This is a genomic window from Pseudomonas sp. SLBN-26 (assembly GCF_006715895.1).
GTDB lineage: Bacteria > Pseudomonadota > Gammaproteobacteria > Pseudomonadales > Pseudomonadaceae > Metapseudomonas > Metapseudomonas otitidis.
In genome coordinates, this window is sequence record NZ_VFOB01000001.1 from 1,005,784 (window position 1) to 1,452,825 (window position 447,042).

411 protein-coding genes, 1 other RNA gene, 6 pseudogenes and 1 riboswitch (2 of these 419 cut by a window edge) are annotated in these 447,042 nt (G+C 68.4%); of the genes and pseudogenes, 174 read left to right on the top strand and 244 right to left on the bottom strand.

All coding sequences use genetic code 11. From position 1 onward, the window contains the following. Window positions 1–76, top strand: the end of a protein-coding gene (locus FBY21_RS04600) for a hybrid sensor histidine kinase/response regulator (protein ID WP_142008990.1). Its footprint begins 1,565 nt before the window's first position; 76 of the gene's 1,641 nt are visible here — the last part of the coding sequence; the start codon falls outside the window, past its left edge; its stop codon occupies window positions 74–76. A 6-nt stretch (window positions 77–82) separates the two neighbouring features. Here FBY21_RS04600 and FBY21_RS04605 read toward each other — a convergent pair whose 3' ends face one another. Further along, window positions 83–721 carry a LuxR C-terminal-related transcriptional regulator gene (locus tag FBY21_RS04605; protein ID WP_142008992.1) on the bottom strand — a complete coding sequence of 213 codons (639 nt, stop codon included), beginning with the start codon at window positions 719–721 and terminating at the stop codon, window positions 83–85. Between the two features lie 261 nt (window positions 722–982). Here FBY21_RS04605 and FBY21_RS04610 point away from each other — a divergent pair, with 261 nt between their 5' ends. Together FBY21_RS04610 and FBY21_RS04615 are read left to right on the top strand one after the other, a co-directional pair. Further along, window positions 983–1,495 carry a YcxB family protein gene (locus tag FBY21_RS04610; protein WP_142008995.1) on the top strand — a complete coding sequence of 171 codons (513 nt, stop codon included), beginning with the start codon at window positions 983–985 and terminating at the stop codon, window positions 1,493–1,495. An 86-nt stretch (window positions 1,496–1,581) separates the two neighbouring features. Beyond that, entirely contained in the window at window positions 1,582–2,184 is a 603-nt protein-coding gene (locus tag FBY21_RS04615) for a hypothetical protein (RefSeq protein ID WP_142008997.1), read from the top strand. Between the two features lie 3 nt (window positions 2,185–2,187). Here FBY21_RS04615 and FBY21_RS04620 read toward each other — a convergent pair whose 3' ends face one another. Both FBY21_RS04620 and FBY21_RS04625 read right to left on the bottom strand, forming a co-directional pair. Then, on the bottom strand, window positions 2,188–3,570 hold the full coding sequence (locus FBY21_RS04620; RefSeq protein ID WP_142009000.1) for a putative bifunctional diguanylate cyclase/phosphodiesterase: 1,383 nt from the start codon (window positions 3,568–3,570) through the stop codon (window positions 2,188–2,190). A gap of 196 nt (window positions 3,571–3,766) precedes the next feature. Continuing rightward, complete coding sequence (locus FBY21_RS04625) at window positions 3,767–5,029, bottom strand: OprD family porin (protein WP_142009002.1); 1,263 nt, start codon at window positions 5,027–5,029, stop codon at window positions 3,767–3,769. Window positions 5,030–5,436: 407 nt separating this feature from the next. Here FBY21_RS04625 and FBY21_RS04630 point away from each other — a divergent pair, with 407 nt between their 5' ends. From FBY21_RS04630 to FBY21_RS04640, 3 genes are all read left to right on the top strand, one after another. Then, window positions 5,437–6,213 carry an IclR family transcriptional regulator gene (locus tag FBY21_RS04630; RefSeq protein ID WP_142009004.1) on the top strand — a complete coding sequence of 259 codons (777 nt, stop codon included), beginning with the start codon at window positions 5,437–5,439 and terminating at the stop codon, window positions 6,211–6,213. Window positions 6,214–6,465: 252 nt separating this feature from the next. Next, window positions 6,466–7,221, top strand: coding sequence for a sugar phosphate isomerase/epimerase family protein (locus tag FBY21_RS04635; RefSeq protein ID WP_301308417.1), 756 nt, complete (start codon window positions 6,466–6,468; stop codon window positions 7,219–7,221). 33 nt (window positions 7,222–7,254) lie between these two features. Continuing rightward, window positions 7,255–8,133 (top strand): DMT family transporter, encoded by an 879-nt coding sequence (locus FBY21_RS04640; RefSeq protein WP_044402620.1) that lies wholly within the window; start codon window positions 7,255–7,257, stop codon window positions 8,131–8,133. A 76-nt stretch (window positions 8,134–8,209) separates the two neighbouring features. On the opposite strand, the gene FBY21_RS29830 is transcribed toward FBY21_RS04640, so the two are convergent. The 3 genes from FBY21_RS29830 to FBY21_RS04650 are packed head-to-tail and all read right to left on the bottom strand — an operon-like array spanning window position 8,210 to window position 10,894. After that, entirely contained in the window at window positions 8,210–8,335 is a 126-nt protein-coding gene (locus FBY21_RS29830) for a hypothetical protein (RefSeq protein WP_260845184.1), read from the bottom strand. A gap of 32 nt (window positions 8,336–8,367) precedes the next feature. Beyond that, window positions 8,368–9,306 carry a magnesium transporter CorA family protein gene (locus tag FBY21_RS04645; RefSeq protein WP_044402622.1) on the bottom strand — a complete coding sequence of 313 codons (939 nt, stop codon included), beginning with the start codon at window positions 9,304–9,306 and terminating at the stop codon, window positions 8,368–8,370. A 4-nt stretch (window positions 9,307–9,310) separates the two neighbouring features. Continuing rightward, complete coding sequence (locus FBY21_RS04650) at window positions 9,311–10,894, bottom strand: RimK family protein (RefSeq protein ID WP_142009010.1); 1,584 nt, start codon at window positions 10,892–10,894, stop codon at window positions 9,311–9,313. A 94-nt stretch (window positions 10,895–10,988) separates the two neighbouring features. On the opposite strand from FBY21_RS04650, the gene rimI reads away from it, so the two are divergent. Beyond that, complete coding sequence (gene rimI / locus FBY21_RS04655) at window positions 10,989–12,233, top strand: ribosomal protein S18-alanine N-acetyltransferase (protein WP_142009012.1); 1,245 nt, start codon at window positions 10,989–10,991, stop codon at window positions 12,231–12,233. Window positions 12,234–12,721: 488 nt separating this feature from the next. Here rimI and mgtA read toward each other — a convergent pair whose 3' ends face one another. Both mgtA and FBY21_RS04665 read right to left on the bottom strand, forming a co-directional pair. After that, window positions 12,722–15,439 carry a magnesium-translocating P-type ATPase gene (gene mgtA / locus FBY21_RS04660; RefSeq protein WP_142009015.1) on the bottom strand — a complete coding sequence of 906 codons (2,718 nt, stop codon included), beginning with the start codon at window positions 15,437–15,439 and terminating at the stop codon, window positions 12,722–12,724. Window positions 15,440–15,509: 70 nt separating this feature from the next. Continuing rightward, window positions 15,510–16,217, bottom strand: coding sequence for an MgtC/SapB family protein (locus FBY21_RS04665; protein ID WP_142009017.1), 708 nt, complete (start codon window positions 16,215–16,217; stop codon window positions 15,510–15,512). 445 nt (window positions 16,218–16,662) lie between these two features. On the opposite strand from FBY21_RS04665, the pseudogene FBY21_RS30170 reads away from it, so the two are divergent. Beyond that, window positions 16,663–17,769 (top strand): annotated as a pseudogene (locus FBY21_RS30170) (FIST signal transduction protein); the annotation flags it as partial. A gap of 420 nt (window positions 17,770–18,189) precedes the next feature. Further along, a complete protein-coding gene (locus tag FBY21_RS30175; protein WP_371320941.1) occupies window positions 18,190–18,693 on the top strand; it encodes a methyl-accepting chemotaxis protein in 504 nt (167 codons plus the stop codon). Window positions 18,694–18,736: 43 nt separating this feature from the next. Here FBY21_RS30175 and FBY21_RS04675 read toward each other — a convergent pair whose 3' ends face one another. The 8 genes from FBY21_RS04675 to FBY21_RS04710 form a co-directional block, all read right to left on the bottom strand. Continuing rightward, window positions 18,737–19,033, bottom strand: coding sequence for a c-type cytochrome (locus FBY21_RS04675; protein ID WP_044402639.1), 297 nt, complete (start codon window positions 19,031–19,033; stop codon window positions 18,737–18,739). Window positions 19,034–19,337: 304 nt separating this feature from the next. Next, the gene (locus tag FBY21_RS04680) at window positions 19,338–19,889 is read right to left on the bottom strand and encodes a putative natural product biosynthesis protein (RefSeq protein WP_142009022.1); all 552 of its coding nucleotides are present in this window, start codon (window positions 19,887–19,889) and stop codon (window positions 19,338–19,340) included. An 85-nt stretch (window positions 19,890–19,974) separates the two neighbouring features. Continuing rightward, window positions 19,975–20,370 (bottom strand): DUF2946 family protein, encoded by a 396-nt coding sequence (locus tag FBY21_RS04685; RefSeq protein ID WP_074971739.1) that lies wholly within the window; start codon window positions 20,368–20,370, stop codon window positions 19,975–19,977. A gap of 49 nt (window positions 20,371–20,419) precedes the next feature. Then, entirely contained in the window at window positions 20,420–22,459 is a 2,040-nt protein-coding gene (locus tag FBY21_RS04690; protein ID WP_142009026.1) for a TonB-dependent receptor, read from the bottom strand. Between the two features lie 122 nt (window positions 22,460–22,581). Beyond that, on the bottom strand, window positions 22,582–23,994 hold the full coding sequence (locus tag FBY21_RS04695; protein ID WP_142009028.1) for a PepSY-associated TM helix domain-containing protein: 1,413 nt from the start codon (window positions 23,992–23,994) through the stop codon (window positions 22,582–22,584). Between the two features lie 84 nt (window positions 23,995–24,078). Continuing rightward, window positions 24,079–24,465, bottom strand: a complete 387-nt coding sequence (locus tag FBY21_RS04700; RefSeq protein WP_142009030.1) for a DUF2946 domain-containing protein — start codon at window positions 24,463–24,465, stop codon at window positions 24,079–24,081. Window positions 24,466–24,611: 146 nt separating this feature from the next. Then, window positions 24,612–25,496, bottom strand: coding sequence for a manganese catalase family protein (locus FBY21_RS04705; RefSeq protein WP_142009033.1), 885 nt, complete (start codon window positions 25,494–25,496; stop codon window positions 24,612–24,614). Between the two features lie 182 nt (window positions 25,497–25,678). Next, window positions 25,679–25,936 (bottom strand): hypothetical protein, encoded by a 258-nt coding sequence (locus FBY21_RS04710; RefSeq protein WP_044402655.1) that lies wholly within the window; start codon window positions 25,934–25,936, stop codon window positions 25,679–25,681. A gap of 294 nt (window positions 25,937–26,230) precedes the next feature. On the opposite strand from FBY21_RS04710, the gene FBY21_RS29330 reads away from it, so the two are divergent. Together FBY21_RS29330 and FBY21_RS04715 are read left to right on the top strand one after the other, a co-directional pair. Continuing rightward, window positions 26,231–26,380, top strand: coding sequence for a hypothetical protein (locus FBY21_RS29330; protein WP_160158562.1), 150 nt, complete (start codon window positions 26,231–26,233; stop codon window positions 26,378–26,380). A 117-nt stretch (window positions 26,381–26,497) separates the two neighbouring features. After that, window positions 26,498–26,806, top strand: a complete 309-nt coding sequence (locus FBY21_RS04715; protein ID WP_074971733.1) for a DUF2061 domain-containing protein — start codon at window positions 26,498–26,500, stop codon at window positions 26,804–26,806. A 10-nt stretch (window positions 26,807–26,816) separates the two neighbouring features. Here the strand turns inward: FBY21_RS04715 and mbnM are convergent, their stop codons facing one another. From mbnM to FBY21_RS04750, 7 genes are read right to left on the bottom strand one after another with little or no spacing between them, the layout of a single operon-like run. After that, window positions 26,817–28,109, bottom strand: a complete 1,293-nt coding sequence (gene mbnM, locus FBY21_RS04720; protein ID WP_142009035.1) for a hypothetical protein — start codon at window positions 28,107–28,109, stop codon at window positions 26,817–26,819. Next, on the bottom strand, window positions 28,088–28,657 hold the full coding sequence (gene mbnC / locus FBY21_RS04725; RefSeq protein ID WP_142009037.1) for a methanobactin biosynthesis protein MbnC: 570 nt from the start codon (window positions 28,655–28,657) through the stop codon (window positions 28,088–28,090). The genes mbnM and mbnC overlap by 22 nt, the downstream gene beginning before the upstream one ends. Then, window positions 28,650–29,462, bottom strand: a complete 813-nt coding sequence (gene mbnB, locus FBY21_RS04730) for a methanobactin biosynthesis protein MbnB (RefSeq protein ID WP_142009039.1) — start codon at window positions 29,460–29,462, stop codon at window positions 28,650–28,652. The genes mbnC and mbnB overlap by 8 nt, the downstream gene beginning before the upstream one ends. Window positions 29,463–29,516: 54 nt before the next feature. Further along, a complete protein-coding gene (mbnA, locus tag FBY21_RS04735) occupies window positions 29,517–29,612 on the bottom strand; it encodes a methanobactin (RefSeq protein WP_074971730.1) in 96 nt (31 codons plus the stop codon). A gap of 55 nt (window positions 29,613–29,667) precedes the next feature. Then, entirely contained in the window at window positions 29,668–30,870 is a 1,203-nt protein-coding gene (locus FBY21_RS04740) for a methanobactin export MATE transporter MbnM (RefSeq protein WP_142009041.1), read from the bottom strand. Further along, a complete protein-coding gene (locus FBY21_RS04745; protein WP_142009044.1) occupies window positions 30,867–31,745 on the bottom strand; it encodes an MbnP family copper-binding protein in 879 nt (292 codons plus the stop codon). Before FBY21_RS04745 ends, FBY21_RS04740 begins: the two co-directional genes overlap by 4 nt. Before the next feature lie 10 nt (window positions 31,746–31,755). After that, the gene (locus FBY21_RS04750; RefSeq protein WP_142009046.1) at window positions 31,756–33,810 is read right to left on the bottom strand and encodes a TonB-dependent hemoglobin/transferrin/lactoferrin family receptor; all 2,055 of its coding nucleotides are present in this window, start codon (window positions 33,808–33,810) and stop codon (window positions 31,756–31,758) included. Window positions 33,811–34,137: 327 nt separating this feature from the next. After that, window positions 34,138–34,334, top strand: a riboswitch (cobalamin riboswitch). 52 nt (window positions 34,335–34,386) lie between these two features. On the opposite strand from FBY21_RS04750, the gene FBY21_RS04755 reads away from it, so the two are divergent. The 3 genes from FBY21_RS04755 to FBY21_RS04765 all read left to right on the top strand — a co-directional run bounded on the left by FBY21_RS04755 (window position 34,387) and on the right by FBY21_RS04765 (window position 37,684). Beyond that, entirely contained in the window at window positions 34,387–35,070 is a 684-nt protein-coding gene (locus FBY21_RS04755; protein WP_044402672.1) for an energy-coupling factor ABC transporter permease, read from the top strand. 469 nt (window positions 35,071–35,539) lie between these two features. Beyond that, complete coding sequence (locus FBY21_RS04760) at window positions 35,540–36,439, top strand: LysR family transcriptional regulator (protein ID WP_139233661.1); 900 nt, start codon at window positions 35,540–35,542, stop codon at window positions 36,437–36,439. A 33-nt stretch (window positions 36,440–36,472) separates the two neighbouring features. Next, window positions 36,473–37,684 carry a sensor domain-containing diguanylate cyclase gene (locus FBY21_RS04765; RefSeq protein ID WP_142009048.1) on the top strand — a complete coding sequence of 404 codons (1,212 nt, stop codon included), beginning with the start codon at window positions 36,473–36,475 and terminating at the stop codon, window positions 37,682–37,684. Here the strand turns inward: FBY21_RS04765 and FBY21_RS04770 are convergent. From FBY21_RS04770 to glgA, 10 genes are read right to left on the bottom strand one after another with little or no spacing between them, the layout of a single operon-like run. After that, window positions 37,654–38,310, bottom strand: coding sequence for a glycosyltransferase (locus FBY21_RS04770; protein ID WP_142009050.1), 657 nt, complete (start codon window positions 38,308–38,310; stop codon window positions 37,654–37,656). The genes FBY21_RS04765 and FBY21_RS04770 overlap by 31 nt on opposite strands. Beyond that, window positions 38,307–38,918, bottom strand: a complete 612-nt coding sequence (locus tag FBY21_RS04775) for a class I SAM-dependent methyltransferase (RefSeq protein WP_074971725.1) — start codon at window positions 38,916–38,918, stop codon at window positions 38,307–38,309. Before FBY21_RS04775 ends, FBY21_RS04770 begins: the two co-directional genes overlap by 4 nt. Further along, window positions 38,915–39,667: a PIG-L deacetylase family protein gene (locus FBY21_RS04780; protein WP_142009052.1), complete on the bottom strand. Its 753-nt coding sequence runs from the start codon at window positions 39,665–39,667 to the stop codon at window positions 38,915–38,917. Before FBY21_RS04780 ends, FBY21_RS04775 begins: the two co-directional genes overlap by 4 nt. Beyond that, on the bottom strand, window positions 39,664–40,686 hold the full coding sequence (locus FBY21_RS04785) for an acyl-CoA dehydrogenase (RefSeq protein WP_142009054.1): 1,023 nt from the start codon (window positions 40,684–40,686) through the stop codon (window positions 39,664–39,666). The genes FBY21_RS04780 and FBY21_RS04785 overlap by 4 nt, the downstream gene beginning before the upstream one ends. Continuing rightward, on the bottom strand, window positions 40,686–42,812 hold the full coding sequence (gene glgX / locus FBY21_RS04790; RefSeq protein WP_142009057.1) for a glycogen debranching protein GlgX: 2,127 nt from the start codon (window positions 42,810–42,812) through the stop codon (window positions 40,686–40,688). Before glgX ends, FBY21_RS04785 begins: the two co-directional genes overlap by 1 nt. 25 nt (window positions 42,813–42,837) lie before the next feature. Next, window positions 42,838–43,152 (bottom strand): DUF2934 domain-containing protein, encoded by a 315-nt coding sequence (locus FBY21_RS04795; RefSeq protein WP_142009059.1) that lies wholly within the window; start codon window positions 43,150–43,152, stop codon window positions 42,838–42,840. Then, on the bottom strand, window positions 43,149–45,944 hold the full coding sequence (locus FBY21_RS04800) for a malto-oligosyltrehalose synthase (RefSeq protein WP_142009061.1): 2,796 nt from the start codon (window positions 45,942–45,944) through the stop codon (window positions 43,149–43,151). Before FBY21_RS04800 ends, FBY21_RS04795 begins: the two co-directional genes overlap by 4 nt. After that, window positions 45,937–48,006 carry a 4-alpha-glucanotransferase gene (gene malQ / locus FBY21_RS04805; protein WP_142009064.1) on the bottom strand — a complete coding sequence of 690 codons (2,070 nt, stop codon included), beginning with the start codon at window positions 48,004–48,006 and terminating at the stop codon, window positions 45,937–45,939. The genes FBY21_RS04800 and malQ overlap by 8 nt, the downstream gene beginning before the upstream one ends. Next, complete coding sequence (gene treZ, locus FBY21_RS04810) at window positions 48,003–49,766, bottom strand: malto-oligosyltrehalose trehalohydrolase (protein ID WP_142009067.1); 1,764 nt, start codon at window positions 49,764–49,766, stop codon at window positions 48,003–48,005. Before treZ ends, malQ begins: the two co-directional genes overlap by 4 nt. Further along, complete coding sequence (gene glgA / locus FBY21_RS04815) at window positions 49,766–51,313, bottom strand: glycogen synthase GlgA (protein WP_074971717.1); 1,548 nt, start codon at window positions 51,311–51,313, stop codon at window positions 49,766–49,768. Before glgA ends, treZ begins: the two co-directional genes overlap by 1 nt. Before the next feature lie 276 nt (window positions 51,314–51,589). Between glgA and FBY21_RS04820 the strand changes: the two genes are divergently transcribed. Next, entirely contained in the window at window positions 51,590–52,111 is a 522-nt protein-coding gene (locus FBY21_RS04820; RefSeq protein WP_142009069.1) for a CinA family protein, read from the top strand. Here FBY21_RS04820 and FBY21_RS04825 read toward each other — a convergent pair. Next, window positions 52,096–53,217: a mechanosensitive ion channel family protein gene (locus FBY21_RS04825; protein ID WP_142009072.1), complete on the bottom strand. Its 1,122-nt coding sequence runs from the start codon at window positions 53,215–53,217 to the stop codon at window positions 52,096–52,098. The two genes, FBY21_RS04820 and FBY21_RS04825, sit on opposite strands and share 16 nt — an antisense overlap. A gap of 238 nt (window positions 53,218–53,455) precedes the next feature. Here FBY21_RS04825 and FBY21_RS04830 point away from each other — a divergent pair, with 238 nt between their 5' ends. The 3 genes from FBY21_RS04830 (at window position 53,456) to metC (ending at window position 55,793) form a co-directional block, all read left to right on the top strand. Further along, window positions 53,456–53,809 (top strand): hypothetical protein, encoded by a 354-nt coding sequence (locus FBY21_RS04830; protein ID WP_074971714.1) that lies wholly within the window; start codon window positions 53,456–53,458, stop codon window positions 53,807–53,809. Window positions 53,810–53,928: 119 nt separating this feature from the next. After that, window positions 53,929–54,123: a hypothetical protein gene (locus tag FBY21_RS04835; RefSeq protein ID WP_074971713.1), complete on the top strand. Its 195-nt coding sequence runs from the start codon at window positions 53,929–53,931 to the stop codon at window positions 54,121–54,123. A 491-nt stretch (window positions 54,124–54,614) separates the two neighbouring features. Then, window positions 54,615–55,793 (top strand): cystathionine beta-lyase, encoded by a 1,179-nt coding sequence (gene metC / locus FBY21_RS04840; protein WP_142009074.1) that lies wholly within the window; start codon window positions 54,615–54,617, stop codon window positions 55,791–55,793. A 6-nt stretch (window positions 55,794–55,799) separates the two neighbouring features. On the opposite strand, the gene FBY21_RS04845 is transcribed toward metC, so the two are convergent. The 11 genes from FBY21_RS04845 to FBY21_RS04895 all read right to left on the bottom strand — a co-directional run bounded on the left by FBY21_RS04845 (window position 55,800) and on the right by FBY21_RS04895 (window position 68,935). Next, the gene (locus tag FBY21_RS04845; protein WP_142009076.1) at window positions 55,800–56,246 is read right to left on the bottom strand and encodes an anti-virulence regulator CigR family protein; all 447 of its coding nucleotides are present in this window, start codon (window positions 56,244–56,246) and stop codon (window positions 55,800–55,802) included. A gap of 2 nt (window positions 56,247–56,248) precedes the next feature. Further along, a complete protein-coding gene (locus FBY21_RS04850; RefSeq protein WP_160158563.1) occupies window positions 56,249–57,856 on the bottom strand; it encodes a bifunctional diguanylate cyclase/phosphodiesterase in 1,608 nt (535 codons plus the stop codon). 152 nt (window positions 57,857–58,008) lie between these two features. After that, window positions 58,009–59,871, bottom strand: a complete 1,863-nt coding sequence (locus tag FBY21_RS04855; protein ID WP_142009081.1) for an NAD(P)-binding protein — start codon at window positions 59,869–59,871, stop codon at window positions 58,009–58,011. 64 nt (window positions 59,872–59,935) lie between these two features. Continuing rightward, window positions 59,936–60,412, bottom strand: coding sequence for an ester cyclase (locus FBY21_RS04860; RefSeq protein WP_074971708.1), 477 nt, complete (start codon window positions 60,410–60,412; stop codon window positions 59,936–59,938). 262 nt (window positions 60,413–60,674) lie between these two features. After that, window positions 60,675–62,099 (bottom strand): gamma-aminobutyraldehyde dehydrogenase, encoded by a 1,425-nt coding sequence (locus tag FBY21_RS04865; RefSeq protein WP_107331468.1) that lies wholly within the window; start codon window positions 62,097–62,099, stop codon window positions 60,675–60,677. Window positions 62,100–62,169: 70 nt separating this feature from the next. Further along, the gene (locus tag FBY21_RS04870) at window positions 62,170–62,976 is read right to left on the bottom strand and encodes an ABC transporter permease (protein ID WP_074971706.1); all 807 of its coding nucleotides are present in this window, start codon (window positions 62,974–62,976) and stop codon (window positions 62,170–62,172) included. After that, window positions 62,966–63,916, bottom strand: a complete 951-nt coding sequence (locus FBY21_RS04875; RefSeq protein WP_044402738.1) for an ABC transporter permease — start codon at window positions 63,914–63,916, stop codon at window positions 62,966–62,968. Before FBY21_RS04875 ends, FBY21_RS04870 begins: the two co-directional genes overlap by 11 nt. 1 nt (window position 63,917) lies before the next feature. Beyond that, complete coding sequence (locus tag FBY21_RS04880) at window positions 63,918–64,946, bottom strand: ABC transporter ATP-binding protein (protein WP_142009083.1); 1,029 nt, start codon at window positions 64,944–64,946, stop codon at window positions 63,918–63,920. 202 nt (window positions 64,947–65,148) lie between these two features. Next, window positions 65,149–66,294 carry a putative ABC transporter substrate-binding protein YdcS gene (gene ydcS, locus FBY21_RS04885; RefSeq protein ID WP_142009086.1) on the bottom strand — a complete coding sequence of 382 codons (1,146 nt, stop codon included), beginning with the start codon at window positions 66,292–66,294 and terminating at the stop codon, window positions 65,149–65,151. A gap of 130 nt (window positions 66,295–66,424) precedes the next feature. Next, window positions 66,425–67,879, bottom strand: a complete 1,455-nt coding sequence (locus FBY21_RS04890) for a gamma-aminobutyraldehyde dehydrogenase (protein WP_044402747.1) — start codon at window positions 67,877–67,879, stop codon at window positions 66,425–66,427. 144 nt (window positions 67,880–68,023) lie between these two features. Further along, window positions 68,024–68,935: a LysR family transcriptional regulator gene (locus FBY21_RS04895; protein ID WP_044402750.1), complete on the bottom strand. Its 912-nt coding sequence runs from the start codon at window positions 68,933–68,935 to the stop codon at window positions 68,024–68,026. A 337-nt stretch (window positions 68,936–69,272) separates the two neighbouring features. Here FBY21_RS04895 and FBY21_RS04900 point away from each other — a divergent pair, with 337 nt between their 5' ends. The 3 genes from FBY21_RS04900 to FBY21_RS04910 are packed head-to-tail and all read left to right on the top strand — an operon-like array spanning window position 69,273 to window position 70,483. Then, window positions 69,273–69,845, top strand: a complete 573-nt coding sequence (locus tag FBY21_RS04900; RefSeq protein ID WP_044402753.1) for a hypothetical protein — start codon at window positions 69,273–69,275, stop codon at window positions 69,843–69,845. Window positions 69,846–69,852: 7 nt separating this feature from the next. Next, window positions 69,853–70,062 carry a helix-turn-helix domain-containing protein gene (locus FBY21_RS04905; protein WP_044402756.1) on the top strand — a complete coding sequence of 70 codons (210 nt, stop codon included), beginning with the start codon at window positions 69,853–69,855 and terminating at the stop codon, window positions 70,060–70,062. 31 nt (window positions 70,063–70,093) lie between these two features. Continuing rightward, the gene (locus FBY21_RS04910; protein ID WP_074971703.1) at window positions 70,094–70,483 is read left to right on the top strand and encodes a hypothetical protein; all 390 of its coding nucleotides are present in this window, start codon (window positions 70,094–70,096) and stop codon (window positions 70,481–70,483) included. Between the two features lie 9 nt (window positions 70,484–70,492). Here FBY21_RS04910 and FBY21_RS04915 read toward each other — a convergent pair whose 3' ends face one another. After that, window positions 70,493–71,545, bottom strand: coding sequence for an alpha/beta fold hydrolase (locus tag FBY21_RS04915; protein WP_142009088.1), 1,053 nt, complete (start codon window positions 71,543–71,545; stop codon window positions 70,493–70,495). 273 nt (window positions 71,546–71,818) lie between these two features. On the opposite strand from FBY21_RS04915, the gene FBY21_RS04920 reads away from it, so the two are divergent. From FBY21_RS04920 to FBY21_RS04930, 3 genes are all read left to right on the top strand, one after another. Beyond that, on the top strand, window positions 71,819–75,952 hold the full coding sequence (locus FBY21_RS04920; RefSeq protein ID WP_253543642.1) for a CHASE domain-containing protein: 4,134 nt from the start codon (window positions 71,819–71,821) through the stop codon (window positions 75,950–75,952). Continuing rightward, window positions 75,945–76,880, top strand: a complete 936-nt coding sequence (locus FBY21_RS04925) for a diguanylate cyclase (protein ID WP_142009090.1) — start codon at window positions 75,945–75,947, stop codon at window positions 76,878–76,880. Before FBY21_RS04920 ends, FBY21_RS04925 begins: the two co-directional genes overlap by 8 nt. A 100-nt stretch (window positions 76,881–76,980) precedes the next feature. Continuing rightward, the gene (locus FBY21_RS04930; RefSeq protein WP_160158564.1) at window positions 76,981–77,505 is read left to right on the top strand and encodes a DUF4410 domain-containing protein; all 525 of its coding nucleotides are present in this window, start codon (window positions 76,981–76,983) and stop codon (window positions 77,503–77,505) included. On the opposite strand, the gene FBY21_RS04935 is transcribed toward FBY21_RS04930, so the two are convergent. From FBY21_RS04935 to FBY21_RS05035, 21 genes are all read right to left on the bottom strand, one after another. Further along, the gene (locus FBY21_RS04935) at window positions 77,506–78,567 is read right to left on the bottom strand and encodes a hypothetical protein (RefSeq protein ID WP_142009095.1); all 1,062 of its coding nucleotides are present in this window, start codon (window positions 78,565–78,567) and stop codon (window positions 77,506–77,508) included. A 12-nt stretch (window positions 78,568–78,579) separates the two neighbouring features. Beyond that, a complete protein-coding gene (locus FBY21_RS04940) occupies window positions 78,580–80,406 on the bottom strand; it encodes a hypothetical protein (protein WP_142009097.1) in 1,827 nt (608 codons plus the stop codon). A gap of 4 nt (window positions 80,407–80,410) precedes the next feature. Further along, the gene (locus FBY21_RS04945; RefSeq protein ID WP_142009099.1) at window positions 80,411–81,676 is read right to left on the bottom strand and encodes a hypothetical protein; all 1,266 of its coding nucleotides are present in this window, start codon (window positions 81,674–81,676) and stop codon (window positions 80,411–80,413) included. 18 nt (window positions 81,677–81,694) lie between these two features. Further along, entirely contained in the window at window positions 81,695–82,627 is a 933-nt protein-coding gene (locus FBY21_RS04950) for a hypothetical protein (RefSeq protein ID WP_142009101.1), read from the bottom strand. Window positions 82,628–82,700: 73 nt separating this feature from the next. After that, a complete protein-coding gene (locus tag FBY21_RS04955) occupies window positions 82,701–85,052 on the bottom strand; it encodes a hypothetical protein (protein WP_142009103.1) in 2,352 nt (783 codons plus the stop codon). 12 nt (window positions 85,053–85,064) lie between these two features. Further along, window positions 85,065–86,213, bottom strand: a complete 1,149-nt coding sequence (locus FBY21_RS04960) for a hypothetical protein (RefSeq protein ID WP_142009105.1) — start codon at window positions 86,211–86,213, stop codon at window positions 85,065–85,067. Then, the gene (locus FBY21_RS04965) at window positions 86,183–87,628 is read right to left on the bottom strand and encodes an alkaline phosphatase family protein (protein WP_142009108.1); all 1,446 of its coding nucleotides are present in this window, start codon (window positions 87,626–87,628) and stop codon (window positions 86,183–86,185) included. Before FBY21_RS04965 ends, FBY21_RS04960 begins: the two co-directional genes overlap by 31 nt. Next, the gene (gene eboE / locus FBY21_RS04970; RefSeq protein WP_142009110.1) at window positions 87,621–88,838 is read right to left on the bottom strand and encodes a metabolite traffic protein EboE; all 1,218 of its coding nucleotides are present in this window, start codon (window positions 88,836–88,838) and stop codon (window positions 87,621–87,623) included. Before eboE ends, FBY21_RS04965 begins: the two co-directional genes overlap by 8 nt. Beyond that, a complete protein-coding gene (locus tag FBY21_RS04975; protein ID WP_074971691.1) occupies window positions 88,835–89,719 on the bottom strand; it encodes a TatD family hydrolase in 885 nt (294 codons plus the stop codon). The genes eboE and FBY21_RS04975 overlap by 4 nt, the downstream gene beginning before the upstream one ends. 28 nt (window positions 89,720–89,747) lie before the next feature. Further along, window positions 89,748–90,497: an EboA domain-containing protein gene (locus FBY21_RS04980; RefSeq protein WP_139233660.1), complete on the bottom strand. Its 750-nt coding sequence runs from the start codon at window positions 90,495–90,497 to the stop codon at window positions 89,748–89,750. A gap of 5 nt (window positions 90,498–90,502) precedes the next feature. Next, window positions 90,503–91,387: a UbiA family prenyltransferase gene (locus tag FBY21_RS04985; protein WP_142016265.1), complete on the bottom strand. Its 885-nt coding sequence runs from the start codon at window positions 91,385–91,387 to the stop codon at window positions 90,503–90,505. Continuing rightward, a complete protein-coding gene (locus FBY21_RS04990; protein WP_142009113.1) occupies window positions 91,387–93,264 on the bottom strand; it encodes a 3-dehydroquinate synthase in 1,878 nt (625 codons plus the stop codon). Before FBY21_RS04990 ends, FBY21_RS04985 begins: the two co-directional genes overlap by 1 nt. Before the next feature lie 472 nt (window positions 93,265–93,736). Continuing rightward, window positions 93,737–94,696: an aldo/keto reductase gene (locus FBY21_RS04995; protein WP_142009115.1), complete on the bottom strand. Its 960-nt coding sequence runs from the start codon at window positions 94,694–94,696 to the stop codon at window positions 93,737–93,739. Window positions 94,697–94,707: 11 nt separating this feature from the next. Further along, window positions 94,708–96,324, bottom strand: a complete 1,617-nt coding sequence (locus FBY21_RS05000; RefSeq protein WP_142009121.1) for a gamma-glutamyltransferase family protein — start codon at window positions 96,322–96,324, stop codon at window positions 94,708–94,710. Between the two features lie 17 nt (window positions 96,325–96,341). Next, window positions 96,342–97,433, bottom strand: a complete 1,092-nt coding sequence (locus FBY21_RS05005; protein WP_142009124.1) for a polyamine ABC transporter substrate-binding protein — start codon at window positions 97,431–97,433, stop codon at window positions 96,342–96,344. 14 nt (window positions 97,434–97,447) lie between these two features. After that, window positions 97,448–98,227 carry an amino acid ABC transporter ATP-binding protein gene (locus FBY21_RS05010; RefSeq protein WP_107330027.1) on the bottom strand — a complete coding sequence of 260 codons (780 nt, stop codon included), beginning with the start codon at window positions 98,225–98,227 and terminating at the stop codon, window positions 97,448–97,450. A gap of 1 nt (window position 98,228) precedes the next feature. After that, window positions 98,229–98,999 carry an amino acid ABC transporter permease gene (locus tag FBY21_RS05015; RefSeq protein WP_074971685.1) on the bottom strand — a complete coding sequence of 257 codons (771 nt, stop codon included), beginning with the start codon at window positions 98,997–98,999 and terminating at the stop codon, window positions 98,229–98,231. Window positions 99,000–99,013: 14 nt separating this feature from the next. Beyond that, window positions 99,014–99,823: an ABC transporter substrate-binding protein gene (locus FBY21_RS05020; protein ID WP_044402811.1), complete on the bottom strand. Its 810-nt coding sequence runs from the start codon at window positions 99,821–99,823 to the stop codon at window positions 99,014–99,016. Between the two features lie 59 nt (window positions 99,824–99,882). Continuing rightward, window positions 99,883–100,551, bottom strand: a complete 669-nt coding sequence (locus tag FBY21_RS05025; RefSeq protein ID WP_074971683.1) for a GntR family transcriptional regulator — start codon at window positions 100,549–100,551, stop codon at window positions 99,883–99,885. Window positions 100,552–100,824: 273 nt separating this feature from the next. Further along, window positions 100,825–101,283: a GNAT family N-acetyltransferase gene (locus FBY21_RS05030; RefSeq protein ID WP_142009126.1), complete on the bottom strand. Its 459-nt coding sequence runs from the start codon at window positions 101,281–101,283 to the stop codon at window positions 100,825–100,827. 171 nt (window positions 101,284–101,454) lie between these two features. Continuing rightward, window positions 101,455–101,682, bottom strand: a complete 228-nt coding sequence (locus FBY21_RS05035; protein WP_142009128.1) for a DUF3079 domain-containing protein — start codon at window positions 101,680–101,682, stop codon at window positions 101,455–101,457. Window positions 101,683–101,865: 183 nt separating this feature from the next. Here FBY21_RS05035 and FBY21_RS05040 point away from each other — a divergent pair, with 183 nt between their 5' ends. The 4 genes and pseudogenes from FBY21_RS05040 to FBY21_RS05055 all read left to right on the top strand — a co-directional run bounded on the left by FBY21_RS05040 (window position 101,866) and on the right by FBY21_RS05055 (window position 105,291). Continuing rightward, entirely contained in the window at window positions 101,866–102,855 is a 990-nt protein-coding gene (locus FBY21_RS05040; protein ID WP_142009130.1) for a peptidase U32 family protein, read from the top strand. A gap of 8 nt (window positions 102,856–102,863) precedes the next feature. Further along, the gene (locus FBY21_RS05045) at window positions 102,864–103,751 is read left to right on the top strand and encodes a U32 family peptidase (protein ID WP_044402826.1); all 888 of its coding nucleotides are present in this window, start codon (window positions 102,864–102,866) and stop codon (window positions 103,749–103,751) included. Beyond that, window positions 103,748–104,209, top strand: coding sequence for an SCP2 domain-containing protein (locus FBY21_RS05050; protein ID WP_142009132.1), 462 nt, complete (start codon window positions 103,748–103,750; stop codon window positions 104,207–104,209). The genes FBY21_RS05045 and FBY21_RS05050 overlap by 4 nt, the downstream gene beginning before the upstream one ends. Before the next feature lie 117 nt (window positions 104,210–104,326). After that, window positions 104,327–105,291: pseudogene (locus FBY21_RS05055) on the top strand (GNAT family N-acetyltransferase). A 272-nt stretch (window positions 105,292–105,563) separates the two neighbouring features. Here FBY21_RS05055 and FBY21_RS05060 read toward each other — a convergent pair. From FBY21_RS05060 to FBY21_RS05145, 18 genes are all read right to left on the bottom strand, one after another. After that, window positions 105,564–106,292, bottom strand: a complete 729-nt coding sequence (locus FBY21_RS05060) for a BPL-N domain-containing protein (RefSeq protein ID WP_142009135.1) — start codon at window positions 106,290–106,292, stop codon at window positions 105,564–105,566. 140 nt (window positions 106,293–106,432) lie between these two features. Then, a complete protein-coding gene (locus tag FBY21_RS05065) occupies window positions 106,433–107,203 on the bottom strand; it encodes a hypothetical protein (RefSeq protein WP_142009137.1) in 771 nt (256 codons plus the stop codon). A 231-nt stretch (window positions 107,204–107,434) separates the two neighbouring features. Next, the gene (locus tag FBY21_RS05070; RefSeq protein WP_142009139.1) at window positions 107,435–108,772 is read right to left on the bottom strand and encodes an LLM class flavin-dependent oxidoreductase; all 1,338 of its coding nucleotides are present in this window, start codon (window positions 108,770–108,772) and stop codon (window positions 107,435–107,437) included. Continuing rightward, entirely contained in the window at window positions 108,759–110,315 is a 1,557-nt protein-coding gene (locus FBY21_RS05075) for a DHA2 family efflux MFS transporter permease subunit (protein WP_253543644.1), read from the bottom strand. Before FBY21_RS05075 ends, FBY21_RS05070 begins: the two co-directional genes overlap by 14 nt. 298 nt (window positions 110,316–110,613) lie before the next feature. Then, window positions 110,614–111,363 (bottom strand): tRNA-dependent cyclodipeptide synthase, encoded by a 750-nt coding sequence (locus FBY21_RS05080; protein ID WP_142009141.1) that lies wholly within the window; start codon window positions 111,361–111,363, stop codon window positions 110,614–110,616. A 5-nt stretch (window positions 111,364–111,368) separates the two neighbouring features. Continuing rightward, a complete protein-coding gene (locus FBY21_RS05085) occupies window positions 111,369–112,145 on the bottom strand; it encodes a 2OG-Fe(II) oxygenase (protein WP_044403202.1) in 777 nt (258 codons plus the stop codon). Between the two features lie 90 nt (window positions 112,146–112,235). Next, window positions 112,236–113,183, bottom strand: coding sequence for an aliphatic sulfonate ABC transporter substrate-binding protein (locus tag FBY21_RS05090; protein WP_253543646.1), 948 nt, complete (start codon window positions 113,181–113,183; stop codon window positions 112,236–112,238). A 2-nt stretch (window positions 113,184–113,185) separates the two neighbouring features. After that, window positions 113,186–115,648 (bottom strand): TonB-dependent receptor plug domain-containing protein, encoded by a 2,463-nt coding sequence (locus FBY21_RS05095; RefSeq protein WP_142009143.1) that lies wholly within the window; start codon window positions 115,646–115,648, stop codon window positions 113,186–113,188. A gap of 63 nt (window positions 115,649–115,711) precedes the next feature. Beyond that, the gene (locus FBY21_RS05100; RefSeq protein ID WP_044402848.1) at window positions 115,712–116,206 is read right to left on the bottom strand and encodes a RidA family protein; all 495 of its coding nucleotides are present in this window, start codon (window positions 116,204–116,206) and stop codon (window positions 115,712–115,714) included. Between the two features lie 89 nt (window positions 116,207–116,295). Beyond that, on the bottom strand, window positions 116,296–117,882 hold the full coding sequence (locus tag FBY21_RS05105) for a flavin monoamine oxidase family protein (RefSeq protein WP_142009145.1): 1,587 nt from the start codon (window positions 117,880–117,882) through the stop codon (window positions 116,296–116,298). 531 nt (window positions 117,883–118,413) lie between these two features. Beyond that, window positions 118,414–119,622, bottom strand: coding sequence for a dipeptidase (locus FBY21_RS05110; protein ID WP_142009147.1), 1,209 nt, complete (start codon window positions 119,620–119,622; stop codon window positions 118,414–118,416). A 37-nt stretch (window positions 119,623–119,659) separates the two neighbouring features. Beyond that, window positions 119,660–120,613 carry an ABC transporter substrate-binding protein gene (locus tag FBY21_RS05115; protein WP_142009149.1) on the bottom strand — a complete coding sequence of 318 codons (954 nt, stop codon included), beginning with the start codon at window positions 120,611–120,613 and terminating at the stop codon, window positions 119,660–119,662. Between the two features lie 15 nt (window positions 120,614–120,628). After that, window positions 120,629–121,462, bottom strand: a complete 834-nt coding sequence (locus FBY21_RS05120; protein WP_142009151.1) for a class II aldolase/adducin family protein — start codon at window positions 121,460–121,462, stop codon at window positions 120,629–120,631. A gap of 28 nt (window positions 121,463–121,490) precedes the next feature. After that, complete coding sequence (locus tag FBY21_RS05125; RefSeq protein ID WP_142009154.1) at window positions 121,491–122,435, bottom strand: D-isomer specific 2-hydroxyacid dehydrogenase family protein; 945 nt, start codon at window positions 122,433–122,435, stop codon at window positions 121,491–121,493. Beyond that, a complete protein-coding gene (locus FBY21_RS05130; protein ID WP_142009157.1) occupies window positions 122,432–123,631 on the bottom strand; it encodes an acyl-CoA dehydrogenase family protein in 1,200 nt (399 codons plus the stop codon). The genes FBY21_RS05125 and FBY21_RS05130 overlap by 4 nt, the downstream gene beginning before the upstream one ends. Further along, window positions 123,628–124,389, bottom strand: coding sequence for an ABC transporter ATP-binding protein (locus tag FBY21_RS05135; protein WP_044402864.1), 762 nt, complete (start codon window positions 124,387–124,389; stop codon window positions 123,628–123,630). The genes FBY21_RS05130 and FBY21_RS05135 overlap by 4 nt, the downstream gene beginning before the upstream one ends. A 2-nt stretch (window positions 124,390–124,391) precedes the next feature. Continuing rightward, window positions 124,392–125,228, bottom strand: coding sequence for an ABC transporter permease (locus FBY21_RS05140; RefSeq protein ID WP_142009159.1), 837 nt, complete (start codon window positions 125,226–125,228; stop codon window positions 124,392–124,394). A gap of 187 nt (window positions 125,229–125,415) precedes the next feature. Next, the gene (locus FBY21_RS05145) at window positions 125,416–126,336 is read right to left on the bottom strand and encodes a LysR family transcriptional regulator (protein ID WP_021221877.1); all 921 of its coding nucleotides are present in this window, start codon (window positions 126,334–126,336) and stop codon (window positions 125,416–125,418) included. Window positions 126,337–126,443: 107 nt separating this feature from the next. Here FBY21_RS05145 and FBY21_RS05150 point away from each other — a divergent pair, with 107 nt between their 5' ends. Then, window positions 126,444–127,052 (top strand): cysteine dioxygenase, encoded by a 609-nt coding sequence (locus FBY21_RS05150; protein ID WP_142009161.1) that lies wholly within the window; start codon window positions 126,444–126,446, stop codon window positions 127,050–127,052. Further along, window positions 127,049–128,632: a rhodanese-related sulfurtransferase gene (locus FBY21_RS05155; protein ID WP_142009163.1), complete on the top strand. Its 1,584-nt coding sequence runs from the start codon at window positions 127,049–127,051 to the stop codon at window positions 128,630–128,632. The genes FBY21_RS05150 and FBY21_RS05155 overlap by 4 nt, the downstream gene beginning before the upstream one ends. Window positions 128,633–128,747: 115 nt before the next feature. Here the strand turns inward: FBY21_RS05155 and FBY21_RS05160 are convergent, their stop codons facing one another. The 4 genes from FBY21_RS05160 to FBY21_RS05175 all read right to left on the bottom strand — a co-directional run bounded on the left by FBY21_RS05160 (window position 128,748) and on the right by FBY21_RS05175 (window position 131,617). Continuing rightward, window positions 128,748–129,017 carry a hypothetical protein gene (locus tag FBY21_RS05160; RefSeq protein WP_142009165.1) on the bottom strand — a complete coding sequence of 90 codons (270 nt, stop codon included), beginning with the start codon at window positions 129,015–129,017 and terminating at the stop codon, window positions 128,748–128,750. Between the two features lie 82 nt (window positions 129,018–129,099). Beyond that, window positions 129,100–130,056: an acyl-CoA desaturase gene (locus FBY21_RS05165; RefSeq protein ID WP_142009168.1), complete on the bottom strand. Its 957-nt coding sequence runs from the start codon at window positions 130,054–130,056 to the stop codon at window positions 129,100–129,102. After that, window positions 130,056–130,619: a hypothetical protein gene (locus FBY21_RS05170; RefSeq protein WP_142009170.1), complete on the bottom strand. Its 564-nt coding sequence runs from the start codon at window positions 130,617–130,619 to the stop codon at window positions 130,056–130,058. The genes FBY21_RS05165 and FBY21_RS05170 overlap by 1 nt, the downstream gene beginning before the upstream one ends. A 236-nt stretch (window positions 130,620–130,855) precedes the next feature. Then, window positions 130,856–131,617 carry a hypothetical protein gene (locus tag FBY21_RS05175; RefSeq protein ID WP_142009172.1) on the bottom strand — a complete coding sequence of 254 codons (762 nt, stop codon included), beginning with the start codon at window positions 131,615–131,617 and terminating at the stop codon, window positions 130,856–130,858. A 250-nt stretch (window positions 131,618–131,867) separates the two neighbouring features. On the opposite strand from FBY21_RS05175, the gene FBY21_RS05180 reads away from it, so the two are divergent. Together FBY21_RS05180 and FBY21_RS05185 are read left to right on the top strand one after the other, a co-directional pair. Continuing rightward, window positions 131,868–132,251 (top strand): hypothetical protein, encoded by a 384-nt coding sequence (locus FBY21_RS05180; protein ID WP_142009175.1) that lies wholly within the window; start codon window positions 131,868–131,870, stop codon window positions 132,249–132,251. Window positions 132,252–132,378: 127 nt separating this feature from the next. Next, window positions 132,379–132,708 (top strand): annotated as a pseudogene (locus FBY21_RS05185) (transposase); the annotation flags it as partial. A 300-nt stretch (window positions 132,709–133,008) separates the two neighbouring features. Here the strand turns inward: FBY21_RS05185 and FBY21_RS05190 are convergent. Genes FBY21_RS05190 through FBY21_RS05200 form a run of 3 tightly spaced genes read right to left on the bottom strand, consistent with a single transcriptional unit; the run spans window position 133,009 to window position 134,325 of the window. Further along, window positions 133,009–133,542, bottom strand: a complete 534-nt coding sequence (locus FBY21_RS05190; protein ID WP_142009178.1) for a hypothetical protein — start codon at window positions 133,540–133,542, stop codon at window positions 133,009–133,011. A gap of 6 nt (window positions 133,543–133,548) precedes the next feature. Further along, window positions 133,549–134,013: a hypothetical protein gene (locus FBY21_RS29840; protein ID WP_253543648.1), complete on the bottom strand. Its 465-nt coding sequence runs from the start codon at window positions 134,011–134,013 to the stop codon at window positions 133,549–133,551. 30 nt (window positions 134,014–134,043) lie between these two features. Beyond that, window positions 134,044–134,325 carry a hypothetical protein gene (locus FBY21_RS05200; RefSeq protein ID WP_142009180.1) on the bottom strand — a complete coding sequence of 94 codons (282 nt, stop codon included), beginning with the start codon at window positions 134,323–134,325 and terminating at the stop codon, window positions 134,044–134,046. 302 nt (window positions 134,326–134,627) lie between these two features. Between FBY21_RS05200 and FBY21_RS05205 the strand changes: the two genes are divergently transcribed. Continuing rightward, window positions 134,628–135,125: a Bro-N domain-containing protein gene (locus tag FBY21_RS05205; RefSeq protein WP_142009182.1), complete on the top strand. Its 498-nt coding sequence runs from the start codon at window positions 134,628–134,630 to the stop codon at window positions 135,123–135,125. A 419-nt stretch (window positions 135,126–135,544) separates the two neighbouring features. After that, the gene (locus FBY21_RS05210; protein ID WP_074971362.1) at window positions 135,545–135,907 is read left to right on the top strand and encodes a hypothetical protein; all 363 of its coding nucleotides are present in this window, start codon (window positions 135,545–135,547) and stop codon (window positions 135,905–135,907) included. Window positions 135,908–136,121: 214 nt separating this feature from the next. Here the strand turns inward: FBY21_RS05210 and FBY21_RS05215 are convergent, their stop codons facing one another. From FBY21_RS05215 to FBY21_RS05240, 6 genes are all read right to left on the bottom strand, one after another. Continuing rightward, on the bottom strand, window positions 136,122–137,009 hold the full coding sequence (locus FBY21_RS05215; protein WP_142009184.1) for a fumarylacetoacetate hydrolase: 888 nt from the start codon (window positions 137,007–137,009) through the stop codon (window positions 136,122–136,124). Between the two features lie 9 nt (window positions 137,010–137,018). Next, on the bottom strand, window positions 137,019–138,281 hold the full coding sequence (locus FBY21_RS05220; protein WP_142009186.1) for an MFS transporter: 1,263 nt from the start codon (window positions 138,279–138,281) through the stop codon (window positions 137,019–137,021). 72 nt (window positions 138,282–138,353) lie between these two features. Continuing rightward, window positions 138,354–139,403, bottom strand: a complete 1,050-nt coding sequence (locus FBY21_RS05225; RefSeq protein ID WP_142009188.1) for a type III polyketide synthase — start codon at window positions 139,401–139,403, stop codon at window positions 138,354–138,356. Between the two features lie 205 nt (window positions 139,404–139,608). Continuing rightward, the gene (locus tag FBY21_RS05230) at window positions 139,609–140,049 is read right to left on the bottom strand and encodes a Zn-ribbon domain-containing OB-fold protein (protein ID WP_069564212.1); all 441 of its coding nucleotides are present in this window, start codon (window positions 140,047–140,049) and stop codon (window positions 139,609–139,611) included. Window positions 140,050–140,061: 12 nt separating this feature from the next. After that, on the bottom strand, window positions 140,062–141,258 hold the full coding sequence (locus tag FBY21_RS05235) for a thiolase family protein (protein ID WP_044402899.1): 1,197 nt from the start codon (window positions 141,256–141,258) through the stop codon (window positions 140,062–140,064). Window positions 141,259–141,284: 26 nt separating this feature from the next. Further along, window positions 141,285–142,367, bottom strand: a complete 1,083-nt coding sequence (locus FBY21_RS05240) for a hydroxymethylglutaryl-CoA synthase (protein ID WP_174244715.1) — start codon at window positions 142,365–142,367, stop codon at window positions 141,285–141,287. A 516-nt stretch (window positions 142,368–142,883) separates the two neighbouring features. Between FBY21_RS05240 and FBY21_RS05245 the strand changes: the two genes are divergently transcribed. Further along, the gene (locus FBY21_RS05245; RefSeq protein ID WP_044402906.1) at window positions 142,884–143,486 is read left to right on the top strand and encodes a TetR/AcrR family transcriptional regulator; all 603 of its coding nucleotides are present in this window, start codon (window positions 142,884–142,886) and stop codon (window positions 143,484–143,486) included. Window positions 143,487–143,528: 42 nt separating this feature from the next. On the opposite strand, the gene FBY21_RS05250 is transcribed toward FBY21_RS05245, so the two are convergent. Next, window positions 143,529–144,413: a DAPG hydrolase family protein gene (locus tag FBY21_RS05250; protein WP_142009191.1), complete on the bottom strand. Its 885-nt coding sequence runs from the start codon at window positions 144,411–144,413 to the stop codon at window positions 143,529–143,531. Window positions 144,414–144,568: 155 nt separating this feature from the next. Here FBY21_RS05250 and FBY21_RS05255 point away from each other — a divergent pair, with 155 nt between their 5' ends. Next, window positions 144,569–145,237 (top strand): TetR/AcrR family transcriptional regulator, encoded by a 669-nt coding sequence (locus FBY21_RS05255; protein WP_142009193.1) that lies wholly within the window; start codon window positions 144,569–144,571, stop codon window positions 145,235–145,237. 24 nt (window positions 145,238–145,261) lie between these two features. Here the strand turns inward: FBY21_RS05255 and FBY21_RS05260 are convergent, their stop codons facing one another. Then, window positions 145,262–146,374: a YheT family hydrolase gene (locus FBY21_RS05260; RefSeq protein ID WP_142009195.1), complete on the bottom strand. Its 1,113-nt coding sequence runs from the start codon at window positions 146,372–146,374 to the stop codon at window positions 145,262–145,264. A gap of 294 nt (window positions 146,375–146,668) precedes the next feature. Here FBY21_RS05260 and FBY21_RS05265 point away from each other — a divergent pair, with 294 nt between their 5' ends. Then, window positions 146,669–147,229, top strand: coding sequence for an AAA family ATPase (locus FBY21_RS05265; protein WP_142009198.1), 561 nt, complete (start codon window positions 146,669–146,671; stop codon window positions 147,227–147,229). A gap of 28 nt (window positions 147,230–147,257) precedes the next feature. Beyond that, window positions 147,258–147,992: a metallophosphoesterase gene (locus FBY21_RS05270; RefSeq protein WP_142009201.1), complete on the top strand. Its 735-nt coding sequence runs from the start codon at window positions 147,258–147,260 to the stop codon at window positions 147,990–147,992. Between the two features lie 50 nt (window positions 147,993–148,042). Here FBY21_RS05270 and FBY21_RS05275 read toward each other — a convergent pair whose 3' ends face one another. Next, the gene (locus FBY21_RS05275) at window positions 148,043–150,121 is read right to left on the bottom strand and encodes a phosphocholine-specific phospholipase C (protein ID WP_142009203.1); all 2,079 of its coding nucleotides are present in this window, start codon (window positions 150,119–150,121) and stop codon (window positions 148,043–148,045) included. A 561-nt stretch (window positions 150,122–150,682) separates the two neighbouring features. Between FBY21_RS05275 and FBY21_RS05280 the strand changes: the two genes are divergently transcribed. The 6 genes from FBY21_RS05280 (at window position 150,683) to FBY21_RS05305 (ending at window position 158,383) form a co-directional block, all read left to right on the top strand. Then, window positions 150,683–151,855 carry a hydroxymethylglutaryl-CoA reductase gene (locus FBY21_RS05280; protein ID WP_142009205.1) on the top strand — a complete coding sequence of 391 codons (1,173 nt, stop codon included), beginning with the start codon at window positions 150,683–150,685 and terminating at the stop codon, window positions 151,853–151,855. 156 nt (window positions 151,856–152,011) lie between these two features. After that, a complete protein-coding gene (locus FBY21_RS05285; RefSeq protein ID WP_044402931.1) occupies window positions 152,012–152,626 on the top strand; it encodes a TetR/AcrR family transcriptional regulator in 615 nt (204 codons plus the stop codon). A 71-nt stretch (window positions 152,627–152,697) separates the two neighbouring features. Continuing rightward, window positions 152,698–153,813 carry an efflux RND transporter periplasmic adaptor subunit gene (locus FBY21_RS05290; RefSeq protein WP_142009207.1) on the top strand — a complete coding sequence of 372 codons (1,116 nt, stop codon included), beginning with the start codon at window positions 152,698–152,700 and terminating at the stop codon, window positions 153,811–153,813. After that, window positions 153,810–156,899: an efflux RND transporter permease subunit gene (locus FBY21_RS05295; RefSeq protein WP_142009209.1), complete on the top strand. Its 3,090-nt coding sequence runs from the start codon at window positions 153,810–153,812 to the stop codon at window positions 156,897–156,899. Before FBY21_RS05290 ends, FBY21_RS05295 begins: the two co-directional genes overlap by 4 nt. 51 nt (window positions 156,900–156,950) lie before the next feature. Further along, window positions 156,951–157,757 carry an oxidoreductase gene (locus tag FBY21_RS05300; protein ID WP_142009211.1) on the top strand — a complete coding sequence of 269 codons (807 nt, stop codon included), beginning with the start codon at window positions 156,951–156,953 and terminating at the stop codon, window positions 157,755–157,757. Between the two features lie 80 nt (window positions 157,758–157,837). Then, on the top strand, window positions 157,838–158,383 hold the full coding sequence (locus tag FBY21_RS05305) for a PaaI family thioesterase (protein WP_044402943.1): 546 nt from the start codon (window positions 157,838–157,840) through the stop codon (window positions 158,381–158,383). Window positions 158,384–158,445: 62 nt separating this feature from the next. Here the strand turns inward: FBY21_RS05305 and FBY21_RS05310 are convergent, their stop codons facing one another. Both FBY21_RS05310 and FBY21_RS05315 read right to left on the bottom strand, forming a co-directional pair. Then, complete coding sequence (locus tag FBY21_RS05310; RefSeq protein ID WP_142009213.1) at window positions 158,446–158,697, bottom strand: hypothetical protein; 252 nt, start codon at window positions 158,695–158,697, stop codon at window positions 158,446–158,448. Window positions 158,698–158,884: 187 nt separating this feature from the next. Next, a pseudogene (locus tag FBY21_RS05315) lies at window positions 158,885–159,031 on the bottom strand (general stress protein); the annotation flags it as partial. Between the two features lie 262 nt (window positions 159,032–159,293). Between FBY21_RS05315 and FBY21_RS05320 the strand changes: the two are divergent. Then, the gene (locus tag FBY21_RS05320) at window positions 159,294–159,803 is read left to right on the top strand and encodes a ferritin-like domain-containing protein (protein WP_044402951.1); all 510 of its coding nucleotides are present in this window, start codon (window positions 159,294–159,296) and stop codon (window positions 159,801–159,803) included. 40 nt (window positions 159,804–159,843) lie between these two features. Continuing rightward, window positions 159,844–160,191 carry a DUF2892 domain-containing protein gene (locus FBY21_RS29680; protein ID WP_044402953.1) on the top strand — a complete coding sequence of 116 codons (348 nt, stop codon included), beginning with the start codon at window positions 159,844–159,846 and terminating at the stop codon, window positions 160,189–160,191. 35 nt (window positions 160,192–160,226) lie between these two features. Here the strand turns inward: FBY21_RS29680 and FBY21_RS05330 are convergent, their stop codons facing one another. Beyond that, window positions 160,227–161,393, bottom strand: coding sequence for a zinc-dependent alcohol dehydrogenase (locus FBY21_RS05330; RefSeq protein ID WP_142009216.1), 1,167 nt, complete (start codon window positions 161,391–161,393; stop codon window positions 160,227–160,229). A 405-nt stretch (window positions 161,394–161,798) separates the two neighbouring features. Between FBY21_RS05330 and FBY21_RS05335 the strand changes: the two genes are divergently transcribed. Then, the gene (locus tag FBY21_RS05335; protein ID WP_074971378.1) at window positions 161,799–162,068 is read left to right on the top strand and encodes a hypothetical protein; all 270 of its coding nucleotides are present in this window, start codon (window positions 161,799–161,801) and stop codon (window positions 162,066–162,068) included. 53 nt (window positions 162,069–162,121) lie between these two features. On the opposite strand, the gene FBY21_RS05340 is transcribed toward FBY21_RS05335, so the two are convergent. The 4 genes from FBY21_RS05340 to FBY21_RS05355 all read right to left on the bottom strand — a co-directional run bounded on the left by FBY21_RS05340 (window position 162,122) and on the right by FBY21_RS05355 (window position 164,268). Next, entirely contained in the window at window positions 162,122–162,490 is a 369-nt protein-coding gene (locus FBY21_RS05340) for a general stress protein (RefSeq protein WP_044402961.1), read from the bottom strand. Between the two features lie 201 nt (window positions 162,491–162,691). Beyond that, window positions 162,692–163,192 (bottom strand): ferritin-like domain-containing protein, encoded by a 501-nt coding sequence (locus tag FBY21_RS05345; protein WP_044402964.1) that lies wholly within the window; start codon window positions 163,190–163,192, stop codon window positions 162,692–162,694. A 106-nt stretch (window positions 163,193–163,298) separates the two neighbouring features. Then, the gene (locus FBY21_RS05350) at window positions 163,299–163,742 is read right to left on the bottom strand and encodes a DUF421 domain-containing protein (protein WP_142009218.1); all 444 of its coding nucleotides are present in this window, start codon (window positions 163,740–163,742) and stop codon (window positions 163,299–163,301) included. Window positions 163,743–163,752: 10 nt separating this feature from the next. Continuing rightward, entirely contained in the window at window positions 163,753–164,268 is a 516-nt protein-coding gene (locus FBY21_RS05355; RefSeq protein ID WP_142009221.1) for a hypothetical protein, read from the bottom strand. Window positions 164,269–164,417: 149 nt separating this feature from the next. Between FBY21_RS05355 and FBY21_RS05360 the strand changes: the two genes are divergently transcribed. Continuing rightward, window positions 164,418–165,248 (top strand): MBL fold metallo-hydrolase, encoded by an 831-nt coding sequence (locus FBY21_RS05360; RefSeq protein WP_044402973.1) that lies wholly within the window; start codon window positions 164,418–164,420, stop codon window positions 165,246–165,248. A 24-nt stretch (window positions 165,249–165,272) separates the two neighbouring features. On the opposite strand, the gene FBY21_RS05365 is transcribed toward FBY21_RS05360, so the two are convergent. Then, complete coding sequence (locus FBY21_RS05365) at window positions 165,273–165,497, bottom strand: PLD nuclease N-terminal domain-containing protein (protein WP_044402976.1); 225 nt, start codon at window positions 165,495–165,497, stop codon at window positions 165,273–165,275. Window positions 165,498–165,576: 79 nt separating this feature from the next. Beyond that, window positions 165,577–166,431 (bottom strand): SDR family oxidoreductase, encoded by an 855-nt coding sequence (locus FBY21_RS05370; RefSeq protein ID WP_142009223.1) that lies wholly within the window; start codon window positions 166,429–166,431, stop codon window positions 165,577–165,579. 176 nt (window positions 166,432–166,607) lie between these two features. Here FBY21_RS05370 and FBY21_RS05375 point away from each other — a divergent pair, with 176 nt between their 5' ends. From FBY21_RS05375 to FBY21_RS29335, 3 genes are read left to right on the top strand one after another with little or no spacing between them, the layout of a single operon-like run. After that, on the top strand, window positions 166,608–167,123 hold the full coding sequence (locus tag FBY21_RS05375) for a DUF4142 domain-containing protein (RefSeq protein WP_142009225.1): 516 nt from the start codon (window positions 166,608–166,610) through the stop codon (window positions 167,121–167,123). 54 nt (window positions 167,124–167,177) lie between these two features. Beyond that, complete coding sequence (locus FBY21_RS05380; protein WP_142009228.1) at window positions 167,178–167,510, top strand: four-helix bundle copper-binding protein; 333 nt, start codon at window positions 167,178–167,180, stop codon at window positions 167,508–167,510. Window positions 167,511–167,534: 24 nt separating this feature from the next. Beyond that, window positions 167,535–167,684 carry a hypothetical protein gene (locus tag FBY21_RS29335; RefSeq protein ID WP_160158565.1) on the top strand — a complete coding sequence of 50 codons (150 nt, stop codon included), beginning with the start codon at window positions 167,535–167,537 and terminating at the stop codon, window positions 167,682–167,684. 9 nt (window positions 167,685–167,693) lie between these two features. Here FBY21_RS29335 and FBY21_RS05385 read toward each other — a convergent pair whose 3' ends face one another. Continuing rightward, window positions 167,694–168,572: a Ku protein gene (locus tag FBY21_RS05385; RefSeq protein WP_142009230.1), complete on the bottom strand. Its 879-nt coding sequence runs from the start codon at window positions 168,570–168,572 to the stop codon at window positions 167,694–167,696. A gap of 154 nt (window positions 168,573–168,726) precedes the next feature. Here FBY21_RS05385 and FBY21_RS05390 point away from each other — a divergent pair, with 154 nt between their 5' ends. The 6 genes from FBY21_RS05390 (at window position 168,727) to ligD (ending at window position 175,429) form a co-directional block, all read left to right on the top strand. Further along, entirely contained in the window at window positions 168,727–169,155 is a 429-nt protein-coding gene (locus FBY21_RS05390; protein ID WP_142009232.1) for a hypothetical protein, read from the top strand. A gap of 1 nt (window position 169,156) precedes the next feature. Then, on the top strand, window positions 169,157–170,254 hold the full coding sequence (locus FBY21_RS05395; RefSeq protein ID WP_142009235.1) for a DUF3182 family protein: 1,098 nt from the start codon (window positions 169,157–169,159) through the stop codon (window positions 170,252–170,254). Further along, on the top strand, window positions 170,241–171,011 hold the full coding sequence (locus FBY21_RS05400; protein WP_074971388.1) for an alpha/beta hydrolase family protein: 771 nt from the start codon (window positions 170,241–170,243) through the stop codon (window positions 171,009–171,011). The genes FBY21_RS05395 and FBY21_RS05400 overlap by 14 nt, the downstream gene beginning before the upstream one ends. A 101-nt stretch (window positions 171,012–171,112) precedes the next feature. Then, window positions 171,113–171,526 carry a CBS domain-containing protein gene (locus tag FBY21_RS05405; RefSeq protein ID WP_142009238.1) on the top strand — a complete coding sequence of 138 codons (414 nt, stop codon included), beginning with the start codon at window positions 171,113–171,115 and terminating at the stop codon, window positions 171,524–171,526. Window positions 171,527–171,546: 20 nt separating this feature from the next. Next, entirely contained in the window at window positions 171,547–172,878 is a 1,332-nt protein-coding gene (locus FBY21_RS05410) for a cation:proton antiporter (RefSeq protein WP_142009240.1), read from the top strand. A 64-nt stretch (window positions 172,879–172,942) separates the two neighbouring features. Then, window positions 172,943–175,429, top strand: a complete 2,487-nt coding sequence (ligD, locus tag FBY21_RS05415) for a DNA ligase D (protein ID WP_142009243.1) — start codon at window positions 172,943–172,945, stop codon at window positions 175,427–175,429. A gap of 6 nt (window positions 175,430–175,435) precedes the next feature. Here the strand turns inward: ligD and FBY21_RS05420 are convergent, their stop codons facing one another. Then, window positions 175,436–175,987 (bottom strand): ATP-dependent Clp protease proteolytic subunit, encoded by a 552-nt coding sequence (locus FBY21_RS05420; protein WP_044403002.1) that lies wholly within the window; start codon window positions 175,985–175,987, stop codon window positions 175,436–175,438. A gap of 220 nt (window positions 175,988–176,207) precedes the next feature. On the opposite strand from FBY21_RS05420, the gene FBY21_RS05425 reads away from it, so the two are divergent. Then, entirely contained in the window at window positions 176,208–176,690 is a 483-nt protein-coding gene (locus FBY21_RS05425; RefSeq protein WP_142009246.1) for a MarR family winged helix-turn-helix transcriptional regulator, read from the top strand. A 13-nt stretch (window positions 176,691–176,703) separates the two neighbouring features. On the opposite strand, the gene FBY21_RS05430 is transcribed toward FBY21_RS05425, so the two are convergent. Both FBY21_RS05430 and FBY21_RS05435 read right to left on the bottom strand, forming a co-directional pair. Beyond that, on the bottom strand, window positions 176,704–177,615 hold the full coding sequence (locus tag FBY21_RS05430; protein ID WP_142009248.1) for a response regulator: 912 nt from the start codon (window positions 177,613–177,615) through the stop codon (window positions 176,704–176,706). 3 nt (window positions 177,616–177,618) lie between these two features. Further along, the gene (locus FBY21_RS05435; protein ID WP_142009251.1) at window positions 177,619–178,920 is read right to left on the bottom strand and encodes a sensor histidine kinase; all 1,302 of its coding nucleotides are present in this window, start codon (window positions 178,918–178,920) and stop codon (window positions 177,619–177,621) included. Window positions 178,921–179,109: 189 nt separating this feature from the next. On the opposite strand from FBY21_RS05435, the gene blaPOM reads away from it, so the two are divergent. After that, a complete protein-coding gene (gene blaPOM / locus FBY21_RS05440) occupies window positions 179,110–179,970 on the top strand; it encodes a POM family subclass B3 metallo-beta-lactamase (RefSeq protein ID WP_142009254.1) in 861 nt (286 codons plus the stop codon). A gap of 38 nt (window positions 179,971–180,008) precedes the next feature. On the opposite strand, the gene phnE is transcribed toward blaPOM, so the two are convergent. Genes phnE through FBY21_RS05460 form a run of 4 tightly spaced genes read right to left on the bottom strand, consistent with a single transcriptional unit; the run spans window position 180,009 to window position 183,239 of the window. Continuing rightward, on the bottom strand, window positions 180,009–180,776 hold the full coding sequence (gene phnE / locus FBY21_RS05445) for a phosphonate ABC transporter, permease protein PhnE (protein WP_074971395.1): 768 nt from the start codon (window positions 180,774–180,776) through the stop codon (window positions 180,009–180,011). After that, on the bottom strand, window positions 180,773–181,600 hold the full coding sequence (locus tag FBY21_RS05450) for a PhnE/PtxC family ABC transporter permease (protein ID WP_142009256.1): 828 nt from the start codon (window positions 181,598–181,600) through the stop codon (window positions 180,773–180,775). The genes phnE and FBY21_RS05450 overlap by 4 nt, the downstream gene beginning before the upstream one ends. Beyond that, window positions 181,594–182,391, bottom strand: coding sequence for a phosphonate ABC transporter ATP-binding protein (locus tag FBY21_RS05455; RefSeq protein ID WP_074971396.1), 798 nt, complete (start codon window positions 182,389–182,391; stop codon window positions 181,594–181,596). Before FBY21_RS05455 ends, FBY21_RS05450 begins: the two co-directional genes overlap by 7 nt. Further along, window positions 182,388–183,239: a putative selenate ABC transporter substrate-binding protein gene (locus FBY21_RS05460; RefSeq protein WP_107331887.1), complete on the bottom strand. Its 852-nt coding sequence runs from the start codon at window positions 183,237–183,239 to the stop codon at window positions 182,388–182,390. Before FBY21_RS05460 ends, FBY21_RS05455 begins: the two co-directional genes overlap by 4 nt. A gap of 659 nt (window positions 183,240–183,898) precedes the next feature. On the opposite strand from FBY21_RS05460, the gene selD reads away from it, so the two are divergent. Together selD and mnmH are read left to right on the top strand one after the other, a co-directional pair. Next, complete coding sequence (selD, locus tag FBY21_RS05465; RefSeq protein ID WP_142009258.1) at window positions 183,899–184,933, top strand: selenide, water dikinase SelD; 1,035 nt, start codon at window positions 183,899–183,901, stop codon at window positions 184,931–184,933. Further along, window positions 184,933–186,036 (top strand): tRNA 2-selenouridine(34) synthase MnmH, encoded by a 1,104-nt coding sequence (mnmH, locus tag FBY21_RS05470; RefSeq protein ID WP_142009261.1) that lies wholly within the window; start codon window positions 184,933–184,935, stop codon window positions 186,034–186,036. The genes selD and mnmH overlap by 1 nt, the downstream gene beginning before the upstream one ends. Before the next feature lie 37 nt (window positions 186,037–186,073). Here the strand turns inward: mnmH and FBY21_RS05475 are convergent, their stop codons facing one another. After that, window positions 186,074–186,709 (bottom strand): helix-turn-helix transcriptional regulator, encoded by a 636-nt coding sequence (locus FBY21_RS05475; RefSeq protein WP_142009264.1) that lies wholly within the window; start codon window positions 186,707–186,709, stop codon window positions 186,074–186,076. Between the two features lie 318 nt (window positions 186,710–187,027). Here FBY21_RS05475 and FBY21_RS05480 point away from each other — a divergent pair, with 318 nt between their 5' ends. After that, the gene (locus FBY21_RS05480; RefSeq protein WP_044403046.1) at window positions 187,028–188,566 is read left to right on the top strand and encodes a nucleobase:cation symporter-2 family protein; all 1,539 of its coding nucleotides are present in this window, start codon (window positions 187,028–187,030) and stop codon (window positions 188,564–188,566) included. 196 nt (window positions 188,567–188,762) lie between these two features. Next, window positions 188,763–190,511, top strand: coding sequence for an FAD-dependent oxidoreductase (locus FBY21_RS05485; RefSeq protein WP_142009266.1), 1,749 nt, complete (start codon window positions 188,763–188,765; stop codon window positions 190,509–190,511). Here the strand turns inward: FBY21_RS05485 and gspF (FBY21_RS05490) are convergent. From gspF (FBY21_RS05490) to gspG (FBY21_RS05520), 7 genes are read right to left on the bottom strand one after another with little or no spacing between them, the layout of a single operon-like run. After that, window positions 190,492–191,694 carry a type II secretion system inner membrane protein GspF gene (gene gspF / locus FBY21_RS05490; protein WP_142016278.1) on the bottom strand — a complete coding sequence of 401 codons (1,203 nt, stop codon included), beginning with the start codon at window positions 191,692–191,694 and terminating at the stop codon, window positions 190,492–190,494. The genes FBY21_RS05485 and gspF (FBY21_RS05490) overlap by 20 nt on opposite strands. Window positions 191,695–191,702: 8 nt before the next feature. After that, window positions 191,703–193,121, bottom strand: coding sequence for a type II secretion system ATPase GspE (gene gspE, locus FBY21_RS05495; RefSeq protein ID WP_142009268.1), 1,419 nt, complete (start codon window positions 193,119–193,121; stop codon window positions 191,703–191,705). Continuing rightward, the gene (gene gspD, locus FBY21_RS05500; RefSeq protein ID WP_142009270.1) at window positions 193,118–195,457 is read right to left on the bottom strand and encodes a type II secretion system secretin GspD; all 2,340 of its coding nucleotides are present in this window, start codon (window positions 195,455–195,457) and stop codon (window positions 193,118–193,120) included. Before gspD (FBY21_RS05500) ends, gspE (FBY21_RS05495) begins: the two co-directional genes overlap by 4 nt. After that, window positions 195,454–195,984: a type II secretion system protein GspM gene (gspM, locus tag FBY21_RS05505; RefSeq protein WP_160158566.1), complete on the bottom strand. Its 531-nt coding sequence runs from the start codon at window positions 195,982–195,984 to the stop codon at window positions 195,454–195,456. Before gspM (FBY21_RS05505) ends, gspD (FBY21_RS05500) begins: the two co-directional genes overlap by 4 nt. Beyond that, window positions 195,974–197,110: a type II secretion system protein GspL gene (gene gspL, locus FBY21_RS05510; RefSeq protein WP_160158567.1), complete on the bottom strand. Its 1,137-nt coding sequence runs from the start codon at window positions 197,108–197,110 to the stop codon at window positions 195,974–195,976. Before gspL (FBY21_RS05510) ends, gspM (FBY21_RS05505) begins: the two co-directional genes overlap by 11 nt. Beyond that, window positions 197,107–197,952: a type II secretion system minor pseudopilin GspK gene (gspK, locus tag FBY21_RS05515; RefSeq protein WP_142009277.1), complete on the bottom strand. Its 846-nt coding sequence runs from the start codon at window positions 197,950–197,952 to the stop codon at window positions 197,107–197,109. The genes gspL (FBY21_RS05510) and gspK (FBY21_RS05515) overlap by 4 nt, the downstream gene beginning before the upstream one ends. Window positions 197,953–197,972: 20 nt before the next feature. Continuing rightward, the gene (gene gspG / locus FBY21_RS05520; protein WP_074971408.1) at window positions 197,973–198,401 is read right to left on the bottom strand and encodes a type II secretion system major pseudopilin GspG; all 429 of its coding nucleotides are present in this window, start codon (window positions 198,399–198,401) and stop codon (window positions 197,973–197,975) included. Window positions 198,402–198,646: 245 nt separating this feature from the next. Here gspG (FBY21_RS05520) and gspI (FBY21_RS05525) point away from each other — a divergent pair, with 245 nt between their 5' ends. Beyond that, entirely contained in the window at window positions 198,647–199,039 is a 393-nt protein-coding gene (gspI, locus tag FBY21_RS05525; protein ID WP_142009279.1) for a type II secretion system minor pseudopilin GspI, read from the top strand. A gap of 5 nt (window positions 199,040–199,044) precedes the next feature. On the opposite strand, the gene FBY21_RS05530 is transcribed toward gspI (FBY21_RS05525), so the two are convergent. Continuing rightward, complete coding sequence (locus tag FBY21_RS05530; RefSeq protein ID WP_142009282.1) at window positions 199,045–199,470, bottom strand: type II secretion system protein N; 426 nt, start codon at window positions 199,468–199,470, stop codon at window positions 199,045–199,047. Window positions 199,471–199,527: 57 nt separating this feature from the next. Between FBY21_RS05530 and FBY21_RS05535 the strand changes: the two genes are divergently transcribed. The 7 genes from FBY21_RS05535 to FBY21_RS05565 all read left to right on the top strand — a co-directional run bounded on the left by FBY21_RS05535 (window position 199,528) and on the right by FBY21_RS05565 (window position 205,864). Continuing rightward, on the top strand, window positions 199,528–199,965 hold the full coding sequence (locus tag FBY21_RS05535) for a GspH/FimT family pseudopilin (protein ID WP_107330003.1): 438 nt from the start codon (window positions 199,528–199,530) through the stop codon (window positions 199,963–199,965). After that, a complete protein-coding gene (locus FBY21_RS05540) occupies window positions 199,965–200,573 on the top strand; it encodes a prepilin-type N-terminal cleavage/methylation domain-containing protein (RefSeq protein WP_142016282.1) in 609 nt (202 codons plus the stop codon). The genes FBY21_RS05535 and FBY21_RS05540 overlap by 1 nt, the downstream gene beginning before the upstream one ends. 110 nt (window positions 200,574–200,683) lie before the next feature. After that, complete coding sequence (locus FBY21_RS05545; RefSeq protein WP_142009284.1) at window positions 200,684–201,964, top strand: zinc-dependent alcohol dehydrogenase; 1,281 nt, start codon at window positions 200,684–200,686, stop codon at window positions 201,962–201,964. A gap of 12 nt (window positions 201,965–201,976) precedes the next feature. Then, window positions 201,977–202,900 (top strand): DUF72 domain-containing protein, encoded by a 924-nt coding sequence (locus FBY21_RS05550; RefSeq protein ID WP_142009286.1) that lies wholly within the window; start codon window positions 201,977–201,979, stop codon window positions 202,898–202,900. After that, window positions 202,897–203,685 carry an endonuclease/exonuclease/phosphatase family protein gene (locus tag FBY21_RS05555; RefSeq protein ID WP_074971415.1) on the top strand — a complete coding sequence of 263 codons (789 nt, stop codon included), beginning with the start codon at window positions 202,897–202,899 and terminating at the stop codon, window positions 203,683–203,685. Before FBY21_RS05550 ends, FBY21_RS05555 begins: the two co-directional genes overlap by 4 nt. Next, complete coding sequence (gene clsB / locus FBY21_RS05560) at window positions 203,682–204,890, top strand: cardiolipin synthase ClsB (protein ID WP_142009288.1); 1,209 nt, start codon at window positions 203,682–203,684, stop codon at window positions 204,888–204,890. The genes FBY21_RS05555 and clsB overlap by 4 nt, the downstream gene beginning before the upstream one ends. Next, complete coding sequence (locus tag FBY21_RS05565; RefSeq protein ID WP_142009290.1) at window positions 204,887–205,864, top strand: lysylphosphatidylglycerol synthase domain-containing protein; 978 nt, start codon at window positions 204,887–204,889, stop codon at window positions 205,862–205,864. The genes clsB and FBY21_RS05565 overlap by 4 nt, the downstream gene beginning before the upstream one ends. 31 nt (window positions 205,865–205,895) lie before the next feature. On the opposite strand, the gene FBY21_RS05570 is transcribed toward FBY21_RS05565, so the two are convergent. Continuing rightward, complete coding sequence (locus FBY21_RS05570; RefSeq protein ID WP_142009293.1) at window positions 205,896–206,330, bottom strand: phosphotransferase system, HPr-related protein; 435 nt, start codon at window positions 206,328–206,330, stop codon at window positions 205,896–205,898. 437 nt (window positions 206,331–206,767) lie between these two features. On the opposite strand from FBY21_RS05570, the gene egtB reads away from it, so the two are divergent. Continuing rightward, on the top strand, window positions 206,768–208,879 hold the full coding sequence (egtB, locus tag FBY21_RS05575) for an ergothioneine biosynthesis protein EgtB (RefSeq protein WP_142009295.1): 2,112 nt from the start codon (window positions 206,768–206,770) through the stop codon (window positions 208,877–208,879). Between the two features lie 73 nt (window positions 208,880–208,952). On the opposite strand, the gene FBY21_RS05580 is transcribed toward egtB, so the two are convergent. Then, window positions 208,953–209,255, bottom strand: a complete 303-nt coding sequence (locus FBY21_RS05580; RefSeq protein ID WP_074971423.1) for a hypothetical protein — start codon at window positions 209,253–209,255, stop codon at window positions 208,953–208,955. 509 nt (window positions 209,256–209,764) lie between these two features. On the opposite strand from FBY21_RS05580, the gene FBY21_RS05585 reads away from it, so the two are divergent. The 3 genes from FBY21_RS05585 (at window position 209,765) to FBY21_RS05595 (ending at window position 210,658) form a co-directional block, all read left to right on the top strand. Then, window positions 209,765–210,037 (top strand): hypothetical protein, encoded by a 273-nt coding sequence (locus FBY21_RS05585; RefSeq protein ID WP_044403107.1) that lies wholly within the window; start codon window positions 209,765–209,767, stop codon window positions 210,035–210,037. Window positions 210,038–210,099: 62 nt separating this feature from the next. Further along, complete coding sequence (locus FBY21_RS05590; RefSeq protein ID WP_044403109.1) at window positions 210,100–210,324, top strand: hypothetical protein; 225 nt, start codon at window positions 210,100–210,102, stop codon at window positions 210,322–210,324. Window positions 210,325–210,439: 115 nt separating this feature from the next. Beyond that, window positions 210,440–210,658 carry a DUF2188 domain-containing protein gene (locus FBY21_RS05595; protein ID WP_044403112.1) on the top strand — a complete coding sequence of 73 codons (219 nt, stop codon included), beginning with the start codon at window positions 210,440–210,442 and terminating at the stop codon, window positions 210,656–210,658. A gap of 60 nt (window positions 210,659–210,718) precedes the next feature. On the opposite strand, the gene FBY21_RS05600 is transcribed toward FBY21_RS05595, so the two are convergent. Then, window positions 210,719–210,946, bottom strand: coding sequence for a hypothetical protein (locus FBY21_RS05600; RefSeq protein WP_074971425.1), 228 nt, complete (start codon window positions 210,944–210,946; stop codon window positions 210,719–210,721). 146 nt (window positions 210,947–211,092) lie between these two features. On the opposite strand from FBY21_RS05600, the gene FBY21_RS05605 reads away from it, so the two are divergent. The 4 genes from FBY21_RS05605 to FBY21_RS05620 are packed head-to-tail and all read left to right on the top strand — an operon-like array spanning window position 211,093 to window position 214,698. Further along, the gene (locus FBY21_RS05605) at window positions 211,093–211,731 is read left to right on the top strand and encodes a TetR/AcrR family transcriptional regulator (protein ID WP_142009298.1); all 639 of its coding nucleotides are present in this window, start codon (window positions 211,093–211,095) and stop codon (window positions 211,729–211,731) included. Then, complete coding sequence (locus FBY21_RS05610; RefSeq protein WP_044403119.1) at window positions 211,728–212,678, top strand: HlyD family secretion protein; 951 nt, start codon at window positions 211,728–211,730, stop codon at window positions 212,676–212,678. Before FBY21_RS05605 ends, FBY21_RS05610 begins: the two co-directional genes overlap by 4 nt. After that, window positions 212,675–213,622, top strand: a complete 948-nt coding sequence (locus tag FBY21_RS05615; RefSeq protein ID WP_222119514.1) for an ABC transporter ATP-binding protein — start codon at window positions 212,675–212,677, stop codon at window positions 213,620–213,622. The genes FBY21_RS05610 and FBY21_RS05615 overlap by 4 nt, the downstream gene beginning before the upstream one ends. Continuing rightward, window positions 213,619–214,698, top strand: coding sequence for an ABC transporter permease (locus FBY21_RS05620; RefSeq protein ID WP_142009300.1), 1,080 nt, complete (start codon window positions 213,619–213,621; stop codon window positions 214,696–214,698). The genes FBY21_RS05615 and FBY21_RS05620 overlap by 4 nt, the downstream gene beginning before the upstream one ends. A gap of 211 nt (window positions 214,699–214,909) precedes the next feature. Here the strand turns inward: FBY21_RS05620 and FBY21_RS05625 are convergent, their stop codons facing one another. The 6 genes from FBY21_RS05625 to FBY21_RS05650 form a co-directional block, all read right to left on the bottom strand. After that, on the bottom strand, window positions 214,910–216,040 hold the full coding sequence (locus tag FBY21_RS05625) for a TIGR03364 family FAD-dependent oxidoreductase (RefSeq protein WP_142009302.1): 1,131 nt from the start codon (window positions 216,038–216,040) through the stop codon (window positions 214,910–214,912). Between the two features lie 104 nt (window positions 216,041–216,144). After that, the gene (locus FBY21_RS05630) at window positions 216,145–216,600 is read right to left on the bottom strand and encodes a lysozyme inhibitor LprI family protein (protein WP_142009304.1); all 456 of its coding nucleotides are present in this window, start codon (window positions 216,598–216,600) and stop codon (window positions 216,145–216,147) included. Between the two features lie 30 nt (window positions 216,601–216,630). Beyond that, window positions 216,631–217,650 (bottom strand): putative 2-aminoethylphosphonate ABC transporter substrate-binding protein, encoded by a 1,020-nt coding sequence (locus FBY21_RS05635; protein WP_044403131.1) that lies wholly within the window; start codon window positions 217,648–217,650, stop codon window positions 216,631–216,633. A gap of 48 nt (window positions 217,651–217,698) precedes the next feature. Next, on the bottom strand, window positions 217,699–218,526 hold the full coding sequence (gene phnX, locus FBY21_RS05640; protein ID WP_142009306.1) for a phosphonoacetaldehyde hydrolase: 828 nt from the start codon (window positions 218,524–218,526) through the stop codon (window positions 217,699–217,701). A 15-nt stretch (window positions 218,527–218,541) separates the two neighbouring features. Then, window positions 218,542–220,254: a putative 2-aminoethylphosphonate ABC transporter permease subunit gene (locus FBY21_RS05645; protein ID WP_142009308.1), complete on the bottom strand. Its 1,713-nt coding sequence runs from the start codon at window positions 220,252–220,254 to the stop codon at window positions 218,542–218,544. Beyond that, window positions 220,254–221,303 carry a putative 2-aminoethylphosphonate ABC transporter ATP-binding protein gene (locus FBY21_RS05650; RefSeq protein WP_044403140.1) on the bottom strand — a complete coding sequence of 350 codons (1,050 nt, stop codon included), beginning with the start codon at window positions 221,301–221,303 and terminating at the stop codon, window positions 220,254–220,256. Before FBY21_RS05650 ends, FBY21_RS05645 begins: the two co-directional genes overlap by 1 nt. Window positions 221,304–221,531: 228 nt before the next feature. Here FBY21_RS05650 and FBY21_RS05655 point away from each other — a divergent pair, with 228 nt between their 5' ends. Next, a complete protein-coding gene (locus FBY21_RS05655; protein WP_142009311.1) occupies window positions 221,532–222,002 on the top strand; it encodes a hypothetical protein in 471 nt (156 codons plus the stop codon). A gap of 81 nt (window positions 222,003–222,083) precedes the next feature. Here FBY21_RS05655 and FBY21_RS05660 read toward each other — a convergent pair whose 3' ends face one another. Further along, on the bottom strand, window positions 222,084–223,943 hold the full coding sequence (locus FBY21_RS05660) for a zinc-dependent metalloprotease family protein (protein WP_160158568.1): 1,860 nt from the start codon (window positions 223,941–223,943) through the stop codon (window positions 222,084–222,086). A 20-nt stretch (window positions 223,944–223,963) separates the two neighbouring features. Further along, window positions 223,964–224,656, bottom strand: coding sequence for a hypothetical protein (locus tag FBY21_RS05665; RefSeq protein WP_142009316.1), 693 nt, complete (start codon window positions 224,654–224,656; stop codon window positions 223,964–223,966). 807 nt (window positions 224,657–225,463) lie between these two features. Here FBY21_RS05665 and FBY21_RS05670 point away from each other — a divergent pair. Both FBY21_RS05670 and FBY21_RS05675 read left to right on the top strand, forming a co-directional pair. Next, the gene (locus FBY21_RS05670; protein ID WP_142009318.1) at window positions 225,464–226,135 is read left to right on the top strand and encodes a hypothetical protein; all 672 of its coding nucleotides are present in this window, start codon (window positions 225,464–225,466) and stop codon (window positions 226,133–226,135) included. 20 nt (window positions 226,136–226,155) lie between these two features. Then, window positions 226,156–227,997 carry a zinc-dependent metalloprotease family protein gene (locus tag FBY21_RS05675; RefSeq protein WP_142009321.1) on the top strand — a complete coding sequence of 614 codons (1,842 nt, stop codon included), beginning with the start codon at window positions 226,156–226,158 and terminating at the stop codon, window positions 227,995–227,997. Between the two features lie 46 nt (window positions 227,998–228,043). Here FBY21_RS05675 and FBY21_RS05680 read toward each other — a convergent pair whose 3' ends face one another. Continuing rightward, the gene (locus FBY21_RS05680; RefSeq protein WP_142009323.1) at window positions 228,044–228,913 is read right to left on the bottom strand and encodes a LysR substrate-binding domain-containing protein; all 870 of its coding nucleotides are present in this window, start codon (window positions 228,911–228,913) and stop codon (window positions 228,044–228,046) included. Between the two features lie 331 nt (window positions 228,914–229,244). On the opposite strand from FBY21_RS05680, the gene FBY21_RS05685 reads away from it, so the two are divergent. Beyond that, the gene (locus tag FBY21_RS05685; protein WP_044410320.1) at window positions 229,245–229,610 is read left to right on the top strand and encodes a hypothetical protein; all 366 of its coding nucleotides are present in this window, start codon (window positions 229,245–229,247) and stop codon (window positions 229,608–229,610) included. Window positions 229,611–229,726: 116 nt separating this feature from the next. Here FBY21_RS05685 and FBY21_RS05690 read toward each other — a convergent pair whose 3' ends face one another. Continuing rightward, complete coding sequence (locus tag FBY21_RS05690; protein WP_044410317.1) at window positions 229,727–229,948, bottom strand: hypothetical protein; 222 nt, start codon at window positions 229,946–229,948, stop codon at window positions 229,727–229,729. Between the two features lie 230 nt (window positions 229,949–230,178). On the opposite strand from FBY21_RS05690, the gene FBY21_RS05695 reads away from it, so the two are divergent. Both FBY21_RS05695 and FBY21_RS05700 read left to right on the top strand, forming a co-directional pair. Continuing rightward, a complete protein-coding gene (locus FBY21_RS05695; protein WP_409563788.1) occupies window positions 230,179–230,751 on the top strand; it encodes an N-acetyltransferase family protein in 573 nt (190 codons plus the stop codon). Window positions 230,752–231,074: 323 nt separating this feature from the next. After that, window positions 231,075–231,461: a hypothetical protein gene (locus FBY21_RS05700; protein WP_142009328.1), complete on the top strand. Its 387-nt coding sequence runs from the start codon at window positions 231,075–231,077 to the stop codon at window positions 231,459–231,461. A 74-nt stretch (window positions 231,462–231,535) separates the two neighbouring features. Here the strand turns inward: FBY21_RS05700 and FBY21_RS05705 are convergent, their stop codons facing one another. The 4 genes from FBY21_RS05705 to FBY21_RS05720 are packed head-to-tail and all read right to left on the bottom strand — an operon-like array spanning window position 231,536 to window position 236,268. Then, window positions 231,536–232,663, bottom strand: a complete 1,128-nt coding sequence (locus tag FBY21_RS05705) for an acyl-CoA dehydrogenase family protein (RefSeq protein ID WP_142009331.1) — start codon at window positions 232,661–232,663, stop codon at window positions 231,536–231,538. 11 nt (window positions 232,664–232,674) lie between these two features. Beyond that, complete coding sequence (locus tag FBY21_RS05710) at window positions 232,675–233,862, bottom strand: acetyl-CoA C-acyltransferase (protein ID WP_142009334.1); 1,188 nt, start codon at window positions 233,860–233,862, stop codon at window positions 232,675–232,677. A gap of 10 nt (window positions 233,863–233,872) precedes the next feature. Beyond that, window positions 233,873–234,640: a 3-hydroxyacyl-CoA dehydrogenase gene (locus tag FBY21_RS05715; protein ID WP_142009336.1), complete on the bottom strand. Its 768-nt coding sequence runs from the start codon at window positions 234,638–234,640 to the stop codon at window positions 233,873–233,875. A gap of 17 nt (window positions 234,641–234,657) precedes the next feature. Next, window positions 234,658–236,268, bottom strand: a complete 1,611-nt coding sequence (locus tag FBY21_RS05720) for an acyl-CoA synthetase (protein WP_142009339.1) — start codon at window positions 236,266–236,268, stop codon at window positions 234,658–234,660. A 213-nt stretch (window positions 236,269–236,481) separates the two neighbouring features. On the opposite strand from FBY21_RS05720, the gene tssI reads away from it, so the two are divergent. From tssI to FBY21_RS05825, 21 genes are all read left to right on the top strand, one after another. Further along, window positions 236,482–240,060 carry a type VI secretion system tip protein TssI/VgrG gene (tssI, locus tag FBY21_RS05725; RefSeq protein WP_142009340.1) on the top strand — a complete coding sequence of 1,193 codons (3,579 nt, stop codon included), beginning with the start codon at window positions 236,482–236,484 and terminating at the stop codon, window positions 240,058–240,060. Next, window positions 240,057–240,686 carry a DUF2931 family protein gene (locus FBY21_RS05730; RefSeq protein WP_142009342.1) on the top strand — a complete coding sequence of 210 codons (630 nt, stop codon included), beginning with the start codon at window positions 240,057–240,059 and terminating at the stop codon, window positions 240,684–240,686. Before tssI ends, FBY21_RS05730 begins: the two co-directional genes overlap by 4 nt. A gap of 69 nt (window positions 240,687–240,755) precedes the next feature. Next, entirely contained in the window at window positions 240,756–241,028 is a 273-nt protein-coding gene (locus FBY21_RS05735) for a hypothetical protein (RefSeq protein ID WP_142009344.1), read from the top strand. Further along, on the top strand, window positions 241,025–241,657 hold the full coding sequence (locus FBY21_RS05740; protein ID WP_142009346.1) for a DUF2931 family protein: 633 nt from the start codon (window positions 241,025–241,027) through the stop codon (window positions 241,655–241,657). The genes FBY21_RS05735 and FBY21_RS05740 overlap by 4 nt, the downstream gene beginning before the upstream one ends. Window positions 241,658–241,849: 192 nt before the next feature. Further along, window positions 241,850–243,655, top strand: coding sequence for a monovalent cation:proton antiporter-2 (CPA2) family protein (locus FBY21_RS05745; RefSeq protein ID WP_142009349.1), 1,806 nt, complete (start codon window positions 241,850–241,852; stop codon window positions 243,653–243,655). Window positions 243,656–243,894: 239 nt separating this feature from the next. Further along, window positions 243,895–245,439 (top strand): N-acetylglucosamine-binding protein GbpA, encoded by a 1,545-nt coding sequence (gbpA, locus tag FBY21_RS05750; RefSeq protein ID WP_142009351.1) that lies wholly within the window; start codon window positions 243,895–243,897, stop codon window positions 245,437–245,439. A 458-nt stretch (window positions 245,440–245,897) separates the two neighbouring features. Then, window positions 245,898–247,448, top strand: a complete 1,551-nt coding sequence (gene gbpA / locus FBY21_RS05755; RefSeq protein WP_142009353.1) for an N-acetylglucosamine-binding protein GbpA — start codon at window positions 245,898–245,900, stop codon at window positions 247,446–247,448. Between the two features lie 71 nt (window positions 247,449–247,519). Next, complete coding sequence (locus FBY21_RS05760) at window positions 247,520–248,035, top strand: cytochrome b (RefSeq protein WP_044411827.1); 516 nt, start codon at window positions 247,520–247,522, stop codon at window positions 248,033–248,035. 3 nt (window positions 248,036–248,038) lie between these two features. Continuing rightward, entirely contained in the window at window positions 248,039–248,599 is a 561-nt protein-coding gene (locus FBY21_RS05765; RefSeq protein ID WP_142009356.1) for a type II secretion system protein N, read from the top strand. Then, entirely contained in the window at window positions 248,596–250,494 is a 1,899-nt protein-coding gene (gene gspD / locus FBY21_RS05770; protein ID WP_142009358.1) for a type II secretion system secretin GspD, read from the top strand. Before FBY21_RS05765 ends, gspD (FBY21_RS05770) begins: the two co-directional genes overlap by 4 nt. Beyond that, entirely contained in the window at window positions 250,491–251,960 is a 1,470-nt protein-coding gene (gene gspE / locus FBY21_RS05775) for a type II secretion system ATPase GspE (RefSeq protein WP_142009360.1), read from the top strand. The genes gspD (FBY21_RS05770) and gspE (FBY21_RS05775) overlap by 4 nt, the downstream gene beginning before the upstream one ends. A 1-nt stretch (window position 251,961) precedes the next feature. Then, window positions 251,962–253,176, top strand: coding sequence for a type II secretion system inner membrane protein GspF (gene gspF / locus FBY21_RS05780; protein WP_044411834.1), 1,215 nt, complete (start codon window positions 251,962–251,964; stop codon window positions 253,174–253,176). Window positions 253,177–253,190: 14 nt separating this feature from the next. Further along, window positions 253,191–253,625 (top strand): type II secretion system major pseudopilin GspG, encoded by a 435-nt coding sequence (gene gspG / locus FBY21_RS05785; protein WP_044411837.1) that lies wholly within the window; start codon window positions 253,191–253,193, stop codon window positions 253,623–253,625. Further along, window positions 253,625–254,137 (top strand): type II secretion system minor pseudopilin GspH, encoded by a 513-nt coding sequence (gene gspH, locus FBY21_RS05790; protein ID WP_142009363.1) that lies wholly within the window; start codon window positions 253,625–253,627, stop codon window positions 254,135–254,137. Before gspG (FBY21_RS05785) ends, gspH begins: the two co-directional genes overlap by 1 nt. Then, window positions 254,124–254,492: a type II secretion system minor pseudopilin GspI gene (gene gspI, locus FBY21_RS05795; RefSeq protein WP_074971450.1), complete on the top strand. Its 369-nt coding sequence runs from the start codon at window positions 254,124–254,126 to the stop codon at window positions 254,490–254,492. The genes gspH and gspI (FBY21_RS05795) overlap by 14 nt, the downstream gene beginning before the upstream one ends. After that, window positions 254,489–255,073: a type II secretion system minor pseudopilin GspJ gene (gene gspJ, locus FBY21_RS05800; RefSeq protein ID WP_107330976.1), complete on the top strand. Its 585-nt coding sequence runs from the start codon at window positions 254,489–254,491 to the stop codon at window positions 255,071–255,073. The genes gspI (FBY21_RS05795) and gspJ overlap by 4 nt, the downstream gene beginning before the upstream one ends. Then, a complete protein-coding gene (gene gspK / locus FBY21_RS05805) occupies window positions 255,066–255,938 on the top strand; it encodes a type II secretion system minor pseudopilin GspK (protein WP_263011438.1) in 873 nt (290 codons plus the stop codon). The genes gspJ and gspK (FBY21_RS05805) overlap by 8 nt, the downstream gene beginning before the upstream one ends. 5 nt (window positions 255,939–255,943) lie before the next feature. Next, window positions 255,944–257,026 carry a type II secretion system protein GspL gene (gspL, locus tag FBY21_RS05810; RefSeq protein ID WP_142009368.1) on the top strand — a complete coding sequence of 361 codons (1,083 nt, stop codon included), beginning with the start codon at window positions 255,944–255,946 and terminating at the stop codon, window positions 257,024–257,026. Between the two features lie 14 nt (window positions 257,027–257,040). Continuing rightward, a complete protein-coding gene (gene gspM / locus FBY21_RS05815; protein ID WP_044407465.1) occupies window positions 257,041–257,514 on the top strand; it encodes a type II secretion system protein GspM in 474 nt (157 codons plus the stop codon). A gap of 209 nt (window positions 257,515–257,723) precedes the next feature. Continuing rightward, a complete protein-coding gene (locus tag FBY21_RS05820) occupies window positions 257,724–258,179 on the top strand; it encodes a hypothetical protein (protein WP_142009370.1) in 456 nt (151 codons plus the stop codon). A 118-nt stretch (window positions 258,180–258,297) separates the two neighbouring features. Further along, window positions 258,298–258,600, top strand: a complete 303-nt coding sequence (locus FBY21_RS05825; RefSeq protein ID WP_142009372.1) for a helix-turn-helix domain-containing protein — start codon at window positions 258,298–258,300, stop codon at window positions 258,598–258,600. Window positions 258,601–258,625: 25 nt separating this feature from the next. Here the strand turns inward: FBY21_RS05825 and FBY21_RS05830 are convergent, their stop codons facing one another. The 49 genes from FBY21_RS05830 to FBY21_RS06070 all read right to left on the bottom strand — a co-directional run bounded on the left by FBY21_RS05830 (window position 258,626) and on the right by FBY21_RS06070 (window position 291,589). Beyond that, on the bottom strand, window positions 258,626–259,099 hold the full coding sequence (locus FBY21_RS05830; RefSeq protein ID WP_142009375.1) for a DUF1353 domain-containing protein: 474 nt from the start codon (window positions 259,097–259,099) through the stop codon (window positions 258,626–258,628). Beyond that, the gene (locus tag FBY21_RS05835; protein WP_142009379.1) at window positions 259,099–259,569 is read right to left on the bottom strand and encodes a DUF4376 domain-containing protein; all 471 of its coding nucleotides are present in this window, start codon (window positions 259,567–259,569) and stop codon (window positions 259,099–259,101) included. Before FBY21_RS05835 ends, FBY21_RS05830 begins: the two co-directional genes overlap by 1 nt. Beyond that, on the bottom strand, window positions 259,566–260,669 hold the full coding sequence (locus FBY21_RS05840) for a hypothetical protein (RefSeq protein WP_142009382.1): 1,104 nt from the start codon (window positions 260,667–260,669) through the stop codon (window positions 259,566–259,568). The genes FBY21_RS05835 and FBY21_RS05840 overlap by 4 nt, the downstream gene beginning before the upstream one ends. Further along, window positions 260,669–261,271, bottom strand: coding sequence for a YmfQ family protein (locus FBY21_RS05845; RefSeq protein ID WP_142009383.1), 603 nt, complete (start codon window positions 261,269–261,271; stop codon window positions 260,669–260,671). The genes FBY21_RS05840 and FBY21_RS05845 overlap by 1 nt, the downstream gene beginning before the upstream one ends. Beyond that, the gene (locus FBY21_RS05850) at window positions 261,259–262,323 is read right to left on the bottom strand and encodes a baseplate J/gp47 family protein (RefSeq protein ID WP_142009385.1); all 1,065 of its coding nucleotides are present in this window, start codon (window positions 262,321–262,323) and stop codon (window positions 261,259–261,261) included. The genes FBY21_RS05845 and FBY21_RS05850 overlap by 13 nt, the downstream gene beginning before the upstream one ends. Further along, a complete protein-coding gene (locus FBY21_RS05855; protein WP_142009388.1) occupies window positions 262,324–262,770 on the bottom strand; it encodes a phage GP46 family protein in 447 nt (148 codons plus the stop codon). After that, a complete protein-coding gene (locus FBY21_RS05860) occupies window positions 262,767–263,300 on the bottom strand; it encodes a phage baseplate assembly protein V (RefSeq protein ID WP_142009390.1) in 534 nt (177 codons plus the stop codon). Before FBY21_RS05860 ends, FBY21_RS05855 begins: the two co-directional genes overlap by 4 nt. Next, window positions 263,287–264,327 carry a phage baseplate assembly protein gene (locus tag FBY21_RS05865; RefSeq protein ID WP_142009393.1) on the bottom strand — a complete coding sequence of 347 codons (1,041 nt, stop codon included), beginning with the start codon at window positions 264,325–264,327 and terminating at the stop codon, window positions 263,287–263,289. Before FBY21_RS05865 ends, FBY21_RS05860 begins: the two co-directional genes overlap by 14 nt. After that, window positions 264,320–265,546, bottom strand: coding sequence for a DNA circularization protein (locus FBY21_RS05870; RefSeq protein WP_142009396.1), 1,227 nt, complete (start codon window positions 265,544–265,546; stop codon window positions 264,320–264,322). The genes FBY21_RS05865 and FBY21_RS05870 overlap by 8 nt, the downstream gene beginning before the upstream one ends. A 2-nt stretch (window positions 265,547–265,548) precedes the next feature. Next, complete coding sequence (locus tag FBY21_RS05875; protein ID WP_142009398.1) at window positions 265,549–267,351, bottom strand: phage tail tape measure protein; 1,803 nt, start codon at window positions 267,349–267,351, stop codon at window positions 265,549–265,551. A gap of 90 nt (window positions 267,352–267,441) precedes the next feature. After that, window positions 267,442–267,783 carry a hypothetical protein gene (locus tag FBY21_RS05880; RefSeq protein ID WP_142009400.1) on the bottom strand — a complete coding sequence of 114 codons (342 nt, stop codon included), beginning with the start codon at window positions 267,781–267,783 and terminating at the stop codon, window positions 267,442–267,444. 9 nt (window positions 267,784–267,792) lie between these two features. Next, window positions 267,793–268,137, bottom strand: coding sequence for a phage tail tube protein (locus FBY21_RS05885; RefSeq protein ID WP_142009402.1), 345 nt, complete (start codon window positions 268,135–268,137; stop codon window positions 267,793–267,795). Between the two features lie 9 nt (window positions 268,138–268,146). Continuing rightward, entirely contained in the window at window positions 268,147–269,619 is a 1,473-nt protein-coding gene (locus tag FBY21_RS05890) for a phage tail sheath subtilisin-like domain-containing protein (protein ID WP_142009404.1), read from the bottom strand. Window positions 269,620–269,625: 6 nt separating this feature from the next. Continuing rightward, window positions 269,626–269,808 carry a DUF2635 domain-containing protein gene (locus FBY21_RS05895; protein ID WP_142009407.1) on the bottom strand — a complete coding sequence of 61 codons (183 nt, stop codon included), beginning with the start codon at window positions 269,806–269,808 and terminating at the stop codon, window positions 269,626–269,628. After that, window positions 269,805–270,395 carry a phage protein Gp37 gene (locus tag FBY21_RS05900; protein WP_142009409.1) on the bottom strand — a complete coding sequence of 197 codons (591 nt, stop codon included), beginning with the start codon at window positions 270,393–270,395 and terminating at the stop codon, window positions 269,805–269,807. The genes FBY21_RS05895 and FBY21_RS05900 overlap by 4 nt, the downstream gene beginning before the upstream one ends. Continuing rightward, on the bottom strand, window positions 270,395–270,907 hold the full coding sequence (locus tag FBY21_RS05905; protein WP_142009411.1) for a phage virion morphogenesis protein: 513 nt from the start codon (window positions 270,905–270,907) through the stop codon (window positions 270,395–270,397). The genes FBY21_RS05900 and FBY21_RS05905 overlap by 1 nt, the downstream gene beginning before the upstream one ends. Continuing rightward, window positions 270,907–271,413 (bottom strand): gp436 family protein, encoded by a 507-nt coding sequence (locus FBY21_RS05910; protein WP_142009413.1) that lies wholly within the window; start codon window positions 271,411–271,413, stop codon window positions 270,907–270,909. Before FBY21_RS05910 ends, FBY21_RS05905 begins: the two co-directional genes overlap by 1 nt. Then, window positions 271,413–271,793 carry an HI1506-related protein gene (locus tag FBY21_RS05915; RefSeq protein WP_142009415.1) on the bottom strand — a complete coding sequence of 127 codons (381 nt, stop codon included), beginning with the start codon at window positions 271,791–271,793 and terminating at the stop codon, window positions 271,413–271,415. The genes FBY21_RS05910 and FBY21_RS05915 overlap by 1 nt, the downstream gene beginning before the upstream one ends. 9 nt (window positions 271,794–271,802) lie before the next feature. After that, window positions 271,803–272,711: a Mu-like prophage major head subunit gpT family protein gene (locus FBY21_RS05920; RefSeq protein WP_142009418.1), complete on the bottom strand. Its 909-nt coding sequence runs from the start codon at window positions 272,709–272,711 to the stop codon at window positions 271,803–271,805. A gap of 25 nt (window positions 272,712–272,736) precedes the next feature. Further along, window positions 272,737–273,135 (bottom strand): hypothetical protein, encoded by a 399-nt coding sequence (locus tag FBY21_RS05925; protein ID WP_142009421.1) that lies wholly within the window; start codon window positions 273,133–273,135, stop codon window positions 272,737–272,739. A 10-nt stretch (window positions 273,136–273,145) separates the two neighbouring features. Beyond that, window positions 273,146–274,207, bottom strand: coding sequence for a phage protease (locus FBY21_RS05930; protein ID WP_142009423.1), 1,062 nt, complete (start codon window positions 274,205–274,207; stop codon window positions 273,146–273,148). Window positions 274,208–274,270: 63 nt separating this feature from the next. Continuing rightward, window positions 274,271–275,278 carry a hypothetical protein gene (locus FBY21_RS05935; RefSeq protein WP_142009426.1) on the bottom strand — a complete coding sequence of 336 codons (1,008 nt, stop codon included), beginning with the start codon at window positions 275,276–275,278 and terminating at the stop codon, window positions 274,271–274,273. A 115-nt stretch (window positions 275,279–275,393) separates the two neighbouring features. Next, complete coding sequence (locus FBY21_RS05940; RefSeq protein ID WP_142009428.1) at window positions 275,394–276,563, bottom strand: phage minor head protein; 1,170 nt, start codon at window positions 276,561–276,563, stop codon at window positions 275,394–275,396. Further along, a complete protein-coding gene (locus FBY21_RS05945; RefSeq protein WP_142009430.1) occupies window positions 276,563–278,098 on the bottom strand; it encodes a DUF935 domain-containing protein in 1,536 nt (511 codons plus the stop codon). The genes FBY21_RS05940 and FBY21_RS05945 overlap by 1 nt, the downstream gene beginning before the upstream one ends. 8 nt (window positions 278,099–278,106) lie before the next feature. Further along, complete coding sequence (locus FBY21_RS05950; RefSeq protein WP_142009432.1) at window positions 278,107–279,768, bottom strand: hypothetical protein; 1,662 nt, start codon at window positions 279,766–279,768, stop codon at window positions 278,107–278,109. Then, window positions 279,768–280,295, bottom strand: a complete 528-nt coding sequence (locus FBY21_RS05955) for a DUF3486 family protein (protein WP_142009434.1) — start codon at window positions 280,293–280,295, stop codon at window positions 279,768–279,770. Before FBY21_RS05955 ends, FBY21_RS05950 begins: the two co-directional genes overlap by 1 nt. A 1-nt stretch (window position 280,296) precedes the next feature. Then, a complete protein-coding gene (locus FBY21_RS05960) occupies window positions 280,297–280,611 on the bottom strand; it encodes a hypothetical protein (RefSeq protein ID WP_142009437.1) in 315 nt (104 codons plus the stop codon). After that, window positions 280,604–280,987: a hypothetical protein gene (locus FBY21_RS05965; RefSeq protein ID WP_222119515.1), complete on the bottom strand. Its 384-nt coding sequence runs from the start codon at window positions 280,985–280,987 to the stop codon at window positions 280,604–280,606. The genes FBY21_RS05960 and FBY21_RS05965 overlap by 8 nt, the downstream gene beginning before the upstream one ends. Next, window positions 280,987–281,601: a DNA-packaging protein gene (locus tag FBY21_RS29340; protein WP_160158569.1), complete on the bottom strand. Its 615-nt coding sequence runs from the start codon at window positions 281,599–281,601 to the stop codon at window positions 280,987–280,989. Before FBY21_RS29340 ends, FBY21_RS05965 begins: the two co-directional genes overlap by 1 nt. Next, entirely contained in the window at window positions 281,601–282,131 is a 531-nt protein-coding gene (locus FBY21_RS05975) for a lysozyme (RefSeq protein ID WP_142009441.1), read from the bottom strand. Before FBY21_RS05975 ends, FBY21_RS29340 begins: the two co-directional genes overlap by 1 nt. Beyond that, complete coding sequence (locus FBY21_RS05980) at window positions 282,128–282,463, bottom strand: hypothetical protein (RefSeq protein ID WP_142009444.1); 336 nt, start codon at window positions 282,461–282,463, stop codon at window positions 282,128–282,130. Before FBY21_RS05980 ends, FBY21_RS05975 begins: the two co-directional genes overlap by 4 nt. An 87-nt stretch (window positions 282,464–282,550) precedes the next feature. Then, complete coding sequence (locus FBY21_RS05985; RefSeq protein WP_142009446.1) at window positions 282,551–283,000, bottom strand: hypothetical protein; 450 nt, start codon at window positions 282,998–283,000, stop codon at window positions 282,551–282,553. Window positions 283,001–283,010: 10 nt separating this feature from the next. Then, a complete protein-coding gene (locus tag FBY21_RS05990) occupies window positions 283,011–283,442 on the bottom strand; it encodes a hypothetical protein (RefSeq protein ID WP_142009448.1) in 432 nt (143 codons plus the stop codon). 56 nt (window positions 283,443–283,498) lie between these two features. Continuing rightward, on the bottom strand, window positions 283,499–283,930 hold the full coding sequence (locus FBY21_RS05995; protein WP_142009451.1) for a Mor transcription activator family protein: 432 nt from the start codon (window positions 283,928–283,930) through the stop codon (window positions 283,499–283,501). Further along, on the bottom strand, window positions 283,927–284,337 hold the full coding sequence (locus FBY21_RS06000; protein WP_142009453.1) for a gp16 family protein: 411 nt from the start codon (window positions 284,335–284,337) through the stop codon (window positions 283,927–283,929). The genes FBY21_RS05995 and FBY21_RS06000 overlap by 4 nt, the downstream gene beginning before the upstream one ends. Continuing rightward, window positions 284,334–284,609: a hypothetical protein gene (locus FBY21_RS06005; protein ID WP_142009455.1), complete on the bottom strand. Its 276-nt coding sequence runs from the start codon at window positions 284,607–284,609 to the stop codon at window positions 284,334–284,336. Before FBY21_RS06005 ends, FBY21_RS06000 begins: the two co-directional genes overlap by 4 nt. Beyond that, window positions 284,609–284,681, bottom strand: an RNA gene (locus FBY21_RS06010) — hammerhead ribozyme type II. Before FBY21_RS06010 ends, FBY21_RS06005 begins: the two co-directional genes overlap by 1 nt. After that, entirely contained in the window at window positions 284,680–285,087 is a 408-nt protein-coding gene (locus FBY21_RS06015; protein ID WP_142009457.1) for a hypothetical protein, read from the bottom strand. Before FBY21_RS06015 ends, FBY21_RS06010 begins: the two co-directional genes overlap by 2 nt. A 21-nt stretch (window positions 285,088–285,108) precedes the next feature. Then, window positions 285,109–285,318: a hypothetical protein gene (locus FBY21_RS06020; RefSeq protein ID WP_142009459.1), complete on the bottom strand. Its 210-nt coding sequence runs from the start codon at window positions 285,316–285,318 to the stop codon at window positions 285,109–285,111. A gap of 13 nt (window positions 285,319–285,331) precedes the next feature. Then, complete coding sequence (locus FBY21_RS06025) at window positions 285,332–285,757, bottom strand: hypothetical protein (RefSeq protein ID WP_142009462.1); 426 nt, start codon at window positions 285,755–285,757, stop codon at window positions 285,332–285,334. Continuing rightward, on the bottom strand, window positions 285,757–285,978 hold the full coding sequence (locus FBY21_RS06030; protein ID WP_142009464.1) for a hypothetical protein: 222 nt from the start codon (window positions 285,976–285,978) through the stop codon (window positions 285,757–285,759). Before FBY21_RS06030 ends, FBY21_RS06025 begins: the two co-directional genes overlap by 1 nt. Beyond that, window positions 285,978–286,610 carry a DUF3164 family protein gene (locus FBY21_RS06035; RefSeq protein WP_142009467.1) on the bottom strand — a complete coding sequence of 211 codons (633 nt, stop codon included), beginning with the start codon at window positions 286,608–286,610 and terminating at the stop codon, window positions 285,978–285,980. The genes FBY21_RS06030 and FBY21_RS06035 overlap by 1 nt, the downstream gene beginning before the upstream one ends. 16 nt (window positions 286,611–286,626) lie before the next feature. Further along, window positions 286,627–286,929 carry a hypothetical protein gene (locus FBY21_RS06040; protein ID WP_142009469.1) on the bottom strand — a complete coding sequence of 101 codons (303 nt, stop codon included), beginning with the start codon at window positions 286,927–286,929 and terminating at the stop codon, window positions 286,627–286,629. Then, window positions 286,916–287,296: a hypothetical protein gene (locus FBY21_RS06045; RefSeq protein WP_142009471.1), complete on the bottom strand. Its 381-nt coding sequence runs from the start codon at window positions 287,294–287,296 to the stop codon at window positions 286,916–286,918. The genes FBY21_RS06040 and FBY21_RS06045 overlap by 14 nt, the downstream gene beginning before the upstream one ends. Further along, window positions 287,293–288,033, bottom strand: coding sequence for a hypothetical protein (locus tag FBY21_RS06050; protein ID WP_253543657.1), 741 nt, complete (start codon window positions 288,031–288,033; stop codon window positions 287,293–287,295). The genes FBY21_RS06045 and FBY21_RS06050 overlap by 4 nt, the downstream gene beginning before the upstream one ends. Continuing rightward, a complete protein-coding gene (locus FBY21_RS06055; RefSeq protein ID WP_069559785.1) occupies window positions 288,033–288,752 on the bottom strand; it encodes an AAA family ATPase in 720 nt (239 codons plus the stop codon). The genes FBY21_RS06050 and FBY21_RS06055 overlap by 1 nt, the downstream gene beginning before the upstream one ends. 16 nt (window positions 288,753–288,768) lie before the next feature. Further along, on the bottom strand, window positions 288,769–290,814 hold the full coding sequence (locus FBY21_RS06060; protein ID WP_142009474.1) for a DNA-binding protein: 2,046 nt from the start codon (window positions 290,812–290,814) through the stop codon (window positions 288,769–288,771). Window positions 290,815–290,816: 2 nt separating this feature from the next. Beyond that, window positions 290,817–291,248: a hypothetical protein gene (locus FBY21_RS06065; RefSeq protein WP_142009477.1), complete on the bottom strand. Its 432-nt coding sequence runs from the start codon at window positions 291,246–291,248 to the stop codon at window positions 290,817–290,819. A gap of 2 nt (window positions 291,249–291,250) precedes the next feature. Next, window positions 291,251–291,589: a transcriptional regulator gene (locus tag FBY21_RS06070; protein ID WP_142009480.1), complete on the bottom strand. Its 339-nt coding sequence runs from the start codon at window positions 291,587–291,589 to the stop codon at window positions 291,251–291,253. 171 nt (window positions 291,590–291,760) lie between these two features. Here FBY21_RS06070 and FBY21_RS06075 point away from each other — a divergent pair, with 171 nt between their 5' ends. The 4 genes from FBY21_RS06075 (at window position 291,761) to FBY21_RS06090 (ending at window position 298,969) form a co-directional block, all read left to right on the top strand. Then, window positions 291,761–292,483 carry a S24 family peptidase gene (locus tag FBY21_RS06075; RefSeq protein WP_142009482.1) on the top strand — a complete coding sequence of 241 codons (723 nt, stop codon included), beginning with the start codon at window positions 291,761–291,763 and terminating at the stop codon, window positions 292,481–292,483. 653 nt (window positions 292,484–293,136) lie between these two features. Further along, on the top strand, window positions 293,137–294,378 hold the full coding sequence (mexE, locus tag FBY21_RS06080) for a multidrug efflux RND transporter periplasmic adaptor subunit MexE (protein WP_044407468.1): 1,242 nt from the start codon (window positions 293,137–293,139) through the stop codon (window positions 294,376–294,378). Between the two features lie 11 nt (window positions 294,379–294,389). After that, the gene (locus FBY21_RS06085) at window positions 294,390–297,578 is read left to right on the top strand and encodes an efflux RND transporter permease subunit (RefSeq protein ID WP_074971454.1); all 3,189 of its coding nucleotides are present in this window, start codon (window positions 294,390–294,392) and stop codon (window positions 297,576–297,578) included. After that, window positions 297,575–298,969: an efflux transporter outer membrane subunit gene (locus tag FBY21_RS06090; protein ID WP_142009484.1), complete on the top strand. Its 1,395-nt coding sequence runs from the start codon at window positions 297,575–297,577 to the stop codon at window positions 298,967–298,969. The genes FBY21_RS06085 and FBY21_RS06090 overlap by 4 nt, the downstream gene beginning before the upstream one ends. A gap of 92 nt (window positions 298,970–299,061) precedes the next feature. On the opposite strand, the gene FBY21_RS06095 is transcribed toward FBY21_RS06090, so the two are convergent. From FBY21_RS06095 to FBY21_RS06120, 6 genes are read right to left on the bottom strand one after another with little or no spacing between them, the layout of a single operon-like run. Further along, window positions 299,062–300,309, bottom strand: a complete 1,248-nt coding sequence (locus FBY21_RS06095; RefSeq protein WP_142009487.1) for an MFS transporter — start codon at window positions 300,307–300,309, stop codon at window positions 299,062–299,064. 1 nt (window position 300,310) lies between these two features. Then, complete coding sequence (locus tag FBY21_RS06100; RefSeq protein ID WP_142009489.1) at window positions 300,311–302,305, bottom strand: TonB-dependent receptor; 1,995 nt, start codon at window positions 302,303–302,305, stop codon at window positions 300,311–300,313. A gap of 31 nt (window positions 302,306–302,336) precedes the next feature. Continuing rightward, window positions 302,337–304,079, bottom strand: a complete 1,743-nt coding sequence (locus FBY21_RS06105) for an ABC transporter ATP-binding protein (protein WP_142009491.1) — start codon at window positions 304,077–304,079, stop codon at window positions 302,337–302,339. Continuing rightward, complete coding sequence (locus FBY21_RS06110; RefSeq protein ID WP_142009493.1) at window positions 304,076–305,824, bottom strand: ABC transporter ATP-binding protein; 1,749 nt, start codon at window positions 305,822–305,824, stop codon at window positions 304,076–304,078. The genes FBY21_RS06105 and FBY21_RS06110 overlap by 4 nt, the downstream gene beginning before the upstream one ends. Further along, a complete protein-coding gene (locus FBY21_RS06115; protein ID WP_142009495.1) occupies window positions 305,821–308,535 on the bottom strand; it encodes an AMP-binding protein in 2,715 nt (904 codons plus the stop codon). The genes FBY21_RS06110 and FBY21_RS06115 overlap by 4 nt, the downstream gene beginning before the upstream one ends. 12 nt (window positions 308,536–308,547) lie before the next feature. Next, window positions 308,548–310,275, bottom strand: coding sequence for a CoA transferase (locus FBY21_RS06120; protein WP_142009497.1), 1,728 nt, complete (start codon window positions 310,273–310,275; stop codon window positions 308,548–308,550). A 299-nt stretch (window positions 310,276–310,574) separates the two neighbouring features. Between FBY21_RS06120 and FBY21_RS06125 the strand changes: the two genes are divergently transcribed. The 12 genes from FBY21_RS06125 (at window position 310,575) to FBY21_RS06180 (ending at window position 321,867) form a co-directional block, all read left to right on the top strand. Continuing rightward, window positions 310,575–311,510, top strand: a complete 936-nt coding sequence (locus FBY21_RS06125) for a helix-turn-helix transcriptional regulator (protein ID WP_044407622.1) — start codon at window positions 310,575–310,577, stop codon at window positions 311,508–311,510. Between the two features lie 32 nt (window positions 311,511–311,542). Then, entirely contained in the window at window positions 311,543–312,601 is a 1,059-nt protein-coding gene (locus FBY21_RS06130) for an aminotransferase class I/II-fold pyridoxal phosphate-dependent enzyme (RefSeq protein WP_142009500.1), read from the top strand. 2 nt (window positions 312,602–312,603) lie between these two features. After that, the gene (gene moeB, locus FBY21_RS06135) at window positions 312,604–313,803 is read left to right on the top strand and encodes a molybdopterin-synthase adenylyltransferase MoeB (protein ID WP_142009502.1); all 1,200 of its coding nucleotides are present in this window, start codon (window positions 312,604–312,606) and stop codon (window positions 313,801–313,803) included. A 10-nt stretch (window positions 313,804–313,813) separates the two neighbouring features. After that, window positions 313,814–314,221, top strand: coding sequence for a Mov34/MPN/PAD-1 family protein (locus FBY21_RS06140; protein WP_142009504.1), 408 nt, complete (start codon window positions 313,814–313,816; stop codon window positions 314,219–314,221). A gap of 30 nt (window positions 314,222–314,251) precedes the next feature. Further along, window positions 314,252–314,545 carry a MoaD/ThiS family protein gene (locus FBY21_RS06145; protein WP_142009506.1) on the top strand — a complete coding sequence of 98 codons (294 nt, stop codon included), beginning with the start codon at window positions 314,252–314,254 and terminating at the stop codon, window positions 314,543–314,545. An 11-nt stretch (window positions 314,546–314,556) separates the two neighbouring features. After that, on the top strand, window positions 314,557–315,390 hold the full coding sequence (locus FBY21_RS06150; protein ID WP_142009508.1) for a tryptophan 2,3-dioxygenase: 834 nt from the start codon (window positions 314,557–314,559) through the stop codon (window positions 315,388–315,390). A 17-nt stretch (window positions 315,391–315,407) separates the two neighbouring features. Further along, a complete protein-coding gene (locus FBY21_RS06155) occupies window positions 315,408–316,754 on the top strand; it encodes an FAD-dependent oxidoreductase (RefSeq protein ID WP_142009510.1) in 1,347 nt (448 codons plus the stop codon). Then, a complete protein-coding gene (locus tag FBY21_RS06160) occupies window positions 316,751–317,617 on the top strand; it encodes an alpha/beta hydrolase (RefSeq protein WP_142009512.1) in 867 nt (288 codons plus the stop codon). Before FBY21_RS06155 ends, FBY21_RS06160 begins: the two co-directional genes overlap by 4 nt. After that, window positions 317,614–318,024, top strand: coding sequence for a GlcG/HbpS family heme-binding protein (locus FBY21_RS06165; protein ID WP_044407643.1), 411 nt, complete (start codon window positions 317,614–317,616; stop codon window positions 318,022–318,024). Before FBY21_RS06160 ends, FBY21_RS06165 begins: the two co-directional genes overlap by 4 nt. Before the next feature lie 99 nt (window positions 318,025–318,123). Then, window positions 318,124–318,795: a nitroreductase gene (locus FBY21_RS06170; RefSeq protein ID WP_142009514.1), complete on the top strand. Its 672-nt coding sequence runs from the start codon at window positions 318,124–318,126 to the stop codon at window positions 318,793–318,795. Between the two features lie 101 nt (window positions 318,796–318,896). After that, on the top strand, window positions 318,897–320,897 hold the full coding sequence (locus FBY21_RS06175) for a peptidase U32 family protein (RefSeq protein WP_044407649.1): 2,001 nt from the start codon (window positions 318,897–318,899) through the stop codon (window positions 320,895–320,897). 472 nt (window positions 320,898–321,369) lie between these two features. Further along, window positions 321,370–321,867 carry a Bro-N domain-containing protein gene (locus FBY21_RS06180; RefSeq protein ID WP_142009516.1) on the top strand — a complete coding sequence of 166 codons (498 nt, stop codon included), beginning with the start codon at window positions 321,370–321,372 and terminating at the stop codon, window positions 321,865–321,867. Between the two features lie 216 nt (window positions 321,868–322,083). Here the strand turns inward: FBY21_RS06180 and FBY21_RS06185 are convergent, their stop codons facing one another. From FBY21_RS06185 to FBY21_RS06195, 3 genes are all read right to left on the bottom strand, one after another. Beyond that, entirely contained in the window at window positions 322,084–323,283 is a 1,200-nt protein-coding gene (locus tag FBY21_RS06185) for a hypothetical protein (protein WP_142009519.1), read from the bottom strand. Then, complete coding sequence (locus tag FBY21_RS06190) at window positions 323,284–324,426, bottom strand: nucleoid-associated protein (protein ID WP_142009521.1); 1,143 nt, start codon at window positions 324,424–324,426, stop codon at window positions 323,284–323,286. Between the two features lie 529 nt (window positions 324,427–324,955). Continuing rightward, entirely contained in the window at window positions 324,956–325,615 is a 660-nt protein-coding gene (locus FBY21_RS06195; RefSeq protein WP_142009524.1) for a hypothetical protein, read from the bottom strand. A 314-nt stretch (window positions 325,616–325,929) separates the two neighbouring features. Between FBY21_RS06195 and FBY21_RS06200 the strand changes: the two genes are divergently transcribed. The 10 genes from FBY21_RS06200 (at window position 325,930) to FBY21_RS06245 (ending at window position 339,067) form a co-directional block, all read left to right on the top strand. After that, on the top strand, window positions 325,930–327,141 hold the full coding sequence (locus FBY21_RS06200) for a CmpA/NrtA family ABC transporter substrate-binding protein (protein WP_142009526.1): 1,212 nt from the start codon (window positions 325,930–325,932) through the stop codon (window positions 327,139–327,141). A 16-nt stretch (window positions 327,142–327,157) separates the two neighbouring features. Then, the gene (locus tag FBY21_RS06205; protein WP_069561374.1) at window positions 327,158–327,736 is read left to right on the top strand and encodes an ANTAR domain-containing response regulator; all 579 of its coding nucleotides are present in this window, start codon (window positions 327,158–327,160) and stop codon (window positions 327,734–327,736) included. Window positions 327,737–328,157: 421 nt separating this feature from the next. Continuing rightward, a complete protein-coding gene (locus FBY21_RS06210; protein WP_142009528.1) occupies window positions 328,158–329,366 on the top strand; it encodes an MFS transporter in 1,209 nt (402 codons plus the stop codon). Beyond that, the gene (locus FBY21_RS06215; RefSeq protein ID WP_142009530.1) at window positions 329,363–331,042 is read left to right on the top strand and encodes a bifunctional protein-serine/threonine kinase/phosphatase; all 1,680 of its coding nucleotides are present in this window, start codon (window positions 329,363–329,365) and stop codon (window positions 331,040–331,042) included. The genes FBY21_RS06210 and FBY21_RS06215 overlap by 4 nt, the downstream gene beginning before the upstream one ends. 242 nt (window positions 331,043–331,284) lie before the next feature. Next, window positions 331,285–333,735 carry a nitrite reductase large subunit NirB gene (nirB, locus tag FBY21_RS06220; RefSeq protein ID WP_142009533.1) on the top strand — a complete coding sequence of 817 codons (2,451 nt, stop codon included), beginning with the start codon at window positions 331,285–331,287 and terminating at the stop codon, window positions 333,733–333,735. A 41-nt stretch (window positions 333,736–333,776) separates the two neighbouring features. After that, window positions 333,777–334,100 (top strand): nitrite reductase small subunit NirD, encoded by a 324-nt coding sequence (gene nirD / locus FBY21_RS06225; RefSeq protein WP_044407664.1) that lies wholly within the window; start codon window positions 333,777–333,779, stop codon window positions 334,098–334,100. 17 nt (window positions 334,101–334,117) lie between these two features. Continuing rightward, window positions 334,118–336,817 (top strand): nitrate reductase, encoded by a 2,700-nt coding sequence (locus FBY21_RS06230; protein WP_142009535.1) that lies wholly within the window; start codon window positions 334,118–334,120, stop codon window positions 336,815–336,817. Window positions 336,818–336,828: 11 nt separating this feature from the next. After that, the gene (cobA, locus tag FBY21_RS06235) at window positions 336,829–337,566 is read left to right on the top strand and encodes a uroporphyrinogen-III C-methyltransferase (protein WP_142009537.1); all 738 of its coding nucleotides are present in this window, start codon (window positions 336,829–336,831) and stop codon (window positions 337,564–337,566) included. 92 nt (window positions 337,567–337,658) lie between these two features. Then, on the top strand, window positions 337,659–338,177 hold the full coding sequence (locus tag FBY21_RS06240; RefSeq protein WP_142009540.1) for a hypothetical protein: 519 nt from the start codon (window positions 337,659–337,661) through the stop codon (window positions 338,175–338,177). Window positions 338,178–338,248: 71 nt separating this feature from the next. Beyond that, window positions 338,249–339,067, top strand: coding sequence for a hypothetical protein (locus tag FBY21_RS06245; protein WP_313904170.1), 819 nt, complete (start codon window positions 338,249–338,251; stop codon window positions 339,065–339,067). Between the two features lie 3 nt (window positions 339,068–339,070). Here FBY21_RS06245 and FBY21_RS06250 read toward each other — a convergent pair whose 3' ends face one another. Both FBY21_RS06250 and FBY21_RS06255 read right to left on the bottom strand, forming a co-directional pair. After that, the gene (locus FBY21_RS06250; protein WP_044407681.1) at window positions 339,071–340,474 is read right to left on the bottom strand and encodes an ATP-binding protein; all 1,404 of its coding nucleotides are present in this window, start codon (window positions 340,472–340,474) and stop codon (window positions 339,071–339,073) included. After that, window positions 340,471–341,136 carry a response regulator gene (locus FBY21_RS06255; protein ID WP_044407692.1) on the bottom strand — a complete coding sequence of 222 codons (666 nt, stop codon included), beginning with the start codon at window positions 341,134–341,136 and terminating at the stop codon, window positions 340,471–340,473. The genes FBY21_RS06250 and FBY21_RS06255 overlap by 4 nt, the downstream gene beginning before the upstream one ends. 146 nt (window positions 341,137–341,282) lie before the next feature. Here FBY21_RS06255 and FBY21_RS06260 point away from each other — a divergent pair, with 146 nt between their 5' ends. Both FBY21_RS06260 and FBY21_RS06265 read left to right on the top strand, forming a co-directional pair. Then, complete coding sequence (locus FBY21_RS06260) at window positions 341,283–341,549, top strand: PepSY domain-containing protein (RefSeq protein WP_142009542.1); 267 nt, start codon at window positions 341,283–341,285, stop codon at window positions 341,547–341,549. Beyond that, window positions 341,549–343,204, top strand: coding sequence for a phosphoethanolamine transferase (locus tag FBY21_RS06265; RefSeq protein ID WP_142009544.1), 1,656 nt, complete (start codon window positions 341,549–341,551; stop codon window positions 343,202–343,204). The genes FBY21_RS06260 and FBY21_RS06265 overlap by 1 nt, the downstream gene beginning before the upstream one ends. Here FBY21_RS06265 and FBY21_RS06270 read toward each other — a convergent pair. Further along, window positions 343,201–344,349, bottom strand: coding sequence for a DUF1624 domain-containing protein (locus FBY21_RS06270; RefSeq protein WP_142009547.1), 1,149 nt, complete (start codon window positions 344,347–344,349; stop codon window positions 343,201–343,203). The two genes, FBY21_RS06265 and FBY21_RS06270, sit on opposite strands and share 4 nt — an antisense overlap. Before the next feature lie 90 nt (window positions 344,350–344,439). Continuing rightward, on the bottom strand, window positions 344,440–345,081 hold the full coding sequence (locus FBY21_RS06275; RefSeq protein WP_232104286.1) for a helix-turn-helix domain-containing protein: 642 nt from the start codon (window positions 345,079–345,081) through the stop codon (window positions 344,440–344,442). 278 nt (window positions 345,082–345,359) lie between these two features. Between FBY21_RS06275 and FBY21_RS06280 the strand changes: the two genes are divergently transcribed. Then, window positions 345,360–346,793: an MFS transporter gene (locus FBY21_RS06280; protein ID WP_142009551.1), complete on the top strand. Its 1,434-nt coding sequence runs from the start codon at window positions 345,360–345,362 to the stop codon at window positions 346,791–346,793. Window positions 346,794–346,799: 6 nt separating this feature from the next. Here the strand turns inward: FBY21_RS06280 and FBY21_RS06285 are convergent, their stop codons facing one another. The 4 genes from FBY21_RS06285 to FBY21_RS06300 all read right to left on the bottom strand — a co-directional run bounded on the left by FBY21_RS06285 (window position 346,800) and on the right by FBY21_RS06300 (window position 350,231). Then, a complete protein-coding gene (locus FBY21_RS06285) occupies window positions 346,800–347,708 on the bottom strand; it encodes a LysR family transcriptional regulator (RefSeq protein WP_074971144.1) in 909 nt (302 codons plus the stop codon). Between the two features lie 117 nt (window positions 347,709–347,825). After that, window positions 347,826–348,761: a catechol 1,2-dioxygenase gene (gene catA, locus FBY21_RS06290; RefSeq protein WP_142009554.1), complete on the bottom strand. Its 936-nt coding sequence runs from the start codon at window positions 348,759–348,761 to the stop codon at window positions 347,826–347,828. A 39-nt stretch (window positions 348,762–348,800) separates the two neighbouring features. Further along, window positions 348,801–349,091: a muconolactone Delta-isomerase gene (gene catC, locus FBY21_RS06295; RefSeq protein ID WP_142009556.1), complete on the bottom strand. Its 291-nt coding sequence runs from the start codon at window positions 349,089–349,091 to the stop codon at window positions 348,801–348,803. 18 nt (window positions 349,092–349,109) lie between these two features. Next, window positions 349,110–350,231: a muconate cycloisomerase family protein gene (locus FBY21_RS06300; protein WP_142009559.1), complete on the bottom strand. Its 1,122-nt coding sequence runs from the start codon at window positions 350,229–350,231 to the stop codon at window positions 349,110–349,112. 133 nt (window positions 350,232–350,364) lie between these two features. Between FBY21_RS06300 and FBY21_RS06305 the strand changes: the two genes are divergently transcribed. Both FBY21_RS06305 and FBY21_RS06310 read left to right on the top strand, forming a co-directional pair. Then, window positions 350,365–351,237 carry a LysR family transcriptional regulator gene (locus tag FBY21_RS06305; protein WP_142009561.1) on the top strand — a complete coding sequence of 291 codons (873 nt, stop codon included), beginning with the start codon at window positions 350,365–350,367 and terminating at the stop codon, window positions 351,235–351,237. 96 nt (window positions 351,238–351,333) lie between these two features. Beyond that, window positions 351,334–352,779, top strand: a complete 1,446-nt coding sequence (locus tag FBY21_RS06310; protein WP_142009563.1) for a SulP family inorganic anion transporter — start codon at window positions 351,334–351,336, stop codon at window positions 352,777–352,779. A gap of 78 nt (window positions 352,780–352,857) precedes the next feature. Here the strand turns inward: FBY21_RS06310 and FBY21_RS06315 are convergent, their stop codons facing one another. After that, complete coding sequence (locus FBY21_RS06315) at window positions 352,858–353,187, bottom strand: hypothetical protein (protein ID WP_142009566.1); 330 nt, start codon at window positions 353,185–353,187, stop codon at window positions 352,858–352,860. Window positions 353,188–353,267: 80 nt separating this feature from the next. Beyond that, the gene (locus FBY21_RS06320) at window positions 353,268–354,146 is read right to left on the bottom strand and encodes a LysR substrate-binding domain-containing protein (protein WP_142009568.1); all 879 of its coding nucleotides are present in this window, start codon (window positions 354,144–354,146) and stop codon (window positions 353,268–353,270) included. 95 nt (window positions 354,147–354,241) lie between these two features. Between FBY21_RS06320 and FBY21_RS06325 the strand changes: the two genes are divergently transcribed. The 5 genes from FBY21_RS06325 to FBY21_RS06345 all read left to right on the top strand — a co-directional run bounded on the left by FBY21_RS06325 (window position 354,242) and on the right by FBY21_RS06345 (window position 357,854). Then, on the top strand, window positions 354,242–354,886 hold the full coding sequence (locus FBY21_RS06325; RefSeq protein ID WP_142009570.1) for a glutathione S-transferase: 645 nt from the start codon (window positions 354,242–354,244) through the stop codon (window positions 354,884–354,886). 169 nt (window positions 354,887–355,055) lie between these two features. After that, window positions 355,056–355,862, top strand: a complete 807-nt coding sequence (locus tag FBY21_RS06330; protein WP_044404664.1) for an ABC transporter substrate-binding protein — start codon at window positions 355,056–355,058, stop codon at window positions 355,860–355,862. A 70-nt stretch (window positions 355,863–355,932) separates the two neighbouring features. Continuing rightward, a complete protein-coding gene (locus FBY21_RS06335; RefSeq protein WP_074971493.1) occupies window positions 355,933–356,661 on the top strand; it encodes an amino acid ABC transporter permease in 729 nt (242 codons plus the stop codon). Beyond that, the gene (locus FBY21_RS06340) at window positions 356,661–357,353 is read left to right on the top strand and encodes an amino acid ABC transporter permease (RefSeq protein ID WP_142009573.1); all 693 of its coding nucleotides are present in this window, start codon (window positions 356,661–356,663) and stop codon (window positions 357,351–357,353) included. Before FBY21_RS06335 ends, FBY21_RS06340 begins: the two co-directional genes overlap by 1 nt. A 66-nt stretch (window positions 357,354–357,419) precedes the next feature. Next, window positions 357,420–357,854, top strand: coding sequence for a CopD family copper resistance protein (locus FBY21_RS06345; protein ID WP_044404673.1), 435 nt, complete (start codon window positions 357,420–357,422; stop codon window positions 357,852–357,854). Between the two features lie 13 nt (window positions 357,855–357,867). Here the strand turns inward: FBY21_RS06345 and FBY21_RS06350 are convergent, their stop codons facing one another. Continuing rightward, the gene (locus FBY21_RS06350) at window positions 357,868–358,158 is read right to left on the bottom strand and encodes a hypothetical protein (protein WP_074971496.1); all 291 of its coding nucleotides are present in this window, start codon (window positions 358,156–358,158) and stop codon (window positions 357,868–357,870) included. 87 nt (window positions 358,159–358,245) lie between these two features. On the opposite strand from FBY21_RS06350, the gene soxR reads away from it, so the two are divergent. The 3 genes from soxR to FBY21_RS06365 all read left to right on the top strand — a co-directional run bounded on the left by soxR (window position 358,246) and on the right by FBY21_RS06365 (window position 361,340). Then, on the top strand, window positions 358,246–358,722 hold the full coding sequence (gene soxR, locus FBY21_RS06355; RefSeq protein ID WP_142009576.1) for a redox-sensitive transcriptional activator SoxR: 477 nt from the start codon (window positions 358,246–358,248) through the stop codon (window positions 358,720–358,722). Window positions 358,723–358,862: 140 nt separating this feature from the next. Continuing rightward, complete coding sequence (locus FBY21_RS06360) at window positions 358,863–359,249, top strand: hypothetical protein (protein WP_074971498.1); 387 nt, start codon at window positions 358,863–358,865, stop codon at window positions 359,247–359,249. 153 nt (window positions 359,250–359,402) lie between these two features. Next, window positions 359,403–361,340, top strand: a complete 1,938-nt coding sequence (locus FBY21_RS06365; RefSeq protein ID WP_142009578.1) for an ankyrin repeat domain-containing protein — start codon at window positions 359,403–359,405, stop codon at window positions 361,338–361,340. On the opposite strand, the gene FBY21_RS06370 is transcribed toward FBY21_RS06365, so the two are convergent. From FBY21_RS06370 to FBY21_RS29845, 3 genes are read right to left on the bottom strand one after another with little or no spacing between them, the layout of a single operon-like run. Then, window positions 361,330–361,572: a hypothetical protein gene (locus FBY21_RS06370; RefSeq protein WP_142009580.1), complete on the bottom strand. Its 243-nt coding sequence runs from the start codon at window positions 361,570–361,572 to the stop codon at window positions 361,330–361,332. The genes FBY21_RS06365 and FBY21_RS06370 overlap by 11 nt on opposite strands. A 15-nt stretch (window positions 361,573–361,587) precedes the next feature. Next, window positions 361,588–362,076, bottom strand: coding sequence for an MgtC/SapB family protein (locus FBY21_RS06375; RefSeq protein WP_142009582.1), 489 nt, complete (start codon window positions 362,074–362,076; stop codon window positions 361,588–361,590). An 11-nt stretch (window positions 362,077–362,087) separates the two neighbouring features. After that, window positions 362,088–362,219, bottom strand: coding sequence for a PSPA7_2676 family Cys-rich small protein (locus FBY21_RS29845; protein WP_142009585.1), 132 nt, complete (start codon window positions 362,217–362,219; stop codon window positions 362,088–362,090). 165 nt (window positions 362,220–362,384) lie between these two features. On the opposite strand from FBY21_RS29845, the gene FBY21_RS06385 reads away from it, so the two are divergent. Together FBY21_RS06385 and FBY21_RS06390 are read left to right on the top strand one after the other, a co-directional pair. Next, a complete protein-coding gene (locus tag FBY21_RS06385) occupies window positions 362,385–362,606 on the top strand; it encodes a hypothetical protein (RefSeq protein ID WP_142009587.1) in 222 nt (73 codons plus the stop codon). 20 nt (window positions 362,607–362,626) lie between these two features. Beyond that, complete coding sequence (locus tag FBY21_RS06390; protein WP_142009589.1) at window positions 362,627–363,262, top strand: NAD(P)H-binding protein; 636 nt, start codon at window positions 362,627–362,629, stop codon at window positions 363,260–363,262. A 19-nt stretch (window positions 363,263–363,281) separates the two neighbouring features. Here the strand turns inward: FBY21_RS06390 and katE are convergent, their stop codons facing one another. The 9 genes from katE to FBY21_RS06435 all read right to left on the bottom strand — a co-directional run bounded on the left by katE (window position 363,282) and on the right by FBY21_RS06435 (window position 375,654). Then, the gene (gene katE, locus FBY21_RS06395; RefSeq protein WP_142009591.1) at window positions 363,282–365,417 is read right to left on the bottom strand and encodes a catalase HPII; all 2,136 of its coding nucleotides are present in this window, start codon (window positions 365,415–365,417) and stop codon (window positions 363,282–363,284) included. A gap of 85 nt (window positions 365,418–365,502) precedes the next feature. Beyond that, the gene (locus FBY21_RS06400) at window positions 365,503–365,682 is read right to left on the bottom strand and encodes a general stress protein (RefSeq protein WP_044404703.1); all 180 of its coding nucleotides are present in this window, start codon (window positions 365,680–365,682) and stop codon (window positions 365,503–365,505) included. 112 nt (window positions 365,683–365,794) lie between these two features. Continuing rightward, a complete protein-coding gene (locus FBY21_RS06405) occupies window positions 365,795–368,002 on the bottom strand; it encodes an ankyrin repeat domain-containing protein (RefSeq protein ID WP_160158570.1) in 2,208 nt (735 codons plus the stop codon). A gap of 117 nt (window positions 368,003–368,119) precedes the next feature. Then, window positions 368,120–369,391 carry an NAD(P)/FAD-dependent oxidoreductase gene (locus FBY21_RS06410; protein ID WP_142009595.1) on the bottom strand — a complete coding sequence of 424 codons (1,272 nt, stop codon included), beginning with the start codon at window positions 369,389–369,391 and terminating at the stop codon, window positions 368,120–368,122. A 2-nt stretch (window positions 369,392–369,393) separates the two neighbouring features. Further along, window positions 369,394–370,971: an aldehyde dehydrogenase (NADP(+)) gene (locus FBY21_RS06415; protein ID WP_142009596.1), complete on the bottom strand. Its 1,578-nt coding sequence runs from the start codon at window positions 370,969–370,971 to the stop codon at window positions 369,394–369,396. Window positions 370,972–371,028: 57 nt separating this feature from the next. Then, window positions 371,029–371,976 carry a dihydrodipicolinate synthase family protein gene (locus FBY21_RS06420; protein WP_142009598.1) on the bottom strand — a complete coding sequence of 316 codons (948 nt, stop codon included), beginning with the start codon at window positions 371,974–371,976 and terminating at the stop codon, window positions 371,029–371,031. A gap of 45 nt (window positions 371,977–372,021) precedes the next feature. Next, window positions 372,022–372,948, bottom strand: coding sequence for a 4-hydroxyproline epimerase (locus FBY21_RS06425; protein ID WP_142009600.1), 927 nt, complete (start codon window positions 372,946–372,948; stop codon window positions 372,022–372,024). Window positions 372,949–372,960: 12 nt separating this feature from the next. After that, entirely contained in the window at window positions 372,961–373,992 is a 1,032-nt protein-coding gene (locus tag FBY21_RS06430) for an Ldh family oxidoreductase (RefSeq protein WP_142009602.1), read from the bottom strand. Window positions 373,993–374,031: 39 nt separating this feature from the next. Further along, window positions 374,032–375,654, bottom strand: a complete 1,623-nt coding sequence (locus tag FBY21_RS06435; RefSeq protein ID WP_142009604.1) for an APC family permease — start codon at window positions 375,652–375,654, stop codon at window positions 374,032–374,034. Window positions 375,655–375,930: 276 nt separating this feature from the next. Between FBY21_RS06435 and FBY21_RS06440 the strand changes: the two genes are divergently transcribed. After that, window positions 375,931–376,710: an AraC family transcriptional regulator gene (locus FBY21_RS06440; protein WP_142009607.1), complete on the top strand. Its 780-nt coding sequence runs from the start codon at window positions 375,931–375,933 to the stop codon at window positions 376,708–376,710. A gap of 241 nt (window positions 376,711–376,951) precedes the next feature. After that, on the top strand, window positions 376,952–377,689 hold the full coding sequence (locus tag FBY21_RS06445) for a substrate-binding periplasmic protein (RefSeq protein WP_142009608.1): 738 nt from the start codon (window positions 376,952–376,954) through the stop codon (window positions 377,687–377,689). Between the two features lie 210 nt (window positions 377,690–377,899). Here FBY21_RS06445 and FBY21_RS06450 read toward each other — a convergent pair whose 3' ends face one another. The 10 genes and pseudogenes from FBY21_RS06450 to FBY21_RS06485 form a co-directional block, all read right to left on the bottom strand. After that, entirely contained in the window at window positions 377,900–378,367 is a 468-nt protein-coding gene (locus FBY21_RS06450) for a hypothetical protein (RefSeq protein WP_142009611.1), read from the bottom strand. A 36-nt stretch (window positions 378,368–378,403) separates the two neighbouring features. Further along, on the bottom strand, window positions 378,404–378,871 hold the full coding sequence (locus FBY21_RS06455) for a tetratricopeptide repeat protein (protein WP_142016297.1): 468 nt from the start codon (window positions 378,869–378,871) through the stop codon (window positions 378,404–378,406). A gap of 91 nt (window positions 378,872–378,962) precedes the next feature. Then, the gene (locus FBY21_RS06460; RefSeq protein ID WP_253543660.1) at window positions 378,963–385,718 is read right to left on the bottom strand and encodes a calcium-binding protein; all 6,756 of its coding nucleotides are present in this window, start codon (window positions 385,716–385,718) and stop codon (window positions 378,963–378,965) included. 459 nt (window positions 385,719–386,177) lie between these two features. After that, window positions 386,178–387,635 (bottom strand): annotated as a pseudogene (locus FBY21_RS30180) (calcium-binding protein); the annotation flags it as partial. A gap of 107 nt (window positions 387,636–387,742) precedes the next feature. Continuing rightward, window positions 387,743–388,471 (bottom strand): hypothetical protein, encoded by a 729-nt coding sequence (locus tag FBY21_RS06465; protein WP_142009616.1) that lies wholly within the window; start codon window positions 388,469–388,471, stop codon window positions 387,743–387,745. A 418-nt stretch (window positions 388,472–388,889) separates the two neighbouring features. Next, entirely contained in the window at window positions 388,890–389,654 is a 765-nt protein-coding gene (locus FBY21_RS30185) for a methyl-accepting chemotaxis protein (RefSeq protein ID WP_371320986.1), read from the bottom strand. Window positions 389,655–389,747: 93 nt separating this feature from the next. Beyond that, a pseudogene (locus tag FBY21_RS30190) lies at window positions 389,748–390,782 on the bottom strand (cache domain-containing protein); the annotation flags it as partial. Between the two features lie 242 nt (window positions 390,783–391,024). Next, complete coding sequence (locus tag FBY21_RS06475; protein ID WP_142009621.1) at window positions 391,025–404,047, bottom strand: non-ribosomal peptide synthase/polyketide synthase; 13,023 nt, start codon at window positions 404,045–404,047, stop codon at window positions 391,025–391,027. 84 nt (window positions 404,048–404,131) lie between these two features. Then, window positions 404,132–404,890, bottom strand: coding sequence for a thioesterase II family protein (locus FBY21_RS06480; RefSeq protein WP_142009623.1), 759 nt, complete (start codon window positions 404,888–404,890; stop codon window positions 404,132–404,134). A 1-nt stretch (window position 404,891) separates the two neighbouring features. Beyond that, window positions 404,892–405,110 (bottom strand): MbtH family protein, encoded by a 219-nt coding sequence (locus FBY21_RS06485; protein ID WP_142009625.1) that lies wholly within the window; start codon window positions 405,108–405,110, stop codon window positions 404,892–404,894. 399 nt (window positions 405,111–405,509) lie between these two features. Between FBY21_RS06485 and FBY21_RS06490 the strand changes: the two genes are divergently transcribed. Continuing rightward, on the top strand, window positions 405,510–406,070 hold the full coding sequence (locus tag FBY21_RS06490; protein ID WP_142009627.1) for an RNA polymerase factor sigma-70: 561 nt from the start codon (window positions 405,510–405,512) through the stop codon (window positions 406,068–406,070). Window positions 406,071–406,218: 148 nt separating this feature from the next. Here the strand turns inward: FBY21_RS06490 and FBY21_RS06495 are convergent, their stop codons facing one another. Beyond that, window positions 406,219–407,223 (bottom strand): GNAT family N-acetyltransferase, encoded by a 1,005-nt coding sequence (locus tag FBY21_RS06495; protein ID WP_142009629.1) that lies wholly within the window; start codon window positions 407,221–407,223, stop codon window positions 406,219–406,221. Window positions 407,224–407,812: 589 nt separating this feature from the next. Here FBY21_RS06495 and FBY21_RS06500 point away from each other — a divergent pair. The 13 genes from FBY21_RS06500 (at window position 407,813) to FBY21_RS06560 (ending at window position 425,783) form a co-directional block, all read left to right on the top strand. Further along, on the top strand, window positions 407,813–409,123 hold the full coding sequence (locus FBY21_RS06500; RefSeq protein WP_142009632.1) for a nucleotide sugar dehydrogenase: 1,311 nt from the start codon (window positions 407,813–407,815) through the stop codon (window positions 409,121–409,123). Window positions 409,124–409,275: 152 nt separating this feature from the next. Further along, window positions 409,276–410,703 carry a mannose-1-phosphate guanylyltransferase/mannose-6-phosphate isomerase gene (locus FBY21_RS06505; RefSeq protein ID WP_142009634.1) on the top strand — a complete coding sequence of 476 codons (1,428 nt, stop codon included), beginning with the start codon at window positions 409,276–409,278 and terminating at the stop codon, window positions 410,701–410,703. 98 nt (window positions 410,704–410,801) lie between these two features. Further along, entirely contained in the window at window positions 410,802–412,316 is a 1,515-nt protein-coding gene (locus FBY21_RS06510) for a glycosyltransferase (protein WP_142009636.1), read from the top strand. Between the two features lie 15 nt (window positions 412,317–412,331). Next, complete coding sequence (locus FBY21_RS06515; RefSeq protein ID WP_142009639.1) at window positions 412,332–413,480, top strand: PilZ domain-containing protein; 1,149 nt, start codon at window positions 412,332–412,334, stop codon at window positions 413,478–413,480. A gap of 42 nt (window positions 413,481–413,522) precedes the next feature. After that, window positions 413,523–414,944 carry a tetratricopeptide repeat protein gene (locus tag FBY21_RS06520; protein ID WP_253543664.1) on the top strand — a complete coding sequence of 474 codons (1,422 nt, stop codon included), beginning with the start codon at window positions 413,523–413,525 and terminating at the stop codon, window positions 414,942–414,944. Further along, window positions 414,941–416,395 (top strand): ion channel protein AlgE, encoded by a 1,455-nt coding sequence (locus tag FBY21_RS06525; protein ID WP_142009643.1) that lies wholly within the window; start codon window positions 414,941–414,943, stop codon window positions 416,393–416,395. The genes FBY21_RS06520 and FBY21_RS06525 overlap by 4 nt, the downstream gene beginning before the upstream one ends. Window positions 416,396–416,406: 11 nt before the next feature. After that, window positions 416,407–417,834, top strand: a complete 1,428-nt coding sequence (locus tag FBY21_RS06530) for an MBOAT family O-acyltransferase (RefSeq protein ID WP_044404767.1) — start codon at window positions 416,407–416,409, stop codon at window positions 417,832–417,834. Between the two features lie 11 nt (window positions 417,835–417,845). Beyond that, on the top strand, window positions 417,846–418,952 hold the full coding sequence (locus tag FBY21_RS06535) for an alginate O-acetyltransferase AlgX-related protein (RefSeq protein WP_142009645.1): 1,107 nt from the start codon (window positions 417,846–417,848) through the stop codon (window positions 418,950–418,952). Window positions 418,953–418,974: 22 nt separating this feature from the next. After that, the gene (locus FBY21_RS06540) at window positions 418,975–419,622 is read left to right on the top strand and encodes an alginate O-acetyltransferase AlgF (RefSeq protein WP_142009647.1); all 648 of its coding nucleotides are present in this window, start codon (window positions 418,975–418,977) and stop codon (window positions 419,620–419,622) included. A 69-nt stretch (window positions 419,623–419,691) separates the two neighbouring features. Next, entirely contained in the window at window positions 419,692–421,083 is a 1,392-nt protein-coding gene (locus FBY21_RS06545; RefSeq protein WP_142009649.1) for an alginate O-acetyltransferase AlgX-related protein, read from the top strand. Then, entirely contained in the window at window positions 421,080–422,189 is a 1,110-nt protein-coding gene (locus FBY21_RS06550; protein ID WP_253543665.1) for a polysaccharide lyase, read from the top strand. The genes FBY21_RS06545 and FBY21_RS06550 overlap by 4 nt, the downstream gene beginning before the upstream one ends. 14 nt (window positions 422,190–422,203) lie before the next feature. Then, window positions 422,204–423,715, top strand: coding sequence for a right-handed parallel beta-helix repeat-containing protein (locus FBY21_RS06555; protein WP_142009653.1), 1,512 nt, complete (start codon window positions 422,204–422,206; stop codon window positions 423,713–423,715). Between the two features lie 640 nt (window positions 423,716–424,355). Next, the gene (locus FBY21_RS06560; protein WP_142009656.1) at window positions 424,356–425,783 is read left to right on the top strand and encodes a mannose-1-phosphate guanylyltransferase/mannose-6-phosphate isomerase; all 1,428 of its coding nucleotides are present in this window, start codon (window positions 424,356–424,358) and stop codon (window positions 425,781–425,783) included. A gap of 312 nt (window positions 425,784–426,095) precedes the next feature. Here FBY21_RS06560 and FBY21_RS06565 read toward each other — a convergent pair whose 3' ends face one another. Then, the gene (locus tag FBY21_RS06565; RefSeq protein ID WP_142009658.1) at window positions 426,096–426,758 is read right to left on the bottom strand and encodes a class I SAM-dependent methyltransferase; all 663 of its coding nucleotides are present in this window, start codon (window positions 426,756–426,758) and stop codon (window positions 426,096–426,098) included. A gap of 336 nt (window positions 426,759–427,094) precedes the next feature. On the opposite strand from FBY21_RS06565, the gene FBY21_RS06570 reads away from it, so the two are divergent. Both FBY21_RS06570 and tam read left to right on the top strand, forming a co-directional pair. Continuing rightward, a complete protein-coding gene (locus FBY21_RS06570; RefSeq protein WP_253543871.1) occupies window positions 427,095–427,742 on the top strand; it encodes a phosphatase PAP2 family protein in 648 nt (215 codons plus the stop codon). Window positions 427,743–427,790: 48 nt separating this feature from the next. Then, on the top strand, window positions 427,791–428,561 hold the full coding sequence (tam, locus tag FBY21_RS06575) for a trans-aconitate 2-methyltransferase (RefSeq protein WP_142009662.1): 771 nt from the start codon (window positions 427,791–427,793) through the stop codon (window positions 428,559–428,561). On the opposite strand, the gene FBY21_RS06580 is transcribed toward tam, so the two are convergent. Continuing rightward, window positions 428,562–428,924, bottom strand: coding sequence for a DUF3509 domain-containing protein (locus FBY21_RS06580; protein ID WP_044404789.1), 363 nt, complete (start codon window positions 428,922–428,924; stop codon window positions 428,562–428,564). It lies immediately after the preceding gene. A 174-nt stretch (window positions 428,925–429,098) separates the two neighbouring features. Further along, window positions 429,099–430,985, bottom strand: coding sequence for a diguanylate cyclase (locus tag FBY21_RS06585; RefSeq protein WP_142009664.1), 1,887 nt, complete (start codon window positions 430,983–430,985; stop codon window positions 429,099–429,101). A gap of 250 nt (window positions 430,986–431,235) precedes the next feature. On the opposite strand from FBY21_RS06585, the gene FBY21_RS06590 reads away from it, so the two are divergent. The 6 genes from FBY21_RS06590 to FBY21_RS06615 all read left to right on the top strand — a co-directional run bounded on the left by FBY21_RS06590 (window position 431,236) and on the right by FBY21_RS06615 (window position 438,895). Beyond that, window positions 431,236–432,942, top strand: a complete 1,707-nt coding sequence (locus tag FBY21_RS06590; protein ID WP_142009666.1) for an amidase — start codon at window positions 431,236–431,238, stop codon at window positions 432,940–432,942. A gap of 538 nt (window positions 432,943–433,480) precedes the next feature. Next, window positions 433,481–434,509 (top strand): alpha/beta hydrolase, encoded by a 1,029-nt coding sequence (locus FBY21_RS06595; protein ID WP_142009668.1) that lies wholly within the window; start codon window positions 433,481–433,483, stop codon window positions 434,507–434,509. 24 nt (window positions 434,510–434,533) lie between these two features. Then, window positions 434,534–435,583 carry an NAD(P)-dependent alcohol dehydrogenase gene (locus FBY21_RS06600; RefSeq protein WP_142009671.1) on the top strand — a complete coding sequence of 350 codons (1,050 nt, stop codon included), beginning with the start codon at window positions 434,534–434,536 and terminating at the stop codon, window positions 435,581–435,583. An 89-nt stretch (window positions 435,584–435,672) separates the two neighbouring features. Continuing rightward, window positions 435,673–436,566 carry a LysR family transcriptional regulator gene (locus tag FBY21_RS06605; RefSeq protein WP_142009673.1) on the top strand — a complete coding sequence of 298 codons (894 nt, stop codon included), beginning with the start codon at window positions 435,673–435,675 and terminating at the stop codon, window positions 436,564–436,566. Between the two features lie 171 nt (window positions 436,567–436,737). Continuing rightward, window positions 436,738–437,961 carry an MFS transporter gene (locus FBY21_RS06610; RefSeq protein ID WP_174244716.1) on the top strand — a complete coding sequence of 408 codons (1,224 nt, stop codon included), beginning with the start codon at window positions 436,738–436,740 and terminating at the stop codon, window positions 437,959–437,961. A gap of 25 nt (window positions 437,962–437,986) precedes the next feature. Continuing rightward, the gene (locus FBY21_RS06615; RefSeq protein ID WP_142009675.1) at window positions 437,987–438,895 is read left to right on the top strand and encodes a LysR family transcriptional regulator; all 909 of its coding nucleotides are present in this window, start codon (window positions 437,987–437,989) and stop codon (window positions 438,893–438,895) included. 7 nt (window positions 438,896–438,902) lie between these two features. On the opposite strand, the gene FBY21_RS06620 is transcribed toward FBY21_RS06615, so the two are convergent. Next, window positions 438,903–439,883 carry an XdhC family protein gene (locus tag FBY21_RS06620; RefSeq protein WP_142009677.1) on the bottom strand — a complete coding sequence of 327 codons (981 nt, stop codon included), beginning with the start codon at window positions 439,881–439,883 and terminating at the stop codon, window positions 438,903–438,905. A 221-nt stretch (window positions 439,884–440,104) separates the two neighbouring features. Between FBY21_RS06620 and FBY21_RS06625 the strand changes: the two genes are divergently transcribed. Genes FBY21_RS06625 through FBY21_RS06635 form a run of 3 tightly spaced genes read left to right on the top strand, consistent with a single transcriptional unit; the run spans window position 440,105 to window position 443,293 of the window. Next, window positions 440,105–440,551, top strand: coding sequence for a (2Fe-2S)-binding protein (locus FBY21_RS06625; RefSeq protein ID WP_142009679.1), 447 nt, complete (start codon window positions 440,105–440,107; stop codon window positions 440,549–440,551). A gap of 11 nt (window positions 440,552–440,562) precedes the next feature. Further along, a complete protein-coding gene (locus tag FBY21_RS06630; protein WP_142009681.1) occupies window positions 440,563–442,788 on the top strand; it encodes a xanthine dehydrogenase family protein molybdopterin-binding subunit in 2,226 nt (741 codons plus the stop codon). A gap of 31 nt (window positions 442,789–442,819) precedes the next feature. Continuing rightward, entirely contained in the window at window positions 442,820–443,293 is a 474-nt protein-coding gene (locus FBY21_RS06635) for a cupin domain-containing protein (RefSeq protein ID WP_174244717.1), read from the top strand. Window positions 443,294–443,337: 44 nt separating this feature from the next. Here the strand turns inward: FBY21_RS06635 and FBY21_RS06640 are convergent, their stop codons facing one another. From FBY21_RS06640 to FBY21_RS06655, 4 genes are all read right to left on the bottom strand, one after another. Then, complete coding sequence (locus tag FBY21_RS06640; protein ID WP_222119516.1) at window positions 443,338–443,790, bottom strand: cyclophilin-like fold protein; 453 nt, start codon at window positions 443,788–443,790, stop codon at window positions 443,338–443,340. Between the two features lie 114 nt (window positions 443,791–443,904). Further along, window positions 443,905–444,618, bottom strand: a complete 714-nt coding sequence (locus FBY21_RS06645) for a TerC family protein (RefSeq protein ID WP_174244753.1) — start codon at window positions 444,616–444,618, stop codon at window positions 443,905–443,907. Between the two features lie 71 nt (window positions 444,619–444,689). Next, window positions 444,690–445,967, bottom strand: coding sequence for an OprD family porin (locus tag FBY21_RS06650; RefSeq protein WP_142009687.1), 1,278 nt, complete (start codon window positions 445,965–445,967; stop codon window positions 444,690–444,692). Window positions 445,968–446,036: 69 nt separating this feature from the next. Then, window positions 446,037–447,042: the 3' portion of a CitMHS family transporter gene (locus FBY21_RS06655; RefSeq protein WP_142009689.1), read on the bottom strand. Its footprint extends 299 nt past the window's final position; only the last 1,006 of its 1,305 coding nucleotides appear in the window; its start codon lies off the right edge, out of view; it ends in the stop codon at window positions 446,037–446,039.

Genomic DNA, 447,042 nt, shown 5'->3' on the forward strand with positions numbered 1-447,042 from the left:
GGTGCACCCGGCGGAGCTGCGTTCGGTGCTGATGGCACTGAAGGTGGGGCTGGCGCGGGAACACGCCGAGGCCTGAGCGGCCTCAGAGCCCCGTCTTGGCGGCCCAGGCCGCAGCAGCGGCGCGGCTGCTGACCCCCAGCACGCGCAACAGCGAGGAGACGTGGATGCGCACGGTGAAGGGCGAGATGTCCAGCTCCCGGGCGATCTCCTTGTTGGACAGGCCGTTGGCGATCAGCCGCAACACGTCCTGCTGGCGCGGGGTGAGCTGGGTGTAGAGCGGGTCGACGTCGAGCCCGCCGTCGAGGCCGGCCTGGCTGTGGTCGTAGCGCACCACGAACTCACCGGCGAGGATCGCCGCCAGGGCCGCGCCCATCTCGTCCGGCGCCACGGCCTTGCCGATGAAGCCATCGGCCCCGGCGGCCATGACCTCGTCGACGGTCTTCTGGTTGTCCACCATCGACACCACCGCCAGGGAACTGCGCTTGAAGGCCTGGCGCAGCTCGCCGATGGCCGCCATGGACTGGCCGGGGAACAGCAGGTCGAGGATGAACAGGGCAGGGGGCGGACCTTCGTGTGCCAGGGCCAGCACCTCGTCCATGGTGCCGGCTTCTTCGATCACGGCGTGGGGCAGGACGCGCTGCACGATGCGGCGCAGGCCTTCGCGGAATACGGGGTGGTCATCGGCGACGATGACCCGTTGCTGGGGTGTTTCTGCGGGCATCCGTACGTTCTTGTTCTGGCGGAATGAGGCGTCCAGATGTCGTGGGACAGGGCTCCGGGCGCGGCTCAGGGTAGAGCCAAACGTACCTTGGCGCCAACCGCCTGACGCGCAGACCTGATCATCGGCGATGCTGGCGTCTGGCCCCCATGGGAGGGTCCATCGCCCAGGTGGCGGGGCCTGCGGAGGTTTTGTGCGGGGCGTCATCGCCGTGTGATCACGCGGCCGTTATGCTGCGCGACCGATCACCGCAGGACGCCCCGGATGAGCGAGCCGACCCTCACCCCCTATCGCATCAGCGAGCAGGACTACCTGCGCAGCAGCCGCCTCGGCGGACGCCTGCGCACCCGCCACCGCAACCTGCTGCTGGCGGGGCTGTTCGTGCTGGTCGCCATGGCCTTGTACTCGCTGAAGATCGGGGACAAGGCTATGGGTAGCACCCTGATTGCCTGCGTGTTCGGTGGGCTGCTCGCCGCCCTGGTGATACGTCTGGTGGTGCGGCCGGTCCTGGTTCGCCGGCAGTACCGCCGCTATGCGCTGATGCAGCAGGAGCAGAAGGTCGGCTTCGCGCCCGAGGGCCTGCACTTCCAGTCGGCCGTCGGCCAGGCGGTCGTCAATTGGAGCAACTTCCATGGCTGGCGGGAGAACGACGAGTTCCTGGTGCTGTTCATCGCGCCCCGGGTCTTCTACGTGCTGCCCAAGCGGATCGCCGAGGCCGGCTTTCCCCTGGAGTCGCTGCGCACCACCCTGGCGCGGGAAGTCGGCCCGTCCTACTGAGGGGTGTTCGGAATGGGGCCTGTGCACAGCCTCGTCCTGCCACTTCCAGTAGAGTGGCGGCCCCTCGATGCCACCACGGAAGGTCCATGAGCACGCCACGCATTCGCCTCTTCGCGAGCAACGTCCATTTCGTCGACACCGACTTCGAACGCCTGCAACCCCTGGCCCCCGTCAACAGCACGCTGGGCAAGCTCATCCTCGCCGTGATCCTGGGCATGCTCGGCCTGTTCGTGCTGGGTTTCTGGAGCGATCAGGAGTGGCTGGTGGCCCTGGGGCTGCTGGGTGCCGTTGTGGTGCCGCTCGTCATGCTGGGAGTGAGCAGCTGGCTGCACCCGCCGGCGCGCGAGGAGGCCTATTTCGACGCCGAGGGCCTGTTGCTGAAGCTGGTGCCGGCACGCGAGTCGGAGCCGGGGCGGGAGGTGCGCATCCCCTTCGCGGCCCTGCAGGACCTGGTGATGGAGTCCAAGGTCAACCGCGAGGGCAGCCGCATCCACCAGTGGCGGCAGTACCGCATCCGCACCCATCAGGAGGGGGAGCGCCCCCACGTGTTGATCAACACCTTCCGCCCGCTGCACCTGGTGCTCCAGGACCTGGAGCGGATCAGCCAATTGCCCGGTGCGGCCGAGTTGCCGATACGCCTCGAACTGCCCCGGGAGCAGCACGATGCGCTGATGCAGGCGGAGCGCTGAGGATCAGCCGGCGGCGTCGGCCTGCCGCTCGGCGCGTTCGCTGACGAAGGCCTGGAACGCCTGCAGCGGCAGCGGGCGGCTGAACAGGTAGCCCTGGTATTGCAGGCAACCGCTGTCGGCGAGGAAGCGTTGCTGCGCCTGGGTCTCCACGCCCTCGGCGATCACGCTCATGCCCATGCTCTGGCCCAGGGCGATGACGGTGCGCACGATGGTTTCGCTGCTGCTGTCGGTGAGCACGTCGCAGACGAAGGAGCGGTCGATCTTCAGCTTGTCCAGGGGCAGGCGCTTGAGGTGGCTGAGGGACGAGAAGCCGGTGCCGAAGTCGTCGAGGGAGAAGCGCACGCCATGTTCCACCAGGGCGGTCATCTTCCGCGACAGGTCCTCCATGTCCTGCACGATCAGGGTCTCGGTCAGTTCCAGTTCCAGGTTGCGCGCCTCGATGCCCGACTGCTGGATCAGCCCCAGCACGTCGTTGACGAAGGTGGGCTGGCGGAACTGGTTCTGGCTGATGTTCACCGCCAGACGCAGCTCGCGGAACAGCGGGATGGCCTTCCACGCGGCCAACTGGGCGCAGGTCTCGTGCAGCACCCACTGGCCGATGGGGATGATCAGCCCGGTCTTCTCGGCGTGGTCGATGAATTCGGCAGGTGCCAGCAGGCCGCGCTGCGGGTGCTGCCAGCGGATCAGCACTTCGGCGCCGAGCACGCGCCCCTGGATGTCCAGCTGCGGCTGGTAGTGCAGCACGAACTGCTGCTCCCGCAGGGCCGTGCGCAGGTCGCGGTCCAGCTCGGAGCGCTCGGCGGCATCGGTCTGCAGGATGTGCAGCAGCAGGAACAGCATCACCGCCGCGGCGATGCTCTGCACCCAGGAGCCGATCACCCGCAGCTCGTCCGGCAGGCCGTAGCCCAGGCCAGGGCTCCAGGAGGTGGAGGCCATGGCGGTGAACAGCGCCAGGCAGAACAGCGAGACGCCGTAGCGCAGCCACATCGGCTCGTCGCGGAAGGCCATCAGCGCGGCCACCGACACCGGTAGCAAATAGAGGTGGGATGCCCGAGGTGCTGCCGGGCTGGGCTCGTCCAGCAACAGGGTGGAGATGCTGATGACCACCACCAGCACGGCGAACAGCAGGAGGTTGGCGCTGCGCGCGCGGTTGCGCAGGGTCAGGGCCAGCACGCCGAGCCCGCAGAGCACCAGCAGCAGGTCCATCGCCACGATCAGCCAGGCGCCGCGTACCGCGAACACGGCGCCCCAGAGCACCCCGATCACCAGCATCACCAGGCTGGCCAGCATCCGCATGCGCCGCTCGCGGCGCTGGCCGATCAAGGCCAGGTCGTGGGCGAGCCACAGCTGCTTCAGGCGTTTGAAAAAGGGCTGGGACGCGGGCATCGGGGGGCTGAATACCTGGAGGGTCGGTATTCATTCTTGAGGAGGTTTGGCGGTTTGCAACCCGGCGGCAAGCGAAACGGCAGCCGGTGTCGTGGATGGACAAGGGAAACAGGAGGTTCCGGCATGCCGGTGCCAGGTGGCGGGCACGAAAGAAGGGCCCGCCAAGGCGGGCCCGAGGTCCAGCGAGGACGGGGCGTCAGAGCAGTGAGAGCGGGTAGCTCACGATCAGGCGATTCTCGTCGAAGCTGTTGGTGTTGCCCCAGTCGCGGCGCTGGCTGGAGTTGCGCCATTTGACCGAGAGGCTCTTGAAGGTGCCGGACTGGATGACGTACGCCAGCTCGCTCTCGCGGCCCCATTCCTTGCCATCGGTCACGCCGCCGACATGGGCGTCGCTGCCGTGGATGTAGCGGTTCATCAGGGTCAGGCCGGGCGCGCCGAGGGCGGCGAAGTTGAAGTCGTGGCGCAGCTGCCAGGAGCGCTCCTTGGCGTTGTCGTAGCTGGAGTTGTAGCTGTCGTTGGCCAGGGTGCCGCCGCTGGTGCCGTTGACGCGCATCCAGGCGTCGTCGCCGCTGACCTTCTGCAGGCCCAGGTAGAAGGTGCTGCTGCCGTACTTGGCGGAGAGCAGGGCGGACCAGGTGCGGTTGTCGAGGTCGCCGGCCCGGGCGGAGCCGTCTTCCCGGCCGGTGAAGTAGCCGAGGTTGGCGCCCAGGGTCCAGTCGCCCAGGGGCTGGCTGTGCACCACCTGCAGGTAGTTCTGGCGGTAGATGTCCTGCAGCTCGGCGTACCAGAGCCCGACCAGGGTGCGGTTCTCGTTGAAGCTGTATTCGCCACCGGCGAAGTTGAAGCGGTCGGAGGTGAAGGCCGCCTTACCCATCAGGGACAGGTCTTCCATGCTGGCGTCGTTGCGCGGGCTGTTGCCGCGGAACTGGCCGCCGTAGAGGGTCAGGCCGGCGATCTCCCTGGAGGTCACCTGGGCGCCCCGGAAGGTCTGCGGCAGCGAGCGGCCATCGTCGGAACGCAGGATCGGCAGCACCGGCATCCACTCGCCCACCTTCAGTTCGGTGTTGGAGACCTTCATCTTGCCGGCCACCGCCAGACGGCCGAAGTCGTCGGCCGGGCGGCCGTCGTCGTGCACCGGCAGCAGCTGGGTGCCGCGGGTGCCCTTGCCGCCGTCGAGCTTGAGGGCGTAGAGCCCGAGCACGTCGACCCCGAAGCCGACGGTGCCCTGGGTGAAGCCGGACTTGGCGTCGAGGATGAAGCTCTGGGTCCACTCCTCGGCCTGGTCCTGGGTGCTGGTGCCGACGAAGTTGCGGTTCATGTAGAAGTTGCGCAGGTTCAGCGTGGCGCTGCTGCCGTCGATGAATCCGGGGCTTTCGGCAGCCTGGGCGGCCTGGCTGGCGAGGGCGATGGCGCTGGCCAGGAGGGTGGTGTGCAGGGCGTGGCGATGAGTGAGGGGCATGGTGGCCTCTGTCTTGTTGTTGTCGGGGCGCAGGAGGCCCTTCGCGGCGTTGGCGAATGGGCGATGGGCGTGTAGCGGGTGATCAGGCCGGGCGCGGGCTGTGCAGTGCCGGGCAGGCGGCAGCGGGCTGGCGATCAGGGGCGCGAAGGCGTGGGAGGAAGCAGGTGGGGTGCATCGGGATGACCTTTCTTGTCGTTATTGGGGTCGCCGGCGTCAGGGCGCCGGGCCTGGGCCGATAGTGGTTGCAGGCTGGGCGCCGTTCAATTCTTCGAAAGCGCTTGTGTTCGATCAGCGAACGAAAACTAACTGGTTCGTACATTTTTGCGCGAAACAACGGATGCGTTCCAGGTTTCGGCCTGGGGGCTGTGTCTTCTAGAATCGCCGCACCCTCATCCAGGACCCACGCCATGGCCGGTAGCCAGATCGAACGCGCCTTCAGCCTCCTCGAACGCCTGACCTCCGACCCCCAGGGGTTAGCGCTGCAGGCCCTCTCCGATGAGCTGCAGATCCCCAAGAGCGCCACCCATCGCATGCTGGCCGAGCTGATCCGCCTCGGCTACGTGCGGCAGAACCCCGACAACAGCCGTTACCAGCTGTCCACGCGGCTGGTGGCCATGGCCTTCCGCCACCTGGCCAGCAGCGGTGCGGACATCGTCCAGCCGATCCTCGACCGCCTGGCCCAGGAGAGCGCCGAACTGGTGCGCCTGGGCGTGACCGAGGGGGGCCGGCTGACCTGGATCGCCAAGTCCCAGGGGGCTCGCTCCGGCCTGCGCTACGACCCGGACATGGGCCGGGACGCGCCGTTGTTCTACACCGCCTCGGGGCACGCCTGGCTGGCGGCCCTGAGCGACGCCGAGGCGCTGGCCCTGGTGGAGCGCCAGGGCATCGCCGACCCGGCCGGCTTCGGCCCCAACGCGCCGCGCTCGAACATCGAGCTGCTGGAGCGCCTGCGCCGCGCCCGCGAGCGCGGCTACGCCTGGGTGGTGGAAAGCTCCGCCGTGGGTATGTCGGCAATGGCCGCCGTGGTGCGCCACCCGGCCACTGGCCAGGTCATCGGTGTGCTCAGCGTGGCCGGCCCCAGCGCCCGCCTGCCGGAGGCGCGCATGCACGAACTGGCCCCGTGCCTGCTGGCTGCGGCCACTGAACTGGGCGACGCGAGCCAGGCGTCCGAACTCTTCCCGTGATCCGCTGGGCTCGCCACGGGCCGTGAAGATCGCCTATTGCGTAAAAATGGAACTCTGTTCTAAATAACGCGAAGCCGATTTCAGAACCCCCTTGCTGTGAGGTCCCCGTGTCCGTCCCGTCCTTTGCCAACCGGCTGCCTGGCCGGTTTTTTCATGCCTTCCCGATGATGCCGACCTGGCAGGAGGCGCGCCGTGGCTGACCATGCGCTGTCGCTCGCCGCCTTGACGGTGCTGGAGCTGGCACCCCCGGACATGGTCGAGGTGGCCGCTCGCACCGGCTACAGCCATGTGGGCCTGCGGCTGATCCCGGCGACGCCGGAGGAGCACCACTTCCCCGTGGTGGCCGATGCCGATCTGCGTCGGCGCACCCGCCAGCGCCTGGGCGATACCGGGGTGCAGGTGCTGGACATCGAGATCCTGCGGCTGAAGCCGGAGACCTGCGTGGCGGACTTCGCCGCCGTGCTGGAAGCCGGGGCCGAGTTCGGCGCCAGCGAGGTGCTGGTGGCCGGCAACGACCCGGATGAAGCCCGATTGACCGACCGCTTCGCCGAGCTGTGCGAGCGCGCGGCGCCCCTGGGGCTGCACGTCAGCCTGGAGTTCATGCCCTGGACCGACGCCCGCGACCTCGGCCAGGCGGCCCGGGTCGTCGAGCGGGCGGGCCAGCCCAACGGCGCGGTGCTGGTGGATGCCTTCCACTTCGACCGCTCGGCCTCGCGCCTGGCGGACCTGCGGGCCCTGCCGCCGCAGCGCCTGCGCTACGCCCAGTTGTGCGACGTGGCCGGACCGCGCCCGGACGACATGCAGGAAATCCTCCGCCAGGCGCGCAACGAGCGGCGTTTTCCGGGGGAGGGGGACTGCGACCTGGCGGGGTTGCTGCGGGCGTTGCCGGCAGGCATCCCCCTGAGCCTGGAGATCCCCACCCGGCAGTTGCTGGAGCAGGGTGTGAGCGCCGAGGCGCGGGCGCGCCTGGCGCGCGAGCGAACCCTGGCGCTGTTGGCCGGTCTCTGATCCATCGGCCTTTGCGCCGGTTCTCGAGGTGTCATGAGCGATCCGATCTCAACCGCTGTCAGCCAGCCCTTGCGCGGTGTGGCGCTGGTCCTGCTGGCGACCTTCCTGTTCGCCGGGCACGACGCACTGTCCAAGCACCTGGGGGGCCTGTACCCGGTGGTGATGGTGGTGTGGGCGCGCTACCTGGTGCACAGCCTGCTGATGGCCGGGCTGTTCCTGCCCCGCGCCGGCCTGCGCGGGCTGCGCACCCAACGACCGGTGCTGCAGGTGCTGCGGGCGCTGAGCCTACTGAGCACCAGCCTGCTGTTCACCACCGGCCTGCAGTTCGTGCCGCTGGCCGAGGCCACGGCGGTGAACTTCCTGGCGCCGATTCTGGTGACGGCGCTCTCGGCACCGCTGCTGAAGGAGCGGGTCAGTGCCGGCCAGTGGCTGGCGGTGGCGATGGGCTTCGTCGGCGTGGTGGTGATCGTGCACCCGGGCGGGGCGCTGTTCACCCCGGCGATCCTCTTCCCGCTGGGCTCGGCCCTGGGTTTCTGCGCCTATCAGCTGCTGACGCGCATCCTCTCGGCCCACGACAGCCCCACCACCAGCAACTTCCTCGCGGGGGTGTGCAACACCCTGGTGATGAGCCTGCTGGTGCCGTTCTTCTGGCAGTTGCCGAGCCTGTTCGACGGCTTGCTGCTGGTGGCCCTGGGCACGCTGGGCATGGCGGCGCACCTGTTCCTGACCCAGGCCTTCCGCCATGCGCCGGCAGCCTTGCTGGCGCCCTTCGGCTACTGCCAGATCGTGTTCGCCGGGCTGCTGGGCTACCTGCTGTACGCCCACGCGCCGGACCTGACCACCCTGGTGGGTATCGGCATCGTCTGCCTCAGTGGGCTGGGGGCGGCCTGGCTGCAACGCAGCCGTGGCTGAAGGTGGGGAGTGGAGCGTGCACAGCCGCGGGAAGGCCTGTGCGTGAAGGGGAAGCGGGGGCCGAAGCCCCCGCCGGTCAGTGTCCCGGGTCCTCCTCGTCCCGTTGCCCGCGCGGGCCGCGCAGGTGGTCGAAATAGAAGAGTACGAGGCCGAAGGCGACGATGATCGCCGAGACGGCCAGTCCGAGTTGAGCGTTCTGCATCATGGATTCCGTTTCCAATGGGTGCGGTGGGCTCAGGGCTGGTGGCGAGGGTGCGCCATTCGCCTGAGAAAGGCCAGCATGAGGCCGCTCAGGAGCAGCATCCCGAGCAGCAGGAGGGGGTAGGCGACCCACCAGGGCGCACCGGCGGTCATCATGCTGAACTCCGACATGCCGCCGATGCTGGCCACCAGGTTGAGCGGCAGGAACACCACGTTGATCAGTGTCAGCTTGCGCAGCATGTCGTTGATGCCGTGGTTGGCCAGGCTGCCCCGCGCGTCCATCAGCGCGGCGAACACCGTGGAGTAGATCCGCGCCTGCTTGTAGCACTGCTCGTTCTCGATGATCAGGTCGTCCAGGGTCGCCAGGGCGGCCGCATCCAGCTGGTACTCGGCGGCGTGGTTGCGCAGGCGCACCAGCACGGTGGCGTTGCTCTGGATGGCGTTGAGGTAGTGGATGAGGCTTTCGCTGAGGTTGACCATCTGCATCAGGTGGCTGTTGTCCAGCGAGCGGTTGAAGCGGGCCTGCAGCTCGCGGGCCACCAGCTTGATGACCCGCAGGTGGCCGAGGTAGTGGTGGACGCTGCTGAACAGCATGTCCAGCAGCACGTCGCGTGGGGTGGCGAGGGCGCCGCGCTGGCCGACCCCCTGCAGCAGCGAATCGCCGGCGGCGATCACCAGCAGCCGCGTCGGCTCCAGCAGCATGCCGAAGGCGCTCACCTCGAAGACCATGCCGTCCTGCCCGGTGCAGCGCTCCGGGCGCTTCCAGATCAGGAACAGCCGCTCGCCGTGGAATTCGATGCGTGACACCTCGTCGGGGTCCAGGGCCGAGTCCAGCGCGTGCTGGTCCAGCTGCCAGGTGCGGCACAGGTGCTCGCGTTCGCCGGCATCGGGGTCGACGCACAGCAGCACGCTGGCGTCCGCTTCGGAGGTGCGCTGCAGGCGGCCGTCGCCCAGGCGGTAGGCGTCGAGCATGGGCTCACCAGGCCTGGCCGCGACGGCGGAGATCGAGGCGGCGGATGAACTCCTCCAGCACCAGGGCGTAGAGGTCGTCCTGCAGGTAGGCGTCCTCGATGCCGGCGTCCAGGTTGGGGTTGTCGTTCACCTCGATCACCACCACGCGGTCGCCGGCCTGCTTCAGGTCCACCCCGTAGAGGCCATCGCCGATCAGCCCGGCGGCCTGCAGGGCCAGGTCCACCACGGCGCGTGGCGCCTCGTGCACCGGCAGGGTGCGGCACTCGCCGTTGATGTCGGCGCCCTTGGCCTTGTGGTTGTAGATCTGCCAGTGGCCCTTGGACATGAAGTACTGGCAGGCATACAACGGCTTGCGGTTGAGGACGCCGATGCGCCAGTCGTACTCGGTGTAGCAGTACTCCTGGGCGAGCAGCAGCACCGAGTGCTCGAACAGCTCCCCGGCCGCGCGGCGCAGCTCGGCGGCGGAGGTCACCTTGATCACCCCGCGTGAGAAGCAGCCGTCGGGGATCTTCAGCACCAGGGGGAAGCCCAGGCGCTCGCCGACCTGCTCGATCTCGCCGAGCCGCTCGCGGTAGAGGATCTCGGTGGCGGGCATGCCCAGCCCGTGGCTGGCCAGCAGGTCGGCCAGGTAGACCTTGTTGGTGCAGCGCAGGATGGAGCTGGGGTCGTCCATCACCACCAGTCCTTCGCTCTCGGCCTTGCGGGCGAAGCGGTAGGTGTGGCTGTCGACGCTGGTGGTCTCGCGGATCAGCAGGGCGTCGTACTCGGCGAGCCGTGCATAGTCCTTGCGGCCGATCAGGTCCACGGCGATGCCCAGGCGCTCGCCCACCTCGACGAAACGCTGCAGGGCCCGTGGGTTGGACGGCGGCAGCGCTTCGCCCGGGTCATGCAGGATGGCCAGGTCGTAGCGGGCCTGGCGCGGTGCGCGGGGCTGGCGCCAGACCTTGCGGCTGAAGCGGTCCAGGGCGTCGGCGAAGAGGTCCTGCTGGTCGTCCCGCAGGCGGTGCAGGGCACCCGGTCGCACACCGGTCACCTGCCAGCGTTCGCCCTTGCGGAAGTCCACCAGCAGGATCGGGCAGGGGAAGGCTTCGAACAGCTGGCGGGCAATGTCCTGGAGACTTTCAAGTTCGGTATGGCCGAAATAAAGACTCAAGGTGAACCCTTCGGTATTGCCGCAGGGTTGTTGTTCGAGTGCATCGTCCAGTGAAGTTTCAAGTTCATCCAGCGCCAGCCCATAGATGGACTTGCGGGTCAGTTCATTGATGGTCTTCACCGACGGGATGACTTTATGCCCGCGTGCCTCGGCCAACAGCGAACAGTAATAACCGTGGCCCAGGTACTTGTAGTTGCGACACAGGTTGATGACCTGCGCGCGTGGCCTGGAAGGCCCGCCGGGCGACTGTTCCAGGTAGTCGCGAGCGCTGATCAGGTAATCCGTGGGGAAGTAGGCCGACCAGTCTTCGGTCCGCTCGACAATGATCAGGGGGTGGTTGGAAAGTTCTTCCGTTTGAATCGGCGTCAATTTGAAAGTTGCTGCCGTTCGTGTTCTGTCCAATACTTCCTGCCACCGGTTCTGCACCGCATTCATGGGATTTATCGATCCGTTCGGGAACACAGGCTTTCTATTAAGCACGCGCTTTTGGAAATGTCCCGGACCGTTACGCACTCTTTACGGAGTTCCCATGAAACTTGATTTTCGCGTTGCTCGGGCGGCCGACCTGCCCGAACTGGTGGCACTGGAAAACCGCACCTTCAGTCACGACCGGCTCAGCCCCCGCAGCCTGGCCTGGATGGTCAACCGCGCCCATGCCGCCTTCACCGTGGCGGAGCATGAGGGGGCGGTGGTGGGCTATGCCCTGGTGCTGTTCCACCGGGGCACCTCCCTGGCCCGGCTGTATTCCCTGGCCATTGCCGGGCACCTGCAGGGCCGGGGCATCGGCCGGCAGTTGCTGGAGCAGGCGGAGCGCTGCGCCCACGCGCACGACTGCGCCTACCTGCGGCTGGAGGTGCGCGTCGACAACCCGGCGGCCATCGCCCTCTACGAGCGCGCCGGTTACCGGCGCTTCGCGGTGATCGACGACTACTACGAGGACCACGCCGGCGCGCTGCGCTACGAGAAGCGCATCCGCCAGCCGCGCCAGGCCGGCACCCGCCGTGTGCCCTATTACCCGCAGAGCACCGACTTCACCTGCGGCCCGGCCTGCCTGCTGATGGCCATGGCGGCGCTGTACCCGCAGCGGGCCATGGAGCGCCGCGAGGAAGTGCAGCTGTGGCGCGAGGCGACCACGGTGTTCATGACCGCCGGCCACGGTGGCTGCAGCCCCCAGGGCCTGGCCCTGGCGGCCTGGCGACGGGGCTTCCGGGTGCGCCTGCAAGTGAGCCGACGCGGGCCGCTGTTCCTCGAAGGCGTGCGCAGCGAGGACAAGCGCGCGGTGATGCGCCTGGTGCACGAGGTGTTTCTCGATGCGCTGGCCGGCACCGACGTGGAGCAGGTGGAGGCGCCCTGGGCGGAACTGGACGGCGGCCTGCGGGCCGGCGGTGTGTTGCTGGTGTTGATCAGCAGCTACCGGCTGACCCGTTCCAAGTCACCGCACTGGGTCGTGGTCACCGGGTGCGACGAGGATTTCGTCTACCTCCACGACCCCGATGTCGACCACAGCCGGCAGCCCCTGGACTGCCAGCACCTGCCGGTGAGCCGGGAAGCGTTCGCCCGCATGAGCGCCTTCGGCCGCCACAAGCTGCGGGCTTCGGTGACGCTGTTCCGCCGCGAGGGCTCAGTCGCCGCAGAAGCGCAGCCGGGTGACGCGGTAGTCGATCATGCTGCTGTGGGCCTGCATGGTCTGCAGCCACTGCTCGGCCACGTCGCGACGGGTGAAGGCGCCCATGGAGGCGACCCGCTTCCAGGTGCGCTCCTCCCGCAGGCGTGACTCCAGGACGAAGACCGCCTCCAGGCCGTGGTCCTGGTACCAGGGCAGCGTCGCTTCGCGGTCGTCGGGCCGCTGCTGCAGCTGCCGGACCTGGGCTTCGAGGGCTTCCAGCCTGTGTTGCGCCTCCACCAGGGCGGCCTGGGCCTGGTTGCGCTCCTGGCGGAGGAACTCGGTGAGGCAGCTGTTGGCGTGGTCGTCCCGCGCCTGGCGCTCGCGCTGTTCAGCCTGGCGCTGGCGCCAGGCACGCTGGCGTTCGGCGTTGCTCTGGGCCTGGCCGTTGCAGGGGCGCCCGCGCTTGCGCGGCGGAGGGGCGGTTGGGCTCATGGCGATGTCCGGGTGGCCTTGAAGGCTGATTCAGGAGGCTGATTATCGTTACGTAACAGAAACCTGCAAGCCCTTGAGATCAAGGCCGATAGCAGCATTTGCGTTATTTGTCGTTACGTAACGAAATAAAAGTGCCACCCGCCCGGGCGGGTGGCGGAGCGGGCTCACTGCCAGCCGTAGCGGCGGGCGAACCATCCCTTCATGGCCTGTACCACGGCGGCATAACCCAGCAGCAGCGCCAGCAGGAAGGGGAAGTACGACAGCGGCAGGGGCTGCAGCTTGAAGTGCGCCGCCAGGGGCGAGAACGGCAGCAGCAAGCCGATGCTGGCGATCACCAGGGTCATCAGCAGCAGCGGCCAGCCGGCACGGCTCTGCAGGAAGGGCAGGCGACGTGTGCGGATCAGGTGCACCACCAGGGTCTGCGACAGCAGCCCTTCGACGAACCAGCCGGTCTGGAACAGGGTCTGGTGCGCCGGTGTGCTGGCGGCGAAGACGAACCACATCAGGGCGTAGGTGAGGATGTCGAAGATCGAGCTGAGCGGCCCGAAGAACACCATGAAGCGACCGATCTCGTCGGCCCGCCACTGCTGCGGCCTGGCCAGTTGCTCGTCGTCGACGTTGTCGAAGGGAATGGCGGTCTGCGACAGGTCGTAGAGCAGGTTCTGCACCAGCAGGTGCAGGGGCAGCATCGGCAGGAAGGGCAGGAAGGCGCTGGCCACCAGCACGCTGAACACGTTCCCGAAGTTCGAGCTGGCGGTCATCTTGATGTACTTGAGCATGTTGGAGAAGGTGCGCCGGCCTTCGCGAACCCCGGCTTCCAGCACCATCAGGCTCTTCTCCAGGAGGATGATGTCGGCCGCCTCCTTGGCGATGTCCACGGCGGTGTCCACCGAGATGCCGATGTCCGCCGCGCGCAGGGCCGGCGCGTCGTTGATGCCGTCGCCGAGGAAGCCCACCACGTGCCCGCGCTCGCGCAGCAGGCGCACCACCCGGGCCTTCTGCGCGGGCGTCAGGCGGGCGAACAGCGAGCAGGCGGCGGCCCGTTCGCCCAGCTCGCGGTCGTCCAGGGCGTCCACCTCGCTGCCCAGCAGCAGGCCCTCCACCGGCAGCCCCACTTCACGCAGCACGCGCTGGCTCACGCGCTCGTTGTCGCCGGTCAGCACCTTCACCGACACGCCATGCTCGCGCAGCGCCTGCAGGGCTTCGCGGCTGGTCTCCTTGGGGGGATCGAGGAAGGCGATGTAGCCGGTGAGCAGCAGCTCCTGCTCGTCCTCCACGCGGTAGTCGCGGCGGTCCCCGGGGAACTGCCGCACCGCCACCGCCACCACCCGCAGCCCCTCGTCGTTGAGGCGGGCGGCGTGCTCGCGGATGTCGGCACGCAGGGCGTCGTGCAGGGGGAATTCCTCACCGTCCAGGCGCACCCGGTCGCACACCGCCAGCACCTCGTCCAGCGCGCCCTTGCACACCAGCCGGTGGCCGTCGCCGTGTTCCGCTACCACCACCGACATGCGCCGCCGCTCGAAATCGAAGGGCAGTTCGTCGACCTTGCTGAACGCCTCGGCCAGCTGCGCCCGGCGCAGGGCATCGCCGTGCTCCAGCACCGCCACGTCCAGCAGGTTGCGCAGGCCGGTCTGGTGGTAGCTGTTCAGCCAGGCGTCGTCCAGCACCGCGTCGCAGGGGCGGCCCCGCACATCGGTGTGGCGTTCGAGCACGATGCGGTCCTGGGTGAGGGTGCCGGTCTTGTCGGTGCACAGCACGTCCATGGCGCCGAAGTTCTGGATGGCGTCGAGGCGCTTGACGATCACCTTCTTGCGCGAGAGCGCCAGGGCGCCCTTGGCCAGGGTCGAGGTGACGATCATCGGCAGCATTTCTGGCGTCAGGCCCACGGCGATGGAGAGGGCGAACAGCGAGGCCTGCAGCCAGTCGCCCTTGGTGAAGCCGTTGACCAGCAGCACCACCGGGGCCATCACCAGCATGAAGCGGATCAGCAGCCAGCTGACCTTGTTGACCCCCTGCTGGAAGGCGCTGGGCTCGCGGTCGGGCTCCAGCACATGGGCGGCGAGGTTGCCGAAGTAGGTGTTCGGCCCGGTGCCCAGCACCAGCGCGCGGGCGCTGCCGCTGACCACGTTGGTGCCCATGAAGCACAGGGTGTCGCGCTCCAGGGGCGTGCCCGGCGTCGGGCCCTGGGGTGTGGCGAACTTCTCCACCGGCAGCGCTTCGCCGGTGATGGCGGACTGGTTGAGGAAGAGGTTGCGTGCCTCCAGCACCCGCAGGTCCGCCGGGATCATGTCGCCGGCCGCCAGCAGCACCACGTCGCCCGGCACCAGGTCGCGGAACGGCACTTCCACCGCGCCGCGCCGGTCGGGTGACGGCGCACCGGGGCGCAGCACGCTGGCGGTGTTGTCCACCAGCGCCCGCAGGCTTTCTGCGGCGCGGTTGGAGCGGGTCTCCTGGACGAAGCGGAGCAGCGTCGAGACCAGCACCATGCAGCCGATCACCAGCGCCGCCTGGAGGTCTTCGGTGACCCAGGAGAGCACCGCCAGGGCGGTCAGCAGCAGGTTGAACGGGTTGCAGTAGCAGAGCCAGAGGTGGTGCAGGGGCGACAGCGGCTTCTCCTGTTCCACCAGGTTGGTGCCGACCCGTTCGCGCACCCGCTGCGCCTGGGCCGGGTCGAGGCCGCCGGGCTGGCTGTCCAGTTGCCGGAACAGCTGTTCGGGCGGGCAACTGGCGAACGCCTCCAGTTGCTGGACGAATGCCGGCGGCAGGGGGGAGGCGGTGCGCCGGCCGCGCAACGCGTCGAGCAGGGCGCGGCGGCGGAAATGGCGGCCTAGGCCGTGGTCGAACAGAGCCAGCAGGCGCCGGCCCAGGGCGGACATCAACATGGTGGTTTCCTCGTCACTCGTGGAGCGATGGCTGTTCGAGGGGCCGGGCGAGGAGCCCGGTGCCGATGGGTTATGCGTCCGCCGCCAGGTCGTGAAGCCGCCAGCGCACCGAGCTGACGCCTTTCTCCAGGCTCACCCGGCTGACCAGGCGCTCCAGCTGGGTGGTGGTGCCGGGTTTGCCGAGCAGTTCGGCGCGCACCTCCAGGCGCCCGGGCGTGGCCTGGTCCTGGCTGTGCAGCGATTGCAGGCGCAGGCTGCCGCCCTCCAGGTCATGCAGCATCAGGCTGCGCACCTGGATCTCGTCCTCGGCGCGGCAGACGATGTCGACGCTGTAGCGTTGCTCGACCTCGCTGCCGGGCAGGCTGTCCAGGTGGTTCAGGCGCTGGGCGATGTCACGCAGCAGGATGTTGGCGCAGAGCACCGCCAGGGTGCCGAGGGCGGCTTCCAGCAGCAGGCCCATGCTGCACAGCACGCCGATGGCGGCGGTGCACCAGAGTGTTGCGGCCGTGTTCAGGCCGCGCACGTTGAGGCCGTCGCGCATGATCACGCCGCCCCCCAGGAAGCCGATGCCGGAGACCACGTAGGCGGCGATACGCGAGGCATCGCCCGCCATGCCCGGTACGCCCTGGCTCATCAGCACGAACAGGCAGGCGCCGGTGCTCACCAGGGCATTGGTGCGCAGGCCGGTGAGGCGCTGGCGCAGTTGACGCTCGGCGCCGATCAGGGCGCCGAGTACGAGTGCTGCGGCGACCCGCAGCAGGAAGACTTTCCAATCCATGTTCCACCTCGTGTCCGGCCAGGGGGCCGGGGTGTGTGCCGGGTGACCGGCGCTGAAGGGGCGTGGATTGCACAGGCAGGCGTCGCCGTCGCGCAGGCAGCGCGTCGGTGAACGTCAAGGAAGGGGCGTCGGGCCACCGTCCGCTGAAGGCAGCGAGACGACGGCGGAGGGAACCGCTGGACGTGCTCGCTGCTCAGCCCTGTCGCAATCGACCGGGGCAACTGTCCAAGGGGTTCTCCTGTTTCAGGTGGGAAGGCGGGCGGAATCTACGCCCGGCCCACAAGGGGGTCAATCGCCTCCTGCGTTTCATTCAGTCAGCGTTCAGGCGTCGGCCCTGTAGGCCTCTGCGAAACGTTGTCGCAGGACATCCCAAAGAACTACAGACGTGTAGGAATGGCCATCTATAGTCTGGGGAAAATAATCAGGGTGCCCTTTGGAGGCCGTCATGGGTGTCTTCAGTCGCTTCACTGCCAACGGCTCGTCCCGCGCGGCTGCGCGCCACCTGAGCTGTTCGTCTGCCGAATTGTCCCGGGAGCTGGCCGCGCTGTCGCTGCGGCCCACTTTCATCACCGGGTATGTATCCCCGCACCTGGACATCGACCGGGTGGCCCGCCAGGTCAGCGAGCGCTTCCCCGGCGTGGCGCTGAGCCTGAGCAGCAGCGCCGGCGAGTTGTGCGAAGGCGGCGGGCGGCTCTATTGCGATGCTTCCGGGCAGTGGGACCGGGTGGTGCTGGCTTTGTTCGATGGCTCGGTGATCGCCTCGGCCGAGGTGGTCAGCGTGCCGCTGGAAAGCCAGGACATCCGCCAGGGCGGTGCCCGCATGGCGCTGCGCGAGCGCATCGCGCGGCTCACCCAGTCGCTGAAGAACCTGCGGGTGACCACGCCCATCGAGGCCCACGACACCCTGGCCTACGTGCTGTTCGATGGCCTGTCGGCCTCGGAATCCTTCTTCATGGAGGCGCTCTACGAATGCGGGCGCTTCCCCTGCCTGTTCGTGGGTGGCTCGGCCGGGGGCAAGGGGGATTTCCGCCAGACCTTCCTCCATGACGGTCGCCAGCGCTACGAGAACCACGCCCTGGTGGTGTTCCTCAAGAGCGCGCCGGGCATCCGCTTCGGGGTGTTCAAGAGCCAGAACTTCGAGCCCACCAGCGTCAGCTTCAGCGTGCTGACCGCGTCCCTGGAGGAGCGCAGCATCCGCCAGGTGGTGGACGCCAAGGGGCGCATCGTCAGCATGGTCACGGCACTGTGCGAGGCACTGGGCTGCCGCCCGGATGAACTGGAGCGGCGCCTGGCGGAATACTCCTTCGCCATTCGCGTCGGCGAGCAGCTGTTCGTGCGCTCCATCGCCCAGATCGACCTGCAGCGCGAGGTGGTGCACCTGTTCTGCGACGTGGCGCCGGGAGAAGAGCTGGTGATGGTCAAGCGCACCTCGCTGGTGGAGGCGACCCGCCGCGACTTCGCCCAGTTCCTCCGTGGCAAGGGCGGCACGCCGCTGCTCGGGCTGCTCAACGACTGCATCCTCCGGCGCCTGAACAACGGTGACGAACTGAGCCGCATGAGCGGGGTGTTCGGCGAGGTGCCGGTGGTGGGGTTCTCCACCTTCGGCGAGATCCTCGGGCTCAACCTCAACCAGACCCTGACGGCGGTGTTCTTCTTCCAGGTGGCGCCCGGCGAGGCCTTCACCGACGAGTACATGGACCGCTTCCCCATTCACTACGGCGAGTTCAAGGCCTTCTTCCTGCGCCGCCAGGTGAAGAAGCTGGCCGGGCTCAGCCAGGTGGTGGTCAGCCAGATCGAGGCGTTCAAGCGCCACGACTACAGCAGCAGCGTCGACAGCGAGGGCCTGGACGAGCACATCCGTCCGGTGTTCCAGGGCCTGGCCGACCTGGGCCGCGTGCTGCAGGCCGCGGAGAGCAGCCAGCGGGAGATCGGCGAACAGCTGCGCCTGCATGCCGACGACCTGCACCAGAGCATGGACGTGCTGACCGAGAACATCGCCCGCCAGGGCGAAGTCACCGGCCAGGCCGAGCAGACCGTGCGCAGCCTCACCGAGCAGGGCTCCACGGTGGTGCGCAGCGCCGACGAACTGGCGCGCTCCAGCCTGCGCATCCAGTCCATCGTCCAGGTCATCCAGCAGATCGCCGGGCAGACCAACCTGCTGGCGCTCAACGCCGCCATCGAAGCGGCGCGGGCCGGGGAAATGGGACGCGGGTTCGCGGTGGTGGCGGACGAGGTGCGCAACCTGGCGCAGATCACCCACAAGAACGCCGCCGAGATCGGCACCGACGTCGACCAGCTGTCCCAGGCCATCACCGTGGTGGCCGGGCACATCCAGCAGCAGGCGGACGAAGTGGCGTCACTGGGCGGGATGATCGGCACGCTGCGCGAGTCGGCGCTGCTGACCGAGGAAACCTCCAGCCGCACGCGGGAGCTGGCGGACACCCTGAGCGGGTTGACGGGGCGGGTGAACGGCTAGGGAAGCGGCGCCCGGGACAGGCGCCGCGAAGGGCATTACCGGGTTACTTGCTCATCCACTCGATCACGGCCTTGTAGTCCTCGGCCGAGCAGTCCATGCACAGGCCGCGCGGCGGCATGGCGTTGAAGCCTTCGGTGACGTGCTTGACCAGGGTGTCGTTGCCCTGGGCCAGGCGCGGGGCCCAGGCGGCGTGGTCGCCTTTCTTCGGCGCCTGGGGCAGCTGGCCGTTGTGGCACATGCCGCAGGCGCGGTTGAACACGGCTTCCGGGTCCTGGGCGGCTTGGGCGGTCTGGATGGCGCCGAGGGACAGCAGGCCGAAAGCGAGCAGGATGGCTTTCATCGGGGATTCCTCATCGTGGGTGTTGTTATCGGATCACGGTGGCGTCTGCCGGGCGCTATCTTGCCGGGCCCGACAGCCTGAAAAAAAGACCCTCCCGTGCGGGAGGGTCGTCATCGACGGTGTCGATTCGAGGGGAGCCCCGAACCCAACCGTGGAAGCCCTGCCAAGGACAACTCCAGGTTCGGGGCCCCGCCATCCTAGTGGGGGCGTGAAAACCCCCTCAACTGCGACGGCCTGCCGCAGCCGGGTACCCGGCAGGCGCCGCTCCACGCGCGGCAGGTGCCTGCGGCAGGCTGTCGCAGGTTCAATCGTGGATCCTCAGCCAGCGGCGGAAGCTGCCGATGCCGCCGCGCCCCAGGGGCGACCAGGCGAAGTCGAAGCGTGCCGGCGGCAGCACCTGGATATCGGCGTCGCTGCCGACGGCGTTGCCTTCCTTCCATTCCACGGTGGTCATGGGGAAGGCGCTGCACGCCAGGAGGATGCCCTGGGCCTCGCTGGGGTCGCTGTTGATCCAGCGTGCCGCTGCTGCGGAGAGCAGGCTCTCCACATGGGCGGCCTTCACTTGGGGGGCGTACCCGGATTGCAGCATCCAGCGGCAGAAGCTGATGTGGAAGGTCCAGTCCTGCGCCGGCTGGTGGCGGTAGGCCCAGACCATGAAGGCGCGGAACAGCCCCACGCCCTCCGGCGGATCGAGCTTGAGCAGCACCGGGCAGAGGTCGAACAGCATGTGCCAGTACGGCAGCAGCCGCGTGTCCAGCGCAATGAACGACCGCGCATTGCTGGGGTAGTCGGGAAAGGGTTGCTCGCCACCCGCGCGGCGGGTGGAGAGGGTGGACCTGAGTTTGGGTGAACGCATCGCTCACGCTCCTTGTCATCGCGGGCCTCTTGGCCCGTCTAACCCTGGGTTCGGCCGGTGTTGCAGGCCGGCCGGTGACGGACGATCAGGCGATGGCCGGCGGCGCCCGGGAGCGGGAGGAGGGGAAGTGCAGGGCGGCAAGCGCCGCCAGGGGCTGGCCCGAGCACACCGGTGTACCGGGGTGGGCGCAGGGCAGCGGCTGCCAGAGCGGGCCGGTGGCCGCCGGGGAGTTGAGCAGCAGCGAGCAGTAGCCGCAGGCGTCCAGCACCGTCAGCGCGGGGGCTTCGGGCGCCTTGGGTTGCAACGGAAGGGGCGCCGGCCCCGGGCTGGCCTGGACGCCGCCGGCGTGGCAGGCCAGCGCCTGCAGCCAGCTCCAGTCCTGCACGGGGGCCTGCAGGCGGGCCACCAGCGGCCCCAGCACGATGAGCGCCAGGGCCAGCAGCCCGAGGTGCGCGCCCAGCCGGCGCAGGCGCGCGTTCATCGACGCTCACCTGGGCAGGACGAAGGGACCGGGCGCATGGGCATCCGCCTCAGAAGTCCAGGGTCAGGCCGGCATAGAGCGCGCGGCCGTCGCCGGGGGCGTGCAGGTCCTGCTGCACACCGGCGGTGGAGTCGTACCAGACGTACTCGTAGTAGCGGTTGGCGACGTTCTTCAGCTGCATGTCCACGCTCACGGACTCCGTCAGGCGGTAGGTGGCGCCCAGGTTGAGCAGCACGAAGCCGCCGTACTCACCGGTGCTGTTGGTGCGCTCCAGGTAGTAGTCGCTCTGGCCGTTGAGCCAGGCGCTCAGCTGCAGGCGCTCGGTTGCCTGGTACTCGGCGCCCAGGGCGTAGAGGTGATGGGGTACGTGGTCCATTTCCCGGCCCTTGCTGGCGGGAAGGTTCGGGTTGGGTTCGAGGATCTCGGAGAACTGCCGCGAGTAGGACAGCCACACGCGGGTGCGCTCGTCCGGGGTCAGGTTCAGCTGCAGGTCATAGCCCCGGCGCAGGGTCTCGCCGACGTTCTCCGAATCGCCGACGGCGTCGTTGAGCTTGCGCTGCACCTCGTCGGTGGCGTGCTGCTCCCAGTAGGCGATGCGGCCGTCGAGCCACTGCACCGGGCTGAACTTCAGGCCCGTCTCCCAGCCTTCGTTGATGGACGGCTTGAGGTCGTCGCTCTGGCTGGCCAGGCGGTAGGCACCGGAGCCGACGCCGACCTGGAAGGTGCGGCCCCAGTTGGCGTACAGGCTGGCCTCGCGCCAGGGGCTGTAGACGATGCTGAACTTGGGCTGGCGGATGCTGCCGTAGTCGTTCACCTCGGCACGCTCGCCGGTCAGGCCGTTCTTGTAGTCGCCGTAGAGGCGGTCGACGCGGTAGGCCGGGACCAGACGCAAGGACTCCACCGGCTCGATCACCGTCTGCACGTAGGCACCATAGATGTTCAGGTCGAAGCGCTGGTCGCGGGTCTGGGCCAGGCGGGTGCGCTGGCTGGTGCGGTAGCGCAGGCTCTCGTTCTCCTGCCGCTGCACCTCGGCGCCGCCCTCCAGGGCGAAGTCGTGCAGGCCGCTGACCACGGGGCGCCAGGTGAGGCTGCTGAGGGCGCCGTACTGGGTTTCGTCGGCCACCCGTTCCTGCTGGCTCACGGTGCGCCAGTAGCGGGTCCAGCGCTGGTCCTTGAAGGTGTTGACGTAGCTCTTGGCGGACCAGGCCAGGTCATCGGCCAGGTCGGCGTCCAGGTGCAGGCTGAGCTGGTTCATCTCGCGGTTGCCCTGGTCCGTGGCATTGCTGACGTAGGACTGGCGCGGGTCGTCGTGGGCATCGGCGTGGCTCAGGTAGCCCGCTTCCAGGGCGTCGGCGCTGTAGTGGCGAGCGATCAGGCCGGCGCGCCAGCCGGCGTCGGCGGTGTAGAACCACTTGCCGGCGAAGCTCTGGCGCTCGGTGTCGGCATGGTCGCGGTAGCCGCCGCTCTTCTGGTAGGCGACGAAGTAGTTCTGCGACCAGTTGCCCGACTCGATGCCCTTGACCGCCTGCAGCTCCTGGGTGTCGAAGCTGCCGGTGCGCAGGCGCAGGTGGCCGTCGTTGCCGCCGATGCGGGTGTGGATGCCGGCGTTGCCGGCGATGTTGTGCAGGCCGTAGCGCGGGTCGTTGGTGCCCCGCACCACCTCGATGTCCTCGATGTCGAGGGGGTAGACCATGTCGATGAACGGCATGTTGCCGTCGTTGGTGTTGCTGGGGATGCCGTCGATCAGCAGCTTCACGGCGTTGACTTCGCCTTCGCCGTTGAAGCCCCGGAACGACAGCTTGCCGGAGGTGGTGCCCTGGTTGAACTGGGTGAGCATCACCCCCGGGGCGCGGTTGAACAGCTCCCAGCTGTACTGCACGGGTTGCTGCTGCAGCACATCACTGCCGATCACATCCACCGAACTGAGGATGTCGCGGCTGGACAGCGGGCCGCTCTCCTGGCCGGACACCTCCACGGTGCCGAGGGTCAGGGTGCTGTCGGCGTGGGCCGACAGGCAGAGCGCGGCCAGGGACAGGCCGGAACAGGAAACGAAACCCCGAAGGGTGCATGGGCGGAACGTCGACGACATGGGTTCGATCAGCCTTGCGAAGGGCGCACAGGGCGCCGGTCTTCAATGCCGGAGCGCGGGCATCCCAGCCCTGGGCCGCCTCATCGGGCGGGCGGCAGGGCTCCGGTTGGAATTGGGATGGTTCAGCCGGCAGCAGCGTCGGCACGGTCCAGGGGACGCAGCAGGCGGACCACCCGGTCCAGCAGCCACACGACCACCAGCGAGGCCCCCACCAGCGGGAAAGCCACGCCCAGCACCAGCATCACGCCGATGGCCGTCTTCCAGCGCGGCAGGTCATGGCGCAGCGGCGGCACACCGAGGCGGCCGGCCGGGCGACGCTTCCACCAGAGCACCAGGCCGCTGACCGAGCTGAACAGGATAAGCAGGCACACGGCCGCCATCAGCAGCTGGTTGGGCAGGCCGAACAGCTTGCCTTCGTGGAGCATCACCCCGGTCTCGACGGTGCGCGCCACCGGGCCGTAGTCGGCCCAGCGCACGTCCGCCAGCACCTTGCCGCTGTACTGGTCCAGGTGCAGGGTGGCGTCGTTGCGCGGGTCGTCGGCGAACACCGAGACGCTGAACACGCCCTCGGCGCCCTTGGGGAAGCTGATGCTGTAGCCCGGTGTCACCTGGCGTTCGCGGGCGGTGTCCACCACCTGCTGCAGGGGAATGCGCGACGCACTGGCCGGCGCCTGCTCGCCGCCATGGGCGTGGTGCGCGGCATGCGGGTCGGAGGCGGGCAGGGGCGTGGTCTCCACCGCCCAGGGCACGGTCTGGCGATGGGCCTCGTTGAGGCTGGCCGCCGCCTGGCCGGACTTCGGCACGTCGTCCCACATGGCCGCCGGGAAGTGGTTCCAGGCGCCGGCGAACTGGGCGCCCCAGAAGCCGGTCCAGGTCATCCCGGTCATCAGCATGAACAGCAGCAACAGCGAGCCCCAGAACCCGGTCACGCCGTGCAGGTCCCGCCACAGCAGGCGCCCGCGTGCCGACAGGCGCGGCCACAGCACGCCGGCACCGCCGCTGCCCCGTGGCCACCAGAGGTAGAGCCCGGAGACCACCAGCACGATGCCCCAGCCAGCGGCCAGCTCGATCAGGCGATCACCCAGCGGGCCGATCAGCAGGTCGCCGTGCAGCTTGCGCGCGGCGGCCTGGAGGTTCCACAGCGCATCCTGGGTGCCCAGCACCCGGCCGCTGTACGGGTCGATGAAAAGGTTCAGCTCGCGGCCCTGCTCGGTGATCACGAACTGCCCGCTCCAGCCTTCCGCCACCGGCGGCAGGTACTTGCTGACCACCGCTTCTGGATGGGCGGCCTGCGCCCGCAGTAGCAGGGTATCGGCGCTCAGCGGCTGGCCGGCTGCTGGTACGCGCAGCAGGTCGGCGTACATCGCCTGGTCCAGTTGCGGCTTGAACAGATAGATCAGCCCGGTGACGGACAGCAGGATCATGAACGGGATGACGAACAGGCCGGCATAGAAATGCCAGCGCCAGGCCAGGGTGTAGAACGCCGGGCGGGCAGCGGTCGCCGACTGGGCCGGCGCAGGGGTACGGGTGGTCATCTTCGGGCCTCCAGGCCACGACTTGCCGGACAGGCCGGCACAAACGGTTCGCAGGGTCAGGCAACGGCCAGTGAGGCCGATGGGTCAGGCGAACAGCGGGGAGGCGCGGGGGTTGGCGAGCACCCAGGCTCGCCGAGGAGGATGGCGGTGGACCGGCTCGGGCACCGGCCAGTGGCGGCTGGGCGCCAGCAGGGCGAGCAGGCCGAAGAACGCCGCGAGGAGGAGGGCACCGAAGCTGGAGCTCAGTGCACAACCCGAACCGGAGGCCAGGTTGCCGCCGACCACGCCCATGTCGCCGAGGCTCTTGCTGCTGCCGCTGGCATCGTCCAGGGAGCAGAACTGACCGTCGAGGCCGCTCAGGGCGAGGCCGGCCATCTGCCCGTGACCCACCGCGCAGGCGAGCGCGCCGAACAGGATGCTGAAATACAGCATCCAGGCGATCAGCGAGCGGTGTCGGCGGGCCATGTTCATCAGCGGGCTTCGGGCTGGTTGGGTCGGGCTGGGGGGCAATGCTAGCAGAGTGTCGCCGTTGTGAAACAGCGAGCCCTGCATGAAACCGTGTCGGTCAAAAAGCCCCGTACACAGGCCGCCAAGCCGTGCACGGGGAAGCTTCCACACTAGTTGGCCGGGCGAATGACCACGCCCGAGCCCAGGTCCGCGCCGGTGATGGAGTCACGGCTCGGGTCCGAGGCGGTGCGCTCGCGCATCTGCTCCAGCGTGGCCCGCTGGCTGTCGGGCAGGTTCACGCTCGGCAGGCCGGTGCCGCCGTCCACGGCCGGCTCCGGCGCCTCGACGAAGGTCCATTCGTCTCCGCGGTTCCACGGCCCCCGGCAGTCGCCTTCGCCCTGGGACAGGTTGAAGTACACGCTGGTGAAGGCTGGCATGCCCGGCAGCTTGCCCTGGGGGAAGTTCGGCTGGATCGAATGCAGCGCCTTCTCGAAGGACTTCTGGTGGGCCAGCTCGCGGGTCATGAGAAAGCCAAGGGCTTCCTTGATGCCGGGATCGTCGGTGACGTTGATCAGCCGCTCGTAGATGATCTTGGCCCGCGCCTCGGCCGCGATGTTGGAGCGGAAGTCGGCCGTCGGCTCGCCGATGGAGTCGATGTAGGCCGCCGACCAGGGCACACCGGCCGAGTTGGTCAGCGCCGGCCCGCCGCCATACAGCAGGCTGGTGACGTGGGAGTCGTTGCCGGCGCCGGTCAGGGAGCGGTACAGGTCGGCTTCTGCCTCGATGCCTTCGGCCAGGTCGCCCTTGGCGCCCTTGTTGAGCATCCCGACGATGGAACCGATCACCTCCAGGTGGCTCAGCTCCTCGGTGGCGATGTCCAGCAGCAGGTCCTTGCGGCCGGCGTCGTCCTCGTTCAGGGCCTGGGTGAAGTAGCGCATGGCCGCGGCGAGTTCGCCCTGGGGACCGCCGAACTGTTCCAGCAGCAGATTCGCCAGTCCGGGATTGGGGGCCGAAACCCGAACGGTGTATTGCAACCGCTTGTTGTGAACGAACATGAAAGTTCTCCTCGAGTTGATCGTGACGTGATAGCGCGACGGGCCGTGGGCCACTCACTAGGGAAGAACCGGATGTTGCCGGGGATGTTCAACGAAAGTTTCGAACGGTCGACTTGGAAAGTTGCATTCGCGGACGGAACGCCGCCCTCTTTTTTCAAGGGCGGCGACGCCGACACGTTGCATCAGGCACGGTTCAGGTGGAACGACTGCGGGCGCATGGGAAGCAGGGGTTTCTTCTGCGGCGCGATATTCAGCACGGTGATGCCGACCTCCTCCAGCCAGGCCGCCATGGCCGCGCTGGACCTTGAAGGACGGGGCGTTCCAGGGAATTCGAGATCCTGGATGGCAAATGCCAGCGCCTTCAGGGTGGGCGTGGAGCGGGACTTCATCAGCAGCGTACGGCGCTCGCCGTGCATCAGGTAGGTGACCAGCCAGTTCATGGCAACTCCTTCTGTCAATGATCCGGAGCGGAACTTAGCAAGACGCAGCGGTATTTCAATACTGGCCAGCTGATGCGTAGGAAAGTTGCGCGAAACAGCAAATTCGAAGACTGGGCAAGTTGCCTGTTGAAAGTCTGGTTAGTTGGGCTTGGTTGTCGTCGTCTGGCTTCGTTTTTGTTGTACGGAAGTTCTAGTTTCATTGGCTGTGTATAACGCGTTGCACCATTCGGCCTTTCACCTGAACTTGTTCTGCCGTGTTCACACGAAACCAGAACAGATCCCGGAGAACAGGCCATGCACAACCCAACGGAAACCCCCAGCAACGACACCCCCCGGCCGGAGGACGAGACCGCCACCTGGCCCATCCAGCAGGACCCGGAACCCGAGGCCCTGCCGGATGACCCCGACATCCAGGGCGACGACGCCTCCACCACCCCGCAATGAGCCGATGCCCCGCTGCGGTGGGGCACTGCACAGGAGCACCGAGATGACCGAGCGCCACACGCTAACGCCCCACACCGTCCCCGGCCACGTCATGGCACCCGGCCTGGAGGCCAAGCGATGAAGCGCGGACTGCCGGGCTGCTGCGGCCATTCCAGCGGGGCGGAGCAGCCCCTGGTGAAGACCCTCAGCTTCGCCGTGCTGCACTTCAGCATCGCCTTCTGCGTGGCCTACGCCTTGACCGGGAGCGCGCTGCAGGGCGGGCTGATCGCCCTGATCGAGCCCGCCTGCAACACCGTGGCGTTCTACTTCCACGAGCGCTTCTGGCGCTGGCGGGGCGCCCGCTCCGACCGGGAACAGGGCTACGGCCACGGCAACCTGGCCGGCGTCATCAAGTCACCCCAGGCCATGGAGCGCCGCGAGCCTTGAGCCGAGGGGCTCAGCCCTCGGGGCGTTCGCCAGGCCCTGCCAGGCTGGCCCAGGCCTTCCTGCTGTGCAGACCCGTGATCACGCACAGTTCGGGCAGCAGCAGGTAGGCATAGGCCAGGGGTGGGCAGTCCAGCGCCAGGCCCGCCAGCAGCACCGGCAGGCCGACCAGCCAGAGGGCAGCGGCCTCCAGCCGGCCGACCTCGGCGAAACGCCCGGCCGCCTGGTACTGGGCGCGCAGAAGGTTGCCCAGCACCCTCAGCGGCAGGGACAGCGCGAGCAGCAGCATGCCGGCCGTCCACCAGGGGCCCGATTGCCCGTAGAGCTGGCCGAGGGCCTGAGTTGCCAGCAGCAGGCCCACCGATGCCACGGCAGCGACGGGCAGCGCCCGGCGCCGCACTTCATCGCGGATCGCCACCGGGTCACCCGCAGCCAGGCGCAGGGCGAGAAAGCGCAGCAGGGCGTTGAGCGGCGACAGCACCAGCATCCCCAGGGTGAGCACGGCGGAGAACCCATCCAGGCGCCCGGCGGACTCCGGCCAGGGATGGTCCATGGCCACCAGCGTCACCGCCGCCAGGCCGAAGGCCTGGATCGCCAGCACCCGCTGGCTCTCCCAGCCGCTGTGCAGCAGCGCCTGCCGGCACCAGGCCCACCGAGGGCGCCAGGGTTGGCCCGGGGAGGCGCGGGCCAGGTGGCGCAACAGCCAGGCGCAGGTGCCGAGGTTCAGCACCAGGCCGGCGATGAAGCAGCCCGAGAGGCCCGCACCGAACCCCAGGACCAGCGCCAGGTCCAGCACCAGCCGTGCCAGCAGCTCGACGCCCTTGATGCGCAGCGCCTGGCGGCCCTCGCCACGGGCGTGGAGCAACAGGCCGGCGCAGCCGTTGAGCAGGCGCAGGGGCGTGGCGAGGAAGAACCAGGGCAGCGCCGCCATCACCTCGGGCAACTGCGCTGCCTCGCTGTGCAGCAGCATCGGCAGCAACCCCAGGCCGGCCAGGGCGCCGAGCAGGCCCAGGGGTACCCCCAGCGCCCCTGCCAGCACCAGGGCCGGCCGCAGTCCTTCCCCGTGCCGGCCCGCGCGCTGGGCCTGGCTGGCCATCACCGACAGCGCGGTGCCCAGGGCCATGGTGACCACCAGTTCCAGCAGTGCCAGGCGGGTGAGCAGTGCATACAGGCCGGCCTGGCCGTCGCCGGCTCGGGCCAGCACCGCCAGGTCGATCTGCGGCCCCAGCTGGCCGGCGGCAAAGGCCAGCAGCAGGGCCAGGTAGCCGTGCCAGAACCGGGTGATCAACGGGGCAGGTCGGTCCATCCGGGGAACCCGTCGGAGAGGTCGCCGGTGGCGCTGGTGAAGTAGCCGAAGGCGGCAGCGGGGGCGGGCAGGGGTTCCTCCAGCTCGAAGCGCTCGACCTGGCGGCCGGCCTCCAGGCTGCTGGCCTTCCAGCCGCATACCAGGTCGGGCAGGGCAGCGCTGCCGAGCACGATGCCGCGCTGGCGGGAGCGGTCGCCGGTGGCCCAGCGGGCGGCGGAGGCCGCCATCAGGCTGTAGCGCAACTCATCGTCCACGGCATCGCGGAACGCCGACTGCTGCAGCCACACGTCCACCCACAGGTACCAGGCCCAGTTGAACGAGCAGCCCTGTTCCACCGCCCAGGCCATGAACGGGCGGAAGATCGCCAGGCCATCGGGGCCGGAGAGCGACAGCAGGCCGGGGCAGATGTCGAACAGGCTGTGCCAGTAGACCCGCAGGCTGGTGTCGATGCGCACGAAGGCGCGGGAGTCGCGGGGGTAGTCGCCCTGGCGGGCCGGTTGGTAGAGGGCCGCCAGCAACTGGCTGTCGGTGCGCGGCTGGTCAGCCATGGCGGCGCACCTCCGGTTGGGCGAACAGTGTGCGCAGGGTGGCCAGGTCGCTGTCGATCTCGCGCTGCACGAAGGCGTCGTCACGCTCGTAGGTGAGGGTGGCGCCGGGGCTGTCGAAGCGCTCGCGCCAGGTTTCGATGAAGGCCAGGGTCTCGTCCGACAGCGGGCGGTCGTGGGTGTCCAGCACCAGGTGCGGCTGGAGGATCGACAGGTTGTAGCCGGCGACGTGGAAGTGCCGGGAGGCGTCGATCACCGGCAGCCAGGCCTCCAGGGGCACGCCGCAGTTGAGGTGGGCGCACACCGCGTTGGAGATGTCGAACAGCACCCCCGCACCGGTCTCCCGGCACAGCCGCTCGAAGAAGGCCGGCGCGTCGTGGCCGCCTTCGAGGATGGACGGGTAGTTCTCCAGCAGCAGCTGGCAGCCCAGGCGCTGCTGCCAGGCGTCCACGGCGTCGCGCACGCGGGCGTAGTCGGCCTGGTAGTCGATCTCGGCCAGGTGGTAGAGCTGGCGCCCCTCGTGGCTGAAGCGGGCGACATGATCGGAGACGTACAGCGGCTTGACCCGGTCGATCAGCGTGCGCAGGCGCTGGGCCATGTCGTCCAGGCTGGCGGCGTCGGCCTCGATGAACCGCGAGAACATGATGTGGAACCCCATCGGCGCGTCGAAGGCCCCGGCCAGGGTGTCCGCGTCGAGGGTGAGGAAGTTGTCGATCAGCAGTTCCACATAGTCGATCCGCCCTTCGGCCAGCAGGCGACGGACCAGGGGCGTGGTTTCCCCGAGGGTGAAGTTGAATCCCAGGCGCATGGTTCCTCCTTGTCGGGAACCCACGCCGACGCCAGGCGCCGGCGTGGGTGGGGCTCAGTTCACCCCGAGCGGGGCGCAGCAGGCACCACAGCAGGCACCGGCACGACCGGCGACGGTGAGGGTTTTCTTGCTGGCGATCTTGATGTTCATGGGGTTTCTCCTTGTGGATCAGCAATGAAAGGAACGTCGTTCGACGGCAACGCCGTCAGGGTTGTGAGGTGGAACGGTGGGCGGTTTCTCGGTGCGCAGCCTCCTGGGTGTGGGTGGGTTGGAACCGGTAGCCCGCCGGCCAGGGGTCGGCGTAGCGGGGGTCATGGGGCAGGCTCAGGTCGGTGAGGCTGCCGAGGAAGGCTTCGAGGTCGTCCAGCTCGGCCTCGCTGAGGTCGATGCGGGCGATCAGCCCGCTCTTGTGCGGGTTGCGTCGGCCATCGCCTTTCAGCGCGCCTTCGGGGATGTCGCGGCCGCCGGCCGAATAGATGCGTAGCACCTCGCGCAGGGTGGCGGCGCTGCCGTCGTGGAAGTAGGGCGCGGTCAGTGCCACGTTGCGCAGGCTGGGGGCGCGGAAGGCGCCCATGTCCTGGGCCTGGGCGGTCAGCTCGAACACGCCCCGGTTGGGGAAGGGGTAGGTGCCCTGGTCGTCCAGGTTGTAGAGCCCGGTGTTGTGGAAGGGCGTTTCCACCTCGCGGGTGCGGGCATGCACCACCTGGTCGTTGAAGTTGAAGCTGCCGTGGCAGTGGTGGCATTCGGCGCGTTCGCCGAAGAACAGCTCCATGCCGCGCTTTTCCGCGGCCGTCAGTTGCAGGCGGCCTTGCAGGTAGCGGTCGTAGCGGCTGTCCACCGCCAGCAGGGTGCGCTCGAAGGCGGCGATGGCGCGGATCACCGAGGCCATGGTGATGGGCTCGGGGCTTTCGGGGAACGCCTGGGCGAACAGCGGCGGGTACAGCGGCTCGTCCCGCAGGCGCTGGAGGATGGTGGCGCGGTTGCCGTCGTTCACCCCCATCTCCACCGGGTCGTCGCCGAACAGCGGGCCTTCCATCTGCCGCTCCAGGGACACCACGGCCGGGTTGGCCCAGTTGTAGGTGGCGTTCCAGGCCACGTTGGCCAGGCCCGGTGCGTTGCGGTGGGTGAGGGCGCCGGCGCTGCCGGTGGAGCGCGGCGTGCGGTCGCTGAAGGCCTTGGCCTGCAGGTGGCAGCCAGCGCAGGCGAGGGTGCCGTTGCCGGACAGGCGCGGGTCGTAGAACAGCCGGCGGCCCAGCTCCACCTTGGCGGCGCTCATGGGGTTGTCTGCCGGTACGCGGGGCGCGGGCACGTGGCTGGGCAGTGGCCAGGCCCAGTCCTGCGCCAGGGCGCTGCCGACCAGCCCGAGGCCGGCCAGCAGTGCGGCGAGTCGGCCGATGCGCCGCGTCATGGCCGGGGTACGACGCGGAAGGCCGGAACCTGGCCATCCGGCAGCGGCTGGCCGCTGGCCAGGTCCAGGCCGAGGCGGGCGAACACCGCCGGGCATTCGGGGTCGTCCGGGCCGCTCATGCAGCCCACCGCGCCGCCCTGGTCACGGCCGAGCTGGCTGCCGGCCAGCAGGCTGGACAGGTCCAGCGCCACGGCATCGCGCCGGGGGTCGAAACCGCGCAGGGTCACGGGCACCCGGTTGGCCCGCAGGCAGGCCACCGTTTCGCCGGTGAGCGGGTTGCCGCTGCAGCCGGTGGAGCCCAGGTGCAGGTACCAGCTGGGCGCGCGGGCGCCATCGGCCTTGGCCACGCCGCCTTCGGGGTTGACCTCGACCTTGGCGAACTTGCGCCCGGCCTGCCAGCTCCAGCCCATGGCGGCGATGTCCAGGGGCGGGCCCTGGAGTTCGGTGCTGGTGTGGTTGAGGGCCTCGGGCACGCCGAGGCTGAAGCGCAGGCCGACGTAGTCACCGGCCGGCGCCTGGCCGCGCACCTGGGTGCGGGTGGCCGGGGTGCCGCCCTGGCAGGTGCCGGTGGCGTCCTCGAAGTCCAGCAGGGCGACCTGGCCGTCCTGCCAGTCGTCGTGGTCGAGCACCAGGGGCACGGCCTGGCCGTCGGCGCGGACCAGCGCCACGTCCTGCACGTAGAGCCGTGCATCGCGCAGGGTCGAGGGGCGGGCATCGGCGCCCAGCGGGCCCAGGGGCGCACCGCAGCGGGCGGGGTGTCCGTTGGCCAGCAGGGCGAAGTCGATCACCACCGGTTGCGGGCCGCTGGGGGCCTGGGCGGCGCATGCCGAGAGCAGGGCCGTGCCGAGCAGAAGGGGAAAGCGATAGGCGTGCATGGGCGGCCTCTCAGAAGCGCGAGCTGAGGGTGAGGTTGACGCTGCGGCCTTCCTCGTAGCTGAAGGTGTTGGCCTGGGTCTGCTGGTAGGTGGCGTAGGCCTGGTCGAACAGGTTGGTCACCCCCAGGTCGACGCGGTACGGGTCGCGCTCCCAGGTCAGGCCGATGTCGTGCAGGGCGTAACCGTCGCGGCGGCGCAGCAGGGTGTCGTCGTAGTCCTGGGCCTTGACGAACTGCCCGCGGTAGTTGACCGACCACTGCTCGTCGAGGCGGTAGCCCAGGGTCAGGGCCAGCTTGTCCGGCGGGGCGTAGAGGTCGGCGCCGGTCTGGGCGTTGCGCGAGCGCAGCTGGGAGTACCCCAGGCCGACGCTCAGGCGGTCCAGCTCGTAGGCCGCCTCGATCTCGCCACCCCGGCGCTCGGCCCGGGCCACGTTGCGCCGCTGGAACACCTGGCCGACGCCGGCGAAGGGCGCCTGGCGCACATAGGTGCCGACCACCTGGGAGTCGATCAGGTCGTAGACATCCTCGTCGAAGCCGGTGGCCTTGAGGCGGAACTGGTCGCCGCTGGCCAGCAGGTCGCTGAAGTCCAGGGTGAAGCCGGCTTCCCAGGTCTTGCTGGTCTCCGGTTCCAGGCCCGGGTTGGGGCGGAAGTTGAACAGCGCCCGGCGGGTGTCCAGGTTGCCGTACATCTCGGTCATGGTCGGCGCGCGGAAGGCTTCGCCGTAGCTGACGAACAGCCCCAGGGGGTCGATGGGCTGGTACTTCAGGGCGATCTTCGGCGAGAGGCGGCTGTGGCGGGCGTCGCCCTGGCCGGGGGAGGACAGCTTGTAGTCGTCGTGGCGCAACGCGGCGATCAGGGTCCAGCGGTCGAAGGTCTGTTCGCTCTGGATGAAGCCGCCAAGGGCGCGCAGCTCGCCGTCGGGCAGCACCGAATTGCCCTGGCCGTTGGAGGTGTTCTCGGCGGTGTCCTTGTAGTAGTCCACGCCGTAGGTGAGGCGCTGCCGGTAGTGCTCGCCCACCTCGAAGTTGCTGGTGTTCTGCAGGCTGCCGCCGTCGGTGCGGGTCATGGCCGAAGTGTCGGCCTGGGGCGGTGTCGAGCGGCTGTGGCCGGCGAGGCTGAAGCGGGTGCGGTAGAGGCTCAGCTTGCCGTCCAGCCAGCTGCGGTCGGTGTCGTGGAACGACCAGTTGCCGGTGTACTGCTCCTGCCGGCGGCGGGTGTCCTGGTCGAAGGGGAACACCAGGTTGCCGCCGGGGTTGGTGGGGCCGGTGAAGTCGTCGTCGAAGGTCTGGCGGCTCAGCTCTACCCGGTTCAGTTCGCCCAGGTTGAGGCCGGCCTTGAGCAGGCTGGCGCCCAGGTCGCCGTCGTTGGGGTACTCCGAATCAGCGCCGCCCTTGCCGGTGTGAATGGCGCCGTAGTTGCGGTAGGTGGCACTGGCCAGCACGTCGGCCTGGTCGTTCATCGCTGCGGCGGTGAGGTGGGTGGAGAAGGCCTCGTTGCCGCTGCGGTAACCCACCTTGGCCTGGCCGCCGTAGCCGCGCTCGGGGTCGACGTAGTCCTCCGCTGCCAGGGTCTCGAAGGCCATCACGCCGCCCAGGCCGCCACTGCCATAGGCCGCCGACATGGGGCCGCGCACCACGTCCACCTGGCGGATGAAGTCGGGGTCCAGCAGCAGCGGGCTGTTCACGCCGCCCTCGTTGTTACGCCGCGCACCGTCCACCGTGAGGATGATGCGTGGCCCCTGCAGGCCACGGATGGCGGGAAGCTGTGCCGCAGGGCGGGGGCCGCCGCCGAAGTTCACGTTGGGCAGGCTGCGCAGCACGCTGGACAGGCTGTCGGCCTGGGCATCGTCGAGGGCCTTGCGGTCCACCGTGGACACAGAGGCTGGGAGGTCAAAGCTGCTGTTGGCGCTGCGGGTGGCGGTGACGGTGGTGCTGTCCAGCACCAGGGTCTTGCCGTCTTCCTGGGCCTGGGCGGCGGCGCAAAGCAGGAGCAGCAGCGGCCAGGCCGTGGCGGGCGAGGGGAGGAAGGCGGAGCGCCAGAACGAAGGGGATGGCATCACGGCCATGGGTGTCGGTCCCTGTTGTTGTCGAGTGGTTCCGGGAACGACCTGAGCCGCATGGTGCCGAGCTGTCCGATCCCTGGATGACTACCGGGCGCCTCATGGCGCCCGCATGCACTTGGCAGGCCTCTGGGGCGCTGCGGGACGGATGCTAGCAAGGGCCCCCGATGCGGCCCGACTGCGACGAGCTGCCACACCCCGGGCACCCGGAGGCCTGCGGGTGGCGCCTGGCTGGCAGGGGAAAGTCGACTGTGGCGGACTGTCGCAGGCAGGGAGGCGCACGGGGCGCTCGCGGGGGCGCAAAAATTTGCCTTTGCCGCCCGCAGGCCCGCCAGTAAGATGGCCGCCGATGGTTTCCGGGCAACCGCCCGGAGCAACAGGGAACATGGTGCGGCGCAACGCCCAGGCCATGGCTGCCCCCGCAACTGTAAGCAGCGAGCGAAACCCGAAGCACCACTGGCCCCGGCCGGGAAGGTGGGTGAAGCATTGACCTGCGAGCCAGGAGACCTGCCATCCGTAACGGGCACGAGGCCCGACCCCTAGAACTGGTCACCGCGCGGTGGGCGCGGCAAGGAACCGCACATGCATATCGAACCCGGCGTCGTCGAAGGCGCCAAGCTCCTGCTCAGCTATGGCACCGCCGTCACCGCCTTCGGCCTGACCGCCAAGATGGCCTACGACAGCATCCGCACCAACGGCGGCATCAGCGCCCTGGCCCTGCGCAGCCTGATCGCCACCGCCCTGGTGTTCTGCTTCTTCGAGGTGTTCCCGCATCACGCGGTGGGGGTCTCCGAGGTCCACCTGATCCTCGGCTCGACCCTGCTGCTGATGTTCGGCGCCGGCGCGGCCGCCATCGGCCTGGCCGCCGGGCTGCTGGTCCAGGGCCTGTTCTTCGCCCCCTTCGACCTGCCGCAGTACGGGATGAACGTCACCACCCTGCTGGTGCCGCTGTGGGGCATCAGCCTGCTGGCCAACCGCATCATCCCGGCCCGCACCGCCTACGTGGAAACCCGCTACAGCCAGGCCCTGGCGCTGTCCACCGCCTACCAGGGCGGCATCGTCGCCTGGGTGGCCTTCTGGGCCTTCTACGGTCACGGTTTCACCGCCGAGACCCTGGCTTCGGTGAGCACCTTCGGGCTGGCCTACATGAGCGTGATCCTGGTGGAACCGCTGATCGACCTGGGCGTACTGGCCCTGGCCAAGACCCTGTCGCGCTACAGCCAGGGCCCGCTGTTCAACGTCCGCCTGCACCACGCCGCGGCCTGATCCGACACACCTGCCGCCCGGCTGCAATGGCCGGGCGGCCTCGTCATTACCCTTCGAATCCGTCCTGTTTCCGTCGCTCAAGTTTCACATGGCTGTGAAAGTGACGACTTTCCGACGCCTCGCAACATCCAAGTTCGCCAGTAAACGGCGGCACATGACAACTTCCCGGATTAATCCCGTCGCTCACAACTTGGCCAACTTCCAAGTTTCGTCCGGCTCAATACGAAATTTTCCCTCGAACTGCTGAAAGCCCCGCCGCGCTTGGGCTTGGCGCACTCCTTGACAAAAGTCCGGCGCCATTGAATCGACCTCGTGAAGCACGGCAGTTAGCGCGCTACTTGCCGGCTAAGTTCATTCGAAAAATGGAGACTGGCAGTCCGGAAATGTAGGTTCTCTGCAAAAAATACGGCTGTTAGCATGAAAACTGCACGACGCGGATAAGTCTCGACGAGTTTCGAAGTTGGTGAAGATGCTGGATGACTTGGCTTTATTCGTGCAGATCGTACGGGCAGGGAGCTTCGCAAAAGCAAGCAGGGTACTAGGGATACCTGCCAATACCCTCAGCCGCCGCCTGATGAGCCTGGAACGCAGTCTCGGCACGGCCCTTTTTCTCCGCTCCACCCGGTTGCTGCGCTGCACGGCCGATGGGGAGCGGCTCTACCAGAAATGCAAGACGAGCATCGACCACCTGGGCAACGCCCTGGCCACCCTGCGTGACGACGCCCAGGGCATCGTCGGCCAGGTGCGCATCCAGGTGCCCACGGGTTTTTTCGAATGCCAGGAGAACGGCTTCTTCAGCCAGCTCCTGCGCCAGCACCCGGGGCTGGAACTGGACGTGGTGGTGGCGGACCACGAGCCGGACCTGGTGCTGGACGGGCTGGACCTACTGTTCTTCCTCGGTGAGCTGAAGAACGACGCCTACGTGGTACGCAAGCTGTTCGACCTGGAGCTGGGTCTCTACGCCAGCCCCGGCTATCTGGCCATGCACGGCGTGCCGGAGCGGGTGGAGGACCTGGCCGAACATGCCTGCCTGCACCTGAAGAACGTCCAAAGCTGCGAGTTGCATTCGAGCTGCGGCCGCCGGACCTATCGCCTGCGCCCTAACGGGCGGCTGGCGACCACGTCCAGCTCGGCCCTGCTCAACGCTGCGATCAACGATTCGGGCATCGCCCTGCTGTCCACCCTGGCCGCGGAATGGCGCAAGGAGCAGCTGGTGCGCATCCTGCCCGACTACGCCGTACGCGGGCGGGCGCTGCATGCCGCCTATTCCAGCCACCGCACGCTCTCGGCCTGCGGGCGTGCGGTGCTCGACTTCGCCGTGGCGACGGCCCAGCAGGCCTGCGACCTGGTGCAGACCGGGCATGCCTGACGGGGACCGGCGCCGCCGGGGGGAGAGTAGGGAATGCGCGATCCGGACAACGAGCAGCTGTACCAGGCACACCAGGGCCGGACCTTCATGCGTCCGCGCTTTCCTCCCCGCCTGGAGCAGCAGTACCGCGAATCGCTGACGCGGGATTTCCTGCCGTTCCAGAAGGCCTCGGCCGTGGTGGTGCTGCTGGTGTGGGCGCTGTTCATGGGGCTGGACCTGCTGCACTTCGACCTGCAGGCCGGCCTCGATGGCTGGCTGGTACTGCTGGCGGGGGTGCGGGTCGGCATCCTGCTGCTGCTCACCGGCCTGGTGCTGCAGATGCTGCTGCGCGGCATCGAGGCCTACTCGGTGCGCTTCGCCTCGTGGGTGCTGCTATTGGTGCTGGCCGGTGGCATGGCCTCGATCTTCATCTACCGCATCAAGGGCCTGTACTTCTCCGACGGCATCTTCGCCTTGCTCGGCGTGGCGGCCTTCTTCCCCCTGGGCATCAGCTTCCGCCGCAGCCTGCTGGTGGCCCTGGCGCTGTTCGCTCTCTGGCTGCTGGCGGGCTACCCGGTGTACGCCGCAGACTCACCCGAGCAGTACGGTTCGGTATCGCTGGTGTTCCTGCTGTCGATCCTTGCTTGTGCCATGGGCGGGTACATCCGTGATCAGGTCAAGCGCGAGCAGTTCCTTCTGCGCGAGCTGCTCAAGTGGCAGTCCAGCCATGACCCGCTGACCGGCCTGCACAACCGCCGCGCCTTCGACCAGCACGTGCAGACCGCGCTGGGCCTGGCCGCGCGGGAGGGCGCGAGCCTGGCCCAGCTGATCATCGATCTCGACTACTTCAAGCAGTACAACGACTACTACGGCCACCAGGCCGGAGACGCCGCCCTGTGCGCGGTGGCCGGGGTGCTGGAGGCCTTCGCCCGCCGCCCGCTGGACATCGCCGCGCGGCTGGGTGGCGAGGAGTTCACCTTGGTGCTCTACGACGTGGAAGAGGCCCATCTGGAAACGGTGGCGCTGCGGATCGTCCAGCAGGTGCGGGCCCTGGAAGTCCCCCATGCGCGATCGGCAGCCGCCCCGGTGCTGACCGTGAGCGTCGGTGCCTGCCTGTTCCACCTGCCGGTCAGCGAGGCGCTGATGTACCGCCGCTCCGACGAGCTGCTCTACGAGGCCAAGCGCCTGGGCCGCAACCGCAGCTGCGTGGCCGTGGAGGGTTCGCCGGTGGCGCTTCAGGAGGAGGCCAGCAGCGCCCTCAGGTAGCCGGCGAAGCCCTCCGGCGCGCGCCCCAGCAGCCGGGCACTGGTGTATACCCGGGGCCGTGCGCTCCAGGCGATGCGCGCGCCGATCCGGGCGAAGGCCTGCACCAGGTGCACGTCCTCATGGGCCGGCAGGGGCGCAAAGCCCCCGGCGCGCAGGTAGGCGCGGGCGCAGAAGCCGAGGTTGGCGCCGTGCACGTGGCGGTGGTCGTCCGCGTCGCAGTAGTGCTGCTCATAGCGGTCCCGGACGTGCTCCGGCAGGTCGTCCCAGTCGGTGACCTGCACGGTGCCGCAGACCAGTTCCGCTCCCATTTCGAGCTGGTCCACCAGCCAGTTGGCATCCACCACGCTGTCGGCGTCGGTGCAGGCGATCCAGCGGGCGCCGGCTTCCAGCAGCGTCCTCGCCCCTTCGCCTCGCGCACGGCCCACGTTGCGCGCCTGCAGCGCCCGCGTCTCCACCCCGTAGGCATGAGCGATGGCGGCGCTGCCGTCGCTGCAGCTGTCCAGCACCACCAGCACGCGCACCGGCTCGCCGCCCAGCCCTGGATGCGTGGCTGCGCGGAGTACGGAGTCGAGGCAGGCACCCAGGTGGGTTTCTTCGTCATGCACGGGGATCACCACGCCGATCATGCCGGCCCCTCGCGCAGGCCTTCGCGCTGGGCCACTGTGGTGGCGTCGCGGCTCCACACCTCCAGCAGCAGGTCGGGCTCCTCGTGATAGAGCAGCCGGGGCATGTCCAGCGCGCCTCGCAGGTAGCCGTGGACGTCGTCGCCGGTCAGCGGGCAGCCCTCGATGGCGGGGCGCCAGTGGCAGGCCAGCAGCGTGCCCTGCTCGGTCAGCGACGCGCGCGCCTGCTTCACCAGCCGCTGCAGGTCCGTGGGGTCCAGGTAGTAGCCCAGCTCGCTGAACAGGATCAGGTCGAAGCGCCCCCGTGGCCATTGCTGGGGCAGGCGCGCCTGCACGAAGCGCACGTTGGGCTTGCGCGCCACCCGCCGCCGGGCCAGCTCCACGGCCCGTTCCGAGGTGTCGCAGGCCAGCAGCTCGTGGCAGCGGTCGGCCAGGCGCAGGCTCAGCTCGCCGTTGCCGCAGCCGGGCTCGAAGACCCGCTCGTAAAAGCCGCGCGGCAGCGCCGCCAGCACCAGGTTGCGCTTGCGTCGCTCGTACCAGCGGCGGCGGAAGGCCCAGGGGTCGGCGCTGCGCCGGTACAGCGCCTCGAAATAGGCATCACCCACGCTCATATGAACACCAGTTCGAAGGGTTGCAGCAGGCGCGCCAGGGCCGCGTCGTCGAGGATCGGTCCGTGGCCGTCCGGCGAGGCGTCCAGCTGGCTGGCGAAGGCCGCCACCGCCCGCTGCTTGCGCGCCCGTTGAGAGGGATCGAGGGGCAGCCGACGGGCCCGCTCCCAGGGCAGGCGCGGGTCGTCCGGCGTGGCCCAGTGCCAGGCCCACACCGGGTACTCGCAGACGTGGCAGCCCACCGCCTGGGCAGCGGCCAGGGTGGCCCGGCCACAGGCCTCGTGGTCCGGATGGCCGTCCCCGCGCCAGGTGGTGAACACCACGTCGTCTGCCCGCAGGCGCTGGCCGAGCCAGTCGGCCAGCGCCTGCTCACCGGCAGCGATCCCGCCGTCCGGCAGGCCGGCCCGCCAGCAGGGAATGGCCCGGTCCGGCACCAGGCGCTGCAGTGCCTCGCGGCTTTCCTCCGGGCGTATCCGGGCCAGGTGGTTGGGCGGCCAGGCACGGGAGCCGGGGTGACTGGCCTCGCCATCGGTCACGGCGATCACCTGGCACGCGCGCCCCAGCTGCGCCAGCTGCTGAATCAGCCCGCCGCAGCCGAGCACCTCGTCATCCGGATGGGGCGCGACGATCACCGCGCGCTGCCCGGGGCGCACCATTTCCGCTGCGTCGAGGGTGGGCACCTGCGCCAGGTGCGACGAGGCCTGCCAGGCCGCCAGCGGCGTGCCGAAGCCCCAGGCGGGGTCGGCCCTCATGGCAGCCAGCCTGCGGCCGGCGCCTGGGCGGCCAGTTGGCCCAATGCCGCCAGGTCCCGTTCGGCGTGGCTCTGGCGCAGGTATACCGGCAGGTCGGCGAGCAGCCTCGACAGGAGCGGGTCCAGGCAATATGGCGCTGCGCCCAGGGCGTGGCCGACATGCAGCAGGGTGGCTTCGGCGGCTGCCTCGACCACCGCACGCAGGCGCCGGGCGATGTGCTCGGCGTCCTCCAGGGGGTGGGCGTCGATCCATTCCGCCGCATCGGCCAGGGCGCAGCCGGCGGCATACAGCTGCGCGTCCACCGCACCCAGGTGGGCGAGGGCATGGGGTTCGCCCTGCTCGGCGCAGCGTCGGCGCAGGGCTTCGGCCAGCGCCTGGGTGGCGCCGAACCAGCAGGCGGCGATGCCGGCGCCGCCGTGCCAGAAGCCCGGCCGGTGCAGGTAGCCGTCCGCCGGGCCGACGCAGTGCCCCCGGGCCTGGTCGAACAGCACGCTGTGGCTGCCGGTGGTACCCATGCCGCAGGCGTGCCAGACCCCATCCTCGAAGGCCACGCCCGGCTGGTCCAGGGCCACGGCCACCAGTTGCTGGCTGCCGTCCTCGGCCCAGGCGGTGAGCAGCGCATGGCTGAGCACCCGCGCGCCGGAACACCAGGCCTTGCGGCCATCCAGGCGCACGTCCTGGGACGTGGTGCGGCCGTTGAGGTGGACCCGGGCGTCCGGCGGTTCGGCGGCCCAGGTGCCCCAGGTGCTGTCCGGCGGCGGTGCGTCCGCCCCCAGTTCGTGGAGGATGGCCAGGGCATCGGTGTGCCCCTCGTAGAGCTTGCACAGCCCCAGGTCCCGCGCGGCGACGCGGGCCAGGGCGCGCCAGCGGTCCAGGGTGGCGCCGTCACCGGGTTGCGGCAGGCAGTCCAGCCCGGCGGCCACCAGCTCCCGCAGCGCCTGCCCGAGGGCGGCGGTGTCGTCCACCGGCAGGGGTTCCAGTGCAAGGCGCAGGCGGTCAAGGAAGAAGCCGCCCGCCATCAGTCGGCCTCCTTGCGCAGCTCGAACAGCACCAGGGCGCGGCCGGTCACCACGAATTCCTCGCCGAACTCGTGCCGGGCCAGGCCCCGCTCATCCGGGCGGGCGGTGTCCGCCAGGCACACCCAGGCCACGCCCTGGGCCACTTCCGGAAGCTGGAAGGCCACGCCCTCGTGGTGCGCGTTGAGCAGGATCAGCAGCGTGGCGTCTGCACCGCTGCGGCGGATGCCGGTGGGCTGCGCGCGGCCGTCCAGCAGCACGCCCAGGCTGCGGGTATGGCCGTCGTCCCATTGCTCGGGGGTCATCTCCTCGCCGTCGGGGGCGAGCCAGGTGACGTCGCGCACCCCCAGCTCCTCGTTGTAGTCGCCCACCAGGAAGCGCCCCCGGCGGAGGATCGGGTAGGCGCGGCGCAGGCTGATCAGGCGCCGGGTGAAATCCAGCAGGCCCCGGCCTTCGTCGTCCATCTCCCAGTCCACCCAGCCGATCTCGTTGTCCTGGCAGTAGGCGTTGTTGTTGCCGTGCTGGGTGCGGCCGAACTCGTCGCCGGCCACCAGCATCGGCGTGCCCTGGGAGAACAGCAGCGTGGCCATCAGGTTGCGCATCTGGCGCAGGCGCAGCTCGCGGATCTCCGGGTCGTCCGTGGGGCCTTCGGTACCGTGGTTCCAGGACAGGTTGTTGTCGCTGCCGTCGCGGTTGTCCTCGTCGTTGGCCTCGTTGTGCTTGTGGTCGTAGCTGACCACGTCGCGCAGGGTGAAACCGTCGTGGGCGGTGATGAAGTTGACCGAGGCGAAGGGCCGCCGGCCGCGCTGGTTGAACAGGTCGCCGGAGGCGGTGAGCCGCCGGGCCAGGTGCGCCACCTGGCCGGGGTCGCCACGCCAGAAGGCGCGCACGGTGTCGCGGAAGCGGTCGTTCCATTCCACCCAGCCCGGCGGGAAGCCGCCCACCTGGTAGCCGCCGGGGCCGCAGTCCCAGGGTTCGGCGATGAGCTTGACCTTGCTCAGCACCGGGTCCTGGCGGCAGGCGACGAGGAAGCCGTGGCGCTCGTCGAAGCCGTGGGGGTGGCGGCCGAGGATGGTGGCGAGGTCGAAGCGGAAGCCGTCCACGCGCATCTCCGTGGCCCAGTAGCGCAGGGAGTCGGTGACCATCTGCAGCACGCAGGGGTGGCTCAGGTCGAGGGTGTTGCCGGTGCCGGAATCGTTGATGTAGTAGCGCCGCTCATCGGGCATGAGGCGGTAGTAGGTGGCGTTGTCGATGCCGCGCATGGACAGGGTCGGGCCCAGCTCGTTGCCCTCGGCGGTGTGGTTGTAGACCACGTCGAGGATCAGCTCCAGCCCGGCGTCGTGCAGGTGCGCCACCAGCTCCTTGAATTCGTTGACGTGGCCGCTGGCGAGGTACGCCGGGTGCGGCGCGAAGAAGGCCAGTGTGTTGTAGCCCCAGTAGTTGTTCATGCCCTTTTCCAGCAGGTGCTGGTCGTTGACGAAGGCATGGATGGGCAGCAGCTCGATGCTGCTCACGCCCAGGGAGCGCACGTGCTGCAGCAGGTCGGCGTTCATCAGCCCGGCGAAGGTGCCGCGCAGGTGCTCCGGCACCGAGGGGTGGCGCATGCTGATGCCGCGCAGGTGGGTCTCGTAGATCACCGTGGAGTCCCAGGGCACCCGCACCGGCTTCTGCTCGGGCCAGGTGAAGGCCGGGTCCAGCACCTTGGACTTGGGCACGAAGGGCGCGCTGTCGCGCTCGTCGAAGGAGAGGTCGGCGTCCGGGTGGCCAATGGTGTAGCCGAACAGCGACTCCGACCAGCGCAGCCGCCCCACCAGCTGACGGGCGTAAGGGTCCACCAGCAGCTTGTTGGGGTTGAAGCGGTGGCCGGCGTCGGGTTCGTAGGGGCCGTGCACGCGGTAGCCATAGATCAGCCCCGGGTGGGCGTCGGGCAGGTAGCCGTGCCAGATCTCGTCGGTGTACTCGGGCAGTTCGATGCGCTCCAGTTCCCGCTCACCCTTGCTGTCGAAGAGGCACAGCTCGACCTTGGTGGCGTGGGCGGAGAACAGCGCGAAATTCACGCCCAGGCCGTCCCAGGTGGCGCCGAGTGGAAAGGGGTGGCCTTCTGTGATCCGTGAGCGTTGCCTGCTCATGTGGTGGCTCCTGTACGGCCTGGGGTCAGGCTTTGGGTGTCTTGGGGGGGCGTGGGGCGCGGGGTTTCTTCAGCAGGGCGGGCTTTTCCTCGGCCTCGCTGGCGGCGGGCTTGGCCGCCCGAGGGCGGCGCGTGGGGGTGACCGGGCCGGAGGAGGTGTCCACCGCCCGGGGCTTGCTGGCCGGCCGCGAGGTGGGTTCCGGCGGGGTGTCGCGGGGCTTCTCGCGCTGGGCCAGCTTGCGTGCCATCTCCCAGTGGCGAGCGTCCTGGCCGTGGGGACGGCCCTCGGATTCCCAGATCTGGTAGGCGAGTTCGCGGACGCGCTGATCGTCGGTGTTCATGGCATGGCTCCTGTGGCATGGGGGCGGAAACACAGCAGGTTGACGGGGAAGTCGGCGAGCGCCCGGGACAGGGCCAGGCCTTCGGGGCCCACCTGGGGCGGCTCGCGGCTGAACACACCGGCGAGGGCGCCGGTTGCCGGGTCGAAGGGCAGTTCCACGCGGGTATCGCCCCAGCGCAGGGGCGGCACCTGGGGCACCTTGGTGCCTTCCAGCAAGGCATCCACCAGGCGCGGGGCGATCACCACCAGGTATTCGCCGTCGCGCTGGCGGGCGAAGGCGATCACCCGCTCGGCGTGTTCGCCGTGCACCGGGAGGGGCTGGTAGTCGCCTCGGGCGAACAGCCCGGCGCGGGCGTAGCGCACCGACAGCACGCTGCCGACCAGCCACTGCTTGATGCGCCCGTCGCGCCAGCCCAGCAGCAGGTCGGCCTGGTCGCGCAGGGTGCCCAGGGCGTCGATGCGCGCGGCGTAGTCCACCGGCCGGCGGTTGTCCGGGTCCACCAGGCTGAAGTCCCAGAATTCGGTGCCCTGGTAGAGGTCCGGCACCCCTGGCGTGGTCATGCGCAGCAGGCATTGCACCAGCCCGTTGAGGGCGCCGCCGGGGGCGATGGCCATGGCCGCGTCGGCAATGCCGCGACGCAGCTGGGCGGCGGCATCGCTGCCCAGCAGGCTGTCGAGGAAGGCGCGGCAGGCGCCCTCGTAGTCGCCGTTGGGGGCGCTCCAGCTGGTCTGCAGCTTGGCTTCGCGCAGGGCCTTTTCCTGCCAGCGCAGCAGGCGCTCGCGGTAGGCGGCGAGGCCGGCGTGGTCGTCGGCTGCCAGGTCCAGCGGCCAACTGCCCAGCAGGCACTGGTAGAGCACCAGCTCGTCGCCGGGGCTGATGGCCAGCGGGCCGGTGGCTTCGCGCAGGGGCGCGGCCAGGCGCCGCCACTGTTCGCAGCACTCGGCGAACCAGGCAGCGCGCTCGCTGAGCACCGCCAGGCGCGCGCGGCTGTCATCGCCGCGCTTGTGGTCATGGGTGGCGGTGGTCAGCAGGTTGTCCGGGAAGCTCTGCGCGCGGGCCTGGCAGGCCGCGTGGAAGGCCTCCAGCGGGGCGCTGAAGCGTTGCGGGTCGAAGCCCACGTCGTTGCGCGAGAGCAGCACCGCCGAGCGGTAGCAGGCGGTGTCCTCCACGGCCTTGGCCGCCGCCGGAGCGGTGAGCTGCTGGAAGCGCGCCACCACCTGCCGGCGCAGCCGGCGCTGGGTCAGGGGCACGGCCCGCAGCGGTTCGCCGCCGAGCCAGCGCTCCAGGTGGTCGAGCAGCGGGCGGTCGGCGTCGCCCAGTTCGGCGCAGGCCGCGTCGAAGGCCTGGCGGAACAGTCGCTGGTCCTGGGTGGAGCGGCCGCAGGCGTTGACGTAGGTGCGGTAGACGCTGAACTGGCCGATCAGCGCGTGCAGCGCCCGGCGGATGCCGCCGAGGGTCAGGTCGCGGGTCGCCAGGTCGCTGCGCGCCACCTGCAGCAGGGCCTGGGCGAGGTTCTCCAGGTCGCCGGCGAGGTTGCTGCCGAGGATCAGTTCGCGGGCCTCGCGGACCTCGTCGAGGAAGCGCGGTGAACGCCCGCTGGTCTCGCTCCACAGGCCGCACAGCTGCAATTCGCCGAGGGGCGAGTGCTGCAGCAGCGACACCTGGTTCATGAATTCGTAGCCGGTGGTGCCGTCCACATGCCAGTCGCCGGGCAGCACCTCGTCGGGGCCGAGGATCTTCTCCACGTAAATGGGGAAGGGCTGCTCCGCCAGACCTGCCGGGCGTTGTGCCGCCAGCCGCTGCACCCGGCGGCGCAGGCGTCGGCAGTAGCCGCGCGGGTCGGCCAGGCCGTCGACGTGGTCCAGGCGCAGCCCGTCCACCAGGCCGCGCTGGATCAGTTCGAAGACCTTGGCATGCACCGCTTCGAACACCTCCGGGCGTTCCACCCGCAGGCCGCCCAGCTCGTTGATGTCGAAGAAGCGCCGCCAGTTGATGTCGTCGGCGGCGGTGCGCCAGCTGGCCAGGCGGTAGTGCTGGCGCTCCAGCAGGGCGTGCAGGCGTTCGAAGCCCACCGGGTCGTCGCCCCGGAACGCCGCCAGGGCGTTCGCCAGTGCCTCGCCGGTCGGCGCAGCGCGGCCCAGGGCCTGGCGCAGCTCACGGGCGCGCTGCCAGGCGTCGGCAGAGCCTTCGAGGGTGTCGAAGCTGGCGGCCAGGGCCTGCAATGCCGGGTCGTCGGCGCGCCGCAGCACCTCGCCGTAGGTGGCCGGCCAGAGCGGGAAGCGGTGGTCGAAATGCTGGGCGTAGAGCGCGCCGCTGCTGCCGTCGTAATGCAGGCGCACCTCGCCGGCGGCGAGGACCTCCGCGTAGTCGCTGCGCAGGAAGGGGATCAGCAGCTGCCCGCGCAGCAGCGGGTCGTGGGATTGCCACTGGATGTCGAAGAACTGCGCGTAGGGGCTGGCGCGGCCCCATTCGAGCACGTCCAGCCACCAGGGGTTGTCGCCGCCGCCCACGGCCATGTGGTTGGGCACCAGGTCGAGGATGAGCCCCATGTGGTGCTCGCGCAGGGCGGCCACCAGGCGCTCCAGGGCCGGATCGCCGCCCAGCTCGGGGTTGACCCGGGTGGGGTCGACCACGTCGTAGCCGTGGGTGGAACCGGCCCGGGCCTGGAGCACGGGCGACAGGTACAGGTGGCTCACGCCGAGGCGGGCGAAGTAGGGCACCTGGGCGCGGGCGTCGTCGAGGGTGAAGCCGGCGTGCAGTTGCAGGCGCAGCGTGGCACGCAGTTCAGTCATGGGGGTGTTCCTGTTGCCGGCGGGTGTGGTCGAGGCGCTGCAGGCGGGCGCTCACCTCGGGGCGTTCGAGCAGGCTGGCGGCGGCTTCCGGCCAGCGCCGGCGCCAGTTGGGGTGCAGGTCGCCGGGGCCGGGGAGGTTGGGTTGCTCCTCGCTGCCGACGGCGTCCTCCAGGGGCAGCAGCACCAGGGGCGCGGGGGTCCTGCCGATGAAGGCGATGGCTGCATCGAGGTCGTCTTCGGGGGCCTGGCCGTGGCGCTGGCCGCTGGCGTGCAGGGCGCTTTCCAGGGCCTGGCGTTCCCGCTGGCGGTGCTCACGGTCGGCCTCGGCCTGCTCGGGCCGAGTCTGGCCGGCGGCCTCGCGCCAGTGGATGTCGCGCCCGGCGAGCCAGCCGCGCAGGGTCGGCAGATCGTGGGTCGTGGTGGTGGCCAGGGCATCCGCCGGCCAGGCGTCGGGCGGCGTGAAGCGGCCGTCGGCCTGTTCGAACAGCAGCACGCGCATGCCGAGGATCAGCCGCCGGCCGAGGGCTTCGCGCAGCCCCTCGGGCACGGTGCCGAGGTCTTCACCGACGATCAGCGCGCGGTGGCGGGTGGCTTCCAGGCAGAGCAGGCGCAGCAGGTCTTCGCGGGGGTAGTTGAGGTAGGCGCCATGCCGGGGATCGGCGCCTTCCGGTAGGACCCAGAGGCGCTGCAGGCCCATCACGTGGTCGATGCGCAGGCCGCCGGCGTGGGCGAGGTTGGCCCGCAGCATCTCGATGAAGGCGCGGAAGCCCTGTTGGCGCAGGCCGTCGGGGGAGAAGGCGGAGATGCCCCAGGCCTGGCCGCTGCGGTTGAGGATGTCCGGCGGGGCGCCCACCGTCAGCGACGGCAGCAGTTCGGCCTGGCGCGCCCAGGCCTGGCTGCCGGCACCGTCGGCGCCCACGGCCAGGTCGGCGATCAGCCCGACGGCCATGCCGGCACCGCGCGCGGCACTCTGGGCGCGGTCCAGCCCGCGCGCCACCAGCCACTGGGCGAAGGCGTGGAAGCGCACCTCGTCGGCATGCTCTTCGGCGAAGCGCAGCACCGCCGGGCTGGCGGGGTCGCGGTAGGGCTCCGGCCAGGTGCGCCAGTCGGTGGGCAGGCCGCTGCGGCTCATGAAGCCGTGCAGGGCTTCGAAGCGGCAGTGCTGCAACAAGGCGTCGCCGGCGTGCTGGCAGAAGCTGTCGAAGTCGACGCTGTGCAGGTTCTCCCCGGCGGCGAAACCCTGGTAGAGCTGGCGCAGCAGCTGCAGGCGGGCGGCGGAGGCGGCCGGCCAGTCCACCAGCGGGAGGGACTCCAGGCGCTGCAGCTCGGGGCCGAGGCCGGTGGCGAGGACCGCCTCGCGCCAGGCGCGGTCGCCGAGGATGCTGGCCGGCGCGGCGTGCAGCACGTTGAACAGCAGGCGGCTGGAGGGCGAATAGGGGCTGTAGCGCTGCAGGTCGGCGCTGAACATGGCGTGCACCGGGCTCAGGGCGATGGCGTCGGCGCCCTGGGCGGCGGCGCTGCGCACCAGCTCTTCCAGCGCCTGGGTGTCGCCCAGGCCGCCGTCGCCGGGGCGGCGCAGGCCGTACAGCTGGGCCGCCAGGCCCCAGATGTGGCGGCGGCGGTGGTCGCTGAGCTGGGCGACGCTGGGGCAGGCCGGCGGGGCGACGGCGAGGGTCACCGCCTGGTCGCCCAGGTGCAGCTGGTGGTAGCCCCAGGCGGTGAGGGCGGGCAGGCGCGCCTGGTCGTCCAGGTGGCCATCCACCACGCCGCCGTCTTCCAGCTGGACGCGGAAGGCGGCGCCGGGCCGGGCATGGGCGTCGAGCGCCAGGGGCTGGCCCTGGTCCAGGGTCAGCAGCCGGGGCAGGGTGGCGGCCTCATGCCGGGCCTGCAGGTGGGCCAGGCTGCCGGCGATCTGCTGCTCGCTCTGGGCCGGGTAGCCGAGGGCCTCCAGCAGCGCGCGCAGGCTGTCGGGAGCGACCTGTTGCGGACGCCCGTCGGCGTCGGTCCAGTGGACGCTGAACCCCGCCGCCGTGGCCAGGGCTTCCAGCTGGGCGTCGCTCATCGCGGGTCCTCCAGGGTGACCACCACGCTGTGGGGCGGCAGCACGCCCTGGCGGTAGTCGGCGTCGTCGATGCCGTCGGCGTGCAGGGTGCGAGCCTCGGGGTGGGGCAGCGGGGTGCGCACGGTGACCGCCGAGAGGTTCAGGTCGATGCGCAGGTGGCTGCCGTCGCCCAGCCGCCAGCCGGCGGAGACGGCCTTGTCCTCCAGCACCCGCGCGCCGATGGCCTGGCTGCCTGGCAGGCGCGGCACCAGGTGGGCATGGCGCACCTGCAGCAGGCGCTGGTAGAGCCGGCGCCAGGCCTCGGCATCGGTTTCGGTGGCGGCGGCGCTGTCGGGCATGGAGCGGCTGAAGGTGGAGAAATCGTTGGGGTCGGGGATGGCGTCGCGCTGCTCGGGCCGGGTGAACGCGCTGAAGGCGGCGAACTCGGCGCGGCGGCCTTCGCGCACGGCCTGGCCGAGGGCTTCGTTGTGGGAGGTGAAGTACAGGAAGGGCTGCTCGGAGCCCCATTCCTCGCCCATGAACAGCAGCGGCACCATGGGGCTGAGCAGCAGCAGGGCGACGCTGGCCCGCAGCGCGGCGGGTTCCGCCAGGCTGGCCAGGCGCTCGCCCAGGGCGCGGTTGCCCACCTGGTCGTGGTTCTGCAGGAACAGCACGAAGGCGGTGGGCGGCAGGTGCGCGCTGGGTTCGCCGCGCTGGGCGCCGCGCGGGCTGGTCTCGCCCTGGTAGACGAAGCCCTCGCCCAGGCAGCGGGCCAGGTGGCTGGTGGGTTCGCGGGCGAAGTCGGCGTAGTAGCCCTCGTCCTCGCCGGTGAGCAGTACGTGCAGCACGTTGTGGCCGTCGTCGTTCCACTGGGCGTCGAAGCCCTGTTCCAGCAGGCTGGCGGCGTTGTCTTCGTTCTCCAGCACCAGGTGCACGTGGCGCCCGGCGGTGGCGCGGCGCACGCGGTCGGCCAGCTCGACGAGGAAGTCGCGGTCGGGGATGGCGTGCACCGCATCCAGGCGCAGGCCGTCCATGCGGTAGTCCAGCAGCCACATCAGCGCGTTCTCGCAGAAGAAGTCGCGCACCTGCACGCGGCGGAAGTCGATGGCCGGCCCCCAGGGGGTGTGGCGGTCGTCGCGGAAGAAGGCGCCGGCGTAGCGGCCGAGGTAGTTGCCGTCCGGGCCGAAGTGGTTGTAGACCACGTCCACCAGCACCATCAGGCCCAGCTCGTGGGCGCGGTCCACCAGGGCGCGCAGCTCGTCGGGCGTGCCGTAGGAGGATTCCGGGGCGAACGGCAGCACGCCGTCGTAGCCCCAGTTGCGCGCGCCGGGGAATTCGGCCAGGGGCATCAGCTCGATGGCGGTCACCCCCAGTTCGGCGAGGCCGGGCAGCAGGGCGGTGACCTGGCTGAAGCCGCCGAGCAGGCCGACGTGCAGTTCGTAGATCACCGCTTCGTGCCAGGGGCGCCCGTTCCACTCGGTGCAGCGCCAGGCATAGCGGGACGGGTCCTGCACTTCGCTGTCGCCATGCACGTCGTCCAGCTGGCGGCGCGAGGCCGGGTCGGGCACCTCCAGTTCGCCGTCGATGCGGAAGCGGTAGGCGGTGCCGGCCCCCACCGGCAGCTGCACGCTGTACCAGCCGTCGGCGTGGGGTGCCATGGGGTGGGTCTCGCCCGAGGCGAGGCGCAGCTCCACCTGGCGGGCGTCCGGTGCCCAGAGGGCGAAGCGGGTGCTGCCGTCGTCCTGGAGCCAGGCGCCGTGGCTGCGGGTGACCGGGTACATCAGCGCGCCCCTCCGCTGGCGAGGGTGACGCGCTGGCCGATCAGCCGCTGGTACAGCTGGTCGTAGGGCAGCACCGACTCGCGCCAGAACAGCGGCGCGGCCATGGCCTGGCAGCGCATGGCGTCCAGCAGTTCGGGGTGGCGGTAGACGTTCAGCGCGCGCTGCACGGCGTCCCAGTAGCTGGCGGCATCGGGCTCGCGGAACAGGAAGCCGGTGACGCCGTCCTCGATGGTGTCCGCCAGGCCGCCGGTGCAGCGGGCGATGGGCAGGGAGCCGAAGCGCTGGGCGTACATCTGGCTCAGGCCGCAGGGTTCGAAGCGCGACGGCATGAGCAGGAAATCGCTGGCGGCGAACAGGCGGCGGGCGTCGGTCTCGTTGAAGCCGACACGCACGCCGATGCGCCCGGCATGGCGCTGCGCCAGGGCCTCCATGGCCAGCTCCAGTTCGGGCTCGCCACGGCCGATCACCGCCAGGCGGCCGCCCTGGGCGACGATGCGGTCGGCGATCTCCAGGGTCAGGTCGATGCCTTTCTGCTGCACCAGGCGCGAGACCACGGCGAACAGCGGGGCGGGTTCGCTGTCCAGGCCGTAGAGCTGCTCCACGTAGCGGCGGTTGGCCTGCTTGCCCTGCCAGGCGCGGGGGGCGAAGCCTTCCACCAGGTGGGTGTCGCTGCGCGGGTCCCAGCTTTCGTCGATGCCGTTGGTGATGCCGCTCAGGCGGCCTTCGGCGACGCGCTGGCGTAGCATGCCTTCCAGGCCGCAGCCGAAGGCCTCGGTGGTGATCTCGCGGGCGTAGTTGTCGCTCACCGTGGTGGTGTGCCGGGCGTGGGCGATGCCGGCCTTGAGGAACGACAGCTTGCCGTAGAACTCCATGCTCTCGGGGCGGAAGGCCTGCTCCGGCAGGCCCAGCTCGGGGGCGCTGTGGGGGTCGCAGAGACCCTGGTAGGCCAGGTTGTGGATGGTGAACACGCTGGGGGTGGCCTGGCCGCGCCAGGCCAGGTAGGCCGGCGCCAGGCCGCTGGGCCAGTCGTTGGCGTGCACCAGCTCGGGCACCCAGCTGAGGCCGGCCTGGCCGCCGGCGAGGTCGGCGGCGGCCAGGCCCAGGCGGGCGAAGCGGATGTGGTTGTCGGCCCAGTCGCGGCCATGGGCGTCGCCATAGGGGGTGCCTTCGCGCTCGTACAGCTCGGGGCAGATCAGCACGTAGACGATCAGCCCGTCCGGCAGGTCCATGCGCCCGACGCGGCAGGGCGGCAGGGCGGCGTGCCCCGGCAGGCGGCCGATCACCCGGATCGGGTGGCCGCTGTGCAGCACCGAGCGGTAGCCGGGGATCAGCACGCGGATGTCGTGGCGGGAGGCGAGGGCTCGGGGCAGGGCAGCGGAAACGTCCCCCAGGCCACCGACCTTGACCAGGTCGGCGAACTCCGAGGTGACGAAGAGGATTCGTTTTTTCTGGCTATTGGTTCCAAGGCTTTCCACGTGCAACTGGGGCCGACTGGCGAGGGTGGACCCCAGGCCTTCGAGTTGAAGGCTCACTACCGCATTTCCCATACCATCCTCCGCTTTCGAATATCCCTGAACGGGGCGGCGGAGCACCGGGGCGCAAGCCATCTATCACTGCTGGCGGTCCGGGCCGCCGGCCGCTTGGAAGATGAGTTGAAGGTCCCGACGCAGACGTCCGCTCCCCACATGAATCGAGACCGGAGGCCCGGCGGGATAGTTTCGACTTTATTTCCCGGCGGCCTCCGCCGGACGGTGGCGCTGCGGGGGGAACTCGGCCCCGGGGCCGGCCTTCATAGCTAGCAACAGCGAACGGAGGAAAGGGCCATGCAGCATGTCGAGCAGGTGGTGAGCTTCCTGGAGCGGTACCAGTTGACCCTGGTGACCGCGGAGTCCTGCACGGCGGGGCTGATGACGTCGATCCTCGCGGACGTGCCCGGGTGCGGGCAGGTGCTGGACGCGGGCTACGTGGTGTACTCCCCCGAGGCCAAGCAGCGCTGCCTGGGGGTGTCACCGGACACCATGGAGCGCTTCGGCCTGACCAGCGAGGAAGTCGCCCGGGAAATGGCCCTGGGGGCGCTGGAGGCCGCCGACCGTGCCGGTGTGGCCCTGGCCAACACCGGGCTGGCCGAAGGGGCCGGCGAGGCGGATGGGGTGGTGTGCTTCGCCTGTGCCATGTACCTGGACGGCGAGCCCTGGGTGGTGAGCGAGCAGCGCCATTTCGACGGGGAGCGCAACACGGTGCGCGAGCAGGCGGCCCGCCATGGCCTGCTGCAGCTGCCCTATTACTACGAGCGCCTGCACCAGGCCTGGGCGGTGCGCCAGCCGGTGGATCAGACCGGCGGCTGACGCTCGGGCCCGGCGATGGGGCCGTCGCCAACTGCCGGGGCCTGGGGCGGCTGCAGCGAGCGCAGTTCGGCCCGCATGCGCGGCAGGCTGTCGGGGTAGTTGCGGTTGACGAAGCTGATGAGGTTCTCCCGCAGGTAGCAGCGCAGGTCCCAGTTGCGCGAGGAGTCGGCGGAGCTGACCAGCACCCGCAGCTGCATGGCGCGGTCGGTGGCGTCCACCACCTGCAGCACGCTGACGCGGCCGTCCCAGAGCTTGGGCTGCTCGCCGCAGAGGCGGTCCAGCTCGCGCCGCAGGGGTTCCAGGGGCAGGGCGTAGTCGACCCAGATGATCACCGCGCCGGTGATCGACGCGCCGACCCGGGTCCAGTTCTGGAAGGGGTTCTCGATGAACCACTGCAGCGGCACCACCAGGCGGCGGTCGTCCCAGATGCGCACCACGACATAGGTGCCGGTGATCTCCTCGATGCGCCCCCATTCGCCCTGGACGATCACCACGTCGTCCAGGCGGATCGGCTGGGTCAGGGCGATCTGCAGGCCGGCGATGAGGTTGCCCAGCACCGGCTTGGCGGCGAAACCCACCGCCAGCCCGGCCACCCCGGCCGAGGCCAGCAGGCTGGTGCCCAGCTGCCGGGCGGTGGGGAAGGTCATCAGCATGCAGGCCACGCCGAACAGCACCACGAAGAAGCTCAGGGTGCGCACCAGCACGCGGGTCTGGGTCTGGATGCGGCGGGCTTGCAGGTTGTCGGCGATGTCCACCGGGTTGCGCAGCAGGATCACCTGCTGCACCGCATCCACCGCGCGCAGGCCGAGCCAGGTGAAGGTGCCGATCAGCACCAGGGAGGTGAGGCGGCGCAGCGGCTCGATGAACAGCAGGTCGTCCGGCGCGGAGCTGAGCACCGTCTGCACCCCCAGCAGCGGCAGCAGCAGGTACAGCGGGCGGCGCACCCGCTGCAGCAGCTCGCGCAGGAACAGCACGGGGCGGGTCAGGCGCTCGAACACCCGCAGGACGGCGCGGGACACCAGCGACAGGACGAGGAAGACCGCGAGGACAGTGAGCAGCAGGCGCAACTCGGGCCAGGGCAGGTGGGATAGCCAGGCTTCGGGCATGAGGCACTCCTGGAACGGCGGGTTTTCGATGGCCGGGGCGCTCGGCGAGGCAGCGACGCGTCGGCCAACGCTTGGGGATTCCCTGTTAGTGACCCGGTGAGGGGGAGGGGGTTCGGGTGAATCGCCCTGGCCGTTCGTCGTCCTTACACAACCTTTACCCGGGCGCTGCGATCCGTTTTGTGCCGTTGCGGTCTGAACAGGCATCCCGGCACCTGTCCCGCCGGGCAGGAGGAAAACCATGTTTCGTCGTTTGCCCCAGGTGGCCCTGTTGGTGGGAGCCGCCGCACTGGCCGGCCAGGCGTCCGCCCATGGGCATGATGCCGGCCCGGCGATCGTCGGAGCCGTCGTGGGGGCCGTGGTCGGCGGAGCCATCGTCGCGTCCCGTCCGGCGCCGGTCTATGTGGAACAACCCGCTCCGGTGTATGTGCAGCCGGCCCCCGTCTACGTGGCGCCGCCGCCACCGCCGCCGGTCTACGTCTACCCGGCACAACCGGTGTATTACCAGAGCGTGCCGGTGTACGCCCCGCCGCCGCGCTACTACGGCCCCCGCTACTACGGCCCGCCCCATCGCTGGGGAGGCCCGCACTGGTAACCCTTGCCAACGAGCCCCACTCCGGTGGGGCTCGCTGCGTCTGGCGACCGTTCGGCGGCTGGTGCGAACGCACAGCGCCACGGGGCTTCCAAGCTCCATCGCCACCCGAGGGAACACCCATGGAACGCCCGATCGCCGCAGCGGATGCCTACCGGTTCGGAACCACCTGTGAACGCGCCGTACGCCCCGGCACCCGCCCGGAAGGCTCGGGCAGCCTGGCCCGTCGCGACGAACCCGCACCGGGCAGCCTGCTCATGGAGCGCAACGCCGTCACCGTCGAACGACGGGGCGAACCGGGTGGTTCACGGGGCTGAGATCTGTCTTTCGCCGCTAGGCCAGATATGCATTCATTTTCTGGTGTGCCTTTGAAAAGCCATACAAGCGCTTGCCTGCATGAAAGGAACAGGAGGGGTTCTTGCGTACATTGGACTTGTGCCTGGCGAAGGAAAGTGATGCGGGGAAGCTGCCCCTTCAGGAGGCCGAACGGAATCGTCGTGTAAGGGGTTGAGCGACATGGATGTCGCGAGAGCGCTGTCGGGCCAGGGATGGCCCGTCAGCGCGGGCCCCTGGAGCGACGATGGAGGGAGGGAACCCGGCGCAGCCGGGCCGGATGCAGGGGCGAGCCTTTTTGGTTTCTTTTTTGGCGACTGAAAAAAGAAACTCGCCAGGCAAGGCGAAACAGGCGACATAAGCAGGGCTCGGTAATCAGCCTGACCCCGCAGGACGGTGCTGGGACATGGTCAATCGGTTAGCATCGCGGCCTTTGCCCGGCCACGTGAGCCGGGCCCCGACAGGCTGCAGGCACATGAACAGAGACGACATCCCTTCCTTCGGCATCGGCACCCAGCTGTCCATGCTCGGGCGCGACCCTTCCGAGCAGTACGGCTTCGTCAACGGCCCGCTGTACCGGGGCTCCACGGTCATCTACAAGACCCTCGACGACATCGAGCAGCGCCGCGCGCGCTTCTCCTACGGCACCGCCGGCACGCCCACCATCGCCAACCTGGAAGATGCCTGGACCCAACTGGCCGGCGCCGCCGGCACGGTGCTCTCGCCCTCGGGCCTGGGCGCGGTGTCCCTGGCGCTGTTCAGCACCACCCGCGCGGGTGACCACATCCTGGTGCCGGACAGCGTCTACCGGCCGACCCGGCATTTCTGCAACCACATGCTGGCCCGCTACGGCGTCACCACCACCTACTACGACCCGATGATCGGCGCCGGCATCGAGGCGCTGATGCGCCCCGAGACCACCACGCTGTTCCTCGAAGCGCCGGGCTCGCAGACCTTCGAAGTGCCGGACCTGCCGGCCCTGGTGGAGGTGGCGCGGCGGCGCGGGGTGCGCACCCTCCTCGACAACACCTGGGCGACACCGCTGTTCCTGCGGGCCCATGACCTGGGCATCGACCTGACGGTGGAGGCGGGCACCAAGTACCTGGGCGGGCATTCGGACCTGCTGCTGGGCCTGGTGACGGCCAACGCCGAATGCTGGCCGGCCCTGCGTGCCACCTACGACAGCCTGTCCATGCTGCCGGGGGCCGAGGATTGCGTGCTGGCGCTGCGCGGCCTGCGCACGCTGAAGCTGCGGCTGGAAGAGGCCCAGCGCCGGGGCCTGGAAATGGCCCACTGGCTCAAGGCCCGGCCGGAGGTGAAGCGCGTGCTGCACCCGGCCTTCGAGGACTGCCCCGGGCATGCGCACTGGAAGCGTGACTTCACGGGGGCTTCGGGGCTGTTCTCCATCGTCCTGGAGGACCGCTACAGCCGCGAGGGCCTGGCGGCCATGCTGGACCACCTGAGGGTGTTCAGCATGGGCTTCTCCTGGGGCGGCTACGAGAGCCTGGTGATCCCCTTCGACTGCCGCAGCTACCGCACCGCCACGGCCTGGACGGAGCCGGGCTTCTGCCTGCGCCTGCAGATCGGCCTGGAGGACATGGACGACCTCAAGGCCGACCTGGCCGAGGGCTTCGCCCGGCTGGCGGCCTGCTGAGGCGGTTCAGTCCAGCACGTCGTGCAGGACGTCCTGGATGAGCCCGGTGGCCACGGCCACCAGCAGCAGGTCGGTCCCGGCCTGCACCCAGTCGTAGCCGGGGTAGGACGGCAGCCGCTGCAGCAGGCGGCCGTCCAGCTTGCGGGCGATGCCGGGCGGTAGCGGCTTGCCCCGCGCGAGGTTCTTGCGGATGCCCGGGGGCAGCGAGGCGCCGGGGCTCCAGTAGTCACGGTTGTCCTGCAGGACGATGCGGATGCCGCCGAGGTCGATGCTCGGCCCCGCCGACTGGGTCGCCGCATTGCCGTGGCCGCCGTGCCCATTGCCGTTGCCATGACCGTTGTTGCCCTTGCCGTTGCCATTGCCATTGCCGGGCGACGCCAGGGCGGAGGCGCTCGCGCCTGCCAGCAACAGGGCGCAGGCGAGCAGCAGCGGGCGGTGGTTCGGGGTGTGCATGATCAGGACTCCGTGGAGTGGGGACGGGCGGAAGGCCGCGGGACCGGCCCCAGCAGGCAGGGCCCACGGGCCACCATGGCGGTGGCCTGGGCGGTGGACACCGGCGGGCTGAAGTAATACCCCTGGCCTTGCCGGCAGCCGACGCTCTGCAGCCATTCCAGCTGCCGCTGCGTCTCGATGCCTTCGGCAACGGTGGGAATGCCGAGTTCCTGGCTGAGGCCGAGCATGGCCCGCAGGATGCTTTCGTCCTTGCTGCCGTTGTCCAGTGCGGCGACGAACTGGCGGTCGATCTTGAGCTTGTCGAAGTTGTAGCGGCTGATGTGGGCGAGGGACGAGTAGCCGGTGCCGAAGTCGTCCAGCGACACGCGGATGCCCATGGCCTGCAGCGCCTGGATGTTGGCGTTGGCCCGCTCGACGTGGTCGATCACGGCGGTCTCGGTCACCTCCAGCTCCAGCCGCCTGGGCGGGAAACCTACCTTGTTGAGGATGCGCGAGACGTGGAACGGCAGGCTTTCGTCGGCCAGGTCGATGGCGCTGAGGTTGAACGAGAGGAACACGCCGGTGGGCCACTGGCGGGCTTCCTCGCAGGCGCGCTGGAGCAGTTCGCGGGTGATGCGGGTGATGTAGCCGAGGCGCTCGGCTGCGGGGATGAACTGCGCCGGCCCCAGGCTGCCGGCCTCGGGGTGGTCGAGCCGGGCGAGGGCCTCGAAGCCGAGGATCTCGCCGCTTTCCAGGGCGACGATGGGTTGGTAGTCCACCCGCAGGTAGCCGGCCTTCATGCCTTCGTCGAGCAGCTTCACCAGGCGCGTCTGCTGCTCCAGCTCGGTGTCGTTGCCGGGCTCGTAGAACACCACCATGTTGCGCCCCTCGCGCTTGCCTGACTGCACGCAGAAGGCGGCGCGGGCCATGAGGTCGTCCAGTCGCCGACCATCGTCCGGGTAACGGGCGACGCCGAGGGTGGCGCTGACTTCGATACGTGCGTCCTCATGCTGTACCGGCTGGCGGATCAGCTCCAGCAGGGCCTCCAGCAGGGCGCTGGCGGCGGTGTGGCTCTTCTGGGAATGCAGCACCAGGGTGAATTCGTCGGCACCGCTGCGGCCGATCAGGTCGCCCTCGGGCAGCGCCGTGGCCAGCCGGCGGGCCAGCACCTGCAACAGGTGGTCGCCGGCCTCGTGGCTGTGCAGGTCGTTGACCAGGCGGAAGCCGTCCAGGTCCACCAGCACGAAGTAGAACGGCGAGTCAGAAACCCCCAGGCAGGGTTCCAGGTGGCTGCGCAGCCCCCGGCGGTTGGGCAGGCCGGTGAGCATGTCGTGTTCGGCCAGGCGGGTGACCTTGAGTTCCGCGCTGCGCCGGGCCTGGGCCTCCCAGCGCATTTCCATCAGCCGGCGCACGCCGAAGATGAAGCCGCACCACCCCACCAGGCTGAGCATCAGCAGGATCTCGTCCAGTTCCCAGTGCTCGTGACGCACGGCCGCCCGTTGCAGGAGGTCGCCCACATCGAAGTGGACCAGCAGGGCGAGGCTGACCAGGGCGAACAGCAGGATCAGGACGATGTCACGCTTCATCCGGCCGGTGCGTGGGCGGGCAGGGCGGTCGTGGGTATCGGGCATGCGGGATCGGCACTCCGGAGCCCCGGCGCAGGGCTGTCGCCGGGGATACGGAAAATATAGACGCGCCTGGTGAGGGTGGGGGCCGCCGAATCTGCCGGGGCCGGGCGCATGGCCGGGTGATGGCGCCAGCACCATCACCCGGCTGCGTTCGCTCAGCCCAGCTCGCGCACCGCGCGCCAGGCTTCGTCAATGGCGGCGTGGGCGTAGGCGCTCCAGGCTGCGTCGGAGTTGGCGATGGTGACGTTGCCCAGCTTGCGGCGGGCGAGGTTCATCAGCTTCTCGCTCTCGTCTTCGTCGTCGAACAGGCTGTTGGAGAAGTAGGCGTAGCCGTGGGACCAGCGGTTGACGGTGATGGCGAGGATGTCCTTCTCGTGGTCGAAACCGGCCGGGCCGAGCATGGCCTGGAGCTGCTCGCGGATCATCGCTTCCATCTGCTCGAAGCTCATGGCGTAGAGCTTGCCGCGGCCGACGCGGGCCTGGGTGCGGGCGTCCATGCCCATGCCGGGGCTGGTGGGCACGTAGACCATGTGCAGGCCGATGGGCTGGGCCGGGTCGCGGGGGTGGCGGTAGCCGCCGATGTCCACCGGATAGTCGAGCTTGACGCGGCTGTAGGGCTGGCTGGGGGCGTAGATCTCGTGGACGCCGAGCTTGGCGAAGCTGTGCCAGTTGCGGATCACCACCTTGGTGTACACCAGCGGGAACTTGACGTTCTGCGCCAAGGCGTGGGCCTGCGGGGCGGGCAGGTCGCGGAGCAGGTAGGGAATCATCATGTTGTAGCAGGCCAGCACGCAGTGCCGGGCGCGCACGCGGTGCAGCTGGCCGCCCCGGCTGTAGCCCACGTCCACGGCGCCGGCGCGGTTGCGCACGCTGACGGCGGTGCTGTTCAGGCGCAGGCGCACGGCGTTGGAGGGCAGGTCGAGGCGGGCGTAGTCGAAGTCGGCGAGGACGATGTCGTCCATGCCCTTGCCGGCGGCCACGCCCGGGATCAGGCTGCGCACCAGCAGGCGCGCCACCGAGGCGTTGCCGTCGGGGAAGTGGTAGATGTACGGCTCTTCCATCTCGGCCTTGGCTTCCTCGCTGATGGGCGAGAGGTCCATCGCGGCGAAGCCGGGGAAGCCCACGGCGTAGGCATCCGCTGCGGCGACGGCGTCGATGCTGAGGGCGGAGAAGTCGTTGGTGCGGCTGAGGAAGTAGCGGGTGGCGGCTTCGCTCAGGCCGACGTCCTTGCGCAGGAAGTCCTGGTAGCTGGTCTTGGCCAGGTGGGCTTCCTTCTCCTCGCGGCTCTTGCCGGCCAGGTAGTCACGGGGCGCTTCGTGCAGGGCGATGAGGGCCTCGCGGTCGGCCTCGGGCAGCGGGAAGTCGTTGATGAAGGCGCGCCAGCTGCGGGCGTTGAGTTTTTCCGGGGCGATGTCGTCGGCCACCATCGGCGTCGGGTCGCCGGTCACCAGCTTGTCTTCACCGAAGCCGGCCTTGTCGAAGAACACCCCGCGGGACAGCCCGAGGCCGGGGTAGAAGTCGCGGTCGAAGGCGGTCTCGAAACGGTCGATGTCCACCCCCAGCTGCTTGAGCAGGCCGTTCACCTGGCTGCTGTAGAGGTGCTTGGGCGACTGGAAGGCTTCGCTGCCGCCGTAGCCGAGGATCATCCGGCCGCCGGCCTGGAATTCGTTGCGCTTGGCGTGGCCGCCGAAGTCGTCGTGGTTCTCGACGATGAGGATGCGTGCGTCGGGGTTCTGCTGCCGGTAGAACCAGGCCGCCGAGAGGCCGCTGATGCCGCCGCCGACCACCACCAGGTCGTACTGCTCTTCGATGGGCAGGCCGTCGGTGTCGAACACCTTCTTCTCCCAGCCCATCTGGTGCGCCACGTCGAAGGAGCCGGGGTGGCTGCCGCGCAGGCCGGTGAGGGCAGGGGGGTAGTAGCGCCCGGAGGGGGCTGCGCGCAGCAGCTGCAGCGGGGTGAGGCCGAGGCCGACGGTCAGGGCGGCGCCGTTGAGGAAGTCGCGGCGGGTGATGCTCATGGTGTACCTGCAAGGCGTTTGTTGTGGGTGCGGGTGCCCGGATCGTTGCCGGGCCCCCGTGGGCTTACCAGCCCAATTGCTTATTGAAGCCGAGGGCGTCGTAGTAGTCGCCCTGGTAGACGATCTTGCCGTCCTTGATACGGACGAAGCTGACCCCTTCGAACTTCAGGGGTTTGCCGGTGGCCGGGGTCTCGGCGCTCCAGGCGCCGCTGTTGGTGCCGGCGAATTCCCACTGGAAGGCGATGCCGTCGGGCCCGACGATGGGCGCGCTGGTCATCTTCCAGGTCAGGTCCGGCACGGCGCCGATGAACACCTTGATGACGTTGTCGCGGGCCGCTGCCTTGCCGTTCTGCGGCGTGCCGACGGTGGCGTCGAAGTACACCGCGTCATCGGCGAGGAAGGTGGCGGCCTTGTCGGCGTCGTGAGCGTTCCAGGCGGCCATGTAGCCCTCGACGACGGACTTGGCGTCGCTGGCGGCCTGGGCGAGACCGGCGGCTGTGCAGAGCAGGATGAAGCTGAAACTACGCAGGGTGGTTCGCATTTCGGGTTCTCCTGGGGGTGGGGTGCAGCAGTGGTGAAGCAAAGCCAGTGGAGAGGAGCCCGTAGCCCGGGCTTCAGCCCGGGAGCAGGTCCCACAAGAACGGGCGAATGAATTCGCCCCTACAGGGGGTGCATGAAGGGCTGAGCGTCGAGCGCGCAGGCCGGGCTAGGCGAGAAGCGCGGAGAAAGCGGAATGTACTGCAGTACATGAGCATTTCGACGTGCTTCTCAACAACGCCCGGGCCAGCGAGCGGCGCTCAGGGTCAGTGTTTGAACATGACGTGGCGGATGGCGGTGTAGTCTTCTAGTCCGTACATCGACATGTCCTTCCCGTAGCCCGACAGCTTCACGCCGCCGTGGGGCATTTCGCTGACCAGCATGAAGTGGGTGTTGACCCAGGTGCAGCCGTACTGCAGGCGGGCGGCAAGGCGGTGGGCGCGGCCGACGTCGGCGGTCCACACGGAGGAGGCCAGGCCGTAGTCGGAGTCGTTGGCCCACGCCAGCGCCTGGGCTTCGTCGTCGAAGGCGGTGACGGAAACCACCGGGCCGAAGATCTCGCGGCGCACCACTTCGTCGTCCTGGCGGGCATCGGCCAGCACGGTGGGCTCGAAGAAGAAGCCGGGACGGTCGGCACGCTTGCCGCCGGTGACCACGCGAATGTGGCTCTGCTGGCGGGCGCGTTCGACGAAGCCTTCGACGCGGGCCAGATGCTGTTCGGTGATCAGCGGGCCGAGTTCGGTCTGCGGGTCGTCCTGCTCGCCGTAGCGGATGCTGGCGACGGCGGCGCCGAGCTTCTCGACGAACTTCTCGTAGATGCCTTTCTGGGCGTAGATGCGGCAGGCGGCGGTGCAGTCCTGGCCGGCGTTGTAGAAGCCGAAGGTGCGGATGCCTTCCACGGCGGCGTCGATGTCGGCGTCGTCGAAGATGATCACCGGGGCCTTGCCGCCCAGTTCCATGTGCATGCGCTTAACGGTGTCGGCGGTGCCGGCGATGATGCGGCTGCCGGTGGCGACCGAGCCGGTGAGGGAGACCATGCGCACCTTGGGGTGGGTGGTCAGCGGCTCGCCGACGCTGGGGCCACGGCCCACCACCAGGTTGACCACGCCGGCTGGGAAGATCGAGGCGATCAGCTCGCCCAGGCGCAGGGCGGTCAGCGGGGTCTGCTCGGAGGGCTTGAGGACCACGGTGTTGCCGGCGGCCAGGGCCGGGCCGAGTTTCCAGGCGGCCATCATCAGCGGGTAGTTCCAGGGGGCGATGGAGGCGACCACGCCCACCGGGTCGCGGCGGATCATCGAGGTGTGGCCCGGCAGGTACTCACCGGCGGCGGAGCCCTGCAGGCAGCGGCTGGCACCGGCGAAGAAGCGGAACACGTCGGCCACGGCCGGCAGTTCGTCGTTCAGTGCGGCGCTGAAGGGCTTGCCGCAGTTCTGCGATTCCAGGCGCGCCAGCTCTTCGGCATGGGCGTCGATGGCATCGGCGAGCTTGAGCAGCAGCAGGGAACGGTCCTTCGGTGCGGTCTGCGACCAGCCGTCGAAGGCGGCATCGGCGGCGCGTACGGCGGCGTCGACCTGGGCCGGGGTGGCTTCGGCGATTTCCACCAGGGTGCTGCCCAGGGAGGGGTTCAGGACGGCGAGCTTCTCGCCTTCGCCAGCGACCAGTTGGCCATTGATCAGGAGCTTGGTTTGCATCGTTGAAGTCCTCTTGTTCTTGAACGGGGAACGTCGTCGTTCGGCTGGGGTTCGGGCTGGGGGCGAGCGGCTATTTGCCGCTGCCGGCCACGCCTTCGCCCCCTTTGGTCAGGTAGTAGGCGCCGAGGATCGGCAGCATGGTCACCAGCATCACCAGCATGGCCACCACGTTGGTGACGGGGACGTCACGCGGGCGGCTGAGCTGGTTGAGCAGCCAGATCGGCAGGGTGCGCTCGTGGCCGGCGGTGAAGGTGGTGACGATGATCTCGTCGAAGGACAGGGCGAAGGCGAGCATGCCGCCGGCCAGCAGGGCCGAGCCGAGGTTCGGCAGGATCACGTAGCGGAAGGTCTGCCAGCCGTCGGCGCCCAGGTCCATGGAGGCCTCGATGAGGCTGTTGGAGGTGCGGCGGAAGCGGGCGATGACGTTGTTGTAGACGATCACCACGCAGAAGGTGGCGTGGCCGATGACGATGGTCATCAGGCCGGGCTCGATGCCCAGGGCCTTGAACGCCGCCAGCAGCGCGATGCCGGTGATGATGCCGGGCAGGGCGATGGGCAGGATCAGCATCAGCGAGATGCCTTCCTTGCCGAAGAACTCCCGGCGGTACAGCGCGGCCGCGGCCAGGGTGCCGAGCACCATGGCGATGAGCGTGGCGATGCTGGCGACCTTGAGCGACAGGACGATGGATTCGATCACGTCCTGGCGCTCGAAGGCGACGCTGAACCAGTGCAGGGTGAAGCCCTGGGGCGGGAAGCTGAACGCGGCGTCTTCGGTGTTGAAGGCGTACAGGAAGATGATGAGGATCGGGAAGTGCAGGAACACCAGCCCGCCCCAGGCGGCAGCCTTGAGGCTCCAGGAAGCGTTGTCAGAGTGCATCGAAGGCCCCCAGGCGTTTGACGATGGACAGGTACACGGCGATCAGCACGATGGGCACCAGGGTGAACGCGGCGGCCATGGGCATGTTGCCGATGGCGCCCTGCTGGGCGTAGACCATGCTGCCGATGAAGTAGCCGGGCGGGCCCACCAGCTGCGGCACGATGAAGTCGCCCAGGGTGAGGCTGAAGGTGAAGATCGAGCCGGCGGCGATGCCGGGCACCGACAGCGGCAGGATCACCTGCATGAAGGTCTGCCGCGGGTGCGCGCCGAGGTCGGCCGAGGCTTGCAGCAGCGATGGCGGCAGGCGCTCCAGGGAGGCCTGGATCGGCAGGATCATGAACGGCAGCCAGATGTAGACGAACACCAGGAAGCGCCCGAAGTTGGAGGTGGACAGGGTGTTGCCGCCCACGCCGGGGGTCGCCAGCAGCAGGTTCAGCAACGGCTCCAGGCCCAGGTGCTGGACGAACCACATGGCGACGCCGCCCTTGGCCAGCAGCAGGGTCCAGGCGTAGGCCTTGACGATGTAGCTGGCCCACATCGGCATCATCACGGCGATGTAGAAGAACGCCTTGGTCTTGCCGGTGGTGTAGCGCGCCATGTAGTAGGCGATGGGGAAGGCCAGGGCGGCACTGGCCACCGAGACCGCCACGGCCATCACCAGGGTGCGCTGGATGATGTCGAAGTTGGCGGCCTGGAACAGGGCCTGGAAGTTCGCCAGGGTCAGGTCGGTGGAGACCGCCATGGTGAAGTCATCGAAGGTGTAGAAGCCCTGCCACAGCAGCGTCAGCAGCGAGCCGAGGTAGACCGCGCCGAACCACAGCAGCGGCGGCACCAGCAGCAGCGAGAGGTACAGCGTCGGCTTGCGGTAGAGCAGGTTGGACAGGCGCCGCATCGGCCCCTTGGGGGCCTGCGCGCGGGCGGCGTTGAGTGTCAGTTCCATCTCAGGCGCCCTCGTTCAGCAGAACCATCGCCTCGCGGGCCCAGCGCAGGGTGACGCGCTGGCCGCTCTGGTGGGCGAGGTCGATGGCTTGCCATTGGTCGTTGGCCTGGCTGACGCAGAGGTTCTGGCCGTTGTCCAGGCGGATCTCGTAGCGGGTGGCGGCGCCCTGGTACTGGATGTCGTGCAGCAGGCCGCTCAGCTCCACCTCGCCGCTGGCGCAGGCGCCCTGGGCGAAGCGGATGTGCTCGGGGCGGATGGAGAAGGGCTGCGGGTTGCCGGTGAGCTGGCGGGCCAGGTCGTCGCGCAGGACGTTGGAGGTGCCGACGAACTCGGCGACGAAGGGGGTGGCCGGCCTCATGTAGAGGTTGCGCGGGGTGTCCACCTGCTCGATGCGGCCCTTGTTGAACACGGCCACGCGGTCGGACATGGACAGCGCTTCGCTCTGGTCGTGGGTGACGAAGATGAAGGTGATGCCCAGCTGGCGCTGGAGCTTCTTCAGCTCGCTCTGCATCTGCTCGCGCAGCTTGAGGTCGAGGGCGCCGAGGGGTTCGTCCAGCAGCAGCACGCGGGGGCGGTTGACCAGGGCACGGGCCAGGGCCACGCGCTGGCGCTGGCCGCCGGACAGTTGCACCGGCTTGCGGCCGCCGTAGCCGCCCAGGGCCACCATGCCCAGTGCCTCTTCGGCACGGGCCAGGCGCTCGGACTTGGCCACGCCCTTGACCTTGAGGCCGTAGGCGACGTTCTCCAGCACGCTCATGTGCGGGAACAGGGCGTAGTCCTGGAAGACGGTGTTGACGTCCCGCAGGTAGGGCGGCAGGCCGGCGGCCTCCTCACCGTGGATGCGGATGGAACCCGCGCTGGGCTGCTCGAAACCGGCGATCAGGCGCAGGCAGGTGGTCTTGCCCGAGCCGGATGGGCCGAGCATGGAAAAGAACTCCCCGTCCTGGATATCGATGGAAACCCGGTCGACAGCCTTGACCTCGCCAAACTGGCGGGAGACCTGGGTGAATTGAACGGCGGGAGTGGTCATGGTGCGTGCTCCGGTAAAGCGAAAAGGGTGCAGGTGTGGCGTAAGAGCCCCTCGCCAGCGGCGAGGGGAGGGTGCGGGACACCGGGCTGGGCCGAGCGAGCGGCCCGAGGGCTAGGCGCCCCGCAGCGAGACGCGAGACATACCGTGTGGTAGGCGAGCGTCGAGCGAGGACGCAACGACGCCCTCGGGTCGCGCAGCCGGGTCAGCGGCCGCCCATGATCGCGATGTAGTCCTGGGTCCAGCGACTATAGGGGACGAACTTGCCGCCCTCAGCCTGCGGGGTCTTCCAGAAGGCGATCTTGTCGAACTGGTCGTAGCCGTTGGTGCTGCAGCCTTCGGCACCCAGCAGGGCGCTGGCCTTGCAGCCTTCCGGCGCGGCGGGCACGGAGCCGAACCAGGCGGCGACGTCGCCCTGGACCTTGGGCTCCAGGGACCAGTTCATCCACTTGTAGGCGCAGTTCGGGTGCTGGGCCTCGGCGTGCAGCATGGTGGTGTCGGCCCAGCCGGTGACGCCTTCCTTGGGGAACACGGTGGCGATGGGCTGGCCTTCGGTCTTCAGGGCGTTGGCCTGGTACGGCCAGGCGCTGGAGGCGACCACGCCTTCGTTCTTGAAGTCGCTCATCTGCACGGTGGTGTCGTGCCAGTAGCGGTGGATCAGGTCGTGCTGCTTGCGCAGCAGGTCGAGCACGGCGGCGTACTGCTTCTCGTCGAGCTGATAGGGGTCGGTGATGCCCAGGGCGGGCTGGGTGGCCTTGAGGTAGAGGGCGGCGTCGGCGATGTAGATCGGGCCGTCATAGGCCTGTACGCGGCCCTTGTTGGGCTTGCCGTCGGGCAGGTTCTGCGCTTCGAACACCACGGACCAGCTGTCCGGGGCCTTGGTGAAGGCCTGGGCGTTGTACATCAGCAGGTTCGGGCCCCACTGGTAGGGGGTGCCGTAGGTCTTGCCGGCGACGGTGTACCAGGGCGCGTCCTTCAGGCGCGGGTCGATGTTCTTCCAGTTGGGGATCAGGTTGGGGTCGATGGGCTGCACGCGCTTGCCGTAGATCAGGCGCAGCGAGGCGTCGCCGGAGGCGGTGACCAGGTCGTAGCCGCCCTTGGCCATGAGGCTGACCATCTCGTCGGAGGTGGCGGCGGTCTTCACGTTGACCTGGCAGCCGGTGTCCTTCTCGAACTGGCTGACCCAGTCGTAGTTCTTGTCGGACTGGCCGCGTTCGATGTAGCCGGGCCAGGCGACGATGTCGAGGCGGCCTTCGCCGGCTCCCACGGCGGTGATGGCGTCGGCGGCCTGGAGGCTGGCACTGGCGAGCAGGCCGGTGGTGATGGCGCTGAGCAGGGTGATCTGGCGCATTGGTGTCTCCCTCGTTGTTGTCTCTTTTGGTAGGGCAGCTTCAATGGGGTGCAGCGTCCCGCGTGCGGCCGGGATGAGCGGTCCGCCGGGGTGTCTTGTTGTGCGCCGGCAGCGTGCCGCCGGCGTTCGTTCAGTCCTGTAGCTGGCCGTGGCAGGCCATGATGTGGCGCACCACGCTGTAGTCCTGCAGCGAGTCGCTGGACAGGTCCTTGCCGTAGCCGGAGCGCTTCAGCCCGCCGTGGGGCATCTCGCTGGCCAGCATGAAATGGGTGTTGATCCAGGTGCAGCCGTACTGCAGCCGGTTGGCGATCTGGAAGGCGCGGTCGAGGTTCTGCGTCCACACCGAGGAGGCCAGGCCGTATTCGGAGTCGTTGGCCCAGTCCACGGCCTGTTCCAGGTGCTCGAAACGGGTGACGGTGACCACCGGGCCGAAGACTTCGCGCTGGACGATCTCGTCCTGCTGCTTGCAGCCGGCCAGCAGGGTGGGCTGGTAGTAGAAGCCGGGGCCGGAGTGCACGGCGGCGCCGGTGACGCGTTCGATGTGGGGCTGGCCGAGGGCGCGTTCGACGAAGCTGGCGACGCGGTCGCGCTGGCGGGCGCTGATCAGCGGGCTGATCTCGTTGTCGGCGTCGCGCTTGCGGGCGAAGCGGATGCTCGCTACGGCGTCGCCCAGTTCGGCCACCAGGCGGTCGTGGATGCCGGCCTGGGCGTAGATGCGGCAGGCGGCGGTGCAGTCCTGCCCGGCGTTGTAGTAGCCGTGGGTGCGTACGCCCTGGACCACGGCGGCCAGGTCGGCGTCGTTGCAGACGATGACCGGGGCCTTGCCGCCCAGCTCCAGGTGGGTGCGCTTGAGGGTGCGGGAGGCGGCCTGGAGGATCTTCTGCCCGGTGACGATGTCGCCGGTGAGGGAAACCATGCGCACCTTGGGGTGGCTGACCAGGTGGCTGCCGACGCTCTCGCCGCCGCCGCAGACGATGTTGAGCACGCCGGCCGGCAGCAGGTCCACCAGCAGCGGGGCCAGGGCCAGCACGCTCAGCGGGGTGTGCTCGGAGGGCTTGAACACCAGGGTGTTGCCGGCGGCCAGGGCGGGGGCGATCTTCCACGCGGCCATCATCAGCGGGTAGTTCCAGGGCGCGATGGAGGCGACCACGCCCACCGGGTCGCGGCGCACCATGCTGGTGTGCCCGGCGACGTATTCGCCGGTGAGCTGGCCCTGCTGGCAGCGCACGGCGCCGGCGAAGAAGCGGAACACGTCGGCGGTGGCCGGCAGGTCGTCCTGGCGGGCCAGGTGCAGGGGCTTGCCGCAGTTCAGCGATTCCAGCTGGGCCAGTTGCTCGGCCTTGTGTTCGATGGCATCGGCGATGGCCAGGAGGGCACGGGCGCGGTGGGCGGGGGTGGTGCGGGACCAGGCGGGGAAGGCGCGGTGGGCGGCGGCGATGGCCTGTTCGACCTGGTCCTGGGAGGCATCGGCGATGCTCACCAGGGTTTCGCCGGTGGCGGGGTTGATGATGGCTTCGGCCATGCCTTCGCCGGTGACCAGCTGGCCATCGATCAGAAGCGCGGTGTGCAAGGTCGGGCCGGTCATCTTCGTGGTTCTTCTTTTATCGGTCTTGTTATCGGGCATGCGGGGCTCCGTGGACGGGCCGGGCGCTGACCTTCTGGTATAGCGACAGAGACTAGAGCCCGGGCTTGGGGTCGACAAATTCTAAATAACGAAAGGCGCGTTCGATTAAATCGAAGGCCGCTTGGTGTTCGGATGCTCCCGGGCGACGGTGAGGAAGGGGTCCACCATCGGCGGTCGGGTGGTGCCCCGGCGCCAGGCCAGGCCCACGTCCAGGGGCTCGCTGAGGTCCACCAGGGGGCGGGCTTCGATGATGTCGCCCTCCAGTGACCAGGGGCGGTAGGTCATGTCCGGCTGGATCGACAGGCCGAGCCCGGCGGCCACCAGGCTGCGCACGGCCTCCACCGAGGCGGTGCGCAGGGTTACCTGGGGCGTGAGCCCGGCGCGGGACCAGATGCGCTGGGTGTGCAGGCCCATTTCGTCAGCGTTGAGCTGGATCAGCGGCTGCCCGGCGACATCCGCCAGGCTGATGCTGTCGCGCTCCAGCAGCGGGTGCTGGGCCGGCAGCCAGAGGCGGTGCGGGGAATGGGTCAGCACCTCGGTCTGCAGGGCGTGGCGGTCCTCCAGGTTGGAGAGGATGAGCACGCCGACGTCGATCTCGCCGCTCACCAGCAGGTGTTCGATGTAGGGGCGTTCATCCTCCACCACGCGGGTCTGCACGTTGGGGTAGGCCCGCTGGAAGCGGTTGATCAGGTCCGCCAGGTAGTAGCCGGCCACCAGGCTGGTGACGCCGATGGTGAGGCGCCCGGACACCTGGTCGGTGCTCTGCTGCAGGCTGCGCTTGGCGTTCTCCACCGTCGCCAGGATCAGGTGCGCCTGGCGCAGGAACTGGTGGCCCTGGTGGGTGAGGGTCATGCCTTTGGCATGGCGGTCGAACAGCCGCACGCCGATCTCGTCCTCCAGCTGCTGGATGGCCAGGGTCAGGGTGGACTGGGAAATGAACACCGCCTGGGCTGCAGCGGAAATCGAGCCGCTTTCGGCCACGGCAATGAAATGACGGATCTGGCGGAGGGTCATCATGGGAGAAGGTCGGTCATGGAATGGGGTGTTTTAGGAAAAGGAAGCGGGGTTTTTAAGAAAATGCATGGTTGCATTCTTTTTTATAGAACAAAACCCATCGTGCCCAGGCGTTCGCTCGGATCGGCGGGCCTCAACCGGGGTGCGACATTCGCGCACGTGCCGTGGGCACCCATGGGAGCGTCCCCGTCCGGGTGGGCATGCCGCCGAACCTCAACGAATGAATGCGCCTGAATTTTAGGGTTGATCGATCCGCTTTTTTTGCATTACTTTTTAAAAAGTTATCGCGAGACGATAATTTATTAATCCGAAATGCAATTGAACCCAGGACGGTTTCCCTATGCAACACCTTCCCTTGCTGTCTTCCTTCAAGCGCCTCAAGTGGGCCGGGCTGGCCACCGCCGGCCTGGCCTGTGTCATGGCCCTGAGCGACATCATCATCAACACCGCCATGTGGCACAGCGGCCTGATCAGTACCGGCTACCTGGAATTCTGGGGCGAGAGCATCCCGCTGCTGCTGGCGGAGGACTACCAGCTCCCTACGCTGAACCTGGTGCTGCTGGTGGCGCTGGACTATGTGCCGGTGCTGATCTCCAGCCTGGGCCTGCTGCTGACCGGGCTGTTCTTCCTGCGGCTGTCGCGCCGCGAGCTGTGGTCCACCCGTAATGCGCGGCTGCTGATGACCATCGGCGGGCTGTCGATCCTCGGTCTTGTGCTGCAACCAGTTCTCTACACCCTGACCGGTCTAGTACTATCGCTCGGCCTTCCCCCGGGGGAGGGTCTCCTGGCGGTTTCCGTCGGTTTCAATACCGAATCCATGTCCGAACTCCTCAAGGCGGTCTTCGTCTGCTCGTTCGGTTTCATGATGAATGAAGCCCGCTCGCTCAACGAGGAAGTCAAGGCGTTCGTATAACGGCACCATGAGCATCATCATCAGGCTGGACGTGGTCCTGGCGCAGAACAAGGTTCGCTCCAAGGAACTCGCTGAAATCATCGGCATCACCGAGCAGAACCTTTCCCTTCTGAAGAACGGCAAGGTGAAGGGCATTCGCCTGGAAACCCTCGATCGCATCTGCCGGACCCTCAACTGCCAGCCTGGCGACATCCTCGAGTACCAGCCGGACGACTGATCCGGCCCCACCCCAACCCCGGTGAATCCCCTTGAAACGACTCCTGTCCCTGGCAGGCGCGGCGGCTGCGCTCGTCCTGCTTTCGGCCTGCGGCCCCTCCGGCCGCTACCAATACGACCTCCCCAAGGATGGCTACGCCCAGGCCTGCGTCGCCCAGTGCCGCATGCAGAAGCAGCAATGCGGCTACCTGGACGACAGCAAGCGGCGCCTGCAGGAAGCCCGCATGGACGCCTACCACTACTGCGTGGCGGGCAAGGACAAGCGCCAGGCCCGCAAGGACTGCGCTTACCCCGGCACCTACGGTGGCTATGGCAGCTACGGCGGCGGCTACAGCGCCTTCAGCTCCTGCGCCGACGACTACGACCAGTGCTTCACCAGCTGCGGCGGCACCATCCGCTGGATACCGGCGCCGACGCAGTAGGCCGCGCCCTCAAGGGCCGGTGCGTTGCCAGGCGCAGATGTCCAGGGTGGCGCCGCGCTTGAGCAACGGGCCGGCCTCGCGGGTTTCCACCAGGCGCGACTGCCCGCGCCAGCACAACAGCGTGCGCCGCCCGCCGTAGGCCAGGTCCGCGAGGATCTGCCCCCAGTGGCGGTACTGCACGTCGTGACCCTCGCCGGGGTACAGGCGGGTGGCCACGACGTTGGCGTAGTGGCTGCGCCAGAACGCGGCGTGTGCCGGCACCACCGTGGTGTCGGCCTCGCCGTGGTAGATGAACACCGGCGCGGCCACCGCCGAGACGTCCGCCACCGGCTGGCTGCAGTAGAGCTTCAGCTCGTGCACCAGGGGTTGCAGGTCGAAACCGGTCGAGCCCTTGCCATAGAAGAAGCGCGCGCCTTCGTCGGCGGCCTCGTCGAGGAAGCCCGGCACCCGGTTCACTGCGGTGTTCGGCCCCAGGTCCCACCACACCGAGGGCACGTCGTAACGGGCGGCCAGGTAGTTGTCGATGATCTGCTGGTCACTGAGCGCACAGGACGGGGAGGGTGCCGCCACCCCCGCGTTCTGCGAGATGGCCGCCGCCAGGTGCACCGAGCGCAGGCGTGTCGGCAGGCGCGAGGCGATGGCCGCGCTGTAGGGCCCACCGCCGGAAATCGCCACCAGGGAGAAACGCTGCACGCCCAGATGGCCCAGCAGCGCCTCCACCTCGGCGGCGTAGCTGGCGTAGTCGCCGCTGGGGTCGAAGGCGGTTTCGCCGAAGCCGTTGCGCTCCAGGGCGATGAAGCGCAGCCCCAGGGATTGCCGCAGGCTGCGCAGGAAGTCGGTCAGCGCCAGGGCCCGACCACTGGTGCCGTGCCCGCTGACCAGTACCACCGGGATACCGTTGCGCGGGCCTTCGTCCAGGTAATGCAGGGTCTTGCCGTTGCCATCCACCCAGCGCTGCATCGCCGGGCCCATGTAGTCGAAGTCGTTCTGCACCTTCACATCCGCCAGCGCCGTGCCCAGGCTCAGGGCAAGGGCCAGCAGCCATCCGAAGCAACCCTTCATGGGTGTTCTCCTGTTCGTCGTGGTTTCGTCCGATCCACCGCATCCCGACTGCCAGGCCGCGTGGGAAACGGAGCGGCACCAGTGTAGGAAGACCCCGGGCATCCGTTTTGACGTGAAGCGACGCTTTCTCGGACGGTGACGACTCCACACGGCGTGCCTGTGCCGGCATTCGGCCTGCAAACACCCGACCAGCGTCTACGCTGTCGAAAAGCAGCCGCCGGGGCGTCAAGACGTCTTGCCCCGGCTGTTCGGGACAGACGCCGGGAACGAAGGATGATCAGAAGGCAGGCCGTGATCGTGGTGGCATGGATGCTGGTGGTGCTGGGTGCCGGGCTGCTCGCCAGCCTGCTGGTCAGCCAGCACCAGGCCAATCGCAACCAGAGCTTCATCCACCAGATACTGCTCAACGACGGCAAGCTGATCGAGCACGAGCTGATCGGCCGGTTGGACATCTACACCTACCGCCTGCGCAGCATCCGTGGCGCGATCTACATGCTGCAGTTGCCCAACGTCACCCGTGATCTGCTGGCGCGCTTCGGCCGTGTCCGCGACATCGAGAAGGAGTTTCCCGGAGCCCGGGGCTTCGGCTTCATACGCCGCGTCGCGCCCGAGGATGAAGCTGCGTTTCTCCGTCGGACCCGGGCGGACGGCATGCCGGACTTCAGCATTCGCCAATTCGCCACCCACGCCGGCGAGCGCTACGTGATCGAGTTCGTAGACCCTGCCCAGCGCAACCAGGCCGCTTTCGGCCTCGACATCGCCTCCGAGACCCGCCGTCGCCTTGCCGCCGTCACGGCGATGAACACCGGCCAGCCGACCCTTACCGCGCCCATCACCCTGGTGCAGGAGTCGGTCGAGCCCTCGCGCGCCTTTCTCCTGCTGCTGCCGGTCTACGCCACGCCGGATACGCCGCCCACCGTCGAAGAGCGCCAGCGCAACACCCTGGGCTGGGCCTATGCGCCCCTGTCCATGCAGGAAGTGATGCGCTCGATGACCTACCCGGCCAGCGACCTGCACCTGGCCCTCTACGACGTGGTGGACAGCAACACCAACCACCTCATCTACGACTCCTCGCCCGACCATGTGGACGACGGGGTTGCCAGCGCCAGCTTCCAGCGCGAGGTCTACGGGCGCACCTGGCGCTTCGAGATCACCCCCCACGCCAACTACATCCAGCGCCTGGAGTTGCCCAGCCCGGAGCGCGTGTTCGGCATCGGCACCCTGGCCAGCCTGTTGCTCACCGGCATGACCGGTGCCCTGCTGGTGTCGCGGCAGCGGCAGAGGACCATCTCCGCGCAACAGGCGCGCCTGGCCACCATCATCGAGAACTCCCGGGATGCCATCATCGGCGAGGCCCTGGATGGCACCATCGTCACCTGGAACCCTGCCGCCGAGCAGATGTTCGGCTACCGCGCCGATGAGGTCATCGGCCGCCCCCTGGCGCCACTGCTGGTGCCCCCCGAACGCTTCTGGGAGGACGAAGAGCTGCTCGAACGGGTCTCGCGGGGCGAGCTGGGTTCGACCCTGGAGACCCAGCGTCGGCACAAGCAGGGCCACCTGATCGACGTGGCCATCACCTGCAGCCTGATCCGCGAGCCGGACGGCAAGATCCTCGCCGCCGCCAAGCTGATGCACGACATCAGCGACCGCCTGCGCGCCGAGAACTACCTGCGCGAATTCAACGCCAAGCTCGAACTGGAGGTGAGCCAGCGCACCGCCGAGCTGTCACGGCTTGCCGGCCTGCTGCAGGGCGTGCTCAACGCCTCCTCGGAGGTGTCCATCATCGCCACCGACACCCACGGCCAGGTGGCGATCTTCAACCGGGGCGCCGAGCGCCTGCTGGGCTACCGGGCCGACGACGCGGTGGGCCTGCTGTCGATCCTCTCGCTCCACGAGCAGGGCGAGATCAACCGGCGCGGCGAAGAACTCAGCGCCGAAGCCGGGCGCAGGGTTCAGGGGCTGGAGGTGCTGTGCCTGAAAGCCGACAGCCAGGGCGCGGAAACCCGTGAGTGGACCTACATCCGCCAGGATGGCAGCGCGGTGCCGGTGTCCATGGTTATGACCGCCATCCGCACCACCGGCGGCGAAGCCATCGGCTACCTGAGCATCGCCCAGGACATCACCGAGCGGCGGCGCTCCAGCGAGGAGCTGCGTGCCGCCACGGTGGCAGCCGAACGCGCCAACGCGGCCAAGAGCCTGTTCCTGGCCAACATGAGCCACGAGATCCGCACCCCGATGAACGCCGTGATCGGCGTCGCCCACCTGCTGCAGAACACCCCGCTCAACGAGGAGCAGCGCAACCTGCTGGGCAAGCTGGAGATCGCCGGGCGTTCGCTGCTGGGGATCATCAACGACATCCTCGACATCGCCAAGATCGAGGCCGGCGAGATGCGCCTGGAAAGCCGCCCCTTCAGCCTCCGCCAGGTGCTGCAGGAGCTGGGCGAGCTGTTCTCGCCCCAGGCCGAGGCCAAGGGCCTGGGCTTCACCCTGGAGGGCCTCGACGAACTGCCGGCGCAGGTGCTGGGGGACTCCCTGCGGATCAACCAGATCCTCATGAACCTGGTGGGCAACGCGCTGAAGTTCACCGCTACCGGGCAGATCACCGTTCGTGTCGCCTGCCGGGAGGTCGATGCCGAACAGGTCCGGGTGACCCTCACGGTCGTCGACACCGGCTGCGGCATCGCCGCCGACGTGGTGGACCAACTGTTCTCGCCCTTCACCCAGGCCGATGCCTCCACCACCCGTCGCTTCGGCGGCACCGGGCTGGGGTTGTCGGTGGTGCGTGGCCTGGCCGAGCAGATGGGCGGCAGCGCCGGGGTGCGCAGCATACTGGGGCAGGGCAGCGAGTTCTGGGTGGAGATTCCACTGGAAATCGCCCAGACCGATCTGGACTCCACCGCCACCGCACGCAGCCTGGAAGTGGTGGTGGTGGACGACAGCGCAGCCGACCGTCAGCAACTGGCGCGCCATTGCCGTGGGCTCGGCTGGCGGGTGCGCATGCTGGACAGCGGCGAAGCCCTGCTGGACCTGCTGCGCGAGCGGGTGCAGCACGGCTTCCAGCTGCCCGACGTGCTGCTGGTGGACTGGCAGATGCCAGGGCTCGACGGCGTGGCCGTGCTGGAAGAGAGCGCACGTATTCTCGCCCCGACCCGCCTGCCCAGCAGCCTGCTGGTCTCGGCCCACGAGCTCGACGGCTATGTGCGGGCGAGTGGCGGACTGGTGGACCAGGCCCTGCGCAAGCCGGTGGACAGTTCCAGCCTGTTCAATGCCGTCAACTCGGCAGTGGTCCGCCACGTGGGCAACACCGAGAAGGTGATGCTCGGCACCGACCTGGATACCCGTTCCACCCGCTGGCTGGAGGGCACCCGCCTGCTGCTGGTGGACGACAGCGAGATCAACCTCGAAGTGGCCAGCCTGTTGCTCGGCCAGCAGGGCGCCGAGGTGGACACCGCCATGAACGGGCGCGAGGCGGTGCAACGCCTCGAACAGGCGCCGGATCACTACGACGCGGTGCTGATGGACGTGCAGATGCCGGAAATGGATGGCTATGAAGCCACCCGCACCCTGCGCGGGAAGCTCGGCCTGACCCGCCTGCCGGTGATCGCCCTGACCGCCGGTGCCCTGGCCGAGGAGCGCCGCCAGGCCGAGGCGGCCGGCATGAACGAGTTCCTTTCCAAGCCCCTGGAGCCGGCCTCGCTGATCCGCACCCTGCGTCGGCTGATCGAGCAGTTCCGCCTGGAACCGCTGCCCGTGCGCAACCTCTCCGCACGCCTGGAGCAGAAAGACGAGCAGGCCTGGCCGGTGATCCCCGGCATCGACGCCCGGGAGGCGGCGAACCGGCTGGGAAACGACATCGACCTCTTCCTCGGGTCGCTGAACAAGCTGTTCAACGAATTTGCCGACCTCGAGGACACCCAACTCGCCCAGCAACTGCTCAGCCGTGATGCGGCGGCCCTGGCCGGCAAACTGCACAAGCTGCGCGGCTCCGCCGGCCTGCTGGGGGCCATGGCGCTGCACCGGGCCTGCGGCGATGGCGAGTCGAGCATCCGCAGGCCGGCCGGCAGCGCCGAGCAACGCCTGGCCCTGCAGCAGGTGTCCGAAGCCCTGGTGGCCCTGCGCGCGGCCGCCGCACCTTATCTGGAGACACAGCTGGGTACCCCGGTCTCCGGACCGCAGGACGCCGGCGAGGCCGAGCAGGCCTTGCAGCGGCTGGTCAGCCAGCTGCAGGGCCGTGACATGGCGGCCATCGACACCTTTCCCGACGCCGTGGCGGCCCTGCTGGCAAAAGGCGGCCAGGCATTGGCGGACGCGGCCTGGAAGGCGGTGGACGACCTGCAATTCGACCAGGCACTGGACGTCCTGGCGGTCCATGGACTGATTGACGACGAGGGAAGCGAGAATGCATGACGCCATCATCCTGCTGGTGGATGACGACACCCTGGCCATCCGCGCCCTGAGCAAGGCCCTGAACGGCCTGGGCCAGATCCGCTTCGCCACCTCCGGGGAGGAGGGGCTGCGCATTGCCCGGGAGAGCTTCCCGGACCTGGTCATCCTCGACTCGGAGATGCCCGGCATGAGCGGCTTCCAGGTCTGCGAGGCGCTGAAGAAGGACCCGGTGCTGGAGGCCATCCCGGTGATCTTCATCACCAGCCACACTGAAGGCGACATGGAGGAGGCCGGCCTGGCCCTGGGCGCGGTGGACTTCATCGCCAAGCCCATCCGCCCGGCCATCGTCGCCGCCCGGGTGCGCACCCACCTCCGGCTCAAGCAGGCCCTCGACCGCCTCAACGTGCTGGCCCAGACCGACGGCCTCACCGGGCTGTCCAACCGCCGCACCCTCGATGCCGCCCTGGAGCGCGAGTGCGTCCGCGCCAGCCGCAGCGGCAGCGCGGTGTCCCTGGTGTTGCTCGATATCGACTTCTTCAAGCGCTACAACGACACCTACGGCCACATCCAGGGCGACCAGTGCCTGGTGTTGGTGTCGGCGGCCCTGCGTCGCTGTGCCAAGCGCGCAATCGATGTGGTGGCTCGCTACGGCGGCGAGGAGTTCGCCCTGCTGTTGCCGGACACCGGGCCGGATGGGGCCTGGGAAGTTGCCGAGCACATCCACCATGAGGTGGCTCGGCTGGGCATTCCCCATGCCGAAAGCGACAAGGGCCAGGTTTCTGTCTCCATCGGCGTCGCCAGTTTCGTGCCAGCAGAACCGACGTCGCACCCGCACCTGTCTCCGGCCGACCTGCTCAAGGCGGCGGATGCGGCCCTCTACGAGGCCAAGACGGCTGGGCGCTCCTGCAGCCGCCAGCGTGACGTGCCCGGCGAGCCCGCAACCGGATAATGCCGTTCATTCCGCTCGTGCCGCGCTTCGCCGGGTCGCCCTCGACAGGGCGCCTGGCCCTGGTCCAGGCTGCTTCCCCCAGTTCCTACAGGGTTCCTTCATGCGCTCGATCCTGCTTGCCGCTGTCCTGCTGTTGCCCGTCGCCACGTTCGCGGCGGAGCCGGCGCTCTACCTCACCGACTTCGTCGCGCAAGACCCAGGCGATGCCCAGCAGCGCGAGCGCGCAGCCCAGTTGGGCGCCGCGTTGCAGCAGGCCCTTGGCGCACGGCAGGTGCAGGTGTCGCGTCTGGATGAGCGCCAGCCCCTGCCGCAGAGTGGCTGGCTGATCCAGGGCCAGGTCGCCAGCCAGGGCGGCCGGCGCCTGGTGCGCACGGCGGTGGGGTTCGGCGCGGGTGCCAGCAGCGTCGAGGCCCAGGTGTGGATCAGCGACCTGGCTGCCGGCGAACTGCGCCAGCTGGCCGCCCAGGACCGTTCCGGGCGCCTGCCGGGTGCACTGGTGTCACGCAATCCCCAGGTGGCAGCAGCCAAGTTCCTGCTGGAGCGCCGGGCACTGGACCGCAACCTGGACGAGGTCGCCGCCGAACTGGCCGACGAGATCGTCCGGGACCTGGCCACGGCGCGCTGATCAGCCCAGTCCGGTCAGGGGAATGCGGCGGATGCGGCCGTCCAGCGGGGCGGTGCCCGCCCCCGGCGTCGGCAACGGTCGACCGCTGAGCCCCATGCCTTCGCTGACCAGCACCGCATCGGGCAGCAGGCAGAGGTTGGACGGCGTATCCAGCCCTTCGGCCAGCACCGCGACCGTGCCACGGCCCAGGTCGCAGTGCAGCAGGCGCCCGCTGAAGCGCTCGAACCCGCCGTGCCAGGCGGCGCCGGCCCAATCCGGGGTCAGCGGTTGCAGCAGGCGCTGGCACAGCTCCAGGACCAGCAGGTTGCCGTCCTTCGTCAGTGCCAGGCCGGTAGGCAGCTGCAAGCCGAACACCACCGTCTCGATGCGGCCGTCTTCGGGCCAGACGCGGATCACCTGCCCGGCGTGGTCGGCGAACTCCACGCCGCGCAGCGCCGGGTCTCGGCGCAACTCACCGGAGAACAGCGTCACCAGTAGCGCACCGGTGGCCGGCTCGTGCACCAGGGTCACCGGCACCGCTTCCTGGCCTTGTGAAAGGTCCGGCAACTGGACCAGCACCCGCTCGTCATAGCCCTCGACGAACTCCACCACCTGATTGGTATCCGGTTTGACCGACAGCCAGCTGCGGCGCCCCGGGTGGTAGCACAGGGCGTTGAGGTTGCCCCGGCTGCGGAACAGCGTGGCCGGGGGCGATTGGCCGAGGTCGAGGATGCGCGAGCCGTCCACGTAGTCGGTGAGGCTGGCCAGGTAGCGCCCACCGGCGCAGCACACGTCGGACAGCCCCATGATTTCGTCCCGCAGCATGCGCACCTGCATGTTCATGGAGCGGAAGCCTTCGGCGATCACCTCCGGCGCCTGGTAGTGGCCGGAGAGGCCCGGCGCCGGGCGCAAGCGGCTGATGCGCCCGCTTAGGGGCTGGTCGGCGTGCCCGGAGCCGGCCTCCACCAGCAGCAGGCTGCCGTCGGGCTCCAGGCACAGGCCCCGGGGGTTGAGCAGGCCTTCCGCGATCACCGTGCCGCTGCGCACGGCGTCGCGGGGGTTGAAGGGGATATGGATGGTCATGGCTGCTGCTCCTCAGGCTGCCGGGGGTTGCCAGGGGCTGCTGGTGAGGTAGGCCTTGAGCAGCGCCCGCTGGCACGGCGACATGGAACGCACCACCGGCATGTACAGCGTGGTGCCTTTGTAGGCGTCGTCGGTGCGCGCGAGGATCGCCTGGCGCGCATTCCAGATCGCGTCCTGCTGGTTCAGCGGGATGAAGCGGGACATGGCCGGGAAGGCCAGGTAGTGGAAGCGCAGCACTGCGGGGTAGACCTGGTCCCAGGTGACGGTGCTGCCGGCGGGAATGCCGAAGGTGCTTTGGGAATAGAAGCGGAAGTTGGTGAATCCGCTTGAGGTGCCGAGGCTGTAGGTCAGAGAGGTGTAGCCGGCGTTCCCCGAGGTGTCTTTCTTGCGTGAGAGGGCCACCACCACCTCGGTCTGCCCGGGCTCGATCTTCACCGGCGTTTCGGGGTACTGCAACAGGTCCCAGTTCGAGGGATCGCCGAGGATGCCAGCCGGCCCTGCGCTCAAGCTGATCGAATTGGCCAGCGGCAGCGGCCCGCCGAGGTAGCGCACCTGCAGGGTGAGATTCAGGCCGCCGGGGTAGTCGTCCATGTACAGGTTGCGCTGGTCGCTGTAGATGCGTAGCGGGGTTTCGGTGACGGTCAACTGGGTGCCCGCGACCATGTTCGGCGCGTGCATGCCCAGGGCGGTGACGCGGGCCAGCTCGCAGGCAGGCTGGGTGAGGGGGATGTCCACCAGGCCGCCGTAGACGTAGTACTGCTGCAGCAGCGCGGAGTCGGCGGGGAGGGTGGCCAGTGGCTGCCCCCCGGCGGTGATGGTGACCGGACCATAGTCGATGTTGGGCCCGATGGGGCTGGTGATGTCGGTGCGGTCTGCGCGGAAGGTCGCCTTGGGAATCAGGTTGACCATGTCAAGGCTCAGCCAGCCGCAATGGCCTGGCGCGCTGGCGGGCACCACCTGGGCATAGCCCGCCGCGCCGGTGTCGGCGTTGAACAGCGAGCGGCCGGCCGGGCAGATCTGCGGTTCACCGGCGAACGCCGGGGCCAGCGTGCCGATGACCCGGCCGATGCTCGGGTTCGGCGTGTAGCGGCCGGCGGCATAGTCCGCGTCCAGTTGGGTGCTGGTCATGCCCGGGCACATTTCGAACATCACGAAGCGCAGCACCAGGCCGGTAGCGCCGGGGGCTTCGATCAGGCTCTTGAGGGCCGCGCTGTTCTGGTTCCAGCTGACGATGGCGCTCAGCGGGAAGGTGACCTGGAAGGTGCCGCTGATGACGCAGGAGCCCGGCGCATCCTCGATACGTTTCAGAATCCGCTTGGCCAGGTCGAAGCTGCTGGCCACCACATTGGCATGGATCACCAGTTGCGGGTCGGTGGTACCGCCGATCTGCAGGCCGCCGATGTAGATCTGGGTGGAGATCGAGCCGGTTGGATCCAGGTCCACCATCATCGGGCCGGATACCGGAGCCTGGCCGGTCACCGGGTCCACCGAGCCGAGCAGGTACACCGGCTGGCCCACCAGGTCACCGGTGGTGCTGATGGCGCCGGGGGTGCCCTGGGAGCTGATCAGCACGTTCTGCATGTCCACCACATGCTGGCCGTAATGGTTCCAGCCCCCGGCGGTGTAGTAGTTCCCGCTGGGAGCATTCATCAGGTTGTTCAGTTCGTCGTCGCTGTAGCCCTGGGCCTGGGTGGCCACCTGGGAGTTGGGGATGTCGAACAGGTCGAGGGTCTGCGAGTCGTCGGTGCCCATGGGAATGGTCGGCGAGTTGTTGGGCAGGCTCACGTCGGTGCGGATGCCGCCCCAGAAGTTCAGTCGGGGTCCGTTCAGGATGCTCATGGGGTCATTCCTCGTCCTTGTTGAGAGCGGCCGAGGCGGGCGCCTTGGCGAATTTGAACAGGTAGGAGTAGTCGGACTTGTAGGGGCTGTTCTTCGCCGTGGCCATGGAGTGGCAGTTCATGCAGCTGCTGTTGGGCTGGATGTAGCTCTCCATGGTGACGTTGGCGGACAGCGCCGGGGTCGGCTGGCCCAGCGGGTTGCCCGGGTTGTCCGGCATCAGCGGGCGCTGGGTGGTGACCAGCTGGTAGTAGCGCAGCACGCTCTGCTGCACGTTTTGCTGGTACTGGGCGTTGACCTCCGCCGTGTCGCTGGCGATGGGAGTGACGCGGGTCAGCGGGTCGGGGGTCTGGAAGGTGGTGCCGGGCTTGGGAACGCAGATCAGGTCGCTGCCCTGCTGCTGCCAGGTGCAGGGCGACTGGTTGACGCTGCTCGCCGGGGCGCTGGCGTCGTAGTAGCTGTAGGGACTGGCGCTGCCGCTGCCACCGGGCACGTTGTCCACCTGCTCGAAGGTGGACCAGACCCACTGCGGGTAGCCCGGTGCCTTGACGATGATGTGCAGCCCCACCAGGCCCAGGGTGGCTTCCACCGTGGTGCCGGTGGCGACGCCCTGGCTGTTGAACTGCGCCACCTGGGCGCGGGTGGTGAAGTAGCGCGCGGCATTGTCCTGGGGCGTCAGCACCCGCCAGGCGGCCTTGATCTCGGTGGCCTGGGCGGGGAAGGCGATGTTGCGCGCCTGGCTCACCACGCTCAGGTCATAGAAATGGTTCTGCACGATGTAGTCGTACGAGACCTCGTTGGCGGCGATGTCGTAGTAGGTGGGGTTGCCACGCTGGTCGATCAGCCAGCCGCCCACGGCCTGGTCCACCGCCTGCACCACGGAGGTGTTCTTCAGCGCGGCGATGTTGATGAGGCCCAGGCTGCGGGCGCTCATCGGGGTGTTCCAGGGCCCGGGGTTCTGCCCGTTGGGCAGGAAGATCTCGTTCACGTCCTTGTAGCTCTGCCAGACGGTGGGCCCGGGTGAGCCAAGGGGCTGGCTGCAGTCCGGCTGGCCGCGCTGGCCGGCCTGCACCGGCCAGTTGAGGGCGATGAAGAGCTGCCAGCTGTAGCGGTCGAAATCAGCCTGGGCGGCAGTGGGGGCCGGCGCGCTGGTGGGCGGCTGGCAGGCCGGGGTGGTGCCGGTGACGGCGGCCTGGGGCTGCTCGCGTGCCTGGCAGGCGAGGGCACTGGCCAGCAGCAGGGCGGAGCCGGCGTAGCGGAAGGTCGGGTTCATGAGGGCGCTCCTTGCCGATCAGGGCTGCATGGATTTCAGCTGGTTCCACTGCGCCTTGGCCCCGTTGGCCTGGGGCGCCGGCGGGTTGAACAGCTGGCAGGGCTCGGGGTTGACCGGGCACTTCTTGGCCACCTGGTCCCAGGTCTTGGCCGGGTCGGGCTTCTCGATGCGGAAGTTCACGTAGTTCTGGCTGACGATGGGTGCGTTGGCGACGCTGGCGTCCCCTGAGAAGTAGAACGATTGCGGGTGGCGGAACAGCGGCTGGCCCGGTGCTGCGCGGGTGGCGTCCTTGTAGAAGGCGTAGCCGAACAGGATCGGCCCCTGGGGCGACTGCACGTCCAGCGCATAGGCCTGCACGCTGCCGCCCAGGTTCTGGCTGCGGGTCGGGCTGTAGGGCAGGTGCTGGACGAAGTCCTGCCGCGCCGGGTGGTTCATCGGCGAGAAGGAGCAGCACTCGGGCATGGTCTTGGGCCGGTCCTCGTAGGTGAGGAAGTAGGCCTTGTTGCCCAGGGAAACGAAGGAGCAGGTGTAGTTGTTGTCCTTGATCGGGAAGATCGGCAGGCAGTACTTCTCGTAGTGCTCCATCATCGCGCCGTAGCCGTCACCATCGGCGGGGATGTAGGTGGTGTCGTAGTAGCTGGTGCCCTTGGAGACGGTGTAGTCGGCCGGTTTCAGGGTGCTGGGCGGGTTGCTGTAGGGCGGCGGGTTCTTCTCGTAGTTCTGGGTGACGCGGAACATGGTCCAGTCACTGACCCAGGTGGCAGGGAAGAACGGGTCGCTGGGCTCGCCGGGCTTGCGCTCGGCGATGCAGTTGCCGTTGCTGGCGTCGCAGCCGAGGGTGTTGTGCACGCCGTTGGTGAAGAACACGTCGCCTTCGTCATCGGCGGCGAGGGCGGGTTGGCCGAGCAGTGCGAGGGGCAGCAGCCAGGCGAGCAGTCGGGTTTTCTTCATGGGGACTCTCCTTCGTAACGGCAGGGCGGGCGAGCGGTGCCGGCCCGCCTGCGGGTTCCAGGTCAACGACGGTTCAGGTCAGGGGCCGGGGCGGGTAGTTGAGCTTCACCAGCTCGTTGGCCCAGCGTTCCAGCACCGCACGCCGGCTCTGCGGCAGGTCGCGGGTGATGGGCATGGCAAGGGTGCTTTCCTCCTGGTAGGGCTTGCTGACCAGGCGGATCAACTGGTCGATGGCGCCCTCGATGCGCTGCAGGGAATTCAGCGGCATGTACTTGTCCATGATCGGGTAGAGGTAATAGAACGGCTCGAAGATGCGCGGGTAGATGAAGCCCTCCCAGATCAGCACCCGTGCGTCCGTCTGCTTGCACACCTGGTTCCAGGCCGTGACGAACTCGTCCATCAGCCCGGGCTCGTCCGGCAGCACCCGCAAGGGCGCGAGGAAGTCGGTGTAAGCCTCCATGTAATCGAAGCTGAAGGGCACCGCAGGCGCCGCACCGGGGCCGTCCTGGACGAAGAAGCGCAGGGTCGGGAAGCCGGCGGCGATGGCCTTGACCGTCACCTGGGCGATGCCGTTCGCGTCGGTGGTGATCTGGGTGAGGCTGTAGTCCACCCTGGCGCCGTTATCCAGCACGCCGGAACGCGGGATGGACGGGATGAACTGCAGGCAGGGTGCCAGGCTGAGACCGGCCGGGGTTTTCAGGTAGGTCTGGTAGCGGATGGGTACGAAATCATCCTCCGGGGCATCGTCAGTGGCACGCAGGCTGCGCCCACTGCCCTCGTTGATCACGGCCCCCGGTGCCTGGGTACCGAGAAACTGCGGCATACCCGGTTTGTTGTCCTTGCGGTGGGTGGGGTGGTCCTTGATCAGGGTGAAGTCGATGTCGTTGCTGAACGCCAGGTAGTAGTTGCTGGTGGTCAGCATGAAGGGGTTGTTGTACTCCGCCACCCACAGGGTGGTTCCGGCTGGGGCGGGCAGGCCGTCGTACTGCACCATGATCTGCAGGGTGCGGGTGTCCCCGACGTCGATGAAGGTGCCGCTCTCGATCACCTCGGCGGTCCACATCTGCTGCTGGGCGGCGAGCATCGGGCTGCTGCCCTGGGTCTGCAGGGCCAGGGTGCCGACCTCGGTCTTGGACACGGCATCCGTCACCGGCAGGTCCACCAGGCCTGCACGCTTGTCGAAGGCGGCCTGGGCGTACTGGGCGAAAGTCAGGTCGGCCAGGGGCTGGAACTCGCCGTTCTGCTGGATGCCGACCTGGAAATCACCCAGTTGCAGCTTCTCGCACTCCGGTACCGTGTTTTGGCTGTTCGGCAGGGGGGCGAAGGGGAAACCGGTGCCCAGGTCCAGTGACAGCAGGTCGCCCTGGGCCTGGGCGGAGATCACCCCCAGCGCGATCGTCGGAGGGGCACCGGGATTGCCTGGGATGGGCTCCAAGATGGGGACCTTGGTGGCCGGCCCCAGCCGGCGACCGGCCGGGGCGGTGGGGTACTCATCGGCGAACCACAGGCCCAGCACGCCCGCCGTGCGGCTGTAGGCGGGGTTGAGGACAATGTCGGCCACGTTGTCGAGGCCGGCCTGGTAGATGCCGTGAAGCGCCTCAAGGGCTTTAAGGCTGTTACTGCGCGTGTTGACTGGCGGGTAGTCGTTGAAGATGCCGTTACGGTCGTAGTAGGTCAGGTAGGTGGTGAAGCGGAACATCAGCCCCTGGGCGTTCTGCGCCTCCATCTGTTGCTGCAGGGCCTTGAGCAGGGCCGAGTCGCCCAGTTGCCACTGCAGGTTCTCGCGGGGGAAGCAGGTCTGCCAGGCGGTGGTGACGGTGTTCAGGCCCTGCACGGCCCCCCAGTTGAAGTTGAGGAAACGGTCGAGCATGCGGTAGGCGCGGGTGGCCGTCAGCCCGCAGGTGGCGTCGCCCAGCACCAGGCGGTCGAAGTACAGCGCGGTGAAGGTGTTCTGCCAGGGGCTGATGTCGACGAAGCGCGCCGGGGTGGGCTTGTCGCTGCCGAAAGGGTTGCCCAGCAACTGGTAGCCCGTGCCCACGATGGGGTCCTGCTCGATGTAGCTGTTGGCCTGCAGCTCGCCGCCGATGATCAGCGAGCGGATGTCGTTGTAGTCCACGGTACCGCAGGCGTTGTCGCCGAACAGGTCCCATTCAGCCGGCATCATCGGGTAGCCGTTGGGGCTCCCGTTGCCCGGCACCTGCAGCACGTAGTCCGGGACCTGGTCATAGGGCAGCGCACTGATGATCCAGGGCAGGAGTTTCGTGCGGGCGTTCTCGGGATGGATCCCGTAGTGCGACAGGAACGGCCAGTTCAGGTCCATCTTCACGGCGTCGTAGAGCGGGAGGACGTCGTTGTTGTTGGCCGTGGGCGGGTTCCAGAAGAAATGCCCGTTCATGTAGAGCCGTGGGAAGTTCAAGACGCTCATGGTTCGTCCTCCTTAACGTTTCCACTGGGCGCGCTTGAGCGACCAGACGTAGTCCAGCTGGTTGTAGCCGGCGAAGGCGCTCTCCGGCAGCGGCTCCACGGGGTAGGCGATGCCGTCCTGGGACGGCAGGGCGAAGTTGAAGTAGCCCTTCTTCGCCGAATAGGCCGCCGTGCCATGGCAGGCCAGGCATGAGGACTGGCTCTGGAAGGCCGATTCCAGCTGCGAGTTGGCCAGCAGCTTGGGCTCGCCGCCGGCGATGTACTGCACGCCGATCAGCTCGTACTGGCCCAGCGCGGCGTACTGCGGCTGGAACTGGGCGTTGGCGGCCTGGGCCGCCGGGGTCGGGCCGGTGCTGTTGGTCATCGGCTTGGGCGGGATGTCGTTGGTGACGGTGTACTTGCTGTTGTTGCGGTTCTCGAAGGTGGTCCAGACCCAGTCGGGGGTGAGCTTGTTGATCACGTGCATGCCGCTGAGGGCGGCGTAGCCCACCTCGTACTGGCTGCCGTTCTTCAGGTAGTAGGCCTGGGCGATGTAGTAGCCGTCGTTCTCCAGGGTCTTGCGGAAGGTGGCGTCGGTGCCGATCCAGATCCACGCCGTCTTCACCTCCCAGGCGTTGGCGGGGAAGGCCAGGTTGGCGGTCAGCGCGGCCTGGCCGTCGACGTTGTAGACCTGCTTGTCGACGATGTAGTCGAAGGTGCCCTGGCCCATCAGCAGCTGGAAGCGCACCGGCTTGCCTTTCTGCGCCGCCGGTACCTGGCCGCCCATTTCCAGCACCAGGCCGTCCACCTGCTGGATGCTGTCGAGGTTGTGGAAGGTGGCCTTGGTGTCCAGGCCCAGTTGCTCGGCCTGTTTCAGCACCGTGGTGGGGGTGGGTTCGCGCTCGTTGTAGGGCAGCGGCTTGCCGCCGTTGGGCAGGAACACCTGGTCGGTGGGCTTGAGGCCCTCCCAGACACGGCTGGTGCTGCCCTTGACTTCGGGCTGGTTGAGGCAGACGAACCAGTTCCAGGCGGTGACTTCCGGTGCGCCGGTGAACTGCGTTCGCAGGGCATCGGCATGGCCGCCGTAGTCGAAGAAACCGGTGCAGTCGAAGGAGGGTTGGCTCTGGGCCTGGGCCGAACCGGCCAGGATGCTCAGGACTGCAAGGGAGAGGGCTCGTTGCATGGGGTCTCCTTGGCCGAAGCCTTGTCGAGAGAGCGATGCCCCAGGAAGTACTGCAGGAGCAGGTGTTTTACCGAGGTGACCGGCAGGCGGTCCGGTAAGGGGAGGTCGCAATCGGTGATCAGCAGCGGCCCATCCTGGTCGCTGGCGGGAAGACGGCCGTGGCTCCCGCGCACCAGGCGGGTGTCCAGGGGGATCAGGTCCATGTAGTAGCGGAAGCCGAGCAGCTTCTGCGCCAGGCGCCGCGCCACCCGCAGGCGCGGGAAGGCGATGGCGGGGTCGACGAACAGTTCCAGCGGGTCGTAGCCGGGCTTGCGGTGGATGTCCACGGTGCGGGCGAAGTCCGGCGCGAGGCGGTCGTCGAACCAGTAGTAGTAATCGAACCAGTAGCCGGGCGCGGCCATGGCCACCAGGTCGCCGGCGCGGGGGTGGTCCAGCTGCCAGGCGCGCTGCTCGTCACGGTCCAGCACCCGCTCGATGCCCGGCTGGCGCGCCAGCAGCGCCTTGACCCGGCGCAGCTCGCGGGGCTCGCGCACGTAGACGTGGGCCACCTGGTGGTCGGCCACGGCGAAGGCCGCGCTGGCGCCGGGGTCGAGCAGCTCCCAGCTCAGCGAGCGGCGCACCTGCAGCCAGCCTTCGGCCCGCAGCAGGCGGTTGATGGAGATGGACTGCTGCACCGGCTCGATGCCGTACTCGGACACCAGCATCACCGCGGCGTCCTGGGTGCGGGCGAAGTCCAGCAGGCGGCCCACCTCGGCGTCGATGGCGCGCACCTGGGCACCGATCTCCGGGTGGCGTGGGCCGAGGCGCTGCAGGTCGTAGTCCAGATGGGGCAGGTAGACCAGTTGCAGGTGCGGCCGGTTGAGGTCGAACTCGGCCATGGCGCAGTCGACGATCCAGCGGCTGGAGCCGATGCCGGCCATCGGGCCCCAGAAGCTGTGGAAGGGGAAGGTGCCGATGCGCTGCTCGATCTCCGCGTGCAGCGAGGCGGGGGACGAGTAGAGGCCGAACACCTTGCGCCCGTCGGCGGGGTAATGGGGGCGTGGGGTGATGGAGGCGCTGACGTCGGCGTACATGTTGTACCACCAGAACAGCTGGCTGCAGCGGAACTCCGGCCACTGGCGGGCGATGGCCTGCCAGACCTTCTCGCCCTGGACCAGGGCGTTGGGCTGCAGCCAGAAGCGCACCTCGGCCTGGTCGCGGAAGTACCAGCCATTGCCGACGATGCCGTGCCCCGACGGCGGCAGGCCGGTGAGCATGGAGGCCTGCACGCTGGTGGTGACGGCCGGGAACACCGGTTGCAGGCCGGCCATGCGCCCGCGCTTGAGCAGGGCGTTGATGTGCGGGGTGTTATCGCCGAGCAGGGACGGGGTCAGCCCGACCACGTCCACCAGCAGCAGGGGCCTGGGATCAGCCATGGCGCACCGCCCGCCGGCGCAGGGCCGGGCCGAAGCGCGAGACCAGCTGGTCATCGACCCAGGCCAGTTCCGCGGCGATGCCCTGGGCCAGGGCGGTTTCGCTGGCCGGGCGCAGGGCCTCGGGCAGCACGTTCCAGCTGTAGGTTTCCACCTCCAGCACCGGGTGCAGCCCGGGGTGCGCGGCCAGGGTGTCGAAGACGGCATGCAGGGCCGCCTGGGTGCCGTGCAGCTCCGGCCACTGGAAGCGCTCGGTGAACAGCGGCACGTGGAAGTGCACGCGCAGCTCCACGCAGGCGTGCAGCGCCGGGTCGGCCAGGGCCTGGGGCAGGTCGGCCCAGCTGCTCAGCCCGCCGTCGTGGCGGCGGCCCTTCACCTGGTGCAGGTAGACGCCTTCGGCGAAGCCGGCCAGCCGCTCCAGGGCCAGGGCACGGGCGCGTGCCTGGATCGGCAGCTGGCAGGCGAGGGCGTTGGAGAGCTGGATCTTGCCCACCGGGATACCGGCCTGGTGCAGCTGCACCAGGGATTCGCCCACCTCCTCGAACAGCACCGCCTGGTGGCACACGTCGACGCACAGCGCCAGGTAGCGCCAGTTCGGGTCCGTGTCGCGCCAGCGGGTGAAGAACGCCAGGGCCTCCTCGGTGCGCTCCAGCACGCAGTCCGGCTCCATCTCCAGGCACACGCGGATGTGCTTGCCGGTGCGCTGGCGCAGCTCGGCCAGGCCTCGGGTGAGCTGGCGCAGGCGGTTCTCCGCGTGCTGCTGGCGGGCCGGCGTCCAATGCGCGCGGTAGCCCAGGGGCACGCTGGAGATGACGCCCTGGCTGCAGTCCTCCGGCAGGGCCTCGGCCAGCAGCTCCGCCAGTTGCAGGCTGTAGGCCAGGCGCCGGGGATCGGCCCAGTCGGGCTGGTACACCTCGGCCTTGACCGCCGCACCGTGGAAGCGCCCGAAGGGGAAGCCGTTCAGCGAGGTCAGGCGCAGCCCGCAACGCCGCAGCAGGGCGAGGAAGGCGCGGCGGCGGGCCGGCACCTGCAGTTCGCTGGCAGCGTGGGCGCTGATCCACAGGCCGCTGTCCTGTTCGGCCAGGCCGCGCTGCCGGCGCACCGCCTGGAACGGCCCGGAGATGGAGGCACAGAGTGCCTCCAGGTCATGGGCCGGGTGGACGTTGCCGCAGTAACCCAGTTGCGCTGGGGTCCATCCCATCGCGCCGTTCATTTCACCACCGGTTCCTGGCCGCGCAGGGCCGAGTTTTCCTGCCAGAGACGGCGTTGATCGATGGGCAGCAGGCTGCCGACTTCGGCCTTGTCCAGCTGGCCGCTCTGGGCGAAGAAGTCCACCGGGTTGTCGAACAGCACCTGCTCCACCTGGGCCTCGCTGAAGCCGGCCTGGCGCATGGCTTCGCCGGTCTTGGGCACCTTCAGCGGGTCGCTGACGCCCCAGTCGGCGGCGCTGTTGACCACCATCTTCTCGGTGCCGTACTGCTGCAGCAGCGCCACCATGCGCTGCTCGGACATCTTGGTGTTGGGGTAGATGGAGTGCCCGCGCCAGCAGTCGCTCTCCATTACCAGGGGCAGGGTCAGCTCGTTGAGGTGGTCGATCAGCACCAGGTGTTCGGGGACGCCTACCTCGCGGATCACCGAGAGGGTGCGGCGGGTGCCGCCGATCTTGTCGCGGTGCGGGGTGTGCACCAGCACCGGCAGGTTGAAGCGCTTGGCCAGGTCCAGCTGGCGGGCGAAGAAGTGCTCCTCCTCGGGGGTGATGTCGTCGTAGCCGATCTCGCCGACGCCCACCACGCCTTCCTTGACCAGGTAGCGCGGGAGGATGTCCAGCACCTCGTTGGCCAGGGCCATGTTGTTGGCCTCCTTGGGGTTGAGGCCGATGGTGCAGAAGTGGTGGATGCCGAACATGCTGGCGCGGAAGCGCTCCCAGCCCACCAGGGTGTCGAAGTAGTCGATGAAGCTGCCCAGGCTGGTACGGGCCTGGCCCTGCCAGAAGGCCGGCTCGATGACGCCGGTGATGCCGGCATCGGCCATGTTCTGGTAGTCGTCGGTGGTGCGGCTGACCATGTGGATGTGCGGGTCGAAGTACCTGGGCATGGGGGCGTCCTTTCTCGGTGTGCGGGAATCAGGTGCGGGGGAAGTCGGCGGGCAGCCAGCCGGGCGGCAGCCGGCCGGCGCGGGCGTGGGCCTGCAGGTTGGCGATCTGCGCCGGGCTCAGCAGGGGCCAGGCCAGCAGCTGGGCAAGGCCGGGCAGGGCGCTGCGGCCGGCGGCCAGGCGCTCGTTCAACTGGTCCAGCACCAGTTGGTTGAGCGCCCCGTTGCGCCGCGCCTCCAGGCCCTGCACGCGGCGCATGTCCAGCTCCATGGCGACGCCCTTGAGCATCAGCTGGTGGAAGGCGCGCTCGGGGAAGAAGCGGGCGGCGTAGGGGTTGTCCAGGGCCAGGGCGGCGAACACGTCGCTGCTGTTGGTGCGGGTGGCCTGCTGGGCGAGGTCCAGGCAGATGCCGTCGCCGTCGAGCCAGTCCAGGGCCTTGAGCAGGGCGGCCTTCTCCAGGTCGTCGCCCCAGGCGAAGTAGCGCTTCAGCAGCGCTTCGCGGGCGCCTTCGGGCTGGGCTTCCAGTGCCTGGGCCAGCAGCAACGCGCGGCCAAGCTCACCGCGCCGCCAATGCAGGCCCGGCACGTACTGCTCGCCGAGCTGGCGGCGCAGGCGGCCGCTGAGCAGGGCCAGGGTGTCGCCATCGGGGTGTTCGGCCAGGCGCTGGCAGGTCAGCTCCCAGGCCGCTCGCGCGTCATCGTCCAGGGCGGCGACCAGGGCCTGGTGCAGGTCGGCGATCCGTGCGGTGTCGAGGCGCAGGTCGGGCAGGAGGCAGGCCATGTGATTCATGTCGGTTTCACCCAGCGTTGCAGGCGCGGCAGGAGCAGGAACACGCCGATGCAGAGGAGGCTGCCCAGGGGCACGTTGGCCAGCGCCAGGACCATGCCGTCGTACAGCGGCAGCGCACTCAGCCCGGCGCCGATGAAGGCCCGCACGTTGCGCTGGTCGGGGCGTGCCAGGTGCTGGCGGTAGCTCTTGCCCAACCAGCCGAGCCAGAGCAGCAGCATCAGCCAGAACATCAGGCCTTCTCCGCGGAAGGCCAGCAGCAGCGGGCTGAGCATCAGCAGCAGCGGAACCAGGCTGGTGAGCCGGTTGAGGTGCTCCTGCCGGGCCACGTAGGTGAGGCCGCTGATGTAGGTGCCCAGCAGCAGCGCACAGAGCCACAGAGACGCCGACGGGGCGCCGAGGCTGGCGGCGGCCGTAAGGTACAGCGCGACACGGCAGCCGCCCATCAGCCACACGCTGTGCAGGTAGTGCTTGTGCAGCAGGTTGTAGGCCAGGATCAGCCCGGCCAGGGCGGCGGCGCTGGCCAGCAGCCAGAGGGGCTGCATGGCGAGGCGGCTGAGCAGGAGCACGGCCAGGGCCGCCACGCCCAGCAGCCCGGCGCTGGCCAGCAGCACCTGCTGCCGGCTGGCCTGGCCCAGGGCGATGGGGCGCGGGTTCTGGTGCTGGCTGTCCCAGTCGGCGTCGAACAGGTCGTTGAGCAGCATGCCTGCCAGGTACAGCGCGGACCCTGCCGCCAGCAGCAGGAGCCAGCCCAGGGAGGAGGGCGGCGCATAGGGCCCGGACGCGCTGGCGATCAGCGCGGCGGCCAGGACGTTGGTCCAGACCGTGGGCAGGTTGGAGACCCGCCCCAGGGTCAGCCAGGTGTGCAGCGAGCCCTGGGCCATCATGACGGGGCGCCCTCTGCGGGGGCGAAGGCCTGGTGGCCGAACCCGGCGAGGCGTTCGATGGCCTGCTCCATGCGCAGGTCGTCGATCTGGTGCAGGTCCACGGCGTGGCCGATGCGGTCGAGCATGGGGATCGACAGGGCGCCGCCCAGGTGCTGGCGGAAGTCCTCCAGCCCTTGCAGCACCCGCAGCTGGCCCTGTTCATCGCGCAGGGTCAGCTCCGCCGGGGATAGGTCGAAGCCCAGGCTCAGCAGCAGGTGCAGCAGGCGCTCCAGCTCGGAGGTGGGCAGCAGCCCGCTGGCCTGGGCGTAGAGCGCATCCAGGGCCATGCCGACGGCCACCGCTTCGCCGTGGCGGAGCCGGTGGCGGCTGAGTTTCTCCAGCTTGTGGGCGGCCCAGTGGCCGTAGTCCAGCGGCCGGCCGTTGCCGCGCTCGAAGGGGTCGCCGGCGCGGGTGATGTGCTGCAGGTGCAGCTCGGCGCAGCGGTGGATGGCGTGGCGGCTGGGGGCGTGCTCGAAACGGGCGAGGGCGTCGGCGTGCTGCTCCATCCAGGCGAAGAAGGCGGCGTCCTTGATGGCGGCGACCTTCACCGCCTCGGCCAGCCCGGCCAACTGGTCGCGGCGCGGCAGGCTGAGCAGCAGCTGGAAGTCGTTGAGCACCGCATCGGCGGGCTGGAAGGCGCCCAGCAGGTTCTTCTGCTCGAAGGCGTTGATGCCGTTCTTGACGCCGATGCCGGCGTCGTTCTGGGCCAGCACGGTGGTGGGGATGCGCACCAGGCGCACGCCCCGATGGAAGGTGGCGCAGGCGTAGCCGACGCTGTCCAGCAGCGCACCGCCGCCCAGGGCGAGCACGTAGCAATGACGGTCCAGGCCGTGTTCGAGCATCTGCGCGTAGAGCCGCTGCAGCACCTCGGCGGTTTTCGCTGCTTCGCCGGCCGGCACCGGGATGGGCGCGGCCAGCAGGCGCAGGTTCTCGTGGGCCTGCACGTAGCGGGTGATGCGTTCGCCGAGGCCGGGCGCGGCATCGAGCAGGCCCTGGTCGGCGAAGGCCAGCAGCGAGACGGGGCCGCTGCCGCGCTGGGTCAGTTGCTCATGCAGGCAGGGGTTGGCGGGGTCGAACAGGTGGTCGGTGAAGCGCACCGGGTAGTGGTAGGCCACGGTGAAGCGGCCATCCAGGGTTTCGCCGGCCTCGGCGGCACGGGGCTGGCGACGGGCCAGGGCGCCCTTGCCGAGCAGGAACAGTCCGGGCAGGACCATGCTGGCCATCACCGCCCAGAGCAGCACCTGCTCCTCGGCGACGACGCTGCCCAGAGCGCTGTACACCAGCGCCAGGCCGGCGTTGGCCAGGGTGGTGATGACCAGGAAGCGGCGCAACGGGTAGCGCTGCATGCCGGCGGCGAGCACGGAGGTTTCCGCCAGCACCGGCACGCCGCGCAGGCAGATCAGCGACAGGGTGTTGATGCGGTTGGCCAGGCGGCTGGCCTTGTCCCAGTCGGCGAGGTTGAGCCAGCCCGAGAGCAGGCGGATGTAGCCGGCGCCCAGCCAATACCCCAGCAGCGAGCCCAGGCACAGCCCGGTGAAGATCGCCAGGTAGCCGCCGACGGCGCCCAGGGCCGCCACGGCGAGCAGCGAAACCATGCTGGAGGGCACCGGCAGCACCACGTCCAGGGCCAGCAGGGCCACCAGCAGGGCGGCCAGGCCCAGGCTGCGCAGCGGGTCGGTCGCGGTCGGGCCGAGGCCGTCCAGCCATTGCTGCAAGGGGGCTTCGAGCAGCAGGAAGCTGACGATCACCAGGCCCACGAAGAGGGCGAGCGATAGGCAAAGGAATTCCGTACGGCCTCTGCGGGAGAGGACGTGAGTCATCAGGCCACGTTTCATGCGAAGTCCTTGTTCTTATGGCGGATTTCCGTATCCCGTCTGTCTCAAGGCGCGCTGCCGGGCAGCGGATTCAGCGGGGCCGACACACTTCCGGATGGGTCGGTTGGGAGAAGGCTTACCTGTGCTGTGGTTTTGCTATCAACGTAGTCAGCGAAGGGGTATTTGCAAGGCGCGCCCCCAGCCCCGTCCAAGACCGGGAAGGCCCGCACCAGGGCGGTGCGTTGTACGTGTGGGAGGGGCTGAAAGCCACGCCGGGCGAGGGCTTTGCCGCATCTGCGGGCAGGGGCTGCGGCCGTGCATCCAAAGCCTTTGGTTATGGATGCACGGTCTTGTGATGAAGAAAGGCTCTAGCCGGCGGTGCCCGGCGATGCAGGGTTGACGACGGACGAGCCGGTCAAGGCAGCCACTGGGGCCGATACCCTGCTGGCTGTTTTTGGTAGACGGGGCGGTGGGCGCCGCCCCGCCCTCGTCATCAGGCGCCGGGTCGGCTGGCCGCATCGAGCCGGGCCAGGCCCTCGGCGTCCAGGGTGAGCCGGCTTGCCCGCACCAGGCTGGCCAGCTGGGCTTCGCTGGTGGCGCTGGCGATGGGCGCGGTGACCCCCGGCTGGTGGCGCAACCAGGCCAGGGCCACTTCGCCGGGCGCGGCGTCGAGGCGTTCGGCCTCGGCGTCGAGGGCAGCGAGGATGCGCATGCCCCGGTCGTCGAAGTACTTCTCCAGGTCTTCGCGCCGGGCGCTGTCGCCCAGGTCGGCCAGGCGGCGGTATTTCCCGGTGAGGAAGCCGGAGGCGAGGCTGAAGTAGGTGGTCACCACGCAGCCCTGCTCGGCGGCCAGGGGCAGGTCGTCGGCCTCGCAGCGGGCACGGTCGAAGAGGTTGTATTCCACCTGCAGCGCCGAGTAGGCCGGCAACCCGGCGTGGTCGGCGCTGGCCCGCGCCGCGCGCAGTTGCTCCGGGCTGAAATTGGAGGCGCCGATGGCCCGTACCTTGCCGGCGCGGATCAGTTCCTCGTAGGCCCGCAGGGTTTCTTCGTGGGGCGTTTCCGGGTCGGGGTAGTGAGAGAAGTAGAGGTCGATGTAGTCGGTGCGCAGGCGCCGCAGGGAGTCTTCCACGGCCTGGCTGATCCAGTGCCGCGAGAGCCCCCTGCGGGTCGGCGAAAGCTCGGCACCGACCTTGGTGAACAGGGTGATTCGGTCGCGCTCGCCAGGCCGGCTGGCCAGCCAGTTGCCGATGATGCACTCGGACTCGCCGCCGCTGTTGCCGCTGGCCCAGGCGGAGTAGAGGTCGGCGGTGTCGATGCTGGTGAGGCCGGCATCGAGGCTGGCGTCCAGCAGGCGCCGGGAGTGCGCTTCGTCGAGGGTCCAGCCGAACACGTTGCCGCCGAGCACGATCGGGGAGATGGCCAGCGCGCGGGCATGGGTGGGGTGCAGGGACATGGTCGCTTCCTTCAGCAGACGGCGATGTGGGAGTCGGCGCGGGGCTCGGTGCCGCCGCAGAGCACGCCGGTCTGCGGGTCGCGGACGATGATCTGGCCACGACCGAAGTCCGTCAGGTCGCAGGCCACCTGCACCTCGTGGCCCCGGCGGGCCAGGGCGAAGGCCAGGTCGCGGGAGGCGGCCTGCTCGATGCCCACCTTCAGCCCGCCCAGCCATTGCCAGCGCGGGGCGTCCAGCGCGGCCTGGGGGTTGAGGCCGAAATCCACCAGGTTCATCACCATCTGCACGTGGCCCTGGGGCTGCATGTAGCCGCCCATGACGCCGAACGGCCCGACGGCGACGCCGTCCTTGCTGAGGAAGCCGGGGATGATGGTGTGGAAGGTCTGCTTGCCCGGGGCCAGTGCGTTGACGTGGGTGGGGTCGAGGCTGAATTCCGAGCCGCGGTTCTGCAGGGCGATGCCGCTGTCCGGCAGGACCACGCCGGAGCCGAAGCCGTGGTAGGCGCTCTGGATGAAGGACACCATGTTGCCTTCGCCGTCGGCGGTGGCGATGTACACGGTGCCGCTGGCGTCGGGGTTGCCGTGCCGGGGCGGGGCGGCCTGCTCGCCGATTTCGCCACGGCGGCGAGCGGCGTAGTCGTCGGCCAGCAGCGCGGCGGTGCTGACACGCATGTGCTCGGCGTCGGTGATGAAGTGCAGGCCGTCGGCGTAGGCGAGCTTCATCGCCTCCAGCTGGCGGTGCCAGGTGAGCTGGCTGTCGCGGTGGTCGAAGTCGAAGCCCTGGAGGATGTTGAGGGTCATCAGGGCGATCAGGCCCTGGCCGCTGGGGGGAATCTCCCAGACGTCATAACCCCGGTAGTTGACCTTGATCGGCTCGACCCAGCGCGGCCGGTAGCCGGCCAGGTCGGCGCTGCCGAGGTGGCCGCCGCTGGCGGCGGCGTGGGTGGCCAGGCGCTCGGCGAGGGCGCCCCGGTAGAAACTCTCGCAGCGGGTCTCGGCCAGCTCGGCGAGGGTGCGTGCCTGGGCCGGGTTGCGGAACAGCTGGCCGGCACGTGGCGCCTGGCCGTCCACCAGGTAGGTGTCGAACCAGGTTTCCAGCGCCGGGTGCTCGGCGCGGCTTTCCTGGTATTCGCGGCGTGCCACTTCCCACTGGTGGGCCACCACCGGGGAGACCGGAAAGCCGTCGCGGGCGAGGGTGATGGCCGGTTGCAGCAGCTCGGCGAAGGGCAGCCGGCCGAAGCGCGCGGACAGCTCGGCCCAGGCCGAGGGGCAGCCCGGTACGGTGACCGGCAACCAGCCGTGCACCGGCATCTGGGTGTGCCCGGCGGCCTTCACCGCGTCGATGCTAAGCGAGGCCGGTGCGCGGCCGCTGGCGTCGAGGCCATGGAGTTGGTCCTTGACCCAGACCAGGGCGAAGGCATCGCCGCCGATGGCGCAGCCGGTGGGCTCGACCACGGTGAGCGCCGCCGCCGTGGCGATGGCGGCGTCGATGGCGTTGCCGCCGGCGCGCAGCAGGCTGATGCCGGCTTCGGCGGCCAGGGGCTGCGAGGTGGCGACCATGCCATTGCGGGCGAACACGCTCTGGCGCTGGGAGGCATAGGGGTATTCGTGGGCAGAGAAGCTCAGCATGGAAAACTCTCTTCGGTTCAGCGGTCGGTCTTGATGCGGGTCCACTCGCGGGTGATCACGCGCTGGATCTTCGGTGGCAGGTCGGCGGAGACGTAGAGCTTTTCGATCACCGCGTCGCTGGGGTAGATGCCGGGGTTGTCACGCACCTTGGGGTCGAGCAGTTTCGTGGCGTCCGGGTTGGGGTTGGCGTAGCCGACGTAGTCGCTCACCGGGGCGATCACCTCGGGGCGCAGCAGGTAGTTCACCAGGGCGTGGGCGCCCTTGGGGTTCTTCGCGTCACGGGGGATGGCGAGCATGTCGAACCAGAGGTTGGCGCCTTCCCTGGGGATCACGTAGCGCACGTCGATCTGCTTGCCGGCCTCCTGGGCGCGGGTGCGGGCCTGCATCACGTCGCCGGAGTAGCCCACGGCCACGCAGATGTCGCCATTGGCGAGGTCGGTGGTGTACTTCGAGGAGCTGAAGTAGGTGATCGACGGGCGCAGTTTCTGCAGCAGCGCGGAGGCCTTGGTGTAGTCGTCTGGATTAGTGCTGTTGGGGTCCAGGCCGAGGTAGTGCAGGGCCTGGGGGATGATCTTCACCGGCGCATCGAGGAAGGCCACGCCGCAGCCGTGCAGCCTGGCCAGGTTCTCGGGCTTGAACACCAGGTCCCAGGAATCCAGCGGGGCGCTGTCGCCCAGGGCGGCCTTGACCTTGTCGAGGTTGTAGCCGATGCCCACGGTGCCCCACATGTAGGGCACGGCGTAGCGGTTGCCGGGGTCGGCGGCTTCCAGGCGCTGCATCAGGCGGGGGTCGAGGTGCGTCCAGTTGGGCAGCTGGGCGCGGTCCAGGGGCTGGTAGACGCCGGCCTTGATCTGCTTGGTGAGGAACTGGCTGGAGGGCACCACCAGGTCGTAGCCGGAGTGACCGGACAGCAGCTTGGCCTCGAGCATTTCGTTGGTGTCGAAGACGTCGTAGCGGACCGGGGTGCCGGTCTCCTTCTCGAAGTTCTTCAGGGTGTCCGGGGCGATGTAGTCGGACCAGTTGTAGAAGCGCACGGGCACTTCTTCGGCCTGGGCGGCGAGGGCGCAGGCGATCAGGGACGTGCTGGCCAGCAGGGGGAGGGCGCGCATGGGGTGTCCTTGGGTCAGAGAACGCGGCTGAGGAATTCCCGCGTACGCGGGTGGTGGGGGTTGCCGAAGACCTGGGCCGGCGGGCCTTCTTCGATGAGCTCGCCCTGGTGCAGCACCACCACGCGGTCGGCCACTTCGCGGGCGAAGCCCATTTCGTGGGTGACCACGACCATGGTCATGCCGTCCTCGGCGAGTTCCTTCATCACCTGCAGCACCTCGCCGACGGTTTCCGGGTCGAGGGCGCTGGTGGGTTCGTCGAAGAGCATCGCCTGGGGCTTCATCGCCAGGGCGCGGGCGATGGCCACCCGTTGCTGCTGCCCGCCGGACAGCTGGCTGGGGTAGTGCCCGGCCTTGTCCGCCAGGCGCACCCGGGCGAGCAGGCGCTGGGCCTGTTCGATGGCCTCGGCGCGGGGCACGCCGAGGACCTGGGTGGGGGCCTCGATGATGTTCTGCAGCACGGTCATGTGGGGGAACAGGTTGAAGCGCTGGAAGACCATGCCGATGTCGCGGCGGCGCCGTGCGATGTTGCGTTCGGAGTCGCGCACCAGGCGGCCGTCGGGGCGTTCCCGGTAGCCCATCAGCTCGCCGTTGACGCGGATGCTGCCACCCTGGATGTCCTCCAGCAGGTTGATGCAGCGGATGAAGGTGGTCTTGCCCGAGCCGGAGGCGCCGATCAGCACCACCACTTCGCCCTTGCGCACCTCCAGCGAGACGCCCTTGAGGATCGTCAGGTCGCCGAAGGCCTTGTGCACGTCGCGGGCCTGGATCACCACGTCGTTCGTGGTCGGGATCATGTCAACGCCCCCTCAGCAGTTTCAGGGCCTGCTGGCCGAACAGGCGCCCCGAGGCGGCCGGCGCCGGGGACTCGGACCGCCCGAAGCGCACCTCCAGCCAGCGCTGGAAGACACCCCAGAGGGTGGTCAACAGCAGGAAGTACAGGGCTACCACCAGGTACAGCTCGAACACCCGGAAGGTGGCGGAGGTGACCATCTGGGTGCTGAGCAGCAGCTCCTGCACGCCGATCACGCTCACCAGGGTGGTGTTCTTCAGCATCACGTTGAACTCGTTGCCCAGTGGCGGGACGATCACGCGCAGCGCCTGGGGCAGCACGATGCGCCGCATCAGCCGTGGGAAGGTCATGCCCAGGGACCGCCCGGCTTCGTACTGGCCCTTGTCCACCGCGCCGATTCCGGCGCGGATGATCTCGGCCATGTAGGCGCCTTCGTTGAGGCCCAGGGCGATGATCGCCGCCTGGATGTTGCCGGGCAGGATGAACAGCCCGAGGTCCAGGTCCTCGAAGCGGAACACCCCGCCAGCGGCCAGTGCCGTGTAGAGGAAGACGATCTGCACCAGCAGCGGTGTGCCACGCATCAGCCACACGTAGAAGCGCACCGGGTATTGCAGCACGGGGTTGGTGGACAGCCGCATCAGCGCTGCCAGCAAGCCCAGCGCGCAGCCCAGGAGCATGGCGCTGACCGCGATCACGCAGGTCAGCCAGAGCCCGTACAGGTAGATGTCGCTGGGCCTGAGCAGGTACTGCCAGAACACATCCCAACTGAAGTTCATGGGGTCACCTCGGCTCAGTCGAGCTTGTCGCCTTCGATGTGCCATTTGGCGAGAAGGGCCTGGTAGCTGCCGTCGGCCTGCATGTCGCGGATGATCTGCTGCACGGCGGCGCTCAGCTGCGGATCGTCCTTGCGGATGCCGACCCCGGTGAGGATGCGGGCGAAGGCCGGGACGCCGATCTCGAACAGGTCGGGGGCCATGCCCTGGTAGTAGCCGGCGGTTTCCAGGGTGGTGCCGTAGGCGTCGGCCTGGCCGACCCGCAGGGCCTGGAAGGCGTCGGTGTCGGTGTTGTAGACGACGATCTTCATCGGCGCCTTGCCGGCCTGGGCGAGCACCTGGTTGTGGGCGTCGAGCAGGGTGCGGATGGTGGAGCCGTTGAGCACCGCGACCTTGCGCCCGGACAGGTCGTCGAGGCTGCGAATGCCGCGAGGGTTGCCCTTGCCGACCACCACGGCCTGGCTGGAGTACATGTAGTTGACCATGTCGATCACTTCACGCCGCTCGGGCTTGTCGAACAACTGGTCGACGAGCATGTCGCACTGCCCGGCGAGCAGGGCGGGAATCAGCCCGGAGAAGGGCGTGACGCGCCATTCGATGGCCTTGTTGCCCAGGCGCTGGGCGAAAGCCTGGCCCAGCTCGACGGTGAACCCGGTGGGTTTCTGCGCGCTGTCGTAGAAGCCCATGGGCGGCGAGTCCATGCCGCCGCAGAACACCAGTTTGTCGGTGTTCTTCAGGCGGTCGGGAATCTTCACCGTGTCGGCCTGGGCCAGTGGAGCGGCCAGGCAAAGGGCAAGAAGGCACTGCGGGATCCTGCGTACGAACATGATCAGCTCCTGTGGGCGGGGTTGCCGAGGCAGTTCAGGGGAGGAATGAAGGCCGGGTCTCAGGCGCCCGTTGCTTCAAGGAATTCCAGCAGCGAGGGCACGGTGCCCTCGATGTGTTCGCAGATCACCCGCTCGGCTTCGCGGGCATCGCCGGTGCGCAGGGCGTCGAGGATCACCGAGTGTTCCTCGCGGGCGCTCATGGGCTTGTCGACGTGCTGCAGCCAGAGGCGCATGTGTGGCTCGATCACCGAGTAGAGGGCGTTGATCTGGCGCATCAGCCGTGGCCGCTCGGCCAGGCTGCAGAGGTATTCGTGGAAGGCGCGGTGGCGGCTGACCCACTCGGCGCTGTCGTCGCGGTAGTCGTCCATTTCGTCCAGCTGGCGTTCCAGGCGGGCCAGGTGGCGCTCGGTGAGCTTGGGCACGGCCAGGCGGATGGCCAGGCCTTCGAGGGCGCTGCGCATTTCGAAGACTTCGCGCATCTCCTCGATGTTGAGGCCGCTGACGATGGCGCCGCGGTTGGGGCGCAGGGTCACCAGGCCTTCGGCCGCCAGGCGGCGGAAGGCTTCGCGCACGGGCATGCGGCTCATGCCGATGTCGGTGGCGATGTCCTCGGCGATCAGCCGGTCACCGGTGCGGTACTGGCCTTTGCAGATGGCGTCCAGCAGGTAGCTGTAGGCCTCTTCTTCGGCGGTGGCGGGGGCTCGCTCGTAGTTGGGGACCAGGCGCATCGGGGTGGCTCCGTTTGTATTTTTGGATCCAATTATCCATACATGCACCAATGCACGCGCTGTGCCAAGGTGCGGTGGCAACGGACAAGTGATTGATGTGACGGGAATTATCCGGTCGAGAACCGGCTGTGCAGGGGAGGAGGGTGGGGCCGGGCGTAACACCGGAAGGGCGCAGGATGCTTCCTCCTGGTGCGGGCTGTAACCGCTGCGCCCACTCGGTGAGCAGGCGCAGGTGGGGAAGAGGGGAGCGAGGCGGGACCTCGCTCCGGGGCGTCACAGCGCCATGCGGTATTCGATCACGCCGGGTTTCTCGGCGATCCAGTCATACAGGCGCTGGGCGGTGTGGTTGGTCTCCTGGGTGTGCCAGTAGAGCCGGTCGCAGTGGCGGGCACGGGCCTGGCGCTGGACGTGTTCGATGAGCTGCTTGCCGATCATCCGCCCACGGGCTTCGGGGGAGACGAAGAGGTCCTCCAGGTAGCAGAAGTCGTTCTGCCCCCAGGTGGAGCGGTGGAACACGTAGTGGACGAAGCCGAGCACCCGCTCGCCCTCGACGGCCACGGCGCACTCCACCGGCTCGGCCGCGTCGAAGAAACGGGCCCAGGTGCGCCGGGTGATCTCCGGCCCAAGCTCCACTTTGTAGAACACCTGGTACTGGCCCCAGTACGCCTGCCATTGCTCGAAGTCCGCTTCCGTCACGGGGCGAACGGCTACCACCTGCTGCATCGCTGTCATGGGTATGAATCCTTGCTGGTCTTGAAGGCCTGGGTCGGCAACTGCCAGGACCCAGGCCGGGATTTATACCGAGCGAGTGGAGGGCGAAGTCGGACCAATCCGAGGCAGGTGGGCAGACCACTTGGGTGGCGGTACGGTCCGTGAAGGCGAGGAGGGCGCTGAGGGATCGGATCAGAGGCTTGCGGCCTTTCGGGCCCCGGCTTCGGCGTCGTCTTCGGCTTCCGCGACGTCGATGCCCCAGTCGCCGTGGCGGTACCAGTCATCGCCCAGCATCTCGACCGGGTGCATGGTGCGGTCGGCGCCGTTGCCGCAGGCCAGGGAATCCGCCGGGCAGTAACGGTCGCAGCCCCAGCAGATGCGTTCCGGGTGGCGGGGATGCAGGGGGAATTTCTTGGCCATGGCAGCGCTTCCGATTGTCTGGACGAGATCCAGGCTAGGCCCACGGGGCGCTGCAACCTTGACGCGGATCAAGGCTGCGCAGGGTGGCGCTACGCGCCCGGCCAGGCTGCCTTGACCGTGGTCAAGGCAGCCGCAAATGCGCTGCCTAGACTGGCGCATCGCCGTTCGAGCAGGAGTCGTTTCATGCATCTGGTCTGTCCGGCGGGCAGTCTGCCCGCCCTCAAGGCTGCTCTCCAGCAAGGCGCGGATGCCATCTACGTGGGCTTTCGCGATGACACCAACGCACGCCACTTCGCCGGGCTCAACCTGGACGAGCGTCAGCTGGAGACCGGCCTGCAGCTGATCCGCCAGCGCGGCCGACAGCTTTACGTGGCGGTGAACACCTACGCCCAGCCCCAGGGCTGGACGCGCTGGCAGCGTGCGGTGGACCAGGCGGCAGCGCTGGGCGTGGATGCGTTGATCGCGGCCGATCCCGGTGTGCTGGCCTACGCCAGCCGGCGCCACCCCGATCTCAACCTGCACCTGTCCGTGCAGGGCTCAGCCACCAACCCGGCCGCGCTGGCGTTCTACCAGCAGCGCTACAACATCCGCCGCGCGGTGCTGCCCCGGGTGCTGTCGTTGGCCCAGGTGCGCCAGGTGGCGGAAAAGAGCAGCGTGCCGCTGGAGGTGTTCGCCTTCGGCAGCCTGTGCATCATGGCTGAGGGCCGTTGCCACCTGTCGTCCTACGTGACGGGGGAGTCGCCCAACCTCTGTGGCGTGTGCTCGCCCGCCAAGGCGGTGCGCTGGCAGGAGGACGCCGAGGGCCTGAGTTCGCGCCTCAGCGAGGTGCTGATCGACCGCTATGCGCCGGGAGAGCCGGCGGGCTACCCGACCTTGTGCAAGGGCCGTTTCCTGGTGGAAGGCCAGCGCTTCCACGCGCTGGAGGAGCCCACCAGCCTGAACACCCTCGACCTGATCCCGCAGCTGGCGGAAATGGGCATCGCGGCGGTGAAGATCGAGGGCCGCCAGCGCAGCCCGGCCTATGTCGAGCAGGTCACGCGCGTCTGGCGCGAGGCGCTGGACGCCCACGCCAGCGGCCGCTTTGCCGTGCAGGAGCAGTGGCGCAAGGCACTGGACGGGCTGTCGGAAGGCAGCCAGACGACCCTCGGCGCTTACCACCGATCCTGGCAGTGAGGACCCCCATGAAACTGAGCCTCGGACCCGTGCTGTTCTACTGGAGCCGCAGCAAGCTGCTGGACTTCTATGCCGAGATGGCCAGCCAGCCGCTCGACATCATCTACCTGGGCGAGACGGTGTGCTCGAAGCGCCGCGCCCTGTCGCTGGACGACTGGCTGGGCCTGGCCCGCGAGCTGCGCGAGAGCACCCGGGCCGAGCTCGTGCTGTCGGGCCTGGCGCTGGTGGAAGCGTCCTCGGAACTCTCCAGCCTTCGCCGCCTGTGCGACAACGGCGAACTGCTGGTGGAAGCCAACGACATGGGCGCGGTGCAGTTGCTGGCGGAGCAGGGCAGGCCCTTCGTCGCCGGCCCGGCGCTCAACCTGTACAACGCCCATGCGCTGATGGAGCTGCAAGCCTGCGGCCTGCAGCGCTGGGTGCCGCCGGTGGAATGCTCCGGGCGCCTGCTGGAGGACTGCCTGCAGCAACTCGACGCCTTGCAGGCACCGCGCCCGGAGGTTGAGCTGTTCGCCTACGGCCATCTGCCGCTGGCGTATTCGGCCCGCTGCTTCACGGCGCGGGCCGAGAACCGGCCCAAGGACGATTGCCAGTTCTGCTGCCAGAACTACCCCGAAGGCATCCCGCTGCTGAGCCAGGAAGGCCAGGCGCTGTTCACCCTGAACGGCATCCAGACGATGTCCGCCGAGGTGGGCAACCTGCTGGCCGATTACCCCGGCATCGCAGGCCGTGGCGTCGATGTGCTGCGCCTCAGCCCGCGCGCCGAAGGGATGGACAGGGTCATTGGCGAATTCGCCGCCGTGCGTGACGGCGCCTTGCCGCCACTGGCGGTCAATGGTTGCAACGGCTACTGGCACGGCAAGCCGGGGATGCTGGCCGTGGAGGAGGGTGGGCTATGAGCGTCGCCAGATGGGCGTTGAAACTGGGCCAGCCGCTGCTGCCCTACAGCCGCCACGTGCCGTTCGCCATCCAGCGCCGGGTGATCGAGCTGGCTGCCGCGCGGTTGTTCGCCACGCCGCTGTCCGAGGGGGCGTTCCATCTGCTGGAAAATCGCTGGCTGCGTCTGGAAGTCAGCGACCTGGGCCTGGCCTGGTGCGTGAGTTGCAGCGGCAACCGGCTGCGGGTGGCTCAGCGCCGTTCGGTGGACGTGTGCATCCGCGGCACCTGGCGCGACTTCCTGCTGCTGGCCAGCCGCCAGGAGGACCCGGACACGCTGTTCTTCCGTCGGCGCATGGTCATCGAAGGCGATACCGACCTGGGCCTCGGCATGAAGAACCTGCTCGACGGCCTCGATCCGGACCAGCTGCCGCCGAGGCTGTGGCAGTTCATGCAGGAGATGGGGGCGCAGGTGCGGTGAGTGCGTTCCAGCCGTGCCTACAGGTCGAGCCTGCATCGGCTGATCAAGGAAAAGCGCTCAGGTCGTTCGTGATTCCTGCGTAATGCCTTAAAGTGGCCGGTCGCAGAAAGAACCGTTATGGCCGTAGCCATGAAGGGCTTTCATTCTTTACGGATACGTGTGTGGTGAAGATGAACAAGCCTTTCATTTCGCTGTGCCCTGAAATCACTCGGGCACACGCGCTGACGTTGATGGACTGGTTGGAGGATGAGCGCGTCACCTGCTACCTGAGCGATTCACGTGATGTGTCGCGGTCCATCGAGCAAGCCATGGATCGGACGCAAGCGCCGATCCTGACCCATCTGTTCAACCGGGACGGCCGATTCTTCCTGGCTTTCGACCGGCACGACGCCCCGGTGGGCTTTGTCCGCCTCATCAAGACCGGCTCGGAGTGCGAGATCGTCCTGGCCATCGGAAACAGCGGCGAATGGGGCCGCAACCTTGGCGCCCGCACGATCCGCGAAGGCATGAAGCTGGCCTTCCTCGACATGCGGGCCAAGAAGCTGATCGCCAAGATCCACCCGGACAACCTGCGTTCGCTGAAGGCCTTCCAGCGCAGCGGTTTCCTGCTCGAGAGCGAAACGCCGGCATTGAAGTCGTTTTCCATGACGGCAGGGCGCTACCTGCAGTTGTTGCGCGAAGGTGCCCTTGGCGATTCCACCGGGATCTACATCACCGAGTTCGACAAGGCCAGGCTCGAGAGCCTGATCGTCCTCGAGGAAGGCCCGGCCGTTGTGGAGCTTGAACATGAGATCGAGCGAGCGACCGTGGTCACGCCGGAACAGGTGGCGCGCGATGTCGTCACGATGAACTCCCGGGCCTTGCTGCAGGTGGACGACGAAGAGATCGAAGTGGTCCTGGTCTATCCCGAGGATGCCGACAGCCGCGCCGGGAAACATTCCGTGTGCTCCGACATCGGCGCCGCCATCCTGGGCTACCAGGAGGGTGACGCCATCGACTGGCGAATCTCAGACCGAACCCGCCGGATCGAAATCAGGAAGGTGCTTTACCAGCCGGAAGCAGCGGGCGATTTCCACCTGTAGTTGAGTGAGCAGGCGCCAGCCAAACGAAACAGCCTCGACCAGCGCCTAGTGGCGAAGGTCGAGGCGATATCCAAGCAAGCAAAGCGGGGCGAGTGAGCCGGCAGAGTCATCAGTGACGGCCAACCCATAATATGCGATTTAACATAATCTACATTATGGGTTAATTGCGTGTTTCCTGGCTGAGTGATTCCCCAGTGCTTTCCACGCTGCGGATACGCTGGAAATCGTCCTTGGCTCGCTCTTCGATTTTCTACGCCGTTACCACGCGGCGATCACCGCCCGGCGCGTTCCTTCATCTGCGCCAGCATGGCCACCAACAAGTCCTGATGTTCGTCTGCATCGGATGGCAACCCATCGGCGGCGTACCAGGAACTGTCCGCTTCGTAATGCGGGCCGATGATGCCGACCGTGCCTTTGCCGTAGGACGAGATCCGCGCGGCGATGCGTCGGGATTTCGTGTAGTACGCCGTCGCCTCGGCGCCAGCCGGGAGCCGGCTGCCGAAATGCGGGCCGGCCTGGTAGTAGACGTCACGCTGCTGGTGGCCTGCGGGCAGCTGGATGGAGATGAACTGCGCCGTGTTGTCCTTCGGGATTTCCTGGTCGACCTCGGCCAGCTCGATCAGACCAAAGGCCGGGACGCCTTCCTTCTCGTCGGCATAGCGCCCAGCCAGGTAACCGCCGGCACAGATGCCCAGGTACTGGCCTCCCTGGGCGACGAAGTCGCGGATGGCCTGTACCTGGCCGGCGGACAGCTCCGACAAGGTGTCCATGATGTCGTCCGAGCCACCCGGCTGTACGTAGAGATCGGCGTCCTCGAGCACCTCGGCGCCGAGTTGGTCTTCATCCACCAGGCGGACGTCGTAGCGTTCTTTCTGCAACAGTTCAGCGACGGTCTTCGCGCAGCCGTCGCAGGTGCCGGCACCGTCGAAGATCACCGCCAGTTCGGCCTTGGCCAGCAGCGGAAACACCAGGGCCACGGCGGCCAGTACAGTCTTGTTCATCAGCACAGTTCCTTTGTGTTGGAGTGGCACGGGCACTACATGTAACAAACCCGTATGGCGGTTAATCGGTTATGACAGCGTCAATTTACGCAAGCCTTGAGCGTCGACGAGAAGGGGCGCTCCCCTCCTCCCCCTGCCCCTCAAAGGTGCGCGTCGACCTCACTGGCAATGCGCCCCAATGCCAGCCACACCGTGTACTCCCGCTGGAACGGCAGCGCGGGCTCGACGGTGATGTCCAGGGGCGTCAGCCCGGTGAGGATGTCCTTTCGTTCATCGCGGGGCAGGATGGCCACGTGCCGGAATGGCTGCCGCAGGCCCTTCGAGAGCACCAGTGTCGGGGCATCGCCAGTGATTCGAATGGGCAGGGATTCAGCTGAGGTGATGGGTTGCGCCAGGACCGAGAAGACCGGGTCGATGCTCTTCTCCAGCTCGACGAAGCCCACCAGGACCAGCAGCACCTGGCGTTGGCTGGGCAATGCCAGCGAGAAGACCGAGCCCACAGGCGCCGTGGTACGGGCCTTCCTGGGCTTGGGTGGCGACACCTTCACAGGCTTTTCCGCCGGCTGAGGGGTAGCCAGCCTGGCTTCGAGCGCTTTGAGGGTCTTGCGACGGGCCGGCACATCCCTGGGCGCATCGCGCTCCCACACGAACAGGTCCCCGCCCGCGCGCAGCAGCGACAGCGCCTTGTCCTTGAGCGTCTCGTCCAGCCGGCCGTACTTCCAGGCCGTGTCGGCCAGGGCGACGTACACCAGGCAGGCCACCTCAGGCTCGCCCAGCCGTGCGACATGGCGGCCCAGGACCTTCTGGCAGGCCTCGCCGTGGGAAAGCCCGTGCTTCAGGAGCTGGACGTAGTCATCCCGTACATCACAGGTCGTGTCATCGGAATACAACCCCGCACCCCAGGCGCCCATGTTCGGTCACGCCTGCTCGATGGGGAACGCAAGGCGCAGCGCGAGGGATGCAGGGCTCGACGTGCTGCCGCCCCTCTCTGTCCGGACATCGGTGGTCGGGGATTGGAAAGGGTTGTCCATGTGCTGCCGCTCCGTGATGAAAGCGGGAAATCTACCGCTCTTCGGCCGCGATCACCACGTCGGAGCGGAACGCCCGGATTGCAGTCCGGGGATTCCGACAGCCTGGCCGCGCTACGCGAAATGCCGGTTGGCGACGCGCTGCAGGCCGAGGTTCTCGCGCAGGGTGCGGCCTTCGTATTCGCGGCGGAACAGGCCCAGGCGCTGCAACTCCGGGATCACCAGGTCGACGAAGTCCTCCAGCCCGCCCGGCAGGTGGGTGAACAGCAGGTTGAAGCCATCCGCCGCGCGCTCTTCGTACCAGCAGGCCATCTCCTCGACTATCTGGCTCGGCGTGCCCACCAGCAGGCGATGGCCGCCGGCGCCGAGCGTGCGCAACAGCTGCGCGGCGGTGGGCTTCTCGCGGCGGATCAGGTCGATCACCAGTTGCTGGCGGCTCTTGTGGCGCTCGGTGACCGGCAGCGGGTCGGGCAGTACGACCGGCGCATCCGGCGGCAGGCGTTCCAGGTCGATGCCGATGTCCAGCAGGAAGGACAGCGCCTTGAGCGCCGCCTCCGGGTCCACCAGCGCCTGCAATTCCTCGTGCTTCTCCTGCGCCTCGCTGGCGGTGCGCCCCACCACCGGAGCCAGGCCGGGGAACACCTTGAGTTCACCCTCCTCGCGCCCGGCCAACGCCAGGCGCTGGTGGATATCGGCATGGAAGGCCTTGCCCTCCTCCAGGGTCTGCTGGGCGGTGAACACCAGCTCGGCGGTGCGCGCCGCCAGGGCGCGCCCGGCTTCGGAGGAACCGGCCTGGGCGATCACCGGCCAGCCTTGCAGCGGACGGGGTGCATTCAACGGGCCGCGCACGCGGAAGTGCTCGCCTTCGTGGTCCAGCACGCGCATGCGCGCCGGCTCCAGCCAGGTGCCGGTGGCCTTGTCCAGGGGGAAGGCGTCGTCGGCCCAGCTGTCCCAGAGCCCGGTGACCACCTCGAAGAACTCCCCGGCGCGCGCGTAGCGGTCGGCATGCTGCAGGTGCTCGGCGCGGTTGAAGTTCTCCCCGCCGATCAGCGCCGTCACCAGGTTCCAGCCGGCGCGGCCGCCGGACAGGTGATCCAGCGAGGCGAACTTGCGGGCGATGGTGTAGGGCTCGTTGTAGCTGGTGTTGGCGGTGGCGATCAGGCCGATGTGCCGGGTCGTCACCGCCAGCGCCGGCAGCAGGGTCAAGGGGTCCCAGCGCAGGCTGTAGGCGCTGCTGCGCAGCACACGCGGGTCCAGCTCGCCCACCGCCACGTTGTCGTTGAGGAACAGCGCATCGAAGCGCCCACGTTCCAGGGTCTGGGCGTAGTGCCGGTAGCGCTCGAAGTTGATCGAGGCGTCGGCGTCCGCCCGGGGGTGGCGCCAGCTGCCGGCATGGGCGCCGGAGCCGGAGAGGAAGGCACCCAGGCGCAGGCGACCGTCACGCCTTGCCATGGCTGGGCTCCTGCTCGGCAGCCGCATCGGCGGGCGCGACCACCCGGGCCCGCAGCAGCAAGGCGACGCTGGCCCAGACCAACAGCACGCTGGCGGCGAGGAACAGCATCACCGCCTGGTAGCCCTGGAGGAAGGCGCCGTGCACCCAGCCCTGCAGCACCTCCGGGGCCTGTGCGAGGTGCGCGCCCAGCAGTGCCACGCCCTGCTCCGGCGCGGCCGCCGCACGGGCCAGCCAGTCGGTATCGGCCGCCACGCCCGTGGAGCCGGCCAGCGCGTGGGCGGCGAATGCGCGGTAGAGGCCCACGCCGACCGCCAGGCCGAGGCCGCCGCCGACGTTGTGCAGGGTCATCAGCGAGCCCATGGCCACCGAGCCCACCTGCTGCGGCACCGAGGAGATGCCCAGCACCGTGGACGGCCCGAGGATGCAGGCCCAGCCCAGCCCCATCACCGCGAAGGCGCCCAGCAGGTACGGCAGCGAGGTGCCCTCGGCGAAGCCGGCCTGCAGCAAGGCCGACAGGGTGAAGAACAGCAGCCCGGCCTGGATCAGCAGCGCCGGGCCCTTGCGGTCCACCAGCCGCCCCACCACCGGCGACAGCAGCGCCACGCCCAGGGTGGTGGGCAGCAGCAGCAGGCCGCTGGCCTGCACGCTCTCGCCACGGATCAGCGACAGGTACAGCGGCATCACGAAGAAGGCCACGCAGTAGAACAGCGCCAGGCCGAAGCTGGCGGTCACCGCGGCGACGAAGCGGCGGTTGGCGAACAGGCGCAGGTCGACGATGGGCGCACGCACCCGCAGCTCCACCGCGACGAAGGCGATGAAGGCCAGCGCGGCCAGGCCGATCAGGCCCAGGGTGGTGGCCGAGGCCCAGCCCCAGGCGCCGCCCTGGACGATCACCAGCACCAGGCTCGGCAGGCCCACCAGCAGCAATACGGCGCCGGCCCAGTCGAGTCGCGCGCCGTCCTGCTCGGCACGGGATTCGTCCGCCGCCAGTGCGATGATCGCCAGGCTGAGCAGCACGAAGGGCACGTTGACCAGGAAGATCCACTGCCAGCCGAAAGCGCTGGTGATCACCCCGCCCAGCACCGGTCCCACGGCGAGGCCGACGCCGTTGACGCCGAACAGCACGCCGAAGGCCTTACCCTGCTCCTCGCTGGCGAAGGTGGCCGAGACGATGGCACCGGAGGCCGTGTACAGCACCGCACAGGCCAGCCCCTGGGCCACCCGCGCGGCCACCAGGGCGTCGATGCTGGTGGCCAGCCCGGCACCGAGGGAGGCCAGGCCGAATACGGCGAGGCCGATGTTCAGCACCCGCCGGCGGCCATGCAGGTCGGCCAGCCGGCCCACCAGCACCATGGCGCTGGAGAGCGCGAGGATGAAGCCGTTGATCACCCATTGCAGGCTTTCCACCGAAGCACCGAGGTCGGCCTGCAGGGCCGGCAGCGCGGTGTTGACGATGGTGAAATCCACGCAGCCGAGAAAACTGGCGATGCTCACACCGAGCAAGGCCCACCATTTGCGTTGCTGTTGCGCAAAAACGCTCATGGGAACTCCTTCCGTCATGACAGGGGGTGGAGGCCGTCGTCCGTGTGGCGTGGGGCCGTTTTTGGTGCTGGAAATTTGTAGGGGCGAATTCATTCGCCCAGGCAGCCCGCAGGGCTGCGCCCTTTTCGCGGATGAATCCGCTCCCACGGGTGGTTCATCAACCCTCCGGCTGTGTGCCGGGTCGGTTGGCGATGCGGCGCATCGCTGGGCGAATGAATTCGCCCCTACAGGGAACGATCGTGCCCTGTGGGAGCGAATTCATTCGCGATGGCGGCGCAAGCCGCCCTTCATGGAACAGTCAGATCGCAATCGCACTCCCCGCCCAGGCCGGGTGCACGGCGCCCGGGAGGGTGAAGGGGATCGGGATGCCACGCTTCTTGAACTTGAGCGGCAGCCAGTGCACCCGATCCGGCGCGTGGGGCTCGATCAGCAGGCGCCGGGCGGTGGCCATGGCGTTGGTCATCTGCTGCGGGTAGATCACGTAGTCGTAGCCCTCCTCCGCCCACAGCGGGAGGATGATCGGCACCTCTTCCAGGATGTACTCGCGGCATTGCGCAGCCGCGCGCTCGACGTCGGCGTCCGGGTCGCGCAATCGCAGGCGCTCGATGAACACGCCGATGGTGGCCTCGATGGCGCCGCGCAGGTCCTCGCTCTCGCGGTAGAGCTGGTCCACCTGCTGGCGCAGCTCGGCGTAGCGGTCGGAGGCCAGCTCCTGGTTCCAGCGGCTGACCGTTACCGGTGCTTCCAGCCCCGACAGGTAGCGGCGGTTGCGCGCCAGCCAGGCGTCGCCGTCGCGGATCGAGGCGGACAGCGCCTCCCCCGGCGACTTGCCGTGCTTGTTGTGGCGCTGCAGGGTGTCGGCCACCACCACCTTCACCCGGCTGAAGCCGGACTTGTTGATCAGGTGCACGGTGGAGCTGAGCTTCTGCCCCTCGTGGTACTCCTGCCCCACGCTCACCGCCAGTACACAGCGCTTGCCGGTGAAGTCCAGCTCCTCGCCGCCCTTGTTGAAATAGGCTTTCAGGTTGATCGCTTCCACGTCACTCATGCTGCTTAGCTCCAATAGGCCAGGGGCTGGTCGTCGCCGAAATAACCGATGAATACGCCGAGGGTGATCCGCGTGGCGGTGGCCGAGGGGCGCACCGCATGGATCAGCCGCGGGTTGAGCAGGATCAGGTCGCCCGGCTCGGGCTTGACCACCACCTCCGGCGGCGGCAGCAGGTGCCGTTCGATGCCGTAGGCACGCGAGCCGCGCAGCCGCTCGTATTCCGCCTCGTCGGGCTGCTGGCCCCAGAACTCCAGTTCGCCGCCGTCCTCCGGGATGGCCAGGTAGACGTTGGCGGACAGCTGCGTCAGCAGCTTGGGCTCGTGGTCCTGGGGCGCGTTGCGCTCGAGGTTGTCGGTATGGGGGGTGAGGTCGGTGCCATTGCCGAGGAAGCGGGTGATGCCGACGAAGCACTTCTGCCCGTTCACATCCAGCAGGCGCGCGCCCTTGGGCCAGACCTCATCGAGCAGCAGGCGCAGCTCGTCGATGGGCGACGCCAGGGGCCGGAACACGTCGCGCACGCGGCGGATGGTGGGCACGGCCTGGGCGTGGTACTCGGCGCGGCTGGCCTCGTCGCCGATCTCGATATAGGCCTTGCCCAGGCGCACGAACTCGTTCTGCTCGCTGAAGGCGCTGCGCAGTTCGTGGCGGCTGAGCCGCTCACGGGCCAGTTCGACGGTGTCGGCCGGGGCAAAGCCCTTGATGAGGATGCCGTAGTGCCGGGCCTGGATCAGGCCGGCCAGGTGGTCGGCGGTCAGTTCATCGACCGTGGTGGTGATCAGCATGGTGTTGCCTCGCATGTATCCCTGAAATGGAACGTCCGTTGTGGGTTCGGGGAAGGGTCGGCCTGGGAGGAGCGTGGGCTTCGGGACGGGTCATGGATGCGCCTCCCCGTGGCTGTTGAAGCGCCGGTCCACCTGCTCGGCTGCCACGAAGCCGGGGCCGATCACACCCTCGTCCCGGTACAGCCGGGCGGTGTCGGCGAGGTCCTGCACCAGGGCCTCGTCCACGTCCACCCGCCGGGGCTGCGAGTAGCGGTTGGAGCGCAAATGCACCTCCAGTGGCAGGCCGCTCTGGCGCGCCTGGATCGCCGAGAAGGCCTCGACATGGGCGTTGGCCCAGTCCCAGGCGCGGCCGACGCGCTGGAGGAAGTCCCGCAGCTGCTCCGGCTTGTCGCGGATCGCCGCCGGGTTGGCCACCAGCAGCATGTTGCCGGCGAACAGCCCTTCCCCGCTGACCAGCACCCGCGTGCCGCCTTCCAGCTGCACCATGCTGGTGTACGGGTCCCAGGTGGCCCAGGCATCCGCCCCGCCGTTGGCCAGCAGGCTGCGGGACTCCCCCGGCTGCAGGAACACGAACGTCGCATCGCGCCCGCTGCGGCCCACCGAGCGCAACGCCGCCAGCGCCAGGTAATGGCCGATGGAGCCGCGCGTGGTGGTGATGCGCGTGCCCACCAGGGACGCGGCATCGGTGAGCGGCGAGCCCTCGGGCACGACGATGGCCACCGCCGTGGGCGTGACCTTCAGGCGCACCACGCCCACCGTCTTCAACCCGGCACCGGCCGAGGCGGCGAAGACGAAGGGCGCGACGCCCAGGGTGCCGACGTCCACCGCGCCGGCGCTCAGGGCCTCGGCCGTGGGCGCCGCCGCGCCGAAGGCGGCGAACTCGATGGGGTACGGCACCGACTCCAGCTCGCCGGCGGCCTGCAGCAGCACCTGCAGCGAGTTCTTCTGGCTCGACACGCGCAGCGCCTCGGCGCCCAGCGCGGGGGCAGCCCCCAGCGCCAGGCACAGGAGACCCGCCAGCAAACGTCCCGTGCCCATCATCAGAACGCCAGGCTCACGCGGCCGTAGTAGTAGCCGCCACCCAGGCCGTACGGGGAGAACATCCCGTACTCGTAGGTGCCGGCCCAGGGCACGATGCCGATCTTGTCCGGGTAGACGTCGAACAGGTTGTTCGCCCCCAGGGCCACGGTGAGGTTCTGGGTGACGTCGTAGGCGACGTCGATGTCGGTGATCCACTTGGCGCTGTAGGTGCGGTCGTTGGCCGGGATGTTCGAGCCCTCGGTGTATTCGCCGTAGCGGGTCAGCGTCAGGTTGAGGGTCCAGTCGTCCACCTTGTAGTTGGTGTTGAGGATCCACTTGTCCTTGGGCGTGGCCTTGGTCAGGTCGGTCTGCTGCTGGCGGTCGAACAGCACGTAGCCGGACCCCAGACTGGACAGCTCGGGCGGCGTGTCGGCGAGGTCGCGGATGGTGGTCTTGTTGTGGTTGTAGGCCAGGCTCCAGCGCACGGTGCCGTACTCGTCCAGCGGCTGGCGGTACTCGGCCACCAGGTCGACGCCCTTGGTGCGGGTGTCGGCGGCGTTGGCGAAATACTGGCCGGAAAGGTTCGGCGACAGGCCGTTGGCCACCAGGATCGCCGACACCGCCGGGCCGGTGAGTACGCCGGTCTGCAGGATGCGGTCGTCGATGTCGATCAGGTAGAAGTCGGCGGTCAGGCGCAGGCGGTCGGTGGGTTCGGCGGTGAAGCCCAGGCTGTAGTTGCGCGAGGTCTCCGGCTCCAGGGCCTTGGCACCGAGGGCGATGGCTTCCCGCGAGCCGGGGCGCATCTGCTTGGTGCGCGCGGTGGTGGTGGAGCCGCCGGCACCAAAGATGGTCACCGAGCTGGTGGAGGAGAACACGTTCTGCGCCAGGGATGGCGCGCGGAAGCCGTTGCTCACCGCCGCCCGCACCGCGTAGCCCGGGGCGAACTCGTAGCGGGTGGTGAACTTGCCGCTGAGGGTCTCGCCGATGTCCTGGTTGTAGCGCTCGTAGCGCAGGGCGAAGGCGTTGTACCACTGCGGGGTGACGTTGAGGCCGAAGTCCACATAGGCGGCGCCGCTGTGGCGGATCATGTCGCCAGCGTCCTCGGGGGTGGTGCCGTTGACCGAGAACAGGCCCGGGTCGGGTCGGCGCCCGCCCAGGCTGCCGCTGGGAATCACGTAGTTGCCGTAGTTGTAGGAGTTGGGCTCGCCCTCGGTGAGTTCGTACTTCTCCCAGCGGTATTCGATGCCGGCGGAAGTTTCCAGGGGGCTGTCCAGGCCGATGTCCAGCGCACGGGTCAGGTCCAGGTTGGTGGTCCACTGGTCGAAGATCTCGTCGGTCAGGTGGAAACGTCGCTGACTGAAATCCGGCCCGTTGGAGAGGTTGAGGTTGTTGTCGGTGTAGAGCTTGGCCTTGTCGCGGCCGTAGCTGGTGGAGAGGTCCCAGTCCCAGTCGGCGGCCAGGCCCTTGAGCCCGGCGAGGAACTGGTAGTCCGTCTCGTTCACCTCGCGGGTGGCCTGGCCGCCCTTGGGGTACGGCTGGTTGGCCAGCCAGTTGGTGGCGGTGATGTCGGTGGGCGCGCGGTGGCCGAGCACCTTCTTGCCGTCGCGGTAGCTGAGGGTGGAGAAGGAGTAGAGCTTGAGGTCCTCGCCCAGCGGCAGCTCCAGGTTGTAGGCGCTGCTGTAGGTGCGGTCGCGGCCCAGGCCGTACTCCTCGCCCCAGCCGTGGCGCTGGGTGATGCGCGGGTCCGGCTGGCCGTTCTCCAGGGTGCCGAAGTTGCCGCGCACGGCGCCGGCGCGGTCGTAGGGCTCCTGCACCTTGGCGTCGAAGGAGAGGTTGAAGAAGCCGCCCTCCCCCAGGCCGAAGCCGAAGTTGGCGGCCTCGTGGCCGGTGGTGCCGTCGCCGCTGTAGTACTGGCCGAGGGAGCTGTCCGAGGTGATCCCCTCGGCGTCCTTCTTGAGGATGATGTTGATCACCCCGGCGATGGCGTCGGAGCCGTACTGGGCGGCGGCGCCGTCGCGCAGCACCTCGATGCGCTCGATGGCGGCGGTGGGGATCAGGTCCAGGTCCACCGGCACGGCGGCGGTGCCGACCCGGGCGTTGTTGTTGATCATCGCGGTGTTGTGGCGGCGCTTGCCGTTCACCAGGATCAGCACCTGGTCACCGCCCAGGCCGCGCATGCTGATGCCACGCACCAGGAAGGCGGTGCCGCCGCCGTTGATGGTGGGTGCGTTGAAGGACGGCAGCAGGCGCGTGAGCATGTCCTTGAGGCCGTTCTGGCCGCTGGTCTTCAACTGCTCGCCGGAGATCACGTCCACCGGCGCGGGGCTGTCGGTCACGGTGCGCTGCTGGCTGCCGCGCACGCCGGTAACCACCACCGTGGACAGGGTCGGGTCGCTGGCGGCCACGGCCTCGCCGCCCAGGGCGAGGAGCAGCGCGGCGCTGAGGGGGGAAAGCGAGAAGGTCTTGCTGAAGGCGTTACGCATCACGGGACTTCCTGTAGGCGACCGCAACCCGGCCGCATCTGGCTCGATCTGTGGGGGATTGGGTCAGCGGGCCTTGGCGGCCACCGCCTCGACTTCGATCAGCGCGCCGGGCAGCACCAGCCCGGCCACCTGCACCGTGGTGCGGGTCGGCTTCAGCGGCTGCTTCTCGCTGCCGAAGAACTGCCGGAAGCCGCGCTGCAGGCCTTCGAAGTCCATGCGCCCGTCCAGCTTCGGGTCACCCACCAGGTACACCCGCAGTTGCACCACATCGCCCAGGCCGAGGCCGCGCGGGGCCAGGGCGGCCTCCACCTTGCGCAGTACGGCGACGGTCTGCGCCTCGGTGTCGCCGGCAGCGCGCAGGTCGTCCTTGGCGGCCTTGGGGTCGGCCGGGTCCGGCAGGATGCCGGAGACGAAGGTCAGCGCCGTGCCCGGCGGCAGGGTCGCCGACTGCAGGATCGGCGAGTTGGGATAGGTCGAGGGCACCCGCTCGATCTCCGCGGCCTGGCCGACGGTGGCGAAAAGGACCCCCAACCCCAGAAGGGCATGTTTGAAAGGCATCGCGAAAGCTCCAAGGTCTGTGTTGGCGCCAGCCTCGGAGGTCCGCTACCTGGCAGGTGGATCTGGTTATGGATGTGGCGCGGCGTGGTTCAGGCCGTTTGCCGGTGTTGCGACGTGCCTTGCGCACGCTCGAAGATGTTCCGCACCACGCGCCGGGCAGCGCCGGCGGCGGCTTCCTGCCAGATGCCCACGCCGCTGTGGGCGAGGCCGTCGCTGGTCAGGTGCACGCGGCCCTGGGCCTGGTTGAGCAGGCCGTAGTCCGGCTCCGCCACCTCGTGGCTGATCCAGGGGCCGAGGCTGTGGGGAATGCGGTTCCAGGCGATGGCCAGCGGCTTGCGCAGGTCCTGCCCGTGGCCGGGGTGCAGCAGCTCCACGGCCTGGCGCGAGAGGGCGATCTGCTCATCGATGGTCTTGTCGCCGAATTTGCGCGCCACCTCGCCGTTGTTGTACGCGGCGATGAGGATGCCCTCGGCCTGGTTGAAGCCGCCGCTGGGGTACCAGAGCCCCGAGGCCTCCTGGTTGATGAAGGAAAGCCCGCCGTAGATCTGGTAGTCGGTCTCCCAGAAGCGCCGCGATTGCCAGGCCACCTTGTTGGCGTAGCCGAACTGCACCGCCGAGATCGCCTGGCGCACCGGCGCGGTGAAGTTGCTGTCGATCCTGGCCAGCAGCGGCAATGGCAGCGCGATCACTGCGTAGTCGCTGGTCACCTGCTGCTCGCGGCCGCTGCGGCGGTCGCGGTAGCCGATCTCCACGCGGTCCTCGTGGTTGCGGATGGAGCGCACCTCCGCCCCCAGGCGCAGGGACGGCTGCAGGTGGCGCTGGAAGGCCACCGGGATGCGGTCCATGCCGCCCACCGGCTGGAACATGGTGGGCGAGAACTCCGGGTATTCGTCGATCATCAGCGCGGTGCCCAGGGCCGGGTTGAGCAGCGTGCGCAGCGGCAGCGGCTCGTTCTTCTGCGCCAGCTGGTCGCCGGCACCGGGCCACACCTTGTAGCCGGAGCGCGCCGAGCCGAGGTAGTCGAGCTTGTCCGACAGGTCGCCCCAGGTCTTGAGGAAACCCAGCAGGTTCTGCCGGTCGGCTGCGTTCAGCTCCTGGTCCAGGGCCTGGCGGTTGACCGCCTTGGCCAGCAGCTCGGCGATGTGGCCACGGCTGTCGTTCACCGCCTGGCGGATCTGCATCGGCGGCGCGGACAGGTCCGGGCGCACCAGGGCGTTGCGGCTGGTGTTGACCAGCACCTCCAGCTCCACGCCCAGCTCGCGGCAGTAGCCGAGCATCAGCTGGTGGTGGCTGGGCAGGCGCGCGGGGCCGGCGTTGAAGTAGAAGCCTTCGTCGAAGTCGGCGACCTGGGTGGTGCCGTCGGTGTACTCGACGCGATCGCCACGGCGCAGCGTCCAGTTGCGCCCGCCGACCCGCTCGCGGGCCTCCAGCAGGGTCACGGCGAAACCGGCCTTGCGCAGCTCGTAGGCCGCCACCAGCCCGCCGATGCCGGCGCCGACCACGGTGACGCTGGCGCCCTGCCCCAGCCCGCTGGCCGGTTGCAGCGCCGCGTAGTTCTCCTGGCTGGCAGCCGTGGCCGGGCTCATCACCCCGAGCACACCCATGGCCGCCATGGCGGCGCGGTAGCCCCCAACGGCACCGATACGGGCGATGAGCTGTCGTCTGGTCAAAGGCATTGCAGGCACTCTCCTTGATTCCCTTCCACCAGGCACGGCTCGCCCGATGGCGCCCTTCCCTGGCTGCACCCGGATATCGCATCCGGTTATAGATTCACATCCAAGAGCTTCGAAATCGCTCTATGTGGAGCCATCCTATGGGGCGTAATTTGATAAGAGAAATACATTTTGAGCATATGCAAATATTAAAATGTTTCATTTTTATCAATCTGCATATTGCGCAAAACGCATAATCATCTTGAAACATCATGCCCATGTAGCCCAAGGCACCGGCGGCGCGGTGTTGGCGGGAGAGCGGAGCTGACGAGACGGGATGGCAACCGTAGGAGGCGAAGGGCGCCGGTTCAGTCCGGGGGTAGCGGAAACCCCGTTCCCGGGCTGAAGCCCGGGCTACGGTTTGCCTGGACCTGCGTTTACCGCATGGGATGGCGCTGAGCGATTTCGTGTGGAGATCGGCGCCAGGGGGCATCTGGGTAGCCCGGACTTCAGTCCGGGGATGCCACAGGCTTCGCTCCCGGGCTGAAGCCCGGGCTACTTCGAGGCGGCGTTTGCTTCCGCTGCCGCCAGCACCCGCAGCAGGTTGCCGCCCCAGATCGCGACGAGGTCCTGCTCGCTGTAGCCGGCGGCGAGCAGGCGTTCGCTGATGCGTGGCAGGTCGCTGACGTCGCGCAGGCCTTCCACGCCGCCGCCACCGTCCCAGTCGGCGCCGATGCCGACGTGTTGCGGGCCGACCACGTCGAGGATGTGCAGCAGGTGCGCCATGAAGTCGTCCAGGCGCGTGGGTGGCAGCGGGTAGCGGGCATCGGCCTCGCGGATGCGCCGGGCGAGGTCGGCCACCTGTTCCGGGGAGAGGCTGGCGGCCAGGCGGAACTCGCGGTACAGCGGCGCCAGGACCTTGTCCCGCTCGGGGTTTGGCGGCCGGGGGACCAGGTCGCTGGGGAAGCTGTTGACCTGTATCACGCCGCCCTTTTCCGCGAGCCTGCGCAGCCGCGCGTCGTCGAGGTTGCGCGGGTGCGGGCCGATGGCGCGGGCGCCGGAGTGCGAGGCGATCACCGGGGCGCGGGACAGCGCCAGCACCTGGTCGAACACCGCGTCGGAGGCGTGGGACACATCGATGAGAATCCCCAGCCGGTTGGCCTCCCCCACCAGTTCGCGCCCGGCCGGGCTTAGGCCGTGCCATTCCGGCAGCGCGGTGGCCGAGTCGGCGAATGAATTGTTCTGCGCGTGCACCAGGCCGAGCATGCGCAGCCCCAGGCGCTGGTAGGTGGCCAGGCGGCCCGGGTCGGCGGCCAGGGGCTCGGCGTTCTCCATGCTGATCAGCACCACGCGGCGCCCCGAGGCGACGATGCCCGGCACCTCCTGCGCGCGGGTGGCCAGGGCGAATTCATCGGGCCGTGCGGCGACCATGTCGCGGATGCGGGTGATCACCGCCAGGCCGTGCTCGCTGGCCAGGGTGCGCCCCTCTGCCGTGCGTGGCCCCTGGGGCGTGAACACGGCAAAGAAGCCGCCATCCAGCCCGCCCTCGCGCATGCGCGGCAGGTCGACCTGGGACAGGTCGTCGGCGTAGCGGTGGCGCTGGCTGATGTCCCAGCCGGGCCGCGCCAGTTGCATGGGGGTGTCGAGGTGGCTGTCGAGCACCAGCAGCCGCTCGTGGAGGGCGCGGATAGCGGGCGGGACGTCGGCAGCCTGAGCGCTGCCGGTGAGCAGTGCCAGGGCGATCAGGGTTGGCTTGAGGTGCATGGAACCGATCCTTGGATGCCTGGGATACGTGACGGGCTCAGCCCCAGCGGAAGCTCCAATCCCACAGCGGCGCCACGTCCAGCCGCTGCGGCAGCACACCGGCCTCGAAGAAGGTGTCGGCCACGGCCTGCTGGGAGCGCACGGCTGCGTCGTCCACCGCCTGCAGCACGCGCGGCCCGCTCTGGGCCTTGTACTGGGCGAGGAACACCTCGCGGGGGATGCCGAGGATCTTCTCGCTCTTGGCCGCCCAGGCCTCCGGGTTGTGCTGCACCCATTGCCAGCTGCGGTACTCGCGCTGGACGTAGTCCTCGATGGCGGCGCGCTTGCCCGGGTCGTCGATGGCGCGCTGGTTGGCGGCGATCACGTAGTTGCCGGAGAGATACCCCTGCCCCGTGCGCAGCACCCGTGCGCCGCTGCGCAGCTCGGCGAGCTGGATGAAGTAGCCGAAGGTCACCCAGACATCCAGGTTGCCGTTCTGGAAGGCAGCGAAACCGTCCTGGGGCGTCAGGGCGAAGGGCTGGATGTCGGCCAGGGTCAGGCCCTGCTCCTTCAATGCGCGCAGCAGCATGTAGTGCGAGGAGGTGGAGCGGATGTAGCCCACGCGCTTGCCCGGCAGCTCCGCCAGGGACTGCATGGCCGAGCCCTTGGGCACCACGAAGGCCTGGTTGTTGACGTCGCCGGTGAGCACGGCGATGAGCTTCACCGGCGCCTGGTTCCTGATGCCGAAGATCGGCGGGATCTCGCTCATGGGCGCGAGGTCCAGGGTGCCGCTGATCAGCGCTTCGAAGCCGAGGTTGCCGCCGTTGAACTCGGCGTATTTCACCGCGTAGGGCGGGCGCTCGATGCCCGCCTCGTCGAAGAAGGTGGGCGCCGCGCCCTTGTAGGTGGCCACGTTCAGGCCGATGCCGTTCCAGTCCCGGGCGAAGGCCGTGGGCAACGCGCAGGCGAGCCCGGCCAGGGCGGAGTACTGGAGGAAGTGACGGCGGTTCATGGGGGCTCCTTGCAATCAGTCGAGGAAGTCGGGCTCGTCGCGCAACAGGCGGTCCCAGTAGGGCTGGAAGCTGAACCAGCCGCCGAATTCGGTGCCCACCTGGCGCGCGGTGTGTTCGGCCACGGCCGGGGGAATGGGCCGGGGCGTGCCGGCGGCCTCGGCCAGCAGCTGGGCGTGGGCGGCGTTGTCCAGGGCGATGAAGCGCCAGACGGCGGCCTCCACGGTGCGGCCGACGGTGAGCAGGCCGTGGTTCTGCAGGATCAGCGCGACATTGCTCGGCCCCAGGGTGGCGGCGATGCGCGCGCCCTCGCTGGCTTCCAGCACCACGCCGGTGAAGTTGTCGAACAGCGCGTGTTTGCCGTGGAAGGCGCAGGCGTCCTGGGTCAGCGGGTCGAGCAGGCGCCCGAGGCTGGACCAGGCCTTGCCATAAAGCGAATGGGCGTGGGCGGCGGCGACCACGTCCGGCCGGGCCTCGTGCAGCGCGGCGTGGATGGCGAAGGCGGCGAGGTTGAGTGCGCCCTGCCCTTCGACGATCTCGCCGTGGGGATTGACCAGCAGCAGGTCGGAGACGCGGATATGGCCGAAGTACACGCCCACCGGGTTGACCCAGAAGTGGTCGGGAAACTCCGGGTCGCGCACGGTGATGTGCCCGGCGCCGCCCATGTCGAAGCCGTGGCGGGCGAACAGGCGGAAGGAGCCGGCCAGGCGCTTCTTGCGCAGCAGGCGCTCGGCCTCGACCGTGGGCTGCTGCGGCGGCTCCTGCCAGCGGAATACGGTGTGGCCATCGCGGGGCAGCGAGTAGGCCGTGGGTTGCGGGGTGCCGGTGAGTCCGGTCAGCCTGGCGGTCATGCGGTTTCTCCTTGAAGGGCCGGCGGGCTCAGTAGCCGCGCCCGGCCTGCACCAGGTTTTCCAGCGGTTGTCCGCTGTGGAAACGTTCGAGGTTGCGCGCCAGCAGCGCGGCGAGGTTGCGGTACACCTGCGGCGTGTTGGCCGAGGTGTGGGGGCTCAGCCGTACACGGGGATGGCTGTAGAACGGGTGCCCGGCCGGCAGCGGCTCGGGGTCGGTGACATCGAGGCTGGCGAGGGCCAGGCGCCCGTCGTCCAGGGCCTGGAGCAACGCGGCCTGGTCCACCAGGGCGCCGCGCGCGACGTTGATCAGGTGCAGGCCGGGGCGCGCCGAGGCCAGGGTCTGGCGGTTGACCACGTGGTGCGTCTCGGCGGTGGCGGGCGCGGCCAGTACCAGGTGGTCGGCGCGAGCGAAGAGTTCATGGATGTCGCCGGCACGCTGTACGCCGTCCAGGCCGAAGGGCTGGGGTGAACGGCGCAGGGCGAGCACCTGCATGTCCAGCGCCAGGGCCTTGCGCGCCAGGTCCCGGGCGATGCTGCCGAAGCCGTAGAGGCCGAGGGTGCTACCGGCCAAGGAGGCCAGCGGGCGTTGCTGCCAGGCGTCGGCGCTGTCGATCCACAGCTCGGGCAGCTGCTTGGCGGCGGCGAAGATGGCCGCCAGGGCGAACTCGGCGATGCTGCTGGCGGTGGCACCCCGGGCGCTGGCCACCGGCGGGCCGTCGAACAGCCAGGGCGGGAAGAAATCCAGCCCCGAGCTCACCAGTTGCACGAAGCCCAGGCCGAAGGGCCAGCCGGGCGGCGGCTCGGCGGCGTTGCGCCAATCGGCGTGGGGCGCGGCGAGCAGCACCTGTACGTCCGCCGGCAGCGTGCTGGGCAGGCCACGAGGCAGGTCCAGCACCTCCACGCCTGGCAGACGCGCGCGCAGCAGGTCGTTGAAGGTGCCGTCCAGCTGGCTGGCGATGCGTGCCCGGCTCATACCTGCCCGCCCCGGCTGGGCAACGCGAATGCGGCGCGGCCGGCGGCGCCGAGCACGGCGTCGTTCTGCGGGGTGTGGATGCGGCTGCAGAGCACATCGCGGTAGTGCCGCTCCAGCGGGTTGCCGCGGGCCAGGGCCGGGTTGCCGATGGCTTCCACGCCCAGCTCCACGGCGGCGATGGCCTGGGTGGTGACCAGGTACTTGACCTGGGTCGCCTCGCTGGCGGGGATGCGGCCTTCGGCGGCGGCGTCGAGCAGCACGCGGTTGGACAGCAGCAACGCGTCGATGCGCCCCACCAGCTCCTGGAAGCGCGGCAGGCTGGAGAGCGGCGCGCCGAGGTTGGCCGGCGTGCGCTCGGCCAGCCAGCCCACCAGCCAGTCACGGGCGGCGCGGGCGACGCCGTCGTAGATGCTGGAGAGCAGCACGGCGAGCCAGAGCACGCCGCTGGAGTCCAGCTCCGAGGGGCGCGGCTGGCTGGCAGGGAGGATGTCCACGGCGTATTCGTCGGGCACCAGGACGTCGTCGAAGACCACGTCGTGGCTGCAGGTGGCGCGCATGCCCAGGTGGTCCCAGGTTTCCTCGATGCGGATGCCCGGCGTGTCGCGGTGCACCAGCCAGGTGCCGACGCGGGGCTCGGCTTCGTCGCTGCGCGCCCACACAGAAAGCCAGGTGAGCCCGGGAATGCCGGTGGAGTAGATCTTGCGCCCGCTGATGCGCCAGCCCTCGGGCACGCGCCGGGCGATGGTGCCCGGCAGGCCGCCACGGGCGGGGGTGCCCAGGTCCGGCTCCACGCGCAGGGCGTTGATCAGCGCGCCCTCTTCCACCGCCTCGCGGGCCAGGCGCAGGCGCAGGTGCTCGGGCCAGGCCTGGTTGGCCTGCAGGCGCGCGTGCTGCAGGTACTGCATCACCAGCACCAGGGCGGTGGATGGCTCGCCCCGCGCCACGGCGGCGATCACCCGGCGCGCCTGGGCCAGGCTGGCCTCGCTGCCGCCGAGGCGACGCGGCACGGTGAGGGCGATGAGGCCGTGCTCGTGCAGGCGGCGCAGGTTGGCGTGGGGGAATTCGCCGTGGCGGTCGTAATGGGCGGCGCTGGCGGCGAACTCGTCGCTGAGCTGGGCCAGCAGGTCGGCGAAGGCCGGGGAATCGAGGTCGGGCACGCGGGCCGTCTCCTTGGCGGTTTTCAAGTCGAGGCTCATCGTTGGGCGGTCCGTGCGAGGGTGTGGACGAAGGGGCTGGCCGGCGCTTCGACGCCGAGCAAGGTGAGCAGGTGCTGGCGCAGCTCCTGGAAGCCGCGGCTGGCCACCTCCCGTGGACGCGGCAGGCGCACGGGGATCTGTTCGGCGATGCGTCCGGCCTCCAGCACGACGACGCGATCGGCCAGCAGCACCGCCTCGTCGACGTCGTGGGTGACCAGCAGCACCGAGGGCTGGTGGGTGCGCCACAGCTCGATGATCAGCTGGTGCATGCGGATGCGGGTCAGGGCATCCAGCGCGGCGAAGGGCTCGTCCAGCAGCAGCAACTCCGGCTCGCGCACCAGGGCGCGGGCCAGGGCCACGCGCTGCGCCTCGCCGCCGGACAGGGTGCCGGGCCAGGCGTCGAGGCGATGGCCCAGCCCCACTTCCTGCAAGGCGGCCAGGGCGCGGGTCTGCGGGTTGGCGCCGCGCAGGCCGAGGGCGACGTTGCGCCAGGCGCGCTTCCAGGGCATCAGCCGGGGTTCCTGGAACACCGCCGCGTGGGCTTCGGGCACCTCCAGCGTGCCGCCGTCCACCGCGTCCAGCCCGGCCAGGGCGCGCAGCAGGGTGGTCTTGCCCGAGCCGCTGCGCCCCAGCAGGGCGACGAATTCGCCGGCACCCAGCTCCAGGTCGAGGCCGTCGAGCACGGCCTGGCCGGCGAAGCGACGGGTCAGCCCGCGCACGCGCACCGGTGGGCGCAGGCGTTGCAGCGCAACATCCATGGTCAGTTCCTTATGAAGGTGGGGCGCCAGGCCAGGGCCAGGCGTTCGAGCAAGCGCACCAGGGCGTCGATGGACAGGCCCAGCACGCTGTAGACGATGAGGCAGATGACGATCACGTCGGTGCGCATGAAGTCGCGGGCGTCGTTGACCAGGTAGCCGAGGCCGGCGCTGGCGTTGATCTGCTCCACCACCACCAGGCCGAGCCAGCTGATGCCGAAGGCGTAGCGCAGGCCGACGAAGAAGGACGGCAAGGCGCCGGGCAGGATGACGTGGACCACCAGCTCCAGGCGGCTGAGACCGAACAGGCGCCCGGCCTCCACCAGCTTGGGGTCGACACCGCGGATGCCGGAGAACAGCGTGAGGTAGACCGGGAAGGTGGTGCCGAGGGCGATCAGGGCGATCTTCGGTGTCTCACCCACGCCGAACCAGAGGATGAACAGCGGCACGATGGCCAGGAACGGCAGCGTGCGCAGCATCTGCACGGGGGAGTCGATGATCAGCTCGCCCCGGCGCGACAGGCCGCCCAGCAGGGCCAGCACGGTGCCGAGGGACACGCCTATGGCCAGCCCGCTGAGGGCGCGCTTGAGGGACACCCAGAGGTGCCCGGCCAGCTCGCCGCTGGCGATCATCTGCCAGAGGGTGTCGCCGATGGCACTGGGCGCGGCGATGATGCGCGCCGGCAGCAGGCCCGTGCGGGAGGCCAGCTCCCAGAGCAGGAGCAGCACCAGCGGGCTGACCAGGCGCAGGCCGAGGTTGCGCCAGCCCTTCCAGCGCAGGGGCGCCAGCAGGGCCGTCAGTGTGGTGCCCGGGGGCACCAGGGCGTTGCTTCGCCGGGACATTCCTTCTCCTCGCTCGGGGCCTTTCCAATGGTCGGGGGCCGCAGGCGGGAGGTTGGATCGAGCCCGCTGCAGCCTGGCTTGACCCACATGCTATCCATCTAAAAAACCGCAGTGAAATTCGATCTGGTTCTAATCTAATATACAAATCGCGCATCTAACCGATGCGGTTACATGCAAGATGCTTTGGTTATGAGCCTGCCGCGGCCCCCTCCTCCGCCTGATGCGCCACGCGCTGGGCCACGGTCTCGCCGAACAGCGCCACCGGCGCCTGCAGGTTGCCGAGGAAGCGCGGGTGGATCAGCCACAGGTCGATCACCGGCTTGAAGTCGCTCACCGGCACCACCTCCAGCCGCTCGCGGTGGCGGCTGTTCTCCAGCAGCGGGCGCGGCACCAGGCCGAAGCCCAGGCCATTGGCGATCAGCCCCAGTTGCAGTTCGGTGCCGAAGGTCTCCAGGTTGATGCGCAGCGACAGCCCCTCGTCGCTCAGGGCGCGTTGCAGGCCGGCGCGGAAGCCGCAGCCATCGGGGTTCAGCACCCAGCCGCGCTGGTAGCAGTCGGCGAGCTTGCAGGAGCGCTTGCGCACCTCGCCCTTGGCCGCGACCACCACCAGGTCCATGCGCGCCAGGGAGCGCCCGACGATGCCTTCGGGGAACACCTTGCCCGCCGGGAACAACGCCGCCACGGCGTCCAGCTCGCCGTTCTCCATCTTGCCCAGCAGGTGGCTGCCCCAGCCGGTGGAGACCTGGGTCTGCAGGTCCGGGTAGAGGGTCTTGAGCTGGCTGAGGGCGTCCAGCAGCACCACGTCGCCCACCGTCTGCGGCACGCCCAGGCGCAGCACGCCGCTGGGGGAGGAATCGCTCAGCACCAGTTCGCGCAGGGCGTCCATCTCGCGCAGCACCGAGCGGCATTGCTCGTACACGCGCATGCCCATGGGCGTGGGCTTCAGCGGCTTGGTGTTGCGGTCCAGCAGGCTGACGCCGAGGGCCTCCTCGAAGTTCTGCACGCGCCGGGTGATGGCCGGCTGGGTGAGCTGCAGGGACTCCGCCGCCTGGCTGATCGACTGGCTGCGGATGACGGCCACGAATGCATCGATATCATCTATCTTCATTCTTTATTCGCATAATAAATAGCTGGAAGAATACGCAGGAAGAATAATATCTTTTGCCCCGGCACGGTAGCGGTTACCGCTGCGCACTCACGGACATCGAGGGAACCATGTCTCAAACGCCCAACCTCGGACGGCTACGCGGCTTCATCGTCGACCTCGCCGACCTCCTCGCCCAGGCACCGGACGAGCCACGGATACTCGACCAGGGCGCCGCGCTGCTGCGCGACCTGGTGAGCACTGACGACTGGCTGCCGGACGCCTACGCCCAGCCCAGCCCGGAGCGCTATCAGCAGTACCTGCTGCACGCGGACTCGCGCCAGGCCTTCTCCATCGTCAGCTTCGTCTGGGGCCCCGGCCAGTCCACCCCGGTGCACGACCACCGCACCTGGGGACTGATCGGCATGCTGCGCGGCGCCGAACTCAGCCAAGGCTTCGCCCGCAACGCCGACGGCAGCCTGCGGCCCCAGGGCGCGGCCGAATCTATGCAGCCGGGCGATGTGGTCGCCGTGTCGCCCCGGGTGGGCGACATCCACCAGGTGCGCAACGCCTTCGAGAACCGCACCTCCATCAGCATCCACGTGTACGGCGCCAACATCGGTGCGGTGCGTCGCGCCGTCTATGCCGAGGGCGGCGTCGAGAAGCCCTTCATCTCCGGTTATTCCAACCTCCACCTGCCCAATATCTGGGACCTGTCGAAAGAGAGCCTGGCGCCATGAGCCGCATCCCCCTTCGCCGTTTTGCCGACATCCGCTCCGCCCTCCTCGCCCAAGAGGAAGTCGCCCTCATCGACCTGCGCGAGGAGGCCCCCTTCGCCGAGGCGCACCCGCTGTTCGCCGCCAACATCCCGCTCTCCAAGCTGGAACTGGAAGTGCTCGACCGCGTGCCCCGCCGCGACACCGCCGTGACCCTCTACGACGACGGCGAAGGCCTGGCCGAGCGCGCCGCCGAGCGCCTGCTGCAACTCGGTTACAGCGACGTGGCGTTGCTGGAAGGCGGCCTCGCCGGCTGGCGCGAGGCCGGTGGCGAGCTGTTCCGCGACGTCAACGTACCCAGCAAGGCCTTCGGCGAACTGGTGGAAAGCCAGCGCCACACCCCCTCCCTCGCCGCTGAAGAGGTGAAGGCGCTGCTGGACGCCAAGGCCGACGTGGTGGTGCTCGACGCCCGCCGCTTCGACGAGTACCAGACCATGAACATCCCCGGCTCCATCAGCGTGCCCGGCGCCGAACTGGTGCTGCGCGTGCGTGAACTGGCGCCGGACCCGGCCACCCGCGTGATCGTCAACTGCGCCGGGCGCACCCGCAGCATCATCGGCACCCAATCCCTGGTGAACGCCGGCATCCCCAACCCGGTGGCCGCCCTGCGCAACGGCACCATCGGCTGGACCCTGGCCGGGCAGACGCTGGAGCACGGCCAGCAACGGCGCTTCGCCGAGGTCGGCCAGCAGACCCGCGAGCAGGCCGCGCAGGACGCCCGCGCCGTGGCCGACAAGGCCGGCGTACACCGCGCCAGCCTCGCGCAGCTGAGCGACTGGCGCACCGAGGCCGGCCGCACCACCTACCTGTTCGACGTGCGCACCGAAGAGGAATACCGCGCCGGCCACCTGCCCGGCGCGCGCTGGGTCGCCGGCGGCCAGCTGGTGCAGGAGACCGACCACTACGCCAGCGTGCGCGGCGCCCGCATCGTCCTTGCCGACGACGACGGCACCCGCGCCAACATGACCGGCTCCTGGCTGGCGCAACTGGGTTGGGAGGTGCATGTGCTCGATGGACTCACGGCAGCGGACTTCAGCGAGAGCGGCGCCTGGCGCCCCGCCCTGCCCACCCTACCCCAGGTCGAAGCCATCGCCCCGCAGACCCTGGCCACCTGGCTGGAGCATGGCGACACGGCGGTGCTCGACTTCACCGCCAGCGCCAACCACGTCAAACGCCACATCCCCGGCGCCCGCTGGGTGCTGCGCGCCCAACTGCGCGAAGCCCTCGCCAGGGTTCCGAAGGCCGAGCGCTACGTACTCACCTGCGGCAGCGGCCTGCTGGCCCGCTTCGCCGTGGACGAAGTGGCGGCCATCACCGGCAAACCCGCCTTCCTGCTCGACGGCGGCAACACCGCCTGGGCCGACGCCGGCCTGCCGGTGGAAGCCGGCGAAAGCGGCCTGCTGTCACCGCGCATCGACCGCTACCGCCGCCCCTACGAAGGCACCGACAACCCGCGCGAGGCCATGCAGGCGTATCTGGATTGGGAGTTTGGGTTGGTGGAGCAGTTGGGGCGGGATGGGACGCATGGGTTCTTTGTGGTTTGAGGGGAATCGCTGAGTGCCTGACCTCTGCCAGGGGCAGGCACTCACGTCGGTTGATGGAATGGACACCACCTGCCTATGGCAGTCCATCAACTCTCTCTGGCCTTCCCAAGCAGGCTTATCGCTCTGACGCTTCGTATGTGTAGTTCTCGGCGATGATTCGGGTTGCAAAACCTACAAGACCCGCAGCACTGAACATCAGGACGAAAATCCAGGGCCATAGGAATCTGTACCAGTTGTCATGCTTCAGATTCAGCAGAGCCATGACCAGCGCGATCAGGGCAATAAGCCCGTACCCATTGATTGAAATGAAGAAAATGATAATGAAAAGAAAAGATGACTTGTGCCACGGGGTCTCCAGCACAGGATTCTTTGGTTCTTCTTTCATGAGGGCACTTGTATGTGGCGGAATTTGTTCCGCTCTCCTGTTGATTGAGTTCTAGTTTTTGTACAGACCTGTTGCCGATCATCTAGTCATTGCGGCGCATAACCTCCTCAGCCCCAATCTTCAGCGCCGTAATCCCCTCCCGAGGCGGCAAGTTGCTCGGCACATTCACATCCCAGGCAAGACCAAGACGCTGGAGCAGTTGGATGAAGTGCCAGCCCAGGTCGATCTGCCCGGGATACAGCCCATGGCGCGCTGAAGCCGGGAATGCGTGGTGGTTGTTGTGCCAGCTCTCGCCAAAGGTGGGGATGGCGGCGATGGGCACGTCATGGGCCTGCACCCCGGCGCCATCTACCTCCCAGGTCTGGGGACCGCGGGTGTGGGCGAAGTAGGAAATGAACCAGTGCATGGTGGTACAGGCCGCCACCCGGACCGACACGCCCCACACCAGCCACGGCATGCCGCCAATGAGGTAAAGGGCGATACCGATGGGGAGCTGCTGGAGCATCCAGGTCTTTTCAAGGAATTGGTAGAAGCGGTCGTTGGCGATCTCCGGGCCCGGGTTGAAGCCCGGCGGATGATCGAGCACGAACTTGCAGTGCAGGTTGTACCAGGCGTCCTTGAGCAGGCCCTGGCGGTGGGCAAGGTAGTCGTGGCAGGCCGGCTGCCGCTGGGACCAATCGCGGGTGTCATGGGTGCGGATGGTCCAGAACGGGCCACCGATACCGACGATGGTGCCCATCCACACGAGGAAGCGTTCCGTGGATTTCGAGCACTTGAAGCTGCGGTGAATCAACCGCCGATGAAACCCCACCGAATGCCCCGCACATAGGGTCGCTGCGCTGAGCGTGAGGAAGACCAGCAAAGCACCCCAGCTGAAATAGAGCGGCGCCAGCACTAGGGCGCTGGTGAAGATGAAGCTGTTCCAGAGCGACCGCCATGTGTCCCAGACGATGGTGCCCGTCAGCGGGCTGGCGCCGTTGTCCAGCACCAGGGAGTTGACCTTGAACGCGCCGGAGGCAGCACCTGCGTGAGTGGACATCAGAAAATCTCCGCGAGGACAAAGGCGATGGCCAATAGCGGCAGCGCAATCACGCTTGCCGAGCAGGCAACCAGGGCCAGGTATTCGAGGTAATGCCGGGGCGTCGCGGCTACGGGAGCGGACGGCAGTATCTCGGCGCGAACGTCCGCCACACTCCTCTCCAGCAGCTCCGGATAGGCGTAACCCTGGTACAGCGTGCGGCTGTGCTTGCCGCGCACGAAGGCCGAGAAGCTGCGCCTGGGTACGACACAGGCCCCCATGCTCACCAACGGCAGGCAGAACAGTGTGCTGAGTGGATTCGGGTAACGGCCTGCAGCGAATTCCCAGGCGGCCATCTCGAACTCGCCGGTTGGCCGGAATGGGTAGCCGGTGAGGACGTGGTGAATGTCATGGAGCGGCAGCGCCCGGCGGCGCCACTCGAAATTCGGCAGATAAACCTTGAGGTCGCGGCAGCCCACGGGTGACCAGCGCTTGGCACTGACACCACCGTCGACTGGGAAGCCATGGCGGGTATAGAACTGGGCGACGGCTTCTTTCAGCGAAGCATTCGGATCGACTTCCATATCACCTGACTCCTTTCAGGTTCGCCGTGTCTTGCGGGCTCCGTGGACACGAAGCTTGTGCCGCCGGCTGCGCCATTCTTTACGTGACGGGCGTATGGATCAACTGGGTGACCAAAGAAATTTCTGCGTCGATTTGAGGGGAAGCTGAAGCAAGCACCTGCTTGGTGCCTGCTTCATGGGCCGACTCGATCAATGAGCGCTCCGCGAACTGCGCCCTTGCCGTATCGCCAAGAGCCTCAAGCCTCTTTCCCATAAGGGCTGGGGAGATCGTTGCGTTCGATCAGGTGCTCCATCGAGCTGTTGATCGCCCACACCATCAACGCATCCAGCGTCATGTCGAGGGGCTGGCCGCTCAACAGCGGTTCGAGCCGCTGCAGGGTGCCCGGGTAGTCTTCGGTGTGGAAGCGGAATCGCCCGTAATTGCCGTGCCGGTCCACCAAGAGATAGGTGCAGTAGTGGTCATCGTCCGACCAGCGACCGAAGCAGAAGTAGTTGGCGCTCAGGTGCGCGATCTGTTCTTCCGTCAACTCCTCCCTGGCGAAGTACTCGCCGAAGTTCCAGGCAATCGCCGGGCAGAACGCGTGCAGGCACGGGTAGGAAGTTGAGGTCGAACGCCCGTAGATCTCGAGGATGCGACGGTCGCCCCAGCGGCCGCGATCCGCAATGACGTCGTAGATGGCGAAGCGCTTCCTGAACAGCGCCTTCAGCTCCTCCGGCATCGCGAACGCATGCTGCGTCTCGGCGCTCAGCAGATCCTCGTCGGATACAGCACCCGACCACTCGAACAGCGTGCCGTCCTGGAAATACTCGTCGAAGTACAACTCATAGGTTTCCCCCTCCTCGTCGTAGAACGCATGCAGGCTCAGGCAGAACGACTCGAAACGGTTCAGGGCCTCGGGCCAGGTCTCGTCCGCGCCACCACGGAGATGGACGACGTAGCTGTTTTCACCAGCGGGTTTGGGCTGGATGCCGAGGATGCCTTTGATTTTGTTGAACACGATGGGGCCTGATGAGGGTCTGGAGGATGCGAGGACATTAGATGAAAAGGACTCTACGCACCTTGGCGTAGTTATCGAATCGAGTACAGGCTAGCAGGATGGCCCACTCCCTCCCCCAATACGCTCTCGTCTGCTTGCCAAACGTAGACACACAGCCGACAGCTTCTTAATCTCCAAAAACATTTCCGCCGCCTTGGATGGCTCGGACTGTTAACGCTCCAAGCAACCGACTCAAAAGACAAGGAAGGTCATGCACCAAGGATTGATCCGCTTTACAACGCTCGCTCTCGACCGCGACTCAGGTCATACAACCGGAATTCTAGTGGCAGCGCATGACCTTAGAGACACCGGAGATCTCACCGTCAGCGAACGCTCGGAGCTGCGGAGTGCACTGGTCTGGTTCAACGAGAATCTGACCGTCCCGGGTGTGCTCAAGTCCATGGAGCATCGCCGCGCCATCTCCTGGTTCAAGCCGGCGGCTACCGAGGCCATCCAACGCATGTGGCACCTGAAGACCCTCTTGGAATTTCATGGCTTCCACATTGACGTGCTTCGAACCTCCGAACCCGGCTCCGTTGTCTACGAAGATGAGTGGCAGGTTATTGCCAAGCCTGCCAAGGGAGAGCGTTACTAGGTTCTGTACGAAAAGTCGGTACAGATAGAATCGCCACCATGATTGGCTGGAGGCCCACATGGCAAGGCGCTACGAACTCCCAGATGCGGGCTGGGAGTTGATCAAGGATCTGGTTGCCCCGGAACAGAAGATGGGCCGACCTCGTAAGCGCTGCCGTTGGTTACTGGCAGACAAAGGTTACGATGCCGAGCATCTGCGCCAGTACTGCGACCGCTACCGCATGCAGCCGTTGATTCCGCAGCGCGCCATGAAGCGCAAACCCAAGCCAGGACTACCCCGACTGTTTGATCGTCCGAAATACCGGCAGCGGAATATCATTGAGCGGATGTTTGGCTGGCTAAAAGAGAACCGGAGAATTGGCACCCGTTACGACAAGCTCGCCAGAAGTTTTGCCGCAATGGTCACGCTGGCTTGCACGCTGCGATGCCTGCGGCAGTACTTTTCGTACAGAACCTAGGACGTATTCATTCGGAAAGAGATGCCGCGCTCTGCCTTAGCCGTGTATTTACTGCGTCATTTCAGGCCTGCCCGCAGTTTTCACCTGAGGCATGTCTGGAAGCAGGCAGGTCGCTGTATACCCGGCTGGTTGCGGAGAGGCTTATTTTCTGATGTCGATTTGTCAGCTACAACGGACAGCCCACCAAGCCGTCTTGCTGCCAATGCAGGCGTCCTGCTCTAAACGATAACTGTCACTCTCATCTATGCGACATGCGCTTGGAACAGAACCGAGGCGCGCAGTTTGCAGCACCTTGAAGAATCAAGGTTGTGCGCCTGGCCAGGTGATGCTTTCAAATTTACGGGCCCCAATCCAGCTCACGCTTAGCCAGAAATTTTCTGGCGGCTCAGGCAGTTCAGTTAATTTCGGTGAAGCTTGGCAGAGCTCATCTTCGTCATAGGCCATATGCTCAAAGCCGAAATCATTACTCTTGCCAATCACATAAATGGGGTGTGATGCGTTGAGATTATAATGAATTGAATAGACATCGAACCGCATGCCTGGCTTTCCACTCTTGTCATGCTCCTGCCAAAACTCAGGGAGCAGGCGACGTGAGAACTCCTCGGCAAAGCGAACTGCATACTCAATGTCATCCCACACCGCCTTTATGGTCTCTTGCGCTTGTTTAACGTATGGCATGTATGAGTCGTCTTTCGGATGCTGGACATAAATGAGTCGCTGACCGAACTGGTACTCACATTGCGAGACAGCAGAGGAGACATCCCAGTGACCCAGAATTGATTTGGAAACCAGATCAATAGCCAAAGGCGACTCACTGCTTAATGTGGTGCGCATAAAAATTCAATCCCAGTACATGACTATGTTTTCTTTTTCTCGAAATTCATCCAGCACTTCATGGAAATTCTTTCGATCAAAAATCACGCCAGGTATTGCTCCATACCACTCTACGGAGGGGCTATCAATTTCAATGGCATCTATCAACAGGCCAAATCGGCACCATTGGATTTGGCGTTCATTTGAAAATTGCTCCACCACAATAACAGTGCATGTCAAATCCATATCATCAGGGCATACGAGCAATGGAACTAAAGTTCGCCACCCTGGGGCGGTTGAATAGATTCGATCCCACACCAGCTGGGTCTCTTTTTCGTCATAAAGCTCAGGGAGCGAAACTATAAGGTTATGCTCCGATTGTGGGTCATGCTTTGGTAGCCAGACTTCCAGCGGCTCACCATCAATCGCAAAAGTCAGATAGTAGTCGGCGCTATATTTTGACTTGTGCTTGACCAAGGACAGATGATTCACAAATCATTCCTTGCAGTGATTAATATTAATTTAATTAATAGGAATTCGCTCGATTTCCTCTTCGCTCATTGGGCGCCAGTCATCATGCAAGATTCCGAACTCAATTTCAGCATATTCCATAGCTTCTTCCAGGCTTCCCATCAGGTGGTCGCCTTCGATGTCGAGTGCTTCATAGTCAATAAAACGAATTTCTAGATACATCGGATTTTCGCCTTGGACTTCTGCACCAAAGAGAACAATAGCGGTTACTTCAGGATGAAACTCACTAGCTCTTCTAACTTCTGCAAATAGATATTGAACATCCTGATTCATGAAAAATTCTCATGTAACAGTGGTATGTAAATTCGGCGTTTGATTCTGATTGATCTCCAATGCCCATTTCCAGCCAGAAGACGATTACCTCACCACATTTGCGAGCGTGCTCGCAGGCCCATACCACCGCACCTCCTTGCCCTGACGTCCTGCCCTTCCTATCCTCCCCCGGCCACGGTCAATCCCGTGGCCGGGTTTGACAGCCCGTTTACGTTGGCGAGTTTGCCCCCTGAGCCGTGCAAAGCGATGAACCGCTTGTGCACACATGGGGCAAGTAAATGGACCTTAATTGGAACTTCGCCATGCATGACGCATCCACCCCCATCACCTTTCAACGCCATTGCCATCAACTGCGCGCCGTGATGATCGACAACCGCCCCTGGTTCGTCGCCATCGATTTCGCCCTGATGATCGCCGCCGCCCGCCCCTATCGGCTGACGAAGCGCCTGTATCCCCACCAGCACCGTTTCGCCATGCTGCGCTTTGCCACTGGCCGTTGCGAGGAGCTGGAGTTGATCAGCGAGGCCGGGCTTTATCGGGCGCTGTATCGCTTCGGCCACCCGGAGCATTGCGCGTTGAGCCAGTGGATCAGCGATGAGGTGATCCCCGCGCTGTACGACTACCACCGCGAGGTCGATGCCAGCCCGCGACGCATCCTGATGACCTGGGCGAACCAGCGTGTCGGCGCCCTGCGTTGGCAGGGGGAGCTGTGGATCGCGCGGCGGGACCTGCCGCGCTTCATGGCGGCGCACGATGACCCGGCGCTGAGCGACGGGCCGAGCTGGAAGCGGTTTTTCTAGGGGCAGGACGGGAGCGCCGCATGGAGGTGCGGCGTTTTCGGCTCCGGCAGCACCCGCTGGCCGGCCAACTACCATTCAGCATGCCTATCCCCACCAATCCGGCCGTGAATGACGGTTCGGTGCGGTTTGACCTTGAACCGAGCTTGAACCTTAGGGTTCGGCCATGCGCTCCATGCCCTTCGCTTCCGGGCGAGCTACGGAGCTGCTGCCGCGCTACGAGCACGACAATCTTTTCGATTCGTAGAAGTTCAAGCAGCGCTTTCCTGCCTTCGAAGTGACTACCTATCGCCAGGGGCTCGAGCAGGTGCTCGCCGGCTTGGTTCGTCAGGCCTGAGCTCGCTGCATGATTCGTGTCGCATTCCAGTAATGCGTCGTATCCTGCCGACCGAGCTGGGGTGACTTCTCCATAAGGAAGAGAGATGGCTACAAGCGCCGTAACGTTTGAGGGCAGGCATGCATTTATCAATGATGCGAGCCTCTACGAGCTCATCAAGGCGATTGCCTTCAACTTAAAATCCAGAGTTGATGAAGGCTCTGAGCACAATTGGTTGATTCTGGCGTGCTGTTCCTGGATGGATGAGTACGAAACCATGCCTCCCGGCTTAAGAGATATTGATCTTGATAGATGGCTGATCACGCCTGAAAGAAAAGAGATGTTCAGAGCGTATTTGCAGTGGCTTAAGTCCGTGCCTATCGACAGGAAGCCCTACGACTCTGACGTGTTGATAAAGGTTATCGATAGGCTAGAGCTGGAGCTCTTTGATGCTGCCGGTAGCGCGTAGGACCTCTTGGGGCTCGTCGTGACGGTATAGAGACCTACCGGCAGTTCCTCGCGACGATGTGTACGGCACACCTTAAAGCATGGGTCATCCTGACGTCGCTCCCACTGGAGTTCGAATGAAAAGCGCCGCATGGGAATGCGGCGCTTTTCTGTGTTGCGCTCGCTGGGCAAGTTGGTGGGCTGAAGCGGAACGCCGCCCGGCCCACCTTGCTGACTCAGGCCGCTCTGCCCTGCCCCGTGCGGAGGCGTGACGAGAGCGGCAGCAGGTGGCGCAGTTCCTCTTCGACGATGCGGTTGTCGAGGCGCATGTCGAGCATGGGGCAGCTCAGCTCCAGGCAGTCGCCGTGCTGCAGGTGGGTGGCGACGATTTCGCTGTCGAGGCGGCTGAAGAGGTAATGCACCATGCCCGGCTGGAGGAATTGCGGGTGCTGCTCCAGCAGGGCTTCGCCGGCTTCCCGCGAGGCGCGCCAGGCCTGTGGGTCGAGGCGCAGGTGGGTTTCGCTGAAGCAGGTGCCGTTGCGTTCGATGCGTTGGCGCAAGTGCAGCGGTTCGTCCAGCTCGCCCAGCAGCAGTTCCGAGGCCACCGCGCATTCGAGCAGGTGGGCGCGGGCGGATTGGCCCTGCAGCGGGTCGTGCAGGTCGTGGCCGAGGGTGACGCCGACGTGGAGCAACTGGCCCCGCGAGCCCACCAGGTAGATGGAGACCAGGCAGGCGTCCGCCGCGATGGCCTGGACGTGGTACGGCACTTCGAGGTCGTCGCGGTCGATGCGCAGGACGCGGCCGTTGCCCTTGTAGAACCAGGCGGCGTCGTCCCGCGCGCCCAGCGGCAGGCCGCTGACGTGGGTGAGCAGCGGGTTGTCGGGCATGGCGGGCGGGCGCAGGCGGGTTTCCTGGCGCAGGGCGGGCAGCGTGTGCGTCGGGCCCGGCAGGTGGCGCAGGTGCGCCAGGTGGTCCTGATGGCGGCGGGCGCAGTCCTGCAGGGTCTGGTAGAGGCCGCTGCTTTCGCCGTGCACCCGCACCGTGTGCGCGGGGTCGTCGCCCAGCAGGCCGATACGCGGCCCGCCGCTGTGTTCGATGTCGAGGACTTTCAGGTAGTCGCCCATTTATTTCAATTACTCCCTAATAAGCAGTGCGGCGTTGGCCGGCGGTGTGGCTTCGCGGGGTGCCTGCGCGCGGCCTTCCTTGAGCCCGAGCGCCAGGCACAGGCCGGCGAGGCTGCCGGCCAGGGCCAGGTAGAGGATCGATGGCAACCCGTGGTGGGTGGCGAGGTAGCCGGCGAGGATCGGCGCCAGGCCGCCACCGAGGATTTCACCGAAGCCGATGACGATGCCGGTGGCGGCCGTGAGCAGGTGCGGCGCCACCGATTCGCCCGTGAGCGGGCCGACGGTGAGGCAGATGAGGCTGAAGTTGAAGAAGGTGATGAAGAACAGCACCCCGAACAGCAGCCAGGGCTCGGCGGGGGTGACGATCAGCGTGGCGACCAGTGCGGCGCTGGCACAGAACGAGAGCAGCACCACCGGCTTGCGCCCGAAGCGGTCGGACAGGCCGGGGATGATTAGCTGGCCGACGAAGCCGCCGAAGCCGATCGCCGAGATCACCAGCGCCATCGCCTCCAGCGACAGCCCGAGGTGGTCGGTGAGGTAGCTGGGTAGCAGCGCGCAGAGCACGAACTGGCAGGTGAGGATGCAGAACATGATGCCGATATTGCGCCGCACGTTGCCGCTGCCGAGGGCCGCGAGCCACAGGCGCCAGGGCCGCTCCTGCCCGGCCTGGAAGGGTGCGGGGACGGGGCGGTAGGTGCGCTGCAGCCACCAGGCGAGGATGAACCCGGGGATGGACACGCTGATGAACACCCAGCGCCAGGAGCCGAGCCAGGCCAGCAGGCCGGCGGCGATCAGCGGCCCGAGGCCGAGCCCGAGGATGGGGAACACGGCCTGCTGCACGCCGATGTTGAAGCCGGTGCGCCGGGGGTGCGAGACCTGGGTGGTGACGCTGATGCTGGTGGGGGTGAAGGCGCCTTCCGAGAAGCCCATGAGGCCGCGCAGGAGGATGAGCCCGAGCACCCCGCCGGCCAGGGCGGAGAGCCCCGAGAGCAGCGAGAAGGCGAGCACGGAGACGACCAGCACGCGCTTGGCGCCGAGCCGTTCCACCAGGCAGCCCATGCCCAGGGCGGAGACGCCCCAGGTGAGGGCCAGGGCCGCGGAGATGTTGCCGAGGTCCTGATAGTCCAGCTGCAGGTCGCGCATGATCAGCGGGAACAGCGGCAGGATGATGAAGCGATCCAGCCCCACCAGGCCGAAGCTCAGCGACAGCAGGATCACCATGCGTGTTTCGTAGCCGGCATCCCAGCCCGTGTCGCTTGCCTGCTCGCGCATGGCCAGCCCTCCTCTTCTAAGGAGCCGAAAAAGGTGACGCGGGTTACCCCGCGCCACCGTGCCCGAGGGTGCTCAGGCTGCCCATTCACCGAGTGCCATTTCGGCGGTGAAGCCCGGCCCGAACGCGGCGAGCAGGCCTTTGCTGCCGGGTTTGGGGGAGCTGTCGAACTGCCGGCGCAGGACGTCGAAGACCACCACGCTGGCGATGTTGCCGGCCTCGGAGAGGCTGGTACGCGAGAGCGAGACGCGCTCGGACGGCAAGTCCAGGTGGCGGACCAGCTCGTCGAGGATCTTGCGGCCGCCGGTGTGGAAGATGAAGAAGTCGTTCTGCGCGCAGTTCTGCTGGTAGCCGGCCTGGTTGAGGCGCTCGATGACCGGGGCGACGTCCTTGATGGAGTTCATCACGGCCTTGTCGAGGGTGAAGTGGAAGCCGGTGTCCTTTACGTCGTACTTGATGAAGTGTTCGCTCTTGGGCAGGAAGAACGAGTCGGTGGCCTTGATGCGGAAGCCCTTGGCCTCGTCGTCCGCACGCAGCACGCAGGCGGAGACGGCATCACCGAACAGCGCCGCCGAGATGAAGGAGTGCAGCTTGGTGTCGTCCGGCTGGTAGCACAGCGAGGAGAACTCCAGGGAGACGATCAGCACGTGGTTGTCGGCCTTCAGGGTGGCGAAGTCGTGGGCGCGGTTGATGGCGGCGGCGCCGGCCACGCAGCCGAGCTGGGCGATGGGCAGCTGGATGGTGGAGTTCGGCAGGCCGAGGTCGTTGATCAGGTGGGCGGTGAGCGACGGCATCATGAAGCCGGTGCAGGAGGTGACGATGACCATGCGCACGTCCTCGGGTTTGAGGCCGGCGTTGTCCAGCGCCTGGCGGGCGGCGGCGGAGGACATCTCGCGGGCGGCACGCTCGTAGACGATGCTGCGGTGGGTGAAGCCGGTGTGGATGGCCAGCTCGTCGATGGGCAGCACGAGGTGGCGCTCGTTGACCTCGGTGTTGAGGATCATGCGCTTGGCCAGGGCCATGCGCGGGTGGTCGCTGTGCAGGCTTTCCAGGTGCTCGATCATCTGCTGCTGGGTGATCTTGTGTTGCGGGAACAGTACGTGGGGTTGGCAAAGAGTCGACATGTTGAATCCTCGTTGATCGTTCAAAATTTGTTCATTCAGTGGGTAAGAACCCGTTCTTCAGGCACAGCCAAGCCCGTCAGCGCTGGCATGGGCCAGCACTTCCCGGGGGGGCAGCGGCAGGAGAAAAGGGCGTAAACCGCACGCCGGAAAATGACGTTCTTGTTTTAGCTGCCACGGAGCCCTTCCGGGCCCCGCGGCAAGAGCCTCAGTGGTCGAGTACGAACTTGTAGGCGTACTGCCAGGCCAGGTTGCTTTCACGCACCTGCTTGCGCACCACCATCTTCACGCGCGCGCCGACCTTGAGCTGGGCCGGGTCGACGACGTCGACGATCTCGGAGGCGATCACCAGGCCGTCGTCCAGCCGCACCATGGCGATGTGCCGGGGCACCACTTCGCCGTAGCCCATGGCCGCGAGGATCGGGTTCTCGGCGTTGGCCATGACTTCGATATGGCCGGTGCGCTCGCAACGGTAGGCGCTGACCTTCAGCGAGTTGCAGGCGCCGCAGACGGTGCGCCGGGGGAAGAAGATCTCGTGGCATTCGTCGCAGCGGCTGCCTTCGAGCCGGTACTTGCCGCCGTGCTCGCGCCATTCGCGAAGCATGCTGGCGGTGGTCATCCGGTGGATCTGTTCGGGGTAGAGAGACATGGTCGACACTCCTCAGTCGTTGGCCAGGACGATCACCGAGTTGTGGGCGGCGTAACCCCCCAGGTTCTGCGAGACGGCGATACGGGCGCCGGGAACCTGGTTGGTGGACTCGCCGCGCAACTGGCGGAACAGTTCGGTGATGTGCAGGATGCCGTCGGCGCCGGAGGCGTGGCCGCGTCCGATGTTGCCGCCGTCGGTGTTCAACGGCAGTTGGCCGTCCAGGGCGATGCCGCCCTCGCGGACGAAGTCGCCGGCCTGGCCGGGTTTGCACACGCCCATGGATTCCATCTGGATGAGCCCGGCGCCGAGCAGGTCGTAGACCTGGGCGACGTCGATGTCCTTGGCGGTGATGCCGGCCTTCTTGTAGGCGATCTCGGCGCAGGCGATGGAGTTGGCCGAGACGGCCATGCCGACGTCCTGGGGCAGGCCCGGGTACTTCAGCGTCGGGTTGTGGTAGCGGGTGCCGTAGTAGTGCGACACGCCGGTGTAGGCGCAGCCCCGCACGAACACCGGTTTGTCGGTGTACTTGTGGGCCAGGTGCTCGGCCACGAGGATGGCGCAGCCGCTGGCCTCGCCCCAGGCGAGCATGGAGCCGCAGGCTTCGGTGCGCTTGAGCTCTTCGAGGCTGGGGATGGGGTGGCCGTAGCGGGTGGAGCCGGGGGTGTTGTGGGCGTAGATGCGCATCTGCCGGCCGAAGCTGGCGAGCACGTCGGCCTCGCGACCGGCGTAGCCGTACTTGTGGAAGTACTCGGCGGTGGCCAGGGCGAAGGCGTCGGTGTGGGAGATGCCGAGGAAGTAGTCGTACTCGCACTCGGTGCTGGAGCCGATGTACTCGGCGTAGTTGAAGTGGTCGGTCATCTTCTCGAAGCCGCCGCACAGGACGATGTCGTATTCACCGGAGGCCACCATCTGGTGGGCCATCTGGAACGACACCGAGCTGCTGGTGCAGTTGGCGGTGCTCATGAAGGTGGGCGCGGGGCTGATGCCGAGGGCGTCGGACAGGGTCGGGCCGAGGCCGCCGTATTCGGAAATGCCCTCGCCGTGGTAGCCGTAGGCGACACCCTGGATCTCACGCGGGTGCATCTTGGCGGCGTGGATGGCCTCGTAGGCGGACTCGACGATCATTTCCTTGAAGGTCTGCCGGACGCGGGAGTTGCCGGGTTTCGGCGTATGGGCGGCCGACACGATTGCAACGCGACGTGCAGTCATGGTTGTGCTCCTTGCAGTACGGGCGGTCAGAGGTAGGCGGTCAGGGCGTAGTCGGCGCGCAAATACTTGAATTCGTATTTGATCGACGTGCCGTAATCCACGTACACCTTGTTCTCCAGCACCTTGCGCAGCGGCTTGGCGCGCTGCTGGTAGGCGAGGATGGCGTCGGTGACCGTCAGCGCGATGGCATCGCTGCCGGCGCCGAACCCGTATGACGAGAGGAGGATCTTCTGCCCCGGCCGTGCCTGGTCGAGCACGTTGATCAGCCCCAGCAGCGGGCTGGCCGAACCGGTGTCGCCGACGCTGCCGGCGTAGATGCCGGGCTCGATCTGGCGCGGCTCGAAGCCCAGGTGGCGGCCCAGCGAGCGGGGGGTGGAGACGAGGTTCTGCTGGAACACCGCGTAGTCGTAGTCATGGCTGGAGGTGCCGAGCTTCTTGAACAGGCCGTGTACGGCGCGGGCGGTCTGCTCTTCCAGGCCGATGCTGTTCTTGTCAGAGCCCAGGCCCATGCCGGAGCGGATGTAGCGCTCGCCTTGCGGGCGGATGTTGTCGGCGACGTCGGCGGCGCAGGAGAAGCTGCCGTCGAACTCGGCGATCAGGTTGTCGCGGCCCAGCAGCAGCGCGGCGGCACCGGCGCCGGCGTAGGCTTCGGTGAGGTCGCCCGGGGCGGTGTTGCGGTTGATGGTGTCGGCACCGATGGCCAGGGCGTTGCGGGCCATGCCGGAGGCGACCAGGGCGTGGCCGATCTGCAGGGCCGAGGTGCCGGACTTGCCGGCGAACTGCACGTCGGCGCAGAAGGCGTCGTAGCCGCTGCCGAGCATCTCCAGGATCACCGCCGCCGAGGCGCGGGATTCATAGGGGTTGGTGCAGGTTCCCAGGTAAAGGGCTTCGAGTTCGGCGATGCCGCCCTGCTCCACCGCCTGCTGGGCCGCGAGGGCACCCAGGGTGATCACATCTTCGTCCGGCTGGAGCACGGCACGTTCGGTTATCCCTAACTGATCCCTGACCAGTCTCAGGTCGGCGTTACGCCAGACGCTGAGCACCTCTTCGACTTTCAGGCGGCACACGGGCAGCCCGTAGCCGTAACTGACAATTCCTGTCTTATGCACGGTCGTATTCCTCTTGAGCATTTTCATTGAGACAAGCCATCCCTTGCCGTCCGGAATGGGCAGCACGCAAATCACATCGAAAAAGGCACTCCTGCTTTCTAGTTCCGGGCGGGAACGCACGAGTCGTCCGCTCGCCACAGGGTGTCCGCGACGTCCGCAGGTTGTTTCACGGGCACCGATAGCTCTCTCACGCATGGGGCGTGCTTGCGTTGCCAGCGCCAACGGCGCTGTGCAGGGCATTGCGCAAACATCACCTTCCCGTCATCGACCTCCTTTTAGAATACGAAACGTACCGTATCTATTTTATGAAACACTTCAACTTCGTTTACCCAAGAGAGAGAGGTATCGGTAGCCGTGGTTACTTCTGCCGTGATATGTGACCGCCGACCTGATCCCCCCATCTCAAGAGGAAGTTTTGTTACAAATTCACTGCACGAAACGGTCCGTATCGTTTCGTAAAATCAGCCTATACCTTAGAATTCGTTTGTCAACACATTTTCTATGGGGACTTTTGCCTTGACTCGAACACGCTCACGAAGCTCCATCGGTTCGCTGCGTAGCCCGCATGCGCACAAAGCCATCCTCAAGTCGACGACCGAGATCCTGATGGAAAGCGGTTATGCCGGGTTGAGCATCGAGTCCGTCGCAAGACGGGCAAGCGCCAGCAAACCGACGATCTACCGCTGGTGGCGGAACAAGGCAGCGCTGATTGCCGAGGTGTACGAGAAGGAAAGCGAGCAGATCCGCATCTTCCCGGAACTTGGCTCGTTCCGCGAAGATCTCTCATTTCTTCTGCACAATCTCTGGAAGATCTGGCGGGAGACCATTTGCGGCCTGGCCTTTCGGAGCGTCATCGCCGAGGCCCAGTTGGACCCGGAAACGCTGGAGGAACTCAAGGATCAGTTCATGGAGCGGCGCCGGGAAGTGCCCAAGCGCCTGGTGGAAAATGCCGTGAATCGCGGTGAATTGCCGAAGGACATCAACCAGGACCTGCTGCTCGACATGATCTTCGGGTTCTGCTGGTACCGCCTGCTCACCGACCAGTTGCGGGCCGAAGAGGACATCGATGACTTCATCAACATGCTGACCAGCGGTGTCTGCGCCTCCCCCACCGCCTGACCAGCAAGACAAAGACCCGCAGGGAGCGCGGGTCGTCCAGGATCAGGCCGGTTGGCCTGAAAACTCGCGGTAGAGTTCCGGCAGGAAACTCGCCAGGTGATTGAACTCGCACAGGTCGTGCACCGCGAACTCGAATGCCAGCTCCTCCAGCCCGGCAGCATTCAGCCCCAGCCCCGCCAACAAGCCCTCCGCCCGTTCAGCACCGGGGAACCGCGCCATCGACGGGTGCGCACCGACCCAGTAACGGCTGGTCAGCCACATCCCCCCCTCCGTTTCCTTGAACAGGTGGACCATCAGCGACACCGGCACGTCCGGCTCCTGAGCCAGGCTCATCAGTGCACTCACGCTGCCATCGATCTTCGCCTCGCGGTACAGCGCCGGGTCCAGGCCCAGTTCCGACGGTTCGCGGAAGTCAATCTTCAGGTCCATCAGGCGCGAGCCGACGTACTCCGTGGCGCAGAAGCTGTTGCCGTAGAGCCGCTCGGTGAAGCAGCAGCCGTCGTCGCAGAGCTTGTGGGCGTTCAGGCAGGGATTCTTCACGTGCGCATAGGGAAACCAGAGCATGTAGCGCTCGGCTTCCAGCGGGTGCCAGAGGAACCACCACTCGAACATGCGTGCGCTACAGCCCGGAAAGAACTTCCGGCTCTGGACATAGGCCATCGGCCCGCTCAACAGTGCGTACCCGGCTTCCGCACTGCGGTAGTCGGGATCGAGCAGGCGATTGATGTCGTCCACCGACGGCGTCAGGGTCTGCTCAAGGGGCAACGGTCCGCGCTGCAACAGCTGCACGGCAGACAACGGGACCTGCATGTCGCCGCTGAAGAAGCGCGCGTAAGGCTTGCCGCGAATCGCTTCGCGGTTGCGCAGGAACTGCTTCTGCATCGGCAGGGAAAAATAACTGAATGGCACCATCACGCGTGTTTGCATTGAAGTAACCTGCATCGTTGGTTGCGATGGGGATCAGGCGCGGACGGATCACATATCTCACCTCCCTGCGGGAAGGTGTCGGCCCCTGAGACGCTAGGACAGGTCAAAAACAAAGTCAAATTTGAATTTAAACTAAGCCACTCAGAGTCGGTTCCATGACAGCTACAGAGCAGCAGCCCGCCGGTCGCGCCTCTCGCCAGGACGGCCAGGCTACACGCCAGCAGATACTCGAGATCGCCGGGCAGGTTTTCGCTGAACGCGGCTTCGCCAATACCACCAGCAAGGAGATCTGCGCCCGCTCCCAGGCCAACGCGGCTGCGGTGAACTACCACTTCGAGGGCAAGGACGGCCTCTACACCGCCGTGCTGCTGGAAGCCCACCAGCGGATCATGAGCCTGGAGACGCTGGAGGCGCTGTCCACCAGCGAGCTGTCAGGCCAAGACAAGTTGCGCCGGCTCATCGCCGAATTGCTGGGCAGCCTCGGCAGCCCCCGCCTGGCGTGGCCCGCCAAGGTGCTGGCGCGGGAGCTGCTCTCCCCTTCCCCGCTGCTGCCGGCCGTGCTGAAGATGGAGTCCTTCCCCAAGGCCCGCGCCGCACGCCGCATCATCGGCGAACTGTTGGGCCTGCCGGAGGACGACCCGGCGGTGCTGCGCAGTGCGCTGAACATCTTCTCGCCCTGCCTGTTCCTGCTGATCGCCCACGACACCCTCAGCACCACCGTCCTGCCCGGCCTCGACACCCAGCCGCAACCCCTGCTTGAGCACATGCTCACCTTCGCCCTGGGTGGCCTCGCGGCCATTGGCGAGCCGCACCGCGCCGGTTGAGATCCACCGGGCGGCTGCCCTGCCCTAGCGCTCTGCAGACGGGCGCTCGTGAACCGCCCGGAGAAACTCGGCCGCCAGGTGATGCGCCCATGAGCGCGCGGTGAACCCGGCGAGGTAGGCGCAGTGGCTGCCCCGCCGAGTGACCGCCAGCACGGTCCTGGGCATGCGTGCCATGGCGTGCTGGTGGTCGCGCACGTTGCCCACCACGCACACCGGATCATCCTCGGCGTTGAGCACCAGCAGCGGGATGCTCACCGCCTCCATCACGGTGATCGGGTTGCAGCTCTCCAGGTAGGCCTGCTGGCTGGGGTAGCCCGCGCACTCGTACAGGTGCCGGTGGAATTCATCCAGGCTCTGCGCGCCTTCCAGGACGGCCAGGCTGGGCAGGTGCGCCAGCGCGTCGCGGTTGGGGGTGACGAACTGGCGAACCAGCTTGCGCGCCATCAGGCGGGTGTAGGGCGCGCGCGAACGGGCGAAGGCCACGCGGATGTCGTAGCCCGGGCAGTAGGCGAAGGCGCCGCGCAACGGCGTCGCCTCGCCCTCCTCGCCCAGGTAGCGGATCAGCAGCCCTGTACCGGCGGAAATGCCGGCGGCGTAGAGCGGCGAGCGGGGGTAGCGCTCGCCGATCAGGCGCAGCTGCTCGCGCAGGTCCGCCGTGTCGCCCATGGTGTTGAAGCGCGGGCTGGTCAGCGGCAGCCGGCCGTGGCCACGGCGCTCGCAGAACACCACGCGCCAGCCGGTGAGCCGCTGCAGGTCCCGCACGAAGCCGCGCATGCTGTGGGGCGAGCCGGTGATGGTGTGCAGCACCACCAGGGTCGGCACGTCCGCCGGCACCTCGGCGCCGAGCCAGTGCAGCGCCGTGGTGCCGCCATCGGCCATGCGCAGGGTGTCGACCCGGTCGTAGGCCAGGCGCGGGGCGAAGGCCTTCTTCAGGCCCAGGCCGAGCAGTTGCAGGTGGCCGTTGAACAGCCAGGGCGTCGCCCAGAAGCGCCGGGTGAGGCGCGGCACCTGGGCGATCAGCGCCTGGTTCTCCGGGTTGGCCTGGTAGACCAGCTCCGGCTTGCGCGCCGCCGTGCGCAGGTAGTGGGCGCCGAGCCCGACCGCCAGCACGGGCAAGGCGGTGATCCAGATCGACATCGGAACTCCTCAATCAGACAGAAACCTGCCCCGGCAGGGGCCCACGCCCGCTCAGGTGCGCAGCTGGGCCCGGAGTATCTTGCCGATGGGCTGCTTGAGGCAATTGCATGTGGAAGTCGGTGCCCGCTTTGTCGACGGCCCCCTCAAGGGCCTGCGGTCAACGGTTACAGCTCTAGAGAACGCAAACGCACCAGACGGCTAGCACGCGCGCGTCCTGCCGGGGCTTTGAAAGGCAGGCCCTGATTGCCCTACCCTTGCCGCCCTGTCGAGGACGTACAGCGAGAAGGAGTCTTGATGCAGCGCGTGATGATCATCGGCCAACCCGGGTCCGGCAAAAGCACCCTGGCCCGCAGGCTGGGCGAACTGACCGGCTTGCCGGTCGCCCACATCGACACCATCCACTGGCAGCCGGGCTGGGTGGAACGCACCCGGGACGAGAAGAGCCGCCTGTGCCACGAAGTCGAGGCCCGTGAGCGCTGGATCTTCGAAGGCGGCCACTCCGAAACCTGGGACAACCGGCTCGCCCGGGCCGACCTGCTGGTCTGGATCGACCGCTCGGCGCCGCTCCGTTTCTGGCGCGTACTGCTGCGTACCCTGTCCCTGCGGGGCCGCACCCGCCCCGACCTGCCGGAGAACTGCCCGGAGCAACTGGGCAACCTCCCCGAGTTCTTCGGCTTCATGTGGCGCACCCGGCAATCGGCCCGGGCCAAGCTGGAACAGCTCGCCGCCACCGCGCCCTCCACCTGCCGCGTCGTGCGCCTGCGTTCCAACCGGGATACCGAGCGTTTCCTGGCGGACATCCAGGCATCCCGGGTCGTCTCAGGCCTACGCACCGGCGCGCCGCTGAACAACTGAACCCCCTCCCCCAGGCGCCAGTGCGACCATGCGTATCCACCTGCTGTCAGACCTGCACAACGAATTCAGCCTCTTCCAGCCCCAGGTGCTGGACGCGGACGTGGTGATCCTCGCCGGTGACATCGACCTCAAGGGCCGTGGCGTGCATTGGGCACGGGAGGTGTTTCCAGGCCAGGTGCTCTACGTACCGGGCAACCACGAGTACTACGGTGGCCACCTGAAGCGGACCCTGGAAAAGATGAAGGCCGCGCAGGACGCGCGCATTCGCGTTCTGGATAGGGACGAGGTGGTGATCGGTGGCACCCGGTTTCTCGGCGCCACCCTCTGGACCGACTACTGCGCATCCGGCAACCCGGCGATAGCCGCCTTCACCGCGCAGAACGGCATGAACGACTTCAAGAAGATTCGCACCGGCGAGTTCCGGCGGATCCGGCCCGCCGACCTCAAGGATGAATCGGTGCTGGCGCGCAACTGGCTGCGGGAGAAACTCTCCACGCCACATGACGGCCCGACGGTGGTGATCACCCACCACGCCCCGTCCCTGCGCTCACTGGTAGACAACCCCTACGCGGGCGGCCACATGGACGCCGCCTACGCCAACCGGTACGACGACCTGCTGGAGATGGGCGCGGACCTCTGGGTTCACGGCCACTCCCACACCGCGTGCGACTACAGGACGGGCACCACCCGCGTGGTGTGCAACCCGCGCGGGTATCCCGGCGAACTCACCGACTGGTCGCCTGAGCTGGTGCTGGAGCTTTAGGGCACTGCCAGCAGCCCGACCCGGCCCGCCCACGCGGGCCGGGTCACGCCTCAGAAGGTCAAGGTACCCAGCCCCATCCCCGGATCACTGAAGCTCGGGCGGCCGTCTTCCAGGTGGCCGCTGAAGCGCCGCAGGAAGCCGTCAACGCCCTGTGCGCTGACGCTGAAGTCGTACCAGTTGCCGCTGCTGCGCAGCGAGTAGCGCACCTCGCGGCGCTGGCCCGGGGCGACGGTCAGGGTCTGGCTTTCGCCGCGGTAGTACACGTTGTCCTTCACGGTCATGCGCAGGGGCTTGAGGCCTCGGTTGACCAGTTGCACCACCAGCCTGCCGAACAGCGGGTCGTGGTCGATGCGCACTTCGGGCTGAGGCGCCCTGCGGTCGGCAGCCGCCACGCGCAGGTTGCCACGGAACACCCGCAGGAAGCCGTTGGGGCCGTGTACTTCCAGGTGGTAGTCGCCGCTGGCGTCCCCCGTGAAGCGGTCATGCAGGCGCCGGTGGGCACCGACCGTGTAGCGTTTCGGCGCGCGGACGCTGTCCAGCAGGTCATAGACCTGGAACACCGCGCCGGCCTTGCCGGTGTTGGCGAAGGTCAGGCTCAGGGCTTCCTCGCGGACGCGGTAGCGCGCGTGTACGGCCAGATCGTAAGGCAAGGGGCGCGCACGGCGCAGGCCCATCTCCTGCTTGGGCATGGCGGCCACCGCTGGCGGCTTCGGCTTGGGCAGCTTCACCTGGCTGGCGACGATGGCGTCGGCCTGGCTGGTGTCCGGCAACCCCGGGAGTGCCCCGTTGTCGGGGTGGCTGAAGTCGAAGGCCGAGGTCAGGTCGCCACACACCGCACGGCGCCAGGGACTGATGTTGGGCTCCATCACGCCGAAGCGCTGTTCGAGGAAGCGGATCACCGAGGTGTGGTCGAACACCTGGGAGTTGACCCAGCCGCCCTTGCTCCAGGGCGAGATCACGTACATGGGCACGCGCGGGCCGAGGCCGTAGGGCTGGCTGCGGTAGCGGGTGTCGCCCAGGGTGTGCCATTCGAGGGTGGCGTCGGCGGTGGTCTTGCCGTGCAGCGTGCCGTCGGCGTTCAGGCCCGGCGCGGCAGGGGGCGCCATGTGGTCAAAGAAGCCATCGTTCTCGTCGAACATCACCAGCAGCGCGGTCTTGCTCCACACCTCGGGGTTGGCGGTCAGCGCGTCCAGCACCCAGGCAGTGTATTCGGCGCCCCAGATCGGGCTCGACGGGCCGGGGTGCTCGGAATACTTGGCCGGCGCCACGATCCAGGACACCTGCGGCAGCGTATTGGCCAGCACGTCGCGCTTCAGCGCATCCAGCTTCCAGGTGCTCAGGCCGTTGACGATCAGCGGCGAGTCCGGCCCGGCCGCGCGGTACTGGCGGAAGCCGATCAGCGGGTTGTCGGAGAAGTTGTCCGCCATGTCCTGGTACACGCGCCAACTGACGCCGGCGGCCTGCAGCCGTTCCGGGTAGGTGGTCCAGGTGTAGCCCTCTTCCACCGGGCCTTCGCTGTCGTGGTCGTTGGTGGTCACCGGGCCGCCGTGCTGGCCGAGCGGGTCGTTGGTGCCGGTCCAGAGGAACAGGCGGTTGGGGTTGGTGCCGCCCTGGAACGAGCAGTGGTACGCGTCGCAGACCGTGAAGGCGTTGGCCAGGGCGAACTGGAAGGCGATGTCCTGCTCCTTGTAGTAGCCCAGGGAGCGCTCGGTCTTGGCCGGCAGCCACTTGTCCATGCGCCCCTCGTTCCACGCCTGCTGGGCGTCGGGCCAGGTGTGCGGGGTGCCGTCAACGCGCTGGGCGCTGGTGGTGCGGGTGTCGAAGTGGTACGGCAGGACCTCGCCCTTACTGCCCTTCTGGTGCCACACGCGCTGGCCGTCGGGCAGCGGGATCGGCACGCGGTCGCCGAAGCCGCGCACACCCTTGAGGGTGCCGAAGTAATGGTCGAACGAGCGGTTCTCCTGCATCAGGATCACCACATGCTCGACGTCCTTGAGGTTGCCGTGGCGGCGGTGCGCGGGGATCGCCAGCGCCGCCTGGATGCTGGACGGCAGCAGGCTGCTGGCGACGGTGGCACCGACCGTGCCGGCCGCCAGCTGGATGAAGCTTCTTCTGCTTTTAGAAATCATCGGGGGAACTCACCAGGTCGTATGAGTGGCAAAAGGCTGCTGAGCGCTTCCATGACGCTGGCAGCGAGATGTTCGAACTCAGGCGACGCTAGTAACGGAAAAAGACGCTTTGGTTTCAGCGCGTCTTGCAATACCCATTCATGCAAACCCCGTCACGTTTCAACGCCATGTTTTTGGTCTAGGCCAGCTTTTGCTTGACAGGCTCTACCGACTGAACAGGACCAAGATAGAGCGATGGCTGAGATCGACTTGCCAGTACGCACCCTGCAGTTCGGGTGGTACAGACCAACGCCTTCAAAGGTGTCTGTCCTCTCCGGGTGTCGCAGCACATACAGGGTGAATAACGCTCTTTTCATCCACCCGGCGCAGCGGCTGGCAAGCACGCAAGGTGGACCGATGAAGCGCGGCTCACCCTAAGCCCTGCATCCGGTTGGGCGCTCAAAATTGACGCGTTGGATCATCCGATTGGCGTGGTCGGTCATGTCGCCTCCCCTGTCCTTGGGCACACTCGGGGTCATGGATCTTCACCTAGGCTGAACCACTCGACCGCAGGAGAGCACGATGTCCAGAGGCGCCCCCATTCCCCGCAACCCCGAGAACGACTACACCCGCGAGCAGGCCAGCCTGCGCCGTGACTTCATCAAGGAGCAGACCGGTGCCGCGCTGGACACGGTCGGCCAGTACGCCATCGACCCGGCTGTCACCCGCGGCAATATCGAGAACTTCATCGGCGTGGTGCAGATGCCCCTGGGGCTGGCCGGCCCGCTGCGCATCGAGGGCGAGCACGCGCGCGGCGATTTCTACATCCCCATGGCCACCACCGAAGGCACGCTGCTGGCCAGCTACAGCCGGGGCATGCGCGCCATCAGTGCCTCCGGCGGGGTGAAGACCACGGTGGTCAAGCACTCCATGCAGCGGGCACCGGTGTTCTTCTTCGAGGACGCGCTGCAGGCCCGCGAGTTCGGCGCCTGGCTGGTGCGCGAGTTCGAGGCGATCAAGGCGGCCAGCGAAACCACCACCCGCAGCGGCAAGCTGTTCGAGATCGAGCAGTACCCGGTGGCCAACATGCTCTACACCCGTTTCTGCTACACCACCGGCGATGCCGCCGGGCAGAACATGACCAGCAAGGCCACCTACGCGGCCTGCGAATGGATCAAGGCCAACCACCCGTTGCAGCCGCGCTACATCCTTTCCGGCGCCATCGACACCGACAAGAAGCACTCGGCCATGAACATGATCCAGACCCGGGGCAAGCGGGTGATCGCCGAGTTCACCCTCAAGCGCGAGGTGGCCCACGAGCTGCTGCGCGTCGACCCCGCCAACCTCTACCGCTACCGGCAGATCGCCGCCGTGGGCGCCTTCCAGGCCGGCTCCGCGTACAGCGGCGCGCACTCGGCCAACGGGCTGGCGGCGATGTACATCGCCACCGGGCAGGACGCGGCCAACGTGGCCGAATCCCACGGCGGCATCACCTACGGGCAACTGCTGGAGAACGGCGACTACTACTGGTCGGTGACCTTGCCCGCGGTGATCTGCGCCACCCATGGCGGCGGCACCAACCTGCCGACCCAGCGGGAATGCCTGGAGCTGCTGGGCTGCCACGGGGCCGGCAAGGCGGACAAGCTGGCGGAGATCATCGCAGCCGTGGTGCTGGCCGGCGATGTGTCCCTGACCTCCGCGATCCTGGCCGGCGACTGGGTCAGCAGCCACGAGGCGCTGGGGCGCAACCGCTGATGGCATAGGCCGCAGTGGGCCAGGTCATCGCGATTGCCATCACACCCTGAGCTGTCGGCCGGGCGCCCCCACTGGGAACAGCGGCGCTTTATGTGACCCCGTGACATATTGGTCACTCGTTGTTCCCGGTCCTTTCGCTCTGTAGGCTATGCGCCCATGAATACGACACCCCCCTCCCGAACGGCCCGCGGGCCGGTGGACCATGAGGTCCGTGACCAGATCGTGGCTGCCGCCACCGAACACTTCAGCCTCTACGGCTTCGAGAAGACCACGGTCTCGGACCTGGCCAAGGCCATCGGCTTCTCCAAGGCCTACATCTACAAGTTCTTCGAGTCCAAGCAGGCCATCGGCGAGATGATCTGCTCGAACTGCCTGCGCCAGATCGAGACGGAGGTCCGTGCCGCCGTCGCCGAGGCCGAGCACCCGCCGGAGAAGCTGCGGCGGATGTTCAAGGCCATCGTCGAGTCCGGTCTGCGCCTGTTCTTCCAGGACCGCAAGCTCTACGAGATCGCCGCCTCCGCCGCCACGGAACGCTGGCCGGCCGCCCGCGCCTACGAAGGGCGCATCCTCGAGCTGCTCCGGGACATCCTGCAGCAGGGCCGGGAGAGCGGCGACTTCGAACGCAAGACGCCGCTGGACGAGACCGTGAAGGCGATCCACATGGTCCTGCGGCCGTACCTCAACCCGCTGCTGCTCCAGCATGGGCTGGACTACACCGACGAAGCCCCCCTCCTGCTCTCCAGCCTGGTGTTGCGCAGCCTGTCACCCTGAATAGTGACCATTGACTAATTTGGTCACAAGAATCAAAGTGAGGCTCCCTATGACTTCGCAATGGGTGCCTCATGCTTCGGCACAGCTTTTCTTCCCTCCTCCTGGTCGGTGTCGTGCCAATGGCGCTGGTCGCCTGCGGCGAGCCGCCGGCACACGATCCGCGTACTGAAGCGCCGCTGGTCCGCACCACCTTCCCCCAGTCGGCGGACGCGGCGACACGCGCCTTCACCGGTATCGTCGCCGCCCGGGTACAGAGCGACCTGGGCTTCCGCGTCTCCGGCAAGGTACTGGAGCGCCTGGTCGACACCGGCCAGGCCGTGAAACGCGGCCAGGTGCTGCTGCGCCTCGACCCGGCAGACCTGAAGCTGGCGGCCAACGCCCAGCGTGAAGCCGTTACCGCTGCCCAGGCGCGGGCCAGGCAGGCGCGCGAGGATGAGGCCCGCTACCGCAAGCTGCGAGGAACCGGTGCCGTCTCGGCATCGGCCTACGACCAGTACAAGGCCGCCGCGGACACCGCCCTGGCGCAGCTCAGTGCAGCGCAGGCGCAGGCCGAGGTGGCACGCAACGCCACCCGCTACGCCGAACTGACCGCAGACGCCGATGGCATCGTCATGGAGACGGTCGCCGAGCCCGGCCAGGTGGTGAATGCCGGCCAGGTGGTGGTCCGTGTCGCCCATGCCGGCCCCCGGGAGGCGGTGGTGCAGCTACCGGAAACCTTGCGCCCGGCGGTGGGTTCCACTGCCCAGGCATCGCTGTTCGGGAAAAGCGATCTCCGCGTCGCGACCCGCCTGCGCCAGCTCTCCGACGTGGCGGATCGTCTGACGCGCACCTTCGAAGCGCGCTACGTGCTGGAGGGCGAACTGGCCAATGCCCCGCTGGGGACCACCATCACCGTGCAGGTGGCGGATGGGCAGCCCGGCGCGGCCGGCGAACAGCAGATTCCTGTCGGCGCCCTGTACGACGCCGGCAACGGCCCTGGCGTGTGGGTCATCCAGGGTGAGCCGGCGCGTGTGGCCTGGCGCCCGGTCGCAGTCCACCACCTGGGCGCCGAGCAGGTGCGCATCGCTGGGAGCCTGCAACCGGGCGAGCCGATCGTTGCCCTGGGCGCCCACCTGCTGCACGAGGGGCAGCCGGTCCGCACGGCAGACGCCCATGCCGTCGCCGCCGTCGAGGAAGTGCGTCCATGAGCGAGGGCCGCTTCAACCTTTCCGCGCTGGCCGTGCGCGAGCGCGCCGTCACGCTGTTCATGGTCTGCCTGATCTCCCTGGCCGGGATCGTGGCCTTCTTCAAGCTTGGGCGGGCGGAAGACCCGGCTTTCACCGTCAAGGTCATGACCATCGTCACCGCCTGGCCCGGCGCCACCGCCCAGGAAATGCAGGACCAGGTCGCCGAGAAGCTGGAAAAACGCCTCCAGGAACTGCGCTGGTACGACCGTAGCGAGACCTACACCCGCCCCGGTCTGGCGTTCACCACGCTTACGCTGCTGGACACGACGCCGCCATCGGAGGTGCCGGAGGCGTTCTACCAGGCCCGCAAGAAGATCAGCGACGAAGCCAAGCTGCTGCCGGCGGGGGTGATCGGTCCGCTGGTCAACGACGAGTACTCCGACGTGACCTTCGCCCTCTATGCCCTCAAGGCCAGGGGCGAACCGCAGCGCCTGCTGGTGCGTGACGCCGAGACCCTGCGTCAGCGGTTGCTGCACGTGCCCGGGGTGAAGAAGGTCAACATCATCGGCGAGCAGGCCGAGCGCATCTACGTCGAGTTTTCACATGAACGCCTGGCCACCCTTGGCATCGGCCCGCAGGAGGTGTTCGCTGCGCTGAACGGCCAGAACGCGCTGACCCCGGCAGGCTCCGTGGAGACCCGTGGGCCGGAAGTGTTCCTGCGCCTCGACGGCGCCTTCAATGAGCTGCAGAAAATCCGCGACACTCCGGTGATCGCCCAGGGGCGCACCCTCAAGCTGTCCGACGTGGCCACGGTCCGGCGCGGCTATGAAGACCCGGCCACCTTCCTCATCCGCAACGGTGGCGAACCGGCCCTGCTGCTGGGCATCGTCATGCGCGAAGGCTGGAACGGCCTCGACCTGGGCAAGGCACTGAACGACGAAGTGGGCGCCATCAACGCCCAGCTGCCCCTGGGCATGAGCCTGAGCAAGGTCACCGACCAGGCCGTCAACATCAGCGCCTCGGTCGACGAGTTCATGATCAAGTTCTTCGTCGCCCTGCTGGTGGTGATGCTGGTGAGCTTCCTCAGCATGGGCTGGCGCGTGGGCGTGGTGGTGGCGGTCGCCGTACCGCTGACGCTGGCCCTGGTGTTCGTGGTGATGGCCGCCACCGGCAAGAACTTCGACCGCATCACCCTGGGCTCGCTGATCCTCGCCCTGGGCCTGCTGGTGGACGACGCCATCATCGCCATCGAGATGATGGTGGTGAAGATGGAGGAAGGCTACAGCCGCATCCAGGCCTCGGCCTATGCCTGGAGCCACACCGCCGCGCCGATGCTTTCCGGCACCCTGGTCACCGCCGTCGGCTTCATGCCCAACGGTTTTGCCCGCTCCACCGCCGGCGAGTACACCAGCAACATGTTCTGGATCGTGGGGATCGCACTGGTCGCCTCCTGGCTGGTGGCCGTGGTCTTCACGCCCTACTTCGGCGTCAAGCTCCTGCCGGACTTCAAGAAGGTCGAAGGCGGCCACGAAGCCCTCTATGACACCCCTCGCTACAACCGTTTCCGCACGCTGCTCGGCCGCGTCATCGCCGGCAAGTGGCTGGTTGCCGGCTCGGTGGTGGGGCTGTTCGTGATCGCGATCCTCGGCATGGCGCTGGTGAAGAAGCAGTTCTTCCCCATCTCCGACCGCCCGGAAGTGCTGGTGGAGGTGCAGATGCCCTACGGCACCGCCATCGCCCAGACCAGCGCCGCCACGGAGAAGGTCGAGGCCTGGCTGGCCCAGCAGAAGGAGGCGCGCATCGTCACCGCCTATGTCGGCCAGGGCGCCCCGCGCTTCTTCATGGCCATGGGCCCGGAGCTGCCTGACCCGTCCTTCGCCAAGATCGTGATCCGTACCGACAACCAGGACGAACGCGAGGCGCTCAAGCACCGGCTGCGCCAAGCGATAGCCGAGGGTCTGGCCAGCGAGGCACGGGTCCGCGTCACCCAACTGGTGTTCGGCCCCTACTCCCCCTTCCCGGTGGCCTACCGGGTCAGCGGCCCGGAGCCGGACACCCTGCGGCGGATCGCCGGCGAGGTGCAGGCAGTGATGGACGCCAGCCCGCTGATGCGCACCGTCAACAGCGACTGGGGAACCCGGGTGCCGACCCTGCATTTCACCCTGCAACAGGACCGCCTGCAGGCCGTAGGGCTCACCTCCAGCGCGGTCGCCCAGCAACTGCAGTTCCTGCTCAGCGGTGTGCCCGTGACCGCCGTGCGCGAGGACATCCGCACCGTGCAGGTCATGGCCCGCGCCGCCGGGGACATCCGCCTCGACCCGGCCCGGATGCTGGACTTCACCCTGGCCGGGGCCAACGGGCAGCGCATCCCGCTGTCGCAGGTGGGCGAGGTGCAGGTGCGCATGGAGGAGCCGATCATGCGCTGGCGCGACCGCGTGCCCACCCTCACCGTGCGCGGCGACATCGCCGAAGGGCTGCAGCCACCGGATGTCTCGACCGCCATCAGCAAGCAGTTGCAGCCCATCATTGACAGGCTGCCCAGCGGCTACCGCATCGAACAGGCGGGCTCCATCGAGGAGTCGGGCAAGGCCAGCAAGGCCATGCTGCCGCTGTTCCCGATCATGCTGGCGGCCACCCTGGTCATCATCATCCTGCAGGTGCGCTCGATCTCGGCGATGGTGATGGTGTTCCTCACCAGCCCCCTGGGCCTGATCGGCGTGGTGCCCACGTTGCTGCTGTTCCACCAGCCGTTCGGCATCAATGCGCTGGTGGGGTTGATCGCCCTGTCGGGCATCCTCATGCGCAACACGCTCATCCTCATTGGGCAGATCCGCCATAACCAGGACGCGGGCCTGGAGCCCTTCCAGGCCGTGGTGGAGGCCACCGTGCAACGGGCCCGCCCGGTGATCCTCACCGCGCTGGCGGCGATCCTCGCGTTCATCCCCCTGACCCATTCGGTGTTCTGGGGAACCCTCGCCTACACCCTCATCGGCGGCACCCTCGCCGGTACCGTGCTGACCCTGGTGTTCCTGCCGGCCATGTACGCCATCTGGTTTGGCATCCGCCCCATTCCCAACCAGGCAACCGCGGAGGTGCAGCCAGCATGAACCCTGCCCCCGCTGCCTTCAAGCCACCAAGAGGAACCAAGAGGAACCACCATGTCGAACCCTGTTGTCGTTCTTGTCACCGGCGTGTCGTCGGGTATCGGGCGCACCACGGCCGAACGGCTGGCGCAACGCGGGTGCCGCGTGTTCGGCAGCGTGCGCCGCATCGCCAGCGCCCAGCCGATAGCCGGCGTGGAGCTGGTGGAACTGGATGTCCGCGACGAGGCCTCGGTCAACCTCGGGGTCCAGCAGGTCATCGCCCAGGCCGGGCGCATCGATGTGCTGATCAACAACGCCGGCGTGACCCTGCTCGGCGCCACCGAGGAAACGTCGATTGCCGAGGCCCAGGCCCTGCTGGATACCAATGTCCTCGGCATCCTGCGGACCACCCGCGCCGTCCTGCCCCACATGCGTGAACAGGGCGGCGGCCGCATCGTCAATGTCAGCTCGGTGCTGGGCTTCCTGCCGGCGCCCTACATGGCGCTCTACTCGGCCTCCAAGCATGCCGTGGAGGGCCCGTCCGAGACGCTGGACCACGAGGTGCGCCAGTTCGGCATTCGTGTCGCCCTGGTCGAGCCCTCGTTCACCCGCACCCAGCTGGACCTCAATGCACCCCGGGCCGCCCTCGCCCTGCCTGCCTACGAACGCGAGCGTGGCCTCGTGTCCCGCAGCATCGAAACGAGCGTACGCAAGGCACCGCTGCCCGACAGCGTCGCCGCCACCCTGGTCGAGGCCGCACTGGGGCCCTGGAAGATGCGCCACACCCCTCGGGGCGAGGCCTCGTTGCTGCGCACGCTTCGCCGCTTCATGCCCGCCGGGGCGGTGGAGAAAGGCCTGAGGAAGACTTTCGGGCTCGCCTAGGCCGAGCCTGTTCCACACTGAACCCACCCTTGAAACCACCCAACGCACGCCGCCCGGTCCCCGGCGGCAACGGAGGCCACATGGATACACACCCCACGACAGTCAACTGGGCCAGCCAGCAGGCAGAGGCGCTGCAGCGGATGCGCGAAGGCGGCGGCCAGCCGGGCCTTGCCCGACCTGAGCAGCTCGCGGGCAAGAGCGGTCGGCAGATCCTGGAAGGGATGATGTCCGGCGAACTGCCCTACCCGCCGATGAACGACACCATGAACATGACGCTGCTGGAGGTGGGCGACGGGCGTGCGGTGTTCCAGGGCACTCCCCTGGCTGGGCACTACAACCCCCTCGGCACGGTCCACGGCGGCTGGTTCGCCACCCTGCTGGACTCCGCCCTCGGGTGCGCCGTGCAGACCTCGCTTCCAGCCGGGCGCTCCTACACCACCGCCGAGCTGAGCCTCAACATCGTGCGCTCGGCCTCCCACCGGACCGGCCCTTTAAGGGCTGTCGGCACGCTGATACACGGTGGGCGCCAGGTCGCTACGGCCGAAGCCCGCATCGAGGACGAATCCGGCAAGCTCTACGCCCACGCCACGACCACCTGTTTCGTGTTCGACCTGCCTCCCCAGTGATGGCAGAACGACCGGCCCGATGCCCGCGTGCCGGTCATGGCAACCCTGAACGAGCCTGCTGCTCAGGTCGGTTCGTCTTCAGGTTCCGGCGGCACCGGCTCGATGCGCCACGGGGCCTGAGCATCGTCCCGTGTCGCCTGCCAGCCGGGTTCGAGCCCGGCGAGTTCGGCCATGGAGGGATCCAGGTCGAGCACATGGCCAAGGCCGACGATGCACAGGTCTTCCAGGGCCTCGCTCTCGTTGTCGAGGAACTGCCAGCCGTGGTCGTCCTCGTCATGGACGACGTGAAGGATGGGCTTGCGTTTGTCGATCACGCTTTTCGAAACGATGGTCGCGCAGTTCGGCGGTTGGTCGAAGGGCCACATGGGGAGCCTGCCAGCAGAGTGGGAGCGCTGCAGTATGCCTGCCCCGCCACGGCCGCACGAGGCGCGCCATCACGAATCCCCGACGTTCTTCCAGGCAAGAAAAAGCCCGCCGAAGCGGGCTTTTCCCTTTTCGCCATCAGCGTCCGCCGCCGTGGCTGTTCTGGCCACCCTTGCGGCCGGCCTCGGAGGCCTTCTCACGGTCATTGGCGAAGTTGCCACCGCTGTTATGGCCGCCCTTGCGGCCGGCTTCGGAAGCTTTCTCGCGGTCGTTGGCGAAGTTGCCGGGGTTCTTGTTGGTGGTCATGTCTTCATCCTCTCTTGGCAGGCCGACGTTGGCCTCACAGAAGGTACGAACAGCCCCCTTGCGGATCGTTCTGAACGAATCGCGCTTCGCCGCGCTTGCTGCCCGACGAGCGGTCCCCGCTGATGGAGCGCTGATATCAACCACCCCGCATCACCGGCCCCGTGGTCAGGAACCTTGAACCCGTCCCGGCACCTCCGCTCCATACCTTCGTCATCCCGACATCAAGACGGAGACCACCCCGATGGAAAAGACCCGATCCCACCTGCTGGACTGGCTGCGTGATGCGCACGCCATGGAGCAACAGGCCGAGCAGATGCTCAAGGCGCAGTCCTCGCGGCTGGAGCACTACCCCGACCTCAAGGCCCGCATCGACCAGCACCTGGAGGAGACCCTGGGCCAGCAGAAGCTCCTGGAAGAAGCCCTGGCGCGCCTGGACAGCAGCCCGTCCACCCTCAAGGACATCGGCGGCAAGCTCATGGCCTTCGGCCAGGCCGTGGGCGGCATGACCGCCACCGACGAGGTGATCAAGGGCGCGATGGCCGGCTACGTGTTCGAGAACATGGAGATCGCCTCCTACACCGTGCTCATCGCCGCCGCCCAGGCCGCCGGTGACGTCGAGACCCAGCGTGCCTGCGAACGCATCCTGCCCCAGGAGGTGGCCATGGCCGACTGGCTGAGGGAGCACCTGCCGAGCCTCACCGAGGCCTTCCTGGCCCGCTCCGAAGCCCCCGAAACCCCGGCCAAGCGCTGAGCCCGGCTCGCCAACGGCCCACGACACGAGGAGACACGACATGAACCACGAGTACCAGAACGTTCACGGCATCGAACGCGCCCTGTCCCTGGGCACCGGGCTGGTGGCCCTGTGCACCGGCATCCACCGTGGCGGCACCGCCGGCACCCTCAAGGCCCTCACCGGCGCGCTGCTGCTGTGGCGCGGCACCACCGGCCACTGCGCCATGAAGGGCATGGTCACCGACCTGGAAGGCGAGCTGGAGTACCTGCGCCAGCGCATCGCCCGCCTGCGCGAGGCCCTGCCCAAGGTGGACAACGCCCAGGGCAAGGCACGCACGCCGACCGAGGCCAAGGTCGACAACGCCATCGAGGAAACCTTCCCCGCCAGCGACCCGATCTCGCCCTGACCTGCGAGGGCGCCCCACCCGGGGCGCCCCTTCGCCTAGGGGCGGAGGATCACCTTGCGACAGCCCTCCTCCTTCTTCTCGAACAGCCGATAGCCCTCCGCCGCCTCTGCCAGCGCCATGCGGTGGCTGATGATCACCTCCGGTTTCAGCGCGCCGGTCTGGATGTACTCCAGCAACGTGGGCAGCGTCGGGTGCACGTGGGTCTGGCCCATGCGGAAGGTCAGCCCCTTGTCGAAAGCGTCGCCGAACAGGAAGCCGTGCATGAAGCCGGCATACACCCCGGGCACGCTCACCACCCCGCCCCGGCGCACCGCCGCGATGCACTGGCGCAGCGCGTAGCCGCTGCTGATCTCCAGCTTCAGCGTGGTCAGAATCGTTTCCGTGGTGCTGCCCTTGGCCTCGAAGCCCACGGCATCGATCACCGCATCCACCCCCCTGAACCCGGGCGTGTTCTCGATGATGGCCGCCGCCGGGTCGTCGATCCGGTCGAAATCGATGGGGATCACGCCGTAGGTCTGGCGCGCGTACTCCAGGCGGTACGGGTGGTGATCGACCATGAAGATCAGCTCCGCCCCCAGCATCCGCGCGCAGGCCGCGCTCATCAGCCCCACCGGCCCGGCGCCGAAGATCGCCAGGCTGCTGCCGGGGCCGATGCCGGCGTTGACCACCGCCTGGTAGCCGGTGGGCAGGATGTCGCTGAGGAACAGCACCTGCTCGTCGTCCAGTTCGTCCGGCACCTTGAAGGGCCCCACGTTGGCGTGGGGCACCCGTACCAGCTCGGCCTGGCCACCCGGCACACCCCCGTAGAGGTGGCTGTAGCCGAACAGCGCCGCGCCCGGCGGGATCTGTTTCTTGTTGAGGATGGCGCCGCGCCCGGTGTTGGTGGTCTCACAGGCCGCGTGCAGGTTCAGCTGGCAGAAGAAGCAGCCACCGCAGGCGATCACGAAGGGCACCACCACCCGGTCGCCCGTGCGCACGGCCGTTACCGCGGGGCCCGTCTCCTCGACGATGCCCATGAACTCGTGGCCGAAGATGTCGCCGTGCTTCACCTGGGGGATCTTGCCCCGGTAGAGGTGCAGGTCCGAACCGCAGATGGCGGTGGCGGTGACCCGCAGGATGATGTCGTCGGGCTGCTCGATCACGGGATCGGGCACCCGCTCGACGCGAACGTCGTGGCTGCCGTGGTAGGTCAAGGCCTGCATGGGATTCTCCTGGTTGGGGGCTACCCCTGTCGGAAAACCTGCCCGGGCGACTGTTCAGGGAATCGGGATGAACGGTCGGAAGGGCCCGGAGAGAGGCCGCCCGGGTCGCCTGCGTCCCGCATGGGGCGCGGCTTTCCGACCAATGGTGTTTCGATACAGGAGTTGTACGGAGAAGGGCCATTGACAGCTAAATGCAACCCTTGGCGTCGGCAAATCTCTACAGCGCTTCGCCTGTGCCTTGCTGCGAGCCTTTCCCACCGATGACAAGGCCCTGAGCCATCATTTACAGCGCGTGTTCAGCCCCTAGTCTAGGAAGTCCGCACAGTGACTTTTTTGCTCGGAGGCTTCCCTTCCGTTGTTCTTCCGTCGCTGCACATTCGCCACCACCCTGAACCAGGGGGTCCCATGTTCCTTAGCGAAATCAGTCGACTCTTCGAACTCAACATGCCCGGCTACAGCTGCAAGGCGATCCGCCAGGAGGATGGCTCGCTGTCCTGTCAGTTCACCGACCGCAACAGCCAGGCCACCATTACCATCACGGGGTTGACCACCGCCGAGGTGTGCACGCCTGAGGCCGTGGCCGACGTGAGCAAGAGCTTGCTGGAAGAAATTGCCTGCGCCACCGGTGACGTCCATTCCCTGCTCCCCCCGCTGGCCTTGCCCCAGCGCTGGTAGCTTCCGTCCCGAGGCATGCGGGAGCCCGCCGGGCGGCGGGCTCCCAGGGAGGGTTACTCCCGGTCCTTGCCGCCGTGGCTGTTCTGGCCGCCCTTGCGGCCCGCCTCGGAGGCTTTCTCGCGGTCATTGGCGAAGTTGCCACCGCTGTTCTGGCCACCCTTGCGCCCCGCTTCCGCAGCGCGTTCCGGGTCATTGGCGAAGTTGCCGCCGCTGTTCTGGCCGCCCTTGCGCCCGGCTTCGGCAGCACGCTCGGGATCGTTGGCGAAGTTGCCACCACTCACCTGGCCACCCTTGCGTCCGGCTTCGGCAGCGCGTTCCGGATCATTGGCGAAATTGCCGCCGCTGTTGTGACCACCCTTGCGTCCCGCTTCGGAGGCTTTTTCACGGTCGTTGGCAAAGTTGCCCGGGTTATCGTTCGACATGATGAATCTCCTGTGACAGGCAGGCCGGAATTGGCCTTGCAGAGGTTCTGAAACGGGCCGAAAGGAAGTGTTCGATCTTTTTAGGCTTCGCTAAGTCATTGAATGACAAGCGGTTATCGATGATTTCCGGGTGATATCAAGGCTCGCTACGACACCTGTACAACCCCGCTGCCGGCAGCAGCGGGGTTGTACAGGCAGGCCTCAGCGGGACTCCATGGTGGCGGCCTGGTTGCCACCCTCCTCGGCGATCTTGCTGAGCTTCTCGTCGGTGCTCTTCTCCTCCGCCAGGGTGTCCTTCAGCGGCCCGATGGCCTCCTTCAGCCCCAGGTGCTTGGCCATGGCGATCAGCGTGCCGTAGCTGGCGATCTCGTAGTGCTCCACCTTCTGCGCGGCACCGATCAGGCCGGCATCCAGCACCGGGCCCTTGTCGATCTCGTCGATGAGCTCCTTGCCCTCTTCCACCAGGCCTTCCATCGCGATGCACTTCACGCGCTTGAGCTTCAGCCCCAAGGCGTCCACCACCTGGTCGATACGCTCGATCTGGCCCTGGGTTTCCTCCAGGTGCGCCTGGAAGGCCTCGACGAGGATCGGGTTGCTGGCCGCACGGGCCATCTTCGGCAGGGCGCGGGTCAGTTGCTTCTCCGCGCTGTAGACGTCGGACAGTTCGTGGATGAACAGGTCTTGAACGGTTTTACGGGCCATGGGTTGCCTCCAGATGGTTTCGAGTCATGGGTCCGGGCCTCTCCAGAGGCCTCGGGAAAGTCGACTCGGGGGGGTGGCAACCCGTTCCAGTTTTATCCCCGTGCGGTCACTGCGCGGGAATGATGGAGATCTTCCCGTTGCGCTCGACGATGGCGTAGCGGATCTGTTCCAGCCGCTCCAGGCCGTGCTTCTCGCGGGCGGCTTCGAGGATGTCCGCCTCGCGCAGGCGCGCCGCGTCCAACCGGCTCTTCAGGACCGCGCCGTGCTCCACCACGATCACCGGCGAGCCTTCCAACCAGAGGTCGAGGCGCGGCCAGCGCCACTGCAGGCGGGTGAGCACCACGTCGATGCTGATCAGCGTGACGATCACCAGCACCGCATTGGTGACCGAGAAATCGTCCCCCAGCAGCGCCTGCTGGGTGGCCTCGCCGATGATCAGCAGCAGCACGAAGTCGAAGATCGTGATCTCCGACAGGGAACGGCGGCCGGAGAACTTGAAGATCACCAGCAGGGCGAAGTAGATGGCGGCAGCGCGGAATACGGCATCCATGGCGGGCTCCTCAGGGGTAGATGAACTGGGTGACCGGCACCTGCCGGTCACCCACGCGGACCTGGCTGCGGAACAGCCCCACGCCGTCGGCGCGCAGGGACAGGAACAGCCGCACCCGCCCCTGCTCGTCCGCCGTCACGTCCAGGGCCAGGCCGTTGCCCCCGGCGGTGCGGCTTGCCGCCGGCTGCGGCTGCAGGCTTTCCAGGGTGGAGCCCTCCAGCAGCTCGCCGAGCAGTTCCACCCGGGCCTTGGGGCCCGCGCCATGCACGTCCACCACCAGGGTGGAGGTGGCCCCGTTGCGCAGGAAGCGTTGCCAGGTCACCTGCAGGCGCCCGTCCTCGGAGGCCGCCTCGGCATGGCTCAGCGGGCCCTTGGCGAACAGCCCGGCCACCGTGAGCGCCACCAGCGCCCCCAGTATCCAGATGCCCACCCGCTCCAGCGCCCACTGGCGCCGCTGCACGTGGAGGTTCTCCTGCACCGGGTAGTGGCGCTCCTGTTCATCGGACGGATCGAGGCGGGGCAGCATGACGGCGCTCCTGGGTGATGGGCCTTGCTTCACAGACCCCGTGCCGTGCCGCCCGGTTCGAGTGATCGACGGCACCGCCCGGTCAGGAAACCGGAACCTCCGCCGCCGGCCCCTGCCAACCGCAGACACCCAGGCAACCGGAGACCACCATGCACATCCATCACCTCGACTGCGGCTGCATGTGCCCCCTGGGCGGGGCCCTCTACGACGGGTTCAGCACCGGCCTGCGTGCGCACCTGGTGTGCCACTGCCTGCTGCTGGAGACCGCCCACGACGGCCTGGTACTGGTGGACACCGGCTTCGGCCTGCGCGACATGCGCCAGCGCGGCGCCCGGCTCAGTGCCTTCTTCCGCCGGCTCAACAACATCCGCTACGACACCAGCCTTACCGCCGTGGCCCAGGTCCGACGGCTCGGCTACCAGCCCGACGACGTGCGCCACATCGTCCTCACCCACCTGGACTTCGACCACGCCGGCGGCCTGGAGGACTTCCCCCGGGCCACCGTGCACCTGATGGAGCGCGAGCTGAAGAGCGCCGAGGCCAGCACCGGTTTCTTCGGCCGCCGGCGCTTCGTGCCCGAACAGTGGAAGCGCGTGAAGCGCTGGCAGATCTACCGCGAGCAGGGCGAGCAGTGGAACGGCTTCAATGCCGTGCGGACCCTGCGCGGGCTGGAAAGCGAGCCCCTGTGCCTGCTGCCGCTGGCCGGGCACACCCTGGGCCATGCCGGGGTTGCGGTGCAAGGGCCCAACGGCTGGCTGCTGCACGCCGGCGACGCCTACTTCCACCGCGCTGAGGTGCGCCACGCCCAGCGGCATTGCCCGCCAGGCCTGCGCTTCTACCAGTGGATGATGGACACCGACGGCAGCGCCCGGCGGCGCAACCAGCAGCGCCTGCGCCACCTCTCCCTCAGCCGCCCGGACATCGAGCTGTTCTGCAGCCACGACGCCCTGGAGCTGAAGCGCCTGAAGCAACCGGCCTGACCCTCGGGCCAGGCCGGCACGGCACTACTTGCTGTGTTCCGGGGACGACGGGCCGCGGCCCAGGCCCCGGGGCCCGGCGATGCCCCAGTAGACCAGCCCGAGCACCGGGAACAACGAGATGCCCAGCGCCCACAGCGCCTTGGTTTCAACCGACTTGCTGCTGCGGAAGACGCTGATGATCGCCCACAGGTCGAGCAGGACCAGGATGCCGGCGACGGCGATCCAGAAGTACGTGACGGGATCGGACATGGGATGACCCTCCTCTGCTGAGTCCTGGTGTTTCGGGTCGCACGGGGCGGTCCGGGTTCAGACTTTCCGCCCCGGCGGCCTAGCCGTTGACCACCGTCCCGCCGTTCACGTGCAGCACCTGGCCGCTGACGTAGGAGGCATCCTCGCTGGCCAGGTACACGTAGGCCGGCGCCACCTCGGCCGGCTGCCCGGGGCGTCCCATGGGGGTGTCGGCGCCGAAGCGCGCCACCTGCTCGGCGGTGAAGGTGGAGGGGATCAGCGGCGTCCAGATCGGCCCCGGCGCCACCCCGTTCACGCGGATGCCCCGGCTCGCCAGGTTCAGCGCCAGGGAGCGGGTGAAGGCGGTGATCGCCCCCTTGGTGGAGGAGTAGTCCAGCAGCGACGGGTTGCCCTTGTAGGCCGTGATGGAGGTGGTGTTGATGATGCTCGCCCCCTGCCCCATGTGCGGCAGTGCCGCCTTGGTGAGCTGGAACATGCCGAGGATGTTGGTGCGGAAGGTGCGCTCCCAGGTGGCTTCCTCCAGGGCCTCCAGGCCCTCGCAGGGATGCTGCTCGCCGGCGTTGTTCACCAGCACGTCGAGGCGCCCCCAGGTGTCCAGCACGTCCGCCACCACCTGCCGGCAGAACTCGCCATCGGCCACGTCGCCGGCCCGGGTGATGACCTGGCCGCCCTGGCGCGCCACCGCCTCGGCGGTCTCGCGGGCGTCGTCCTCCTCGTCGAGGTAGACCAGCGCCACCTGGGCGCCCTCGGCAGCGAAATGCACCGCCACGGCGCGGCCGATGCCGCTGTCGCCACCGGTGATCAGTGCCACCTTGCCGGCCAGCTTGCCGGCGGCCTTGTAGCGTTCGGAGAAGTACTCCGGCAGCGGGTGCATGGCGTCCTCGCGGCCGGGCTGTTTGTCCTGGTGCTGGGGGGGAAGGGTCTGCTCGCTCATGGGGTTCTCCCTGTGGCCTGTGCTTGCCCCGGCGGTCGCCGGGCGTTCACAGGGTGGGAAACCCCTCACCGGCTTAGGTTCGACCTGTCTGGACGAACCGCCCGGGACATTCCCTTGAACTTGTCCGCGCCTGCCCGCTTCTACCGACCGTCATCACCCACCACGGAGACACCGCCATGACCCATCCCCTGAGACACCTGATGTTCGCCCTGCTCGCTGCTTTCGTCGCCTTCGGCGGCACCGCCCGCGCCGCCAACACCGTCGACCCGCAGGACTTCGTCGACCGCGCCTCCGAGTCCGGCATCGCCGAGGTGGAGGCCGGCAAGCTCGCCGAGAAGAAGGCCAAGCACCCGCAGGTCAAGGCCTTCGCCGAGATGATGGTCAAGGACCACACCGCCGCGAATGCCGAACTCAAGCAACTGGCCGCCACGCTGAAACTGAAGACCGCCGATGACGCCAGCCTGATGGAACAGGCCAAGGCCAAGCTGCTGGAGATGCGTGACGACTCCTTCGACAAGGCCTACGCCGAGAACCAGGTCAAGGCCCACCAGGAAGCCGTCGAGCTGTACCGCAAGGCCGCCCAGTCCGACCAGGCCCAGCTGCGCGACTTCGCCCAGAAGCTGCTGCCCAAGCTACAGGCTCACCTGGAGCAGGCCGAGCGCCTGGTCAAGGAACTGCAGACCGACCAGTAACCGTCCGGCCGCTGGCTCGCCCAGCGGCCCTTTACCCCTGAACGGAGCCAGACCATGACTGAACTCAACCGCTTCCAGACCTGCATCTCCGCCTGCAACGCCTGCGCCGTCGCCTGTGAAACCTGCGCCACGGCCTGCCTCAGTGAGCAACACGCCCAGCAGATGACCCGCTGCATCCAGCTCTGCCGGGACTGCGCCGACCTCTGCCACCTGTGCGCCACGCTGATGATCCGCGGCAGCGAGTTCGCTCCGGGCCTGTGCCAGGTGTGCCGCGCCGCCTGCACGGCCTGCGCCGAGGCGTGCCAGCAGCACAACAGCCAGCACTGCCAGGAATGCGCCCAGGCCTGCCAGCGCTGCGCCGACGAATGCGAACGCATGGCCGCCTGAAGCCCGCCTGCAAGGAGTTCCCCCATGAGTGCCCAGCAACCGCATGCCCCGAGCACCGAAGAACCGATCCTCGACGACCCCGGCAACGAAGACCCGGGCTCCCAGCTCGACCGTGGCGACCCGCCGGTGGAACCGACGCCCCGTCAGGCCCCGCCCGAGGACGCGCCGCGTTGAGCCACGCCCTCAGGCCTTGCGCCGGCGCGGCCGGCTGGCGTCGTCCTTCGCCGCCTTGGCCGGGGCACGCTTGCGCGGTGCCTTGGCCGGCGCGGCCTTCTCGCTCTTTTCCGGCTTCGCCCCCTTGCCGCCCAGGCTGCGCCGCAGCAGCTCGGTGAGGTCGATGATGTCCGCGCCCTGGGGCGCCTCCTCGTCCGGCCGCTCAACCCGTTCCACATGGCCCTCCTGGGCCTTCTGTTCCACCAGCTCCATCACCTTCTCGGTGAAGGTGTCGCGGTAGTCGTCCGGCTGCCAGTCCTGGGTCATGTCCTCGATCAGCCGCTTGGCCATCGCCAGCTCGGTCACCTCGCTGCCCAGGTCGAGGATGCCCAGGCCCTTCACATCCGCCGGCCAGCGCAGCGTCACCAATACCAGCGCCGACTCTTGGGGCATCACCGCCGCCAGGTACTGGCGGGTGCGCAACACCACCTCCGCCAGGGCCACCTTGCCGCTGGCCACCAGGGACTCGCGCAGCAGCGCATAGACCTTGCCACTGCGCCGGTCGGGGCTCAGGTAATAGGGCGTGTCGATGTTCTGCAGCGGGATCTGCCCGGCATCCACGAAGGCGAAGATGTTGATGGTCCGCGTCGCACGCGGGTGCGCCTGCTGGATCTCCTCCTCGCTCAGCACCACGTACTCGCCGGGGGCGTGCTCCACCCCCTTGACGATGTGCTCGCGGGGCACCTCCTTGCCGGTGACCTTGTTCACCCGGCGGTAGCCCACCGGCTCCATGGAACGGTCGTCCAGCCAGTCGAAATCCACCCCGCCGGAGCTGCTGGCGGACACCAGGTCCACCGGGATGTGCACCAGCCCGAAGCTGATCGCCCCTTTCCAGATCGCGCGTGCCATGGGCTTCTCCTTCGTCATGCCGTCTTTCGATGACCGGCCCGCACGGCAGAAAGTTTCCCCTGGCGCAGGCGCCCGTGCCGCCCATCAAACACCCTGAACTCCCGGCGCGTACCGCTGCTCACAACCCAGGTACGGACGCCAAGGAGACACCGCCATGCGCCGCCTTCCCCTGCTCCTGCTGCTCGGCTGCCTGCCCGCCGGGCTCGCCCTCGCCGAGGGCTGCCACGTCAACAGCCGCACCTCCAGCGCTGCGGTCACCGGCATCGAGACCGAGAGCTGCTACGAATTCGTCGGCATGCCGGCAGAGGCGCTGGACTGGTCCTGCAGCAACGAGAGCAAGGACATGACCAGCACCCGCAAGCAGCGGGTCGCCCAGTGCCCCGGCGGCGAGCAGGCCCGCTGCGACGCCCCGCTGGACCAGGAGAGCCTGGCCAGCCCACGCGCCAGTGCCCGCGGGCCGGACACGGCACGCCCGGCGGTGCCGAACGATGCCCGCGTGCTCACCCGCTACTACCAGATGACCGACCTCGGCCAGGTGCGCACCGATTGCGAGAAGAGCGGCGGCCGCTGGCAGGAGCAATGACATGGCCTGCCCTGCCGACGTGCGCCTGCTGCGCAGTGGTACCCCCCTGGCCGAGCACGAAGCCTGCGTGCACCGTCTGCTCGGCGGACGCCTGGCGCGCCTGCTGGGCTGCCCCTTCGACCCCGCGCCCATCACCCAGGTCGAGGAGCCCGGGCGGCACTACCTGCTGCCCGACGACACCCTGGTGGGCCCGACCCAGCGTCACGGCCTGAGCCACATCGGGCAGCTCTTCGGCGGCTGGGTCGCCGAGCCCTTCATGGCCACCAAGGCCATCGGCCATCCCCTCGCGGGTCCTGGCGCCCAGGCGCCACGGGGCTGGTCCGACGCCTTCGCCGAACAGGCCGGGGATGCCGTGCTGGAGGGCTTCAGCGTGTTCAGCCCGGAGGACGCCCGGCGCGCCGGGCAGCGCCTGCTGGAACGCGGCCCGCTGCGGGCCAAACCGGTGCGCGCCAAGGCCGGTCGCGGCCAGCAGGTGATCCGCCAGCTGGCGGAACTGGACGCCCTGGTGGCGCAGCTGCCGACCGATGAACTGGCCACCTGGGGCCTGGTGCTGGAAGAGCAACTGGAGGACGTGGCGACCTACAGCGTCGGCCAGGTGGAGGTGAACGGCCTGTTGGCCAGCTACCACGGCGTGCAGCACCTGACCCGCGACGGCGCCGGCGAGCCGGTCTACGGCGGCTCGGACCTGTACCTGGTGCGCGGCGGCTACGACGCGCTGCTGGCCGAGCCGCTGCCGGCCTCGATACGCCTGGCGGTGCAACAGGCCCGGCGCTACGAAGAGGCCGCCCTGCACAGCTACCCCGACCTGCTCGCCTCGCGCCGCAACTACGACGTGGCGCGCGGGCGCAATGCCGAAGGCCAGTGGCGCTCCGGGGTGCTGGAGCAATCCTGGCGGGTGGGCGGAGCCAGTGCGGCGGAGGTCTTCGCCCTGGAACTGTTCGACGCGGAGCCGGCGTGTCGGCGGGTCCACGCCCGCACCCGGGAAACCTATGGCGAGCCCCGGGTGCCGGCCGACGCCTGGGTGCTCTTCGACGGCGAGGTGCCCGGGCTGGGGCGCCTGTGCAAATACGTGGAGGTAATCGCTGATGACCGCCCATAGCCAGGCCCTGGAAATCATCGTCGAGGGCCAGCCCCTGTGCGGCACCCTGCTCTCCCCCGAGGCCCGCGTGCCGGGCATCCTCTTCGTCCACGGCTGGGGCGGCAGCCAGCAACGCGACCTGGCGCGGGCCAAGGGCATCGCCGGGCTCGGCTGCGTGTGCCTGACCTTCGACCTGCGCGGCCACGAGCGCACCGCCGAGGCCAAGGCCAGCGTCACCCGCGAGCAGAACCTGGCCGACATCCTCGCGGCCTACGACCGGCTGGCGGCACACCCGGCGGTCAACCCCGAGGCCATCGCGGTGATCGGCAGCAGCTACGGCGGCTACCTGGCCACCTTCCTCACCACCCGACGCCCGGTGAAGTGGCTGGCCCTGCGGGTGCCGGCCCTGTACTGGGACGAGGAATGGGACCGCCCCAAGCAGTCCCTCGACGTGGCCCGCCTGGCGCGCTACCGGCGCCTGCCCTGGAACCCCGACGAAAACCTCGCGCTGAAGGCCTGCGCCGCCTTCACCGGCGACGTGCTGCTGGTGGAGTCGGAGCACGACAGCTACGTCCCGCACATGACGCTGATGAGCTACCGCGCTGCCTTCGAGCAGGCCCACTCCCTCACCCATCGCATCCTCGATGGCGCCGACCACGCCCTCAGCGAGGACCATCACCAGCAGGCCTACACGCGCATCCTCACCAACTGGATCAGCGAGATGGTCATCGGCGCACGGGTCGGCGCCTACCCGCACCACTCCTCCCGCTATTCCTGAGCCACGCCGGGACGAATGAACCTGAACGCGTGCCCCACACACCAGTCGACTGATCTGCGGCCCGGCATCCCGCCGGGCCTCTCCCACACAGGAGAACCACCATGAAGATCAGCGAAATCATGACCCGCAACGTCCAGACCCTGACCCCCGACAGCAGCCTGCGCGAGGCCGCCTCGCTCATGGGGCGCATCGACAGTGGCGCCCTGCTGGTGAACGACGGCGACCGCCTGGTGGGCATGGTCACCGACCGCGACATCACCGTACGCGGCGTGGCCGCCGGCCTGGATGCCGAGGCACCGGTGCGCGAGGTGATGAGCAGCGAAATCCGCTACTGCTTCGAAGACGAGGACGTGCAGCACGTGGCCGAGAACATGGCGCAGATCCAGCTGCGCCGCCTGCCGGTGCTCAACCGTGAGAAGCGCCTGGTGGGCGTTGTGTCCCTGGGCAACATTGCCGCCTGCCGCAGCGAGCGTGCCAGCGCCACCGTGCTGCAGGGCGTGGCCCGCGCCCACTGAGCCCGTGCGGAGCCCGGCCTGTGAGCTTCTCGCAATGGCTGCTGGTCCTGGGCGGCCTGCTGCTGATCCTCGGGCTGGCCTCTGCCTACGTGCGCCTGCTGCCGATCACCACCTCGGCCCTGTACCTGGGCTTCGGGCTGCTGATCGGCCCCCTGGGGCTGGGCCTCTGGCAGCAGGACCTGCCCCAGGTTCGCACCTGGCTCGGGCACCTGGTGGAGGTGGCCGTGCTTGTGTCGCTGTTCCTCGCCGGGCTGCGCCTGCGCCTGCCGTTGAATGCCCGCCAGTGGCGCCCGGCCTGGCTGCTGGCCGGGCCGGTGCTGGTGGCCACCGTCCTGGTGTTCGCGCTCCTGCTGCAGGCGCTGCTGGGCCTGGACTTCGGCTTCTGCCTGCTGCTGGCGGCGATCCTCTCGCCCACTGACCCGGTGCTGGCCAACCTGATCCAGGTGAACCACGCCAGCGACACCGACCCGATGCGCTTCGCCCTCACCGGCGAGGCCGGGCTGAACGACGGCATCGCCTTCCCCTTCGTGATGCTCGGCCTGCTGTTCCTCCAGGGCCCCGGCCTGCCCGGGCAGGCCACCTGGCTGCACTGGCTGGCCAACGACGTGCTCTGGGCGGTGCCGGTGGGGCTGCTGGTGGGGTTCGGCTTCGGCCGCGCGGTGGGGCGCGGGGTGATCCGCCTGCGCGCCCGCCACACCGAGACCGCCGTGTCGCCGAACGATTTCATCGCCCTGGCGGTGATCGCCCTGTCCTACGTGCTGGCCGAGGCGTTGGGCGGCTGGGGCTTTCTCAGCACCTTCGCCGCCGGGCTCGGCATGCGCCACGCCGAGGCCCGCGCCAGCGGCCCGGTACCGGCCGAGGAGTCGGCGCGCCAGGGCGAGCTGCGCGAGGACAGCCACACCCAGGCGCTGATCGAGTTCGGCGAGGACCCGGCGCGCCACCCGCAGATCGCCGCCAGCGCGTTGATGGTGGACATCCAGGCCTTCGGCAACCTGCTCGAACGCATCCTCGAAGTGCTGCTGGTGACGGTGCTCGGTGCCCTGCTCGCCCAGCACTGGCGCTGGGAAGCGGTGCCGGTGGCGTTGCTGCTGTTCGTCGGCGTGCGCCCGCTGATGGTGGCGCTGCTGCTGGGTCGCCACGGCATTCCCCGGTCCCAGCGGTACCTGGTGGGCTGGTTCGGCATACGCGGCATCGGCAGCCTGTACTACCTGTGCTTCGCCCTGGCCCATGCGCCCCAGGCGCTGGACCAGGACCGCCTCGGCGACCTGGTGCTGAGCGTGGTGGCGCTGAGCATCCTGCTCCATGGGCTGTCGATCCAGCCGCTGCTCAAGCGCTTCCACCCCGATCCCTGACCGCTCGCGAAGCGACCTGAACCTTCCGCCCCGCCGGCCACTCCCCTGCACAGGAGGACCTGCCATGAGCGACGCCCTGAACGACTACGCCCGCAAGCGCGATTTCGACGCCACCCCCGAGCCCGGCACCTCCGCGCGCCGGCGCGGCAAGAAGGCGGCCGGGCACGCGCTGCGCTACTGCATCCAGAAGCACGATGCGACGCGCCTGCACTACGACTTCCGCCTGGAGCTGGAGGGCACCCTGAAGAGCTGGGCGGTGCCCAAGGGCCCGAGCCTGGACCCGGCCGCCCGGCGCCTGGCCATCCACGTGGAGGATCACCCGCTGGACTACGCCGACTTCGAAGGCCACATCCCTGAGGGTCACTACGGCGCGGGCGATGTGATCGTCTGGGACCGGGGCGTATGGATTCCCCAGGGCGACCCGGTGGCCGGCTACCGTGCCGGGCGCCTGCGCTTCGAACTGCAGGGCGAGAAGCTCGCCGGCCAGTGGAACCTGGTGCGCACCCAGCTGCCGGGCAAGCAGGAACAATGGTTCCTGATCAAGCACCGGGACGCGGCGGCCCACCCCGAGAGCGAGCTGAGCATCACCGAATCACGCCCGGACAGCGTGCTCAGCGAGCGCCGCCTGGTGCCCCGCGAGGCCAGGACCCAGGCCCTGCGCACCCGGCGCAAGGCGGCCAAGCCCAAGGCCGCCGCCCTGCCCGCGCAGCTCAAGCCGCAGCTGGCCACCTTGGTGGACCGTCCACCGGCCGGGGACTGGCACTACGAGGTGAAGTTCGACGGCTACCGCCTGCTGGCCCGCCTCGATCACGGCCAGGTGCAGCTGTTCACCCGCAACGGCCATGACTGGACCGCCCGCCTGCCGGCCCAGGCCCGGGCCCTGTCACGCCTCCCGGTGGACGAGGCCTGGCTGGACGGCGAAGTGGTGGTGATGGACGAGGACGGCCAGCCCGACTTCCAGGCCCTGCAGAACGCCTTCGAGGTGGGCCGCAGCGAGGCGACGCTGTACTACCTCTTCGACCTGCTGCACCTCAACGGCAGCGACCTGCGCGAGACGCCGCTGGAGCAGCGCCGGGAAGCCCTGGCGCAGCTGCTGGAGCCGCTCGACGAGGACGGTCTGCTGCGCTATTCCCAGTCCTTCACGGAACCCGCCGAGGCGGTGCTCGACAGCGCCTGCCGGCTGGGCCTGGAGGGCCTGATCGGCAAGCGCGCCGGCAGCCTCTACGCGGGCCGGCGCAGCAGCGACTGGATCAAGCTCAAGTGCAAGCGCCGGCAGGAATTCGTCATCGTCGGCTACACCGAGCCCAAGGGCAGCCGCTCGCATTTCGGTGCCCTGCTGCTGGCGCTGCACGATGCCCACGGCGAACTGCGCTACGCCGGCAAGGTGGGCACCGGCTTCGACCAGGCCGTGCTCGCCCGCGTGCATGCCCGGCTCAAGACCCTGAAGACGCGCCAGCCGGCCTGCACCCAGCCGCCGCGCGGGGCCGAGGCGCGAGGCGTGCACTGGCTGCGCCCGGAGGCGCTGGCGGAAGTGGCCTTCGCCGAGATGACCCGTGAAGGCATCGTGCGCCAGGCGGTGTTCAAGGGCCTGCGGGAGGACAAGCCGGCCCGCGCCATCACCCGCGACGAGCCCGTCGCGACCCAGCGCCTGCAGGGCGAGGAGACGGCCAGTTCGGCGGCCGTGCGCATCACCCACCCGCAGCGGGTGATCGACCCGGCCAGCGGCCTGACCAAGGGCGATGTGGCCCGGTACTACGAAACCATCGCCCCCTGGCTGCTGCCGCACCTGGCCCAGCGCCCGGTGGCGCTGCTGCGGGTGCCGGAAGGCATCGAGGGCGAGCAGTTCTTCCAGAAGAACCCGGGCAGCCTGGGCACCCAGGCCATCGGCGTGCTGGACAAGGCCCGCGCCGGCCAACCGGGCCTGCTGCTGGACAGCCCCGAGGCGCTGCTCGGTGCCGTGCAGATGGGCACCCTGGAGCTGCACACCTGGAATGCCACCACCGCCGACCTGGCGCACCCCGACCGCTTCGTGCTGGACCTCGACCCGGACCCAGCCTTGCCCTGGAAGACCATGCTGGAGGCCACCGAGCTGACCCTGGCGGTGCTCGACGAACTGGGCCTGCGGGCCTTCCTCAAGACCAGCGGCGGCAAGGGCGTGCACCTGATCGTGCCCCTGGCTCCGAAGCACGACTGGGACACGGTGAAAGCCTTCAGCCAGGGCATCACCCAGCACATGGCGCGCAACCTGCACCAGCGCTTCGCGGCCAAGTCCGGCCCGCGCAACCGGGTCGGGCGCATCTTCATCGACTACCTGCGCAATGGCGCCGGCGCCACCACCGTCTGCGCCTACTCCCTGCGGGCGCGGGAGGGGCTGCCGGTATCGGTGCCGGTGAGCTTCGAGGAGCTGGCGACCCTCAGGAATGCCCAGGCCTGGTCCCTGCGCACCCTGCACAAGCGCCTGGACGACCTGGGCGAAGACCCCTGGCGGGACCTGCCCGGTACCCGCCAGCGCCTGACCGTGGCGATGCGCCGCAAGCTGGGCCTGGCGTAGCCGGGCTCAGCTGTGCACGCACCAGTTGACCGCCTCGGTGGGCATGCCGAGGCAGTCCACCTCGTGGATCAGCCCGGCGGCCAGGGCCTCGTCGACGTTGAAGATCTTCGGCGCGGCGGTCAGGCAGGCCAGCACGTCGATGGGCACCCGGGCGCCGTCGGTACGTGCCTGGACGATGGCGTCGTACAGGTGCAGGTCGTAGTCCAGGCTCATGGCGTACTCGGACATGCGCGCATGGTCCACCGCGCCGTTGAGGGTCCAGTGGAAGGGATGGAACAGGAACTTGCTGTACGGGCAGGCCGTGCGCCGCTCGCCGGCCAGGAAGATGATGTTGCCCATGGACTCCACCGTGCCCAGGTTGTGGGTCTTCACCGGCACCGGCAGCGAGACGAGGAAGTTGTACAGAGAGAACCCGTAGCTGCATTCCCCGCCCATGGTGGCGATCTTGATGATCAGTTCGTCCGCCCCCTGCTGGATCGCCTGGGAGCATTTGTCGATCAGCTGGCCGCACGTGTGCGAGTTGATCGGCGCCGTGAAGTGCACCACATGGCTTCTCATCCCGTCCTCCTCCGCAGTCGCCCCGCATCCACGCGGGTTCGCTGCCGTCCCGGCCCGGACCGCGCGTCCGGGCCCCTTCTGGATGGAGTGACGCGGGTCGCCCAGGGTTCCCCCCCAATTGGCCGCCGGGCCGGGGCAACGTGCGCAGGTGGCTGGCGGAAGCGGCGCGATGCACGCAAAATGCATAGCGCTATTAACTAATTCTGCCGAGTGAGACCCCATGGCCCGACGTGCCGCCACCCCCGCCGACACTGCAATCGAAACCGCAGAGCCCGCCGTGCTCGACACTTCCCTGGATGAACTGATTGGCTACGCCATGCGCCGCGCCCAGCTGAAGGTCTTCCAGCACCTGGTGAACAAGCTGGCGGTGCATGACCTGCGCCCGGCGCAATTCTCGGCGATGGCGATCATCGACCAGAACCCGGGGCTGATGCAGGCGGACCTGGCCCGTGCCCTGGCCATCGAGCCGCCGCAACTGGTGCCCTTGCTGAACAAGCTGGAGGCCCGTGCGCTGGCGGTGCGGGTGCGCTGCAAGCCGGACAAGCGCTCCTACGGGATCTTCCTCAGCAAGACCGGCGAGCAGCTGCTGAAGGACCTCAAGCAGGTCGCGGCGGAAAGCGACATCGAGTCCACCAGCGCCCTGAACGACGCCGAGCGGGACACCCTCCTGCAGCTGCTGCGCAAGGTCTATCGCGGCAGCTGATGCAGCGCCTGCCTCAGGCGCTGAGGCGCTCCCGCAGCCGGCCGAGCATGCCCAGCAGGCTCCCCACACGCTCCTTCTCCCGCGCCTCGCGCGGCAGTTCGGCCTGCCGCGCCGGCACCTGGGCTGGCTGCTCGCGCCAGTTGCGCGCCTGCTCGGCAGCCGCCTTCAGGCCCTTCTCGAACAGCCCCCGGCGGATCGGCTTGGGCAGGTAGCGGAAGATCTGCGCCTCGTTCACCAGTTGCAGCAGCGCCTGGGTGTCGCGGAACGGCGTCACCACCAGGCTGAGCAGGCGCGGGTGGGCCTGGGCCAGTGACTTGAGCAGCGGCGCGGTGTCTTCGCCGCCGCAGCGCAGGTCGCTTACCAGCAGGTCGGCGCCCTCCTCGTTCAGCAGGCCGATGGCCTCGGTGAGGCTGCGGGCCCGCAGCAGGCGGTGGCCGCCGGCCATGCAGAAGTCGGCCACGCTGGCCAGGGTCTCCGGGTCTTCGTCCAGCAGCAGCACGCTCAGGCCACGGGGTTCGGCGCTGGGTGCGCTGGCCGAGGCGGCCTGCGGGTGGGCGGCGATCTCCGCCGCTTGGCGCAGGGTGAAGGCCATTTCCTGCGGGTCCCAGGGTTTGGTCAGGTAGCGGAAGATGCCGCCGCTGTTCAGCGCCTCCACCGCCGCATCCAGGTCGGAGTAGCCGGTGAGCAGGATGCGCAGGCAGTCCGGGGCGATCTCGCGGGCCTGGGTCAGCAGCTCGGCGCCGTTCATCTGCGGCATGCGCTGGTCGCTGACCACGATGTGGAAGGTCTCCCGCGCCAGGCGCTCCAGGGCGCGCAGCGGGTCGCTCTCGGTGACCACCTGGTAGTCCCGGCGGAACTGCATGGCCAGGCTGCGCAGGATGCGCTCCTCGTCGTCGACGAACAGGATGCGGATGGCGGATGTCATGGCTCAGGCACTCCGTTTCAGGGCGCGGGCCTGCGCAGTCGGCAGGCGGATGAGGAAGCGCGTGCCGCGCCCCAGTTCAGAGGCCACGCGGATGCTGCCGCCGTGGTCCTGGATGATCTTGTAGCTGATGGACAGGCCCAGGCCGGTGCCCTCGCCCACCGGCTTGGTGGTGAAGAACGGGTCGAAGATGCGCCGGGCCACCTCGGGTGCCATGCCGCAGCCGCTGTCCTGCACCGAGACGCACACCCAGTCGCCTTCGGCCCAGCTGCGGATCTGGATGCGGCCGTGGCCGACCATGGCCTGGGCGGCGTTGGTCAGCAGGTTGAGCAGCACCTGGTTGATCTGCGAGGGCGCGGCGCTGACGGCGGGCAGTTCGCCCAGGCCCAGCACCACCTCGGCCTTGTCCTTGATGTGGTTGCGGGCGATCAGCAAGGCGCTGCGCACGCAGTCGTTGAGGTCCACGGCCTCGTCCATGGCGCGGTCGAGCCGGGCGAAGTCCTTCAGCCCCACCACCAGCTCGCCGATCTGGCCGAGGCCGTAGAGGGTGTCGTCGAGCAGTTGCCGCAGGTCGTCCGCCAGTTGCTCGGGAGCGGCCTGCTCGCGCATGGCGGCGGCAGCCTCGAAGGCCTGGGCCAGGCGCGCTTCGTCGCAGGCCGGGTCGGCCAGGCAATCGGCCAGCGCGGCCTGGCTGCGGGCCAGCTCCACCAGCGGGGCGCTGAGCTGGTCGAGCAGCTGCACGTTGTTGCGCACGTAGCCCAGCGGGGTGTTCAGCTCATGGGCGACGCCGGCGACCATCTGCCCGAGGGAGGCCATCTTCTCCGACTGCACCAGCTGCGCCTGGGACTCCTTGAGGTCCACCAGGGCCTGGCGCAGCACCCGGTTGCGCTGGGCGATGCGCAGTTCCATGGCCTTGAGCAGGTCGAGCACGGTGCCGAGGCCGTGGTACAGGCCGTCGCCGTCCACCAGGATGAAGTCCTCGGTGATGGGGTACTGCAGGCCGGCGGTGACCTGCTTGGCGGCCTGCTCCAGGTTGCTGTCCAGGCTCAGCACCAGGGGCTCGGCGTTCATCACGTCGGCCACCGGGCGGCGGCCCCAGAGGTCGCGGCCGAAGCGCTGCATGAAGATGTCCTGCAGGGTGTAGCGGCTCACCAGGCCGATGGGCCGGCCGCCTTCCACCACCGGGAGGGACAGGAAGCGGCGATGCTCGGGAGCCAGCAGCTGGTCCGCCACGTCGCTGATGCTCAGGCTCGGCGGCAGCGCCGCCACCGGTCTGAGCAGGCGTTCCAGCGCGTTTTCGGCTGCCATTGGCGACTCCCCCGAGCCCGTTGATTGGCGGCCATTGAAGCAATATCAGGTTGCCATCCTGTGACAGCTGTCTCATTCGCGTTACAGGCCGCTGCGCGGCACGCGCCGACAGGCTGGCCAGTCGACAGGCATTGACCTGCGCGACCAGGCAGTCAGAATGGCGCCCCTTTATTTTCCGAGGACTGCCCCGTGCGTACCCTGACCACCCTCGGCCTTGCCCTGCTGCTGGCCCAACCCGCCATGGCCGCCCAGGCCGTCCTGCCGCAACTGCAGCCCTACACCGCCCCGGCCGCCTGGCTGACCCCGGTGGCACCGCTGCGCATCGCCGATAACACCTGGCATATCGGCACCGCCAGCATCACCGCGCTGCTGGTGAAGACGCCGGAAGGCGCCGTGCTGCTGGACGGCGGCATGCCCCAGGTGGCCGACCACCTGCTGGCCAACATGCGCGAGCTGGGTGTGGCACCGGGCGACCTCAAGCTGATCCTGCACAGCCACGCCCACATCGATCACGTGGGCCCGCTGGCCGCCATCAAGAAGGCCACCGGCGCGCAACTGGTGAGCAACGCCGAATCGGCCGTGCTGCTGCAACGCGGCGACAGCCAGGACATCCACTTCGGCGACGACATGGTCTTCGCCCCGGTGCAGGTGGACCGCCTGGTGCAGGACGGCGAAACGGTGGAACTGGGCGGCATGACCTTCACCGCCCACTTCACTCCCGGGCACACCCCCGGCAGCCTGAGCTGGACCTGGACCGACCGCCGCGACGGCAAGCCCCTGCGCATCGCCTACAGCGACAGCCTGAGCGCCCCCGGCTACAGCCTGTGGATGAACCCGCGCTTCCCGAAGATCGCCGAGGCCTTCCGCAGCGGCTTCGCCGCCGTCCGCGCCCTGCCCTGCGACCTGCTGATCACCCCCCACGCCGAGGCCAGCGGCTGGGACTACACCAACGCCGAACACCCCAACCCGTCACCCATGAGCTGCAAGGCCTACGCCGACAAGGCCGAGGCCGCCTTCGACGCGCAACTGAAGAAGCAGCGCGGCGGCTGAGGTCTCTGATGACGCAGGTGGTTTTCTAGAAGCGCCCTTCAGGCCCGTACCCAGCGCTGGCGCATGCGGTCACTGAGGGCGTCCACCAGCAGCACCAGGGCCAGCATGGCGAGGATCACGGTGCTGGCCTGGCGCTCCTGGAACAGGCTGAGGGTGGTGTAGAGCATCTGCCCCAGCCCGCCGGCGCCGACGAAGCCGAGCACGCTGGCCATGCGGATGTTGTTCTCCCAGCGGTACAGCATGTAGGCCAGCAACTGCGGCCAGAGGTTGGGCAGCGTGCCGTAGCAGAAGGCCGCCAGGTGGCTGCCGCCCTCCAGGCGGATCGCGTCGGCAGGCTCCGGCGGGGCGTTCTCCAGGGCCTCGGCGAACAGCCGGCCGAGCACCCCGGCGGTATGCGCCGCCAGGGCCAGGGCTCCGGCATTGGGGCCGAGGCCGGCCGCCAGCACCATCAGCGCCGCCCACACCAGCTCCGGAATGGCCCGCAGGGCATTGAGCAGCAGCCGCGCCAGGGCCTTGCCCGGCCAGCCGAAGCGCCCGGCGGCGGGCAGTGCCAGGAGCAGGCCGAGCAGCGCGGCCAGGAGCGTGCCCAGGCCGGACATGGCCAGGGTTTCCAGCGCCCCCCGGCCCACCGCCTGGAGGTGCTCCAGGCCCAGGTCCGGCCGCAGGAAGCGCAGGGCGTAGTCGGCCATCTGCCCGCCCACGCCCTCCCCCAGCAAGGCCTGGAGGTCGAGCCCGAGGTAGCGGAACGACCCCACCACGGCCGCCAGCAGGGCGAGGACGATGGCCAGGTCGATCACCCGCTTCATGCCAGCCTCCCGCGCAGCAGGCGGCTCAACTGGTCCGCCAGCCACACCAGCAGCAGGAAGGTCAGCAGCATGCTGGCCACCTCGGCACCGGCGAACATGCGCATCGACAGGTCGATCTGCTGGCCGAGCCCGCCGGCACCGACGAAGCCCATCACCACCGAGGCGCGCACGGCGCACTCCCAGCGGTACACGGTGTAGGACACCAGCTCGCCAGCGGCGCTGGGCAGGATGCCGTAGAAGAACGCCGACAGGCGCCCGGCACCGGCCTGCATCAGCGCATGGGCAGGCCGCTGGCCGACCGATTCGAAGATTTCCGCGTAGACCTTGCCGAGCATGCCGCTGTAGGTGATGGCGATGGCCAGCACCCCGGCGGTCGGCCCCAGGCCCACGGCGCGGACGAACAGCAGCGCCCAGACGATCTCCGGCACGCTGCGCAGGAACACCAGCAAGGCCCGCACCGGCCAGCGCAGCACCAGCCCGAGGGTGCTGGGTCGACCGCCGCGGGAGGCGGCCGACAGCGACAGCGCGCGGCTGGCCAGCAGGCTCATGGGCACCGCCAGCAGCAGCGCCAGGGCCATGCCGGCGGTGGCCACGGCGAGGGTCTGCAGGGTGGCGTCCAGCAGCAGCTCAAGGAACTCGGCGCCGTGGGCCGGCGGCCAGAACCCGGCCAGGAAGCCACCCATGGCCTGGCGGCTGTCGGCCTGGAACAGCACGCGCGGGTCCAGTTCGGCCAGGCGGACGCCCGGCCACAGCACCAGTACCGCCAGCAACCCCAGCAGCAGGCGCGGCAGGAAGGCCGGATCGCGGGTGTCGCGGCTCAGCATCGGGGGATCTGCACCGGGGCGGGGGCCGCGTCGGCGGCCTGTGGCGAGGCGATACCGGCGTTGGCGTAGAGCGCGTCCAGGCGTTCAGGGGTGACCTGGGCGGCCGGCAGGTCGAAGGCCAGGCGGCCGTCGCGCACGCCGATCACCCGGGGGAAGTGCGCCAGGGCCAGCTCCACGGCGTGCAGGCTGGCCACCAGGGTGACGCCACGCTCGCCGGCATGGCGGCAGAGGGTCTCCAGGGTGTGGTCGGCCAGCACCGGGTCCATGGCCGAGACCGGCTCGTCCGCCAGCAGCAGTTCGGGTTGCTGGTACAGCACACGGGCAATGCCGACGCGCTGCAACTGGCCGCCGGACAGCTGGCCGCACTGGGCGAAGAGCTTGTCCGCCAGGCCGAGGGTGGCCAGGGCCGCACGGGCACCGGGCACATCCCGTGGGTGCAGCAGGCTGGCCAGCCCGCGCAGGGTGCCCCAGCGCCCCAGGCGCCCAGCGAGCACGGCGGTGACCACCCGCTGGCGCGACGGCAGCGGCGGCGCCTGGTGGATCAGCCCGATGCGCGTGCGCAGGCGCTGGCGGGCGCGGCCCGAGAGGCGCCAGGGCGCCTCGCCGAGCAGCTCCACCGTGCCGCTGTCGGGTTGCAGGGCGGTGGCCAGGAGGTTGAGCAGGCTGGACTTGCCGGCCCCGGAGGGACCGATGACCGCCACCCGCTCGCCGGCCTCGATGTGCAGGTCGATGCCGTCCAGGGCGCGGACCTGGCCGAGGCGCAGGCCCACGCCGGTGAGGCGGACGGTCATTTCAGCAGTTCGGCGGCCCGGGCGGCCTCCTCGATGCCCTTGTAGTTCTCGGGCTGGGTCTCGATGAAGCGGCTGGCGGCCTGCAGGTCGAGGATCGCCTTGTGCTCCGGGTTGGCAGGGTCGAGGGCGAGGAAGGCGGCCTTGATCTTCTCGGCCAGGGCCGGGTCGAGGGTGCCGCGCACGGTCCAGTTGTAGTCGTAGTAGGTCGGCGTGGTGGAGAGCACGCGCACCTTGGCGGTGTCCACCTTGCCGGCGGCCACCAGCTTCTCCCAGACGCTGGCGTTGAGCACGCCGCCGTCCACCTTGCCGGCCTGGACCCAGGCCACGGTGGCGTCATGGGCACCGGAATAGGCCACGCGGCTGAAGTAGGTCTCGGGCTTGATGCCGTCCTTGAGCATGAAGAAGCGCGGCATCAGGCTGCCGGAGGTGGAGGACACCGAACCGAAGGCGAAGCTCTTGCCCTTGAGGTCGGCCAGGCTCTTCACCTCCGGGTTGGCGGTGATGAACTTGCTGGTGAACTGGGCGTCCTGCTCGCGCTGGACCAGGGGGATGGCATTGCCGGTCTTCAGGCGCACCTGGACGAAGGTGAAGCCGCCGAGCCAGGCCAGGTCCAGGCGGTCGGTGGCCAGCGCCTCGACCACCGCCGGGTAGTCGGCCACCGGCACGAACTGCACCTTCATGCCCAGTTGCTGCTCCAGGTAGGCGCCGAGCGGCTTGAACTTGCGCAGCAGCTCGGTGGGCGCTTCATCGGGGATGGCACTGACCCGCAGGGTTTCGGCGGCCTGCACGGCCAGGGCGGAACAGGACAGGGCAAGGCCGGCAACGAGGGCCAGGGTGCGCTTGAGCATGCTGATTCTCCGGTTCAATAGCGGAAGGATCGGGGGGAGATGGGCGGCCACTGCGGGCGCCGCGGCGGAATTATAGGAATCGCGGGCGCAAAGGCCAGCATTGCTGGGGCTTTCTATCTCGACTTTCAAAGCCCTTGGAGCCCCTTCCCGCCTCTCTTTCCGAAAGGAAGAAGACACGGGCGTACGCTGGACTTCTGCTTGGAGAGGAAGGTGAGGCAGGGAAAATGCCCCTTCAGGAGGCCGAGCGCAGTCGTTGCGCAGGGGGACGAGCGGCATGGATGCCGCGAGAGGCGCGCCAGGCCATGGATGGCCCATCGCGCCGGCCCCCGGACGCTGCTTGCAGCGAACGCACTTCAGTGCGGCCCGAAGGGCGAGCGAAGCGAGTAGCAACGATGGAGCGAGGGAAGTCCCGCGAAGCGGGACCCGGATGCAGGGGCGAGCCCTTTTGGTTACTTTTCTGGGCGATTGAGAAAAGTGACTCGCCTGGGAAGGCGAAACAGGTGACATCAACAGAACTGGTTAAGCAGCATGAGCACACGGCTCGTTACAGGGACCTAACCCAATGGACATCCAGAGGATGTCTATTGCCTCAGCGGCGGCCCGGTGAGTTTCCCAGCGGCCTGATAGAATCCGCCGCCACGATTTCAGTGAGGTGCGACATGAGCGAACCCATCCGCCTGACCCAGTACAGCCACGGCGCCGGCTGCGGCTGCAAGATTTCCCCCAAGGTGCTGGAAGTGATCCTCGCCGGCAGCGGCGCGCAGAACCTGGACCCGCGCCTGTGGGTGGGCAACGCCTCCCGCGACGACGCGGCGGTCTACGCCCTGGACGAGGAGCGCGGGGTGGTCTCCACCACCGACTTCTTCATGCCCATCGTCGACGACCCCTTCGACTTCGGCCGCATCGCCGCGACCAACGCCATCAGCGACATCTACGCCATGGGCGGCGACCCGCTGATGGCCATCGCCATCCTCGGCTGGCCGGTCAACGTGCTGCCGCCGGAAGTCGCCCGCGAGGTCATCCGTGGCGGCCGCGCAGTGTGCGACGAGGCCGGCATCCCCCTGGCCGGTGGCCATTCCATCGACGCCCCCGAGCCGATCTTCGGCCTGGCCGTCACCGGCGTGGTGGACAAGCGCCACATGAAGCGCAACGACACCGCCACCGCCGGCTGCCGCCTGTACCTGACCAAGCCACTGGGCATCGGCATCCTCACCACGGCGGAGAAGAAGTCCAAGCTGCGCGAGCAGGACCGCCACCTGGCCCGCGACTGGATGTGCACCCTGAACCGCCCGGGCAGCCGCTTCGGCAAGCTGGCCGGCGTCCACGCCATGACCGACGTCACCGGCTTCGGCCTGCTCGGCCACCTGGTGGAAATGGCCGACGGCAGCGGCTTGACCGCGCGCATCCGCTACGACGCGGTGCCGCGCCTGCCCGGCGTGGAGCATTACCTGGCCGAGGGCTGCATCCCCGGCGGTACCCTGCGCAACTTCGACAGCTACGGCGAGCGCATCGCCCCGCTGGACGAGGCCCGTCGCCACCTGCTCTGCGACCCGCAGACCAGCGGCGGCCTGCTGGTGGCAGTGGCGCCGGAGGGCGAGGCGGAGTTCCTCACCGTGGCCCGCGAACTGGGCCTGGACCTGGCGCCCATCGGCGAACTGGCCGAGCGACAGAGCCACGCGGTAGAGGTGGAGTGATGCGCGAAAACACCACCGACTACCGCCGCCTGTTCCTCAAGGGCGTGCCGATGATGGACGCCCGTGCACCGGTGGAATTCGCCAAGGGCGCGTTCCCCGGTGTGGTCAACCTGCCGCTGATGACCGACATCGAGCGGCAGAAGGTCGGCACCTGCTACAAGCAGCAGGGCCAGCAAGCCGCCATCGCCCTCGGCCATCAACTGGTCAGCGGCGCCACCAAGGCAGCCCGTATCGAAGCCTGGGCCGCCTTCGCCCAGGCCCACCCCGATGGCTACCTCTATTGCTTCCGTGGCGGGCTGCGCTCGCAGATCGTCCAGCAGTGGCTGAAGGACGAGGCCGGCATCCAGTACCCGCGCGTCACCGGCGGCTACAAGGCGATGCGGACCTTCCTCATCGAGACCCTCCAGGCCGCCGTGCACGAGTGCGACTTCGTGCTGGTGGGCGGCCTCACCGGCACCGGCAAGACCGACGTCATCCAGGCCCTCGGCAACGCCCTGGACCTGGAAGGCCACGCCAACCACCGGGGCTCCAGCTTCGGCCGCCGCGCCACCGCCCAGCCGGCGCAGATCGACTTCGAGAACGGCCTGGCCATCGACCTGCTGCGCAAGCGCGACAGCGGCATCGGTCAGTTCGTGCTGGAGGACGAGGGCCGCGTGGTGGGCAGCTGCAACCTGCCCCTGGAGCTGTACCAGGGCATGCAGCAGTACCCGCTGGTGTGGCTGGATGACAGTTTCGAGAACCGCGTGGAGCGCATCCTGCGGGACTACGTGATCGGCCTGTGCGCCGAGTTCGTCGCCCTGCACGGCGAGGAAGCCGGTTTCGAGCAGTTCGCCGCGCGCCTGCGCCAGGGCATGGCCAACATCCTCAAGCGCCTGGGTGGCGAGCGCCACAAGCGCATGATGGCGATCCTCGACGAGGCGCTGCAACGCCAGCAGGCCAGCGGCGAGGTGGACCTGCACCGGGGCTGGATCGAAGGCCTGCTGCGGGAATACTACGACCCGATGTACGCCTTCCAGCGCGAAGGCAAGGCCACGCGCATCGAGTTCGCCGGCGACCAGGCCGCCGTGCTCGACTACCTCCGCCAGCGCCCGTCCCGGCGCTGACCCCCTACCCCGCGCCCGGCAACTTCGGGCGCGAGGCTCACTTCAGGCGAACGCGGTAGACGCAGCGATTGGCATCGCTCAGCAGGTGCTGCTCGCGCTCCACCTCGGCGTCGGCGCCGATCACCTCGCGGAACAGCTGCAGCTCCGAGCGGCAGAACCCCTGGCAGACGGTGGCCGCTGCGCAGATCGGGCAGTGGTCCTCGATCAGCAGCCAGTCCGCGCCATCGGCCTCCACCCGCGCCATGTAGCCCTCGCGGGTACGCACCTCGGCGAGCTGCTGCAGGCGCCCGACCACGCTGTCGGCCTGGCAGGCCTGGCGGTAGAGCGCACGGGTCTCGCACTCGCGCTGGCCGATCAGGCGGTCCATGCCCTCCTCCCCGAACAGCTGCCGCACCGAGGCGATCAACTGGACGGTGAGCTGCGCGTGGGCATCGGGGAAGCGCCGGTGGCCGGCCTCGGTGAGCGCCCAGCGCTGGCGCGGACGCCCGGCCCCGCTGATGGGCGCCTGCTGGCCCTCCAGCAAGCCGCCCTGGGCCAGCTTCTGCACCTGCTGGCGGGCGGCCTCGGGGGTCAGCTCCAGTTCCTCGGCCAGTTCGGCAGTAGCCAGCGGGCCCCGGGTCTTCACCAGCATCAGGATGCGGTCGGCCGTGGAGGTGGCGGAGTCGTCGGTCATCGGCAGGGCTTTAGGCAAGAAGGGGCTTGCATATTAGAAGGGCATTCCGGCCAGTGTCGAGCGCATTCCCCGTGTCGGCGAACGGCCTTCCCGCAGATTTCCTGACCGTTCGTCCAGCTTCACGCCCACGGGCGCTTTTGGGCCCTTTCAACGAATCCGCTCTGGAACGCAGGTTTCACGCGCTCCTACGCCAAAGCGCCGACTGGCCGGTCGCAAATCGCACACAGGGTGATGAATTTTATGTATACAACCATCTGGAAACATTGAGACAAAAAGCACTACAGTGCGCGCACAACGACAAGAAGTGAGTGCACCTCCATGAAAAACACCGCTACGACCGCGCCCGCAGCACAACGGCCGGAAGATGAAAAACTCAGCGTCGGCGCCAACCTTGCGTACGGCATGCAGCACGTCCTGACCATGTACGGCGGCATCGTTGCCGTACCGCTGATCCTCGGTCAGGCCGCCGGCCTCTCCCCCGCCGAGATCGGCCTGCTGATCGCCGCCTCGCTCTTCGCCGGTGGCCTCGCCACCCTCCTCCAGACCCTTGGTGTTCCCTTCTTCGGCAGCCAGATGCCCCTGGTCCAGGGCGTGTCCTTTGCCGGCGTGGCGACCATGATCGCCATCCTCCAGAGCGGCGAAGGCGGCGGCATCCAGTCGGTGCTCGGCGCGGTGATGGCGGCCTCGCTCATCGGCCTGCTGATCACCCCGGTGTTTTCCCGCATCACCAAGTTCTTCCCGCCGCTGGTCACCGGCGTGGTCATCACCACCATCGGCCTGACGCTGATGCCGGTGGCCGCGCGCTGGGCCATGGGTGGCAACAGCCAGTCGCCGGAGTTCGGCAGCATGGCCAACATCGGCCTCGCCGGGCTCACCCTCGCGGTGGTCCTGCTATTGAGCAAGGTGGGCAGCGCCACCATCTCGCGCCTGTCGATCCTGCTGGCCATGGTGATCGGCACCCTGGTGGCCATGTCCCTGGGCATGGCGGACTTCTCCAAGGTGTCCGAAGGCCCGCTGGTAGCCTTCCCCTCGATCTTCCACTTCGGCATGCCGACCTTCCATGTGGCCGCCATCATCTCCATGTGCATCGTCATCATGGTGACCCTGGTGGAAACCTCCGCCGACATCCTCGCCGTGGGCGAGATCATCGGCACCAAGGTGGACTCCCGCCGCCTGGGTGACGGCCTGCGTGCCGACATGCTGTCCAGCATCCTGGCGCCGGTGTTCGGCTCCTTCACCCAGAGCGCCTTCGCCCAGAACGTCGGCCTGGTGGCCGTCACCGGGGTGAAGAGCCGCTACGTGGTGGCCACCGGCGGCCTGATCCTGGTGACCCTCGGCCTGCTGCCGGTGATGGGTCGCATCATCGCGGCGGTGCCCACCTCCGTGCTGGGCGGCGCCGGCATCGTGCTGTTCGGCACCGTGGCCGCCAGCGGCATCCGCACCCTGGCCAAGGTGGAATACCGCAACAACATGAACCTGATCATCGTCGCCACCTCCATCGGCTTCGGCATGATCCCCATCGCCGCGCCGACCTTCTACCACCAGTTCCCCGGCTGGTTCGAAACCATCTTCCACTCCGGCATCAGCTCCGCCGCGATCATGGCCATCGTGCTCAACCTGGTGTTCAACCACTTCACCGCCGGCACGCCCGACCAGCCTTCGGTGATCGCCGCCGGCCGCGAGCGCCAGCTGCGCTACACCGACATCGCCTGCCTGAACGAGGGTGACTACTTCCAGAACGGCAAGCTGTACGACGCCGCCGGCAATGAAGTGCCCCTGTGCGAGGACGACGACCACCACCCCGCACCACGCAGTGCCGGGCGCAGCAGCAAGGCGGCGGAACCCAGTAGTGCGTGACGGCTTGCTGCTCTGAAGAACCCCGTCCTTTGACGGGGTTTTTCATTGGGCGGCAGGGCCCAGCGGGTTACCGGGCCTGCTGGAAACGCCTGTTCATTTCCGTTCGCTGACCGCCCACTGCCCACCTCGCCTGATTGGTCCGCCCCCGGGCGCCTCCATAGAATATGGAACCTCGTTCCATAATCAGGAATACCCCATGCCCATACCCGCTTCTCCTCCCCTCGAATGCGACCTGCTGGTCATCGGTTCCGGTGCTGCCGGGCTGGCGGCGGCGGTTACGGCGGCTCACCACGGCAAGCGGGTGGTGCTGGTGGAGAAGGACCCGGTGCTGGGCGGGGCGACAGCTTGGTCCGGGGGGTGGATGTGGGTGCCGCGCAACCCGTTGGCGCGCCGGGCCGGGATCGACGAGGCGCCTGGGCAGGCCCGCACCTACCTGCGTCACGTGCTGGGTGAGCACTACCGCGCCGAGCTGGTGGATGCCTTCCTCGACCACGGCCCCGAGATGGTGGCCTTCTTCGAGCAGCACACCGCCCTGCAGTTCGCCGATGGCAACGGCATTCCCGACATGCATGGCGACGCCCCCGGCGCGGCCACCGGCGGACACCAGCTGATCGCCGCGCCCTACGACGGCCACGCGGTGCTGGACCTGCTGCCCCGCCTGCGCACGACGATGCGGGAAACCTCGTTCCTCGGCATGCCGATCATGGCCGGCACCGACCTCGCCGCCTTCCTCAACCTTACCCGCTCGCCCCGTGCCTTCCTCCACGTGGCGCGGCGTGTGAGCCGCCACCTGTGGCACCTGGCCCGTCATGGTCGCGCCCTGCAGCTGGTCAACGGTGTGGCGCTGGTGGCGCGCCTGGCCCGTTCCGCCGAAGACCTGGGGGTCACCCTGCTGACCCAGGCCCCGGCCCGGCGCCTGCTGCTGCAGGCAGGCCGCGTCAGCGGCGCGGTGATCGAGCAGGACGGCGTCGAACACAGCATCCGCGCCCGTGCCGTACTGCTGGCCACCGGCGGCTTCGCCCATGACGCCGAGCGACGGCGCGAGCTGGTGCCGCACGAGCGCAACGGCCAGGCCACCCTGGCCCTGCCGCCGCCCGGTTGCAGCGGCGACGGTCTGCGCCTGGGCGAGTCCGCCGGGGGCGTGGTGGCCCGCGACCTGCGTGCACCGCTGGCTTGGGCGCCGGTGTCCGAGGTGCCGCACGGGGACGGCAGCACCGGGCACTTCCCGCACATCATCGAGCGCGGCAAGCCCGGGGTGATCGCCGTGCTGCCCAGCGGCCAGCGCTTCGTCAACGAAGCCCACGGCTACTACGACTACGTCGACGCCCTGCTGCGCGCCACGCCGGAAGGCGAACCGGTGGTGTCCTGGCTGGTGTGCGACCACCGTTTCCTCCGCCGCTACGGCCTGGGCCACGTGCGCCCGGCACCGCTGCCGATCGGCGCGCACCTGCGCAGCGGCTACCTGAAGCGCGGGGCCACGCCCGAGGCGCTGGCCGCCGCCTGCGGCATCGACCCCGCCGGCCTGGCCGCCACCCTCACCGCCTACAACCGCCACGCACGCGACGGCCAGGACCCGGCCTTCGGACGCGGCAGCACCGCCTTCAACCGCCGCAGCGGCGACGCCAACCATCCCGGCCCCAACCCCTGCGTGGCACCCATCGAGCACGGTCCGCTCTATGCGGTGAAGGTGCTGCCCGGCTGCTTCGGCAGCTTCGCCGGGCTGCGCACCGACGGCCATGCACGGGTGCTGGATGCCCAGGGCCAGCCCATCGCCGGGCTCTACGCCGCCGGCACCGACATGGCCAGCGTGATGGGCGGGCACTACCCCTCCGGCGGCATCAACCTCGGCCCGGCCATGACTTTCGGCTACATCGCCGGGCGCCACGCCGCCGGGCTCGATGCCCCGGCCCGCAGCCCGCGCGCAGTCACTGAACCAGCTGGTTGATCTCGATGATGGGCAGCAGCACGGCCATCACGATGGTCAGCACCACGCCGCCCATCACCACGATCATCAGCGGCTCCAGCAGCGCCGTCATGCCCAGGGCGCGCCGCTCGATGTCCCGCGACAGCGTCTGGGCCGCGCGTTCCAGCATCGGCGGCAGCGCGCCGGTCTTCTCCCCGCTGGCGATCAGGTGGATGAGGATCGGCGGGAACACCCGCCCCGCCTTCAGCGCCACCGCCAGCCCCACGCCCTCGCGCACCGCCAGGGAAGCCTGGGCCACGCAGGCCGCCAGGCGCGCGTTGGAGAGCGTCTCCCGCGCTGCATCCAGCGCCCGCAGCAACGGCACCCCAGCACCACCGAGGATGGCCAGGGTCGAGGCGAAGCGGGCCGTGTCCACCCCCAGCACGAAGCGCCCCACCAGCGGCAGGCGCAGCACCCGCGTGTGCCAGGCCAGGCGTGCCGCCGGGTTCTGCAGGTAGCGCCGCCAGCCCCAGCCGGCGGCCACCAGGGCCGCCGCGCAGGCCAGCCCCCAGGCACGCACGAAGTCGCTGGCCTGGAGCATGGCGCGGGTCAGGCCCGGCAGGTCCTGGCGCGCCTGGGAGAAGGCGCTGACCACCTGGGGCACCACGAAGCCGAGCAGGAAGACCACGATGCCGATGGACACCACTCCCACCGCCGCCGGGTAGATGAACGCCGTCAGCACCTTGCCGCGCAGGGCGTTGCGCTCCTCCACGTAGTCCGCCAAGCGCTCCATCACCTGGGCCAGGTCGCCGGACTCCTCACCCGCCGCCACCAGCGCGCGGTAGATGGCGGGAAAGTCTCGTGGCCGCGCGCCCAGGGCATCGGCCAGGCGTACGCCGCTGCGCACGTCCGCCCGCACCGCCTCCAGGGCTTCCGCCACGTGGCGCCGCTCGGCCTGTTCCAGCGCCGCGCTGAGCACCGCCTCCAAGGGCATGCCGGCGCCCAGCAGGCTGGCTAGCTGGCGGGTGGTGCCGGCCAGTTCGGTTTCCGACAGGCGCGGCGCCAGCCAGCCCGCCGAAGCGGCCGGCGCCGCCGGGGCCACCTCCAGCGGCACCAGGCCGCGCCCGCGCAGGGCCGCCAGGGCCCCGCGCTCGCTGTCGGCCTCCAGCACGCCGGTCTCGATGCGCCCGCCGGCGTCGGCGGCCTCGTAGCGGAAGCGCTGCACGTCCATGTTCAGGTGTCCCGGGTCACGCGCAGGATCTCCTCCCGCGTGGTGGTGCCGTCGAGCACCCAGCGCTCGCCGTCGTCGCGCATGCTGGCCATCCCCGCCTCCCGCGCGGCCTGGCGCAACACCTGCTCGGCGGCGCCTTCATGGACCAGCGCTCGTGCGCCGTCGTCCATCACGAACAGCTCGTGGATGCCGGTGCGCCCGCTGTAGCCGGTGTGGTTGCAGGCCGTGCAGCCCACCGCGCGCCAGCCGCCGGGCTGCAGCGGGTCGGGCGCCTTGCACTGTGGGCAGAGCCGCCGCACCAGGCGCTGGGCCAGCACCCCCAGCAGGCTGGAAGCCAGCAGGAAGGGTTCCACGCCCATGTCCACCAGGCGGGTCACGGCGGAAACCGCGTCGTTGGTGTGCAGCGTGGCCAGCACCAGGTGCCCGGTGAGGGACGCCTGCACGGCGATCTGCGCCGTCTCCAGGTCGCGGATCTCGCCGATCATGATGATGTCCGGGTCCTGCCGCAGCAGCGCCCGCAGGGCCAGGGCGAAGGTCATGTCGATGCGCGCGTTGACCTGGACCTGGCCGATCCCCGGCAGGTCGTACTCCACCGGGTCCTCCACGGTGAGGATGTTGTGCACGCTGGCATCCAGCCGGGCCAGGGCGGCGTACAGCGTGGTGGTCTTGCCCGAGCCGGTGGGCCCGGTGACCAGCACGATGCCGTGGGGCTGGCGGATCAGCCCGTCCAGCCGCGCCAGCAGCCCCGGCGCCATGCCCAGGCGCTCCAGGCTGAGGCGCCCGGCCTGCTTGTCCAGCAGGCGCATCACCACCCGCTCGCCGTGGCCGGTGGGCACCGTGGAGACGCGCACGTCGATGGGCCGGCCAGCCACCCGCAGGGCGATGCGGCCGTCCTGGGGCAGGCGTTTCTCGGCGATGTCCAGCTGCGCCATGATCTTGATCCGCGACACCAGCGCCGGGTGCAGCGCCTTGCGCGGCGCCACCACGTCGCGCAGGGTGCCGTCCACCCGGTAGCGCACCACGGCGTGGCTCTCGAAGGGCTCGATGTGGATGTCGCTGGCGCCGTCCCGCGCGGCCTGGGTCAGCAGCGCGTTGATCATGCGGATCACCGGCGCACCGTCTTCCGCCTCCAGCAGGTCGGTCACCTCGGGGATGTCCTGCAGCAGGCGGTCCAGGTCCACCTCGCTCTCCACCGCGCCCACCACCGCCGCCGCACTGCCGGTGTCGGCGTAGGCCCGTGCCAGGGCCTGTTCCAGCTCGGCATCGCTGACCGGCTGCAGCCGCGCCCCGGCGAACCGCCGCAGCGCCTCGCCGATGGCCCAGCCGGGGGTGGCCTCGCTGATCAGCAGCACCGGCTCGTCCGTGCCGCCCTCCAGCAGCACCCGCTGGGCCCGCGCCCAGGCATAGGGCAGGCCGCTCACGGCTGCTCCCCCGGTGCCAGCGGCACGGCACGCATCGGCCTGGGCTGTGCCGGTGGCATAGCCTGGGCGGCCGGTGGCAGCTGCGGCGCCTGCATGTCGTCGAGGGACCAGCGCCGCACCGGTTGCAGCGCGCCCTGGGCGCGGCGGATGTAGTCGTAGCGGTTGAGGGTGATGCCCTGGCCGGTGGAGGCATCGCGGACGATGTAGGGCCGCAGGAACACCATCAGGTTGGTCTTGCTGCGGGTGCGCCGGTCACTGCGGAACAGCGCCCCCACGCCCGGCAGTGCCGAGAGCCCGGGGATGGCGTTGCTGGTCTCGGTGTAGCCGTCCTGCAGCAGGCCGCCGAGCACCATGATCTGGCCGTCGTCGAGGAGGATGCTGGTGTCGATGGCGCGCTTCTGGGTCACCGTGCCGGCGTCGCTGGTGGCGCGCTCGTCCACGCTGCTGACCTCCTGGTAGATGTCCAGCTTCACCGTGCCGCCCTCGGATATCTGCGGGCGCACGTTCAGCCGCAGCCCCACCTCCTCGCGCTCGATGGTCTGGAACGGGTTGTTGCTGTTGCCACCGCCGTTGGTGACGTAGTTGCCGGTGACGAAGGGGATGGTCTGGCCGACGAAGATGCTCGCCACCTCGTTGTCCAGGGTCAGCAGGTTCGGCGTCGACAGCACGTTGGTGCCGCCCTTGGCCTTCAGCGCCCGGGCCAGCACCTTCAGGTCCAGCACCCGGCCGACACCGGGGATGTCCACCCCGCCGGAGGCCTTGCCGATGTTCAGCCCGCCGGGCAGCACGTCCAGGCTGTTGCGCGCGGTTGTGGTGAGGCCGGAGCCGCCCAGCCTGGCGCCGCCGAACCAGCCGTTGGCGAGGTCGCCGGCCTGCCACTGGATGCCGAACTCGCTGGCGTCGTCCTCGCTGACCTCGACGATCAGGCTCTCGATCACCACCTGGGCACGGCGCTGGTCCAGCAGGTCGATCACCTCCCGCAGGCTGCGGTACAGCGGCTCGGGCGCGGAGATCAGCAGGGTGTTGGTGGTGGTGTCGGCCTGCACCGTGGCGCCCCCGGCGGAAAACGCCACCGGCGCTTCCATGCCGTGGGCCTGGCCGCTGGCGGTCGGGGTGGTGGCGGTTGCCGCCTGGCTGCCGCTGCGGGACGGGGTGCCCGTGCCGGCGGTCTGCCGGGTGCTGCCGGCCTGGCCCTGGCCACCCAGTTCGCCGCCGTTGAGCCGCTCGCGGGTGCCGTCGCCCTGCCCGCCGCCGGCCTCCGCCTCGCCGGTGAGCAGCCCGCGCAGGGCCTGGGCCAGCTTGTTGGCCTGGGCGTTGCGCAGGTACACCACGTGGAGGTTGCTGGGGTTGCCCTGGGCGCTGTCCAGGCGGTCGATCAGTTGCCGCGCCAGGGCCGTGCGCTCCGGGCTGCCGGTGCGCAGGATGACGCTGTTGGAGCGCGGGTCGCCCACCGCCCAGACCTTCTGCCCGGCATCGCCGCCGGGGGTGTCCATCAGTTCGCCGAGCATCGCGGCGATGTCGGTGGCGATGCCGTTGCGCACCGGCACCACGTCGGTGTCCACCGAGCCCGGCACGTCGATGTTGGCGATGATCGCCGCCACCCGGTCGAGGTTCTCCGCGTAGTCGGTGACCACCACGGTGTTGTTGCCGGGGTAGGCGTTGATCGGGTTGTTCGGCGAGACGATGGGCCGCAGCACCGGGATCAGGTTCACCGCGTTCTCGTACTGCAGGCGGTAGGTGCGGGTGATCATGCCGTTGCCCGCCGCGCGGTCGCCGTCGCCCACCGGCCCGCCCAGCAGCTTGGCGTCCGCCTCGGGCACCACCTGGCTGACCTCGCCCGCCTCCACCACCGAGTAGCCCTGCATGCGCAGCGCCGCCAGCAGCATCCCGTAGGCGGTCCGCGCCGGCACCGGCCCTTCCGAGACCAGGGTCAGCTGGCCCTTGACCCGGGGATCGGCGAGGAACTGCCGGCCGGTGGCGCGGGACAGCGCCCGCAACACCGCCGGGATGTCCGCCTCGACGAAGTTCAGCTGCACCGGCTGCTCCCCCAGGCCGGACGCCCCGCTGCCCGCTGCCGGGCGCGGCGCCGACGGCCCTGGTGCGTGGGCCTGGCGCGCCCGTGCCTCGCGTTGCTGCTGTTCCAGCTGGGCCTGGCGCCGCTGGCGCTCGGCCAGGGTGTCCATCGCCGGCCCCGGCGCCACCAGCGGGCGCCCCAGTTCGCTGGGGGCCGGCAGCACCGGCGGCACCTGTGCGCCGCCCTGGCTGCAGGCGGCCAGGGCCGCCACCAGGCCGAGCAGCGCCGGGCCTTGCCAGCTTCGCCCATTACGTTTTGTCATGATTCTTCCCCTGTGCCTGGCGCCCTGTCCAATTCGATGACACCCGTGAGCCGGCCTTCCGCCGCCTCTCCATCGCGTTCGCCATCCCGCCGCAGGCGGACTTCGCGCACCCGCACCGGCAAGCCGGGCAAGCCGCCCAGCAGCCACTCCATCAGGGCCGGCGCCGGGGCGCCGTCCAGTTGCACCTGCCAACGCCCCGGCTCGCCGCCGAGGCGCACGTGTTCCGTCAGCCCGGCCCGCTCCAGGGTCTCGCGCAGGCGGGCGTCGGCCTCGCCGGGGGGCAGCGCCTGGCCCACGCCCGCCTCCGCCAGCACGGTTTCCAGGGTCTGCGCCTGGGCCCGCAGGCGCGGCAGCTCCGCCTGCCAGTGGTCGATGCGCTGCAACGCCGGGTCCACCAGGGCGAACCACAGCAACAACGGCGGCAGCACCAGGGCCGCCAGGCGCAGCACACGGCGCTCGCGGGGCGCCAGCCGCTGCCAGGCCTGGCGCGCCTCGTCGTAGCGCTGCTGCAGGGCTTCACGGTTCATCGCGGCGAGCCTCCGGGGCCGGTGCACGGCGCAGGGTCCAGCCATCGGCCACGGCCTCGCCCTCCAGGCCGGCGGGGGCCAGGGTCGCCTGCCAGTCGGCCGGCAAGGGGCTGGCGCTGCGCGCCGGGCGGATCAGGTGCAGGGCGCCGTCGGCGTAGTCCAGCCCCTCCAGGCTGCCGGCCGGCAGCGCCAGGGCCAGGCCGGCCTGGCGCAGCAGGCTGTCGAAGTCGTCCGCCCCCGGCGCCTGCCCGGCCAGGCGGGCGTCGCGCTGCTGGCGGGCCTGCTGCAGCGGGTTGAGCACCACTGGCAGCTGCGGGAAGGCCTGGCGCACGCGCTCGTTCATCTGCCGGCGCAGGGTCTGGCCCTGCTCGGCGAGCTGCGCCGCGTAGAGGTTCAGGCCCAGGGTCCAGACCAGCGCCGCCAGGGCGCAGCAACCCAGGGCCCGCCCCCAGCGCGCCGTGCCGGCGTGGCGCGGGGCGGCACCGGCTGCCAGGTCGAGGGTGCCGGCCGGCCCTTGCCAGGCGGCTTCGACGGGCAGCGCGGCGACACCCTCGGGGCCGCCTGGCCCCAGCCAGTGCCAGCGGGCCGGGTCGGGTTGCTCGGTCAGGGCCAGCGCTGGCAGCGGGTGCACCCAACCGTGGTCCGGCCCACTGCGTACCACCAGGTGGCCGTCCAGGCACTGGGCGCTGACCTGGCCGGGCGGCGGCAGCGGCAGGAAGAACGGTGCCGGCACCAGGCGGAAGCGGACCCCCGCCAGCAGGCGTTGCAGCCGTGCCAGGGCCGGGCGTGCCAGCCAGGCCAGTTGCACCTGCCCGTCTGCCTCACGCGGGCCATGGGCCAGGTGCAGGGCATCGCGCCCTTCCAGGGCCAGGCCGTCCAGGGCACAGGCAGCCGCGGCGGCCAGGCGCGGGGCCGGCAAGGGCGGCAGCGCCACCTGCGCCAGCAGGCTGTCCTCGGGGTGCAGGCGCAGTTCCAGGGGCGCGCCGCGCAACGTGGCGGCCAGCGCCGGGAGCGCCACCGAGCAGGGCAAGGCCTGCCCGCGTGCCTCCAGCCAGAGGCCCTCCAGCACGCTGCCGGGCTCCAGCAGGCGCAGGGGCGGCAGGGCCAGGCGCAGGCGGCGCTTCATGCGCCCACCCGCGACCAGACCACCCGCGCCGCGCCGTCCTCGGGGCGGAACAGCAAGGCCTCCAGCGGCCACTGGCGGCTGCCGACGCGAACCTGGCCCTGCAGGCGGAACCATTCGCTGGTGATGCCCAGGCGCACCTGCTCGGTGTCCAGTTGTGGCAGGCGCAGGCGATTGAGCAGGTCACCGCTGTTGATGAAGCCCTGGCCCCGGTCGCGCTCGGCCACCAGGGCGCGGGCCCGCTCCAGGCCGAGGCCGGGCACCCGCGCGGCGATCACTTCTGCCGGCGCGGTGTTGCCGTTCACCCAGCCGGGCAGCGGCAGCACGGTGACGAAGGGCGCCAGCCGCGCCAGGGCACGGGGCTCCACCCCCGGCGCGCCGGCCAGGTCCTCCAGGCTGCGCGGGCGCGGCAGGCGGGCCTCGCCGTAGGCGGCCAGCAGGCGCTGTTCCAGGGCGGCGAGGGTCGCCGGGGCGACGCCAACGCTGGCCCCCAGGCGCTGGAAGGCGGCCTGTTCCAGCGGGTCGAGCTGGCCCTCATGCACCAGGCCGGCGAGGTTGAACAGGCCTTGCTCGTCCAGCAGGCGCCCGTCGAAGGCGGCGCTGTCGGTCACCGGCAGCTGCCAGCCACGGGCCCAGCCCTGGTCCAGGCGCGTGGCCGGGTCCTGCTGCCAGGCCTGGCGCAGGCGCTGCAGGCCGAAGGCCGTGGCGCTGCGGGCCACCCACTGGGCCGCCTGGCGCTCGCCCTCACCTTCTGCCAGGCGCACCAGCCGCGCCTGGCGGGCCAGCAGGCCGGCGGCGATCACCGCCACCAGCGCCGCCACCAGCAACGCGCTGATCACCGCCATGCCCCGTTGCCGGTCCACGTTCAGAGCTGCCAGGAGCCGATGTCGGCATTCACACCCTCGCCTTCGGGCTGGCCGTCGGCGCCCAGGGAGAACACGTCCACTTCGCCGTTGGCGCCCGGGTTGAGGTACTGGTAGGGCCGGCCCCAGGGGTCATTGGGCAGGCGTTCGAGGTAGGCGCGCCAATTGCTGGTGGCGGCGTCGGCAGGCTTTTCCACCAGCACCTTGAGGCCCTGGGCTTGGCTGGGGTAGCGGCCCTGGTCGAGGCGGTAGAGCTTGAGGGCCTGCATCAGCCCGGCGATGTCCTGGCGGGCGGCGGTGGCGCGGGCCTGGTCCGGCCGGTCGAGCACCTTGGGCACCACCATCGCGGCAAGGATCCCGAGGATCACCACCACCACCATGATCTCGATGAGGGTGAAGCCTCGCTGGGAGGCCAGGCGCACGCCATCCATATCCGTTACTCCTCGCTGCAGTCCTTGCCGGTCGGCGGGCTCTTGCCCGATCAGATGCAGCGGATTGTTCCAAGCGGATATGTCAGACCGATTGAAAATCCTCGGGAGCTTGGCGGCCCCGGCGGCCCTGGGATGCGGCTCCCGGGGCTGCGCCTGGCGCCCGGGGGCTGCCTCCTCCTGAGCATTGGTCGCCGTTTCGTCAGCTGCCCCGGCTAGGGTCGCGGGCACAGCCTGGAGAACGCGCGATGACCCGATTCCCCCGCCGCCATGCGGCCGGCTTCACCCTGGTGGAAGTGCTGGTGGCCCTGGCCATCGTCGCCGTGGCCATGTCGGCGGCGGTGCGCGCCGCCGGGGTGGCGACCCAGGGCAGCGGCCTGTTGCGGGACCGTTCGCTGGCGCTGCTGGCGGCGCGCAGTGAACTGGCCGAGGCGCAGTTGCAGGGCCGCCTGCGCGGCGGCCGCGAGGTGCGCGATTGCGACCAGGGCCGGCTGCGCCTGGCCTGCGTGCGCGAGGTGACGCGGGACGGCGAGCTGTTCAGCCTGCGCCTGGAGGTCCAACCCCGGGACGCCGACGGGCCGCCATTGGCCCGCCTGAACGCCCGCCTGCCGGCGCAGGACGCCGGGGCGGTGCGCCCATGAGGCGCTCAGCGCAGGTCCGGCAGCTCCGGCCCCTGGGCCAGGCGCGAAATGGCCAGGCGCTCGCGGCGCTCGCCCCGGCGGATGACCACGGCATCGGGCTCGATGGCCTCCAGCCACACGCCCTCGGCCAGCGGCTCGCCGACCAGGAACGGCTGCGGGCTGCTGCCGTCCACGGCGAGGATCGCCACCCGCCCGCGCGGGCCGGCGAACAGCCCGGTCACCTGCAGGGTGACGCTGTCGCTGCGCCGGGCGAACCAGCGGGCCGGCTGTTCCGGCACCGCCACCTGCATGGCCGTGGCGCTGCTGGCGCGGGCCTCCAGGGGCGGCGGGTCGCTCAGCAGCAGGTACCAGGTGGCCAGCCCTGCGAGGGTGGCGAGGATGGCGGCGCCCTGCACCAGGGCGGCGGGGTCGGGTCGGCGGGTCCAGTGCATGGGGCGGTCCTCCCTGAGGTCAGGCAGCCGACCCTAGCAGGCGATCTTCACGGTTTTGTGTCACGGGCTCGGGGTTTCACCCTGGTGGAGCTGATGGTGGTGCTGGTGGTGATCGGCATTGCCAGCGCCGCCGTGGGGTTGAGCATCCGCCCCGACCCGGCGCGCCTGCTGCGGGACGAGGCGCGGCGCCTGGTGCTGTTGCTGCAGGTGGCCCAGGACGAGGCCCGCAGCAGCGGCGAGGTGATCGCCTGGGAGGCGGACGAGCGCGGCTACCGCTTCCGCCGCCTGGGCGCGTCGGCCGGCAGTGCCCTGGACGGCGATGCCACGCTGCGCCCGCGCCCCTGGCAACTGGCCGGCGCGCGGGTGCGGGCGACCCCGCCACGGCTGCTGCTGGACGCCGAATGGCTGGGCAGCCCGGCACGGGTGGAACTCTCCGACGGGGTGAACCGGGTCGCCCTGGTGCGCGGCGCCGACGGCCGCCTGGAGCTGGAATGATGGCGCGCCAGCGGGGTTTCACCCTGATCGAGGTGATGGTGGCGATCCTGCTGATGGCGGTGGTGGCGCTGATCGCCTGGCGCGGCCTGGACAGCGTCAGCCGCGCCGACGAGCACCTGCGCCTGGCCACCGAGCGGGACGACGCCCTGCTGCGGGCACTGAACCAGCTGCAGCGGGACCTGGACCAGCGCGCCGGGGTGGAGCTGGAACCCCCGCGCCGGGCCGACGACCCGCCGCCCCCCGCCGAGCGCCTGGCGGCGGTGCAGGTGCGCGGCGGCGGCCGGCTGCCCACCCGCCTGGAGCTGGTACGCCGCGCCCCCGGCCAGCCCGGCGCCTTGCAACGGGTGCGCTGGTGGGTGGAAGGCGGCGTGCTGCGGCGCGCCACCTCCGCCCCGGCGCAGCGCTACCCGCTGCCGCCCCTGGGGCGCGCGGTGACGGTGCTGGAAGGCATCGGCGACTTCCAGCTGCGCACCTGGGCCGAGGGCAGCGGCTGGCACGCCCTGGCCGGTACGCCGGTGCGCAATCCCCGGGGCCTGGAGCTGCGCTTCAGCCGCGAAACGCCCCAGGGGCGCGAGCGCTACCGCCAGGTGTTCGGCCCCCTGGACTGAGCCGCCCGCCCGGGCAGAAAACCTGAACCCCACCGCCCTGCCCCAGTCGGACTCATCAGGTGGCCGGGCACGACCCCGGCCGGTCCCGGAGCCAGACAGGAGCAGCCAGCATGAAGGCCGTGGTTTTCCATGACGTGGGCGACATCCGCCTGGAGGATGTGCCCGAACCCACCTTGCAGGCCCCGACGGACGCCATCATCCGCCTCACGGCCTCGGCCATCTGCGGCACCGACCTGCACTTCGTGCGCGGCAGCGTCAGCGGCATGGTCAAGGGCACCATCCTCGGCCACGAGGGCGTCGGCATCGTCGAGGCCCTGGGGGACGACGTGCGCAACCTGCAGGTGGGCGACCGGGTGGTGGTGCCCTCCACCATCGCCTGCGGCAACTGCAGCTACTGCCGGGCCGGCTACTACGCCCAGTGCGACGTCGCCAACCCCAACGGCAAGGAGACCGGCACCGCCTTCTACGGCGGCCCCGCCGCCACCGGCCCGTTCCACGGGCTGCAGGCGGAGAAGGCGCGCATCCCCCACGCCAACATCGGCCTGGTGCGCCTGCCCAGCGAGATCAGCGACGACCAGGCCATCCTGCTGTCCGACATCTTCCCCACCGGCTACTTCGGCGCCGAGATGGCCGAGATCACCCCCGGCGACACCGTGGCGGTGTTCGGCTGCGGGCCGGTGGGCCAGTTCGCCATCGCCAGCGCGTTCCTCTTCGGCGCGGCGCGGGTGTTCGCCGTGGACCACCGGCCCGACCGCCTGCGCATGGCCCGCCAGCAAGGCGCCGAGGTGATCGACTTCGACCGGGAAGACCCGGTGCAGGTGCTGCGCCGGCTCACCGACGGCATCGGCGTGGACCGCGCCATCGACGCCGTGGGCGTGGACGCCGAGCACGGATGCGCCAGCGGCAGAGCGCAGCGCCAGGAAATGGCCGAGCTGACCCCGCGCACCCACCCGGACGGCGCCAACTGGCACCCCGGCGACGCCCCCAGCCAGGCCCTGCAGTGGGCCGTGGAGGGCCTGGCCAAGGCCGGCACGCTGTCCATCATCGGCGTCTACCCGCCCCAGGCGCGGCACTTCCCCATCGGCCTGGCGATGAACAAGAACCTCACCCTGAACATGGGCAACTGCCACCACCGCAAGTACATCCCCCGGCTGATCGAACTGGTGCTGGCCAAGCGCATCGACCCGGCGCGCATCCTCACCCAGGTCAAGCCCATGGGCGATGCCATCGAGGCGTTCAAGGCCTTCGACCGGCGCGAGGCCGGCTGGATCAAGGTGGAGCTGCATCCCCAGCGCCACGGCTCGGCCGGCACTGCCGGCGAGGAGCAGGTGAAGGACGCCGAACAGGTGGCCGGCGCCCTGCAGCGGGCCGCCGACGACCGCCAGCGCTGACGGGGGACGCCCATGGCTTGCGTACGCATCGGCATATCCGGCTGGCGCTATGCCCCCTGGCGGGGCGACTTCTACCTCGAGGGGCTGGCGCAGAAGCGCGAGCTGGCCTTCGCCGCCCGCGCCGTCGGCAGCATCGAGATCAACGGCAGCTTCTACGCCCTGCAGACCCCGGAGCGCTATGCGGACTGGGCGGCCCAGACGCCGGAGGGCTTCGTCTTCAGCGTCAAGGCGCCGCGCTTCATCACCCATGTGCGGCGGTTGCGCGACATCGAGGCACCGCTGGCCAACTTCATGGCCTCGGGCCTGTTGCGCCTGGGGCCCCGGCTGGGCGCCCTGCTCTGGCAGTTCCCGCCCAGTTTCCGCTTCGATGCCGAGCGCTTCGAGGCCTTCCTGGCGCAGTTGCCCCACGACGGCGAGCAGGCCCTGGCGCTGGCCCACCAGTGCGAGCCGCGCATGCACCGCGAGGGCTACCTGGACCTGGCGCCGGGCACCCGCCTGCGCCATGCGGTGGAGATCCGCCACGAGAGCTTCCGCAGCCCGGCCTTCATCGAGTTGCTGCGCCGCCACGGGGTGGCACTGGTGGTGGCGGACACCGCCGGCAAGTGGCCGCTGCTGGAGGACCTGACCGCCGACTTCGTCTACCTGCGCCTGCACGGTGACAAGGCGCTCTACGCCAGCGGCTACAGCGAGGAGGCCCTGGAGGCCTGGCAGCGGCGCATCGAGGCCTGGCAGCGGGGCCGGCAGGTGCCCGATGCGCGCCTGGCCGAGCCCGACCAGCTCGCCGAGGGCGGCTCCCGGGACGTCTATTGCTACTTCGACAACGACCTGAAGGTGCGCGCGCCCTACGACGCCCGCCGCCTGCTGGAACGCCTGGGGCTGGACCGGGATCTGGCGGTGCGCCCGGGCCAGCCGCCGGCCGAGGGGGTGCTGCCATGAGCCTGGCCCCCGGTCGCCCGTTGCCCGGGCTCGACGGCGCCGAGGCGGTGCGGCGCCTGCGGATCATCACGGTGAACACCCACAAGGGCTTCACCGCGCTGAACCGGCGCTTCATCCTCCCGGAGCTGCGCGATGCGGTGCGCACCCTGGGGGCGGACCTGGTGTTCCTGCAGGAAGTGCTCGGCACCCACCGTCGCCACTCCCGGCGCTACCAGGACTGGCCGCCCACGCCGCAATACGAGTTCCTCGCCGACAGCATGTGGGGCGCCTACGCCTATGGCCGCAACGCGGTCTACCCGGACGGCGACCACGGCAACGCGCTGCTCTCCAAGTTCCCGATCCTGCGCCACGAGAACCTCGACGTGTCCATCGCCGGCAACGAGGAGCGCGGCCTGTTGCATTCGGTGCTGCAGGTGCCCGGGCACGACGAGGTGCACGCCATCTGCGTGCACCTCGGGCTGCGCGAGGCCCATCGCCAGCAGCAGCTGGCCCTGCTCCGCGATCGGGTGGCGGGCCTGCCTTCGGAGGCGCCGGTGATCGTGGCCGGTGACTTCAACGACTGGCGCCAGCGCGCCGACCCGGTGCTGGCCGCCTGCGGCCTGCGCGAGGCCTTCGTCGAGGCCCATGGCGCGCCGGCGCGCAGCTTTCCCGCGCGCTGGCCGCTGTTGCCGCTGGACCGCGTGTACCTGCGCAACGCCAGCGCCCATTCCCCCCAAGTCTTGCGGCAGCGCCCGTGGTCGCACCTGTCCGATCACGCTCCGCTGCTGGTGGAGGTGCACCTGTGAGTTACCCATGGCGAGACGGCAACCAGGTGGAGTTGCTGATCAATGGCGAGGCCTTCTTCCCCCGCGTGTTCGAGGCCATCGAACAGGCCCGCCACGAGGTCCTGCTGGAGACCTTCATCATCTTCGAGGACAAGGTCGGCCAGCGCCTCAAGGAGGCCCTGCTGGCCGCCGCGGCCCGGGGCGTGCGGGTGGAGGCCACGGTGGACGGCTACGGCACCGCCGACCTCGGCGAGCACTACGTGGCGGAGCTGGCGGCCGCCGGGGTGAACCTGCGCATGTTCGACCCGCAGCCCCGGCGCTTGGGCCTGCGCACCAACCTGTTCCGCCGGCTGCACCGCAAGCTGGTGGTGGTGGACGGCGAGCTGGGCTTCATCGGCGGCATCAATTTCGGCGCCGACCACCTGGCCGACTACGGCGAGATGGCCAAGCAGGACTACGCGGTGGCCCTGCGCGGCCCCATCGTCGCCGACCTGCACCGGGCCTGCCGCGACCTGCTGGCCCATGCGCCGGAGCCGCCCAGCCCCGTGCCGCCGCCGACGCCGCGCCAGGTGGGGAGCTCGCGCCTGCGCCTGGTGCTGCGGGACAACGCGGCCCACCGCAACGACATCGAGGAGCAGTACCTGGAGGCGCTGCGCAGCGCCCGCCAGCGCCTGGTGGTGGCCAATGCCTATTTCTTCCCCGGCTATCGCCTGCTGCGCGAGCTGCGCAACGCTGCGCGCCGAGGGGTGAAGGTGACGCTGATCATGCAGGGCATGCCGGACATGCCCATCGTCCGCCTGTGCTCGCGGCTGCTCTACAACTACCTGCTGCGCGACGGCGTGGTGATCCACGAATACTGCCGCCGCCCGCTGCACGGCAAGGTGGCGCTGGTGGACAGCGAGTGGGCAACGGTGGGCTCCAGCAACCTCGACCCGCTGAGCCTGTCGCTGAACCTGGAGGCGAACGTGGTGATCCGCGATGCGGCGTTCAACCGCCAGTTGCACGACCACCTCACCCAGCTGGCCCAGCAGCACTGCAAGGCGGTGACCCTGCAGCGCATCACCCGGGGCCACTGGTGGCGCGCGCCGCTGATCTTCCTGTGCTTCCACTTCCTGCGGCACTTCCCCGCCCTCGCCGGGCTGCTGCCGGCGCATTCGCCGCGGGTCGAGCCGGTGACACCGGTGGAGCCCAAGGACGCGGTGCTGGAACAGGAGCAGGCCCGATGAATCGCCAACGCTGGTTCACCTGGGGCAAGCGGGCGCTGACGGTGTTCTTCTTCTGCCTGGTGCCCGTGCTGCTGTTCCTGCTGGTGAAGAACATGGACTGGGACGAGGTCGTCCGCGCCCTCTCCGCCTACAGCGCCGGGACCCTGGCCCTGGGCCTGGCCGCGTGCGTGGCGAGCTACGCCACCTATTGCTGCTTCGACCTGGTGGGCCGCCACTACACGGACCACAAGCTGCCGGCGTGGCAGACCTTCCCGGTGACCTTCGTCTGCTACGCCTTCAACCTCAACCTGAGTTCGTGGGTGGGCGGCATCGCCATGCGCTACCGGCTCTACTCGCGCCTGGGGCTCGACGTGCCGACCATCACCCAGGTGCTGAGCCTGAGCCTGATGACCAACTGGCTCGGCTACATGTTGCTGGCCGGCTGCGTGTTCGCCCTGCGCCTGGTGGAACTGCCGGAGAACTGGAAGATCGGCGAGACCGGCCTGCAGGTGATCGGCGTCGTGCTGGTGGCGCTGTCCCTCGGCTACCTGGCCGCCTGCCGCTTCGCCAGGCGCCGCACCTGGCGCATCCGCCAGCAGGAGCTGACGTTGCCGAGCCTGCGTATGGCTTTGGTGCAGGTCGGCCTGGGGATGCTGAACTGGGCGCTGATGGCGCTGCTGATCTACGTGCTGCTGCCGCCCCAGGCGTTCTACCCGACGGTGCTCGGCATCCTGCTGATCAGCAGCATCGCTGGCGTGGTCACCCATATCCCCGCCGGACTGGGGGTGCTGGAGGCGGTGTTCATCGCGCTGATGCAGCACCAGTTCGCCAAGGGCACCCTGCTGGCAGCGCTGATCGGCTACCGGGCCATTTACTTCCTGCTGCCGCTGGCGGTGGCCTGCGTGGTCTACCTGGTGCTGGAGCGCCGGGCACGCCGGCTGCGCCGCGTGGACTGGCGCGAGGAGAAGGGCGAGCCGGCCCAGGCGAAAGGCTGAGCGGCGGGCCGTAGCCCGCCGCCCGGCCCCTTCAGCGCGCCTCGCCGTCCCAGGGCTTGCCGTCCAGGGGGTAGGCGCGGCCCTCTTCGGCTTCGTCCAGACCGTCTCCGGCACCGATCTCGTCAGCGCCCACCACGCTCAGTTCCTTGTCTGCCGGCAGGCTGCCGGTGGTGCCCCGGCCCAGGCGTTCGCCGTTCTCGTCGATCAGCGTCTCGGGGCTCAGGTCGTCATCGGAGACGCCGTCCTCATGCAGGCTCTGCCCCAGGGTCTCGCCGCCGGTCATGCCGGCCTCGCGCACGCGTTCGTCCGGGAACTCCCGCTCCAGCTCCTCTTCGGATCGCAGGTCGCCGACGCGGCCCTGGCGTTCATCCTTGCGCTCGCTGAAGTCCAGCTGCTCCATCGTTCCCATGCGGTCCTCGATGTCGTCGATCTCGTGGATGCGGGCGCTCGGCTTGTTCGATTTCATGGTGATTTCCTCCAGTTGTCCTCTAGGTGGACCGGGGCCCGGCGGCAAGATTCAGGTTGAGCGAGGAACGGCCAGCGGGAACGTCGGTGGTGGGGCAGACACTGGCATCACTCATTCCTCAATCAAGATAAATAGTGTTATTTATCAGCTAATTACCATTCTTTAGTAATGTAAAACATCACATGGAATCACCATAACCCAGCGAAATACTTGGAATAGGGAGAACTGATCGAGGCATGCCGGCTGATCCGCCGCATTTACTGACCCTCAAATCGTTATTTATCAGTGCCTTATAATTCATTAATAACCTGATTTATCAGAAAGCCAGCCAGCCGCTGGCGCATCGAGCCCGAACTTCCTCCGCAGCACCGGACTCACACCCCTTACGGCCCCGCCGCGCATCCAACAGTCCTGCCCACAGCACTGAGAGAACCGCGATGAACAGCACCCCGTACCTCAAGCGCTACCGGCACGTCCGCCGCCAGAGCGAAAACCTGGTGGCCCCCCTTGGCGAAGAGGACATGGTGGTGCAGTCCATGCCGGACGCCAGTCCGAGCAAGTGGCACCTGGGCCATACCAGCTGGTTCTTCGAAACCTTTCTGCTGCCGCGCCTGGCGGGTTACCGGGTGTTCGACCCGGCCTTCGCCTACCTCTTCAACTCCTACTACGAGGCGGTCGGCCCCCGGCAGCCACGCCCCGAGCGCGGCCTGCTGACCCGGCCGCCCCTGCACGAGGTGCTGGCCTACCGGGCCCACGTGGATGCGCACATGGAGCGGCTCATCCCGGACCTGGCCGAGCCCGACCTGGCCCTGCTGGAGCTGGGTCTGGCCCACGAGGAGCAGCACCAGGAACTGCTGCTGATGGACGTGCTGCACCTGTTCAGCCGCTCGCCGCTGTCGCCGGCCTACGATCCGCGCTGGCAGGAGCCGGAGGGCGACCGGCCCGGGCGCTTCGTCTCGCTGCCGGGCGGGCTGGTGGAGCTGGGGCACGATGGCGACGGCTTCGCGTTCGACAACGAGGGCCCACGGCACACCACCTACCTGCAACCCTTCCAGATCTGCGATCGCCTGGTGACCAACGGCGATTGGCAGGCCTTCATCGACGACGGCGGCTACCAGCGCCCCGACCTCTGGCTGGCCGATGGCTGGGCGCGGGTCCAGGCCGAGGGCTGGCGGGCGCCGCTGTACTGGCAGCGCCAGGGGGATGGCTGGCAGGAGCTGGGCCTGGGTGGCCTGCGCCCGCTGGTGCCCGATGCGCCGGTGCGCCACATCTGCTACTACGAGGCCTGCGCCTATGCGCTGTGGGCCGAGGCGCGGCTGCCCAGCGAAGCGGAATGGGAAGTGGCCGCCCGCAGCGGCGTGCTGGGCCAGGTGGAAGACAGCGCCTGGCAATGGACGGCGAGCGCCTACGCGCCCTACCCCGGCTTCCGCCCCTCCGCAGGCGCGGTGGGCGAATACAACGGCAAGTTCATGGTCAGCCAGATGGTGCTGCGCGGCGGCGCCAGCATCACCCCGGCCGGTCACGCCCGGGTGAGCTACCGCAACTTCTTCTACCCGCACCAGCGCTGGATGTTCGCCGGCCTGCGCCTGGCCCGCGATCCGGCCGGCGCACAGCGGGAAGCCGGGCCGGACACCTCCTTCGCCGAAGACGTACGCGCCGGGCTGGGCGCCCCGGACAAGAGCCTGCCGCCCAAGTACTTCTACGACGCCACCGGCTCGGAGCTGTTCGAAGCCATCTGCCGCACCCGCGAGTACTACCCGACGCGCATGGAAACGGCGCTGCTGGAGGCGATCGCCGGGGAGCTGTCGAGCGTCATCCCACGGGGGGCCGCCCTGGTGGAGTTCGGCAGCGGTGCCAGCCTGAAGACCCGCCTGCTGCTGGACGCCGCCCCGCAGGTGGGCGTCTACCTGCCCATCGACATCTCGGAATCGGCCCTGCGCAAGGCCACCGCCATGCTGGAGGCGGCCTACCCGAGGCTGCGGGTCCTGCCCCAGGTCGGCGACTTCAGCCACCTGCCCCACCTGCCCGCCGCCGTGGCCTCGCGCCCTCGCGTGGCGTTCTTCCCCGGCTCAACCCTGGGCAACTTCAGCCCGCCGGAGGCCCTGCGCTTCCTGCGCTCGGTGCGCCGCTACCTGGGCCGCGACTCACGGCTGATCCTCGGGCTGGACATGCAGAAGGACGTGGCCACCCTGGAGGCGGCCTACGACGACGGGGACGGCATCACCGCCCAGTTCAACAAGAACCTGCTGACCCGCATCAACCGCGAACTGGGCGGCACCTTCGACCTCGACGCCTTCCAGCACCTGGCCCGCTGGAATCCGCAGGCGCAGTGCATGGAGATGTTCCTGGTCAGCCAGCGGGACCAGGTGGTGAACGCCGCCGGCCAGCGCTTCCACTTCGCCGCCGGCGAGCGACTGCACACCGAGTGCTCGCACAAGTACAGCCTGGAAGGCATCGCCGACATGGCCGCCCAATCCGGTTGGCGCCTCGCCCGCCACTGGCTGAGCCCGGCGCCGCAGGTGGGGATGTTTGTGTTGGAGAGCGGGTGAGCGGAATGGCCAGGCCCTGAGCCTGAAGCAAGCCACCGAGGCACGAACGGCCCCGGCGGGTGTGCAGCGACAGTCAGACCGCCTGGCGGATCTCGGCCTGTTGTGCGTTGGCGAGCCGGGTGAGACGGCGGCCGCCGCAGCCGGCCTGCAGCAGCACCATGTCCTCGAACACCTGCTTGCCCAGGCGACGCAGCGCGCGGGAGTCGGGGTAGTCCTGCGGTTTCAGGGCGCTGACCTTGAAGGATTCCTGGGTGGCCGAGTTGTACATGAACAGGCTGAAGGTGCCATCGCCGTCGGCACGGCTTTCAACCCGGCACCCCGGAATGGACTGGGCCAGCCAGTGGTCGATCTGCTTGTGGGACAGGGTCTGGGTCATCGGGCATCTCCTTGTGCTCGGCCTGCCTGGGAGCAGGCATGGGGGAATCATTCACGGCATGCGTAGGGCCGGCCTTGGCCACCGGCCTTTAATGTCCGTAATCGGGCGCGCGCGCCGTGCGTGGAGCAGGCCATAGCCAGTTCCATGCCAGTCCAGCTTTCCATGGCGTTAATCGATGCGAGCCCGATGCGAGTAGAAGGCCTGTCCACCTAATCAGTGGCACCTTGATGCCAAATCGATCTTCCGGGCCCGCCGAGCACCCTCGCGAACCCTGCGAATTGCACGGGCAATGTGCACGATCCGGGCATTCTGCATGGCCGCCGGGCACCGCCTCGCTTCGCCAATCCACTTGACGTCCCGACGGCATCCTTCTGATGCCAAAGGATTTTGCCGGCAAAAAAAGCTGAACTCCCGTGCCCCGTCCCGGCTCTCAAGCCATGACTCACACGACTCCCTTCGAGCCCGGTCGCTGGCGGCATGCGCCGGGCTTCTTTCTGGAACAGGCGCCGATGAGCTACCAACCCACGGAAGAAGAACTCCAGCGACGCCTGGATGAACACCTGGACCACCACCTGTGCGTGGTCCGCATCCGCGACGACGACGTGGTGGTCTCGGCCCGGGACCTGCGCACCGGCCAGGTGTCCATCGTCGCCGGGCTGATTCCCCGGCGCTGGGCCGACCGAGCGCAGTTCGAAACCCTGGGCGCGCAGCTCATCGGCGAACTGGAGCGGATGCTGGAAGCCCCGCCGGACGATGGCAGCGGCGGGCCCGAAGAGTTCTGAACACCGGTGGATGCCGCGCCCACCCGCAGCGTGCGCGGCCACGACGAGCAGGAGCACACCCGATGGCGCTCAACCGGACCAACGAGCGGCTGCGCTGCGTCCTGAAGGACGCCTCGCTGAACAACCGCATGGCCTGCATCACCCTGGAAAGCGCCGCCCGGCAGCTGGAGGACCCGCAATTGGCCGAAGTGCTGGTGAAGACCGCCCGCACGCTATCGGCGGATGCACACCACCTGCACCGCCACGCCCGCGAAGTGGAACGCGGACGCATTCGCCGCAAGCGCTGAGTCGCATTGCGCATGGAACCCGGGAACTTCCGGCGACTCTTATGAGCGCCGGTAGTCAATGCCCAAGGAGGGGCGCGTAGTCCGGAAACACCAATACGAGCACCAGGAGAGTTGCATGGGCTGCTACCACATCACCCCAACGGACAAGGGCTGGGAGCTGCGCAAGGAAGGCGCGACCCGCCCGTCGAAGACCGCTGCCGAACGGGAGCGGCTGCTGGAGGCCATCGAGGCCTTCATGGAAAAGCGCGCCGGCACGGTGCTGATCCACAGCGAGGACGGCACCGTCGAGCAGGAGCTGAGCTACCCCCCGCCCCGTCGTCCGTCCCGCGCCTGAACCCGCCCCTTGCCCCGGCATGCCGGGGCAAGGGGCGTCCGTGCGGCCCGCCACCACCTGCTAGCGAGCCGCGATCCCCGTAATGGTCACGCCATAGCGCTTGAGCAAGCGCATCGCCGGCTCCCGGCTCGGCGCCTCGCTGCCGGCGTATTCCCCTGCCGGCAGATGATCCTCCGCCCAATCCAGCACCGCCGCGCACGCCTGCTCCGGCGTCGGCCGCTCGGGCGCCTCCAGCTCAAGCGTCGAGGTGTTGTTGTCCTTGTGGTAGCTGATGATCCAGAGCGTCATGGTCGGTTCTCCCCTCTCGATGGGTCTCCCCAGAGCTGACTGACCCAGCCCGTCCCGAGTTCCCCCTCGAATACGCGCATCAACCGGCTTGCGAATTATTTAAATCAGGATTTAATTAAGCCCATTCGCCCCCCGGAGCCTGCCCCATGACCCGCAGCCGTACCCCCGGACGCCCCAGCGGAGACGCCCCCGACCTGCGCGAGCGCCTGCTCGACAGCGCCATCCAGTGCTTCGCCCAAGTGGGCGTGCAGGCCACCCGCCTGCGGGACATCGCCGAGCACGCGGGCGTGACCCCGGCGCTGCTCAACTACCACTTCGGCAACCGCGAGCGCCTGCTGGACGCGGTGGTGGAAGAGCGCCTGCAGCCCCTGCTGATGGGCATGGTGCAACGCCTGGCGACGCCTGGTAACGAGCCCCGCGAACTGGTCCGGGCCTTCGTTCGCGGGCTCAGCGCGACCCTCTCGCAGCATCCCTGGCTGCCGCCGTTGTGGGTGCGCGAGGTGCTCTGCGAAGGCGGTGCCCTGCGCGGGGTGGTGCTGACCCGCTTCGCCCCGCTGCTGCCGGTGCAACTGGCCCGGCGCTTCGCCGAAGCCCGCAGCGAAGGCCACCTCAACCCGGACCTGGACCCGCGCCTGCTGGTGGTCTCGCTGCTCGGCCTGGTGATGCTGCCCTACGCCGCCGGCTCGCTCTGGCGCGGCATCTTCGCCAGTGACGACCTCGACGACGAGGCCCTGGTCAACCACGTACTGGCCCTGCTGGAACGGGGCCTGGAGATGCGCCCATGAACACCCGCCCGCTCCTCCTGCTCGGCCTGGCCCTGCTGGCCGCCTGCAAGCCCGCACCGCCGCAGCTGCTCGGCACCCTGGAATGGGACCGCATCGCCGTACCTGCCGAGGCCTCCGAGCCGATCCTCGACTGGCACGTGGCCGAAGGCGAACAGGTCAGCGCCGGCCAGGTGCTGCTGGAACTCGACCCGCGCCGCACCGATGCCCGCCTGGCCGAAGCGGAAGGCGACCTGGCCGCCGCCCGCGCCCGCCTCGACGAACTGCGCAACGGCTCCCGGGACGAAACCATCGACGCGGCCCGCGCCAGCCTGGCCCGCTACCAGGCCGAGCTGACCGACGCCGAGCGCAGCTTCACCCGCATCGCCGCCCTCTACGAGCGCCGCCAGGTGGCCATCGCCGACCTCGACCGCGCCCGCGCCGCCCGCGACCAGGCCCGCGCCAGCGTGAACAGCGCCAACGCCCAGTTGCGCGAGCTGCTCAACGGCACCCGCCCGGAACAGCTGCACCAGGCCGAAGCCCAGGTGCAGGCGGCGGAGGGCCGCGTCGCCCAGCTGCGCATCACCCGCGAGCGCCTGACCCTGCGCGCCCCGCGCGATGCCCGTGTGGACGCCCTGCCCTACAAGCCCGGCGACCAGCCCCCGGCCGGTGCCGAACTGGCCAGCCTGCTGGTGGGCGAGGCGCCCTACGCGCGGGTCTACGTGCCCGCCTCCCAACGCCCGCGCCTGGCCATCGGCGACCACCTGCAGGTGCAGGTGGAGGGCATCGCCACCCCCTTCGACGCCCAGGTCCGCCGCATCGCCAGCGAAGCCGCCTTCACGCCCTACTACGCCCTCACCGGCGACGACGCCAGCCGCCTCGCCTACCGTGCCGAGCTGCTGCTGCAGGGCGATGACGCCCGCCGCCTGCCGGCCGGCCTGCCCCTGCAGGCCCACTGGAGCGCGCCATGAACGGCAGCGAAGCGGTCATCCACGCCCAGGGCCTGACCAAGCGCTTCGGCGAGCTGGCCGCCGTGGACAACCTCGACCTGCAGGTGAACCGCGCCGAAGTGTTCGGCTTCCTCGGCCCCAACGGCTGCGGCAAGTCCACCACCATCCGCATGCTCTGCGGGCTGCTGCTGCCCAGCGCCGGGGAGATCGAGGTGCTCGGCTGCCGCATCCCCGAGGACGCCGAGGCCCTCAAGCGGCGCATCGGCTACATGACGCAGAAGTTCTCCCTCTACGAAGACCTGACCGTCGCCGAGAACCTGGACTTCCTCGCCGCCGTCCAAGGGCTGGACCGCGCCCACGCACGCCGGCGCATCGACGAACTGCTGGAGCGCTACTGGCTCGGCGACCGCCGCCGGCAGCTGGCCGGCACCCTCAGCGGCGGGCAGAAGCAGCGCCTGGCCCTGGCCGGGGCGGTGCTGCACAAGCCCGACCTGCTGTTGCTGGACGAGCCCACCAGCGCCGTCGACCCGCAATCGCGGCGGGAATTCTGGGATTCGCTGTTCGAACTGGCCGAGGCCGGCACCACCCTGCTGGTGTCCACCCACTACATGGACGAAGCCGAGCGCTGCACCCGCCTGGGCATCCTCGACGCCGGCCGCCTGGTGGCCGACGGCAGCCCCGCCGAGCTGATGGACGCCCTGCCCGGCCGGCCGCTGCTGGTGGAGTGCGCCCAGCCCCGCCAGGCCCAGCGCGCGCTGCAAGGGCAGCCGGAAGTGCTGGCCCTGGCGCAGATCGGCGCCAGCCTGCGGGTGCTCAGCGCCGCAGCCGATGCCCGTGACTGCGTCGTCCGGCTGCTGGAGAAGGCCGGCATAGAGGCCGACGTGCGCGACACCGACGCCAACCTGGAGGACGTGTTCGTCACCGTCACCCAGCGTCCCACCACCCACGCCGAGGCCCGCCCATGAACCTGCGCCGGCTCGGGGCCATCGTGCTCAAGGAGCTGCGCCAACTGCGCCGCGACCGGCTGACCTTCGCCATGATCGTCGGCATCCCCATCCTGCAGCTGGTGCTGTTCGGCTATGCCATCAACATGGACGTGCGCAACCTCCAAGCCGCCGTGCTGGACCAGGCCGACAGCGCCCGCTCACGGGAAGTGATCGCCGAGCTGGGCGCCAGCCAGGTGCTGGACTTCCGCTACCACCTGGCCACGACGCAGCAGCTCGACCAGCTGTTCGCCGAAGGCGTGATCAGCGCGGCCCTGGTGATCCCCCGGGACTTCGAGGCACGCCTGCAACGGCGCGACCGCCCGCCCCTGCAACTGGTGGTGGACGGTTCTGACCAGGTGGTACAGGCCTCCGCCCGCCAACTGGCCGCCTACCCGCTGCCCGGCTGGCCCCGCGCCACCGGTGTGGAGGTGGTGAACCTCTACAACCCGGAGCGCCTGGCGCCGCTGAACACGGTGCCGGGGCTGATCGGGGTGATCCTCACCATGACCATGGTGCTGTTCACCGCCATCGCCCTGGTCCGCGAGCGGGAACGGGGCAACATGGAACTGCTGATCACCACCCCGGTGTCGCCCTGGGAGCTGACCCTGGGCAAGGTGCTGCCCTTCGTCGGCATCGGCCTGCTGCAGGTGACGGTGATCCTGCTGGTGGGGCGCTGGCTGTTCGAGGTGCCGGTACGCGGCTCGCTGCTGGCGCTCTACGGCGCCTCGCTGGTGTTCGTGTTCGCCAGCCTGAGCCTCGGGGTGTTCATCTCCACCCTGGCACGCAGCCAGTTCCAGGCCATGCAGATGGCCTTCTTCATCTTCCTGCCGCAGATCCTGCTCTCCGGCTTCATGTTCCCCTTCGCCGGCATGCCGCGCCTCGCCCAGTGGATCGCCGAGCTGATGCCCCTCACCCACTTCCTGCGCCTGGCGCGCGGCATCATGCTGCGCAGCGCCAGCCTGATGGACCTGTGGCCGGAGATCGTCGCACTGCTGGTGTTCAACCTGGTGGTGCTGGGGGTGGCGGTGAAGCGGGTGAGCAAGCGCCTGGACTAGGGCAGTCGGCGTGGCCCCGTAAATAAGCATCACCCCGCAGGGTGGGCTTCAACCCACCGGCACCGCTCCGATGCAGACGTAGCCCGGGCTTCAGCCCGGGAATGAGGTGGGGACCGCTCCCGGGCTGAAGCCCGGGCTACGGGGTTGCCGTAGGGTGGGCTTCAGCCCACCAGCGCAAACGCTTCGCGAGCACAGCTCGCTCCTACAGGACTCACCCCAACAACGACGCCACGGTGCGCTCACCCAGCGCCGGGCCGATGCTCATGCCCAGGCCGGTGTGCATCAGCACGGCGGTGACGCCCGGCTCGGGCTGGATGACGCTGAACGGCGCCGGGCCACGGGCGCCGTACACGCCCTGCCAACGCTCCACCACCTGCAAACGCTCGCCGAGGGTGTGCTCGGCCAGGCCCAGCATGAGGCTGTCCACCGCTTCGGCGTTGAATGGCGAGGCATCGCGGCCGTAGTCGTGGGAGTCGCCGACGATCAGGTCGCCGTGGGGCGTGGGGCTGACCAGCAGGTGGATGCCGTGCTCGATCAGTTCAGGCCGGCGGGCCTGGACCTGTTCGCGCAGGGCGATGGCCTCGGGCAGGTCGGCGAAGGCGCCGTAGTGGGTGCAGCTCAGGCCGGTCAGCACGGCATGGTCGAGGCCGATGGCGCGGGCCGGGCGCACCCGCAGCATCTGCAGGCGACACACCTGGGGCTGCAGGGCGGCCATGGGCTCAGCCAGCAGGGTCAGGTAGTCATGGCCGGAGCAGACGATGATCTGCTCGGCGCGGCAGCTGCCGGCGCTGGTGTGCACGCGCTGGGGTTCGACGTCGCGCACCAGGGTGGAGAAATGGAAGGTCACGCCCATCTGCTCACGCAGGTAGGCCACCAGGGCCGGCAGCGCCTCGCGGGAGTACAGCTGCTGGTCATCGGCACCGTGCAACGCAGCGCGGTGGTGGGCGAAGCGGCCGTCGTACAGCGCTGCCAGGCGTTCGCCGCGCAGCAGCTCGACGGTGTAGCCGTGCTCCCGCGCGCGGCCGGCACAGAAGGCGTCGAGCACCTGTTCTTCGGCTTCGTCGCGGGCGAACAGCAGCGAGCCCTGACGGCGGATGTGGAAGCCGGCCGACTCGGCCAGGTGCGCCCAGATCGGGCGGGCCTCGCGGGCCAGGTCCAACATCGGGCCTGGCGCCTGGCCGGTGATCAGCGCCTGGCCGAAGTTGCGCACCGAGGCGCCCAGGGGCTGCTCGCTGCGTTCGAAAACCGTCACCCGCAGGCCGCGCCGGGCAGCGGCATAGGCGTGGGACAGGCCGAGGATGCCGGCGCCGACGATGGCGATATCGGTGTCGTGGATGGGCATTGCGGGAATCCTATGGGTCAGGTGTGACCGTCATGTGCCGGCCCCATGAGTGGGACAGGCACATGACGACACGGGATCATCGGGTCCGTTCGGGCATAACCCCGTCAGGAAGACGGCCTCGCCCGCAGCTCCAGGGCCAGCGCTTCCAGTTGCTGCGCGCGCTGGTAGTTCAGTTCGGCGATACAGGCCAGGCGTCGGGTCTCCAGCGCATGGCCGATGGCACCGCCGCCGACCGACGTGGCCAGGGCACATTGCCGCTCCCGGTACTCGATGAATGATTGGCGGGCGGCACGTGCGCGGCCTTGACCGGTGCGGACCTGTTCAGCGGATTCGTCCCACTGCTCGAACGCCGCGAACAGGGCCGACTCGGCTCGTTCGACGGCATGCTGGCTGTGGCCCAGCTTCTCGCGCAGGCAGGCGTTCAGGTCCGCTTGCGAACCGCTCATGCTGCAGGCTTCGCGCAACTGGCGCTGGCTGGGCACGGCGCCCTCCTCAGCCGCCCCGCAGGGCAGCGCAAGGACCAGCAGTGAGGTGAAGCCGAACAGCATGACCGGGCGCATCACATGAACCTCCCTGGAGTGGACGGGCGCTTATTGCGGCAGCTTCTCCGACTTGCCGTCGTACCGCTTGCGCCATTCGGCGAGGATGCTATCGCGGTTCTTCGAGGCCCACGCGAAGTCGTTCTTGATCAGGCGCTGCTCGTAGTCGGCGGGCAGTTCGGTCTGCGGCTTGGCGATGCCGGGCTGGGCGAGGACGGCGAAGTTCTCCTTGTACAGCTCCATGGCGGCGGGGCTGGCGGAGAAGTCGGCGAGCTTCCTGGCGGCGTCGGCGTGCTGGGTGCCCTTGATCACGCCGGTGGCTTCGATTTCCCAGCCCAGGCCTTCCTTCGGCAGGACGATGTCCAGCGGCGCGCCCTGGCGCTTCAGCTGCACCGCCGGGTATTCGAAGGAGATGCCGATGGGGAACTCGCCGGCGGCGGCCAGCTTGCACGGCTTGGAGCCGGAGTGGACGTACTGGCCGATGTTCTGGTGCAGCGCATCCATGTAGGCCCAGCCTTGTTTCTCGCCGAAGGTCTGCAGCCAGGCGCTGACGTCGAGGAAGCCGGTGCCGGAAGACGCCGGGTTGGGCATGACGATCTTGCCCTTGTACTCGGGCTTGGTCAGGTCTTCCCAGCTGCCGGGCTTGGTCAGGCCCTGCTTCTCGGCTTCGACGGTGTTGAAGCAGATGGTGGCGGCCCACACGTCCATGCCCACCCAGGCCGGCGGGTTGGCGGCGTCGCGGTAGTTGGCGCCGATGGCGTCCAGGTGCTTGGGCGCGTAGTGCTCGAGCATGCCCTGCTGGTCGAGGATGGCCAGGCTGGAGGCCGCCAGGCCCCACACGGCGTCAGCCTGGGGGCGTTCCTTCTCGGCCAGCAGCTTGGCGGTGATGATGCCGGTGGAGTCGCGCACCCACTTGATCTCGATGTCCGGGTTTTCCTTCTCGAAGGCCTTCTTGTAGGCCGCCAGCTGCTCGGCCTCCAGGGCGGTGTAGACGGTCAGCTCGGTAGCGGCCTGGGCCTGCAGGGCGAAGCCTGCGACAACGGCGGCAGCGAAGGCGAGACGCTTGAACATGTGAAGCTCCTTGGTTGGTGTGCTGGGGTCAGGTTTGGCGTGTTGTGGTCAGGCGTTGGCAGGGGTTTCGCCGCGCGCCAGGCGGACGTTGATCGCGTCGACCACCCCCGGCAGGTCGGCGATGGTGTCGATCAGGTAATGCGGGCGGCTCGGCGCGAACAGCGCATCGATACGGGTGCGCTCCTCGGCCAGGCGCGCGGCCGGCAGGGCCTGGTAGGCGGCGAAGTCGAGGCCGAGGAAGTTGCCGGAGAAGCGCAGCGCCACAGTCCACATGCCGGCGCTGCGGCCTTCGAGGATGCCGGGCTCGGTGTCGTCCACCTTCACGCAGGCGGCCACATCGTCGAGGCCGAGGGCGATGACGTTGGCCAGCGCCTGGGCCGGGCTCGGGCGGCCCCTGGGCACCTCGTCGGTGGCGACCACGTGGTCCGGGCGGTAGCCGGCCTCGGCGGCCAGTTCCACCACCTTGTCCATCACCACCCTGGGGTAGCCGGAGCAGGTGCCGATCTTCATCCCCCTGGCGCGCAGGGCGGCGATGGCCTCCAGGGCGCCGGGGATCAGCGCCGAGTGTTCGCCGACCTTGGCGATCTGCAGCGGCATGAAGCGCTCGTAGATCGCGGTGACGTCCGCGTCCGTGGGCAGCCGGCCGAAGCGGCGCTCGAAGCGCGCGGCGATGGCCGGCACGTCGCACAGGGTGCGGATGTGGTCCCACTTGCCCATGCCCATGGGGCCGCGCGCTTCCTCGAGGCTGAGCTCGACGTCGAAGCTGGCGAAGGCCTCGACGAAGATCCGCGTGGGGGCGAAGGAGCCGAAGTCGACCACGGTGCCGGCCCAGTCGAGGATGGCGGCCTGCAGGTGCGTGGGGGTCTGGTAATGCATGGGGATCTCCGTGGATCAGTGGCCGGGCGCGGTCTGGCGCCAGGCCTGGGAGCGGCGCAGCAGGCCGCGCGAGGCCCCGGCCAGCAGCAGCGAGACGGCGGCCGAGGTGAGCAGGATGAGGGTGGACATGGCGGCCGCGCCGCCGACGTTGCCGGCGTCGTCCATGTTCAGCACGGCGACGGCGGCGAGCACGCTGTCCGGGCTGTAGAGGAAGATCGCGGCGGACACGGTGGTCATGGCCGAAACGAACAGGTAGCGGACGATGTCCAGCAGCGCCGGCAGGCAGATGGGCACCGTCACCTTCAGGTAGTGGCGGTACAGCGGCATCTTCAGCGACAGCGCGGCGGCCTCGAACTCGCCGTCGAGCTGGCGCAGCGCGGTGCTGGCGGTCATCTGCGCGGTGGTGAGGAAGTGCGCGATGGAGCACACCACCAGCAGCGTCATGCTGCCGTAGAGGCCGTGCAGCGGGTTGGCCGGCAGGTTGAAGAAGAAGACGTAGCCCAGGCCCAGCACCAGGCCGGGTACCGCCATGGGCACGAAGCTGAGCAAGCGCAGCACCTGGTTCAGGGCGCGCTGGCCGTGGGTCTTCTCCATCAGCCAGGCACCGGTGAAGATCAGCGCGCCGCCGAACAGCGCGGTGCAGCTCGCCAGGGTCAGGCTGTTGCGGTACGCCAGCCAGCCGCCGCCGGCGGTTTCCTCGAAGGCGTAGTGACGCAGGGACAGTGACAGGTTGTAGGGCCAGAACTTCACCAGCGAGGAGTACACCGCCATGCCCAGCACCCCCAGCAGCACGGCGCAGACCAGCAGCACCAGGGCGAGGAAGCCGGCATCCCGCAGGCGCGAGGGCTTGGGCTGGTGGACCTGGGCGCGACCGCTCATGGCATCGCCCTGGCGCCGGCGCAGCCAGGCATCGACGCCGAAGCTGAGCAGCGCCGGCAGCAGCAGCACCATGCCGATCAGCGCACCGCGACCGAACTGCTGCTGCCCCACCACCGCCTTGTAGGCCTCCAGGGCCAGTACCTGGTAGTCGCCGCCCACCACCACCGGCACGCCGAAGTCGGTGATGGTCAGGGTGAACACCAGGCAGAAGGCGGCGAACACGGCCTGGCGCGTGGCCGGCCAGGTGATGCTGCGGAAGGCCTTCCAGGGCCCGGCGCCCATGCTGGAGGCGGCGTCGAACAGGCGGCCGTCGGCCAGGGACAGCGCCGAGATGAGGATCATCAGCGCATGGGGGAAGGTGTAGATGGCCTCGCCCAGGACGATGCCCCAGAAGCCGTAGATGTTGTCCGGCAGCCAGCCACGCAACAGCCCCTGGTTGCCGAACAGGTAGATCAGCGCGATGCCCGGCAGCATCGAGGGCGCCAGCAGCGGCAACAGGGAGATGCCGCGCCACAGCCCCTTGGCCGGGATCAGCGTGCGGGTCAGGGCGTAGGCGAACAGGTAGGCCACCGGCACCACCAGGGCGGCGACGCTGAGGGAAACCTTGAGGCTGTTGCCCAGCAGCCAGTGGAAGTTGGCGCTGGCCAGCAGCTCGCGGGCGGCCACCAGGCCACCGCCCTGCCCGGCTTCGCCGCTGAAGCCGCGCCAGAAGATGGCCGCCAGGGGCAGCACCACGGCGACGGCGAGGAAGGCCAGGAACAGGCACTTGCCGCCCTGGATGAACAGGCGGTCCCCCAGGTCGCCCGGGCGACGGCGGGCACTCTGCGGGAGGGCCAGGGTGCGCTCCATCAGGCGAACACCTGCAGGCTGCGGGACGGCAGCGCCACCCAGATGTCCGGCCCGCCGAGGCGCGGCATCTGCGCCGGGTCCAGCTCGGCCAGCAGCGGGTGGCCGGGCAAGGCGTCCAGCTCGAAACTCACCCGGCAGCGGTTGCCGAGGAAGGTGATCTCGCGCACCTGGGCGCGGAAGCGGTTGTCGTCGTCCTGGCCGGGCTCCACGGCGATGGCCTCGGGGCGGCAGAACAGCTGGCCACTGGCGCCCTCGCCCGCCTGCTCGGGCAGGCACAGGCGCAGGTCGCCGACCCGAGCATGGCGCCCGTCGCGGCCCTCGAACGGCAGCCAGTTGCCCTGGCCGACGAAGCTGGCGACGAAAGGCGTGGCCGGACGCCGGTAGATGGCTTCGGGTGTGTCGTACTGCTCGACCCGGCCGTGGTTCATCACCGCGATGCGGTCGGCCATGAGCATGGCCTCGTCCTGGTTGTGGGTGACCATCAGGGTGGTGATGCCCAGGCGCTTCTGCAGCTGGCGCAGCTCGGTGCACAGGTGCTCGCGGACGCGGGCGTCCAGCGCCGACATGGGCTCGTCCAGCAACAGCAGCGACGGCGACGGCGCCAGGGCACGGGCCAGGGCCACGCGCTGCTGCTGGCCGCCGGACAGCTGGCCGGGGTACTTCTTCTCGCTGCCGGTCAGGCCCACCAGTTCGAGCATCTGCGCCACGCGCTGGCGGGCTTCTTCACGGCTGGCGCCGGTGAGGCCGTAGGCGATGTTCTGCTCGACGCTGAGGTTGGGGAACAGCGCATAGGACTGGAACAGGATGCCGTAGTCACGGGCCTGGGGCGGCAGGTGGGAGATGTCCCGCCCGCCCATGCGCAGCACGCCGGCGTCCTGCCGCTCCAGCCCGGCGATGCAGCGCAGCAGCGTGGTCTTGCCACAGCCGGAGGGGCCCAGCAGGCACACCAGCTCGCCTTCGGCGATGTCCAGGGACACCCCGTCCAGGGCGGTGAAGCTGCCGAAGCGCTTGCGCACTTCGCAAGCCTGCAGATAGGGGGTGGCGGACATGACAGGACCTCGCAGAACACTGGCGCACCGTAGGAAGCGCGGTACGGCTCGACGAGGCTGATGCTAGGGAGCAAATGCGAAATCCATGTGGCGATAACCCCAAGCCCACCGATAGTGGCATTGGCGGATTTGGTATAGGCCAGCGCTCTGGTAGTGTGCGCAGCGGCCGGCGCAGCCGCGCCGGGACAGGCTTCAGGGCCTATCGATCCATGGAGAAGGAGACTCAGCATGCCGAACGAACACCGCCCCCGCCCCCAGCGCGCCGTTGTCCTGGCGCTGGCCGTCATGGCCCTCGGACTGGGTGGCTGCAGCACCCACCCGCCGGAGAAGAAGCAGGGCCAGATCCTGGCCGAGGCCCTGGCGAAAACACCGAACCCCACGCAGGCACGCGAGCTGGTCACCGTCTCCATCCCCAGCCACGGGGCCCTGGCAGACCAGTTGGCGATCGCCTCCGGCGGCGGTGCCAACGCCACTCAGTTGGCGGCGCTGCTGAGCCAGGTGGCGCGCTCGTCCACCCCGCGCGTTCTGGTCATCGGGGGTGCGCCGGCACTGGACGCCGCGGTCATGCAGGGGGCGCTGAAGGGCCAGCGACTCGAAGGCCTGCAGGTGATCTTCGCGGGGCTGCCGGAACAGGAGGCGGACATCGCCACGCTCGTCCGCGCTGCCGGCGCGCGTTTTGATTTCGTTTCGAGGCAGTAAGAGGCAAGACGGGGCTGGCATGCGACTGCCAGCCCCTGGTTGGAAAGCCCGGCCCCTGCAACAGGGACCGGGCGTGCGGGCTTAGAGCCGGTTGAGGCTGACGTTGTCCAGGTACAGCGACTGGTCGGCACGGGTGCTGAGCACCATCAGCTCCATGCGCCGGTAGGTTCCGGCCGGCACCTGGAAGCTCTGCTGCAGCTTGCCCCAGGCGCCGCCCTGGGTGTTCACCACGCCCAGGGACAGCAGCCGGCCGTTGCCGGCGGTGTCTTCCAGGTAGAGGTAGGCATAGGCCAGCGCGGCGATGCTGGTGGTGCGGCTCACCATCACGTCGGCGGCGAAGCGGTAGGACAGCCCCGGCTGCACCTTGCCGGCCAGGAGCAGGCTGGCGCCGGTGCCGTCGGCTTTGCGGGCGTACACCTCCAGAGACTTGCCGGTGGTTGCCAGGGCGGTCAGCCGGGTGCTGCCGTAGAAGCCCGCCCAGTCGCCGATGGCGCTGTCGAAGTTCCAGCTGAAGGCGGCCGGGGTCACCGGGGTGACGGGGTTGGTGGGGGTCACTTCGCTGAGCTCTACCTCATCCAGCAGCACGGCCAGGCGGTTGACGCTGACCAGGCCCAGGTAGGTGTTGCGGATGACGCTGGCCGGCGGCTGGTAGACGAAGGTGACGTCGATGGGAGTGAACTCGGTGCTGGTCACCGACTTGATCACGCCGTTGGCCGTGCTGTAGCTGATGCCGGCGTTCTCCTCGTGAACCATGCCCAAGTAGACGTTGCCGCGCACGTTGGTGCCCTTGAGCATCACCTTGGCCTTGAGCCGGTAGGTGGCGCCGACCTTCAGTGCGCCCACCGAGGTGGCCAACACATCGTCGCGGCCGGCCGGCAGCTCGAACTGCAGGGCGTCGTCACGGCAGGTCTTGCCGACGTTGAGGGTGCTGAGCTTGGCCAGGTTGAGCAGTGCCTTCCAGCCATCCAGGGTGCGGAATTCGCCGTTGGCCACCAGGCCCTTGAGCGCCGGTTTGTCGCACCAGGCCGTGGTGACCGGCGGGGTGGGCGTCGTCGGGGTGGTGGGTGTGGTCGGCGAGGTGGGGGTCGTGGGCGTAGTAGGCGTCGAGGTCGGGTTGACCGTCTCGGGCACCTTGGTCGGGCGCAGGGCGGCGATCTGCGCGGCCATGTCGTTCAGCGCCCGGGCGGCGTCGGCGAAGCTGGCACGGCCGCAGGCCTGGTTGGCGCAGGTGGTATCGACCACGTTAGGCGTGGAGAACAGCGGTGCCTGCACGGACGCGTTGAACACCTGGGGGTAGGCCATGATGGTGGAGAAGCGCCCCTGCACACCGTAGCCCCGGCCCCATTCGTAGGTGCCCTGGTGAATGCCACGGGCCAGGTAGGTGTAGTAGCCCTCGGTCTGGTCCTGCTCGTAGGAATGGCGCAGGCCCATGTTGTGGCCGATCTCGTGGGCCATGGTGCTCAGGCTGCAGTCCACCCCGGTGATGCCGTAGGCACTGGCCCAGGCACCGTTCTGGAAGGTGCCGCTGTTCTTCGGCCCGGAGAGCACGTAGCCAATGCCGCACACGCCATAGCCCTGCCCTACCTGGGTGCGGCTGATCAGCTGCACCACGTCGGCGCCGTAGGTCTCGCGCAGTTGCTGCACGCGCGGGTCGGCGGCGAAGGCGGAAAGGTCCTTGTCGGAGATGGTCGGGTAGCTGGCCCAGGTGAGCGGCTGGGCGTTGACCAGGCGCAGGCGCAGGTTGACGTTGCTTTTCTTGTAGGCGTTGTTGGCGAACTCGATGTAGCTGGCGATGCGGGCGTTCATGTCCCGCCCGTTGGGCAGGGCCTGGGCGTCCTTGGTGTAGAGCACCAGCAGGTCGACGGTGCGCGGTTCGGTGGTGGCGGCGTGGGTGAAGGGGGCCAGCAGGAGCAGGGCCAGGCAGGCGAGCAGTTTCTTCATGGTCATCGTTCCTGTAGCGCTCAGCCGCGGGTCGGCGGCGGGAGGGGCTGCAACGGCGTGGAATCGGGGGTCACGAGGGCGTCCGGGGTGGCACGCATCAGCAACTGGTTCTGGTCGGTCACCAGGGTGCTGCCGGTGGCGTTGTCCACCACCATGGACAGGGTCTGCTCACGGGTGGCGAGGGTGATGTGGGTCTCCAGCTGACCCTTCACCACGGTGAGGGTGTCTTCCGGCTGGCCGCCCTCCACCGGACCGCTCCAGACGGCAGCGCCGCCGGTGTTGTGGGTCTCGTCCAGCGTGGCGCGCAGCGGTGCCTGGCGGCCGGGCACGCCCAGTTGCAGGGTCTTGCCGACGGACAGCTCGCCCAGGGAGGTGGTTGCCACCTGGGTGCGGTAAAGGGTCATTTCCTGCTGTTGCTCGGGCACCAGGGAGTGGCTGTCCCAGAGTTCGACCAGGGTGTCGGCGGCGGCGTCCGCCACGAGCACCGTGGCGACGTGGGGTGCCGGCACCACGTTCACCGCAGCCGGCATCGGGCTGGCCGCCACGGGGGCGCCCGCCATGACCGGGGCGACGGGCAACGGAGCCGCCGGGGCTGCTGGCAATGGGGTGTGCTGGGTAACGGCCGGAGCCGATGGGGCATCGCGCAGGAGGACGGCGAAGGTGACACCTGATGTGACCAGGGCAACCGCCAGGTAGAGGAGCGTACGGGGCATGACCACCTTCCCATGTTTCACCCGGCACAGCCGGGTGGCAGCGAAACCACGGAAGAGCATCCCTGACGAACCGTGGAACAGGTTCGACCGTTGCGAGGGGTAACGGCCAGTTGTTCGATTTATTGACGCCGGAAAATTGATATCACAGTGCCTGCATCCGACATAAATACGCTTTCGCTATTAGCAAAGCGCTGGATCACACCATTGCGCTGCTGCCCCGTCTGCTGCCGATTTCTCGCCTCCTGAAGGACGTTGTACGGCGCGAAGAAAGTTGAACGCGTTCAACTTCCGCAAGTGAACCAACCACCACCTTAAACAGTTCCTCGATGGTCATCGGGATAATTGGGATTTCTCGCACATTGCTGGTTTGACAGCCTCGCCGCCAATCGTGGGTAATTGCGAAATCCGGCGGCATCCAACAGCAAACAGCTGATAACACGTCGCCATCATCGACGGAATTGTCAGACAAAACCCTTTGATTACAACAGGTTGTGAAGCATCCCAGTGCGTACCGCTTAACTTCCGCGCTATTCCCTTAGTTGGCTTCATGCAACTTAAGACGCTGGCAATCTGATAGTAAAAACGAACTTTTCAATTCAAACCGACACCGCACGTTTGAATAAGTAGCACCCACTTCATTTTTGAATTACTTCACCGGCTCAACCGAACAGCCCCTTGCGTCGTCATTGAATTCAATGGCCGGCCTTTGCCTGCCCGTTGACTGACCCCGCCTGCGCATCACGGACGTGCAGCGGCGGATCACGAAATACCCGGCCCGGACCGGGTGAAGAAGAAGGAGAACCCCCCATGCGGAAAACCTGGCTCTACTCGGCCGTCGCCCTGGTGACGGCCGGCACGACCCTCGCCGTCCTGCTCAAGGACGCGCCAGCACAAGGCGATCAGGCCCCGGTGACCTCGGCACCGTCCGACACCCGCCCGACCCCGTCGCCGTCCCTGGCAGACGCCGGCAACCTGCCGCAGGCCGCTGCCCCGGTCGCCGCCAAGGCCTCACCAGCCGCTCCGCAGAATGTACCCCCGGCCACCACCCTGGCCCTGTGGGCGCCTGACACCCTGCGGGCCGAAGAGCAGGACGGCATGACCGTCTACCACACCCGTACCTCCCCCGACCTGCTGGGCGCACTCGCCGTGGGCCGCACCCTGCAGCTGGGCGTACCGGGCCGCCAGGAGCCCCTGCGAGCCAAGCTGGACGAGACCCACAACACCGGCAGCACCGCCGTGTGGAGTGGCCCGGTGGAGGGCGGCAGCGACGCCGACACCCTGACCGTGGTGAAGGGCCAGCTGGAAACCCACATCACCCTCGCCACCCCCGAGCAGACCCTGTCCTTCGTGGTGGACAACGCCACCGGCGCCACCCAGGTGACCGACCAGAACGCGCTGCTGATGCGCGCCACGCCGGACCCGATCATCACCCCCGACGCCAAACAACTGCCTCCCCTGCCGCCGCCCGCCCAGGGCTGATCCTACAAGGAACGTCCCCCATGAAAAGACTCTTCATCGGTGCCCTGCTGGCCGTCGCCGTCCAGGCCGCCCATGCGGCCGAGCCGCGCACCGTCGACATCCTGGTGCTCTACACCAAGGACGCCCAGGCGCTGCCCAACGGCCGCGACATGGACGCACGCATCGCCAGCTACATCGAGTACGCCAACAACGCCTACAAGAAAAGCAACGTCGACCTGCGCCTGCGCCTGGTGCATCGCCAGCTGCTGGACTGGGCCAGCTACCCCACCGTCTCCAGCCGTGACCTGGCTGCCTTCGCCGCCGACAGCCGCGTGCAGCAGCTGCGCGAGACCTACGGTGCCGACGTGGTCCACCTGATCGGCCGCACCCAGGAAGGCCAGGGCTACGGCGTGTGCGGCATCGGCTATGTGCTCTCCGGGCCGAAGAACAGCGGCACCTTCAACTCCGGTTCCGCCAACAGCGCCTACGCCATCACCGGCGTCGACTGCAGCCTGAGCACCATGGCCCACGAGATCGGCCACAACATGGGCCTGCGCCACTCCTACGAGCAGGACCAGACCGAGGGCTACTACCAGTCCGACTGGCACCAGGGCACCTTCGAATGGAGCCGTGGCTACGGCGTGCAGGGTCAGTTCTCCACCATCATGGGCTACCCCCACGTGTTCAACGCCCGCGTCCAGGCCCCGCTGTTCTCCTCGCCGCGCGTGGTGGACAGCACCTGCGCCAACCAGGCCTGCGGCCAGGAGAACCACGCCGACGCAGCCCGTGCACTGAACGCCATGGCGGCACAGATCGCCGCCCTGCGCGCCACCAAGGTGCCGGAGACGCAGAACCCCACCAACCCGGGCACCCCCACCACCCCGCCGACCACGCCCCCGACCACACCGCCCACCACGCCGACCCCGGCCTGGTGCAACAAGCCGGCGCTCAAGGGCCTGGTGGCCAATGGTGAGTTCCGCACCGAGGAGGGCTGGCAGGCCCTGCTGGGCTATGCCACCACGAGCCTGGTGAACGTCGGCAAGACCTGCCGCGACAACGCCCTGCTGCTGGAACTGCCCAACGGCGGCAGCGACATCCTCGCCACCCCGGTCACCGCCCTGCGCGAAGGCGCCCGCTACCGCCTGCGTGCCAAGGTCATGCTCAAGGGCGCCAATGCACGCGGCAACCTCTACCTGGGCATCCTCCACGAGGCCAACGACCGCATCAGCTACAGCAGCGCCTCGGGCGTGACCCAGTCGGTGACCAGCAGCGAGTTCACCACCCTGGAACGCACCTTCACCTACACCCGCGCCCAGACCCCGCCGCGCACCACCTACGTCGGCCTGATCAGCCGCGACGGCCTGAGCGTGCTGGTGGATGAGGTGGAGCTGACCGAGGTGACCGAGCCGAAACCCACCACCCCGACCACCCCCACCGTCCCCTCGGCGCTGGCGTGGAACTTCGAGAACGGCGCGGCCGGCTGGGCCGGCTTCCACGGCACCACCCGCCTGGTGACCCTGGGTGGCAACACCGGCACCTCGCTGGAGAGCTACGCCCGCCTGTACGAAGGCAGCGGTGCCAGCATCCCGCTGCAGGGCAAGGTGCAGGGAGGCTTCGGCTACCGCCTGGCCGCCGACGTGATGATCGGCCGCAACGCCGCCATCAAGGGCCTCACCTACGGCTACCTGTACCTGGAAGACACTAGCGGCCAGGGTCGCTACCTGCCCCTGGGCATGAGCGGCACCGTGGGCGGCGCCTGGAGCCGCCTGCAGCAGGACGTGCAGATCCCCGCCGGCACCTACCGCCGCGTGGAGCTGCTGGTACTGGGCACCCGCAAGGACCAGTCCCTGTACCTGGACAACGTCAGCTTCAACCGGCTCTGAGCCACAGCCCCCGGCACTGCCGGGGGCTTTCCCTTCTGCGGGCCCGTCAGCGGCCCTCTTCGCAAGCCTCGCGCGCCAGGGCCATGAACGCGGCCGGCAGACGCGCCTGGCGGCGGTCCTTCAGGCAGTACAGGTACTCGTCGATCACCGGCGCGCCTTCCAGCTCCACCACCCGCAGTTCCGGGTTATCCGGTACTTCATGCCGCGCGATGATGCTGATGCCGATGTTGCGGATCACCGCCTCGCGGATGGATTCGCGGCTGCCGATCTCCAGCAACGGCCCCACGTCGATGCCCGCCTCCGCCAATAAGCGCTCGGTGATCTGCCGGGTGATCGAACCGCGCTCACGCATCAGCAGGTCATGGCCCCGCAGCGCCGCCACCTGCACCTGCCCAGCAGCGGCCAGGGGATGGCTGCGGTGCACCGCCAACACCAGCGGATCACGGCCGAGCAGCAGGCGCGTGAGGCGCGCATCCTCCACTGGCTGCGACGAGGCCGCCAGGTCCACCCGGTACTCGTCCAGCGCCTCCAGCACCTGCTGGGAGTTGCCGATCTCCACCGACACCTCGATCTGCGGGAAGCGCTCGCGGAAGCGCCGCACCAACCCCAGCACGTAGTACGGCGAGGTGGCGCCGATGCGCAGGGTGCCCTGCATCTGCCCGCTGTTGCGCAGGAAGAATTCGATGTCCGCCTCCTGTTGCAGCAGCTCGCGCACCATCGGCAACAGCCGCACGCCCTCCTCGCTCAGGGTCAGCCGCCGTCCGCCGCGGTGGAACAGCTCCACGGCGTAGCGGCTCTCCAGGTTGCGGATCTGGGTGGTGACGGTGGGCTGGCTCAGCCCCAGCTTCTTGGCGGCCTGGGTAATGCTGCCCAGGCGGGCGACCATGTGGAAGGCCTTGAGCTCGGCACAGAGCATGGGGAAAGGTTCCGGACTGCGGGAAGGCGCCGATTATAGGCACGAAGAGGGCGGGTTTCACCGCCGTTCAGGCCCAGCAGCCGCCCCCTGCCCCCGAGGCGGAGAGGTATGGATGGGCCGGGAATGCCAGCCCGGTCACACCGGCTAGCACACCCGTACTATTCAAGGCCGCCAAGTGCCTCCCTAGACTTCCGTCCACGGCGTCCAGGCCTGCCCTCGGCACCTTTGAAAACGCAGCCCGTTTTCAAAGGTGCCTCTGTGGGTCGCTCGCCCACGACCCGGCCCTGCTCCCCTACAGGGCCACTCCGCCCGCCCAACAAAGGAATGCCCGATGAACCTCCAAGGAATCGCCGCCGGCTTCGCGCTCGTTTCGGTCATTTTCACCACGTCCGGCTGCCTGCCGCAGAACACCCAGTCCCAGGGCCTGATGAACCAGGGCAGGCAGCCCACCCAGGTCGCCTCGGCGAACTCGCCCTGCACCCCCAACGCCGCAGCCGATCTGGTCTCCACCGGGCGCAGCCTGCTGGAACTGGGGACCACCCTGATGCAGACCAAGGCGAACATGGACAGCTCGCGCACCGGCTACTCGAACTACACCATGCAGGACGTGGAGAACGCCCAGAAGATCAAGCAAGGCCAGGACGTGCTGAACAACGTCGAAGCCATCACCGGCGGCCCGCAGGCGCCCTGCAGCTAAACGGCCTGCCAACCGCTTTCCCGTGGTTCGCGTACAGGGACGTACGTGACGCGGGGCTTTCCCCCTCCCCGAGCCGGGAGCCGGTGCGCACAGGCACCGGCCCTTCCCGCCCTTCGTCAGTGACGCTTGCCCAGCCCGGCCCGCGAGGCCAGCAGCCCAGGGCGATGCCCCGGCATCGGGCCGTCGCCGGACACGCCATTCACGCCCCCAGCCACCGGCCGGCGAGCCGACGGGCTGGAATGGAAGAGGTTGGATTCCGGCAGTTCGGGCCCGTCGCAGCCCAGCAGGAAGAGGTCCAGCAGGGCCAGTGCGGAAGAGCAGTCACGAGGCGTAGCCATGGTCGTTCTCCATGAGTCATTCAATCCGATGGAGCCATGCTGAACCTCCCATCGGCCCTTCCCTTGATCTGGATCATTTCCGCCGTTGCCACACCTGCGACAACCCGGCGCAGCCCGCTTCCCGCCAGGATTGATCCCGATCAATCGCGCACGCGACCAGGGGCGTAAACAGGAGCCATACGCCGCGCTCAACGCGCGCACCGGTTTCGAACCTGTATGGAGACATGCCCATGTCCGCGCTCAACACCGCGATTGCCCAGCCCGCCCAACCCCTGCCGCTGCACGTCGCGCCCCGTGGCGAGTACTGGATCGAGCCCCTGGAGGACGGCACCCACGTCCTGATCCGCCCGCTGCGCGAGGATGACCGCGAGCGCGAGCGCGCCTTCATCAACCGCCTGTCGCCCGAGGCACGCCACAACCGCTTCCTCGGCGAATTCCGCGAAGTGGCGCCTTCGCTGCTGCAGCAATTGATGGACGTGGACGACCACGACCGCGTGGCCCTGGTCGCCCTGGCTCACGTGGACGGTGAACTGCTGGAAGTCGGCATCAGCCGGTATGCACGGGTCAGCGATGAGAAAGGCGAGTTCGCCGTCACCGTGGCGGATGAGTGGCTGCGCCGTGGCCTGGGCAGCGTCCTGCTGCGCCACCTGATCGAAGCCGCCAAGCGCAATGGCATTCGCGGCCTCTACTCCATCGACTCGGCCAGCAACGCCGGCATGCGCGGGCTGGCCCGCCGCTTCGGCATGCAGCGCCGCCGTGACGAGGACGACCCCACCCAGGTGGTGCACAAACTCGCCCTCTGACACCCCCGCCTACCTGCAAGCCCCGGCCCCGTGCCGGGGCTTTGCTTTTCCGGGCGACGCACTCGGCGCCCTGGCGATCAGATAAATCTGAAAACGCCGCATCTTCCTTGAGTGCGCCTACGGGCCCTCGCTAGAGTCGCCCGCCACGACGGTCAACCTGTGAACGGGTTCACACATGAACGTGCAGCGCCCCCGTTCCGGCTGACCTCCCGGACCATTCCGACCAGCCAGAGGCCTGACAAAAGGCCCAGACAGGACACCCGCCATGCGTACCCAATGGACCTCCCCGGCTGCCGCAGCCGACCGCTACCCGGAGCCCGCCGATGCCTGACGCCACCTTGCTTCCCCGGCCCCACCAGGACCTGCTGCTGCGGGATATACGCGCGCCTGAGCAGACCCTGTTCGACGCCGCGCCCCTGAACGACCCGCTGCGTTTCCCCACCCTGGAGGACTTCTCCGACGAGGTGCTGGACGTGCGCCGGGATTCCCCGCCGGAAGCCTGCCGTGACCTCGGCAACTACCGCCTGGTGCAGGCCACCCATCTGGTGCAGCGCATCCGCGACGAGCTGGAGGCCTACGGCAACCCCCATGCGGCTCACCAGCGTGAACGCCTGCTGTCGGGGCTGGAGGCCCTGCTGATGGACGCCTACCTGATGTTCGCCCGCAGCCAGCCCGGCATCGCCCCGCCACCGCGCAAGCCGGTGGCCTGAGGTACAACGCGGAGCCGCGAGGCTCCGCGCTCACGAACGCAGCATCACCGAGCGCAGGCACTTTCGTAGAGGGCCTAGAGGCTCCGCGCAATCACCATCCGCTGCACATCCGACGTCCCCTCGTAGATCTGGCACACCCGCACGTCGCGGTAGATGCGTTCCACCGGGAAGTCCTTCAGGTAGCCGTAGCCCCCCAGGGTCTGGATGGCCGCCGAGCACACCTCTTCCGCCATTTCCGAAGCGAACAGCTTGGCCATGGAAGCTTCCGTCAGGCAGGGCATGCCCGCTTCGCGCAGGCTGGCGGCGTGGTGGACCATCTGCCGCGCCACGGCGATGCGGGTGGCCATGTCCGCCAGGCGGAAGGCCACCGCCTGGTGCTCGATGATCGGCTTGCCGAAGGTCTTGCGCTCGTGGGCGTAGTCCCGCGCCGCCTCGAACGCGGCCCTAGCCATGCCCACCGACTGCGCAGCGATGCCGATGCGCCCGCCCTCCAGGTTCGACAGCGCGATGCGGTAGCCCTCGCCCTCCTCGCCCAGGCGCAGGGCGGCGGGGATGCGCACGTCATCCAACTGGATCTGGCAGGTGTCCGAGGCGTGCTGGCCGAGCTTCTCCTCCACCCGCACCACCTGATAGCCAGGGGTGTCGGTGGGGACGATGAAGGCACTGATGCCCTTCTTGCCGGCCTGGGGGTCGGTCACGGCAAAGACGATCACCACCCCCGCATGGCTGCCGGAGGTGATGAACTGCTTGGCGCCGTTCAGCACGTAGTGATCGCCGTCGCGCCGGGCACGGGTGCGCAGGTCGCTGGCATCGGAGCCGGCCTGGGGCTCGGTGAGGGCGAAGGCGCCGATCATCCGTCCTTCCGCCAGTGGCCGCAGGAAGCGGGCCTTCTGCTCCTCGCTGCCGAACTTGAGGATGGGCATGCAGCCCACCGAGTTGTGCACGCTCATGATGGTGGAGCAGGCGCCATCACCGGCGGCGATCTCCTCCAGGGCCATGGCGTAGGCCAGGTGGCCGGTAGCCGCCCCGCCCCATTCTTCCGGCACCAGCATGCCGAGGAAGCCCAGCTCGGCCATCTCGCGGATGGCCTCGACGGGGAAGCGGTGCTCGCGGTCCCAGTCGGCCGCGAAGGGCTTCAGCCGCTCCTGGGCGAACTGGCGGGCCACGTCGCGGATCTGGATGTCGTCTTCGGAGGGAATCATGACGGGCTCCTTCAGCCGATGAGTTCGAGGGCCACGGCGGTGGCTTCACCGCCACCGATGCACACCGAGGCCACGCCGCGCTTCAGGCCGTACTGGCCCAGCGCATTGAGCAGGGTCACCAGCACCCGCGCGCCGGACGCCCCGATGGGGTGCCCCAGGGCGCAGGCGCCGCCGTGGACGTTGATGCGGTCGTGGGCGATGTCCAGGTCACGCATGGCCACCATGGGCACCACGGCGAAGGCCTCGTTGACCTCGAACAGGTCCACCTCCGACAGGCTCCAGCCGGTGCGCACCAGCAAGCGCTGGATGGCGCCCACCGGCGCGGTGGTGAACAGGTTGGGCGCGTGGGCGAAGGACGCATGGCCGGCAATCCGGGCCAGGGGCGTGAGGCCGCGCTTCTCCGCTTCGGACTGGCGCATCAGCAGCAGCGCGGCGGCACCGTCGGAGATGGAGCTGGCATTGGCCGCCGTCACCGTGCCGCCGTCGCGGAAGGCCGGCTTCAGGGTCGGGATCTTCTCCAGGCGCGCCTTGGGCGGCTGCTCGTCCTGATCGACGGTGCGGGTCTCGCGGCCGGTCCTGGCCTCCACGGCGACGATCTCGGCGGCGAAGCGCCCCTCGCTCATGGCCTTCTGCGCACGGGTCAGGGAGACGATGGCGAAGGCGTCCTGCTGCTCGCGGGTGAAACCGTAGGCCTGGGCGCAATCCTCGGCGAAGGTGCCCATCAGGCGGCCCTTGTCGTAGGCGTCCTCCAGGCCGTCGAGGAACATGTGGTCGAGCACCTTGCCGTGGCCCATGCGGTAGCCGGAGCGGGCGCGCTCCAGCAGGTACGGCGCGTTGGACATGCTCTCCATACCGCCAGCCAGCACCACGTCGGCGCTGCCGGCGGCCAGCAGGTCGTGGCCCAGCATCACCGCCTTCATGCCCGAGCCGCACATCTTGTTGACCGTGGAGCAGACCACGCCGGCCGGCAGCCCGGCACCGAGCGCGGCCTGGCGTGCCGGCGCCTGGCCCTGGCCGGCCTGCAGCACGCAACCGGTAATGACTTCGTCCACGGCGTCGGCGGCCAGTCCGGCGCGCGCCAGGGCCGCGCGGTTGGCGGCGGCGCCGAGCTGGGCGGCGGTCATGTCCTTGAAGTCGCCGAGGAAGCCGCCCATGGGGGTGCGGGCGGCGCTGACGATCACGATGGGGTCACGGTTCATGGGGTTCTCCTTACTTGGCTGCCATGCGGATGGCGCCGTCGAGGCGGATCACCTCGCCGTTGAGCATCACGTTCTCGATAATGTGGCGCACCAGCGCCGCGTATTCCGCCGGGCGCCCCAGGCGCGGCGGGAACGGCACCGAAGCGCCCAGGGAATCGCGCACCTCCTGGGGCATGGCGGCCATCATCGGCGTCTCGAAGATGCCGGGGGCGATGCACATCACGCGGATGCCCGAGCGCGCCAGGTCACGGGCGATGGGCAGGGTCATGGCGGCCACACCGCCCTTGGAGGCGGAATAGGCCGCCTGCCCCATCTGCCCGTCGAAGGCCGCCACCGAGGCGGTGTTGATGATCACCCCGCGCTCGCCCTCGGCATTGGGTTCGGCGGCGGCCATGGCCTCGGCGGCCAGGCGCAGCATGTTGAAGCTGCCGATCAGGTTCACCTCGATCACCCGGCGGAAGCTCTCCAGGCCGTGGGCGCCGTTGCGGCCCACCACCTTCTCCGCCGGGGCGATGCCGGCGCAGTTGACCAGCCCGTGCAGGCCGCCGAAGGCCTCCTTGGCGGTGGCAACGGCCTGGCGGGCGTCGTCCTCGCGGGTGATATCGGCACGGACGAAGCGCGCGCTCGCGCCCAGCTCCTCGGCGGCGGCGACCCCGGCATCGGCATTGATGTCCACCAGCACCACGCGGCCGCCCTGCCCCACCAGCTCGCGGGCGGTGGCCAGGCCGAGGCCGGAACTGCCGCCGGTCACCAGGAATACGGATTGTTCGATACGCACGTTGTGTTCTCCTCGAATCAGTGGGCAGCGGCCTGGGCCTTGGCGATCTCCTGGTTGCGCAGGAGGAAGCGCTGGATCTTGCCGCTGGGGGTCTTGGGCAGTTCCGCGACGAATTCGATCTCGCGGGGGTAGGCATGGGCCGAGAGGCGCTTGCGCACGTACTGCTGCAGCGCTTCGGCCAGGGGTTCATCCGGCACGTGGCCGGCGTGCAGCACCACGAAGGCCTTCACCACCTCGGTGCGCTCCGGGTCGGGCTTGCCGATCACTGCCGCTTCGATCACCGCCGGGTGCTCGATCAGCGCGCTCTCCACATCGAACGGGCCGACCCGGTAGCCGGAGGTGGTGATCACGTCGTCGGCACGTCCGACGAAACTGATGCTGCCGTCCTCGTTCAGCTCCACGGTGTCGCCGCTCAGGTAGTAGTCGCCGACGAAGGCGCGGGTCTGCATGGCGCGGTAGCCGGGGAACCAGAACAGCGGCGAGCGCACCCGGTCCAGCGCGAGGATGCCCGGTTGGCCGGCCGGCAGCTCGCGGTGCTGCTCGTCCAGCACCACCACACGGTGGCCGGGCATGGCGAAGCCGGCAGCGCCCAGGCGCACCGGGTGCTCCAGGGCGTGGTGGTTGCACAGCACCATGCCCAGCTCGGTCTGCCCGTAGTGGTCATGGATGGTGCAGCCCAGGCCCTCGGCGAACCAGCGGATCACCTCCGGCGTCAGCGGCTCGCCGGCGCTGCTCACCGCCCGCAGCCGGCCCTTCAGGGCGGCTTCCACCTCGTCGCGGGCGGCCAGCAACAGGCGGAAGGCCGTGGGCGATCCCGCCAGGTTGGTGATGCCGTACTCGCGGATCACCCGGCAGGTGCTCTCAACCGTGAAGCCGCCCTCGAAGAAAGTGGTGGCGTGCCCCATGGCCAGCGGACCGGTCACGGCGTAATAAAGGCCGTAGGCCCAGCCGGGATCGGCAAGGTTCCAGAAGCGGTCCTCGGGGCGCAGGTCCACCGCGTCGCGCATGTAGCTGACGAACGCGGGAATCGCCTTCAGCGGCACCTCCAGCGGCTTGGCCAGGCCGGTGGTGCCGGAAGTGAACATCAGCAGGAAGGGGTCCTCGGCCCGGCGCAGCACCGGCTCGAAGGCAGTCGCCTGGCGCTCCAGCTCCGGCCAGAAGTCATCGCCCACCGTCAGCACCGGCGGCGCGTTCTCCACCTCATCCAGCTTGCTGCGGTTGCCCAGGTCGGTGACCACCAGCTTCGACCCGGCGCTGTGTACCCGGTGCTCGATGGCCTTGGGCCCGAAGGCAGTGAACAGCGGCTGGTAGACGGCCCCCGCGCGCCAGGTGCCGAGGATGGTGATGAGCAGCTCCGGCGTGCGCGGCAGCATGCCCGACACGCAGTCACCCGCGCCGATGCCCCGGCTGGCCAGCAGGTTGGCGAAGCGGGCGGAGGCCGCGCGCAGCTCACCGAAGGTCCAGCGCGCCCGCTGGCCATCACGGCCCTCCCACACCAGCGCCAGGGCCTCCGGCGGGTGGCGGTCGCAGCATTCGATGCAGGCGTTGAGCGCCGCCGGATCACCGGCCAGCCCGGCCCAGGCGGCGTCGAGGTCGAAGGAATGGGCAGCCGAGAAGTAGTCGCGCATGGGTAACTCCGTCTTGTTCTTGTGGGGGAGCGTGGGCGGATGATCCGGCGCACCTGCAGCACGGGCAATGTCGAAAGCCACCGATCAGGGCGAGCGTTTTTGACAACCCGCACTTGCAAGAATCCCTACAGCGGTACCAGACGCGCCTGATGGAACCGTCTTAATACAAGCTGTCAGGCTCCGTCCTCCCAGTTCCAATGGACGGAGCCCCGCATGTTCAACCCCGCCAACCAGGCGCACTTCAGCCTCGATATCGAAGGCGCCACCCCTGACTTCAAGGTCCTCGCCTTCACCGGCCACGAAGCCCTCAACCAGCCCTTCCGTTTCGACATCGAACTGGTCAGCGAGCGCAGCCGCCTCGACCTCGAAAGCCTCCTGCACAAACCCGCCTTCCTCGCCTTCACCCCCGACGGGCGCGGCGTCCACGGGCAGGTCTTCGGCATCGCCGTCGGCGAGATCGGCAACCGCCTCACCCACTACCACCTGACCCTCGTCCCCCGGCTCGCCTACCTCGCCCTGCGCCACAACCAGCGCATCTTCCAGCACCTCAGCGTCCCGCAGATCATCGGCCAGGTCCTCGAAGACCACGGCATCCTCGCCGACGCCTACAGCTTCCGCCTCGGCCCCAAGGCCCCGCCGCCTCGGGACTACTGCACCCAGTACGACGAAAGCGACCTGCACTTCATCAGCCGCCTCTGCGAAGAAGAGGGCCTGCACTTCCACTTCGAACACCAGAGCGACAACCACCTGCTGGTCTTCGGCGAAGACGCCAGCGCCTTCCCCAAGCTCGGCCGCCCCGTCGCCTATCTCGCCAACACCGGCCAGGTCGCCGACGAACCCGTCATCAAACGCTTCGGCCTGCGGATGGAAGCCCGCACCCTGCGCGTCACCCGCCGCGACTACTTCTTCGAGAAGCCCAGGCTGCTGATGGAAGCCGCCCACACACCCCAGGACGACCTCCCTCAACCCGACCTCGAAGACTACGACTACCCCGGCCGCTTCACCGACCGCGACCGAGGCCGCCGCCTCGTCCGCCAGGCCCAGGAACGCCACCGCCGCGACTACCGCCTCGCCGACGGCGACAGCGACGAACCACGCCTGGTCAGCGGCCACCTGCTCAACCTCACCGACCACCCCAAGCACGAGTGGAACGACCTCTGGCTGATCACCGCCCTCCACCACGAAGGCAGGCAGCCCCAAGTGCTGGAAGAATTCGCCTCCATCGACGGCGTTGTGAAAAGCGCCAAAGGCGCCCTGCTCGGCGCCGCACAAAAAGCCCTCGGCGTCCCACTGCCCAGCGCCAGCGAACCCGCAACCCCCGACGGCGACTTCAAACAGGGCTACCGCAACCGCTTCCAGGCCATCCCCTGGGACGTCCCCGCCCGGCCCGACCTCAAGCACCCCAAGCCCCGAGTCCTCGGCAGCCAGACCGCCGTCGTCACCGGCCCCAAGGGCGAAGAAATCCACTGCGACCGCCACGGCCGCATCAAGGTCCAGTTCCACTGGGACCGCGAAGGCCAGGCCGACGAACACACCAGTTGCTGGCTCCGCGTCGCCAGCAGCTGGGCTGGTAACGCCTACGGCGCCATCGCCATCCCCCGCATCGGCATGGAAGTGCTGGTCACCTTCCTCGAAGGCGACCCCGACCAACCCCTCGTCACCGGCTGCCTCTACCACGGCGTCCACCAGCCGCCCTACGAACTGCCCGCCCACAAGACCCGCACCCTGCTCAAGACCGACAGCAGCCCCGGCGGCGGGGGCTACAACGAACTGCGCATCGAAGACCGCAAGGGCCAGGAACAGATCTACATCCACGCCCAGCGCGACTGGGACGAAAACATCGAACACGACCAGAAGATCCGCGTCGGGAACCAGCGCCACGACCGGGTGGAAGGCAGCGTCTACAGCGAATTCCTCGGCGAGCAGCACCACACCCTGCACAAGGACCGCAAGACGGAACTGAAGCTGGATGACCACCTCACCGTGGGCAACGAGCAGCACATCCGCATCGGCAGCAACCGGCTCGTGGAAGCCGGGCAGGAAATCCACCTCAAGGCCGGGCAGAAGCTGGTGATCGAAGCCGGCATGGAACTGACCCTCCAGGCCGGCGGCAGCTTCATCAAGCTCGACCCCGGCGGCATCACAGTCAGCGGCCCGCTGGCCAAGCTCAACGCCGGCGGGGCGCCGGGCAAGGGCAGCGGCCTGAAAGCCCTCGGCCCCTGGCTGCCGGCCTCCGCCGCCCTGGCCATGGCCGGCAACCGCCTCAACACGGCGCAACCTTCGGCGCTGGCCAAGCGCCTGCAGGAGGCCGCCGAGCTGGAAGAGGAGGAGGAAGAAGAGGAACTGGAAGCCACGGAAACCGGCATCACCCTGCGCATCGCCCTGTTCTTCGACGGCACCGGCAACAACCTCGGCAACTCCGCCCTCACCGCCCAGTGCCAGCGCGACGACCGCGAGCTGTACGACGCACAGAGCCTCGGCAGCCTGGTCGAGCACTGCAAACGCTACGGCTTCAAGGACATGAGCCCGGAGGGGCTGTTCGAAACGGCGCCGGACAACAGCTACGGCAATGCGGCGAGTAATGTGGCGTTGCTGTATCGGCTGTACCGGGACAACACCACCATTCCTGTGGAACCAGATGCACGCCTGGGTTACGTGCCGGTCTACCTCGAAGGCATCGGCACAGAGAGTGGCAGCCGGGACAATCTCTACAGCCAGGCGACTGGTCAGGGTTCATCAGGCGTAACCGCCCGAGTCCAGCAGAGCCCCAGCCTGATCGAAGAACAGATCAAGCGCTTCAACGGAACCAATCCTGACACCAAGATCCGCACCCTGGAATTCGACATCTTCGGCTTCAGCCGGGGCGCCGCCTCCGCGCGGCACTTCGCCAACGAAGTACTCAAGCCCGAGGGCGGCGTGCTGGCCCAGGTGCTGGGGCTCGCCCGTCTCGGCCTGCCGCAGGACTTCGACTGGGCCCGGGATGTGCTGATCAACTTCATCGGGCTGTTCGACACCGTGGCTGCCATCAACGCCCCGCTCGAGGGCGACTTTTCGGTCAACGACTACAACCCCGGCGTCAACCTCTACCTGCCGGCCGGTTGCGCCCGCAAGGTGCTGCACATCACCGCGCGGGATGAAAAGCGCTGGCAGTTCGCCCTCAATCGGGTGTTCCCGGGGCATGAGGAGCTGGCGCTGCCGGGCGTCCACTCCAATATCGGCGGCGGCTACCGCCCGCAGCAGACCGAGCGCCTGCTGCTCACAAAGCCGGAAGTCACGGTGGTCACGCCCCGTCGCCCCCTGGAGCACAGCCCGGCCTGGCAACGGGCCTTGAAGGAAGCCGACCGCCTCATGGACCGTGGCCTGCCAGGCAGCGGCGAGCTGAGCCCCATCGCCTGGCGCGCGGCCCAGCCCAAGTATGAACGGAGCATGGTGCCCAGCGAGCGCTGGATGGTCGCCGTGGCCATGGACCGCACGGTCTACGGCGACCTGTCGAAGGTTGCGCTGCGGGCCATGCATGAAGCGGCACTGAAACACGAGGTGCCTTTAGAACCGATTGATGACAGCGACTCGCGTTTTACTCTGCCGGAGGACCTTGCCCCCATTGCTGACAAGCTACTCGCCTACGCCCGTGGTGCCAGCAGTCGCCTGACCTTGGAAGAAGAACGCCACCTGCTGGGCCGCTACATCCACACCTCCGCCCACTGGGTGCCAACTGCCGGCCTGCTGCTCAACAAACCGGCCAATCGACGGCTGGCCTACAACCAACGACCTCAAGAGGGTTATCCGGAATGATCTTGCGACTGATCGTTGTCCTTCTGCTGCCCCTACCCCTGAGCGGCTGCGCGAGTGGCGGCCCTAAGCTCCCCTATCCCACTTGGTACATCGGGCTCGGCGCACCTCGCTATATGGAAGCCCGGGTTGAAAGCGTGGACGTGGTCGACCGCCGTAACCTGGCATTTGAGGGCGTTCATGGTGGCGTGGTGGCCTACAACAACCGGACAGAGGGTTGGTGGGAAGGGGGCGGCAAGATGATGCCCATCAACAACGTCGACCTGCCCAATATCATCTTCGTGCGCTGGCAATCCCTGGTGGAGCCTCAGGTCTACAAGTTGCGCATTGATATCCCGGAGTGGGTGCGGGAGGAGATGGTCAAGCCACAGCGCACGGTCTGCGTCCATTCCACCGTAGAAGAAACCCAATACCGCAAAGATATTTCCCTCGGTCTCGCACCTGGCGGCATCGTCAAGGTCTGGGTGGGAGGGCCCTGCCTCAAAGCCAAAGAGGTTGGCCGTTTCGTTGGTGTAGTCGAACCCAGGGGCACGCACAAAGGGTACAGAGGAGGACACTTCACCCTGAAGCCAAGCGAAGCTGCACGCGCCTATATCGAGCAGCACGGGATTCCGTATGACTCCTGGTAAGACATTTCCCCTCGGCCGCAGCCAGCCCGCCAAGCCTGAAGGGTCGCCGTGGCCATGCATGAGGCAGCAGTGAAGTTCGAAGTACCGCTGAGAGCGGTACCTGCGGAAGCAGCGTTCCTACTGCCCGATGACCTCGTATTGATTGCCGAGAAGTTCCTCGCCTACGCCAGGGGCGCCAGGGGCGCCAGCAACCGCCTGACCCACGAGGAGGAGCGTTACCTCTTGGGGCGCTATATCCACACCTCCGCCCACTGGGTGCCAACCGCCGGTCTGCTGCTCAACAAGCCGACCAATCAACGGCTGGCCTACAACCAACGACCTCAAGAGGGTTACCCGGAATGACATGGCGTCTATTGATCGCCCTCCTGCTGCTCCTGCCGCTGAACGGCTGTGCCAGCAGCGTTTCTCGCCTGCCCTATCCCACCTGGTACATCGGCGCTGGCGCGCCACGGCATATGGAAGTCTGGGTAGAAAGCATTGATGTCGTCGATCGCCGCAACCTAGCCTTTGAGCGCGTGTATGGCGGGGTGGTGGGTTACTCGGCCCAAACAGAAGGCTGGTGGCAAGGCGGTAATGGCACCAAACCCGTCAACAACGTCGACCTGCCCAATATCATCTTCGTGCGCTGGCAATCCCTGGTGGAGCCCCAGGTCTACAAGTTGCGCATTGATATCCCAGAGTGGGTGCGGGAGGAGATGGTCAAGCCACAGCGCACGGTCTGCGTCCATTCCACCCAGGAAGTGACCCGCTTCCGCCATGACATCTCCCTCGGTCTCGCACCTGGCGGCATCGTCAAGGTCTGGGTGGGAGGGCCCTGCCTCAAAGGTAAGGAAATCGGCCGTTTCGTTGGGGTAGTCGAACGCAAGGGACCTAGTCAGGGGCAGACGGGCGGGAAATACGCCTGGCCTGAACTGGAGCCTGCGAGCAAGGCCTATATCGAACAGCACGGCATTCCCTATGACTCCTGGTAAGCCGCTCCGCCGCTAACGTCCAACGCGCCTGGCCAGACTTCAACCGAGTCCGGGTAGGCCTTCCCACTGCGATGATGCAGGTGCCGCAAGCCCTCTACGACGCATGGAACGGTGACAGCCCCCTTGCCCAGCCCCTATCCTTGCCCTCCACCCGCCTGTAGGCACCGTTCCCGCTTTACCAAGGATTCCGCCATGCCCCATGAAGGCAGCTCGTTGCAGGTCGCCGTCGTCTTCCTGCTCGCCGCCGTCCTCGCCGTTCCGCTCGCCCGTCGCCTGCACCTGGGCGCGGTGCTCGGTTATCTGTTTGCCGGTCTGTTCATCGGCCCGTCCGTGCTCGGGCTGGTGAATGACCCGCAGAGCGTCGCCACGCTGTCCGAGCTGGGGGTGGTGCTGTTGCTGTTCATCATCGGCCTGGAGCTTTCGCCCAAGCGCCTGTGGGTGATGCGCCGCTCGGTGTTCGGCGTTGGCCTGGCCCAGGTGCTGTTTACCGGGGCCTTGATCGGCAGCGTGGCCGGGTTCGGCTTCGCCCAGAGCTGGCAGGCCTCGGTGGTGCTGGGCCTGGGCCTGGCGCTGTCGTCCACGGCGTTCGGCCTGCAGATCCTCGCCGAGCGCAAGGAGCTGACCAGCCCCCACGGGCGCCTGGCCTTCGCCATCCTGCTGTTCCAGGACATCGCGGCGATCCCGCTGATCGCCCTGGTGCCACTGCTCAGCGGCTCGGCCACGCCGGAGCAAGACGGCGGCGGCCTGCGCCACCTCGCCGAGGTGGTGGGCAGCATCGGCCTGGTGATCATCGGTGGCCGCTACCTGCTGCGCCCGGTGTTCCGCGTGGTGGCCCGCACCGGCCTGCAGGAGGTGTCCACCGCCACCGCGCTGCTGGTGGTGATCGGCACCGCCTGGTTGATGGAGGAAGCCGGCGTGTCCATGGCCCTGGGCGCCTTCCTCGCCGGCTTGCTGCTGGCCGACTCGGAATACCGTCACGAACTGGAAGCGCAGATCGAGCCCTTCAAGGGCCTGCTGCTCGGCCTGTTCTTCATCAGCGTGGGCATGAGCACCGACCTCGGCCTGCTGCTGCGCCAGCCGCTGCTGGTGCTGTGCCTCACCCTGCTGCTGGTGGCCTGCAAGTTCCCGGTGCTGTACCTGGTGGCGCGCGTGGCGGGCCGCCTGGTGCGTCAGAGTGCGCTGCGCCTGGCGGTGGTGCTGGCCGCCGGCGGCGAGTTCGCCTTCGTGGTGTTCAAGATGGCCCGCGAACACCGCCTGGTGGATGCCGACCTGCACGGCTACCTGGTGCTGGCCATCACCCTGTCCATGGCCATGACGCCCCTGCTGATCCTGCTGGTGAGCCGCTTCGCCAAGACAGCGCCGGCCCCCGTGGAGGTGCCTGAGGAGTACCAGCGCATCGAAGGCGACACCCCGCGCGTGGTGATCGCCGGCACCGGGCGCATGGGCCAGATCATCGCCCGTGTGCTGCACGCCCAGCGCGTGCCCTTCCTGGCGCTGGACACCTCGGTGGAGACCATCGAGCTGTCCCGGAGCCTGGGCCGCATTCCGATCTTCTACGGCGACCCGCTGCGCCCGGAGATCCTCCGCGCCGCCAAGGTGGACAAGGCCGAGTTCTTCGTCATCGCCACCGACGACCCGGTCACCAACCTGCGCACCACCGAACTGGTGCACCGGCTCTACCCGCACCTGAAGATCATCTCCCGCGCCCGGGACCGCCAGCACGTGCATCAGTTGCTCGACCTGGGCGCCATGCCGGTGCGCGAGACCTTCTATTCCAGCCTGGAGATGGCCCGGCAGATCCTCCTCGCCATGGGCCTGCCGCCCGAGCAGGCGGAGGCGCGCATCCGCCGCTTCCAGCGCCACGACGAGGAAGTCCTGGCAGCCCAGTACAAGGTCCACGGCGATACGGCTGCCATGCTGCAGACCGCCCGCGAGGCCCGTGCCGAGCTGGAAACCCTGTTCGACGCCGACCGCATCGAGGACCAGGCGGTCAAGTAGCCGCCCCGCGTCCCGCCCTCCCCGCGCCGCCCGGTCCACCCGGCGGCGCTGCCTTCCTTCACCCCCATCCCCCGCAGTCCAGAGCGGCCGAACGGCTTTCGGACTCGTCCCATGTGAGCGGTCCGACCCCGGCGGCATTCTGGCCCCAGTCCCGAGATGCAGGGACTGGAGAAGACCCCATCGACCCCACGCCTGCATCGAGGGCTCCTTTAAGACCTATCCACAAGGACCTTCAACGCATGCGCAAGCAGAGCCTTCGCAAACTCCCCCTGGCCCTGGCCGTCGGCCTCGCCACCCTGGCTTCCCAGCAGGCCATCGCCCACGGCTACATCGAAATCCCGAAATCCCGCTCCTTCATGTGCGCCTCCACCGGCGGCAACCTGAACGCCAGCTGCGGCGACGTCCAGTACGAACCCCAGAGCGTTGAATACGCTCCTGCGGTCGACCATCACCTGAGCGGCAAGTGGTGCGGCGGTACCTTCCGGGAATGTGGACCGGCAGAAGGCACCATTGCCGCAGGTGGCATCAAGCGCTTCAGCGAGCTGAACGAGCAGACCGCCACCCGCTGGAGCAAGACCACCATCAAGCCCGGCCTGCAGGACTTCACCTGGTTCTACACCCAGGGTCACGCCACGGCCTACTGGCAGTTCTACATCACCAAGAAGGACTGGAACCCCAACCAGCCGCTGACCCGCGACGCCTTCGAAGCCACGCCGATCGCCCACGAGCAGTTCGTCCCGGGTGTACATGAGCGTCCCCAGGCCAACGGCAGATCCGTTCACAAGGTGAATGTGCCGGCTGACCGTAGCGGCTACCACGTGATTCTCGCCACCTGGCGCGTAGGCGACACCGACGCCACCTTCTACCAGGCCATCGACGTGAACATCGACAACGATCAGGCCGGTGGTGGCGAAACCCCGCCGCCCGCTCCGGAGTGGAACCTGATCGGTGCCGTGCAGCCGGAGCCGCTGAGCGTCGGCGATACCGTGATCCTGCGCGCATTCGACAAGAGCACCCAGCTGAACACCGTCGAGCTGAAGATCACCACCGCTGAACAGGCCCAGGCCAACACCTGGCCCTTCCTGCTGGCCCAGAAGGTCAACGCCGGCGACTACGGCTACAAGCTCGGTGAACTGAACACCGCTGGTGAGATCGTCCCGAACTACGGCCGCAACGGCATCCACGTGAAGGCCGACAGCAAGGTCACCAACGTCGAAGTCCAGAAGGACAAGCCCTCCGTTCCGGGCTCCCTGAACCTGACCGGCCTGGCCTCCAGCTACCAGATCAAGGACGGCAAGGCTGACCTGCACTTCAACGCCATCGCACAGGGCGGCGAGTACCAGATCAAGGCCACCGTGCTGAACACCAAGGGCGAGACCATCGCTCACAAGGAAGCCGCGCCGGGCAACACCCCGCACATCCACATGGCTCTGAACAACGTGGAAGCCGGCGAACATGACCTGGTGGTCGTGGCCACTCCGAAGAAAGGCGAGCTGCTGCAGCAGACTCACCGCTTCACCCTGATTGCCGAGCCGGGTAACGGCGGCGGCGAGAACCCGGGCGAAGGCGGTGGCGAGAACCCCGGCAACGGTGACTACGACTTCGTCTTCCCGGATGGCCTGCAGAGCTACAAGGCCGGCACCACCGTACTGGCGAAGGATGGCAACACCTACGAGTGCCTGCCGTTCCCGGCCAGCGGCTACTGCAAGCAGTGGACCAGCGGTTCCACCCAGTTCGAGCCCGGCAAGGGCACCCACTGGAACATGGCCTGGAAACGCAAGTAACCCGAGCCTGCAACAAAAGGAGCGTGGCGCCTGGCGCCACGCTCCTCTTCGTTTCAATGGGAACAGCGCCCCTGTCCACGACGCCTGGCTCGTGTGCTGCACCCACGTCCCGCCCACAGCGCTGCTGACTCCGTTCTTCGTGCTGCGCATCGGCCATGCCCAGGCCGCATCCCGATCTTCTGAGGGCCTGCTGCGCCCGGAACCCTTCTTGGCGACGCGGCCAGCTTGCTGCAGCCCCGCACTCGTCACACTGTCCGGCCCTCCCGGCGGTACAGCCTCCTTCCCCATACCTGCCGTCCTGAGCGGCCGAACGGCTTTCGGACTCGTCCAATGTGAGCGGTCCAGGCCCGACGGCATTCTGACCCCAGTCCCGAGATGCGGGGGCTGGAGAAGACATGATCGACCCCACGCCTGCATCGAGGGCTCCTTTGAAACCTACCCACAAGGACCTTCAACACATGCGCAAGCAGAGCCTTCGCAAACTCCCCCTGGCCCTGGCCCTGGCCATCGGCTTCGCCACCCTGGCGTCCCAGCAGGCCCTCGCCCACGGCTACATCGAAAGCCCGAAAGCCCGCTCCTACATGTGCGCCTCCACCGGCGGTGCCCTGAACGCAGGCTGCGGTCAGATCCAATGGGAACCCCAGAGTGTCGAATACCGTCCGGGCTCCGACTTCCACCACGGTGGCAAGTGGTGCGGCGGTTCCTTCATGGAGTGCGGCCCGGCTGACGGCACCATCGCCGCTGGCGGCCACGACAGCTACGCCGAGCTGAACGAGCAGACCGCCACCCGCTGGGCCAAGACCACCATCAAGCCCGGCCTGCAGGACATCACCTGGTTCTACACCGCTGGCCACGCCACCGCCTACTGGCAGTTCTACATCACCAAGAAGGACTGGAACCCCAACCAGCCGCTGACCCGCGACAGCTTCGAAGCCACCCCGCTGCTGCACGAGCCCTACGTCGAAGGTGTGAGCGTGCGCCCCCAGGGCCAGGGCAGAACCACCCACCGCGTGAACGTCCCGGCTGACCGCAGCGGCTACCACGTGATTCTCGCCACCTGGCGCGTAGGCGACACCGACGCCACCTTCTACTCCGTCGTCGACGTGAACATCGACGGCGACCAGACCGGTGGTGGCGAAACCCCGCCGCCCGCTCCGGAGTGGAACCTGATCGGTGCCGTTCAGCCGGAAGCCCTGAGCGTCGGCGACACCGTGACCCTGCGCGCCTTCAGCAAGACCGGCCCGCTGAACACCGTCGAGATGAAGATCGCCACCGCCGAACAGGCCCAGGCCAACACCTGGCCCTTCCTGCTGGCCCAGAAGGTCAACGCCGGTGACTACGGCTACAAGCTCGGTGAACTGAACGCCGCTGGCGAGATCGTCCCGAACCACGGCCGCAATGGCATCCACGTGAAGGCCGACAGCCAGGTCACCAACGTCGAAGTCCAGAAGGACAAGCCCTCCGTTCCGGGTTCCCTGAACCTGACCGGTCTGTCCTCCAGCTACCAGATCAAGGACGGCAAGGCTGACCTGCACTTCAACGCCATCGCACAAGGCGGCGAGTTCCAGATCAAGGCCACCGTGCTGAACGCCAAGGGCGAGACCATCGCTCACAAGGAAGCCGCGCCGGGCAACACCCCGCACTTCCACATGACCCTGGACAAGGCTGAAGCCGGTGCACACGACCTGGTCGTGGTCGCCACGCCGAAGAAAGGCTCCCTGCTGCAGCAGACCCACAGCTTCACCCTGATTGCCGAGCCGGGTAACGGCGGCGGCGAGAACCCGGGCGAAGGCGGTGGCGAGAACCCCGGCAGCGGTGACTACGACTTCGTCTTCCCGGATGGCCTGCAGAGCTACAAGGCCGGCACCACCGTACTGGCGAAGGATGGCAACACCTACGAGTGCCTGCCCTTCCCGGCCAGCGGCTACTGCAAGCAGTGGAACAGTGGTTCCACCCAGTTCGAACCCGGCAAGGGCTCCCACTGGAACATGGCCTGGAAACGCAAGTAACCCGAGCCTGCAACAAACGGAGCGTGGCGCCTGGCGCCACGCTCCTCTTCATTTCCCTGGGAACACCGTTCATGTCCACTGCTCGTTACTCGCGTCCCCGCGCCCTGCTGCACTGGGGTTCGGCGCTGGTCATCCTCTGGGCCACCGTCACCGGCTTCGCCAATGCTCTGCTGGATGTCCCGGCGGCCCTGTCCGAGGCCATCGGTTTCATCAACGTCTCGCTCACTGCGCTGCTGATCCCGTTCTTCGTGCTGCGCATCGGCTACGCCCTGGCCCAGCCCGGCCCTGACGACATCGCCCACGGCAACGGCCTCGGCCAGTTCCTCGCCAAGGCGGGCCACCTGGCGCTGTACATCGCCACCGCCCTGGTGCTCGCCACCGGCGTGCTGATGATGGACCGCCCCATCGACCTGTTCGGCCTGGCCACCCTGCCGCAGCCGTTCGCCGAGCCGGTACTCATCGAATTCTTCAACAGCAGCCATCGCCTGTTCTGCGTGGTGCTGGCCCTGCTGGTGGCCGGCCATATCGGCGCCGTGGTGTTCCATCAACTGCGCGGCCACGCCGTGCTCGACCGGATGAAGCCCTGAGCCATGCTGCCGTCGCTGCGTCCCGACCTCCGCCTGCCGCTGCGCCGGGCCCTGCTGGCCCTGGCCGTGCTCGCCCTCGCTGGCTGGCTGGCCTGGCTCGCCCGGGATGCCTGGCATGCCCGCCAGGCCCTGGCCGCCGAGCTGGCCCAGCCGGCCCCCAGCGCCGCCGCCCCGGTGGCTGCCGAGGCCGCGCCGCTGGACAGCACCCTGGTGGCCCTGCTGTTCGGCGTGCTGCCCGCCAGCGGTAGCCCCGAAGAGGCCGCCGAAGACGCCAGCACCAGCCTCTCGCTGGTGCTGATGGCGAGCCTGGCCGAACGCGGCGAGGCCGACTCCCGCGCGCTGATCGCCGGCCCGTCGGGCAGCGCCTTCTACCGCATCGGCGACCGTTTGCCCGGCGGCGCCGTACTGCGTGCCGTCGCCCCCGACCACGTGCTGCTGCAGCACGGCGGGCGCGACTACCGCCTGGGTTTCCCGCGCCCTGAAACCCGCCTTTTCGTACCCCGTCCGCCTGCGGCCGAAACCGCACACGGGGCCCCCACCCACACGCCGGAGACCCGACCATGAAACTGCCCCGCGTGACCGGCGCGCTGCTGGTGCTTGGCACCCTGCTCGCCCCCCTTCCCGCGTTCGCCGAACGCAACGAATCCCGCCAATGGACGCTGAACATGAAGGACGCCGAACTGCGCGACCTGGTCAGCGAAGTCGGCGAAATCACCGGCAAGACCATGGTCCTCGACCCGCGCATGAGCGGTAAGGTCACCGTGCAGTCCAGCAGCGCGCTGGACCAGGCCGGCATCTACTCGCTGTTCCTCACCGTACTGCGCAGCCAGGGCTACGCCGCCCTCGACCAGGGCGACCGCGTGCTGATCGTCCCGGTGGCCGACGCCAAGACCAAGGCCAGCGGCAGCGAGCAGGCGGCCGACGACGAGTTCGTCACCGAGGTCATCCCGCTGCGCAACGCCACCTCCGCCGAAGTGGCCGCCGTACTGCGCCCGCTGGTGGCGGTGGACGCCTACGTCGCCCCCTCCAGCAGCTCCAATGCCCTGGTAGTGACCGACAGCGCCAGCAACGTCGGCCGCATCCGCTCCCTGGTGCGCGAGCTGGACAGCGCTGGCGAGCGCGCCTTCTCCACCCTCGGCCTCAAGCACGCCTGGGCCACCGACCTGGCCGCCACCCTCACCGAGAGCGTCAACCAGGGCAGTGGCGCCCCGGCAGGCGCCCGCGCCATTGCCGATGCCCGCAGCAACCGGCTGATCCTGGTCGGCCCGAGCCAGGCCCGCGAGCAGATGGCCACCCTCGCCCGCCAGCTGGACGTGCCCGGCAACGCCAACGACGGCACCCGCGTGGTGCGCCTGCACCACACCGACGCCAAGCAACTGGCCGACCTGCTCTCCGGCATCGGCAAGCGCATGGAAGTGGGCAACGGCGGCAAGGAAGGCCGCGCCGGCTCCATCCTCATCAGCGCCGACGAAAGCCAGAACGCCCTGGTGCTGATGGCCGAACCGGCCCAGCTGGCGACCCTCGACGCGGTGATCGCCCAGCTCGACCGCCCCCGTGCCCAGGTGCTGGTGGAAGCGGCCATCGTCGAAGTCAGCGGCGACATCAACGACGCCCTCGGCGTGCAGTGGGCCGGCCGTGGCAGCGACGCCGGCGGTTCCATCCAGTTCGGCGGCAGCGGCCTGACCATCGGCTCCCTGCTGGGCACCCTGCAGGACGGCAAGCGCCCCACCCTGCCCGACGGCGGTGTGATCGGCGTCGGCAGCGGCCACTTCGCCGCCCTGGTCACCGCCCTGTCCAGCGACTCCAACAACAACCTGCTCTCCACCCCCAGCCTGCTGACCCTGGACAACGAACCGGCGGAGATCCTCGTCGGCCAGAACGTGCCCTTCCAGACCGGCTCCTACACCACCGACGCGGCCGGGGCCAACAACCCCTTCACCACCGTCGAGCGCCGCGACATCGGCGTGACCCTCAAGGTCACCCCGCACATCAACGAGGGCAACAGCCTGCGCCTCAAGGTCGAGCAGGAGAGCTCCGAGCTGGCCGCCGCCCCGCCGGGCATCACCACCAGCGACGCCATCACCAACAAGCGCGCGATCAAGAGCACCATCCTCGCCGACGACGGGCAGATCATCGTCATCGGCGGCCTGATCAAGGACAACGTCAAGACCCAGGTCAGCAAGGTGCCGCTACTGGGCGACATCCCCCTGATCGGCGGGCTGTTCCGCTCCACCAAGGAGGTCACTGAGAAGACCAACCTAATGGTCTTCCTGCGCCCCACCCTGCTGCGCACCAGCGAGGAGAGCGGCGAACTCGGCCAGCGCAAGTACAACGACCTGCGCAACCTGCGCAGCAACGACCGCGGCCCCAGCGGGCTGCTGCTGCCCAGCGACCCGCGCCAGCTGTTCGACAACGACGGTGGCCAGGTGCTGGACATGCGCGGAGCCAAGGGGCGATGAGCAGCGCGCGCCTGCCCTTCAGCTACGCCCGGCGCCACGGCGTGCTGCTGCACGGCGGCGAGCTGCTGTGCCGGGCCGGCGCCGAGCTGGCGATCCTCGCCGAGGTACGCCGCCAGCACGGCAGCGCCCTGCGCCCCCGGGTGCTGGACGCCGAAGCCTTCGCCCAGGCCCTGGCCAGCCACTACCAGGACGGCCAGAACGACGCCCGCGAAGTGGCCGACGGCCTGGGCGATGCCATGGCCGGCCAGGACGACCTGGCCAGCCTCGCCGAGCAATTGCCGCAGACCACCGACCTGATGGAGCAGGAGGACGACGCCCCGATCATCCGCCTGATCAACGCCATCCTCGCCGAGGCGGTGAAGGCCAAGGCCTCCGACATCCACCTGGAGACCTTCGAGCGCCACCTCTCCGTGCGCCTGCGGGTGGACGGCCTGCTGCGCGAGATCCTCCAGCCCCGCCGCGAACTGGCCGGGCTGCTGGTGTCGCGGATCAAGGTCATGGCGCGGCTGGACATCGCCGAAAAGCGCATCCCCCAGGACGGCCGCATCGCCCTGCGTATCGCTGGCCACGAAGTGGACGTGCGCGTCTCCACCCTGCCCTCCACCCACGGCGAACGGGTGGTGATGCGCCTGCTGGACAAGCAGGCCGGCCGCCTCGACCTCAGCCGCCTGGGCATGGACCCCGGCACCCGCAGCCGCCTGGAAGGCGCCCTGGCGCGTCCCCACGGCATCCTGCTGGTCACCGGCCCCACCGGCTCGGGCAAGACCACCACCCTCTACGCCGGCCTGGCCAGCCTCAACAGCCAGACCCGCAACATCCTCACCATCGAGGACCCGGTGGAGTACCACCTGCCCGGCATCGGCCAGACCCAGGTCAACACCAAGGTGGACATGACCTTCGCCCGGGGCCTGCGGGCCATCCTCCGCCAGGACCCGGACGTGGTCATGGTGGGTGAGATCCGCGACCACGAAACCGCCGAGATCGCCGTGCAGGCCTCCCTCACCGGCCACCTGGTGCTCTCCACCCTGCACACCAACAGCGCCGTGGGCGCCGTCACCCGCCTGGTGGACATGGGCGTCGAGCCCTTTCTGCTGTGCAGCTCCCTGGTGGGCGTGCTGGCCCAGCGCCTGGTGCGAGTGCTCTGCCCCCACTGCAAGCAGCCCGGCCCCGCCGACGACGCTGCCTGCGAGCACCTCGGCCTCGACCCGCAGGCGCGCCCCACGCTCTGGCACCCGGTGGGCTGCGATGCCTGCCAGCACAGCGGCTATCGCGGCCGCCAGGGCCTCTACGAACTGGTGCTGCTGGACGAGGCCCTGCGCCAGCTGATCCACCAGGGCGCCGGCGAGGCCGAACTGACCCGCCACGCCCGTCGCCACGGCCCCAGCCTGTTCATGGACGGCCGCGACAAGGTGCTGGCCGGCGTGACCAGCCTCGAAGAACTGCTGCGCGTCACCCGGGAGGACTGAGATGGCCGCCTACGAATACCTCGCCATGGACCCGGGCGGCCGCAAGCTGCGCGGCGTGCAGGAAGCCGACAGCGAGCGCCAGGCGCGCCAGTTGCTGCGCGAGCGCAACCTGGTGCCGCTCAAGCTCAGGAACCACCGGGGCAGCACCCCGCGCGAGGGCGCCCCGGGGCGCAACCGCCAGGGGCTGTCCACCGCCGACCTGGCCCTGCTGACCCGCCAGCTGGCCACCCTGGTGCAGGCCGCCCTGCCCCTGGAAGAGGTGCTCGCGGCGGTCGCCGCCCAGTGCGAGAAGCGCGCCCACCAGGCCATGGTCCTGGCCATCCGCGCGCGGGTGCTGGAAGGCCACGGCCTGGCCCGCGCCATGGCCGAGTTCCCCCGCGCCTTCCCGGCGCTGTACCGCGCCACCGTGGCCGCCGGGGAGCGCGCCGGCCACCTGGCCCAGGTGCTGATGCAACTGGCCGACTACACCGAGGCCCGCCAGGCGGCGCGACAGCAACTGCAGCTGGCCATGCTCTACCCCAGCATCCTGCTGGTGGCGGCCTTCGGCATCGTCGGCTTCCTGCTCGGCTTCGTGGTGCCGGACGTGGTCAAGGTGTTCATCGACAGCGGCCAGGAGCTGCCCGCCCTGACCCGCGGCCTGATCGCCGCCAGCGCCGGCCTGCAGGCCCACGGCCTGCTGATGTTGCTGCTCGTCGCCGGCGCAGCGGTGGGCGTGCACCTGGCCCTGCGCCGCCCCGCCACGCGCCTGGCCTGGCACGGCCTGCAGCTGCGCCTGCCGGTGGTGGGCAAGGTGCTGCGGGCGAGCAACTGCACCCGTTTCACCAGCACCCTGGCCATCCTCGGGCGCAGCGGCGTACCGCTGGTGGACGCCCTGGAAATCGCCGCCGAAGTGGTGGCCAACCAACGGATTCGGACGAGTCTCAAAGACGTGGCGCGCTCGGTGCGAGAAGGTGGCGGCCTGACCCGGGCACTGGAACGCAGCGGCCACTTCCCGCCGATGATGCTCTACCTGATCGCCAGCGGTGAGCGCTCCGGCGAGCTGGACGCCATGCTCGACCGCGCCGCCACCCAGCAGGAAACCCAGCTGGCCAACCGCATCGCCATGCTCGTCGGACTGTTCGAGCCGGCGATGCTGGTGTTCATGGGCGCCAGTGTGCTGCTCATCGTCCTGGCGATCCTGATGCCCATCCTCAGCCTCAACCAACTCATCACCTGAAGGCAGGCACACCCATGCACACCCGCAACCGGCAACGGGGTTTCACCCTGATCGAAATCATGGTCGTCGTGGTCATCCTCGGCGTCCTCGCCGCACTCGTGGTCCCGCAGATCATGAACCGCCCGGACCAGGCCAAGGTCACCGCCGCCCGCAGCGACATCAAGGCCATTGCCATGGCGCTGGACATCTACAAGCTCGACAACCACGGCTACCCCAGCACCCAGCAGGGCCTCGAAGCGCTGGTCAGCAAGCCCAGCGGCACCCCGGCCGCGCGCAACTGGAACCCCGACGGCTACCTCAAGCGCCTGCCCGTCGACCCCTGGGGCAACCCCTACCAGTACGTGGTGCCCGGCAGCCGTGGCACCGCCTACGACCTGTTCTCCTTCGGTGCCGACGGCCGTGCCGGTGGCGAAGGCCTGAATGCCGAGATCGGCAACTGGGACCTCTGATGCAGCGCTGGCACCACCGCACCCCGCCGGCTCGCCAGGGCCGAGGCTTCACCCTGCTGGAAGTGCTGGTGGTGATCCTCATGGTCGGCCTGCTGGCCAGCACCCTGACCCTCGCCCAGAGCGACCACGGCCCGCAGCACGCCAAGCGCGAAGCCGAGCGCCTGCGCAGCCTGCTCGGCCTGCTGCGCGAGGACGCCATGCTGGAGCGCCAGGAACTGGGCGTGCGCATCGAACCCGACGGCTACTCCGTGCACCGCCTGGACGCCGACGGCCGCTGGATTCCGGCCAGCGACTACCGCCCGCAGCAGTTGCCCGACAGCCTGCGCCTGCACCTGGAACTGGGCGAGCAGGCCCCCGGCCTGGGCGCCCCCGTGCCCGGCCCCGGCCCGCAGCTGCTGGTGCTCTCCAGCGACGAGCTGACGCCCTTCAGCCTGCAGATCGAACTGCGCGGCCGGCCGGTGCTGGAGCTGTCCAGCGGCGGCCTGGAGGAGGTGCGCGTTGAAACGCTCTGACGGCTTCACCCTGCTGGAAGTGATGGTCGCCCTGGCGATCTTCGCCACCCTCTCCGTCGCGCTCTACAGCGCCGCCACCCACGTCGCCCGCAACAGCGCCGGGCTGGTGGAGCGCAGCCTCGCCAGCTGGCTGGCGGACAACCGCCTCAACGAACTGCGCGTCGGCCTGCTGGCGCCGCAGATGGGCCACCGGGAAGAGCGCATCGCCTTCGCCGGCCGCGAATGGCTGCTGGCCGTGGAAGTGGGCAACGCCCCCGACCCGCGCCTGCTGGAAGTGGACGTGGCCGTCGCCGTGCCCGGCCGGCCGCCGGTGACCCGCGCGCGCCTGAACGGCTTCATCGAGGCCCGCCCATGACCCAGCGCGGCTTCACCCTGCTGGAAGTGCTGATCGCCATCGCCCTGTTCAGCCTGCTCGGCCTGGCCAGCTACCAGCTGCTGCAGCGGGTGCTGCACAGCGAACAGCGCATCGAATTGCACGAACAGCAACTGCGCAGCCTGCAGCGGGCCCTGGACATCCTCCAGCGCGACCTCTGGCAGGCCGTGCCCCGCCCCCTGCCCGACGACCCCAGCCGGCGCCAGGCGCTGATCGGCCGAGACGACCGCCTGCGCCTGCTGCGCGGTGGCGCGGCCAACCCCCTCGGCCAGCCCCGCAGCGACCTGCTGCTGGTGAGCCACCAGTGGGAAGACGGCGAATGGTGGCGCGAATTCCGCAACCCCGACGACGGCGCCACCCGCCGCCAGCGCCTGCTGCAGGGCGTCACCCTGCTGCGCCTGGGCTACATCGACGCCCAGGGCGCGCGCCACGACAGCTGGCCCGCCACAGGCGGCGCCCTGGCCTTGCCGGCCGCCGTGGACCTGGTGCTTGACGCACCGGGCTACCCGGAGCTGCGCCGGGTGATCCTCCTGCCCGGTAGCGAGGGCCAGCGTGATGACTGAACACCGCCAGCGCGGCGTCGCCCTGCTCAGCGTGCTGCTGGTCACCGCCCTGGTGACCCTGGTGGTGGCCGACATGCTCGCCCGCCAGCGCCTTAGCCTGGCCGCCACCGCCCGCCAGCTGGATCAGCAGCACCTCTGGCAGATGGCCCTGAGCGGCGAGACCTGGGCCCGCCAGCAACTGCGGGACGACCTGGCCAACCGCGAAGACCCGCCCCAGGTCCACCTGGGCCAGGGCTGGGCACGCACGCCACAGCGCTGGGACCTGGGCAGCGGCCAGGTGCAGGTACGCATCGAAGACCTGGCCGGCCGCTTCGACCTCGACCACCTGCGGGTCGGCCGCAGCGACCTGCAGCGCGCCCGCTACCAGCGCCTGCTGGCCCAGCTCGACGTGCCCGCCCACGACCCCGCGCGCCTGCCCACCCGGCCCGGCCCCGGCGGCAAGGCCCAGGGCCTGCTGGATGCCAGCGAGCTGCTGCGCCTGGGCGACCTCGCCCCCCAGGACTTCGCCCGCCTGGCGCCCCACGTGGCCACCCTCGGCGGCGCGTCCCTCAACCTCAACACCGCTTCGGCGGTGCAGCTGGCGAGCCTGGAAGGCCTCGACCCGTCCCTCGCCCGCACCCTGGTACAGGCACGCCCCGCCGACGGCTGGGCCACGGTGCAGGACTTCCTCGAACTGCCCCTGCTGCAGGGCCGCGAAGTGCGCGCCCCCGGTCTTGCCGTGGACAGCCGCTTCTTCCGCATCCATCTGCTGGCCGAGCTGGGCGACCGCCGCCTGCACCTGGCCAGCGACCTGCGCCTGGAACAGGACGGGCACCTGCGGGTGCTGCGTCGCCAGGTGCTCCCATCCCCTTCAACGACGGAGTGACCCCCGTGCACGCCTGGCTCCACCTGTCCACCCCCGCCGCCGACAGCCCCGCCACCTGGTGGACGGCCACCGGCGCCCCCGCCCAGGGCAACCTGGAGCAGGCCGCCGAGGCACTGGCCGGCCACGCCCTGACCCTGCTGCTGCCCGCCGAGGCTGCCAGCCTGCACAGCGTCGAGGTCCCGGCGCGCAGCGGCCGCTGGCTGCGCCAGGCGGTGCGCTCCGCCCTGGAAGAACGCCTGCTGGACGACCTGGACCGCCTGCACCTGGCCCAGGGGCCGCTGCAACAGGGTCGCCAGTGCCGGGTGATCGCCCTCGACCGCGCCTGGCTCAGTGCCTGCCTGGAGCGCCTGTCCGCCGTGGGGCTGACGCCCCGGCGCATCCACCTCGACGCCGACTGCCTGCCCCCAGGCCAACCCCTGGCCCTGCGCTGTGCCGGTCGCTGGCTGGTGGGCGGCGCACCCGGCCTCTGCGGTGCCCTGGACGACGAAACCCTGGCCGCCAGCGCCGCGCTGCTGCCCAGCGACCTGCAACAGCGGGACGACGAACCCTGGGCGCTGCTGGCCGAAGGCAGCCGCCAGGCCATCGACCTGCGCCAGGGCGAGTTCGCCGGTGGCGACCGCCGCGCCATGCCCTGGGGCACCCTGGCCCTGCTGCTGGTGCTCGCCGGCAGCGGCCAATGGCTACACGACCGCATGCAGCGCCAGGCCCTGGAGCAGGCCACCGCCACCCTGGAGGCCGAGAACCTCGCCCAGTGGCAGGCCCGCGTGCCCGACGAGCCCCGCGTGGTGGACCTGGAGCGCCAGGTGCGCGCCCGCCTGGCCAAGGCCGATCAGCCCGACGCCGACCTGGCCCGCAACCTGGAGCACCTGGCGCGCACCTGGAGTGCCGGCGGCGGCGCCCTGGCCAAGGTCCAGCGGCTCGACTACCAGGCCGGCGAAGGCTGGACCCTGCGGGTCGGCAGCGCCTCATTCGCCGACCTCGAACGCCTGCGCGAAGGGCTCACCGGCCAGGGCCTGGCGGTGCAGTCCGACGCCGGCGCCCGTGACGCCCAGGGCGTCAGCGCGCGCCTGCAGATCGCCACCCCCTGACCCGAGGAGCCCCCATGTCGCCCGCCACCCTCACCGCCCCCTTGCGCCAGCGCTGGGACCAGTTGCCACCCCGTGAGCGCCGCGCCCTGCTGCTGCTCGTGCTGTTCCTCACCCCGGTGCTGGCCTGGACCCTGCTCCTGCAACCGGAGCGCGCCGCCCTGCAGCACGCCCAGCAGCAGTACCAGCAGGCGCAGATGCTGCGCTTCGACCTCACCCGCCTGCCCGCCAGCGCCCCCCGCGCCAGCCTGGACGCCAAGGCCCTGCCCGGCCTGCTGGCCCGCTCCGGCGCCGAGGCGCAACTGAACATCGAGCGCATGGACAACGAAGCCGGCGGCGCCATCCACCTCACCCTGGAAGGCAGCCTCGACGCCCTGCTGGGCTGGCTGCAGAGCGTGGAACGGGCCGGCGCCCGGGTCACCCGCCTGGGCCTTGAGGTGAACCCCGACGCCCTCGCCCGCGCCCGCCTGCTGGTGGAACCGGGGCACTGACTCCGGGCGGGCATATTCAGACCTTCTTCCTGTCTTCTTTCCCTGAGTAGCGAGCGCACTGTAAGCGCGCGCCGATTTTGGCACGACGTAGCGTTAGGTTTGACACACGCAAACCCGCCGGGATGGGTCATCTATCGCGCAACAGTTGGCACTGCGGCTAAAGTCGCTCAGCTGGCCGAAATGAAGGCTAGGGCCATAAGGAGAGCACAATGAAATTCAACTTGGACGTAGAGCAGTCGCAGAGAGAAGCCAATCAGTTCTACCGAGACTGGCGAAAGCTGCTGGAGCAGTTGGGATACCTGGCTACTGACTGGGATAGCTGCACGAAAACTATCCACTCAAAAGGAGAGGCCGTGCAGCTGGTCAGGCATGATGGCGAGCAATGGATAGTTGATGGTTCAGTTTGCAGTAAGAGGTTCAGAGTCTCCGCAAGCCCGTTGGCCGTCAAAATTGATGGTAAGCAGACCCTATGGGCTGAACTCATCGTGTCCCTGGCAAAACCGTCAGGTGACGAATACGTCGAGATTGAGCGCTTCCTGTATGACAAGGAAGGCTCAGCCTACTCCTCCAGCAGCCATGACTTGACGCTGTCGGGGGATATGCCAGGCAGCTCTTGGATCATCTTGCTGGGAATCCTCAAAGAAGTGCTTGAACACAAGGCGTGAGCTGTATTGAGGGCCACCCATTAGGGAGGCCCTCTGCGAGGCCCCTCTGGCGGTCGCTCCTTGACGAGTGCTGTATATTTAAACAGTATTCGATAACCCCCCACCCTGGAGCCATCCGATGAGCACATACGCCCATATTTCGCTTTTCACCATGAGCCCCGAGCAGTGCGCCGAGGCGCGGCAGTTGCTCGGGTGGAGCGTCGACAAGTTGGCCAATACTTGTGGGGTAAGCTCGCTCGCCATCGAGCAGTATGAAAGCGGCTTTCGCAAGCTGCGGCAGATCAGCTTGCAGGCGATTGCCTATGCCTTTGAGTCTCAGGAACTGGTTTTCTTCCCAGGCGTTCCGCCCATGCGTGGGGAGAACATGAGGGGCGCCTGCCCCGATCCACGCCGATCTGCCGAAATCGGAATGCTCGACTGAAGCCCGCACATGCGGGCTTCTTTCTTTATGGGCCGTACCTCCAGTGACCCCCGATACGCACGCCGGCCCACATGAGCCAGGCGCGCCAGCGGGCGACGCCGCTAGAGCGTAGGGCGTTGTAGAACACCTCGTCGGACTGCCGCCGGGACAGGTTGGCGGTGCTGTAGAGGTAGTCATGGATCACCGCCGGGCCGTTGCCGTAGCCGACCACGGCGGCATACAGCAGCAGCGCTCCGAACCCGAAGGCCCCTAGCGCTGCACCCGACATCGCCAGGAACGGGCAGTCCAGGAGCAGCCCTAGGCCGCCGACTGCCAGGCTGACGCCCAGCAGGATGACGGCCAGGTTGCGCAGTGGTCGGACGCTGGCGAAGTCGGTGTCGAAGCGGCCGGGGACCTGGATCAGTCCCTGGCCGGGGTCCTGGTAGAAGAATGGCGCCATCAGGCGCCAGGTGCCGTCGTTCAGTTGCTCGACCTGCAAGGGCATCGGGAAGCGCTTCATCACGGCCACCATTTGTCGTCGGCGTAGTCACCGGGGATGACAGCCTTGTCCTTCAGCGCGCGCGCAGCGTAGATGAGCGCCTGTTTACGGCCTGCAGCCACCTTGCCGAACTCCACGACCGTGGGCGCGTCCATGGGGACCAGGCTGTTATCGGCAGCAATCCAGATAAAGTCCTGGTCGGAGTCAGACCAGCGCAAATCGCCCGGTTTGGCACCGCCAACGATGGCAATAAAGGCGAGTTGGGCGGCACCACTGATGTTCTCGCGATCAGCGGCTCGGCTCTGGAACAACCTGCCTCCGAACTCGATGCCAGCATCGAGGCGCCGCTCCCTTTCTTCGTCCACCATGGCCGCGCTCGGCACCATTTCTATCTGAATCAGGGTCTCACTGAAGTACTCATCGGGGCCGACATCATCTGGGCTGTTTACCGCGCGCTGCCCCTGTTTGTCGTTGCGAATAGCAAAACTCATATGCTGTCCTCCCAGCCCACGCACAGCAGCGCAACGGTGGATATGCTGCTAGCCCAATAGATGTTTCCAGACTCCAGCACGATGTCTGCTGAAGGAGCCATTCCAAACGCTGTCGTGCCGGAAATGGCTATCGGAGCGGTTGCCCTGGTATCGGTAACTGGCGGTCCGTAGAGGGCGCTAGGCGCAACAACAACGCGCCCTCCCGAAACAATCCGCGTCGTTCTGACCGAGACCGCCGTAGCCGTGGGGGGTACAAATGCCTGCACCGCCACGCTGACAAAAGTTGGCGTTTCAGGGGAACCGGCCAGGCCTGAAGCCATGACAGGGAGTTCTGTCACGTTGCCTACAGCTTCAATCTTGTATCGCACGCTGCGCCCTGCCTGAATGAACGACAGCGGCAATCTGGCGGAACCTGCTCCCGTGCGGTACGCACCCACCCGAACAAAATGGGTGTATCCGGCGGGAAGCGACGGCGCTGTCGGGCTGAGAGAGGCCACAGCCGCAACGCTCGATGTCGCTGGGTTGAAAATCACAAACGCGTAGTACCAGGTATTCGCTGCAGAGGTGCTGGTATCAAGGCCATTCAAGCCAGAAGCTGCGGTGTTTATTGACACTCCAACGCTTCGCAGGATTCGGGCATTACCGATGCCGTCACCAACCACTAGCTGATCAGCGGATATGAGTATCGTTGGGTCCGCTCCTGTGCAGCTCACCTTCAGGTTTACGAAATGACCCGCCGTGGCGATTCGGTTCCTCAGTGTGGCTGCCAGTACCAGGGGGGTTATCCCCGTCGCGTTATCAACTCCCGCGTCAGTTATCGCCTGTGTTGCCAGCTTCAGGATGCCTTTTATCGTCGGGCTCGCGTCAGCTGGGCTAGCTGGAATTGCGGCCGTGATCTTTGCGTTGATGGCCTGTAACAGTTGGTTGGTTACGGCTTCGTTTGGCACCAAGCCAGCGGAGGTAACGACGGCGAGAATCTCGTCAGTTACGGCATTTGCCCAACTGGCAGGGTCGCGGGAGGCGGGTATGCCCAGCAGTGGGTTGCCGTCGGTGAACTTGCCATTGAGCAAGCCGACGGATGCGTCTTTCGGGTAGTCCATCAGGTGTCTCCATAGGTAAAGGTGAGGATCGATCCAGCCGGCTTGCGCTTGTGCATGACGCATTCGAACTGGCTATCGCCCCATACGCGGTAGGGTTCGCCCATGGCGCTGCGGCCGTGGCGGCGCTCGATGACCAGGCTCGTGGGCAGGTTGAGTTGCCAGGCGTTTTCCCAGTCTTCGCCGCCGTAGGGCTCGCCCAAGCGGGCGCGGCCGTAACGCCTGGCGCCAAATTCGGTGATGGAGGCGTTGGGGTAGCCCATGACCTCGGCCAGGGCGAGGAAGTCGGCGCGGGCCATGCCGCCGGCATCGAGCAGCCTGGCCAGGACGGCCTGGACGCGCTCCTGGACGGTTTGCGAGCCCTGGATGCTGCACCCATCCGGCAGGCCCAGCTGGGTTTCCCAGCGCTCCAGGGTCTCGAAGGCCTCGCCCGCGTCGGTCTCGTTGAACAGGTCGAGCCCCCGCCGATGGGCGCGGGCCAGGGCGGCGCCCAGGGCAGCGAGCAGCCGAGCCAGGTTGCTTTCGGGGTCGCGGGTCCAGGCACTGCCAGGGGGCAGCAGTTGGGCAGTCTGGCGCCCGTAGCTTTCGGGCGTCACACCGTCCATTGGATGCCTCCGAAGGTGGCCAGCTTGCCCGTGGTGGCGGTGACGTCCGCCGTGGGGGCCAGCACGCTGTTGTCGCTCTCGCCGGCCGCGATGCTCACCGCTTCGCGGATGCGGCTGATGAGCAGCGGCCCACCCGGCACGGCGTCACGGCGGTGCAGGTCGCGCAGCTCAGCCTCCACGGCGGCCTGGACCTGCGGGGTATTTGGCACCAGGCGTATCCGGTACTGCACGGGCTGGGCCACGGGCGGCACCACATAGACGGAGCGGCGGCCCGCCGGGCGGCGCTGGTCGATGTAGGCGGTACAGGCCTCGATCACGGCCGGCCCTGGAATCGGGTCGGCGTTGTTGTCGCAGGCCATGCGCACGGTCACGCTGCCGGCCCCCTGCTCGTGCTCGGTCGCCCAGGCGCGGGTCACGGAGGGGTGGGCCTCAAGGGCCCAGGTCTCGTAGTCCGCCAGGCTGCCGCCCTGGGGTGGCTGTGACATCCGCCGGCCGACCCGCTGGCGCAGGCCGTCGAGGGTCTCCTCGTCTTCGCCGCCGGTGATGCCGCCCGCCGCGACGATGGCCACGGAGCTGATGCCCGCCACGGGGCTGACCAGGTTGAGTCGCATGCCTGCCGCCAGGTTGCCGGCCTGGCCGGTGTTCTGTGCCTGGACCCAGACCTCGCCCGTGGTGCTGCTCAGCACCAGGTCGGCGGTGGTGAGGTAGACCTGGTCCTGGGTGTACTGGACGGCCGTGCCGGCGGGCAGGCGGGCCCCGGCGCTGCCGGTCACGGTCAGCGACCCGGCAGCCGGGGTGGGCTGGCGATACCAGAGGCCATAACGGCGGGCCCAGCGCTCGACGCCCAGGGCGTCGGCCTGTTCGTCCGGGAGGAAGTTTCTGTAGAGGTGATCCAGGTGCGCGTGGAGCCCGTTGACGGCCCCGGCCTGGGCGAAGGCCAGCACGCCCAGGACGGTGCGGCGGGTGCGGGCCTGGGTGCCGGGGAGCCAGGTCTCCATGTCGGAGCTGATGTCTTCGCGGGTTTCCAGAAGCGTAGGGATGGTGAACGCCATTCAGAGGTTCTCCCATAGCGTGTCGAATTGATGGTTGAGGGTGGAGCCGTCGCGGCGATTCACCGTCAGCTCCAGGCGCAGCACGCCACGCATTGGCACTGAGGCCTGGACGTCGAGCGAGGCGCCGATGCCGTCCTCGATCAGCCAGGCCAGGGACTCGCGGGCGTATTCGCGGGCCCGGCGCAGGGTCTCGGGGATGTCCTTCTCGCGGTTGAGCAGCCAGAGGCGCGAGCCGATCTGGTCGCCCTCCACACGGGGCCAGGCGTCACCGACCCAGCCGCGCCGGTCGCCGTCGTCGGCCGGCAGGACGTCGTCCAGCCGGGCGCGGCGGTCTGAAAACAGGCTGATGACGGCCGCCGTCTGGAGCCCTTCCTCCAGGACCAGGTCGCCGCCCTCGATGGCGAGGTCGGCCTCGGTGCCGTTCCATACCAGGGCGATATCACTCATACCGGCGTCCCCGTCATGCCAGGGCCAGGCATCACAGCGCCGTGGACGTGGCTCACCTGGCTGATTCCCTGGGCGATCTGGTCACCCTGGGAAACGATCTGGCCCGTGGCGGTGAGGGTCGGCGTGTCGATGTTCACGCCCTGGGCGGCCTTGATGTTGAGGGTATGGGTCTCGATCTCGATCACTCGGCCGCGCTTGAGGTGGACCTTGTCCTGCTCGTCGGTGTAGATGGCCACCTCGCCGCCGGCCATGCCGGTCAGGCGGTAGCGCCGGTCTCCGCAGCTCACCACCACGCTGTGGGCGCGGTGGCCACCGACCGACAACACCAGGGCTTCGGCGCCGCCCAGGGGGTTGGCGGTGAAGCCGTAGGGCTGCCAGTGCTCCACGTCGTCCAGGGTCTCGCCATCCATGATGGTGATCTGCAACGCCTGCATCTTCGCGGCGTCGTTCACCAGGGCGACCACCCCGCGCGTCACCATCAGCGCCAGGCGGCGGCGCAGGGCTACCAGTGTGCGGTTAGAAAAACTCATCCACGGCCTCCGGTTCGGGTTGTGGGATGACGTCCAGGGCCTCGCGTGGCTGAACCGTCAGCTCGGTGCGCTCGCCCCGGTCGTCGAGGATGTAGGTCACTTCGGTGATGAGGCGCTCGGCCCCGTTGAGGTACTGATAGGGATCGTCCACTCGCACCATCAGCCCATGGCGCCACAGCGCGCCGTTGCTCTGCCGGTGCCCGTCCAGGGTGTAGGTGATGGACTGCGAGCGCCCCCAGCGGGAATTGCGTTCCCACTCGATGCGGGCACGGGCCCCGGCGCCGTCCAGGGGGTGGTCGGCGATCACCGTCAGGGGCCGGTGGCGCTTCATGCGGTTGTCCGTGGCGGTGGCCTTCACCGCTGCCGCGCTCTCGCCGAAGAAGTCGTCGTTGCCCTTCTGCTGGCCCTTGAGGGTGTAGGTGCTGAACACGTCGCTAAAGTCGCGGCTACCGCTGGCCTGGAGGATGTTCTGCCCCAGGGCCAGCTTGTCGTGGGCCCGCTCGCGGCCGGCGCGGGTGATCAGCAGGCGGCCCCGGCCATCGGTGACCAGGAGCACGCCACGGATAGCGGCGGCCTGGCTGAGCATCTCAAACACCGTTTCGCCGTCGTTGGGCTTGAGGGACTGGAACGGCGCATTCGCCCCCGCCTGGTCCACCACCGTGATGCCGAACGGCGCGGCCAGTTCGCGGGCCACGTCGGCCAGCCCTCGGCCGATCCATTGCGTGGTGGGTGCGGAGCAGTCCACCAGGTCGGCGGTCTTGTCCCGGCCGGTCACCTGGAGGCGGTGCTCCTGGGCGCTGTAGGTCGGCATGACGCGATCGACGTAGCCGGTGATGAGCAGCTCGCCGTTGTAGAGCAGCTCGCACGGCTCGCCCTCGGCCACCTGGCGCCGCGAGGCCTGCCCGGCCCAGCGCTCGGTCAGTGCCAGTTCGAACTGGCCGGCGAGCTGCTGCATGCCCAGCTGGACGCGGTAGCTCTGCCAGCCGCCCCACTCACGGCCGCCAATGCGCAGGGTGATCTCAGGCATTCTTCAGCACCTCCAGCACGCTGCCACCCGGCACGAAACCGGGGTGGGCGATGCCATTGCGCGCCACGATCTCGTCGGCGCGCCGGGCGTCGCCGTAGAGCCGATGGGCGATCAGCAGGGCCGGCTGGGTCGTGAGGGGGCGGTACGACGACAGCGGCGCCAGGCTGGCGGCGCGCTGGTTCATCTCCAGGGCCACCTGGGTGGCCAGGTTCGCCAATGGCCGGTAACGGCCCTGGGCGGTCTCCAGTTGCTGGCGGTCCAGCTCCACCAGGACCTGGTCGCGCACCCCGGCGGCCTGGTCCCGGCTGGTGTAGGTCAGGCCGTCGAACGGGCGCCCGGTCTCGTCCAGGGGGCGGCCGGTTGCCAGGCGCGCCGCTTCGGTCACGGCCGCGCGCTCCACCAGGGTATAAACCGCCTCCTGGTTGATGGCCTGCTGGGCGCGGCTGGGGGTCACGTAGCCGCTGGGGCGCACGGCCTTGGCTTTCCTGCCGAGGTTGAACAGCGCCGCTTGCGCGCGGAATGCGGCCCACGGGTCGGTGGTGCTGCTGAGCCCCCGGACCATCCCGAGGATGCTGTAGGCCAGGTTGCCCGGTGCCGCGATCAGCCCTTGCAGGTTGCCGGTGAGGCGCCCGGCCAGGGTGGAGAACCGCCCGGCCCCAGCCAGCAGGCCGCCCGCTTCGGTGATGTAGGTGGTGGCGTTGCCCAGGGCATCGATGGCGCCCTCGGCCACGAAGCCGGCGTAGTCGGCCACGTTGAAAGCCTCTTCGAACTCCACCAGCGCGTCGGCCTGGGCGACATCCGCCGCCTCGTTCACCAGGGCGCCGGGCACCTGGCTGTCGTCCGGGTTGGGCTTCTCGCTGGTCTCCACGAAGGTGGCCGTAATGCCAGCCCTTCCGCCCTGCTCGGTGGACTCTTCGCAGGTGTAGCCGTCCAGGACGGAGACAGACAGCTCGCCGTAGTACGGGTGAACCAGCGTGCCGGGGCCGGCGGCCTCCAGGGCGGTGATGAGCTGGTCGCGCCGGCCCATGTAGTCGGCCCCGAGCAGCACCATCTCCAGGGTGAAGCGGCGGGCGCTGCGGCCCAGGTCCTGGGTGCCGGCCTCGTCGCGCAGCGGGTACTCATTGAGCACCGTGCGCCGGCCGCCACTGCGGCTGGAGCGCTTCAGGTTGAAGGGCACGCCACGGAATGAGCCGGGCCGGTAGTCATCGCGCCAGGCCATGCTCAGAAGCCCTGCCCGCCGGTATAGGGGGAGGTGCTCAGGTCGACGCCTGCGCTTTGCAGCTCGGTGACCCGTGGGCGCCCGTCGCTCTCGATGCGCACGGTGATCTTGCCGTTAACCTCGGACTGGCGGGCGTTCTGGAGGGTCTCGTACAGGCGATTGAACAGCCCGGCCATAGGGTTGGCTTCGCTGATGGCCTTGCGCACCAGGATGCCGGTGGACTCGCTGTCACCGTGGAGGGCGTCATAGGCCATGCTGCCCAGGGTGGTCTGGCGCCGGGCCGCCTGGCTGAGCTGGTCGTCGATGCGGCTGCTCAGCAGCGTTCCGGCCCCGTAGCCCGCCGCGCCGGCACCGGCCAGGGCCAGCCCTTGCAGGCCCAGGCGCCCGGCGGCGCCCAGGCCACCCGCGCGGCCGGCCACCTTGTCCAGCGGGCCGGCGCCGCCCAGGCCATCGCCGGGCATGTTGACGACGTAGACCGGGGTCACGCCGGCCATTTCCTCCAGGGCCTTGCCCGTGGCGACGCCGGCCGCCGTGCCGCCCAGCTTGCCGGCCAGGCCCTTGAGCGCCTTGCCGCCATAGCGTGCGGTGCCAAATATGCCGGCAGCGCCTACCGCGCCGCCCAGCAGGATGTCGTTGCCGCTCAGGCCCAGGCCGCCGTTGTCCTTGCTGTCGAGGCCCCACTTGATCAGGCCGCTCAGGGTGTCATTGACCGGCCGGGCGAAGTCATCGGCGGCCTTGCGCAGTTCGCCACGCAGCCGGCCGACCTGGTCCACGGAGTTGCTGATGGCTTCCGGCAGGTCGCGGGCGATGGTGCCGCCTGCGCCTTTGATGTCGCGGAGAATCTCGTCCAGTCGGGAGAGGGACTGGCCATCCAGCAGCGTCTTGAGGCCGCGCTGGGTGTCCAGGTCCGCCGCGCCGAATGCCTTGGAGATGAAGCGAAAGCGGTCCTTGTCGTTGTTGAGCTTGTCGTACTGCTTCTTGATGTCCTCGATCACGTCCAGGGGGTCGCGGCGGGACTTGTCGGCATTGAAGAACTTGACCCGCGTTGCCTTGGCCGCGTCTTCCATGTACTTGCGGTTGGTGAAGACGCGGAGGGTGCTGTCGGTCAGGGTGGCCAGGCGCTCGGCATTGGGCTCGACAAGGCTCAGGGTTTCCACCAGGGCCAGGGTTTGGTCTAGGCCAAGGTTGGCTGACTTCGCGTTGCCGCCGATACGGGCGAACACGTCGGGCAGGTTCTCCAGCTCGGCGTTGCCGGCCCGGCCCGCGACCACCATGCGGTCCAGCAGCAGGCGCGCCTGGTCGGCCTGGCTGAGGTCGATGTCGAACATCTTGCCCGCCACGCCCATGGCCTTGGCCAGGGCGTCGGCGTTGGTCTTGGCCACCGCCAGGGTCTCGGCCATGGGGCGGACGGTGGCGGTCGCCTCGGCCATGCTCTGGCCGCCTGCGATCAGGGCATCGACGCCGCCTTTCAGCTCGTCCACGGTCTGGCCGGTGGCGGACTGGGCGCTGAACAGGGTGTCGCGCATCCTGTTCATTTCCTCGACGGTGGCCCCGGCCGTCAGCTTGAGCTGCACCAGGTCCTTGTCCAGGTTGGCCGACTGCGCGCCCACCGCCAGGGCTGACACGCCGATCCCCAGCTGGGCCAGGCGCCCCTCGACGGAGCGGAACGCATTGCCCACCGCATCCAGCTCGCGCTTGGCCGCGCTGCCCAGCTTGCGCAGGCCGCCTTCGCCCTTGGCCATCCCGGCCATGAAGCGGGTGGCGTCGGCGGTCAGGCGCAGGGCCAGTTCAAGGTTTCTGCTCATAGGGTTTCGTCAGGTTGCCCAGGTAGTGGTTGAACTCGTCGAGGGGGAGCGCCAGGATTTCCGCCCGGCTCCAGTGGTGCTTGAGCGCGATCAGCTGGACGGCGTCCCAGTGGTGCTTGAGGCGCCCGGCTCGTCGTTTCCCAGCTCGTCCAGGCGAATCTGGGCTTCGCGGATGGCGGCGAAGTCGGCGCGCAGGCGGATCATCGAGGGCACGAACGGCCCCTTGAAGGTGGCGCCCTCGGCGTTGCTGACGCTCACCAGCTGGAGCACGGCGAGCTGGAGGTGGTAGGCCAGGGTGGCAACCGTGCCGGTCTCGGCTTCGGCCTGGATCATGTCGGCCACCTCGGCCTCGCGCAGTTCAAAGGTGGTGTAGCGGGTACCTTCGATCATCAGGCCGCGAGGCAGCGTGCCGGTGGTGGTGAGTGCTTTCATGGGGGCTCCTTACAGGGCGACGGCCGGCTGGCCGCTGATCTTCAGGGCGACGTCCGCGCCCACGGTCATGGCGTCCACGGTGAACGCATCGCGGATGACCCAGCCTTTGCCGGTATCCGACTCGAACACCACGGTGGCGCCGGTCATGTTGCGCAGCCCTTCCACGTCCAGGGCGCCCGTGAGGGGGACGGTGCAGTTCAGCTCCGGGGCGGCGGTGGTTTCGGCAAAGCCCACGCTGCCGTCGTCCAGGGGCTCGGCGGTGCGGCTGACGCCGCCCAGGTTGAGTGTGGCGCCGGGCTTGGGGGCCAGGCGTTTGCCGTCATAGCTGATGGTGGCGCGGCCGTGATGGCGCATAGGGCCTCCTTACAGGCGGTACTGAACAGAGCCGGCGAAGATGTCGAACTGGTTGACCAGGTTCGGCGTGAGCACGGCGTTGAGTCGGTTGGGGTTCTGGTTGGAGCGCTTGACGATGAGGTCGCGCTTGAAGCCCTCGATGTCCTCGATGAGGCCGTCCTCGGTCGCCAGTGCCAAAGCCTCTGCGATCAGGGTGGCGCGCACCGTGGTCGGGGTGGCGTAGGCCTGGCCGGGGATGGCGACGTCGCCCAGCTTGTGGCGCGGGTAGTCGCGGGCTATCGCGGCGTTGAAACGGAACCGCACGAAGTCGACGGTCCACTTGGTTTCCAGGCGCAGCAGGCTGATATCCGGCAGCCCGAACGAGTTGGTCTGGTAGTTGGTGATGATGGTCTCGATCAGCACCTGGCCGCCCTGGTCGACGGTAAAGGTGCTGATACCGTCGAACAGCAGCAGGTTGCGCTCGGCGCGGGTGAACCGGCTCTTCTCCGGCGGCGGCAGGACTCCCGTCAGCACCAGGCTGCGGAATGGCCGCGCCGGGTCCTTGGAGCCGGACGACTCGGCCACGGTGGCCCACACCGCTGCGGCGACCCAGGGCGGGGTCGGGACGTCGTACAGGCCCAGGGTGCTGACGTGGGGGGAGTTGCGGCTGTTGCCCCAGGTGCTCAGCTGCGCGTGGTTGCCCCGGCGGGCATTGAACACATGGCCGGTCAGCCGCTCCATCGGCCCGAAGCGGTCGGCCATCTCGGCCTCCAGCGCGGTCAGGTTGGCGCCGTCGGTGTAGGGGCAGACGATGCTGTAGTACTGCTGGCCGGCGATGGCATCGAGCACCAGGTTGACCGACGGGTTGGCGCTTCCGCCGGCCATGGCGGTGATGGCGGCCTGGAGGCCCGCCGGCACCGACTCGCCGTCGTAGTAGTTCAGGCGCAGGTCCAGGTCATTGCCGGTCTCGCCCTTCCAGCGGCAGGTCAGGGTCACCACGCCGGCAGCGGCCGTGGCCGTGACGGGCAGCCCGCTGGTGGCGTTCACCGTATCGGCCAGGCGGGTGGCCAGGGTGGCCACCGTCTCGGAGGCTGCGACGCCAATGCGCACCCGGCTGCCGCCGACGTACAGGCACAGGGTGCCAGCGGCGGTCGGGCTGCCGCTGAGGGTCACCTTGCCGAGGGCGGCCTGGCCGGCCGGGTCGTCGTCCAGGCCCATGGCCCAGATGTCCACATAGGCGTCGGCCGCGCGGGCGGCGGCGGCCATCTGGTGCAGCATGGAGCCGGCGCCGAATGCGGCGGATGCCTGGTCACCGGCCTGGCTGCCCAGGCGGACCGGGGTCAGCGCCGCGACGCTGCCGGCGCTCATGCGCTGGCCTACCAGCAGCAGGCGCCGCTCCATCACGGCGCCGCCGCCAGCAGCCTTGCTCGGGTCGATCTCCAGGTAAATGCCTGGTACGCGGATGTTGTCCGGGATCTCGTTGAAACTGACGTTCTCAGCCATGGCGGCTTACTCCTTCGGGGTGTCGGGCTTGCTGCCCTTCTTCTTGCCCTCGGTCACGGAGCCGTCGGCGATGCGGCGGCGCCAGTAGCTGTCGAGCACCACGGTGTCGCCCTCGGCCTTGAGGTGGCCGCCCTGCGGGTGGCGCACCAGGAGGCCCTCGGCGGGCACCAGGAAAGCGGATTGGGTCATGGCCCCTCCTGCGGGTTGATGTGGGATTGCACGTCGGGCGCCGGGGCGTTGTGGTCCTCGTCGGCCCAGCGCCCATGGGCTTCGGGTGTCACCGGGTCCAGGTCGTAGTCGGCGTGGAACTCCAGGAACTCGCCCAGGTTGAGCCCCTCGGGGTCGAGGGACGGGGTGTCCACCGTCGCCATGACGGAGACCATTCCGGCCTCCATGCCGGCATCGCGGACGGCGGGGTCCTGGAGCAACTGGTAGCCGGTGGGCTGCCAACTGGCGCCCTCGGTGGTGGAGCGCACCAGGGCAATGCCGGCATCGAGCATGTCGTACAGCCCGACCTCGCGTTTCCCGCCCTGGCGCGATGCCACGGCGCCACGGGCGTTCCGTGCCACGAACACCAGCACGAACCGGGGCGTCGAGGTGTCGCCGTCGATGGTGCCCTCCATGGCCACCACGTAGGCCGCCGGGGCTTCCGCCCCCCAGCGCTTGATCACGTCCTTGTCCGGCACGTCCGGCAGGGGCGCCACGGTACGCAGGCGCTTGCCCAGGGCGCTGGCCTTGATCAGCTCGACCAGCTCGTTCTCCAGGTTGCCCAACATCAGGCACCTCCCGGCGCGTTGCGCTGGATGAGGCCGGTGATGTAGCGCCCGGCCAGGTCGAGGATGTCGCGCTCATCGTCACGGGACAGGCCCAGGTACGGCCGCGCCGGCACCGTCACCTGGCGCACGGCAGCCCAGCCCCCACCGGGGAGCGGGAAGCGCAGGAAGCCGCCGTTCTTGGCCCGGATGGTGGCGCCGAACTGGTGGACCGCCCCGTAGATGCGGTTGGTGCCCCACTCGGCGGCCTTGTCGTCGGCCCGGCTGGTGATGGAGTCCCCGAGGTGGCCGTCCTGGGTCAGTGTCCGCCCGCCGCGCAGTTGGGCCCGCAGGCTGGGCCGCCAGCGCCGGCCGTCCGGGCCGGTCTCGCTGTCGAAACGCTCGCGGGTGCTGTTCTCGCCCAGGAAGGCGATTTGCGACAGCAGCGGGCCGGGGCTCTGGCCCATCTGGGCCAAGGCCTTCAGCAGTCGCCGCACCTGCGGCAGGTTGCTGTCTACCCGAATCGAGACGGCCATCAGATGAACCCTCGGCTGCTGTCGCGGCCGAACACCAGGCCGCCGCTGACCATCTCGGCACCGGCCGACGCGGCGACCGGTGCGGTGCTGCCATCCGCCGCCGTGCCCAGCTGGACACGGCCCGCGGAGACGTCACGCAGGAACGACAGCGAATCGGCGTGGCGCTTCTCCACATGCTCCGGGGCGCCGTCGTCGTACAGGTAGTACCGGGCCAACTGCCCGGCGATGCGCTCCAGGACCTCTTCGGCCTGGACCACGGGCACCTGGTAGCGGCCGGCGAGGTAGCCGTTGATGGTGTTGTCGGCGTCCTGCAGGACCTGGTTGACCCGTGCCAGCGCCGCCGCCGCTGCTGCCCGTTCCTCGGGTGAGTAGGCGGTCAGGTCGGCGCCCTCGGCGGCCAGGCGCAGCAGCTCGCCGTCCACCAGGGGCGGCACGCTGGTATCGGCCCGTTGGGCGATCTCGTCCAGGCTGTAGCGGGCCAGGAAGGCGACGGCGCTGGCGTACATCAGGCGTTACCTCCCTGCGGCGGTTCGGTGCCAGTGGGCGCGGTGTCGCTCGCGCTGTCTTTGGCACGGTCGGCCAGCTCGACCAGCGCCTTGTCGGCTTCCTCGGTGGCCGGGAAGTCGCAGTACTGGACGTTGAGCATGGGCTCGTTCACCAGTGCCTTGAGCTGCTCCTCGGTCAGGTCATCGACCAGCAGCCCGTGGCCCTCGCGGGTGAAGACGAAGCCCGCCCGGCGGAAGCTCTCGCCGAAGCTGCGCACGAAGATGCCGGGCACGGTGTCGACCACCAGGACGTCCTGGCCTTGCTCGGCGTTCTGCACGGTGGTTTCAGCCGGTGCCGGTTTGGTGGCGGTGTTGGCCGCCCTGTTGCTTTTGCCAGCCATGTGACCCCCTTATGCGCCCGTACCGGTGGAGCCGAAGCTCAGTTGCCAGAAGCCGTAGCCAGCGGCCGCACGGGCCTCGGCGCCGAACTTGTACTTCTTGAGGTTGAACACGTCGGGGGCGTCCAGGCTGATCTGCTGGACGAACTCCGGCTTCTTGCGCGGCTGGTAGATGAAGGGCTTGACCGGCTTGCTGGTGTCCAGCAGGAACCAGGCGGTATCGGACTTGATGCGGGCGTCCATCACGACTTCCGCCGTGCCCTTGTAGGGGTTGGGCGTGCCGTCGGCGAGCTTGTCGTTGTTCATCAGCGCCTTGGCGGTGATCTCCAGGGCGGGGCCGACCAGGAGCACGTTGGGCATCACGTTCAACGAGCGCCCTTCGTCGTCCTCGTACTTGAGCATCGCAGTGCGGCCGTTGCCGTAGCCGGCGGTGGCGGCGGCCAGGTTCGCGTTGGAGAGCGGTGCCGTGCTGCGGTTGCTGGCGATGCCGTTGCCCACCGGGTGGTCGGTGTCGAAGTGGTACTGGCCGTCATAGGTCAGCCGGCTGAAGCCGCCATTGATCACCTCGTAAACCAGCTCGTCCGGCAACTGGGCGGACGACCAACCGGCCATTTGCGCCTGCGGTTTGTAGATGCCGAGCTGGTCGTCCTCGATGTGGTTGCGGTCGACCTCGACGGTGGCCTCGAAGTCCTCGTTCACCAGCGTGTATTTGTAGGCTTCCAGGGCCTTGGCCACCTTGGCCCCGACCCAGCGGCGCATCCGGGGGAAGTTGCTCAGCCAGCTGTAGTCGTTCTGCCCGGAGTTGCTCGGCACCTCCATGGCGATCTTCTGCCAGGTGCTGGGGGCTGCCGCGAAGGCGTTGTTGAAAATGGTCTTCAGGCTGGTGAAGACCGCCGTGAGGCTGTTCTTGTTGATCAGCATGTGGGGGTTCTCCTTTGGGTTCTGGTCATTCCACCCACACGCCGTCGGCCTCGATGCCGAGGATTCGGCCAGCCGGGGAGCGGGTGCCGCTGCCATCGGTGGCGGCCACGGTCTGGTCGTCGACGATGTAGGCGGTTTTCATGAGGTGGGCCTGGGTGATGCTGCCGTCGTTGGCCCACTTGAAGGCCAGGCGGCGGCGTACCGGGACGGCCTTGGCGCCATTGGCGCCCCCGGTGTTGTCGACGGCCTCTTCGGCCCGGCCGACGTAGGTCAGCCCCGTGGCGGCGGAGCCGGGAGCCCCCCAGCCGGTGGCGCCCACCACCACCAGGGCGCCCGCGAAGACGCGGGCATTGGCGGCCAGCGGGATGGCGACGATGCCGGCGTCCTGCTGGTGGGTGTTGCGGTCACGTACGAGCGCGGTCATGGGGGCTCCTTCAGGCCTTCAGCTCGGCCAGGTAGTCCTTCGGGTCGACGTCCAGGGAGCGGCAGACGGCGAGCGCCTCCGCGTCCAGTTCCTCGACCTTCTCGGGGGTGGGGGGCACGCCGTTGGTCTGTTGCGACTTCAGCGCGGCGATGGCGGGCGTGGTCTTCAGGTAGGTGCGCAGCGCGGCCAGGTTGGACGTGCCCAGTTCACGGGCCCAGGATTCCTGGGCGGGCAGCAGGCGGCCATCCTCCAGGCCGGCCTTGACCAGCGCTTCGACTTCGCCGCCGATCTGGCTGGCCTTGAGCGCGGCGATGTCCTGTTTCAGGCCCTCGACGACGGACAGCGGCACGTACTTGGCCGGGTCCGGCGCGTTGGCCTTGGTGGCCGCCAGGGCTTGCTCCAGTTGGGGGACCTGGTCGGCGTTGGCTTGCAGCTGTGCCAGCGCGGCCTGGATGTCCTCGTCGCTGGCATCGGAGGCCAGCTTGAGCAGGGTGATGAGTTGTTCGCGGTTCACACCGTGTTTCTCCTCTGCGGGTGGGGTGGCCGGGTTGGCCAGTTGAAAGCGGGCAGCCGCCAGCGCCAGCGAGTCCATGCCGTCGATGGCGGGGTTGTTGGTGATGGCGACGTGCAGCAGCTCCAGGACGGCGCCGGTTGCGGGGTCGTAGGCGAACACCGGGGACAGGTAGCGGTACTCGCGGCGGCTGATGTAGTCGGCGGCCGTGGTGGTCCAGCCCGGTTGGGTGGCGTACAGGCCCTGGCCCTCGCGCCATTCCAGGTCGGTGCCCTTCAGCCAGCCGGCGGCCGGCGCGGGCTGGCCGTTGCGCTCGGTGTTGAGGGTCTGGTGTTCGTAGTCGATGACCAGGTCCGTGGCGCGCGCAGCGGCGCGGTCCATCACCTGGGCGGCGATGGCCGCGTCGATGATCCAGTGGCCACTGGGGACGTCATGGGGGCGCCCGTCACGGGCCTGGAACGGGCCAGCCGGGAAGAGCTGGATGGGCCCGCCCGCCGCCGGCAGTTCGAAGGTGCAGGCGGCGACGGCGGCGGGTTTGGCGTGGGGGGCTTGTGTGTTCATGCCGCCAGTGTCGGCGGCATGGGAGGGGTGTTTGTAGAATGAAGGGGTTCAGTAGAGTCTTACTTAATCAAGGAATCGCGACTCTGCTCCAGGAGCGGGAATATATTCGTCCTCAATAAGGTTATCTTCCACTGAGATAAGTAATGCGCCTCGCTTAACGAGCGCCTGTAAAACCGAATCCAGGTCTTTATATTCGAGGTTTAGGCGCTTGTTGAGCTGACTTGCACTGATCGTTTTTCCTAAATCGTGAAAGCGTATGGCCTCCTTGAGAACCATCCGCTCTTTACCTGTGAGTTCAGGGGCTAAGACTTCGGAAAGATCGTGCAGCGAAGCGTTCTTTACGCTCGCGAGCAGTGGTCTTTTTTTCAGCAGCCGCTTCTCGAAATCCTCAATCAGCCGAGCGCGCCCATTTGCTCTTGCGCTAAGCGCTGTGTCGAAGAAATCCTTCATGCTCTCGGCGTTTTTGATTCGCTCCAGGTCGTCAAGCAATACTGAGGTCTGTGACTGGAGAGTGTTTGCAGCTTGTTCAGCTTTTTCCTTGTCCGCCAATAGTTTTTTGTTGAGTGACTCTGACTTCTTGAGGGCATCAGTGGCAGCCTGCAGTTCAGCCTCCACTGACTGGATAAGGTCGAATTGAGCCTGATTCTTTTCCTTCAGTCTCTTTACCTCCAGCGTCAGCTCTTCTTTTGCAGAGGCGGCTGACATGCTGGCGTGGCTTAAGAGCAGCTCGCTGTCGGCGAGGCGTTCTTCAAGTTCTTGTATGGCGGCTGCCGCTCGTTTGTTGGCGGCCTCAACCTCGGCTGCGCTCTTGGTCGCTGGCCTGTTTATCTCCCGCCACCAGAAGAATGCACCGGCAGCCAAGCCCGCTATTACGAACAGGATGGCTATCCAGTTGGGGACGGAACTGGACCCAAGAAAACTGGAGACAGTAGACCCGAGGCCATCAGTGACTTCCTTGGTCAGGTAGTTGCTGACCAGAGCATCGCCTCCCTTATCCAGGAGGAAAAAAATGAACGCGGCAGCGCCTCCCCCGATTGTCCAATTTCTAATGTCATTGCCGGTCTTTGACATACACAGTGCTCCTTCCTGGTCGCACCATGATATTTCGAACCGGCTAGAAAGCGTTAGATGGCCGTTAGATTCAACGAACGCCCATCGCCGCACCCGTCGCCAAGGCCCTGGCCTGCTAGGCCCCTTGCAGCGCGTTTCTGATGGCCTTGTTTTTCATTGCCTGGGCGCGGGTCATTCGGCGCAGGCGGGTGAGCTGCACGGCCGCTCCGTTGCGCTCTACCTCGGCCGCCAGCACGCTGCCGTCCGCCTGCTCCAGGACGTAGAGCAGCACGCCCCCGCGCTGCTCGATGAGGGCGCCTGCGTCGAGCAGGTTCTGGAGCTGCTGGTAATCCTCCATCACGATGCGCGGCTGGCCCTTGAGTTGGGCAGCCAGGGTCTCTTCGCTCAGGCTCAGCACCTGGCTGGGGGCGCCCAGGCGCTCGGCCGCGCCCTTGGGCAGCAGGGCCACGGGGAAGCGCCCGGCCGGCTGGGTGTACCAGGTGGCGAACGCGGGCCCGTTGACCAGGTCGGCGACGCTGGCACGGGCAAGCGGCGGCGGTGCGCCCTCCAGCTTCTCCACCAGGTGGCGGGCCAGGCTGCCGCGCCGCCCGCCCGGTGGGTAGTGGAATGACGGGTCGACGCCGGCCGGAATCTGCTGCACCTCGCCCGTGCGTTTGTTGACGTAGGGCACCAGGGGCACGACGGGGGCCGGCCCTACGGGGCGGCCGGAGCGTTCCACCTGGCTGGCCGTACGGGGCCGGGCTCGGCACTTGCAGCCGTAGGCCTTGACCGGGAAGTGCGCCTGCCAGAACGGGTGATCCACCGGCAGCGTCAGGCCGTCCCAGGCGGAGTGATCCAAGCGCGGGTGCTCGGAGTTGTTGCCGTCGTATTCCAGGTACGGGAACGCTTCCTTGTTGTCCTGGATGCGTGCCCACTGCCCTTCGGAATGGGCGGTGCGCAGGTTGGTGTCATAGATCACCTTGAGCCGGCGCGGGCTGCCCAGCTGGACCTCGCCCTCTGCGCCGGTCAGCGGGTCCCGCTGCACCTGCCGCCCCCACCAGCCTTTCTCCTGGAGGGTGGGCGTCAGGCGCTTGCGGAAGTCCTGGAGCGTGGTGCCCTCCACCAGGGCGCGGTCGATCTCGGCGCGGATGTCCTGGAGGATGTCCAGTTGCATGACCTTGGCCACGGTGAAGGCGGCCTGGTGCTCGGCCTGCCAGACGTCGCGGTAGTCAAAGCCGATGGCGAAGCCCTTCTGGCGGAAGTACTCGATGGCCTCGGCCGGTGGCAGGGGGCGCAGCTCGACCATTACAAGGCCCCGCTACGGCCGGCCACGTGGCCGGCGAACAGGCCGCGTGCGATCAGGTCGGCCAGGTCGGTGGCGTCCAGCTGGCCCACCACTTCGGGCAGGCGGTCGCGGAACTCGGTGAGGCTGGTGCAACTGGCCAGCAGCGCTTGCACGGGCTCCACCAGGGTGGCGACCGGCTCCCACTCGCTGGCCAGCACGTCGGCCAGGTCGGCCAGTGGGTCGGCGGGTGCTTCGGCCTTCAGCGCCGCGACGCGGGCCGCTGCCTGGGCGGTGGCCTCGGGCTGGGGGGCGGTCAGGACGCGGTCGTCCTTGCCCGGCAGGGGGATGCGCAGCTTGTCGTGGGCCCAGGTCTCGGGGATGCGCATGCCGGACGACACCAGCTTGGGCAGCGCCTCGGCATAGGTGCCCAGGTCTTCGGCTTCCATCACATCGAACACGAAGCGCGGCAGCCGCCTTGGGTCCCGGTTGCCGGCGCGGTTGAGCACCAGGAGCGGGTACAGCAGGTATTGGCGTATGGACGTGGCGACCTGTTTGGCATCGCTGCGCAGCAGGTCGTGCCGTACCTCGTTATGCACGTTGCCGAGGGCGTTGGTGCTGGCCTGGCCGTCGGCCTGGGTGGTGAGGGTGCCGCCCAGGATGGCCTTGGACATCGATTTTTCCGCCCAGGTAACCATCCAGTCGAAGGGCTGGTGGCTGCCGGCGGCGGCATCCTTGAATTCGATGGCCATGCCCTTGGGGATGATGCCGGCGGCGTGGTGGCCGATGTTCACCACGGCGCGCATCAGGGTCGCCTTTTCCTCGGCGCTGGCGCCTTCGGGGTAGGTGCCCAGGCGCACGGGCAGCCCGTAGACCTCCAGGAACTCGGCCAGGTCGCGGACGCTGAAGTTCTTGAACAGGTACGGCCAGGCCAGCACGCGGTACAGCCCGCCTCGGGCGACATAGCCGCTTTTCGCCTTGTGGGTGTGGACGATCCAGCCAAAGGGGTTCAGGGGCTCGCCCTCGGGTGTGCCGTCCCGCAGGCGCAGCTCGGTGCGGGTTTGCGGGTCGAACTGGAACCAGGACGACTCGCGGTAGTTGAAGGCCGCCGGCATCCACTCGCGGCCGACGCGCTGCCAGTCCAGCTCGATACCGGAAAAGCCCTTGCCGATGGCGTCGAGCATGTCGAACAGCAGGTCCTCGAAGTCGGGCAGGTCCTGGAGCAGTTCATTGAGCCATTCGACTTCGGCCTTCTCGGCGGCGCTGGGGTTGCGCGGCGGCTGGACCTGCCAGTCCACCGTGGTCAGCGCGCGGCGGCGCTTGCCCATCTCGGCCAGGAGGTGGGCGTCTTTTTCCTCCATGTCCTGGAACAGTTCGCACTGCGCGCGGATGTTGCCCTGTTCGGCCTCCCGCAGGATCGACGCCAGCCGTGGCGGGGTCAGCCCGCTGGATGGGTGGTCGGCGTATTCGCTGTGCAGCTGGGAGAGGCGTGCCGTCTGCTGTTCGGCGAGGGTCTGCCGCTCAAGGGGGCGGCCGTGGATGTCAACGATGTTGACCATGGTGTCTCCTACCAGGCGCCTGTCCAGCCGCCCGAATCGTCGTCGTTGCCCTCCCACCGGCTCAGGGAGCTGGGGGCCGGGGTGTAGTCGATGGCGGCGCCTTCCATCCAGGAGGCGCGTATGGCCATGGCCAGGGCCACCGCGATGTCGCCGTGGCGCTTGCCTTTGCCGGTCTGGCTGTCCTGGTCTTTCTGGCGGCCCTTGTCGATGGAGGGGATGCCGGCCACGACCTTGACCGCTAGCAGGTCGTCCAGGGTGTTCTGGTGCCGGGGCAGCTCCAGGTTGGCGGCTTCGAACTCGCCTTTGAGCTTGGGCATCCATTCCTGATACCAGGACGCGGACAGGTGGACCTGGTCCACCACGTCGGTGCCGTACTTGAGGGCCGCCTGTTCGGCCAGGTAGCCGCCGTTGCCGGTGGCGTCGAAGGCCATGCCACCGCGCCGGGGCAGCCGGTCGCAGATGTAGAACAGGACCTGGCGCTGCTGCTCGTAGGTGAGGTTGCGCAGCTCCACCAGGAACGGCACGCGCTTGCGCAGGTTCGGCTTGACGGCCAGGGGGCAGAACACGGTCAGGTCGCCACGCCGGGCGAAGTCTTCGCCGAAGTTGTGGCGGTCGCGCGGGTCCAGGCGGGCCAGCTCGGGGGCCAGGTTCTCCAGGCACCAGGCGTCGACGGCGGCCTGGCGCTGGCCGGGTGACCAGCTTTCGAAGCCTTCCGGGGCCTCGTAGCGGTAGATGCGGATGGAGCGGTCGGCCACCATGGCCTGCTCGATGAGTACGCGGGACAGGTAGGCGCCGCCGCTCTTCTTGGGGATGCAGCCATATTCCTCGTCGGCCGACTCGGTGTTGGGGGCGTTGCGGTACAGGCCATCCCGCCAGGCCTTTTCCGCCTCAGGCGACCAGGCCTGGCCGGTGACGTAGCAGATGCGCCGATACAGGCCCTCGGCGATGGCGGTGTCGAGGGTGATGCGGTGGACGCTGTAGTCCTTGCGGCCTTCGCGGGCGTCCTGGATGAACTGGTTGAAGGGGTTGTCGACGCCGTTGTGGGTGCTGATGAGGCGCACCTTGTTGCCCCACATGGTCAGGGCCAAGGCGGCCTTGAGCAGCTCGGCCAGGGACTCGTGGAAGGCCGCTTCATCGATCACCACGTCACCCTGGAGGCCACGCAGGTTGCTGGGGCGACTGCTCAGCGCCTGGATTTTCCGGCCGGTGCGGGGGAAGCGGATCATGTAGGTGAGGATTTCCTCCTTCCTGCCCTCGTCCCAAAAGGTCTGCTCGTAGACGTCGGCCTCGGCCAGCTCGTTAAACGCACGCGCGAACAGCGCACAGGCGGCGATGTACTCCAGCGCCATCTCCTGCCGGCTGCCCACGTAGAAGGTATTGCAGCCACCCCGGCGGCGGGGCTTGGCGGCGTTCATCACGTTGCGCCCGGCCTCGGCCCAGGTCAGGCCGGTGCGGCGGGACTTCTCCGCAATCATGATGGGGCTCTGGTCTTCGAACCAGCGTTGCTGGTACGGCAGAAAGACCGGCTCGTTCGCCGGTTGCGCCTCGCCGATCTCCTGGGGCACGTCGACGCCGTGCAGCGCCATTTCCTCGGCCAGGTTGATCAGGCGGGGGGCGCCCAGGGCCTGGAGCCCGTCGGCGGCCTTGTCGGTGGTCGCGCGCATGGCCATCAGGCTTTCCCCAGGAGAATGCCGCGAATGCGTTCTTCCAGCTGCTCGCTCATGCCGTCCTGCCCGCGCAGCTCTTCGCTGACGGCTTCGGCCGCTTCGGCGGCGAATTCCGCGCGGATGGCCCGGCGGTGCTCGGCGCTCCACTTCTTCTGCACCACGGAGGCCTTGACCAGCTCTGCCACGGCTTTGCCGACCTTGCCGATATCCAGCTTGCCGTCGGCGGCCAGCAGCACCTGGAGCAGCTTCTCCTGGACCAGGCGCACCAGGGCTTCGTTGACGGCGCCTTCATCGTCGGGGGCGGCCTGGACCACGGCGCGAGCTTGCTCGCTGGCCATGCGCAGGCTGGCCAGGCGCTCTTCGAAGCTCTGGCCGTAGCTGTGCAAGGCGGACTTGCCGATGCTGTAGCCGCGCTCGGCCAGCTCGGCCGACAGGGCTTCGTAGCCGCTGAAGTTGGCTTCCACCAGCGACTGGTCCAGCCAGGCCTTAACCTCGGCGGGCAGTTGGGCGACCTTGCTGCGGGGCGGCATGTCAGCTCCCCGCCCAGTACTTCTCGGGGCGTGCGATGCCGGGGTGGCACGCGACGGTGTACTCGACCACGTCCACGCCCAGGGAGGTGAGGCCGCAAATCCAGGGGCCGCTGGGCTGTTTGACCAGGGTTACCAGCGAGCGGTCTGCCAGGTAGTCCAGTTCCTTGCGCAGCTCCATGGGCGTTGCGTCGGTGTAGATGCACTGCACCATGCTCAGGACCACTTCCTCATGGGGGTCGATGGGGCGCGAGGTGTTGAGGGTCAGCAGGATGTACCAGCGCAAGCTCTCGCGGCGTGCCTTGGCGGGGTCAATCATTGCGGGCTCCTTTCAGCAGGACGTTCTCAAACTTCAGGGCCAAGCCATCGAGCTTGGCCTCGATTACGGATTGCCCGCGCACCCAGTCTTCGCGGCGGACGTAGTTGACGGGCAGCTCGGCCTGGAACTTCAGGAAGGCGCGCTCCAACTGTGCGAGGGCCTGGGCGTCCTTTTCCTGTCGCTCCAGGACCTGGGTGAAGTTCTGATCCCAATGGGCAGCGGCGGCGGTGCGTGCGGCGTCCTGGGCGGCGAAGCGTTCGGCCAGACGCTTCTCGAACTGGGCCAGCAGCAGCTTGACCAGCGCCACCACTACGGTGGCGAACACGGACAACATGCCGCCGCCCCAGCCGATCAGCTCGCTCAGTTCAAAGGCCATCAGCGGTCCTCCTGGACGATGTCGATAAGGGCGTTGAGCTGGTCGGCAATGCCTTTGCACTGCTCGGCGTAGCGGACGTGGTGGCGCAGCAGGTCGGCGCGGTCGATGCCGGCGTCGAGGCGGTCAGCGGCTCGGGCATCGGGGGGCGTCGCAGCAGTTCCGCCGGGATGTTCGGCGGCGGGCACTGCGGCGCCGGTGGCCTCGTTCCACACGCGGACAAAGCCGCGAGTGAACACACAAGCAGGAAGGGGTTCAGGCGGCGCATCGAGCGCGGCCTGGTAGAGGTCGTTAACACGGGCAATCTCTCCGGTTAGGCGGTCGGTGGTTTGGCGGTGCTGGCGCTGCTGGGCGGCCAGTTGGGCGGCGGCCTGGTCGGCCCGTTGGGTCTGTTCACGCAGGGCATTGGCGGCGGCTTTGGCATCGGCAGCGGCCTGTAGGGCGCGCCTGGTATCGGCCTGGGCGTGCTCGGTGCGCAGCTTTTCCAGTGCTGCCTCGCCCTCGGCCGTGGCCGTGGTGTAGCCGGCGCGATAGGCCGCACTGAGTACGGCCAGCAGGCCCACCACGATCAGAACCATGGCGCCGACGACCAGGGCGTGTCGGAGCGCGGGCGGCATCACGCGCCCTCCAGGCACTGGCGCATCTCGGCCAGGCGGCGGCGGTGCAGGCCGCGCACGAATACGCGGCGGCCCTTGGCGTCGGTGACGTAGGCCCACACGGGGCGGCCGTCGGCGCCCCAGGCGAGGGCACGGCAGCCATCGGCCACCCGGCCTGCATTGATCAGGCCCACGGCACGGCTGGCGCAGGTGGCGGGGGTGCCGACGTTGTGCCCATGGCTGGACAGGGCGTCGAACACCTTTTGGCTGATCTGGTCGTTGGTGATGCAGTCGGCCAGCGCCAACTGCCCTCGGGCTATGACCAGCGCCTCGACCTCGGCACAGCGTGCGTCGGACCAGTAGTCGCCGATCACGACGGGGTACGGGCTGGTATGGGCAGTGATGCCTTTGCAGACGGTGGGCAGGTCCTGGGCCAGTGCGTCGGGATAGACGGTGTTCTGCCCGGTGCCTTCCCAGGTGCCGAGGAAGGCCACCAGGCCGGCGCTGGCCAGCACCAGGCTGCCCTGGGCGATTCGGGTTCTCAGGCTCATTCGGGGCCTCGCGTGCACAGCGCCCGGAGCGCGGCCAGGTGAGCGTTGCCCACCTCCGGCGCCGAGCGAGTGGGGTGGATAACGCTGTTGAGTACGTTCTGGCGGGGTGCTGCCGGGGGCTTTTGGTGGGCAGCGGCTCGGCCTTCGCGGCGGTGCCGGAGGTAGGCCTGGCGCTTCTCCCAGGCGTCGCGGACGTGGGTTTCAACCTGGTCCCGCCATTCAGGCGGGCAGCGCGCCAGGATGGCCTCCCGCGCGGAGCGATCCACCTCCGCCAGGATGGCGGCGGCGTAGTCGCGCGGGGTGCGTAGGGGGTGGTGGGGTTGAGTGTTCATGCCGCCATGTTCGGCGGCATGAGGGGGGCGACTGTAGAGTGACGGGGTTCAGTAGAAACGAAAGGCCCCGCGTTTGCGGGGCCTCGTTTAGCGCTGCTCGATGCCGATGTCCTGGGCGTATCGGTATGCCTTGTATCCGATGCCGTTGTGATAGTCGCTCATCTTGGAGGTGAAGCCTGGGGCGGTTGGGTTCAGGCTGAGCACCTGCTGGGCGGCTTGCGCATTATCGCGCATGACAACGGCCAGCTTTTGACGCTTCTCGGGGCCCTTGCCGAGGGCGGCGTTAGCCGCAGCCAACTGACGCGCAATCATGCCCTTGAGTGCTGCTTTGTCGGACTCCTGCAAGGCACCGTCACGGTAGAGGGACAGCCCGTTCTTAACCTGCATCATGAGCTTGGCCTGTTGCTCCAGGTCCGTGGACGTGTGGGTGGCAGCTGCCTCGCGGAACGACTCAAGCGTCATTTCGGTGAGTGGGTCCTGGTCAGCTTGGACGCAGGTCGCCACCATGAGCAAGGCGGCAAGAAACAGGCGGTACATTTTCCTTTTCCTACTCAATGTCTTTGAGGGTGAGGTCAGGGTTCTTGATGGCAGCGGCACAAGCTGCCGTGTCTTCCTTCCAGCGGCGCTGATCATAACTGGGCGCTTCTCCTCGATACTTCCCGAGCGCGCATATGGCCGCGTAGGCCTGCAGGTCCATCATCACCTGCTTGCAGTCGCTGTAGGGAAACAACGCTCTGTACTTCAGGTGGTCGTCTGGCCATTCCTTCAGTCGATCAATCAGCTTGTTTGAGATTGCATTGAGCTTCGTCTCGTCCTTCGCTGCGCACAGCTTCCCTACGGGCGCGCGCATCTCTAGTGCATCCCTCAGAAAGGCCTTCGCCTTCTCGGCTGCCTCTGCATCAGTAAAAGCGCTCTCCACCTCTGCAAATGACAGAGCAGGCAAGCAAGCCAAGACGGCAACCTTCAACACCTTGTTCATGCGAGTCTCCAAACTCCCTGGTCAAGCAAGGCCCGGATGATGCCGCCCTGCCGGCTTCAGTGGAACAGGTCGCCCGTCATGTCCGGGGACGGTGCCTGCTTGAGAATCTTCCATATACGGCGGTCGCTCAGCCCGTAGGTGCGAGCCAGTTCGTTGACCACGGTGGTGCTGGAAACCCCTTCACGGACAGCCTGTTCGAACTGGCGGTGGATCTCCAGGTCACGCAGGCGGCGCAGGGGCTCCGCGCAGCGCGCAATGTACAACGGAACGTTGCCCCAGCGCTTGGCCATGATATCCGCTGCCTCGGGGCCCACGATCTCCGTCAGCGCTTCGTGGCGCATGATCCCCAGGCGGTTGACGCCTCGGGCCACCGGCCAGGTGGTGCCGCCCAGTTCTTCGACCAGGCGTTGGGTGGCGGGCAGGCCAATGGCCTCGGCGATCTCGCGAATCTGCGCGGGCAGGCACGCCCGCACTTGCTCCAGGTTCACTGCCGCCTCCCGTGGCGCTTTGCGTCATAGGCCAGGGCGGCAACCAGGCGGCGCAGTTGGTCGGGGTCGCACCACTCCACGCGCTCGACCTGGAACATGCGCCGCGCCATGCCGTCGGCGTAGGCGATGGTGCGCTCGGCCTCGGCAAGCTGCGCGTTGATCTTGCCGATCAGGGCGGCACGCTCGGGGGCGGGCTCGGCAGTCTGGCGGCCTGCGGGCGACTTCCTGGGGCTGGTGGGCTGGAACCCGAGGCGCTCCAGCTCGGCCAGCACGCGGCCGATCTGCCGTGGCGTCAGGCCCTTGGATGTCGTTGCGCCTACGGTGCGCATCAGCATGGCGCGGTAGGTGTCGTCATCCATGCCCAGTTGGCGCCGGGCGATCTGAATCTTTCGGGCTGCGGCGCTCATACCGGATTCCTCGGGTCCATGGCGGCCAGGAAGGCCTCCGGGTCGCGGCGGGCCAGGCCCGCCATGTAGCGAATGGCCAGGGTGATGGCCTCGTCGCGTTCTTCGATTTCCGCCACCTGTTGCATCTGCTCCAGGTCGGCACGGGTGCTGCGGTAGGTGATGAACGATGTCCGCTCGGCGCCTACGGCAGCGCGATGGGCAGCCTCGCGGTTGCGCTTCGCCTGTTGGCGAAGGGCGTCCTGCCGCCGGATTTTGTCGTTTCGTGTGCTCATGCTGGCTGCTCTTCAGTACCGGGCCACCACGCCCGGCAGACCATCCCCGGCTTGGCCGGGGCGGTTTCGCTCAGTGAATGCGCTCGATGCTCGTGTTGTTGGCCAGCAGGTGCTTTTTCAGGCTGTTGAAGCTGGTCCAATCAGCGCGGAAGTAGACGAAGCGCTTGGCGGCCATTTTGTCGGCTTCCCGCTTCCCGAAGACCTTGCGGTATCTCTCGATCTCCTTCGCGCTAAACATGGCGCTACTGGTCCTGCGCATGAAGCGCCGCGCTTCATCGTGCTGCGCCTCGCCGCTGCGGCTGGCGATGCACCAGGCTCCGTTGAGAACGCCGTCCACATAGACCGTCGTCGCCCATTTGCGGCTCTTCGTATCGGCCTCCTGGGCGAGCGAAACTTCGTACTGATCGCACCTCAGTTTCATGTGCCCCCAAGGGCTCGCCATCTGCGCCTCAAGGTCGTCCCAATCTTTCTGTTCCATTTCGTGCCTCGGCCTACCTGGTCAATGGAGGGTGTGGGCGGCCGGCATCAGGGCGCAGACCGGGACACGGGAGATGACGGATTCCACCTCTGCCAGCTGTTGCAGCTGCACTGCCAGGGCGCCGGCCTTGGTTGCCCGTCCGAGAATGGAAATGGGGGCTTCGCTCTTGTCGACGGTGACTGATACCTGCCCCGCCTTGGTGTCCTCGATGATCAATACGAACTTGGCCATTTGCGGCTCCTTCTTATCGTTGGCTCTTGAACTGGATGTGGTACTGGCGGGCCAGTTGACGGACGCGCTTTTCGGTCAGGCCCAGGCGGAAGGCGATGCGCTTGGGGGCATGCCCCAGGGCAGCCTCGGCCATCACCCTTGATGCGAGTAGGTCGTCACCTGAGAGGCTGCGCTCGGGCTGGGCCGAACGGATCACTTCGGCCACCGGGGGCGGCGGCTCTTCGCGCTCTTCCACCGTCTGCGGCAGGTGGGGGCTGATGACGAACGTCTGCGGCTTGTCGCTCATCTGGAAGCCGACCCGCTCGATTGCGCCGCCACGGGCCAGGAACTCGGCCGTCAGGGCGGCCAGCCGGTCGGACTCGCGGCGGTGTACGTCGGTCCTGTGGGCGATGGGTTCGTCGCGGGTGGTGTCGTGGAAGTTACGGATGTGGGTTCGCATCACTCCACCTCGACTCGGCATTGCCACAGCTCGACGCCCTGGTCGTCACGGGCCTCAAGGGTTGCGGTGATGGACTCGGCCCCCTGGAACTGCTTACGCGCGACGGCCTGGGCGGCAAAGCGGGCATCCTGGGTGCTGGTGGCGCGCAGCTTGGTGCCGGGGATTGTGGCGATGTACGCGCCCCCCGCTGCGGCGCGTACGCGGGCAATGAGCATGCGCATCAGTGCACCTCCGGATTGATCTTGGCGATGTCCAGGCTGATGGGGACGTACTGGTCGGTATCGCCTACGCGCTCGTAGAGGCGCAGATAGGACGTGGTGCTGGCCACTTGGCAGGCTTCGCCAATCGCGGTCATGGCGCGTTTCCAGCGCTCGTCCTCAATGGCCAAGCGGCGCAGGGCCAGGACGCTGGCGGTGCGAATCTCGCCCTTGGTGTCGGTGCGGAATGCGTCGTTGATCAGCAGCTTGACCTCGGAGCGGGCGCCCACGGTCCAGTCGGCCAGGCATTCATCGATCAGGGCGCGGGCGGCTTGCAGGCGTTCGTCAAAGACGATGCTGTCGGCCTTGGCCCGGATGACCTTGTAACGGCCGTCAAACGTCACCAACGTGACGTTGCCCTTCTTGCCGCCCAGGTGAACGTCGTACTGCTCCGCGCTCAGGTCGACGAATGCGTCGACATCGCCGAACGCGGCGGCCTTGAACTGGGCCAGCTCCTGGTTGAGTTCGTAGGCGCGGCCCACCAGTTGGCGCACTAGCCGGTCGCGTTCCAGGTCGATGGGTTTGATCATCTCGATGGGGACCAGGCGGCCCTGGGCGTCGCGCCACAGGCCAGGTTGAATTTCGGGGGATTGCATCGTGTGTCTCTCCTGCTCAATGCATGGTGTCGCGGTAGCTAATGGGCTCGCGCCATTCCAGGGTTACGCCCCGGAACAGCACGCTGTATCGGGTACTGCCGGCGCTGGGGTGCCGATGAAAGCCGCCGACGATCAGCCCTTGTTCCAGAAGCCAGCGGCCATCGGCCGGGCCCACCTCCAGGCGGTTCTCGACGGGGTGGAACGCGGCGATGCGCACCCCCAGCCGCTGCAACTCGCGGGCGGCGCCGTTGAATTGGGCGAGGTTGGCCCGCAGGGCGCTGGTCAGCACGACAAGGGGACGCGGCTCAGTGGCGGCCATGGCTCTTCTCCGTACAGTTGGGGTTGTGTGGGCAGTGCTGGCAGGCCCGCCAGTGCTGCATGGCGGGCGGGTTGTGGGTTGGTGCTGGGCGCTCGCGGTAGCTTTGGCACTGCGTGCTGTCGATGACCTCGCCCAGGGCGACGCACTCGATACGGCCGAGGGCTTCCAGGACGCGGCGCTCGATGCGCGCCGTGCTGGGGGACGGGTAGCGGTTCTGCAGGGCCAGGGTCACCGCCGTGCGGCTGATGCCGACACGCTCGGCCACGCGGCTGCGGGTGCTGCGCTCCACCTCGCGGGCGAGCAGCGCGATCCACTGCGGGGGCACCTCGCCCCATGCGGACAGGTCGACGCGGGCGGCGCTGCTCATGGGCGGTCCCCCTGCGCAAGGGCGGCCTCGATGTCGGCCAGCTCGCCCTCCGTCAGCGTGAGGGACAGCCCACGACCCGCGACCATCGCCAGCAGCTCGCGCATGCGCCGGTTCTCGGCGCGCAAAGCCGCCAGGCTGTCCTGCCCCTTGGCCCACACCACCTGGTCCAGGTTCGGGTCGTAGACCTGTTCATAGGTGCTGCGCTGGTAGATGGGGTGCAGCGGGCCGGTGTTACGGCCAGGCATCAGCCGATAGCGCGCGGGGTTGCCTGGGGTGCCGCCCTCGCGGGTGACGTAGCCGGCCAGGGCCAGGCCCTGGAGGTACACGCGGGCCGCGCCGTCGCTGATCGAGGCGCCGCCCACCTGGGCCTGTGCTGCTGCCTCGGCCGCGCTCAGCTCGCCCAGGATGCGCAGCGCACGCCAGATGCATTCGACGGCCTCGGGAGGCTGGCGCTCGCCCTTGCGATTGACGCGTGGCGCTTCGGCGCCTTCATCCTGGAGCAGCTCCCACAGGGCATCGCGGCCCATGGCGCGCACCTGGCCGACGATGCCGGCTTTGCAAAGCGCCCGCAGGTAGTCGCGCACCGCCTCATCATCCTGGCCGCTGCGGCGGGATACGTTGTAGGTGGTGAGTGCTACGTCGCTGCGGGCCAGGGTACGGATGGCCTGCCACATGTGCTGCCGGGGCAGCAGGCCGCCGGCCATGGACAGGTGGACGGGACGCTTGCCGGTACGCATCAGGCGATCCTCCGGGCCGGGGCCTCGCCAGTGAACCAGCCGCGCTTGCCCCAGGCCGCCAGGTCCATGGTGGTGACGCCTGCTGCCTGCGCCTGGGTGTGGACCTGGTACAGGTTGACGACGGCCCGGCGCAGGCACCCGCGCACTTGGCGGTTGAGGTCGTCCAGCAGGTCGTCGGCCAGGGTGAGGTTGGGATAGGTGGTTTCGGCCAGCTCGCGCAGGTCCTCCAGTGCGGCGGGCTGGGCCGGCACCCATTCCAGGACCCGGTTGTGCAGGCGCTCCAGGCGGGCCAGGCTGGCGGGGACACGTTCCTCGCCGATCAGGACGATGGTGCCCTGGCTGGCGTTGTAGAGGTCGGTGAGGATGTTCGCGGCGGCCTTGTCCACCAGGTACTGGACGTCATCCACGATCAGCGGGCGGCCGCTGCGGCTGAGCTGCTCGGCGATCTGGTCGACCATCTCCGACAGGGTGCGGGCCGGGGTGATGGCCATCTCGCGCAGGACGCCCAGCAGGAAGGCCTTTCGGGTCCAGGCCTCGCGGCATTCGACGTAGTAGGCGCGGTGGCGGTTGGCGGCGAAGCTGGCAGCAATGGACTTGCCGTAGCCGGTGGGGCCGTACATGACGACCAGGCCAGGCAGGCCAGCGGGGCGCAGCATGGCGCGGTTGATGGCGCTGGTGAGCAGGCCGACGTTGGTAAGGGGGGCGATTTTGGTAGTCATCGTGCGTTACTCCTGGTCAAGCGTTGGCCGTTGAGGCGGCCGTGAATTCGTACATGTCGAGGATGTCGAGGTATTCGGGGGTGTCGGGGTAGCTGCGGTGCCAGCGGCTGGCCTCTTCGTCCAGCAGCTCGCCGGACGCGATGCGGGCGTCGAGCCGCGTCCACAGGCGGTAACGGGACATTGAGTCGCCGGGCACCTGGAAGGCGTCGGCCGGGGCAGCGGCGAGCCGGCGGGCCTCGGCCAACTGCTCGGCGGGAATCGCGGCAACTGGCGCGGCCTTTGGCACGACGTGCAGCTCGACGTCCTGGCCGGTCACGACCTTGGCTTTCTTGACCAGTCGTGCCAGTTGGCCCTGCTCGCGCTTCGCGGTAGCGCGGTCTATGAGGCTCTGCGGCATTGCGGGGCTGGCGTTGCCATCGCGCTGCGCCTCGCCGATCAGTTCGCCGTCCAGGGTGTGGACCCATACGCGGCTGGCGTCGCGGAAGTCATAGGCAACGCGGACTTCCTGGCCGTGCAGGGGCTCCAGCTCGCGCAGGAAATACACGCTGCTGAAGAGGCGCACCTCTGCGCGGTTAGTGGTGCGCACCACCTGCGGCCGCACCAGGCTTTCAACCACGGCGGCGTCGGCCTTCAGCGCCTCCCAGCCGTCGGCCTGCGCCGACTTCCAGGACTCCATCGGGCTTTGATGGCGCATCTTCCCGCTTTCGAGGTCGCGCACCTTGGGGAGCCCCCGATGCGGGGCGTGGTTGTAGGTGTCCAGCGCCTGCTGCAAGGCGGCAAAGAAGTCCGCAAAGGTGGGGATGTGCTTCGGCTGCAATCCTTGGGCGATCTGCCGGCGGGACTGGCGGTGGACGCGGGTCGCCGCTTCCTTGTCCATGTCGGCGCCGATGTAGCTGTCGAAGGCCTTGGCCAGGCGGACCAGGATGGTCTTGTGGGGGCGTTCAATCACGCCACGGGCCTGGGAGTTGTACGGCAGCGAGTGGGTGATGGTGCCGCCCAGTCGGTCGTTGACCTCATAGACGACGGCGTTGTCGAAGCCGCTGCCGTTGTCCACGTACAGCACTTTGTACATGCCGACCCGGCTCACGCCGTCGCGCAGGGTGTCGAGCGTCGCGAGGGTCGACTCGGCCAGGTTGACGGAGAAGCCGACGATGCGCCGGGTGCCCCAGTCGATAACCATGGTGATTTCGGGCCGGAAGACCTGGCCGGTAAGCGGGTTGAGTACCTCGGCGTCGAATGTGTGGCCGTCCGCGATCCAGACGTCATTGGGCCAGAGCATGTCGGCCGTGCGCCGATTGAACGCCTTCAGCGACTTGATTTCCCGTGCGCCGATCCGGCCTTGCTCGCGCACCTGCGGCGGCATCTTGGCCAGCATCCGCCGCACGGCGTGAATGCTGGGGCAGCCCGGATAGTCGACCTTGAAGGCGGCATAGGCCGCCTCGACGCTGGGCTTCTGCGGGCGCTGGTAGTGCTTGAGGAAGGTCGGGGCCCACACCGGCAGCGTCATGTCGGGCTTGCGGCGGGCGGGCGCCAGGGCAATTTCGCCATCCTTGCGGAAGTCTGCCAGCCAGCGCTTGAGTGTGCGCTCGCTGAGGGTCCGATCAGCGTTCTTGCGGTCGTTGGCTCGCTCGACCTGTTTGGCCAGGTAGTGGTTGAGCTTGCCATCGCGCGCCAGCTCCACCAGCGTCAGGATGGCCCGCTGCTGGCTGACCATCTGGCTCATGCGCTCAATCTCGCGAATGATCGACACCCGCGCGGCCATCACCTCGCGTTGATCGTCGGTCAGCCGTGACACGGAAACACCGTCACGCTGAGGCGCAATCAGGGTGTGCGGGGCGCTCGGGGCAGGCGACTGAGCCGGCTGCTCCTGCTGGACCAGGCGCGCCACCAGGGCGGCCTGGGTCTCGGCGGGGAGAACTGCAAACGAGTACTCGATTGCCTTGGAGCCAAGGCGGCGCTGGCCTTCCCAGCCCGAGCGATCAGCCAGCTTGCGTACGCCACGCTCGGTGCCCGGCATTCCTGCCATCCCCGCAAGCTCCTGGGGCGTGAACCACTGACTCATGGTCACTCTCCCATCCGGCGCTTGAGTTCGCGGGACTGCCGGGCCGCTTCCTCGCGGATGCGCTCCAGACGCCCCAACTCTGCGAGCAGCGCGTCACGTCCATAAGCGACACGTCCACCGCGCAGGCTGACTAGCCAGTTGGTCAGGACGTGGCTGGCGCAGACTTCCTCCAGCAGCGCTGCACGATAGAGAGGCAAGTTGTGATCGACCCGAGCCGGGGAAGACCAAGCGTCGAGCATGGCCTTGCTGACGTCATCGCCCGAAAGACGCGACATGCGTGCGGCAATTTCGTAGCGGTCCAGATCACTGGCTTTGAGCATTTCGCCCACCAGTTCACTGACCTGCATGGAGTAGTTGCCTTGACCCGGTACGGCCAGAACCGGCTGCGGTATCTCGAACAGGTCGAGGGTGCGGGTGTCTTTACCGTGACGCATGTTTAGTTATCCGTCCCTGTTTTACGGTGCCCAAGGTCATAAGCTGGGTTATGCTTTCGAGCTTGCGATCCCATAACTTCTGCTCGCTTCGGCCTTTGCCGATGCGGCACGCCGTCGGCATTCCAGCGTTCGGGCCAGAGTTCGAAGGTCTCCAGGCTCAGCGCGCTGGCGATTGCTCGCTCGACACGGGGATAGGGTTGGCGCTTGGCGTTCTTCACGGCTTGGGGAGTGACGGCCAAGTCTTCGGCGAGTTTGGCCAGGGATGACCCCCTGGCCCTCAGCTGAAACTTGATCCACTCCCAGCGGAGGGTGGGTTCGCTTGGAATTTCGGAAATGTTCATGCCCTTGTCCTGTTATTGCGGCCACCGAAAGGTGGCTTTTTCGGGACGTCTAACCTGTCCTTGGGCATAAACATAACCCGAATACGGGAATAGTCAACCCGTATTCGGATAGTTCCGATTCCTCAATACGAGACTTTGCATCCCAAAAATGGGCTAAGGCATTAAATATCAATGACTTACGAAGATTCGGAACAAAAGGAACAAGGCGCAAATTCGGTTCCGTTCCCGAATACGGGAATCGGAACCCGCATCGAGGCGGTGGCAGACCTGTATCCATCCAGGAAGCAGGCAGCCCAGACCGCTGGCGTTGCGCTTTCCACGCTCCAGCGCTGGCTCGCTGAGGAAGGGATGCCCGCTTTCGACTCTCTGGCCCGCTTGGCTGCGGCAAAAGGTGTGTCCCTGGACTGGGTCGCAACTGGGAGCGGGAGCATGTATTGCGGCTCGCCGGCCGCTACTGCGCCGGCTGAGCTGGACGAAGCCTATGCACACATTCCGCTTTACGACGCGCGTTGCAGTGCCGGTAGCGGCGCCTGGAATGAGCGCGCACAGGTGCTGGTGCAACTGGCGTTCACTCGCTACAGCCTGAGGAAGAAGGGGCTGAACCAAGCCGACCTGGCGTGCTTGCGCGTGGATGGCGACTCGATGACAGGCCTACTGGAAGACGGCGATACCGTCATGATCGACCAGGGCCGCAACACCCTAGAGGGTGAGGGTGTCTATGTGGTGCTGCTCGATGAGCACCTCTACGCCAAGCGACTGCAACGCCAGTTCGATGGCTCAGTGCTGATCATCAGTCATAACCGTGAGTATCAGCCGATGACTGTTCCCAAGGATCGACTGTCAGAGCTGCGCATTATCGGTCGCGTGGTTTGGGCAGGCGGCTGGATGGTGTAGGAGCCATCTCGTACACTGACCTCGCCTGAGTAGACACGCCTACCAGGCACCCGGTGCCAAATCCTTATGCGAAATTTGCCATCCTCGGCGTTTCGGATATTTGGCACCGCTTCCCCTCCAAGCACTCCATATCCCGCGCCGTCCGGCCTCTTCCGGTTTCACCCGGTCTCTTCCGGCTCCCTTGCCCCTGTGCCAATACTCTCACTAGCTCACACGCACTCGGTGCTGATGCCAGGCTTGGAATGGTGGGGCGGGGATAACCGCCCCTTCAGGAGGCCGAGCGCAGTCGTCGTGGAGGGGGTTGAGCGACATGGATGTCGCGAGAGCGCTGCTGGGCCAGGGATGGCCCGTCAGCGCGTGCCCCTGAAACGACGATGGAGTGAGGGAAGTCCCGCGCAGCGGGACCCGTATGCAGGGGCAAGCCCTTTTGGCTCCTTTTGGGGCGACTGCCAAAAGGGGCTCGCCCGGGAGGGCGAAACATGTGCCATCAGCAGAACTCCGATAACCAACCGGGCCTGAATAAACACTTCCCGCACCCTCCCAGCCCCATTCATCACCCACAGTGATAGTCACCTTCGCAGCGTTCGATTCGTTCCGCTCAGCCCCGCGACGCAGACTCCGCCCACTCACAAGTCCAACTGGCGGAGCTACACATGGAACAGACCCCCCACAAACCCTGGCGCACCGGCCTTACCCTCGCCGCAATGCTGGTGCTCGCGGCCTGCGGCAAGACGCCCGAGGCCCCGATGAACCAGGCCGCCGCCAAGGTCAGCGTTGCCGAAGTGCTGCAGCAGCCGATCAACGAATGGGATGAATTCACCGGGCGCCTGGAAGCCCCCGAATCCGTCGAGATCCGTCCCCGCGTCTCCGGCTACATCGACAAGGTGGCCTTCCACGAAGGCGGCCTGGTGAAGAAGGGCGACCTGCTCTTCCAGATCGACCCGCGCCCCTTCCAGGCCGAAGTGAAACGCCTGGAAGCCCAGCTGCAGCAGGCCCGCGCCGGCCTCAACCGTGCCCAGAACGAAGCCCGCCGGGGTGACCGCCTGCGCCAGAGCAACGCCATCTCCGCCGAGCTGGCCGACGCCCGCACCAGCGCCGCCGCCGAGGCCCAGGCCAATGTCGCGGCGATCCAGGCGCAACTGGACAACGCCCGCCTCAACCTCGGCTTCACCCGCGTCACCGCGCCCATCGACGGTCGCGTCAGCCGTGCCGAGATCACCGAAGGCAACCTGGTCAACGCCGGCGAATCGCTGCTGACCTCGGTGGTCTCCACCGACAAGGTCTACGCCTACTTCGACGCCGACGAGCGCGTGTTCCTCAAGTACGTGGAGCTGGCCCGCAAGGCCGGCGCCGACGCCCGTGGCGCCAGCCCGGTGTACCTGGGCCTGTCCAGCGAGGCCGGCAACCCGCACCAGGGCCAGCTGGACTTCCTCGACAACCAGGTCAACCCGCGCACCGGCACCATCCGTGGCCGCGCCGTGTTCGACAACGCCGACGGCCAGTTCACCCCCGGCCTCTACGCCCGGGTCAAGCTGGTGGGCAGCGACACCTACCCCGCCGCCCTGGTGAAAGACGAAGCCATCGGCACCGACCTCGGCAAGAAGTACGTGCTGGTGCTGGGCGACAACAACACCGTGAGCTACCGCCCGGTGGAGCTGGGCCCGAAGGTGGAAGGCCTGCGCATCATCCGCACTGGCCTGGCCAAGGGCGAGAAGATCGTCGTCAACGGCCTGCAGCGCGCCATGCCCGGCGCCACCGTGGACCCGCAGGCGGTGCCCATGGCCGATGACAAGACCCTCGCCCGCCTGGACGACCTGCGCCGCTCGGTGGAAGGCCGCGATGCCCCACGCGTGGCCGAACAGAACGCAAAACCCTCCGTCAGCCCGCGCGGCTGAGGTAGTACGCCATGAATTTTTCCCAGTTCTTCATCAAGCGGCCGATCTTCGCCGCCGTGCTGTCGCTGCTGATCCTGATCGGCGGCGCCATCTCGCTGTTCCAGCTGCCCATCAGCGAATACCCGGAAGTGGTGCCGCCCACGGTGGTGGTGCGCGCCAACTTCCCCGGCGCCAACCCCAAGGTGATCGGTGAAACCGTGGCCTCGCCGCTGGAGCAGGCCATCGTCGGCGTGGAAGGCATGCTCTACATGTCCTCCCAGTCCACCAACGACGGCAAGCTCACCCTCACCGTGACCTTCGCCCTCGGCACCGACCTGGACAACGCCCAGGTGCAGGTGCAGAACCGCGTCACCCGCACCATGCCCACCCTGCCCACCGAAGTGCAGCGGCTCGGCGTGACCGTGGACAAGGCCTCCCCGGACCTGACCATGGTGGTGCACCTGACCTCGCCGGATCAGCGCTACGACATGCTCTACCTGTCCAACTACGCCGCGCTCAACGTCAAGGACGAGCTGGCGCGCCTGGACGGCGTGGGCGACGTGCAGCTGTTCGGCATGGGCAACTACTCCCTGCGCGTGTGGCTGGACCCGAACAAGGTGGCTTCGCGCAACCTGACCGCCACCGACGTGGTCAACGCCATCCGCGAACAGAACCGCCAGGTCGCCGCGGGTGCCCTCGGCGCGCCGCCGTCGGATGCCGGCAACAGCTTCCAGCTCTCCATCAACACCCAGGGCCGCCTGGTCACCGAGGAAGAGTTCGAGAACATCATCATCCGCGCCGGCGACGACGGCGAAATCACCCGCCTGCGGGATATCGCCCGGGTCGAGCTGGGCTCCAACCAGTACGCCCTGCGCTCCCTGCTGAACAACCAGCCGGCGGTGGCCATTCCGGTGTTCCAGCGCCCCGGCTCCAACGCCATCGCCATCTCCGATGCGGTGCGCCAGCGCATGGCCGAGCTGAAACAGGGCTTCCCCCAGGGCATGGACTACGAAATCGTCTATGACCCGACCATCTTCGTGCGCGGCTCCATCGAGGCGGTGGTGCACACCCTGCTCGAAGCCATCGTGCTGGTGGTGCTGGTGGTGATCCTGTTCCTGCAGACCTGGCGAGCCTCGATCATCCCGCTGGCCGCCGTGCCGGTGTCGCTGATCGGCACCTTCGCGGTGATGCACCTGTTCGGCTTCTCCCTCAACGCCCTGTCGCTGTTCGGCCTGGTGCTGGCCATCGGCATCGTGGTGGACGACGCCATCGTCGTGGTGGAGAACGTCGAGCGGAACATCGGCCTCGGCAAGTCGCCGGTGGAGGCCACCCGCCAGGCCATGAAGGAAGTGACCGGTCCCATCGTCGCCACCGCCCTGGTGCTGTGCGCCGTGTTCGTGCCCACCGCCTTCATCTCCGGCCTCACCGGGCAGTTCTACCAGCAGTTCGCGCTGACCATTGCCATCTCCACGGTGATCTCGGCGTTCAACTCCCTGACCCTGTCGCCGGCCCTGGCCGCCGTGCTGCTGAAGGACCATCACGCACCCAAGGACCGTTTCTCGCGCCTGCTGGACCGGCTCTTCGGAGGCTGGCTGTTCGGCCCGTTCAACCGCTTCTTCGACCGCGCCGGCAAGGGCTACGTCGGCACCGTGCGCCGTGTGCTGCGCGGCAGCAGCATCGCCATGCTGGTCTACGGCGGCCTGCTGCTGGGCGGCTACCTGGGCTTCTCCAGCACCCCCACCGGTTTCGTGCCGCAGCAGGACAAGCAGTACCTGGTGGCCTTCGCCCAACTGCCGGACGCCGCCACCCTCGACCGTACCGAAGCGGTGATCAAGCGCATGTCCGAGATCGCCGCCAAGCACCCGGGCGTGGAGAACACCGTGGCCTTCCCCGGCCTGTCCATCAACGGCTTCACCAACAGCCCCAACAGCGGCATCGTGTTCACACCGCTCAAGCCCTTCGATGAGCGCAAGGACCCGTCCATGTCCGCCGGGGCCATCGCCGCTGCCTTGAACCAGGAGTTCGCCGGGATCCAGGACGCCTACATCGCCATCTTCCCGCCGCCGCCCGTGCAGGGCCTCGGCACCATCGGCGGCTTCCGCCTGCAGGTGGAGGACCGTGGCGGGCTGGGCTACGAGGAGCTGTACAAGCAGACCCAGAACATCATCGCCAAGGCGCGCCAGCTGCCGGAGCTGAACCCCATGTCGGTGTTCACCAGCTACCAGGTCAACGTGCCCCAGGTGGATGCCGCCATCGACCGCGAGAAGGCCAAGACCCACGGCGTAGCCATCAGCGACATCTTCGACACCATGCAGGTGTACCTGGGGTCGCTGTACGCCAACGACTTCAACCGCTTCGGCCGCACCTACCAGGTCAACGTCCAGGCTGACCAACCGTTCCGCCTGGAGCCCGAGCAGATCGGCCAGCTGAAGGTGCGCAACAACCGGGGCGAGATGATCCCGCTGTCCACCTTCGTCAAGGTCGACAACAGCTCGGGCCCTGACCGCGTCATGCACTACAACGGCTTCATCACCGCCGAGATCAACGGCGCCGCCGCCCCCGGCTACAGCTCCGGCCAGGCCGAGGACGCCATCGCCAAGCTGCTCAAGGAAGAGCTGCCCAACGGCATGACCTACGAGTGGACGGACCTGACCTACCAGCAGATCCTCGCCGGCAACACCGCGATCTTCATCTTCCCGCTCTGCGTGCTGCTGGCCTTCCTGGTGCTGGCTGCCCAGTACGAAAGCTGGAGCCTGCCGCTGGCGGTGATCCTGATCGTGCCAACCGTGCTGTTCTCCGCCATCGTCGGGGTGATCCTCGCCGGCAGCGACAACAACATCTTCACCCAGATCGGCCTGATCGTACTGGTGGGCCTGGCGTGCAAGAACGCCATCCTCATCGTCGAGTTCGCCAAGGAGAAACAGGAAGAAGGCCTCGACCGCCTGGCTGCGGTACTGGAAGCCTGCCGCCTGCGTCTGCGCCCGATCCTGATGACCTCCATCGCCTTCATCATGGGCGTGGTGCCCCTGGTGCTGTCCTCCGGTGCCGGCGCGGAAATGCGCCATGCCATGGGTGTTGCGGTGTTCAGCGGGATGATCGGCGTGACCTTCTTCGGCCTGCTGCTGACCCCGGTGTTCTATGTGCTGATCCGCGGCTTCGTCGAGAAAGGCGAAGCGCGCAAGGCGGCCAAGGCCCAGAAACTCAAGGAACTGCACGCATGATCAACAAGGCATTCGCCCCTGCCCTGCTGGCCCTCGCCTTGAGCGCCTGCGCCGTGGGCCCGGACTACAAGGCCCCCGAGAGCGAGCCCGCGCGGCTCGCCTCGGCCGAGGCCACCCCGGTCGACCGTTCGCACTTCGAGAGCCTCTGGTGGCAGCAGTTCGACGATCCGACCCTGAACCAGCTGGTGCAGCAGTCCCTCGAACAGAACCGCGAGCTGCGCGTGGCATTCGCCCGCCTGCGCGCCGCCCGTGCCATCCGTGACGACGTCGGCAACGACCAGTTGCCGGTGATCACCAGCCGCGCCGCCGCCCAGGGCGGCAAGGCCCAGCAGCCCGGCCAGACCGAGGACCGGGTGACCACCGAGCGCTACGACCTGGGCCTGGACATGGCCTGGGAACTGGACCTGTTCGGCCGCATCCAGCGCCAGATCGAAGCCAGCGACGCCGAGGCCGGCGCCGCCCAGGCCGACCTGCAGCAGTTGCAGGTCAGCCTCATCGCCGAACTGGTGGACGCCTACGGCACCCTGCGCGGCGCCCAGCTGCGCGAGGGCATCGCCCGCGAGAACCTGAAGAACCAGCAGGAATCCCGTGGCCTCACCGAGCAACTGCGCGACGCCGGCGTCGGCAGCGAGCTGGACGTGCTGCGCGCCGACGGCCGCCTGGCCGCCACCGAAGCCACCCTGCCGCAACTGCAGGCCATCGCCAGCCGCGCGCGCAACCGCATCGCCACCCTCCTCGGCCAGCGCCCGGACCAGCTCAGCGTGGACCTGTCGCCCAAGCCGCTGCCGGTGATCGCCAAGCAACTGCCCATCGGCGACCCCGCCGAGCTGCTGCGCCGCCGCCCGGATGTCGCCGCCGCCGAACGGCGCCTGGCCGCTGCCACCGCCAACGTCGGCGTGGCCACGGCGGACCTGTTCCCCCAGGTCAGCCTCTCCGGCTTCCTTGGCTTCACCGCCGGGCGCGGCTCGCAGATCGGCTCCTCCGCTGCCCGCGCCTGGGGCGTGGCGCCCACCATCAGTTGGGCCGCCTTCGACCTCGGCAGCGTGCGGGCCCGCCTGCGCGGCGCCGAAGCCGAGGCCGACGGCGCCCTGGCCAGCTACGAGCAGCAGGTGCTGCTGGCCCTGGAAGAGTCCGAGAACGCCTTCAGCGACTACGGCAAGCGCCAGCAACGCCTGGTCGCCCTGGTGCGCCAGTCGGAAGCCACCCGCGCCGCCGCCGAACAGGCCGCCGTGCGCTACCGCGAAGGCACCGTGGACTTCCTCGTGCTGCTGGACGCCGAACGCGAACGCCTGGCCGCCGAAGACGCCCAGGCCCAGGCCGAAGTGGAGCTCTACAGCGGCATCGTCGCCATCTACAAGGCCCTCGGCGGCGGCTGGCAGCCCCAGGCCTGAGTGTTGCCCTTGCCCGACCGCCCCCCGGTCGGCATTTCATCCCGCCCCGAGCCCCTCGGGTGCGGGATTTTTTTACTGAATCGACAACCCGGTCAGGGCACCGCCTGCGCCGGCAACCGCTCGACAAGGTCCTGCCCATGGCGGACGAAGCGCCGGCTCCAGGCCCAGACCCCGGCCATGCAGAGGATCAACCCCGCCAGCATGCCCAGGTAGCCCAAGCGGTCGAGCAGGATACCGGCGAGCATCGGCACCAGGGTGCGGGTCAGTACGAACAGGCTCGACTGCAGGCCGTAGTCGACGGCGGTCAGGCCGGCGCGGGTGTGGTTCATCATCATCCCGAACAGCAGGCCGGCCGAGGCGCCCATCACCAGTGCCAGCAGCAGGGTGCAGGCTACCAGCCAGGGCACGCCGGCACCGCTGACCACCGTGCCGGCCAGGGCGCCAAGAGCTGCCACGCCTGCCAGGGCGCAGGCCGGCAGGGCCCGCTGCAATCCGCTGCGCCGGGCCAGGTGGCCGGCGAGCGCACTGCCCACGGCCCCCACCACACCGCCAAGCACGCCGGCGACCAGCGCCACCTGCTCGGGCGGCAGGCCATGGTCCAGCAGCAAGGGCTTGAGGTAGACCCAGGCGGCGCCGATGAAGGGGAAATAGAGCATCAGCATCACCACCCAGCGACGCCGCTCGACGTTGCTGAAATAGGCCAGCCATTGGCCGACGCCCACCTGCCGGGCCTGCACGTCATCCGCCTGCGCCAGGGTGGCCCGCGGGATCAGCCACAGGCCCAGGGCGGCCAGCAGCAGCCCGCCGCTCAGCGCCCAGAACGGCCAGGCCCAGCCAGCGCGCGCCTGCAGCATCAGCATCACCCCGCCGCCCACCACCGCCCCCAGGGAGCTGGCGGCGGAGCGGATGATGCCGGCGCGCTGGCGCTCCTCCGCCGGCAAACAGCGGATCGCCAGGGCGTTGACCGGCGCATCGGCCCAGGTGCCGAGCAGGCTGGCCAGCATGGCCAGGGCGAACAGCGGCACGAAGCCGGCCTGCTCGATGCCCAGGCAGGCCAGGCCGACGAGGCTGGCGGCATAGCCGGCCATCAGCACCAGGCTCCAGCGGCGGTAGCCGGGCGCGCCCCGGGCCCAGCGGTCCACCGGGGCGCCAAGCACGAACTTGAGCACCGCCGGCAGCCCGGCCAGCTGGAACAGGCCGATCTCGGTGCCGCTCCAGCCGTGTTGGCGCATCACCAGCGGCAAGCCGAGGTAGAGGTAGATCAACGGCGCGGTCATGGCGAAGTTGACCCAGCCCAGCAGCAGTTGCAGGGGCCAGTGGGAAGGGTTCGGGCGGTCCATGTCAGAGCTTCCAGGTCACGCGCACGCCGAGTTCGCGGGGCGGGCTGTAGACGGTGATGAAACCGTTCTGGTAACCCACCGCGTCGTACTCGCGGTCAGCCAGGTTGTTCACGTAGCCGCTCAACTCCCACTGCTCGTAGCGCACGCCAGCGCTGAGGTTGACCAGTGCGTAGCCGTTGCGGGTGTACTGGTTGGCGGCGTCCAGGTAGACCTTGTCGCTGCCCACCAGGTTGCCCTGCACGTACCAGCCTTCCGGGTCGTCGTAGCGCAGGCCCAGGTAGCCGGTGAGGTCGGGAGCGAAGGGGTTGTGGTGCCCGTCGTAGCGGGCGCGACCGTCCTGGAAGCTGTCGAAGCGCGTGCGGTTCCAGGCCAGCCCGGTCTGCACGCTCCAGCGGGCGCTGAGCAGGTACTCGGCATCCAGGTCCAGCCCCTTGGACGTGGCGCTGGCGGCGCTGGTGATGTACTGCACGCCCGGGCTGGGCATCTGCATCACCTGCATGTCGGTGACGTCCATGTAGTACGCCGCCAGCGAGTAGCGCAGGCGCTCCTCCAGGGTCCGGCCCTTGATGCCGAGTTCGTAGGACCAGACCTTCTCCGGCTCGAACGCGGCGTAGTGGGTGGCGGCCGAGAGCACGTTGAAACCGCCGTTGCGTATGCCCTTGCTGGCGCTGAGGTAGACCTGGTTCTGCTCGGCGAAGGCGTACTGCAGTGCCACCTTCGGCGAGAACGACGACCAGCTCCGGGACTGGTTGGCATCGCCACGGGGGTCGATGCCCACCCGGTAGCGCTCCACCCGCCCGCCCAGGGAAAGGGTCCAGTCCGGCGTCAGGTGCAGGTTCCAATGGCTGAAGGCGGCCAGCGTGCGGCTGCTCTGGTCCAGGCGCAGCTCCTGGACGAAGGGGCCGCGCTGGCTGACGTTGCGCAGGTCGTTTTCGGAGCTGTCGGCGTAGACCCCGGCCAACCAGTCGGCAAGGCCCCACTGCCCTTCCAGGCGCAGCTCCTGGGACAGGGTGCGCAGGCGCAGGTCGCGGGCAATCATCGACAGGTTGACCGGCAGGAAGTCGGTGTCCTGCTGGATGCGGTCGTGGAAGTCGTTGTAGGCGGTGATCGAGCGCAGGTTCAGGTCATCCCCCAGGCTGTGGCCGATGTTCAGCGACAGGGTCTGGCCCCAGGAGCGGTTCCAGCTGTCGGTGCCCGAGGCCACGTGGTTGCGCCGCGCCGTGGGCGCGCCCCACAGCGAGGCGTCGTCGTCATAGGCCTGGCGCGCATAGCGCAGCACCATGTCGGTGCCCTCCTGGGGCACCAGGCGCAGGCCGGCGTTGAGGTTGTAACGTTCGCGGTCATCGGCCTGCTTGCCGAGGGTGTCGTTGCGGATGAAACCGTCCTGGCGCTGCCACTCGCCCGAGACGCTGCCGAACAGCCGCTCGTCCACCAGCGGGCTGCTCAGGGCGAAGCGCGTGGCGCGCTTGTCGCGGCTGCCCGCTTCGGCGGACACGCTGGCCCGCGCCAGCTCGTCCATCGGCCTGCTGTACACCGCGATCACCCCGGCCTCGGCATTGCGCCCGTAGAGGGTCGACTGCGGCCCGCGCAGCACCTCGATGCGGTCGATGTCGATGAAGCGGTTCTCGAAGCCCTGGGCGGTGAGGGTCGGCACGTCGTCCACCAGCATCAGCGTCGAGGTGGACAGCGCATTGAAGTTGGCAGTGAGGCCCCGCATCACCGGGGAGTTGATGCCCGACTGGCCGAAGGGCTGGAACGACAGCCCCGGCACTCGCCCTTCCAGCTGTTCGAAGCCGGTGATGTGCTCGTCTTCCAGGGTCTGTCCATCGATCACCTTGACGCTGGCCGGCACCGCGTCGAGGCTGCGCGGGACCTTTTCGGCGTTGACGCTGACCTCGGGCAGGCTCAATGCCTCTGCGGCCTGGAGGGCCGGGCAGGACAACGCCAGCGCGGTGCTGACCCAGACGTGGGTGGGGGTACGACGACTTCTGACCATCGCGAATCTTCCTTGTTGGCGCCTGGCGCCGTTACTGAGTGGGTTGGGCCAGCAGCCGCGCGTAGGCATCGCAGCGGGCCAGCAGGGTCGAATGGGTGCCCTGGTCGCGCACCTGCCCGTCTTCGAGCAGCACCACCCGGTCGGCCTGGGCGATGGTGCTGGGTCGGTGGGCGATGAGCAGCAGCGTGCGCTGCCCGCGCAGGCCCAGCAGGGCCTGCTGCAGGGCGTGCTCGCTGTGGGCGTCGAGGCTGGAGGAGGCTTCGTCCATCACCAGCACCGGCGCCTGCGACAGCAGCGCACGGGCGATGGCGATGCGCTGGCGCTGGCCGCCGGACAGGCGCGCTCCGCCCTCGCCGCAGCGGGTCTGGTAGCCCTCCGGCAAGGCCTGGATGAAGTCGTGCGCCTGGGCCTGGCGGGCGGCGGCCTCGATCTCCTCGGCGGTGGCATCGGGACGGCCCAGGCGCAGGTTGCCCTCGATGCTGTCGTCGAACAGGTAGGCGTCCTGGCCGACCCAGGCGATGCCCTGGCGCAACCCGGCCAGGGGGATGTCACGCACGTCCACGCCGCCGACGCGGATGGCCCCGCCTTCGACGTCGTAGAAACGCATCAGCAGGTTGGCGCAGGTGGTCTTGCCGGCTCCCGAAGCCCCCACCAGCGCCACCATTTCGCCAGGGCGGACCTGGAAGTCGACGCCCTGCAGGACCGGGCGTCCGCCATGGCTGAAGCGCACCTGATCGAACTCCAGGCGCGCGCCCTGGGGATGCTGGCGGCCTTGGTCACGCACCCGTGGCGGCTGGCGCAACAGCCCCAGGACCCGCCCGGCGCTGGCGCGCACGGCGCCGAGCTGGCCGGCCTCGCGGGCCACGTCGGCCATGGGCAGCAGGGCCGCGCCGACCAGCATCACCGCCAGGGGCAGTTGTGCCAGGTCCAGCAGGCCGATCTGCAGCAGCCAGGCGCCACAGGCCAGCGCACTCACCAGGGCCAGTGCCTGGATCAGCTCGATCACCCCCTGCTCGGCGCCGCTGCGCAGGGCATAGCGGCGCTGCTCCAGCCGCAGCCGGGCCAGCAGGCGACCCAGGCGCGCGTGCCAGGCCGCCTCCTGGTTGAACAGGAGGATCTCCCGGCGCGCCTCGATGCCTTCCAGCACTTCGGCGTTGAGCCCGGCCAGCGCCTCGTTCATCGCCCGGCCCTGGCGCAGGGCACGCCCGCCGAGCCAGAACGGCACGCTGGCCAGGGCCGCCAGGAACGGCAGCAGCGCCAGGGTCAGCCAGGGCTGGATGGCGGCCAGGGCCAGCAGCGCCACCAGCGGCACCAACACGGCGCCGATGGCATCGGTGAGGGTGTGGGCGAAGAAGTGCTCCAGGGCCTGGGCGTCGTTGAGCGCCACGTTGGCCTGCTCCCCTCGCCGCACCCCGGCCTGCACGTCCGGGGCGGCCCGCTCCAACCCCTCGTAGCTGCCGACCTGCAGGGTCTCTATCAGGTGGAAGGCGAACACATGGGAGACATGGGCCTGCCACCAGCGCCCACCGGCACCGGCCAGGGCACAGGCGAGCATCGCCGCCGCCACCTGCTGCCACAGGCTGGCCGGGGCATCGGTCAGCACCAGGCCGATCAACCAGCCGCCGAGGGCCAGGCTGCCCACCATGCCGGCCTGGGCCACCAGGGTGGCGACCAGGGTTTGCGCCAACAGCGCCGGCTGCCCGGCCGACAGCCGCAGCAGGTCGCTCCAGCGGCTGCCTTCGCCGGCGCGGATCGCGTGGGGATTGCCTTTCATGCCAGGGCTCCTTCGCTCAGGGGTTGGGTTTCGTGGGCGTGCTGCAGGGCCCAGAGACGCGCATACAGGCCCTGGCGGGCCAGCAGGCTGCGGTGGTCGCCGCTTTCCACCAGGCGCCCCTGGTCCAGCACCAGGATGCGGTCGGCATGGCGCACGGTGGCCAGGCGGTGGGCGATCACCAGCATCGAGCGCTGCCCGCGCAGGCGCTCGATGGCCGCGCCGATATGCGCCTCGCTGGCCACGTCGACGTTGGCGGTGGCCTCGTCGAGCAGCAGGATCGGCGCGCCCTTGAGCCAGGCACGGGCAATGGCCACGCGCTGGCGCTGGCCGCCGGAGAGCCGGTTGCCGCCCTCGCCCACCGGGGTCGCCAGGCCGTGCGGGAGGCTGGCGACCCAGGGTTCCAGCGAGGCCAGCCGACAGGCTTCGGCCAGGGCTTCGGGGCTGGCGTCCGCCGCACCCATGCGCAGGTTGTCCTCCAGGCTGCCGTGCAGCAGCACGCTCTGCTGGAACACCCCGCTGACGCGCTGGTAGAGGTCGGCGGAGCGCAGGTGACGGATGTCCACGCCGCCGAGGGTGACGCGCCCTTCCTGAGGGGCGATGAAGCGCATCAGCAGCGCCGCCAGGGTGGACTTGCCCGCCCCGGAGGGGCCCACCACGGCCACGCACTGGCCGGGTTCCAGGGTGAAGCTGAGGTTCTGCAAGGCCGGGGCCTGGCTGCCGGGCCAGCGGAAGGTGACGCCCTCGAAGGCCACCTCGTGGCCGGCCGGCAACAGCTCGGGCCGGGCCGGCTCGGGCACCGGCGGCTGCGCCGCCAGCAGCTCGGCCACCGGGGCGGCGGCGCCGTTGCCCGACCAGGCGACGTGGAAGGTCTTGTCCAGTTTCTCCAGGGTGCGGAACGCTTCGCGGGCCAGCAGCACGGCAGCGAACAGGGCGAAGGCCGACAGCTCGCCGGCACCGGCGCGCTGGACGCTGAGCAGCGTGACCAGCGCCAGCCCGCCGAGGCTGAGCAACCCGGTGACGCCATTGCGCATCAGGATGCCGTGCAGCACCTCCATCGCCTGCCGGCGCAGGTCGCGGGCCTGATCGCGCAGGGCATCGCGGCGCCGGTCCTGGGCGTTGAAGGCCTTGAGCGTGGTGACCCCACGCAGGCTGTCCAGCAGGTGCGACGAGAAGCGCCCGATGCTGGCGAACAGCCCACCGGCCGAGGGGCGTCGCCAGCGCAGCCAGAGGCGATCGACGAAGGGCAGCGACAAGGCGCCCACAGCGGCCACCAGGGCCGAGCGCGGGTCGAACAGCGCCATCAGCGCAAGCAGCCCGCTGCCCCCCAGGGCCGCGCCGATCACCGCCGGGATGTAGCGGCTGTAGTAGGCCTGCAGGGCCTCGACGTTGTGGATCAGGGTGGTGCTCAGCCCGGCGCTGTCATGCTCGCCGGGCGCCTGCCCGGCCACCCGCAGCACCTGGGGCAACAGGCGCTGGCGCAGGTGCTGCCGGGTCAGCCCGGCGACCCGCATGGCCAGCACCTCGGCCCCGCCATTGAGTGCGATGCGCAGCAGCGTCAGGCCGAGGAAGGCGCCCAGGGGCGTCCACAGCGCCGCCAACGGCTGGCCCTCGAACAGGCCGGCCAGGGCCCAGGCCAGGCAAAGGGCCAGGCCGGCGTTGCAGGCGCTGACCGCGAGCTGGCCGCAAGCGGCCAGGGCGATGGCCGGGCGCAACGGCCGCGAGAGGTTCCACAGCACACGGCTCATGCGACCTCCCCGGCATCGCCGCGCACCGCCCAGATGCGCTGGATGGGCAGGCCGCGCAGCGGCGCGGACTCGATCTGCTGCCAGCCCTGCTCCTCCAGCAGGCGCTGCACCGCGCCCAGGGCATGGCAGTCGCCGGCCTCGGTCAGGCTGAGCATCTGCGCGGCAAACAGGCGCGGAATGGGCTCCTGCTCCGCCGGCGCGTCCGAGCGCATGAAACCGGCGATGAGCAGCCGCCCGCCCGGTTTCAGCCAGGCCTGCAGGCGGCCCAGCAGGCGCCGGCATTCGGCCTCGTCGAAATGGTGCAGGACCTGGCTGAGGATGATCAGGTCCACCGGTTCACCCGGCTCCACGGTGAAGATGTCGGCACCGATGAAGCGTGTGCGTTCGCGCACCCCGAAGGTCTCTGCGGTGCTCCAGAACAGCTCGGCACTGGCCGGCCAGTCCACCCCGCAGAGGCTCACCGCCGGACACTCGGCCGCCAGGGTGAAGCCGTAGGTGCCGTTGCCGCAGGCCAGGTCCAGCACGCTCGGCTGCTGCCGCTGGGCCAGCCACGGCAGCACCTGCTGCGCCAGGCGCTGGGCGGTCACCCGCGCGGTGTTGGCGATGCCCTGGGAGAATTCGCCCCAGTACGGATGGTTGGCGGCCTCCAGGCCCTGGGGCAGGACGCTGCCACCGGCCACCACGGCGTCCTTGAAGTGACGGAAGGCATCCCACATCAGGTCGGCGGTGTAGACCTGCGCCAGCCCACCCACGTAGTGCGGCGAGCTGCGCCGCAGAAAGCGTTCGGCCAGCTCGCCCAGACGGTAGTAGGCCTGCCCCGGCTCCTGGCGGAGCAGGCCCAGGCCGGCCAGGGCGTCCAGCAGGATGCGGGTGCCGCGCTCGCTGGCCCCGGTGCGCTCGGCCACGGTGCGGGCGCTGGCGCCCTCGCCCAGGTGGTCAAACACCTGCAGTTCGATGGCGGCCCGCAGCACGCCGGCCCGTTCGACGCCCATCAGCAGGTCGATCACCGGTTGCGCGGAGACGGCCGGGCGTGGCGCCTGCAGGCTCTGCAGCAGGGCCGCCTGGTCGACCTTGCCGGACGGCGCCAGGGGCAGCTCCGGCACGCAGGCCAGGGCATCGGGCAACTGGCTGGGCTGGGCGCCCACTTCGTCATTGAGGAAGCCGCGCACCTGGGCGAGGGTCAGCGGCGGCTGCCCCGCCTTCATCACCACGAAAGCGTGCATGCGCGTGGCGCCGTCCTCCAGCGGGGCATTGAGGACTACGCACTGGGCGATGGCCGGGTGCTCGCGCAGCAGGTGCGCCACCTCCACCAGGTTCACCTTGTGCCCGCCGCGCATCACGGTGTCGGCGCGGCGCCCGACGATGCGCAGCCGGCCATCGGCGTCCAGCTGGCCACGGTCGCCCAGGCGCACCCAGCCGTCCGGGTGGCGGTACTGGCGGTCGAGTTCAGGGGCGCGGTAGTAGCACAGCGGCGTCATCGGCCCCCGTGCCCAGATCTCCCCCACCTCGCCTGGCGCGCATTCGTGCCCCTGCTCGTCGCGGATGCTCAGGCTGACCACCGCCGGGTCAGGTCGCCCGACCGTCTGCACGGTCACCTCGGGGGCGTCGTCCAGGGCGGTGTGGCAGGCCACGCCGTCCGCCGAGCCGTAGGACTGCACCAGGGCACAGCCGAAGTGCCGGCGCACGCCGGCCAGGGTCTGGGCGCTGAGGGCCGAGCCGCCGCTGACGATGGCCTCCAGTGCGCTGAAATCCAGCGCCTGCCCTTCCGCCGATTGCAGCAGGGGGCTGGCCAGCAGCATGTCCACCATGTTGGGCCCGGCGAACAGGTGGGTAACGCGCTGCTGGGCGACCAGCCGCAGCACCGCGTCGGCCTCGAAGCGGTCCAGGCAGATCAGCGCCCCCCCCAGGGAGGCCAGGGTGCAAGGCGTGCCCAGGGAGCCGAAGGGCGACGCCAGGGGCACGGCGAACAGCGCCCGCATGGCCTCGGGCTGGCGCGCCAGGCCGTTGAGGTAGGCACTCTGCCCGCCCACCAGGGCGTTGTGGGAATACAGCACCAGCTTGGGCTCTGACTCGGAGCCCGAGGAGGCGATCAGCCGGGCGCCGGCATCCGGGTCCACCCGCTGACCTTCGGTGTTCCAGGCCGGCCCCTCCCAGCACTGGTCCAGATCCGGCCAGTCCTGGTAGCGCTCGCCGTGTACCAGCACATGGGCCAGCGCCGGCAACGCGGGGCGCAGGCCGTCCACCAGCGCGGCGTAGTCGGCTTCGCCCACCTGGCGCTTGCAGATCAGCACCCGTGCGGCGGACTTGCCGAGCATGGCGAGGGTGTCGCGCTTGCGCCGCCCCAGGGGGTACGGCAGCACGATGCCGCCCAGGGCCGCCACGGCCAGGTCCACGGCGCAGGCGCGCCAGCCATTGGGCAGGTTCACCGCCACCACCACGCCAGGCCCGACGCCGAGCTGGTGCAGCACCTGCGCCAGGCTGAGGCTGCGCGCCCGCAGCTGGGCGAAGCTCAGGCTCGCCGCCCCTTCGGTGACAGCGACCGCCAGGGGCCGTGAGCGGGCAATGTCGAGGAAGGACTCGAACAGGCTCTTGTGGGGATAGATGCCCTCGGCCCGCCAGTGCGCGCGAAGGTGCGCGGGGACGCAGTCCGGCGCCGTGTAGCGGTCACCGGAGACAGGGGGCTGCACGGCGGACAGGTGTTCATTTGCCATGGGGTATCGACCTCAAGCGTTGATGATCCAGGGGCTGGCGGTACGCAGGCCGTATTCGTCACGGCCCAGGGCACAGCCCAACCAGGGGTGGGCGCCGACATCGGCGGCGCAGCGGGAGATGCGGCTGGCGGGAATGCCCCGCGCCGCCAGGTGGGCCAGGGCTTCGCCACCGGCCAGGTGCCCAAGGCTCGCCACCTCGGAGGGGTCGGCACCGTCGAGCATCAGGTGGCCGTCGGTGCAGGCCAGTACCTGCCCCGCGTCGGCAATGGCGGCCTCCAGCAGCAGGCCGGCGGCGCCGCTCATGCTGGAATCGAGGGCACCGGCCAGGCCGTGGACGTGGCGCTGGTAGAGCGCGGCAACCAGGCCCTCGGCCAGGGCAGCGCCGCCCAGCACGTCCACCAGGGTGAGCAGCGCGCCGGCCGGCCGGTCGTGCTGCTGGATGCGGGCGGCCAGGCCGCTGTGGGCCTGGATCATGAAATCGGTGCCCAGGGGGTCGTCCGCTCCAGGGTGGCGCCCGCAGCCGGAGGCCGAGCCGTACACCAGGCCCGGGGCATGGCGACGCAGCGCCTCGGCGGTCAACCCCAGGCGCTCGGCGCGTCCGGGCGCCCAGTTGTGCAGGAAGGCATCGCAGCCCTCCAGCAACTGCCCCAGCCGGGCCTGCCCGGCTTCGCTGCGCACGTCCAGTTCGACCCAGGGCTTGCCCCGGTTGATCGCCTGGAAGTGCACGGACAGGCCGCCCACCAAAGGCGCCATGCCGCGCATCGGATCACCGCCCGGCGGCTCGATGCGCGTGACCTGCATGCCCAGTTCCCGCAGCAGGTGCCCCGCCAACGGCCCCTGGATCAGCCGGCAGGCCTCCAGCCCCGCCAGGCCAGCCAGGGGCTGGGCCGCGCTGGAGGGCGCGCGCGCCAGGGCAGCGGCCGATACGGGCGGGTCAAAGGCCCAGGGGCCTTGGGCGCAGTCTTCCCGGGGCGCCAGACGCAGGGTGCAGAGGTTGACCCCGGCATCCCGGGCCAGGCAGTTCAGGTCGGCCAGGCGATAGCGCGCACAGGCGCGGAACAGCGAGGGCGGCAACCACGCCGTGGCGGTGGTGTAGCGCTGCATGAACGGCGGCCAGCCGGCGGCGATGTCCGCCAGGGACACCCCCAGGCCTTCCCAGAAGCGGCGCCAGGCCTCCGGGTCGAGGGCTTCCAGCTCGAAGCGCAGGCCCTCGCCACTGGTGAAGGGCGGGTGCTGCCAATCGGCGCCACCCGGCACCGGCAGCACCTGCCCGGCATCGTCCATCGCCAGGTACTGGGCCATCGCCAGCAGGCCGGCGCCGCCCAGGCTGATGTGCACCTCATGGCTGCTGCTGCCCCGACGCTGCCCGAGCAGGGCGGCCACGGCAGCGGTGGACGCCAGGGAGGCCGTCAGCACCCCGAGGTAGCCCACCCCCAGGGTGAACAGCCCACCGGCGCTGCGCCCATGCCAGCCCACCAGCCCGCAGGCCGCCTGGGCCAGCGCCTCGCTCACCGGCTGTACCCCGCAGGGCCAGCCACGCACATATAAGGTGACCCGCGCGCCGGCGGCATCCTCCAACCAGGCCGTCAGTTGGCCATCCAGGCCTTGCACACCCGCTGCCGCGCATACCCGCGCGCCCAGCAAGCCCATGCGCAGGGCCAGCGCATCGCGGGTGGCCTGCAGCCCGGTCGGGGCTTCGGCCATCCGCAGGGTCACGCCTTCCAGGGGCCGTATCGACATGAACAACTCCTTCGTTCCTGTTCGAGCTTCCTGCACCCGGAGCGCCGACCCCCTCTATCTCCAGGGCCTGCGGCAATCCGTTGCAGGTCGATGGGAGGATCATACTTCCTTGATTAATGCTAATCATTCGCATTACATATGCACTCCGGCGATTTTCATATGCAGTTCCGGCGAGGCGGTTTTTTACCCACTTCGCCTGTGCTCTGATGCGTCGGCGAACCCAGTCAAGGACGGTGATCACTGCGCCCGGATGGAGCCCCGCACAGGCACACCGGGCGAGTGATGAGGAGTGATTTGCTATGAACGGTTTGGCACAACCCAAGCTGGCCAGCGCCCAGCAACTCAAGGAATGGACGCGCCACCAGACAGCATCGGCCCAGGGCCAGGCGCTGATCGAGCGGCTGGACTGCGAGGCCGGGTTCTCCCTGGTGCGCTCGCGGGTCTCCTCGGGCCGCATCCTGCGGGAGGTCTGCGAGCACGATGGCAACGACCGCACCCTGGTCATCACCTTCGGACTGTCCGGCCAGTCCGAGTTTCTCGACCGGGTCGGCAATGCCCTGCCCTTCGCGGCGAACCACACCACGGTCTCGGTGTTCCAGGCCGGCACCGGCGAGCGTCGCTACGCCGCCAACGAGCCCATCCAGCAACTGCGCCTGGTGGTGTCGGAGTCGACCCTGACCCGCTACATCGGGCCCGAGCGCTGCGGCCGCCTGCTGGGCAAGGCCCTGCGCCACAACGAGAGCTTCCGGCAGATCGCCTACAACGGCAGCTGCAGCAGCGAACACCTGCGCTTCTTCAAGAACCCCCGGGTCGGCGAGCACGACGGCCTGCGCCAGCGCATCCATGCCCTGAGCCTGCTGGCCGAGCAGCTCAACCTGCTGGCCCCCGCCACGCCCCAGGCCGAGCGCATCAGCGGCCGTGACCTGGACGTGATGGAGCGGATCGAGGCCTACATGCGCGCCAACCTCGGCCAGCCGCTGAACAACGCCTGCCTCTGCGCCGCGCTGGGCATCAGCGAATACAAGCTCAAGGAATGCTTCCGCCACGCCTACGGCACCAGCCCCGCCCACCACCTGCTGGAGATGCGCATGCAACGCGCGCAGGAGCTGCTCGCCGCCGGCTACCGGGTCTCGGAGACGGCCTACCAGGTGGGCTACCAGCACCCGAACAACTTCAGCGCCGCCTTCCTCAAGTTCTTCGGCTACACCCCGAAGTCGGTACGCAGCGGCCGCTAGCCATCCACGAACGCCCAACCCGGGAACCTGACATGAACCACCTATCCAGCGCCCGCCACGCGGCGGGCGAAGGGGACGCCTGCGCCTTGCAAACGCCCCTCTGCCTCAACCTCAACGAATCCCCCTACGGCGTACCGCCGGCTGCGCGGCAGGCGGCCAGCGAAGCCATCGGCCTGTCCTCGCGCTACCAGTTCGAGCGGGTGGAGGCGCTGCGCCAGGCCCTTGCCCAGCGCCATGGCGTGCCGCTGGAATGGGTCTCGCTGTACCCCGGCTCCAACCGCGCCCTGCACTACGCCACCCTGGCCTTCACCCGGGCCGATGCGCCGCTGGTGGTGGCTGCGCCGGGCTACCCGGTGCCCGAGCAGGCCGCACGCCTGCATGGCCGGGCGGTGTGCCGGGTGCCCCTGCTGGCGGACGGCGGGCACGACGTGCAGGCCATGCTCGCCGCCAGCGAGGGTGGGCTGATCTACATCGCCAACCCCAACAACCCCACCGGCACCGTCACCCCCCACGCAGCGCTGCTGGCTCTGGTGGAACAGGCCGGCGCCCTGCCCCACCCGCCGGTGGCGCTGATCGACGAGGCCTACCTGGAGTTCAGCGACGAGCCTTCGATGATCCCGGCAGTCAGCGCCCGCCCCGGCCTGGTGGTCACCCGCACCTTCTCCAAGATCCACGGCCTCGCCGGGCTGCGCCTGGGCTATGCCATCGCCCAGCCCGCCGTGCTGGACCGCATGCACACCCAGCCGGCCCACGACGTGCCGGTGCCGGCCGTTGCCGCCGCGCTGGCCTGCCTGCACGACGAGGCCGAATGCGCCCGGCGCAAGGCCGCCAACACGGCCCAGCGCGAGGCCTTCTGCGCCTGGCTGGACCGCCAGGGCCTGCGCTACAGCCCGTCCCGGAGCAACTGCGTGCTGATCGACTGCCAGCGCCCGGCCGCAGAGGTGATCGCCACCCTGGCCGCCGGCGGCATCCGCGTCGGCCGCCCCTGGCCCGGCCTGGAACAGCGACTGCGCGTGACCCTCGGCACCCCCGATGAAATGACCCGGCTCCGGCACGCCCTGAGCCAGGCCCTCGACCTGCCCCGGAGCTGAACATGACTGCCTTTACCCCGACTCCCCTGCCCCGCACCCTCGGCCCCCTGGTCAGCGACCAGGCCACCCTCAGCGCCGAGGAGCGCGCCCGCTACAGCCGCCATATCCTGCTGCCGGAGTTCGGCCTGGCCGGCCAGCAGCGCCTGAAGAACGCCCGCGTGCTGGTGATCGGTGCCGGCGGCCTGGGCTCACCGACCCTGCTGTACCTGGCAGCGGCCGGTGTCGGCACCCTGGGCATCGTCGACTTCGACCGGGTGGACGCCTCCAACCTGCAGCGCCAGGTGATCCACCGCATGGACACCCTCGGCGAGCTGAAGACCGAGAGCGCCAAGCGCACCATCGCCGCGCTCAACCCGCACGTGCAGGTGAACCTGCACGACCTGCGCCTGCACAACGACAACGCCGTGGCGCTGTTCCAGAGCTACGACCTAATCATCGACGGCGCCGACAACTTCGCCACCCGCTACCTGGTCAACGACGCCTGCGTCCTGGCCGGCAAGCCCTACGTCTGGGGCTCCATCTACCGCTTCGAAGGCCAGGCCAGCGTGTTCTGGGAAAACGCCCCCGGCGGCGGCCTGAACTACCGCGACCTCTACCCCGAGCCGCCCCCGCCGGAGCTGGCGCCGTCCTGCTCGGAGGGCGGCGTGCTTGGCGTGCTCTGCGCCGCCGTGGCCTCGGTGATGGGCACCGAGGCGATCAAGCTGCTGACCGGGATCGGCGAATCCCTGCTGGGCACGCTGATGGTCTACGACGCCCTGCGCATGCGTTACCGCTACCTGCCCCTGCAGCGCGATCCGCAGCGCCAGCCCATCACCGCGTTGCAGGACTACCCGCAGCTGTGCGGCCTGGGCCAGCCCTCGGCGCCGGCCACCCCCGTGCCGGTGATCAGCCCGCAGGAGCTGCAGGCCCTGCTCGGCAGCGGGCAGCCGCCCCGGCTGATCGACGTGCGCGAGCCCAACGAGTGGGACATCGTCCGTATCGAAGGCGCCGACCTGCTGCCCAAGGCCCGCGCCCTGGCCAGCCTCGGCCAGGGGCCGCTGGCCGACCGCGAGCAGCCCTACGTGATCTGCTGCAAGGGCGGCAGCCGCTCCCGCGAGGTGGTCGAGGCCATGCTCACCGCCGGCTACCACAACGTGCGCAACCTGCAGGGCGGCGTGCTCGCCTGGGTGCGCGACGTGGCTCCCGACCAGCCCCGCTACTGAGGACGGCCCGATGCTCACCCTGCCCGCCGCCCTGCGCGATGCCATCGCCCACCAGGCCCGCACCGAGCACCCGCTGGAATGCTGCGGGCTGATCGCCGCCGTGCCCAGCGAGCCCGGCAGCCTGCGCCTGGTGCCGATGCACAACGCTGCCCAGGCCGAGGACTTCTTCAGCTTCGAGCCCCTGCAGCAACTGCGCGTGTGGCGCGAGATGAACGGCCGGGGCGAAGTGCCCCTGGTGCTCTACCACTCCCACACCGCATCCCGGCCCTACCCCAGCGACACCGACGTGGAGTACGCCGCCGCCTTTCCCGAGGTGTTCCACCTCATCGTCAGCACCGATCCCCGCTTCGACCTGTCGATGCGCTGCTTCCGCATCGAGGACGGCCGAATCCTGGAGCAGCCGCTGGCCTTCGACTGAACCCCATGCCCCCGACCACGAGGAACCGCCATGTCCATCACCATCCACATCCCCACCACCTTGCGCGACCTGACGGCCGGCGCAGCCCAGGTCCGCGCCCAGGGCGACAGCCTGGGTGAAGTCATCGACGACCTGGAGCGCCGCTGGCCGGGCCTGGAGCAGCGCCTGCTGAAGGGCCGCACCCTGGTGCGTTTCATGAACCTGTACGTCAACGACCAGGACGTGCGCTTCCACGGCGGCCTGGAGGCCCGTGTCGCCCCCGGCGACGAGATCACCATCCTGCCCGCCGTCGCCGGTGGCCAGGACTGCCGGAACCCGGCATAGGAGCGGCGACCATGGGATGCCCCTTTTCCGGCGCCAGGAACGCCCTGGCGACCCGTACCGGCGACGGCCGCTACGGCGACTACCTGAGCCTGCAGCACATCCTGCACAGCCAGGTGCCACGCTCGGAGGTGCCGGACGAACTGCTGTTCATCATCCAGCACCAGACCGCCGAACTGTGGATGAAGCTGATGCTCCACGAGCTGACCCTCGCCACCCACCACGTCGGCTGCCAGGACCTGCCCCGCACCTTCAAGGCGCTGACCCGCGTGCAGCGGATCATGGAGCACCTGATCCACGCCTGGAGCGTGCTCGCCACCCTCACCCCCAATGACTTCCTGGCCATGCGCCCGGCCCTGGGCAGCGCCTCCGGCCACCAGTCGGTGCAGTTCCGCGAGATCGAATTCCTCCTCGGCAACAAGTGCGCCCGCCACCTGGAAGACCACGCCGAAGACCCGGCAGCGCTGCGCGCCCTGCAGGCCCGGCTGCTGGCGCCCTCGCTCTACGACGAGGTGGTGCGCCTGCTGGCCGCGCGCGGCCTGGCCATCGACCCCGCGCGCCTGCAGGCCGCCGTCGACGAGCCCACCGGCTACGACGCCTCGGTGGAGGCCGCCTGGCTCACCGTCTACCGCGCTCCCGAAGCCCACCGCGACCTCTACGAGCTGGCCGAGCAACTGGTGGCGCTGGAGGACAACGTCAGGCACTGGCGCTTCCGCCACATCGGCATGGTCGAGCGGGTCATCGGCCGTCGCCAGGGCACCGGCGGCAGCAGCGGCGCCGACTACCTGCGCAAGACCCTCGACACGCTGCTGTTCCCCGAACTGTGGAACCTGCGCACCGTCCTCTGAACCCAGGAGATTTCCCGATGGCAGAACATCGCACCGCCCTGATCGTCGGCGGTGGGCTCACCGGCCCGCTGCTGGCGTGCCTGCTGCAGCGCCAGGGCTGGCAGGTCACCGTGCTCGAACAACGCCCCGATCCGCGCCTGCACACCGCCCAGGCCGGCAAGTCGATCAACCTCGCCCTGGCCGAGCGCGGCCTGCAGGCCCTGCGCCAGGCCGGCCTGGACGCTGCCGTGCTGGCCGGCGCCGTGGCCATGCACGGCCGACGGGTCCATGTGCCGGGCGTGCCGGAGCAATTCCACGCCTACAGCAGCCGAGCCGGGGATGCCATCTGGTCGATCCAGCGCGGCCGCTTCAACCGGCTGCTGCTGGACGCGGCACAGGCAGCCGGCGCCCAGCTGCACTTCGACACCCCGCTGGCGGGTATCGACTGGGCGCGCCGCGAGGTCATCGCCGGTGGCCAGCGCTGGCCCTTCGACCTGCTGGTGGGCGCCGACGGTGCCGACTCCGGCGTACGCCGGGCCATGGCCGAAGGCGGCCCCCTGGGCGAACGCCGCGAGCGCCAGCCCCACGGCTACAAGGAGCTGAACATCCCCGCCTCCGGGCGCCTGCTGGCCGATGCCCTGCATATCTGGCCCCGAGGCGGGCACATGAGCATCGCCCTGCCGAACATCGACGGCAGCTTCACCACCACGCTGTTCCTGCCCCACGACGACGGCAGCGCCGACTGCTTCGCCCAACTGCCGGACGGCCCCACCGCGCGACGCTGGTTCGACACCCACTACAGCGACCTCTCCGCCGAACTGCCGGACCTGGAGGCGGACTTCGAGCACAACCCCATCGGCCAGCTCGGCACCCTCTGGCTGGAGCGCTGGCACGCCCAGGGCTGCGCCGTGCTGGTGGGCGATGCGGCTCACCCGATGGTGCCGTTCCACGGCCAGGGCATGAACTGCGGGCTGGAGGACGTGCTGGCCCTGGCCCGCCACCTGGCCCGGCCGCACCCCCTGGAGGCGGCCCTGCAGGCCTACGCCGAGGAGCGCCGGCCCAATGCCGGCGCAATCCAGGCCATGGCCCTGGAGAACTACGTGGAAATGCGCGAACGGGTGCGTGCAGCGGACTACCAGCTGGAGCGCCAACTGGCCGCGTGGCTGGAGGCCCGCCACCCGGGGCGCTTCGTGCCGCGCTACAGCATGGTCACGTTCAGCTGCCTGCCCTACGCCACGGCCTTTGCCCGGGGCGAGGTGCAGGCCCGCCTGCTGCGGGAGGCCGTGCAGGGTTGCGAGCGCTTCGAGCAGATCGACCTGGCCAAGGCCGAGCGCCAGTTGCTCGACCGCCTCGACCCGCTGCACCCCCTGGAGGGCGCGGCATGACGGCCCTGCACGACGACCCCTTCGGCCTGCACCTGCCCCTTGAGCAGCGCGAGCGGGCCTACTCGCCGAGCAGCCTGGCGCCCGGCTTCGCCGAGACGCTGCAGCGCTACCACCGTGACAGCCGCGCCGCCGAGGCCCTCTGCGGCCCGGCCGAGGTGCTGCCCTACGGCCCCTCGCCCCGGGAGAAGGTCCTGCTGCTGCCCGCGCCCCAACCGTCCAGGGCCACCCTGGTGTACGTGCATGGCGGCTACTGGCAGGAGCTGAGCGCCGAGGACTCGCTGTTCCCCGCACCCGGGCTGCACGCCCAGGGCTACGACCTGGCGGCGGTCGGCTATCGCCTGGCCCCCGAGGCGCGCCTGGAACAGATCGTCGAGCAGGTCGCCAGCGCCCTGCTCCAACTGCGGACGGCCCTGCTGGCAAGGGGGCGCGTACCGCATCTGGTCCTTGCCGGCAGTTCCGCCGGGGCGCACCTGGTGGCGATGATGCTCAGCCACCCCTGGGAGGGGCCGCCGCCGTTCCAGGCGGCCCTGCTGGTCAGCGGCATCTATGAACTGGCGCCGCTGATCGGCACCTACATCGACCAGCCGCTGCAGCTCACAGTGGCGCGTGCCGCCGCCCTCAGCCCCCTGCGCCGGGTGCCCAGCTGCGAAGTCCCAGTGGCCCTGGCCTGGGGCGAGCGGGAAACCGACGCCTTCCAGCAGCAGAGCCACGCCATGGCCCGCCACCTGGCCCGCTACCTGCCGGTCACCGCAGTGCAGCCCTGCGCGGGGCGCGACCACTTCGACATCCTCTTCGACCTCACCGAGCCGGCCAGCCCCCTCGGCCGCTGCCTCGCCAGCCTCACTCCGGAGCCCATGCGATGAACCAGCGCCCCTGCCTCAGCGACCCGGACGTCCAGGCCATGGCCCAGGCCACCCGCGCCTTCGCCCGCCAGCAACAATGGGCGGTGACCGTGGCCATCGTCGACGACGGCGGCCATCTACTGCACCTGCAACGCCTGGAGGACGCCAGCCCCATGAGCGTGGAGATGGCCACCGCCAAGGCCCGCACCGCCGCGCTGACACGGCGGCCGACGCAGTTCTACGAGGAACTGATCCTCGGCCAGGGCCGGCTGTCCTTCCTCGCCACCCCGATGACCGGCCTGCTGGAAGGCGGCCTGCCGATCCGCATCGGCGACACCGTGGTCGGCGCCATCGCCGTCTCGGGCGTCACCTCCGCCCAGGACACCCAGGTGGCCCAGGCCGGAATCGACGCCCTGAACAGGGACTGAGCCCCGGCAGCCGCGCCCTCGTCCCTGGCGGTTCTGCTGCTTGCGGCGAACGCCCGGGGCGGCTTCACTGGCGCGGTCCGCCCTGCTGCCGAGGTTTCCATGTCCGTCGTCGAACTGCTCCAGCAACGCACCTCCATTCGCGCCTTCACTGACCAGCCGGTGGACGCCGCCACCGTCCACGCCCTGCTCGATGCCGCGCGCTGGTCGCCCTCCGGCGGCAACCTCCAGCCCTGGCAGGTGATCGCCGTGGCCGGGGCCGAGAAGGCCGCCGTCGAGCGCCTGGCCACCGAGACCCTGCTGCGCAACCCGGCCGGCGAAGCCGACGAATTCCCCATCTACCCGGCCGCCCTCAGCGAGCCCTACCGCACCCGTCGCTACCAGGTGGGCGAAGCGCTCTACGCCCTGCTGGGCGTCCCCCGCGAGGACAAGGCCGGCCGGTTGCGGGCCCTGGCGCGCAACTTCCAGTTCTTCGGCGCGCCGGTGGGGCTGTTCTTCGTCATCGACCGCAGCATGGGCCACGGCCAGTGGGCGCACCTGGGCATGTTCATGCAGTCCCTCGCCCTGGTGGCCCAGGAGCGCGGCCTCTCCACCTGCATGCAGGAGGCCTGGGGCATGGTGCGCCAGAGCCTGCACCGGCACTTCGCCCTGGCCGAAGACCAGGTGCTCTACTGCGGCTTGGCCCTGGGCCACGCCGACCCGCAGGCGCCGGTCAACCAGCTGCGCTCCGAGCGCGTCCCGGTGGAGGCCTTCGCCCGCTTCCAGGGCTTCTGAGGCGGGCAGCGGCAGGCGCGCTCGTCGGGACGGGTGCCGGCGCCACGGGCTGCCGCTACAATGCGCGCCTTGCCCGTGTCGCCTGATAAAGAAAAAACACCATGTCCTTGCCCAAGCACCACCTCGAACTGCTCAGCCCCGCCCGTGACGTGCACATCGCCCGCGAGGCCATCCTGCATGGCGCCGACGCCGTCTACATCGGCGGGCCGAGCTTCGGCGCGCGGCACAACGCCTGCAACGAGGTGGCCGATATCGCTCAGCTGGTGGAGTTCGCCCACCGCTTCCACGCCCGCGTGTTCGTCACCATCAACACCATCCTCCACGACGACGAACTGGAGCCGGCGCGCGCGCTGATCCACCAGCTGTACGACGCCGGCGTCGACGCGCTGATCGTCCAGGACATGGGCGTGATGGACCTGGACATCCCGCCGATCGAGCTGCACGCCAGCACCCAGACCGACATCCGCACCCTGGAGCGGGCCAAGTTCCTCGACCAGGCCGGCTTCTCGCAGCTGGTGCTGGCCCGTGAGCTGAACCTGCAGCAGATCCGCGCCATCGCCGACGAGACCGACGCCGCCATCGAGTTCTTCATCCATGGCGCGCTGTGTGTGGCCTTCTCCGGCCAGTGCAACATCTCCCACGCCCAGACCGGCCGCAGCGCCAACCGGGGCGACTGCTCCCAGGCCTGCCGCCTGCCCTACACCCTGAAGGATGACCAGGGCCGCGTCGTCGCCTTCGAGAAGCACCTGCTGTCCATGAAGGACAACAACCAGAGCGCCAACCTCAGCGCCCTGGTGGATGCCGGCGTGCGCTCCTTCAAGATCGAAGGGCGCTACAAGGACATGGGCTACGTGAAGAACATCACCGCCTACTACCGCCAGCGCCTGGACGGCATCCTGGAAAACCGCCCGGACCTGGCCCGCGCCTCCAGCGGCCGCACCGATCACTTCTTCGTGCCCGACCCGGACAAGACCTTCCACCGTGGCAGCACCGACTACTTCGTCACCGACCGCAAGATCGACATCGGCGCCTTCGACTCCCCCACCTTCACCGGCCTGCTGGTGGGCCATGTGGAGAAGGTCAACAAGCGCGACCTGCTGGTGGTGACACAGGAGCCGCTGTCCAACGGCGACGGCCTCAACGTGCTGGTCAAGCGCGAGGTGGTGGGCTTCCGCGCCAACATCGCCGAGCCCAAGGGCGAGTTCGAGGAGGACGGCGAGAAGCGCTACCGCTACCGCGTCGAGCCCAACGAGATGCCCGAGGGCCTGTTCCGCCTGCGCCCCAACCACCCGCTCTCGCGCAACCTCGACCACAACTGGCAACAGGCCCTGCAGAAGACCTCCTCCGAGCGCCGCGTCGGCCTCTCCTGGGTCGCCAAGCTGCGTGAAGAACGCCTGGAACTGACCGCCACCAGCGAGGAAGGCGTCAGCGCCAGCGTCGCCCTCGACGGCCCCTTCGGCGCCGCCAACAAGCCCGAGCAGGCCCTGGAGCAACTGCACGACCTGCTCGGCCAGCTGGGCACCACGATGTACCACGCCGACGCCGTGGAGCTGGACGCGCCCCAGGCCTTCTTCATCCCCAACTCCCAGCTCAAGGCCCTGCGCCGCGAAGCCATCGAGAAGCTCACCGAAGCCCGCGTCGCCGCCCATCCCCGTGGCGGCCGCAAGGCCGAAACCAACCCGCCGCCGGTGTACCCCGAGGCGCACCTGTCGTTCCTCTACAACGTCTACAACCAGAAGGCGCGGGACTTCTACCACCGCCACGGCGTGCAGCTGATCGACGCCGCCTACGAGGCCCACGAGGAAGCGGGCGAAGTACCGGTGATGATCACCAAGCACTGCCTGCGCTTCTCCTTCAACCTCTGCCCCAAGCAGGCCAAGGGCGTCACCGGCGTGCGCACCAAGGTCGCCCCGATGCAGCTGGTACACGGCGATGAAGTGCTGACCCTGAAGTTCGACTGCAAGCCCTGCGAAATGCACGTCATCGGCAAGATGAAGGGCCACATCCTCGACCTGCCCCAACCCGGCAGCGCCGCGTCCCAGGTGGTCGGCCAGATCAGCCCCGATGACCTGCTCAAGACCATCCGCCGCGCCCCGCACTGACCGCCCCTCCAAACGCCCAGGCCCCCGTAGCCTGGGCTTCAGCCCAGGACAACCCGCTCCCGGACTGAAGCCCGGGCTACACCACCACCACCCCGCCCCCACAACACCCAAGCCCCCGGACCCCGTAGCCTGTGCTTCAGCCCAGGAATACCCATTCCCAGACTGAAGTCCGGGCCACACCACCACCACCCCGCCCCACAGCACCCAAGCCCCCCGGCCCCGTAGCCTGGGCTTCAGCCCAGGAAAACCCGCTCCCGGACTGAAGTCCGGGCTACGCCGCGAACGCCATCGCCCGAACCTCTTGCCCTCGCACCTGCCCCTCCCTATCCTGCGCCGGTCACGGTCAATCCCGTGGCCGGGGTTGACAGCCCGAATTAGTAGGCGAGTTGCCTTCAGCCAAACCCGCAAAGCCGTAAACGGCTCGGCTGGCCTAACTGACGGTAAGCAAATGGACCTTAATTGGAACTTCGCCATGCATGACGCATATACCCCCATCACCTTCCAACGCCACTGCCACCAACTGCGCGCCGTCATGATCGACAACCGCCCCTGGTTCGTCGCCCTCGACTTCGCCCTGATGATCGCCGCCACCCGGCCCTACCGCCTGACCAAACGCCTCTATCCCCACCAATTCCGCTTCGCCTTTCTCCGCTACAGCACAGGGCGCTGCGAAGAGGTGGAACTGGTCAGCGAAGCCGGCCTCTACCGCGCCCTCTACCGCTTCGGCCACCCCGAGCACTGCGCCCTCAGCCAGTGGCTCAGCGACGAAGTGATCCCCACCCTCCACGACTACCACCGCGACCCGCAGGCCAGCCCGAGGCGCATCCTCATGACCTGGGCCAACCAGCGCATCGCCGCCCTGCATTGGCAAAGCGAAACCTGGATCGCCCGGCAGGACCTGCCGCGTTTCATGGCGGTGCATGACGACCCGCGGCTGGGGGATGGGCCGAGTTGGAAGCGGTTTTTCTAAAGTGCAGAAATGAAAAAACGCCGCATGGGAGTGCGGCGTTTTCTTTGTGCAATAGTGCTAGCGCGTTGCGCGCCATATTCAAAAATTCACCAAAATCCCTGCCACCCGATCAGAAGCCTAAAGCCATATAAAAAATAAAACGCAGCAAGAATGCATTAAAAACCAATTAACAAATCAATCTAAAAACACCATCAAAAATACACTTCACACAACTTCTTATAATCCAAGAAAATACATAAAAAGCTTAAAAATACAGATAATAACAACCCCCCACACAGGAACCCAAGACAATTTTACCAACAGAGAAAAAGTTCTCTCAAGTTTATTGACTTGCCTATTAAGCTGTTCAACAGTCTGTGCCAATAGCGACTGTATTTTCTTAGGATATGTATCTTTACGGCTTTCAAACCCTTCAAAAACCATATCAAAACTATGCTTCAACCGTTCAACTTGAATCTCCTGATTTTTAATTATCGACAACAAAACACAGGAAGCGACAAGGAGCCCAAGCGAGACAACCCAAACCTCAAGCAGATTACTACTATTATTCAAAATGACTAAGCCAGCGAACGAAACCGGAAGAGCAAGAAGCTTACCAGCAATATCGCCCAGTATAGAACTTAGGCTTTTCGCATACTCCAACTCTGCGCGCGCAACCTCTTGCCTGACCTTCTCAAAAGAAAAACCATAAACATATGACTGAAGATTAATCCGATACTGCGAAAGGATCGCATCCCACTCCCTTACAATAACCAATAGCGAATCCGCACCCCCTTCATGTGAATCCAGAACATCAGCCACTGACAAACTAAACATCATTAACCGCTCAGCCTGATTTGGCTTACCTGCATTCTTTGGATCAAGTATCTGCGCCAGTAACTCTAAATGCCGGAGTTTATACTCAAGCATCTCAGCACTTACTTTAGTTGCAACCAAGAACGACCGAGGGGGTTTAATACCATCCTGAGGCAACGCAAAAAACAAATTAAAAAAACTGCGATTTGTCTCTCGATCTACTCCAACAGCCAGAAATGTGAGCAAATGCACAAGCCTGCACACACTCCGAAGATTGGTTATAACTACGGGCTCCTCATTATCTGAATCAACCCAATCAATATCCACTATATAAAAATTCGAAGGGAATTCACCCTTATTAACTGAGGAACCAGCATTTAGAAAGGATGATATATTTTCATAGAACTTGCCATGCTCATTGGATGGAAGCTTGAATGTAAATGAGCAGTGATCTCCTTCTAAATAATCCTCTATAAGCCCACCGTAAAAGTGAGCCAGAGCGCGGCATTCAACGATGGAATCTGCCAACTCAGGACTGCATAGGCCTTCATAAGAAAAAGTGCCGTCAGATATCTTTGGCCGACCTGCCAATCTAAATAAATTAACCACTCTTGAAAACATTTATATCTCCCTACTTTCCAACTCCTCCTCAATAACATCAATCAATCCATCAGGCAAATTGGTCAACACCAATTTCTTAGCATCCTTATCATAATAAACATCAGCAACTTCCCTCACACCCAACGCGCTGCGATCAAACTGGATCGACCAACTAGAAGAGTCAGATCTAATTCGAGTTTTCTCTTTCAACCCCTTGGCATGCACAGAAAACTCATCAGGAACCCGATTATTCTCATCATTGAGAAACTCTTTAAGATCTACCAAATACTCGGCAAGTACCGCCGGCACATTCTGCTTGGCGGCATGACATATCGAATCAAGATTTGCTGGCTTTTTATTAGCCAACTGCTGCTCAAGATATTTTATTACCGATTCCTTGGCTTTATACCCATATCCTTTAAGCTCAGGCTTAGTTTGGAAAAATTTTACAATCGAATCTATAGCATTCTTCGTAGCACGACCTGACGCAACGCCCTTAGCGCAACCCAGAGCAAAGATAAAATAGTCGGAGGCTTTACTATCACGCCCCCGACTAATGAAACATAGATAGGTTGTATCTCGCTTCTCCTCAAGCGCCTCTCTCTTTTGATCTTCGTCTTCTAGCTCGGCAATCTCTCTAGGCAGTTGCTGCGTCACATACAAATAGTGATTAACATTTACACGAGCCGCCTGTTGAACCTTACTCAAATCAATCTCTTGAACAGGCGTTGGGACATAATCATGGTCTAACTGAATTCCACCCCGCTCCTTCATGCTGGCCACTAAGAAAAATCGTCCTCCCTGTGTTTCATAAAGGGCACAAATAATTTTTCCACCTGTAGACAAGGTCTGCCTTGCAGCCTGTTCTACCAACTGATCCATAACCAAATGAGTTAGAGCCAAGAAGCTCTCTTCATTTCCCAGTTCTTCGGTATAAGCGCTGAAGCGTTCAGGAAATGGGCCTTGACGGCCATCATTAGAAAACTGGCCATAAACCACACTATTACCTGTTTTGCCAATTAGGCCGTTGATGCCTTCAGCCAAATCAATGAGTGCTGGGTTGTCGTTTTTTAAAACAACATTCTTCTTGACTACTTCAGTAACCACATCGGTATGCGCAGCTTTCTTGAAGCTATGGATTACAGCTCTCTTCAACTCAAACATCTAGAGTTCCCTCTCTGGCTAATGTCGAAATAATGGCACAGCGATGTTCGGTGTTGAACTGAGCATTCATCCAGCTAGACCTTGATCCCAAGATTGCTCTACCTCTCGACACCTACCTATGCCTTGAAGATCGTGGCGGGTCGCCACTGACTTCCACCTTGGGTTTCTTCACTGCTCAACACTCATACGTACGACAAAGAGATGCCTCTATGCGCACAGCACCAAATGGAGTGTTAGCGCGAAAGCCGCAACCTGGACCGGGCTAAATACTTAGAGCGCGCTCCGTAGGGGCGACTTTAGTCACCAAGCAGGCTGCAGGCCTGCTATTCGGCGCCACCGGGGGATGCTGCGCATCCCTTGGCGACTGAAGTCGCCCCTACGCCCCGTACGCCCCTCCAGCGTTCGGGCTATGGAGTCGTTCCGATTCGATCGTGGTGCTTTCGCAAGGTGCGAGCGGCCAATCAGAGCGCGCGGGCAGAACGTCACACGGCTCCTGCCCCCGCTGAATCGGTGCACTCACCTCGCCCCACTACTCCCTGACGTAAACCCCATCAAAACTCACATTCATGCCGCCGCAATTGTTGTTGTCATCCACGATCAGGAAGCGGCCGACCCGGCTGAACTCCACAGCGCAGTCGTACTTGCCGTCGCCTTCCTTGGTCATCGCGTAGCGGCCTTCTGGCTTGAGGGTGCCGTCGATCTGTCCGATGTGGGTGCTGGCGCCGGTGCCCCAGGTGGCATCGCCGGTCACGTGCAGGCCATTGCCCTGCTCTTGCTGCTCGATGGTGATGGAGCTTGCCGGGGTCTTCCAGGTGCCCAGCCAGTCGGTGGGCTGGGGCACGGGGTCGGCTGCCGGTGCGAGGTTCTCCAGCACGATCCAGCCCACGGTTTCGCGCTTCTTGCCCTGGTACCAAGCACAGGCCCAGTCGCCTTCGATCTTGTTGACCAGCACCTCATCGCCCTCGATGACGTAGGCCTTCTGCATGCACCCCTCCGATTCGGGGCAGCCCTCGGTGTCCTTGAAGAAGTGCGTCTGGTGCTTGCCCACGACGGTGTAGAGCTTGGTGAACTTGCCCTCGGAGGGGAAGTAGCCGTTCCTGCAGCTGAAGGGCTCGATGTACTCGGCGTGGCTGGGCAGGCAGATGAATGCCAGGGCGCTGGTGAGCAGTAAGGGTGTGATCTTGTGCATGACGGGCCGTTCCTTGCCACGGTGAGGGCTGCGGGGCGAGGGGCCCTGCGGCGAAGAAGGGCCGGAATCTAGCGACGGGTGCGAGTGAGCGTCAACTAGCACAGCGGCACTAGGGCGAGCCGAGGGACAACGGGCGCTCCGTGGCGTCGGGATCGGGCGCTGTTCGGCTTCAACCCCCAACGCCCCTGGCACACCCCTTGCTATCCCCCCTCCAGGCCCCACCGTCGGGGCCCGACGGCAACGGCGCCGCCAACGGCCATCGCACTGTGCGAAGGGTCGGGGCGGCGCCTTTTCATTTCGAGGACAGGGACACCATGGATCACGCCCGCCCGACCACCCGCCGCGATGCCCTGGCCTGGATCGCCGGCAGTGACGCGCCCGAGAAGAGCGCGCTCGACATCGGCTTCATGCCGCTCACCGATTCGGCCTCGCTGATCGTCGCGGCCACCCAGGGCTTCGCCCAGCCCTACGGCCTCACCCTCAACCTGCATCGGCAGGCATCCTGGGCGGGGCTGCGCGATGGGCTCACCAGCGGCCGGCTGGATGCCGCCCAGGCGCTCTACGGGCAGGTCTACGGCAGCCACCTGGGCATCGGCAGCCCGGCCACGCCCATGGCGGTGCTCATGGCCCTGAGCCAGAACGGCCAGGGCATCAACCTGTCCGAGCCGTTGCGCCAGGCGGGCGTGACCCACGCCGAGGCACTGGTGCGCCATGTGCACCAGCACGGCGCACGGCTCACCTTCGCCCACACCTTCCCCACCGGCACCCACGCCATGTGGCTGGCCTACTGGCTCGCGGCTCATGGCATCCACCCGCTGCGCGATGTCGACACCCAGGTGGTGCCGCCGTCGCAGATGGTTGCGCACTTGCAGGCCGGGCGCATCGACGGCTTCTGCGCCGGCGGGCCCTGGGGCGCGCTGGCGGTGGAGCGTGGCCAGGGCTTCACCCTGGCCACCAGCCAGTCCATCTGGCCGGACCACCCCGAGAAGGTGCTGGGCGCCACCCGGGCCTTCGTCGAGCAGTACCCCAACTGCGCCCGCGCCCTGGTGATGGCGGTGCTGGACGCCAGCCGCTTCATCGAGCAGAACCCCGAGAACCGCCGCAGCACCGCCCAGTTGATCAGCGCCGAGGCTTACGTCGGCGCGCCGCTGGAGGTGATCGAGCCGCGCTTTCTCGGCCACTACCACGACGGCCTCGGCCACCACTGGGAAGACGCCCATCCCCTGCGTTTCTTCGACGAGGGCCGCGCCACCTGCCCCTACCTCTCCGACGGCCTGTGGTTCCTCACCCAGTTCCGCCGCTGGGGGCTGCTGCGGGACGACCCGGACTACCTGGCCATTGCCCGCCAGGTGCAATGCCTGGCGCTGTACCGCGACGCCGCCGAGGCCCTCGGCATCGCCGTGCCGGCGCCGATGCGCAGTGCGCTGCTGATGGATGGCGTCGCCTGGACCGGCGACGACCCGGCCGGCTACGCCCGCCGTTTCCCCGTGCACGCGCTCGCCGATGCGACCGCCCCGCTGCTCTGACCCAGGGACGACCGCCATGCTGCGCATCCTGCTGATCAACGACACCCCGAAGAAGATGGGCCGCCTCAAGGCCGCCCTGAGCGAGGCCGGTTTCGAGGTGGTGGACGAGTCCGGGCTGGACATCGACCTGCCGCGCCGGGTCGAGGCGGTGCGCCCCGACGTGGTGCTGATCGACACCGAATCCCCCGGCCGCGACGTGATGGAGCAGGTGGTGCTGGTCAGCCGCGACCGCCCGCGCCCCATCGTCATGTTCACCGACGAACACGACCCGGCGATCATGCGCCAGGCCATCCAGGCCGGCGTCAGCGCCTACGTGGTGGAGGGCATCCAGGCCCAGCGCCTGGCGCCGATCCTCGACGTCGCCATCGCCCGCTTCGAGAGCGACCAGGCCCTGCGCGCCCAGCTCAACGCCCGTGAGCAGCAACTGGCCGAGCGCAAGCGGGTGGAGCTGGCCAAGGGCCTGCTGATGAAGATGAAGCAATGCGGCGAAGAGGAGGCCTACACCCTCATGCGCCGCCAGGCCATGAGCCGGCAGCAGAAGCTCATCCAGGTGGCCGAGCAGATCATCGCCATGCACGAGATGCTCGGGCACTGAAGCCGGGCAGGCCGGGGCCGCGTGCCCCTGCTCGGGGCATCGTCCCAGCGGCATGAATCCCCCCGGCAGCCTGCCAACCGTCGTATCGCCTGCCCTGCCAGCCCTTCCCCGCACTTGGCCCGGCTCTTGCTGAGCCTCCCCCAGGTAGCCAACGGCGGTTGCCCACCGAACGACAAAGGCGTCGCGTTTCCCCAGCCCACCGGTTGCGGGATCGCGGCGCCTTTTGCGTTCCAGCCCCGGCGCAGGGGCAGCGCGGCGCAGTCCGCCCGCGCGTGTGACATCACCCGATCCAGCCCCGGCCATGACCGGCCGGGCGCGCCCGACCCGGTCCGGCGCGCATGTGCCGGAGGGACGCAACCGCCGTGCACTGCCGGGGGTGGTCCGTCCGGTTCCCCACTGATGCAGATGAGGAGTTCGTTCGATGACGAGTTTCTGGAAAGCGGGCCACACCCCGACCCTGTTCGCCGCCTTTCTCTATTTCGACCTGAGTTTCATGGTCTGGTACGTGCTCGGCCCCCTGGGGGTGCAGATCGCCACCGACCTGGGGCTGACCACCCAGCAGCGCGCCCTGATGGTCGCCACACCGATCCTGGCCGGCGCCGTGCTGCGCTTCCTGATGGGCCTGCTGGCCGACCGCACCTCGCCGCGCAGTGCCGGCCTGCTGGGCCAGGTCATCGTCATCGGCGCGCTGTTCGGTGCCTGGCAGCTGGGCATCCACAGCTACGAGCAGGCGCTGCTGCTGGGGGTGTTCCTCGGCTTCGCCGGAGCCTCGTTCGCCGTTGCCTTGCCGCTGGCCTCCCAGTGGTACCCGCCACAGCACCAGGGCAAGGCCCTTGGCATCGCCGGGGCCGGCAACTCCGGCACCGTGCTGGCGGCGCTGTTCGCCCCGGGGCTGGCCGCCCTGTACGGCTGGAACAACGTGTTCGGCCTGGCGCTGGTGCCGCTGGTGCTGACCCTGGCGATCTTCGCCATCGCCGCGCGCAACGCTCCCAACCGCCCGGCACCCAAGGCGCTCGGCGACTACCTCAAGGCCCTGGGTGACCGTGACAGCTGGTGGTTCATGTTCTTCTACAGCGTCACCTTCGGCGGCTTCCTCGGCCTGGCCAGCACCCTGCCCGGCTACTTTCACGACCAGTACGGCCTGGAGCCGGTCACTGCCGGTTACTACACCGCCGCCTGCGTGTTCGCCGGCAGCCTGATGCGCCCCATCGGCGGCGCCTTCGCCGACCGCATCGGCGGCATCCGCACCCTGCTGGTGGTCTACACCCTCGCCTCGCTGTGCATCGCCGCCGTGGGCTTCCACCTCGGCAGCGTCTTCGCCGCCCTGGCGCTGTTCGTCATCGCCATGCTCAGCCTCGGTGCCGGCAACGGCGCGGTGTTCCAGTTGGTGCCGCAACGCTTCCACAAGGAGATCGGCGTCATGACCGGGCTGATCGGCATGGCCGGCGGCATCGGCGGCTTCTGCCTCACCGCCGGGCTCGGCGCCATCAAGCAGCACACCGGTGACTACCAGCTGGGCCTGTGGCTGTTCGCCAGCCTCGGCCTGCTGGCCTGGGTCGGGCTGTACGGCGTCAAGCTGCGCTGGCGCACCACCTGGGGCAGCGCCGCCCTCACCGCAGCGCGGGTATGAGCCTGCGCCTGCGGGTCGGCCAGGCCAGCGCCACCGGCCCCCGGCGGGACAACCAGGACGCGCTGCGGGTGGTCACCCCCGCCGCGCCCCTGGCGGCCAGCAAGGGCAGCCTGTTCGCCCTCGCCGACGGCGTCAGCCAGTGCGCCGACGGTGGCCTGGCGGCCCGCGCCACCCTGCAGGCGCTGGCCCTGGACTACTACGCCACGCCGGAAACCTGGGCCGTGGCCCAGGCCCTGGACCGCCTGCTGCTGGCCCACAACCGCTGGCTGCGCGCCAACGGCGGCGGCCAGCCGCTGCTCACCACCCTCACCGCCCTGGTGCTGCGCGGGCGCCGCTTCACCCTCGCCCACGTCGGCGACTGCCGCGCCTACCGCTGGCACGAAGGCCGCCTGCAGCGCCTCACCGAGGACCACGTATGGGACCAGCCCGGCATGCAGCATGTGCTCAAGCGCGCCCTTGGCCTGGATCAGCACCTGGTGGTGGACTACCGCGACGGCCACCTGCACGAGGGCGACGCCTTCCTGCTGGTCAGCGACGGCGTCTGGGCCAGCCTCGGCGACGACGGCATCCGCCACCTGCTGCAGGACGAAGCCGACCCCGAAGCCGCCGCCCGCGCGCTGGTCAGCGCCGCCCACCTGGCCGGCAGCCAGGACAACGCCAGCGCCCTGCTGGTACAGGTCCAGCAACTGCCGGAACGGGCCCTGGCCGACGCCATGGCCGAGGTGGACGACCGCCCCCTGCCCCCCGAGCTGCGCCCCGGCCAACGGTTCGAAGGCTGGTGGGTGCAGGGCCAGGTGGCCGCCTCGCGCCAGTCGTTGCTGTACCGCGTGCGCGATGCCGCTGGCCAGGACTGGCTGCTGAAGACCCTGCCCCACGAGCGCCACGACGAACCGGAGGCGGCCATCGCCCTGCTGCAGGAGGAATGGTTCCTGCGCCGGGTGGCCGGCCGCCATTTCGCCGAGGTGCACCCCCTGCCCCAGCGCCAGCATCTCTATTACGTGCAGCGCGAATACCCCGGGCGCGACCTCGGCCGGCGCCTGGCCGAGGACGGCCCGCTGCCCCTGGACGCCTGGCTGCAGGTGGCCAGCCAGCTGCTGCAGGCCCTGGGCACCCTGCACCGGCGCAACGTGCTGCACCGCGACGTGAAGCCGGAGAACCTGCTGCAAGGCGAGGACGGCCAGCTGCGCCTGCTGGACTTCGGCCTCGCCTACTGCCCGGGGCTGTCCGCCGAGCCGGACGCGGGCCTGCCCGGCACCCCCGGCTACCTGCCGCCGGAAGCCTACGCCGGTGCAGCGCCGGCACCGGGGCTGGACCTCTACGCCGCCGCCGTCACCCTGTACCGGCTGCTCACCCAGCACTTCCCCCAGGGCGAGGTGGAGGCCTTCCAGCGTCCGCGCCTGGGGCCGCCGACGCCGGCCAGCCGCTACCGGCCGGACGTCCCGCCGTGGATCGATGCCCTGCTGGACAAGGCCCTGGCCCTGGACCCGACCCAGCGCCACGAAACCGCCGAGCACTGGTTGCTGGAACTGGAGCGCGGCGAGCGCCGCGACGACAGCCGCCCGCGCCCCCTGCTGCAACGGGCGCCGGCCGCCACCTGGCGCGCCATCGCCCTGCTGGCCCTGGCCGGCAACCTGCTGCTGGGGCTGGCCCTGCTGGCGCACCACGGCGGCGCATGACGCCCCCGGACGGCGCACGCGCCACCCCGCTTTTACCGTGCCGGGTGCCGCAACGCCGCGCCGGGCGGGCTCCGACGGGTTGGCACGCTGCCTGCTAGAGAGGTTTCGACACATTCACAGGCCCCTGCTCAACGGCGAGCGGGTGCCCTTCCCGATCGAACGGGACCTGGACAAAGGCGTCCTGCTGGCAACAGCGGGACGCCTTTTTTGTTTGCCCGGATTTTTATGCAGGAGCCTTCCGCATGAAGAAACTCAAGCTGGTGATGATCGGCAACGGCATGGCCGGAGTACGCACCCTCGAAGAGCTGCTCAAGCTCGCCCCCGACCTCTACGACATCACCCTGTTCGGCGCCGAACCGCACCCCAACTACAACCGCATCCTGCTGTCGCCGGTGCTGGCGGGCGAACAGGCCTTCGAGGACATCGTCCTCAACGACCTCAACTGGTACGCCGAGCAGCGCATCCAGCTGCTGCTCAACCGCAAGGTGGTGGCCATCGACCGGCGCCGCCGGGTGGTCACCGCCGACGACGGCACCCAGGCCGAATACGACCGCCTGGTGATCGCCACCGGCTCCAACCCCTTCATCCTGCCGGTGCCGGGCAACCGTCTGGCGGGTGTGATCGGCTACCGCGACATCGCCGACACCCAGGCCATGATCGACGCCGCCCAGCGTCACAGCCACGCCGTGGTGATCGGCGGCGGCCTGCTCGGCCTGGAGGCGGCCAACGGCCTCAAGCAGCGCGGCATGGACGTCACCGTGGTGCACCTGGCCGATTGGCTGCTGGAGCGCCAGCTCGACCGCACCGCCGGCAAGCTGCTGCAGAGCGCGCTGGAGGCGCGAGGCATCCACTTCCGCCTCAACACCGTCACCGACGAGCTGATGGACAACGGCGAGGGCCGCGTCTGCGCCGTGCAGTTCAAGGGTGGCGAGGTGGTCCCGGCCGACCTGGTGGTGATGGCCGCCGGCATCCGCCCCAACACCGAACTGGCCGAGCGCGCGGGCCTGCCGTGCAACCGCGGCATCCTGGTCAACGACACCCTGCAGACCTACGACCCGCGCGTGTACGCCGTCGGCGAATGCGCCAACCACCGGGGCATCGCCTACGGCCTGGTGGCGCCGCTGTTCGAACAGGCGCGGGTCTGCGCCAACCACCTGGCCATGCTCGGCTTCGCCCGCTACCAGGGCTCGGTCACCTCCACCAAGCTCAAGGTCACCGGCATCGACCTGTTCTCCGCCGGGGACTTCATGGGTGGCGACGGCACCGAGACCATCACCCTCTCCGACCCCATCGGCGGGGTCTACAAGAAGCTCGTCATCAAGGACGACGTGCTGGTGGGCGCCTGCCTCTATGGCGACACCGCCGACGGCGGCTGGTACTTCCGCCAGGTGCGCGAGGGCGCCGACATCAGCGGTATCCGCGACCACCTGATGTTCGGCGAGAGCGCCCTGGGCGACGTCGGCCACCAGGGCCAGAGCAGCGCTGCGAGCATGCCCGACAGCGCCGAGGTGTGCGGCTGCAACGGCGTGTGCAAGGGCACCATCGTCAAAGCCATCCAGGCCAACGGCCTGTTCAGCGTCGACGAGGTGAAGAAGCACACCAAGGCCGCCAGCTCCTGCGGCTCCTGCGCACCGCTGGTGGAGCAGATCCTCATCAGCACCGTCGGCGGCGCAGCGGATGTGAAGCCCAAGAGCGAAAAGGCCGTGTGCGGCTGCACCGAGCTGAACCATGGGCAGGTGCGCGCGGCCATCCGCGAGCAGCACCTGACCCACCTCGGGCAGACCATGGCCGCGCTGGGCTGGACTACCCCGGACGGCTGCGCCACCTGCCGCCCGGCGCTGAACTACTACCTGATCTCCACCTGGCCGGGCGAGGCCCACGACGACCCGCAGTCGCGCCTGATCAACGAGCGCGCCCACGCCAACATCCAGAAGGACGGCACCTACTCGGTGGTACCGCGCATGTGGGGCGGCGTCACCAGCGCCGCCGAGCTGCGCCGCATCGCCGACGTGGCGGACAAGTACCACGTGCCCATGGTCAAGGTCACCGGCGGCCAGCGCATCGACCTGCTGGGCATCCGCAAGGAGGACCTGCCCGGAGTCTGGAAGGACCTGGACATGCCCTCCGGCCACGCCTACGGCAAGTCCATCCGCACGGTGAAGACCTGCGTCGGCAGCGAGTTCTGCCGCTTCGGCACGCAGAATTCCACCCAGTTGGGCATCGACCTGGAGCACGACCTGTTCAACATGTGGTCGCCGCACAAGGTCAAGCTGGCCGTCTCCGGCTGCCCGCGCAATTGCGCCGAGGCCGGCATCAAGGACATCGGCATTATCGGCGTGGACTCCGGCTGGGAGCTGTACATCGGCGGCAACGGTGGAATCCGCACCGAAGTGGCGGAGTTCTTCGTCAAGCTCAAGACCGCCGACGAGGTGCGCGAATACAGCGGTGCCTTCCTCCAGCTCTACCGCGAGGAAGCCTTCTACCTCGAACGCACCGTGCACTACCTGCAACGGGTGGGCATGGCGCACATCCGCCAGGCGGTGCTGGAGAACGCCGACAACCGCCGTGCGCTCAGCCAGCGCCTGCAATACGCCCTGTCCTTCGAACAGGACCCGTGGCAGGCGCGCATCGCCGAACCGGCCCTGAAGAAGGAATTCCAACGCATCCCCGTGAAGGCACTGGCCGACGCCTGAGGCGTCGTGCCGCCCACCCGACCCGACCTGGAGAACGCCCCATGAACTGGCTCGACATCTGTGCCCTGGACGAGATCAACCCGCTGGGCTCGCGCATCGTCGCCGGCCCCGACGGCGACATCGCCGTGTTCCGCACCGCCGAAGACGAAGTCTTCGCCCTCGACGACCGCTGCCCGCACAAGGGCGGCCCGCTGTCCCAGGGGCTGGTCTACGGCAAGCGCGTGGCCTGCCCGCTGCACGCCTGGCACATCGAACTCGCCTCCGGCGAGGCGGTGGCACCGGACCAGGGCTGCGCCCACCGGCACCCGGTGCGGGTGGAAGGCGGCCGCGTGCTGCTGGCCCTGCGCAGCACGGCCTGCGCCTGACCCGACGAGGACCGCCCATGACCCGGACCACCGCCACCACCTGCTGTTACTGCGGCGTCGGCTGCGGGGTGCTGATCGAACACGACGGCGCGCGCATCCTCGGGGTCGCCGGCGACCCGGCCCACCCGGCCAATTTCGGTCGCCTGTGCAGCAAAGGCTCCAGCCTGCACCTCAGCGGCGACCCGGCGGCCCGCGCCCTGCAGCCGGAGCTGCGCCTGGCCAAGGGCCTGGCACGCAGCGCCACCGACTGGGACACCGCCCTGGAGCACGCCGCCGAGCGCTTCGCCACCACCCTCGCCGAGCACGGGCCGGACAGCGTGGCGTTCTACGTCTCCGGCCAGTTGCTGACCGAGGACTACTACGCCTTCAACAAGCTGGCCCGGGCCCTGGTGGGCACCCACAACATCGACAGCAACTCGCGGCTGTGCATGTCCTCGGCGGTGGTCGGCTACAAGCGCAGCCTGGGCGCCGACGCCCCGCCCTGTTCCTACGAGGACATCGAACAGGCCGACTGCGTGCTGATCGTCGGCAGCAACATGGCCTTCGCCCACCCGGTGCTGTTCCGGCGCCTGGAGGCAGCCAAGGCGCAGCGCCCCGAGATGAAGGTGATCGTCATCGACCCTCGGCGCACCGATACCTGCGAGCTGGCCGACCTGCACCTGGCGATCCTCCCCGGCACCGACGTGGCGCTGTTCCACGGGCTGCTGCACCTCCTGCTGTGGGAAGGCTGGGTGGACCACGGCTTCATCGCCGCGCACACCGAGGGCTTCGACGCCCTCAAGGCGCTGGTGCGCGACTACGGGCCGGCGCAGGTGGCGCAGACCTGCGGCATCGACGCGGCCGACCTGCAGCGCTGCGCCGAATGGATCGGACGCACGCCGCGCCTGCTCTCGCTGTGGTGCATGGGGCTCAACCAGTCCAGCGCCGGCAGCGCCAAGAACAGCGCGCTGATCAACCTGCACCTGGCCACCGGGCAGATCGGCCGGCCGGGCACCGGGCCCTTCTCCCTCACCGGCCAGCCCAACGCCATGGGCGGCCGCGAAACCGGCAGCCTGAGCAACCTGCTGCCCGGCCACCGGGAAGCGGGCGATGCCGGGCACCGGCAGGAGGTGGCCGCCTACTGGGGCGTGCCGGCCCTGCCGGGGGCGCCGGGGCTGGCCGCCCTGGAGCTGTTCGAAGCCGTGCGCGAGGGGAGCATCCGCGCGCTGTGGATCGTCTGCACCAACCCGGCCCAGTCCCTGCCGGACCAGGCACAGGTGCACGAGGCCCTGGCCGCCTGCCCCTTCGTGGTGGTGCAGGAGGCCTTCGCCACCACCGAGACCTGCCGCCACGCAGACCTGCTGCTGCCCGCCGCCAGCTGGGGCGAGAAGGACGGCACCGTGACCAACTCCGAGCGGCGCATCAGCCGCGTGCACCAGGCCGTCCCGGCGCCCGGCGAGGCGCGCCCCGACTGGGCCATCGCCTGCGATTTCGCCCGCCGCCTGGAACGCCGCTTGCGCCCTGGCCAGCCGAGCCTGTTCGACTTCGACGGCCCGGCAGCGCTGTTCGACGAGTACAAGGGGCTGACCGCCGGCCGCGACCTGGACCTCAGCGGCCTCTCCCACGCCCTGCTGGAGCGCCTCGGCCCCCAGCAATGGCCCTTTCCCGCCGGAGCCCAGGCCGGCACGCCACGCCTGTACGGCGACCGGCGCTTCGCCACCGCCGACGGCCGCGCCCGCTTCATCGCCGAGGCCTACCGGCCGCCGGTGGAGCGCCGCGATGCGCGCTACCCACTGGTGCTCAACACCGGGCGCCTGCGCGACCAGTGGCACGGCATGAGCCGCACCGGCACCCTGCCCCGGCTGTTCGGCCATGTGGACGGGCCGCAACTCGGCCTGCACCCGGAGGACATGCGTCGGCGCCGGCTCGTCGACGGCCAATTGGTGCGGGTGCGCAGCCGCCGCGGCGAACTGCTGCTGCCCGCCGTCACCGATGACGCGCTGCGCCCCGGCCAGGCCTTCCTGCCGATGCACTGGGGCGACCGCTTCCTCACCGGGCTGGGCAGCAACCGCCTGACCAGCCCGGCGCGGGATCCGCTGTCGCGCCAACCGGAGCTCAAGCACGCCTGTGTGGAGGTGGAGCCGGTGGCGCTGCCCTGGCAGCTGTTCGCCCTGGTGGAGGGCGACCTGCAGGCCGCCTTCACCACCCTGCGCCCGCTCTGCGACGCCTTTGCCTACGCCAGCCTGGTGCCCAGCGGCCACGAGCGCGGCGCCCTGGTGATCCGCGCTGCCCACGGCGAGGCCCCCGATCCGGCGTTGCTGCAGCGCATCGACCAGGCCCTGGGGCTGCTGGACGGCCCGGTGCTGGCCTACGACGACCCGCGCCGCGCAGTGGGCAAGCGGGTGCGCATCGAGGGCGGCCGCATCACCGCCCTGCGCCTCGCAGGCGAAACGGCCGCGCGGGACTGGCTCAAGGGCCTCTGGCAGGAAGGCCGCGCCGACGAAAGCCTGCGCCGCTGGTTGCTGGCGCCCCTGAGCACACCGCCCAGCGGCACCCCCGCCGCCGCGCGCACCCTGTGCACCTGCATGAACATCAGCCAGCCGGCGGTGCTGGCCGGCATCGCCCGGGGGCTGGACCTGGCGGGCCTGAAGGAGGAGCTCGGTTGCGGCACCCGCTGCGGCTCCTGCATACCGGAAATCCGCCGCCTGCTGGCGGCGCCACAACGGGCAAGCGCCTGAGGAGGTTGCACATGAACGGCAAGGTCTGGCTGGTGGGCGCGGGCCCCGGTGATCCCGAACTGCTGACCCTGAAGGCCGCCCGCGTACTGGGCGCGGCTGACGTGGTGATGATCGACGATCTGGTGAACCCGGCCCTGCTCGTGCACTGCCCCGGCGCACGGGTGGTGCGGGTGGGCAAGCGTGGCGGCTGCCGCTCCACGCCCCAGGCCTTCATCCACCGCCTGATGCTGCGCTACGCCCGCCAGGGGCGCTGTGTGGTGCGGCTCAAGGGCGGCGACCCGTGCATCTTCGGGCGTGGCGGCGAGGAAGCCGCCTGGCTGGCGGAGCGCGGCGTGGACTGCGAACTGGTCAACGGCATCACCGCCGGGCTGGCCGGCGCCACCGCCTGCGGCATCCCGCTCACGCTGCGGGGCGTCAGCCGTGGCGTGACCCTGGTCACCGCCCACACCCAGGACGACAGCGAGCCGGAGTGGGACGCTCTGGCCGCCAGCGGCACCACCCTGGTGGTGTACATGGGCGTCGCCCGGCTGGCCGCCTTGCAGGCCGGGCTGCTCGCCGGCGGAATGGCGCCGGGCATGCCGCTGGCGATGATCGAGAACGCCTCGCTCCCCGAACAGCGCGAGCGCCGCAGCACCCTGGCCACCCTGTTGCAGGACGCCAGCGCCTTCCGCCTGAGCAGCCCGGCGATCCTGGTGATCGGCGAGGTGGCGGCCGAGGCGGCGGTCAGCGCCCTGCCCCTGAGTGCCTGACGGGGACGGTTGCGGAAGCGCCCAGCACATCACGGTACGCGGCCATGGGCGCGCTAGAATGCCCGCCCGCTGACCATCAAGGAGACCGTCCCGTGAAGCCCAGGAATCCCATTGCCCTCCTCGCCCTGCTCTGGGCCAGCTCACCCGCCTTCGCGCTGGACGCCCAGGTGGTCGGTGCGCTGGAGAAGGCGCTGACCTGCCGGCAGGCCCCGCTGGATGCCCGCGACGACGCAGTGAAGGCGCTGTTCAAGGCCAACGGCATCGTCGCCGTGGACCACGACGAAGACGGCCTGATCGACCTGGAGTACCACCTGCCGCAACCGGTCGAGGTGCTGGGCGTGCCGATCTCCACCCTCTGGTACCGGGGCGACAGCGGCGCGGTGTTCTACGCGCAAGCCACCGGCGACCTGGCGGCCTTCGTCGGCAGGACCGGCGTGCAGCCCGTGCCCAAGGATGAACTGGCCACCAGCGGCTGGGGGCGTGGGCAGTACCGCAAGGAGGTCGGCCAGGCCTCCGACGACACCCCCTTCCCGGATGCCTTCTTCGTCGGCACCGACAGCGCCTCGCCGCCCGGGACGTTCTACTTCGGCTGCCAGGTGTTCGACGGCTGACCGGCGTACGCCGCCAAGCCCCGCCGGGCGCTAGAATGCCCCACCCTTCTCTCCACTCAGGACACCCGCACATGGACCGTCGCCTCCATCGCCCCCTGCTCCGCGCCCTGCCCTGGCTGCTGGCGGCCGCCGCCAGCTTGGCCAACCCCGCCTGGGCCCGCGATGCACAGCCCTGTGAGCCCGCGTTGCTGAACGGCATCGCCCAGCAACTGGGCCAGAAAGGCTGGCAACAGCCGAGCTACGACAGCGAAGGCCCGCTGGTGGCCGCCGCCTGCAAGCGCTGGCCGGACGACGCCCGGCAGAGCGTGGTGGCCCTGGCCTACGACAGCGACGCCAGCGCTGGCACGCCCGGTGAACGCCTGCTGCACCTGCTGGTGGCACGGGTGGACAGCGCCAGCGGGCGCATCCTGGAGCGCCACGAAGGCAACCTGGAAGAAGACGCCCTGCTGGAGATCAGCGCCGACAGCCTCTGGCTGGACACCGCGCGCTACCGCCTGGCCAAGGACGTGCGTGCCTTCGGCGTGGTGATCAGCAGCCAGGCCCGTGGGCCCAGTTGCCCGGACGCGGGTCAGTTCGACGAGCTGACGCTGTTCGTCCCCGGCGAGGCCGCCACCCTACGCCCGGTATTCACCGGCTACCTGCGGGAGTGGATCACCGTGCAGGGCACCAGTTGCGTGAACAACGACCGCTTCCGCTCCGAGCACGCGCGGATGACCCTGGCCATCGGCCCGAAGAGCAGCCACGGGTTCGCCGACCTGATCCTCTCCGCCCAGGTGAGCGACGACGACGACAAGCCGCTGCGCACGGTGAAGAAGACCCTGCAATACGACGGCAAGACCTACCCCTACTCATCCACCGACACCTTCTGGGGCACCCTGAGCGTCGACTGAACCTCAGCGACGCCCGGCCAGGCCCTCCAGCGGGGCCCCTGGTCGCGCGCCGCCCAACAGCGGGAACAGCAACTCCACGCAGAAGCCGCCTTCGGCGCGGTTGCTCAAGCGCAACGAAGCGCCGAGGCGGCGGCTGATCATCTCCACGATGGCCAGCCCCAGGCCCGCACCCTGGGGGTTGCCGGCGCTGTAGAAACGGTCGCAGAGGCGCGCCAGTTCGGCTTCGCTGGCCCCCGGCCCCTGGTCCAGGACCCGCAGGCGCACGCCCTGGCCGAGGGCGTCCACCTGCACCCGCACCTCGCTGCCGGGCGGGGTGAAGGTCAGGGCATTGCTGATGAGGTTCTGCAACAGGATCGACAGCGAGGCTTCCTCGCCCTGCACCGGGCACGCGGGCTCCCCTTCCAGCACCAGTTCCACGTCCTGGCGCAGGGCCAGCGGCGTCAGCTCCGCCAACTCCTCGCGCACCAGGGCCGGCAGGTCCACGGGCTGCCGGGTGTCGATCTCCGGCTCCAGGCGGGCCATGGTGAGCAGCTGGCTGGCGATGCGGGTGGCGCGGCCCACGCCCTGCTGGAGGAAGGCCAGGGCCTCGTCACGCTCCTGGTCGTTGTCGGCCTGACGGGCGTTGCGGGCGTGGATGTCGAGAATGGCCAGGGGCGTGCGCAGCTCGTGGGCGGCATCGGCGATGAAGCGCCGCTCGCGCTCCAGCAGGTTGCGCAGTTGCTGCAGCAGGCGGTCCAGGGCGCTGCGCACCGGCTCCAGCTCGGGCGGCAGCGGGCCGCGTGCCAGGGGTTCCAGGCTGTCCACCGGGCGGGCGCGCAGTTGCCGCGCCAGGCGCTGCAGCGGGCGCAGGCCCCAGCCCAGCAGTTGCCATATCACCAGGGCCAGCAGCGGCAGCCCCACCAGGCTGGGCAGCAAGGCATGCTGGACGATGCGCTGGATCAGGTCCTGGCGCAGGTCGTCTCGCTCGCCGACCCAGATCAGCAGGCCCTGCTCGGCGTCGTCCAGCAGCACGCCGCACCATTCGTGGCCGTCGACGATGAAGTCCTGCACGCCCACCGCCGGGGGTTTCTCCAGCGCCGGGGCGTCGTCGGAACGCAGCAGCAGGCGGCCATCGCGGGACCAGATCTGGAAGGCCACGTCGATCTCGTAGGGGTGGGTCAGCACGCCTTCTGCGGAGCGCTCCATGGCCTGGTCCAGCGCCTGGCGCAGGCTCGCCCAGTCGGCGCGCTCCAGGCCCGGCTGTCGCAGCACGCCCTGCAGCAGGCGGGCGGTCTGCAGCAGCTGGGCGTCGTAGATGCCTTCGATTTCCCGGTGGCTGTCACGCACCGCCAACAGGCCCAGCACCAGGCTACCGATCAGGAACAGCGCCAGGGTCGGCGCGAGGATGCGGGTGCGAATGGCGATCATGGCGCGCGCTCCACCAGGTAACCGACCCCGCGCACAGTGCGGATCAGGCCGCTGTCGAGCTTCTTGCGCAGGTTGTGGATCAGTACTTCGAGGGTGTTGCCGGGGCCGCTCTCGTTCCAGCCGTAGAGGGTGTGGCTGAGGCGCTCACGGGTGACCACCGCCCCAGGGCGCACCAGCAACTGGTGCAGCAGCTGGTACTCCATGGGCGTCATCGCCACCGTCTGCCCGTGGTAGCGCACCTCCTGGGTCGCCGGATCGAGGCTGACGCCGGCATGCTCCAGCAGCGGCTGCGCTCGCCCCTGGCAACGGCGCAGCAGGGCGCGGATGCGAGCCTTGAGTTCGTCCAGGTCCACCGGCTTGACCAGATAGTCGTCGGCGCCGGCATCCAGCCCCTGGATGCGGTCGGCCTTGCCGTCGCGGGCGGTGAGCACCAGCACCGGCACCTGGGTCTCCGGCCGGCTGCGCAGCTGGCGCAGCAGGGTGAGGCCGTCCTGGCGCGGCAGGCCCAGGTCCAGCAGCACCAGGTCGAAGGCCTCGCTGCGCAAGGCATGGCCGGCCTCCACGCCGTCGGCCACCCAGTCGAGGGTGTAACCCTCCTTGCGCAGGGCCACGCGAATGCCCTGGGCCAGGGCGGCATCATCTTCGACCAGCAGCACACGCATGGGGCGCTCTCCATCGTTCGGTGGCGGTCATGATGGGAATTCGCTGCGGCTTGGAAAGCCGGCAAATGTAACGCGCCATTACCCCCTAAGCCTTCGTTAAGCTTCGCGCCACAAGGTGGGCCCCTCACTGAAAAGGAGCCCCACCCATGCGATACCTGCTGCTTCCCACCCTGTTGCTGGCCAGCGCCAGTGCCGTTGCCGGCCCCACCTGCACCGAAGCCGAGCGCAGCACCTGGCAGGACCCGGAGCGCTTCCAGGCCAGCCTGCGCGAGCAGGGCTACGAGATCCGCAAGTTCAAGGTCACCGACGGCAACTGCTACGAGATCTACGGCTACGACAAGGACCGCCGCAAGGTGGAGATCTACCACGACCCGGTGAGCGGCAAGGCCGTGAAGACCGAGGTCGAAGACTGATGCTCAGCCCGACGACGCGCCGCTGGCTGGCCCTGCCGGCGCTCGCCACCCTGAGCTGCAGCCTGCTGCTGGCGGATGACTTCCTCCAGCAGCAGTTCACCCCCAGCAACCGGGCCGAGCTGGAGCTGGGCTACGTGGCGGTGCTCTGGCTGTTCAGCGCCGCCCTCTGGCTCTGCGGCCAACGGCTGCTGGTGGCGGGCATCCTGCTGCTGTTCGCGCTGATGCAGGTGATGCAGCTGGCCAACATCAGCTTCTTCGGCGAACCGCTGAGCGCCATCGACATCCAGGCCCTGCTCAACGACTCGGCCGAGGTGCGCGACACCGCGCTGTACAGCTTCACCCAGCACTGGACGGTGCTGTTGTGCGTCGGCCTGCCCTACACGGCGCTGCTGCTCCTGCACCTGAAGGTGCGCCCGGCCCTGGGCCTGCCTTCGAGCCGCTGGGCGCTGCTGCTCATCGCCGTGGTGCTGCTGTCCAAGCCCTACCGCGCCACCTACCGCAACCTCGACGCCTTCGTCCCCAGCCCGGCCCGCAGCGGCCTGCACAACAGCCTGAACGCCTTCTCCGCCTGGGCGGTGCGCCTGGCCCTGCGCGAGGACGCGCAACTGCCCCCGGCCCCCTTCCAGCCCTACGGCCTGAGCGCCGTGCCCAGCGGCGCCAGGCATGTGTGGCTGGTGGTGGCGGACTCCCTGCGCAGCGACCGGCTCGGCGTGTTCGGCTACGACCGCGACACCACCCCGCGCCTGCAGGCCTACCTGCGCGACCACCCCGACGCCTTGCTGCGCCCTGGCGTGGCGGCCGGCGTGGCCACCGACGTGAGCCTGCCGTACCTGCTCAACCCCATCCGCGAACCCGGCCAGGACCCGCTGCTGCGCACCGGCCAGGTCAACCTGTTCCGCTTCGCCCGGGAAGCTGGCTTCCGCACCCACTGGATCTCGTCCCAGGAGTCCAAGCTGCTGGCGCACCTGGGCAGCCGCTACCTGGACGTGTCGATCACCCGCGAGGACCACCCGCTGCGCTTCCTCCAGCGCCAGGACCGCACCCTGCTCGAGCTGCTGGCTCAGCAGCACTGGGGGCCGCGCAACTTCGTGGTGCTCAACCTGCGCACCGCGCACCTGCCCTACGCAAACAACTACCGCCACGAGGCCCGCGTCGCGCCCTGGCCGGACAAGGGCGCCGCCGACCAGGCCAACGCCTACGACAACGCCATCCACTACCTGGACGAGTTATTGGGCGAGGTGCTGGAGGCGTTCGACCGGCTCGAAGGCGAGCGCTACCTGGTGATCACCGGTGACCACGGCCAGCGCCTGGGCGAGGACGGCCACTGGGGCCACAACGACCTGGTGCCGGAGGTCAGCGACGTGCCGATGATCGTCATCGCTCGCGAGGCGCCGGAGGCACCGCTGCAGCAGCTGGCCAGCGAACGCTGGATCAGCCACTACGAGGCCGGCGCCTGGCTGGCGGCGCGCCTCGGCACCCGGATCGACAACCCCAACCTGCGGCCTGGCGAGCACTTCGTGCACGGCAAGCTGCTGTTCACCGACAACTTCATCCAGCGCGTCTGCGAGTCGGACGACGGCCTGGTGCACCAGCCGCCGAAGCAGCTCAGCCTGCTGCTGAAACGCCCCGACGAAGGCGCCTGCTCGCCCGGCTAGAAGTACTTCAGCCAGGCAAGGTCGCGCCGCCGCGCCTTCAACCGGGCGAAGGCGCGCACCGGCGGGAACAGCGCCACCGCCAGCACCGCGCTGGCCAGCCACAGCGCCCAGACGCCGTCGAAGCCGAACAGCGAGCCCTGGTTGGCGCCGAAGATGGCCAGGCACGCCAGGTAGAGCAGCTTCAGCACGTAGAGGTGCAGCAGGTAGAAGAACATCGGCGCGGCGCCGAAGGTGGCCAGCAGTGGCACCAGGCGCGCCTGGCCGATGCGCTCGAAGGCCCGCAGCAGCCACAGGCCGAGCCCCAGGGTGAGGGCCAGGAACAGCAGCGACGGCGGGTACTTGGTGATGTTGAAGAAGGCCATCAGTGTGTGGGTCAGGTCGGCGCCTGGCGCCCAGGGCCGTTCGCCGTAGCCGTTCACCAGGCGCAGCAGCACGAAGAGCAGCAGGCATGCCGCGCCGGTCACCCACAGCCGGTGCTGGCGCGTCTCCGCCTGGCTGCCCCGGCCGAACCAGGGCCCCAGGGCATAGCCCAGGGCGATCACGCCGATCCACGGCAGCACCGGGTAGGAGGTGCGCAGGCGCAGGCTCTCGCCCAGCTCGATCCAGCCCCGGTCATGCAGCACCGCCCAGGGGATGTGCGCCCAGGTGCCAGGCTCGGCATGCACGCCATCCAGCAGGTTGTGCCCGGCCACCAGCAGCAGACCGAGGGCCACCAGCGCCGGGCGCGGCAGCCAGACCAGCGCGGAGAGCGCCAGCATGCTCAGGCCGATGGCCCAGATCACCTGCAGGTACATCACGCTGGGCGGCCACTGGAAGGTCCAGGCGAAGTTGACCAGGGTGAGCTCCAGCACCACCAGGAACAGCCCGCGCTTGAACAGGAAGGCCGACACCGCTGCGCGCCCGTCGTGCTTCTCGCCGTACAGGTAGGCGGACAACCCGGTCAGCAGGATGAACACCGGGGCGCAGAGGTGCGCCAGGGTGCGGCAGAGGAACAGCGCCGGATCGGTGCTGGCCACGTCCATCGGGTCCCCCACCTGGTGGTGCAGGTAGAAGGTCTCGCGGACGTGGTCCAGCAGCATGAAGAGGATGACGAGGCCCCGCAGGGCGTCGATGGATTGCAGGCGGGTCTGGGGCGTGAGGGGCATGGGCGGGCTCTGTTTTGAAACGTAATAAGATTACGTTTCGGCGCAATCCATGCCAAGCGAGAACTCATCCCATCCACATCTGCCCGGCCTTCAGCCTCCCGGCCGCTCGACGAAATAGCGCGCCGGTGTCTGCCCGAAGGCCTTACGGAACATGGCGATGAAGTTGCTCGGCGAGGCGTAGCCCAGGGCATCGGCCACCACCGCCACCGGATCGCCCTGAGCCAGGCGCTCCAAGGCGTGCACCAGCCGCGCCTGCTGCCGCCACTCGGCGAAGGCCATGCCGGTCTCGGCGATGAACAGGCGCCGGGCGGTGCGTGGCGACAGCCCGGCGGTTTCGGCCCAGGCCTCCAGGCTGCGGGTGTCCGCCAGGTTGGCCAGCAGCCCACGGGCGATGGGCAGCACCCGGCGGTCGGTGGGCATCGGCAGGTGGAGCGGCTCGGTGGGCGCGGCGACGATCTCGTCCAGCAGCACCTGCACCAGCCGCTCGCGCTCGGGGGTCAGCGCCTCGCGGGGGTTCCAGCTGGCCGCGCGGCTGACCAGCGCGCGCATCACCTCGCCCACGCCCATCACCTGGGGATGGGCCGGCAACCGGGCGCAGGCCGAGGGTTCGATCAGCACGCTCCACCCGGACAGCACGCCGCTCAGGCTCGCCCAATGGGGCACCCCCGGTGGCATCCAGGCGGCGCGGTACGGCGGCAGCACCCAGGAGCCCTGGGCGGTCCGCACGTGCACCAGGCCCGTCTCGACGCAGGTGAGCTGCCCGCGCCGGTGGCGGTGCCAGTCGGTTTCCTGGCTGCCCAGGCGGAAGACGTGGTCGGGCTCGTGGCCGCCGCGCAGGGCGATGAGCAGCGGACCGCCGAGCAGGTCCGTCAGGTCGGCTTCAGTGATGGTGGCGATCTCCGGCGTGGCAGGTTTGCAACATAGCTTGTCCGGATGCGGTTATCGGAACAAGTGCCCTCGCCCCGATCCTGATGGCGAACGCCGGATTACCGGCCCAACAGGAGACACCGATGAACACCCTCGCCACCGGCCAGCGGGCGCCCGCGCCCACGGCCCTGCTGAACACCGGCGCGCCCCTCTGGCTCGCCACCCTGATCGCCTGCCTGGCCTCCTTCATGGTGGTGATGGACGGCGCCATCGTGAACGTCGCGCTCCCTTCCATGGCCCGGGACCTGGGGCTGGACGCGGGCAGTCGCCAGTGGGTGGTGGACGCCTACCTGGTGGCCCTGGGCGGGCTGATGCTGCTGGCCGCACGGCTGGCCGACCGCCTCGGCCGGCGCCGGGTGCTGCGCGCCGGCCTGGCGCTGTTCAGCCTGGCCAGCCTGGTCGGTGGCCTGGCCCAGGGCCCGGCGGTGCTGGTGGCAGCGCGGGCCTTCCAGGGTGCGGGAGCGGCGGTGCTGGCCACCTCGACCCTGGCGGTGATCGTCGGCGCCCACGGGCCGGGCGCCGGGCGGGACCGCGCCATCGCCCTGTGGACCGCCTCCGGTTCGCTGGCGGCGGCCTTCGGCGTGCTGCTGGGCGGCCTGCTCACGGCCTACGCCAGCTGGCGCTGGGTGATGTTCGTCAACGTGCCCCTGGGCCTCGGCCTGTTCGTGCTCGCCTCAGCCACCCTGGCGCCCGGCGTGCCGACGAATCCCAAGCCGCTGGACGTGGGCGGCGCGCTGACCGTCACCGGTGCCGCCAGCGCCCTGGTCTACGCCCTGGTGAGCAGCGTCGGCCTGGGCTGGAGCGCGCCAAGGGTGCTGATGGCGCTGGGCCTGGCGGCGCTGCTGGGCGTGGCCTTCCTGATCATCGAGGCGCGGGTGCGCGAGCCGCTGGTGCGCCTGGGCCTGTTTCGCCAGCGCAACGTGGCGCTGGGCAACCTGTTGCTGCTGAGCCTGGGCGCGACCCTCACCGCATCGCTGTATTTCCTGGCCCTGGCGCTGCACGAGGTGGCCGGCCTGGGCGCCCGCGACACCGGCCTTGCCATGCTGCCGACCTGCCTGGCTATCGCCAGCGCAGCCCTGGGTGCCCGCTGGCTCGCCGCACGGGGGATACGCCACTTGCCCGGCCTCGGAGGGGTGCTGGCGGCGCTGGGCTTTCTCGGGCTGGCCTGGCTGCCGAAGGAAGTGGACCTGCTGCGCCATGTGGCGGGCCCGACCCTGCTGCTGGGCGCCGGGGTCGGACTGATGCTGGCCACGGCGGTGCACGCAGCCATCGCCGGGATCGCCCCGGCGGACACGGCGCTGGCCTCCGGCCTGCTCAACACCTCGCGGCAGTTGGGCGGCGCACTGGGGATCGCGGTATTCGTCAGCCTGGCCCATCACACCAGCGCCCAGGCACTGGCCACCGGGCTGGATGCCGGGACGGCGACCCTGGCGGGCTACCACGCGGCCTTCGTCGCCATCGCCGGGGTCAGCCTGCTGACCGCCCTCCTCGCCCTGGGCCTGCGCCGCGCAGGCTGAGCCGGCTCAGAGTTCGCGGGACATGAACTGGTGGATGCGCTCGCGCAGCCAGCGCTCGGCGGGGTCGTTGTCGTGGGCGCCGCTCCAGACCATGGACAGTTCGGCCTTGTCCACCTCGAAGGGGGCGTCGTCGGCGCGCAGGCTGCCGTCGTCCACCAGGGTGCAGGCGGCGTAGTCGGGCACCGTGGCGATCATCTCGGTGCCCCGCAGCAGCGCCCGCAGGCTGCCGAACTGGGGCACCGCGAGCACCACCTGGCGGCTGCGGCCGATGCGCGCCAGGTCCTGGTCGATGTTGCCGGAGAGGTCGCCGGAGAACGACACCATCACGTGGCGGCGGGCGCAGTAGTCGTCCAGGGTCAGCGGGCCGGGACGGTCGTCGCCGCGCAGCACCTTGACGCCGATGTCGCGCAGCTTGCGGCGCTTGGCGTTGGCCGGCAGGTCGGTGGTGTAGCTGACGCCGACGGTGATCTCCCCCGAGGCGAGCAGCGCCGGCATCAGCAGGAAGTTGGCCCGGCGCACCACCACCACGATGTTCGGCGCCTCTTCCTGGAGGGCGTTGAGCAGCGCGGGGAACAGGCCGAACTCGGCGTCGTCGGAAAGCCCGAGGCGGAACACGTTGGTGCTGGTGGCGGGGTCGAAGCTCTTGGCCCGGCTGACGGCGGCGGAGATCACGTCCATGGCCGGGCGCAGCTCGGCGAAGATCTCCTGGGCCCGGCTGGTGGGCACCATGCCCCGGCCGCTGCGGATCAGCAGCGGGTCGTCGAACAGATCGCGCAGGCGTGCCAGGGCGGCGCTGACGGTGGACTGGGAAAGGAACAGCTTCTCGCCGACCCGGGTGAGGTTGGGTTCGAGCATCAGGGCTTCGAAGATCACCAGCAGGTTCATGTCGACGCGGCGGAGGTCGTTGCGGTTCATGGGCGCATCCGGGCAGTGGCTGAGCGGGCTATTCAAGCATGGGCCCGCCCGCCTGGCTTGCACGGATGTGCCTTGACGGCACGCCCCGGTCACCGCGACCGGGGCGTGCCCGTGGGCTCAGGCGCCCGGCACCTGCAGGGCGCGGGGACGCTGGCTGCGCTGCTCGTCCTGGTTGTGGCTGGCCGGCTGCAGCACGAAGTCGAACTGCAACTCGGCGCAGGGGCCTTCCACGCCATGGGCGCTGCCGCTGGGCAGGTGGGTCACCTCGCCCACCAGCCCTTCGCGGGTGGCGTAGGCGAAGTCGTCCCACAGGTAGCGGTCCCCGGCGAGGTTGATCTGGGTGGTCAGGTGGCAGTGGCCGCCGGCCGAGATGAAGAAGTGGATGTGCGCGGGGCGCTGGCCGTGCCGGCCGAGGCCGTCGAGGCATTCCTGGGTCGGGCCCTGGGGGTCGCAACCGTAGCCGGAGGGGATGATGCTGCGGGCGCGGTAGCGACCCTCGGCGTCGGTGACGATGCGGCGGCGCAGGTTGTACTCGGACTGGCTGGAGTCGAAGTAGGAATACAGGCCCTTGGTGTTGGCGTGCCACAGGTCCACCACCGCGCCGGCCAGCGGGCGGCCGTCGGTGTCGCGCACCGTGCCTTCGAGGAACAGCGGGATGCCCACGCCGTCTTCGCTGCCGTCATCCAGCCGCGCGAAGCCTTCGCTCAGCGGCGCCCCGGCCACGTAGAGCGGGCCTTCGATGGTGCGCGGGGTACCGCCGGTACGCCCGGCCTCGGCGTCGCGGGCATCCTGCAGCATGTCGAGGAAGCGCTCCAGGCCCAGCCCTGCCACCAGCAGGCCGGCCTCGCCACGGGCACCCAGGCGGTTGAGGTAGTCGACGGCCTTCCAGAACTCGTCATCGGTGATGGCCAGCTCTTCGATCAGCCGGGCGCCATCCTGCAGCACCCGCTGGACGATGCGCTTGAGGCGCGGGTTGCCGGCGTCGTTGCCGAAACCGGCCGCCTGCTCGAAGAAACGCTGGAGTTCGGCAGTCTGGGAAATCTTCACGGTCATGGGGGTCACCTCATTGTTCTTGTTCAGGGCGTTCGGGGCTCAGCGGTCGTCATCATGGATCGACGAGGGGTGGCGGCAGAGTCCGTCGATCTCGATGTCCATGTAGGGAAACAGCGGCAGTTGCATCAGGGTGTCGTGCAGCGCTTCGACGCTGGGCACGTCGAACACGCTGTAATTGGCGTAGTGCCCGGCGATGCGCCAGAGGTGGCGCCAGGTGCCCTCGCGCTGCAGGCGCTGGGCCAGGGCCTTCTCGTCGGCCTTGAGCCGGGCGGTCCGTTCCGGGTCCATGTCGGCGGGCAGGCGGACGGTCATCTTCACGTGGAACAGCATGGTCGGGGTCCTCCGGGGTCAGGAACGGCGGAAGCGCGCCAGGCGCTCCTCGTCCAGGGTCAGGCCGATGCCGGGGGTACGCGGCACCTGCAGCTGGAAGTCACGGTAGACGGGGGGCTCGGTGACGATCTCCTCGGTCAGCAGCAGCGGCCCGAACAGCTCGGTGCCCCAGGTCAGCTGGCGCAGGGTGAGGAAGGCCTGGGCGGACGCCAGGGTGCCGATGGCGCCTTCAAGCATGGTGCCGCCGTAGAGCGCCACGCCCGCCGCCTCGGCGATCTGGGCAGTGCGCAGCACGGCACGGGGGCCGCCGTTCTTGGCGATCTTCAGGGCGAACACGCTGGCAGCGCCCTCGGCGGCGAGACTGAAGGCATCCTCGACGCTCTCGATGGATTCGTCGGCCATGATCGGCGCCGGGCTGGAGCGGTTCAGGCGCACCTGGCCGCTGCGGTTGTAACGCGGGATCGGCTGCTCGATGAGGTCGATGCCGTGCTCGCCGAGCACCCGGCAACCGCGGATCGCCTGGGACTCGTCCCAGTGCTGGTTGACGTCCACGCGCACGCTGGCGCGGTCGCCCAGGGCGCGCTTGATGGCCACCGCGTGGGCCAGGTCCTGCTCCAGGGGGTTGGCGCCGATCTTCAGCTTGAACAGGCGGTGGCGGCGCAGGTCGAGCATGCGCTCGGCCTCCTCGATGTCGCGGCCGGTGTCGCCGCTGGCCAGCGTCCAGGCCACTTCCAGGCCCTCGCGCACGCGGCCGCCGAGCAGTTCGCTGACCGGCAGCCCGAGGCGCTTGCCCTGGGCGTCCAGCAGGGCCGTCTCGATGCCGGACTTGGCGAAGGTATTGCCCTTGGCCACCCGGTCCAGGCGCTGCATGGCGGCGTTGATGTTGTCCGCCGGCTGGCCGATCAGCGCCGGGGCCAGGTGCGCGTCGATGTTGGCCTTCATCCCTTCCGGGCTCTCGTAGCCGTAGGACAGCCCGCCGATGGTGGTGGACTCGCCGATGCCCTCCACGCCGTCGCTGCAGCGCAGGCGCAGGATCACCAGGGTCTGCCGCTGCAGGGTGTGCATGGCCAGCTTGTGCGGGCGGATGGTCGGCAGGTCGACGATGCAGGTGTCCAGCCGTTCGATCAGGGGGGTGCTCATGGGTGTGCTTCCGTGGCGCAGGGTTCGGCTCGCTCGATACCCTGCAAGTCTGGGTTTGGGTGGACGAACATTGCGCCAGCGGGAACGACAGGTCCAATATCATCTCCCTCTTCTTTCATACCCGGGAGGTATCGTGGAACTCAGGCACCTGCGCTATTTCCAGGCCGTGGCGGACACCCTCAACTTCACCCGCGCGGCGGAGCGCCTGCACATCGCCCAGCCCCCGCTGAGCCGGCAGATCCAGCAACTGGAGGAGGAGCTGGGCACGCCGCTGCTGGAGCGCGGCCGACCGCTGCGGCTGACCGAGGCCGGTCGCTACTTCCATGAACAGAGCGCAGCCCTGCTGCAGCAGGTGCAGGCCCTCTGCGACACCACCCGGCGCATCGGCCAGGGGCAACGCCAGTGGCTGGGCATCGGCTTCGCCCCTTCCACGCTCTATGCGGTGCTGCCGGAGCTGATCCGCGAGCTGCGCCAGGACCCGGACCTGGAGCTGGGCCTGCAGGAAATGACCACCCTGCAGCAGGTGGAGGCGCTGAAGAGCGGGCGCATCGACATCGGCTTCGGACGCATCCGCTTCGACGACCCGGCCATCCACCAGCAGGTGCTGCGGGAAGACCCGCTGGTGGCGGTGCTGCCCGCCGGCCATCGGCTGCTCGGGCGCCCGGTGTCGCTGCAGCAGCTCGCCGACGAACCCTTCGTGCTCTACCCCGCCAACCCGCGCCCGAGCTACGCCGACCACGTGCTGGCGCTGTTCGCCAACCGTGGCCTGGCGGTGCGCGTCGGGCAGTGGGCCAACGAGCTGCAGACCGCCATCGGCCTGGTTGCGGCCGGCCTGGGCGTCGCCCTGGTGCCGGCCTCGGTACGCCAGCAGCACCGGGCCGACATCGACTACGCCGAGGTGCTGGAGCCGGAGGCGGTCTCGCCCATCATCCTCAGCCGCCGCGCCCAGGACGGCAGCGCCCATGTCCAGCGCTGCCTGGAGCTGATCCAGCGGGTCAACCGCTGAGGCGGACCGTGCTGGTGGGGCCGGGCGCATTTCCGTACCATGCGCGCCCCTCCCCCATCCCCGACAGGGCCGGCAGCGCGCCGACCCGGTAAGCCCATGAAGAAACCCCGCCTGCGTCATGAAGTCCTGGCCGGTCTCACCACCGCCTTCGCCCTGGTGCCCGAGTGCATCGCCTTCGCCCTGGTCGCCCACCTCAACCCGCTCATGGGGCTGTACGGCGCCTTCATCATCTGCACCCTCACCGCCCTGTTCGGCGGCCGGCCGGGGATGATATCCGGCGCTGCCGGTTCCATGGCGGTGGTCATCGTCGCCCTGGTGGTGGAGCACGGCGTGCAGTACCTGCTGGCCACCACGGTGCTGGCCGGGGCGGTGATGCTGCTGTTCGGGGCGTTGCGCCTGGGCAAGCTGGTGCGCATGGTGCCGCACCCGGTGATGCTGGGCTTCGTCAACGGCCTGGCGATCGTCATCGCCCTGGCCCAGCTGGAGCACTTCAAGCAGGGCGACGCCTGGCTGAGCGGCATGCCGCTGTACACCATGCTCGGCCTGGTGGTGCTGACCATGGCGGTGGTCTGGCTGCTGCCGCGACTGACCCGCGCCGTGCCACCGGCGCTGGTGGCGATCCTCGGTGTCGGGCTGCTGGTGCACCTGCTGGGCCTGCCCACCCGCACCCTGGCGGACATGGCGCAGATCGCCGGCGGCCTGCCCAGCTTCGCCCTGCCGTCGGTGCCCTGGAACCTGGAGACGCTGCAGATCATCGCGCCCTATGCGCTGCTGATGGCCATGGTCGGGCTGCTGGAGACCCTGCTCACCCTCAACCTCACCGACGAGATCACCGAGAGCCGGGGCTTCCCCGACCGCGAGTGCGTGGCCCTGGGCGCGGCCAACATCGTCTCCGGCGCGTTCGGCGGGATGGGCGGCTGCGCGATGATCGGCCAGACCGCCATCAACCTCAGCTCCGGCGGCCGGGGCCGGCTGTCCGGCGTCGTGGCCGGGGTGATGATCCTGCTGTTCGTGCTGTTCCTGTCCCCGCTGATCGAGCGCATCCCGCTGGCGGCGCTGGCCGGGGTGATGTTCGTGGTGGCCCAGCAGACCTTCGCCTGGGGCTCCCTGCGGGTGGCCGGCAAGGTGCCGCTGAACGACGTGCTGGTGATCGTCGCCGTCACCGTGATCACCGTCTTCACCGACCTGGCCGCCGCCGTGCTCTGCGGCATCGTCATCGCCGCCCTGAACTTCGCCTGGCACCACGCCCGCGAGCTGTACGCCGACAGCCACATCGAGGCCGACGGCAGCAAGCTCTACCGGCTGCACGGTACGCTGTTCTTCGCCTCCGCCACGCCCTTCCTCAACCAGTTCGACCCGGCCGGCGACCCGGAGCGAGTCACCCTCGACTGCCGGCACCTCAGCTTCGTCGACTACTCCGCCATCGCCGCCCTCAAGACCCTGCGCGAGCGCTACACCAAGGCCGGCAAGCACCTGCGCGTGGAGCACCTCTCCGAGCGCTGCCGCACCCTGCTCCGGCGCGCAGGGGAACAGCCGGCCTGAGGGCGCCGTCGGGGCGGGGATCCGGATCGATAGCCACCCCGGCCGCCAGGCAACGCCCGGGCCAGGGTGGGGAAGCCCTTAGACGAATGCCTGGGCGCGGCGGCGGGAGCGCGGCAGGCGCTGCTTGCCGGGGGTCTGGCTCAGGCGGGCCTGCCAGCTCTGCCAGGCGCTGCCCTGGGTGGCGGCCTGCTGGGGGCTCTTGCGGGCAACAGGCTCGCTGCGCGGCGGCGTGACACGCGCCTGGGCGGCTGTGGCCTGGGGCGCGGCGCCCTGTTCAGCCTGGGTGAAGGCGTTGGTCCGGCGACAGGTCTTGCAGGTGACCTCGGCCGGCTGGTTGGAGGCGTTCAGGTTGGCATCGCTGCGGCCGCAGGCACCCTGACCCTCTCCGCTCAGGAAATGGATAACCATTTGATTCTCCTAATAAAAAGGGGGCGGCATTATTCCCGCATCGCAGGGCCATTTCCAGCCGGATGGACCAGCGGCAGGCATCAGGCCGCTCCGTCGGCCGCCTGCGCCTGCAGCCAGGTGACGAAGGCCTGCGCCAGCGCCGACAAGGGGCGTTGCCGGGGCCACACCAGCCAGTAGGGGAATGGATAAGGCGCCGTTACGTTGCCGAGCTGGACCAGTTCGCCCCGGACGATGGCGTCCTGCACCAGGCTGCGTCGTTCGAGCGCAACGCCCTGCCCCAGCCGCGCCGCCTCCAGCACCAGGTTGGAGTCATTGCACTCCAGGCCACTGCGTGCGGGCGGTGCCACCCCGGTCTGCTGGCACCAGGCCTGCCAGGATTCGCTGCAGAACAGCGAGGCGCCCGCGACGATCGCCTCGGGCTCCTGGGGCAATTGCCCGCCGTTGAAGAAGGGCGCGGCCACCGGCACCCACTCGTCGTGCAGCAGCAGACGCGCCTCCACGCCGTCCCACTGGCCATCGCCCATGCGGATGCCCAGATCCGCCGCGCTGTCGCCGAGGTGGACCACCTCCAGGGATGCCAGCAAGCGCAGGTGGATGCCGGGGTGACGCCGCTGGAAGTCCGGCAGGCGCGGCACCAGCCAGGCCCGTCCGAACGACGGGAGCACGGCGACCGTGACGGTCCCGGCCTGGGGCGGCGCCTTCACGCGGCGGGTCGCCTCGGCCATCTCCACCAGGGTGCGGCGGATCTGCAAGGCATACAGGCGCCCGGCCTCGCTGACCCGGAGGCCCCGCCCTTCACGCACCAGCAGTGCGACGCCGAGGGCGTCCTCCAATTGGCGCAGTTGCTGGCTGACGGCCGAGTGGGTGACGTGCAGTTCGCGGGCTGCGCGGGTCACGCTGCCGAGCCGGGCCACGGCTTCGAAGCTGCGCAGCGCCGGCAGGGGTGGAAGGTCGGACATGTAAGTGCACCTAACGGAAAAGCCGAGAAAATAGCGATTTTATTCGCACCTTTCACGCTTTAGCGTAAGCAGCACTACGCAACAGGAGATCCCCCATGAAGCTCTACGGCATGCTCGACTCGCCCTATGTACGCCGCGTCGCCATCAGCCTCGATTGCTACGGCGTCCCCTTCGAGCACCATCCGCTGTCGGTATTCAGCGACTTCGAGGCCTTCGCCCGGATCAATCCGGTGGTGAAGGCACCGACCCTGGTGCTGGACGACGGCACGGTGCTGATGGACTCGAACCTGATCCTCGACCACTTCGAGGCACAGGCTTCGCGCCCGCTGCTTCCGCCCACGGATCGGCACCGTGTCCTGGCCCGGACAGGGCTGGCGCTGGTGGCCTGCGAAAAGGCCGTGCAGGTGGTGTATGAACGCCGCTTGCGGCCGGAAGCCAAGCAGCATGGCCCCTGGCTGGAGCGCGTGAGCCTGCAGCTGCGTGCTGCCTGTGCCGGGCTGGAGGCCAGCGCCCGCGCCGAGGCGGACACCCTCGACCAGGCGGCGATCAGCAGCGCCGTCGCCTGGGCCTTCATCCAGCATGTGGCAGCGGACCTGATCGACCCGGCGGACTACCCAGGCTGGAGCCGCGAGGCGCGCGCGCTCAACGACAGCGCGCTGTTCCGGCGCTATCCGCTCGAACCAGCAGCGCCCACTCAAATTCCAATTCGCACTCAATCAGAGCCGGATTATTCCATTTAGCTATTAAATAGACCGATTCATTCTTTTTCAGCCCCTGCCCGCCCCTGACACACTCCGGGTCGCCTGGAGCCACCCTCCGGCAGCGGCGGGCGCCCTCACCCAGGGCGCCCGCCATCCCCGCATACGGTGCCCTGCGAATCGACAGGGCCCATCCAGGAGCTGTCATTTCATGAAGAAACTCACTGCCGTCACCGCCCTCGCCCTGGCCGTACTGTCCGGCCTGGCCCATGCCGATCGCCTCGAAGACATCCGCAAGGCCGGCGTCCTCCGGGTCGCCGCCTTCGACAGCAACCCGCCCTTTGGCTTCGTCGACCCGCAGACCAAACAACTGGCCGGCCTCGACGTCGACTACGCCAAGGCCCTGGCCGGCAAGCTGGGCGTGAAGCTGGAGCTGCTGCCCACTAACCCGGCCAACCGCATTCCGCTGCTGACCGCCAACAAGGTGGACCTGGTGCTGGCCAACTTCACCATCACCCCCGAGCGGGCCCAGCAGGTGAACTTCAGCATTCCGTACTTCGCCTCCGGCCAGCAGTTCATCGTGCGCAAGGGCACCCTGACCGAGCCGGAGCAACTGAACAAATGGCGCGTAGGCGTGGATAAGGGCACGGTCAACGAAGGCGTCCTGCGGGAGAAATTCCCCGGCGCCAAGGTCATCGCCTACGACGACACCCCCTTCGCCTTCACCGCCCTGCGCAACGGCCAGGTGCAGGCCATCACCCAGGACGGGCCCAAGCTGATCGGCCTGCTGGCCAACGTGCCGGACAAGGACAAGTACGAGGTGCCGCCCTTCACCATCTCCAACGACCTTATCGGCGTCGGCATTCCCAAGGGCGAGGCCGCCCTGACCGAGTTCGTCGACCAGTCGCTGCGCGAGCTGGAAAACAGCGGCGACGCCCAGAAGATCTACGACGCCTGGTTCGGCCCGAGCACGCCGACGCCCCTGGCTCGCCTGTACCGGATCGGCGACAAGAGCTGATCGCCCTCTCTCCCTGCGCCCCGCTTCGGTGGGGCGCAGTCGTTGATGCCCCTGCTCCGGAAATCCAACCATGTTCGGCGACCTCCTCGCCCCGCTTTACCTGCAGTGGCTGCTGGACGGCTTCCTGCTGACCCTCGGCCTTTCCGCCCTGTGCTGCCTGCTGGCCACCCTGCTCGGCGCGCCCCTGGCCATCGCCCGCCTGGCGACCTCGCGCCTGTTGTCCTGGCCGGCACAGGCCTTCCTGACCACCTTTCGCAACACGCCCCTGCTGGTGCAGCTGTTCTTCTGGTACTTCGGCGTGCCGGCGCTGTTGCCGGAAGCGCTGGTGTTCTGGCTCAACAGCCCGCACGAACTGGCTATCGGGCCGCTGGTGCTGGCCTGGCCGTCGTTCGAGTTCCTCGCCGGCGCCTGGGGCCTGACGCTGTACACCACGGCGTTCGTCGCCGAGGAATTCCGCGCCGGCATCGCCTCGGTACGCCCGCAGCAGCGCGAGGCCGGCCTGGCGCTGGGCATGACGCCTGGCCAGGTATGGCGCGTGGTGCTGCTGCCCCAGGCGCTGCGCACGGCCTTCGCCCCGCTGCTGGGGCAGTACATGAACGCGCTGAAGAACTCCTCGCTGACCATGGCCATCGGCCTGGCCGAGCTGTCCTACGCCTCGCGCCAGGTCGAGACGGAAACCTTCAAGACCTTCCAGGCCTTCGGCCTCGCCACCCTGCTGTACATCGGCACCATCGCGCTGATGGAAGCCCTCGGCCAGGTGGTGCAACACAGCCGGCGCTACCGCCAGGGAGCCGCCTGATGGACATTTCGGTCATCCTCGACAACCTCGACTACCTGCTGCTGGGCCCCTGGCCCGAGGGCCCGCTGGGCGGCGCCGCGCTGACGCTGGTGCTGGCCCTGTGCTCGGCCCTGGCGTCGGCGCTGATCGGCCTGGTGCTGGGCATCGCACTGGCCCTGTCGAAGGGCCGCTGGCGCCTGCTGCTGGTGGGCGTGCTGAGCTTCTTCCGGGCGATCCCGGTGCTGATGCTGGTGTTCTGGACCTACTTCTTGCTGCCCATCGTCTTCCATGTAGACGTGCCCGCTCTGGCCACGGTGGTCTGCGCCCTCTCGCTGATCGGCGGGGCCTACCTGGCCCACTCGGTCAGCGCCGGCATCCTCAGCCTGCCGGAGGGCCAATGGCACGCGGCGCGCGCCCTCGGCATGCGCCCCTGGCAGGTGCTGTGTTGGGTGATCCTGCCCCAGGCCCTGCCGATCATGCTGCCGTCGTTCCTCAACCAGTGGGTCTCGCTGATCAAGGACACCTCCCTGGCCTATGTCATCGGCGTCGGCGAGCTGTCGTTCGTGGCCACCCAGGTGAGCAACCGGGTGATGGTGCACCCCACGGAGATCTTCCTCTTCGTCGCCCTGCTCTACTTCGTCCTGTGCACCAGCCTGGACCTGGCGGCCGGGGCGCTGGCGCGCTACGGCGGCGGCCCCCGGCAGGCGCGTTGACGCGGATCATGGCGCTGCCCTGGCGAGCCGTCATGATCCGCCCACCCTGCCGCCCGAGGCCCCGCCATGACCTACCTGCTGCTCAAGTTCGTGCACATCACCGCTGCGGCGTTCTTCATCGGCGGGGTGTTCTTCGAGGTGATGATCCTCAGCCGCGCCACGCCGGTGCTGGACGAAGACGCCCGCAGCCGCCTGTCCCAGGCCCTCGGCAAGCGCGCCCGGCAGGTGATGCACTGGGTGGTGCTGGCGCTCTACGGCGCCGGGCTGGGCCTCGCCTGGCACTACCGCGCGGTGCTCGCGGCGCCCTTCGCCAGCCACTTCGGCACCCTGCTGGTGCTGAAGATCAGCCTGGCGCTGAGCATCCTCGGGCACTTCCTGCTGGTGGTCCTGCTGATGCGCAGCGGCCGCATGACGCCCGCCCGCTCCCGCCTGATCCACCGCAGCGTGCTGCTGCAGATGCTCGCCATCCTGTTCCTCGCCAAGGGCATGTTCCTGCTCTGACAGCCGGCGCCCCCTACTCGAACCACACTGAGCGGGCCCCGTAGCGCCAGATGGCCTCGCCCAGCAGCTGCGCACCGCAGGAGCCGTCCCCCAGGGCCTGGTGAGCGGCCTGCGGCGAGCGCCAGCGGCTGCGCTGGACCAGCCAGTCGCCGTCGGCGCCGACCTCCAGGGAGCTTTCCAGCAACCCCTGGTGCGACGCCAGGCAGGCGGCCAGGCGCGGTGCCAGCCCTTCCAGCAGCGCCTGGCGGCGCTCGGGATCGAAGGCGAACCGGATGGCGGTGTGGATTTCCTCTGCGTACTGCATGTCCCGACTCCTCTGCGGACCGATCTTGTGCATGAACGGCGCCGAGGGTAAAACCTCAACTTAACTTGAGGTCAAGAGCCCAGCACGATGCCCGCCGTCACACCCGCCAACATCCACAAGCCCCTCACCGTCGGCCAAGTCGCCGAACGCAGCGGCGTACCGGTTTCCACCCTGCATTTCTACGAAGCCAAGGGGCTGATCCGCAGCACCCGCAACGCCGGCAACCAGCGCCGCTATGCCCGCGACGTGCTGCGCCGGGTGGCGATCATCAAGGTGGCGCAACGCCTGGGCGTGCCCCTGGCGGAAGTGGCCGAAGCACTGGCCGCCCTGCCCGAGGGCCGCACCCCCACCGCCGCCGACTGGCATGCCCTCTCCGAACGCTGGCGCCACGAGCTGGACCAGCGCATCCAGCGCCTCACCGCCCTGCGCGACCAGCTCAGCGGCTGCATCGGCTGTGGCTGCCTGAGCATGGAGACCTGCCCCCTGCGCAACCCCGGCGACGCCCTGGCCGAGTTCGGTAGCGGGCCGGTGCTGCTGGAGGACGGTTCGAAGCCAGACGCTTAAGCTGGATTCACAAGCCCCCAGGGAACGCGCGAACCATCATGAAAAACGTTCAGGAGCGGCACTTCGCCAGCATCCATTTCCATGTCTAGAATCCGGGGGCGGTAATTTCCACGCTACGGATACTGACAGGAGTCTTTCCCATGCCGGCACAACAACTGTTCAAAACGATCCGCGACGAATTGCAAAACGGCGCCATCATTATTGACGGCGATAACTACCAGGCCGATATCGGGATACTTCAACCTTTGGTCGATGGCTTCCCACTGGTTCCACCTGTTCGCCTGGTGTCTTACCAGAATCACAATGGTGCACATGACATCTCCGATGCAGTCGAAGCGGAGGTGCCCTACATCCTTGGGGTTCGCATCCGCTCCACTGATCAACAAGGGAGGCTGCAGGTCAATGCACACCCTCATGTGCAAGCCAATTACCTCACTCTGTTAGCCGACACGGTCGATACAGGTGTCCCAGCCCCCTTGGAAGGCAACTTCAGAGCGGACGTCGTGCTTTACAAGCGCTATCCGTAACCCCACGACCTCCCGAGCCCGCCGCTGACTCCCCGTCGGCGGCGTGCGGCAAGTGCCGTCGCCACTCCAGTTCCACCCCTGAGACAAACACCCGGTACAACAACGCCGATTGCATTACATTGCCGACCTTTCCATCGGCAAGGGACTGCAACGTTGAACCTATTCTCTGGCGCCACTGCCCGGCGCATCGGCATTCGTGGGCTTGGCCTTGCGCTGGCCCTGCTGGCAGGCGCTCCCGTGGCCCTGGCCTTCGACATCGACATGGACGGGATCAAATGGTCGGGCATGGCCCGCAAGTTCGTGCTCGACCGCCCGGAGACGGCCACCCTGGAGATCAAGCCATTCCGCCTGCCGGGCCTGGCGCAGGTGCCGGCGCGTATCGTCCTGAGCCAGCACCGCGGGTTGTTCTACCTCAATGCCTACCAGGACCTGATGTACCAGCAGCGGGTCTACAAGTCGCCGCCCATTGCCCTGTTCAGCCCCGAGGAACTGCGTGCCTGCGAGCCCTCGGATTTTCCCATCCGGGTCAGCGAGCGCTGGCCAGCGAGCAACACCCTGGACACCGGCCTCAGCCTCACGTCGCTGAGCTTCGACTGTTCGGCCCCCTCGGACTGGCAGCTCAGCCAGCGCTACCTGCTGGTCGACCAGCGCGATCCGCAGAACCCGCTGCTGGCCATCAGTCACCGCCGCGACATGGACCGGATGGACTTCACCCCGCTGCAGCCCATCAGCGAGGCAATCGCGCAGCAGTGGTTGCAGGCCCTGCAGAAGTTTCCGCCCTGGTTCCGCCCCTTCACCAGCGCCAAAGGAACGATCACCCTCAACGCCTTTGTGCCGGCCCAGTCCCCGGATGAAACCTGGAAGCAGTTCCGTGCTCTGCACCAGCAACTGCTGAAGACCAAGGACAAGCGGCCGGGCATCCGCGAGGTGGAGGACTTCTTCGCCCTTCACGACTTTCGCAGCATCGCCACCGAGCGCCGCGAATACCCTGGCCTGCTCAATGACATCGCCTTCTGGGCCAGTGAGGCCGGCCAGTTGCAAACCGCCCGCCCATGGCTCGAAGAAGTGCTGCGCCGCGACCCGGGGCGCATGCCCGCCTACCTCAACCTGGCGGACCTGGATTGGGCGATCTACGAGCAGCGCCCTGAGTACACCATCCACCAGGGCCGAGCCGTCGAGGCCTACCGGGTGTACTGCGGCCTGCGCCTGAAACGCCAGATGAGCATTCCGCCCCGGGTGCTCGAACGCCTGGGCATCACCACCGCCAACCCGCAGGCCTGCCAGGGTTTCTGGCCGCTGGTGGCCGCTGTGGACGCCGGCGACCTGGCCGAGGTGCAGCGTCTGCTGGCCAGCGGCATCAGCGGCGAGGTCATGGCCGACGATGGCCGCAGCGCCCTGCTGCACGCCCTGGACGTGCCGCATCTGGACATCGCCCGGCTGCTGCTGGAGCACGGCGCGAGCACCAGCGGTCTCTACAACGGCAGCACCTTGGCGATCCTGACCATGCAACGCGACCTGAGAGACAACCTCGACCTGAGCCAGGGCGGACGCTTGAAGTTCCTCATCGAGGCCGGTGTCCGCATCGACGAGCCGGACAGCCGAGGCGAGACGCCCCTGATGCAGATGGCCGGAAACACGCGTGGCCTGCAGGCCTTCGGTTGGCTGCTGCGTTACCCGCAAGATCTCGATGTGCGCAGCAAGGACGACGGCGAAACCGCTCTGTACCGAGCCTTTTCCGCCCACAATTTCGGGGCCGTGAGGCAACTGATAGCCGCCGGTGCCAACCTCGACCTGAGCTACGGCCGTGGCACCTGCCATGGCCAGCCCACCGGCAAGAGCCTGCTGACCCTGGTGGCCGAGCAGACCGCTGCCGATGCCCAGTCCCCTACCGTCAGCCAGCGGGACACCCTGGCGTTGTTCACCCTGCTGCTGGAAAAAGGTGCCGATCCCTCTGTCGGCCAGCAGTGCGAGAAGAAGGGCTACGCCCTGTTGCTGGAAGCCATCTCCCGGAACAAACGCGAGGACCTGCTCGACGTGCTGCAGCGCTTCGCCGCCGCCCCGCCTGTTCTGCAGCAACCTGCTAGAGACTGACCCCGTCGCGGTAGATCACCCGCCCCTCCGGGGTGATCTCGCCGATGGCGCGGAGCATGTGGTCGGCCGCGGCTTCGGCCTCCCGGGCGCAGGTGCAGCCGGGGGCGTACACCCAGAGCACCTGCACCTGCGCATCCTCGCGGCTCGGCTGGTACTCGATCAGGCCGACATAGCCGCTGCCGCTGGGCATGGCGTCAGTCCAGGCGATGGCGTAGGGAAAGTCACGGAACATGGGGTATCCAGGTGGTCAGCGCTGGGGCCGGTCGAAGCTGCCCAGCACGTGCGGCAGCAGGTTGAGGATGGCCACTATCACCAAGGCGGCGAGCAGCGCCGTGGCTTCGAAACCTAGGCCCACGGTGACGCCGATGGCGGTGGTGGACCAGAGGCCGGCGGCGGTGGTCAGCCCCTTCACTTCGTCCATGCGGTCGCGCTTGAGAATGGTGCCGGTGCAGAGAAAGCCGATGCCCGCTGTCAGCCCTTGGATCACCCGGCTCATGGCGTCGTGCTCGGCCCCCGCCATCTGCGGCACCAGGACGAACAACGCCGCCCCCAGCGCCACCAGCATGTGGGTCCGCACCCCGGCAGCCTTGCCGTGCTGCTCCCGCTCGAAGCCCAGCAGGCCGCCCAGCAGCGCAGCCAGAAACAGCCGCAGCACCACGCGGGTGGCCCGGGCCGGGTCCTCCAGGTCGGCGAACTCCTCGGCCAGGGTCTCCAGCACACGCTCCCAGGCGCTCACCCGCTATCGCCTCAGGGCGCCAGGGGCAAGTAGCGGCAGGCACCGCAGCGGCTGCACACCTGGCACAGCATCGCCTCGCGGCCCATGGTCACTTCGGTTCCGGTGGCCCAGCTGCAGCCACCCAACAGACACAACAGGGTCATTGCGTCCTCCTTCGGCCAACGGGCCGGACGGGTCCTGTCAGGAACTTTGATGCGGTGGCAGCGAGTTGGTTTGAGGTTTTTCAGTGCCGCGCCGCCCAGCCGGAAAGCTGAACTCGCTCCAAGGGTCGGGTGGTCTAGAGGGTGAACCACCCCGAGGAGACGACCATGAGCCGACACCGCTTCCTGGTGAGCTACATCCACGACAACCAGCCCGGGTCCGTGGAGGTGGAGTCCACCCACGCCCACCTCACGCCGGAGCAGGCCCGCCTGGAGGTGCAGACCCTGCGTGGCATCGAGGCCCCGTCGCGCCTCAGCGACATCCAGGTCACCCCCATCCTCCATGCCAAGGAGCCCGGCACCACGCCCGGCCATTACCAGCAACCCTGACGCAGCCGCCCGAGGCCCCCATGCACAACCTGGAAACCCCGACCTACAAGCTGGCGCTGTTCGGCGCCCGCAGCAGTCTTGGCAGCGCCCTGTTGGTGGAGGCCCTGTCCCGCCAATGGGAAGTGACGGCCCTGGTGGACGATCTCAACGCACTGGACAGCCGCCCCGGTCTGCGCACCAAGGTGGGTGCGCTGGACGACGCCCTGGCAGCGAGCCAGGCCGTGGCGGGCATGGATGCGGTGCTCTGCTACCTGCCGGGCGTGCCCCTGGCACCGGAGCGGGCCATGCGCAGCGACGGCGCCTTCGACCAGGCCTTCATCGCCATCGGCGCACTGCTCGACGGCCTGGCGGTGGCGCGGGTCAAGCGCCTGATGGTGATCGCCGACTTCGACTGGATGGACACCGACAGCGGCCACCCGGCCCAGCCCGGCCAACAGCTCCAGCAGCGCCTGGTGGACAGCCCGCTGGCCTGGACCCTGGCCGATGCGCCCGCCGGAGCGGAAACGCCCGGCCGGTACCTGACCCTGGCGGACTTCCGCGAAGGCCACGAGGAACCCCGGGTAGCGGCCCTGCTCGCCCAGGCCCGGGCGCTGCTGGACGAGTGCCGCCTCGCCGCCCACGTGCGCCAGCGGGTGAAGGTGGACGCCAGCGACTGAGCCGCTGGCGCCCGCCGGTTCAGGCCGGGACGATGGCGGCCTTGGGCTCGCGGGCCCAGACCCGGTGCCGGGCTATGGCCTCGAAGAAGGCCTGGCGCACCGCGTTGGCATCGGGCCCGCTCAGCAAGCCGTCGTCCTCTTCCAGATAGAGCTGGCTGGCCAGGTCCCCCGCCTCTGCGCAGAGGGCAATGGCCTTGAGGTGCTTGTAGGCCTCCAGCAGGTAGTGCAGCGCCTCGCCGTTGCGGCTCAGGGCCTTGGCCGCTGCCACCCCGCCGGGGACGAACACCGCGTCGAAGGCGATGGAGGGCAAGCCGGCGAAGGTCGCGTCCGGCTGCAGCTTCTGGCCCTCGGCGGACACCACCGGGGCCGAGCTGGGGGCCAGCAGCTTGGCGCTCGCCCCGGCCTGCTCCAGTGCGTCCCTCAGCGTTTCCACGTCACGCCCACAGGCGCCGTCGGCCAGCAGGATGGCCACCTTGCAGGAGCGGATGTTGCCCGGCAGCAGGTTCATCTGGCTGAGGGCCGGCGACTGCTGCAGGCTGCCGTCCGTCACCGCCACGGTGGGCCCGCCGGGTGGCGTGATGCCGAGGTTCTCGGCCACCTGACGCGCCAGGTCGAGGTCGATGTTGGCGAGGATCTCGTTCACCTGCCGCTCGCGGATGGCCACGCGCTCCACCTTGCCCAGCTCGAAGCTGTAGGCAGCGACGATGTGCCCGCGCTCCACCTCGCTCATGCTGCGGTAGAACAGCCGGGCCTGGGAGAAGTGATCGCCGAAGGAGTCCGCGCGCTTGCGCAGCTTGGTGCCGGAAACCGGCTCGTGATAGCTGCTGAAACCACCGTTGCGCGCGGCCGGCGGTGTCTCCTTCGGCCAGCCACCGTCGATGGAGTTGGGCTCGTAGGCGGCACGCCCCTTGTTGATGGTCTGCCGGTGCATGCCGTCGCGCTGGTTGTTGTGGAACGGGCACAACGGCCGGTTGATCGGCAGCTCGTTGAAATTCGGCCCGCCCAGGCGCGACAGCTGGGTGTCGGTGTAGGAGAACAGCCGGCCCTGCAACAGCGGGTCGTTGCTTAAGTCGATGCCGGGCACCAGGTGGCCAGGGTGGAAGGCGGCCTGCTCGGTCTCGGCGAAGAAGTTGTCCGGGTTGCGGTCCAGCACCAGGCGCCCCACCACCTTCACCGGGACGATTTCCTCGGGCACTAGCTTGGTGGGGTCGAGCAGGTCGAAGTCGAAGGCGTGCTCGTCATCCTCCGGGATCAGCTGCAGGCCCAGTTCCCACTCCGGGTAGTCGCCGCGCTCGATGTCCTCCCAGAGCATGCGCCGGTGGAAGTCCGGGTCCTTGCCGGCCAGCTTCTGCGCCTCGTCCCAGACCAGGGAGCGCACTCCGGACACCGGCCGCCAGTGGAACTTCACCAGGGTCGAACGCCCATCGGCATTGACCAGGCGGAAGGTGTGCACGCCGAAGCCCTGCATGGCCCGGTAGCCCACCGGGATGGCGCGGTCGGACATGGTCCAGAGCACCATGTGCGCCGACTCCGGCACCAGCGAGACGAAGTCCCAGAAGGTGTCGTGGGCGGAGGCGCCGGTGGGGATCTCGTTGTGCGGCTCGGGCTTCACGGCGTGGACGAAGTCGGGGAACTTGATCGCGTCCTGGATGAAGAACACCGGCATGTTGTTGCCCACCAGGTCGAAGTTGCCCTCGTCGGTGTAGAACTTCACCGCGAAGCCGCGCACGTCACGCACGGTATCGGCGGAGCCGCGCGGCCCCTGCACGGTGGAGAAGCGCACGAACACCGGGGTGCGCTTGGACGGGTCGTTGAGGAAGTCCGCCTTGGTGTGCTCGGCCAGCGATTCGTAGACCTGGAAGTAGCCGTGGGCGGCTGCGCCCCGGGCATGGACGATGCGCTCGGGAATGCGCTCATGGTCGAAGTGGGTGATCTTCTCCCGCAGGATGAAGTCCTCCAGCAGCGACGGGCCACGCTCGCCGGCGCGCAGGCTGTTCTGGTTGTCGGCGATGCGGGTGCTGGTGTTGGTGGTCAGGGCCTCGCCGGTGGCGTCCTCGCGGTAGGCCTCTAGCTGCTTGATCTTGCGGCTGGTGTTGCGGCGGTCTGCGGTGTCGGTACCGGCGAGATCGCTGCCGGAGCCTTTCTTGTCGGTCATCGGGGTGTCCTCGGCTGGGCAATGGGGCCGCTGGGCGGCGGGTGGATGACCGGGCCGGCGGCAACTGCCGCCGGCCCGGTGGCGCTCAGTCCTCGCTGGTGCGCCGGGCGTGGCTGCGTTGCCCGCCCTTGCGGCCGGCGGCCGATGCCCGTTCCGGGTCGTTGCGGAAGTTGCCCCCGCTCACCTGCCCGCCTTTCTTGCCGGCCTCGGATGCACGCTGGGGGTCTTCCGCGAAGTTGCCTTTGCCACCTCGATGTTGAGCCATTGCACGGTCCTCTCTTGTCTGTGGGTCCATTCGGGTCCGGCGTCGATGACGCCTAGAACGTCTGAGGACCGGGACGGCGAGAGGTTCTAACTTTTTGCCAGGCGGAGCGGGCTCAGGGCGCGGGCAGCACCTGCAACCCTTTCAGGTCGCAGCCCTGGTCGCAGCGCAGGACGGTGAGGGTCTGGCTCCCGTCGAGCACTCTCGCCTCCTCCACCACCGGCGGCGCCTGCGTGTCCGAGGCGGCCTTCCAGCCCAGGCGCTCGGTGTGGATGACGATGCGTGACGGGTGGGCCAGGTAGAGGTATTCGCGGCCATCGAAGGTCGGCCCGCTGCCCTTGATCACGTCCAGCTGCACGTCGTCGTAGACCAGCGAGGCAACCGTATAACCGCCGCCTTCGGGGACGGCGTGCCCGACCAGGTTGGCCGCGCGTTGCGCGCTGGGGTCTGCACGCCAGGCCTGGTAGCGGGCGTACAGCGGCCCCGCGTTGCAGTAGAGCCGGTCGTTGTAGCGGGTCGAGCCGGCCTTCTCACAGGCCAGGGCCTGGTTGTGCCAGGCATTGGCCACCAGGCGGGCATCGTGGCTGCCGTCGATCAGGGCCTGCCCGGCCTGCAGGGAAAGGCCGTAATCCCCGTCCCGCAGCGCCACCAGGGACAGATCGGCCAGCGCCCGCTCATGACCGGGCTGCAGGTTGATCGCCAGGTCGAGCGCTCGCAGCGCGCGCTTCAGGTCGCCGGCCTGGTAGGCCTTCTCGCCCTCCAGCACCAGCCGCTGGGCGCGGGCCTGCAACACCGGGGCCGACGCCGGTTGCAGCAGCGCCGCCACCCCGGCCACCTGCCCGTCGGCGATGTTAGGGTTGCGCTCGGCGGCACCTGGCGCGGTGTACTGCCGCAGCCAATCCAGGGGCGTGCGCCCCGGCTCGCCGTCCCAGCGGGCCTTGATGCCGGGCTCGGCGCCTCTGTCCAGCAGCAGCTTCACCAGCTCCGGGCCGGCATAGCGCGCGGCGTAGTGCAGCGCCGTCATGTTGGTGGTCCGCAGGCTGTAGCTGCAGCCATCCACGGGAATCAGGGTGGTTGCGTTGGGGTAGGCCCCCTTGTCCAGCAGGGTGCGAGCGCTCTGCACCTGGTTGTACTGGGCGGCGTACATCAGCGGCGTCTTGCCGAAGGCGTTCGCCTGGTTGACGTCAGCGCCCTGCTCGATCAGGTAGGCCAGGGCCTCGGGGTAGTCGATGGCCACCGCCAGGTCGTCCACCTTGCCCGGCAACGCACGGATCTCGGCCATCGGCCGGTGGGCGAGGATGGCGTCACGCAGGGCGGCCTCGTCCTTCGGGTAGGGCGCGTACTGGTAGAAGCGGATGCCCTCGCTGACAGCGTTCTGCAGCGCCTGCCGGGACAGGGCAGCCGCCTGCGCCTTGGCCAGGCCGTAACGCTGGGAGAAGAAGGCGGTGACAGTCGCCTGGCTGCGCTCCATCTGCTGGACGAACGCCTCGTAGGCCTGGCGCTCGAACACACCCTTGTAGGCCCAGCGCTGCAGGCCCTGCAGGTCCTGCTCGTAGGTGCCGGTGGGGTCGTCGACGCGCTCGAACACCGCCCACGGACGGTAATGGACCGCCTGCAACGCGTCATGCATGGCCGTTTCCCAACGGGCGTGGGTGCGCGCGCTGCCGCACATCCAGCCGGCGTCCTGCCGGACCCGCGCCGCAGCCCGCTCCATCGCCTCCACTGCCGAGCGCACCGCTGCGGGGATGCTCTGGGCGATCTGCGCTTCATTCGGCCCGGTGCTGATCCGGCAGGTGGTCCAGGTCAGGTCGTCGTTGAGGCGGCTGACCTCCAGCCGGTCCGGCTGGCCGTCGATGCCGCTGCCGATGCTGACGTAGCGGTCGTCCCGGTCCTTGAACAGCTCCACGTCGACCGCCGGGCCGGGCAGCCCTTTTGCCAGCTGCTCCAGCGTCTCGCGGTCCTGCCCCGGGGTGCGGCTGGCGATCACCTGGTAACGCTCGCAGGCACCGCCACAGCCCGGGTGGGTCAGCAAATCGAAGTAGACCGGCCCCTGGCCGGCCTCGGCGCCACGCAGTTCGACACGCTGCATACCCGGCAGCACGAACGCCGCCCAGCGCTTGCGGGTGAGGAAGTGTGCCCTGGCCGCCTTCAGCGCCTCGTCGCAGAAGGCGCCGTCCCCGGCCACCCGTTGCGGAGTGAACCAGGCCTTCGCCGAGGCGTTGGTCCCCGCCTGCCCGGCTGTAGTGGCCCAGGTGGCGGGCGTCACGCTCAGCAGCAACAGCGTCGACAGGCAGCGGGCAGTACGGGAAGCGGTCAGGGGCATGGTCTTCATCCTTGAGGGAGGGCGCAGGGCCTTCCCGGTGGCGTCCGGAAAATCGGCGTAGCAGACGCCTTTGGCTCTTTGCCGTCAATCACGACCCGTTGGTTTCCGTGACGCGGTTCAGCCCTTCCTCGGCTCGCCGAAGCGCCCCAGCCGGTACGCCTCCAGCCCCGCCAAGGCCTGCCCCTGGGCCAGTTGGCCGATGTACTCGGCGGTGACGGCGGCCTGGGTCAGCCCGAGGTGCTGGTGGCCGAAGGCGAGCAGGACGCGGCCCTCGCCCACCCGGTCGATGATCGGCAGCGAGTCCGGCAGCGAGGGGCGGAAGCCCATCCAGGGGCTGGCGCCCTCGGCGTCCAGCTCGTCACGGAACAGCCCCTGGCTGAGGCGGTGCAGCTGCCAGGCGCGGGGCATGTTCGCCGGCTTCTCCAGCCCGGCGAACTCCACGGTGCCGGCCAGGCGCAGGCCGCCGGCCATGGGCGTCATGATGAAGCGCCGCTCGAGGCTGGTGACGGCGAACGGCAGCCGCCCGTGCTCCCGGGGCAGCATCAGGTGGTAGCCGCGCTCGGTGTCCAGCGGCACCCGCGTGCCGGTGAGGCGTTCGGTGAGCGGCGCGGAGTGGGCGCCGCAGGCCAGCAGCACCTGGCGGGCGCGCAGGCTGCCGCCGTCCAGCCTCAGGACGACGCCCTCCGCCAGCCGGTGGCCATCGAGCACGCGCTGGCGATGGAAGGTGACGCCCAGCACCTCGGCCGCCCGCGCCAGTTCAACAACCACGCGGTGCGGGTCGATGAAGTGCCCGGTGGCCGGGAAGAACAGCCCACCGCGAATCCCCTCGCTGAGCTGGGGCGCCGCCGCGTGAACGGCCTCCGCCCCCCAGGACTCCACCGGCACGCCGTGCCCGGCCATGCGTGCCTGGAGGGCCTGCAGCGCCGCGCGGGAGGCGTCCTGCTCGTACACCAGCAGCGAACCGTCCTCGCGCAGCAGGTCGGGCCGCTCGATGGCCTGCAGCAGGCGGCGCCAGGCGCCCAGGCTGGCCTCGTTGAGGGCCCGCAGGCCGGCCACGGTGCGGGCGAAGGGCGTTGCCCGCAGGTTGAGCAACAGGCGCAGGAACCAGGGGGTGACGCGCGGCAGGTAGGTCCAGTCCAGGCGTAGCGGGCCCATGGGGTCGAGGAGCATGCCCGGCAGGCGCTTGAGGATCGACAGGTCGGCGATCGGGAACACCTGCTCGGTGGCCAGGTGCCCGGCGTTGCCGAAGGAGGCGCCCTGCCCCACGCCGTCCGGGTCGAACACCTGCACGCGCAGCCCCTGGCGCGCGAGCTGCAGGGCGCAGGCGACACCGATGACGCCGGCGCCGACCACCGCGACATCCACATTCGCTGGCTGGAGGTCGCCCATGTTCAGGCCTCCCGCTCGCCGTCGAGCAGCCGCCGCAACCCCAGGGGATTGGCCTCGCGCAGCGCCGCCGGCAGCAAGGCATCGGGGAAGCCCTGGTAGCACACCGGGCGCAGGAAGCGCTGGATGGCGGCGGTGCCCACCGAGGTGGAACGGGCATCCGAGGTGGCCGGGAACGGTCCGCCGTGGACCATGGCATCGCACACCTCCACCCCGGTCGGCCAGCCGTTGACCAGCACGCGGCCGGCCTTGCGCTCCAGGGTCGGCAGCAGCACGTGGGCGGCGTCCAGGTCGGCGTCGTCCAGGTGCAGGGTGGCGGTGAGCTGGCCCTCCAGGGCATCGAGGATGCGGGACACCTGCTCTGCGCCTTCGCATTGCACCACCAGCGCCGCCGCGCCGAAGACCTCGCCGTGCAACTGCGGGTCGGCGAGGAAGGCCTCGGCATCGGTGACGAACAGCTGCGCCTGGCAGCGGTTCGGCCCCTCCCCGGGTTCACCGCTGGCGACCCGGCGCACCTGCGGGTGGCGGGCCAGGGCCGCGACCCCGGCCGCGTAGGCCTGGTGGATGCCGGGGGTGAGCATCACCTGGGCCTTGCACGGGCGCAGCTGCTCGGCGGCGTGGGCGAGGAAGGCATCCAGCGCCGCACCGCGAGGCGCGATGAGCAGGCCCGGGTTGGTGCAGAACTGCCCGGCGCCCAGGGTCAGCGAGGCGATGAAACCCTGCGCCAGGGCCGCGCCACGGGCCTGCAAAGCGGCGGGAAACAGCAGCACCGGGTTGATCGAACTCATCTCGGCATAGACCGGGATCGGCTCCGGCCGCGCCTGGGCTGCCTGGCACAGGGCGAGGCCACCGCTGCGCGAGCCGGTGAAACCGACCGCCTTGATGCGCGGGTCCGTCACCAGGCCAAGGCCCACTTCCCGGCCGGCGCCGAACAGCAGCGAGAACACGCCTTCGGGCATGCCGCAGCGCTCGACCGCGCGGGCCACCGCCTGCCCCACCAGCTCGCTGGTACCGGGGTGGGCGCCATGGGCCTTGACCACCACCGGGCAGCCGGCAGCCAGGGCCGAGGCGGTGTCGCCGCCGGCCACGGAGAAGGCCAGGGGGAAGTTGCTGGCACCGAACACCGCCACCGGCCCCAGGGGCACCTGGCGCTGGCGCAGGTCGGGCCTGGGCAGGGGTTGGCGCTGGGGTTGCGCGCGGTCGATGCGCACGTCCAGCCACTCACCCGCGCGCAGGGTGCGGGCGAAGGTGCGCAGTTGCTGGCAGGTGCGGCCGCGCTCGCCCTGCAGGCGCGCCTGGGGCAGTCCCGTCTCGGCCATGGCGCGCTCGATCAGCGCGTCGCCCAGCGCTTCGATGGCATCGGCGATGGCGTCGAGGAAGGCCGCACGGGCGGCCGGCGTGGTGTCCCGGTACGGGTCGAAGGCGGCCCAGGCCAGGGCGCAGGTCTGTTCCACCTGCTGGCGGCTGGCGCCCGGGTAGGCGGGTTGCAGGTGTTGGCCGGTGGCCGGGTCAATGGCGTGGAGGGCGTCGCGGGCGCCGGGCACCGCTGCGCCGCCGATCAGCATCTTGCCTGTGAGGGTCATGGGGCATCCTGGATGGCGGGTGGGCCCCACCGCCCAAGGGCGGCGGGGCGGGCGGGTTCAGGCGAGGTTCTGCTCGGCGGTCCAGTTGGCGTACCACTGGCGGAACAGGCTGTACTGCTGCTCGGCGTAGCGGCGCTGGGAGTCGCTGAGGGCGTCGCTCTCGTTGAAGTGCAGGCGGTACTCGCGGTCGCCGTTGAGCACCATCAGGTACTTGTAGAACAGCACCAGGTCGCAGCCCTCGTCGAAGGACGAGAGCACGTCCAGGGCGGCGCTCAGCTCCAGGGCCTGGCGGCGTGCGCGGGCATCGCCCTGGGCGGCCTGGCGGCTCAGCGAGACCAGCAGCAGCACCTCGCGGGGCAGCACGTTGCCGATGCCGGTGATGGTGCCGGTGGCGTTGCAGTTGACGTAGCCGTGGAACACCTGGGTGTCGACGCCGGCCATGAGGATCACCTCGTCATCCCGCGAGGTGATGTGCTCGACGGCGTAGCGCATGGCGTCGGCGCCGCCGAATTCCTTGAAGCCGATCAGGTTGCGGTGCTGCCCGCGCAGTTCGAAGAACAGGTCGGCGCGGGTGGAGAAGCTGTAGTACGGGCTGTTGTAGATCACCGACGGCAGCTCCGGCGCGGCCTGCAGCACGGCAGTGAAATGCGCCTTCTGCGCCGCCGGCGAGGCCGCACGGGACAGCAGCCGCGGGATCACCATCAGCCCCTGGGCGCCGACCTTGGCGGCATGGGCGGCATGGGCCACCGCCTCGCGGGTGCTCACCGCGCCGGTGCCGACGATGGTGGGCACACCGGCCTTCACCAGGCGCGCCACGCCCTCCTGGCGCTGGGCCTCGCTGAGCAGGGGCCAGTCGCCCATTGAGCCGCAGTAGACTACGCCGCTCATGCCGGCCTGGACCAGTTCGCGGCCCTTGGCCACCAGGGCGTCGTAGTCCGGCTGGCGCGCGTCGGTGCAGGGGGTCATGAGGGCGGGGATGCAGCCACGGAAGATGTCGATATTCATGTTGTCGCTCCTTGAGCAGGGATTCAGGGTTCGGGAAAACGGGGCTCAGATGCCCCAGGCAAAGGGGTCCTGCTCGTCGATGAGCAGGGTGCTGTCGGCGGTGAGGTGGGCACGCCCGGTGATGAAGGGACGGATGCGCTCGCCCTCCCACTGGTAGTGCCCCTCGAAGCGGCTGCCGGTGATGCTGGCCTGCACCCAGCGCTGGCCGGGGGCGAGCTTGCCGTCCGCCGCCAGGCAGGCCAGCTTGGCGCTGGTGCCGGTGCCGCAGGGGGAACGGTCGTAGGCCTTGCCGGGGCACATGACGAAGTTGCGGCTGTCGGCCTCGGCGTCGGCGGCGAACAGCTCGACGTGGTCGATCAGCGCCCCGCCCTCGCCGTGGATGCCCTGGGCCTCCAGGGCCCGCAGCATCGCCCAGGTGTAGGCGGTCAGGGCCTCGACGTTGTCCAGCTCCAGGCGCTGGCCGTGGTCGCTGACCAGGAAGAACCAGTTGCCGCCCCAGGCGATGTCGCCATGGACCACGCCATGGCCGGGCACCTCCACCGGCACCTGCCGGCGGTGGCGGTAGGCCGGCACGTTGCCGAGGGTGACGCGGCCGTCCTCGTGGAGGGTGGCGCTGACGGTGCCCACCGGGGTGTCGATGCGGTGCTCGCCGGGGGCCATCAGCCCCAGGTGCCGGAGGGACGCCACCAGGCCGAGGGTGCCGTGGCCGCACATGCCGAGGTAGCCAGCGTTGTTGAAGAAGATCACCCCGCAGGTGGCGCCCGGCGTCACCGGCGGGCGGTACAGCGCGCCCACCAGCACGTCGTTGCCGCGGGGCTCCAGCAGGCAGGCGCGGCGCCAATGGTCGTGGTGCTCGCGCAGGCTGTCGCGCTGCTCGGCCAGGGTGCGGCCGGCGGGTTCGGGAAATCCGTCCATCACCAGGCGCGTGGGTTCGCCGCCCGTGTGGGAATCGATGACATGGATGCGCTTCATGGGGCGGCTCCGTCAGGTCGGGGAATGGGGGTGGTCGATCAGGCGCTGGATGTCGTCCAGCAGCGCCCGGCCGACCCAGACGCCTTCGCGTTCGCTGCGCTGGCGGGCGGCGAAACGCCGTTGCGACGGCAGCCGCGCGCCCTGGTCGATGATGGCGGCGAACAGCGCCTCGGCCCGCTGCCGGCCGGCCTCCAGCTCGCCGCCGAGAAAGCGCGCGGGGTCGAAGGCCAGCAGCAGCTCGCCATGGAGCGGCGTGGCACCGGCACCGCCGTCGAAAGCCAGGGACTCGGCGCTGGTGAGGTCGCCGATCAGCGCGCCGGCCATCAGCTCGATCATCGCCGCCAGGGCCGAGCCCTTGTGGCCGCCGAAGGTCTGCATGGCGCCTTCCAGCACGGCCCGCGCATCGGTGCTGGGCCGCCCTTCGGCATCCAGCCCCCAGCCCAGGGGAATCGGCTTGCCCTGGCGGGCGTGCAGCTCGATGTCGCCCCGGGCGATGGCGCTGGTGGCGAAGTCGAAGACGAAGGGCTCGCGCCCCTCGCGGGGCCAGGCGAAGGCCAGCGGGTTGGTGCCGAACACCCCCTGGCGGCCGCCCTCCGGCGCCACCCAGGCGTGGCTGGGGGTCATGGCCAGCCCAACCAGCCCTTCGGCGGCGATGGCCTCCACCTCCGGCCACAGCGCGGAAAAGTGGAAGCAGTTGCGGATCACCAGGGCGGCGACGCCCAGCTCGCGGGCCTGCTCCACCAGCAGTGGCAGGCCGGTCTGCAGGGCCAGCAGCGAGTAGCCCCGCTGCGCATCGACGCGGACGATGGCCGGCGCCGGGCGGCTCACAAGGGGCCGAGCGTGCGGGTCCACCTTGCCGCTGCGCAGCGAATGCACGCACACCAGCACCCGGTACAGGCCGTGGGAGTGGCATTCGTCACGCTGGCCCCGGGTGATGGTGTCGGCGATGGCGCGGGCATGGTCCTCGCCCATGCCGTTGACGGTCAGCGCACGCAGTGCCAGGGCGTGCACCTGGTCGAGGCTGAGGTTGATGAGGTCGTTCATGGCCAGACTCCTTCCGGTCATCGGGTTGCAGACAGTGGGCTAGGCGCGGCTGGGGAAGGCCGTGGCGGAAGGCGCGACGTCCGCATCGGTGCCCTCCTCGCTTTCGTCCTCGCCGCTGAGGCGGATCAGCTCGGCCGGCACGCCGGTGGTGGCGCCCCAGTGGTAGATGCCCAGGGCACAGGCGGCCACGGCGAGGGTGTCGTAGGGGTGGCCGAGCACGCCCAGGCCGCCGAAGCTGCCCAGCCAGGAGAGCAGCAGGGTCACGGCGTAGAAGCCGATCAGCCAGGCGGACGAACGCACCTGCTGGGCGATGCCCAGGTGCTCGGTGGGCACGAAGCGGCGGCACAGCAGGTAGATCACGAACATCAGGATCTGCAGGCTCAGCAGCCAGGACACGGTGCCCCAGCCGGACCAGTAGACGATCAGCGCGGCGATCACGAAGGACAGCGGCCCCATCACCGCCAGGCCCCGCACGCGGAACGGGCGCGGCATGTCCGGCGCGTTGCGGCGCAGGGCCGCCACCGTCACCGGCGCCACCGCGTAGCTCAGCACCAGGGCGGCGGATACCACATTGATCAGCGCCTCCCAGGAGGGGAACGGCAGGGTCCAGAACACCGACAGACCGAAGGTCAGCCACAGCGCCGGGCGCGGGATGCCGGAGTCTTCGTCGATGCGGGTGAATAGGCGGAAAAAGGTGCCGGTCTGCGCCCAGCCGTAGATCACCCGCGGGGTGGCGTTCATGTAGATGTTGCCGCAGCCGCTGGGCGAGACCACTGCGTCGGCCACCACCAGGTAGGCCAGCCAGCCCACCCCGAGCACCAGGGCGATGTCGCGGTACGGCAGGGCGAACTCCTTGGACATCCCGGCCCAGCCGTTGGCCAGCAGCTCGGTCGGCACCGCGCCGAGGAAGGCCACCTGCAGCAGCACGTAGATGGCGGTGGAGAGCAGCACTGAGAGGATCAGCGCGATGGGGATGGTGCGCTGCGGGTTCTTCACCTCGCTGGCCACCGAGATGATCGGCGTCAGCCCCAGGTACGCGAAGATGATGCCGCCCGCCGACACCGCCATCTCGATGCCCGACAGGCCGAACGGCGCGAAGCCCTGCACCTGGAAGTTATCGGGCTTGAAGAAAGTGAAGAGCACGCCGATGACCAGCAGCGGCACGATGAACTTGAACACGCTGACCAGGTTGTTGGCGCGGGCGAAGGTCTTCACGCTGCGGTAGTTGAGCCAGAAGAACAGGCACAGCAGGCCGAACTGCACCAGCCAGCCGATCAGCGTCGGGTCGCTGGAGCCCGCCTCGGTGAGGCCCGGGAACCAGGCCGCCGCGTACTGGCGGGAGGCGACCACCTCGATGGCCACCAGGCTGGAGAAGGCGATCAGCGTGATGAAGCCCATCAGGTAGCCCAGCAGCGGGCCGTGGGAGAACACCGGGTAGCGCACCACCCCGCCGGCACGCGGCAGCGCCGCCCCCAGCTCGCAGTAGATGATGCCCAGCAACAGCACCGCGAAGCCGCCGAGGAGCCAGGAGAAGATGCCCGCCGGGCCTGCGATGGCGGAGACGTGGCTGGCCGCGAACAGCCAGCCGGAGCCGAAGATGGCCCCCAGGCCGATGAAGGTGAGGTCCGTCAGGGACAGCTGTTTCTTGAACTTTCCAGACATGGCGTAGCCTTCTTGTGCGTTATTGGATGGGCTGGAGAGATCCCTGTGCAGCACCGGGGCCTGGCGACGAATCAGGCACGGAGACGAACCGGTGCGACGGCGCCCCGAGGTCTGCAACGGCCATAGGTTGGCCCGCCCGGGCGCCTGCGGGCTTGATGCATTTCCTCGGTTCCCATGACGAAATCGGCACAGTTGGCGGAATGGCCGGGCAAGGCTCGACAGGCTTCCTCCACCTGCGGCAACCTGCCGGCTCGCCGCGCACTGGGAGGCAGGACGATGCCGCAGAACCCGCTGGAAGGACTGTTCGCCGACGAGGGGCTGGAACGCCCCGAGAGCATGGACGCGCTGCTGGCCAGCGCACGGCTGCTGTTGCCGATGCTGGATGCGATCCCCAATGCGGCGATCTTCATCAAGGACACCCAGGCGCGTTACCTGCTGGCCAACCGCACCCTGGTCCAGCGCTGCGGCCTGAAGGCCTTGCAACCGCTGCTGGGCAAGACCAGCGCCGAGGTCTTCCCCGCCCAGCTCGGCCCCGGCTACACCGAGCAGGACCGCCGTGTGCTGGAGCAGGGCCAGGTGCTGGAGGACCAGCTGGAGCTGCACCTCTACGGCAGCCGCGAACCCGGCTGGTGCCTGACCCACAAACGCCCCCTGCACGACCGCGCCGGGCAGGTGATTGGCCTGGTGGGCATCTCGGTGGACCTGCAATCGGCCAGCGCCAGCCACCCCGCCTACGAACGCCTGGCCGCCGTGGACGAGCACATCCGCACGCACTTCCACGAGCCCATCACCCTGGAGACCCTCACCCGCATCGCCCGCCTCTCCGTCGCCCAGCTGGAGCGCCACTGCAAGCGGGTGTTCCACCTCACGCCCCGGCAGATGATCAGCAAGGCGCGCCTGGAACACGCCCACCGCCTGCTGCAGACCGACCTGCCCATCACCGACGTCGCCCTGCAATGCGGCTACACCGACCACAGCGCCTTCAGCCGCCAGTTCAAGCAGCTCACCGGCTTTACGCCACGGCAGTACCGGCAGGCGATGGGCGGAAGCTCATGAGCGCGCGGCCACCGCCTCCCCCTGCGTGGCTCTTGGTATTCGGCGTCACCACCGTGCGTATGGAACGCAAGAGCAACCTGCCGACCCTGGTCCACGAGCCGAGCGTCTTCCGCGACAAGCACTGGGAGGGGAAGCAGGTGATCAAGCGCTACGAGCGATCGACCTGGGCCCCGTGGTGCTCTACCGCGTCAAATGACGCCGCTCCCGCTACGCTGAACCGCAAAGCCCTAGAGACTGTTTCATGAAAGGGCCCCTTACCCGGCTGCTGCTGTATGCCGCGCTCGCCGCCCAGACCGTGGGGGCCGCCGAACTGCGCCTGCTCACCGACGACCACCCGCCCCTGCATTTCGAGCGCGATGGCGAGCTGGTGGGCTTCGCCGTCGACCTGCTGCACGAGATCGCCCAGGAGACCGGCGACAAGCTCCAGCTGGAGCGAGTACCGCTGCTGCGGGCCCTGCTGATCACCCGCGAAAACCCGGACGTGGCCGTCTTCACCATCCTGCGCCCCCCGGAGCGCGAGGCCGACTACCAACTGGTCGGCCCGCTGCTGGAGGTCGAGACCGCACTCTACGCCCGCGCCGACCACACCCCCGCCATCACCGGCCTGGACGAGGCGCGCCAGGTGCAGCGCATCGCCGCCCCGCGCAAATGGCTGGTCTATCGCCGCCTGCAGGAGATGGGCTTCGCCAACCTCTACGGCGTCGACACCCCCGAACAGATGATGCGCCTGCTGCGCCTGGGCCGAACCGACCTGGTGGCCGCCGATACCCTCAGCGTCGAAACCATGGCCCGCGAGGAAGGCCTCGCCCCCGAGCAACTGCGCTACGCCGCGCCGGTGATGCACCAGGGCAACTACATCGCCTTCTCCCGGCAGACCGACGCAAGCATCGTCGCCCGCTGGCAGCAGGCGCTGGAGAAGATGCGCGCGGATGGACGGCTGGTGGCGCTGGAGCGGAAGTGGCTGGGTGATGCCAGGTAGCTTTCGGCACTGGGGAAACGCCATCCAGCCTCTCGAAACCAGGCATAGGAAAATCGGACCCCGGCGCGCGCGAGCAGAGGAGCCGTTGCCTTCTTCAGTACCTGGTCGCAGAAGGCCACGCCCTCGACCCACGTCGGGGGGGGAACCAGGTTCTATGCGGCGCCGGAGGAAAACATTCCTCAGTTGCCGGAACAACGTGTCCCCATCTGCTCAGCACTCACCCAGCACAAGGTAAAGGTCGCTCTCCGACCGATAACAGCTGAAAAGATATTCAGGGCCGTCGCGCCAGAACATGAACAACAGCGCATCACTCACGGCAAGGGCGAATGGCCTTCCACGAAAACTGTCCAGAGTTTCCCGCCAGTGCCACGCAACTTCCTCGCCGCTTGGAAATCTGAAAGTGATCGACTCATCCAGCAAGCAAGGCTCAAGGTCAACGGGCCTTGACTCCAACACCTGCCACACGACCTTTCCCGCGTGACAATGAACATGCAGGAAACGTCCGCCATCCGTTTCGACCAGCAGTTCTCGCCCGTTGTAGTGATGCGCTTTCCAGAGGCTTCGATTGATGCAGCGATCGAGCACGTCCTGCCCCTGCCTGCCGGCAGTGGCGATGCTTTGTTCGATACTGTCGTAAGCCTTTAGCAGCTCGGCGTCACTCTCAACGTCTACACGCATACCACTCCTCATACTGCGACCGACTACGGCGCACCTTCACCTGAGCGCTGTCCGCTCATCTTGCACACCCTCGGCTGCAGCCTCTTGCAACAGTCGTATGGCCTCTTTCCGGTCTGCCCTGATGCCATTCGACCCGTAGAACAGATTCAACCCGTGATAGAGCTTCGCCTGCGGGTGGCCACAGGCAGCAGCCTGCTCGAATAGGATGGCTGCCCGCTGGCAATCCTGCTCAACCCGATCCCCTGTATCGAAGCACTTCGCCAAGGCAGTGATTGCGGGGACATGGCCCAGCTCAGCCGCCTCACTGAGCATCTCGAAGCTTCTGCGTTCGAACGCCTCGATACCCTCCCCGGGAGCGCTGACCGACGAATAGAGAAACAGCGCCGCGGGTACTCGCTGCGCGACGTAGGGAGCGAGGATCGAGCGTGCCACCTGCGGGTCCCCCTCCTCCAGCAATCGTTCTGCTTCTTGCATTACGGATTCGGTATCGGTGATGTCATGCATGGACTCAGTTCCTTGATGTCAGGCGAGCAATTTTCACGCTAAAAAACAGCCCGCCATCAGGCGGGCTGTTTCATTCGCTACAGCCTTACAGCTACTGCCAGTTCACCGCGATGATCTGGTTCAGCTGATCCCGCTGAGCCTGGGTCAGATTCATCTCCCCGCCCTGCGGTGCACCGAAGGTGGCCATGGCGTTGACCAGGTTTTCAAGCTGATTGGCGTAGAGCGTGGAGCTGCCGGCTTGCACCGCGTCCAGTTTCTGCGCCGCGCCTGCGTACCAGTCCTGCACGGTGATGGCGTCGGCCGAACCCAGCACGTCGATCACCAGGTTGTTGCCCTGGCGGGACAGCCAGAGGTTCTCGCGGGTGATGCCTTCGATGCTCAGCACATCGTTGTCGGCAGGCTTGTTCGACAGGTTGTTGATGACGTCCTGGCCGTCGCCGGCGGCGAAGCGGTAGGTGTCGTTGCCGTCCCCGCCGATCAGGTAGTCATTGCCCTTGCCGCCGCGCAGCGTGTCGTTGCCTGCACCACCGTCGATCAGGTCCGCGTCCGAGGAACCGAGGATGTTCTGATCGCCTGCCTGGCCCGCCAGGACGGTGCCGAAGGAGCGGTCGTCCGGGACGTTCAGGTAGTTCGGCGAACCGACGGTATCGGGGTTGGTGAGGCCGAATGCGCTGAACACCTGGGCAGCCGTCATCTGCCCGCCACCGGAGAAGGTGATCACGTCGACCACGGCATCGCCGCCCAGGAACCAGTTCTTCAGGGTGACCTTGTCGGTACCGCCGCTGACGTTGAGCACCAGGTCGTTGCCGCTCTTGGTCAGGCCGCTGCCCACCTGGTTGAAGGTGATGCCTTCGAAGCGCAGTGTGTCGTAGCCGCCCCCGGTGTTGTCGATGACGTCCTGGCCGCTGCCGGCGCTGAAGACGTAGGTGTCGTCGCCGCGACCACCAAGCAGGGTGTCGTTGCCCTGGCCACCGACGAGGGTGTCGTTGCCATTGCCCCCTTCCAGGCGGTCGTTGCCGGCACCGCCGGACAGCGAGTCGTTGCCGTTGTAGCCGAGCAGCAGGTCGCGCTGGGCGGTGCCGTTGAGGGCACCGTCGTTGCCCGCCGTGCCCTGCACGGTGTTGTCGAAGGCTGCCACCGGCGTTGGCACGGCGATACCGAACGCGCCGAAGATCTGCGCGGCGGTGAGCTGGCCACCGGTCTCGAAGGTGAAGGTTTCCACCAGGTTGTCGCCACCCAGGAAGAAGTCCTTCAGCGTCACCTGGTTGGTGGTGCTGCCGTTGACCTTGAGGATCAGGTCGTTGCCCGACTTGGACAGGCCCGAGCCCACCTGGTTGTAGGTGATTCCACCGGCGAAGCGCAGGGTATCTGCTGCGCCGCCCGCCTCCTCGATGACGTCCAGGCCGGCGGTGTAGACGTAGGTGTCGTCACCCACGCCGCCCAGCAAGCGGTCGTTGCCCGCGCCACCGGCCAGGGTATCGTTGCCGGCCCCACCGATCAGCACGTCGTTGCCGGCCGTGCCAGTCAGCGAGTCGGCACCGCCGAGGCCCGGCACCGGCGGTTGCCCGGTGCCCGGATCGGTCGGCGTACCGGGGTCGGTGGGGTTCGGGTCCACCGGGCCGGGGGTGCCGCTGCCATCCGGGAAGGCGGTGATCAGGCTGGCGATCTGCGCGGTGGTGAGGTAGCTGCCGCCGTCGTCCGGCTGGACGTAGTCGATGGCCGAGTCACCACCCAGGAAGTGGTTGGTGATGCGCAGCTGGTTCTTCATGTCCTTGTCAACGAGGATGACCAGGTCATTGCCGTCGCGGTGGAAGCTCAGGCGCGCACGGGCCACGCCATTGAGCACAAAGACGCCGTCGAAGCCGCCACCGGTGTTGTCGATGACGTCCATGCCACCACCGGCGCGGTAGTAGTACTTGTCGTCGCCGGCACCGCCCACCAGACGGTCGTTGCCGTCCTCGCCGTCGAGCACATCGTTGCCTGCACCACCGATCAGGGTGTCGTCACCCGAGCCCGCATTACCTCCGTTGCCGCCGGAGAGGTAGTCGTTGCCGTCACCGCCCTCCAGCTGGTCATTGCCGCCCATGCCGAACAGGGTGTCGTTGCCGGCCAGGCCGCGCAGCAGGTCGCGACCGTCGTAGCCGGAGAGGCGATCCGCCCCAGTACCGCCGTCGATCACTGCTTGGTAGCCGCCCGCCACGCCATTCGCCGCGACCATATGGCCGATGCGCGTGGCAGTGAGCATGAAGCCGCCATCCGGCTGGACGTAGCTGATAGCCTTGTCGCCGCCGAGGAAGTGGCCGAGCACACGCACCGACTGCTGTGCATCACCGTCCACCAGGATCAGCAGGTCGTCGCCGTCACGGCGGAAGCCGAGCCGGTCCTGGGTGATGCCGCCGGTGAAGAACACCCCGTCGTTGCCGCCACCGGTGTTGTCGATGACGTCCGCACCGTCGCCCAGGCTGTAGACGTACTTGTCGTCCCCGGTGCCGCCGATGAGGCGGTCAGCGCCCGCACCGCCATCGAGTTGGTCGTTGCCGGCGCCGCCCAGGATCAGGTCGTCGCCGTCTTCGCCTTCGAGGTAGTCGTTGCCGCCCTCGCCGAGGATGGTGTCGTTGCCGGCACGGCCCCAGGCCTTGTCGTCGCCGGCCCCCAGGTGGATGGTCTCGGACAGATTGCGGTAACCGAGGATGCTGTCGGCGTTGTCGGTGCCGTGGTGGATCACGCGGTTTTCCACATCCGCCTGGCTCAGCGAGCTGCCGTCGGCGAAGGTCAGGCTGTCCAGCTTGAAGTGGTCGGTCGGCTCCTTGAACCAGTTCTGCACGGTGATGCGGTCAGTACCGTTGGCGTGCTCGATGATCAGGTCCAGGCCACGGCGGTGGAAGCCCAGGTCCGCCGCAGCGATGCCCTCGCCGAAGCTCAGGGTGTCGAAGCTCGGCTCGATGTTGCTGAAGGCTTCGTTGGCGCGGCGCTCGATCAGCAGGTCCTGGCCGTCACCGAGGTTGAAGCGGTAGGTGTCGTCGCCGAAGGAGCCGTAGATCGTGTCGCTGCCGGTGCCGCCTTCGATCACGCTGGCGTTGCCGCTCCAGGCGTCGTTGCGCGCGACGATCAGGTCGTTGCCAGCCCCACCGATGAGGGTGTCGGAGCCCTGGCCATGTAGCGTGTCGTTGCCATCGCCGCCCAGCAGTTCGCCGTAGCCTTCCAGCAGGTCGTCGCCGCTGCCGCCATCGAGCAGGCCGTTGCCCTGCAGGGTGTCGTTGCCGGCGTCACCGAACAGCTGGTCGTTGCCGCCCCCGCCGATCAGCGAGTCATGGCCCTCGCCACCGCGCAGGGTGTCGTTGCCATCGCCGCCGTCGAGCAGGTCATCGCCGGCATCGCCGCTCAGCAGGTCGGCCTGGTAGCCGCCGAACAGGGAGTCATTACCGTCGCCGCCGGAGAGCTGGTTCTCACCCTCTTCGCCGTACAGCTGGTCGTCACCCGCACCGCCGAAGAGCGTGTCGTTGCCCGCTTCGCCATGCAGGGTGTCGTTGCCTTCACCACCCAGCACCTGGTCGTTGCCGAAGCCCGCCTGAACGAGGTCGTTGCCCAGGCCCGCGTCGATCACATCGTCGTCGGCATGGCCGTAGATGGCGTCGTCCTGAGCGGTGCCCTCCAGTGCCTTGAGCTTGAGGGTGTCGAAGTCCCAGACCAGGCCGCCGTCGAAGACGAATTGCTCGATGGCGTACACACCAGGCTGCCCAGCCTGGTACGAGAACTGCCCCTGGATCCGTACGCTGTCGCCCGTGGTCTTATGGGTCACCACCAGGTCTTCGCCGTCACGGCGCAGCAGCAGGTCCTCCGGTGCCACACCGTCGAAGCGAACGCTGTCGGTACCACTCCGGTCGATGATGAGGTCATGACCCCATTGCGCCGTGAGTCGGTACTGGTCGTTGCCGGCGGCGCCCTCCAGTTGGTCGTCGCCCGCCCCACCGTCCAGCAGGTCATCGCCCTCCCCGGCCAGCAAGGTGTCGTTGCCGAGACCACCCTCGACGACGTCGTTGCCGATCCCGGCGTCCAGGAGGTCGTCCCCTTCGCCGCCTCGCACGGTGTCGTTACCTGCGCCCGCGTAGACCGTGTCGTTACCGCCCAGCGCGTCGATCAGGTCGTCGGTGGAATAGGCGTTGATCAGGTCGCCCGCAGCCGTGCCGTCCAGGGTGAGCTGGCGCAGTTGCGTAGCGGCGATGAGGGTTTCCAACCCATCGCCGTAGCGCAGGCGAATACCACTCAGTGGCACCTCGTCGCGGAAGAACGCGGAAAGCGAGATCAGGTCGGCCGGGCTGTCCGGGAACGAAACCTCGAGGCTGGTGCCATTGCGGCGGAAGACCAGGGTTTCCAGCGGCAGGTCCGCGAGGTAGATCGTCACGATCCCTTCGTAGGCATCCACGATCACATCCTGTCCGTCACCACGGGCGAACAGGTAGTTGTTGGTGCCATTACCACCGTCTAGGCGGTCGTTACCCTTGCCACCGGCCAGGAAGTCATCACCCGCGCCACCCACCAGGGTGTCATCGCCATCGCCACCTTGCAGGGTGTCGCGGCCGGCGCTGCCATTGAGGTAGTCATTGCCAGCACCGCCCACCAGCGTATCGTCACCGACACCCCCGTCGATGCGATCGTTGCCTTCGCCCCCATCCAGGTAGTCGTTGCCCTCGCCACCTTCCAGCATGTCGTCGCCGGCTTCGCCGAACAGCCGGTCATCGCCGATGCCGCCATCGAGAGTGTCGCGCCCCTCGCCACCCAGCAGGGTGTCGTTGCCGCCATAACCGAACAGACGATCGTCCCCCTCCAGACCGCAAAGCTGATCGTTGGTCACGTAGCCTTCGATGCGGTCGTTTCCGGACGTGGCCTGCAGCACCAGGTTCTTGACGTCGGCGATGGTCCACACCGTGCCGTTGTGGAACTCGATGCGGTCGACGGCGACACCGTTGGTGCCTTCGGCGCTGAAGTAGTTGGTGAGCCGCACACTGTCGCTGGCCGAGGTCTGCAGCAGGAGGTCATTGCCATTGCGCTTCACGCCGACGCTGGCGGGATCGATACCTGCACCGAATACCACGCGGTCGATCTTGCCGCCGGCTGCATCGGCGGCGTTATCGATCACATCATTGCCGTGACCAATATCGAACAGGTAGCTGTCGTTGCCACGACCGCCAATCAGCGAATCGTTGCCGGCCCCACCGATCAGGGAATCGTTACCGTCATCCCCCATCAGCACATCGTCGCCAGCGCCGCCGGAGAGCTGGTCGTTACCACCCAGGCCATGAATGCTGTCGTTGCCTGCCAGGGCATCGATGCTGTCACCAGCGGCGCTGCCGAACACCAGATCATTGCCAGCGGTCAGCGACGAGGCGGTCAGCAGATCGAGCATCTGCTGCTGGCTCAGGCCACCGCCATCGACGAAACGGATCGCCTCGATGGCGCCATAGGCCAGCGAACCATCGAAGTCGAAGAAGTTGTCGATACGCACCGAGCCGGCATCGCTGCCGTCGACGTTTTTGACGTTGATCCAGACGGTGGTGGTGTTCCGAGAAAACACCAGGTCGCTCTGGCTGATGCCGGCGCCAAAGACGATCTGGTCGAGGCCGCCCCGGTCAAGGATTGCGTCGTTACCCTGGCCGCGCGCGAAGTGATAGCTGTCGACACCGGAGTAGCCATACAGACGGTCATCGCCACCCGCACCATAATATATCGTTCCGGAGTCGATGCCATAAAGCGTGTCATTACCCGAGGTGCCGATACGCGTAGAGAAATCGAAGAAAGGCGCCAGTTCGATGCTGGAGGCCGTAATGGCCTGGAATGCAGCATCACGCTTGGCTCGATACGTGGGCGAGTAGGTACCCAGGTCGGTGAGGATACCGATGACCTCACGCACGCGCTCGGGCTTGCCCTCGGCGAGCAAACCACTCAGCGTGCCCTGCAAGGCGTTCCAATCCACCACGATGCTACGAGCATCAGAGCCGAACGCCGACTTGATGATGCTCAGCTCCTTGGCGTACTCGGTCTGCGCCAGAATCTGCGCGGCGGTAAAGCGTTTGAACTCCAGGTACTCGGCCACCAGGATCGGTGCCGCCTGCCCATGGGGGTTCGGGTCCCGCTCGCCCCAGCACCAGGTACCCAGGTAGGGGCGCCCCACCAGGTTCTCCAGGGTGACGAGCTGGCGCGCGTCCATCACATGGCCGTAGACCTTCTTGGGGTCACGGCTGTAGGGGTCGACACCCTCGGCACCAGCCCAGCGGTAGATCAGAGTGTCGAGTAGCGCGTCGCGGCTTGCCGGGTCAGTTGCAGCCACGTATTGAGCCAACAGACTCTTGAGACCTGAGTCCAATGCCATGGCCTGATGCAGGTCCTGGACCTTGCCGAAGCCCCTGGCGTTGGCCTGGCTCAGTACATCATCGGGTAGCTCGATGTTGCCGCTGTTGACGCGACGGGTACTGTCGACCTTGAACCAGACGTCGGCCGCCGTGGAGGCAATGCCGCTGGCCAGCATCACGGTGCCGATCTGACGGTGCTCGTGGCCGTTGGCATCGGTATGGTTGGAGGTGCTGTAGCCGGTGCCGATGGAAACGACGCCCGCAGCGGCCAGCCCTTGCAGTTCGCCGTCATCGCTGACGCCATTGCCGTTGAGGTCGCGCCAGACCTGCAGCGTCGAGTACGCAGCGTCCTGGGCGTTGATCACGCCGTCGCCGTTGCTGTCGTACTCGGCCAGGGCCTGGAAGCCATTCTCGGCCCTGTTGCCATTGTTCAACAGGCTGTGGTTGCCGAACAGTTCAGTGCCGTTGCTGATGCGTCCGTCACCGTTGCGGTCGTGCACCAGCAGGCCATCATCGGGGCTGACCCAACCGGCTTTCTCGCTGAGACCGTCGCCGTCAAGGTCGAAGTAACTCGCCCCCACCTTCAACGTCTCGATGCCATCGCCGTCCAGGTCAATGACGATCGGCGAGGTGCGGCTCTCGGCATCATCCGTTTCCGGCGTTTCTTCCTCGTCCTCTTCCTCGGTGAGCACGATCTGCAGATCGCTTTTTTGCTTGTCGTAATTCTGGATCGTCAACCCACCGTTGATGGTCAATGTCGTGCCGTTCAGCACATAGGTATTTCCACCGCCGTAATAGGTGTTCTCGGGATCGCTTTCCTTGCGGCTACCCCCGGTAAGCTGGCGATTACCCAGATAGACCTTGCCCGAGCCGTCGGTATCGGAAATGAGGTCCTCCTTGTCGGCCTTGTAGATGTCGAAACCGTCGCCGCCATAGAGCGAGTCCCGACCCTCGCCACCTTCGAGGTGGTCTTTGCCAACGCCACCATCCAGGCTGTCATTACCCTTACCGCCGAAGAGGCTGTCATTGCCATCCCCACCGACAAGCGTGTCATTGTGCAGCCCGCCATAGAGGGTATCGGCCCCGATACCACCATCGAGGTTATCGGCTCCATCGCCACCCTCTATGTGGTCATCTCCTTCGCCACCACTGATGACGTCAGCACCCTTCATGCCGAACAGGAAATCATCTCCATCACCGCCCTGGAAACTCTCACCGCCGTCTCCGCCGAAGATGATGTAGCGCTTGTCGATGATCCCCCCGTCGACACCGTCGACGATGAGTTTGTATGACGAGCCGTCGCTGTATGTGCGGAATTCGATATCTCCCGGGATCGGCACCGGCAACCCGAATGGCATTTCGAAGGTGCCGTCGGTGTCGCCGGAAGCCCGATAGAGTCTCTCGAAAGTAAGAAAAGCGGCTCGTTTATCAAGCCACTGCTCAGAGAGTGCGCCCTCTCCCGTCTTCAAGTCCGCAAGGCTCAAGTCGTGTGAGTAGCTGGGAAGCTCGATAGCGATAGGCGACAGCGCATAGAGCGCGTTACGTGCTGCAAGACTGCCCTTCGCCAACGCCAGGATTGCGTCCTTGGTATCCGGCAGAAGAATGGTGTTGGCGCCTACGGCAACCGCTTTATCAATCTTGGAAAATACGGCCTTGGCCGAATCGATGAAGTTATCTGGGGTCGTCGGGGTCGTAACCGGCCTGCCACTATAGGTTGCCTGTACCCAGTCAAGAACGGTGTGTGTGCCGGCCTTGTTGATCAACTCACCCAGTTTCTTGGCTTCACCTGATAGCAGCGAGGTGATGTTGTTGAATGCCAGAGCTTTGAGGTCATCGCCACTGGCCCCGAGAAAGGTATCCACGCTCACGCCAAGATCGTCGAGTAACGTTATGTCCAGTTGTGTAAGCGCGACTATGTCTGATCCAATCGCCCAGATCGCTTGCTTGAATGCATGCGCATAAGATTCGTAGGCAAACAGAACGTTCTTGATGTCATCAATACGATTGAGACCTGGACCGCCTTCCATGGTTAGCCTGTAGGTCTCATTTTGACCAAAGGCTGAAAAAAGGATTGTACCGGACCAACCGGCATTATTGACTCCGCCTGCTGAGTCGCGCCCCAATGTTCCGAATAGAACCTCACCTACGCCAGTGGCATCCTTTTCCGCGATACTTTTCAAATCGGGAAATTTCCAGCGGCCATCACTGCCTCGGCGCTCAGGATTCAAAATATCGTTTAACGCCTTGATTGCCACACGATTGGATGCGTCTTGCATAAGCTTGTCGGTGTATTCAATACCGCGAAGCTCCATCTGCCGCCGACTGTATTCTCGGATTAACTCTGCAAAAACACCCCGCCCGGCATTCGCGAGCGAAGCACCATCCAGCCAAAGTTTAACCTTGCTATCCGGCAACATATCCGATATCGCCTGATAAACATCGGAATAATTCTTTCTCTCGTTATTCCCTGTAGCTATCAACGCCCTAATCCGGGAAATCTGATCATCCGTAAGATATATTTCAGTCACAAAGCACCTCCTTGCGCGTTCGCCTTAATTTCAATACGTCCCAACTCCTGAACGACTGCCCTCATGATCGATTTCCAATTCACAAGAGCCCTATACGGAAAGAGGACCTGCACCAGCAAACCGGAGTCCAGGTAGTAAGATGCCCTGCAGTCCCCGTTTACCTTGTCGGGATCCTTTGGCCATGCCACGGTGCAATATAATTCCCTGACACTCCCTTTAGCCTCACCATATGGAATGTAGATATAGGAGCCGGAGTATTCAGCCTGAGAAACAGGCTCTTGCAGTGGGTATTCGATTAAACCAAGAGAGGGGCGCACAGTTGGCAACCCAAGTCTTTCTTGCTCTACCTGAAAATGTGTTTTCCCGTTCGGGTCACCCATTCTTGAAATATCGATCCATGTCAGACCTTCAGTAGAAATTTTTTTTCTATCGTGTAGGCCACGGTGATCCATATATAGCCGAATGGTTAGTCTGTCTGCCCGCCCCGGCTGAATAACTCCAGAGGAGTAAACATCAAAATCTGTGTCTTTTGGCAAACGGAATAGCACCCCGCTTACCTCAATAACATTCACATCCCCCTCAACAACCCCATGAGCAGCACGGTATTTCGGCGTATTGACCGAAGGCTCTTTCTCCCCACAAGCCACGACCAACAAACACATAGCAACGACAGTGAAACGACCTAACAAAAGTCCGGAACTCTTCCTGTTCATCATAAAAATCAACGCGCCACTCCTAATCGATACGCTCTACAGATATCCCTGCGTAAACAAGGCAGCAGGCACAAAGGACAACCACTGCAGACGTCATTGCAGAGGGGGGAAGCCAGAGAAATTTCGATTAAGGCGGGCATGTTCATCCTTGAGGTGGAGTACCTGCCGACTATCCTGTCGGCCTCCTGAGAAGAAGTGCTAGAAAACGCCTTTGGTTGATTGACGTCAATCAGGTCAATCAGGAATCTGTGAAGCAGTTCCGAGCCGGCAGACATGCTTTGTGCGGCCATTGCAGCACCTACCGATATGGCCGGTTTTCCCTGAGTTGAGGGAGCTAGCCACCTCCCACCGAGAGTAAGACCGCCAGGATGCATGCAGAAACACGCTCCAGGCGTGGTTCCATGCATCGCACCCCGGCGGTACCACCCCATCAAATCCTGAACGTATCCACCAGCTGCTTCAGCCGGCTGACCTGCTGATCCAGCTCGGTACAGGCCTTCAGGCTCGCCTGCAGGTTGTGCACGCCGTCCTGGTTGAGGACGTTGATTTCGGTGATGTCCATGTTCAGGCTTTCGATCACCGAGGTCTGTTCCTCGGTGGCGGTAGCCACGGACTGGTTCATGCCGTCGATCTCGCCGATGCGGCGGGTGACGCCGCGCAGGTTCTCGCCGGCCTGGCCGCCGATGCGCACGCTGTCGTCGCTGAAGTGGCGGCTTTCGCCCATGGTCGCCACGGCCTCGCGGGCGCCGGTCTGCAGCTGCTCGATCATCTGCTGGATCTCCAGCGCCGAGCTCTGGGTGCGCTGGGCCAGGTTGCGCACTTCGTCGGCCACCACGGCGAAGCCGCGTCCCGCCTCGCCGGCGCGGGCGGCTTCGATGGCGGCGTTGAGTGCCAGCAGGTTGGTCTGCTCGGAGATGCCCTTGATCACGTCGAGGATCTGGCCGATGTCGTTGCTCTTCTGGCTGAGCACTTCGATGTGGTTGCTGGACGCCTGGATCTTCTCCGACAGCTCGCCCATCGCCACCAGGGTGCGCTCGACCATGCCCTGCCCTTCCTCGGCATCGCGGCGGGCGTCACTGGCCTGCTCCGAGGCGTCGGCGGCGTTGCGGGCGATCTCCTGGGCAGCGGCGCCCAGTTCGTTGATGGCGGCGGCCACGCTGTCGGTGCGGGCGGCCTGCTCGCTGGAGTTGGTCATGGAGGCGTTCGACGCCTGCACCACGGTGCTCACCCGCTCGTGCACCTCGCGCGTGGCGGAGGCCACTTCGCGGATGGATTTGTGGATGCGCTCGACGAAGCGGTTGAAGGCATCGGCCAGCTCGCCGAACTCGTCACGGGAGTCGATCGACAGGCGCTGGGTCAGGTCGCCCTCACCCTCGGCGATGCCGCTCATGGCGTGGCTCATCACGTGCAGCGGGCGCAGCAGGATGCGGATCAGCCCGCCCAGCAGCAGGAGGATGGCGACCACGCCGATGATGGTGGACATCAGCGCGGAAACGCGGAACTCCTGCAGGGCGGCGAAGGCCTTGGACTCGTCGACGGACAGGCCCACGTACCAGCGCACCCCGGTCAGCCCTTCCACCGGCAGGAAGGTCACGATCCGCGCCTCGCCGTTGCGGTCGCTCACGCTCTGCAGGGCGGACTCCAGGCGCGGCGCGGTGCCGGCGAACAGGTCCGGCAGCTTCTTCAGGACCAGCTGCTGGTCGGGGTGGACCAGCACCGTGCCCTTGTCGTCCACCAGGAAGGCGTAGCCCATGCCGCCGAGGTCGAAGGAGTTGAGGATCTCGTCGACCGTCTTCAGCTTGAGGTCACCGCCGACGACGCCCTGCAGGGTGCCCGAGGCGTTCACCGGGCGGGTGATGGTGATCAGCAGGCCGTCGCGCGGGTCGGCGGCCAGGTAGGGCTCGGTCAGGCCGGGGCCGCTGGTCTGCGCCGCCTTCTTGTACCAGGGCCGCTGGCGCGGGTCGTAGCCGGCGGGCAGTTCGCTGGGCGGGAACTGGGTGTAGGTGCCGCTCGCCTGGCCGTAGTACGCATAGAGGAAGGCGGAGGCGATGCTGCGGTGCTGCAGGCTCTTGGCCAACGCCGCCTCGCTGCTGTCGTCCTCGATGGACTCGGCCAGGTTCTCCAGCAATTGCATGCGGCCCACCAGCCAGTGCTGGATGTTGCCCGTGGAGACCTGGCCCACATCGTTGAGGTAGTTGGCAAGGTTCTGGCGGATGGCGTTCCGCTGCAGGTAGTCGTTGTACAGCGCGAAGGACGCGAAGGCAGCGATCACCACCAGGGAGGCTGCCACCATGATCTTGTGGCTGAATTTCAGGGTTCGCATGGAGGAACTCGCTCAAAAAGGTGCAAAGGCATGAGGTGGCCACAGGCGTTGTCGGCGTCCGGTCGCCAATCGACCGGACACAGACGCAGGGCCGTCCCTTGCTATCGGCGCTAGCACGTTCTTCTTAAGCGGTTTATCAGCCGTTTATGTGCAGGGGTTCAGGTATTTTCTGAAAATACCGTACACCCGCCCATCCAGCCGACGCACGCGGAGCCCTCCCCGCTCCGCGTGCCCTGCTGCCGTTACAGCATCTCCAGCCTGGCCATCAGGTCCTCCAGCCGTGCGGCCTTCTCCTCGGTGACGACGCTGCCTTTCAGCGATTCGATGTAGCTCGCCAGCTCCTCCACCGTGCTGCACTCGAACATGGCCCGCAGGGGCACGTTGCGTTGCAGAGTCTTCTGCACGCGGGAGGCGATCTGGGTGGCGAGCAGGGAGTGGCCGCCGAGTTCGAAGAAGTTGTCGCGCACACCCACCCGCTCGACCTTGAGCACCTCGGCCCAGATGCCGGCCAGGGTGGTTTCCAGTTCGCTGCGCGGGGCCAGGTAGTCCTGGGCCTGCAGCAGGCCGAATTCCAGGGGCGGCAGGGCCTTGCGGTCGAGCTTGCCGTTGGCGTTCAGCGGCAGGCGCTCGAGCACGAGCCAGTGCAGCGGCACCATGTAGTCCGGCAGGTCGCCACGCAGCTGCTGCTTGATGGCTTCGAACCAGGCGCCCTGTTCCGCCAGGCGGCTGGCCGGCGAAGCGGCGCGGGCGAAGCGCTCGGCCTCGCGCGGCACCAGGTAGCCCACCAGGTATTTGCCGGTGGGGCCTTCCTGCACGCTGACGGCAGCGTCGCGCACGTCCTGGCGCTCGAACAGGCGGGCTTCGATCTCGCCCAGCTCGATGCGGTAGCCACGGATCTTCACCTGGTGGTCGACACGGCCGACGTACTCCAGCACGCCGTCGGCGCGGCGGCGGGCCAGGTCGCCGGTGCGGTACAGGCGTTCGCCCGGTGCGCCGAAGGGGTTGGGCACGAAGGCCTGGGCGGTGCGCAGCGGGTCGCCGACGTAGCCACGGCCGACGCCGGTGCCGGCGACGCAGAGTTCGCCCACGGCGCCCAGGGGCGCCAGCTCGAAGGCGTCGTCCAGCAAGTACAGACGGTTGTTGTCGGTGGGGCTGCCGATGGGCAGGTAGGTGCCCTCGGTGGAGGCGGCGTCGACGCGGAAGAAGGCCACATCGTCCGAGCACTCCGCCGGGCCGTAGGCGTTGACCAGCCCCACAGCCGGGTAGCGTTGCAGCCATTGGCGCGCCAGCTCCGGCGGCATGGCCTCCCCGGTGGGCAGCATCCAGCGCAGGGCACCGAGTGCGGCGTGCTCCTCGGCGAGCATGCCCTGGATCAGCGAGGGCACGCTCTCCAGCACGGTGATGCCGCGCTCGCGCACATGGGCCAGCAGCGCCTGCGGGTCGTGGGCGATGGCGTTGGGGACGATCTCGGTGCAGGCGCCGAACAGCGGCGCGGCGAGGAACTGCCAGACCGAGATATCGAAGCTCTGCGACGCCGTCTGGGCAATCACGTCCGCCTCGGTGAGATCCAGGTACGGCACCTTGCTCAGCTGGTTGTTGAGCATGCCGGCCTGCTCGACCATCACGCCCTTGGGCAGGCCGGTGGAGCCGGAGGTGTAGATGACGTAAGCGAGGTTCTCCGGGCCACTGTGGATGCCGAGGTCCTGCTCCGGCCAGGCGCCTTGCAGCACGTCCTCCCACACCAGCAGGCGCGGACGCTGGCCGCAGCCGAGCTCCTCCAGCAGCAGCATGGCCTGGTCGCGGCAGGCACGGGTGGCCACCAGCGCCGGGGCACGGCTGAGTTCGAGGATGCGCGTCAGGCGCGGGGTGGGCAGCGCCGGGTCCAGCGGCAGGTAGCCGGCGCCAGCCTTGAAGGTGCCGACCATCATGCCCAGCAGGTCGAGCCCGCGCTCGCCCAGCAACGCCACCGGCTGGTCGAGGCCGACGCCGGCGGTGCCCAGGGCGTGGCCCAGGCGGTTGGCGTGGCGGTTCAGCTCGGCGTAGCTCCACTGGCGGTCGAGGCAGCGGGCGGCAATGCGCTGCGGGTGCGCGGCGACGCGGGCCTCGAACAGGCGCACGTAGCCCTGCTCCAGCGGGTAGTCGCGGGCACTGTCGTTGACGCCGTTGAGCAGCAGCTCGCGCTCGGCATCCCCCAGCAGCGGCAGCGCGCCCATGTCGGCCTCGATGTGCTCGCCCAGGGCCAGCAGCAGGCGCTTGAACTCGCCCAGCAGGCGGTCGATGGTCGCTTCCTCGAAGTAGCGCCGGTCGTAGGACAGGTGCAGGCCCAGGTCGTCCCCCGGGTAGCAGACCACGGTGAGCGGGAAGTTGGTGTGGGTGCGGCCGGAGTCCGAGCTGGCGGAGAGGCTCTGCGCCCGGTCCAGCACCGCGACTTCCACCGGCGCGTTCTCGAACACGAAGAGGCTGTCGAACAGCGGCTGGCCCTTGGGTAGTTCGCTGCACTCCTGGATGGCCACCAGCGGCAGGTACTCGTGCTCGCGCAGTTCCAGGTTGCTGGCCAGCAGCCCCTGCAGCCAGTCACGCACGCCCAGGCGCTGGCCCGGCGCGGGCAGCTTCACCCGCAGGGCGATGCTGTTGATGAACAGGCCGACGGTGCGCTGCATCTCCGGCAGGCCCACCGGGCGCCCGGCCACGGTGACGCCGAAGACCAGGTCGCGCTCGCCGCTGTAGCGCGCCAGCACCAGGGCCCAGGCCGCCTGGGCCAGGGTGTTGACGGTGAGCTGGTGACGCTGCGCCAGTTCCCGCAGGCGGGCGCCATCGGCGGCGTCCAGGCGGGTGATGCGGTCGCCCACCTGCATGCCGCCGCTGTCGTTGGCGTGCTCGCGGAGGATCGGCCGGTCGCTCGGCAGGTGGGTGGTGCGCTCGAAGCCGGCCAGGTTGCCCTGCCACCAGGCACGGGCCTGGCCCAGGTCCTGGCGTTGCAGCCAGCCGATGTAGTCGCGGTAGCGCGGCGCCAGGGGCAGCTGCGGCTCACGGCCCTCGCCCAGGGCGGCGTAGACCTCGAAGAAGTCGCTCATCAGCAGGCCACGGCACCAGGCGTCGATGAGGATGTGGTGGTTGCTCATCATGAACCAGTAGCGCGCCTCGCCCAGGCGGATCAGGCGCAGGTGGAAGGGCGGCTGGTGCAGCAGGTCGAAGCCGGCCTCGCGCTCGGTGCGGTGCAGCGCCTGCAGGCGCTCCTCGTGGCCCTCCTCGGGCAGGTCGCGCCAGTCCAGCAGGTCCACCTCGGTGGCGCCGGGCTTGTGGATCACCTGCAGCATGGTTTCGCCGGCGTTCCACACGAAGGAGGCGCGCAGCGCCTCGTGCCGCGCCACCACCGCGTGCCAGGCGCGGGTGAAGCGCTCCACGTCCAGCGCGCTGTTGATGCGGTAGCGGTCCTGCATGTAGTAGATGCCGGTGCCCGGCTCCAGCAGGGTGTGCAGCAGGAGGCCTTCCTGCATGGGCGTGAGCGGGTAGATGTCGTCGATGGCGGCGGCCGGCACCGGCAGCTGGTCGATCTGCTCCTGGCTCAGGTGCGCCAGGGGGAAGTCCGACGGCGTCGGGCCACCGGCGCCCTCCTCCAGGCAATGGGCGATGAGCGCCTGCAGCTCGGCGATGAAGGCCTCGCCGAGGCCCTGCACCGTGGCGCGGTCATAGCGCGCCTGGCTGTAGGTCCAGTTGAGCAGCAGCTCGCCGCCGAACACCTGACCGTCCACGCTCAGCCAGTTGGGCAGCGTGGCGTCGGCGTCGTGGGCCGGGCCGGCACTCTCCTCCAGCGGGCGCAGCAGCGCGCCCTCGGCGAAGCTGCCGTCGAACTGGCCCAGGTAGTTGAAGGTGATGCGCGCCGGCGGCAGCGCGGCCATGGCGGCACGGGTGACCGGGTCGGCCAGGTAGCGCAGCACGCCGAAGCCGAGGCCCTTGTGGGGCACCTGGCGCAGCTGCTCCTTGATCGACTTGATGGCAGCGCCGAGCCCGTCGGCGGGCGCCAGGCGCAGCGCGTAGGCGCTGGTAAACCAGCCGACGGTGCGGCTGAGGTCGATGTCGTCGAACAGCGGCTCGCGGCCGTGGCCTTCCAGTTGCACGAGTACCGAATCACGCGCGGCCCAGCGGCACAGCACGCGGGCCAGGGCGGTGAGCAGCAGGTCGTCGACGCGGGTGCGGTAGGCGGCCGGCGCCTGCTGCAACAGCTGGCGGGTGCGCTCGGCGTCCAGGCGCAGGGTGATGCGCTGGGCGTCGCGCTCCAAGTCCTGCTCGGCATCGCGGTCGCAGGGCAGCGGCGCGTCGTCGCCGCCGAGCTGCGCCTGCCACCAGCCCAGCTCTTCGCGCAGCGGCTCGCTGCCGGCGTAGGCCGCCAGGCGTTCGCCCCAGGCCTTGAAGGCACTGGTGCGCGCCGGCAGCGCCAGGGGTTGCCCGGCCTGCAACTGGCGATAGGCGGTTTGCAGGTCTTCCAGCAGCACGCGCCAGGAGACGCCGTCCACCACCAGGTGGTGGATGGCCAGCAGCAGTTTCTGGCGGCCATCCGGGCCTTCCAGCAGCAAGGCGCGCAGCAGCGGGCCGTTGGCCAGGTCGAGGCTGCGCTGGGCGTCGGCCAGCAGGGTTGCGGTCTCGGTGGAATCAGCGACCTGCGCCTGCCACAGCAGGCCGTCGGCCTCGCTGGTGGGGGCGCGGTGTTCGGCGTGCCAGGTGTCGCCGACACGGGTGAAGGACAGGCGCAGGGCGTCGTGGTGCTGCACCAGGCTCTGCAGGGCCTGCTCCAGGTGGGCGGCGTCCAGGCGTTCGCCGGCTTCCAGCAGCAGCGACTGGTTCCAGTGGCCGACGTTTTCCGGCGCCTGCTGGAAGAACCAGTGCTGGATGGGCGTCAGCGGCATGCTGCCGGTCACCGGGCCCTGGTCCACCTGGGTCAGCGCCTCGCGGCGGGCGACGGCGGCCAGGGTTTGCACCGTCTGGTGCTGGAACAGGTCGCGCGGGCTGAAGTGGATGCCCTGCTGGCGCGCACGGCTGACCACCTGGATCGACAGGATGGAATCGCCACCCAGCTCGAAGAAGTTGTCGGCGAGCCCGACCTGCTCGACGTTGAGCACCTCGCGCCAGATGGCCGCCAGGCTCTGCTCCAGCTCGCTGGTCGGTGCCAGGTACTGCTGGCGGTTGTGTTCCGGGTCCGGCGCGGGCAGCGCGCGGCGGTCGAGCTTGCCGTTGGGGGTCAGCGGCAGGCTGGCAAGCAGCACCAGGTGCGCGGGCACCATGTGTTCCGGCAGCTGGGCACGCAGGTGCGCCTTGAGGGTTTCGCGCAGCACCTGTTGCACATCGGCGCCCTCTTCTGCCGCCGCGCAGGCGACATAGCCGGCCAGCTGCTTGCCGCTGGGGCTGTCCAGGGCCAGCACCACGGTTTCGCGCACCGCCGGGTGTTCCAGCAGGCGCGCTTCGATCTCGCCCAGCTCGATGCGGAAGCCGCGCACCTTCACCTGCTGGTCGATGCGGCCGAGGTACTCCAGCTGGCCGTCGTCACGCTGGCGCACCAGGTCGCCCGTGCGGTACAGGCGCCCGCCATCGGTGGCGAAGGGGTTGGGCACGAAGCGTTCGGCGGTGAGGCCCGGGCGCTGGTGGTAGCCACGGGCAAGGCCGGCGCCGCCGACATAGAGCTCGCCGATGGCACCCGGGGGCACCAGGGCGAGATCAGCGTCGAGGATGCAGGCCACCCGCGCGCCGACCATGCGGCCGATGGGCACGCTGGCGGCGCCCTCCTCCAGCTGCGCCGGGGCCAGGGCGGCCAGGGGCATCACCACCGTCTCGGTGGGGCCGTAGGCGTTGAAGAAGGCCTGGGGCGCGAAGCCCGCGCGGATGCGTTGCAGGTGCTCGGCGGTCAGCGCTTCGCCCCCGGTGATGACCAGGCGCACCGGCAGGGTTTCACCCCGCGCGCCGAGCCACTGGGCCAGTTGGCTGCCATAGCCGGGGGTGAAGCCGAGGATGGTGACGCCCTGCTCGCGGATGAGCTGGCAGATGTCTTCGGCGCCCCATTGGCCCTGGGCGCGCAGCACCAGGCGCGCGCCGCACAGCAGCGGCGTCAGCAGGCGCTCGCTGGCGGCGTCGAAGTTGATGGAATAGAAGTGCAGCTCACAGTCGTCGGCGCGCATGCCGAAGCGGCGGATCACCGCCTGGCAGTGCATGGCGATCTCGCCGTGGCTGACCGCCACGCCCTTGGGCTTGCCGGTGGAGCCGGAGGTGTAGATGAGGTACGCCTGGTGCTGCGGCCGTGCGAGGTCCACCGGCGCGCTGGCGGGGTAAGCGGCCAGCGCGGCCTCGTCCTCGTCCAGGCACCAGCGGCCGACGTCGGCCGGCAGCTCGCCGAGGGTGTCGAACAGCGCGGCCTGGCCCAGCAGCAGGACGATGCCGCTGTCCTCGATCATGTAGTGCAGGCGTTCGGTGGGGTATTCCGGGTCCAGCGGCACATAGGCGCCGCCGGCCTTGAGGATGGCCAGCAGGCCGACCACCATGGCCGCCGAACGCTCCAGGGCCAGGCCGACGCGCACCTCGGGGCCGACGCCACGCTCGCGCAGCAGGTGGGCCAGGCGGTTGGCGCGGGCATCCAGGGTGGCGTAGTCGAGGGTCTCGCCGGCGAAGGTCAGGGCCGGTGCCGTGGGCGTGCGCGCGGCCTGCTCGGCGAACAGCCGATGGATGCAGCCGTCGAGGCGGTGCTCGCCGGGCTCCTCGCCCAGGCTTTCGAGCTGCGCCAGGTGCTCGCTTTCGCTCTGCAGCGGCAGCTCGGCGAGGCGTTGTGCGGGGTCGCCCAGCAAGGCCTCCAGCAAGGTGCACAGGTGCGCGGCCATGCGCGCGATGCGCGGCTCGTCGAACAGGTCGGAGCTGTAGGTGAAGCAGCAGCCGAGGCGATGGTCGAGGTCGGTGACCTCCAGGTTGAGGTCGAACTTGGTGGCGCGGGCGTCGTTGGCGATGTACTCGACCTTCATCCCCGCCAGCTCGCGGGTCTGCTGGAACTCCCAGCGCTGCACGTTGCACATCACCTGGAACAGCGGGTTGTAGGCGCTGCTGCGCGGCGGCTGCAGGGCCTCGACGAGCTGGTCGAAGGGCAGGTCCTGGTGCGACTGGCCCTCGATCACGGTGTGGCGCACCTGCTCCAGCAGCGCGGCGACGCTCATCTGCCCGTCGAGCTGGCAACGCAGCACCTGGGTGTTGAGGAAGGCGCCGATCAGCCCCTCGCTTTCCGGGCGGATGCGGTTGGCCACCGGCGCGCCGATGCGCAGGTCCTGCTGGCCGCTGTAGCGGTGCAGCAGCACGGCCAGGGTGGCGGTCATGGTCATGAACAGGGTCAGGCCGTTGGCCGCGTTGAAGGCGCGCACGCGCTCGGCCAGCGCGGCCGGCAGGTCGAAGCGGTACAGCTCGCCCCGGTGGCTCTGGGCCGGCGGGCGTGGGCGGTCCGTCGGCAGCTCCAGCAGCGGGTGCTCGTGGCCCAGCTGGGCCGTCCAGTAGTCCAGCTGGCGCTGGCGCTCGCCGCCTTCCAGCCACTGGCGCTGCCAGGCACTGTAGTCGAGGTACTGCACCGGCAAGGGCGCCAGGGGCGATTCGCGGTCGTCAAGGAAGGCCTCGTAGAGCGCGCCCAGCTCGCGGGCGAAGATGTCCATCGCCCAGCCTTCGGTGACGATGTGGTGCAGGGTCACCACGAGGAAGTGCTCGCGCTCGCCGCCCTTGACCATCACCACCCGCAGCAGCGGGCCGGTCTCCAGGTCGAAGGGCCGGTGGGCCTCGTCATCGGCCAGCGCCTGCAGGCGGGCCTGGCGGGTGTCGGCATCCAGAGCGGAAAAATCCTCCCAGCCCATGACCAGGTTCGATTGCTCGGCCACCTGCTGGCGCGGCACGCCGTTCTCGCTGGGGAAGGTGGTGCGCAGGGTTTCGTGGCGCTGCACCAGGGCCTGCAAGGCCGCCTCGAAGCGGGCCACATCCAGCGGGCCGCTGAGGCGTGCCAGGCCGCCGACGTTGTAGGCGGGGCTGTCCGGCTCCAACTGCCAGAGGAACCACATGCGCTGCTGGGAATAGGACAGCGGCACCGGGCGGCTGCGGTCGACGCGGGCGATCACGCCCTGGCTGTCCACCTGGCCGCTGGCCTGGATGCGCGCGACTTCGGCGCAGAAGCCTTCCAGGGTGCTGGCCTCGAACAGCGCGCGCAGCGGCAGCTCGACGTCGCAGGCCTGGCGGGTGCGGGAGACGATCTGGGTGGCCAGCAGCGAGTGGCCGCCGAGGGCGAAGAAATCGTCGTCCAGGCCGATGCGCTGGATGCCCAGCACCTCGCGCCAGATGGCGGCGACCCGTTGCTCCAGCTCAGTGGCGGGCTCGCGGTGCTCGGCTTGCTGCCAGGCCGGTTCGGGCAGTGCGCGGCGGTCCAGCTTGCCGCTGGGGCCGACCGGCAGCGCCTCCAGGCGCATCAGCTGCGCCGGCACCATGTACTCCGGCAGCTCGTCACGCAGGCCCTGCAGCAGGCGCTCGGTCTGCCGGGCTTCCTCTTCGGCAGCGCCGTTGGCGCAGTAGTAGCCCACCAGGCGCGGGCCGCCGGGGCCATCGCGCAGCACGACGACGGCCTGACCGACGCCGGGCTGGGCCAGCAGGCGGGCGCGGATTTCTTCCGGCTCGACGCGGAAGCCACGCAGCTTGACCTGGCTGTCGAGGCGGCCGAGGTAGTCCAGCGCGCCGTCGGTGCCCCAGCGGGCGCGGTCACCGGTGCGGTACAGGCGCGCGCCCGGCTCGCCGAAGGGGTCGGGCACGAAGCGTTCGGCGGTGAGCGCCGCACGGCCCAGGTAGCCACGGGCGAGACCCGCACCACCGATGCACAGCTCACCCGCCACGCCGACCGGCAGCGCCGAGAGTTCGGCATCCAGCACATGGCAGAGCACGTTACCCAGGGGCTGGCCGATGGGCGAGCGCTCGCCGTCCTCACGGCGGCATTGCCAGTGGGTGACGTTGATGGCGGTTTCGGTGGGGCCGTAGCGGTTGTCCAGGCGCACCGCCGGCAGGCGCTCCAGCACCCGGTCGCGCAGGGCGGCGGGCAGCGCCTCGCCACCGGAGAACAGGCGGCGCAGGGAGGTGCATTCGCTGACGCCCGCCTCCTCGATGAACAGCTGCAGCAGCGGCGGCACGAAGTGCAGCGTGGTCACGCCGTGTTCGCGCACCAGCTGCACCAGGCGGCGCGGGTCGCGGTGCTCGCCGGGCGCGGCCAAGACCAGGCGCGCCTTGGTGATCAGCGGCCAGAAGCATTCCCAGACGGAGACGTCGAAGCTCACCGGCGCCTTTTGCAGCAGCACGTCGCTGGCGTCCAGGCGGTACTGCGCCTGCATCCAGGCCAGGCGTTCGGCCAGGGCGGCGTGGGTGTTGCCGACGCCCTTGGGCTGGCCGGTGGAGCCGGAGGTGTAGATGACGTAGGCGAGGTTGTCGCCGTGCACGGCGGCGGTCGGCGGGCTGTCGGGCCAGTCGCCCTCCTCCCGGTCCAGCTCAATGACGCGCACGCCCTCATGAATCGGCAGGCGCTCCACCTGGTGCGACTGGGTCAGCAGCAGGCGCGCGCCGCAGTCCTGCAGCATGTAGGCGAGGCGTTCGCGGGGGTAGTCCACGTCCAGCGGTACATAGGCACCGCCGGCCTTGATGATGGCCAGCAGGCCCACCAGCAGTTCCGGCGAGCGCTCGGCGGCGATGGCCACAGGCACGTCCGGGCCGACGCCCAGGGCTTGCAGGCGATGGGCCAGGCGGTTGGCGCGGCGATGCAGCGTGGCGCTGTCCAGCTGCCCCTCGGCCCACCTGAGGACGATGCGCTGCGGGTCGGCGGCAGCCTGCCGTTCCAGCAGCTCGGGCAGCCAGCGGCTGGCGGCGGGCTGTGGCGCGCGGGCCCAGCCGGCCAGTTGGCTGCGCTCGGCCTCGTCCAGCAATTGGATATCGCCCAGGGCCCGCTCAGGCTGCTCGGCTACCTGGCGCAGCAGGCTGACGAAGCGCTCGGCCAGGCGGCGCACGCTGCCGGCGTCGAACAGTTCGGTGGCGTAGTCGAAGGCCAGGGTCAGGCGGCCACGGGCGTCTTCCTCGCTGTGCAGTTGCAGGTCGAACTTGGCCTCGCGGCTGTGCCAGGGCAGCTCGTCGGCGAGCAGGCCCGGCAGGCGGCGCAGCGCGGAGAGGTCGCGCTGCTGGTGGTTGAACATGACCTGGAACGGCTCGCCGCCGAGGGCGTCCACCAGGCGGTCGAAGGGCAGGTCCTGGTGCGCCTGGGCACCAAGGGTGGTCTCGCGGGCCTGGGCCAGCAGTGCGCTGAAGGTGCGGCGGCCGTCGAGTTGGCCACGCAGCACCAGGGTGTTGATGAAGAAGCCGACCAGGCCCTGGGTTTCCAGGCGCTGGCGGTTGGCGCCGGGCACGCCGACGCGGATGTCCGCCTGCCCGCTGAGGCGGAACAGCAGGCCCTGGAAGGCCGCCAGCAACACCATGAACAGGGTCGAATGCTCGGCCTGGGCCAGCGCGCGCAGGGCCTTGGCCAGCTCGTCATCCAGGCGCAGGCTGTGGCGCGCGGCGGCGTGGCTGCGCTGGGCGGTGCGCGGGCGGTCGGTGGGCAGTTGCAGGGCCGGGGCCTCGTCGCCCAGTTGCTCGCGCCACCAGGCCAGCTGGCGCTCGGCCTCGCCGTCGGCCAGCCACTGGCGCTGCCAGGCGGCGAAGTCGGCGTAGCCCAGGGGCAAGGGCGCCAGGTCCGCCGCCGGGCCACCGCAGGCGGCGCCGTAGAGGCGGGAGAATTCGTCCAGCAGCAGGTTCAGCGACCAGCCATCGGCGACGATGTGGTGCAGGGTCAGCCACAGCTGGTGTTGCTCGTCGTCCAGGCGCACCAGGGTCAGGCGCAGCAGCGGGCCCTGCTCCAGGTCGAAGGGCACCTGGGCCTCCTCCTCGCGCAGCTGGGCGACACGGGCGTCGCGCTCGGCACCGTCGAGGTGGCTGAGGTCGAGGCGCGACAGGCCCAGTTCCTGGGACGGCAGGATGCGTTGCAGGGCGACGCCATCGCGTTCGAGGAAGCGCGTACGCAGCGCTTCGTGGCGCTGCACCAGCTGCTGGAAGCTGCGCAGCACGGCGCCTTCGTCCAGCTCGCCGCGCAGGCGCAGGCCGCCGGGGATGTTGTAGGCGGCGCTTTGCGGGTCCAGCTGCCAGAGGAACCAGAGGCGGTTCTGCGCCGGGGATTGCGGCAGGTCCTGGTTGCGCGGCAGGCGCGGGATGGCGCCCTGGCGCGGCGCACCGCTGGCCTGCTGGGCCTGCACGGCGGCGGTGAATTCGGCCAGGGAGCGGGCCTCGAAGAGTTGGCGCAACTCCAGCTCCAGGCCCAGCTCGTCGCGCAGGCGCGCCATCACCTGGGCGGCGCCGATGGAGTTGCCACCAAGCAGGAAGAAGCTGTCGTCGGCGTTCACCACCGGCACCTGCAACTGCTCGGCCCAGAGGGCGGCGATGCGCTGTTGCAGGTCACCGGCCGCCTCGCTGCTGGCAACCGGCTCGGCACCGGCGGCGGCATCGGGGAAGCAGGCGTAGGCGTCGAGGCTGCCGTCTTCCAGGCCGCTGCGGCAGGCGGAGCGTTGCAGCTTGCCGCTGGAGGTCTTGGGCAAGGCGCCGGGGTTGAGCAGCAGCACCACGCGCGGCGCCTCCTGGCAGGCGTCGGCCACGGCCTGGCGGATCATGCGGATCAGGGTTTCCGGCGCATGGGCCTTCTGCACGCTGCGGCCGATCTCCACGGCGATGCCGATGCCCTCCTCGCCATCCTGTTCGACGGCGAAGGCGGCGACGCGGCCCTTGCGCACCAGTGCCACCTCGGTCTCGACGGTGCGCTCGATGTCCTGCGGGTAGAGGTTGTGGCCACGGACGATGAGCATGTCCTTGAGGCGGCCGCTGACGAACAGTTCGCCGTCGCGCAAAAAGCCCAGGTCGCCGGTGCGCAGCCAGCTGACGCCATCGCGCTCGACGAAGGCCTTGGCGGTGGCTTCCGGGTTGCGCCAGTAGCCGTGGGCGATGCTCGGGCCGCTGGCCCAGATCTCGCCCACCTGGTTCTCGCCAAGTACGGCGCCGGTGGCCGGTTCGACGATCATCACCGCGTGCCCGGGCTGGCCGATACCGCAGCTCATCAGCAGGCTGTCGGCGCCCGGCTCGATGCGGTTCCGAGCCAGTGCGGCGCCGTCCACGCCGAGGGCGGGAATGCCCTGGCCGCGCACGCCGCCGGTGACGAACAGGGTCGCCTCGGCCAGGCCGTAGCAGGCGAGGAAGCTGGCGGCGTCGAAGCCGCAGGCGGCGAACTGGCCGGCGAAGCGTTCGAGGCTGTCCTGGCGGATCGGCTCGGAGCCGGAGAAGGCCACGCGCCAGCCGCTGAGGTCCAGCCGCGCCAGGGCCGCGGCGCTGACCCGCTCGCAACACAGGCGGTAGGCGAAGTCGGGGCCGCCGCTGACGGTGCCGCCGTACTGGGCGATGGCCTCCAGCCAGCGCACCGGGCGTTCGAGGAAGTAGCGCGGCGACATGAGCACGCAGGGCACGCCGCTGAAGATGGGTTGCAGCAGGCCGCCGATCAGGCCCATGTCGTGGTAGAGCGGCAGCCAGCTGACGATCACGTCGTTTGCGCCGATGCCGAAGCCACGGCGGATCAGCAGCTCGTTGGCCACCAGGTTGCCGTGGCTCACCTGCACGCCCTTGGGCAGCGAGGTGGAGCCGGAGGTGTATTGCAGGAAGGCGATGTCGTCGGCGGCCAGCACCGGCTCGCACCAGGCGTCGGCCAGTTCGTCCTGCAGGTCCTCGACGCAGAGCAGCGCCGGGCCGGCAGCGCCCAGGTCGGTGCTCAGCTGCTGCAGGGGTTCGCGCAGGGCGGCGCTGGTCAGCACCAGGGCCGGCTCGGCGTCATCGATGATCGACAGCAGGCGCAGCTGGTGATGGCGGCGTGCGGACTCCGGCGGGTAGGCCGGCACGGCGATGACGCCGGCGTAGAGGCAGCCGAAGAACGCCGCGACGTAATCGGGGCCGCTGTCGAACAGCAGCACCGCGCGGTCGCCGAACTCCGCTTCCGCCTGCAGGGCAGCGGCGATCACCCGGGCGCGCCGGTCCAGCTCCCGGTAGCTGATGACCACGCCGTCGCCCTCGCCTTCGAGAAAGCGCAGGGCGAGGCGCTCCGGCTGTTCGGCAGCGCGGCGCTGCAGGGCCTGGACCAGGGTGCTGGGGAGTTCGAAGGCGTCCATCATGTTGTCGTCCTGCCTGATGCGGCTTGAATTCGGGGTTCGTTGAAACGAAGGGGCGCGCCCGGCACGACGGCCGCGCCGGGCGGCTCAGCCGGCCGCTAGCGGAACCTGGCGCGACGTGCGGGCGCGCAGGCGCAGCAGGTGCTGCTCGGCGTAGCGCTTGAGGGTGCGCAGCACGGCGGCCTCCTGTTGCTGGAGGAAGAAGTGGTGCCCCTCGAACAGGTCGAGGGAGAAGCCGGTGGCGGTCTCGTCCTGCCAGTCCAGCAGCTCATCCACACGCAACTCGTCGGCCTTGCCGCCGAGCACGTGGATGGGCGCCTGCAACGGCTCGCGCCGGCGGTAGGCGTAGCTGCCGGCAACGAGGAAGTCGGCGCGCAGGATGGGCAGCGTCAGGCGCAGCAGCTCCTCGTTGGCCAGGGCCTCCTCGGGGGTGCCCTGGAGGCTGCGCAGCCTGGCGATCAGCTCGGCGTCGCTCTTGGCGTCGCGGTAGTCATCGACATTGCGCCGGGCCGGGCCGGCGGTGGCCGAGGGGAACAGCGCCAGGGGCTCGGGCAGCCCCTTCTCGCGCAGGGCGTGGGCCAGCTCGAAGGCGAGCAGCCCGCCCAGGCTGTGGCCGAACAGCGCGTAGGGCTGCTGCACCTGGGGCGCGACCTCGCGGGCGAGCTGCGCCACCAGCGTGTCGAGGCGGGTGTGCAGCGGCTCGTCCATGCGCATGCCGCGCCCCGGCAGTTCCAGCGGCTGCACCACCAGCCAGGCGGGCAGGATGCGCCGCCAGCGGTTGTAGGCCATGGCGCTGGCGCCGGAATACGGCAGGCAGAACAGGCGCAGGCTGATCGGCGCGCTCACCTCAGGCCACCCCTTCGGCCTGTTCCATCTGCTTGCGCAGGCTCAGGGGGCGCATGTCGGTCCAGTGCTCCTCGATGTACGCCAGGCACTCCTGCTTCAGCCCGCTCTTGCCGGCGGCGCGCCAGCCGTCGGGGATGGCCTTGTAGTCCGGCCAGATCGAGTACTGCTCCTCGTGGTTGATGACCACCTGGAACACCACGTCATCACGATCGAACACCATGTCTGTCTCCTCATGCGGGTTGGGCCGGGCGACCTGCCCGTGCTTGCACTGAGGAGTACGGATGGCGAACGGGAATAATTAGCGGTCCGGAGTGGGCTCTCAGGCTCCGGTCGAGGCGTCGCCTGTCGTCACGGCGAGGGGCCGGCTCCTGTAGGCCAGTCCTACAGCCCTTCCTACTCCTCAAGCCCCCGCGCACATTCTTTTTTCACAACCGCCGTCCCGGTTCCGTCATGGCCCCGCAACACGCTGGAAACCTCGGTGTGATCTGCTTCGTCTCGATATGAATTGCTTATCTATCGCATTTGACAATGATTATCATTGGTCATAATTTGTTACCCCGCTGAACGGGAGCCCACAGGTAACCGGGCCCTATGCCTACCCATGTGCAAGGTGATTTCCATGACGGATCAACTCTCAACAAGCCGGCTTGATTCCCCACTTCTGCAGGTCTTCATCGACAATCGCTCCATCCTGGTGAAGATCGCGATGCGGGTGACCGGCTGCCGGACCCGGGCCGAAGACGTGGTGCAGGACGCCTTCTTCCGCCTCCAGTCGGCGCCGAGGATCACCAGTTCGATCAAGGCCCAGCTCAGCTACCTGTTCCAGATCGTGCGCAACCTGGCCATTGACCACTACCGCAAGCAGGCCCTGGAGCAGCGCTATGCCGGCACCGAGGAGGAAGGCCTCAATGTGGTGGTGATGCAAGGCGCCTCGCCCGAGACCTCGCACATCAACTACGCCACCCTGGAACACATCGCTGACGCCCTCGGCGAGCTGCCGGCCCGCACCCGCTATGCCTTCGAGATGTACCGCCTGCACGGCGTGCCGCAGAAGGACATCGCCAAGGAGCTGGGCGTCTCGCCGACCCTGGTCAACTTCATGATCCGCGACGCCCTGGTGCACTGCCGCAAGGTGACCCGCGCACAGAACGACGCCGAACAACCCGAACGCATCGCCTGACCCTCCCGCCTGATGCGGGGCTTCCCTGTCCCGCTCCTTTCCACCAACCCGCGCCCGTCGCCTGGGCTTATGCCTGGGATCTGAATTGGGAGAATTCCCGGACTGAAGTCCGGGCTACGGGTAGCGCCACCTGTAGCCCGGGTGCGACTCAGGCCAGCGTGCAGCGGTCGAAGAAGCGCTCGCGGCTGATGGCCATTAGGGCGGCGCGCTTGTGGGGGAAGTCGAACTCCTTCTCGCGGTAGAACCCCAGGCCCTGCATGTGGGCGATCATCCGCGCGTTGTCGGCGCGGGGCTCGGCCACCACGCGGCGGGTGCGCGGGTCGTCGAGGAACAGGTAGTGGGTCAGCCCCGCCAGCCAGGCGGCCACCTTGTGCGGCCCGCGATGGTGCTCCTCCCCCACCAGCATGTGGATACCCCGGTCGTAGTCGTCCACTGCATAGAACGGCGCGATGCGGTCCTCCTTGGCCCAGTAGGCCTCGAAGTAGGCGAACGGCTCGTCGTCGAAGCAGCCCACCAGGGTCAGGGTGTGCGGGTCGTCGGCCAGGCGCTGCAGGTAGGCGCGGTGATGGTCGAGGCTGCCGCCCTCCTGCCAGAACGCCAGCACGCGGGGTGAGTTCTGCCAGCGATTGAAGCGCTCCAAGTCAGCCTCGATGTCCAGCGTGCGCAGGGAGAACCAGGCCCCCAGCCGCGCGTCGAAACGCCGGTACACCTCGCCACTCGGTTTGGGCGGCCGCCGTGGGTGGCGCCGCCCTTCGCTCATCACCAACCGCTCCGGGTATGCCGGCTGCGCCTGCACCCAGGGCGCCGGCCGCTGCCAGAACACCCCACGCTCGCACACGAACACGCCAGGCTCCTGCGCCGGCACCAGCCAGCCTTCCGCCAGCGCCTCTGCCGGAGCGACGCTCAACTGCCAGCGCAACGCCTGGCACCCAGGCTCACGGGCAAGCCACAGGTAGCTCGCCAACCCCAGCGCATCAGCATCGGGCAGCGCAGGCTGCAGGGGTTTGAGCAGCGGCTGCTCGCCGGGCTGGGCGGCCAGTTCCAGGAGCGGCTGGCCATCCAGAAGCAGGTGCAGGCGGTCTTGGGATTCGTCGACGTCGAGGCGCCGCCCCCCAGGCAGGGGCAGGCTCGACAGGGGATGCTGTCGGGACATGGTGAGGCTCGCGAGTGATTGACTGTCCCTGATGAAACGCTTCGAACGACATGGAAATTAGGCAGGGCCACTGAGTCGGACCACTCGGGACACCCCCTGTCGAACATGCAGCCGGCAATCATCAAGTGTCATTTGCGCCCACTCGACAACAACTTCGACCGTAATAAACAACGCCACCCGAACAACACGCTCATCAATTAGCAACAGTGTAAAAACATCCACAGCTAATTATTGAAAACAACCAATCCAGCACTCTCGAAAACACCCCGAGCATGCGTGGTTTTACCACCCTGAAACCCGATCTTTTATAGCGATGCGCTCTATTAAATCGATATTTTATTGACGCCAAAAATTAGTCGAGCTGACGTAGAATTTTTGACGCCATGTAAAACACGTTTTTTAAGTTATTGATTTTAAAGGCAAATAAAAATTTTTTAGACAAAAGTTGAATATCGCAATTAGTTCCTTTTAGTCTGGAAGAAGGTGCTTAAGTTAGCCCGCCTAGCGTCCTCCAGACGTGTCAGACAAAAACCACAAATGACAGCAGTCCTCCATGGAGGGGCGGCGTTCTTATTGTATAGAGGGATATATGCATATCAGCATTTTTGGTCTCGGTTATGTAGGCGCAGTCTGTGCAGCCTGTTTATCTTCCCGGGGACATGAAGTTGTAGGAGTTGATGTTTCCCGACAAAAGATCGATCTGATCAACACAGGAAAGTCACCCATCGTCGAACCGGGTCTCGAAGAACTGTTGCGCAAGGGGGTCGATGCGGGCTTGCTGCGCGGGACCACCGATGTGCGGGAAGCCATCATGGCCACCGACATGTCATTCATCTGCGTGGGAACCCCGAGCAAGCGCAACGGCGACCTCGACCTGGTCTACCTGGAAGCCGTGTGCCGGCAGATCGGCGAGGCGCTGCGCGGCAAGTCCACGCGTCACACCGTGGTCGTGCGCAGCACCGTGCTGCCGGGCACCGTGAAGAACGTGGTGATCCCCCTCATCGAGGACTGCTCCGGCAAACGCGCCGGTGTCGACTTCGGCGTTGCCACCAACCCGGAGTTCCTCCGCGAGAGCACGGCGATCCAGGACTACGACTACCCCGCCATGACCGTCATCGGCGAACTGGACCGCGAGTCCGGCGACCTCCTCGAGGAGCTCTACCGCGAGCTGGACGCGCCCATCATCCGCAAGCCCGTGGAGGTGGCGGAGATGATCAAGTACACGTGCAACGTGTGGCACGCGGTCAAGGTGAGTTTCGCCAACGAGATCGGCAACATCGCCAAGGCCTGTGGCGTCGATGGGCGCGAGGTGATGGACGTGGTCTGCCAGGACCACAAGCTCAACCTGTCCCGTTACTACCTGCGCCCGGGCTTCGCCTTCGGCGGCTCCTGCCTGCCCAAGGACGTGCGCGCCCTGACCTACCGCGCCGGCACCCTGGACGTCGAGCACCCGATGCTCGCCTCGGTCATGCGCAGCAACAAGGTCCAGGTGGAGCGCGCCTTCGACCTCGTCACCGCCTACGAGAAGCGCAAGATCGGCCTGCTCGGCCTGTCGTTCAAGGCCGGCAGCGACGACCTGCGGGAGAGCCCGCTGGTGGAGCTCGCCGAGATGCTCATCGGCAAGGGCTACGAGCTGAAGATCTTCGACCGCAACGTCGAGTACGCCCGCGTGTTCGGCGCCAACAAGGACTACATCGAGTCGAAGATCCCCCACGTGTCGGCCCTGCTGCGCAAGGACCTGAACGAAGTGCTGGACGACTCCGACGTCATCATCCTCGGCAACAACGACCGCCAGTTCGGTGAAGTTCTGGCATCCGTTGCACCCGACAAGCAGGTCCTGGACCTGGTGGGTTTCATGCAGACCCCCAGCGGCCAGGGCAAGGAAGGCATCTGCTGGTGACCCCTGCCGCAGCGGTGCGTATCACCGCTGCGGCGTGACGCGACAGGCTGCCACGGAGCCACCACCGGCCCCACCGAGAAGCACGCCGTCGCCAGGCAACACGACGTTGAACGCCCTTGTGAACTGACTCTTGAACGCCCGGGAGAGACGGCATGATTCCGCTCATCTTGTCCGGCGGCAGTGGCTCGCGCCTCTGGCCGCTATCGCGCAAGCAGTATCCGAAACAGTTTCTTGCCTTGGTCGGCGAGAACACCCTGTTCCAGCAGACCGTGGAGCGCCTGGCCCTCGAAGGGCTCGAGCCGCCGATGGTGGTCTGCAACGAAGCCCACCGCTTCATCGTCACCGACCAGTTGGCCGGCATTCGCAGGAAGGCCCAGTCCATCGTGCTGGAGCCCTTCGGCCGCAACACCGCGCCGGCCGTGGCCATCGCCGCCCTGACGCTGCTCGAAGCCGGGCGTGACGAACTGCTGCTGGTGCTGCCGGCCGACCACGTCATCGACGACGTCCAGACCTTCCACAGTGCCCTGGCACGCGCCCGACTGGCGGCCGAGCAAGGCGCCCTGGTGCTCTTCGGCGTGCCGGCCACCAGCCCGGAGACGGGGTACGGCTACATCCGCACCGCCTCCCACGGCAATGGCTTGCCCGAGGGCGTGCTGCCGGTGGAGCGCTTCGTCGAGAAGCCCGACCTGGCCACGGCCCGGCGCTTCGTCGAGGCGGGCAATCACTTCTGGAACAGCGGCATGTTCCTGTTCCGCGCCAGCCGCTACCTGGAGGAGCTCAAGCAGCACGAGCCCGGCATCTACGAGACCTGCCAGGCAGCCCTGGCCCGCAGCGAGCAGGACCTCGGCTTCCTCCGCATCGACCCGGCGAGCTTCGAGCACTGCCCCGACGACTCCATCGACTACGCCGTGATGGAGCACACCCGGCACGCCTGCGTGGTGCCCCTGGACGCCGGCTGGAGCGACGTCGGCTCCTGGTCCTCGCTCTGGGAGATCCAGCGCAAGGACGCCGCCGGCAACGTCACGCGCGGCAACGTCGTGCTGCAGAACAGCCGCAACAGCCTGGTCCACAGCGAACACAAGCTGGTCACCCTGGTCGGCCTGGACGACGTGGTGGTGGTGGAGACCAAGGACGCCGTGATGGTCGCCCACAAGGACCGCGTGCAGGAGATCAAGCAACTGGTCGGGCACCTGGCGGAGGAGTCCCGCCCCGAAGCCGAGAGCCACAGCCGGGTGCACCGCCCCTGGGGCGCCTACGACAGCATCGACGAGGGCACGCGCTTCCAGGTCAAGCGCATCACCGTGAAACCGGGCGCCAGCCTCTCGCTGCAGATGCACCACCACCGCGCGGAGCACTGGATCGTGGTGTCCGGCACGGCCTTCGTCACCTGTGACGACAGGCAGTTCGTGCTCAGCGAGAACCAGTCGACCTACATCCCGGTGGCCTCGGTCCACCGCCTGACCAACCCCGGGAAGATCCCCCTGGAGCTGATCGAGGTGCAGTCCGGCAGCTACCTGGGCGAGGACGACATCAAGCGCCTGGACGACGTCTACGGGCGTACACCGGAACTGATGGACTGAGCGCAGCGGGGCCGTCGCGGCCCCGTTGCGGGGAGGCACGGATGCCAAGCGGCGCGCGTGCCAATGGAAGTCGTATCGAACGAATGGAGTAGTACTGGATGCACGCTTCAGACGCCGCGTCCTGCGGACGCCTGCGCAAGCTGATGGGTTGGACGTGCCTGTTCGCGCTGGTCGCCCTGGCCTCGGAGATGGTGGCCCCGGAGTACCTGGACCCGGCCCACCACAAGTTCATCTTCATCATCGGGGCCATCGGCATCTGGCGTTACACCAACGCGGCCATCCACTTCCTGAGGGGGATGTACTTCCTGCACTGGAAGTTCCCGCGCATGCGCAAGCAGGTCGAGGCGATGGGTGACGAGGCGCTGCCGGACCACCTGTTCATGGTGGTGACCAGCTTCCGCATTCCCACCACCACCACCTTCAAGGTCTACCGCTCGGTGTTCCAGGAGGTGCAGCGCCTGGGCGTGCCCTGCACGGTGATCGCCTCCATCGTCGAGAAGGGTGACGAGAACTTCATCAAGGCGATCATGCGGGACGAGGTGCGCGAGCGCAGCGACATCAGGTTGATCATCGTGCGTGCCCGCGGCACCGGTAAGCGCGATGGCCTGGCCCATGCCTTCCGCGCGCTGTCGCGGCAGATGCCGCTGCAGAACTCGGTGGTGGGCGTGGTGGACGGCGACACCATCATGCTGCCCGGCTGCGTCGAGCGGGCGGTGAAGATGTTCGCCCTGCTGCCCAGCGTCGGCGGCCTGACCACCAACGAATACTGCGAGGTGGAGGGCGGCAAGCTGGTCAAGGAGTGGCACACCATGCGCTTCGTCCAGCGGCACATCAACATGTGCTCCATGGCCCTCTCCCGCCGCGTGCTGACCCTCACCGGCCGGCTGTCGTTCTTCCGCGCCAGCGTGATGACCGACCCGGAGTTCATCCGCGACGTCGAGGCGGACTTCCTCGAACACTGGCGCCTGGGGCGCTTCCAGTTCCTCACCGGCGACGACAAGTCCTCCTGGTTCAGCCTGATGCGCGCCGGCTGGGACACCTTCTACGTCCCCGACAGCCACACCCTGACCGTGGAGCATCCGCCGGACAGCAACTTCTTCCGCGCGACCCGCCAGCTGATGTTCCGCTGGTACGGCAACTCGCTGCGGCAGAACTTCCGCGCCACCAGCCTGCTGGGCTGGGAGCGCCTGGGAGCCTTCACCCTGTACGTGCTCTACGACCAGCGCCTGTCCATGTGGACCTGCCTGATGGGCCTCACCGCCTCGGTCGCCGCCGCCCTGCTGTTCGGCGTGCAGTACCTGCTGGTGTACCTGTTCTGGGTGCTGCTGTCGCGGACGCTGGTGACGCTGCTGTTCCACTTCAGCGGCCACCCGGTGGATGCCCTGTATCCGTTCGTTCTCTATTACAACCAGATCGTGGGTTCGATCATGAAGGTGTACGCCCTCTTCCACATGGACCAGCAGAGCTGGACCCGCCAGAAGACCACCCTGAGCAACCGCGGCGTCAGCTTCGACGTCCGGCTCAACCGCTGGTCCTCCAAGGCCATGATGTTTTCCTCCATCGCGATCTTCCTGGGCGTCGTTTCGGTGCTCCTCGAACTCACTCAAATCTAAGCAGGCGCGACAGCCATGAGCAGCACGACCCTCATACCCGACAACGTCATCCATGAAGCCATCGACGAGCGCCAGCACGTGCGCACCCGCATTCCCGCCAAGGTCATCCTCAGCGGCGGCGGCCTCACCGGCCTGGAATGCGACATCCAGGACATCTCCCTCGGCGGCATCGGCCTCATCCATGCCCAGCCGCTCAAGCTCGGCACCCTGATGAACGCCTCCATCAAGCTGCGCCTGGCCAAGCTGGACCTGAACATCGACGCCAAGCTGAAGATCGTCTCCCAGCGCGGCAACGAGGTCGGCGCGCAGTTCGTCGAGCTGGACGCGCAGAAGCGCGACATCCTGCGCTACATCATCTCGTCCTACATGTCCGGCGAGATCGCCGACATCAACGGGCTGTTCAACGTCATGCAGCGCGAGAACTACATCAAGGAGCGCAAGCAGAAACACGCCCTCGCCCGCACCCCGCTGGACCGCCTCAAGGCCGCCGCCGGCACCCTCGCCTTCAGCCTCATCGGCCTCGCCGCCCTGGGCATCGTCAGCTACAAGGCCTACCTGCTGTTCTTCCGCATCCCCGCCGCGCAGGCCACCGTGAGCGCCGACGCCTACGTGCTCACCATGCCGGAGAACGGCTACGTCAAGTACCTGCTCAAGCCCGGCCAGCGTTCGGTCACCACCGGCGAGCCGCTGGCCAGCATCTCCACCCAGCTGGCCACCAGCTTCACCAGCCCGGCGGACATGGCCGCCCTCTCCAACCTCGCTCCCGGTGATGTCCAGGCCCTGCTCAACCGCGCCACCGTGGAGACCCTGATCAACAGCCCCTGCGACTGCGACCTGTACTTCCCCAGCCGCCGCCTGGACGGCTTCAACTACAAGCAGGCCCCCCTGGTGCACCTGCTGCCGAAGGACGAAGACCTCGTGGTGCGCGCCAGCGTGCCCTTCGCCAAGCTGCCCGACATGAACCGGGTGCGCGCAGTGGACATGAGCGTGTACGGCAGCGACCAGGTGATCGCCGGGGAGATCGTCGCCTCCAGCGTCGATGCCCAGACCCAGAGCGTGGTGCTGACCCTCAAGCCCGAGCAGCCCCTGCCCCGCGAGGCCTACCAGCAGCCGGTGGCGGTGGACTTCTACCTCGGCCTGCCGTTGCTCGGCGCCACCCGCTGAGGCCAGACGATGAAGGGGAAATCCACAGTCCTTGTCGCAGCGATGCTGCTGGGCTGCGCCGGTCCGGCCGGCGCCGTCCAGAGCCTCGAGCAGATCCGCTACGCCCTCTACAAGGATCCGAATGCCGACGTCATCGCCGACCTGCGCAGCCTCGCCGAGCGCGGCGACCTGGCGTCCAAGCTGCTGCTGGGGGACCGCCTCGCCGCCGGTGATGCCGCCAACGGCGAAGAAGCCCTCGCGCTGTACAAGGAGGCCTTCGCCGAGGGCCGTGGCGAGGTGCTCGCGCTGTCTTCGCTGAGCCGCCTGCTGGAGCGCAACCCGCGCATGCGCAAGGCCAATGCCGGCTACGTGCGCGAGGCGCTGGGCCGGTTCCCCCATGCCCGCGACCCGCGCACCCTGGATGCCGCCCTGGAGGTCTTCCTGGTCTTCCCCGAGTACTTCCAGGCGCCCCGCGTGGCCGAACTGATCGGCCTCTACGAGTCGTCCTGCCTGGAGTTCTGCCGGCCCCAGCTGTACAAGGCCGTGCTCGCCGAACGCCAGGGCCGCCGCGACGACGCCGAGCGCGGGTACCGCGCTGCGGTGTTCGTCGACACCCGCGCCGTGCTGCGCTACTACGACTTCCTCGGCGACGCGCAGGACACCGCCTTCCCCGCCTTCGCCAAGACGCTGTTCGAGCACAAGGACCGCCTGCCCGTGGAAGCGGTGCACCGCATCGGCACCCTGCTGGACAGCATCTACTCCACCCAGAGCGGCCTCATCGCCATCGAGAACCGTGCCCTGCGGGAAGCCGACGCAGGCCTGGAAGGCGATGCCAAGACCGAGGCCAGCGCCGCCGACAAGGCCCGCGCGGAAGCCCAGGCCAAGCTGCTGGCGCAGACCAATGCCGAAGTCCGCGCCTGGCTGGACAACGCCATCGAGCGCAACTGGGTGCCGGCCATGGTGAGCAAGGTCAACAACATGACCTCCTCCCCCCAGGACTTCACCGCCGACGAAGCCTTCGCCCTGATCGAGCGCATTGCCCGCACCGACCCGCTACGGGCCAAGGCCCTCAAGGCCTCGGTGCTGATGGTCACCAACTGGCTGACCCTCGACCCGGAGAAGGCCCATGGGCTGATCCAGGAACTGCTCGACGCCAACTACCCCGAAGCCCAGCTGCTGCTGGGGGACCTCTACAGCCGAGGCGGCCTCGACGAGCCGGACCTGGACAAGGCCCTGGCGATCTTCCACCAGCAGGCGCTCAACGGCTCGCCCTCGGCCTACTACCGCATCGCCAGCCTCTACAACTTCGGCCGCGCCATCTGCCACGACAAGGTCAAGGCCCACGCCTACGCCGAGGCTGCCAAGGGCCTGGGCGAGTTCCGCGCCAACGGCCTGCTGAAGCGCCTGGAAAAGGAAATGAGCAGCGACGAGCTGCAGCGGGCCACCCTCGCCCGTGACGCGATCTACAAGGAGTACCGCCTGTGAACGAGTGGAAGGCACTGCTGTGCATCGGTGCCGTGACGGTCAGCGGCGCGGTCGCGGCCGCCGAAGAGGACGCCTTCGGCCCGGCCGCGACGCCCGCCGAGCCGGCTGCGCTGTCACTGGACACCCTGCCCCCGGTGACCTCGGAGTTCTTCAACAAGCTCACCCTGCAGGGCGGCTACGGCCCCGAGGACTCGGTGCTGGGCGCCGACCGCAAGGGCTTCTACAGCCTGCGCTACGAGCCGAGCTACCACTGGTACTCCCCGGAGAAACGCTGGGCCAGGTGGGAGGTCTTCGGCCGCGCCTGGATCAACTACGACTCCAGCCAGTCCGCCACGCCGCTGCAGGACGACAACTTACAGCAGGGCACCCGCAACGAACGCCCGGAGCACTTCTACAGCGAACTGCGCGAACTCTATGTGCGCCGCAATCTGCTGGGGGACGACCCGCGCTTCTCCTTCTCCGCCGGGCGGCAGCGCTTCTACGACACCTACGGCATCTGGTGGGACGACAGCATCGAATCGCTGCGCTTCGATTACCGCGATGCCTTCACCCATGGCTTCGTCGCCGTGGCGCAGAAGTTCTGGAACTACAACACCGACGTCAACAGCCTCGACCCCACCGAGGAGAATACGCGCTACGCCATGGGCGAGTACGCCTGGCGCTGGAGCGAGCGCAACTGGGTCGGCGCACGCGTGCTCCACGAGGACGACCGGAGCAACGCCGACCCCGACGACGCCCAGGACTTCACCGGCACCCGCGCCGGGCTGTTCTTCAGCGGCGACGACCTGCGCGTCAGCCCGCTGTTCAGCGACTACCACCTGGAAGCGGTGCACCTCCGGGGGCGCACCCGCACCACCGATGCCGACGGCGTCAGCGAGCGGGGTGACAGCCGCGGCTGGCTGATGCTGGGCGAGGTCGGCAAGCGCTTCCACGACGCGCCCTGGGAACCCCGGATCGCCCTGCGCGCGGGCCTGACCGACGCCCCGGACAACGAGGCCGACGGCTTCCGCCTTAACCGCATCCAGTCCGACCGCATCGTCAACCCGTCCAGCTACAGCACCCGCCTGGTCAGCTCCTTCGTGGCCCTGAACATGCGCAACCTGAAGTACTACGGCGTGGCCCTGGAAACCCGGCCCACGGCCCGCAGCTCGCTGGACATCCGCCTGAGCGACCTCTACCTGCGCGATGCCGACGGCGACCTGCCGGTGCGCGTCGACCAGCAGCAGGCCCGCGACCGCCGCCAGGCGATCCGCGCCGGGCGCGGCAACGGCCAGCGCGACGTCGGCCAGGTGCTGGACCTGAACTACTACTGGAAGATGTTCCCGCTCGCCTACGAGGGCAAGCACCTCGACCTGAACGCGCTGGTCAGCGCCAGCTACCTCCGGGCCGGCGACGCCCTGGAGAGCGGCGACGACTTCCAGATCTCCTTCGGCCTCGTCATGCGCTACTGAGGGAGCATCCGATGATCTTCGCCTCCAACGTCTTCCTGTTCCTCTACCTGCCGGTCTTCCTGCTGGTGTACTTCCTCGCCCGGCCGGCGTGGCGCTCCAGCGTCATCGTCGCCGCCAGCTACCTGTTCTATGCCTGGTGGCGGCCGGACTTCCTGCTGCTGTTCGTCGGCATCACCTACTGGAACTTCTGGTTCGGCCTGCGCATCAGGCAACAGCAGGAGGCCGGCAACCGCCAGGCTGCCAGCCGCCTGCTGTGGCTGGGGGTGATCGGCAACCTCGCCACCCTCGGCTACTTCAAGTACGCCAACTTCGGTGCCGAGGTGCTGGCGGCGCTGCTGGCCCCGCTGGGCATCAACACCTTCACCCTGGAGCACATCCTGCTGCCGCTGGGCATCTCCTTCTATGTGTTCCATGCCCTGAGCTACATCATCGACATCTACCGCAAGGACGCCGAGCCGACGCGCAACTTCATCGACTTCGCCGCCTTCGTCGCCCTTTTCCCGCACCTGGTGGCCGGGCCCATCCTGCGCTACAGCCAGCTGGCACCGCAGCTGCGCCAGCGCACCCACTCCCTGGAGCTGTTCTCCATCGGCGTGGGGCGCTTCATGGTCGGCTTCATCATGAAGGTGCTGATCGCCGACAACCTGGCGCCGGTCAGCGGCCTGTTCATCGCCCAGGGCGAGCTGCAACTGGTGGAGAGCTGGTTCGGCCTGCTGGCGGCCTGCTTCCAGCTCTACTTCGACTTCGCTGGCTACAGCAACATGGCCATCGGCCTGGCGCTGATGATGGGCTTCCGCTTCCCGGAGAACTTCAACCAGCCCTTCGTGGCCCAGAGCGTCACCGAGTTCTGGCAGCGCTGGCACATGACGCTGGCCCACTACCTGCGGGACTACGTGTTCATGCCGCTGGTGCGCAAGCGCGTGGCCGGGCCGATGCCGGCGCTGGTCCTCACCATGCTGCTGTCGGGCCTGTGGCATGGCGCCAGCTTCGCCTTCATCTTCTGGGGGCTGTTCTTCGGCGTGGCCATGGTGATCGAGCGCCAGTTGGGCATCGCCACCAAGATCACTACGCCTTACCGCTTCTGGCGCAACATGCGCACGGCCGTGCTCATCCTCCTCAGCATGCCGCTGTTCTTCACCAACGACCTGCGCCACAGCCTGGACATCTACGCCGGCCTGCTGGGCCTGAACGGCCTCGGCAGCCTCGACCTGTACATCCTCGGCACCTCGCGCATGGCCATGGCCTTCAACCTGGTGGCGCTGGCCTGGCTGGTGCTGGCCGGCCGCAACAACGTTCGCTACTACGCCGGACTGAAGGACGGCTACGTCATGCAGCACTTCGGCGGCGTCCAGGCCCTGATGCTCTGGAGCGGCTTCTTCGTCGCCCTCAGCAGCCTGGCGGCGAACTCCTTCTCGCCCTTCCTGTATTTCCAGTTCTAGGAGCGGACCCGATGAAATTCCCCGTGATCACGTCGGCCAGCCTGTGGAATGGACTGCTGTTCATCGCCCTGCTGGGCGGCATGTTCCTCTACTCCCTGCCGGCCGTGTTCGGCTTCGGCAAGACCCAGACCGACACCTGGTCGCTGTTCGTGGACGGCAAGCTGCTGCGCAAGTTCGAGCAGTTCTACGACAAGCGTTTCTTCCTCCGCGAGCCGTCCGTGCAGGCCTGGGCGGACATCCGCTTCATGCTCTTCGGCGAAGCCACCAGCGGCGTGGTACTCGGCCGCGACGGCTGGCTCTTCACCAACCAGGAATACCTGGTGACCCGCGACCTGCCCGCCAACCTGCAGCAGCAGGTGCAGGCCATCGTCCAGGTACGCGACCGCCTGGCGGCGCACGGCAAGAAGCTGGTGCTGCTGCCCGTGCCGATGAAGCTGGACATCTACGCCGCCCGCGCCAGCGTGCAACCCGACCTGCGCGCGGTGGCGCTGTACGACCGCTTCGTCGAACAGCTGAGAGCCGAAGGCGTCGACGTCACCCCGGTGCGCCACGCCTTTCTCGCCGCGCGGGACGGCCAGGCCCTGTTCCTGCCCAACGACACCCACTGGAGCCCCGAAGGCGCACGCCTCGCAGCGGCCACCTTCGCCCGGGGCAACCCCGCCCTGGTCGGCACCACGGCCTACCGCTCGCAGCAGGTGGGCAGCAAGCCGCACAAGGGTGACCTGATGAACTACGTGCAGTTCGACACCGGCCTGGCCGCCACGGATTTCGCCCCGGTCGACCTGCCCCTGTTCGAGACCCTCAAGGCCGAGCAGACGGTCAGCGATGCGGCGCTGTTCGACGACGAAGGCAGCCCGCTGCTGCTGGTGGGCACCAGCTACAGCAAGATCGACGACTGGAACTTCGTCGGTTTCATGAAGGAGTACCTGCACAGCGACCTGGTGACCCTGGCCCAGGAAGCCCGTGGTCCCTTCCAGGCCATGGAGCTGCTGCTGCAAGGGCCGCAACTGGCCGACCCCGGCCTCGACACGGTGATCTGGGAATTCCCGGTGCGCACCGTGCTCGCCCAGAACATGGTTGCCGCGCGCACCCGCGCCGAGCAGCCCAGCCACTTCTGATTCGACGACCAAGGAGACCCTCATGCGAATCACACCCCGTCTGCTGAGCGCACTGGCGCTGCTGCTGGCCATCCACCTGCCGGCCCAGGCCGCCAAGGATGCCAATGCCGACCTTTACGACGCCGTCGCCCCGGCCGACTCCGCCTTCGTGCGGGTGCTCAATCTCTCCGACAAGGGCATCGACGTGACCCTGAGCGGCAAGGTCAACCCGCAGAAGGTGCCGGCCGGGCAGATCGGCGGCTACCGCTTCGTGCCCCAGGGCAAGCACCGCATCGCCACCGGCACCCTGGCCGTCGAGCCCGAGCTGAAGGCCAACACCGCCACCACCCTGCTCTACACCGGCAGCGAGCTGATCGTCATCGCCGACGCCTTCGTCAACGAGCCGAAGAAAGCCCAAGTGGCCTTCTACAACCTCACCGGCCAGCACGTGGCGCTGAAAACCCGCGACGGCAAGCACGACATCGTCCAGGCACTGGGCAAGAACCAGACCGGCAGCCGCATGGTGAACGAGATCAAGATCGGCTTCGCCGCTTACGCCGGCGAACAGAGCCTGGCGCAGTTCGACGAACTCTTCCTGAAGAAGGGCCGCTCCTACAGCTACGTGCTGCTGCCCCAGGCCGGCGGCTACCGCACCCTCAGCCTGGCCAACAGCGTCGACCCCACCGAGTGATGCGACGACAGGGATCGGCGCCCGTTCCCACGGGCGCCCACCTCAACAACGGATGAACCCGCCTCGACCATGAAGAAGACCTTGCAGCACGGATTGGCCCTGTTCCTGGCCCTCGCCAGCCTCCCGGCGCTCGCTGCCGAGGCGCCCACCTGCGGCGACCTGGAATGCCTGCTCTGCCCCGGCCTGACCGATCCCCAGCAGTACGCCGAAGGCAACATGAAGCTCATGCGCGAGATCGCGCCGGGCAAGGACCGCTGGCTGTTCCGCTCCGTGGTCGACCTGACCAACGACTTCGGCATCCCCACCGCCATGGAGCCCGAGTTCGCCCGACTGATGCGCACCTTCAAGGCCCAGGGCACCGACGTGGTCATCGCCATCCAGCCCACCCGCGGGCTGATGCACCGGGACAAGATCCGCCCCGACCGCGCCTACGGCTTCGACTACGCCAAGGCCAGCGCCAGCCTGCGCCACTTCGCGGGGCAGCTGCGGGCCGGCGGCGCCATCGTGCCGGACGTCATGCAACTGGTGGAGCACCCGCCGCAGAAGGAATACTTCTTCCGCCGTGACCACCACTGGACCCCGGCCGGGGCCGAGGCCACTGCCCGCCTGGTGGCCGACGAAATCCGCCGGCACCCGCTGTACGCCGGCCTGGCGAAGAAGCACTACCAGACCGAGCCCGGCGTGATGGTGCCCAAGGACGGCACCATGAACCTGGCGCTCTCGCGCATCTGCGGCAACAACTACGGCTTCCAGTACGTGCGCGGCTTCCAGACCATCCCGGTCAGCGACGATGCCGATGCCCTGTTCGACGACGCCCCGGACCCGGAAGTGGTGCTGGTCGGTACCTCCAACTCGGCCGCACGGGAGGACGAAAGCAAGCAGTTCAACTTCGACGGTTTCCTCAAGCAGTACCTCGACGTGGACATCCTCAACTACGCCCTCCCCGGCGCCGGCCAGGACGGCGCGCTGCTGGAATACCTGCAATCGGACAGCTACTCGGCGGACAAGCCGCCCAGGCTCATCGTCTGGGAGCTGCCGGCCAACTACCGCCTGCAAGACCCGCTCAGCTACCGCCAGCTGATTCCCGCCATCAAGGGTGGCTGCCGCGCCGAGCCCCTGGCCCGCAACACGCTGAAAACCGGCGTATTGAAGGTCAACCAGCGCATCGAACTGCTCAGCAATGCCGGCGACCAGCGCCGCGACCTGAGCGATCTGGATGGCTTCCTCGACATCCGCATCAGCGACCGCAACCTCAAGGACTTCTACGTGATCGTCTATTACGACAATGGCGCCCGGGACAAGGTGTGGTTCCGCCGCGAGGCCGTGGTCACCGGTGGCCACTACTACCTGGAACTCAGCCGGGCCGAAGCGTTCAAGGGCGCGAACCTGCTTTCGGTGTTCATGGAGCCCACCGTGGACATCGCCCAGTCGACCCAGGTGGATATACAGCTATGTCGATGAGCCGCCACTTGCTCTGCGCCCTCGCCCTGCTGCTGGTGCTGCCCATGAGCCCGGCGCAGGCGGTCAACTCACTCTGGGCCAACCAGGCAACGCCCCAGGCCGCCATGGTGGGTGACTATCGCAACCTGGGCTGCCCCTACCCCGCGCCCGAACCCTATACGGGCGCCTTGCAGTTCGAGAGCAAGTACGACCAGAGCGACGTCACCAAATCGCGCCTGAGCGCCACGCCCGACGTGCAGGCCAAGAAGGTCCAGGCCCAGGTGAAGGGCTACATCGGCGGGCTGATCCGCGCTTCCAAGGAGTTCCAGCGGGCGAAGCGCCCCGAGCGGGCCAACCAGGCCCTCGCCTGCCTCGACACCTGGCTCGGCCGCTGGGCCCACGCCCGCGCGCTGGAAAACCCCGACGCCAGCAAGACCGGCATCGCCGCACGCAAGTGGGCGCTGGCTGCCATCGGCTCCACCCTGCTCAAGGTGCGTGCCCTCAGTGACGGCCGCTATGAGCTGGACAGCGAGCAGAAGGCCTGGCTGGAGCGCCTGGCGGAACGGGTGATCGCCGAGTACCAGCCTCGTCACGTTCCGGACTTCCCCTACTTCAACAACCATGACTACTGGGCCGGCTGGGCCGTGGCCTCGGTGGGGATGCTGGTGGAGCGCGAAGACTTCATCGCCTGGGCCGACTACAGCCTGCGGCGGGGCCTCGCCCAGGCCCAGCGGAGCACGAGCGGCGACTACGCCTACCTGCCCCTGGAAGTGGCCCGCGGCAAGCTCGCCAGCACCTACACCCAGTACGCCCTGGTCCCGCTGGTGCTGCTGGTGGAGAGCGCCGAAGCCAACGGCCGGCCCCTCAGCGGCGACGAGCGCCAGACGCTGTGGCTGCTGGTCAGCTTCGCCGCCCGCAGCCAGCTCGAACCCGAGAAGCTGCCGGAGCTGCAGGCACACGACCAGGACGAGGTCGCGCCCTACAAGCTCGCCTGGCTGATCCCCTACCTGCACCGCTACCCCGGCCACCCCTGGGCCCGGCGGCTCTACGACGAGATGGGCGGCGACGTGGACAACTACAGCCAGATCGGCGGCCCCATCAAGCCGATGTACCCGACCCAGGATTGAAAGAAGGACCGCACATGCGCCAGGTCATATTCCGCTCCGGCTGCCGCCTGCTCGCAGGCCTGTTGCCCCTGCTGCTGGGCCTTGATGCCCAGGCGGCCAGCTACCAGCCGCCCCATCCGGCCCTCAGCCTGCTGACGTGGGATGGCCAGCAGGCCGAGCTCCAGCACGCCCGTGACGCCATCGCCCAGGCGACCCTCCCGCCCCTGGAAACGGCCGTGCCCGCAGGCCGCGCGCACGCCAGCCTGGAGACGATGTTCTCCTCCCAGCAGGGCAGCTGGTACTTCGAGCCCTTCGCCAGGAACGGCCTGTTCCGCGCCATCGCCGGCTACCAGGCCCACCACCCGCAAGCGGTGGTGATCAGCGGCGGCAGCCTGACCCTGGAACAGCTCTCCAGCGCACTCAACGACCCCCGCGTGCTGAAGCGGCACAAGGACGGCTACCTGCTCAGCTACCCGCTGGTGATCGCCCCCGGCGCAGCCCTGCGGGTCGAAGGCAGCACGCTGTACCTGTACACCCCCTCCGGCACCGCGCTGATCAACCGAGGGCTGCTGCAGCTCAAGGGCGCCACCCTCTCCAGCTGGAAAGGCGAATCGACAGGCGACACCCAGGACCCGTATCGCCCCTTCGTGATGGCCTGGGCCGGCAGCACCCTGCACATCGAGGACTCACACCTGGAGCGGCTCGGCTACAACGCCAACTTCACCCGGGGCATCACCACGGCCCTGAGCCCCCAGCAGCCCGCCTCCACAGCACCGGCACGGGTGCTGGTGCGCAACAGCACCTTCAACGACCTGTCCACCGCCCTGGAGCTGCAGCACGCCCGCGCGCGGGTACAGGGGTCGCGCTTCAGCGACCAGCAGCAGTACGCGGTGGACCTGAAAGACAGCCAGGTCGAAGTCCTGGGCAACCGCATCGACGGCGTGCAGAACAACAGCGGCCTGCGCGCACGCGGCCAGGTCAGCGGCCTGATCGCCGACAACAGCGTGCTGAACACCGCCAAGGCCGGCATCGAAGTGGTGGAGCAGCAAGGTGCCCTGGGCATCCGCCGCAACCTGCTGGGCGCCTCCCGCGGCACCGGCATCCTGCTGAACCAGCTGGCACCCAGCGAACCCCGGCCGCTGCTGCTGGAGGGCAACCTGATCGGCAACACCCAAGGCAGCGGCATCGACGCCAATAATGTCGGCGGCGCGCTGTTCCTGGTGGGCAACCAGATCGGCAACAGCCCCGAATACGCCATCAGCCTGCGCAACCCCCAACGCCTGCCCGGCCGCCTGGTACTCACCGGCAACACCCTGGGGGGCATCGGCAAGGCCATGGTGCGGGTAGAAGGGCTGGAGCAGATCGTGCTCGGCGGCAACCGTTTCCAGGGCAACCCGGTGTTGCAGAGCGCCTTCATCGGCGACCTGCTGCCGGTGCAGAGCCAGGTACTGGAAAGCACCGTGCGCCACCCCTGCCTGCTGCGCGTGGACACCGGAGCCAGCGCTCCGGCTGCCGGACGGGTGGTGGATGAGGGATGCGGAGGCTGAGCGGCGCACCGAGTAGCCGGGCGGGGATGTGAAGACAAGATCGTTCAAACCCCGCTGTACCTTGGCATTGGGACATGCAGCACTCGCCACTCGCCGCAGTGCCGACTGATTGAACGGCTGTCGGTTAGCAAGAAAGGCAGCCTGAATCGCCCGAGATCTCGTATTGATCGTCGATGTCTGGCTCATCTGCATGGGTCAAATCGTCAAGATCTTTGGCGTGACAGGCGTTTCTGCCAAAAAACAACAAACTCAACAGCTCCCGCTACTACTTGCGTCCGAGTTTCAAGTTAGTCGACTCCTGCCTTCCTCAAGACATCCACACCCTGACCTACCGAGCAGACTTCTCGGATATCGAGTACCAGTTGCCAGGATCAGTTATGCGCAGGAGCTAGGCCCAGTTCGAGCGTGCGTTTATCCGTGGTTACGAGGAGTACAGTAGGCATGCTCGGCTAAGTGCTGACCTCCCCCAGCAGAGCAAGAAATGCATCTGCTGCTAGTAAAACCCGCTACAGCGATGTATATCGCCGTTGCTGTAAAGTTGCGACTGACAGCCGCAAGGTAGTTACGAAACCTGCCGTCGCCATGAATACGAAGTTCGATCGCCCTTAGAAATACCCCTTGATCGTCCAGGAGGGACGGCATGATTCCGCTCATCTTGTCCGGTGGCAGTGGCTCACGCCTCTGGCCGCTTTCGCGCAAGCAGTACCCGAAACAATTCCTCGCCTTGGCTGGCGAGAACACACTGTTTCAGCAGACCGTCGAACGTCTTGCACTCGAAGGGCTAGAACTGCCGATGGTGGTCTGCAACGAGGCCCATCGCTTTATCGTGACCGACCAGTTGGCACGCATTTGCAAAAAGGCCCAGTCCATACTGCTGGAGCCATTTGGCCGCAACACCGCGCCTGCTGTGGCAATCGCCGCCCTCAAACTGCTCGAAGCAGGGCGCGACGAATTGCTCCTGGTGCTGCCTGCTGACCATGTCATAGACGATGTCCAGACCTTCCACGAGTCTCTGGGGCGCGCCCACGCTGCTGCCGATCTTGGCGCCCTGGTGCTCTTCGGGGTGCCGGCGACACGACCGGAGACAGGCTACGGCTACATCCACACCAGCGACCACGACGCCTCCCTCCCAGACGGCGTGCTTCCCGTGGACGACTTCATCGAGAAGCCCGACCTGGCCACTGCCCGTCACTTCATGGAACAGGGCAGCTACTACTGGAACAGCGGAATTTTCCTGTTCCGGGCCAGTCGCTACTTGGAGGAACTCCAGCGTCACGAGCCAAGCATCTATAAAACCTGCCAGGTCGCCCTAGCACGCAGCGAGCAGGACCTTGAGTTCATCCGCATAGACCCACTCAGCTTCGAACAGTGCCCGGACACCTCCATCGACTACGCCGTAATGGAACGAACCGACTCCGCCTGCGTTGTGCCCCTGGATACCGGCTGGAACGACGTCGGCTCCTGGTCGTCCCTGTGGGACGTCCAGCCCAAAGACGCCACCGGTAACGTGGCGCGTGGCAATGTGGTCCTGCAAAACACCCGCAACAGCCTGGTTCACAGCGAAAACAAACTGGTCGCCCTGGTAGGGCTGGAAGACGTGGTGGTGGTGGAAACCAAGGACGCCGTTATGGTCGCCCACAAGGACCATGTACAGGAGATCAGGCAATTGGTCGGACGCCTGGTAGATGAGTCCCGCCCTGAGGCAGATAACCACAGCCGAGTACACAGGCCCTGGGGTTCCTATGACCGCATCGACGAGGGAGCCGGCTTTCAGGTCAAACACATCACCGTAAAGCCGGGGGCAAGCCTGTCGCTGCAGAGGCACCGCCACCGAGCAGAGCACTGGATCGTGGTGTCCGGCATTGCGCTCGTCACTTGTGATGACAAGCAGCTCTTGCTCAGCGAAAACCAGTCCACCTACATTCCAGTGGCCTCCGTCCATCGCCTGACCAACCCCGGAGAGCTCCCCCTCGAATTGATCGAGGTGCAATCCGGCAGCTACCTGGGCGAAGACGACATCGAGCGCCTGGATGATGTGTATGGACGGATACCTTCACTGATGGACTGAGTACAGATAAGCCATGCCCGCTCCCCAGAAAGCTTGAATACGGCACCAGCGGGCGCGCGTGCGAATGGACGCAGCGCTGAAAAAATGGGTCTTGCAAGATAGGCGTTTCAGACACTGATCCTGCGGATTAGCTGCTCAAACTGTCGGTTCGCGCTGGTAGCCCTGGCCATCGGAGATGGGGGCCCGGAATACTTGGGCCCAGCTCACCAAAACCTCATATTCGTCATCGGAGCCAACACCCCGGCTGCCGGACGGGTAATAGATGAGGACTGCATGGGCTGAGCGACGCAGTCGACCTATGAGACAGCCAGCTCACTCCACCTTGCGCAAGGTATACACCCGCCACATCGCCCAGCCCGGCAGGACGTCCTGGTGGCCGATGATCTCGAAGCCGGCCTGGCGGAACTCGGCCTCGACCTCGTTGCGGCGTGCGACGTGTCGGTCGCGGTCGCCACGGCCCAGCCGGCGGCGGCGCCAGGCGCGGTAGTTGCCGTCCACCCAGAGCGAGAGGATCAGCGTGTCACGGGTGACCCGGTGGAATTCCCGCAGCATGGCCAGGCGCTGGCCGGGCTCGCCGAGCCGGTTCATCAGGCGCATGCAGAAGATGCAGTCGACGGCGTTCTCGCCCAGGTCGATGTTGAAGGCGGAGGTCTGCAGCAGGCGGATGCGCTGCAGCACGTTCGCCGGCTGTTCGTGAAGGGCCACGTCCAGGCGGCGCGCGGATTCGTCGGCGCCGATGACGATGCGGTTGGCCCAGCCCACCAGTACCGGCCAGAAGCGGCCGCTGCCACAGGGCAGGTCGAGCACCAGGCAGGGTTCCCCGGCCAGGCGCAGCGCGCGGCGCGCCACCTGGTCCTCGCGCCAGTTGGCCAGCCGCCGCCAGAGGCTCGGCCGGGGCGCAGCCGCGTCCAGCGACGCGGGCACGAAAGCCGGCTCCAGGGTGCTGCCCGATTGGGCCCGACGGGGGTCAGTCATGCCATCCACTCCCAGTGAAAGGGAGGCCCAGACTAGGGGCGCATCAATCAACCGGGTGTCAAAACCGCGTGAAAAAAACATCAATCGCCGTGCGGTTTTTCACAGCGGCATCGACGCTGTGTTTTTCACGCAAAAATGACACGCCCACACTTAAGGTCGGCGCCCATGCCCACCTGCACGTCCGGCAGGGAGGGCCTGACCGTATAAGGACCGACCATGAACCACACCCCCGACGCCACCTTCCCTACCGAACTGGAGGCCGATACCCCGCCCCGCGCGACGGTCGTCTCGCGGCCGTTCAACTTCCGCCTGTGGGCGGTGCTGCCCCTGGTCTGCATGGCCGTCTTGCTGGTGTTCGACCCGACGCGCCTGGACTTCGCCATCGCCAACGCCTTCTACGACCCGGCCACCGGCTTCGTCGGCGGGCACAGCTACTTCCTCGAAACCATCCTGCATGACCGGGTCAAGCAGGCCGTGATCGTGATGGCGGTGTTCGCCCTGGTGGGCTTCGTCGCCAGCCTGGTGTTCAAGCGCATGGCCGGCTGGCGCCGCTCGCTGGGCTACCTGGTGCTGGCGCTGGGACTGTCCACCGCCATCGTCACGCCGCTCAAGGCGCTGACCGAGGTGCATTGCCCGTGGGATCTCACGGCCTTCGGTGGCGAGGAGGTCTACACCCCGCTGCTGTCCCAGCGTGCGCCCACCGACCACCCCGGGCGTTGCTGGCCGGGCGGACACGCCTCCAGCGGCTTTGCCTTGCTGGCGCTGTTCTTCTTCCTGCGGGACCGCCGCCCACGGCTGGCCCGTGCGGCCCTGATGGGCGCGCTGGTGCTGGGGTCGGTGCTGTCCCTGGGACGCATGATGCAGGGCGCGCACTTTCTCTCGCACAACGTCTGGACGCTGCTGTTCGACTGGATGATCTGCCTGGTCACCTACCGCCTGGTGCTCTACCGCCCGGCAGCATCTGAGCCACCCTCGCTGGTGTGAACAGACGGCTGCGAGGATGATGGGCGCTTCCCGTCGGAGGAGCCCGCCATGACCTGGTCCGCCCAGCAGTACCGCAAGTTCGAAGACGAACGCACCCGCCCGGCCATCGAGCTGCTGGCGCGGGTGCCGCTGAACGACGTACGCACCGCCATCGACCTCGGCTGCGGCCCCGGCAACTCCACTCAGCTGCTGGTGGAGCGTTACCCGCACGCAGCCATCAGCGGGCTGGACAGCTCACCCGACATGCTCGCCGCCGCTCGCCAGCGCCTGCCGGGTGTGACCTTCCTCGAAGGCGATATCGCCCAGTGGACCGCCCAGGTGGCACCGGATCTGATTTTCGCCAACGCCTCCCTGCAATGGCTGCCGGACCATGGCACCCAGCTGCCGCGTCTGCTGGCGCAACTGGCACCCGGCGGCTGCCTGGCGGTGCAGATGCCCGACAACCTCGACGAGGACTCCCACCGCCTGATGCGCGAAGTGGCTGCCAGCGGCCCCTGGGCGGACGCCCTGCGCGAGGCGGCCGGCGCCCGGGAGGCGCGCCATGCGCCGAAGTGGTACTACCGCCTGCTGACCCAGGCCGGCGCCCGCGTCGACCTGTGGCGCACCACCTACTACCACCCGCTGGCGGGCGGCCCGGGGGCCATCATCGAGTGGCTCCGCGCCACCGGGCTGCGCCCCTTCCTGGCACCGCTGGACGATGCCGACCAGCAGGCCTTCCTGGCGGCCTACCAGGCCGAACTGGCTGAGGCCTACCCGACCTTGGACGACGGCAGCGTGCTGCTGCCGTTCCCGCGCCTGTTCCTGGTGGCCCAGCGCTGATCAACGCACCGCGTCGGCCAGGGCCTGGCCCGGGCGGCGCACGGCGCGGCGGGCGAACAGGGTCTTGGCGGCGGTGAAGTGGATGGGGTCACCGGTGAAGGTGGGCAGCTCGGCACGCACCCACTGGTTGCCCTCGCCCTTCCAGCTCACCTCCCCGGCGGCCAGCTTCAGGTCGCGAGTCAGTTCACGGATGACACGGCGCACGCGCTGCTCACAGAACACCACGTCTCCGTCGATGGCCTTGCGCAGGGGCTCTGCGTCACCGTGCTTGAGGCACAGCAGCAACATGCCGTCGGGCCGGGGGGTGATGGCGATCTCGTAGCCGGGGAATGCCTGGAAGAGTTCCTGGATGGCGATGCTCATGGGGAGGCTCCTTGGGTTCGGTGTCCTCCCTTGGGTGCAGACCTCATGCCACACCGCCCCCGTGGCGGGTCCCCAGGCAAATCAGCCACTTGCGTGCGCTCGACATCACCCTGCCATTTGCAGGATGCAAGGGTGGCCCCTCCGGCGCAGGGTGTTCTGCAATGCCGAAAGCCGTCAGCCGTCGACCACCACCTGGTTGCGACCGCCTCGCTTCGCCTCGTAGAGCGCGGCGTCGGCACGCTGCAACAACACCTCGGGGAGCTGGCCGGGCTGCGGCACCATCGCGGCCACACCGATGCTCAGGGTGACGCGGCCCAGGGGAGAGCGCTCATGGGGCAGGTGCAGCGCCTCCATCGCCTCGGCCACGCGGCGTGCCAGGCCCAGCGCCCCTTCGACGCCGCTGTTCTGGGCGAGGAAGACGAACTCCTCGCCGCCGTAGCGCGCCATCAGGTCGCTGGAACGGCACAGCGTGGCGCTCAGGGCCTGGGCCACCTGGCGCAGGCAGGCGTCGCCGGCCGGGTGGCCGTAGTGGTCGTTGTAGGGCTTGAACCAGTCCACATCCATCACTGCCAGGGCCAGCGGCTCCCCGTTGCGCTGCGCATGGCTCCAGGCCTGGCTCAGCATCACGTCGAAGTGCCGCCGGTTGGCGATGCCGGTCAGGCCATCGGTGAGGCTGAGGGTCTTCAGTCGACGATTGAGCACCTGCAGCTCGTCGGTACGTTCGGCCACCCGTTGCTCCAGCAACCGTTCCGACTGCTGCAGGTTCTCCACCAATTGCTGCTGGGCGCGCAGCAGCTCGTCCTTCACCCGGGCCTTTTCGCGGCGCATGACGTTGTAGCGATCGGCCAGGGCGAAGGCCAGCAGCATCATCTCCATCGCCGAGCCGAGCTGGATGCCGTCCACGGTGAAGACGTTGGTGGGCAGCAGGCCGATGGCCCGCAGGATGGTGGTGGTACCCCCGGCGATGAGCAGGGCGAAGGCACCGATGAAGAAGTACGCGGTGCGCTGGCGCCTGAAGGCACAGGCCACGGCCACACCGACGATCAGCAAGGCCGTGGCCAGGTTCAGCAGCACCGCCGCGCGGGCGAACACCGGCAGCGCCATCCAGTACAGCGCCGGGGTCAGCAGGTACAGCCCCACCAGCGCCAGCATCAGCCGGTCGGTACGCGGCAGGCTTTCACGGGTCTGCAGCATGCGCCGGGTGAACAGCAGCATGCCCACCAGGGCGAGGGACACGCCGGAGTAATAGGCCTCGTTGGAATTCAGCAGCAAGGCGTCCCAGGGCGATTCCGGTGCCAGGCCGTTCTTGCTGGCCAAGCCCAGCATCATCAGGCCGACGTAGATGACGTAGAACAGGTAGGTACGGTCGCGCAGCACGGCGAACAGCAGCAGGTTGAAAAGGATCATCGCGGTGGCGATGCCGAAGTACCACGCCTGGATCGCGTAGTCCTCGCGCTCGGCAACATGGAAGGCCGCCTCGTCCCAGAGCTTGAGCGGCACCAGCAGGCCGATCTTGGACGCCACCCGCAGGTACACCACCTGGGTCTCGCCAGGTGCCAGCAGCAGCGGGAAGACGAAGTTGCGATTGGGGTAGAGGCGGGTGTCGAACGGTCGGTCGCTGCCGGTGAGCACCGCGCGATAGCCCCCCTGGCCGTCCGGCAGGAAGGCGTCGACCTGGGACACGCGCGGGTTGTCCACCACCAGCATCCGGCGCAGCGGCACGTCGCCCGGATTGTGCAGCGCCACCCGCAGCCAGAACGCCGAACGGGTGAAGCCCAGCGCCAGGGCGTTGGCCGGCGCTCTCCCACCCTCGAAACGCTCGGCCAGCGGCGGACTGCGCACATCGTCCAGGCCGTAGCGGGCCTGCGGGTCCTCCAGCAGGCCCAGGGCGTCGGTCAGCGACAGCGGTTGCTCGCTCATCGCCGCGGCATCCACCACCTCCTCCGCCCGAGCCGGCGCGGTTGCCAGCACCAGGGCCATGAGCAGGCACACCCAGAGACCGAAGATGCTGGGCAGGGAAAGCGTGTTCAGGAAGGCAGGTGCAGGATACGGCCGATTCATGCGGCGTTCTTTTCTGACAAGGCGGGGGAAGTCTACAAGAGGAAAAACCGCCTCGCCAAAACTCGCTGGCGGACGCGAACAGGCCACCCACATGCGAAAACGCGACCAGGAGATTCCGCCCGACGCCGCCAGATGCTAAATAGGTCGCCTCGACTCGCCCGGCCAACGGCCCGGGAGGCATCGAGCCCCGGGCCCTGCCCGCCGAATTCCGAACCACGCGTGCCACGCGGCACCTGCCAGCGGTGACCCCATGATCGAAGTAACCGAAGTTTCCATTGCCGACCTGTGCGCTGCGCTGGAGTCGGGCCGGACCACCGCCGTCGAGCTGGTGAAGGCCTACCTCGCCCGCATCGACGCCTACGACGGCCCGAACACCGCCACCGCCCTCAATGCCGTGGTGGTGCGCAACCCCGAGGCCCTCGCCGAAGCCGAGGCCTCCGACGCCCGCCGCGCCCGAGGCGAAACCCTCGGCCCGCTGGATGGCATCCCCTACACCGCCAAGGACAGCTACCTGGTCAAGGGCCTCACCGCCGCCTCCGGCAGCCCCGCCTTCAAGGACCTGGTGGCCTACCGGGACGCCTTCACCATCGAACGCCTGCGCGCCGCCGGCGCCATCTGCCTGGGCAAGACCAACATGCCGCCCATGGCCAACGGCGGCATGCAGCGCGGCGTATACGGCCGTGCCGAAAGCCCCTACAACGCCGGCTACCTCACCGCGCCCTTCGCCTCCGGCTCCTCCAACGGTGCCGGCACCGCCACGGCTGCCAGCTTCGCCGCCTTCGGCCTGGCCGAGGAGACCTGGTCCAGCGGCCGGGGCCCCGCCTCCAACAACGGCCTGTGCGCCTACACCCCGTCCCGCGGGGTGATCTCCATCCGTGGCAACTGGCCGCTGACCCCGACCATGGACGTGGTGGTGCCCTACGCCCGCACCATGGCCGATCTGCTGGACGTGTTAGACGTGATCGTCGCCGAGGACGCCGAGAAGCGCGGCGACCTCTGGCGCCTGCAGCCCTGGGTACCGATCCCCTCGGTGAGCGAAGTCCGCCCCGCCCGCTACCAGGACCTGGCCGTCGGCACCGAAGCCCTGGCCGGCAAGCGTTTCGGCGTGCCGCGCATGTTCATCAACCAGGACCCGGACGCCGGTACCAGCGAGAACCCCGGCATCGGCGGCCCCACCGGCCAGCGCATCCACACCCGTCCCAGCGTCATCGCCCTGTGGGAGCAGGCGCGCCAGGCCCTGGAAGCGGCCGGCGCCGAAGTGGTGGAAGTGGACTTCCCGCTGGTTTCCAACTGCGAGGGCGACCGCCCCGGCGCGCCCACGGTGTTCAACCGCGGCATCGTCTCCAAGGAGTTCCTCCACCACGAGCTGTGGGACCTGACCGCCTGGGCCTTCGACGACTTCCTCCAGGCCAACGGCGATCCGAAGCTCAACCGCCTGAAGGACGTGGATGGCCCGCAGATCTTCCCCCACGAACCCGGCACCCTGCCCAACCGCGAGGGCGACCTGGCGGCGAGCATGGCCGAGTACGTGACCATGGCCGAGCGCGGCATCACCCCCTGGGACCGCATCGAGACCCTGCCCGACGGCCTGCGCGCCCTGGAGTACACCCGCAAGATCGACCTGGAGGACTGGATGCAGGCCCAGGGCCTGGACGCCGTGCTGTTCCCCACCGTGGCCGACGTGGCCCCGGCGGATGCCGACGTCAACCCGGCATCCGCCGACATCGCCTGGAGCAATGGCGTCTGGGTCGCCAACGGCAACCTCGCCATCCGCCACCTGGGCGTACCCACCGTCACCGTGCCCATGGGCGTGATGGCCGACATCGGCATGCCGGTGGGCCTGACCTTCGCCGGCCGCGCCTATGACGACAACGCCCTGCTGCGCTACGCCGCCGCGTTCGAGTCCACCGGCTCGCGCCGGATCGTCCCGCCGCGCACGCCCCCGCTGAAAGGCTGACCCCCCTGCCCCCCGCCACCCGGCGGGGGGCTTGCATTCAGGCTGCGAAAGGCTTCTAACGCCGCAGGGCAGCGTCCTGGGCGAACGCCTCCGGCAGGCACTCCGGCACCACCCGCCCCCGTGGCGCCATCAACGCGATGCGGGCACTGGATGACCATTGCGCAGTTCCCTGGGTCACGGAATGCCTGCAACACCCCCTTCAACCACCCCACCTGCGGGTGCGGCGGCTGGCGGGCGCCATGGCCCAGCCCGACGATGTAGCGCCCGAACTGTCGCCCAACTGCAGTGACCTGGACACCGCCCGCCCCTCGGCGAACGGGTTGCGCGGCTGACCGGGCGATTCAGGGGCAACGCCTGAAACGTGCGGAATTCCCCGAGAACCATGAGCTCGACCGAGGCGCCACGGTTGCGAGGCGCTCCACTGTGACGCACCGGATTATGCAATCTGGTGCATCGCCGCCTGCGCTAAAGCCCCCTTATTGGCCCGGCGCAGGCGCCCTAGAGTCCTGCTCTCCACGGCACCTGCTCGGAGCAGACCATGAAGACCTTCCTCCTGGCCCTCGGCCTCCTGTTCAACTCACTCGTGGCAACGGCAGCAGACATGTCCCATCAGGCAGACAACTTCTACACCAGCGACAAGGTCACCCAGCAACGGGTGACCTTCCTCGACCAGTACCGCATGCGCGTGGTCGGCAACCTGTTCATCCCCCGCGACATCGCGCCCGGCAGCCGCAACGCGGCGTTGATCGTCGGCCACCCCATGGGCGCGGTGAAGGAGCAGAGCGCCAACCTGTACGCCACCAAACTGGCCGAGCAGGGCTTCATCACCCTGGCCATCGACCTGCCTTTCTGGGGCGAGAGCGAAGGCCAGCCGCGCAACGCCGTCTCCCCGGACCTCTACGCCGAAGCCTTCAGTGCCGCCGTGGACTACCTCGGCACCCATGACCGGGTCGACCGCGAGCGCATCGGCGTGCTCGGCATCTGCGGCAGCGGCAGCTTCGCCATCGCCGCCGCCAAGATCGACCCGCGCATGAAGGCCATCGCCACCGTCAGTATGTACGACATGGGTGCGGCGAATCGCCAGGCACTGCACCACTCCCTGACGCTGGAACAGCGCAAGCGCATCCTCGAAGAGGCCGCCCAGCAGCGCTACGTGGAGTACACCGGCGGTGCCACACGCTACACCGGCGGCACGGTCACCCGTCTTGAGCCTGACACCGACCCGATCCAGCGGGAGTTCTTCGACTTCTACCGCACGCCCCGTGGCGCCTTCACGCCTGCCGGGCAGAGCGCGGACCTGACCACTCGCCCCACCCTGACCAGCAACGTGAAGTTCATGAACTTCTATCCGTTCGAAGACATCGAAACCATCTCGCCGCGCGCCCTGCTGTTCATCACCGGCGCGGACGCCCACTCCCGCGAGTTCAGCGAAGACGCCTACCGCCGTGCGGCCGAGCCCAAGGAGCTGGTGGTGATCCCCGGCGCCGGGCATGTGGACCTGTACGACCGTGTGGGGCTGATCCCCTTCGATCGCCTGACCGCGTTCTTCCGCGCCCACCTCAAGTAAGCCCACCTGCTGAAGGAGCCCACCATGACCGTTCACGCCTATGGCGCCCATGCCGGCGACAAGCCGCTCGAACCCATGACCATCCAGCGCCGCGCGCCCGGCGCCCATGACGTGCAGATCGACATCGCCTTCTGTGGCGTCTGCCACTCCGACCTGCACCAGGTCCGCGCCGAGTGGGCCGGCACCCGGTTCCCCTGCGTGCCGGGCCACGAAATCGTCGGCCGCGTCAGCGCCGTAGGCGCCCATGTCACGACACTCGAACCGGGCGACCTGGTGGGTGTGGGCTGCATCGTCGACAGCTGCCAGCACTGCGCCGACTGCGACGCCGGCCTGGAGAACTACTGCGACGGCATGGTCGGCACCTACAACTTCCTCACCCCGGACGCGCCAGGCTGGACCCTGGGTGGCTACTCCGAGCGCATCGTCGTGCACGAACGCTATGTGCTGCGCATCCGCCACCCCGAGGAGCAACTGGCCGCCGTAGCACCGCTGCTGTGCGCCGGCATCACCACCTGGTCGCCGCTGCGCCATTGGCAGGCGGGTCCGGGCAAGAAGGTGGGCATCGTCGGCATCGGCGGCCTGGGCCACATGGGCATCAAGCTGGCCCATGCCCTGGGCGCGCAGGTGGTGGCCTTCACCACCTCCGAGGGCAAGCGCGAAGCCGCCCTCGCCCTGGGCGCCCACGAGGTGGTGGTGTCGCGCAATACCGAGGAGATGGCCGGCCACGCCGGCAGCTTCGACCTGATCGTCAACACCGTGGCGGCGCCCCACGACCTCAACCCCTTCCTGGCCCTGCTCAAGCGCGATGGAACCCTCACCCTGGTGGGCGCACCGGCCAGTCCGCATATCCCGCCGGAGGTGTTCAAGCTCATCTTCAAGCGCCGCAGCATCGCCGGCTCGATGATCGGTGGCATTCCCGAAACCCAGGAGGTGCTCGATTTCTGCGCCGAGCACGGCATCGTCGCTGACATCGAACTGATCCGCGCCGAGCAGATCAACGACGCCTTCGAGCGCATGCTCAAGGGCGAGGTGAAGTACCGCTTCGTCATCGACTCGGCCACCCTTTCCGCCTGACCGCCGACGGGCGCCCACCCCGGGCGCCCCTTGCGCCGGGGCCCAGGCCCCGCAAGAATTCCCGCACACCCTCCCCCGCCCGGACCGCCATGCCCCGCGAACCCTACAGCGACCTGCTCGCCCTGCTGGCCGTGGCCGAGGAGCGCAGCTTCACCCGTGCCGCCGCGCGCCTGGGCATGTCGCAATCCATGCTCAGCCACACCATCCGCAGCCTGGAGGCGCGGGTCGGCGTTCGCCTGCTGACCCGCACCACCCGCAGCGTCTCGGTGACCGAGGCCGGCGAGCAGTTGATCGCCGTGGTCGCGCCGCGCCTGCAGGCCATCGAAGCCGAACTGAGGCGGGTCACCGACCTCAGTGAGCTGCCGACCGGCACCCTGCGCATCACCGCCACCGAGCACGCCATCGAGACGCTGCTCTGGCCACGGCTGGAGCCCCTGCTGCCACGCTATCCGCAACTGAACCTGGAGCTGCACGCCGACAACACCCTGGTGGACATCGTCCAGGAGCGCTTCGACTTCGGCGTGCGCCTGGGAGACAGCCTGGCCCGGGACATCACCGCCGTGCGCATCGGCCCGGACCTGACCTTCGCCCTGGTGGCCGCGCCCGCCTACCTCGCACGGCACCCGGCGCCCGCCACGCCCCAGGCACTGGCCGAGCACCGCTGCATCAACCTGCGCCTGCCCACCCGCGGCAACCTCTGGGCCTGGGAGCTGTGCCACGACGGCCAGGCCCTGAATGTCCGGGTCGACGGGCAACTGGTGTTCAACGAAGTGCGTGCCATCGTCAGCGCCGCCGTCGCCGGCTTCGGCCTGGCCTACGTGCCGCTGGACCGGGTGCAGGCGCACCTGGATGCCGGGCACCTGGTGCCGGTGCTGCAGGACTGGTGGAGCACCTTCCCCGGCTACCACCTGTACTACTCGAACCAGCGCGAGCTGTCCCGGGCCATGCAGGTGGTGATCGAGGCCCTGCGCCACCCGGACTGACGCGATTGTCCAATCCGGCTCATGGCCGCGTGCAACCCCTGCGGTTCTTCGCCGGTGCCCGGCTGCCTATGATGGCCCCCACCTGAACGAACGCCACTCCGGCCTTTCCCTACCTACCGCTCGCGGTGCTGCCCAGGCAGCGCCAGGGCCCATCCTTTCCGCGAGAATCCCATGCGCCCCATCCCGTCCGCCCCCGGCAACACCGCCCTCGGCAGTGCCGTCGGCTCCCTGGCCCTCTGCGTTGCCCTGCTGATCGCCTCGGAGTTCATGCCGGTGAGCCTGCTCACCCCCATCGCCCAGGACCTGCACGCCACCCAGGGCCAGGCCGGCCAGGCCATTTCCATCTCCGGCCTGTTCGCCGTGCTGGCCAGCCTGCTGATCGCCCCCCTTGCCGGGCGCTACGACCGCCGCCGGGTGCTGATGGCCATGACCGTGCTGATGCTGCTGTCGCTGGTGCTGATCGCCCTGGCCCCCAGCTTCACCCTGCTGATGACCGCCCGCGCCCTGCTTGGCCTGGCCATCGGTGGTTTCTGGTCGCTCTCCACGGCAACCGTGATCCGCCTGGTGCCGGCAAGCGAGGTGCCCCGCGCACTGGGCTGGATCTTCATGGGCAATGCCGTGGCCACGGCCTTCGCCGCCCCCATCGGGGCCTACCTGGGCGGCCTGTTCGGCTGGCGCGTGGTGTTCGGCGGCCTGGTGCCCCTGGTGCTGGCCACCCTCCTCTGGCAGTTGCACAGCCTGCCGTCGATGCCGCCCCGGGCGAGCATCCCGGTGGGTCGTCTGTTCAGCCTGCTGCGCCGACGCCATGTGCGACTGGGCATGCTCGCAACCATGCTCACCTTCGCCGGCGCATTCGGGGCCTTCACCTACTTCCGCCCGTTCCTGGAACACGCCACCGGCGTCGATGCCCGGCAGCTCTCGGGGCTTCTGCTGGGCCTGGGCCTGGCCGGGTTCGCCGGTACCCACTTCGCCAGCCACATGCTTCAGCGCGAGCGCCTCTACCCGCTGCTACGCTACCTGCCCCTGGCCCTGGCCGTCGTCACCCTGGGCCTGGTCGAGCTGGGCCACTCGCTGGGGGCCGTGGCTGCGCTCATGGTCGGCTGGGGCGCGATCAATGCCGCCATCCCGGTGTGCTGGTCCACCTGGCTGGCCCGCGAGATCGACGACGAACCGGAGAGCGGCGGCGGCCTGATGGTGGCCGCCATCCAGCTGGCCATCATGCTCGGCGGCGCCCTCGGCGGGCAGTTGCTCGACCGCTTCGGCAGCAGCGCGCCCCTGCTGGGAGGCGCCGTGATGCTGCTACTCTCCGGCGTGCTGATCGGCTCCGGCTGGCGCATCCGCAAACCGGGTCGCCAGCAGGCCGGGCACGGCCCTGCCATCGGTGATGCACGTTGATCCCCACCTGCCCAGGAGCCTCCGCATGAGCGACGACCTTCTCCGCGATGCCTTCAGCGGCCTGGTGGCCCTCGTGGCCGTAGCCCGCGAGGGCAGCTTTACCCGTGCCGCCGCCCACCTCGGGCTCTCCCAATCGGCCGTCAGCCACGCAGTGAAGGGCCTGGAGCAGCGCCTCGGCACCCGCCTGCTGGCGCGCAACTCGCGCACCGTCGCGCCCACCGAGGCAGGCGAGCGCCTGCTGCGCACCGTGGCCCCAAGCCTGGCCGAGATCGACGCCGGCATGGCCGACCTGGCGGACCTGCGTGACAGCCCCACCGGCAGCATCCGCATCACCGCCTCCGACCATGCCCTGCGGACCGTGCTGTTTCCCCGGCTGAAGCGCTTCCTGCCGCAACACCCGGGCATCCATGTCGAGCTGCACTCCAACAACCAGCTGGTCGACCTGGCCGCCGAGCAGTTCGACGCCGGCGTACGCCTGGGGGACAGCCTGGCCCAGGACATGATCGCCGTGCGCATCGGCCCCGACCTGCGCTTTGCCGTGGTGGCCACCCAGCGCTACCTCGAAGGGCGCGCCCTGCCGCACCACCCGGACGACCTGCAGGCGCACAGCTGCATCAACCTGCGGCTGCCCACCTATGGCGGGCTGTGGGCCTGGGAGTTCGGCCAGGGCGACCAGGCCTGCAACGTACGGGTGCCCGGCCAGCTGATCTTCAACAGCATCTACGACTGCCTCGACGCGGCCATCGCCGGCCTCGGCATCGCCTATGTGCCGGAAGACATCGCCCTGCCCTACATCCGCAGCGGCCACCTGCACTCGGTGATGCAGGACTGGTGCCCCTACTGGGCCGGCTACCACCTCTACTACCCCAGCCGCCGCCAGCCCTCCGGCGCCATGTCGGCGCTGATCGCCGCACTGAAGGTGGACGCCCGCTGAGGGCGCGTCAAAGCGCGTCCCGCGGCCGCCCCCGGTACACCCGCAGCACATCCGCCATCACCGCCAGGGCGATCTCGGCGGGCGTGCGGCTGCCCAGCGCCAGGCCGATGGGCATGTGCAACCGGGCGACCTGGGCCTCGTCCAGGCCGCCGGAGCGGCGCAGGCGCTCGGCCCGTGCACGGGAGGTGCGCTGGGAGCCCATCACCCCGATGTAGAAGGCCGGCGTGCGCACTGCCTCGATCATCGCCAGGTCGTCGATGCGCGGGTCGTGGGTCAGGGCCACCACGGCGGTCGCGCGATGGCAGCCATCAGCGGCGATGAACAGCGAAGGCAGCACCGGCCTTACCTCCACGCCGGGCATAGCGAAGCCCGCCAGCGCCTCCTCGCGTGGATCGCAGACGATCACCTCGAAGCCCATGGCCTGGGCGAACTGGGCGCAGAACACCGAGACCGGGGAAATCCCGGCAATCACCAGGCGCGCCACCGGACCGACGCGAATGGCGACACTGCGCTCGTCGGCAGCGGTCTCCACCCGGGGACCCAGGCCATCGTCCGGCTCCAGGCGCAGACCGCCGTGCTCCAGGTCCACGTGGCGACGGCAGGCACGCTGCCCGGCCAGCGCCACCTGCAGCGCCTCCAGGTGCGCCCAGGTGTCCGGCACCGGCAGCAGGCGCTCCACCAACACCGCGAGAATGCCGCCACAAGGCAGGCGGATGCGCGCGCCCTGCGGTCCATCGGGGTCACCGTAGCGAATGCGCGTCACCGCCTGGTTGAAGTCACCGGCCACCAGCCGTTCGAGGAAATCCTCCTCCACGCAGCCGCCGGAGAGCGAGCCGACATGCTGGCCATCCTCACGCGCCACCAGCATCGAGCCAGGCTCGCGAGGGGCGGAACCGAAGGTGGCCAGCACCGTGTTGAGCCAGATGACCCGGCCCTCGCGGGACCAGGCCAGGGCGCGTTCGATGACCAGCATGTCCAGCTGTTGCATGGCGGTGTCCTGAAACGACGGGAAAGTTCGCGACCCTAGCAGCGACGGGCCATGCGGCCCATATCGCCGCCTCGAATGTGGCCATGAACGGCATCGATGAATGGATTGTTCGATGCCGTGCATAGGGGCATTCGGCGGTGCGGCGTTTCCCCGGCGCAACGTCTCTGGGCTAATACCTGGCCCCACTCCTGCGTGCAGAACGCCCCACCGAGGACACGACGATGGAACTGATGATCAACGGGACCCGCCGCCAGGTGGACGCCAGCCCCGATACCCCGCTGCTGTGGGTGATCCGTGAGGAACTCGGCCTGACCGGCACCAAGTACGGCTGCGGCGCGGCCCAGTGTGGCGCCTGTACCGTGCTCGCCGACGGCCAGCCGCTGCGCGCCTGCGTGATGCCGGTGAGCGCCGTGGCCAACATGGCCATCACCACCATCGAAGCCATCGAGCAGGACCCGGTGGGCCAGCGCGTTGTGGAGGCCTGGGTCGAGCACCAGGTGCCCCAGTGCGGCTATTGCCAATCCGGCCAGGTGCTCACCGCCACCGCCCTGCTCAAGCGCAACGCCAGGCCCAGCCAGCAGGAGATCACCAACGCCATGGTCAACCTGTGCCGCTGCGGCACCTACAACGCCATCGCCGATGCGGTGCAGCAACTGGCCAAGGCCTGAGGAATACCGCCATGAACCTGTCGCAGTTCCTCGGCACGCTGCCCGTCGATGGCACGCCGCTCAACCTCTCACGCCGCCGGTTCGTCGGCGCCAGCCTCGGTGCCCTGGTGCTCGGCGCGCTGCTGCCGGCCCCGGTGCTGCGCGCGGCCGAAGCCGCCACGGTGAAACCCGGCACGCGCCTGCCGGCCTTCCTGGAGATCCGTGCCGACGGCAGTGCACTGCTGCGCAGCCCCTTCGTCGAGGGCGGCCAGGGCATCTACACCGCTTTGGCACAGATCGTCGGCGAGGAGCTGGACATCGCTCCGGAACGCTTCAGCGTCGAGTGCGCGCCACCCGGGCCGGACTACCTGCTGGTCAACGGTGCCCGCTTCACCGGCGGCAGCTTCTCGGTGCGCTCCAGCATCGAGGTGATGCGCCGCCTGGGCGCCAGTGCGCGGCAGATGCTGCTGCAGGTGGCGGCCGCCAAGCTAGACGTACCGCTGGCCAGCCTCGACACGCGCCCTGGCGAGGTCGTCCACCCCGCCTCCGGCCGCACCCTGGGCTATGGCGAACTGGCCACCCTGGCCGCCGCCCTGCCGCCTCCCGCCGAGGTGAAGCTGCGCGACAGGAAGGACTTCCGCTGGATCGGCCAGCCAGTCAAGCGCCTCGACGCACGCGACAAGGCCACCGGCAAGGTGGCCTACACCATCGACCTCACGCTCGACGGCATGCTGCTGGCCGCCGTTCAGCACGCCCCGCGCATGGGCATGGAGCCGGAAGCCCTGGCCAACGAGGCCGAGGTCAAGGCCATGCCCGGCGTGCACTCCGTCCACCGCCTGCCTGGCGCCGTGGCCGTGGTGGCCCAGCGCTGGTGGCAGGCCCGCCGTGCGGTAGAAAGCCTCAGGGTGAGTTGGCGCGAGGCACCGGCAGGCACCGCCCACGCCATGCCGGCGGACTTCTCCTCGGCGGCCTTTCGCGAGCGCCTGGCAGCCACGCCGGGGCCGGGTGTGGTGGCCGAGCAGAGCGGCCAGCCCGACGCCCAGTTCGGGCCGCAGGCCACGGTCATCGAAGCCACCTACGACGCGCCCTACCTCGCCCATGGCCAGCTGGAACCGCCGTCCACCCTCGCCCGCTACAACGCCGACGGCACCCTGGAGCTGTGGCTGCCCAACCAGGCCCCGGAGATGTTCCAGCAGGCTGCCGCCAAGGTGGCCGGCCTGCCGCCGGAGAAGGTCATCCTGCACTCCCCGCCCCTGGGCGGCTTCTTCGGCCGGCACTTCCTCTACGGCACCGCCAACCCGTTCACCCAGGCCATCCTGCTGGCCAAGGCGGTGAAGGCGCCGATCAAGCTGATCTGGACCCGCGAGGAGGAATTCCTCCGCGACGCCTTCCGCCCCATGGGCGTGACACGCCTGCGGGCCACCCTCGATGCCCAGGGGCTGCCCCACGCGCTGGTGGCCGAGACCATGGGTGAAAGCGCCACGGAACGCTGGTTCGGCCGGGTCCAGGGCAAGGCCAACGACAACGCCGTGGAAGGCCTGGCCGGCAAGGTCTACGCCATCCCCCACCGGCGCGTGTCGCAGGTGTACGTGGAGCACCCGCCCACCCTCGGTTTCTGGCGCTCGGTGGGCCACTCGATGAACGACTTCTTCTACGAGTCCTTCCTCGATGAACTGGCCGATGCCGGCCAACAGGACCCCTATGCGCTGCGCCTGCACCTGCTGGCCGAGCAACCCCGGCACAAGACCCTGCTGGAAGCGGTGGCGGCGCTGTCCGGTGGCTGGAAGCGCGGCCCCTTCACCGCTGCCGACGGCAGCCGGCGGGCCCGGGGCGTGGCCATGGCCTCCCCCTTCGGCAGCGAAGTGGCGACCATCGCCGAGGTGTCCATCGAGCAGGGGCAGATCGTGGTCCACGACGTCTGGGTGGCCTTCGACCCCGGCTCCATCGTCAACCCAGCCATCGTCGAAGCGCAGGTGAAGTCGGCCGTGGCCCTGGGCCTGTCCTCCGCCCTGCTGGAAGAGGTGGTGTACGAGAACGGCCAGCCACGTGCCCGCAACTTCGGCGCCTATGCCGTGCTGCCCCAGGCGCGCATGCCCCGGGTACACGTGCGCATCGTCGAGAGCGGTGCGCCCATGGGCGGCGTCGGCGAGCCGGGCCTGCCCGGCGTGCCACCGGCCGTGGCCAATGCCGTGGCCGCCCTCACCGGCCAGCGGCTACGCAGCCTGCCTCTGTCCCGGGCGCGCTTTGCCGACGCGTAGGTGTCGGCCCCAACCACACCGGAGAATCGCCATGAAGCACCCGTTCCGCACCACCCTGCTGCTCGCCCAGCTCTGCACCGGCACGGCCCTTGCCGGCGAGGCCGAAGGCATCCAGGTGCAAGCCAATGGCGCCCAGGCCAGCCAGAGTGGTCCGGCCGACTACTTCACCGGCCAGGCGGTGGTGGACATGCTCTTCACCGCCACCGACTACAGCCCGGCCAGCGGCGCCCACGTCACCTTCGCCCCTGGCGCCCGTACGGTGTGGCACAGCCACCCGCGCGGGCAGACCCTGGTGGTCACCTCAGGCCAGGGCTGGGTGCAGGAATGGGGCAAGCCGCGCCGGGTCATCAACCCGGGTGACGTGGTGCGCATCGCACCGGGCGTCAAGCACTGGCACGGCGCAACGGCCACCCAGGCCATGCGCCACATCGCCCTGCAGGACGCCCAGGACGGCAAGGCGGTGGACTGGCTGGAACCGGTCAGTACCGAGCAGTACACCCCCTGAAACACCGCGGCGGCCCTTGGGCCGCCGCTTCGCTTTTACCGTCCTCAGGGTTCGAGCCGGCGGATCACCACCCTCAGCGGCCCGGCCTGGCGCAAGGCCTCCACCCCACCATCCAGCCGGCCCAGCCGCACCAGCCCGCGGGAAAAGCGGAAATCCCTGTGGAAGATCGCCAGGTTGCCCCAGGGCGCGTAGTAGGCCAGGTCACCGGCCCTGGGCGTGTATCCGTCGGGCGCGCCTTCGGTGGTCAGCCGCCTGGGCAGGTCGCTGATCTTCTCGGTCTCGGCGTAGTCCTGGAGGACCCGTTCCATCGGCAGCTGGGCGAGGAATTCGCGGGTGCTGGGCGTGTCGTCGAGGGTGGCGGTGAGGGTCGTATCGTCGAGCTCGAGGCGGATCTGCATGGAGGGCTCCTGGGCGTGAGTGGGGGCGGCAAGGGCCAGCAGGCTGGCCAGGGTCGAGGCCGACACAAGGGGCCGCCAGCGACGGCGCAGGTTGAACATTCGGGCTACCTCGTGGACAAGGGCGGTCGATCCGGAGGGTGCCGTCCGCCGTCCCGCCCTGCATCCTTCGCTGCCGAATGCCGCCATGAACCGGATCGCACAATGCCCAGCACCTCAGCCCTCGGGGTCGGCCTGCCCACCCTCAGCCGGGACGGTCGGTTGCCGGCAGCCCACCAGCAGCCCGCAGGCGATGACCAGCGCGGCAGCGGAGGCGGATGCCAGCGGCCGGACCCAGGCGGCCTCGGGCAACCAGCCGGCCAGGGCCACATCCGTCACCAGCATGCCGCCGGCAATCCAGCCCAGCAGGCCGCCGCCCAGCAGCACCACCTGGGGGTAGCGATCCAGCAGGCGCAGGACGAGCTGGCTGCCCCAGACGATGATGGGGATGCTGATCAGCACGCCCAGGCTCACCAGCAGCAGGTTGCCACCGGCCGCACCGGCCACGGCCAGCACGTTGTCCAGGCTCATCACCGCGTCGGCGACGATGACGGTCCTGATGGCACTGAACAAACCGGTGCCGGCCGCCACCTCGTGGGCGGCCTCCGGCTCGGGCTGCAGCAGCTTGATGCCGATCCACAGCAGCATCAGCGCCCCGACCAGCTTGAGGAAGGGCAAGGCGAGCAGTTGCAGGGCGAAGAACAGCAGCAGGATGCGTAATGCGATGGCACCCGCCACGCCGCCGAGGATCGCCCGGCGACGCTGTGCCTCGGGCAGGTGGCGGCAGGCCAGGGCGATGACCACGGCGTTGTCGCCGCCCAGCAGGATGTCGATGGCGACGATCTGCGCCAGGGCCATCCAGAACTCAGGCTGTGTCAGCCAGTCCATCAGGGGTATCTCCTTGGGTTGCAGGGCGCCCGTCCGAGCGCCCGGGTGGTCCGCTGGGCACGCAGCATCCGGCCCTACCAGAGGGCGATGTCGTAGGTCAGGTAGAGCCGGTTGTTGTCGCGGTCGCGGCTGTAGCTGGAGCGGTAGGCGATGTGTCGCCACTTGAGGCCCAGCCCCTTGAGGGCGCCCGTCTGCACCACATAGGCCAGGTCGAGGTCACGCTCCCTCTCATTGGCCGCCACCTCGGCCCCCCGCAGCACGGTGGTTCCATCCCGTCCCTTGAAGTAGCGCAGGCCGGCACTCAGCCCCGGCGCGCCAAGGGCGGCGAAGTCGTAGGCGTAGCCGAGCATCCAGGTGCGTTCGTCCTCCTCGACGAACTTGCCCACCCCGGCATTGCTGAAGCTGTAGACGGTGGCGCCTTCGACGAAGGGCAAGCCCCCTTCCCCATTCAGGCGCTGGTAGCCGGCGCTCAGGGCATGGCCATCGACGCTGTAGGTCAGCAGGGCGCTGAGCATGTGGTTGTCCAGCTCGCCGTTGCGGGCCTGCCCGACATCGCGGCTGCGGAAGTAGCGCAGGTCGCTGGTCAGGCTGCCGGGCCCCAGGGACAGGGTGTGCACCAGCCCCAGGTAGTGCTGGCGATAGAAGGCCTCCAGCTCGCCCAGGTAGTAGCTGAGCACCAGCGGCTTGCCGACCTTGTAGTCGGCGCCGGCAAACCAGAAGCCCTCGCCCCGGTCGCCGCCGTAGCCATCGGCCGTGAGGGGGCGGTCGTCGCTGGAATCGCGCTGGCGGCCCTCCCTCAGGTAGCCGGCGGTGAGGCTGAGGCCGGGGATGTCGACGCTGGACACCTGGGTGCCCTCGAAGGTCTGCGGCAGCAGGCGGGCATCGTTGCGCACCAGTACCGGCAGCCTGGGTTGCAGGGTGCCGTGCCGGAGGGTGGTTCCGCCCAGGCGCGCCTTGGCGGTGAGGCCCAGACTGGAGAACTCGTCCGCCGCCCGGCCATCGTCATGGCGCGGCAGCAGCCCGGTACCGGCCCGTCCGCGTCCGGAGTCCAGCCTGACGCCCAGCAGGCCGAGGGCGTCGAAGCCGAACCCCAGCGGGCCTGGCGTATAGCCGGACTGGGCGTCCAGCAGGAATCCCTGGGCCCACTCCTCGCGGCGGGACTGGGCGCTGGCAGCGGCCCGGGGCGACATCCCGGACTCGTCCTTGAAGTCGTCGTTGAAGTAGAGGTTGCGCAGTTGCAGGGTGGCCTTGCTGTCGGCGAAGAAGCCCTCGGCAACGGCCTCGGGTGCAAGCGCGGCGGCCACGCAGGCGAGTACCGCGCCGCTGCGGCGCAGGGCGTGATGGGGGGACATGGTGCACCTCGCAGGTGGGAAATCGCCCGCTCCCGGAAGGGGGGGCGGGACGCTGACGGACGGGAAGGCTCAGGCGACCAGGCTGATGGCGCCGCTGAGCAGGGCCAGTGCGGTGATGACCAGCGAGGTCAGCACCGCCCACTTCAGGGTGAAGCGCTGGAAGTCGCCGATGTCCCGGTCGACCATGCCGATCAGCAGCAGGGTGGAGGCGACCAGGGGGCTCATCAGGTGCACCGGCTGGCCCAGCACCGAGGCGCGGGCGATCTCCACCGGATCGATGCCGTAGGCCGAGGCCGCCTGAGCCAGGATGGGCACCATGCCGAAGTAGTAGGCGTCGTTGGAGAGGACGAAGGTCAGCGGCATGCTGGTGATGGCGACCACCAGCGGGAAGATCCGGCCCCAGCTGGCGGGGATCATCTGCACCAGGGAGTTGGCCAGGGCATCGACCATCTGGGTGCCGGAGAAGATCCCGGCGAACACACCGGCGGCGAACACCAGCAGCACCACGGTCATCGCATTGCCCGAGTGGGCGAGGATGCGCTCCTTCTGCTCTTCGAGGCGCGGGTAGTTGACCATCAGCGCCACCACGAAGCCGAGCATGAACAGCACCGCCGCGTTCATCAGCCCCATGACCAGGGCGGTCATCACCCCGATCACCAGCAGCAGGTTCAGCAGGATGCGGCGCGGCCGCTTGTGCGGGCTGTCCGCCAGGATGGCCTTGATGTAGCAATCGTCGCCGCCGGTCTTCAGGTGCACGCTGCCGATGCGCTTCAGCTCGCGGCGCCCCAGTATCCAGGCGGTGAACACCACCCACAGCGCCCCGCCGACCATGGTCGGTAGCATGGGGATGAAGTACGCGCTGGCATCCAGCCCGAGCACCGCGATGGCACGGGTGGCGGGACCGCCCCAGGGGCTCATGCCGCTCATGATGCTGAGGGAGAGCATGGCGATGCAGGCCAGGACCAGCGGGTTCATGCCGATGCGCCGGTACAGCGGCAGCATGGCGGCGACGGTGATCATGTAGGTGGTGGTGCCGTCGCCGTCCAGGGCGACCATGAGCGACAGCAATGCGGTG

Coding starts and splice junctions, on each gene's coding strand:
- FBY21_RS04605 (WP_142008992.1), bottom strand. CDS start 721: ATGCCCGCAGAAACACCCCAGCAACGGGTCATCGTCGCCGATGACCAC.
- FBY21_RS04610 (WP_142008995.1), top strand. CDS start 983: ATGAGCGAGCCGACCCTCACCCCCTATCGCATCAGCGAGCAGGACTAC.
- FBY21_RS04615 (WP_142008997.1), top strand. CDS start 1,582: ATGAGCACGCCACGCATTCGCCTCTTCGCGAGCAACGTCCATTTCGTC.
- FBY21_RS04620 (WP_142009000.1), bottom strand. CDS start 3,570: ATGCCCGCGTCCCAGCCCTTTTTCAAACGCCTGAAGCAGCTGTGGCTC.
- FBY21_RS04625 (WP_142009002.1), bottom strand. CDS start 5,029: ATGCCCCTCACTCATCGCCACGCCCTGCACACCACCCTCCTGGCCAGC.
- FBY21_RS04630 (WP_142009004.1), top strand. CDS start 5,437: ATGGCCGGTAGCCAGATCGAACGCGCCTTCAGCCTCCTCGAACGCCTG.
- FBY21_RS04635 (WP_301308417.1), top strand. CDS start 6,466: ATGGTCGAGGTGGCCGCTCGCACCGGCTACAGCCATGTGGGCCTGCGG.
- FBY21_RS04640 (WP_044402620.1), top strand. CDS start 7,255: ATGAGCGATCCGATCTCAACCGCTGTCAGCCAGCCCTTGCGCGGTGTG.
- FBY21_RS29830 (WP_260845184.1), bottom strand. CDS start 8,335: ATGCAGAACGCTCAACTCGGACTGGCCGTCTCGGCGATCATCGTCGCC.
- FBY21_RS04645 (WP_044402622.1), bottom strand. CDS start 9,306: ATGCTCGACGCCTACCGCCTGGGCGACGGCCGCCTGCAGCGCACCTCC.
- FBY21_RS04650 (WP_142009010.1), bottom strand. CDS start 10,894: ATGAATGCGGTGCAGAACCGGTGGCAGGAAGTATTGGACAGAACACGA.
- rimI (WP_142009012.1), top strand. CDS start 10,989: ATGAAACTTGATTTTCGCGTTGCTCGGGCGGCCGACCTGCCCGAACTG.
- mgtA (WP_142009015.1), bottom strand. CDS start 15,439: ATGTTGATGTCCGCCCTGGGCCGGCGCCTGCTGGCTCTGTTCGACCAC.
- FBY21_RS04665 (WP_142009017.1), bottom strand. CDS start 16,217: ATGGATTGGAAAGTCTTCCTGCTGCGGGTCGCCGCAGCACTCGTACTC.
- FBY21_RS30175 (WP_371320941.1), top strand. CDS start 18,190: ATGGACGTGCTGACCGAGAACATCGCCCGCCAGGGCGAAGTCACCGGC.
- FBY21_RS04675 (WP_044402639.1), bottom strand. CDS start 19,033: ATGAAAGCCATCCTGCTCGCTTTCGGCCTGCTGTCCCTCGGCGCCATC.
- FBY21_RS04680 (WP_142009022.1), bottom strand. CDS start 19,889: ATGCGTTCACCCAAACTCAGGTCCACCCTCTCCACCCGCCGCGCGGGT.
- FBY21_RS04685 (WP_074971739.1), bottom strand. CDS start 20,370: ATGAACGCGCGCCTGCGCCGGCTGGGCGCGCACCTCGGGCTGCTGGCC.
- FBY21_RS04690 (WP_142009026.1), bottom strand. CDS start 22,459: ATGTCGTCGACGTTCCGCCCATGCACCCTTCGGGGTTTCGTTTCCTGT.
- FBY21_RS04695 (WP_142009028.1), bottom strand. CDS start 23,994: ATGACCACCCGTACCCCTGCGCCGGCCCAGTCGGCGACCGCTGCCCGC.
- FBY21_RS04700 (WP_142009030.1), bottom strand. CDS start 24,465: ATGAACATGGCCCGCCGACACCGCTCGCTGATCGCCTGGATGCTGTAT.
- FBY21_RS04705 (WP_142009033.1), bottom strand. CDS start 25,496: ATGTTCGTTCACAACAAGCGGTTGCAATACACCGTTCGGGTTTCGGCC.
- FBY21_RS04710 (WP_044402655.1), bottom strand. CDS start 25,936: ATGAACTGGCTGGTCACCTACCTGATGCACGGCGAGCGCCGTACGCTG.
- FBY21_RS29330 (WP_160158562.1), top strand. CDS start 26,231: ATGCACAACCCAACGGAAACCCCCAGCAACGACACCCCCCGGCCGGAG.
- FBY21_RS04715 (WP_074971733.1), top strand. CDS start 26,498: ATGAAGCGCGGACTGCCGGGCTGCTGCGGCCATTCCAGCGGGGCGGAG.
- mbnM (WP_142009035.1), bottom strand. CDS start 28,109: ATGGACCGACCTGCCCCGTTGATCACCCGGTTCTGGCACGGCTACCTG.
- mbnC (WP_142009037.1), bottom strand. CDS start 28,657: ATGGCTGACCAGCCGCGCACCGACAGCCAGTTGCTGGCGGCCCTCTAC.
- mbnB (WP_142009039.1), bottom strand. CDS start 29,462: ATGCGCCTGGGATTCAACTTCACCCTCGGGGAAACCACGCCCCTGGTC.
- mbnA (WP_074971730.1), bottom strand. CDS start 29,612: ATGAACATCAAGATCGCCAGCAAGAAAACCCTCACCGTCGCCGGTCGT.
- FBY21_RS04740 (WP_142009041.1), bottom strand. CDS start 30,870: ATGACGCGGCGCATCGGCCGACTCGCCGCACTGCTGGCCGGCCTCGGG.
- FBY21_RS04745 (WP_142009044.1), bottom strand. CDS start 31,745: ATGCACGCCTATCGCTTTCCCCTTCTGCTCGGCACGGCCCTGCTCTCG.
- FBY21_RS04750 (WP_142009046.1), bottom strand. CDS start 33,810: ATGGCCGTGATGCCATCCCCTTCGTTCTGGCGCTCCGCCTTCCTCCCC.
- FBY21_RS04755 (WP_044402672.1), top strand. CDS start 34,387: ATGCATATCGAACCCGGCGTCGTCGAAGGCGCCAAGCTCCTGCTCAGC.
- FBY21_RS04760 (WP_139233661.1), top strand. CDS start 35,540: ATGCTGGATGACTTGGCTTTATTCGTGCAGATCGTACGGGCAGGGAGC.
- FBY21_RS04765 (WP_142009048.1), top strand. CDS start 36,473: ATGCGCGATCCGGACAACGAGCAGCTGTACCAGGCACACCAGGGCCGG.
- FBY21_RS04770 (WP_142009050.1), bottom strand. CDS start 38,310: ATGATCGGCGTGGTGATCCCCGTGCATGACGAAGAAACCCACCTGGGT.
- FBY21_RS04775 (WP_074971725.1), bottom strand. CDS start 38,918: ATGAGCGTGGGTGATGCCTATTTCGAGGCGCTGTACCGGCGCAGCGCC.
- FBY21_RS04780 (WP_142009052.1), bottom strand. CDS start 39,667: ATGAGGGCCGACCCCGCCTGGGGCTTCGGCACGCCGCTGGCGGCCTGG.
- FBY21_RS04785 (WP_142009054.1), bottom strand. CDS start 40,686: ATGGCGGGCGGCTTCTTCCTTGACCGCCTGCGCCTTGCACTGGAACCC.
- glgX (WP_142009057.1), bottom strand. CDS start 42,812: ATGAGCAGGCAACGCTCACGGATCACAGAAGGCCACCCCTTTCCACTC.
- FBY21_RS04795 (WP_142009059.1), bottom strand. CDS start 43,152: ATGAACACCGACGATCAGCGCGTCCGCGAACTCGCCTACCAGATCTGG.
- FBY21_RS04800 (WP_142009061.1), bottom strand. CDS start 45,944: ATGACTGAACTGCGTGCCACGCTGCGCCTGCAACTGCACGCCGGCTTC.
- malQ (WP_142009064.1), bottom strand. CDS start 48,006: ATGAGCGACGCCCAGCTGGAAGCCCTGGCCACGGCGGCGGGGTTCAGC.
- treZ (WP_142009067.1), bottom strand. CDS start 49,766: ATGTACCCGGTCACCCGCAGCCACGGCGCCTGGCTCCAGGACGACGGC.
- glgA (WP_074971717.1), bottom strand. CDS start 51,313: ATGGGAAATGCGGTAGTGAGCCTTCAACTCGAAGGCCTGGGGTCCACC.
- FBY21_RS04820 (WP_142009069.1), top strand. CDS start 51,590: ATGCAGCATGTCGAGCAGGTGGTGAGCTTCCTGGAGCGGTACCAGTTG.
- FBY21_RS04825 (WP_142009072.1), bottom strand. CDS start 53,217: ATGCCCGAAGCCTGGCTATCCCACCTGCCCTGGCCCGAGTTGCGCCTG.
- FBY21_RS04830 (WP_074971714.1), top strand. CDS start 53,456: ATGTTTCGTCGTTTGCCCCAGGTGGCCCTGTTGGTGGGAGCCGCCGCA.
- FBY21_RS04835 (WP_074971713.1), top strand. CDS start 53,929: ATGGAACGCCCGATCGCCGCAGCGGATGCCTACCGGTTCGGAACCACC.
- metC (WP_142009074.1), top strand. CDS start 54,615: ATGAACAGAGACGACATCCCTTCCTTCGGCATCGGCACCCAGCTGTCC.
- FBY21_RS04845 (WP_142009076.1), bottom strand. CDS start 56,246: ATGCACACCCCGAACCACCGCCCGCTGCTGCTCGCCTGCGCCCTGTTG.
- FBY21_RS04850 (WP_160158563.1), bottom strand. CDS start 57,856: ATGCCCGATACCCACGACCGCCCTGCCCGCCCACGCACCGGCCGGATG.
- FBY21_RS04855 (WP_142009081.1), bottom strand. CDS start 59,871: ATGAGCATCACCCGCCGCGACTTCCTCAACGGCGCCGCCCTGACCGTC.
- FBY21_RS04860 (WP_074971708.1), bottom strand. CDS start 60,412: ATGCGAACCACCCTGCGTAGTTTCAGCTTCATCCTGCTCTGCACAGCC.
- FBY21_RS04865 (WP_107331468.1), bottom strand. CDS start 62,099: ATGCAAACCAAGCTCCTGATCAATGGCCAACTGGTCGCTGGCGAAGGC.
- FBY21_RS04870 (WP_074971706.1), bottom strand. CDS start 62,976: ATGCACTCTGACAACGCTTCCTGGAGCCTCAAGGCTGCCGCCTGGGGC.
- FBY21_RS04875 (WP_044402738.1), bottom strand. CDS start 63,916: ATGGAACTGACACTCAACGCCGCCCGCGCGCAGGCCCCCAAGGGGCCG.
- FBY21_RS04880 (WP_142009083.1), bottom strand. CDS start 64,946: ATGACCACTCCCGCCGTTCAATTCACCCAGGTCTCCCGCCAGTTTGGC.
- ydcS (WP_142009086.1), bottom strand. CDS start 66,294: ATGCGCCAGATCACCCTGCTCAGCGCCATCACCACCGGCCTGCTCGCC.
- FBY21_RS04890 (WP_044402747.1), bottom strand. CDS start 67,879: ATGACCGGCCCGACCTTGCACACCGCGCTTCTGATCGATGGCCAGCTG.
- FBY21_RS04895 (WP_044402750.1), bottom strand. CDS start 68,935: ATGATGACCCTCCGCCAGATCCGTCATTTCATTGCCGTGGCCGAAAGC.
- FBY21_RS04900 (WP_044402753.1), top strand. CDS start 69,273: ATGCAACACCTTCCCTTGCTGTCTTCCTTCAAGCGCCTCAAGTGGGCC.
- FBY21_RS04905 (WP_044402756.1), top strand. CDS start 69,853: ATGAGCATCATCATCAGGCTGGACGTGGTCCTGGCGCAGAACAAGGTT.
- FBY21_RS04915 (WP_142009088.1), bottom strand. CDS start 71,545: ATGAAGGGTTGCTTCGGATGGCTGCTGGCCCTTGCCCTGAGCCTGGGC.
- FBY21_RS04920 (WP_253543642.1), top strand. CDS start 71,819: ATGATCAGAAGGCAGGCCGTGATCGTGGTGGCATGGATGCTGGTGGTG.
- FBY21_RS04925 (WP_142009090.1), top strand. CDS start 75,945: ATGCATGACGCCATCATCCTGCTGGTGGATGACGACACCCTGGCCATC.
- FBY21_RS04930 (WP_160158564.1), top strand. CDS start 76,981: ATGCGCTCGATCCTGCTTGCCGCTGTCCTGCTGTTGCCCGTCGCCACG.
- FBY21_RS04935 (WP_142009095.1), bottom strand. CDS start 78,567: ATGACCATCCATATCCCCTTCAACCCCCGCGACGCCGTGCGCAGCGGC.
- FBY21_RS04940 (WP_142009097.1), bottom strand. CDS start 80,406: ATGAGCATCCTGAACGGACCCCGACTGAACTTCTGGGGCGGCATCCGC.
- FBY21_RS04945 (WP_142009099.1), bottom strand. CDS start 81,676: ATGAACCCGACCTTCCGCTACGCCGGCTCCGCCCTGCTGCTGGCCAGT.
- FBY21_RS04950 (WP_142009101.1), bottom strand. CDS start 82,627: ATGAAGAAAACCCGACTGCTCGCCTGGCTGCTGCCCCTCGCACTGCTC.
- FBY21_RS04955 (WP_142009103.1), bottom strand. CDS start 85,052: ATGAGCGTCTTGAACTTCCCACGGCTCTACATGAACGGGCATTTCTTC.
- FBY21_RS04960 (WP_142009105.1), bottom strand. CDS start 86,213: ATGCAACGAGCCCTCTCCCTTGCAGTCCTGAGCATCCTGGCCGGTTCG.
- FBY21_RS04965 (WP_142009108.1), bottom strand. CDS start 87,628: ATGGCTGATCCCAGGCCCCTGCTGCTGGTGGACGTGGTCGGGCTGACC.
- eboE (WP_142009110.1), bottom strand. CDS start 88,838: ATGAACGGCGCGATGGGATGGACCCCAGCGCAACTGGGTTACTGCGGC.
- FBY21_RS04975 (WP_074971691.1), bottom strand. CDS start 89,719: ATGCCCAGGTACTTCGACCCGCACATCCACATGGTCAGCCGCACCACC.
- FBY21_RS04980 (WP_139233660.1), bottom strand. CDS start 90,497: ATGGCCTGCCTCCTGCCCGACCTGCGCCTCGACACCGCACGGATCGCC.
- FBY21_RS04985 (WP_142016265.1), bottom strand. CDS start 91,387: ATGGCCCAGGGCTCGCTGCACACCTGGCTGACCCTGGGGCGGGTCTCC.
- FBY21_RS04990 (WP_142009113.1), bottom strand. CDS start 93,264: ATGAAACGTGGCCTGATGACTCACGTCCTCTCCCGCAGAGGCCGTACG.
- FBY21_RS04995 (WP_142009115.1), bottom strand. CDS start 94,696: ATGTCCCTGCACCCCACCCATGCCCGCGCGCTGGCCATCTCCCCGATC.
- FBY21_RS05000 (WP_142009121.1), bottom strand. CDS start 96,324: ATGCTGAGCTTCTCTGCCCACGAATACCCCTATGCCTCCCAGCGCCAG.
- FBY21_RS05005 (WP_142009124.1), bottom strand. CDS start 97,433: ATGCGCGCCCTCCCCCTGCTGGCCAGCACGTCCCTGATCGCCTGCGCC.
- FBY21_RS05010 (WP_107330027.1), bottom strand. CDS start 98,227: ATGATCCCGACCACGAACGACGTGGTGATCCAGGCCCGCGACGTGCAC.
- FBY21_RS05015 (WP_074971685.1), bottom strand. CDS start 98,999: ATGAACTTCAGTTGGGATGTGTTCTGGCAGTACCTGCTCAGGCCCAGC.
- FBY21_RS05020 (WP_044402811.1), bottom strand. CDS start 99,823: ATGTTCGTACGCAGGATCCCGCAGTGCCTTCTTGCCCTTTGCCTGGCC.
- FBY21_RS05025 (WP_074971683.1), bottom strand. CDS start 100,551: ATGCGCCTGGTCCCCAACTACGAGCGAGCCCCCGCCACCGCCGAAGAA.
- FBY21_RS05030 (WP_142009126.1), bottom strand. CDS start 101,283: ATGACAGCGATGCAGCAGGTGGTAGCCGTTCGCCCCGTGACGGAAGCG.
- FBY21_RS05035 (WP_142009128.1), bottom strand. CDS start 101,682: ATGGCCAAGAAATTCCCCCTGCATCCCCGCCACCCGGAACGCATCTGC.
- FBY21_RS05040 (WP_142009130.1), top strand. CDS start 101,866: ATGCATCTGGTCTGTCCGGCGGGCAGTCTGCCCGCCCTCAAGGCTGCT.
- FBY21_RS05045 (WP_044402826.1), top strand. CDS start 102,864: ATGAAACTGAGCCTCGGACCCGTGCTGTTCTACTGGAGCCGCAGCAAG.
- FBY21_RS05050 (WP_142009132.1), top strand. CDS start 103,748: ATGAGCGTCGCCAGATGGGCGTTGAAACTGGGCCAGCCGCTGCTGCCC.
- FBY21_RS05060 (WP_142009135.1), bottom strand. CDS start 106,292: ATGAACAAGACTGTACTGGCCGCCGTGGCCCTGGTGTTTCCGCTGCTG.
- FBY21_RS05065 (WP_142009137.1), bottom strand. CDS start 107,203: ATGGGCGCCTGGGGTGCGGGGTTGTATTCCGATGACACGACCTGTGAT.
- FBY21_RS05070 (WP_142009139.1), bottom strand. CDS start 108,772: ATGGCAAGGCGTGACGGTCGCCTGCGCCTGGGTGCCTTCCTCTCCGGC.
- FBY21_RS05075 (WP_253543644.1), bottom strand. CDS start 110,315: ATGAGCGTTTTTGCGCAACAGCAACGCAAATGGTGGGCCTTGCTCGGT.
- FBY21_RS05080 (WP_142009141.1), bottom strand. CDS start 111,363: ATGAGTGACGTGGAAGCGATCAACCTGAAAGCCTATTTCAACAAGGGC.
- FBY21_RS05085 (WP_044403202.1), bottom strand. CDS start 112,145: ATGCTGATCACCACCACGGTCGATGAACTGACCGCCGACCACCTGGCC.
- FBY21_RS05090 (WP_253543646.1), bottom strand. CDS start 113,183: ATGGGCACGGGACGTTTGCTGGCGGGTCTCCTGTGCCTGGCGCTGGGG.
- FBY21_RS05095 (WP_142009143.1), bottom strand. CDS start 115,648: ATGCGTAACGCCTTCAGCAAGACCTTCTCGCTTTCCCCCCTCAGCGCC.
- FBY21_RS05100 (WP_044402848.1), bottom strand. CDS start 116,206: ATGCCTTTCAAACATGCCCTTCTGGGGTTGGGGGTCCTTTTCGCCACC.
- FBY21_RS05105 (WP_142009145.1), bottom strand. CDS start 117,882: ATGCCTTTGACCAGACGACAGCTCATCGCCCGTATCGGTGCCGTTGGG.
- FBY21_RS05110 (WP_142009147.1), bottom strand. CDS start 119,622: ATGCACCTCAAGCCAACCCTGATCGCCCTGGCACTGCTCACCGGCAGC.
- FBY21_RS05115 (WP_142009149.1), bottom strand. CDS start 120,613: ATGAACCGCCGTCACTTCCTCCAGTACTCCGCCCTGGCCGGGCTCGCC.
- FBY21_RS05120 (WP_142009151.1), bottom strand. CDS start 121,462: ATGACCGCCAGGCTGACCGGACTCACCGGCACCCCGCAACCCACGGCC.
- FBY21_RS05125 (WP_142009154.1), bottom strand. CDS start 122,435: ATGAGCCGGGCACGCATCGCCAGCCAGCTGGACGGCACCTTCAACGAC.
- FBY21_RS05130 (WP_142009157.1), bottom strand. CDS start 123,631: ATGAGCCTCGACTTGAAAACCGCCAAGGAGACGGCCCGCGTGCCCGAC.
- FBY21_RS05135 (WP_044402864.1), bottom strand. CDS start 124,389: ATGGATGTTGCGCTGCAACGCCTGCGCCCACCGGTGCGCGTGCGCGGG.
- FBY21_RS05140 (WP_142009159.1), bottom strand. CDS start 125,228: ATGTCCCGGCGAAGCAACGCCCTGGTGCCCCCGGGCACCACACTGACG.
- FBY21_RS05145 (WP_021221877.1), bottom strand. CDS start 126,336: ATGAAGATAGATGATATCGATGCATTCGTGGCCGTCATCCGCAGCCAG.
- FBY21_RS05150 (WP_142009161.1), top strand. CDS start 126,444: ATGTCTCAAACGCCCAACCTCGGACGGCTACGCGGCTTCATCGTCGAC.
- FBY21_RS05155 (WP_142009163.1), top strand. CDS start 127,049: ATGAGCCGCATCCCCCTTCGCCGTTTTGCCGACATCCGCTCCGCCCTC.
- FBY21_RS05160 (WP_142009165.1), bottom strand. CDS start 129,017: ATGAAAGAAGAACCAAAGAATCCTGTGCTGGAGACCCCGTGGCACAAG.
- FBY21_RS05165 (WP_142009168.1), bottom strand. CDS start 130,056: ATGTCCACTCACGCAGGTGCTGCCTCCGGCGCGTTCAAGGTCAACTCC.
- FBY21_RS05170 (WP_142009170.1), bottom strand. CDS start 130,619: ATGGAAGTCGATCCGAATGCTTCGCTGAAAGAAGCCGTCGCCCAGTTC.
- FBY21_RS05180 (WP_142009175.1), top strand. CDS start 131,868: ATGCACCAAGGATTGATCCGCTTTACAACGCTCGCTCTCGACCGCGAC.
- FBY21_RS05190 (WP_142009178.1), bottom strand. CDS start 133,542: ATGCGCACCACATTAAGCAGTGAGTCGCCTTTGGCTATTGATCTGGTT.
- FBY21_RS05200 (WP_142009180.1), bottom strand. CDS start 134,325: ATGAATCAGGATGTTCAATATCTATTTGCAGAAGTTAGAAGAGCTAGT.
- FBY21_RS05205 (WP_142009182.1), top strand. CDS start 134,628: ATGCATGACGCATCCACCCCCATCACCTTTCAACGCCATTGCCATCAA.
- FBY21_RS05210 (WP_074971362.1), top strand. CDS start 135,545: ATGGCTACAAGCGCCGTAACGTTTGAGGGCAGGCATGCATTTATCAAT.
- FBY21_RS05215 (WP_142009184.1), bottom strand. CDS start 137,009: ATGGGCGACTACCTGAAAGTCCTCGACATCGAACACAGCGGCGGGCCG.
- FBY21_RS05220 (WP_142009186.1), bottom strand. CDS start 138,281: ATGCGCGAGCAGGCAAGCGACACGGGCTGGGATGCCGGCTACGAAACA.
- FBY21_RS05225 (WP_142009188.1), bottom strand. CDS start 139,403: ATGTCGACTCTTTGCCAACCCCACGTACTGTTCCCGCAACACAAGATC.
- FBY21_RS05230 (WP_069564212.1), bottom strand. CDS start 140,049: ATGTCTCTCTACCCCGAACAGATCCACCGGATGACCACCGCCAGCATG.
- FBY21_RS05235 (WP_044402899.1), bottom strand. CDS start 141,258: ATGACTGCACGTCGCGTTGCAATCGTGTCGGCCGCCCATACGCCGAAA.
- FBY21_RS05250 (WP_142009191.1), bottom strand. CDS start 144,413: ATGCAAACACGCGTGATGGTGCCATTCAGTTATTTTTCCCTGCCGATG.
- FBY21_RS05255 (WP_142009193.1), top strand. CDS start 144,569: ATGACAGCTACAGAGCAGCAGCCCGCCGGTCGCGCCTCTCGCCAGGAC.
- FBY21_RS05260 (WP_142009195.1), bottom strand. CDS start 146,374: ATGTCGATCTGGATCACCGCCTTGCCCGTGCTGGCGGTCGGGCTCGGC.
- FBY21_RS05265 (WP_142009198.1), top strand. CDS start 146,669: ATGCAGCGCGTGATGATCATCGGCCAACCCGGGTCCGGCAAAAGCACC.
- FBY21_RS05270 (WP_142009201.1), top strand. CDS start 147,258: ATGCGTATCCACCTGCTGTCAGACCTGCACAACGAATTCAGCCTCTTC.
- FBY21_RS05275 (WP_142009203.1), bottom strand. CDS start 150,121: ATGATTTCTAAAAGCAGAAGAAGCTTCATCCAGCTGGCGGCCGGCACG.
- FBY21_RS05280 (WP_142009205.1), top strand. CDS start 150,683: ATGTCCAGAGGCGCCCCCATTCCCCGCAACCCCGAGAACGACTACACC.
- FBY21_RS05285 (WP_044402931.1), top strand. CDS start 152,012: ATGAATACGACACCCCCCTCCCGAACGGCCCGCGGGCCGGTGGACCAT.
- FBY21_RS05290 (WP_142009207.1), top strand. CDS start 152,698: ATGCTTCGGCACAGCTTTTCTTCCCTCCTCCTGGTCGGTGTCGTGCCA.
- FBY21_RS05295 (WP_142009209.1), top strand. CDS start 153,810: ATGAGCGAGGGCCGCTTCAACCTTTCCGCGCTGGCCGTGCGCGAGCGC.
- FBY21_RS05300 (WP_142009211.1), top strand. CDS start 156,951: ATGTCGAACCCTGTTGTCGTTCTTGTCACCGGCGTGTCGTCGGGTATC.
- FBY21_RS05305 (WP_044402943.1), top strand. CDS start 157,838: ATGGATACACACCCCACGACAGTCAACTGGGCCAGCCAGCAGGCAGAG.
- FBY21_RS05320 (WP_044402951.1), top strand. CDS start 159,294: ATGGAAAAGACCCGATCCCACCTGCTGGACTGGCTGCGTGATGCGCAC.
- FBY21_RS29680 (WP_044402953.1), top strand. CDS start 159,844: ATGAACCACGAGTACCAGAACGTTCACGGCATCGAACGCGCCCTGTCC.
- FBY21_RS05330 (WP_142009216.1), bottom strand. CDS start 161,393: ATGCAGGCCTTGACCTACCACGGCAGCCACGACGTTCGCGTCGAGCGG.
- FBY21_RS05335 (WP_074971378.1), top strand. CDS start 161,799: ATGTTCCTTAGCGAAATCAGTCGACTCTTCGAACTCAACATGCCCGGC.
- FBY21_RS05340 (WP_044402961.1), bottom strand. CDS start 162,490: ATGTCGAACGATAACCCGGGCAACTTTGCCAACGACCGTGAAAAAGCC.
- FBY21_RS05345 (WP_044402964.1), bottom strand. CDS start 163,192: ATGGCCCGTAAAACCGTTCAAGACCTGTTCATCCACGAACTGTCCGAC.
- FBY21_RS05350 (WP_142009218.1), bottom strand. CDS start 163,742: ATGGATGCCGTATTCCGCGCTGCCGCCATCTACTTCGCCCTGCTGGTG.
- FBY21_RS05355 (WP_142009221.1), bottom strand. CDS start 164,268: ATGCTGCCCCGCCTCGATCCGTCCGATGAACAGGAGCGCCACTACCCG.
- FBY21_RS05360 (WP_044402973.1), top strand. CDS start 164,418: ATGCACATCCATCACCTCGACTGCGGCTGCATGTGCCCCCTGGGCGGG.
- FBY21_RS05365 (WP_044402976.1), bottom strand. CDS start 165,497: ATGTCCGATCCCGTCACGTACTTCTGGATCGCCGTCGCCGGCATCCTG.
- FBY21_RS05370 (WP_142009223.1), bottom strand. CDS start 166,431: ATGAGCGAGCAGACCCTTCCCCCCCAGCACCAGGACAAACAGCCCGGC.
- FBY21_RS05375 (WP_142009225.1), top strand. CDS start 166,608: ATGACCCATCCCCTGAGACACCTGATGTTCGCCCTGCTCGCTGCTTTC.
- FBY21_RS05380 (WP_142009228.1), top strand. CDS start 167,178: ATGACTGAACTCAACCGCTTCCAGACCTGCATCTCCGCCTGCAACGCC.
- FBY21_RS29335 (WP_160158565.1), top strand. CDS start 167,535: ATGAGTGCCCAGCAACCGCATGCCCCGAGCACCGAAGAACCGATCCTC.
- FBY21_RS05385 (WP_142009230.1), bottom strand. CDS start 168,572: ATGGCACGCGCGATCTGGAAAGGGGCGATCAGCTTCGGGCTGGTGCAC.
- FBY21_RS05390 (WP_142009232.1), top strand. CDS start 168,727: ATGCGCCGCCTTCCCCTGCTCCTGCTGCTCGGCTGCCTGCCCGCCGGG.
- FBY21_RS05395 (WP_142009235.1), top strand. CDS start 169,157: ATGGCCTGCCCTGCCGACGTGCGCCTGCTGCGCAGTGGTACCCCCCTG.
- FBY21_RS05400 (WP_074971388.1), top strand. CDS start 170,241: ATGACCGCCCATAGCCAGGCCCTGGAAATCATCGTCGAGGGCCAGCCC.
- FBY21_RS05405 (WP_142009238.1), top strand. CDS start 171,113: ATGAAGATCAGCGAAATCATGACCCGCAACGTCCAGACCCTGACCCCC.
- ligD (WP_142009243.1), top strand. CDS start 172,943: ATGAGCGACGCCCTGAACGACTACGCCCGCAAGCGCGATTTCGACGCC.
- FBY21_RS05420 (WP_044403002.1), bottom strand. CDS start 175,987: ATGAGAAGCCATGTGGTGCACTTCACGGCGCCGATCAACTCGCACACG.
- FBY21_RS05425 (WP_142009246.1), top strand. CDS start 176,208: ATGGCCCGACGTGCCGCCACCCCCGCCGACACTGCAATCGAAACCGCA.
- FBY21_RS05430 (WP_142009248.1), bottom strand. CDS start 177,615: ATGACATCCGCCATCCGCATCCTGTTCGTCGACGACGAGGAGCGCATC.
- FBY21_RS05435 (WP_142009251.1), bottom strand. CDS start 178,920: ATGGCAGCCGAAAACGCGCTGGAACGCCTGCTCAGACCGGTGGCGGCG.
- phnE (WP_074971395.1), bottom strand. CDS start 180,776: ATGAAGCGGGTGATCGACCTGGCCATCGTCCTCGCCCTGCTGGCGGCC.
- FBY21_RS05450 (WP_142009256.1), bottom strand. CDS start 181,600: ATGCTGAGCCGCGACACCCGCGATCCGGCCTTCCTGCCGCGCCTGCTG.
- FBY21_RS05455 (WP_074971396.1), bottom strand. CDS start 182,391: ATGACCGTCCGCCTCACCGGCGTGGGCCTGCGCCTCGGCCAGGTCCGC.
- FBY21_RS05460 (WP_107331887.1), bottom strand. CDS start 183,239: ATGCTCAAGCGCACCCTGGCCCTCGTTGCCGGCCTTGCCCTGTCCTGT.
- selD (WP_142009258.1), top strand. CDS start 183,899: ATGAGCGAACCCATCCGCCTGACCCAGTACAGCCACGGCGCCGGCTGC.
- mnmH (WP_142009261.1), top strand. CDS start 184,933: ATGCGCGAAAACACCACCGACTACCGCCGCCTGTTCCTCAAGGGCGTG.
- FBY21_RS05475 (WP_142009264.1), bottom strand. CDS start 186,709: ATGACCGACGACTCCGCCACCTCCACGGCCGACCGCATCCTGATGCTG.
- FBY21_RS05480 (WP_044403046.1), top strand. CDS start 187,028: ATGAAAAACACCGCTACGACCGCGCCCGCAGCACAACGGCCGGAAGAT.
- FBY21_RS05485 (WP_142009266.1), top strand. CDS start 188,763: ATGCCCATACCCGCTTCTCCTCCCCTCGAATGCGACCTGCTGGTCATC.
- gspD (WP_142009270.1), bottom strand. CDS start 195,457: ATGACAAAACGTAATGGGCGAAGCTGGCAAGGCCCGGCGCTGCTCGGC.
- gspM (WP_160158566.1), bottom strand. CDS start 195,984: ATGAACCGTGAAGCCCTGCAGCAGCGCTACGACGAGGCGCGCCAGGCC.
- gspL (WP_160158567.1), bottom strand. CDS start 197,110: ATGAAGCGCCGCCTGCGCCTGGCCCTGCCGCCCCTGCGCCTGCTGGAG.
- gspK (WP_142009277.1), bottom strand. CDS start 197,952: ATGGCGGTGATCAGCGCGTTGCTGGTGGCGGCGCTGGTGGCGGTGATC.
- gspG (WP_074971408.1), bottom strand. CDS start 198,401: ATGGATGGCGTGCGCCTGGCCTCCCAGCGAGGCTTCACCCTCATCGAG.
- gspI (WP_142009279.1), top strand. CDS start 198,647: ATGACCCGATTCCCCCGCCGCCATGCGGCCGGCTTCACCCTGGTGGAA.
- FBY21_RS05530 (WP_142009282.1), bottom strand. CDS start 199,470: ATGCACTGGACCCGCCGACCCGACCCCGCCGCCCTGGTGCAGGGCGCC.
- FBY21_RS05540 (WP_142016282.1), top strand. CDS start 199,965: ATGGCGCGCCAGCGGGGTTTCACCCTGATCGAGGTGATGGTGGCGATC.
- FBY21_RS05545 (WP_142009284.1), top strand. CDS start 200,684: ATGAAGGCCGTGGTTTTCCATGACGTGGGCGACATCCGCCTGGAGGAT.
- FBY21_RS05550 (WP_142009286.1), top strand. CDS start 201,977: ATGGCTTGCGTACGCATCGGCATATCCGGCTGGCGCTATGCCCCCTGG.
- FBY21_RS05555 (WP_074971415.1), top strand. CDS start 202,897: ATGAGCCTGGCCCCCGGTCGCCCGTTGCCCGGGCTCGACGGCGCCGAG.
- FBY21_RS05565 (WP_142009290.1), top strand. CDS start 204,887: ATGAATCGCCAACGCTGGTTCACCTGGGGCAAGCGGGCGCTGACGGTG.
- FBY21_RS05570 (WP_142009293.1), bottom strand. CDS start 206,330: ATGAAATCGAACAAGCCGAGCGCCCGCATCCACGAGATCGACGACATC.
- egtB (WP_142009295.1), top strand. CDS start 206,768: ATGAACAGCACCCCGTACCTCAAGCGCTACCGGCACGTCCGCCGCCAG.
- FBY21_RS05580 (WP_074971423.1), bottom strand. CDS start 209,255: ATGACCCAGACCCTGTCCCACAAGCAGATCGACCACTGGCTGGCCCAG.
- FBY21_RS05585 (WP_044403107.1), top strand. CDS start 209,765: ATGAGCTACCAACCCACGGAAGAAGAACTCCAGCGACGCCTGGATGAA.
- FBY21_RS05590 (WP_044403109.1), top strand. CDS start 210,100: ATGGCGCTCAACCGGACCAACGAGCGGCTGCGCTGCGTCCTGAAGGAC.
- FBY21_RS05595 (WP_044403112.1), top strand. CDS start 210,440: ATGGGCTGCTACCACATCACCCCAACGGACAAGGGCTGGGAGCTGCGC.
- FBY21_RS05600 (WP_074971425.1), bottom strand. CDS start 210,946: ATGACGCTCTGGATCATCAGCTACCACAAGGACAACAACACCTCGACG.
- FBY21_RS05605 (WP_142009298.1), top strand. CDS start 211,093: ATGACCCGCAGCCGTACCCCCGGACGCCCCAGCGGAGACGCCCCCGAC.
- FBY21_RS05610 (WP_044403119.1), top strand. CDS start 211,728: ATGAACACCCGCCCGCTCCTCCTGCTCGGCCTGGCCCTGCTGGCCGCC.
- FBY21_RS05615 (WP_222119514.1), top strand. CDS start 212,675: ATGAACGGCAGCGAAGCGGTCATCCACGCCCAGGGCCTGACCAAGCGC.
- FBY21_RS05620 (WP_142009300.1), top strand. CDS start 213,619: ATGAACCTGCGCCGGCTCGGGGCCATCGTGCTCAAGGAGCTGCGCCAA.
- FBY21_RS05625 (WP_142009302.1), bottom strand. CDS start 216,040: ATGCCCATCCACGACACCGATATCGCCATCGTCGGCGCCGGCATCCTC.
- FBY21_RS05630 (WP_142009304.1), bottom strand. CDS start 216,600: ATGCGCCCGGTCATGCTGTTCGGCTTCACCTCACTGCTGGTCCTTGCG.
- FBY21_RS05635 (WP_044403131.1), bottom strand. CDS start 217,650: ATGTTCAAGCGTCTCGCCTTCGCTGCCGCCGTTGTCGCAGGCTTCGCC.
- phnX (WP_142009306.1), bottom strand. CDS start 218,526: ATGCATTACCAGACCCCCACGCACCTGCAGGCCGCCATCCTCGACTGG.
- FBY21_RS05645 (WP_142009308.1), bottom strand. CDS start 220,254: ATGGAGCGCACCCTGGCCCTCCCGCAGAGTGCCCGCCGTCGCCCGGGC.
- FBY21_RS05650 (WP_044403140.1), bottom strand. CDS start 221,303: ATGTCCGCCACCCCCTATCTGCAGGCTTGCGAAGTGCGCAAGCGCTTC.
- FBY21_RS05655 (WP_142009311.1), top strand. CDS start 221,532: ATGCCGAACGAACACCGCCCCCGCCCCCAGCGCGCCGTTGTCCTGGCG.
- FBY21_RS05660 (WP_160158568.1), bottom strand. CDS start 223,943: ATGAAGAAACTGCTCGCCTGCCTGGCCCTGCTCCTGCTGGCCCCCTTC.
- FBY21_RS05665 (WP_142009316.1), bottom strand. CDS start 224,656: ATGCCCCGTACGCTCCTCTACCTGGCGGTTGCCCTGGTCACATCAGGT.
- FBY21_RS05670 (WP_142009318.1), top strand. CDS start 225,464: ATGCGGAAAACCTGGCTCTACTCGGCCGTCGCCCTGGTGACGGCCGGC.
- FBY21_RS05675 (WP_142009321.1), top strand. CDS start 226,156: ATGAAAAGACTCTTCATCGGTGCCCTGCTGGCCGTCGCCGTCCAGGCC.
- FBY21_RS05680 (WP_142009323.1), bottom strand. CDS start 228,913: ATGCTCTGTGCCGAGCTCAAGGCCTTCCACATGGTCGCCCGCCTGGGC.
- FBY21_RS05685 (WP_044410320.1), top strand. CDS start 229,245: ATGAACCTCCAAGGAATCGCCGCCGGCTTCGCGCTCGTTTCGGTCATT.
- FBY21_RS05690 (WP_044410317.1), bottom strand. CDS start 229,948: ATGGCTACGCCTCGTGACTGCTCTTCCGCACTGGCCCTGCTGGACCTC.
- FBY21_RS05695 (WP_409563788.1), top strand. CDS start 230,179: ATGTCCGCGCTCAACACCGCGATTGCCCAGCCCGCCCAACCCCTGCCG.
- FBY21_RS05700 (WP_142009328.1), top strand. CDS start 231,075: ATGCCTGACGCCACCTTGCTTCCCCGGCCCCACCAGGACCTGCTGCTG.
- FBY21_RS05705 (WP_142009331.1), bottom strand. CDS start 232,663: ATGATTCCCTCCGAAGACGACATCCAGATCCGCGACGTGGCCCGCCAG.
- FBY21_RS05710 (WP_142009334.1), bottom strand. CDS start 233,862: ATGAACCGTGACCCCATCGTGATCGTCAGCGCCGCCCGCACCCCCATG.
- FBY21_RS05720 (WP_142009339.1), bottom strand. CDS start 236,268: ATGCGCGACTACTTCTCGGCTGCCCATTCCTTCGACCTCGACGCCGCC.
- tssI (WP_142009340.1), top strand. CDS start 236,482: ATGTTCAACCCCGCCAACCAGGCGCACTTCAGCCTCGATATCGAAGGC.
- FBY21_RS05730 (WP_142009342.1), top strand. CDS start 240,057: ATGATCTTGCGACTGATCGTTGTCCTTCTGCTGCCCCTACCCCTGAGC.
- FBY21_RS05740 (WP_142009346.1), top strand. CDS start 241,025: ATGACATGGCGTCTATTGATCGCCCTCCTGCTGCTCCTGCCGCTGAAC.
- FBY21_RS05745 (WP_142009349.1), top strand. CDS start 241,850: ATGCCCCATGAAGGCAGCTCGTTGCAGGTCGCCGTCGTCTTCCTGCTC.
- gbpA (WP_142009351.1), top strand. CDS start 243,895: ATGCGCAAGCAGAGCCTTCGCAAACTCCCCCTGGCCCTGGCCGTCGGC.
- gbpA (WP_142009353.1), top strand. CDS start 245,898: ATGCGCAAGCAGAGCCTTCGCAAACTCCCCCTGGCCCTGGCCCTGGCC.
- FBY21_RS05760 (WP_044411827.1), top strand. CDS start 247,520: ATGTCCACTGCTCGTTACTCGCGTCCCCGCGCCCTGCTGCACTGGGGT.
- FBY21_RS05765 (WP_142009356.1), top strand. CDS start 248,039: ATGCTGCCGTCGCTGCGTCCCGACCTCCGCCTGCCGCTGCGCCGGGCC.
- gspD (WP_142009358.1), top strand. CDS start 248,596: ATGAAACTGCCCCGCGTGACCGGCGCGCTGCTGGTGCTTGGCACCCTG.
- gspE (WP_142009360.1), top strand. CDS start 250,491: ATGAGCAGCGCGCGCCTGCCCTTCAGCTACGCCCGGCGCCACGGCGTG.
- gspF (WP_044411834.1), top strand. CDS start 251,962: ATGGCCGCCTACGAATACCTCGCCATGGACCCGGGCGGCCGCAAGCTG.
- gspG (WP_044411837.1), top strand. CDS start 253,191: ATGCACACCCGCAACCGGCAACGGGGTTTCACCCTGATCGAAATCATG.
- gspH (WP_142009363.1), top strand. CDS start 253,625: ATGCAGCGCTGGCACCACCGCACCCCGCCGGCTCGCCAGGGCCGAGGC.
- gspJ (WP_107330976.1), top strand. CDS start 254,489: ATGACCCAGCGCGGCTTCACCCTGCTGGAAGTGCTGATCGCCATCGCC.
- gspK (WP_263011438.1), top strand. CDS start 255,066: ATGACTGAACACCGCCAGCGCGGCGTCGCCCTGCTCAGCGTGCTGCTG.
- gspM (WP_044407465.1), top strand. CDS start 257,041: ATGTCGCCCGCCACCCTCACCGCCCCCTTGCGCCAGCGCTGGGACCAG.
- FBY21_RS05820 (WP_142009370.1), top strand. CDS start 257,724: ATGAAATTCAACTTGGACGTAGAGCAGTCGCAGAGAGAAGCCAATCAG.
- FBY21_RS05825 (WP_142009372.1), top strand. CDS start 258,298: ATGAGCACATACGCCCATATTTCGCTTTTCACCATGAGCCCCGAGCAG.
- FBY21_RS05830 (WP_142009375.1), bottom strand. CDS start 259,099: ATGAAGCGCTTCCCGATGCCCTTGCAGGTCGAGCAACTGAACGACGGC.
- FBY21_RS05835 (WP_142009379.1), bottom strand. CDS start 259,569: ATGAGTTTTGCTATTCGCAACGACAAACAGGGGCAGCGCGCGGTAAAC.
- FBY21_RS05840 (WP_142009382.1), bottom strand. CDS start 260,669: ATGGACTACCCGAAAGACGCATCCGTCGGCTTGCTCAATGGCAAGTTC.
- FBY21_RS05845 (WP_142009383.1), bottom strand. CDS start 261,271: ATGGACGGTGTGACGCCCGAAAGCTACGGGCGCCAGACTGCCCAACTG.
- FBY21_RS05850 (WP_142009385.1), bottom strand. CDS start 262,323: ATGGCGTTCACCATCCCTACGCTTCTGGAAACCCGCGAAGACATCAGC.
- FBY21_RS05855 (WP_142009388.1), bottom strand. CDS start 262,770: ATGAGTGATATCGCCCTGGTATGGAACGGCACCGAGGCCGACCTCGCC.
- FBY21_RS05860 (WP_142009390.1), bottom strand. CDS start 263,300: ATGAGTTTTTCTAACCGCACACTGGTAGCCCTGCGCCGCCGCCTGGCG.
- FBY21_RS05865 (WP_142009393.1), bottom strand. CDS start 264,327: ATGCCTGAGATCACCCTGCGCATTGGCGGCCGTGAGTGGGGCGGCTGG.
- FBY21_RS05870 (WP_142009396.1), bottom strand. CDS start 265,546: ATGGCCTGGCGCGATGACTACCGGCCCGGCTCATTCCGTGGCGTGCCC.
- FBY21_RS05875 (WP_142009398.1), bottom strand. CDS start 267,351: ATGAGCAGAAACCTTGAACTGGCCCTGCGCCTGACCGCCGACGCCACC.
- FBY21_RS05880 (WP_142009400.1), bottom strand. CDS start 267,783: ATGAAAGCACTCACCACCACCGGCACGCTGCCTCGCGGCCTGATGATC.
- FBY21_RS05885 (WP_142009402.1), bottom strand. CDS start 268,137: ATGCGCCATCACGGCCGCGCCACCATCAGCTATGACGGCAAACGCCTG.
- FBY21_RS05890 (WP_142009404.1), bottom strand. CDS start 269,619: ATGGCTGAGAACGTCAGTTTCAACGAGATCCCGGACAACATCCGCGTA.
- FBY21_RS05895 (WP_142009407.1), bottom strand. CDS start 269,808: ATGACCCAATCCGCTTTCCTGGTGCCCGCCGAGGGCCTCCTGGTGCGC.
- FBY21_RS05900 (WP_142009409.1), bottom strand. CDS start 270,395: ATGTTGGGCAACCTGGAGAACGAGCTGGTCGAGCTGATCAAGGCCAGC.
- FBY21_RS05905 (WP_142009411.1), bottom strand. CDS start 270,907: ATGGCCGTCTCGATTCGGGTAGACAGCAACCTGCCGCAGGTGCGGCGA.
- FBY21_RS05910 (WP_142009413.1), bottom strand. CDS start 271,413: ATGTACGCCAGCGCCGTCGCCTTCCTGGCCCGCTACAGCCTGGACGAG.
- FBY21_RS05915 (WP_142009415.1), bottom strand. CDS start 271,793: ATGGCTGGCAAAAGCAACAGGGCGGCCAACACCGCCACCAAACCGGCA.
- FBY21_RS05920 (WP_142009418.1), bottom strand. CDS start 272,711: ATGCTGATCAACAAGAACAGCCTCACGGCGGTCTTCACCAGCCTGAAG.
- FBY21_RS05925 (WP_142009421.1), bottom strand. CDS start 273,135: ATGACCGCGCTCGTACGTGACCGCAACACCCACCAGCAGGACGCCGGC.
- FBY21_RS05930 (WP_142009423.1), bottom strand. CDS start 274,207: ATGAACACACAAGCCCCCCACGCCAAACCCGCCGCCGTCGCCGCCTGC.
- FBY21_RS05935 (WP_142009426.1), bottom strand. CDS start 275,278: ATGTCAAAGACCGGCAATGACATTAGAAATTGGACAATCGGGGGAGGC.
- FBY21_RS05940 (WP_142009428.1), bottom strand. CDS start 276,563: ATGGTCGAGCTGCGCCCCCTGCCACCGGCCGAGGCCATCGAGTACTTC.
- FBY21_RS05945 (WP_142009430.1), bottom strand. CDS start 278,098: ATGGTCAACATCGTTGACATCCACGGCCGCCCCCTTGAGCGGCAGACC.
- FBY21_RS05950 (WP_142009432.1), bottom strand. CDS start 279,768: ATGGCCATGCGCGCGACCACCGACAAGGCCGCCGACGGGCTCCAGGCC.
- FBY21_RS05955 (WP_142009434.1), bottom strand. CDS start 280,295: ATGCCGCCCCGCAGCAAGGTCGCCCAACTGCCCGCCGAGGTTAAGGCC.
- FBY21_RS05960 (WP_142009437.1), bottom strand. CDS start 280,611: ATGATTGACCCCGCCAAGGCACGCCGCGAGAGCTTGCGCTGGTACATC.
- FBY21_RS05965 (WP_222119515.1), bottom strand. CDS start 280,987: ATGGCCTTTGAACTGAGCGAGCTGATCGGCTGGGGCGGCGGCATGTTG.
- FBY21_RS29340 (WP_160158569.1), bottom strand. CDS start 281,601: ATGCCGCCCGCGCTCCGACACGCCCTGGTCGTCGGCGCCATGGTTCTG.
- FBY21_RS05975 (WP_142009441.1), bottom strand. CDS start 282,131: ATGAGCCTGAGAACCCGAATCGCCCAGGGCAGCCTGGTGCTGGCCAGC.
- FBY21_RS05980 (WP_142009444.1), bottom strand. CDS start 282,463: ATGAACACTCAACCCCACCACCCCCTACGCACCCCGCGCGACTACGCC.
- FBY21_RS05985 (WP_142009446.1), bottom strand. CDS start 283,000: ATGTACCGCCTGTTTCTTGCCGCCTTGCTCATGGTGGCGACCTGCGTC.
- FBY21_RS05990 (WP_142009448.1), bottom strand. CDS start 283,442: ATGAACAAGGTGTTGAAGGTTGCCGTCTTGGCTTGCTTGCCTGCTCTG.
- FBY21_RS06000 (WP_142009453.1), bottom strand. CDS start 284,337: ATGAGCGCCGCAGCCCGAAAGATTCAGATCGCCCGGCGCCAACTGGGC.
- FBY21_RS06005 (WP_142009455.1), bottom strand. CDS start 284,609: ATGAGCACACGAAACGACAAAATCCGGCGGCAGGACGCCCTTCGCCAA.
- FBY21_RS06015 (WP_142009457.1), bottom strand. CDS start 285,087: ATGGAACAGAAAGATTGGGACGACCTTGAGGCGCAGATGGCGAGCCCT.
- FBY21_RS06020 (WP_142009459.1), bottom strand. CDS start 285,318: ATGGCCAAGTTCGTATTGATCATCGAGGACACCAAGGCGGGGCAGGTA.
- FBY21_RS06025 (WP_142009462.1), bottom strand. CDS start 285,757: ATGCGAACCCACATCCGTAACTTCCACGACACCACCCGCGACGAACCC.
- FBY21_RS06030 (WP_142009464.1), bottom strand. CDS start 285,978: ATGCGCATGCTCATTGCCCGCGTACGCGCCGCAGCGGGGGGCGCGTAC.
- FBY21_RS06035 (WP_142009467.1), bottom strand. CDS start 286,610: ATGCAATCCCCCGAAATTCAACCTGGCCTGTGGCGCGACGCCCAGGGC.
- FBY21_RS06040 (WP_142009469.1), bottom strand. CDS start 286,929: ATGGCCGCCACTGAGCCGCGTCCCCTTGTCGTGCTGACCAGCGCCCTG.
- FBY21_RS06045 (WP_142009471.1), bottom strand. CDS start 287,296: ATGAGCAGCGCCGCCCGCGTCGACCTGTCCGCATGGGGCGAGGTGCCC.
- FBY21_RS06050 (WP_253543657.1), bottom strand. CDS start 288,033: ATGCGTACCGGCAAGCGTCCCGTCCACCTGTCCATGGCCGGCGGCCTG.
- FBY21_RS06055 (WP_069559785.1), bottom strand. CDS start 288,752: ATGACTACCAAAATCGCCCCCCTTACCAACGTCGGCCTGCTCACCAGC.
- FBY21_RS06060 (WP_142009474.1), bottom strand. CDS start 290,814: ATGAGTCAGTGGTTCACGCCCCAGGAGCTTGCGGGGATGGCAGGAATG.
- FBY21_RS06065 (WP_142009477.1), bottom strand. CDS start 291,248: ATGCGTCACGGTAAAGACACCCGCACCCTCGACCTGTTCGAGATACCG.
- FBY21_RS06070 (WP_142009480.1), bottom strand. CDS start 291,589: ATGAACATTTCCGAAATTCCAAGCGAACCCACCCTCCGCTGGGAGTGG.
- FBY21_RS06075 (WP_142009482.1), top strand. CDS start 291,761: ATGACTTACGAAGATTCGGAACAAAAGGAACAAGGCGCAAATTCGGTT.
- mexE (WP_044407468.1), top strand. CDS start 293,137: ATGGAACAGACCCCCCACAAACCCTGGCGCACCGGCCTTACCCTCGCC.
- FBY21_RS06085 (WP_074971454.1), top strand. CDS start 294,390: ATGAATTTTTCCCAGTTCTTCATCAAGCGGCCGATCTTCGCCGCCGTG.
- FBY21_RS06090 (WP_142009484.1), top strand. CDS start 297,575: ATGATCAACAAGGCATTCGCCCCTGCCCTGCTGGCCCTCGCCTTGAGC.
- FBY21_RS06095 (WP_142009487.1), bottom strand. CDS start 300,309: ATGGACCGCCCGAACCCTTCCCACTGGCCCCTGCAACTGCTGCTGGGC.
- FBY21_RS06100 (WP_142009489.1), bottom strand. CDS start 302,305: ATGGTCAGAAGTCGTCGTACCCCCACCCACGTCTGGGTCAGCACCGCG.
- FBY21_RS06105 (WP_142009491.1), bottom strand. CDS start 304,079: ATGAAAGGCAATCCCCACGCGATCCGCGCCGGCGAAGGCAGCCGCTGG.
- FBY21_RS06110 (WP_142009493.1), bottom strand. CDS start 305,824: ATGAGCCGTGTGCTGTGGAACCTCTCGCGGCCGTTGCGCCCGGCCATC.
- FBY21_RS06115 (WP_142009495.1), bottom strand. CDS start 308,535: ATGGCAAATGAACACCTGTCCGCCGTGCAGCCCCCTGTCTCCGGTGAC.
- FBY21_RS06120 (WP_142009497.1), bottom strand. CDS start 310,275: ATGTCGATACGGCCCCTGGAAGGCGTGACCCTGCGGATGGCCGAAGCC.
- FBY21_RS06125 (WP_044407622.1), top strand. CDS start 310,575: ATGAACGGTTTGGCACAACCCAAGCTGGCCAGCGCCCAGCAACTCAAG.
- FBY21_RS06130 (WP_142009500.1), top strand. CDS start 311,543: ATGAACCACCTATCCAGCGCCCGCCACGCGGCGGGCGAAGGGGACGCC.
- moeB (WP_142009502.1), top strand. CDS start 312,604: ATGACTGCCTTTACCCCGACTCCCCTGCCCCGCACCCTCGGCCCCCTG.
- FBY21_RS06140 (WP_142009504.1), top strand. CDS start 313,814: ATGCTCACCCTGCCCGCCGCCCTGCGCGATGCCATCGCCCACCAGGCC.
- FBY21_RS06145 (WP_142009506.1), top strand. CDS start 314,252: ATGTCCATCACCATCCACATCCCCACCACCTTGCGCGACCTGACGGCC.
- FBY21_RS06150 (WP_142009508.1), top strand. CDS start 314,557: ATGGGATGCCCCTTTTCCGGCGCCAGGAACGCCCTGGCGACCCGTACC.
- FBY21_RS06155 (WP_142009510.1), top strand. CDS start 315,408: ATGGCAGAACATCGCACCGCCCTGATCGTCGGCGGTGGGCTCACCGGC.
- FBY21_RS06160 (WP_142009512.1), top strand. CDS start 316,751: ATGACGGCCCTGCACGACGACCCCTTCGGCCTGCACCTGCCCCTTGAG.
- FBY21_RS06165 (WP_044407643.1), top strand. CDS start 317,614: ATGAACCAGCGCCCCTGCCTCAGCGACCCGGACGTCCAGGCCATGGCC.
- FBY21_RS06170 (WP_142009514.1), top strand. CDS start 318,124: ATGTCCGTCGTCGAACTGCTCCAGCAACGCACCTCCATTCGCGCCTTC.
- FBY21_RS06175 (WP_044407649.1), top strand. CDS start 318,897: ATGTCCTTGCCCAAGCACCACCTCGAACTGCTCAGCCCCGCCCGTGAC.
- FBY21_RS06180 (WP_142009516.1), top strand. CDS start 321,370: ATGCATGACGCATATACCCCCATCACCTTCCAACGCCACTGCCACCAA.
- FBY21_RS06185 (WP_142009519.1), bottom strand. CDS start 323,283: ATGTTTTCAAGAGTGGTTAATTTATTTAGATTGGCAGGTCGGCCAAAG.
- FBY21_RS06190 (WP_142009521.1), bottom strand. CDS start 324,426: ATGTTTGAGTTGAAGAGAGCTGTAATCCATAGCTTCAAGAAAGCTGCG.
- FBY21_RS06195 (WP_142009524.1), bottom strand. CDS start 325,615: ATGCACAAGATCACACCCTTACTGCTCACCAGCGCCCTGGCATTCATC.
- FBY21_RS06200 (WP_142009526.1), top strand. CDS start 325,930: ATGGATCACGCCCGCCCGACCACCCGCCGCGATGCCCTGGCCTGGATC.
- FBY21_RS06205 (WP_069561374.1), top strand. CDS start 327,158: ATGCTGCGCATCCTGCTGATCAACGACACCCCGAAGAAGATGGGCCGC.
- FBY21_RS06210 (WP_142009528.1), top strand. CDS start 328,158: ATGACGAGTTTCTGGAAAGCGGGCCACACCCCGACCCTGTTCGCCGCC.
- FBY21_RS06215 (WP_142009530.1), top strand. CDS start 329,363: ATGAGCCTGCGCCTGCGGGTCGGCCAGGCCAGCGCCACCGGCCCCCGG.
- nirB (WP_142009533.1), top strand. CDS start 331,285: ATGAAGAAACTCAAGCTGGTGATGATCGGCAACGGCATGGCCGGAGTA.
- nirD (WP_044407664.1), top strand. CDS start 333,777: ATGAACTGGCTCGACATCTGTGCCCTGGACGAGATCAACCCGCTGGGC.
- FBY21_RS06230 (WP_142009535.1), top strand. CDS start 334,118: ATGACCCGGACCACCGCCACCACCTGCTGTTACTGCGGCGTCGGCTGC.
- cobA (WP_142009537.1), top strand. CDS start 336,829: ATGAACGGCAAGGTCTGGCTGGTGGGCGCGGGCCCCGGTGATCCCGAA.
- FBY21_RS06245 (WP_313904170.1), top strand. CDS start 338,249: ATGGACCGTCGCCTCCATCGCCCCCTGCTCCGCGCCCTGCCCTGGCTG.
- FBY21_RS06250 (WP_044407681.1), bottom strand. CDS start 340,474: ATGATCGCCATTCGCACCCGCATCCTCGCGCCGACCCTGGCGCTGTTC.
- FBY21_RS06255 (WP_044407692.1), bottom strand. CDS start 341,136: ATGCGTGTGCTGCTGGTCGAAGATGATGCCGCCCTGGCCCAGGGCATT.
- FBY21_RS06260 (WP_142009542.1), top strand. CDS start 341,283: ATGCGATACCTGCTGCTTCCCACCCTGTTGCTGGCCAGCGCCAGTGCC.
- FBY21_RS06265 (WP_142009544.1), top strand. CDS start 341,549: ATGCTCAGCCCGACGACGCGCCGCTGGCTGGCCCTGCCGGCGCTCGCC.
- FBY21_RS06270 (WP_142009547.1), bottom strand. CDS start 344,349: ATGCCCCTCACGCCCCAGACCCGCCTGCAATCCATCGACGCCCTGCGG.
- FBY21_RS06280 (WP_142009551.1), top strand. CDS start 345,360: ATGAACACCCTCGCCACCGGCCAGCGGGCGCCCGCGCCCACGGCCCTG.
- FBY21_RS06285 (WP_074971144.1), bottom strand. CDS start 347,708: ATGAACCGCAACGACCTCCGCCGCGTCGACATGAACCTGCTGGTGATC.
- catA (WP_142009554.1), bottom strand. CDS start 348,761: ATGACCGTGAAGATTTCCCAGACTGCCGAACTCCAGCGTTTCTTCGAG.
- catC (WP_142009556.1), bottom strand. CDS start 349,091: ATGCTGTTCCACGTGAAGATGACCGTCCGCCTGCCCGCCGACATGGAC.
- FBY21_RS06300 (WP_142009559.1), bottom strand. CDS start 350,231: ATGAGCACCCCCCTGATCGAACGGCTGGACACCTGCATCGTCGACCTG.
- FBY21_RS06310 (WP_142009563.1), top strand. CDS start 351,334: ATGAAGAAACCCCGCCTGCGTCATGAAGTCCTGGCCGGTCTCACCACC.
- FBY21_RS06315 (WP_142009566.1), bottom strand. CDS start 353,187: ATGGTTATCCATTTCCTGAGCGGAGAGGGTCAGGGTGCCTGCGGCCGC.
- FBY21_RS06320 (WP_142009568.1), bottom strand. CDS start 354,146: ATGTCCGACCTTCCACCCCTGCCGGCGCTGCGCAGCTTCGAAGCCGTG.
- FBY21_RS06325 (WP_142009570.1), top strand. CDS start 354,242: ATGAAGCTCTACGGCATGCTCGACTCGCCCTATGTACGCCGCGTCGCC.
- FBY21_RS06330 (WP_044404664.1), top strand. CDS start 355,056: ATGAAGAAACTCACTGCCGTCACCGCCCTCGCCCTGGCCGTACTGTCC.
- FBY21_RS06335 (WP_074971493.1), top strand. CDS start 355,933: ATGTTCGGCGACCTCCTCGCCCCGCTTTACCTGCAGTGGCTGCTGGAC.
- FBY21_RS06340 (WP_142009573.1), top strand. CDS start 356,661: ATGGACATTTCGGTCATCCTCGACAACCTCGACTACCTGCTGCTGGGC.
- FBY21_RS06345 (WP_044404673.1), top strand. CDS start 357,420: ATGACCTACCTGCTGCTCAAGTTCGTGCACATCACCGCTGCGGCGTTC.
- FBY21_RS06350 (WP_074971496.1), bottom strand. CDS start 358,158: ATGCAGTACGCAGAGGAAATCCACACCGCCATCCGGTTCGCCTTCGAT.
- soxR (WP_142009576.1), top strand. CDS start 358,246: ATGCCCGCCGTCACACCCGCCAACATCCACAAGCCCCTCACCGTCGGC.
- FBY21_RS06360 (WP_074971498.1), top strand. CDS start 358,863: ATGCCGGCACAACAACTGTTCAAAACGATCCGCGACGAATTGCAAAAC.
- FBY21_RS06370 (WP_142009580.1), bottom strand. CDS start 361,572: ATGTTCCGTGACTTTCCCTACGCCATCGCCTGGACTGACGCCATGCCC.
- FBY21_RS29845 (WP_142009585.1), bottom strand. CDS start 362,219: ATGACCCTGTTGTGTCTGTTGGGTGGCTGCAGCTGGGCCACCGGAACC.
- FBY21_RS06385 (WP_142009587.1), top strand. CDS start 362,385: ATGAGCCGACACCGCTTCCTGGTGAGCTACATCCACGACAACCAGCCC.
- FBY21_RS06390 (WP_142009589.1), top strand. CDS start 362,627: ATGCACAACCTGGAAACCCCGACCTACAAGCTGGCGCTGTTCGGCGCC.
- katE (WP_142009591.1), bottom strand. CDS start 365,417: ATGACCGACAAGAAAGGCTCCGGCAGCGATCTCGCCGGTACCGACACC.
- FBY21_RS06400 (WP_044404703.1), bottom strand. CDS start 365,682: ATGGCTCAACATCGAGGTGGCAAAGGCAACTTCGCGGAAGACCCCCAG.
- FBY21_RS06405 (WP_160158570.1), bottom strand. CDS start 368,002: ATGCCCCTGACCGCTTCCCGTACTGCCCGCTGCCTGTCGACGCTGTTG.
- FBY21_RS06410 (WP_142009595.1), bottom strand. CDS start 369,391: ATGGGCGACCTCCAGCCAGCGAATGTGGATGTCGCGGTGGTCGGCGCC.
- FBY21_RS06415 (WP_142009596.1), bottom strand. CDS start 370,971: ATGACCCTCACAGGCAAGATGCTGATCGGCGGCGCAGCGGTGCCCGGC.
- FBY21_RS06420 (WP_142009598.1), bottom strand. CDS start 371,976: ATGAATATCGACATCTTCCGTGGCTGCATCCCCGCCCTCATGACCCCC.
- FBY21_RS06425 (WP_142009600.1), bottom strand. CDS start 372,948: ATGAAGCGCATCCATGTCATCGATTCCCACACGGGCGGCGAACCCACG.
- FBY21_RS06430 (WP_142009602.1), bottom strand. CDS start 373,992: ATGAACGACCTCATCAACCTCAGCCTCGACCAGGTGCACGCCCTGGCA.
- FBY21_RS06435 (WP_142009604.1), bottom strand. CDS start 375,654: ATGTCTGGAAAGTTCAAGAAACAGCTGTCCCTGACGGACCTCACCTTC.
- FBY21_RS06440 (WP_142009607.1), top strand. CDS start 375,931: ATGCCGCAGAACCCGCTGGAAGGACTGTTCGCCGACGAGGGGCTGGAA.
- FBY21_RS06445 (WP_142009608.1), top strand. CDS start 376,952: ATGAAAGGGCCCCTTACCCGGCTGCTGCTGTATGCCGCGCTCGCCGCC.
- FBY21_RS06450 (WP_142009611.1), bottom strand. CDS start 378,367: ATGCGTGTAGACGTTGAGAGTGACGCCGAGCTGCTAAAGGCTTACGAC.
- FBY21_RS06455 (WP_142016297.1), bottom strand. CDS start 378,871: ATGCATGACATCACCGATACCGAATCCGTAATGCAAGAAGCAGAACGA.
- FBY21_RS30185 (WP_371320986.1), bottom strand. CDS start 389,654: ATGACCAACTCCAGCGAGCAGGCCGCCCGCACCGACAGCGTGGCCGCC.
- FBY21_RS06475 (WP_142009621.1), bottom strand. CDS start 404,047: ATGATGGACGCCTTCGAACTCCCCAGCACCCTGGTCCAGGCCCTGCAG.
- FBY21_RS06485 (WP_142009625.1), bottom strand. CDS start 405,110: ATGGTGTTCGATCGTGATGACGTGGTGTTCCAGGTGGTCATCAACCAC.
- FBY21_RS06490 (WP_142009627.1), top strand. CDS start 405,510: ATGACGGATCAACTCTCAACAAGCCGGCTTGATTCCCCACTTCTGCAG.
- FBY21_RS06495 (WP_142009629.1), bottom strand. CDS start 407,223: ATGTCCCGACAGCATCCCCTGTCGAGCCTGCCCCTGCCTGGGGGGCGG.
- FBY21_RS06500 (WP_142009632.1), top strand. CDS start 407,813: ATGCATATCAGCATTTTTGGTCTCGGTTATGTAGGCGCAGTCTGTGCA.
- FBY21_RS06505 (WP_142009634.1), top strand. CDS start 409,276: ATGATTCCGCTCATCTTGTCCGGCGGCAGTGGCTCGCGCCTCTGGCCG.
- FBY21_RS06510 (WP_142009636.1), top strand. CDS start 410,802: ATGCACGCTTCAGACGCCGCGTCCTGCGGACGCCTGCGCAAGCTGATG.
- FBY21_RS06515 (WP_142009639.1), top strand. CDS start 412,332: ATGAGCAGCACGACCCTCATACCCGACAACGTCATCCATGAAGCCATC.
- FBY21_RS06520 (WP_253543664.1), top strand. CDS start 413,523: ATGCTGCTGGGCTGCGCCGGTCCGGCCGGCGCCGTCCAGAGCCTCGAG.
- FBY21_RS06530 (WP_044404767.1), top strand. CDS start 416,407: ATGATCTTCGCCTCCAACGTCTTCCTGTTCCTCTACCTGCCGGTCTTC.
- FBY21_RS06535 (WP_142009645.1), top strand. CDS start 417,846: ATGAAATTCCCCGTGATCACGTCGGCCAGCCTGTGGAATGGACTGCTG.
- FBY21_RS06540 (WP_142009647.1), top strand. CDS start 418,975: ATGCGAATCACACCCCGTCTGCTGAGCGCACTGGCGCTGCTGCTGGCC.
- FBY21_RS06545 (WP_142009649.1), top strand. CDS start 419,692: ATGAAGAAGACCTTGCAGCACGGATTGGCCCTGTTCCTGGCCCTCGCC.
- FBY21_RS06550 (WP_253543665.1), top strand. CDS start 421,080: ATGAGCCGCCACTTGCTCTGCGCCCTCGCCCTGCTGCTGGTGCTGCCC.
- FBY21_RS06555 (WP_142009653.1), top strand. CDS start 422,204: ATGCGCCAGGTCATATTCCGCTCCGGCTGCCGCCTGCTCGCAGGCCTG.
- FBY21_RS06560 (WP_142009656.1), top strand. CDS start 424,356: ATGATTCCGCTCATCTTGTCCGGTGGCAGTGGCTCACGCCTCTGGCCG.
- FBY21_RS06565 (WP_142009658.1), bottom strand. CDS start 426,758: ATGACTGACCCCCGTCGGGCCCAATCGGGCAGCACCCTGGAGCCGGCT.
- FBY21_RS06570 (WP_253543871.1), top strand. CDS start 427,095: ATGGCCGTCTTGCTGGTGTTCGACCCGACGCGCCTGGACTTCGCCATC.
- tam (WP_142009662.1), top strand. CDS start 427,791: ATGACCTGGTCCGCCCAGCAGTACCGCAAGTTCGAAGACGAACGCACC.
- FBY21_RS06580 (WP_044404789.1), bottom strand. CDS start 428,924: ATGAGCATCGCCATCCAGGAACTCTTCCAGGCATTCCCCGGCTACGAG.
- FBY21_RS06585 (WP_142009664.1), bottom strand. CDS start 430,985: ATGAATCGGCCGTATCCTGCACCTGCCTTCCTGAACACGCTTTCCCTG.
- FBY21_RS06590 (WP_142009666.1), top strand. CDS start 431,236: ATGATCGAAGTAACCGAAGTTTCCATTGCCGACCTGTGCGCTGCGCTG.
- FBY21_RS06595 (WP_142009668.1), top strand. CDS start 433,481: ATGAAGACCTTCCTCCTGGCCCTCGGCCTCCTGTTCAACTCACTCGTG.
- FBY21_RS06600 (WP_142009671.1), top strand. CDS start 434,534: ATGACCGTTCACGCCTATGGCGCCCATGCCGGCGACAAGCCGCTCGAA.
- FBY21_RS06605 (WP_142009673.1), top strand. CDS start 435,673: ATGCCCCGCGAACCCTACAGCGACCTGCTCGCCCTGCTGGCCGTGGCC.
- FBY21_RS06610 (WP_174244716.1), top strand. CDS start 436,738: ATGCGCCCCATCCCGTCCGCCCCCGGCAACACCGCCCTCGGCAGTGCC.
- FBY21_RS06615 (WP_142009675.1), top strand. CDS start 437,987: ATGAGCGACGACCTTCTCCGCGATGCCTTCAGCGGCCTGGTGGCCCTC.
- FBY21_RS06620 (WP_142009677.1), bottom strand. CDS start 439,883: ATGCAACAGCTGGACATGCTGGTCATCGAACGCGCCCTGGCCTGGTCC.
- FBY21_RS06625 (WP_142009679.1), top strand. CDS start 440,105: ATGGAACTGATGATCAACGGGACCCGCCGCCAGGTGGACGCCAGCCCC.
- FBY21_RS06630 (WP_142009681.1), top strand. CDS start 440,563: ATGAACCTGTCGCAGTTCCTCGGCACGCTGCCCGTCGATGGCACGCCG.
- FBY21_RS06635 (WP_174244717.1), top strand. CDS start 442,820: ATGAAGCACCCGTTCCGCACCACCCTGCTGCTCGCCCAGCTCTGCACC.
- FBY21_RS06640 (WP_222119516.1), bottom strand. CDS start 443,790: ATGTTCAACCTGCGCCGTCGCTGGCGGCCCCTTGTGTCGGCCTCGACC.
- FBY21_RS06650 (WP_142009687.1), bottom strand. CDS start 445,967: ATGTCCCCCCATCACGCCCTGCGCCGCAGCGGCGCGGTACTCGCCTGC.